Source organism: Paenibacillus sp. PK1-4R (assembly GCF_030369595.1).
Taxonomy (GTDB): Bacteria; Bacillota; Bacilli; order Paenibacillales; family Paenibacillaceae; genus Paenibacillus.
This window is the reverse complement of sequence record NZ_CP126535.1, coordinates 4,324,379-4,785,751: the sequence shown is the minus strand read 5'-3', so window position 1 is coordinate 4,785,751 and position 461,373 is coordinate 4,324,379. Positions and strand designations below refer to the sequence as shown.

General features: G+C 46.4%; 437 protein-coding genes, 4 tRNA genes, 2 pseudogenes, 1 riboswitch and 2 other annotated features (2 of these 446 only partly in view). Of the genes and pseudogenes, 371 read left to right on the top strand and 72 right to left on the bottom strand.

Annotation, left to right across the window (positions count from 1 at the left end):
* The 20 genes from murD to QNO02_RS20740 all read left to right on the top strand — a co-directional run.
* Window positions 1-746, top strand: partial view of a UDP-N-acetylmuramoyl-L-alanine--D-glutamate ligase gene (murD, locus tag QNO02_RS20835; RefSeq protein ID WP_289389876.1) — the 3' portion only. Its footprint begins 676 nt before the window's first position; the window shows 746 of its 1,422 coding nt (coding positions 677-1,422); the start codon falls outside the window, past its left edge; its stop codon occupies window positions 744-746.
* 48 nt (window positions 747-794) lie between these two features.
* Window positions 795-1,892 carry a stage V sporulation protein E gene (spoVE, locus tag QNO02_RS20830; RefSeq protein WP_062835457.1) on the top strand — a complete coding sequence of 366 codons (1,098 nt, stop codon included), beginning with the start codon at window positions 795-797 and terminating at the stop codon, window positions 1,890-1,892.
* Window positions 1,893-1,899: 7 nt separating this feature from the next.
* A complete protein-coding gene (gene murG, locus QNO02_RS20825) occupies window positions 1,900-3,009 on the top strand; it encodes an undecaprenyldiphospho-muramoylpentapeptide beta-N-acetylglucosaminyltransferase (protein WP_124116020.1) in 1,110 nt (369 codons plus the stop codon).
* Window positions 3,010-3,158: 149 nt separating this feature from the next.
* Window positions 3,159-4,064, top strand: coding sequence for a UDP-N-acetylmuramate dehydrogenase (murB, locus tag QNO02_RS20820; protein ID WP_091028481.1), 906 nt, complete (start codon window positions 3,159-3,161; stop codon window positions 4,062-4,064).
* A 17-nt stretch (window positions 4,065-4,081) separates the two neighbouring features.
* The gene (gene murA, locus QNO02_RS20815; RefSeq protein WP_036614867.1) at window positions 4,082-5,365 is read left to right on the top strand and encodes a UDP-N-acetylglucosamine 1-carboxyvinyltransferase; all 1,284 of its coding nucleotides are present in this window, start codon (window positions 4,082-4,084) and stop codon (window positions 5,363-5,365) included.
* Window positions 5,366-5,423: 58 nt separating this feature from the next.
* Window positions 5,424-6,191: a cell division protein FtsQ/DivIB gene (locus QNO02_RS20810; protein ID WP_091028483.1), complete on the top strand. Its 768-nt coding sequence runs from the start codon at window positions 5,424-5,426 to the stop codon at window positions 6,189-6,191.
* 293 nt (window positions 6,192-6,484) lie between these two features.
* Entirely contained in the window at window positions 6,485-7,771 is a 1,287-nt protein-coding gene (gene ftsA / locus QNO02_RS20805) for a cell division protein FtsA (RefSeq protein ID WP_074095848.1), read from the top strand.
* A gap of 151 nt (window positions 7,772-7,922) precedes the next feature.
* Window positions 7,923-9,038, top strand: a complete 1,116-nt coding sequence (gene ftsZ, locus QNO02_RS20800) for a cell division protein FtsZ (RefSeq protein WP_091028484.1) — start codon at window positions 7,923-7,925, stop codon at window positions 9,036-9,038.
* A 261-nt stretch (window positions 9,039-9,299) separates the two neighbouring features.
* Entirely contained in the window at window positions 9,300-10,280 is a 981-nt protein-coding gene (spoIIGA, locus tag QNO02_RS20795; RefSeq protein WP_091014080.1) for a sigma-E processing peptidase SpoIIGA, read from the top strand.
* 11 nt (window positions 10,281-10,291) lie between these two features.
* The gene (gene sigE, locus QNO02_RS20790; RefSeq protein WP_017687308.1) at window positions 10,292-11,014 is read left to right on the top strand and encodes an RNA polymerase sporulation sigma factor SigE; all 723 of its coding nucleotides are present in this window, start codon (window positions 10,292-10,294) and stop codon (window positions 11,012-11,014) included.
* A 111-nt stretch (window positions 11,015-11,125) separates the two neighbouring features.
* Window positions 11,126-11,908 carry an RNA polymerase sporulation sigma factor SigG gene (gene sigG, locus QNO02_RS20785; protein WP_017687309.1) on the top strand — a complete coding sequence of 261 codons (783 nt, stop codon included), beginning with the start codon at window positions 11,126-11,128 and terminating at the stop codon, window positions 11,906-11,908.
* 174 nt (window positions 11,909-12,082) lie between these two features.
* Window positions 12,083-12,475 carry a YlmC/YmxH family sporulation protein gene (locus QNO02_RS20780; RefSeq protein WP_165980230.1) on the top strand — a complete coding sequence of 131 codons (393 nt, stop codon included), beginning with the start codon at window positions 12,083-12,085 and terminating at the stop codon, window positions 12,473-12,475.
* A gap of 51 nt (window positions 12,476-12,526) precedes the next feature.
* Window positions 12,527-13,426, top strand: coding sequence for a peptidoglycan editing factor PgeF (gene pgeF, locus QNO02_RS20775; protein ID WP_105599697.1), 900 nt, complete (start codon window positions 12,527-12,529; stop codon window positions 13,424-13,426).
* Window positions 13,427-13,432: 6 nt separating this feature from the next.
* Window positions 13,433-14,134, top strand: coding sequence for a YggS family pyridoxal phosphate-dependent enzyme (locus QNO02_RS20770; RefSeq protein ID WP_036614854.1), 702 nt, complete (start codon window positions 13,433-13,435; stop codon window positions 14,132-14,134).
* Window positions 14,125-14,592 carry a cell division protein SepF gene (locus QNO02_RS20765; RefSeq protein WP_036614853.1) on the top strand — a complete coding sequence of 156 codons (468 nt, stop codon included), beginning with the start codon at window positions 14,125-14,127 and terminating at the stop codon, window positions 14,590-14,592. Before QNO02_RS20770 ends, QNO02_RS20765 begins: the two co-directional genes overlap by 10 nt.
* Window positions 14,593-14,599: 7 nt before the next feature.
* Entirely contained in the window at window positions 14,600-14,869 is a 270-nt protein-coding gene (locus QNO02_RS20760; protein ID WP_260632824.1) for a YggT family protein, read from the top strand.
* 15 nt (window positions 14,870-14,884) lie between these two features.
* The gene (locus QNO02_RS20755; protein ID WP_091014083.1) at window positions 14,885-15,667 is read left to right on the top strand and encodes a YlmH family RNA-binding protein; all 783 of its coding nucleotides are present in this window, start codon (window positions 14,885-14,887) and stop codon (window positions 15,665-15,667) included.
* Window positions 15,668-15,907: 240 nt separating this feature from the next.
* On the top strand, window positions 15,908-16,417 hold the full coding sequence (locus QNO02_RS20750) for a DivIVA domain-containing protein (protein WP_062835445.1): 510 nt from the start codon (window positions 15,908-15,910) through the stop codon (window positions 16,415-16,417).
* 57 nt (window positions 16,418-16,474) lie between these two features.
* Window positions 16,475-16,767 (top strand) — a binding site (T-box leader).
* Between the two features lie 682 nt (window positions 16,768-17,449).
* The gene (gene ileS / locus QNO02_RS20745; protein WP_289389875.1) at window positions 17,450-20,548 is read left to right on the top strand and encodes an isoleucine--tRNA ligase; all 3,099 of its coding nucleotides are present in this window, start codon (window positions 17,450-17,452) and stop codon (window positions 20,546-20,548) included.
* A gap of 165 nt (window positions 20,549-20,713) precedes the next feature.
* A complete protein-coding gene (locus tag QNO02_RS20740) occupies window positions 20,714-21,073 on the top strand; it encodes a DUF5665 domain-containing protein (protein WP_091028493.1) in 360 nt (119 codons plus the stop codon).
* A gap of 38 nt (window positions 21,074-21,111) precedes the next feature.
* On the opposite strand, the gene QNO02_RS20735 is transcribed toward QNO02_RS20740, so the two are convergent.
* On the bottom strand, window positions 21,112-21,849 hold the full coding sequence (locus QNO02_RS20735; protein ID WP_091028495.1) for a TraR/DksA C4-type zinc finger protein: 738 nt from the start codon (window positions 21,847-21,849) through the stop codon (window positions 21,112-21,114).
* A gap of 222 nt (window positions 21,850-22,071) precedes the next feature.
* Between QNO02_RS20735 and lspA the strand changes: the two genes are divergently transcribed.
* The 8 genes from lspA to QNO02_RS20695 all read left to right on the top strand — a co-directional run bounded on the left by lspA (window position 22,072) and on the right by QNO02_RS20695 (window position 28,590).
* The gene (gene lspA / locus QNO02_RS20730; RefSeq protein ID WP_017687321.1) at window positions 22,072-22,566 is read left to right on the top strand and encodes a signal peptidase II; all 495 of its coding nucleotides are present in this window, start codon (window positions 22,072-22,074) and stop codon (window positions 22,564-22,566) included.
* On the top strand, window positions 22,559-23,521 hold the full coding sequence (locus QNO02_RS20725; RefSeq protein WP_371129030.1) for an RluA family pseudouridine synthase: 963 nt from the start codon (window positions 22,559-22,561) through the stop codon (window positions 23,519-23,521). The genes lspA and QNO02_RS20725 overlap by 8 nt, the downstream gene beginning before the upstream one ends.
* 110 nt (window positions 23,522-23,631) lie before the next feature.
* Window positions 23,632-24,885, top strand: coding sequence for an LL-diaminopimelate aminotransferase (locus QNO02_RS20720; protein WP_036674844.1), 1,254 nt, complete (start codon window positions 23,632-23,634; stop codon window positions 24,883-24,885).
* A gap of 203 nt (window positions 24,886-25,088) precedes the next feature.
* Window positions 25,089-25,979 carry a decaprenyl-phosphate phosphoribosyltransferase gene (locus QNO02_RS20715; protein ID WP_133386011.1) on the top strand — a complete coding sequence of 297 codons (891 nt, stop codon included), beginning with the start codon at window positions 25,089-25,091 and terminating at the stop codon, window positions 25,977-25,979.
* 18 nt (window positions 25,980-25,997) lie between these two features.
* Window positions 25,998-26,630, top strand: a complete 633-nt coding sequence (locus QNO02_RS20710; protein ID WP_036614827.1) for an HAD-IB family hydrolase — start codon at window positions 25,998-26,000, stop codon at window positions 26,628-26,630.
* A gap of 26 nt (window positions 26,631-26,656) precedes the next feature.
* Complete coding sequence (locus QNO02_RS20705) at window positions 26,657-26,947, top strand: EamA family transporter (RefSeq protein ID WP_502921890.1); 291 nt, start codon at window positions 26,657-26,659, stop codon at window positions 26,945-26,947.
* The gene (locus QNO02_RS20700) at window positions 26,934-27,254 is read left to right on the top strand and encodes an EamA family transporter (RefSeq protein WP_327196662.1); all 321 of its coding nucleotides are present in this window, start codon (window positions 26,934-26,936) and stop codon (window positions 27,252-27,254) included. The genes QNO02_RS20705 and QNO02_RS20700 overlap by 14 nt, the downstream gene beginning before the upstream one ends.
* A gap of 31 nt (window positions 27,255-27,285) precedes the next feature.
* Window positions 27,286-28,590 (top strand): DUF6080 domain-containing protein, encoded by a 1,305-nt coding sequence (locus QNO02_RS20695; RefSeq protein ID WP_289389872.1) that lies wholly within the window; start codon window positions 27,286-27,288, stop codon window positions 28,588-28,590.
* Window positions 28,591-28,681: 91 nt separating this feature from the next.
* Here the strand turns inward: QNO02_RS20695 and QNO02_RS20690 are convergent, their stop codons facing one another.
* Complete coding sequence (locus tag QNO02_RS20690) at window positions 28,682-31,357, bottom strand: YhgE/Pip domain-containing protein (RefSeq protein WP_289389870.1); 2,676 nt, start codon at window positions 31,355-31,357, stop codon at window positions 28,682-28,684.
* A gap of 709 nt (window positions 31,358-32,066) precedes the next feature.
* Between QNO02_RS20690 and pyrR the strand changes: the two genes are divergently transcribed.
* The 21 genes from pyrR to QNO02_RS20585 all read left to right on the top strand — a co-directional run bounded on the left by pyrR (window position 32,067) and on the right by QNO02_RS20585 (window position 53,664).
* Window positions 32,067-32,630, top strand: a complete 564-nt coding sequence (gene pyrR, locus QNO02_RS20685; RefSeq protein ID WP_091034809.1) for a bifunctional pyr operon transcriptional regulator/uracil phosphoribosyltransferase PyrR — start codon at window positions 32,067-32,069, stop codon at window positions 32,628-32,630.
* Entirely contained in the window at window positions 32,630-33,541 is a 912-nt protein-coding gene (locus QNO02_RS20680) for an aspartate carbamoyltransferase catalytic subunit (RefSeq protein WP_036614815.1), read from the top strand. The genes pyrR and QNO02_RS20680 overlap by 1 nt, the downstream gene beginning before the upstream one ends.
* Window positions 33,542-33,667: 126 nt before the next feature.
* Window positions 33,668-34,972, top strand: a complete 1,305-nt coding sequence (pyrC, locus tag QNO02_RS20675; protein WP_289389866.1) for a dihydroorotase — start codon at window positions 33,668-33,670, stop codon at window positions 34,970-34,972.
* A 436-nt stretch (window positions 34,973-35,408) separates the two neighbouring features.
* Complete coding sequence (carA, locus tag QNO02_RS20670) at window positions 35,409-36,554, top strand: glutamine-hydrolyzing carbamoyl-phosphate synthase small subunit (protein ID WP_289389864.1); 1,146 nt, start codon at window positions 35,409-35,411, stop codon at window positions 36,552-36,554.
* 1 nt (window position 36,555) lies between these two features.
* Window positions 36,556-39,774: a carbamoyl-phosphate synthase large subunit gene (gene carB / locus QNO02_RS20665; protein WP_062835433.1), complete on the top strand. Its 3,219-nt coding sequence runs from the start codon at window positions 36,556-36,558 to the stop codon at window positions 39,772-39,774.
* A 103-nt stretch (window positions 39,775-39,877) separates the two neighbouring features.
* On the top strand, window positions 39,878-40,618 hold the full coding sequence (pyrF, locus tag QNO02_RS20660) for an orotidine-5'-phosphate decarboxylase (protein WP_289389861.1): 741 nt from the start codon (window positions 39,878-39,880) through the stop codon (window positions 40,616-40,618).
* Entirely contained in the window at window positions 40,615-41,256 is a 642-nt protein-coding gene (gene pyrE / locus QNO02_RS20655; protein ID WP_036614805.1) for an orotate phosphoribosyltransferase, read from the top strand. Before pyrF ends, pyrE begins: the two co-directional genes overlap by 4 nt.
* A gap of 271 nt (window positions 41,257-41,527) precedes the next feature.
* Window positions 41,528-42,475: an ABC transporter ATP-binding protein gene (locus tag QNO02_RS20650; protein ID WP_133385527.1), complete on the top strand. Its 948-nt coding sequence runs from the start codon at window positions 41,528-41,530 to the stop codon at window positions 42,473-42,475.
* Entirely contained in the window at window positions 42,438-43,547 is a 1,110-nt protein-coding gene (locus tag QNO02_RS20645) for an efflux RND transporter periplasmic adaptor subunit (RefSeq protein ID WP_091028513.1), read from the top strand. Before QNO02_RS20650 ends, QNO02_RS20645 begins: the two co-directional genes overlap by 38 nt.
* Window positions 43,547-46,468: an ABC transporter permease gene (locus QNO02_RS20640; protein ID WP_133385526.1), complete on the top strand. Its 2,922-nt coding sequence runs from the start codon at window positions 43,547-43,549 to the stop codon at window positions 46,466-46,468. Before QNO02_RS20645 ends, QNO02_RS20640 begins: the two co-directional genes overlap by 1 nt.
* Before the next feature lie 2 nt (window positions 46,469-46,470).
* Window positions 46,471-47,334: an ABC transporter ATP-binding protein gene (locus QNO02_RS20635; protein WP_091028519.1), complete on the top strand. Its 864-nt coding sequence runs from the start codon at window positions 46,471-46,473 to the stop codon at window positions 47,332-47,334.
* A 20-nt stretch (window positions 47,335-47,354) separates the two neighbouring features.
* Window positions 47,355-48,806 (top strand): ABC transporter substrate-binding protein, encoded by a 1,452-nt coding sequence (locus QNO02_RS20630; RefSeq protein ID WP_133385525.1) that lies wholly within the window; start codon window positions 47,355-47,357, stop codon window positions 48,804-48,806.
* Window positions 48,807-48,912: 106 nt separating this feature from the next.
* Window positions 48,913-49,104 carry a hypothetical protein gene (locus tag QNO02_RS20625; RefSeq protein ID WP_047843730.1) on the top strand — a complete coding sequence of 64 codons (192 nt, stop codon included), beginning with the start codon at window positions 48,913-48,915 and terminating at the stop codon, window positions 49,102-49,104.
* A gap of 71 nt (window positions 49,105-49,175) precedes the next feature.
* Window positions 49,176-49,249 (top strand) — tRNA-Met (locus QNO02_RS20620).
* A 56-nt stretch (window positions 49,250-49,305) separates the two neighbouring features.
* Window positions 49,306-49,379, top strand: a tRNA-Ile gene (locus tag QNO02_RS20615).
* Window positions 49,380-49,561: 182 nt separating this feature from the next.
* Complete coding sequence (locus tag QNO02_RS20610) at window positions 49,562-49,987, top strand: hypothetical protein (protein WP_062835427.1); 426 nt, start codon at window positions 49,562-49,564, stop codon at window positions 49,985-49,987.
* A gap of 237 nt (window positions 49,988-50,224) precedes the next feature.
* A complete protein-coding gene (locus QNO02_RS20605) occupies window positions 50,225-51,781 on the top strand; it encodes a tetratricopeptide repeat protein (protein ID WP_133385524.1) in 1,557 nt (518 codons plus the stop codon).
* A 146-nt stretch (window positions 51,782-51,927) separates the two neighbouring features.
* Window positions 51,928-52,095: a hypothetical protein gene (locus tag QNO02_RS20600; protein WP_165980229.1), complete on the top strand. Its 168-nt coding sequence runs from the start codon at window positions 51,928-51,930 to the stop codon at window positions 52,093-52,095.
* Window positions 52,096-52,270: 175 nt separating this feature from the next.
* The gene (locus QNO02_RS20595; protein ID WP_289389855.1) at window positions 52,271-52,945 is read left to right on the top strand and encodes a carbon-nitrogen hydrolase family protein; all 675 of its coding nucleotides are present in this window, start codon (window positions 52,271-52,273) and stop codon (window positions 52,943-52,945) included.
* A gap of 117 nt (window positions 52,946-53,062) precedes the next feature.
* Window positions 53,063-53,176: a YjcZ family sporulation protein gene (locus QNO02_RS20590; RefSeq protein WP_082219140.1), complete on the top strand. Its 114-nt coding sequence runs from the start codon at window positions 53,063-53,065 to the stop codon at window positions 53,174-53,176.
* A gap of 158 nt (window positions 53,177-53,334) precedes the next feature.
* Window positions 53,335-53,664 (top strand): DUF1904 family protein, encoded by a 330-nt coding sequence (locus tag QNO02_RS20585; protein ID WP_133385522.1) that lies wholly within the window; start codon window positions 53,335-53,337, stop codon window positions 53,662-53,664.
* A 41-nt stretch (window positions 53,665-53,705) separates the two neighbouring features.
* Here the strand turns inward: QNO02_RS20585 and QNO02_RS20580 are convergent, their stop codons facing one another.
* A complete protein-coding gene (locus QNO02_RS20580; RefSeq protein WP_133385521.1) occupies window positions 53,706-54,929 on the bottom strand; it encodes an MFS transporter in 1,224 nt (407 codons plus the stop codon).
* Window positions 54,930-55,069: 140 nt separating this feature from the next.
* On the bottom strand, window positions 55,070-55,258 hold the full coding sequence (locus QNO02_RS20575; RefSeq protein WP_051447369.1) for a DUF6199 family natural product biosynthesis protein: 189 nt from the start codon (window positions 55,256-55,258) through the stop codon (window positions 55,070-55,072).
* Window positions 55,259-55,571: 313 nt separating this feature from the next.
* Between QNO02_RS20575 and QNO02_RS20570 the strand changes: the two genes are divergently transcribed.
* Together QNO02_RS20570 and QNO02_RS20565 are read left to right on the top strand one after the other, a co-directional pair.
* A complete protein-coding gene (locus QNO02_RS20570; RefSeq protein WP_165980228.1) occupies window positions 55,572-56,720 on the top strand; it encodes a sensor histidine kinase in 1,149 nt (382 codons plus the stop codon).
* A gap of 108 nt (window positions 56,721-56,828) precedes the next feature.
* Window positions 56,829-57,311: a NucA/NucB deoxyribonuclease domain-containing protein gene (locus QNO02_RS20565; RefSeq protein ID WP_105599677.1), complete on the top strand. Its 483-nt coding sequence runs from the start codon at window positions 56,829-56,831 to the stop codon at window positions 57,309-57,311.
* Between the two features lie 194 nt (window positions 57,312-57,505).
* Here QNO02_RS20565 and QNO02_RS20560 read toward each other — a convergent pair whose 3' ends face one another.
* Window positions 57,506-57,730 carry a hypothetical protein gene (locus QNO02_RS20560; RefSeq protein ID WP_017687353.1) on the bottom strand — a complete coding sequence of 75 codons (225 nt, stop codon included), beginning with the start codon at window positions 57,728-57,730 and terminating at the stop codon, window positions 57,506-57,508.
* 207 nt (window positions 57,731-57,937) lie between these two features.
* Here QNO02_RS20560 and QNO02_RS20555 point away from each other — a divergent pair, with 207 nt between their 5' ends.
* The 3 genes from QNO02_RS20555 (at window position 57,938) to QNO02_RS20545 (ending at window position 62,229) form a co-directional block, all read left to right on the top strand.
* A complete protein-coding gene (locus tag QNO02_RS20555; protein ID WP_047843724.1) occupies window positions 57,938-58,387 on the top strand; it encodes a general stress protein in 450 nt (149 codons plus the stop codon).
* Window positions 58,388-58,851: 464 nt separating this feature from the next.
* Window positions 58,852-58,937, top strand: a tRNA-Leu gene (locus QNO02_RS20550).
* Window positions 58,938-59,307: 370 nt separating this feature from the next.
* Window positions 59,308-62,229, top strand: coding sequence for an insulinase family protein (locus QNO02_RS20545; protein WP_289389844.1), 2,922 nt, complete (start codon window positions 59,308-59,310; stop codon window positions 62,227-62,229).
* A 147-nt stretch (window positions 62,230-62,376) separates the two neighbouring features.
* On the opposite strand, the gene QNO02_RS20540 is transcribed toward QNO02_RS20545, so the two are convergent.
* Window positions 62,377-63,084: a helix-turn-helix domain-containing protein gene (locus tag QNO02_RS20540; protein WP_249912170.1), complete on the bottom strand. Its 708-nt coding sequence runs from the start codon at window positions 63,082-63,084 to the stop codon at window positions 62,377-62,379.
* 250 nt (window positions 63,085-63,334) lie between these two features.
* Between QNO02_RS20540 and QNO02_RS20535 the strand changes: the two genes are divergently transcribed.
* From QNO02_RS20535 to QNO02_RS20515, 5 genes are all read left to right on the top strand, one after another.
* Entirely contained in the window at window positions 63,335-64,555 is a 1,221-nt protein-coding gene (locus QNO02_RS20535; RefSeq protein WP_289389841.1) for a MalY/PatB family protein, read from the top strand.
* Window positions 64,556-64,796: 241 nt separating this feature from the next.
* The gene (ung, locus tag QNO02_RS20530; RefSeq protein ID WP_017687368.1) at window positions 64,797-65,465 is read left to right on the top strand and encodes a uracil-DNA glycosylase; all 669 of its coding nucleotides are present in this window, start codon (window positions 64,797-64,799) and stop codon (window positions 65,463-65,465) included.
* 19 nt (window positions 65,466-65,484) lie between these two features.
* Window positions 65,485-65,904 carry a hypothetical protein gene (locus QNO02_RS20525; RefSeq protein WP_017687369.1) on the top strand — a complete coding sequence of 140 codons (420 nt, stop codon included), beginning with the start codon at window positions 65,485-65,487 and terminating at the stop codon, window positions 65,902-65,904.
* 467 nt (window positions 65,905-66,371) lie between these two features.
* Window positions 66,372-66,956 carry an LOG family protein gene (locus QNO02_RS20520; RefSeq protein ID WP_017687370.1) on the top strand — a complete coding sequence of 195 codons (585 nt, stop codon included), beginning with the start codon at window positions 66,372-66,374 and terminating at the stop codon, window positions 66,954-66,956.
* Between the two features lie 120 nt (window positions 66,957-67,076).
* Complete coding sequence (locus QNO02_RS20515; protein WP_255319930.1) at window positions 67,077-67,205, top strand: hypothetical protein; 129 nt, start codon at window positions 67,077-67,079, stop codon at window positions 67,203-67,205.
* Between the two features lie 218 nt (window positions 67,206-67,423).
* Here QNO02_RS20515 and QNO02_RS20510 read toward each other — a convergent pair whose 3' ends face one another.
* Window positions 67,424-67,690 (bottom strand): hypothetical protein, encoded by a 267-nt coding sequence (locus QNO02_RS20510; protein WP_036614763.1) that lies wholly within the window; start codon window positions 67,688-67,690, stop codon window positions 67,424-67,426.
* Window positions 67,691-67,921: 231 nt separating this feature from the next.
* Between QNO02_RS20510 and QNO02_RS20505 the strand changes: the two genes are divergently transcribed.
* From QNO02_RS20505 to QNO02_RS20465, 9 genes are all read left to right on the top strand, one after another.
* Window positions 67,922-68,659: a glycerophosphodiester phosphodiesterase gene (locus QNO02_RS20505; protein WP_091028554.1), complete on the top strand. Its 738-nt coding sequence runs from the start codon at window positions 67,922-67,924 to the stop codon at window positions 68,657-68,659.
* A gap of 272 nt (window positions 68,660-68,931) precedes the next feature.
* Window positions 68,932-69,987: a FecCD family ABC transporter permease gene (locus tag QNO02_RS20500; RefSeq protein WP_036614761.1), complete on the top strand. Its 1,056-nt coding sequence runs from the start codon at window positions 68,932-68,934 to the stop codon at window positions 69,985-69,987.
* 2 nt (window positions 69,988-69,989) lie between these two features.
* Complete coding sequence (locus QNO02_RS20495) at window positions 69,990-71,021, top strand: FecCD family ABC transporter permease (RefSeq protein ID WP_091028555.1); 1,032 nt, start codon at window positions 69,990-69,992, stop codon at window positions 71,019-71,021.
* Window positions 71,022-71,065: 44 nt separating this feature from the next.
* Entirely contained in the window at window positions 71,066-72,781 is a 1,716-nt protein-coding gene (locus QNO02_RS20490; protein WP_091028558.1) for an ABC transporter ATP-binding protein, read from the top strand.
* 230 nt (window positions 72,782-73,011) lie between these two features.
* Window positions 73,012-73,341: a hypothetical protein gene (locus QNO02_RS20485; protein WP_289389831.1), complete on the top strand. Its 330-nt coding sequence runs from the start codon at window positions 73,012-73,014 to the stop codon at window positions 73,339-73,341.
* Between the two features lie 126 nt (window positions 73,342-73,467).
* Window positions 73,468-74,049 (top strand): DUF3221 domain-containing protein, encoded by a 582-nt coding sequence (locus tag QNO02_RS20480; protein WP_249912176.1) that lies wholly within the window; start codon window positions 73,468-73,470, stop codon window positions 74,047-74,049.
* 180 nt (window positions 74,050-74,229) lie between these two features.
* Window positions 74,230-75,312 carry a DUF3626 domain-containing protein gene (locus tag QNO02_RS20475; RefSeq protein ID WP_289389828.1) on the top strand — a complete coding sequence of 361 codons (1,083 nt, stop codon included), beginning with the start codon at window positions 74,230-74,232 and terminating at the stop codon, window positions 75,310-75,312.
* Between the two features lie 15 nt (window positions 75,313-75,327).
* Complete coding sequence (locus QNO02_RS20470; protein WP_133385512.1) at window positions 75,328-75,756, top strand: DUF5071 domain-containing protein; 429 nt, start codon at window positions 75,328-75,330, stop codon at window positions 75,754-75,756.
* Window positions 75,757-75,853: 97 nt separating this feature from the next.
* Window positions 75,854-76,291, top strand: coding sequence for an Imm8 family immunity protein (locus tag QNO02_RS20465; protein ID WP_289389827.1), 438 nt, complete (start codon window positions 75,854-75,856; stop codon window positions 76,289-76,291).
* Window positions 76,292-76,430: 139 nt separating this feature from the next.
* Here the strand turns inward: QNO02_RS20465 and QNO02_RS20460 are convergent, their stop codons facing one another.
* A complete protein-coding gene (locus QNO02_RS20460; protein WP_091028571.1) occupies window positions 76,431-77,333 on the bottom strand; it encodes a manganese catalase family protein in 903 nt (300 codons plus the stop codon).
* 262 nt (window positions 77,334-77,595) lie between these two features.
* Between QNO02_RS20460 and QNO02_RS20455 the strand changes: the two genes are divergently transcribed.
* The 4 genes from QNO02_RS20455 (at window position 77,596) to QNO02_RS20440 (ending at window position 78,913) form a co-directional block, all read left to right on the top strand.
* Complete coding sequence (locus tag QNO02_RS20455) at window positions 77,596-77,904, top strand: hypothetical protein (protein ID WP_249912180.1); 309 nt, start codon at window positions 77,596-77,598, stop codon at window positions 77,902-77,904.
* A 56-nt stretch (window positions 77,905-77,960) separates the two neighbouring features.
* Entirely contained in the window at window positions 77,961-78,281 is a 321-nt protein-coding gene (locus QNO02_RS20450; protein ID WP_091028576.1) for a DUF3889 domain-containing protein, read from the top strand.
* Between the two features lie 145 nt (window positions 78,282-78,426).
* The gene (locus QNO02_RS20445) at window positions 78,427-78,648 is read left to right on the top strand and encodes a hypothetical protein (protein WP_076328059.1); all 222 of its coding nucleotides are present in this window, start codon (window positions 78,427-78,429) and stop codon (window positions 78,646-78,648) included.
* The gene (locus QNO02_RS20440) at window positions 78,632-78,913 is read left to right on the top strand and encodes a hypothetical protein (RefSeq protein ID WP_289389822.1); all 282 of its coding nucleotides are present in this window, start codon (window positions 78,632-78,634) and stop codon (window positions 78,911-78,913) included. Before QNO02_RS20445 ends, QNO02_RS20440 begins: the two co-directional genes overlap by 17 nt.
* A gap of 74 nt (window positions 78,914-78,987) precedes the next feature.
* Here the strand turns inward: QNO02_RS20440 and QNO02_RS20435 are convergent, their stop codons facing one another.
* From QNO02_RS20435 to QNO02_RS20425, 3 genes are all read right to left on the bottom strand, one after another.
* On the bottom strand, window positions 78,988-79,224 hold the full coding sequence (locus QNO02_RS20435; protein WP_017687389.1) for a DUF3892 domain-containing protein: 237 nt from the start codon (window positions 79,222-79,224) through the stop codon (window positions 78,988-78,990).
* A gap of 112 nt (window positions 79,225-79,336) precedes the next feature.
* Entirely contained in the window at window positions 79,337-79,780 is a 444-nt protein-coding gene (locus tag QNO02_RS20430; protein ID WP_036614958.1) for a GNAT family N-acetyltransferase, read from the bottom strand.
* Window positions 79,781-80,018: 238 nt separating this feature from the next.
* Complete coding sequence (locus QNO02_RS20425; protein ID WP_289389820.1) at window positions 80,019-80,276, bottom strand: hypothetical protein; 258 nt, start codon at window positions 80,274-80,276, stop codon at window positions 80,019-80,021.
* Between the two features lie 144 nt (window positions 80,277-80,420).
* Between QNO02_RS20425 and QNO02_RS20420 the strand changes: the two genes are divergently transcribed.
* The 5 genes from QNO02_RS20420 (at window position 80,421) to QNO02_RS20400 (ending at window position 85,019) form a co-directional block, all read left to right on the top strand.
* Window positions 80,421-80,493: transfer RNA gene (locus tag QNO02_RS20420), tRNA-Val, on the top strand.
* A 186-nt stretch (window positions 80,494-80,679) separates the two neighbouring features.
* Window positions 80,680-82,890, top strand: a complete 2,211-nt coding sequence (locus QNO02_RS20415) for a M1 family metallopeptidase (protein ID WP_289389819.1) — start codon at window positions 80,680-80,682, stop codon at window positions 82,888-82,890.
* A gap of 182 nt (window positions 82,891-83,072) precedes the next feature.
* Window positions 83,073-83,345 (top strand): hypothetical protein, encoded by a 273-nt coding sequence (locus QNO02_RS20410; RefSeq protein ID WP_289389818.1) that lies wholly within the window; start codon window positions 83,073-83,075, stop codon window positions 83,343-83,345.
* Complete coding sequence (locus QNO02_RS20405) at window positions 83,332-84,330, top strand: glycoside hydrolase family protein (protein WP_289389817.1); 999 nt, start codon at window positions 83,332-83,334, stop codon at window positions 84,328-84,330. The genes QNO02_RS20410 and QNO02_RS20405 overlap by 14 nt, the downstream gene beginning before the upstream one ends.
* Before the next feature lie 2 nt (window positions 84,331-84,332).
* Window positions 84,333-85,019 (top strand): hypothetical protein, encoded by a 687-nt coding sequence (locus QNO02_RS20400; RefSeq protein ID WP_289389816.1) that lies wholly within the window; start codon window positions 84,333-84,335, stop codon window positions 85,017-85,019.
* 170 nt (window positions 85,020-85,189) lie between these two features.
* Here the strand turns inward: QNO02_RS20400 and QNO02_RS20395 are convergent, their stop codons facing one another.
* The gene (locus tag QNO02_RS20395; RefSeq protein ID WP_289389814.1) at window positions 85,190-86,401 is read right to left on the bottom strand and encodes a chromate transporter; all 1,212 of its coding nucleotides are present in this window, start codon (window positions 86,399-86,401) and stop codon (window positions 85,190-85,192) included.
* A gap of 256 nt (window positions 86,402-86,657) precedes the next feature.
* Here QNO02_RS20395 and QNO02_RS20390 point away from each other — a divergent pair, with 256 nt between their 5' ends.
* From QNO02_RS20390 to QNO02_RS20365, 5 genes are all read left to right on the top strand, one after another.
* Window positions 86,658-87,077: an organic hydroperoxide resistance protein gene (locus QNO02_RS20390; protein WP_017687397.1), complete on the top strand. Its 420-nt coding sequence runs from the start codon at window positions 86,658-86,660 to the stop codon at window positions 87,075-87,077.
* Window positions 87,078-87,247: 170 nt separating this feature from the next.
* Complete coding sequence (locus QNO02_RS20385; RefSeq protein ID WP_289389812.1) at window positions 87,248-87,814, top strand: YdhK family protein; 567 nt, start codon at window positions 87,248-87,250, stop codon at window positions 87,812-87,814.
* 110 nt (window positions 87,815-87,924) lie between these two features.
* A complete protein-coding gene (locus QNO02_RS20380; RefSeq protein WP_017687398.1) occupies window positions 87,925-88,104 on the top strand; it encodes a hypothetical protein in 180 nt (59 codons plus the stop codon).
* A gap of 475 nt (window positions 88,105-88,579) precedes the next feature.
* Window positions 88,580-89,134 carry a stalk domain-containing protein gene (locus tag QNO02_RS20370; protein WP_036614723.1) on the top strand — a complete coding sequence of 185 codons (555 nt, stop codon included), beginning with the start codon at window positions 88,580-88,582 and terminating at the stop codon, window positions 89,132-89,134.
* 97 nt (window positions 89,135-89,231) lie between these two features.
* Entirely contained in the window at window positions 89,232-89,549 is a 318-nt protein-coding gene (locus tag QNO02_RS20365; RefSeq protein WP_036614722.1) for a DUF1292 domain-containing protein, read from the top strand.
* Window positions 89,550-89,758: 209 nt separating this feature from the next.
* Here the strand turns inward: QNO02_RS20365 and QNO02_RS20360 are convergent, their stop codons facing one another.
* A complete protein-coding gene (locus tag QNO02_RS20360; RefSeq protein ID WP_047844430.1) occupies window positions 89,759-91,234 on the bottom strand; it encodes an aminotransferase class I/II-fold pyridoxal phosphate-dependent enzyme in 1,476 nt (491 codons plus the stop codon).
* Between the two features lie 176 nt (window positions 91,235-91,410).
* Here QNO02_RS20360 and QNO02_RS20355 point away from each other — a divergent pair, with 176 nt between their 5' ends.
* The 4 genes from QNO02_RS20355 to QNO02_RS20340 all read left to right on the top strand — a co-directional run bounded on the left by QNO02_RS20355 (window position 91,411) and on the right by QNO02_RS20340 (window position 96,243).
* Window positions 91,411-92,703: an MFS transporter gene (locus QNO02_RS20355; RefSeq protein WP_289389808.1), complete on the top strand. Its 1,293-nt coding sequence runs from the start codon at window positions 91,411-91,413 to the stop codon at window positions 92,701-92,703.
* A 253-nt stretch (window positions 92,704-92,956) separates the two neighbouring features.
* Window positions 92,957-93,556, top strand: coding sequence for a YkzI domain-containing protein (locus QNO02_RS20350; protein WP_076211433.1), 600 nt, complete (start codon window positions 92,957-92,959; stop codon window positions 93,554-93,556).
* A 172-nt stretch (window positions 93,557-93,728) separates the two neighbouring features.
* Complete coding sequence (gene gnd, locus QNO02_RS20345) at window positions 93,729-95,138, top strand: NADP-dependent phosphogluconate dehydrogenase (protein ID WP_091014235.1); 1,410 nt, start codon at window positions 93,729-93,731, stop codon at window positions 95,136-95,138.
* Window positions 95,139-95,733: 595 nt separating this feature from the next.
* Window positions 95,734-96,243: a shikimate kinase gene (locus QNO02_RS20340; protein WP_223868845.1), complete on the top strand. Its 510-nt coding sequence runs from the start codon at window positions 95,734-95,736 to the stop codon at window positions 96,241-96,243.
* A 136-nt stretch (window positions 96,244-96,379) separates the two neighbouring features.
* Here the strand turns inward: QNO02_RS20340 and QNO02_RS20335 are convergent, their stop codons facing one another.
* A complete protein-coding gene (locus tag QNO02_RS20335; RefSeq protein WP_017687407.1) occupies window positions 96,380-96,685 on the bottom strand; it encodes a rhodanese-like domain-containing protein in 306 nt (101 codons plus the stop codon).
* A gap of 105 nt (window positions 96,686-96,790) precedes the next feature.
* Between QNO02_RS20335 and aroA the strand changes: the two genes are divergently transcribed.
* The 4 genes from aroA to ptsP all read left to right on the top strand — a co-directional run bounded on the left by aroA (window position 96,791) and on the right by ptsP (window position 102,415).
* Complete coding sequence (aroA, locus tag QNO02_RS20330) at window positions 96,791-98,086, top strand: 3-phosphoshikimate 1-carboxyvinyltransferase (RefSeq protein ID WP_047843705.1); 1,296 nt, start codon at window positions 96,791-96,793, stop codon at window positions 98,084-98,086.
* Window positions 98,087-98,145: 59 nt separating this feature from the next.
* Window positions 98,146-98,580 (top strand): CoA-binding protein, encoded by a 435-nt coding sequence (locus tag QNO02_RS20325; protein WP_017687409.1) that lies wholly within the window; start codon window positions 98,146-98,148, stop codon window positions 98,578-98,580.
* 197 nt (window positions 98,581-98,777) lie between these two features.
* Window positions 98,778-100,658, top strand: a complete 1,881-nt coding sequence (locus tag QNO02_RS20320) for a glucose PTS transporter subunit IIA (RefSeq protein WP_289389803.1) — start codon at window positions 98,778-98,780, stop codon at window positions 100,656-100,658.
* Entirely contained in the window at window positions 100,655-102,415 is a 1,761-nt protein-coding gene (gene ptsP, locus QNO02_RS20315) for a phosphoenolpyruvate--protein phosphotransferase (protein WP_036614699.1), read from the top strand. The genes QNO02_RS20320 and ptsP overlap by 4 nt, the downstream gene beginning before the upstream one ends.
* Window positions 102,416-102,535: 120 nt before the next feature.
* Here ptsP and QNO02_RS20310 read toward each other — a convergent pair whose 3' ends face one another.
* Window positions 102,536-103,060 carry a type 1 glutamine amidotransferase domain-containing protein gene (locus QNO02_RS20310; protein WP_036674874.1) on the bottom strand — a complete coding sequence of 175 codons (525 nt, stop codon included), beginning with the start codon at window positions 103,058-103,060 and terminating at the stop codon, window positions 102,536-102,538.
* A 275-nt stretch (window positions 103,061-103,335) separates the two neighbouring features.
* Here QNO02_RS20310 and QNO02_RS20305 point away from each other — a divergent pair, with 275 nt between their 5' ends.
* The 4 genes from QNO02_RS20305 to QNO02_RS20290 all read left to right on the top strand — a co-directional run bounded on the left by QNO02_RS20305 (window position 103,336) and on the right by QNO02_RS20290 (window position 106,143).
* Window positions 103,336-103,749, top strand: a complete 414-nt coding sequence (locus QNO02_RS20305) for a hypothetical protein (RefSeq protein ID WP_091014249.1) — start codon at window positions 103,336-103,338, stop codon at window positions 103,747-103,749.
* Window positions 103,750-103,871: 122 nt separating this feature from the next.
* On the top strand, window positions 103,872-104,219 hold the full coding sequence (gene ytxJ / locus QNO02_RS20300) for a bacillithiol system redox-active protein YtxJ (RefSeq protein WP_036614693.1): 348 nt from the start codon (window positions 103,872-103,874) through the stop codon (window positions 104,217-104,219).
* A 92-nt stretch (window positions 104,220-104,311) separates the two neighbouring features.
* A complete protein-coding gene (ccpA, locus tag QNO02_RS20295; protein WP_062835383.1) occupies window positions 104,312-105,325 on the top strand; it encodes a catabolite control protein A in 1,014 nt (337 codons plus the stop codon).
* A 122-nt stretch (window positions 105,326-105,447) separates the two neighbouring features.
* On the top strand, window positions 105,448-106,143 hold the full coding sequence (locus tag QNO02_RS20290) for a 5'-methylthioadenosine/adenosylhomocysteine nucleosidase (RefSeq protein WP_074095784.1): 696 nt from the start codon (window positions 105,448-105,450) through the stop codon (window positions 106,141-106,143).
* 136 nt (window positions 106,144-106,279) lie between these two features.
* Here the strand turns inward: QNO02_RS20290 and QNO02_RS20285 are convergent, their stop codons facing one another.
* Window positions 106,280-106,912, bottom strand: coding sequence for a GNAT family N-acetyltransferase (locus tag QNO02_RS20285; protein WP_101313583.1), 633 nt, complete (start codon window positions 106,910-106,912; stop codon window positions 106,280-106,282).
* A gap of 295 nt (window positions 106,913-107,207) precedes the next feature.
* Here QNO02_RS20285 and acsA point away from each other — a divergent pair, with 295 nt between their 5' ends.
* Window positions 107,208-108,932, top strand: a complete 1,725-nt coding sequence (acsA, locus tag QNO02_RS20280) for an acetate--CoA ligase (RefSeq protein WP_289389801.1) — start codon at window positions 107,208-107,210, stop codon at window positions 108,930-108,932.
* 240 nt (window positions 108,933-109,172) lie between these two features.
* On the opposite strand, the gene QNO02_RS20275 is transcribed toward acsA, so the two are convergent.
* The 3 genes from QNO02_RS20275 to rpsD all read right to left on the bottom strand — a co-directional run bounded on the left by QNO02_RS20275 (window position 109,173) and on the right by rpsD (window position 115,400).
* Window positions 109,173-112,277 carry a transglycosylase domain-containing protein gene (locus QNO02_RS20275; protein ID WP_289389800.1) on the bottom strand — a complete coding sequence of 1,035 codons (3,105 nt, stop codon included), beginning with the start codon at window positions 112,275-112,277 and terminating at the stop codon, window positions 109,173-109,175.
* A gap of 229 nt (window positions 112,278-112,506) precedes the next feature.
* Complete coding sequence (locus QNO02_RS20270) at window positions 112,507-114,612, bottom strand: methyl-accepting chemotaxis protein (protein ID WP_289389799.1); 2,106 nt, start codon at window positions 114,610-114,612, stop codon at window positions 112,507-112,509.
* A gap of 188 nt (window positions 114,613-114,800) precedes the next feature.
* Window positions 114,801-115,400, bottom strand: a complete 600-nt coding sequence (gene rpsD / locus QNO02_RS20265) for a 30S ribosomal protein S4 (RefSeq protein ID WP_062835377.1) — start codon at window positions 115,398-115,400, stop codon at window positions 114,801-114,803.
* Window positions 115,401-115,865: 465 nt separating this feature from the next.
* Here rpsD and QNO02_RS20260 point away from each other — a divergent pair, with 465 nt between their 5' ends.
* The 5 genes from QNO02_RS20260 to QNO02_RS20240 all read left to right on the top strand — a co-directional run bounded on the left by QNO02_RS20260 (window position 115,866) and on the right by QNO02_RS20240 (window position 120,933).
* The gene (locus QNO02_RS20260) at window positions 115,866-117,857 is read left to right on the top strand and encodes a sensor domain-containing diguanylate cyclase (RefSeq protein WP_289389798.1); all 1,992 of its coding nucleotides are present in this window, start codon (window positions 115,866-115,868) and stop codon (window positions 117,855-117,857) included.
* Between the two features lie 97 nt (window positions 117,858-117,954).
* Complete coding sequence (locus QNO02_RS20255; protein ID WP_249912192.1) at window positions 117,955-118,845, top strand: hypothetical protein; 891 nt, start codon at window positions 117,955-117,957, stop codon at window positions 118,843-118,845.
* A gap of 111 nt (window positions 118,846-118,956) precedes the next feature.
* A complete protein-coding gene (locus QNO02_RS20250; protein WP_133385490.1) occupies window positions 118,957-120,072 on the top strand; it encodes an aminopeptidase in 1,116 nt (371 codons plus the stop codon).
* A 96-nt stretch (window positions 120,073-120,168) separates the two neighbouring features.
* The gene (locus tag QNO02_RS20245) at window positions 120,169-120,414 is read left to right on the top strand and encodes an HPr family phosphocarrier protein (protein WP_036614658.1); all 246 of its coding nucleotides are present in this window, start codon (window positions 120,169-120,171) and stop codon (window positions 120,412-120,414) included.
* Between the two features lie 225 nt (window positions 120,415-120,639).
* Window positions 120,640-120,933, top strand: coding sequence for an Fpa/YlaN family protein (locus QNO02_RS20240; RefSeq protein WP_017687426.1), 294 nt, complete (start codon window positions 120,640-120,642; stop codon window positions 120,931-120,933).
* Between the two features lie 186 nt (window positions 120,934-121,119).
* Here QNO02_RS20240 and cax read toward each other — a convergent pair whose 3' ends face one another.
* The gene (gene cax / locus QNO02_RS20235) at window positions 121,120-122,190 is read right to left on the bottom strand and encodes a calcium/proton exchanger (RefSeq protein WP_036674882.1); all 1,071 of its coding nucleotides are present in this window, start codon (window positions 122,188-122,190) and stop codon (window positions 121,120-121,122) included.
* A 183-nt stretch (window positions 122,191-122,373) separates the two neighbouring features.
* Here cax and QNO02_RS20230 point away from each other — a divergent pair, with 183 nt between their 5' ends.
* Window positions 122,374-122,736 carry an Asp23/Gls24 family envelope stress response protein gene (locus tag QNO02_RS20230; RefSeq protein ID WP_017687428.1) on the top strand — a complete coding sequence of 121 codons (363 nt, stop codon included), beginning with the start codon at window positions 122,374-122,376 and terminating at the stop codon, window positions 122,734-122,736.
* A 128-nt stretch (window positions 122,737-122,864) separates the two neighbouring features.
* Here the strand turns inward: QNO02_RS20230 and ftsW are convergent, their stop codons facing one another.
* A complete protein-coding gene (ftsW, locus tag QNO02_RS20225) occupies window positions 122,865-124,154 on the bottom strand; it encodes a putative lipid II flippase FtsW (RefSeq protein WP_289389797.1) in 1,290 nt (429 codons plus the stop codon).
* Window positions 124,155-124,167: 13 nt separating this feature from the next.
* Window positions 124,168-124,515 carry a YugN family protein gene (locus QNO02_RS20220; protein WP_017687430.1) on the bottom strand — a complete coding sequence of 116 codons (348 nt, stop codon included), beginning with the start codon at window positions 124,513-124,515 and terminating at the stop codon, window positions 124,168-124,170.
* Between the two features lie 210 nt (window positions 124,516-124,725).
* Here QNO02_RS20220 and QNO02_RS20215 point away from each other — a divergent pair, with 210 nt between their 5' ends.
* From QNO02_RS20215 to QNO02_RS20180, 8 genes are all read left to right on the top strand, one after another.
* The gene (locus QNO02_RS20215) at window positions 124,726-125,895 is read left to right on the top strand and encodes a M20 family metallopeptidase (RefSeq protein WP_289389796.1); all 1,170 of its coding nucleotides are present in this window, start codon (window positions 124,726-124,728) and stop codon (window positions 125,893-125,895) included.
* 192 nt (window positions 125,896-126,087) lie between these two features.
* Window positions 126,088-127,782, top strand: a complete 1,695-nt coding sequence (locus QNO02_RS20210; protein ID WP_289389795.1) for a DNA repair helicase XPB — start codon at window positions 126,088-126,090, stop codon at window positions 127,780-127,782.
* Window positions 127,783-127,817: 35 nt separating this feature from the next.
* Window positions 127,818-129,536, top strand: a complete 1,719-nt coding sequence (locus QNO02_RS20205; RefSeq protein ID WP_289389794.1) for a helicase-associated domain-containing protein — start codon at window positions 127,818-127,820, stop codon at window positions 129,534-129,536.
* 152 nt (window positions 129,537-129,688) lie between these two features.
* A complete protein-coding gene (locus QNO02_RS20200; RefSeq protein ID WP_036614642.1) occupies window positions 129,689-130,126 on the top strand; it encodes a YlbF/YmcA family competence regulator in 438 nt (145 codons plus the stop codon).
* 30 nt (window positions 130,127-130,156) lie between these two features.
* On the top strand, window positions 130,157-130,420 hold the full coding sequence (locus QNO02_RS20195; protein ID WP_026080981.1) for a YlbG family protein: 264 nt from the start codon (window positions 130,157-130,159) through the stop codon (window positions 130,418-130,420).
* Between the two features lie 165 nt (window positions 130,421-130,585).
* Window positions 130,586-131,023 (top strand): hypothetical protein, encoded by a 438-nt coding sequence (locus QNO02_RS20190; protein WP_017687436.1) that lies wholly within the window; start codon window positions 130,586-130,588, stop codon window positions 131,021-131,023.
* 132 nt (window positions 131,024-131,155) lie between these two features.
* Window positions 131,156-132,079, top strand: coding sequence for a selenium metabolism-associated LysR family transcriptional regulator (locus QNO02_RS20185; protein WP_289389793.1), 924 nt, complete (start codon window positions 131,156-131,158; stop codon window positions 132,077-132,079).
* 67 nt (window positions 132,080-132,146) lie between these two features.
* Window positions 132,147-133,016 carry a PHP domain-containing protein gene (locus QNO02_RS20180; protein ID WP_289389792.1) on the top strand — a complete coding sequence of 290 codons (870 nt, stop codon included), beginning with the start codon at window positions 132,147-132,149 and terminating at the stop codon, window positions 133,014-133,016.
* A gap of 143 nt (window positions 133,017-133,159) precedes the next feature.
* Here the strand turns inward: QNO02_RS20180 and QNO02_RS20175 are convergent, their stop codons facing one another.
* A complete protein-coding gene (locus QNO02_RS20175; protein ID WP_289389791.1) occupies window positions 133,160-133,606 on the bottom strand; it encodes a GNAT family N-acetyltransferase in 447 nt (148 codons plus the stop codon).
* 194 nt (window positions 133,607-133,800) lie between these two features.
* Window positions 133,801-135,573 carry an Rqc2 family fibronectin-binding protein gene (locus QNO02_RS20170; RefSeq protein ID WP_091028639.1) on the bottom strand — a complete coding sequence of 591 codons (1,773 nt, stop codon included), beginning with the start codon at window positions 135,571-135,573 and terminating at the stop codon, window positions 133,801-133,803.
* 357 nt (window positions 135,574-135,930) lie between these two features.
* On the opposite strand from QNO02_RS20170, the gene QNO02_RS20165 reads away from it, so the two are divergent.
* From QNO02_RS20165 to spoVM, 19 genes are all read left to right on the top strand, one after another.
* Complete coding sequence (locus QNO02_RS20165; protein ID WP_289389790.1) at window positions 135,931-138,789, top strand: calcium-translocating P-type ATPase, SERCA-type; 2,859 nt, start codon at window positions 135,931-135,933, stop codon at window positions 138,787-138,789.
* A 182-nt stretch (window positions 138,790-138,971) separates the two neighbouring features.
* Entirely contained in the window at window positions 138,972-139,805 is an 834-nt protein-coding gene (gene dapF / locus QNO02_RS20160; protein ID WP_169481528.1) for a diaminopimelate epimerase, read from the top strand.
* Between the two features lie 214 nt (window positions 139,806-140,019).
* On the top strand, window positions 140,020-141,909 hold the full coding sequence (locus tag QNO02_RS20155; protein WP_289389789.1) for a bifunctional homocysteine S-methyltransferase/methylenetetrahydrofolate reductase: 1,890 nt from the start codon (window positions 140,020-140,022) through the stop codon (window positions 141,907-141,909).
* 19 nt (window positions 141,910-141,928) lie between these two features.
* Complete coding sequence (locus QNO02_RS20150; protein ID WP_076211386.1) at window positions 141,929-142,828, top strand: YicC/YloC family endoribonuclease; 900 nt, start codon at window positions 141,929-141,931, stop codon at window positions 142,826-142,828.
* Window positions 142,829-142,879: 51 nt separating this feature from the next.
* Window positions 142,880-143,140, top strand: coding sequence for an extracellular matrix/biofilm regulator RemA (remA, locus tag QNO02_RS20145; protein WP_006209218.1), 261 nt, complete (start codon window positions 142,880-142,882; stop codon window positions 143,138-143,140).
* 13 nt (window positions 143,141-143,153) lie between these two features.
* Window positions 143,154-143,726, top strand: a complete 573-nt coding sequence (gene gmk, locus QNO02_RS20140; protein ID WP_017687445.1) for a guanylate kinase — start codon at window positions 143,154-143,156, stop codon at window positions 143,724-143,726.
* Between the two features lie 157 nt (window positions 143,727-143,883).
* Window positions 143,884-144,096, top strand: coding sequence for a DNA-directed RNA polymerase subunit omega (gene rpoZ, locus QNO02_RS20135; RefSeq protein ID WP_091028645.1), 213 nt, complete (start codon window positions 143,884-143,886; stop codon window positions 144,094-144,096).
* 138 nt (window positions 144,097-144,234) lie between these two features.
* Window positions 144,235-145,470 carry a bifunctional phosphopantothenoylcysteine decarboxylase/phosphopantothenate--cysteine ligase CoaBC gene (coaBC, locus tag QNO02_RS20130; RefSeq protein WP_249912200.1) on the top strand — a complete coding sequence of 412 codons (1,236 nt, stop codon included), beginning with the start codon at window positions 144,235-144,237 and terminating at the stop codon, window positions 145,468-145,470.
* Between the two features lie 3 nt (window positions 145,471-145,473).
* Window positions 145,474-148,023: a primosomal protein N' gene (priA, locus tag QNO02_RS20125; RefSeq protein ID WP_249912201.1), complete on the top strand. Its 2,550-nt coding sequence runs from the start codon at window positions 145,474-145,476 to the stop codon at window positions 148,021-148,023.
* Window positions 148,024-148,140: 117 nt separating this feature from the next.
* Complete coding sequence (def, locus tag QNO02_RS20120; RefSeq protein WP_017687449.1) at window positions 148,141-148,629, top strand: peptide deformylase; 489 nt, start codon at window positions 148,141-148,143, stop codon at window positions 148,627-148,629.
* Between the two features lie 12 nt (window positions 148,630-148,641).
* The gene (fmt, locus tag QNO02_RS20115) at window positions 148,642-149,595 is read left to right on the top strand and encodes a methionyl-tRNA formyltransferase (protein ID WP_249912202.1); all 954 of its coding nucleotides are present in this window, start codon (window positions 148,642-148,644) and stop codon (window positions 149,593-149,595) included.
* Entirely contained in the window at window positions 149,592-151,070 is a 1,479-nt protein-coding gene (gene rsmB, locus QNO02_RS20110) for a 16S rRNA (cytosine(967)-C(5))-methyltransferase RsmB (RefSeq protein ID WP_249912203.1), read from the top strand. The genes fmt and rsmB overlap by 4 nt, the downstream gene beginning before the upstream one ends.
* Before the next feature lie 253 nt (window positions 151,071-151,323).
* Window positions 151,324-152,364: a dual-specificity RNA methyltransferase RlmN gene (gene rlmN / locus QNO02_RS20105; RefSeq protein ID WP_036614609.1), complete on the top strand. Its 1,041-nt coding sequence runs from the start codon at window positions 151,324-151,326 to the stop codon at window positions 152,362-152,364.
* 7 nt (window positions 152,365-152,371) lie between these two features.
* On the top strand, window positions 152,372-153,148 hold the full coding sequence (locus QNO02_RS20100) for a Stp1/IreP family PP2C-type Ser/Thr phosphatase (RefSeq protein ID WP_091028658.1): 777 nt from the start codon (window positions 152,372-152,374) through the stop codon (window positions 153,146-153,148).
* Window positions 153,145-155,355: a Stk1 family PASTA domain-containing Ser/Thr kinase gene (gene pknB / locus QNO02_RS20095; RefSeq protein ID WP_289389787.1), complete on the top strand. Its 2,211-nt coding sequence runs from the start codon at window positions 153,145-153,147 to the stop codon at window positions 155,353-155,355. The genes QNO02_RS20100 and pknB overlap by 4 nt, the downstream gene beginning before the upstream one ends.
* Before the next feature lie 61 nt (window positions 155,356-155,416).
* The gene (gene rsgA / locus QNO02_RS20090; protein WP_017687455.1) at window positions 155,417-156,325 is read left to right on the top strand and encodes a ribosome small subunit-dependent GTPase A; all 909 of its coding nucleotides are present in this window, start codon (window positions 155,417-155,419) and stop codon (window positions 156,323-156,325) included.
* Window position 156,326: 1 nt separating this feature from the next.
* Window positions 156,327-156,986 carry a ribulose-phosphate 3-epimerase gene (gene rpe, locus QNO02_RS20085; RefSeq protein ID WP_017687456.1) on the top strand — a complete coding sequence of 220 codons (660 nt, stop codon included), beginning with the start codon at window positions 156,327-156,329 and terminating at the stop codon, window positions 156,984-156,986.
* Window positions 156,987-156,989: 3 nt separating this feature from the next.
* On the top strand, window positions 156,990-157,241 hold the full coding sequence (locus QNO02_RS20080; protein WP_091014322.1) for a hypothetical protein: 252 nt from the start codon (window positions 156,990-156,992) through the stop codon (window positions 157,239-157,241).
* 167 nt (window positions 157,242-157,408) lie between these two features.
* On the top strand, window positions 157,409-157,489 hold the full coding sequence (spoVM, locus tag QNO02_RS20075; protein ID WP_019424875.1) for a stage V sporulation protein SpoVM: 81 nt from the start codon (window positions 157,409-157,411) through the stop codon (window positions 157,487-157,489).
* Window positions 157,490-157,683: 194 nt separating this feature from the next.
* On the opposite strand, the gene rpmB is transcribed toward spoVM, so the two are convergent.
* Window positions 157,684-157,872: a 50S ribosomal protein L28 gene (rpmB, locus tag QNO02_RS20070; protein WP_017687459.1), complete on the bottom strand. Its 189-nt coding sequence runs from the start codon at window positions 157,870-157,872 to the stop codon at window positions 157,684-157,686.
* A 637-nt stretch (window positions 157,873-158,509) separates the two neighbouring features.
* On the opposite strand from rpmB, the gene QNO02_RS20065 reads away from it, so the two are divergent.
* The 5 genes from QNO02_RS20065 (at window position 158,510) to QNO02_RS20045 (ending at window position 168,746) form a co-directional block, all read left to right on the top strand.
* The gene (locus tag QNO02_RS20065) at window positions 158,510-160,321 is read left to right on the top strand and encodes a DAK2 domain-containing protein (RefSeq protein WP_289389783.1); all 1,812 of its coding nucleotides are present in this window, start codon (window positions 158,510-158,512) and stop codon (window positions 160,319-160,321) included.
* Window positions 160,322-160,349: 28 nt separating this feature from the next.
* Window positions 160,350-161,213 carry a DegV family protein gene (locus tag QNO02_RS20060; RefSeq protein WP_091028666.1) on the top strand — a complete coding sequence of 288 codons (864 nt, stop codon included), beginning with the start codon at window positions 160,350-160,352 and terminating at the stop codon, window positions 161,211-161,213.
* A 10-nt stretch (window positions 161,214-161,223) separates the two neighbouring features.
* Window positions 161,224-163,269: an ATP-dependent DNA helicase RecG gene (gene recG / locus QNO02_RS20055; RefSeq protein ID WP_076250891.1), complete on the top strand. Its 2,046-nt coding sequence runs from the start codon at window positions 161,224-161,226 to the stop codon at window positions 163,267-163,269.
* Window positions 163,270-163,384: 115 nt separating this feature from the next.
* Complete coding sequence (locus QNO02_RS20050; protein ID WP_036614589.1) at window positions 163,385-163,672, top strand: stage VI sporulation protein F; 288 nt, start codon at window positions 163,385-163,387, stop codon at window positions 163,670-163,672.
* Window positions 163,673-164,288: 616 nt separating this feature from the next.
* Window positions 164,289-168,746 (top strand): glycoside hydrolase family 3 C-terminal domain-containing protein, encoded by a 4,458-nt coding sequence (locus QNO02_RS20045; RefSeq protein ID WP_289389782.1) that lies wholly within the window; start codon window positions 164,289-164,291, stop codon window positions 168,744-168,746.
* Between the two features lie 33 nt (window positions 168,747-168,779).
* On the opposite strand, the gene QNO02_RS20040 is transcribed toward QNO02_RS20045, so the two are convergent.
* Together QNO02_RS20040 and QNO02_RS20035 are read right to left on the bottom strand one after the other, a co-directional pair.
* Complete coding sequence (locus QNO02_RS20040) at window positions 168,780-170,360, bottom strand: response regulator transcription factor (protein WP_289389781.1); 1,581 nt, start codon at window positions 170,358-170,360, stop codon at window positions 168,780-168,782.
* 7 nt (window positions 170,361-170,367) lie between these two features.
* A complete protein-coding gene (locus tag QNO02_RS20035; protein ID WP_289389780.1) occupies window positions 170,368-172,176 on the bottom strand; it encodes a sensor histidine kinase in 1,809 nt (602 codons plus the stop codon).
* A 131-nt stretch (window positions 172,177-172,307) separates the two neighbouring features.
* Between QNO02_RS20035 and QNO02_RS20030 the strand changes: the two genes are divergently transcribed.
* From QNO02_RS20030 to glsA, 9 genes are all read left to right on the top strand, one after another.
* A complete protein-coding gene (locus QNO02_RS20030) occupies window positions 172,308-173,639 on the top strand; it encodes an ABC transporter substrate-binding protein (RefSeq protein ID WP_091028675.1) in 1,332 nt (443 codons plus the stop codon).
* Between the two features lie 85 nt (window positions 173,640-173,724).
* Window positions 173,725-174,603 carry a carbohydrate ABC transporter permease gene (locus tag QNO02_RS20025; RefSeq protein WP_249912206.1) on the top strand — a complete coding sequence of 293 codons (879 nt, stop codon included), beginning with the start codon at window positions 173,725-173,727 and terminating at the stop codon, window positions 174,601-174,603.
* On the top strand, window positions 174,600-175,436 hold the full coding sequence (locus QNO02_RS20020; protein WP_289389779.1) for a carbohydrate ABC transporter permease: 837 nt from the start codon (window positions 174,600-174,602) through the stop codon (window positions 175,434-175,436). The genes QNO02_RS20025 and QNO02_RS20020 overlap by 4 nt, the downstream gene beginning before the upstream one ends.
* A gap of 12 nt (window positions 175,437-175,448) precedes the next feature.
* The gene (locus QNO02_RS20015) at window positions 175,449-177,002 is read left to right on the top strand and encodes an alpha-L-rhamnosidase-related protein (protein ID WP_289389778.1); all 1,554 of its coding nucleotides are present in this window, start codon (window positions 175,449-175,451) and stop codon (window positions 177,000-177,002) included.
* A 669-nt stretch (window positions 177,003-177,671) separates the two neighbouring features.
* A complete protein-coding gene (locus tag QNO02_RS20010; RefSeq protein WP_036614944.1) occupies window positions 177,672-179,324 on the top strand; it encodes a sensor histidine kinase in 1,653 nt (550 codons plus the stop codon).
* Between the two features lie 10 nt (window positions 179,325-179,334).
* Window positions 179,335-180,129 (top strand): LytR/AlgR family response regulator transcription factor, encoded by a 795-nt coding sequence (locus tag QNO02_RS20005; RefSeq protein ID WP_249912207.1) that lies wholly within the window; start codon window positions 179,335-179,337, stop codon window positions 180,127-180,129.
* Between the two features lie 180 nt (window positions 180,130-180,309).
* Window positions 180,310-181,545 carry an L-lactate MFS transporter gene (locus tag QNO02_RS20000; RefSeq protein WP_133386007.1) on the top strand — a complete coding sequence of 412 codons (1,236 nt, stop codon included), beginning with the start codon at window positions 180,310-180,312 and terminating at the stop codon, window positions 181,543-181,545.
* 260 nt (window positions 181,546-181,805) lie between these two features.
* Entirely contained in the window at window positions 181,806-182,288 is a 483-nt protein-coding gene (locus QNO02_RS19995; protein ID WP_133385468.1) for a GNAT family N-acetyltransferase, read from the top strand.
* A 136-nt stretch (window positions 182,289-182,424) separates the two neighbouring features.
* Window positions 182,425-183,366 (top strand): glutaminase A, encoded by a 942-nt coding sequence (gene glsA, locus QNO02_RS19990; protein WP_017687474.1) that lies wholly within the window; start codon window positions 182,425-182,427, stop codon window positions 183,364-183,366.
* Between the two features lie 215 nt (window positions 183,367-183,581).
* Here glsA and QNO02_RS19985 read toward each other — a convergent pair whose 3' ends face one another.
* Window positions 183,582-183,923, bottom strand: coding sequence for a YolD-like family protein (locus QNO02_RS19985; RefSeq protein ID WP_289389774.1), 342 nt, complete (start codon window positions 183,921-183,923; stop codon window positions 183,582-183,584).
* The gene (locus QNO02_RS19980) at window positions 183,920-185,164 is read right to left on the bottom strand and encodes a DNA polymerase IV (RefSeq protein ID WP_289389773.1); all 1,245 of its coding nucleotides are present in this window, start codon (window positions 185,162-185,164) and stop codon (window positions 183,920-183,922) included. The genes QNO02_RS19985 and QNO02_RS19980 overlap by 4 nt, the downstream gene beginning before the upstream one ends.
* Window positions 185,165-186,021: 857 nt before the next feature.
* Here QNO02_RS19980 and QNO02_RS19975 point away from each other — a divergent pair.
* The 6 genes from QNO02_RS19975 (at window position 186,022) to QNO02_RS19950 (ending at window position 194,377) form a co-directional block, all read left to right on the top strand.
* Entirely contained in the window at window positions 186,022-188,247 is a 2,226-nt protein-coding gene (locus QNO02_RS19975; protein WP_289389772.1) for a hypothetical protein, read from the top strand.
* Between the two features lie 26 nt (window positions 188,248-188,273).
* Complete coding sequence (locus QNO02_RS19970) at window positions 188,274-189,482, top strand: HEAT repeat domain-containing protein (protein WP_091018251.1); 1,209 nt, start codon at window positions 188,274-188,276, stop codon at window positions 189,480-189,482.
* A gap of 22 nt (window positions 189,483-189,504) precedes the next feature.
* Window positions 189,505-190,905 (top strand): glycosyltransferase family 2 protein, encoded by a 1,401-nt coding sequence (locus QNO02_RS19965; protein ID WP_176872555.1) that lies wholly within the window; start codon window positions 189,505-189,507, stop codon window positions 190,903-190,905.
* A gap of 276 nt (window positions 190,906-191,181) precedes the next feature.
* Entirely contained in the window at window positions 191,182-191,985 is an 804-nt protein-coding gene (locus QNO02_RS19960; RefSeq protein WP_076211349.1) for a response regulator transcription factor, read from the top strand.
* A 92-nt stretch (window positions 191,986-192,077) separates the two neighbouring features.
* Window positions 192,078-193,445, top strand: a complete 1,368-nt coding sequence (locus tag QNO02_RS19955; protein WP_124116107.1) for a nucleotide sugar dehydrogenase — start codon at window positions 192,078-192,080, stop codon at window positions 193,443-193,445.
* Window positions 193,446-193,453: 8 nt separating this feature from the next.
* Window positions 193,454-194,377 (top strand): hypothetical protein, encoded by a 924-nt coding sequence (locus QNO02_RS19950; protein WP_289389767.1) that lies wholly within the window; start codon window positions 193,454-193,456, stop codon window positions 194,375-194,377.
* 122 nt (window positions 194,378-194,499) lie between these two features.
* Here the strand turns inward: QNO02_RS19950 and QNO02_RS19945 are convergent.
* Window positions 194,500-195,833 (bottom strand): IS3 family transposase gene (locus QNO02_RS19945; protein ID WP_249913897.1). Its coding sequence is split into 2 segments (ribosomal slippage): window positions 194,500-195,431 and window positions 195,431-195,833, totalling 1,335 coding nucleotides; the frame shifts between segments, so codons are not numbered across the junction.
* Window positions 195,834-196,106: 273 nt separating this feature from the next.
* Entirely contained in the window at window positions 196,107-196,979 is an 873-nt protein-coding gene (locus tag QNO02_RS19940; RefSeq protein ID WP_289389765.1) for a helix-turn-helix transcriptional regulator, read from the bottom strand.
* Between the two features lie 548 nt (window positions 196,980-197,527).
* On the opposite strand from QNO02_RS19940, the gene QNO02_RS19935 reads away from it, so the two are divergent.
* The 6 genes from QNO02_RS19935 to QNO02_RS19910 all read left to right on the top strand — a co-directional run bounded on the left by QNO02_RS19935 (window position 197,528) and on the right by QNO02_RS19910 (window position 204,478).
* Window positions 197,528-198,712, top strand: coding sequence for an LLM class flavin-dependent oxidoreductase (locus tag QNO02_RS19935; RefSeq protein WP_289392826.1), 1,185 nt, complete (start codon window positions 197,528-197,530; stop codon window positions 198,710-198,712).
* 253 nt (window positions 198,713-198,965) lie between these two features.
* On the top strand, window positions 198,966-200,240 hold the full coding sequence (locus QNO02_RS19930; RefSeq protein WP_133385464.1) for an ABC transporter substrate-binding protein: 1,275 nt from the start codon (window positions 198,966-198,968) through the stop codon (window positions 200,238-200,240).
* Window positions 200,241-200,243: 3 nt separating this feature from the next.
* Entirely contained in the window at window positions 200,244-201,116 is an 873-nt protein-coding gene (locus QNO02_RS19925) for a carbohydrate ABC transporter permease (protein WP_206105762.1), read from the top strand.
* Window positions 201,117-201,165: 49 nt separating this feature from the next.
* Window positions 201,166-201,981, top strand: coding sequence for a carbohydrate ABC transporter permease (locus tag QNO02_RS19920; protein ID WP_133385463.1), 816 nt, complete (start codon window positions 201,166-201,168; stop codon window positions 201,979-201,981).
* A gap of 113 nt (window positions 201,982-202,094) precedes the next feature.
* The gene (locus QNO02_RS19915; protein WP_074095747.1) at window positions 202,095-203,312 is read left to right on the top strand and encodes an MFS transporter; all 1,218 of its coding nucleotides are present in this window, start codon (window positions 202,095-202,097) and stop codon (window positions 203,310-203,312) included.
* A 278-nt stretch (window positions 203,313-203,590) separates the two neighbouring features.
* The gene (locus QNO02_RS19910) at window positions 203,591-204,478 is read left to right on the top strand and encodes a cell wall hydrolase (protein WP_256332217.1); all 888 of its coding nucleotides are present in this window, start codon (window positions 203,591-203,593) and stop codon (window positions 204,476-204,478) included.
* A gap of 157 nt (window positions 204,479-204,635) precedes the next feature.
* Here QNO02_RS19910 and QNO02_RS19905 read toward each other — a convergent pair whose 3' ends face one another.
* Complete coding sequence (locus tag QNO02_RS19905) at window positions 204,636-205,406, bottom strand: hypothetical protein (RefSeq protein WP_091028703.1); 771 nt, start codon at window positions 205,404-205,406, stop codon at window positions 204,636-204,638.
* Window positions 205,407-205,637: 231 nt separating this feature from the next.
* Between QNO02_RS19905 and QNO02_RS19900 the strand changes: the two genes are divergently transcribed.
* The 6 genes from QNO02_RS19900 (at window position 205,638) to yaaA (ending at window position 209,204) form a co-directional block, all read left to right on the top strand.
* Window positions 205,638-205,922: a DUF3139 domain-containing protein gene (locus QNO02_RS19900; protein ID WP_091028705.1), complete on the top strand. Its 285-nt coding sequence runs from the start codon at window positions 205,638-205,640 to the stop codon at window positions 205,920-205,922.
* Between the two features lie 308 nt (window positions 205,923-206,230).
* Window positions 206,231-206,662, top strand: a complete 432-nt coding sequence (locus QNO02_RS19895) for a hypothetical protein (RefSeq protein ID WP_091028707.1) — start codon at window positions 206,231-206,233, stop codon at window positions 206,660-206,662.
* A gap of 196 nt (window positions 206,663-206,858) precedes the next feature.
* Window positions 206,859-207,005 (top strand): hypothetical protein, encoded by a 147-nt coding sequence (locus QNO02_RS19890; protein WP_289389760.1) that lies wholly within the window; start codon window positions 206,859-206,861, stop codon window positions 207,003-207,005.
* Between the two features lie 218 nt (window positions 207,006-207,223).
* Window positions 207,224-207,382: a DUF8570 family protein gene (locus QNO02_RS30415; protein WP_176872558.1), complete on the top strand. Its 159-nt coding sequence runs from the start codon at window positions 207,224-207,226 to the stop codon at window positions 207,380-207,382.
* Window positions 207,360-208,238 carry a prohibitin family protein gene (locus tag QNO02_RS19885; protein WP_091028709.1) on the top strand — a complete coding sequence of 293 codons (879 nt, stop codon included), beginning with the start codon at window positions 207,360-207,362 and terminating at the stop codon, window positions 208,236-208,238. The genes QNO02_RS30415 and QNO02_RS19885 overlap by 23 nt, the downstream gene beginning before the upstream one ends.
* A 213-nt stretch (window positions 208,239-208,451) precedes the next feature.
* Complete coding sequence (gene yaaA / locus QNO02_RS19880) at window positions 208,452-209,204, top strand: peroxide stress protein YaaA (protein WP_091028711.1); 753 nt, start codon at window positions 208,452-208,454, stop codon at window positions 209,202-209,204.
* 657 nt (window positions 209,205-209,861) lie between these two features.
* Here yaaA and QNO02_RS19875 read toward each other — a convergent pair.
* A complete protein-coding gene (locus QNO02_RS19875) occupies window positions 209,862-210,620 on the bottom strand; it encodes an SDR family NAD(P)-dependent oxidoreductase (protein WP_256332218.1) in 759 nt (252 codons plus the stop codon).
* Between the two features lie 213 nt (window positions 210,621-210,833).
* Here QNO02_RS19875 and QNO02_RS19870 point away from each other — a divergent pair, with 213 nt between their 5' ends.
* A complete protein-coding gene (locus QNO02_RS19870; protein ID WP_091028713.1) occupies window positions 210,834-211,721 on the top strand; it encodes an AraC family transcriptional regulator in 888 nt (295 codons plus the stop codon).
* Between the two features lie 462 nt (window positions 211,722-212,183).
* Here the strand turns inward: QNO02_RS19870 and QNO02_RS19865 are convergent, their stop codons facing one another.
* Window positions 212,184-212,660: a DUF4879 domain-containing protein gene (locus tag QNO02_RS19865; protein WP_289389758.1), complete on the bottom strand. Its 477-nt coding sequence runs from the start codon at window positions 212,658-212,660 to the stop codon at window positions 212,184-212,186.
* A gap of 608 nt (window positions 212,661-213,268) precedes the next feature.
* Between QNO02_RS19865 and QNO02_RS19860 the strand changes: the two are divergent.
* The 5 genes and pseudogenes from QNO02_RS19860 to QNO02_RS19840 all read left to right on the top strand — a co-directional run.
* Window positions 213,269-213,529 (top strand): annotated as a pseudogene (locus QNO02_RS19860) (WXG100 family type VII secretion target); the annotation flags it as partial.
* Window positions 213,530-214,069: 540 nt separating this feature from the next.
* Window positions 214,070-214,477: pseudogene (locus tag QNO02_RS19855) on the top strand (IQM protein middle domain-containing protein); the annotation flags it as partial.
* A 25-nt stretch (window positions 214,478-214,502) separates the two neighbouring features.
* Complete coding sequence (locus QNO02_RS19850) at window positions 214,503-214,883, top strand: hypothetical protein (protein WP_091034823.1); 381 nt, start codon at window positions 214,503-214,505, stop codon at window positions 214,881-214,883.
* Between the two features lie 310 nt (window positions 214,884-215,193).
* Window positions 215,194-215,523: a hypothetical protein gene (locus QNO02_RS19845; protein ID WP_091034825.1), complete on the top strand. Its 330-nt coding sequence runs from the start codon at window positions 215,194-215,196 to the stop codon at window positions 215,521-215,523.
* A 280-nt stretch (window positions 215,524-215,803) separates the two neighbouring features.
* The gene (locus QNO02_RS19840) at window positions 215,804-216,046 is read left to right on the top strand and encodes a hypothetical protein (protein ID WP_091028723.1); all 243 of its coding nucleotides are present in this window, start codon (window positions 215,804-215,806) and stop codon (window positions 216,044-216,046) included.
* Window positions 216,047-216,245: 199 nt separating this feature from the next.
* Here QNO02_RS19840 and QNO02_RS19835 read toward each other — a convergent pair whose 3' ends face one another.
* On the bottom strand, window positions 216,246-216,758 hold the full coding sequence (locus QNO02_RS19835; RefSeq protein ID WP_289389756.1) for a GNAT family N-acetyltransferase: 513 nt from the start codon (window positions 216,756-216,758) through the stop codon (window positions 216,246-216,248).
* 688 nt (window positions 216,759-217,446) lie between these two features.
* On the opposite strand from QNO02_RS19835, the gene QNO02_RS19830 reads away from it, so the two are divergent.
* Entirely contained in the window at window positions 217,447-218,283 is an 837-nt protein-coding gene (locus QNO02_RS19830; protein ID WP_091028726.1) for an ATP-grasp domain-containing protein, read from the top strand.
* Window positions 218,284-218,546: 263 nt separating this feature from the next.
* Window positions 218,547-218,828 (top strand): DUF6809 family protein, encoded by a 282-nt coding sequence (locus QNO02_RS19825; RefSeq protein WP_091028729.1) that lies wholly within the window; start codon window positions 218,547-218,549, stop codon window positions 218,826-218,828.
* Between the two features lie 141 nt (window positions 218,829-218,969).
* On the opposite strand, the gene QNO02_RS19820 is transcribed toward QNO02_RS19825, so the two are convergent.
* Entirely contained in the window at window positions 218,970-220,346 is a 1,377-nt protein-coding gene (locus QNO02_RS19820) for a right-handed parallel beta-helix repeat-containing protein (protein WP_289389755.1), read from the bottom strand.
* A gap of 553 nt (window positions 220,347-220,899) precedes the next feature.
* Window positions 220,900-222,492 (bottom strand): catalase, encoded by a 1,593-nt coding sequence (locus QNO02_RS19815; protein WP_289389753.1) that lies wholly within the window; start codon window positions 222,490-222,492, stop codon window positions 220,900-220,902.
* A gap of 191 nt (window positions 222,493-222,683) precedes the next feature.
* On the opposite strand from QNO02_RS19815, the gene QNO02_RS19810 reads away from it, so the two are divergent.
* The gene (locus QNO02_RS19810) at window positions 222,684-224,666 is read left to right on the top strand and encodes an ATP-dependent DNA helicase (protein ID WP_502921835.1); all 1,983 of its coding nucleotides are present in this window, start codon (window positions 222,684-222,686) and stop codon (window positions 224,664-224,666) included.
* 492 nt (window positions 224,667-225,158) lie between these two features.
* On the opposite strand, the gene cysK is transcribed toward QNO02_RS19810, so the two are convergent.
* The 4 genes from cysK to QNO02_RS19790 all read right to left on the bottom strand — a co-directional run bounded on the left by cysK (window position 225,159) and on the right by QNO02_RS19790 (window position 228,397).
* Complete coding sequence (gene cysK, locus QNO02_RS19805) at window positions 225,159-226,115, bottom strand: cysteine synthase A (RefSeq protein ID WP_289389751.1); 957 nt, start codon at window positions 226,113-226,115, stop codon at window positions 225,159-225,161.
* A gap of 162 nt (window positions 226,116-226,277) precedes the next feature.
* The gene (locus QNO02_RS19800; protein ID WP_289389750.1) at window positions 226,278-226,661 is read right to left on the bottom strand and encodes a YhjD family protein; all 384 of its coding nucleotides are present in this window, start codon (window positions 226,659-226,661) and stop codon (window positions 226,278-226,280) included.
* 468 nt (window positions 226,662-227,129) lie between these two features.
* On the bottom strand, window positions 227,130-227,363 hold the full coding sequence (locus QNO02_RS19795) for a hypothetical protein (RefSeq protein WP_017687536.1): 234 nt from the start codon (window positions 227,361-227,363) through the stop codon (window positions 227,130-227,132).
* Window positions 227,360-228,397, bottom strand: coding sequence for a nucleotide-binding protein (locus QNO02_RS19790; protein WP_051447360.1), 1,038 nt, complete (start codon window positions 228,395-228,397; stop codon window positions 227,360-227,362). The genes QNO02_RS19795 and QNO02_RS19790 overlap by 4 nt, the downstream gene beginning before the upstream one ends.
* A gap of 949 nt (window positions 228,398-229,346) precedes the next feature.
* Here QNO02_RS19790 and QNO02_RS19785 point away from each other — a divergent pair.
* Complete coding sequence (locus QNO02_RS19785; protein ID WP_036614465.1) at window positions 229,347-230,081, top strand: YitT family protein; 735 nt, start codon at window positions 229,347-229,349, stop codon at window positions 230,079-230,081.
* Between the two features lie 125 nt (window positions 230,082-230,206).
* On the opposite strand, the gene QNO02_RS19780 is transcribed toward QNO02_RS19785, so the two are convergent.
* Complete coding sequence (locus tag QNO02_RS19780) at window positions 230,207-230,677, bottom strand: DUF2188 domain-containing protein (RefSeq protein WP_289389747.1); 471 nt, start codon at window positions 230,675-230,677, stop codon at window positions 230,207-230,209.
* A 429-nt stretch (window positions 230,678-231,106) separates the two neighbouring features.
* Here QNO02_RS19780 and QNO02_RS19775 point away from each other — a divergent pair, with 429 nt between their 5' ends.
* The 3 genes from QNO02_RS19775 to QNO02_RS19765 all read left to right on the top strand — a co-directional run bounded on the left by QNO02_RS19775 (window position 231,107) and on the right by QNO02_RS19765 (window position 233,971).
* Complete coding sequence (locus tag QNO02_RS19775) at window positions 231,107-231,907, top strand: lipid II flippase Amj family protein (protein ID WP_249913447.1); 801 nt, start codon at window positions 231,107-231,109, stop codon at window positions 231,905-231,907.
* A gap of 137 nt (window positions 231,908-232,044) precedes the next feature.
* Window positions 232,045-232,653 carry a TetR/AcrR family transcriptional regulator gene (locus tag QNO02_RS19770; protein WP_091028744.1) on the top strand — a complete coding sequence of 203 codons (609 nt, stop codon included), beginning with the start codon at window positions 232,045-232,047 and terminating at the stop codon, window positions 232,651-232,653.
* 82 nt (window positions 232,654-232,735) lie between these two features.
* A complete protein-coding gene (locus QNO02_RS19765) occupies window positions 232,736-233,971 on the top strand; it encodes an MFS transporter (protein WP_249913449.1) in 1,236 nt (411 codons plus the stop codon).
* Window positions 233,972-234,076: 105 nt separating this feature from the next.
* Here QNO02_RS19765 and msrA read toward each other — a convergent pair whose 3' ends face one another.
* The gene (msrA, locus tag QNO02_RS19760) at window positions 234,077-235,039 is read right to left on the bottom strand and encodes a peptide-methionine (S)-S-oxide reductase MsrA (protein WP_091028748.1); all 963 of its coding nucleotides are present in this window, start codon (window positions 235,037-235,039) and stop codon (window positions 234,077-234,079) included.
* Window positions 235,040-235,219: 180 nt separating this feature from the next.
* Window positions 235,220-235,831, bottom strand: a complete 612-nt coding sequence (locus QNO02_RS19755; protein WP_074095721.1) for a TVP38/TMEM64 family protein — start codon at window positions 235,829-235,831, stop codon at window positions 235,220-235,222.
* A gap of 199 nt (window positions 235,832-236,030) precedes the next feature.
* Between QNO02_RS19755 and QNO02_RS19750 the strand changes: the two genes are divergently transcribed.
* Both QNO02_RS19750 and yxiS read left to right on the top strand, forming a co-directional pair.
* Window positions 236,031-236,969 carry a Gfo/Idh/MocA family protein gene (locus QNO02_RS19750; protein WP_289389745.1) on the top strand — a complete coding sequence of 313 codons (939 nt, stop codon included), beginning with the start codon at window positions 236,031-236,033 and terminating at the stop codon, window positions 236,967-236,969.
* A gap of 32 nt (window positions 236,970-237,001) precedes the next feature.
* Window positions 237,002-237,316 (top strand): protein YxiS, encoded by a 315-nt coding sequence (gene yxiS, locus QNO02_RS19745; RefSeq protein ID WP_091028755.1) that lies wholly within the window; start codon window positions 237,002-237,004, stop codon window positions 237,314-237,316.
* A gap of 25 nt (window positions 237,317-237,341) precedes the next feature.
* On the opposite strand, the gene QNO02_RS19740 is transcribed toward yxiS, so the two are convergent.
* Window positions 237,342-238,160: an AraC family transcriptional regulator gene (locus QNO02_RS19740; RefSeq protein ID WP_133385436.1), complete on the bottom strand. Its 819-nt coding sequence runs from the start codon at window positions 238,158-238,160 to the stop codon at window positions 237,342-237,344.
* Between the two features lie 190 nt (window positions 238,161-238,350).
* Here QNO02_RS19740 and QNO02_RS19735 point away from each other — a divergent pair, with 190 nt between their 5' ends.
* The 6 genes from QNO02_RS19735 (at window position 238,351) to QNO02_RS19710 (ending at window position 243,848) form a co-directional block, all read left to right on the top strand.
* Window positions 238,351-239,463: a Gfo/Idh/MocA family protein gene (locus tag QNO02_RS19735; protein ID WP_091028759.1), complete on the top strand. Its 1,113-nt coding sequence runs from the start codon at window positions 238,351-238,353 to the stop codon at window positions 239,461-239,463.
* Window positions 239,464-239,664: 201 nt separating this feature from the next.
* On the top strand, window positions 239,665-240,633 hold the full coding sequence (locus QNO02_RS19730; protein ID WP_036674961.1) for a sugar phosphate isomerase/epimerase family protein: 969 nt from the start codon (window positions 239,665-239,667) through the stop codon (window positions 240,631-240,633).
* 24 nt (window positions 240,634-240,657) lie between these two features.
* Window positions 240,658-241,386, top strand: a complete 729-nt coding sequence (locus QNO02_RS19725) for a ThuA domain-containing protein (protein WP_017687549.1) — start codon at window positions 240,658-240,660, stop codon at window positions 241,384-241,386.
* A 331-nt stretch (window positions 241,387-241,717) separates the two neighbouring features.
* On the top strand, window positions 241,718-242,014 hold the full coding sequence (locus QNO02_RS19720) for a winged helix-turn-helix transcriptional regulator (RefSeq protein ID WP_076333333.1): 297 nt from the start codon (window positions 241,718-241,720) through the stop codon (window positions 242,012-242,014).
* A gap of 191 nt (window positions 242,015-242,205) precedes the next feature.
* Window positions 242,206-242,937, top strand: coding sequence for a hypothetical protein (locus QNO02_RS19715; protein WP_091028765.1), 732 nt, complete (start codon window positions 242,206-242,208; stop codon window positions 242,935-242,937).
* 197 nt (window positions 242,938-243,134) lie between these two features.
* Entirely contained in the window at window positions 243,135-243,848 is a 714-nt protein-coding gene (locus QNO02_RS19710) for a hypothetical protein (protein WP_017687552.1), read from the top strand.
* An 87-nt stretch (window positions 243,849-243,935) separates the two neighbouring features.
* Here the strand turns inward: QNO02_RS19710 and QNO02_RS19705 are convergent, their stop codons facing one another.
* Complete coding sequence (locus QNO02_RS19705; RefSeq protein WP_076333276.1) at window positions 243,936-244,652, bottom strand: Crp/Fnr family transcriptional regulator; 717 nt, start codon at window positions 244,650-244,652, stop codon at window positions 243,936-243,938.
* Window positions 244,653-245,082: 430 nt separating this feature from the next.
* Here QNO02_RS19705 and adhE point away from each other — a divergent pair, with 430 nt between their 5' ends.
* From adhE to QNO02_RS19615, 18 genes are all read left to right on the top strand, one after another.
* Complete coding sequence (gene adhE, locus QNO02_RS19700; protein WP_074095716.1) at window positions 245,083-247,695, top strand: bifunctional acetaldehyde-CoA/alcohol dehydrogenase; 2,613 nt, start codon at window positions 245,083-245,085, stop codon at window positions 247,693-247,695.
* Window positions 247,696-247,893: 198 nt separating this feature from the next.
* A complete protein-coding gene (locus tag QNO02_RS19695) occupies window positions 247,894-248,196 on the top strand; it encodes a hypothetical protein (RefSeq protein WP_133385431.1) in 303 nt (100 codons plus the stop codon).
* Between the two features lie 421 nt (window positions 248,197-248,617).
* Window positions 248,618-250,876 (top strand): formate C-acetyltransferase, encoded by a 2,259-nt coding sequence (pflB, locus tag QNO02_RS19690; RefSeq protein ID WP_133385430.1) that lies wholly within the window; start codon window positions 248,618-248,620, stop codon window positions 250,874-250,876.
* 89 nt (window positions 250,877-250,965) lie between these two features.
* Window positions 250,966-251,718 carry a pyruvate formate-lyase-activating protein gene (gene pflA / locus QNO02_RS19685; RefSeq protein ID WP_091028774.1) on the top strand — a complete coding sequence of 251 codons (753 nt, stop codon included), beginning with the start codon at window positions 250,966-250,968 and terminating at the stop codon, window positions 251,716-251,718.
* A 223-nt stretch (window positions 251,719-251,941) separates the two neighbouring features.
* Complete coding sequence (locus QNO02_RS19680) at window positions 251,942-253,309, top strand: ABC transporter substrate-binding protein (protein WP_091028776.1); 1,368 nt, start codon at window positions 251,942-251,944, stop codon at window positions 253,307-253,309.
* 51 nt (window positions 253,310-253,360) lie between these two features.
* Window positions 253,361-254,245, top strand: a complete 885-nt coding sequence (locus tag QNO02_RS19675; RefSeq protein ID WP_036614432.1) for a carbohydrate ABC transporter permease — start codon at window positions 253,361-253,363, stop codon at window positions 254,243-254,245.
* On the top strand, window positions 254,245-255,075 hold the full coding sequence (locus QNO02_RS19670; protein ID WP_091028779.1) for a carbohydrate ABC transporter permease: 831 nt from the start codon (window positions 254,245-254,247) through the stop codon (window positions 255,073-255,075). The genes QNO02_RS19675 and QNO02_RS19670 overlap by 1 nt, the downstream gene beginning before the upstream one ends.
* A 32-nt stretch (window positions 255,076-255,107) precedes the next feature.
* A complete protein-coding gene (locus QNO02_RS19665; RefSeq protein WP_289389732.1) occupies window positions 255,108-256,943 on the top strand; it encodes a cache domain-containing sensor histidine kinase in 1,836 nt (611 codons plus the stop codon).
* Window positions 256,940-258,571, top strand: a complete 1,632-nt coding sequence (locus QNO02_RS19660; protein ID WP_289389730.1) for a response regulator transcription factor — start codon at window positions 256,940-256,942, stop codon at window positions 258,569-258,571. Before QNO02_RS19665 ends, QNO02_RS19660 begins: the two co-directional genes overlap by 4 nt.
* A 28-nt stretch (window positions 258,572-258,599) precedes the next feature.
* Window positions 258,600-260,246 (top strand): beta-N-acetylhexosaminidase, encoded by a 1,647-nt coding sequence (nagZ, locus tag QNO02_RS19655; protein ID WP_289389728.1) that lies wholly within the window; start codon window positions 258,600-258,602, stop codon window positions 260,244-260,246.
* Between the two features lie 275 nt (window positions 260,247-260,521).
* On the top strand, window positions 260,522-262,774 hold the full coding sequence (locus QNO02_RS19650; protein ID WP_289389726.1) for a stalk domain-containing protein: 2,253 nt from the start codon (window positions 260,522-260,524) through the stop codon (window positions 262,772-262,774).
* Between the two features lie 338 nt (window positions 262,775-263,112).
* Window positions 263,113-263,577, top strand: coding sequence for a Fur family transcriptional regulator (locus QNO02_RS19645; protein ID WP_074095707.1), 465 nt, complete (start codon window positions 263,113-263,115; stop codon window positions 263,575-263,577).
* 2 nt (window positions 263,578-263,579) lie between these two features.
* Complete coding sequence (yidD, locus tag QNO02_RS19640) at window positions 263,580-263,831, top strand: membrane protein insertion efficiency factor YidD (RefSeq protein WP_017687565.1); 252 nt, start codon at window positions 263,580-263,582, stop codon at window positions 263,829-263,831.
* Between the two features lie 418 nt (window positions 263,832-264,249).
* On the top strand, window positions 264,250-266,310 hold the full coding sequence (metG, locus tag QNO02_RS19635) for a methionine--tRNA ligase (protein WP_339309965.1): 2,061 nt from the start codon (window positions 264,250-264,252) through the stop codon (window positions 266,308-266,310).
* Between the two features lie 244 nt (window positions 266,311-266,554).
* Window positions 266,555-267,613 carry a metal ABC transporter solute-binding protein, Zn/Mn family gene (locus QNO02_RS19630; protein ID WP_289389721.1) on the top strand — a complete coding sequence of 353 codons (1,059 nt, stop codon included), beginning with the start codon at window positions 266,555-266,557 and terminating at the stop codon, window positions 267,611-267,613.
* Window positions 267,614-267,712: 99 nt separating this feature from the next.
* A complete protein-coding gene (locus QNO02_RS19625; RefSeq protein WP_091018152.1) occupies window positions 267,713-268,471 on the top strand; it encodes a metal ABC transporter ATP-binding protein in 759 nt (252 codons plus the stop codon).
* A 52-nt stretch (window positions 268,472-268,523) separates the two neighbouring features.
* Window positions 268,524-269,327: a metal ABC transporter permease gene (locus QNO02_RS19620; protein WP_047843633.1), complete on the top strand. Its 804-nt coding sequence runs from the start codon at window positions 268,524-268,526 to the stop codon at window positions 269,325-269,327.
* Window positions 269,328-269,376: 49 nt separating this feature from the next.
* A complete protein-coding gene (locus tag QNO02_RS19615; RefSeq protein ID WP_036614418.1) occupies window positions 269,377-270,090 on the top strand; it encodes a cytochrome c biogenesis CcdA family protein in 714 nt (237 codons plus the stop codon).
* A 142-nt stretch (window positions 270,091-270,232) separates the two neighbouring features.
* On the opposite strand, the gene splB is transcribed toward QNO02_RS19615, so the two are convergent.
* Window positions 270,233-271,303, bottom strand: a complete 1,071-nt coding sequence (gene splB, locus QNO02_RS19610; RefSeq protein ID WP_133385423.1) for a spore photoproduct lyase — start codon at window positions 271,301-271,303, stop codon at window positions 270,233-270,235.
* A gap of 191 nt (window positions 271,304-271,494) precedes the next feature.
* On the opposite strand from splB, the gene mntR reads away from it, so the two are divergent.
* The 3 genes from mntR (at window position 271,495) to QNO02_RS19595 (ending at window position 274,836) form a co-directional block, all read left to right on the top strand.
* Window positions 271,495-271,923 (top strand): transcriptional regulator MntR, encoded by a 429-nt coding sequence (gene mntR / locus QNO02_RS19605; protein ID WP_036614415.1) that lies wholly within the window; start codon window positions 271,495-271,497, stop codon window positions 271,921-271,923.
* 209 nt (window positions 271,924-272,132) lie between these two features.
* A complete protein-coding gene (locus QNO02_RS19600; protein ID WP_289389717.1) occupies window positions 272,133-273,743 on the top strand; it encodes a family 10 glycosylhydrolase in 1,611 nt (536 codons plus the stop codon).
* 91 nt (window positions 273,744-273,834) lie between these two features.
* Complete coding sequence (locus QNO02_RS19595) at window positions 273,835-274,836, top strand: patatin-like phospholipase family protein (RefSeq protein WP_091028801.1); 1,002 nt, start codon at window positions 273,835-273,837, stop codon at window positions 274,834-274,836.
* A gap of 61 nt (window positions 274,837-274,897) precedes the next feature.
* On the opposite strand, the gene QNO02_RS19590 is transcribed toward QNO02_RS19595, so the two are convergent.
* Together QNO02_RS19590 and QNO02_RS19585 are read right to left on the bottom strand one after the other, a co-directional pair.
* On the bottom strand, window positions 274,898-275,230 hold the full coding sequence (locus QNO02_RS19590; protein ID WP_036614407.1) for a hypothetical protein: 333 nt from the start codon (window positions 275,228-275,230) through the stop codon (window positions 274,898-274,900).
* Between the two features lie 5 nt (window positions 275,231-275,235).
* Complete coding sequence (locus tag QNO02_RS19585; RefSeq protein ID WP_062835280.1) at window positions 275,236-276,228, bottom strand: DUF1385 domain-containing protein; 993 nt, start codon at window positions 276,226-276,228, stop codon at window positions 275,236-275,238.
* Window positions 276,229-276,441: 213 nt separating this feature from the next.
* Between QNO02_RS19585 and QNO02_RS19580 the strand changes: the two genes are divergently transcribed.
* From QNO02_RS19580 to QNO02_RS19560, 5 genes are all read left to right on the top strand, one after another.
* Window positions 276,442-277,020 carry a YqhR family membrane protein gene (locus tag QNO02_RS19580; protein WP_091028804.1) on the top strand — a complete coding sequence of 193 codons (579 nt, stop codon included), beginning with the start codon at window positions 276,442-276,444 and terminating at the stop codon, window positions 277,018-277,020.
* A 76-nt stretch (window positions 277,021-277,096) separates the two neighbouring features.
* Complete coding sequence (gene aroQ / locus QNO02_RS19575; RefSeq protein ID WP_062835278.1) at window positions 277,097-277,540, top strand: type II 3-dehydroquinate dehydratase; 444 nt, start codon at window positions 277,097-277,099, stop codon at window positions 277,538-277,540.
* A gap of 39 nt (window positions 277,541-277,579) precedes the next feature.
* Window positions 277,580-278,653 (top strand): M24 family metallopeptidase, encoded by a 1,074-nt coding sequence (locus QNO02_RS19570; protein ID WP_289389716.1) that lies wholly within the window; start codon window positions 277,580-277,582, stop codon window positions 278,651-278,653.
* A gap of 290 nt (window positions 278,654-278,943) precedes the next feature.
* Window positions 278,944-279,501, top strand: coding sequence for an elongation factor P (gene efp, locus QNO02_RS19565; protein ID WP_017687580.1), 558 nt, complete (start codon window positions 278,944-278,946; stop codon window positions 279,499-279,501).
* Between the two features lie 190 nt (window positions 279,502-279,691).
* The gene (locus tag QNO02_RS19560) at window positions 279,692-280,945 is read left to right on the top strand and encodes an aspartate kinase (RefSeq protein ID WP_047843625.1); all 1,254 of its coding nucleotides are present in this window, start codon (window positions 279,692-279,694) and stop codon (window positions 280,943-280,945) included.
* Window positions 280,946-281,031: 86 nt separating this feature from the next.
* On the opposite strand, the gene QNO02_RS19555 is transcribed toward QNO02_RS19560, so the two are convergent.
* Complete coding sequence (locus QNO02_RS19555; protein ID WP_091028807.1) at window positions 281,032-281,781, bottom strand: 2-phosphosulfolactate phosphatase; 750 nt, start codon at window positions 281,779-281,781, stop codon at window positions 281,032-281,034.
* Between the two features lie 262 nt (window positions 281,782-282,043).
* Between QNO02_RS19555 and spoIIIAA the strand changes: the two genes are divergently transcribed.
* The 26 genes from spoIIIAA to QNO02_RS19425 all read left to right on the top strand — a co-directional run bounded on the left by spoIIIAA (window position 282,044) and on the right by QNO02_RS19425 (window position 305,266).
* Window positions 282,044-283,048 carry a stage III sporulation protein AA gene (spoIIIAA, locus tag QNO02_RS19550; RefSeq protein ID WP_036674989.1) on the top strand — a complete coding sequence of 335 codons (1,005 nt, stop codon included), beginning with the start codon at window positions 282,044-282,046 and terminating at the stop codon, window positions 283,046-283,048.
* Complete coding sequence (gene spoIIIAB, locus QNO02_RS19545) at window positions 283,041-283,559, top strand: stage III sporulation protein SpoIIIAB (RefSeq protein WP_036614389.1); 519 nt, start codon at window positions 283,041-283,043, stop codon at window positions 283,557-283,559. Before spoIIIAA ends, spoIIIAB begins: the two co-directional genes overlap by 8 nt.
* A 29-nt stretch (window positions 283,560-283,588) precedes the next feature.
* Window positions 283,589-283,792, top strand: a complete 204-nt coding sequence (gene spoIIIAC, locus QNO02_RS19540; protein ID WP_017687585.1) for a stage III sporulation protein AC — start codon at window positions 283,589-283,591, stop codon at window positions 283,790-283,792.
* Window positions 283,793-283,824: 32 nt separating this feature from the next.
* Window positions 283,825-284,214, top strand: coding sequence for a stage III sporulation protein AD (gene spoIIIAD / locus QNO02_RS19535; RefSeq protein WP_017687586.1), 390 nt, complete (start codon window positions 283,825-283,827; stop codon window positions 284,212-284,214).
* A 68-nt stretch (window positions 284,215-284,282) separates the two neighbouring features.
* Window positions 284,283-285,425: a stage III sporulation protein AE gene (gene spoIIIAE / locus QNO02_RS19530; RefSeq protein WP_371129059.1), complete on the top strand. Its 1,143-nt coding sequence runs from the start codon at window positions 284,283-284,285 to the stop codon at window positions 285,423-285,425.
* A 31-nt stretch (window positions 285,426-285,456) separates the two neighbouring features.
* Entirely contained in the window at window positions 285,457-286,287 is an 831-nt protein-coding gene (gene spoIIIAF / locus QNO02_RS19525) for a stage III sporulation protein AF (RefSeq protein WP_289389714.1), read from the top strand.
* A gap of 15 nt (window positions 286,288-286,302) precedes the next feature.
* Window positions 286,303-286,941, top strand: a complete 639-nt coding sequence (gene spoIIIAG, locus QNO02_RS19520; protein ID WP_017687589.1) for a stage III sporulation protein AG — start codon at window positions 286,303-286,305, stop codon at window positions 286,939-286,941.
* 66 nt (window positions 286,942-287,007) lie between these two features.
* Window positions 287,008-287,838, top strand: a complete 831-nt coding sequence (locus QNO02_RS19515) for a SpoIIIAH-like family protein (RefSeq protein WP_289389713.1) — start codon at window positions 287,008-287,010, stop codon at window positions 287,836-287,838.
* 139 nt (window positions 287,839-287,977) lie between these two features.
* Window positions 287,978-288,442, top strand: coding sequence for an acetyl-CoA carboxylase biotin carboxyl carrier protein (accB, locus tag QNO02_RS19510; RefSeq protein ID WP_036614903.1), 465 nt, complete (start codon window positions 287,978-287,980; stop codon window positions 288,440-288,442).
* A 55-nt stretch (window positions 288,443-288,497) separates the two neighbouring features.
* Window positions 288,498-289,841 (top strand): acetyl-CoA carboxylase biotin carboxylase subunit, encoded by a 1,344-nt coding sequence (gene accC, locus QNO02_RS19505; RefSeq protein WP_036614375.1) that lies wholly within the window; start codon window positions 288,498-288,500, stop codon window positions 289,839-289,841.
* Window positions 289,842-290,059: 218 nt separating this feature from the next.
* Window positions 290,060-290,470, top strand: a complete 411-nt coding sequence (locus tag QNO02_RS19500) for an Asp23/Gls24 family envelope stress response protein (protein WP_017687593.1) — start codon at window positions 290,060-290,062, stop codon at window positions 290,468-290,470.
* Window positions 290,471-290,616: 146 nt separating this feature from the next.
* Window positions 290,617-291,156 (top strand): alkaline shock response membrane anchor protein AmaP, encoded by a 540-nt coding sequence (amaP, locus tag QNO02_RS19495; protein ID WP_017687594.1) that lies wholly within the window; start codon window positions 290,617-290,619, stop codon window positions 291,154-291,156.
* Between the two features lie 14 nt (window positions 291,157-291,170).
* The gene (locus QNO02_RS19490) at window positions 291,171-291,404 is read left to right on the top strand and encodes a DUF2273 domain-containing protein (RefSeq protein ID WP_017687595.1); all 234 of its coding nucleotides are present in this window, start codon (window positions 291,171-291,173) and stop codon (window positions 291,402-291,404) included.
* 222 nt (window positions 291,405-291,626) lie between these two features.
* The gene (gene nusB, locus QNO02_RS19485; protein ID WP_017687596.1) at window positions 291,627-292,079 is read left to right on the top strand and encodes a transcription antitermination factor NusB; all 453 of its coding nucleotides are present in this window, start codon (window positions 291,627-291,629) and stop codon (window positions 292,077-292,079) included.
* A gap of 117 nt (window positions 292,080-292,196) precedes the next feature.
* Window positions 292,197-293,054 (top strand): bifunctional methylenetetrahydrofolate dehydrogenase/methenyltetrahydrofolate cyclohydrolase FolD, encoded by an 858-nt coding sequence (gene folD / locus QNO02_RS19480; RefSeq protein ID WP_017687597.1) that lies wholly within the window; start codon window positions 292,197-292,199, stop codon window positions 293,052-293,054.
* A 10-nt stretch (window positions 293,055-293,064) separates the two neighbouring features.
* Window positions 293,065-294,429 (top strand): exodeoxyribonuclease VII large subunit, encoded by a 1,365-nt coding sequence (gene xseA / locus QNO02_RS19475; protein WP_289389710.1) that lies wholly within the window; start codon window positions 293,065-293,067, stop codon window positions 294,427-294,429.
* On the top strand, window positions 294,419-294,676 hold the full coding sequence (gene xseB / locus QNO02_RS19470; RefSeq protein WP_017687599.1) for an exodeoxyribonuclease VII small subunit: 258 nt from the start codon (window positions 294,419-294,421) through the stop codon (window positions 294,674-294,676). The genes xseA and xseB overlap by 11 nt, the downstream gene beginning before the upstream one ends.
* Window positions 294,651-295,574 carry a polyprenyl synthetase family protein gene (locus tag QNO02_RS19465; RefSeq protein ID WP_289389709.1) on the top strand — a complete coding sequence of 308 codons (924 nt, stop codon included), beginning with the start codon at window positions 294,651-294,653 and terminating at the stop codon, window positions 295,572-295,574. The genes xseB and QNO02_RS19465 overlap by 26 nt, the downstream gene beginning before the upstream one ends.
* Window positions 295,575-295,857: 283 nt before the next feature.
* Complete coding sequence (gene dxs / locus QNO02_RS19460; RefSeq protein ID WP_091028823.1) at window positions 295,858-297,765, top strand: 1-deoxy-D-xylulose-5-phosphate synthase; 1,908 nt, start codon at window positions 295,858-295,860, stop codon at window positions 297,763-297,765.
* Window positions 297,766-297,787: 22 nt separating this feature from the next.
* Window positions 297,788-298,633, top strand: a complete 846-nt coding sequence (locus tag QNO02_RS19455) for a TlyA family RNA methyltransferase (protein ID WP_091028825.1) — start codon at window positions 297,788-297,790, stop codon at window positions 298,631-298,633.
* Window positions 298,634-298,717: 84 nt separating this feature from the next.
* Window positions 298,718-299,203, top strand: a complete 486-nt coding sequence (locus QNO02_RS19450; protein WP_091028828.1) for a hypothetical protein — start codon at window positions 298,718-298,720, stop codon at window positions 299,201-299,203.
* Window positions 299,204-299,287: 84 nt separating this feature from the next.
* Entirely contained in the window at window positions 299,288-299,737 is a 450-nt protein-coding gene (ahrC, locus tag QNO02_RS19445) for a transcriptional regulator AhrC/ArgR (RefSeq protein WP_017687604.1), read from the top strand.
* A gap of 55 nt (window positions 299,738-299,792) precedes the next feature.
* Window positions 299,793-301,511 (top strand): DNA repair protein RecN, encoded by a 1,719-nt coding sequence (gene recN / locus QNO02_RS19440; RefSeq protein ID WP_253438793.1) that lies wholly within the window; start codon window positions 299,793-299,795, stop codon window positions 301,509-301,511.
* A 120-nt stretch (window positions 301,512-301,631) separates the two neighbouring features.
* Complete coding sequence (spoIVB, locus tag QNO02_RS19435) at window positions 301,632-302,960, top strand: SpoIVB peptidase (protein WP_076215808.1); 1,329 nt, start codon at window positions 301,632-301,634, stop codon at window positions 302,958-302,960.
* Window positions 302,961-303,155: 195 nt separating this feature from the next.
* Window positions 303,156-303,962: a sporulation transcription factor Spo0A gene (gene spo0A, locus QNO02_RS19430; RefSeq protein WP_062835258.1), complete on the top strand. Its 807-nt coding sequence runs from the start codon at window positions 303,156-303,158 to the stop codon at window positions 303,960-303,962.
* A gap of 347 nt (window positions 303,963-304,309) precedes the next feature.
* Window positions 304,310-305,266 carry a GGDEF domain-containing protein gene (locus tag QNO02_RS19425; protein ID WP_249913468.1) on the top strand — a complete coding sequence of 319 codons (957 nt, stop codon included), beginning with the start codon at window positions 304,310-304,312 and terminating at the stop codon, window positions 305,264-305,266.
* Window positions 305,267-305,453: 187 nt separating this feature from the next.
* On the opposite strand, the gene QNO02_RS19420 is transcribed toward QNO02_RS19425, so the two are convergent.
* Window positions 305,454-306,266 (bottom strand): hypothetical protein, encoded by an 813-nt coding sequence (locus QNO02_RS19420; RefSeq protein WP_289389705.1) that lies wholly within the window; start codon window positions 306,264-306,266, stop codon window positions 305,454-305,456.
* Window positions 306,267-306,558: 292 nt separating this feature from the next.
* On the opposite strand from QNO02_RS19420, the gene QNO02_RS19415 reads away from it, so the two are divergent.
* The 5 genes from QNO02_RS19415 to QNO02_RS19395 all read left to right on the top strand — a co-directional run bounded on the left by QNO02_RS19415 (window position 306,559) and on the right by QNO02_RS19395 (window position 313,661).
* Entirely contained in the window at window positions 306,559-308,433 is a 1,875-nt protein-coding gene (locus tag QNO02_RS19415) for an AraC family transcriptional regulator (protein ID WP_289389704.1), read from the top strand.
* A 188-nt stretch (window positions 308,434-308,621) separates the two neighbouring features.
* Entirely contained in the window at window positions 308,622-310,598 is a 1,977-nt protein-coding gene (locus QNO02_RS19410; protein ID WP_289389703.1) for an AraC family transcriptional regulator, read from the top strand.
* 159 nt (window positions 310,599-310,757) lie between these two features.
* Window positions 310,758-311,795: an NAD(P)/FAD-dependent oxidoreductase gene (locus QNO02_RS19405; protein ID WP_017687612.1), complete on the top strand. Its 1,038-nt coding sequence runs from the start codon at window positions 310,758-310,760 to the stop codon at window positions 311,793-311,795.
* Window positions 311,796-311,999: 204 nt separating this feature from the next.
* Window positions 312,000-312,650 (top strand): hypothetical protein, encoded by a 651-nt coding sequence (locus tag QNO02_RS19400; RefSeq protein WP_036672336.1) that lies wholly within the window; start codon window positions 312,000-312,002, stop codon window positions 312,648-312,650.
* A 534-nt stretch (window positions 312,651-313,184) separates the two neighbouring features.
* Window positions 313,185-313,661 carry a hypothetical protein gene (locus QNO02_RS19395; RefSeq protein ID WP_017687614.1) on the top strand — a complete coding sequence of 159 codons (477 nt, stop codon included), beginning with the start codon at window positions 313,185-313,187 and terminating at the stop codon, window positions 313,659-313,661.
* Between the two features lie 121 nt (window positions 313,662-313,782).
* Here QNO02_RS19395 and QNO02_RS19390 read toward each other — a convergent pair whose 3' ends face one another.
* The gene (locus QNO02_RS19390) at window positions 313,783-314,382 is read right to left on the bottom strand and encodes a thymidine kinase (protein WP_017687615.1); all 600 of its coding nucleotides are present in this window, start codon (window positions 314,380-314,382) and stop codon (window positions 313,783-313,785) included.
* Between the two features lie 176 nt (window positions 314,383-314,558).
* Here QNO02_RS19390 and QNO02_RS19385 point away from each other — a divergent pair, with 176 nt between their 5' ends.
* Window positions 314,559-314,771 (top strand): hypothetical protein, encoded by a 213-nt coding sequence (locus QNO02_RS19385; protein ID WP_289389700.1) that lies wholly within the window; start codon window positions 314,559-314,561, stop codon window positions 314,769-314,771.
* Between the two features lie 8 nt (window positions 314,772-314,779).
* Here QNO02_RS19385 and QNO02_RS19380 read toward each other — a convergent pair whose 3' ends face one another.
* Both QNO02_RS19380 and QNO02_RS19375 read right to left on the bottom strand, forming a co-directional pair.
* Window positions 314,780-315,127: a potassium channel family protein gene (locus QNO02_RS19380; RefSeq protein WP_036607883.1), complete on the bottom strand. Its 348-nt coding sequence runs from the start codon at window positions 315,125-315,127 to the stop codon at window positions 314,780-314,782.
* Window positions 315,128-315,190: 63 nt separating this feature from the next.
* On the bottom strand, window positions 315,191-315,508 hold the full coding sequence (locus tag QNO02_RS19375; RefSeq protein ID WP_017687618.1) for a DUF2627 domain-containing protein: 318 nt from the start codon (window positions 315,506-315,508) through the stop codon (window positions 315,191-315,193).
* 224 nt (window positions 315,509-315,732) lie between these two features.
* On the opposite strand from QNO02_RS19375, the gene lpdA reads away from it, so the two are divergent.
* From lpdA to lipB, 5 genes are all read left to right on the top strand, one after another.
* A complete protein-coding gene (gene lpdA, locus QNO02_RS19370) occupies window positions 315,733-317,157 on the top strand; it encodes a dihydrolipoyl dehydrogenase (RefSeq protein WP_289389699.1) in 1,425 nt (474 codons plus the stop codon).
* A gap of 139 nt (window positions 317,158-317,296) precedes the next feature.
* Window positions 317,297-318,325, top strand: coding sequence for a thiamine pyrophosphate-dependent dehydrogenase E1 component subunit alpha (locus tag QNO02_RS19365; protein ID WP_036607878.1), 1,029 nt, complete (start codon window positions 317,297-317,299; stop codon window positions 318,323-318,325).
* A 2-nt stretch (window positions 318,326-318,327) separates the two neighbouring features.
* Window positions 318,328-319,314, top strand: a complete 987-nt coding sequence (locus tag QNO02_RS19360; RefSeq protein WP_017687621.1) for an alpha-ketoacid dehydrogenase subunit beta — start codon at window positions 318,328-318,330, stop codon at window positions 319,312-319,314.
* A 47-nt stretch (window positions 319,315-319,361) separates the two neighbouring features.
* Entirely contained in the window at window positions 319,362-320,807 is a 1,446-nt protein-coding gene (locus tag QNO02_RS19355) for a dihydrolipoamide acetyltransferase family protein (protein ID WP_289389698.1), read from the top strand.
* 111 nt (window positions 320,808-320,918) lie between these two features.
* Complete coding sequence (gene lipB, locus QNO02_RS19350; protein ID WP_289389697.1) at window positions 320,919-321,626, top strand: lipoyl(octanoyl) transferase LipB; 708 nt, start codon at window positions 320,919-320,921, stop codon at window positions 321,624-321,626.
* Between the two features lie 26 nt (window positions 321,627-321,652).
* Here the strand turns inward: lipB and prli42 are convergent, their stop codons facing one another.
* Window positions 321,653-321,754 carry a stressosome-associated protein Prli42 gene (gene prli42, locus QNO02_RS19345; protein WP_017687624.1) on the bottom strand — a complete coding sequence of 34 codons (102 nt, stop codon included), beginning with the start codon at window positions 321,752-321,754 and terminating at the stop codon, window positions 321,653-321,655.
* Between the two features lie 267 nt (window positions 321,755-322,021).
* On the opposite strand from prli42, the gene QNO02_RS19340 reads away from it, so the two are divergent.
* Window positions 322,022-323,155, top strand: coding sequence for a M20/M25/M40 family metallo-hydrolase (locus QNO02_RS19340; protein WP_289389696.1), 1,134 nt, complete (start codon window positions 322,022-322,024; stop codon window positions 323,153-323,155).
* 151 nt (window positions 323,156-323,306) lie between these two features.
* Here QNO02_RS19340 and QNO02_RS19335 read toward each other — a convergent pair whose 3' ends face one another.
* Entirely contained in the window at window positions 323,307-323,441 is a 135-nt protein-coding gene (locus QNO02_RS19335; RefSeq protein WP_091028853.1) for a Z-ring formation inhibitor MciZ, read from the bottom strand.
* Between the two features lie 122 nt (window positions 323,442-323,563).
* Here QNO02_RS19335 and QNO02_RS19330 point away from each other — a divergent pair, with 122 nt between their 5' ends.
* The 11 genes from QNO02_RS19330 (at window position 323,564) to sigF (ending at window position 332,212) form a co-directional block, all read left to right on the top strand.
* Complete coding sequence (locus QNO02_RS19330) at window positions 323,564-324,157, top strand: NUDIX domain-containing protein (protein ID WP_051447058.1); 594 nt, start codon at window positions 323,564-323,566, stop codon at window positions 324,155-324,157.
* Window positions 324,158-324,159: 2 nt separating this feature from the next.
* Window positions 324,160-325,380, top strand: a complete 1,221-nt coding sequence (locus QNO02_RS19325) for an endonuclease Q family protein (RefSeq protein ID WP_289389695.1) — start codon at window positions 324,160-324,162, stop codon at window positions 325,378-325,380.
* A 160-nt stretch (window positions 325,381-325,540) separates the two neighbouring features.
* Complete coding sequence (spoIIM, locus tag QNO02_RS19320) at window positions 325,541-326,170, top strand: stage II sporulation protein M (RefSeq protein WP_017687629.1); 630 nt, start codon at window positions 325,541-325,543, stop codon at window positions 326,168-326,170.
* Between the two features lie 107 nt (window positions 326,171-326,277).
* Window positions 326,278-326,745, top strand: a complete 468-nt coding sequence (gene fur / locus QNO02_RS19315) for a ferric iron uptake transcriptional regulator (protein ID WP_289389694.1) — start codon at window positions 326,278-326,280, stop codon at window positions 326,743-326,745.
* A gap of 159 nt (window positions 326,746-326,904) precedes the next feature.
* Entirely contained in the window at window positions 326,905-327,147 is a 243-nt protein-coding gene (locus tag QNO02_RS19310) for a DUF4227 family protein (protein ID WP_017687632.1), read from the top strand.
* A gap of 75 nt (window positions 327,148-327,222) precedes the next feature.
* Window positions 327,223-328,113: a tyrosine recombinase gene (locus QNO02_RS19305; RefSeq protein ID WP_289389690.1), complete on the top strand. Its 891-nt coding sequence runs from the start codon at window positions 327,223-327,225 to the stop codon at window positions 328,111-328,113.
* A gap of 129 nt (window positions 328,114-328,242) precedes the next feature.
* Window positions 328,243-329,067 carry a purine-nucleoside phosphorylase gene (locus tag QNO02_RS19300; RefSeq protein WP_036607861.1) on the top strand — a complete coding sequence of 275 codons (825 nt, stop codon included), beginning with the start codon at window positions 328,243-328,245 and terminating at the stop codon, window positions 329,065-329,067.
* A gap of 249 nt (window positions 329,068-329,316) precedes the next feature.
* Entirely contained in the window at window positions 329,317-330,492 is a 1,176-nt protein-coding gene (locus QNO02_RS19295; protein WP_150364566.1) for a D-alanyl-D-alanine carboxypeptidase family protein, read from the top strand.
* 144 nt (window positions 330,493-330,636) lie between these two features.
* Window positions 330,637-330,990: an anti-sigma F factor antagonist gene (gene spoIIAA / locus QNO02_RS19290; protein ID WP_017687636.1), complete on the top strand. Its 354-nt coding sequence runs from the start codon at window positions 330,637-330,639 to the stop codon at window positions 330,988-330,990.
* The gene (gene spoIIAB / locus QNO02_RS19285) at window positions 330,987-331,442 is read left to right on the top strand and encodes an anti-sigma F factor (protein ID WP_036672324.1); all 456 of its coding nucleotides are present in this window, start codon (window positions 330,987-330,989) and stop codon (window positions 331,440-331,442) included. Before spoIIAA ends, spoIIAB begins: the two co-directional genes overlap by 4 nt.
* 14 nt (window positions 331,443-331,456) lie before the next feature.
* Window positions 331,457-332,212 (top strand): RNA polymerase sporulation sigma factor SigF, encoded by a 756-nt coding sequence (gene sigF, locus QNO02_RS19280; protein WP_036607856.1) that lies wholly within the window; start codon window positions 331,457-331,459, stop codon window positions 332,210-332,212.
* Between the two features lie 87 nt (window positions 332,213-332,299).
* Here sigF and QNO02_RS19275 read toward each other — a convergent pair whose 3' ends face one another.
* A complete protein-coding gene (locus QNO02_RS19275) occupies window positions 332,300-333,229 on the bottom strand; it encodes a DMT family transporter (RefSeq protein ID WP_289389689.1) in 930 nt (309 codons plus the stop codon).
* 108 nt (window positions 333,230-333,337) lie between these two features.
* Here QNO02_RS19275 and QNO02_RS19270 point away from each other — a divergent pair, with 108 nt between their 5' ends.
* The 26 genes from QNO02_RS19270 to QNO02_RS19145 all read left to right on the top strand — a co-directional run bounded on the left by QNO02_RS19270 (window position 333,338) and on the right by QNO02_RS19145 (window position 363,601).
* Complete coding sequence (locus tag QNO02_RS19270) at window positions 333,338-334,246, top strand: AraC family transcriptional regulator (RefSeq protein ID WP_289389688.1); 909 nt, start codon at window positions 333,338-333,340, stop codon at window positions 334,244-334,246.
* Window positions 334,247-334,843: 597 nt separating this feature from the next.
* Window positions 334,844-335,500 carry a stage V sporulation protein AA gene (locus tag QNO02_RS19265; protein WP_289389687.1) on the top strand — a complete coding sequence of 219 codons (657 nt, stop codon included), beginning with the start codon at window positions 334,844-334,846 and terminating at the stop codon, window positions 335,498-335,500.
* Window positions 335,481-335,909 carry a stage V sporulation protein AB gene (locus tag QNO02_RS19260; protein ID WP_026080996.1) on the top strand — a complete coding sequence of 143 codons (429 nt, stop codon included), beginning with the start codon at window positions 335,481-335,483 and terminating at the stop codon, window positions 335,907-335,909. The genes QNO02_RS19265 and QNO02_RS19260 overlap by 20 nt, the downstream gene beginning before the upstream one ends.
* Window positions 335,910-335,933: 24 nt before the next feature.
* The gene (locus QNO02_RS19255; RefSeq protein ID WP_091028877.1) at window positions 335,934-337,601 is read left to right on the top strand and encodes a spore germination protein; all 1,668 of its coding nucleotides are present in this window, start codon (window positions 335,934-335,936) and stop codon (window positions 337,599-337,601) included.
* Window positions 337,602-337,705: 104 nt separating this feature from the next.
* Window positions 337,706-339,037 (top strand): diaminopimelate decarboxylase, encoded by a 1,332-nt coding sequence (gene lysA, locus QNO02_RS19250; RefSeq protein WP_017687645.1) that lies wholly within the window; start codon window positions 337,706-337,708, stop codon window positions 339,035-339,037.
* Window positions 339,038-339,286: 249 nt separating this feature from the next.
* Entirely contained in the window at window positions 339,287-339,718 is a 432-nt protein-coding gene (locus tag QNO02_RS19245) for a peptidylprolyl isomerase (protein ID WP_017687646.1), read from the top strand.
* 107 nt (window positions 339,719-339,825) lie between these two features.
* A complete protein-coding gene (locus QNO02_RS19240) occupies window positions 339,826-341,139 on the top strand; it encodes a hypothetical protein (RefSeq protein ID WP_289389686.1) in 1,314 nt (437 codons plus the stop codon).
* Window positions 341,140-341,307: 168 nt separating this feature from the next.
* Window positions 341,308-341,474: riboswitch (FMN riboswitch) on the top strand.
* 323 nt (window positions 341,475-341,797) lie between these two features.
* Entirely contained in the window at window positions 341,798-342,901 is a 1,104-nt protein-coding gene (gene ribD / locus QNO02_RS19235; protein WP_176872572.1) for a bifunctional diaminohydroxyphosphoribosylaminopyrimidine deaminase/5-amino-6-(5-phosphoribosylamino)uracil reductase RibD, read from the top strand.
* 61 nt (window positions 342,902-342,962) lie between these two features.
* Window positions 342,963-343,631, top strand: a complete 669-nt coding sequence (gene ribE, locus QNO02_RS19230) for a riboflavin synthase (protein WP_091028882.1) — start codon at window positions 342,963-342,965, stop codon at window positions 343,629-343,631.
* Window positions 343,632-343,663: 32 nt separating this feature from the next.
* On the top strand, window positions 343,664-344,896 hold the full coding sequence (locus QNO02_RS19225) for a bifunctional 3,4-dihydroxy-2-butanone-4-phosphate synthase/GTP cyclohydrolase II (protein WP_091028885.1): 1,233 nt from the start codon (window positions 343,664-343,666) through the stop codon (window positions 344,894-344,896).
* A 101-nt stretch (window positions 344,897-344,997) separates the two neighbouring features.
* On the top strand, window positions 344,998-345,465 hold the full coding sequence (ribH, locus tag QNO02_RS19220; RefSeq protein WP_017687651.1) for a 6,7-dimethyl-8-ribityllumazine synthase: 468 nt from the start codon (window positions 344,998-345,000) through the stop codon (window positions 345,463-345,465).
* A gap of 104 nt (window positions 345,466-345,569) precedes the next feature.
* Window positions 345,570-346,370 carry a segregation and condensation protein A gene (locus QNO02_RS19215; RefSeq protein WP_076328266.1) on the top strand — a complete coding sequence of 267 codons (801 nt, stop codon included), beginning with the start codon at window positions 345,570-345,572 and terminating at the stop codon, window positions 346,368-346,370.
* Window positions 346,339-346,995: an SMC-Scp complex subunit ScpB gene (gene scpB, locus QNO02_RS19210; protein WP_133385393.1), complete on the top strand. Its 657-nt coding sequence runs from the start codon at window positions 346,339-346,341 to the stop codon at window positions 346,993-346,995. Before QNO02_RS19215 ends, scpB begins: the two co-directional genes overlap by 32 nt.
* Window positions 346,996-347,183: 188 nt before the next feature.
* Window positions 347,184-347,915 (top strand): DUF2953 domain-containing protein, encoded by a 732-nt coding sequence (locus QNO02_RS19205; RefSeq protein ID WP_133385392.1) that lies wholly within the window; start codon window positions 347,184-347,186, stop codon window positions 347,913-347,915.
* A 147-nt stretch (window positions 347,916-348,062) separates the two neighbouring features.
* Window positions 348,063-348,545: a GerW family sporulation protein gene (gene ytfJ / locus QNO02_RS19200; protein WP_036607830.1), complete on the top strand. Its 483-nt coding sequence runs from the start codon at window positions 348,063-348,065 to the stop codon at window positions 348,543-348,545.
* A 130-nt stretch (window positions 348,546-348,675) separates the two neighbouring features.
* A complete protein-coding gene (locus QNO02_RS19195; protein ID WP_289389684.1) occupies window positions 348,676-349,869 on the top strand; it encodes a D-alanyl-D-alanine carboxypeptidase family protein in 1,194 nt (397 codons plus the stop codon).
* A gap of 31 nt (window positions 349,870-349,900) precedes the next feature.
* A complete protein-coding gene (locus QNO02_RS19190; RefSeq protein WP_289389683.1) occupies window positions 349,901-350,527 on the top strand; it encodes a nucleoside recognition domain-containing protein in 627 nt (208 codons plus the stop codon).
* Window positions 350,528-350,533: 6 nt separating this feature from the next.
* A complete protein-coding gene (locus tag QNO02_RS19185; protein WP_017687658.1) occupies window positions 350,534-351,067 on the top strand; it encodes a spore maturation protein in 534 nt (177 codons plus the stop codon).
* A 63-nt stretch (window positions 351,068-351,130) separates the two neighbouring features.
* The gene (locus tag QNO02_RS19180; RefSeq protein ID WP_289389681.1) at window positions 351,131-351,949 is read left to right on the top strand and encodes a S1 family peptidase; all 819 of its coding nucleotides are present in this window, start codon (window positions 351,131-351,133) and stop codon (window positions 351,947-351,949) included.
* Between the two features lie 196 nt (window positions 351,950-352,145).
* A complete protein-coding gene (locus QNO02_RS19175) occupies window positions 352,146-352,895 on the top strand; it encodes a pseudouridine synthase (protein ID WP_062835222.1) in 750 nt (249 codons plus the stop codon).
* A gap of 134 nt (window positions 352,896-353,029) precedes the next feature.
* A complete protein-coding gene (locus QNO02_RS19170) occupies window positions 353,030-353,557 on the top strand; it encodes a redoxin family protein (RefSeq protein WP_017687661.1) in 528 nt (175 codons plus the stop codon).
* A gap of 14 nt (window positions 353,558-353,571) precedes the next feature.
* Window positions 353,572-355,245 carry a cytochrome c biogenesis protein ResB gene (gene resB, locus QNO02_RS19165; RefSeq protein ID WP_133385353.1) on the top strand — a complete coding sequence of 558 codons (1,674 nt, stop codon included), beginning with the start codon at window positions 353,572-353,574 and terminating at the stop codon, window positions 355,243-355,245.
* On the top strand, window positions 355,242-356,504 hold the full coding sequence (gene ccsA, locus QNO02_RS19160) for a cytochrome c biogenesis protein CcsA (protein WP_091028901.1): 1,263 nt from the start codon (window positions 355,242-355,244) through the stop codon (window positions 356,502-356,504). The genes resB and ccsA overlap by 4 nt, the downstream gene beginning before the upstream one ends.
* Before the next feature lie 138 nt (window positions 356,505-356,642).
* Window positions 356,643-357,359, top strand: a complete 717-nt coding sequence (locus tag QNO02_RS19155) for a response regulator transcription factor (protein WP_036607918.1) — start codon at window positions 356,643-356,645, stop codon at window positions 357,357-357,359.
* A 55-nt stretch (window positions 357,360-357,414) separates the two neighbouring features.
* Window positions 357,415-358,812, top strand: coding sequence for an ATP-binding protein (locus tag QNO02_RS19150; RefSeq protein ID WP_240768053.1), 1,398 nt, complete (start codon window positions 357,415-357,417; stop codon window positions 358,810-358,812).
* Window positions 358,813-359,008: 196 nt separating this feature from the next.
* Window positions 359,009-363,601, top strand: a complete 4,593-nt coding sequence (locus QNO02_RS19145) for a BclA C-terminal domain-containing protein (RefSeq protein WP_289389680.1) — start codon at window positions 359,009-359,011, stop codon at window positions 363,599-363,601.
* Between the two features lie 64 nt (window positions 363,602-363,665).
* Here QNO02_RS19145 and serA read toward each other — a convergent pair whose 3' ends face one another.
* Complete coding sequence (gene serA, locus QNO02_RS19140; protein ID WP_076209897.1) at window positions 363,666-365,261, bottom strand: phosphoglycerate dehydrogenase; 1,596 nt, start codon at window positions 365,259-365,261, stop codon at window positions 363,666-363,668.
* Window positions 365,262-365,459: 198 nt separating this feature from the next.
* Window positions 365,460-365,690 (bottom strand) — a binding site (T-box leader).
* A gap of 335 nt (window positions 365,691-366,025) precedes the next feature.
* Here serA and QNO02_RS19135 point away from each other — a divergent pair.
* From QNO02_RS19135 to QNO02_RS19125, 3 genes are read left to right on the top strand one after another with little or no spacing between them, the layout of a single operon-like run.
* Window positions 366,026-366,619 carry a CPBP family intramembrane glutamic endopeptidase gene (locus QNO02_RS19135; protein WP_036607728.1) on the top strand — a complete coding sequence of 198 codons (594 nt, stop codon included), beginning with the start codon at window positions 366,026-366,028 and terminating at the stop codon, window positions 366,617-366,619.
* Complete coding sequence (locus QNO02_RS19130) at window positions 366,616-367,068, top strand: hypothetical protein (RefSeq protein WP_289389679.1); 453 nt, start codon at window positions 366,616-366,618, stop codon at window positions 367,066-367,068. Before QNO02_RS19135 ends, QNO02_RS19130 begins: the two co-directional genes overlap by 4 nt.
* Window positions 367,069-367,097: 29 nt before the next feature.
* On the top strand, window positions 367,098-367,895 hold the full coding sequence (locus tag QNO02_RS19125) for a metallophosphoesterase (RefSeq protein WP_289392823.1): 798 nt from the start codon (window positions 367,098-367,100) through the stop codon (window positions 367,893-367,895).
* A gap of 45 nt (window positions 367,896-367,940) precedes the next feature.
* Here QNO02_RS19125 and QNO02_RS19120 read toward each other — a convergent pair whose 3' ends face one another.
* On the bottom strand, window positions 367,941-368,837 hold the full coding sequence (locus tag QNO02_RS19120) for a polysaccharide deacetylase family protein (protein ID WP_289389678.1): 897 nt from the start codon (window positions 368,835-368,837) through the stop codon (window positions 367,941-367,943).
* 94 nt (window positions 368,838-368,931) lie between these two features.
* On the opposite strand from QNO02_RS19120, the gene QNO02_RS19115 reads away from it, so the two are divergent.
* The 23 genes from QNO02_RS19115 (at window position 368,932) to hbs (ending at window position 388,569) form a co-directional block, all read left to right on the top strand.
* Entirely contained in the window at window positions 368,932-369,285 is a 354-nt protein-coding gene (locus tag QNO02_RS19115; protein ID WP_047843572.1) for a hypothetical protein, read from the top strand.
* 187 nt (window positions 369,286-369,472) lie between these two features.
* Window positions 369,473-370,087, top strand: a complete 615-nt coding sequence (locus tag QNO02_RS19110) for a genetic competence negative regulator (protein ID WP_133385349.1) — start codon at window positions 369,473-369,475, stop codon at window positions 370,085-370,087.
* 43 nt (window positions 370,088-370,130) lie between these two features.
* Window positions 370,131-370,826 carry a glutamic-type intramembrane protease PrsW gene (gene prsW, locus QNO02_RS19105; RefSeq protein ID WP_133385348.1) on the top strand — a complete coding sequence of 232 codons (696 nt, stop codon included), beginning with the start codon at window positions 370,131-370,133 and terminating at the stop codon, window positions 370,824-370,826.
* A gap of 114 nt (window positions 370,827-370,940) precedes the next feature.
* Entirely contained in the window at window positions 370,941-371,111 is a 171-nt protein-coding gene (locus QNO02_RS19100) for a hypothetical protein (RefSeq protein ID WP_165980215.1), read from the top strand.
* Window positions 371,112-371,232: 121 nt separating this feature from the next.
* Window positions 371,233-372,579 (top strand): germination protein YpeB, encoded by a 1,347-nt coding sequence (ypeB, locus tag QNO02_RS19095; RefSeq protein ID WP_289389675.1) that lies wholly within the window; start codon window positions 371,233-371,235, stop codon window positions 372,577-372,579.
* A gap of 148 nt (window positions 372,580-372,727) precedes the next feature.
* Entirely contained in the window at window positions 372,728-373,381 is a 654-nt protein-coding gene (locus QNO02_RS19090; RefSeq protein ID WP_017687679.1) for a flagellar brake protein, read from the top strand.
* A gap of 63 nt (window positions 373,382-373,444) precedes the next feature.
* A complete protein-coding gene (locus QNO02_RS19085; protein ID WP_091018057.1) occupies window positions 373,445-373,669 on the top strand; it encodes a hypothetical protein in 225 nt (74 codons plus the stop codon).
* Between the two features lie 103 nt (window positions 373,670-373,772).
* Window positions 373,773-374,477 carry a (d)CMP kinase gene (gene cmk, locus QNO02_RS19080; protein ID WP_091028913.1) on the top strand — a complete coding sequence of 235 codons (705 nt, stop codon included), beginning with the start codon at window positions 373,773-373,775 and terminating at the stop codon, window positions 374,475-374,477.
* On the top strand, window positions 374,474-375,061 hold the full coding sequence (locus tag QNO02_RS19075) for a lysophospholipid acyltransferase family protein (protein WP_076209906.1): 588 nt from the start codon (window positions 374,474-374,476) through the stop codon (window positions 375,059-375,061). The genes cmk and QNO02_RS19075 overlap by 4 nt, the downstream gene beginning before the upstream one ends.
* Before the next feature lie 142 nt (window positions 375,062-375,203).
* Window positions 375,204-376,418: a 30S ribosomal protein S1 gene (gene rpsA, locus QNO02_RS19070; protein WP_062835205.1), complete on the top strand. Its 1,215-nt coding sequence runs from the start codon at window positions 375,204-375,206 to the stop codon at window positions 376,416-376,418.
* A gap of 185 nt (window positions 376,419-376,603) precedes the next feature.
* Window positions 376,604-377,926: a ribosome biogenesis GTPase Der gene (der, locus tag QNO02_RS19065; protein ID WP_076209907.1), complete on the top strand. Its 1,323-nt coding sequence runs from the start codon at window positions 376,604-376,606 to the stop codon at window positions 377,924-377,926.
* An 11-nt stretch (window positions 377,927-377,937) separates the two neighbouring features.
* The gene (gene plsY, locus QNO02_RS19060; RefSeq protein ID WP_076209908.1) at window positions 377,938-378,561 is read left to right on the top strand and encodes a glycerol-3-phosphate 1-O-acyltransferase PlsY; all 624 of its coding nucleotides are present in this window, start codon (window positions 377,938-377,940) and stop codon (window positions 378,559-378,561) included.
* Window positions 378,554-379,594 carry an NAD(P)H-dependent glycerol-3-phosphate dehydrogenase gene (locus QNO02_RS19055; RefSeq protein WP_036607707.1) on the top strand — a complete coding sequence of 347 codons (1,041 nt, stop codon included), beginning with the start codon at window positions 378,554-378,556 and terminating at the stop codon, window positions 379,592-379,594. The genes plsY and QNO02_RS19055 overlap by 8 nt, the downstream gene beginning before the upstream one ends.
* Before the next feature lie 103 nt (window positions 379,595-379,697).
* Window positions 379,698-379,973, top strand: a complete 276-nt coding sequence (locus QNO02_RS19050) for a stage VI sporulation protein F (protein WP_017687687.1) — start codon at window positions 379,698-379,700, stop codon at window positions 379,971-379,973.
* Window positions 379,974-380,146: 173 nt separating this feature from the next.
* Complete coding sequence (locus QNO02_RS19045) at window positions 380,147-380,326, top strand: DUF2768 family protein (RefSeq protein ID WP_017687688.1); 180 nt, start codon at window positions 380,147-380,149, stop codon at window positions 380,324-380,326.
* An 83-nt stretch (window positions 380,327-380,409) separates the two neighbouring features.
* A complete protein-coding gene (locus tag QNO02_RS19040) occupies window positions 380,410-381,027 on the top strand; it encodes a hypothetical protein (protein ID WP_091028916.1) in 618 nt (205 codons plus the stop codon).
* A gap of 17 nt (window positions 381,028-381,044) precedes the next feature.
* Window positions 381,045-381,395 (top strand): 2Fe-2S iron-sulfur cluster-binding protein, encoded by a 351-nt coding sequence (locus QNO02_RS19035; RefSeq protein WP_091028919.1) that lies wholly within the window; start codon window positions 381,045-381,047, stop codon window positions 381,393-381,395.
* Between the two features lie 46 nt (window positions 381,396-381,441).
* On the top strand, window positions 381,442-382,221 hold the full coding sequence (locus QNO02_RS19030) for a YphF family lipoprotein (protein ID WP_091028921.1): 780 nt from the start codon (window positions 381,442-381,444) through the stop codon (window positions 382,219-382,221).
* 454 nt (window positions 382,222-382,675) lie between these two features.
* On the top strand, window positions 382,676-384,154 hold the full coding sequence (gene spoIVA, locus QNO02_RS19025; RefSeq protein ID WP_289389673.1) for a stage IV sporulation protein A: 1,479 nt from the start codon (window positions 382,676-382,678) through the stop codon (window positions 384,152-384,154).
* A 217-nt stretch (window positions 384,155-384,371) separates the two neighbouring features.
* Entirely contained in the window at window positions 384,372-385,469 is a 1,098-nt protein-coding gene (locus tag QNO02_RS19020; RefSeq protein ID WP_091028924.1) for a sugar ABC transporter substrate-binding protein, read from the top strand.
* 109 nt (window positions 385,470-385,578) lie between these two features.
* Window positions 385,579-387,096 (top strand): sugar ABC transporter ATP-binding protein, encoded by a 1,518-nt coding sequence (locus tag QNO02_RS19015; protein WP_289389672.1) that lies wholly within the window; start codon window positions 385,579-385,581, stop codon window positions 387,094-387,096.
* Complete coding sequence (locus tag QNO02_RS19010) at window positions 387,093-388,079, top strand: ABC transporter permease (protein ID WP_017687695.1); 987 nt, start codon at window positions 387,093-387,095, stop codon at window positions 388,077-388,079. Before QNO02_RS19015 ends, QNO02_RS19010 begins: the two co-directional genes overlap by 4 nt.
* A gap of 217 nt (window positions 388,080-388,296) precedes the next feature.
* Window positions 388,297-388,569, top strand: coding sequence for a non-specific DNA-binding protein Hbs (hbs, locus tag QNO02_RS19005; RefSeq protein ID WP_024630670.1), 273 nt, complete (start codon window positions 388,297-388,299; stop codon window positions 388,567-388,569).
* Window positions 388,570-388,635: 66 nt separating this feature from the next.
* Here the strand turns inward: hbs and QNO02_RS19000 are convergent, their stop codons facing one another.
* On the bottom strand, window positions 388,636-388,797 hold the full coding sequence (locus tag QNO02_RS19000; protein WP_165980214.1) for a hypothetical protein: 162 nt from the start codon (window positions 388,795-388,797) through the stop codon (window positions 388,636-388,638).
* Window positions 388,798-388,944: 147 nt separating this feature from the next.
* On the opposite strand from QNO02_RS19000, the gene mtrB reads away from it, so the two are divergent.
* The 32 genes from mtrB to QNO02_RS18840 all read left to right on the top strand — a co-directional run bounded on the left by mtrB (window position 388,945) and on the right by QNO02_RS18840 (window position 417,038).
* Window positions 388,945-389,166: a trp RNA-binding attenuation protein MtrB gene (gene mtrB / locus QNO02_RS18995; protein ID WP_017687697.1), complete on the top strand. Its 222-nt coding sequence runs from the start codon at window positions 388,945-388,947 to the stop codon at window positions 389,164-389,166.
* Between the two features lie 121 nt (window positions 389,167-389,287).
* A complete protein-coding gene (locus QNO02_RS18990) occupies window positions 389,288-389,839 on the top strand; it encodes a hypothetical protein (RefSeq protein WP_289389670.1) in 552 nt (183 codons plus the stop codon).
* A 101-nt stretch (window positions 389,840-389,940) separates the two neighbouring features.
* Window positions 389,941-390,804 (top strand): heptaprenyl diphosphate synthase component 1, encoded by an 864-nt coding sequence (locus tag QNO02_RS18985; RefSeq protein WP_289389669.1) that lies wholly within the window; start codon window positions 389,941-389,943, stop codon window positions 390,802-390,804.
* Between the two features lie 15 nt (window positions 390,805-390,819).
* Entirely contained in the window at window positions 390,820-391,548 is a 729-nt protein-coding gene (locus QNO02_RS18980; RefSeq protein WP_017687700.1) for a demethylmenaquinone methyltransferase, read from the top strand.
* Window positions 391,541-392,407: a UbiA-like polyprenyltransferase gene (locus QNO02_RS18975; protein ID WP_091028934.1), complete on the top strand. Its 867-nt coding sequence runs from the start codon at window positions 391,541-391,543 to the stop codon at window positions 392,405-392,407. Before QNO02_RS18980 ends, QNO02_RS18975 begins: the two co-directional genes overlap by 8 nt.
* Window positions 392,408-393,028 carry a UbiX family flavin prenyltransferase gene (locus tag QNO02_RS18970; protein ID WP_017687702.1) on the top strand — a complete coding sequence of 207 codons (621 nt, stop codon included), beginning with the start codon at window positions 392,408-392,410 and terminating at the stop codon, window positions 393,026-393,028.
* Window positions 393,029-393,371: 343 nt separating this feature from the next.
* Complete coding sequence (locus QNO02_RS18965; protein WP_017687703.1) at window positions 393,372-394,346, top strand: polyprenyl synthetase family protein; 975 nt, start codon at window positions 393,372-393,374, stop codon at window positions 394,344-394,346.
* Between the two features lie 154 nt (window positions 394,347-394,500).
* The gene (gene ndk, locus QNO02_RS18960) at window positions 394,501-394,944 is read left to right on the top strand and encodes a nucleoside-diphosphate kinase (RefSeq protein WP_017687704.1); all 444 of its coding nucleotides are present in this window, start codon (window positions 394,501-394,503) and stop codon (window positions 394,942-394,944) included.
* A 25-nt stretch (window positions 394,945-394,969) separates the two neighbouring features.
* Window positions 394,970-395,764, top strand: a complete 795-nt coding sequence (locus QNO02_RS18955) for a CheR family methyltransferase (protein ID WP_091028937.1) — start codon at window positions 394,970-394,972, stop codon at window positions 395,762-395,764.
* A gap of 178 nt (window positions 395,765-395,942) precedes the next feature.
* Window positions 395,943-397,112 (top strand): chorismate synthase, encoded by a 1,170-nt coding sequence (gene aroC, locus QNO02_RS18950; RefSeq protein WP_017687707.1) that lies wholly within the window; start codon window positions 395,943-395,945, stop codon window positions 397,110-397,112.
* A 1-nt stretch (window position 397,113) separates the two neighbouring features.
* Window positions 397,114-398,208: a 3-dehydroquinate synthase gene (aroB, locus tag QNO02_RS18945; RefSeq protein ID WP_289389668.1), complete on the top strand. Its 1,095-nt coding sequence runs from the start codon at window positions 397,114-397,116 to the stop codon at window positions 398,206-398,208.
* 5 nt (window positions 398,209-398,213) lie between these two features.
* Window positions 398,214-398,591, top strand: a complete 378-nt coding sequence (gene aroH, locus QNO02_RS18940; protein ID WP_047843558.1) for a chorismate mutase — start codon at window positions 398,214-398,216, stop codon at window positions 398,589-398,591.
* A 693-nt stretch (window positions 398,592-399,284) separates the two neighbouring features.
* Window positions 399,285-400,853, top strand: a complete 1,569-nt coding sequence (trpE, locus tag QNO02_RS18935; protein WP_289389667.1) for an anthranilate synthase component I — start codon at window positions 399,285-399,287, stop codon at window positions 400,851-400,853.
* A gap of 68 nt (window positions 400,854-400,921) precedes the next feature.
* A complete protein-coding gene (gene trpD / locus QNO02_RS18930; RefSeq protein WP_091034830.1) occupies window positions 400,922-401,962 on the top strand; it encodes an anthranilate phosphoribosyltransferase in 1,041 nt (346 codons plus the stop codon).
* Window positions 401,952-402,740 carry an indole-3-glycerol phosphate synthase TrpC gene (gene trpC, locus QNO02_RS18925; protein WP_289389666.1) on the top strand — a complete coding sequence of 263 codons (789 nt, stop codon included), beginning with the start codon at window positions 401,952-401,954 and terminating at the stop codon, window positions 402,738-402,740. The genes trpD and trpC overlap by 11 nt, the downstream gene beginning before the upstream one ends.
* Before the next feature lie 35 nt (window positions 402,741-402,775).
* Window positions 402,776-403,477, top strand: a complete 702-nt coding sequence (locus QNO02_RS18920; protein ID WP_091034832.1) for a phosphoribosylanthranilate isomerase — start codon at window positions 402,776-402,778, stop codon at window positions 403,475-403,477.
* The gene (gene trpB / locus QNO02_RS18915; protein WP_017687714.1) at window positions 403,474-404,673 is read left to right on the top strand and encodes a tryptophan synthase subunit beta; all 1,200 of its coding nucleotides are present in this window, start codon (window positions 403,474-403,476) and stop codon (window positions 404,671-404,673) included. The genes QNO02_RS18920 and trpB overlap by 4 nt, the downstream gene beginning before the upstream one ends.
* A complete protein-coding gene (gene trpA, locus QNO02_RS18910; protein WP_091028946.1) occupies window positions 404,670-405,476 on the top strand; it encodes a tryptophan synthase subunit alpha in 807 nt (268 codons plus the stop codon). The genes trpB and trpA overlap by 4 nt, the downstream gene beginning before the upstream one ends.
* Window positions 405,477-405,562: 86 nt before the next feature.
* Window positions 405,563-406,663, top strand: a complete 1,101-nt coding sequence (hisC, locus tag QNO02_RS18905) for a histidinol-phosphate transaminase (RefSeq protein ID WP_133385337.1) — start codon at window positions 405,563-405,565, stop codon at window positions 406,661-406,663.
* A 26-nt stretch (window positions 406,664-406,689) separates the two neighbouring features.
* Window positions 406,690-407,784: a prephenate dehydrogenase gene (locus QNO02_RS18900; RefSeq protein WP_289389663.1), complete on the top strand. Its 1,095-nt coding sequence runs from the start codon at window positions 406,690-406,692 to the stop codon at window positions 407,782-407,784.
* 700 nt (window positions 407,785-408,484) lie between these two features.
* Window positions 408,485-409,078, top strand: coding sequence for an RNA polymerase sigma factor (locus QNO02_RS18895; protein ID WP_062835180.1), 594 nt, complete (start codon window positions 408,485-408,487; stop codon window positions 409,076-409,078).
* A complete protein-coding gene (locus tag QNO02_RS18890; protein WP_091028953.1) occupies window positions 409,075-409,710 on the top strand; it encodes an anti-sigma factor family protein in 636 nt (211 codons plus the stop codon). The genes QNO02_RS18895 and QNO02_RS18890 overlap by 4 nt, the downstream gene beginning before the upstream one ends.
* A 43-nt stretch (window positions 409,711-409,753) precedes the next feature.
* Window positions 409,754-410,353, top strand: coding sequence for a histidine phosphatase family protein (locus QNO02_RS18885; RefSeq protein WP_091028954.1), 600 nt, complete (start codon window positions 409,754-409,756; stop codon window positions 410,351-410,353).
* Window positions 410,354-410,586: 233 nt separating this feature from the next.
* Window positions 410,587-411,705 carry a hypothetical protein gene (locus QNO02_RS18880; protein ID WP_133385335.1) on the top strand — a complete coding sequence of 373 codons (1,119 nt, stop codon included), beginning with the start codon at window positions 410,587-410,589 and terminating at the stop codon, window positions 411,703-411,705.
* Between the two features lie 47 nt (window positions 411,706-411,752).
* On the top strand, window positions 411,753-412,259 hold the full coding sequence (locus QNO02_RS18875) for a gamma carbonic anhydrase family protein (RefSeq protein WP_091028957.1): 507 nt from the start codon (window positions 411,753-411,755) through the stop codon (window positions 412,257-412,259).
* 23 nt (window positions 412,260-412,282) lie between these two features.
* Entirely contained in the window at window positions 412,283-412,462 is a 180-nt protein-coding gene (locus tag QNO02_RS18870; RefSeq protein WP_017687723.1) for an IDEAL domain-containing protein, read from the top strand.
* Between the two features lie 152 nt (window positions 412,463-412,614).
* Window positions 412,615-413,037, top strand: a complete 423-nt coding sequence (locus QNO02_RS18865) for a DUF2487 family protein (protein WP_289389662.1) — start codon at window positions 412,615-412,617, stop codon at window positions 413,035-413,037.
* Between the two features lie 192 nt (window positions 413,038-413,229).
* Complete coding sequence (locus QNO02_RS18860; RefSeq protein WP_017687725.1) at window positions 413,230-413,772, top strand: QcrA and Rieske domain-containing protein; 543 nt, start codon at window positions 413,230-413,232, stop codon at window positions 413,770-413,772.
* A 15-nt stretch (window positions 413,773-413,787) separates the two neighbouring features.
* On the top strand, window positions 413,788-414,459 hold the full coding sequence (gene qcrB / locus QNO02_RS18855) for a menaquinol-cytochrome c reductase cytochrome b subunit (protein WP_017687726.1): 672 nt from the start codon (window positions 413,788-413,790) through the stop codon (window positions 414,457-414,459).
* 21 nt (window positions 414,460-414,480) lie between these two features.
* Entirely contained in the window at window positions 414,481-415,365 is an 885-nt protein-coding gene (locus tag QNO02_RS18850) for a menaquinol-cytochrome c reductase cytochrome b/c subunit (protein ID WP_036607643.1), read from the top strand.
* 110 nt (window positions 415,366-415,475) lie between these two features.
* Complete coding sequence (locus QNO02_RS18845) at window positions 415,476-416,102, top strand: DUF1405 domain-containing protein (protein ID WP_133385333.1); 627 nt, start codon at window positions 415,476-415,478, stop codon at window positions 416,100-416,102.
* Window positions 416,103-416,168: 66 nt separating this feature from the next.
* A complete protein-coding gene (locus QNO02_RS18840; protein WP_289389661.1) occupies window positions 416,169-417,038 on the top strand; it encodes a sporulation protein YpjB in 870 nt (289 codons plus the stop codon).
* Window positions 417,039-417,161: 123 nt separating this feature from the next.
* Here the strand turns inward: QNO02_RS18840 and QNO02_RS18835 are convergent, their stop codons facing one another.
* Window positions 417,162-418,031 (bottom strand): YitT family protein, encoded by an 870-nt coding sequence (locus tag QNO02_RS18835; RefSeq protein WP_221820340.1) that lies wholly within the window; start codon window positions 418,029-418,031, stop codon window positions 417,162-417,164.
* Window positions 418,032-418,203: 172 nt separating this feature from the next.
* Between QNO02_RS18835 and QNO02_RS18830 the strand changes: the two genes are divergently transcribed.
* From QNO02_RS18830 to QNO02_RS18710, 25 genes are all read left to right on the top strand, one after another.
* Window positions 418,204-418,533, top strand: a complete 330-nt coding sequence (locus tag QNO02_RS18830) for a nucleotide pyrophosphohydrolase (protein ID WP_017687732.1) — start codon at window positions 418,204-418,206, stop codon at window positions 418,531-418,533.
* A 50-nt stretch (window positions 418,534-418,583) separates the two neighbouring features.
* Window positions 418,584-419,108 carry a tetratricopeptide repeat protein gene (locus QNO02_RS18825; protein ID WP_289389660.1) on the top strand — a complete coding sequence of 175 codons (525 nt, stop codon included), beginning with the start codon at window positions 418,584-418,586 and terminating at the stop codon, window positions 419,106-419,108.
* A gap of 80 nt (window positions 419,109-419,188) precedes the next feature.
* Window positions 419,189-419,992, top strand: a complete 804-nt coding sequence (gene dapB / locus QNO02_RS18820; protein ID WP_017687734.1) for a 4-hydroxy-tetrahydrodipicolinate reductase — start codon at window positions 419,189-419,191, stop codon at window positions 419,990-419,992.
* Between the two features lie 11 nt (window positions 419,993-420,003).
* Entirely contained in the window at window positions 420,004-420,444 is a 441-nt protein-coding gene (mgsA, locus tag QNO02_RS18815) for a methylglyoxal synthase (RefSeq protein ID WP_091028967.1), read from the top strand.
* Window positions 420,441-421,139: a bacillithiol biosynthesis deacetylase BshB1 gene (gene bshB1, locus QNO02_RS18810; RefSeq protein WP_289389658.1), complete on the top strand. Its 699-nt coding sequence runs from the start codon at window positions 420,441-420,443 to the stop codon at window positions 421,137-421,139. Before mgsA ends, bshB1 begins: the two co-directional genes overlap by 4 nt.
* 100 nt (window positions 421,140-421,239) lie before the next feature.
* A complete protein-coding gene (gene bshA / locus QNO02_RS18805; protein WP_036607630.1) occupies window positions 421,240-422,400 on the top strand; it encodes an N-acetyl-alpha-D-glucosaminyl L-malate synthase BshA in 1,161 nt (386 codons plus the stop codon).
* Window positions 422,401-422,463: 63 nt separating this feature from the next.
* On the top strand, window positions 422,464-423,762 hold the full coding sequence (locus QNO02_RS18800; RefSeq protein ID WP_289389657.1) for a CCA tRNA nucleotidyltransferase: 1,299 nt from the start codon (window positions 422,464-422,466) through the stop codon (window positions 423,760-423,762).
* On the top strand, window positions 423,749-424,726 hold the full coding sequence (locus QNO02_RS18795; RefSeq protein ID WP_289389656.1) for a biotin--[acetyl-CoA-carboxylase] ligase: 978 nt from the start codon (window positions 423,749-423,751) through the stop codon (window positions 424,724-424,726). Before QNO02_RS18800 ends, QNO02_RS18795 begins: the two co-directional genes overlap by 14 nt.
* Window positions 424,727-425,070: 344 nt before the next feature.
* Window positions 425,071-425,949, top strand: coding sequence for a 3-methyl-2-oxobutanoate hydroxymethyltransferase (gene panB, locus QNO02_RS18790; protein ID WP_289389655.1), 879 nt, complete (start codon window positions 425,071-425,073; stop codon window positions 425,947-425,949).
* Window positions 425,946-426,842, top strand: a complete 897-nt coding sequence (panC, locus tag QNO02_RS18785; protein WP_289389654.1) for a pantoate--beta-alanine ligase — start codon at window positions 425,946-425,948, stop codon at window positions 426,840-426,842. The genes panB and panC overlap by 4 nt, the downstream gene beginning before the upstream one ends.
* Window positions 426,835-427,218 (top strand): aspartate 1-decarboxylase, encoded by a 384-nt coding sequence (gene panD, locus QNO02_RS18780; RefSeq protein ID WP_017687742.1) that lies wholly within the window; start codon window positions 426,835-426,837, stop codon window positions 427,216-427,218. Before panC ends, panD begins: the two co-directional genes overlap by 8 nt.
* Before the next feature lie 93 nt (window positions 427,219-427,311).
* Window positions 427,312-427,959, top strand: coding sequence for a tetratricopeptide repeat protein (locus QNO02_RS18775; protein WP_036607621.1), 648 nt, complete (start codon window positions 427,312-427,314; stop codon window positions 427,957-427,959).
* A 141-nt stretch (window positions 427,960-428,100) separates the two neighbouring features.
* Window positions 428,101-430,962 (top strand): ATP-dependent DNA helicase DinG, encoded by a 2,862-nt coding sequence (gene dinG, locus QNO02_RS18770; RefSeq protein ID WP_289389653.1) that lies wholly within the window; start codon window positions 428,101-428,103, stop codon window positions 430,960-430,962.
* A 218-nt stretch (window positions 430,963-431,180) separates the two neighbouring features.
* Complete coding sequence (locus QNO02_RS18765; RefSeq protein WP_036607616.1) at window positions 431,181-431,834, top strand: redox-sensing transcriptional repressor Rex; 654 nt, start codon at window positions 431,181-431,183, stop codon at window positions 431,832-431,834.
* The gene (locus QNO02_RS18760; protein WP_289389652.1) at window positions 431,821-433,128 is read left to right on the top strand and encodes an amidohydrolase; all 1,308 of its coding nucleotides are present in this window, start codon (window positions 431,821-431,823) and stop codon (window positions 433,126-433,128) included. The genes QNO02_RS18765 and QNO02_RS18760 overlap by 14 nt, the downstream gene beginning before the upstream one ends.
* Window positions 433,129-433,167: 39 nt before the next feature.
* Window positions 433,168-433,698 (top strand): cell wall elongation regulator TseB-like domain-containing protein, encoded by a 531-nt coding sequence (locus QNO02_RS18755; RefSeq protein WP_036607612.1) that lies wholly within the window; start codon window positions 433,168-433,170, stop codon window positions 433,696-433,698.
* A gap of 301 nt (window positions 433,699-433,999) precedes the next feature.
* Window positions 434,000-434,527: a hypothetical protein gene (locus QNO02_RS18750; protein ID WP_017687748.1), complete on the top strand. Its 528-nt coding sequence runs from the start codon at window positions 434,000-434,002 to the stop codon at window positions 434,525-434,527.
* The gene (locus tag QNO02_RS18745; RefSeq protein ID WP_036607609.1) at window positions 434,520-436,022 is read left to right on the top strand and encodes an AAA family ATPase; all 1,503 of its coding nucleotides are present in this window, start codon (window positions 434,520-434,522) and stop codon (window positions 436,020-436,022) included. Before QNO02_RS18750 ends, QNO02_RS18745 begins: the two co-directional genes overlap by 8 nt.
* A 133-nt stretch (window positions 436,023-436,155) precedes the next feature.
* Window positions 436,156-437,028, top strand: a complete 873-nt coding sequence (locus QNO02_RS18740; protein WP_017687750.1) for a 3-hydroxyacyl-CoA dehydrogenase family protein — start codon at window positions 436,156-436,158, stop codon at window positions 437,026-437,028.
* Entirely contained in the window at window positions 437,025-438,230 is a 1,206-nt protein-coding gene (locus QNO02_RS18735; RefSeq protein WP_036607607.1) for an acetate/propionate family kinase, read from the top strand. Before QNO02_RS18740 ends, QNO02_RS18735 begins: the two co-directional genes overlap by 4 nt.
* A gap of 101 nt (window positions 438,231-438,331) precedes the next feature.
* Window positions 438,332-439,627 carry an asparagine--tRNA ligase gene (asnS, locus tag QNO02_RS18730; protein ID WP_017687752.1) on the top strand — a complete coding sequence of 432 codons (1,296 nt, stop codon included), beginning with the start codon at window positions 438,332-438,334 and terminating at the stop codon, window positions 439,625-439,627.
* Between the two features lie 20 nt (window positions 439,628-439,647).
* Complete coding sequence (locus QNO02_RS18725) at window positions 439,648-440,352, top strand: DnaD domain-containing protein (protein ID WP_289389650.1); 705 nt, start codon at window positions 439,648-439,650, stop codon at window positions 440,350-440,352.
* Window positions 440,353-440,598: 246 nt separating this feature from the next.
* A complete protein-coding gene (locus QNO02_RS18720) occupies window positions 440,599-441,099 on the top strand; it encodes an RNA polymerase sigma factor (RefSeq protein WP_235200725.1) in 501 nt (166 codons plus the stop codon).
* On the top strand, window positions 441,092-441,544 hold the full coding sequence (locus tag QNO02_RS18715) for a hypothetical protein (RefSeq protein ID WP_289389649.1): 453 nt from the start codon (window positions 441,092-441,094) through the stop codon (window positions 441,542-441,544). The genes QNO02_RS18720 and QNO02_RS18715 overlap by 8 nt, the downstream gene beginning before the upstream one ends.
* Window positions 441,545-441,581: 37 nt before the next feature.
* Window positions 441,582-442,871, top strand: a complete 1,290-nt coding sequence (locus QNO02_RS18710; protein ID WP_289389648.1) for a multi-tm2 domain protein — start codon at window positions 441,582-441,584, stop codon at window positions 442,869-442,871.
* A 166-nt stretch (window positions 442,872-443,037) separates the two neighbouring features.
* Here the strand turns inward: QNO02_RS18710 and QNO02_RS18705 are convergent, their stop codons facing one another.
* The 7 genes from QNO02_RS18705 to QNO02_RS18675 all read right to left on the bottom strand — a co-directional run bounded on the left by QNO02_RS18705 (window position 443,038) and on the right by QNO02_RS18675 (window position 450,687).
* Window positions 443,038-443,691 (bottom strand): methylthioribulose 1-phosphate dehydratase, encoded by a 654-nt coding sequence (locus QNO02_RS18705; RefSeq protein WP_133385324.1) that lies wholly within the window; start codon window positions 443,689-443,691, stop codon window positions 443,038-443,040.
* A 3-nt stretch (window positions 443,692-443,694) separates the two neighbouring features.
* Complete coding sequence (locus QNO02_RS18700; RefSeq protein WP_289389647.1) at window positions 443,695-444,372, bottom strand: 2-hydroxy-3-keto-5-methylthiopentenyl-1-phosphate phosphatase; 678 nt, start codon at window positions 444,370-444,372, stop codon at window positions 443,695-443,697.
* Window positions 444,369-445,592 carry a 2,3-diketo-5-methylthiopentyl-1-phosphate enolase gene (locus QNO02_RS18695; RefSeq protein ID WP_176872585.1) on the bottom strand — a complete coding sequence of 408 codons (1,224 nt, stop codon included), beginning with the start codon at window positions 445,590-445,592 and terminating at the stop codon, window positions 444,369-444,371. Before QNO02_RS18695 ends, QNO02_RS18700 begins: the two co-directional genes overlap by 4 nt.
* A complete protein-coding gene (gene proC, locus QNO02_RS18690; RefSeq protein WP_036607595.1) occupies window positions 445,589-446,449 on the bottom strand; it encodes a pyrroline-5-carboxylate reductase in 861 nt (286 codons plus the stop codon). The genes QNO02_RS18695 and proC overlap by 4 nt, the downstream gene beginning before the upstream one ends.
* A gap of 36 nt (window positions 446,450-446,485) precedes the next feature.
* Window positions 446,486-447,733, bottom strand: a complete 1,248-nt coding sequence (locus QNO02_RS18685) for a glutamate-5-semialdehyde dehydrogenase (RefSeq protein WP_289389646.1) — start codon at window positions 447,731-447,733, stop codon at window positions 446,486-446,488.
* Between the two features lie 280 nt (window positions 447,734-448,013).
* Window positions 448,014-449,117: a glutamate 5-kinase gene (gene proB, locus QNO02_RS18680; RefSeq protein WP_133385321.1), complete on the bottom strand. Its 1,104-nt coding sequence runs from the start codon at window positions 449,115-449,117 to the stop codon at window positions 448,014-448,016.
* A 361-nt stretch (window positions 449,118-449,478) separates the two neighbouring features.
* Complete coding sequence (locus QNO02_RS18675) at window positions 449,479-450,687, bottom strand: pyridoxal phosphate-dependent aminotransferase (protein WP_289389645.1); 1,209 nt, start codon at window positions 450,685-450,687, stop codon at window positions 449,479-449,481.
* 262 nt (window positions 450,688-450,949) lie between these two features.
* On the opposite strand from QNO02_RS18675, the gene QNO02_RS18670 reads away from it, so the two are divergent.
* The 4 genes from QNO02_RS18670 (at window position 450,950) to QNO02_RS18655 (ending at window position 454,949) form a co-directional block, all read left to right on the top strand.
* A complete protein-coding gene (locus QNO02_RS18670; protein WP_289389644.1) occupies window positions 450,950-451,954 on the top strand; it encodes an ABC transporter substrate-binding protein in 1,005 nt (334 codons plus the stop codon).
* A gap of 200 nt (window positions 451,955-452,154) precedes the next feature.
* Window positions 452,155-453,777 (top strand): ABC transporter substrate-binding protein, encoded by a 1,623-nt coding sequence (locus QNO02_RS18665; RefSeq protein WP_289389643.1) that lies wholly within the window; start codon window positions 452,155-452,157, stop codon window positions 453,775-453,777.
* A gap of 73 nt (window positions 453,778-453,850) precedes the next feature.
* Entirely contained in the window at window positions 453,851-454,672 is an 822-nt protein-coding gene (locus QNO02_RS18660; protein ID WP_289389642.1) for a carbon-nitrogen family hydrolase, read from the top strand.
* Between the two features lie 91 nt (window positions 454,673-454,763).
* Window positions 454,764-454,949 carry a hypothetical protein gene (locus QNO02_RS18655; protein ID WP_289389641.1) on the top strand — a complete coding sequence of 62 codons (186 nt, stop codon included), beginning with the start codon at window positions 454,764-454,766 and terminating at the stop codon, window positions 454,947-454,949.
* 246 nt (window positions 454,950-455,195) lie between these two features.
* Here the strand turns inward: QNO02_RS18655 and QNO02_RS18650 are convergent, their stop codons facing one another.
* Window positions 455,196-456,116 carry a LysR family transcriptional regulator gene (locus QNO02_RS18650; RefSeq protein WP_091028991.1) on the bottom strand — a complete coding sequence of 307 codons (921 nt, stop codon included), beginning with the start codon at window positions 456,114-456,116 and terminating at the stop codon, window positions 455,196-455,198.
* A gap of 377 nt (window positions 456,117-456,493) precedes the next feature.
* Between QNO02_RS18650 and leuC the strand changes: the two genes are divergently transcribed.
* Entirely contained in the window at window positions 456,494-457,915 is a 1,422-nt protein-coding gene (gene leuC / locus QNO02_RS18645) for a 3-isopropylmalate dehydratase large subunit (RefSeq protein ID WP_124116247.1), read from the top strand.
* Window positions 457,916-457,946: 31 nt separating this feature from the next.
* Window positions 457,947-458,549 (top strand): 3-isopropylmalate dehydratase small subunit, encoded by a 603-nt coding sequence (leuD, locus tag QNO02_RS18640; protein WP_091028995.1) that lies wholly within the window; start codon window positions 457,947-457,949, stop codon window positions 458,547-458,549.
* 198 nt (window positions 458,550-458,747) lie between these two features.
* Here leuD and QNO02_RS18635 read toward each other — a convergent pair whose 3' ends face one another.
* The 3 genes in view from QNO02_RS18635 to QNO02_RS18625 are tightly spaced (at most 51 nt apart) and all read right to left on the bottom strand, a layout consistent with a single transcriptional unit that may run on beyond the window.
* Complete coding sequence (locus QNO02_RS18635) at window positions 458,748-460,220, bottom strand: serine hydrolase domain-containing protein (RefSeq protein ID WP_289389640.1); 1,473 nt, start codon at window positions 460,218-460,220, stop codon at window positions 458,748-458,750.
* 51 nt (window positions 460,221-460,271) lie between these two features.
* Entirely contained in the window at window positions 460,272-461,369 is a 1,098-nt protein-coding gene (locus QNO02_RS18630) for a HAMP domain-containing sensor histidine kinase (RefSeq protein ID WP_289389639.1), read from the bottom strand.
* On the bottom strand, window positions 461,354-461,373 hold the 3' portion of the coding sequence (locus QNO02_RS18625; protein WP_133385314.1) for a response regulator transcription factor. It continues 655 nt past the right edge of the window; 20 of the gene's 675 nt are visible here — the last part of the coding sequence; its start codon lies beyond the right edge, outside the window; it ends in the stop codon at window positions 461,354-461,356. The genes QNO02_RS18630 and QNO02_RS18625 overlap by 16 nt, the downstream gene beginning before the upstream one ends.

The window sequence follows — 461,373 nt, the reverse complement described above, 5'->3', positions numbered from 1 at the left end:
ATGCGGTATGTCGTGGTCTGGTTCCTTACATCAAAGGCAGATTGATCCCCTTCTCAGTGACAGAGAAATTGGATACAGGTGTATATGCAGATCCTCCTTATGTGGATGGAGAAGAGGATGATGTGAAGCGTCAGATTATCTACGCGGATGAAAAGGGAAATCACCACACCATTATTGACATCGAGAACATTGGCATCGCTGGACGATTCAATGTGGAAAATGCAATGGCCGCTGTGGCCATTGCCGTAGCGGCAGGAGCTGATCCAGCAGTGCTGGCTGCTCCGCTTGCAGATTTCAAGGCGGTTGAACACCGACTTGAATACGTTCTAGAGCATAATGGCTCTGCGTATTACAACAACTCCAAAGCGACCAATTCGAAAGCTACGGTTATGGCCCTGAATTCGTTCAAGGAACCGGTCGTATTAATTGCTGGAGGGTTGGATCGTGGGTCAGACATGATGGAGTTGTTACCCTTGTTCCAGGAACGGGTAAAAGCTGTCGTTGCAATTGGAGAGACACGGACAAAAATTGCCAAGGTCGCGGAACTTGCCGGATTAAAGCAAATTAAGGTCGTCGATAATGAGGAGGACGCTGCCCGGACGTTAACCGTTGCTGTGCAGGAAGCATCGAAGCTTGCCAGTGCTGGTGATGTCGTTTTGTTATCCCCGGCATGTGCAAGTTGGGACATGTTTGCTTCCTATGAAGAGCGGGGACGCATTTTTAAAGAGGCGGCGCATAACTTGTAAGTAGGGGGGTGGAAAAGCCCCTACTTCCATGCAAGGGGTGGCCTCCTGATGAAACAGACGCGACCGGCACCAGATATCTGGTTGCTGATTTGTATTTTGGCATTGCTTGCCATCGGCATTATTATGGTATATAGTGCGGGCTCGGTGCTTGCCTTTCATGACTATGGCGATTCATTTTATTTTGTAAAAAGACAGGCCCTGTTTGCGGTGCTTGGGCTTGTGGCCATGTTCGTAACTGCTAACGTAGACTACCGGGTGTGGAGGAAATATGCCAAGCCTATATTGATTGCCTGTTTTATTATGCTCATTGCGGTGCTCATTCCTGGAATCGGTGTGGTTCGCGGTGGTGCACGAAGTTGGCTGGGCATTGGTTCGTTCGGTATTCAGCCCTCAGAATTTATGAAGCTGGGCATGATTCTGTTTCTCGCTCACTGGCTGAGCAAGGAACCGGGCAAAATCAAAACCTTCACAACGGGGCTTCTGCCACCGCTGGGATTGATCGGTTTGGCTTTTGGGATTATTATGCTGCAACCTGATTTAGGGACTGGCACCGTGATGATGGGCGCATCGATGCTTATTATTTTTACAGCTGGAGCGCGAATGAAACATCTGAGCTTGCTTGCTCTTGGCGGCGTAGCGGGGTTTGCAGCTTTGATTGCAGCAGCACCCTATCGGTTGCAGCGTATCACAGCGTTTTTGGACCCGTGGTCCGATCCGCTGGGTGCCGGATATCAGATCATTCAATCCTTATACGCAATTGGTCCTGGTGGACTGGCGGGATTGGGACTGGGTATGAGCCGGCAGAAGTACAGTTATGTACCTGAACCGCAAACGGACTTTATTTTTAGTATTTTGGCCGAAGAACTCGGCTTTATAGGTGGAATGATTGTATTATTGTTGTTTCTGGTGCTGGTGTGGAGAGGAATGCGTGTAGCCATGACCGTTCCGGATGCCTTTGGCAGTCTGCTTGGTGTTGGTATCGTAGGTATGGTCGCCGTACAGGTCATTATTAACATTGGTGTTGTCATTGGCATGATGCCTGTTACGGGCATTACATTGCCTCTGATCAGTTACGGTGGATCATCATTGACCCTCATGCTCACAGCACTGGGCATTTTAGTGAATTTATCCCGTTATGCGAGGTGACTATGCGATGCGAGTCGTTCTAAGCGGTGGCGGTACGGGTGGACATATCTATCCGGCCGTTGCCATAGCAAGACAATGCGAGGCGGAGAACCCGGACTCGACATTTCTATACATCGGAGGAACCAGAGGGCTGGAAAGCAAGCTGGTTCCCCAAGAAAATATTCCTTTTAAATCCATTGATATTACGGGCTTTCGGCGGAAATTGTCCATCGACAACCTGAAAACGGTCATGCGTTTCATTCAAGGTGTACGCAAGTCCAAAAAAATGCTGAAGGAATTCAAACCGGATGTTGTGATTGGTACAGGTGGATATGTGTGTGGACCTGTGGTATATGCAGCAACAAAACTGGGGATTCCGAGTATAATTCATGAACAGAACGCCATTCCTGGTCTGACGAACAAATTTTTGATGCGTTATGTGGACACGGTTGCCGTTAGCTTTGAAGGTTCTGAAAAATCGTTTTCCGGTGCAAAAAAGGTGATCTACACTGGTAATCCGCGAGCGACTACGGTAGCACAGGCAAGCCGTGATCGTGGTTTTGCCACGTTAGGTGTACCGATGAACAGCCGTGTTGTTCTTGTGGTTGGTGGCAGTCGCGGGGCAAAAGCAATCAATCAGGCCATGGTGGACATGGCTCCATTGCTGGAACAACTGGACGATGTACACGTAGTTTACGTGACAGGGGATACCTATTTTGATGAAACGCGTGAAGCCATTCGCAGCTCATTGGGTACGATGCCAAACCACCTGCATGTCCTGCCTTACGTGCACAATATGCCTGAGGTGCTTGCCTGCACATCCTTGATTGTAAACCGCGCAGGTGCATCATTCCTTGCGGAGATCACATCACTGGGTATTCCTTCGATCCTGATTCCTTCACCTAACGTGACTAATAATCATCAGGAAGCCAATGCACGCACGCTTGAAGGTGGAGGTGCATCACTCACGATGCTGGAGAAGGATCTTACAGGCAAAGTCCTGTATGAAGCCATCGCCAAGATTATGAATGATGAATCGGGACGCAAACGAATGGCTGAAGCCTCCCGGAAACTGGGGAAACCCGATGCAGCTGAAGTGCTTGTTCATGAAATTCAGCGTCTTGCTGCACGCCGATAAAGTGTGATTGTGGGCGATTGTCACACACAAGACGGGGCTGACATAAGATACCGTATAAATCGTGACCATCGTTCCATGGCGCCAGAACACGGTCTGTATCAACAGAACATACCGTGCTCATCGGTCTTGAAGCAAAGGAGGAAGCAAACATGCATCAGTGGATATCGTTACTATCCCAGAATAATGTTGGCAGAGTTCTTGAAAACGAACCGCTAGCCAAATACACCACATGGAAGATCGGCGGTCCTGCGGATGCACTGGTCATTCCCGAGAATAAAGAGCAGATGATGAATCTCGTTCAATTGCTTCACAAGGTTCAGATTCCGTGGATGCAACTTGGACGGGGCTCAAACATGCTGGTGTCAGACAAAGGAATACGTGGTGTTGTGGTGAAACCAGGCGATGGTTTTGATTATGCCGAATTTCACGAAGGTGGTGTAACCGCCGGAGCGGCGCATTCTTTTGTTAAACTCAGTGTGGTTGCTGCCAAAAAGGAATGGACCGGTCTGGAATTCGGCAGCGGTATCCCCGGCACTGTCGGTGGAGCCGTATACATGAATGCAGGTGCTCATGGATCGGATGTGTCACGGATATTCAAATTCGCTGAGATTGTACTGGAGACAGGGGAATTGGTACGTTACAGCAAGGAGGACATGGATTTTGCCTACCGCCACTCTGTTCTACATGATCGGAGAGGCATCGTGCTGGAAGCTACATTTGAACTACAGCATGGAGAACGCAAAGTCATTTCGGAAACCATGGCGGCTTACAAAGATCGCCGGCGTTGCACACAGCCACTGCAGATGGCATGTGCAGGTAGTGTATTCCGAAATCCACCGGGTGATCATGCAGCCCGCCTGATTGAAGCAGCAGGGCTGAAAGGAATGACCCAGGGAGGCGCACAGGTATCCACCATGCATGCCAATTTCATTGTTAATACAGGCCAAGCAACAGCAGAGGACGTTATCACCCTAATGCAGCAGATACAGAGCACTATATCATCTCAAAACGGTATTAACCTGGTACCGGAAGTCTTCGTAGTGGGTGAGCGGTAAACCCCGGAGGTGATACATTGGACAAATTGGTGATTGAAGGCGGGAAACCCCTCTCAGGATCCATACGCATCCATGGAGCAAAAAATGCCGCTTTACCGATTATGGCCGCAAGTTTGTTGGCAGATGGAGAAGTTACACTGCATAACGTTCCACACTTGCTGGACATTGAAGTGATGCTGTATATCCTGGAACGGCTTGGATGCACGTGTCGGCATGAACAGGGAACAGTGACGATTAATACCTCGTCTATCCGGTCATATGATGTGCCAGAAGATCTAATGAAGCAGATGCGCTCTTCCATTTTTTTGATGGGACCATTGCTGGCTAAGTTTGGGCAAGTGTCAGTGTATCAGCCAGGCGGTTGTGCCATTGGAGAACGCAAAATTGATCTTCACCTCCGGGGCCTGGAAGCGCTCGGAGCTTTGATTGAAGAGCAGGACCAACAGATTATATGTCATGGGCACAATCTGGTGGGTACAGATATTCATTTGGATTTCCCGAGTGTGGGAGCCACCGAGAATATCATGATGGCAGCCGTTATGGCTAAAGGCACAACAACCATTTGCAACGCGGCAAGAGAACCTGAAATACAGGACCTGCAACACTTTTTGAATGCTATGGGTGCAAGTATTATTGGTGCAGGAACGGATACAATCACGATCAATGGCGTTGAGAAACTGAAGCCTTGTTCCTATGAGATTATACCGGATCGAATCGTTGCCGGAACCGTAATGATTGCAGCAGCAGCAACACGAGGCAATGTTACGCTTACACACTGCAATCCTGCTCATCTTACTTCACTTATACATGTATTGAAGCGCACTGGTGTTCAAATCACAGTCTGCAATGATATAATGACGGTGAGCTGTATGAGCCGTCCCAAATCAGTAGACCGTATTGTGACTTCTCCGTATCCTTCGTTTCCGACAGATTTGCAATCGCAAATCATGGTGCTGCTCAGTTTGGCAGACGGATTCAGTGTGATGAAGGAAACGGTATTCGAGGGCCGGTTCAAACATGTGGATGAACTGAATGTGATGGGGGCTGATATTTCAGTCGATCTGAACGCAGCATTTATCCGTGGTGTTCCCCGTCTGTACGGGGCTACAGTAGAAGCAACCGATCTTCGTGCAGGTGCAGCTCTGGTAATTGCTGGCCTGGCTGCTCAAGGCAAAACGGTTGTGGAGCAAGTGCATCATATTGACCGGGGCTACGATCAGATCGAGAAGTTATTCCAAAGTCTTGGAGCATCGGTTGAGCGACAGTCGCCCGTTTCGAAACAGTTGGATTTTGCCAATTAACGTCCTTGGCGTCCCCTTCTTGAAGGGAGGGGACCTGAGGCTTTGTGGAGCGCTACTTATGCCTAAAAGTCAAATTCCGGTTCTGAAGAAGAATCGGCCAAAAGGAAACACAAGCCGCAAAATTGTAATTATTCTCTTATTATTATTTATTGTATTGCTCGCTGTATTATTCTTTCGTTCTTCCATGAGTCGGATTTCGGCAATTGAAATTACGGGTAATGTATATACAGCAACTTCAGAACTGCTGGAGAAAAGCGGGCTGAAAGAAGGCGAACAATTTTTTGGGACAAGTACTGCCGAGGTTATTGAGCGTCTCAAGACCATCAAGGCGATTTCCACCGTTACCGTGGACAAGCAATTTCCGGGTATTATCCACATCAAGGTTCAGGAATATGCCACGGTTGCTTATGAGCTTGGTTCTGACGGTACGTTAAAAGCGATATTAGCCAGTGGGACAAGCTTGACGGTTCCGGCAACAATTGGTGTTGCTGTGGAGAAGCCCATATTGACCCAATGGAAGGCTGATGATCCACTCAAAGCCAAACTGAGCCAGACACTGGCTAAAATTCCGAATGAATTGACGACGGATATTTCGGAAATTATTCCGAATCCAACACCTTCATTTCCGGATCAGATTCGGATGTATACCAAATCACAGTTTGAAGTGATTACAACCGTCTCTCTTTTATCGGATAAAGTGGAGTATCTGAATCAGGTGATTGAGACCGAACGGCCTGGGAAAATCACCATGCTTGAGGCAGATACCTATGTCCCTTTCATCCCGGATGACCCGGAAGATGATGCTGAACTAGGAGGAACCCCCTGATCTTTGCCATTATGAGGCTGGACTGAATATGAAAGCCTAGGCAGGTCGGGGTTTGGCCCCGTCAGAGCAATGAAACTTGTTCTTTCTGAGATGAAGAAAAAATGATACACTTGAACTTATGGCACATGAGTTGCCTCCTTCTTTTTTCTTCAATGTTTTATGTCTGGCAACCAGATTTTGACACCCAAAAACATTGTAGAAAAAAGAGGGAAAGCCTGAAGTGTGTTGAATATGTTTTAAGAGTGTTTAAATTCGAACTTAATTTACTATTGGAGTCAGGAGGTGCCACAGACTTGAGCAACAATGACATCATTGTTAGTTTGGACATCGGTACATCCAAAATTCGCGCTATTATTGGGGAAATGAATAATGGAACCTTTAATATTATAGGAGTTGGATCTGCCGACTCGGAGGGAATTCGCAAAGGTGTAATCGTAGATATCGATCAGACGGTGCAGTCGATTCGCAACGCAGTGGATCATGCAGAACGTATGGTAGGTATTCAAATATCCGAAGTGTATGTTGGAATCTCGGGAAATCATATCGGACTGATGAGCAGTCACGGCGTCGTGGCTGTGTCTAACGAGGATCGTGAAATCGGAGAAGAAGACATGGAACGGGTGTTGAAAGCAGCCGAAGTCATTGCAGTTCCGCCGGAACGGGAAATTATTGATGTTGTCGCCAAGCAATATGTTGTAGATGGCTTGGAGGGCATACAGGACCCCCGTGGTATGATTGGTGTTCGTTTGGAAGTTGAAGCAACGATCATAACGGGTGCAAAAACCGCGATACATAATCTTTTGCGCTGCGTGGAAAAAGCGGGTCTGAAAGTAAGCGATCTGGTTCTCATGTCGCTTGGAGCGGGTCAACTGGCTTTGTCCAAAGATGAAAAAACGATGGGTTCAGTGCTTGTTGATATTGGAGCAGGTGCAACCACCATCGCCATTTTTGAAGAAGACAGTCTTGTTGCAACATCAACGTTGCCTATAGGTGGGGAATTCGTAACAAATGATATCGCCTATGGATTACGCACGTTAACGGATCAGGCGGAGAAGGTGAAACTGAAATATGGTTGTGCCTGGTTGGATGATGCTGCTGCGGATGTGATGTTCAAAGTCACCCGAATTGGCAGTAATGTAGACAAGGAGTTTTCACAAGAGGATCTGGCGGCTATTATTGAACCTAGGGTTCAGGAAATATTCCAGATGATATCCCAAGAAGTGAAGCGTCTTGGTTACAACGAGCTTCCTGGAGGTTATATACTAACGGGAGGTACGGTCTCTATGCCGGGGGTTCTGCAGGTCGCTCAGCATGAGCTTGCTGCTTCGGTACGAGTTGCAGTTCCGGATTATATTGGTGTGCGTGACCCTGGGTTTACAAGCGGAGTCGGCATATTGCACAGTGTAATTCGCAGTTTGCGCATTCGTCCCTCGATCAATAACGGCGGTGGAAATAACAACAACAACAATAATAACAACAAGAAACCGACCAACCGTCCGAAGCCAAATACGGCACAGGAATCGGAGCAAAAACCCGGTCTGTTCGAACGGCTGAAGAATATGTTCAGCGAATTTATATAACAGGTTGGATCCATTTCATACATTCTTGTAAGCCGTCTGAATGCGCCGGTACTAAAATAAACGCTTTCGTTCGTCGATATATGAAATTGATTCGGTTCAAATCAAAAATTGGACGGGCCATCCATGCACATTGAGGGGGAGATGGAATAATATGTTGGAATTTGATTTCGAGATGGAGAGCTTGGCTCAAATTAAAGTCATCGGTGTAGGCGGCGGCGGAAGCAATGCAGTCAACCGTATGATTGAAAATGGTGTACAAGGTGTTGAATTTATTACGGTGAATACGGATGCGCAGGCGTTACACCTGGCGAAATCCGAGCATAAATTGCAAATCGGTGATAAATTGACTCGTGGTCTTGGTGCTGGCGCCAACCCGGATGTAGGTAAAAAAGCAGCGGAAGAGTCCCGCGATCTGATCATGAACACGTTGAAAGGTGCAGACATGGTATTTGTTACAGCCGGTATGGGCGGTGGTACAGGTACAGGTGCGGCTCCGGTTATTGCCGAAATCGCTAAAGAGTGTGGTGCACTTACAGTGGGTGTCGTAACTCGCCCATTTACATTTGAAGGACGCAAGCGTTCCAGCCATGCAGAGCAAGGTATTGAAGCTCTCAAGGAAAAAGTCGACACACTGATCGTAATTCCTAATGATCGTTTGCTCGAAATCGTAGATAAAAAGACACCTATGCTTGAAGCGTTCCGTCAAGCGGATAACGTACTTCGTCAAGCGGTACAAGGTATCTCTGATTTGATCGCTGTACCGGGTCTGATCAACCTTGACTTTGCTGACGTCAAAACGATTATGCATGAACGTGGTTCTGCACTTATGGGGATTGGTGAATCAACAGGTGAGAATCGTGCGGCAGAAGCAGCACGGAAAGCCATTATGAGTCCTTTGCTTGAAACTTCTATTGAAGGTGCTCGCGGCGTAATCATGAACATTACGGGTGGCATTAATCTGTCCCTGTATGAAGTGAACGAAGCGGCAGAGATCGTAACGTCTGCTTCCGACCCGGAAGTAAACATGATCTTTGGTGCCATCATTGACGAAGACCTGAAAGAGGAGATTAAGGTTACAGTTATTGCAACTGGTTTTGAAGATAAACCTGCTCCACCACCACCAGGACGTAAGCCAGCTCCAGCAACAGCGGAGACGACGGATACGCGTTCGCCGAACCTGCGTCCTTTCGGAAATCAGCCGAGCAATGATCAGCTGGACATTCCGACATTTTTACGCAATCGTTCACGCAATAACAACAACGATTAATACGCAAATCAATTTATTGGAAACCCGGTACTCCTTATGGAGCGACCGGGTTTTTTCTGTTTATTTAGATATCATAGCATACAGCAATGAACAAATTCTGAACAAAGGGCCTGAGCAATTCCGACAAAAAAAGTTGGAACCACACCCCCATGATTAGACAGACTTTGAACAGGGGGCTCCGTATACTTGTGAATATGCTCATGAATATCAGGATATCGGGTACCGGTATTTCGATATGTTGCGCGCAGGCAGGTGAAGACTTTGGTTGTTTATGTGGATTTAATTTTTTTGACAAACCTGTGTATTGACGGTGCACTCATCGGAATGACCGCCTGGATGCGCAAGACAAAGCTGGTTTGGTGGCGATGGTTGCTGTCAGCCATTGTGGGTGCATTATACGTGGTCATGATGTTTGTACCGGAGTTTGATTTTATGTTCACCTTTTTGATCAAGTTCGGGTTCTCGCTGGTCATGCTTACGATTGCTTTTGGTTTTAAGGGTCTGCAGGCTTTTGCGAGGACGCTCGGTACCTTCTATGTGATTAATTTTGTCGCTGCCGGAGGTATTCTGGGTGTGCATTACATGCTTCAGAGCTCCGGTGAGTTGTTTAACGGCATTTGGTTCACGGCTTCTGGCGGTATGTCATTTGATCTGAAAATTGCTTTCTGGTTCACGTTTATCGTATTTTTTGCTGTCCTGTTTTTATTCAAAGCTGTGCAGAGTTCAAAACGGAAAACGGATCGCATGACGACCTATTTGGGCAAAGTTGAGGTCTGCATCGATGAGGTAGTCATTTCTTGTACAGGCCTTCTGGATACGGGCAATCAACTTACAGATCCCTTATCGCGCATGCCGGTCATGGTGATGGAGGTTTCGTTATGGCAAGACATGTTACCTGCTTCATGGAAGGGTAGACTCAAGGACGAGGCGCCGGACAACCTTATTCTCGAGCTTGATCAGGAAAGTTTTCAGTGGCAGGATCGACTGCGGCTAGTGCCTTATCGGGGCATTAACAAAGGGACTGCGTTTATGTTGGCCATGAAGCCGGACCGGGTGAAGGTGACGATGGAGGAAACATGTTATGAGACGACAAGAGTACTCATTGGGCTGGATGGAGGTGTTTTGTCGTCGGATGGGAAATACCAGGCCGTGATTCATCCTGAACTTGTGCAAGACGCTGCTTCTGCGCAGTCTACGGCTCTCTCTGCGGGAGCAACAGAAAAGCCGCTGAATGTGGTATAGGAGGAACGTACATGCTTGTGAAATGGAAACTGGTGGCGCAGCTGCAATACTACCGTCTGTTATTTTTATTGGGACTCAAAAGCGAAGAGATCTATTATATTGGGGGAAGTGAGGCACTTCCGCCGCCATTGACAAGGGAAGAAGAAGAATTTTTACTGCAAAAATTATCCTCGGGAGACTCGGCCATTCGCGCGATGCTTATTGAGCGCAATCTGCGTCTGGTGGTGTACATCGCACGCAAATTTGAAAACACTGGAATCAATATTGAGGATTTGGTCTCCATTGGAGCCATCGGATTGATTAAGGCAGTTAATACATTTGACCCGGAAAAGAAAATCAAACTGGCAACCTATGCTTCACGTTGTATCGAAAATGAAATTTTGATGTACCTGAGACGTAATAGTAAGATCCGAACTGAAGTTTCTTTTGATGAACCGCTCAACATTGATTGGGATGGAAATGAACTATTATTATCCGATGTATTGGGTACTGAAAACGATACAATCTATCGGAATATTGAAGAGCAGGTAGACCGGAAACTTTTGCACAAGGCACTGGAAAAATTAACGGAGCGCGAGCGAATGATTATGGAGCTTCGTTTTGGCCTGACGGATGGGGAAGAAAAGACTCAAAAAGATGTAGCGGATCTACTTGGAATCTCCCAATCCTACATCTCTCGACTCGAAAAAAGAATCATTAAAAGACTCCGCAAGGAGTTCAATAAAATGGTCTGAAATACATCTTTGGTCAGAATGGGTATTACTGGCAAGGGTGCCAAGTACGAATAAAAAAGCCTGCCCCGGAGATAATGTACATTAATGTTTCTCCTTGGGAGGTAAATCACGATGACCCGAAACAAAGTCGAGATTTGTGGCGTGGACACCGCAAAATTGCCTGTCCTCACCAACACTGAAATGCGGGAATTGTTTCATTCCCTTCAGCAACACCATGATCGCTCAGCAAGAGAGAAATTAGTGAATGGCAACCTGCGTCTGGTACTCAGTGTCATTCAGCGTTTTAACAATCGGGGGGAGTTTGTCGATGATCTGTTCCAGGTTGGTTGCATCGGCCTGATGAAAGCCATTGATAATTTTGATTTATCCCAGAATGTCAAATTTTCAACCTACGCGGTGCCGATGATTATCGGTGAAATCCGTCGATACCTGCGTGATAATAACCCAATTCGGGTATCTCGCTCCTTGAGGGACATTGCTTACAAAGCACTTCAGGTCCGTGACAGCCTGACGAATAAAAACTCCCGGGAACCGACGATATTCGAAATTGCGGAAGTACTGAATGTGCCGAAGGAAGATGTTGTTTTTGCATTGGACGCCATTCAGGACCCGGTCTCGCTCTTCGAACCGATTTATCATGATGGTGGAGATCCGATCTATGTCATGGATCAGATCAGTGATGACAGAAACAAGGATGTCTCGTGGATCGAGGAAATTGCACTGCGTGAAGCGATGCATCGTCTTGGTCAGCGGGAAAAAATGATTTTGTCGATGCGGTTTTTCGAAGGGAAAACCCAGATGGAAGTGGCTGATGAAATTGGCATTTCCCAGGCTCAGGTATCACGTCTGGAGAAATCAGCGATACAGCAGATGCAAAAACATGTAAAGTCGTAACACGATGCAAGGGCAGAAGGACGATCAATCGGGGCAGTGTATACCGTTGGTCGTCTTTTTGTTTTGGACCGTTTCCACATTCGATGAAAAACAGGACATTTTTCGCCCCTGAAACATATATTGTATAGAAGCGTGAAGAACGGGCAGAAGAGGAATAACAGGGGGCGGAGATGAATGAAAGTAAATACGAGCGAAGTAGCGGCACGAGGCATGAAAATCTCGGACTTTCAGACAAAGGATGTCATTAACATTACGGATGGTAAACGCCTGGGTCAGATCAGTGACTTGGAGCTGGATCTGAAGCAGGGACGAATTGAAGCGATTGTAGTGCCGGGGTACAGCCGTTTTATGGGTCTTTTTGGCGGGGGAACGGATCTGGTGATTCCCTGGAGAAATATTGTGAAGATTGGCTCAGATGTGATTCTGGTAAAGATGGATGAGGTAAAGGAAAACACGTATGACGAACGTGATCGCGAAGCGCGCCTGTATGATGAACAGCAGCATAACCGCACAGACCGTGTGGAACGCATTGAACGATCAGACCGTAATCAGCGTCGAACGATATAAATGAGACAGAATGTGGCTCATTTGGTACACTGGAAGTGGTGAGGTGAGATAATGGAACCCTTTGTATTGGATAAAGAATTACTTGAACGGACCAAGAACCCAAATTCAGATTTCGGTCCTGATCCGTTATTATTATATGTTGAGCCCTGGAAACAGCAATTTGAACAGCTGTCAGTCGGATTTACGACGAGGCATGGTGGAGTTGGAAAAGTTCCGTATGCCACGCTCAATTGTGCTTATCATGTGGGGGATGACCCTGAAGTTGTACTTAACAACCGTAGGCTTGTAACCGAGAAGCTTGGCTTTGCAGCAGAAGCATGGACCTGTGGAGAGCAGGTGCATGGCAAACATGTGGCTGTAATTACCGCTGAAGATCGGAGCAGAGGATTACTTGATCGTCAATCTGCGTTGCAGGATACGGATGGATTGGTCACGAATGTGCCTGGTGTGCTGCTGACTTCTTTCTATGCCGACTGTGTTCCGCTTTATTTCTATGACCCTGTGCAGCAGGCGGTAGGTCTTGCGCATGCCGGCTGGAAAGGTACAGTCGCGGGTATCGCTGTATCCATGGTGGAGACGATGGAACGGGAGTATGGCAGCCGTAGGCAGGACATTCGAGCTACAATCGGTCCGTCGATTGGGGATTGCTGTTATGAAGTGGATGAGGCGGTCATGCAGCATGTACGGGTTTGGTTTGATGATTCCCCGGTTAATGATAAATACGAGGATTCTGCTTCTAAACAAGCATATCGAGCCGTGAATAACGGTAAAACGATGTTAAACTTGAAAGAATGTAATCGACACATTATGATGAAAGCAGGAATAATGCCGGATCATATCGAATGTACAACATGGTGTACAAGTTGTCATCCCGAACTATTTTTCTCCTATCGGAAGGAAAATGGTGTTACAGGGCGGATGGCGAGCTGGATTGGGCTGGAAGAGAGGTGACCCTCTGTGTCATTGGAGGAGCGTATACAACAGGTAAATCAGAAGATCGAGGATGCATGTCGGCGCAGTAACCGTCATCGTGATGATGTGAATGTGATTGCGGTCACGAAATATGTCTCACTTGAAACAACGGGATCGGTGCTGGATCATGGTCTTGAGCATATTGGAGAAAACCGGTGGCAGGATGCACAGGCCAAATGGGAAGCTTTTGGTCAGCAGGGTACCTGGCATTTTATCGGTCATTTGCAGACAAACAAGGTGAAAGACGTGATTGGCAAGTTTCGTTACATACATTCACTGGATCGTTTGTCATTGGCGAAGGAGTTGGATAAAAAAGCAGCTTCACTTGGCATCCAAGTGGAAACGTTTTTGCAGGTGAATATTTCGGGTGAAGAGAGCAAGTATGGATTACAGCCTGAACAGGCAAGTTCTTTTTTGCGTGATATTCGTTCGTTCAACAATCTCAAGGTCGTTGGCCTGATGACCATGGCACCTCATGAGGAAGATCCGGAGCTGACGCGTCCCGTATTTCGTGGATTGCGTGAGCTGAGAGATCAATTGAATGGACAAGCCCTTACAGCAGAGCCATTGACTGAGCTGTCGATGGGGATGTCCAATGATTTTGAAGTGGCCATTGAAGAAGGTGCAACCTGGGTACGGCTAGGATCGATTCTCGTAGGAAAAGAGGAGGGTTCACGATGGGCGTAATGAATAAATTTATGAATTTCCTCGGACTTCAGGAAGAGGAAGAGATTGTGGAACGTGAACGAATGGCTGCGCAGGAGGAAAATGAGGCTGAACATCAGGAAGCTGAAACCTCCAGTCTCGATAAACGTAGAAACCAAAGGGGGAATAATGTGGTGAGCATTCATTCCCAGAAAAATGTTAAAGTTGTCCTGTATGAACCGCGTTCTTATGACGAGGCTCAGGAAATTGCCGACCATCTGCGTTCGCATCGTACCGTTGTGGTGAACTTGCAACGAATTCGCCAGGACCAAGCGCTGCGCGTTATTGATTTTTTGAGTGGCACGGTATATGCATTGGGTGGCGGTATTTCCAAAATCGGCGGAAACATTTTTCTCTGTACGCCAGATACGGTTGAAATTCAGGGCTCAATTACGGAAATACTGGCTGACAGCGAGCAAGATTATAACAGAATGAGGTGAGCCACTTTTGTATCAGATTGAAAGCGTGTTGTACACGTTATACCAGATTTACTTTTACATGGTCATTGTCTACATATTGATGTCTTGGCTTCCCAATGCGCGGGAAAGCTTCATCGGTGAATGGCTGGGCAAATTAGTGGAGCCATATCTAAGACCATTCCGTCGATTTATCCCCCCTTTGTTCGGTGTGCTGGATATTTCCCCGATTGTGGCGCTAATCGTTCTGCAACTCGCGCTTAATGGGCTGATCTCCATACTTCGGTATTTTGTATATTAGGGTAGGGTGATATAGATGAGCGGTGAAATTTACGAACATTTTAGCCATGATGAGCGGGATTTTGTAGATAAAGCTTCGGATTGGGTTGAGCGGGCAGGTAAGTATCATGATATGAAGCTAACTGACTTCCTTGATCCAAGACAGGTTTTTATCTTACAGACTCTTGCCAATCGCCGTAACGATGTTCAGATTCGTCTGGATGGTGGTTACGAGGCTGCTGAACGCAAGCGTGCGCTGGTTGCACCTGATTATATGTATCTGGATGATGAGGATATGGGTATGCAGGTGCTCAGTATCACGTCTGATGATCAGAAAATCTCGGAGCTGGAGCATGGGGACTATATGGGTTCCCTGCTCGGGCTTGGGATGAAGCGTGGAAAGATCGGGGATATCCAAGTGCTGGAGGACGGTTGCCATACAGTGGTGGCGGCGGAAACCGGCGCTTTTTTATCGCTTCAACTGAATCAGGTGCATCGGTTACATGTGTTCACAGAGTTACTTCCTTTGGATCAGATGCGATGGTCAGAGAGTAAGCTGGAGACGATGGACATTACGGTTGCTTCTCTTCGTTTGGATGGAATCTGCGCAGATGTGTATCGGCTTAGTCGCAGTAAAGTGCTGGTGCCGATCAAAGCTGGTCGTTGCCGTGTGAACTGGAAAGTTGAGGAAGATCCTTCCAAATCACTAAAAGCGGGTGATGTCGTATCCATTCAGGGATTTGGCCGTTTCAAGGTTATGGAACAGGATGGGATGACCAAAAAAGGACGTTGCCGAGTGAAAATCGGCAAATTTGCCTGAGTCTGTTGCAGGAAAATCCGCTTTCTTGTCGAAATGTTTATCATAAAGGTGTAGAAAACACGCGGTGTATCCGATATACATTAAGTCAAAGCTTTACATGAACGTTGGAGGATGCAATTCTGATCCTGCATTCCGTATACGTTGCCAAGGTTAGGCATCAACGATACGGCCCCTTGGGTGGTACCCATATGCTGCAAACCTTCTCTGGACGGGAAGGAACTTTAACAGGAGGTGGACAGCATGCCATTAACGCCGCTGGACATACACAACAAGGAATTTTCCCGACGTTTGCGCGGGTATGACGAGGATGAAGTCAATGAATTCCTGGATCAAGTCATCAAAGATTACGAAGGCGTCATTCGCGAGAACAAAGAGCTGAGCAATCAGTTGCTGTCCGTTCAGGAAAAGCTGGATCATTTTGCCACGATTGAAGAGACACTTAGCAAAACGATCATCATTGCGCAGGAAGCTGCTGATGATGTGAAGAACAATGCGAAGAAAGAAGCGCAGTTGATCGTGAAGGAAGCAGAGAAGAATGCAGACCGGATCGTGAATGAATCGCTGGGAAAATCGCGTAAAATTGCTTTGGAAGTGGAAGAACTGAAAAAGCAGGCATCGATTTATCGTGCCCGTTTCCGCACGCTTGTTGAAGCGCAGCTTGAACTGTTGACTCAGGATGGTTGGGAAGTGCTGGAGAGCCGGGAGCAGGAAGTGCGTGACCGTGAGCGGGAGATGAAAGAAATTTATTAGTCTGTCGCCTGGTTGACTTTTGTCTGCAAAGAGGCTATAACTATATTCATAATGAATAGTGATTCCATGACGGGTTCAGTACGTTATGATCTCATCCCTCAGAGAGTTGGTGGTTGGTGCAAACCAATGGATGAGTTATAGCCGAATATCTCCCCGGAGAAGTGACGCTGAAGCGGTGATTGTGATTGCCGTGTGTAAGCCGAACCGTAAGCCGTACGTTATAACGGCACCCTGCAGTAGTTTAGCGGGGCATAAGCGCTGTTGATGACAGAGCATACCCAGGCTTGCCTGGATGTGGTTTGTGATGAACAGAATTAGGGTGGTAACGCGAGTATAGCCTCGTCCCTTTCCAGGGATGGGGCTTTTTTGTGTTCAAAAAAGGCGAACGTACATGAGGCCCGAAGGGACCTCAAGGAGTGAGCCGCTCGCCGGGAAAGCGAAGCCGCCCGGCACACGGGTTCGCCAAGGCGAACGTCCTTGAGGCCCGAAGGGACCTCAAGGAGAGAGCCACCCGCCGGGAGAGCGAAGCGCCCGGCACACGGGTTCGCTAAGGCGAACGCCCATGAGGCCCGAAGGGACCTCAGGGAGAGAGACGTCCGCCGGGAGAGCGAAGCACCCGGCACACGGGTTCGCTAAGGCGAGCGTTCATGAGGCCCGAAGGGACCTCAGGGAGAGAGCCGCCCCGCCGGGAGAGCGAAGCGCCCGGCACACGGGTTCGCCCAGGCGAACGTACATGAGGCCCGAAGGGACCTCAAGGAGAGAGCCGCCCGCCGGGGGAGCGAAGCACCCGGCCACACCCGCCTCGCGGTAAGGCCATGCGGCGTTCACGCAGGGAACAGCCGCAAAATGGCCGCCACTACGCACATCCACCCCTCGGCCATAAGCGCCACCGATTCCCCACCGACAACCCATCCCGGGTGTCCAGAGGGCGGAGCGCCTATGGGGTCCCCCTTGGTAAGGGGGATTTAGGGGGATTGAAACGCTTTTTGTGGACGGTCCACAATCCAACCAAAGAAAGGGAAGATAATCATCATGCAACGAGTTGACGTCAAAGAGAAGGCACGTACCAGAGAATTACGCGTGTTAGATAAATGGAAAACGGAGAATACATTCAAAAGATCCATCGAAAACCGGGAGGGCAAGCCAAACTTCGTATTTTACGAGGGTCCACCAACAGCGAACGGTAAACCGCATATCGGTCATGTACTGGGACGGGTAATCAAGGATTTTGTTGGACGGTATAACACCATGAAGGGTTACCGTGTCGTTCGTAAAGCAGGCTGGGATACACATGGTCTGCCTGTAGAACTGGGTGTACAGAAGAAGCTAGGTATCTCCCACAAGTGGGAAATCGAAGATTACGGCGTGGAAAAATTCATTAACGAATGTAAAGCGAGTGTATTCGAGTACGAGCAACAATGGCGTGATCTGACAGAAGGCATCGGATATTGGACGGATATGGATAACCCATACATCACTCTTGATAACAACTACATCGAGAGCGTATGGAACATCCTAGCGACGATCCACGAGAAAGGACTGCTGTATCGTGGTCACCGTGTGAGCCCGTATTGTCCATCTTGTCAGACAACATTGAGTTCCCATGAAGTTGCACAAGGATACAAAGACGTTAAAGATCTGAGTGCTACAGCGAAATTCAAACTGAATGACAGCGGAGAATTTGTACTGGCTTGGACGACAACACCTTGGACACTGCCTTCACACGTTGCACTTGCCGTGAATCCGGATATGGACTACTCCCGTGTTCGTCAAGGTGATGAAGTGTACATCATGGCAACCAATCTGGTTGAAAAAGTGATGAAAGATACCAAAGGTGAGTATGAGATCATCGGTGCACTGAAAGGTGCCGACCTGGTTGGCAAAACGTATGATCCTCCGTTCAACTACGTACAGGCTGAGAAAGCCAACATCATTCTGGGTGCAGGCTTTGTAACGGATGCAAGTGGTACGGGTATCGTACACATGGCTCCTGCCCATGGTGAAGATGACTACCGTGTATGCCGTGAGAATGGGATCAGCTTTGTGAACATGGTGGACTTGGAAGGTAAATTTGTAGCTGAGGTTACTGACTTTGCCGGACGTTTCGTGAAGGATTGTGATATTGATATCGTGCGATATCTGTCTGAAAATGGACGTTTGTTCAGCAAAGAAAAATATGAGCACAGTTATCCGTTCTGCTGGCGTTGTGATACACCGCTTCTGTACTATGCAATGGACAGCTGGTTTATCCAAACAACAGCCATCAAGGACCAATTGATTGCCAACAACAGTGAAGTGGATTGGTACCCAGGTCACGTTCGTGAAGGTCGCTTCGGGAAATTCCTCGAGGATCTGGTGGATTGGAACATCAGCCGTGATCGTTATTGGGGAACTCCGCTGAACATCTGGGTGTGCGAGGAGACTGGCGAACAATTTGCTCCACACAGCATTGCAGAATTGCGTGCTCGTGCGGTAGGTGATGTGCCTGAGAATCTTGAATTGCATAAACCATATGTGGATGACGTTAAAGTCATGAGCTCTTGTGGCAAATATGAAATGAAACGTACACCGGAAGTGATCGATGTCTGGTTCGACAGCGGCTCCATGCCGTTTGCCCAGCAACACTATCCATTTGAAAATAAAGAAGTATTCGAACAGCAGTATCCTGCTGATATGATCTGTGAGGGAATTGACCAGACACGTGGCTGGTTCTACAGCTTGCTGGCGGTTTCTACCCTTTTGACAGGCAAAGCGCCTTACAAAGCGGTTATGGCTACAGGACACGTTCTTGATGAGAACGGACAGAAGATGTCCAAATCCAAAGGTAACGTTATCGATCCTTGGGAAGTGATTGAAGAATACGGTACAGATGCATTCCGCTGGGCTTTGTTGTCTGACAGTGCACCGTGGAACAGCAAACGTTTCTCCAAAGGTATCGTAGGCGAAGCCAAATCCAAAATGGTGGATACGCTGGTTAACACCCATGCATTCCTGACGCTTTATGCTACCATTGATGGATTTGATCCACAGGAGCACCCGTTCCAACTGTCCGCACACAAGCTGGATCGCTGGATTCTGTCGAGACTGAACAGCCTGATCCTGGTTGTAGAAAAAGCGTTGCTGGTTAACGACTATCTGAACTCTTCCAAAGCGATTGAAGCATTTGTTGATGAACTGAGTAACTGGTATATCCGTCGTTCCCGTGACCGGTTCTGGGGAAGTGGCCTGACAGAGGATAAACTGGACGCTTACCGTACATTGACTGAGGTGTTGGTGACTACTGCAAAACTGGTTGCTCCGTTTACACCGATGCTTGCAGAAGATATCTATCTGAACCTTGCAACAGGTGAGAGTGTGCACATGGAAGACTATCCGGTAGCCAATGAAGCGATGATTGATGCAGGACTGGAACAGGACATGGAGACGGCTCGCCGCGTGGTTGAACTTGCCCGTAACGTTCGTAACGAAACAGGCATCAAGACACGTCAGCCACTGTCCGAATTGATTGTTTCTCTGGATAAAGGGTTTGACCTGGCAAGTTATGAAGAGATCATCAAGGAAGAGATCAATGTAAAAGGAATCCGTACGGAGCATAATGATGCGGAATTTGTTGACTTTACATTAAAGCTGAACCTGAAAGTTGCAGGTAAGAAATACGGTAAAAACGTAGGATTCCTGCAAAACTTCTTCAAGGGAATGTCGGCTGATGAGACGCGTAAAGTGGTTTCGGAGGGTGTGCTGAACATCGTTTCTCCGGAAGGCGAAGAGCTGCAAGTGACGAGCGAAGAATTATTGGTTGATAAACAGGCCAAATCAGGTTTTGCTTCAGCATCAGGTTACGGTCTGACGGTGGCGCTCAATACCGAAATCACGCCAGCATTGGAACAGGAAGGCTGGGTCCGCGAAGTGGTTCGTGCTGTGCAGGATACCCGGAAACGACTGGATCTGCCAATTGAGAAAAGAGTACGTTTGACGCTGGATGTGGATGCATCCCTTCAGGAAGCTATTCAGGCGTTTGATGATGTGTTGCGTGAAAATGTTCTCGTAACCGAAGTCACTTTTGGTTCGAATGAGTCGATGGAACGTGTTGAAGCCGGAGGCAAATCGATCGGTATTTACATCGAAGCGTAATTCGGAGCATGTCCCATCCAATTAGGACAGAATTTAGAGTATAAACCAACGAGCCGCAGAGGCAGGGACATATTCCCTGGTTCTGGGCTCGTTTGTTTTTTAAGCAAAAAGGCAATGATTCTATAGTGCAGTCAATCTATATTGATCAAAGGAACTGACCATAACATGAGCGAACATGACAAGCAACCCGCATCCACTTCACAACAATCAACATCTGACAATCTAAATTCGCATGACAAAATTGAAGAGTTACATACCCTGACGAACCGTCTGGCGAATGAACTGGAACGTTCACGAATTGCGCAATACACAGAATTGCTGAACAGGCCATGGAAGCTGATTGGACTTAACCTGTTGTCTGGAGCCGCCCGAGGTGTGGGGATTGCGATTGGGTTTACCTTTTTTGCAGCAACGATCATTTACGTTTTGCAGCTACTTGGGGCGCTTAATCTTCCCATTGTTGGAGACTACATCGCTGATATTGTGCGCATTGTCCAGCGTCAGCTTGATATGAACACCTACTAAGCGATTATCAATTAAAGGTGAAAGATATCAAAGTGCATTTAGTACATGTCATCCGTCTCCATATCCGGTTCTAACAGACCCTCGCCTTCACGGTTCTCCAGGTACTGACGATATTGCCGATTGCGCACGATGGAGACGTCATGACCATAGATGTCCGTGGCAACAAAGCTTTCGTACGCTTCAACGCAGCCTTCCACTTCATCGGTTGCTTCAATCGCCATAACATCATAGCTGTCGATATCACGTCCCTCAGCCATGGCTGGTGAGTTCGATGTGCCCCAGCTTTCAACAATCTGCCAGGTGTCTTCACCATCGAAGCCATTTTGGTCATCACGCTCGTCCAGACTGGTTCGACCAAATGCCGGGGCAAGGAATTCTTCCTCTACAGGACGGTTTTCGGAGACAACGGTTTCCGGTTGATGTTTTTTGCAGTATTTGGTGTAGGGAACAGCTTCCATGCGTTCATAAGGGATGGGTTGCTGGCAGACGGCACATGTACCATAATGTCCTTCTTCGATGGAATGCAGTGCAGAATCGATTCGCTCTAATTGGAATTCATCATGTTCTAGCAGGGAAATATCTTTCTCGCGTTCATACACCTCCGTGGCTATGTCACCAGGATGGTTATCAATCGGTGATAATTCACCTGTCTGTAGTTTAAGGGAGTCTCCAAGGCCATAATGTTCGTTTTCCGACAGTCTATGTTCAATATCACGCTTATCGGACATCAGTTGGGAACGTAAAAATTGCAGTTGTTTGTTAGTAAAATGTGACATGATTTTCCCCTTTCTGCGTTCATGCTGGAATCCGGATTTTGACTCTATTGTAGGATGTGCCATTAAGGGCAAGATTACAGAAGGGAAATGTTATCGTTTTTGCCATAAGCATTGCTGATATAGCGCGTCGTGGACGATTTCCAAACAGCTGTGCTACAATAAACAAGTCTGGCGTAAGGCTGGTATCGTTTGGAAAAGACAAGAACGGAGTGACAAACAAACGTGGTGTATTATATCCTCGCTTTTATCGTATTTTTATTGGATCAGGGAACCAAGTATCTGATTGCAACCCGGATGGAGCTCAGAGAAGAAATTCCGGTCATCGGCAATTTTTTTGTCATCACATCACATCGTAACTCAGGAGCAGCATTTGGCATTTTGCAAGACCAGCGTTGGTTCTTTATCGTGGTTACGTTGATTGTGGTCGTTGCCTTGATTTGGTATTTGCAAAAGGTAAAAGATACCCCGCACAAATTGCTGCCTGTGGCGCTTAGTTTGGTGCTTGGTGGAGCAATTGGCAACTTCCTTGACCGGGCATTGACCGGAGAAGTTGTAGATTTTGTACAACTTAATTTTGGAAGTTATACGTTTCCCATTTTTAACATCGCCGATTCGGCAATCTGCATCGGTGTAGGGTTGATCATAGTGGAGACATTGCTTGAAGGACGGCGCGAAAAAGCAGCCGCGAAGATTGAAGGGAATGAACATCATGAGTAATCCGAATAAGGAACAGATTAACGACGAAGAACTAATGAATGGCAATGAACGTATGGAATGGACCGTTGCCGCTGAACATAAAAAAGAACGAATTGACAAATATATTACGGAAGCCGTGGATAACGTATCTCGCTCCCAAGTTCAATTGTGGATCGGAGACGGAATGGTTACGGTAAATGGTGCTGTTGTCAAAGCCAATGCCAAGTTATCCGAAGGGGATCTGGTTGAGTTACAGATTCCTGAACCGGCTGCCGTTGAGATCATTGCCGAAGATATTCCGCTGGAAGTGGTATATGAAGATAGCGACTTGATCGTGATCAATAAACAACGTGGTCTTGTGGTGCATCCAGCACCAGGACATACGTCGGGCACACTCGTCAATGCACTTATGCACCACTGTAAAGACCTCTCGGGTATTAATGGGGAGTTGCGTCCTGGTATTGTGCATCGTATCGATAAGGATACATCGGGTTTGATCATGGCTGCCAAGAACGATCGTGCTCATGCATCACTGGCTGCTCAGTTGAAGGAACATACGGTGAACAGACGGTATATTGCGCTCGTTCATGGTCATCTTAACCATGATCAAGGGACCATTGATGCACCGATTGGACGGGATACCAATGACCGCAAAATGTATACGGTCACAGAACGTAACAGTAAACATGCCGTTACGCATTTTACCGTTACTGAGCGGATTAATGATTACACCTTGTTGGAATTGAAACTGGAGACAGGACGTACTCACCAGATTCGGGTTCACATGAAATTTATTGGTCACCCGCTTGTAGGAGATCCAACTTATGGACGGAATAAAGGCATCAAAATGCAAGGACAGGCTCTTCATGCGGCCATTCTTGGATTTGTGCATCCAACAACGGGAGAATACCTTGAATTTTCAGCTCCGATTCCGCAAGATATGGAAGACGTGCTTGCCTCGCTACGCAGTCGTTAACAGCTCCAAGAAAGTACAAATGTTCGGATACTTTGTCCATGGCTTTGATCACGCAAATGCTTCATATTAAAGTGTAGAAATTTGCGTCAAATGAGGAGATGAACAACGTTATGAGTATCGATAAATATCAAGAAACTTACATTCAGACTAATTTTGCCGACCGTATCGGTGGCTCCAACTATGGTAAAGACACGAACATTTATAAATTCGAGAAAATCAAACGTGCCAAAGCTTCGGCCAAAAAAGATTTTCCCGATGTGGAACTGATCGACCTTGGTGTAGGTGAACCGGACGAAATGGCGGATGCAGGCATTGTGGCTGCACTCGCAGAAGAAGCTTCCAGACCTGAGAACCGTGGTTATGCCGACAATGGTATTCCTGAATTCAAGGCTGCTGCTGCTTCTTACCTGAAAAACGTATTTAACGTAGAAGGTATTGATGCAGATACTGAAATCGTACACTCCATTGGTTCCAAACCGGCTTTGGCGATGATGCCTTCATGCTTCATCAATCCGGGTGATGTGACCATCATGACCGTTCCAGGTTATCCGGTTATGGGCACACATACGAAGTATCTGGGTGGAGAAGTGTTCAACATTCAGTTGACGAAAGAGAACAACTTCCTGCCTGATCTGACGGCTATTCCGGAAGACATCGCAAAACGTGCGAAGTTGCTCTACCTGAACTACCCGAACAACCCTACAGGCGCTAGCGCGACGGTGGAGTTCTTCACTGAAGTCGTGGAGTGGGCTAAGAAATACAATGTTGTGGTTGTACATGATGCTCCATACGCAGCATTGACGTATGATGGCAAGAAACCGTTCAGCTTCCTGTCGGTACCTGGAGCGAAGGATGTCGGCGTAGAGCTGCACTCTCTATCCAAGTCATACAACATGACGGGTTGGAGAATCGGATTCGTAGCGGGTAACCCGCTTGTAGTCAAAGCATTCAGTGACGTGAAGGACAACAATGACTCCGGTCAGTTCATCGCGATTCAAAAGGCTGCTGCTTACGGATTGAATCACCCTGAAATTACGGAAAAAATTGCAGAGAAATATTCCCGTCGTCACGACATGCTCGTTGCCGCATTGAACGAACTGGGCTTCCAGGCTGAAAAACCTAAAGGTTCATTCTTCCTGTATGTTGAAGCACCAAAAGGTGTGGTTGGCGGACGTCGCTTCGAATCAGGCGAAGATTTCTCCCAATTCCTGATCCGTGAGAAACTGATCTCATCCGTACCTTGGGATGATGCGGGTAACTTTGTTCGTTTCTCCGTTACCTTTGAAGCGAAGGGTGAAGAGGAAGAGAAACGTGTTATTGCTGAGATCAAACGTCGTCTGAGCGACGTGCAATTCGAATTTTAATCGTAGCACCCTATAAATTAATCATATCAAAACGAAGAGACCGGAAACGGTCTCTTTTTTTATGCCCATATTAGATTTTTTTCATTTACTCCCTTTACAAAATTATACAAGCAACATATGATTAGATCTTTACGTTATTTGTTATATACAGAAGTTGTTTTTGAAGGGAGTTATTACAATTGTTATCATCACGAACGAGTACGGTGTCCTCACCGGCTACAGGAACAGGCAGTACAGTGTCAGGATTATTCAGATTGTTAAGACCCAAACAGTGGACTAAAAATCTGCTGTTATTTGCTGCGTTACTATTCTCTTTTGAGGAGATTCGGACGGAAACCATTCTTGCGACGTTGCTCGGTTTTATTCTATTTAGCCTCGTTGCAGGCTGTGTGTATATTTTAAATGACTTTGTAGACCGGGACAGGGATCGACAGCATCCGGTGAAAAAGTATCGTCCTATGGCTTCTGGGCAGGTGAATCCGAGTCATGCTTTGTTGTTTGGCATTATTCTATTAATCCTTTCCGTAGGAACGGCCTTCATGATGAACCCGCTATTCGGGGTGTTATGTATCGTCTATTTCCTGTTGAATGTATCGTATTCATTTGTGCTGAAACATCTCGTTATCCTGGATATGATGACTATTGCAGCCGGGTTTGTACTTCGTGCCATTGCAGGTGGTGTGTTGATCCATGTGCCATTCACACCGTGGTTTTTGATCTGTACAATGCTGTTGTCGTTATTTCTGGCCATTGGCAAACGCAGAAATGAACTTACGTTGCTTGAGGGAAATACGGGATCACACCGTAAGGTTTTGGATAACTACTCCATTACATTACTGGATCAATTCAATACGATTGTGACGACAGCTACGATTATCAGTTATTCCCTGTTCACATTCACTTCAGATCGAACCATTCATCTCATGTGGACGATTCCATTGGTCATTTACGGCATGTTCCGTTACCTGTATCTGATACACATGAAGAACCAGGGAGGTTCGCCCGATCGGGTGCTGTTTGAGGACAAGCCCATATTAATTACGGTTATGTTGTATGTGATAAGTGTTGTTACAATCTTTGCTATCTTTGAATAAAGGCTGAGGGGGATCAGGGTGAAAAGCACGAAAGTCGCAATTTTTGATATTGATAAAACAATCATACGCAGTGATTCCATGTTTCAATTTGTGCATTACGGTGTTCGCCGTTACCCGTGGCAGGTATGGAGATTACCTGTCATCGCATTACATACCGTGTTATTCAAGGCAGGCTTCATGACTGTTGAACAAGTTAAACGATCCTACTTTCAAGAGATTGAGCGTATGTCTGAAAAAGATCTCGAACATTTCTTTGATACTCGTTTGCGTACGTCCATTTTTGCCGAGGCCAGTGTAGAGATGCAACATCGTAAAGAAGCAGGCTATCATGTCTTACTGGTAACTGCATCTCCGCATGCCTATATGAAATACTTTAATAATTTCCCCTGGGTGGATCATGTAATTGGAACTGAACTTGTCCGTCATGAGAATGGTTACACATGCAGAGTTGATGGCAGCAATTGCAAAGGGGAAGAGAAGGTACGCCGAATTCAGGCTTATCTGAGTGAGAAGAATATGGTCATTGATTATGACCAGTCATGTTCCTACTCGGACTCCTTATCCGACCTTCCAGTCATGCAGCTAGTAAGTCAACGATACTTTATTAACAAGCGTGTTCCGGACATGGAGGCATTAACGTGGGGGAAATAAAATCGCGTCATACTGGTAAATGGTTGATGCTCGTTTCCGCATTTCTGACAGCAACGGGTCAATTGTTCTGGAAATGGGGATTAACCGAGTGGATCTACCTGGGTGTTGGTTTTCTGTGTTATGGACTTGGAGCGATTTTGATGATTAAAGCTTTTGCTATGGAAAAACTCTCTGTTGCTTATCCTCTGATGTGTGCCAGCTACGTATTTGCCTTAATCTATGGATACTTTTTGCTTGGGGAAGAGATTACGGTGCAGAAGCTGGCAGCAGTTGTGTTGCTTGGAATCGGGGTGACATTAACCAGTGTTGATCGATAGCTGGATGGTTGCCGTATTAATTGTCATGACGTTGTGTGGTGCACTGGGCGGGGCCGGACTGAAAGCTTATGCATCCAGTCGCAATCGTCTGCATGTACTCATGGGACTTGGATTCTACGGAACGGGTGCGTTGCTGAATATTGTATTGCTAAAGTTTCTTCCATTAACCGTAGTGTTGCCTGCTAACGCTTTAACATATGTGTGGACTCTCATCATAGCGCGGCTGGTATTTAAAGAGACAGTGGGCCCTTTACGCTGGATAGGTGTGGCATGTATTATGGGTGGCCTATGTTTATTGGTATTTTAGAACTTAATTAATCAGGATGTGAAATGAAAGCATGAACTTTTTAGATTACATATTTTATAATCGCAGAGCCAACTGGACAGCCTTTTACCTGTTTGCAGGATTTGCTTTGTTCTATGGTTTAATGAACGGCTTGTATATTCTGTACATTGAAAATAATGCAGAGATGCTTGGGAAGTATACCCCATTTAATACAACGCTGTTTCCAATCAATTTATTCAACTTTGATCCTTCAATGTATTATGGGGACAACAGTTCTTCCGTGATCCATCCGCTGATCTCCTTTCTCGCAGTCACCCTTGCGGCTGTAGCGAAACTGCTGGGAGGCAACTGGTTCTTTCTAATCCTGCAATCGCTGATTAATGCGGGTTCAGTGGTGCTGGCGTATCTGTTCCTGAGTCAAAAAGAAGATAAACCAACCATTGTACCGCTGTTGTTCGCCTTACTGTTTGGTTTCAGTTCCTACCTGATGTATACCGCGTTGATCCCGGATTCGTATCCGTATGTACAGTTTGTTATTCTGTTCTCAGTGGTTTACATGCAGTATACTCGTGAGCGTCAAGACGTACGATATGTACCCAATGCATTGATTGCGTCCATTAACTTTGGACTAACCTCGACCAATATCGTACCATTTGCTGCTGCCACATTCTTCAATATACATGCATGGCGCAATAAGGCAAATTTGAAAAAATACATCGGCATCATGGCACTAGCGGTTCTGATGATTATCGTATTAACAGGCGTTCAATATGTTGCATTTGGAGGTCGAAGCTGGGTTAGTAACTGGCTATTGGGCATTCAAAATGGTGGGACTAGCTATGCTACACCATTCCAGTTCGCTATTCACTGGAAAGCATTGACCATGCTAACCATCAATCCGATGCTGACACCGAAGATGCATTTACTGGACCCGGGCATGGCAGCCTTTGTTACGGATCTATCCCGTTCCAATCCAATCTATGTGCAGATTACAGGTATCTTTATTTTACTTTTGGCACTCATGGGCTTCATTAAGGGCATTCGTGAACGTGAAGTATGGACCCTTGTGCCATATATTCTATTTGCCTTTTTGCTTCATGTAGTCGTGGGCTTTGGATTGGCTGTATTTCAATATGATATGTACCTGTATGCGGGGCACTATCTGTTTGCGTTCTTCCTGTTGGGTGGAGGTTTTGTCATCAGCCTTCGTACGGGATTGGGGAAAAAAGTGGTTATAGGCTTGATCATGTTATGTGTTATCGTTACGGCAAGTAACAACATCTATCGCCATGTAGAAACATTAACAACAATCAAACAATCCTATAATCAGTTGGAACAGGAACGCTCAGTGAATTAATCAAGATGTATCGATTCATATAATGAAATAAGATAAGGCCATTGGATGGGAAGTCCAATGGTCTTATCTTATTTAGTGTCCAGTAAATGAGTTAAGCAATAATTTTGGTCCTCCTGGCATTCTCGGCTGAACGTTTGGTGAGACTGCTGAGTGGACGTTTCAAAGCGAGAGCAACAATGAGACTTAGCGCGATGAACATACATAACCACAGAATATCCTTGATTGCAGTAGACCACAATATGCCGCCGACCGACTCACGCAGCAGACTGATCGCATACGTGAAGGGCATGAACGGATTTAATGCCTGGAAAAAGGGTGATGTCATGCTGATTGGGAACGTACCGCCGGAGCTGGAGAACTGGAACACCATGAAGATAATGGCGATCCCTTTTCCGATATTCCCAAATACGGACAGCAGGGTGTACGTTATGGTGACAAATACGGCACTCACCAGCATGGCAAACAGGATAAACCACAGTTTATCTGCGACATAGGTACCCAGGATTAAGATATCTCCCAGGGTGACGCATATCGCCTGAAGTAACCCAATGGTCAGAAAAGTAGCGAGACGTCCAAGATACAACTCATATCCCCGGAACCTGCCCTCTGGATTTTCAGCTTCGGCACGAAGCAGAGAAATCAGCAGTGTTGAGCCAACCCACAAGGACAGCACGCCATAAAATGGTGACATGGCCGATCCATAATTCGGAATTGGGTAAAGCTGTTGTTCCTTGATTTGCACCGGACTTGCAAGGAAAGCACTTTCTTCTTCGATATCGCCGCGCAAAAGTTTGGCGAGCTCGGCAAACTGGTTATTACCTTCGACTTCCCTAAGTTTGTCAGCAGCCTTACTGATGGCACTTTCTAATGCTGGCAGATCATCACGTACCAGCGTGGCAACACGATGTACTCCTTTTTCGACCTCCGGAAGCTGGTTCTGGACAAAATCGGATGCCTTGCCTATCTGTTTCTCGGCATTAGGCAGATCATTACGAACAAAATCAGCCGCTTCGTTCAGTTTGGTTCCCAGCTTGGGCAGATCGTTTCGAATTAATGAAGACACGGTGTTCAAAGCTTGGATAAAACCTTCACTTTTGTTCGCGAGTGTCTCTGATATCTCATGGATCTTAGATTGTATTTGAGGCAGGTCGCTCTGGATTTTTGTCAACTCGGTCTGCCCAAACGTAATTCCTTCTTTGGCAGATGCAAGAATGTCCGCAATATCCGGAATTCGATCTTTTGCTCCTTGTAGTGTACTTGCTGAAGTGGAGAGGATGGATCTTAGTTTATCCGCTCCAGCTGCAAGTGCAGGAGATATTTCACTTTCATAGGTGTTTAAGATATTGCCAATGCCGCTGCTAATGTCCTTGGAGAGCGTATTTAACTGAGCGATGACATCTGCGGGCAGCGTTGTATTACGACGCATGGCATCACTGATGATCCCAGCCAGACGGATTTGCAACTGAAGTTTATCTGAAACGGAGTTCAGTTGTGTAATTTTATCGGCAAGTGGATGGCTTGGAAGCAAGTTGTCTATTTTGCCCAGTAGTTCTGCCATACTGTCGACGAGTTTTAACGCAATCCCTAAACGCGAAGCAATCCGGTCGAGATCTTCTGCTGTAGGAAGGTTTTCAAGATCCGAATTTTGCAATTGTGCAAATACGTCTCCAGCAGCGTTAGTAATCTGCTGCACCAGCAGCAGATTTTGGCGGATCGCCGGGCCAATCGCCTGAAACGCTTCTTCACTGGAATCCACGAACTGATTTAATCCCTCTGCAAGCTCAATCCCGTTGCCAGCGATTTGTGATACTTTGTCCAGATCTTGTTCTGCGGCCGTTACGATAGACAGAGCTTTGTTGGTTTTAACCAGCGCCGTTTGGATGACATCTGATACCTGACCAAAGTGTTCATCCACTTCTCGAATGCGTTCTACCGCTTTTTGTATATCCGGTATCCGCCCTTGAATAGCCAGCACTTCGGAAGCCGCATCATTAATTTGTGGCCAATACTCCTGCACCTTGAGCACATACTGTGCCGCTTCATTGATTTCAGGCAGTTTTTTCTCGATATCAACGATCTTTTGAGCATCTTTTACAATCTCAGGCATGGCTTTTTCTACTTCCAGTACCTTTTGACCAGCGGCTTGAATGGCCGGGAGATTTTTCTCCAGTGTGAAAATGCCATTCTCCATCTTGCGCAAAGTTGGAAGCTGGGCATTAATTTCAACCCCGGCTTCCTTCAACTTGCTTAGAACGGCCTCACTGACAGCTTCAGTGAAGTTTTCATTGATTTGTGTTGTTATGGCAGATACACCAGAGCCTGTGATTTTAGGAGCAATGGCATTCACCTTCTCATTAACGGTATAGATCACCTCTGGGCGCTCCAGCTTTCCGTCAACGATACCTGTAATTTTGGATGAAAAGTCTCCGGGAATGAGCAGGCTTGCATAATAATCTCCAGTCTGTACACCCCGACTAGCCTCGGTCCGATCTACAAAAGTCCAGCCCAGCTTTTCATTGTGTTTGAGGCTGGATACCAGTTCGTCTCCGATATTAACACTGGTTCCTTCAACAGTTGCACCCTTGTCCTCGGTTGTCACTGCAATTTTGATCCCCTGGGTGTTACTGTACGGGTCCCATACGGACTTCACGTTGACCCAGTCATACACCCCGGGCAGTAAAATGATAGCCACAATTAAAAATATACCTGTGGGAACCTTCAGAATATGTAACCAGTCTGTTTTGTAAACGTGCCAAATGTGACGCATGACTTCCTCCTAAATGTACATAAATGTAGGGCGTATCTTATTTCTATGACGCATATTTGTGAATCTTATGTATATCGGCATTATGGCAGCATCTATGAATGGGTTCATGTTTATAAACTGTACCCATTTCAATTGGACCTAATGCAGAGCTTTCATATATTGCTTAAATGAGACTCACCGTTTCTTCTAAAAAGAAGTGTTTTGTCTCTACATAAGCATAGTCAAAGGTTTATTTTGGTTATATCAAATTTCTCATTTGCCTATGGATAAATATGCAGAAATGTTGTATAATTATGAATAACCAATGAGATGTATTGTGCATGGATGTTTTTCAGCCTAACTGCTGATTCTAAGAAGAACGTAGCAGAGGGTTTTCACCTGCGATGGTGAGGTGTTGACAGGGGGTTGTCTTTCTGTCATAATTCATGAAGACAAACGGACATATTGATTACAGAACCCTGTGAGGTCCTGCAATATGAACGACATGAATAGCACCTTTAAATCAGTCCCGTGAGACTGGCAAGGTAACGTGAACGATACATCGTTTTTTTGCTGCGGCAAATGAAGCGATGCATCCCCGAGAGTAAACTTTCTTCAGAGCGGTCTGAAGTTCGGAGACTCCTTGCCAATAAACACGGCAAGGAGTCTTTTTTTTTCTCCTCGTCACGGGGCCATGATGCTGAAGGGAAATCCTGAGGAGGCTGAACGCATGAGCACAGAGACACATGTCATTATGGATGAGACGGCGATCCGCCGCGCACTAACACGGATTGCCCATGAGATATTGGAGAAAAACAAAGGAATCGACGATTGTGTGCTGGTCGGTATCCGCACACGCGGGGTTTACCTCGCAGAACGGATTGCCGCCAAGATTGAAGAAATCGAAGGCGCCAAAGTCCCCTGGGGAGAACTGGATGTGACTCCTTACCGCGATGACCGCTTGGACGAAAATAAAGCGAATCGCAAGGAAAGGTTGATTATGACACCTGAATCACTTTCGATTCATAACAAAAAAGTGATTTTGTTCGATGATGTGCTCTATACCGGACGGACGATTCGCGCAGCGATGGATGCCCTGATGGACTGTGGAAGACCGCAGAACATTCAGCTGGCTGTACTCGCAGACCGCGGACACCGGGAACTTCCAATTCGACCTGATTTTATCGGCAAGAATGTGCCAACTTCCAAATCAGAGGAGATCGAAGTTGCACTCATGGAAACGGACGGACAGGACGAAGTCAAAATCACTCAGAACCGGGGGGAGCAAGCATAATGATTACACAGACAGCATTGAGAGACCGAAGCTTGCTTGGACTGAAGGAACTTAGTCGAGGAGAAATCGAGTCCATTCTGAACAGAGCGGCTCACTGGGAAGCGCAGAAAGAGAAACTGGCTCCTGTACTGGAATCACGCTTTGTTGCGAACATGTTCTTCGAGAACAGCACACGTACCCGCTTTTCCTTCGAAATGGCAGAGAAACGCCTGGGTGCACAAGTGCTGAACTTTACGGCAGCCGCATCCAGTGTGGAAAAAGGAGAGTCCATCTACGATACGGTACGAACACTTGAGTCGATGGGCATTGATGCAGGCGTGATCCGGTTGAAACCGGCAGGCGTTCTGCAACAACTGGCTCAGAAAGTGAATGTACCACTCGTGAACGCCGGAGATGGCAACAATGAGCATCCCACACAGGCGTTGCTGGATCTCTACACAATGAGGAAAGCATTTGGCGAACTGAAGGGCTTGCGTGTCTCCATCATTGGTGACATCCTGCATAGCCGTGTAGCTCGTTCCAACCTGTGGGCACTGCAAAAGTTTGGTGCAGATGTACGCTTCTGTGCTCCGCAAACGATGCAGGCACCGGAACTCGCAGAGCATGCTCCTTATGTCGGTCTTGAAGAAGCGCTGGATGCAGATGTAGTCATGATGCTCCGTGTTCAACTGGAACGTCATCAACATGGCTTAATTACTTCAGCTGAGGATTATCGCGAACACTACGGATTGACGGAAGAACGGGCATCACGTCTAAAACCAAGCACCATTATCATGCACCCTGCTCCTGTGAATCGCAACGTCGAGGTAGATGACGCGGTTGTGGAAAGTGAAGCATCACGGATCTTCCCGCAGATGGCAAATGGCGTTCCCATCCGCATGGCGGTTATGGAACGTGCGATGAAACTGTAACAGGGTCTGGCTGTGGGTCATAGGCTGACGGTACGGTAGTTCTTATTGAGCAATAAGAGAGTACACGATAAAGAAAATCATCCGGCTTGCCTGGTAAGCTGGACAGAACCGAAGCGGAGGGCAATTATGCTACAGATTATAAAAAACGCGAACGTCTTGAACCAAAAAGGGGAACTTGAACGGAAAACCATCATTATAGATGAAGGTAAAATTAAAAAGATCGCTGGTCTGGAAGACCAAGCTGTACTAGATGCCGAAAAATCAGCGCAGAGTGTAACAGACGCATCAGGCAAACTGGTCATTCCGGGATTGATCGATATGCACGTGCATCTGCGTGAACCTGGATTCGAACACAAAGAGACGATCGAGACAGGTGCCCGTTCAGCAGCACAAGGTGGTTTTACAACAATCGCTTGCATGCCAAACACAAGACCAGTAACAGATACAGCGGAAGTTGTGAAGCTGGTACTGGATAAGGCCAAAGAAGCTGATCTGGTTAAAGTGTTGCCTTATGCTGCCATTACAAAAAATGAACTGGGTCGTGAACTTACCGATTTTGCCGCATTAAAAGAAGCAGGCGCTATTGGATTCACAGATGACGGTGTAGGCGTACAAAACGCTCAAATGATGAAAGATGCCATGAGCCTCGCAGCAAGCATGGATATGCCAGTGATCGCACACTGTGAAGATGACTCACTGGTTGTTGGTGGATATGTGACGGAAGGTGAGTTTTCGAAGCGCCACGGCATCAAAGGGATTCCAAATGAATCCGAAGCCATCCACGTTGGCCGTGATATCTTGCTCGCAGAAGCAACAGGAGTTCACTACCATGTCTGTCACGTAAGTACAGAGCAATCGGTTCGTCTGATTCGTCTAGCGAAGTCCATCGGCATTAAAGTAACTGCTGAGGTATGTCCACACCATCTGGTGTTGTCGGATGAAGATATCCCGGGCATGGATGCCAACTGGAAAATGAACCCGCCACTACGCTCACCACGCGATGTGCAGGCTTGTATTGAAGGCTTGCTAGACGGTACGCTGGATATGATCGTAACTGATCACGCGCCACACAGTGAAGAAGAGAAAGCCAAAGGCATGGAGCTGGCACCTTTCGGAATCGTAGGATTCGAAACCGCCTTCCCACTGCTGTACACCAAGTTTGTGGAAACAGGATTGTGGAGCTTGGACTTCCTGGTGAAACGTATGACAGCTGATCCGGCACGTGTATTCCGACTGGACACAGGCAAACTCGAAGAGGGAGCACCAGCCGATATCACGATGATTGACCTGAACGAGGAAAAAGCGGTTGATCCTGCAACGTTTGCAACTAAAGGAAGAAACACCCCATTCACAGGCTGGAAGCTGAAAGGCTGGGCCACACAAACATGGGTGGACGGCAAAAGCGTATGGAGCAACACTGTACAACAATAAAACGGTAACTCAGCAAATTTATAAAGCAGTAATCTTTAACTCTTTATATCAGTAACAGTAACTCTTAACTTTTAAAAACAACAAATCTTTTTAACTCTAACTTTAAAACTTAATCTACAACTTTTACACCAGTAACATCTTTTCAACTTACTCGAGGCAGATCATTGCCGAGAGTCAAATATACGAAACAAGCAAAGTTGAATGTCATGGTTTTGAACTTGGACACCAACGTAACTGCGGAGCGGACAGAAAAGACCCGAAGAAGCAAAGCGTTCGCCTTTATCACCGGATTACATCATTTGAAAAATGATAAAAAGTAATCCGGGGATAACAGCGATCAAAGGGTTTTCTGTCAGCGGAGCCGCACAATCGTAACGTCCCCCATGTTCAACCCAAATGCCATTCAACGTTGATAAACACAGAGGAGTGAAATGGGATGCAGGCACAGGCAAGATTATTGTTGGAAGACGGCACACTGTTCACCGGGAAAGCATTTGGTGCTGAAGGTGAAACTACAGGTGAGGTCGTTTTTAATACGGGAATTACAGGCTATCAAGAGGTGCTTTCGGATCCTTCCTATTGCGGTCAAATCGTAACCATGACGTATCCGCTGATCGGAAACTACGGCATTACGCGTGATGACTTTGAGTCGATTCGTCCATACGTACATGGTTTCGTTGTGCGTCGTCATGAGCCAACGCCAAGCAACTGGCGTGCGGAATACAGCGTAGACAATCTGCTCAAAGAATACGGCATCGTAGGAATCAGCGAAATTGATACACGCATGTTGACTCGCCGGATTCGTCACCACGGCACAATGAAGGGAATTCTCACAACAGGATCGAAGCCTGTGGAAGAACTGCTGGAGATGATGGGAGACACCACCATTGCCGAGCTGCGTAACCAGGTGCCAATGACTTCTACGGAGCATGTCTACAACAGCCCAGGAACGGCTGAACGTATTGTGCTTGTGGATTACGGTGCTAAAACAGGAATCTTGCGCGAACTCAGCAAACGTAACTGTGACGTTGTTGTTGTTCCACACGATGTAACAGCAGACGAGATTCGTCGCCTGAACCCGGATGGCATTCAACTGTCCAACGGCCCTGGGGACCCGAAAGACGTACCTCACGCAGTTAAGATGATCAGTGAACTGCTTGGCGAATACCCGATCTTCGGTATCTGCCTGGGTCACCAGTTGTTCGCACTTGCAGCAGGAGCAGACACCGAAAAACTTAAGTTCGGACATCGCGGAGGAAACCACCCGGTGAAAGAACTGGAGAGCGGACGTTGCTTCATCACATCCCAGAACCATGGATTTACCGTAAACGAAGAGTCTGTGAAGAGTACTACAGACCTGGAAGTTACACATATCAACAATAACGATAAGACCATTGAAGGTCTGAAACATAAATCATTCCCGGCATTCTCGGTTCAATATCACCCTGAAGCAGCCCCGGGTCCTTACGACAACAGCTATCTGTTCGACCGCTTCATCGAGATGATTCGCGAGCACAAGATCACTAACCCGCAAAAGCCGCGTCAAGCCGTATTGGCAGCCGCAGTGAAAGGAGCACAATAACATGCCGATTAACAAAGATCTCAAAAAAATCCTGGTGATTGGTTCCGGTCCAATCGTCATCGGTCAAGCGGCCGAGTTCGACTATGCCGGTACGCAAGCTTGCCAGGCTCTGAAAGAAGAAGGCGTGGAAGTTGTACTTATCAACAGCAACCCGGCGACCATTATGACGGATACAAACATGGCTGACAAAGTCTACATTGAGCCAATTACACTGGATTTTGTAACCCAAATCATTCGTCAGGAGCGTCCAGACGGCTTGCTGCCAACACTGGGTGGTCAGACAGGTCTGAACATGGCGGTAGAACTGGCACGTGCAGGCGTGCTGGAACGTGAAAATGTGAAATTGCTCGGAACACAGCTGACTTCCATCGAGAAAGCGGAAGATCGTGATCTGTTCCGTGACCTGATGCGTGAACTGGAACAGCCTGTACCTGAGAGTGTGATCGTAACGACACTTGAAGAATCACTTGAATTTGCAAATGAGATTGGTTATCCAATCATCGTGCGTCCAGCCTATACGCTGGGCGGAACAGGCGGCGGAATCTGTGCGAACGAAGAAGAGCTACGCGAGACCGTGGTAGCGGGAATTCGTTACAGCCCAATTGGGCAATGTCTGGTCGAGAAGAGCATTGCAGGCATGAAAGAAGTCGAGTATGAGGTTATGCGGGACAAAAACGATAACTGTATCGTTGTCTGCAACATGGAAAACTTCGACCCGGTAGGGGTTCATACAGGCGACAGTATCGTTGTAGCACCAAGCCAAACCCTGTCGGACCGTGAATATCAAATGCTGCGTTCAGCTTCCCTGAAAATCATCCGTGCCCTGAACATCGAGGGTGGATGTAACGTACAGTTTGCACTGGACCCACACAGCTTCCAATACTATGTTATCGAAGTAAATCCACGGGTAAGCCGTTCATCCGCTCTGGCTTCCAAAGCAACGGGTTATCCGATTGCCAAAATGGCTGCCAAAATTGCCATGGGTTACACGTTGGATGAAATCGTGAACCCGGTAACAGGCCAAACGTACGCTTGTTTCGAGCCTACGCTTGATTATATCGTGAGCAAAATTCCTCGCTGGCCGTTCGACAAGTTCATCTCGGCGAACCGTAAACTGGGAACTCAGATGAAAGCAACAGGCGAAGTAATGGCGATTGGCCGGACATTCGAAGAGTCGATTCACAAAGCAGTTCGTTCCCTGGAAATTGGCGTACATCGCCTCTACCTGAAGGATGCCGAAACGCTGGACGAAGCTACCTTGAACGAACGTCTGATCAAAGCAGATGATGAGCGTATCTTCCTGATTGCCGAAGCATTCCGCAGAGGTTATACGTTGCAACAGCTACAGGATTTGACCAAGATTGACTGGTGGTTCCTGGACAAAATCGAAGGTCTGATCGCATTCGAAGATCGCATTCGCGAAGAATCCGAATTGTCTTCCGACATTCTGTATCAAGCGAAACGCCTTGGATTCACAGACCGTGCCATTGCTGAACTGCGTGCGCAAGGTCAACCAGGAGGCACATTAACAACTGAAGCGGAAGTTAGAACTCGTCGGGAAGCAGAGAACCTGCGCCCAGTGTACAAAATGGTAGATACATGTGCTGCTGAGTTCGAAGCAACAACGCCATATTACTACTCAACTTACGAGACAGAGAATGAAGTGATCCCTTCAGACAAGCAAAAAGTTGTGGTACTTGGTTCAGGACCAATCCGGATCGGTCAAGGGATCGAGTTCGACTACTCTACTGTACACGCAGTATGGGCATTACAAAAAGCAGGATATGAAGCAGTCATTATCAACAATAACCCGGAGACGGTGTCTACGGACTTTAATACATCAGATCGCCTGTACTTTGAACCGCTCTTCTTCGAAGATGTCATGAACGTGATTGAACAGGAGAAACCAGTAGGGGTTATCGTACAGTTCGGTGGTCAAACGGCCATCAACCTGGCAGCACCACTGCGTAATGCAGGTGTAACCATTCTCGGAACGGATCTGGAAAGCATCGATGAGGCGGAGGATCGCAAGAAGTTCGAACGTCTGCTCTCCCGTCTGGAGATTGCACAGCCAAAAGGTAAAACAGTCATTTCCGTTGATGATGCGGTAGAAACAGCTCAAAGTCTGGGCTACCCGGTACTGGTTCGTCCTTCCTATGTACTTGGCGGTCGTGCGATGGAGATTGTATACTCCGATGCTGAATTGCTGACATACATGGAACAGGCGGTTAAAATCAATCCAGAGCATCCGGTCCTGATCGACCGTTATATGATGGGTAAAGAAGTTGAGGTTGACGCCATCTGTGATGGTGAAACGGTATTGATTCCAGGAATCATGGAACATATCGAGCGTGCAGGGGTTCACTCTGGTGACTCCATCGCGGTATATCCTCCTCAACACCTGTCCCAGGATATGAAAGAGAAAATTGTAGAGATTACAATCAAAATTGCGAAAGAACTGAAAACGGTAGGTTTGGTCAACATCCAGTTTGTTATCCATGATGGCCAAGTGTACATTATCGAGGTGAACCCGCGTTCATCCCGTACCGTACCATTCCTGAGCAAAGTAACAAACATTCCGATGGCGAACTTGGCAACACAAGCCATTCTGGGTGTGAAACTAAAAGATCTTGGTTATGTTGACGGGCTGTGGCCTGAATCGGATCATGTATCTGTTAAAGTTCCGGTCTTCTCCTTCGCGAAGCTGCGTCGTGTAGAACCAACCCTCGGACCTGAGATGAAGTCTACAGGTGAGGTTATGGGTCGTGACCCGAATTACGCTAAAGCGTTGTTCAAAGGTCTCATCGGCGCTGGAATGAAAATTCCGGCAACCGGAGCGATCGTAGTAACTGTAGCAGACAAAGACAAAGACGAAGCGGTTCCTTTGCTCGAAGGTTTCTACAGACTGGGTTACAAAATCATGGCTACCGGCGGAACAGCAGCTGCGCTTGAAGCAGCGAACATTCCGGTAACGACTGTGAACAAATTAAGTGAAGGTTCGCCGAATATTCTGGATATGATCCGCAGCGGCGAAGCAAACTTTGTCTTCAACACACTCACCAAAGGCAAAACACCGCAGCGTGATGGATTCCGTATCCGTCGTGAAGCGGTAGAAAACGGCATTGTATGTATGACTTCATTGGATACGATTCGTGCGCTGCTGATTATGCTGCAAACGATCAACTTCTCTTCGGAAGCAATGCCTGTCTTTGTAAAATAAATAACTCTCTGATGAAGGACATCAGTCAGCCTGCGGGCTGGCGGGATGTCCTTTATATCGGGCAAAAACGGAAAAAATGAGCAAGTGGAGGGGAGCGCTGGTGATGAATCAAGCGAGTTTCAATGAAATGGCTGGCCGTCTGATGGTGGCACTGGATTATCCTGGAGCGGAAGAAGCGAAAGCATTGGTACAAGCTCTTGAAGGCATTCCCTGTTATCTCAAGGTGGGTATGCAGCTGTTCTACGCAGCAGGACCTGACTTTATTCGGGGGTTGAAATCCAAAGGTTACTCCGTTTTTCTGGATGTGAAAATGCATGACATTCCCAACACCGTTCGTGGCGGTGCTGAAAGTATCACACGTCTTGGGGTAGACATGTTCAATGTACATGCAGCGGGTGGAGCCCTCATGATGCGTGCTGCACGTGAAGGTGCTGAGGCAGCAATCGCTGCCTATCCTTCCCTTAGCAAGCCCGAGATCATTGCAGTCACCCAACTCACCAGTACAAGTCTGGAAACGATGAATAACGAGATTGGCATCCCGGGAAGTGTGGAAGCTGCTGTGGTCCGTTATGCAGGACTGGCCCAAGAGGCTGGACTGGATGGGGTTGTTGCTTCTCCGCTGGAAGTACCTGCAATTCGGGCAGCGTGTGGCAGTGCTTTTCACACCGTTACACCAGGAATTCGTCCAGCGGGTAGTGGTCTGGGAGATCAGACACGCGTCTTGACGCCGGGTGAAGCCATCGCCAGAGGCAGTCATTACATTGTTGTAGGCAGACCCATTACAGGCGCTCCCAATCCGCGTGAAGCGGCAGAAACCATTTTGAAGGAGATGTTGAACGCATGATCGAACTGAATGAGATTCCGAATCATATTGCTTCCCAACTGTTGAAAATTAAAGCCGTGGCGTTACGTCCACAGCAGCCATTTACATGGACATCCGGCATCAAATCACCAATATACTGCGATAACCGCTTAACGATGTCCTATCCGGAGATTCGCAACGATATCGCTGAAGCTTTCGCAACGATTATTCGTAACCAATACCCGGATGCAGAAGTCATTGCAGGTACGGCAACCGCAGGTATCCCGCATGCTGCTTGGGTGGCTCAGAAGCTGGATCTGCCGATGGCCTACATTCGTGATAAAGCGAAAGGACACGGCAAGGAGAACCTGATCGAAGGTCTGATTACCGAAGGACAGAAAGTGGTTGTCATCGAAGACCTGATCTCTACAGGTGGAAGCTCGATCAAAGCAGCCGAAGCTGTACGTGTAGCAGGCGCAACACCGCTCGCCGTACTTGCCATCTTCAGCTACCAGCTGGATAAAGGTGTTAAAGCATTTGAAGATGCTGGAATTCCACTTCAGACGCTGTCCAATTACACCGCGCTGATGGATGTGGCTTTGGCTCAGGGAACAATTCAAGAGAGTGACTTTGAATTGCTCAAATCCTGGCGTGAAGATCCTTCTTCATTTGGTAAATAATATCATTGGTACCTCGAAAAAATGTTATGAATAAACGGTATCAAAATTGTAATGATTGCCGTCATAGCGGCAAAACGATCGAATATGCAAGAGGCATCCCGCACTTTGGGGTGCTTTTTTCGTTTGTTCATCAAAATATTAACTTTTTCACTCTACCGTTGTAAAAAGCTTGTAACTTTTAGTTGTGATCGGTCGTTTATAATTCAGTGTAGGTTGGAACAGATTTCTAATTTTAGGTTTTTTGAAGAAATGATCGGGATATCAAGAAAGGATGAGCGTGATTGTTGGCATGAAGAATTTATTTCTCAGAAAAAGAACTGCCAAGAGCCAGTCAGGCGATGAACATCAACAGGGGGAAACACCGTTGGAGGCATCGACGGAGTCGGGGGAAAATACATACATAAGTGAACCAGCGCACCCGACAAGTGAAGTATCTTTATCTGAAAGTGAAATCGCTTCGGATGAAGTGGCTGCAGCTGCTGTCACCACCGTTGATGAACCCCAGAAGAAGATCAAACCAAAAAAGGATATGTTACCTCCATATGATGGACCTGTACTGGAGGTGCGTAACGTGCATCGCAGTTTCCAGACAGGCAGTCGCATTATCCATGTGCTCAAAGGCATTGATATGGAAGTGAATCCGCAACAACTGGTCATGCTGAAGGGGCGATCGGGCTCAGGCAAAACAACACTCCTGAATATGCTCGGTGGACTGGATCAGCCTTCAAGTGGAGACATTCTGTTCTCTGGTCAGCCTCTTCAGGATTGGGGAGACCGGCGGCGGACCGCTTTGCGGCGCAAAGAGATCGGTTTTATTTTCCAGGCATATGCACTCATGCCCTTATTATCTGCTTGGGAAAATGTAGAACTGTCGCTGCGCATGGCGGATGTTCCGCGAGCGGAATGGAAGGACAGGGTTGGTCACTGTCTGGATCTGGTTGGACTATCCAAACGGGTGAAGCACCGACCATTCGAGATGTCCGGGGGAGAGCAACAGCGTGTGGCTATAGCCAAGGCCATTGCCCATAGACCCAGATTGTTGCTTGCGGATGAGCCTACAGCGGAATTGGATTCCAAGATGGGCGCTCAGGTCATGGCCGTATTCCGCAATATTATTGAAGTAGAACAAGTAACAATATGTATGACTACACACGATCCTACAATTTTGGAGGTTGCGGACCATGTTTATGAAATGGCGGACGGCAGATTTATCAGGTAAAGGGGCCGCTCCGAAGAGGGGGAAACGCGCAGCACTTATTGTACTTGGTGCGATAATGGTTGCAACGATGTCCGGCTGCTCATTGCTGCCGTCAGAAACAGAAGAAGAAGTGCTTCCGCCTATTACGCCGCCAACGATCTCCAAGAAACCGGAATATGAAGTCCGGACGGAAACGTTGGAGAAAAAAGTAAGTGGTAGTGGCAAGATGATGAGTCAGCGGGAAGAGAAGGTGTACTTCACGCTTGATGGCATGCATGTCAAAGAGTTAAATGTTAAACCAGGGGATAAAGTGAAAAAGGGCCAACTTCTCGCGGTGCTCGATGTGGAGAGTGTGGAGAAGGAGATCCGTGGCAAGAAACTGGCTATTCGCAAATCCGAAGTTCAAATGAAGGAAACACTCCGCAAGAAGGATGAGATGGACCCGGTGGAGTTCGAAGAAGCAACGATTGCTTTTGAAGAACTGCGCCAGGAACTCGCTGATCTGGAAGAACAACTGGGCAAAGCCACGTTGACTGCTCCGTTTGGCGGTACCGTTATTGCTGTGCAGGTAGAGAAGGGTGCAGCCGTGAAAGCGTATGATCCGATTGCTACGATTGCGGATACATCCAATCTGGTTGTGGCAGCTACCTTTGCCAAGGAAGATCTGGAGAAGTTCTCAGCTGGGATGAAGGCAGAAGTAGATATTAATGGAGCTGGTAAAGTCGCTGGCAAAATTAAAGTCATGCCTATCGCGGAAGCATCGGGAAGCGGCAGTGGCGAAGGGACGGGTGAAGGCGGTACGCCTCCAACCAAGGAAACGCTGGATAAGTATGTTATCGTTACCCTTGCAAAAATGCCAAAAGGCGTGGAACGTGGCACACCACTATCGGTCTCAATTGTAACGCAGCGTACCGAGAACGCAATTGTGATTCCTGTATCCGCTTTACGCTCCATCGGTTCAAGAACGTATGTACAAGTCGTGGAGAGTGATGGTAGCAAGCGTGAAGTGGACGTTGAAGTTGGTCAGCAGACATCGACAGATGTCGAGATTCTGAAAGGTCTGACCGTAGGCCAGAAAGTAGTGGGACGCTAATGGGGCTGCCATTGCTTCGGCTGCTGTTCCGCAAAATGTGGAACACGCGCTGGATGACCTTCAGCACACTGATCGGATTGATTGTGGCGGTAGCGTTCACCGTCAGTATTCCAATGTATGCCGATGGTGCGCTGAAACGGGTTGTCGCGCAGACGCTGCAGGATAACAGTGAAGGGTTGCCAGCCGGTTCGTTGCTGATGAGTTATCAGGCACCAGGTGGCGTGAAGACAGACACTCGGGGTCTGGACGAAGTAGATCGTTATATTCGTGAGGATGTTCCTCGCGACATCGGGTTTCCTTTTCATACGTATGTGAATTCGAGATCCATTCGCAGCACAGAGGTAAGCCCGGAAGATCCAACCAAAGTGGATGCCAGCAGGGTACGCAGTATGAGTCTGGGTACGATGAGTGGGCTGGATGCACAGGTGAATTACTCTGCCGGGGTGAAACCTGGAAACCAGGTCAAAGATGACACGATCGAGGCAGTCATGTTGGAAGAGGGCATGTACCGTAACGATCTGCATATCGGTGACATTCTGGAATATCCGGTGTATAGCGGCCTTGATATTACGTTACGTGTGAAGATTACGGGGTCCTTCAAGGCAGATGATCCGAACAGCCCTTACTGGGTACAGGGATTTGACGGCATGATGAATGGACTTTATGTGGATGAATCGGTTTTTAATGATGTTTTACTGAAGGAAAAAGGGATTCCACTTCAAAATTCACGTTGGTATTATGCCTTTGATCTGAAAGAAATTCAAACCAGCCAGTTATCAGGTCTGACTTCCATGCTGGAAAGGCTGGATATCGATCTGTACCAGCGGCTGAAAGATACAAAAGTGGACATCACCTTTGGTGATCTGCTCAAGCAGTTCCGCAGTCAGAGTCTGCAATTGCAGACCATGTTGTTTACCTTGGCAGCACCGATGATTGCGATGGTCTTTTATTTCATTGCGATGAATGCCAGACAGTCATTACAAAAGCAAGAGAGTGATATTGCGGTATTGCGCAGCCGTGGAGCTTCAGCTCGGCAGATCTTCTCTCTTTACCTGCTTGAAGGCATATTTCTGGGCGCTATTGCGCTGGTTATTGGGCCGTTGCTTGGTTGGTTTATGGCCAAGAGTATCGGTTCAGCAAGTGGTTTTCTCTCGTTCGTAGATCGGAAGTCCATTCCAATCGGTGTATCCAAAGAAGCTATTCTCCTGGGCGTAGCAGCGGTCCTTGTTGCGATCATCGCATCACTTATCCCTGCGATAACCTATGCACGGGCAACCATTGTATCTGCCAAACGGCGGCAAGCACGGACAGACCGTGCTCCAGTATGGCAACGCTGGTTCCTGGACGTTGTGTTGCTGGGTCTGGCCGGATATGGATACTACCTGTTCTATGAACGTCAGATGTTGACCTTCCAGACCGGAATGACAACTGATCAGTTGCAGGTACAGCCGTTTCTGTTCTTTGTACCTGCACTCGCTATCTTTGCGCTTGGACTATTCTTCCTGCGCTTGTTCCCGTGGATATTAAAGCTCATTCAGTTGATCGGTCGCAAGTTTCTCCCGGTCCCGTTGTATCTGACATTAACACAGCTATCGCGTTCATCTTCTTCATATTATCCGCTGATGATCCTCCTTGTACTGACACTGGGACTTGGGGTGTACAACTCGGCTGCTGCTCGGACGATTGATCTGAATTCCACTGAGCGTACCTTGTACCGTTATGGTTCTGATGTGATTATGCAGACTGTGTGGGAAGGAACACCTGAGGTTAAACCCGGTGGTTCCGGACAGAACGGCGGTACGGGTGGAGGTCAACAAGGTGGTGGCAATGGAGGAGGAGGTTCTGCTGGTGGTGGTTCCGGCGGAGGCAATGGCGGTGGAGGTGCTCCAGGTGGTGGCGGCGGTTCTTCGCAGCCATCCAAAGTCATCTACTCCGAACCTCCATTTGAAGTGTTCCGCAGATTAGACGGGGTTGAACATGCAGCACGAGTGCTGCAGACCAAAGGCAATATTATCGTCTCTGGTAAATCGGGCGGACAGGGGATGCTGGTCGGAATTGATAATGTGGACTTTGCTCAAGTGGCGTGGTTCCGCAACGATCTGTTCCCGGCACATCCCTACAAGTATCTTGACTTGCTTGGTAAATATGAAGGGGCTGTATTGATCTCTTCCAAATTTGCTGACAAGTTCAAACTCAAAACTGGAGATCTCGTCTCCATGGGTGTACAGGGACAGGCGATTGAATTCGTCGTGTTTGGGATCATTCCTTACTGGCCAGCCCAGTATCCGGATCAGATGCCATTCTTCGTGGCGAATCTGGATTATATCTATGATCAGGTGCCTCTGATTCCTTATGAGGTATGGCTGAAAATGGAACCGGATGCCAAAGTGGCTCCACTAATGGAGAAACTTGCAGCAGAAGGCATTGAGTTATCTTCTGTGCGTGACGTCCGCACCGAGTTGGTATCCCAAGGTAAACACCCGTCACGAGGTGGCGTATTCGGGATTCTGAGCCTTGGTTTCCTGGTATCGGTAATTATCTCGTTGATCGGATACGTGCTGTACTGGTTCTTCAACCTGTCCGGACGTGTTGTGCAGTTTGGTGTATTACGAGCCATGGGGTTATCACGCGCACAACTGAGCGGTATGCTGCTGCTGGAGCAGGTGTTCACAGCAGGGCTATCGATCCTGCTAGGTATTGGGATTGGTCAGGTATCCAGTCGTTTATTCCTGCCATTCCTGCAAACGACGGATAATGTATCTGCTCAGGTACCTCCATTCCGGATTGTGTTTGAACAGCAAGATATGTTGCAACTGTATGGGGTCACCGTAGTGATGCTGGTCATTGGTGCAACGATGTTGCTCTGGCAGATTCGCAGATTGCGGGTTCACCAGGCAGTCAAAATGGGAGAGGAGAGGTAAACGTGATCCAATGCGAAGGACTTGTCAAAATTTTTAAATCCAGCGATGTGGAAGTCGTTGCCCTTCAGGGTCTCAACCTGACTGTCAATCAAGGTGAAATGATGGCTATCATCGGTAACAGCGGTAGCGGTAAATCCACGCTGCTGAATATTCTGGGCGGGCTTGATCGTCCTACAGCTGGTACGGCTGTTGTGGGAGACTGGGATTTGCTGAAAATGACAGATGCCCAATTGGTCGAATACAAACGTCATACGGTAGGTTTTATCTGGCAAAATAACGGTCGTAACTTGCTGCCTTATCTCACTGCACTGGAAAATGTGGAGACTCCCATGATTCTGGGAGGCAAGCGTGATCGTGCTTACGCGAAACAGTTGCTCGAGTGGGTAGGCCTTAAGGATCGGATGCATAACAAATTGCATCAATTGTCAGGAGGAGAGCAACAACGGGTAGCAATTGCGATCTCATTATCCAATCGTCCCAAAATTTTGCTTGCAGATGAACCTACAGGTTCGGTCGATTCCGAGACATGTGATACAATCATGGGCATTTTCCGAAGAATGAACAAGGAACTCGGCGTTACGATTGTCATCGTTACCCATGACTTGACGCTTGCTGGCAAGGTAGACCGGATCGTTGCGATTCGGGACGGCTTGACCAGTACCGAGTTTGTGAAGCGCAACCCGAATCTGGATGATGAGCATAACTTGTCCGAATCGGGTATGCCGGACATTCACGAAGCATTTGTCATTATTGACCGTGCAGGGCGGCTTCAGGTGCCAAAAGAGTATCTGGAGGCCTTATCCATTGATAACCGGGCTACATTGGAATTTGACGGTGAACGTATTGTCATTACACCGCCAAGATAATTAAGAGGGGGAACTGGGAAATGAAGAATAGTATATGGGGAAAACGTGTGCTGGCTGTCATCGCTACTGCGACGCTAGCACTGCCGCTGATTGCTGGCTGTACGGCAAGTGAGGCCAAGGATACGGAGCAGCGTGTATTACGTGTGGCTACGTTGTGGGGAGGACAGGATGACAGTTACTTCCGTCAGCAATTCACCGATGCTTTTGAATTGACACATCCCAATGTAACCATCGAAATTGTAGCTGCTGTTGATCAGAGCAGCATGTATGGTTATGGCAACACGGAAGAACAGCCGGAAGTCCCGGATACGATGGAGAGTCTGAAGAAGATTATGACTGGGGATAACCCGGTTGACGTTATCGTGGCCGATACCGCCACTGTGAAATCATTAATTCAGGAGAATCTGGTGAAACAGCTGGACCCACTGATGCAGGAAGATAAGTTTGATACCAGTGATATCGTGCCTAGTGTACTGGAGGGAATTAAGGACCTTGGGGATCAGAGCATCTATGCATTGACACCAACGTTCTCTTCATCGGCTTTGTTCTATAACAAGGGTATGTTTGAAAAAGCAGGCGTGGAACCGCCAACGGACAACATGACATGGGACGATATTTTCAATCTGGGTACCCGTCTAACGAAAGGTGAAGGTAAAGACCATGTATTTGGTTTCTCCTTCACGACATATCAGGGTGGTTCGCCGTACTACTCCATGCAACAGTACTACAGCTCGTTGCAGCTGAAGACGTTTGATGACAAAGCAGAGAAGATGACAGTAGATTCTCCTCAATGGGAGAAAGTATGGAGCACCATCAGCAAACTTGCGATTGACAAAGTTATTCCTAAAGGTGACGAACCACAAGATCAGAATCCGAGTGGACGATACGATCCGGTACAGGGTGACCTATTCCTGAGCGGCAAGTCAGCCATGGTTATTGGTGATTACAGCTATATTAATCAATTAATTGATGCGAATAAAAATGCGGATAAAATGAAAGACTTTACGAAAGTGGATTGGGATGTTGTAACACCTCCAGTTCACCCGGAAGCTCCTGAAATTGGAGGCAGCATCTACCTGAGCAACCTCATGGCGATTAATAGTGCGGCTCAGAACCCGGATGATGCGTGGGAGCTGATCAAGTACATGAACAGTGAGGACTGGGCTAAGATCAAAGCACGCAGCAGCTATGAGATGGTATCACGTAAGAGCTTCATTAAGCCCAAAGACGGCCTGGATTATAACATTCAAGCATTCTATGCGCTGAAGCCGATTCCGCCAACAAATACCAATCTGGATAAAATGTATCAAAAATCCCCAGGTTTATGGCAAGTAAATGAAAAAGGTATGGAATATTTCAACCAAGTGCTAGAAAACAAAAAGACACCAAAAGAAGCACTTGGTGAGTGGGCAGCTAAAGGAAACGAGATGCTGGAGAAATTGAAAAAGGATCCTAAAGCTACGTTTCAGTGAGATTTGATGAAGTAGTCATATCATGATCAGGATATAGCCGCTGAAGATTTTAATCTTTGGCGGCTATTTTTATGAAAATGGGGTATTCTACAAAAAGCAGGAATAAATGACGACTCCGGAAAGGACGAGCGGTATGCACTGGGTATATTTCAGCAAGTTGTATGCAACCAAATTTCAGGCAGGATGTCTGGCCAAACGTATGGAGCAGGATGGGTGGATTTACGGTCATAATGAACCGGCGGAAGTTGAAGTTTATCGATCACGTAAAGGTCGTTATGGTGTACGTTTTATTCCCTGACTTTACCCCTTGACTTATAGGGTGACGATAGTGTATATTAATTAAGTCGCTGTTTTAATATTTCTTACTGACGCGGGGTGGAGCAGCCCGGTAGCTCGTCGGGCTCATAACCCGAAGGCCGCAGGTTCAAATCCTGCCCCCGCAATTTAGTTTCACTTGGATGATTCACAGCCATCATCTGCACGTTATACATTATGTCTAGGGCCCTTAGCTCAGTTGGTTAGAGCGGTCGGCTCATAACCGATTGGTCACAGGTTCGAGTCCTGTAGGGCCCATACTCTTAAAACCCTTGCCTAGCAAGGGTTTTTTTCTGTCTGCATGTCAGCTCTGGAGTAAAAGGTATCTTGTTAATGGTGTCTTTCTAGTATGCCCTTTTTTTGCGTAATTCAGTGTATGTCCACGCCGTACACCAAATCTCGCATATACTATCCTATCCCACACATAGGAGGTAGATTTCATGAGTCAATTTATTGATGCAAGAACCTCGCAGAATGCGAGTTTGGCTAACTCAATTGCCATACCAATCCTTGTAATTAACACGCCTCAATTATTTGGACAAATCGGTTTGATAACCACTGCTGGCATTGGAGCAAACCCGCGGGTGCAGTTCAAGGGAACTGTGTCTGTACAACTTCCTTTAGCGCTGGTTGGTATCACCATCACAATTGTCAGAGGAACTGCGCCAACAGATCCTGTTATTTATTCTGCAACTTCCACATTTAGTTTGAGCATCCTGGCACCTCAGATTATTACCTTCTCTGCCGATGACTTCAACCCACCAATTACACCTCAATTGACGTACACTGCATTTGTGAGTTCCAACTTGTTGGGTACGATCCGTGTAGGCCCCGAGAACTTCGACGGAGTCTTGTATTCCGACTAATGCTCAGCGGCCTTGCCTAAATGAATTAGATCAATATTCTTCTTGAATGAAGGACATCACAGACCTGCCCTCAAAAGCAGGTTTTTTTCTAGTTAAAGGGGAAAACTGAACTTCATCGAGTAGGCAGGGTTCTATGATATAATGCATTACAGAGACTGAATGGTATTCGAACTAAAGTAGTCCGTCAACATCTGAGAATCTTATGAAATTAGTGATAGAAAGCAGGTTTCCATTTTAATGACGTCAAATGAAAGTCAACGTTTTCGTTACAGCGAAGCTCCAGTCTGGGATTGGCAGAGAGCTTATTATGAACAGAAGGGGCTAGAGGCTTGGACAGAGAATCAGGTCCCTCAATATATTACCAGTAATCCGATGATTGCCACGGCGTATGCAGAGATGATTTTTGGCTTTCTTCAGGACCTCGCGAACAAGGGACAGATCACCGAGACCGTGACTATTCTGGAACTTGGGGCGGGTGTAGGGCGTTTGGCACACCAAATCCTGCTTAAACTGATTGAATTAAAGGATTTTGCAGGAATAGATTTACCTCCTTTCAGATATGTATTGACAGATCTCGTAGCGGAGAATGTGCGGGGTTGGAGAAAGCATCCATCCATGCAATCCTTTATTCAACAAGGTATAGTGGATTTTGCGCGTTTTGACGCTGTAGCAGATACGGAGCTAAAACTGGTCGTTGCGGGTACAGTTATTCGGCCGGGTGATCTGAAACAACCGTTGTTGTTGATTGCCAATTACTTTTTTGACAGCATTCCGCAGGAATTAATCTATATTGGGGATGGCGAGATCTACGAGTGCGATCTGCTTGTTCAGTCTCCGGATCGTCGTCATGATCTTGAACCCGCTGAGATGCTGAAGAACATGACGCTGAGTTATGAGTATCGCCGAGCGCCTGAATACAGTGCAGATAACTATCCGTATTCGGAACTGATCACATTGTACAAGGCGGAGCTGGAGGATTCACACATCCTTTTTCCCGCAATTGGCTTGTCCTGTCTCGAACGGTTGAACAGGCTGTCTCAGTCAGGTTATGTGTTGATTACCGCTGATAAAGGGGATCATCGACTGGATAACTGGAAGTTCGCAGAGCCACCTGAATTCGTTCTGCACGGGAGTTTTTCTTTAACGGCTAACTACCATGCGATTCAATATGTCTTGGAACAACAGGGAGCACATACGCGATTCACAACACATCATTATAAAGATCTGAATGTTGGGTGCATGTTAATGGTGGACGAACCGATCAGTTATGTGAATACACGTCTCGCCTACCATCGATTTGTTGAACGTTTTGGACCGGATGACTTTTTCAGCATGAAACAATGGGTAGACTCTCGAATAGAGAGTATGGAGTTGAAGCATATTTTACCGTTTTGGCGTCTGGGTGGATATGATGCAGAGTTCTTGATTCACAGTGCAACGCACATTTCCAGTCTTCTTCCCGATGCAAGTGATGAGGAAATGCTTGATATTCAGTCTGGTATTCATACGATGTGGTCGTCCTACTATGTGATGGAGCAGCAAGGAGGTCTCGCATTTCTGGCAGGGCAGCTATTATATGAGATGTATATGTATGAGGATGCAAAACGGTTTCTGGAGATATCATTGGTTGCAGATCCGAGCAACCATAATCCGGCAGTCTTGTACGACTTGGCTGTGTGCTGTTATGAACTTGAACTTGAAGAAGAAACCTTGTCCTATACCCATAAAGTACTGGCCCTGGAACCCGATCACGAAGAGGCAGCAGCGTTGCTCCAGAGTTTCGAGTTGATCTGAACGGAACAATTGAAGTCCTGTCTCCTATATGTATCTTGGATGTAATTGGTAATGTTTATATAGAAATTGAAACCTTTAATTGAACTTCATCGTATTAATGGGATATTCAACCAATTATTTCTATAGTACATAAAGGAGACAGAGCTATGAAGAAAATGTTATCCGTTGCATTATATCCATTTGCTTGGGTGTTGGGGGCACTGAGTATTTTATCTGGAAATGCAGACAGTGTCCTATTGGTGAAAGATATCGCTACAGATCGAAGCTATGATGGGCAGGCTATCTATGATAGTATTGAACGTAGAAATGCCTAACTACATATCATTCAACTGTAAAGGTAATTGGTTCGTCGAGCAATAACATGAGAATCAATTACTCTTGAAGCGAAGTGCGTTGAGCAGGAACACTGTCTGTCCGTACAACCTTTAAGCTGGTTTTGTACCTTATTCAGGTATGAACCGGCTTTTATTTATGAATGGGGGATACCAGATGAAGATTATTATTGGACAACCGAGGCTTGAACAGGATTTGCTGCAGCTTGAAGCCGAACTCAAGCAACACCCTGATGCGGATATATTGTTTTTTCCTGAAGGTTATCTGAACCAAAATGTTGAGGAAGCTTGCAGGTTGGCGGCTGCATATGGGACCATGATTGTATCAGGTCATCGCAGACTGGACGAACGTCCAAAGGACCGATCCATCATCATCAATAAGGCTGGAGAGATTGTATTGGAGAAAGCTAAATATACACCTGCTGAGACGGTTGAGGAACAGGGTTGGGTAATAAGCACTTTGTTGTGTGATGAGCTGGTCCTGCAAGGATTTTGCAACGAGAATATAGGGAATGTGGACATTGTGATGCATTCCATTGGTGTGGGCATGTTCAGTGAAAAACAGTACAGTGAGTGGGTCGAAGAGGCTCGGCAGATCGCCATGAAGCATCAATGTATTGTCATGGGGACAAGCCATGCGGATGGTTCGTACCGTGATAGCGAGATCTCCATTCCAATCGCCTATTGTATAACACCTGATGGAGAGGTTGTTCTGGCATCCCGTAGTGATACACGTACTCGTACAATCCTTCTGGATAGAGAAAATGCAGACCCATCGCCTCAGGAGACACGACAAAAACAACTGAAAATCTCTATCGCTCCATCCGGTTAAATCACCGGGTATGAATCCTTGATGAATGGGCTGATGAACTTGCCGATTCGCCCGGTCACTTGCGCGGAATACGCATATGTTATGGCATACCTTGAAATTCAAAGGAGGCCAATCAAAATGAGTCAAGTTGGATACGGTTGTTGTAATGCTGGTGGCGGATGGACTTCTACAAGTGCAATTCTCGTGCTTTTCATCCTGCTGGTGATCATCACAAAATCTTTCTGGCTGTAAGTCACGTATAGAAACGTGCAAACAGTGGCTCCGCTGAGACTTCAGCGGGGCTTTTCCTATTTAAAAGAAGCAACATAGCCATCCATGACATTTGACAACTGAAAACAATGTGCTTAAAATCACATAAGAGACTATTAACAGAGATTGAAGGGATAGCAATGCCGTTTATTCGCTTTAAAGGATTCACAGGTCCTCAGCTAGAGGAAGTTGTACCCCAAATTACAGAGCAGATGGCCCTAATTACTCATATTCCAAGGGAGAGAATGAAGGCAGAGCGTCATGATGTACAAGCGCTAACACCTTCTCCGGCTTCTATAGAGATTCTGATGTTTCAACGTGACCAGGAAATTCATAATCGGATTGCATCGTCGGTGCAAGCTATTTTGGAAGAAGCATACATGCCGGATGTGCATATTTTCTTCAATATATTGTCACCTACTTTGTATTATAAACAAGGCAAGCCGTTGACAGATTATCGATTGGATTGAGATTGTAAGGGACGAGCAGAATGTTGCTCGTCTCTTTTGATTTACATATTTTTCGTACGTTTAGCAATGGGATGGTTCCTGTTAACCCTGCTCAACGATAATGAGCATAACGCAGACACAATAAACAAGGCTCCACCGATAAGGTATACCCATCGAACACCGAGTTGATCGGCGACTAGACCAAAGATGACTATGGATACACTCATAACCGTGGATATCAGGACGCCATGTGCGGCGTATACCTTGGTTAGGGATTCGACAGGTACACTGTTCTGAAGCGCTGTCCGCTGAGCCACGTCACGAATCTGATGAACTGGACCCATGAGTATGCATAACACCAGAGCGAGCCATGGCAGGTTGTTTAGACCATAAACGACGGTCAGCAGGCTGAAGAGAAGAGATCCCATGGTCATACTAGCGATTAGATGTTTCTGAATACGTTTGGCCAGTGCAAGAGCCAGAATACCTCCAAGCATGGTTCCAGCAGCATAACTCGAGTTCATGAGTCCCCACCAACCTTCTCCTCGTCCCAGAACTTCTTTTGCAAAGGCTAGCGTAACAGCTCCGATCCAGATGGAACCCGCAAGCGCCTGGGCAATGTCCATAAGCGTAATCAGTCGTAAGGTTGGATTGTTCCAAAGTATACTCCAACCTTCCCTCAATACATTCCGCGATACACCAAATTTCTGGGGTTGTTCTACATTCCGTGTGAGCGAGCCCATGGCAATCATGAAGATCAGAACGGCCCAGGACAGGCTTGTAGCTGCCCAGAAGGTCTGTGACGCCCCCCAGTTCATCACGGCGAATCCCGTCATGGCATAACCGACAATGGTTACAGTCTGATTGGAGAAAGATAGAAGGCTATTTGCTTTTATAAGGTCTTCGCCTTGAACCAATCGTGGCGTTAAAGTCTTCAGTAACGGAGTTTCCCATCCGTCCAGTAAGGATAGTATGACCACTCCGAGCAATAGAAGCGGCAGTTGTGAAATCAAGTGATTCAACGAAATGGCTATACAGGTCATGATTAACGTTTTGGCTATGGAAATGCTGATCAATAGTCTGGAGAATGGGAAACGGTTCACAAGTAATGGCAAAGTAAAACCTGCTATTATGCGTGCAATGATCTGAATAAGTGGGAACATTGCAGCAGAGAGTACCGATCCAGTGAGACCGTATATATACGTAGTAATGACCATGATATATATGACATTAATAAGCGAGAGCAGCGTTTTGGCGGCCCAGTACGGATAAAATGCGATGTTCATGCCAATGATGTCCTTTCCGAAACGATATATCTATATTACGGGCATTGTCATCATTGCACCACAAACAAAGTTATCATTTTCCCGTCATTTCACCACAAAAAAACTGCCCAACAGGGCAGTCATCTTCTAATGCCTATAGTTCATGCCATAGCGAGTGTGAAGGCGATAAGCAACATCAGCAGGCTGGTCGTTCTGACCATAGTCATATAAGGCCTGCTGGGTTCGGCTTCACCCCGGGAAATCCAGCCATAACGCAGATACCAGCCGAATTTTGGGAAACAGAGATTGATGATACAGAGTACCATGAATATAAAAAAGAGGGTTCTCATACCCATCTTCCTTTCTCACTTACATAACGGATCTCATCTTAACGTTTGCGTCTGGTAAAAAAGACTACAATCAAAATGATAATGATAATAATTAACAGAAATTTCATGTATGTTCCTCCTGATGAGTAGTTAGGTTATTGTGTAATGTTAGTTATCAACTATTACCCAAGAACCACATGACTTGAATAACTGTGTTACAATTAAAATATATTGATTTAATATCAACACATTCCGTTTGGTTAGTTTTCTCTCCTTATAATGTACGATTACAGAATATATAAACATTAATGTGTGTGAGATGAAGGAGGAAGGCATGAGCCAACATAATCAACTCTCATTACAATGGGAATTTATCATCTCGAAAGTGAAATCCTCCGTGACGGTGGTCGATGCTACCTTGCCTGAGCTTCCGCTCATGTATGTAAACGAACACTTTACCCAACTGACAGGATACACGTATGAAGAGTCTGTCGGACACAATTGCCGATTTTTGCAAGGGCAGGATACAGACCCCGAAACGGTAATGCAGATTCGTGATGCATTAAAGAAACAACAATCCATTAAGATTGATATTTTAAATTATACAAAAAGTGGTCAGAAGTTCTGGAACGAACTGAATATTGATCCGATTTTTAATGAATCCGGAGAGTGTTTATATTTTGTAGGCATTCAATACGATATTTCAGAACGGAAGTATGCTGAACAGCAGTTGAAGTTTGCAACTTCCATGGCTGAGATGAACAGCAGAGGGCAATTGGAATTCATCGGCAAGTTGAATCACGAGCTTCGTACCCCGCTTAACGGCATTATGGGCATGATCGAACTTGCCAGTATGGGTGAAACTACGGATGAGCAGAAAGAATATCTGGAGCTTGCACGTCAATCAGGTGAGGCGCTGCTGAACATCATTAACAATAGCCTGGATATGGCGAAACTGGGCAGAGGCAAAATGGATGTTGAAAACATTGAGTTTCAACCCCTGAAGCTGATTCAACAGATTGTGAAGACACATGAACCTGCGGCACAGAATAAACAAATACGTCTGCTCTGTCATGCTGATCTGAATGTTCCTGATGTGCTTATCGGTGATCCGCTAAGACTTCGGCAGGTACTGGATAATTTGCTGAGTAATGCGATCAAGTTCACGGAACAAGGTGAAGTGCAGTTACAGGTGGATGTGAGGAAACAACTGATGGATACCGTTGTATTGGTATTCTCTGTGAGTGATACGGGAATTGGCATTCCTCAGCATCAGATCGAACAATTGTTTGATGCATTTACCCAGACCGACATCTCCCATGCGCGCCGATTTGGCGGAAGTGGTCTTGGTCTGACCATCTGCAAAGAACTGCTGGAACTGATGAATGGTCAGATTTCGGTGGAGAGTAAAGAAGGGAAAGGCACACAGTTTGAGGTGACACTGCCCTTGCTGCGCCAACAGGCCATTCCCAATGTAGGATAATAATCAAGCAGGACAGCCGGGCGGTCTCGGCTGTTTTTTTATTTTTTTGGATTGTTTTACGAACGGGCGTTCTGTTATAATGCAAGTGTTGAATGGGGGAGACACAGCATGAGTAAGAGACGCACAAGAAGAAAGCGTAAAGGTAAACAAGGTTTCAAAAAGCAGGTTTTGACGCTGGTAGCAATGCTTCTGGTAGCCCTCTATGCCTGGGCTGGGGGCGAATGGCCGGAGGAGATACCTTCTCCATTCGGTGGGACTAATAAGAGTGTAGACCATACCATTACGTTCCCTTCAGAGCGTTATCCCGAAACAGCCAACCATATTAAAGCTGCTATCAAGGCAGGGCATTCGGATGTATGCACCATTGATCGTAATGGAGCGGAAGGCAATCGGGATTTATCACTTAAGGGTGTTCCGGTCAAAAAAGGTAAGGATCGTGACGAGTGGCCCATGGCGATGTGCGCTGAGGGAGGAACAGGTGCAGATATCCAGTACATTACTCCGAAGGATAATCGCGGTGCGGGTTCATGGGTAGGGAATCAGTTAAGTACATATCCGGATGGAACACGAGTGAAGTTTGTAGTGAAGTAACAACAGGATATGGGTGGACAGAAACAAGGATAGAGTAAGGCATTCGTTGTGAGGCAGTGGCAGTATGTTACAGGATAAGTAGAAGAGAAAAACCAGACGTGCATGCGTCTGGTTTTTTGGTATAAAGTGCTGGCTTAAATAGATCTAGTTAACGTATCTATACGGGAACTGAGTTTCTAGGATTACAGAGCCGACTAAACGAGTTGCATTCCGCTTAAATGATGAGAACGGATGCTTAACAGACGCGTAACATGTTCAACCTCATCAAACGGTATCCACAGACTTCCGTGAACCGTACGTAAGGAGAGAATGGATGTATCAGCGGTACGCTCGGGAAATCCGGTTACCGTCTGACCGCTTGTATTACGAACCATGATCTGTTGTTTGCGCCGGATGGCAATTTCTACCTCTTTTTTCATAAGTCATTGCTCCTGATTATGAGATGTTAAATCCATATGTCAATGTTTTCAATGGTTAATTTGTCTTCTTTATCTAGTCTATCAGAACTAGGTATAGATTTCCAGAAGAGAAATCAACATTCTTCTAGGTGATTTGTCTTAGCTGTGGACGATCCGTTTTTGAATGGGGATTACGGGGTTATATTAGGGTAAAAGGAGGGGAACGGAATGACACAATTGATTATTGGGCTGGCCCGTACCGAAAACGAGGCTATAATTATGCTGAATAAGGTCAAAGAGGAAGGTATTAAGGATAAATATTTGGGAGCGGTGGCGAAGGAGCAGCTTAATCTGGAGCTGGTGAGCGAGAAGACAGGTCTGCCCAAACCGTTGAAGGGTGCCGGAACAGATGGTGCCTTTGGCGCTCTGAAAGGCATATTGGCTGGGCTGGGGAAGCGAATGGATCAGACAATGTCGATCGGAAATGCAGTGCGTAGACTCGCTGGTAATGAGATTGGGAGTGAGACTGATGATTTGGTGCTTACACTGACTGAAGCGGGGATCTCGGAGGAGGATGCGCGGTATTACGAAGATTGGCTGTTAAAGGACCATATCTTGGTTATCGTGGAGTGCAGTGAGGAAGAAGCGGCTCGTGTTCGACCTATTTTACTTTTTTAGTTTAATTTAAGGCTGATTTTAGGTTTCTTTAATGTTGGGGAGGTATTCTTATCTCACACCTCCCTTAATATAGATTGGTTTACCGGAAGTCCGGGACCGCAACTCGGACTTTCTAGGCACTGCGAGCTGACGCTTGCAGTGCCTGTTTCATTTATATAAGTTGAACTAAAGATTATTTACACTGACACTCCGATGACAGAATAACCTTCTAATCGCTGTTATCCCCAGATTTTTTCGATTCCCTTTTCTCAAGGGAAAATCCGGTGATAGCGTATGCTTCCGATGCAGCTTTCTTTCAGAAAGCTTTTAGGCGAGCGCTTCGCTTTTTCAGTTTTTTCTGTCCTCTCCGTTATCGTGTAAATCATTAGTTAAACTTATATAGTTAGATTATTTTTATAAAAAGTGTTGCAAAGTTAATTAATTCATGGTAAGATAGTTCTTGTCGCCAAGAAATACATAATCCTGCCGGGGTGGCGGAATTGGCAGACGCACAGGACTTAAAATCCTGCGGTAGGTGACTACCGTACCGGTTCGATCCCGGTCCTCGGCATCTTAAAAAGAAAGATCGCATGACGCTTGTTAATCAAGCTGCATGCGATCTTTTTTTATGTTTTTTAATATCAATGTCACTTCATTGTAGACCACATCACCATGCAGCTCATAAACATAAACCCTGCATAATACATATCAGAAGGTACATTTATCTGACTTTTATGAAGAGACGGAACAATGGTGTATACTATCCGTAGGCATATATTACCTTTACCTTGCTGAACGATATAAGTTCAACTACACATTTACACGATACAGCGATCGGAAGGTTATTCTGTCATCGGAATGCTCGTGTAAATAACCATATGTGAACTTATATTGAGTCACAAAATCAATAAAACAATCTTATGGACGGAGGACTCAAGTTTATGTTGAAACAGCTTAAGCCATACAAGGTGTTACAGGAGCGCAGAATCGAAGAATTGAAATCGGATGCGTATCTGTTGGAGCACCAGAAATCCGGGGCCAAAATTGTACTTTTGTCCAATCAGGACGACAACAAAGTATTCAGTATCGGTTTCCGCACACCTCCGGAAGATGATACAGGGGTAGCCCATATCCTCGAACACTCCGTGCTCTGTGGGTCCAAGAAATTTCCGGCCAAGGATTCTTTTGTTGAGTTGCTGAAAGGTTCATTGAATACATTCCTTAACGCCATGACGTATCCCGATAAGACGATTTACCCGATTGCGAGTCGTAATGATCATGACTTCCATAACCTGATGGATATATATCTGGACGCGGTATTGAATACGAATATTTATGAGAATGAAAAAATATTTCTGCAGGAAGGCTGGAACTATAATCTGACCTCTACAGATGATGAATTAACCTACAACGGAGTTGTATATAACGAGATGAAGGGGGCCTTTTCTTCACCGGAACGAATGGTGCGCAGAGAAGTATTAAACTCCCTTTTCCCGGATACCACATACTCCTCCGAGTCTGGCGGATTCCCAGAGGCTATTCTGGATCTAACGTATCAGGGGCTGCTGGATTTCCACACGAGATACTACCATCCTTCCAACAGTTACATCTATCTCTACGGGGATATGGATATGGAAGAGAAGCTGCAATGGCTCGATGAGAACTATCTGAGTGCATATGATCGCATCGAGATTGATTCGGCCATTCAACTTCAACCTGCCTTTGCAGAACGGGTAGACACAGTTAAGACTTACTCTGCGGGAAGTACGGAATCGGAAGTGGATAACAGCTTTTTGACCTATAACGCGGTGATTGGCACAAGTCTGGACAAGGAACTGAACATTTCGTTCCAAATTTTGTTATACGCACTGCTGAACGCTCCGGGAGCGGTATTGAAACAGGCTTTGCTGGATAAAGGAATTGCGAAGGACGTCTACGGTTCGTATGATGACAGTCTATATCAGCCTGTATTCACCGTTGGACTGAAGAAGAGTAACCTGGCGAGCAAAGAGGATTTCCTCGGAACGGTCAAAGAAGTGCTTGAGCGTGTGGTAAAAGAAGGCTTTGATCCTAAAGCGCTCCTTGCAGGAATTAACTCGTATGAGTTCAATCACAGAGAAGCGGACTATGGCAGAATGCCGAAAGGCCTGATCTACGGATTCTCCTCCCTGCAAAGCTGGTTGTACGATGAAGAAGCACCTTTCACTCATTTGGAAGCCAATGACGTATTTGCTGAGCTGCGGACAAAAATGAACGAAGGGTACTTCGAACAATTGATCGAGAAGTATTTATTGCAAAACACACATACTTCCTTTGTAGCTCTGACACCGGACAAAGGGCTGAACTCACGCAAAGAAGAAGCGTTGAAAGAACGTCTGAAAACTATTCAGGCCGGTCTTAGCGAGGAAGAAGTTCAGACGTTGATTCAGAAAACGGAAGCACTCGCCGAGTATCAGAATACACCTTCAACCAAAGAGCAGCAGCAGGTCATTCCGACGTTATCGATTGAAGATATTGAACCAAAAGCCTCTACGTTGCATCAAACGTTGAACCAGGTCGACGGTACAACCATTCTTCATCATAACCTCTACACCAACGGAATTGGTTATCTGAGACTGTTGTTCGATATCAAAGAAGTGCCACGTCATCTCCTGCCGTATGCAGGGTTGCTCAAGAATGTACTGGGTTACGTGGATACTCAAAACTACTCGTTCAATGAACTGTCCAATGAAATTCATATTCATTCAGGCGGTATTCATAGCGGGATTGGATCTTATGCCAACGCACATAAGCATAATGAATTCAAGGCTACCTATGAGTTCAACGCCAAAGTGTTGTATGACAAGCTTGGATTTGCCTTTGATATGATCAAAGAAATTGTGTTCACATCCCGATTCGATAATTCGAAGCGATTGTATGAGATCATCTCCCAGATGAAAGGTAACCTGCAACGTAATCTGATCAATAGCGGACACTCTGCTGGAATTGGCCGGTCTTCGTCCAAACATTCAGCGGTTGCGGATTTCAGGGAAGCTGTAAGTGGTATCGCGTTTTACCAGTGGCTTGAGGATCTTCAGGCGAATTTTGAAGCTAGAAAAGAAGAGTTATCTTCTAGCTTGCAAGAGTTGACGGGGTATATTTTCAGACCGGAGAACTTGCTTGTTAGTTACACTGCGGATGATCAGGGATATGAAGGACTGGAGCAACGGGTATCTGATCTGAAAGCGAAGCTATTCACACATGAGGTTGCCAAGGAAGAATTTACATTCACACCGGCTACTCATAAGGAAGGATTCCGTTCCCCGTCAGAAGTGCAGTACGTGGTGCAAACGGGCAATTATATCGACAAAGGATATCAATACACCGGTTCACTACGGGTCTTGCAGGGAATCCTGTCTCTGGATTACTTATGGACCAATATCCGGGCCAAAGGTGGAGCTTATGGCTGCATGTCAGGCTTCAGACGGAACGGAGACAGCTACGTTGCATCGTATCGTGATCCTAACCTGGATAAAACGTACAAAGTATATGAAGAGATACCGCAATATTTGACCGATTTCCGGGCAGACGAGCGGGAGATGACACGTTATATCATTGGTGCGATTCAGGATCTCGATACGCCGAGAACACCTTATGGCGAAGGAGCATTCTCGCTGGAGTGTTATCTGTCGAATGTGACTGAAGCGGATCTGCAACAGGAACGTGACGAAGTGTTAAGCACAAAGGAAAGCGACATTATCGGTTTTGCTAAGCTTTTATCGGCCATACTTGAACAGCAACAGCGCTGCGTGATCGGTAATGAGAACAAGATTGAGGAACAGAAACAAATGTTTGACGAAACGCTTGATTTAATTAAAAACTAAGCGTAAGTCTCGCTTATTCCCGGATCGAATAGGCGTCATAGCGAAAGGCACTTTTATGAGCTGGTTTCAACAGCTTATAGAAGTGCCTTTTCTAATGGGGAGGGACTGTCTCTATCCCATATGAGAATGTGTGACACGCTACGTTGTTCAAGTGACAGCGAGCATGTTGTATATTTTCAGGGTCCGCAGATCTTCCTTTGAGATTTTTAATTCATTATATAACTCCTGATTCTCGGGCAACGGGGTTCTGGAGAATAACATTTTGAGCGCGATAGGCATGAAAGGTCTGAAGGAGACACCAGCCATCAGTCCCCATTTTTTCTCTGATTCCTGAAAAGACGCCAGAATATTAATATATAGATTCTCCAGCGGTGTAGCCTGATTTTTCAAAATCAGCGTGGTGAGTGTATCATAATGCTCGGTGTGGCCCCAATACATATTCTCGCATTCCTGATAGTTCTCAAAGTCCTTCACATTCATATACATCACGGTGCGATAACGGTTGGCATCCGACTGAGCCATCATGTCAATGACACAACGAATCAGAGTGTTGTTACGCCCGTCATAGAAGTAGGAATAGAAACGAGTGGAGTTCTTGAAAAAGCTGGACGGGACCGCGTTCATCAGGGGAGATGCATGCCTAGGTTCTTGATACAAGAGTTGCTCTACCTGAATGTTTAGCGCATTCGCAATATGATGTAACGTGACCAGATCAAGTGTAATATCTCCGCTTTCATATTTGGACAGAGTGCCCTTGCTCTTGAAGATCTGATCCGCAAGCTGTTGGATGGTCAGTCCCCGCCACTTCCGAAAGTTTCGTATTTTTTTGCCAACTTCCTGATTGATATTGTTCATAATCGGTTCTCCTTATGTAATGTTTCTTGAGAGTACGTGAAAATGATGAAAGTCATTCATAAAAATGATGTTATATGAGAAATATATCACTTTCTCACGGAAATACCTATTTTGAAGAAACAATTAACTTCATTTGTTTCGTCAGGATAGATTGTATTGCATTTGATGCAATTCCGGCGTCATGAAATAATAGGTGTAATACGACATGAAACGACAATGAAAAAGTAAAGCAGATAGAGGAGCAGAAGCTATGAAATATAACTTTGATGAGATTATAGACCGCACAGGAACAAATGCCATGAATACGGATGGTTTCCGTCAATATATTTTTAACGCCACAGAGGACATGACTTTTCCATTCAAAGATGAAGAATTCATTCGCATGTGGATTGCAGATATGGAGTTCGCCACACCTCCCGAGATTCTGGATGCAGTTAAGGAGCGTCTGGACCGTAGAATCATGGGTTACTCTCAGGTATTTGATCCGGCATACTATGAAGCTGTCTCGAATTGGATGAAAAGACACTATGATTGGTCCTTCCCGAAGGAGCATTTGGAGACCTCCAACGGAATCATCCCTGCTTTATATGAACTGGTGGAATATATCTGTCAATCGGATGAGAAAGTACTGATCGTGACCCCGTCTTATGGTTTCTTCAAGTCAGCTGCAGAGCATAACAATCTTGAACTGGTGTGTTCGGATATGATCAATGAGCAGGGGCATTACTCGATTGATTTTGAGGATTTTGAAGCCAAGGCCAAGGATGAAAAGGTAAGGGTATGTATTTTCTGCAACCCCCATAATCCGTCTGGACGTGTCTGGACAACGGAAGAGTTACAACGTGTGGGTGAGATCTGTCTGAGGAACAATGTATGGATTATTTCGGATGAAATTCACTGTGATCTGCTGCGGACTGGCAAGAGACATACGCCACTCGCGAAGCTGTTCCCGGATACCGATCGAATCATTACATGCATGTCTCCGAGCAAAACATTCAATATGGCTGGTCTGATGTTCTCCAATGTCATCATCCCGAATAAGGCACTTCGAGACATCTGGCAGACACGTCATTATGGTTTCAAAAACCCACTGAGCATCGCTGCCACGCAAGCGGCTTACGAAACGGGTGATGAATGGCTGAAACAATTAAAAGGGTATCTAGACGCCAATTTCGCCTGCGTAGAACAGGTTGTGAAGCAGCATCTACCACTAGCTGTTTTTCACATTCCGGAAGCAACATATCTGGCCTGGATTGATATCTCGGCATATGCTCCCCAAAATGTAAGTTTACCGTTATTCTTCGCGGAGCAAGCGGGTGTGTTGCTCGAAGATGGACATATGTTTGTAGCGAATGGTGAGGGTTGTATTCGGTTGAATCTGGCTTGTCCCCGTTCTGTCCTTGAGGAAGGATTACGTAGAATTAGCAGTGTGCTTGTGAAAGAAGTCGAAGAGGTACCAGTTCAAGTATAAAGTTATCAAGTCATCGCGCAACAGCGTGGTGACTTTTTTGTATGAGTATACTTAGTGTAGCAAGAACACGGTTTATTCCGAGGTGAACGTATACCCTGATGTGCAATTCTGGTCTGCTGTCCCCGGTTATGTTAAAATGGTGGATAGTCTATGAGTTGCATGACATGCGGCTCTCAGAAGGTAGAGCCCAGTAGTTGGGCTGAGCGAAACTGCATTCATCAGGGGAAAGGAGCCTATACATATGTTTGGAAACGATTGGGACAAGGTGCTTCAGGAAGAGACGGAAGCCGAATATTTTAACAAGATTCGTTACACTCTCGCCGCTGAGTACAAAACGCAGACGGTCTTTCCGCCCAAAGAAGACCTGTTCTCTGCACTGAAGCTGACGCCATATCATCAGGTTAAGGCTGTAATTATTGGTCAGGACCCTTATCACGGAGCGGGTCAGGCTCATGGATTAAGTTTTTCGGTTAGACCGGGGGTACGTGTACCGCCTTCTCTGAAAAATATATATAAGGAACTTCATGCCGATCTGGACCTGCCAATTCCGAATCATGGATCTCTGGTTCATTGGGCGCAGCAGGGTGTGCTGCTATTAAATGCGGTTCTGACAGTCCGTGAAGGTCAGCCGAACTCCCATCAGGCACTGGGCTGGCAGACGTTTACGGATGCTGTCATTCGTGCGTTGAATGAACGTTCGGAGCCGATGGTATATATGCTGTGGGGCAGTCATGCCCAGAAGAAAGGTGCATTTATTAACAGGGACAAGCACCTGGTACTGGAGTCTACACATCCCAGTCCGCTGGCTGCGCATCGCGGATTCCTCGGCAGTCGTCCCTTTTCCAAAGCCAATGACTTCTTGACCTCCAAAGGTATTGAACCGATCGATTGGAAGATACCTGAAAACTAGACAGATGGAGGTGAGAACATTGCGACATTGGATAGGACGAAAAGTAGCGGTATATCGTGCAACAGGTATACGGGAGCCATTAAAGGGAACGCTGGTCGAGTGGGATGAAGAAGCGGAATGTGTACGGATCGGACCGAAACGGATTAAGGTGTCGTTTGACAATATCGCAATGATAAGACCTCTTCCCGAAGAGAGTCTTCCCTTAAAGAAAGCACGTTCTGAAGTGCACAAGGTTGGATATGTGATGAAAAAGGCGATTCAGTTCGAAAATGCGATCTATTTCAAGTCACAGGTGATGATCTGGCGCCGGGCCAAAATTGTAGCATTATCCACGACGATTCTGCGTCATGACGAGGATCAGGTTGAACTTGCAGATGGTCGGGTTCTTCGTAAAGACAAGCATATGTTTGTCGTACGTTCACGCCGTGGGATACGTTAGTTATACGAAGATTTAATATTCATTTCATGCAAAGATCATATGGATTTAATGTTTGGTCTGTATATTAGGTAATAACAACCCCTTCTAAATTGATGTGTATTGAAATGGGAGCCCGACCGGCTGCAAACGGTCGGGTTTTTTTTGCCCATTGGTTCTGTTAACCTGTTGTACGTTGTACATACCCATAACATTCATGTTATATATTATTAAAATAGATAAATTGAACTAAACATTTACACGAGAACGTAGAGGGCAGAAATAACCTGAAGAAGCGGAGCGTTCGCCTAAAAGCTTTCTGAAAGAAAGCTACATCGGAAGCATACGCTATCCCAAGATATTCACCTTTGTAAAATTGAATCAAAAAATCTGGGGATAACAGCGATCGGAAGGTTGTTCTGTCATCGAAGTGGCAAGTGTAAATATTCTTTAGTTCAATCTAAAAAGATCATGAGAAGGAGTGAAACCCAATGAAACGTATAGCTGTTTTTGCAGGCTCCAATCCGGGAAATCACCCCGATTATACAGAGAAGGCTGTCCAACTGGGCAAACAGATTGCTGATAGTGGTTATGCACTGGTCTATGGTGGTTCTTGTATGGGTTTGATGGGTGCAGTAGCCGATGCTGCTCTTGAGCAAGGGGGAGAGGTAATCGGGGTAATGCCTACCGGATTGTTCCGGGGCGAGGTTGTTCACGGAGGGCTCACACAACTGATTGAAGTGGGAACCATGCATGAACGGAAGGCTACGATGGCTGAATTATCCGATGGATTCATTGCACTTCCCGGCGGCATGGGTACATTTGAAGAACTATTCGAGGTACTGTGCTGGGCACAGATCGGTATTCATCGTAAACCTGTTGGCTTATTAAATGTCAACGGATATTATGGACCGCTAATGAAGATGGTAGAACATAGCGTACAGGAAGGATTCTCCAACACTTCGCATCTCAGTCTGTGGAGTCTGGAAGCTGATCCGGCTGAACTGATCAAACAAATGTCATCCTATATTCCTGCAGAGCTGACTCAGAAGTGGTCACAACTCAACGGGAAATGAGTGCATAAGAAGACGGGCCTGTACCCAATCGTTCCTCGGGAGAATTTTCGATCTGCCCAAGCAAGTTGCGCTATCGGACATAGTCTATAGTGTACTTCGATGAAGAGGGGAGTGTCACTGATGAGCGAACTCAAAGGTACAGGTTACGGATATTGCGGAGGCTTCGGTGGTGGAGCATGGACATCGACAGGTGCAATTCTGGTATTGTTCATTCTGTTGGTTATTATCTCTCGCACATTCATTCTGTAATTCGGTCAGTATCCCGGGACGGGGATGACGCTGCAGAGGCAGCGCCCGAATAAAAAATGACCTTTCCAAAGAGACGCTGGTATATGCCGGCGTTTCAGGGGAACGGTTTTTTGACGTTTCCAGCATACGTTGAGTATTTGAAAAAGCAAAAACCTGCCCCTGAATAAGGTCAGAAGCAGGAGAGAGCCTCCTGAGCCATTAGCTGCGCAACAAGCAGCTTACACCACAACAGCAGTTTGATCCGGATTACTTAACGATTTCCAGGCGATATATAGCCCGATGGCGGCTGCAATTAAGGAGAGTATTGCTGCAACAATAGCCAGCTGATCCAGTGTGTTGGGTGAACTGGAGTTAAGAGAACGCTGATTAGCCGTCTTGCCGGATTTGTTTTTGATATGGACAGATGATCTGGAAAGCCTGGAAGCCGACTGTAACTGGGATGTGTGAGGACGCGTAGGTATCGATTTTTTCTTTGAGGGATTCAATAGTCAACCTCCTTATAACGGAGTTCAGTGCTTCCATCGTTCATACTATGTTATGTCGATTTTCAGATTGAGTTCGCAAAAATGAGTGAATCCCCAGCCCGTTAGATGTTGGGCCCGGTCGCTAGTATCAGCGAAGCAGGTAACCCATTATACGCTCTGTTAATACAGGTCTAACAAACGGTGTTTATAGTAAGGATCATAGAGTGAAGCTTGAACACAGGAGGCGCTGGAATGAGGAACATGGAGATTATTGCCCACCGTGGTGCATCTGCCGTATGCCCGGAGAATACGATGAGCGCTTTTGAACGAAGTCTGGAGCTTGGAGCAACAGGCATTGAAACTGATGTGCAGATGACGAGTGATGGCAGACTGGTACTGATTCATGATGAGACGTTAAGCCGAACTGGCGGCACAGAAGGCTGGGTTAAGGATACGACTTACGATCAATTGCGCACACGGGATGCGGGGTCCTGGTTCCATGCTGATTTTGCCGGCGAACGTATTCCTTCTCTGGAGGAGTTATTTAAGCTGGTACAGGGGAAAGGAACCCTGCTTAATCTGGAATTGAAAAATGGTATTGTGAGTTATAAAGGGATGGAAGAGATGGTTATACAGGCGATCCGGGACTGGAATCTGGAGCAACAGGTCGTGCTGTCCAGCTTCAATCATGCATCGCTCGTGAGATGTAAACGTCTTGCCCCGGAGATTCGTACAGCACTTCTATATATGGAAAAGTTGTATCGTCCCTATGATTATGCCGCCAAACTCGAGGCTACCGGCCTTCATCCCTACAAGCTGGCGGTGACACAAGAAGATGTTGCTGCTGCACTGGCACATGGCGTTGTTACCTATCCATTTACGGTGAATGATCCTGCTGAGATGCAGGCCATGATTGACATGGGTGTGCAAGGGATCATTACTGATGTTCCGGATGTCCTGGCATCCTTACTTACGGTACATGCTCGTTAAACGAGTCTGTATTTTACATGTTCTACATATGCAATGATAAGGCTGTGTTCGAGCTATTTGGCTCTTGCGCAGCCTTTTTGCGTGTAAAATTGTGTGCAAATCTTCATATATGCAATAAACATGTCCTATTTGTCCATTGCCAGAGCCCGTGGATTCACTTACAATGGTCTATGGGAATGAGAATCAATATCATTAAAGTTCGGTATTTATAGAGAGGTGATTGTTATGTACATAGGTTTGAGCAGCTCCACTCATAACGAGGGTGGGCGCGTATGAGTTCACAAGCTTCACCAGAAAAACATAATCCGGATTCACCCACAGCGAAGATACACACTCGTCCGTGGGCAGCCACACTTATTCTTACAGGGGGAGTTTTGCTACTCGCTCTGGGTATGGCGTTGTCCATTTCATTTGGTGCTGCTGATATTAAGCTTAGTGTAGTCTGGAAGGCTATCTTTGATTTCAATCCTGAGCTGACACCACATCAGATCATATGGGAGATTCGATTACCACGTATCCTTGGAGGAGCAATGGTAGGTGCATGTTTCGCTGTAGCTGGTGCGATCATGCAGGGTATGACTCGTAACCCGCTGGCCGATTCAGGTCTGCTTGGGTTAAATGCGGGAGCTGGATTTGCGCTTGCAGTTTGTTTTGCCTTCTTCCCTGGATTGCCATTTATGTATATCATCATGTATTCCTTCCTTGGGGCAGGGCTTGGTGTCCTGTTGGTGTATGGTTTTGGTGCAGCTTCCAAATCAGGCCTTACACCACTACGCCTTGTACTTGCAGGTGCGGCTGTATCAGCGATGTTGTCGGCACTCAGTGAAGGGATTGCATTATATTTCAGAATTGGACAAGATCTGGCTTTCTGGACAGCCGGTGGTGTAGCCGGAACGAAGTGGTCTCAACTTGAGGTCATGTTCCCATGGGTACTCGCGGCACTGATCGCAGGTCTTCTCATCTCCCGTTCCATTACTCTGCTTAGTCTCGGAGAAGATATTGCGGTGGGCTTGGGGCAACGTACTGGGCTGATCAAGCTCATAGGCCTGATTGTTGTACTGATTCTCGCGGGTACGGCTGTGTCCGTGGTGGGTGCGGTCGGTTTTGTTGGACTCATTATTCCCCATCTCACGCGGAAGCTGGTTGGGGTCGATTATCGCTGGATTATTCCATGTTCCGCTGTGATGGGCAGTCTGTTGCTTGTATTTGCGGATCTGGCTGCACGTATGATTAACCCGCCGTACGAGACGCCAATTGGCGCATTGGTTGCCCTCATCGGGGTACCATTCTTCCTGTATCTGGCGCGTAAAGAAAGGAGGACTCTGTAACGATGGAATCCTCAACAATAGTTGGAGCAGAGCGCAAGAAGAGAACCAAGAGTACGATTGTCCTCATTGTGCTTGCCCTATTAATTATTACGGCTTTTGTGGTGAGCATGAACACAGGTTTTACCAAGCTTTCGCCGCTTGAGGTGATGCGAACCCTGTTTGGTGGAGGCACGGCGAAACAGGAATTGATCCTGTTTGAATTCCGTCTGCCACGTATTGTAATTTCGGTGCTGGTCGGGGCCGGACTTGCGTTATCTGGTTGTATTTTGCAGGGAGTATCTCGGAATGCGTTGGCAGATCCGGGGATCCTCGGGATTAATGCAGGTGCTGGTCTGGTCGTCATGTTATTTGTTTCCTTTTTCCCCACAACGACAGCAGCGCCGGTATTTCTTTTACCAATTCTGGCCCTGATCGGTTCTGGTTTTGCTGCATTTCTGATCTACGTTCTCTCTTATAAAAAAGGAGAAGGCATCCTGCCTACGCGTATGCTGCTAACGGGGATCGGGGTAGCGGCGGGAATCAGTTCTGCCATGATCGTGCTTACGTTACGGCTTAGTCCGGAAAAGTATCAATTTGTAGCTACCTGGATGGCAGGCAGCATCTGGGGTTCGAACTGGAAATTTGTAACGGCATTGCTACCGTTTCTTATTATTCTTGTCCCGCTTGTTCTGTATAAGGCACGTGTATTGAACGTACTGAATCTGGGGGACCAGACTGCAAGCGGACTCGGGACTCCGGTTGAGCGTGAGCGACTGATTTTGCTTGCGGCTGCTGTAGGACTTGCCGGCTCATGTGTATCTGTAAGTGGGGGGATCGGTTTTGTTGGTCTGATCGGACCGCATTTGGCGCGTCGTCTGGTCGGTCCCAAACATCAATTTCTTTTACCCGCATCTGCACTGATCGGTTCATTGCTCGTACTGGTTGCAGATACGCTGGGTCGTGTCATACTACAGCCTTCGGAGATTCCTGCGGGGATCCTGGTTGCCATTATTGGTGCGCCATACTTCCTGTACCTCTTAAGCAAGACGAAATAGAACGTAATCATCATTGTGTGGTTGCATAAGGAGGACTTCAGTCCATGCTTCGCCGTTTCTTTGCCTATTATAGGCCTTACAAAAAGCTCTTTATTCTTGACTTCAGTTGTGCGATTTTAGTCGCTCTGCTGGAGCTGGCTTTTCCACTGGCGGTCAACCGGGTAGTCGATGATCTGCTGCCAGGCGGCCGCTGGGACTGGATTCTATGGGCGTGTCTGGCATTGCTCGGCATCTACTTCTTGAATTCATTCCTGAACTTCGTGGTTACCTATTGGGGACACAAGCTGGGTATTAACATTGAGACGGATATGCGTAAAAGTCTGTTTAATCATGTGCAGAAGTTATCGTTCCGTTTCTTCGATAATACAAAAACAGGACACCTCGTCTCCCGCATGACTAACGACCTGATGGATATCGGTGAGATTGCCCATCATGGTCCAGAGGACGTATTTATCGCGGTCATGACTCTAATTGGTGCATTTAGCATCATGATGAGCATTAACGGGAATCTGGCGGTGTTAACCTTTATTATCGTACCGCTGATTATCTATCTCTCGCTCTACTTTGGGAGTAAAATGTCCAAGGCATTCAGCCGAATGTTCGGAGATATTGCGGACTTCAACGCCCGTGTTGAGAACAATATCACAGGTATCCGTGTTGTTCAGGCTTTTGCTAATGAAGAGCATGAAAAAGCACAATTCGCTGTAAACAACGGTCGTTTCCGTCAGACCAAACTGATCGCATACAAAATCATGGCCTGGAACTCTTCTGTCAGTTATATGCTGATGAAGCTGGTATCCCTCTTTGTCCTGGTATGCGGAACATGGTTTGTCATTAATGGCAGTATGACCTACGGTCAGTTCATTGCATTCATTATGCTGTCCAATGTGTTCCTGACACCAATTCAGAAGATCAACTCGGTTATCGAGACGTATCCCAAGGGGATTGCAGGCTTCAAACGTTATACGGAGCTGCTCGATATGGAACCGGATGTGGAAGATCGTCCAGGGGCCGTTGCGGTATCCCATTTGCGTGGAGATATTCGTTATGAGCAAGTGACCTTTGGTTATTCGGATCAGGAGCCAGTACTCAAAGGTATCGATTTAAATGTACATGCAGGGGAAACCGTGGCCCTCGTCGGTCCATCGGGTGCAGGTAAAACAACGCTGTGCAGTCTGCTACCACGATTCTATGATGTGCTGGAAGGTCGCATCACGATTGATGGTCAGGAGATACAGGACATGACACTGGACTCCTTGCGCAGCCAGATCGGTATTGTACAACAGGATGTATTCCTTTTCGATGGAACCATTCGGGAGAATATTGCCTACGGCAAGCTGGATGCATCCGAAGAAGAAATCTGGATGGCCGCCAGACGTGCACAGATGGAACCCTTGATTCAATCGATGCCGGAAGGGCTGGATACGTTAATTGGTGAACGCGGCGTGAAGCTGTCCGGTGGACAGAAACAGCGTTTGTCCATTGCCCGTATGTTCCTGAAAAACCCGCCAATTCTGATCCTGGACGAAGCCACTTCTGCTCTGGATACAGAAACGGAAGCGGCGATTCAGCAATCCCTTGCTGAATTGTCCGAGGGCCGGACCACACTGGTTATTGCTCACCGATTGGCTACGATCAAAAATGCAGACCGCATTATTGTCGTTGCTGAACAAGGTATTACGGAGCAGGGACGTCATGAAGAATTACTCGCAGCAGGTGGGGTGTACAGCCGCCTTCACTATGCGCAGTTTGGCGCGTAACCTGTTCGATGTGGATGTAACAATGTAATACGAGAAGTAACGCCATCGTTCTTGACTTGGAAGGAGTCAGGACGGTGGCGTTTTTTTCTTTTTCATGATCAAGTGTGGGTCAGGGGTACTGTGCTCTTATCTGCCTGTGATCATGGATATGGAAACGGGTAATATAGTAAAGAGAACGCTTAACGTGTAAGATATGTTCATCATCTTGCAAGATATAGGAGGTACACGATATGCAGTTGAACGATATGCTGAAGATTCTTATAACCTGTCTATTATTTATTCTGATTTGGTGGCTTCTGACTCAAGGGATTCGCAAACTTTCCAGTACTCGTGCGGGGTCTGGTTTTCCACGCTGGAGTGGATGGTCCATTGGACTTTTCATTGTTGGCGCCGTGCCACTCGGTTTTTCGCTATACACAGAGATCTTTGATAAGCGCCTGGATGCTAACATCGGGTTGGGGCTTGCCATGTTTTTTGTATGGGCTTATTGTGTGATCTTGTTGTGTGCGGCGTTGGTGGTATGGGGAAGGTATGTGTACAAAAGGGATATGAAGAAGTGAATATTTGGGTTGATCGGTGCTGGGTCCGTCAGGAAGTTAAGGGTGAGCTAACAGCTGTATTTGTAACAATAAACTGATATGGAACGTTAAATTTAGAAAGAGGTGTTACTAAAGGGGGATGTACATATGTCCAATCTTCGTCGAGTCCTCATATTGCTCTCAATCCTAATCGTATGTCTTACGGGATGTTCAGGACATATCGATTGCAACTCTGTGCAGGCTCAAGCCAATGCACCAAGTGAAGATGGATTCACTGGTTATGTGGTTGAACGCAAAGACAATTCCATTCTTGTGGTTGATCCTGCATATGAGGATTTCAGTGCGAACGGAGGAGGAAATCGGTATTATCCGGCAAAATGGTTCTCCAATGCGCCTGATCCGCAGATCGGCTCCTATGTTGAAGTCTGGACGGATGGAGGGCCGGAAAATCAACCCTATCCTGGGCAGGCCAGAGCAGAAAAGATAGCGGTATCTTGTCCAAATACTCCAGACGGTGCGCACATGACGGATGCGGATGCGATTCGTAGCGGACTGCATTCACTTGATACAGAGAACATGCATATTCCCGTCATAGAGGACACACGGTTTGATGCAGATACAGGGACATGGACCATTCAGATGCGAGATGCGAATACAGCGAATGAAGAGCAAGTAGTTCATGTGACCGTGAAGGATGAGGAGAAAGTTAAGACACAAGGCGGAGAATAAGGGGTTCATAGCTTTATGATGGTGGAGGAACACGCGTTGCACATGAATATGATTCAAATTGAAAGAAATGATGTGGATTAGATTAATTGCAAGCTATCATGATTTTTGAACCGCCTGTAAGTTCCCTTACTGTCCATCATGTATTATGATTTTATAAAAAGGGAAAGGACTCTTACGCGCATGGAATTATCAAGGTCTCAGCAATTAGCTCAAGAGCATGTAACCAATTATGCAAAAAGCCGCAAAAATGAGGCGGAGCAAACCATTAGAGAAATCCTTCGTATGTCCAACATCGAGCTGAAGGCATTTGAAAAAGCTATCAATAAACTAAAATCTCATGCAAGTATTGCGCTACACTTTCACCCAGATCGATTAGATCCGAATATGAAAAGCGTGGCTGAGGCACTACTTGAGCAGGGGGGTTATAAAAGTCAGTTTGAGACTTTTTTATCGAATGGAAGTGTATCCGCATTTTCAGGCGGTGAACGTGACGTTTGGGAGAATAAAATGTTTGGCGGAGCGTACCAAATAAATGGCTCAACCAATAGCGAACGGCCCAAGTATGGGGCACTCAATGTCATGTTACATCCCGATGGACCTGCTCCGCGTTTTGGATCATGTTATTTCCTTTTATCCACTGAGGTCTCTCAACGTTGCACGTATACATATTTGGATTCTCACCAAGACCCTGAGGAAAAGGGGACGTATGAGGAATTTGACCTCATTTTGGCTGCTCTCATGAGGGATGTATTCTATATTAATTTTGCCATTGGTGAAAGAAATCTAACGGTTCAAAAGTTAATCGATCATATGCACGTCAATCTTGAGAAACCATTCCAAAATCCATCAAACCAAGAGCCAAACCGAAATCTGGACCATTATATCGAAGCTCAGGTTCATGGTGATATTTCCCTTGAAAAAGATGTAAAGATACTTGTTGCCGACCCATCATTTAAAGGCACCCATACAGGAAGAATCTTAGAGCAGATATGTTTAAAGTATTCCATTGATCTCCACTGGCACATGGGCTTTACACTATTAGTTAATGACGTTCCTATGGATTTTCGAGGTCCTTCGATGCCTTCACTAGCCAAGAGAATTGCAAAAAGTGATTTGATTGATGCAAATATCATTGGTTCTGCAGCTATGGACTTGAAACGAAACCCAAGCCATTGGAGCGATAGAGGAACCTACAAAGAAGTTCTACAAGAGTTGAAATTACTCTGGCATGTCTTAGTGAGATATGGAAAGCCAATGGAGTAATAGGAGAGAGATTAAATGGATATTAGGGCGTGTCTTCCCCGCGATAAGTCTGATTTTGAAGCAGTTAGCAAGTTAAATGAATTTAGTAATGAAGAGTTGAAAGGCATTATTCCAGAACTTATGGAGTGGTTGCAAGACGGGAATTGGCCTATCTCTAAGCCGGTAGAGGATCTACTATTGAGACTGGGCGAAGATTTAATTCCTCATGTTAAGGATGTATTGCAAACCCAAGATCCACAGTGGGAATATTTCATTTTGGTCGGATTAATTGATCGATTACCTATATCTCATCTAAGTATGCTACAGACGGATTTGGTAAGGATACTGGAATCTCCTACACCAAGTGAGGTACTTGAGGATTTGGATGAGGTTATCGTAGAGCTTTTGGAAAAGATGGAGGTACATCAAAGAGAGAGCAGTGGAGATGGAAGTTTGGATACATAGAACCTGCTGCTTGATGATCTGAGAAAATGGAATACGCAGCATTGCAATAAAAAATAGCTTTTTATGGAAAATACTAGATGCCTAAGAGGTGAGAAAAGTGATTAAACCGATTTTGAAAGATCTTATCATTACTGGAAATCCGAATATTCATGGCAAGTTACAATTCACGGAAACTGAAGATATTGGAGACGATTTTTACTTGTCAGGGACAGCCTGTATTGGGACGGAAGATTCTGAAGGTGAGGATAATTTTGATTTTACAATCATAACTCCGAAAGCTTTAGAAAAAGAACTTAGAGATGGAACAGATATCGTAATAGGTGCAAGGCACTTTATTGTTAATAAACTGGACTTCGAATTAATATCTCAAACAATAGATCGAATTCTTTTGAAACAGCAAGGAGAAACCTGGGAAGATGTAAGTAAAAATCTTGCCCCTTATTTCAGTTGGGAATATACAGATTCTATACGTTTAAATAGTGAGGAAGAGCTCTGGCAGATGATCAACAGACATTCAATTGAAGACGCTGATTAACTTAAAAAATCGAAGTTGTCTTACCTTCAGAATCACCTTGCGGGGATTAATGATGGATAGAAGACAGCAAAGCCCTCAATACTGCGTTGACAGTATCGAGGGCTCTATTATTTTTACACATCTCCTGTACAACTTCGATTTAATCCGCAATATTCCCAGCCATCTTCAGGCGACGTGCAATTTCCTTGAAGTCTTCTTGCGATATACCTGGTGCGAATTCTTCCTCGACCGCAGGAGCTTCCGGAATCGGGAATCCTTTTGGTATCCCTTGAATGACTTCCAGGGGTTGTCCATCTTCGGGATGAGTTCCTTTCCAGATCTGGCCGATTGTGTTGAAATCTTTATCACTATAGGTGTACAGCTTGGTGTGTACCCCTTTTTCTTCATATTTGCGAGCCTCGTTGAAGGCTTTGTTGTTCAGTGAAGGGATAGGAACCAGCTTGGTCACATTTACGCCAGTTGCAATCTCAAGTGCTTTTGCATATGCGACAACATGAACGCCGCCACGTACCAGCAGGAAACCAACCACTTCCCGGGCTGCCGGGTGATCCGTCATCTCATATACTTTCATCTTATGGGTACGAGCGCCACATTCTAGGAAGAAGTTATGCAGCAGATCCTCGACCAGGTTGCCACTGTTGAAGACGTTTGCTCCCGTCCATGGATTACCCATAGAGTCGAAAGGCATTGCGCCTTGTGCACCTGCCAGATAGTGATACGACAGACGAGCATCTTTTACGGAACCTAGCGGCGTATCGTCGGGTTCTTTGTACTCGGTTGAACCTCTGAGGCACTTGTTAATGCCATGAGACACGAGCTCAACATGACCCAATTCTTCGGCGGTAATACTCATGACGAGGTCATAGAAGGGCTTCAGCTTTTCTTTGGATCGAAAATTAAACGATTGATAGAGGTAGTTGTTCAACGTTGACATTTCTCCGAATTTGCCGCCGAGCAATTCTTGTATGGCTGCCGCAGCATTCGGATCTGGCTTCTCGACATTGGGAATCTCAATCAGGATTTCATCCAAGCGTTTGAACATTCGGGTGTAACCTCCTCAAATTGGTATGGCAGATCGTGTAGAATTTCAGATTGTGAAGTCTCTCTGTCATGGCCTATTACACGTCTATTGGATTTTTCAAACAAAAAATCAACCAAATGGGACTTAAGCATTGTATAACGTTATGTCTCAACTCTTCTTCCATTTATTATTTCCAATACGGTCAAATTTATGTATAATCAAACATTCAAACGAGTCTTCACATACAAGAGAAGAGAGTCATGAATCCATAAAGGAGTAAGAGATGAACAAGCGTTGGATACAAATAGTTGGGATTTTGATGTTTCTAATGATTCTGATATACATAAGCAGCGAGCCTGCCACAGCATATGTCGTTACGAACGAGGTTCAGGTGGATGAAGCAACGAGGCAGTTACTTGAAAAGAAATACGGGTTGGAACGTCCTCAGGAAATGCAGACGCAACAACACGTTTTCTCGGGTGACTGGGGAATGAGCTTCCGGACGGAGCCTCCTGATTCGTTTGACCGGCTTGTTCATGTGGTTCCTTTTTCCCTACGGCCACTGGCCTGGATCTTTCGTTTATTCGTGTAAAATGAAACCCGGACGGGCAATATAACAGAAACATAATGTCCCAAGGAGTGAGTGAAATGAGAATGCTCATCGTTACCGTCATGTCGGTAGTCCTGAGTTTAGCCGGAATTACATCAGGAACAGGTGGAACTATCCCTGATTATGCGAAGTGGGGAATTATTGCGGTCAAAGAAACACAGACCAAGTATAATGTGGATATTTTGGACTATAAGCATATCGGACGCACCTCTCTAACAGCGGATCAATCACGGGAACAGTTCAAGCTATGGGTTCGTGCGAAAGACGGCAAACAATTTGCAGTTTATGTGAATGTTGACTTTAATCCATCTACACAACAGTTAAAGAAAGTACAATTTTCGGAATCGGATCGACACTGATCCGTTATGAACCAGACTGCCTTAATCATTAAGGTGAAAGTCTGGTTTTTTTATTTTACAAAATCCTTTTTTTACTATTGAATAAAGAACTTATGTTCGCATATAATATGAAATACAAACAAATGTTCTTATCGGAGGGATGATTATGCTAGGGAAATATATTGGCCAGATGGTGGAGCTTGTCTACATGGATCGTGCAGGGCAGATTACGCAGCGACAGATTCGAATTAACAGTGTACGTGGCGGGATGATTAGAGCATCAGCGGGAAAAGAAGGCTCACCCCGAACCTTTCTGGAGCAAGGTATTCTGGCATGGCGTCCTGTTAAGGACCTTAATGGGGAGGTAAAGTATGCTGAACGACTTTGAACGCAAGATTTTACGTATTATGGTGAACTATGCAGGACAACGGCGCAGGCTGCCGCGTATGGATGAACTGGAGACCAAGACGGGACGAAGCAGAGCTTACATTCATGAGTCATTGCTGGAGCTTGAACGCACCGGGCACATCGCGTGGGAGAATCGGTCTACTCTCGAAGGGATACAGATTTTGCAGGCATGGGAACAGGTACAACAGCCGATTCGCAAAAGCCAGCCTTCCGTTGAGTCCGTAAAATATTTTACGGACTACTAATTCTAATAAGAAAACGCCAACCCGGATATCCGGATCGGCGCTTACTGTGTCACACATACGACATGTACATCTATTTAGAAATGGGGAAGTTGGTCCAGGTTGTTGGTGGGGTCACCGTCGGCATCGCCGCGAATGTACATTTCGCCATCCTTGCCTTTAAATACATTCACACCAGCAATAGCGCCAGCCTTTACTTCTGCAAGTGCCTGCTGATAATCCAGTACACGTCCTGCTGAAGTCTGAAATGCTGTCAGGTCACCGTCGCCATTTTTCTGTACGGCTGTGAAACTCTCGCGTGTCGTTTGATCCATGATGTCACACTCTCCTTATATGACGAGATAGGAATCTGCTTACCTGATTAGCCTATCCGAATTCATCGGAAGTATGCACCATATGCTGATAAGACCTGCCAACGCCGAGGTTTTACAGGCTCTTTCTCATACGAACATGCAGAATATCTGCATCATAAAAAGGTTCTTCCGAAATCACTTCATAACCCAGTTTTTCATAGAATTTCTGTGCCTGACATTGAGCATCCAGTACAGAATAGGATAAGCCGAGTTCACGTGCCAGCTCCTCCATCGCGAGCAGAAGCACACGTCCATAACCAAATGAACGATGAGACTCAAGCACCGCGATCCGCTGCATTTTGGCCGTATCCTTGCTGTAATAGATCAGACGTCCTGTGGCTACAGCTTGGCCATCCGTACTTAACAATACATGATGCACATCTGGACTGATGACATCATATTGATCAATCTCAATCTCGGCAGGCACCTGTTGCTCGATCACAAAAACGTGATGGCGAATTCCCAAGGCTTGCTCCAGTTGTTCTTCTGTCGATACATAACTAATCTCAGCTGCCAATTCCATTCCTTCTTTCTGCTCTTGCGCGACATATCAGACTGAATTATACAAAAAAATGTTTTTCCTGTATAGTGAAGTCTGGAACATAATGGGAGAGGAGGGGGTAGTGATGGGCATGACAGGCATCATGGTAATTACATTGTTAATGTCGGCGGGAATGATTACTCTGTTGTATTTCGTTACGAAGAAAGCATACTCACGCAAGTGGGATGAAGACGAGTGATTCACCTGTTAACCTTCACGGCAAGACTTCACTGCTTCCTCGCGGAGAATATACATCTTGAATTACAGATTTGGAGTATACGTCCAGCCAGACGGGTAGAGATTCAACATTCTCATTGGGTTGATTTAACTGTTGGAATTGAACCGTATGTTCATCCCGCTCCAGGCCGCAACCAGTAAAGGTGGTAATGAGAATCATAAGCCCAGCAAAGAGAAAGAAGCATTTGGTAAATGTATGTTTATTGGATTTTGACCGTTTTGTTATGTTTCTCATAGGGAATTCACCTCGTTGCTGATATGGTAATCTTTCCTTTATTGTGCTCCATTTCAGGTGAATTATAACTAAATAAATTATTGACAATGAACACGGTTACTTGATATGATACTGTTACCTGATTGGGAAACAATTATATATCATGATCTGTTAGCTCAGCTGGGAGAGCACTATCTTGACAGGGTAGGGGTCAGTGGTTCGAGCCCACTACAGATCATACACGAGAAGTCTTACAATGTAAGGCTTCTTTTCTTTTTTACATACAAACATGAATGCGATTTGCGATAGTTTCAGTTTCTCTTCCTCTTTTTAAACAAAACTTAAATAAAACATAAATTCAGCGTAAGGTTCGTCTTCTATACTTGGTTCTGAGGTCAATATAGAACAGGAGAAGGAGAGAACTATGAATTATTCAAAACCATTTACATCAAAGTTAGCCAGAGTAGGGATCGCGGGTACACTGGCTTTAATACTGGCAGCAAGCCCACTTGCGAACATGAGGGTTGTTACCGCGGAAGCAGACCCAGCACCTGTATCTACGAAGATACATAACACACAGAAAGATTCTCTAGAGCAGACCCCGATTCAATACCAGATCCAGGCTCGGCTGAATGAGAAGGACATGACGATCCAGGGGAGCGAGAAGGTAACGTATCACAACACAAGCAAGGATACCCTCCAGCAGCTGGTCCTTCATACATATGCTGATGCAAACCTCTCCAAGTCTACACAGGCGAGCATGTACCAACAGCATAATGAAAAGATTAGTGAAGATCACCCGGAGAAGACAGCGGAGGACTTTCTGGGTGGCATCGATATTCAGGCTGTAACAGCAGATAGTCAATCGCTGGATTTCCATAAGGAAAACCAAGCGTTGACCGTGCAGTTGAAAGAGCCCGTTCAACCAGGCGAATCGGTATCATTCCAACTGGAGTTTCAGTTGAATATACCCTATGGCTCACAGCGAGTTTCCTACTACATGGACATGATCAATGGTGCGCACTGGTTCCCGGTGATGTCTGTATACGACGAGGTTAAACATCAATGGAACAAGGCACCGTATAGTCGAACATTTGAGAGCGATTATTACACCTCATCGGACTTTGAAGTTCAATTAAATGTTCCTGATGAGTACCAGGTAGCCATGCCAGGCACGATCACCACTCAAGACAGTACAGAACATGGACGTAAGATTGTATCTGCTGTAGCCGAGAATACGAGGGAGTTTGTTTTCTTTGCAAGTCCTAATCTTCAAGTGGAACGCGCTACCCGTAACGGTTTGACGGTGGAATACTATTATTACAACGATGATCCATCCAAGAAAAAGATAGTTGACCGGTACATTAATCAGGCATTCAAGGTCATTGAGTTCTATAGTGAGAAATATGGCAAGTATCCCTATCCAGAGTTCCGAATTGTCGAGACTTATGTACAAGGCGTTGCCGTGGAGTATGCGAGGCTCATCCAGATGGGACAGATTCAAAATGGTGCTGTTCCAGAAGAAGACACAACATTTGTTCATGAAATAGCGCATCAGTGGTTCCATGCATTGATCGGTAATAACTCGGAGACAGAATCCTTCCTGGATGAAGGCTTTGCTGATTTCTCCATGGTGTATTTTGCCGAGAAACAGGGAGACAAGTTAAATGGGTTCAGATCCATACAGTTTGATACTGCGCCCGTAGATATGGCGATTGCGTCAACAAACGATGAAGCTGGGGATTTGGCAGGTTTGGTGTATTATCAGAAGGGAAGACAAGCGATCTATCAGCTTTACCGTTCCGTCGGTGAAGAGAAATTTGACGAGTTGATGAGGATATATTTCAAACGCTACGTGTACCAAAATGCAACGGTAGAGGGGCTGCTTCACACCATTGAAGATGTGCTTGGTAAAGAAGTACGTTCAGAAATGCAGATGGCCCTATATCAGCCTAATTTTGTCTTAAAGCCGGAATACCAATTATCACAGGAAGAGACCGCCGCCTATGTACATGACATGTTACAACAACAGTATCAGGCTGTCATGGGCATGATCCCTAATCTGCCTTATGAAGTGATGAATCGATTGATGGACAAAGTCCTTCAAGGCGAGGAATTAACCATTGTGCTCAGCGATCAGGTGAGTAAGCTTGCAACTAAACAGCAAGAAGATATGGTTAATCAGTTGACCGGATTCCTTGATATGACCGGTATGAGATACGACATTATAAGGGATCGCAAGGAACTGAAGCAAAAGATGAAAAAAGAGATTGGCAACAGCAACCTTATTGTCATTGGTAATGCCAAGTCAAACGGATTGGTGCAGGCTTTAAAATTCAACATTATCGATCGGACGAAACAGACGGGTTTCGTTTGGAAGAATACCATGAATCAACCTCTCGCCGCGGGTGCATATGTTATCAAACATCCCTATAACCAGAATCGATTGATGCTTCACTATTTCTGGAATGAGGATCATCTGAGTGATGCGGCATTTGAAGCTTTTAAGCTGAAAATACAGGAGTCTATCGGATTCACTAACGACTTTTACCAGTACTACGTATTGGATAACCAAGGCAAGGAGAAATCCAATAAAAAAGTTGCGAATCCCATATCTTCACTTTTTGCGGAGTAATAAGTAATTGGTTTTGCAGTTTCTTTGTTCAAACAGGTTAGCCAATTCGTATTGGTTAGCCTGTTTATGTTTTATATGAAAACCAGACTTAGAATAATAGGCTGCAAGATGGGCATAATGCTTTAACAGAAAGGCAACTTCATGAATATACTTATCGGGAGAAAACAATAGGAGGGATTAATATGAAGGATCAACATTATCCGGGCGTACCAATGAAAGGGACAGTTGCTGATTACAACTGTAAAGGAAATAAAGGAATGAACAAAATGAAAGCGTATTCATATAATGCTAGAATTTGTCCTTACATTTGTATTACTCAGGAGCCGACTGCGAATGAGGGTAATGTTGTTGATTTTTCAATCCTATTAAAGGACACTTCGGATGTTTTATATTCGCGACCGGTAAATGGTAATACCCTGCTCACGAAGGAGTTGAGTTCTCATGTCTATGACTGAAAATATTGCTCAGGCAGCACTCGACGCAGCGATGAAGGCAAACAGGTCCGTTGCGCCTTATGATTATTGCGATGCAGAATCCAGACGGATGTACACGCCTCAATTTGATAAAAAAATGGACAATCCTATGTATACCGCTGCAATGGCGGGCCTTCAATCGATCTATTGGTTTCGGGCGATCAAGGTGAAGGGGCTTATCCCTGATGTAAAAGCAGATTATTATGCTACGTATTCTACCAACCATAATCACATCGGAGGAATTGGACTAGCCTACTCGAACAGCCCGACAGGACCATGGACCAAACACGGACAGGTGTATCTTGATACCGTGGTTGGGAATTCGACGGAAACTCCTTTTGTGATCTGGAACGATGAAGAACAATTGTTCTTTATGTATTATCAACAAAACGGACTGGGGATCAATCAATCAACGGCACTTGCAACCTCTGTAGACATGATTAACTGGACAAGAGTGGGTTTGATTCTGGACAAACCTCCCGGTTTCCCAGGTGATGGTCATACCGGTTACTTCTCGTGTTTTAGAAATGGTGGCAAATGGATCGGTTTCTCGGTGATGGGCGGTGGTGACTTTGGCCGTAAATGTATATGGTATTCTCATGACGGACGTAGCTGGTTAGCTGATCCAAGACCATTAATGGGTGGTAATGATGCGACGTTATCAGCGGAAGAAAACATTTCAAGACCCAATGCTGGTGTATTTATGTACAAAGGCAGCATGTGGTGGCTGGGTATGTTATCGGCTTATGCTTCCGGTGGAGTTACGACTGTAGCTCGGCCTGCCATTGCGAAAATCAGTCCAGACTTTCGTCAACTGCTGGACAAACCTTCAGATATATATTTTCCGGCATTGAATTGGGAAACGACCAACATGCAATCCTTGATGGTGTCCGTTATGGACGGCGTAGTGTACGTGTATTACAATACCGATCATAATATCGGTGTAGCCTATTCAGTGGGGGTGTAGAGATGGTTATACGTGATGCAGCGGGTCAGATCGTGCCCTTTGGAAAGGTCCACAAACAGCTTGTGGCCGATTTTCTTTACGGAACGTTACCGGATTGGGTGGAGGTGGTGGGCACCCCTACGTTTGAGCCTTTGCCCGACAGAGGGACCATAACCGTTACAACACCGACAACGGCAGGAGCCACGGCAGAGTTGAAAATGAAACATCTGATTGACAGCTCGAAAGTAACCGCAATTGCAATCACTTTGGAAGCGCTACAATTAAACGGGAACATTGGAATCTCAGTTCAGGTTGGCATTAAATCGAAGGATAGCAAGGCCGGAATCACCTTTTTTCAAAACGTAAATCAAAAGTATGGTATGGTCCGTGCCTATAAAGCAGATGGAACGTACACGGATTTTAATCAAAACATGGTGTTCTTCACCACACATGGCGTAGCAGGAGATGAAGCACAGAACCGTAAGAATCTCACTGTGCTGCTCTGTACCGGATTACAGTTCTCAGCTGGGTTCGAGAGACCGTCCGTATGGCTTGGTGCGGATGATCAATATGGAGGTGTTGCCGCTGACCTTAGCGGTGGGGTGTTCCAACATGGAGAACTGCAATGTCTGTTGAAACTGACTACAAGCAAGGCAGAGGCAAAGTATTTCAAATGTGCACAGATGAAAGTGGATATCTGGAGTAATTAATCAAACTGGGGAGACGCCGGAAGATGAATAAGGTGCATGATTTGAATTGGAATGACGAACAGAATAAATAGATAATCTGCATGGATCGGTAAAAAGACATACGTGCAGTAAAATGGTACCTAAACACGGACACTTTGATAAAGAAGTGCAGTGTTTGGGTACCTTTTTTATTAGAGAAGATTGATGATTGTACCGCCTGCTGCACCAGTAACGACAACAATCCACGGTGGTACTTTCCAAAAAACGAGCATTAGAAACAAAATGCATACCAGTGCAAAATCAACAGGAGTTAGGATCGCAGTTGTCCAGAGCGGATCGTACAACGCAGCCAACAAAATACCTACTACGGCTGCATTAATTCCCATAAATGCTCCTTGAATTTTCGAGCCTTTACATAAAGAATTCCAGAAGGGTAATGCTCCTACGATCAGAAGGAACGCTGGCAAAAAGATAGCAATCGTTGCAACCAAAGCACCTGGGACTCCACGCATCATCACACCTAAATAACTGGCAAAGGTGAACAATGGTCCAGGTACAGCTTGTGTTGCCCCATATCCCGCCAAAAAGTCGGACTTGTTCATCAGACCTGCAGGGACGAATTCACGTTCCAGTAACGGAAGGACAACATGCCCTCCACCAAATACAAGTGATCCTGAACGGTAGAAGCTATCAAAGAATAACAGCCATCCCGAACGATCAAAGGGTGTGAGGAACGGGAGCAGAATCAGGATTCCAAAGAACGTAACCAAACAGACGATTGCCAACTTACGACTCACAGGGACAGACAAGTCTACCGTATTAATCCCTGTCATTTTTCTAAGTTGGATCATACCTATCATGCCTGCAATAACAATAAAAAGGATTGGGGTGAACGCAGTTGGCCACACAAGAGTCGCCGCTGCAGTAAAGATAGCGATGGTTGCCCTGTAACGGTCAGGAGTTAGTTTTTGCCCCATACCCAATATCGCCTGAGCGACAATAACTACAGCAACAATTTTCAGACCGTGAATCCAGCCAGTACTGCTGATATCCAATCCTTGCAGAAGGAAAGCGAACAATACTAACGCAATGACAGAAGGAAGTGTAAAACCAAGCCAAGCCATGAGTCCCCCCAGCAAACCGCCGCGGATGATGCCAATTCCAATCCCGACTTGACTGCTGGCAGGCCCGGGCAAAAATTGACATAGCGCAACTAAATCTGCATAGCTTCGTTCATCCATCCAATTTCTACGGCGAACATATTCTTCATGAAAGTAACCAAGATGAGCGATTGGTCCTCCAAATGAAGTCAAGCCGAGTTTGGTTGATACAGCCAACACCTCAGAAAGTGCTCTGACTTTATGTTTGGGCTTGTCTGGGGTTAGAAATGAATTATTCTCCAAACGTGTTATTCTCCTTAACGGTTCGACTTAGGTTATCCGATGGATGAAAGTTAAGGAAGGATACATTTCCTCTACCGATAACTACATTATAATCCTCCTCATCGCTATTCATTTAAACGCAGCATTAAACTATATTTTTTTTTTATATCAGCTATTTACATACGCAATTTAATTGTGTACAATGTAATTGTTAGCGATACAAAAGAAGTCAAAATTAAGTCAAAATAAATCTAATCAACTAAAGGAGTTTTCACAAATGAAAACATTATATGAAACAACAGTCATCAATACAGGCGGACGTCAAGGAATCGTACAATCCCCAGATAACGTGTTTATGTTGGATGTTGCTGCACCGCCTGAACTCGGAGGACAAGTGACGACAGCTACCAATCCGGAGCAGTTGTTTGCAGCAGGGTATAGTGCTTGTTTTAACTCCGCACTGGAGTTTCAATTGAAGAAACACAAAGTTGAAATTGAAAGAAGTACCGTAGCTGCTACTGTAATGTTGGTGACGGACTCTGAGGACAACGGTGTGAAGCTTCAAGTGGATTTGGAAGTTAAGATTCTCGGTCTGGATGAGGAAACAGCACAGAAGTTTGTGAAACTTGCCCATGACTACTGCCCATATTCCAAAGGAATTAAAGGGAACGTGAATGTTAACGTGGAACTGGCGTAATCATTGAAACTATTTGTTGTTAAAAGAAGCCTCCGAGAAATCGGAGGTTTTTTTGTATTATTTTGCTCCGTTGTAAGATACGTCTGCCCGGAAAAAGCAATAATAATGATTGTAATATACCTGTAGGGGGTATAATGAATGATACAAATAGAATTAAAGGAGTGCAAAACATGAAAAAATATTTACTGACCCTATCGACTATATTGATTACAGGCAGTTTGATTTTGAGTGGATGTGGCAAGGAGACTCGGCAAACTATTGAAAGCAACGATGACAGTCATACAGCTGCCGCAGGTGAGATGCACCATTCTGAATCGGGAGAGCTACCGGAAGGACTGCGGGAAAACAACAACCCCACCTTCCCAGTAGGAAGCCAGGCGCTGATGAGTGCCGACCACATGTCAGGCATGAAGGGTGCGAGAGCACAGGTCGTTGGAGCATATGAAACTACGGTATATGCAGTTACGTATACACCAACAACAGGCGGAGATCCCGTGCAAAATCATAAATGGGTTATCCATGAGGAAATACAGGACCATAAGGAACAACCGTATGCGGCAGGTTCTGAGGTAGTGTTGAGCGCTGATCACATGAAAGGGATGAAGGGTGCGAAGGCCACAATTGATTCTGCTGAAGAGATAACGGTATATATGGTTGATTATACCCCGACAACAGGGGGAGATTTGGTTAAGAATCACAAATGGGTCACAGAAGAAGAATTAACTGCTATCCAATAGAACCATTTGTATGAAACAGCCCTTTTTATACAGAAAAATCAATTTAATACTCAATTATGGGTTATAATGGTATTAAGATTATACAAAACTGCTGAAAGGGGAATGTACTTATGATGGATTTTAGCAAACCACCCCATGGCTCTGAGACCGATACCCACCGTCAGCGTCATCAGGAGAATGAACAGAAATACCTGTCCGGAGGCAAGAGCATTTGGTATGAAATCAGCAACTGGCTCATTCTCGGAGGTATCCTCCTTGTCATATTTTTATTATTTAAATACGTTTTCTAAATAGACACACAACCGGGCGAATCCCCATATGATGCATTACATCAGTAAGCACTTGGGGAAATGGGGAATCCGGGATGGCAAAGGCAAAAGGTAAGAAAGCTCCCGCATTAAAGAGTGATAAAATACGTGTATCCATGAAGTTGGTCACATCGGATGTATGCGAGAGATGTAAGACACCATGTACACGAGGTATGGATTACGCTGCACGTATGAGAATTGAAGGGGCTTTAGGCAAGGGCGTTCCCTGTATATTGACCCGCCATACTTCTTCATAAACTCTTCGTATAATCCCGTATATATAACAATTATAGATCAGGGGCATCCTTTAATGAGGATCGCCTCTTTTTGTGCATTCCAAGGGGTGGAAAAAATTCTGGATAAAAAATGAAAAATGATGAAAAACAGCGCAACTTTGTGGATGAATCTGCAGTATAAATGTACAACAGCTAGCAGCAGGGGAGGGAATATTGACGGGATGAAATGGAAACGAATATTGCTTTGTGTCACGGTATTCTCCTTGCTCGGCGGGTCTTTATTGTTTGCAGATTCGGTGAACGAGAAGATTCGTGTTCTCATTAACGGCAAGGAAGCAGCTGATGGAGGTTATCTCATTGATGGAACGACCTATGTACCTGTGAGGGAAGCCGGAGGCGTCGTCAAATGGGACAGCAGTAACAAGAGAGTAACGGTGATCAAACCGAATGTACATATTTTTCTCTTCAAGGGAGACACTGTATTTGGCAACGTTAACGTAGGTAAGTTGAAATTCAATGTATTTTCTCAAGTGGACAGTCTGACAGCAGATGTAGCTGCGGTGAAAGTAACAATTACCAATCCAAGCGGTCAGGTGAAGGATATCCAGTCCCAGGAGCTTACGACACAGAAGGATAACTTCTGGTTCCGCACATACGATTTTACGTACGATTTCAGTCGTGCCGGCAAGTATCAGGTCGGCTTTCATATTAAAGAAAATGCAAACAGCAGCTACGTCCTGGTAGCGGAGAAAATCATTACAGCGCTGAACGATTGAAGCGAAAATTACCCTGTGAGTTAAATTGACCTGGGTCATTGAACATGTTACGATATGCAAGGTTACACAATTTCTATTTATAAAGCGAGGTATTTCAATGAGCGATCACACACATGAACACGGCGATGGCTGCGGATGCGGGCAAGACCACGACCACGACCACGAGCATGAAGAAGTCCTTCTCACATTAACAGACGAGAACGGCCAAGACGTGGAGATGGTTTTGGTGGAGACGTTTGACGTGGAGAAGCATGTTTATGCGCTCCTGCTGGAACGTAACAATCCTGAAGCTGACGGCATCATCCTGCGTATGGAAGAAGAAGACGAGGAAATGGTGCTCTACAATATTGAAGACGAAGAAGAGTGGAACCGCGTTGAAGCGGCTTACAACGAACTCGTTGCATCACAAGAATAGTCATTCTTTTGGAACATAACATGAAGGCTCCTTGATCTCAGGGGGCCTTTTGTTTGTTTTTTAAGAGGTATACGAGCATTTACACCACCGATTTGAACGACGAAATAGACGGGAAAATGCAAACTCGCTTGTCCCATAAAATAAAAAAGGACCAAGCTTAAGGCTTGGTCCTTTAAGTTCATCCCATTTACAGCGCAAATGGGGTTGTTCTAGAAAATGGCATCGGCTTCCACGATCACTTTAACGTTGGTTACGCTGCGATCTTCGGGTCCTTTGACGGGTAATCCAACTTCGACATGATCGATGATGTAGTCGATGTTTTCCTGGGTGATAACCTCACCCGGTAACAGGATCGGAATTCCTGGCGGATAGACATAGATGAATTCCGAGATAATACGTCCTGCGGATTCCTTAAACGGAATCACTTCGGTATCACCGTAGAATGCATCACGTGGAGTCAGCATCAACTGTGGAATGTCCGGAACTTTTACGACCAGTTCATGGGCCGGGTTCACTTGATAATAGGTACGGGAGAGATCCTGCAAAGCGTTCAGCAAGATATCCACACTGTCATCCGTATCTCCTGGCGTGATGAGACACAGAATATTGTACATATCACTAAGTTCGACCTCGATGTTGTAATGTTCACGCAGCCAGTTCTCTGTCTCATACCCTGTAATGCCCAGATGGCGAACATGGATCGTTACTTTGGTTGGATCATAGTTGAAGGTTGCTTCTGTACCCAGCAACTCTCTACCGAAGCAATACAGGCCATCCATATCATTAATCGAACGTCTGGCAAACTCAGCTAGTTCAATGGCCTTCTGTGCAATTTCACGACCGTGGAGTGCCAGGTTACGTCTTGACGTATCGAGTGAAGCAAGCAAAATGTATGAAGTTGATGTTGAGGTGAGCAGACTCAGGATCGTCTGTACACGCTGTGGATTCACAAACCCATTCTTTGTATTCAAGTTGAGTACGGAACTCTGTGTCATGGAGCCACCAAGCTTGTGAACACTGGTTGCAGCCATATCGGCACCTGCTGCCATCGCAGACAACGGCAGATCCTCATGGAAATGAATGAGTACACCGTGTGCTTCATCAACGAGGACAGGGACTTGATAGCTGTGTGCAAGCTCAACAATCTCTTTTAGATCGGTAACCACGCCGTAATAGGTCGGGTTAATTACAAGCAATGCCTTGGCATCTGGATGACGCTCAAGTGCGCGACGGATAGACTGTGTAGTCACTCCGTGGTCAATGCCCAGATTGGCATCTTGTGAAGGAGAAACAAATACGGGTTTGGCGCCTGAGAAAATAATGGCGGACAAAACTGATTTATGCACATTACGGGGCACAATAATTTTGTCACCCGGTGAACATACAGACAGAATCATGGTCATAATGGCACTGCTTGTGCCTTGTACACTAAAATAGGTATAATCGGCTCCGAAGGCATCTGCTGCCAAAATTTGTGCTTCCTGAATGACACCGGTTGGCTGATGCAGGTCATCCAACGGTGCGATGTTAATCAAATCTATGGAGAAGGCATTATCGCCAATAAATTCACGGAATTCGGTATCCGCTCCCAATCCTTTTTTATGGCCCGGAATATGAAACTGTACCGGATTGAGTGCCGCATGATTTTTTAAAGCGGTAAACAGCGGCGTACGGTGGTGATTCATCAGTGCTGTCACAACCCTTCCTAATAAAATTGGTAAACAAAGATGAGTATAGCAAATTAAGAACCGAATGCAACAGTATAATCGACAATTTTTTGAATTGCCGAGATTTGGACACATTCCCCACGGTTACACTAAGGATAGGGAATAGGCAATTGAACGGCGAAAGGGGAAAAAGAATGCAAACCGATACAAAACCAGCCAAAATTTTGCGATCACCATTTTTTATCGCGATGTGGCTGACACTTTTTCTAGTTGAAATTATCAAAGGGGCCCTGTTGGTAGCTGTTCTGCCCGTGTATATGGACAATATACTGGGTCTGTCTGCAGGCGTCATTGGTGTGGCATTTGCTCTTCAATATCTGGGAGATAATCTGTTCCGGGCGCCTTCCGGCTGGGCAGCAGAACGGATCGGGTTCCGCGCAACGATGGTTACAGCACTAATCTGTACCTTAATCGCTGTTATTATGATCCTTTTTCTCAAAAGTGCCTTTGGACTTGCCATGGCCTGTCTCATTCTTGGCATTGGTACGTCACCACTCTGGCCTTGCGCCATGACAGGGGTGACGGCGATGTCTGGCCCACAGAACAAAAATGGTACAGCAATGGGGGCGCTGGAGATGGCTGCTCTCGGCGGAACGGGACTTGGACCAATAGGCATGAACTGGCTGCTGGAGCGCACGCATCATGATTATCGCACCATATTTCTTGTGTTGATGGGTTGTGCCATTCTCGTTATTCTGGTGGCCATGATTCTTCCCGGACGTGTCATTGTTGAAGGCGAGCATGCCGAGCAAGCGGCGAAGAATAGCGATGAGAAATATCCAGCCAAACCGAATCTGCTCACACCGTTCATCCGGCTGCAAAAGAGTGTGAAGGGCACACTGCAACGGGTACGCAGCACGCTTAATGTTAATCCACTGGTGTATCCTGCCTTGTTTATGCAGTCGTTTGTCATTGGACTGCTCAGTCCAGTCATCACGCTATATACACGCACAGACCTGCACATCTCACCAAACCTTTACAGTTTGTTGCTGATTGCGGGTGGTGGAATCACCGTTATTGCCTTACTGCCTGTAGGTAAAATGGTAGACAGGTTTGGTACGAAACCGTTCCTGAACATTGGTTTTTTGATGGCGGCGGCGAGTCTGTTCGCGTTTTCCTCCATAACATCCATTCCGGTGGTGTTTGGTGTTGTTATGCTGGTGGGCATCAGTTATGCCATGATTCTGCCCGCGTGGAATGCTTTTGTAGCCACACTGATTCCCAAAGGAGAGCGGGGAGCGATCTGGGGATTCTTTCTCACACTACAGGGATCAGGTATGGTTGTAGGCCCTATTGTTTCCGGTCTGCTGTGGGACCACGTTAGCCATCCGGCCCCATTCATTGGCAGTGCTATCGTCATGGCAGGACTTGCCGTTGTGCACTTTGTGTTATCCCGCAATCCGTTTCGCACCGCTCCAGCCAAATAAGTGAAAGAAGGGGGAGTTCCGTTAACCATCATGGTTGTGGAACTCCCTTTTTCGCGTCCGTTATATCATGATAATCGGGGGCTTGCCCCTGTGCGTCTGCGGAAAGCTGCAATCCTGCGGTCCTTTCGGTGAAAAATAGTCAAATAACCAAGTACCCTTACATAAAATGAAGTATAAAATAGGGTAAGCCGATTGAGTAGAAGCGATTGAAGACGAGGGCCGGAGTTGATCCGGTACAGATGGAGGGAGTGCCGTGAATAAGAGTTATGAAGTTGAATATTGCAATCTGGAGCTGCGGTTCAACCGTCGGCATATCCAAAATTTGATCAGAGACCTTATTCGTGAGGGATATTCACTATATTGGAGCGAGGACGAATCCTTTTTTATCCTGTCAGTCCGGACCGGCCGCAAGCTGGTAAAGCTCCGCTTTCAACAGACACGCACGGGGAATTACAAGATGACAGGGGATTACATCATTAAGGATGCAAAACTTGCAGAGTGGCTGGAGAAGCTGATTGGAGATACACGCGGGCATGCGGTTGTGAAGCGATTTAAGGATCAGCAGATGACCGTAGAGAACATTTTATTCGGTGAAGTGATTCGTCTCGTGGAAGTGTCCGGTTTCAAACAGCGTGTCATTTTTCAAAAGGAACCTGCGCCGACGGCGGAAGAGATGGAAGAAATGTTCCTCTCGCGTGAAGGCGAGGAAAGGCTCATGTTGTTGCGCATGGAAGTGGACGATGAACTGGAGCGCCTCTACACGGCCATGCAGATGGATAATATCGAAAAAGCAAATGCTTGTCGTGAAGTCTTAAAACAGCTGTCTGGACATCTGTTAATGCTGGAAGGCTGACAAGACAAGGCCGTATTTATGAAAATACGATGAACACCTCAGCAGATTGGGGTGTTTTCTCGTTGCGTAGCTGTGCCACGGGGTTCACTTCTATACATAAAACCGTTAAAATGGGAGTATTGTTGAGAATTTATTTCAATAAAATTAATTGGAGCAAAGGATGGAGGACCAGATGACAAAACAACAAATTGGCGTAATTGGCCTGGCTGTCATGGGCAAAAATTTGGCCCTTAACATTGAAAGCAAAGGTTTCTCAGTATCGGTATATAACCGTTCCCCGGAGAAAACCAATGATCTTCTGAAAGAAGCTGAAGGTAAAAACCTGACAGGCTCATTCTCCATTGAAGAGTTCGTAGCATCCCTGGAATCCCCGCGCAAAATTTTGATCATGGTACAAGCCGGCAAAGCGACCGACGCTACCATTGAACAACTGCTTCCTCACCTGGATGAGGGCGACATCATCATTGATGGAGGGAACGCATACTTCCCTGACACGCAACGTCGCAGCAAAGAGTTGGAAGACAAAGGCATTCGCTTCATCGGTACAGGTGTATCCGGTGGTGAAGAAGGTGCACTGAAAGGCCCTTCCATCATGCCAGGTGGACAGGAAAGTGCTTATAAACTGGTTGAACCGATCCTGACGGCGATCTCGGCCAAAGTCGGTGACGATCCATGTTGTACATATATTGGACCTGATGGTGCCGGACACTATGTGAAAATGGTGCATAACGGTATCGAGTACGGAGACATGCAGTTGATTGGTGAAGCCTACCACTTGCTCAAATCCGTATTAAACGTTTCTGTTGAAGAGCTGCATGCGATCTTTACGGAATGGAATCAAGGAGAGTTGGATAGCTACCTGATCGAAATCACTGCAGATATCTTCTCCAAATACGATCCGGAAACGGGCAAACCAATGGTTGACGTCATTCTGGACGCGGCTGGACAAAAAGGAACAGGTAAATGGACAAGCCAAAGTGCGCTGGATCTAGGCGTTCCATTGTCCATGATTACAGAATCCGTATTCTCCCGTTTCCTGTCTGCCATGAAGGACGAGCGTGTAGCAGCTAGCAAAATCCTGAATGGACCAGCGACTGAAGCGTTCTCCGGCGACAAAAAAGCGTTCATCGAGAGCGTGCGTAAAGCCCTCTTTGCAAGTAAAATCGTATCCTACGCACAAGGATTTGCACAAATGCGTGCAGCTTCCGACGAGTATGGCTGGGATCTGAAATACGGCAACATTGCCATGATCTTCCGTGGCGGCTGCATCATCCGTTCGCAGTTCCTGCAAAACATCAAGGAAGCTTATGATAAAGACGCAGCTCTGAAAAACTTGCTCTTGGATCCTTACTTCCAAAACATCGTTGAGTCTTATCAAGGCGCATGGCGTGAAGTTGTAGCGGCTGCTGTAAAACAAGGTGTTCCGGTACCTGGCTTCTCCAGCGCTCTTTCTTACTACGACAGCTACCGTACAGAGCGTTTGCCAGCAAACTTGCTGCAAGCTCAACGTGACTACTTCGGTGCTCACACGTTCAAACGTGTGGACAAAGAAGGCAGCTTCCACCACAACTGGATGGAGTAGTACCACATATACTACAAGGCTATTAGATTTGGCCAAAGTGCCCTTAAGCAGGAGCTTTAGCCTGCTAAGGGGCTCAAAAGAGGTTTGGCGTTCCGGTGATTGCCGGTTAACGCTGGGCCTCTTTTTTTACTTTGTTATAAGTAATAGTGTTGATGGAGACGATATGTAGCTGATTCTAGACCTAATGAACAGGAGACACTCTATTTTGGCAAAATGAGCCGGTTCAATTTTTTAACGAACTCAGAAGGCACTATTTCAATAATTCGCAGCGAGATTTCGCTGTTTTGACGGTGATTTTTTGAAATAAGCTTACTGAGATTCGTTAGAAGTTTAACTGCGCCTATTTTGCGTAAATAAGTTCATTGGAGTTCGTTAGTTTGCTGGGATGGTTACTGATTGAGACGTATGTGGGCTCAAAACTGCTTAAGGTGATCTAACGTAGGCTTAGATGCCGGGAGTTACTTGATCTGTCTTGGAAGTACTTGCGGATGGTCGAAAGGAAGTCGGTAAGGAGATGGTCTTTCCCAGTCCGCAGGGCTGTGTTATGATAGGACAAAAGTGCTCACGAATTGCTTGAATTAAAGGAGTGTACACCTTGAGCAAGTCTAACAATATTATTCTCATTGGTATGATGGGAACCGGCAAATCAACCGTCGCTGACATGCTTGCACGCGAGCTTGGTTATCGATTGATTGATGTAGACGCCGCGGTGGAAAAAGAGGAAGGCTGTACGATTCCAGAATTGTTCACTGGCAAGGGAGAGACGTATTTCCGTGATGCCGAGAGCCGCATGTTGTGCTCGATGCTGGAGAAGAAGTCACAGGTCATAGCGACCGGAGGTGGCGTAGTGCTGCGTTCGGATAATTGTGACGTGATGTTGAAAAATGGATGGGTTGTTGCCTTGACTGCTGATCCGGCAGTGATTGTAGAGCGTGTTAGTGGCTGTGACAATCGTCCACTCCTCGCAGGCAATGCAGAGGAACGCATTCAGGCAATTATGGAAGAACGGAAAGACGCATATCGGTTCGCACATTATACGGTGGATACAACGGAGTTATCCGCTGCTGAAGTGACTCGTTTAATTTTAGCGCATTACCGCGTCTAAGCTTGTTATCATCGAAGTTTGATGGTTGATAGGTGGTGGCAGATATAACAAAACGGGCCATATAGGCCCGTTTCTAGAAGTGGAGCAGAGCAGAAGTCATAAGGCTACAAATGACTTCGCTTCTCTCCTAGTTTCTCTAGTCTTCCTGTTGCCACTGAAGCATACCGCCGACCATGTTTGTACAGCCTTCATATCCCAGTTGCTGCAGATATTCACACGCACGCTCACTGCGGTAACCGCTACGACAGATGATCACGATCTCGCCTGATTTCTCAATCTCAGACAGTCGGTCCGGAATCTGTCCAAGCGGAATATGCTTGGCTCCTTCGATCATGCCTTGCGCGACTTCATCGTCCTCGCGGACGTCTATCATCTGCAGCTTCTCTCCCGCCTGTAAACGGCGGCGCAGCTCAGACGTTTCAATTTCAGCTATTTGTGTCATATTCAGGTCCTCTTTTCTGTATGGACTTAACGCTATAATGATACCCAAGCGATGCACGGAATGTCAATTTGGCCACAATATAATCAATGAAGGAGAATTTCATCCATGGACGTTATTGTTAAACCAACCCCCACTCTGAACGGGGAAATCGGGGCTCTGTCCTCCAAAAACTACACGACTCGCTATTTGCTTGCTGCTGCGCTGGCAGAAGGCACAAGTACTATTCATTTCCCGGCACACAGTGAAGACAGTGACGCCATGCGCAGATGTATTCGTGATCTGGGGGCAGTACTTGAAGAAGACGACAGCAAGATTGTGATCCAGGGCTTTGGTAGTCATCCCCGTGATGTGCGTGAATTGAATGTCGGGAATGCGGGTGCTGTACTTCGTTTCCTGATGGGCGTTACAGCGCTCTGCCCTGACGTTACATTTGTGAACACGTACCCTGATTCGCTAGGCAAACGCCCTCATGATGACCTGATCGATGCGCTTGGTCAATTGGGTGTAGATGTACAACACGAACAAGGACGCCTGCCGATTACAATTAAGGGTGGCAATGCCAAGGGTGGACACATTCGTGTATCCGGCTCCGTCAGCTCCCAATATCTGAGTGCATTGTTGTTTGTTACGCCGTTGCTTGCAGAAGACAGCACCATCGAAGTACTGAATGACCTGAAGTCCAAGGTTGTTATCGGACAGACCCTGGAAGTGCTGGAGCAGGCAGGCATCGTTATCCATGCAAGTGATGATTACATGTCCTTCCGTGTACCAGGTGGACAGGCTTACCAGCCAACGACCTACACGGTTCAAGGGGACTACCCGGGCTCGGCAGCCGTTCTTGCCGCCGCAGCGGTTACACAGTCTGATGTGAAAATTCTGCGCCTGATGGAGCAGAGCAAGCAAGGTGAACGTGCCATCGTTGACGTGCTGCGCATGATGGAAGTACCCTTGACACATGAGAACGATGTTGTACACGTTCAAGGTAATGGCAGACTGAAAGCGATCGAATTCGACGGGGATGCCGCGACGGACGCCGTTTTGGCTATGGTAGCCGCAGCTGTGTTTGCGGAAGGCACGTCACGGTTCTATAATGTAGAGAACCTGCGTTACAAGGAATGTGACCGAATCACCGACTACTTGAACGAACTGCGGAAGGCAGGAGCGAACGTTGAAGAGCGTCAAGCTGAGATTATCGTACACGGACGTCCAGAAGGCGTTGAAGGCGGCGTTGAGATTAACGCTCACTACGATCATCGCGTAATTATGGCACTGACTGTCGTTGGTCTGCGTTCCAAGGAGCCGCTTCGTATTCGGGATGCACACCATGTAGCCAAGTCTTATCCGCAATATTTCGATCATTTGCAGGCGCTTGGCGCCTCGGTTCAATGGGTAAAAGAGTAAATAACTGAAATTCAGTCTTTTGAACACGCACTTTAATCAGAAAAGGATGGTGCTTGAACATGGAATTTAACAACCCTACTCGTGAAGAAATTGGACAACTTTTGCGCAAGGCAGGCAACATCGCAGTCGTCGGCTTATCAGACAAATCAGATCGTACTTCCTATATGGTGGCAGAAGCCATGCAGAGCAGAGGTTATCGCATCATCCCGGTTAATCCACAGGTGCAAGGTGAAATCCTTGGCGAGACGGTATATGCCACACTCGCGGATATTCCAGAGCCGGTAGACATTGTCAATGTGTTTCGTCGCGAAGAGTTTTGCGCGGATGTCGCTCGTGACGCCGCTGCCATCAAAGCCAATGTGCTGTGGCTGCAGCTTGGCATCCATAGTGATGAAGCGGTCCAGATTGCTGCAGAGAACGGCATGACAGCGGTAACGAATCGTTGTATCAAGGTAGAGGATTCCATCGTTCTGCGCGGCGCTGGACGCGGCTGAGAGGCTCGTTCACCTGTGATCGAATGATCTCCTGATCTGAACCAATTGAATGATTATAGGATGAATCCCGTTAACTTGAAGTTGACGGGATTTTTTCTGTTCTATTTTTGCCGTTATTAATTACCAATTGGTTACTGTTTTGCTTTGACAAAACGTTGCGTAAAGCTTACCATCTAGGATAGAAAGGAGAGGTCGCCATGAATTGGCTCGGATCCTTGCAGCAGCTCGGACGAGCGGTAATGCTGCCTACAATGGTCCTGCCTGCAGCCGCAATTTTGCTGAGTGTTGGCAGTCTGCCTTGGGACGCCTGGGGATTGGATATTGTCGGTGAAGTGTCTACCGTGGCCGGACACGGTATTTTTTATTTCTTACCGTATTTGTTCGCTGTCGGTGTAGCACTGGGACTCTCCAACCAGGCCGGACAGGCGGGACTTGCTGCTCTGGCTGGTATCGTGATATATGATCAGGTGACTCGGAACTTCGGTGACGGCACCGTTCAACCAGCTTCCTTAATCGGAATCATACTCGGCGCGCTTGCCGGTGGGATGCATAATCGGTTTAAAAGCATTAAACTGCCTGAAATTTTACAATTTTTTGGAGGTTCAAGGTTTGTTTTGCTCATTGTCGGACTCTGTTCGGCATTGTTCTCCTGTTTTATGTTATGGCTCGCTCCGATTTTACAGCATGGATTAAACGCCATTGCCACTTGGGAATACAGTCTCGGCGGTTTTGGATTGTTCATCTACGGGGTGTTATACAGGGTGTTGGTCGCTTTTGGGCTTCATCACCTGCTTAACAATGTGTTTTGGTTCCAGTTAGGAACGTTTGAAACGCCTGATGGTAACATTGTGCAAGGGGATTTGCCCCGATTTTTTGCAGGTGATCCAACAGCAGGATTCTTTATGGCGGGTTTGTTTCCCATCATGATGTTTGCCATTCCGGCGATAGCTTTTGCTATTATTCAGGAAGCCAGGGAAGATCTGAAACCAAAAATCAAGAAAACTTTTCTGACATCGGCACTCGTTTGTTTTCTAACCGGGGTATCGGAACAGATTGAGTTTGCTTTTTTGTTCGCGGCACCTTATCTGTTCATCGTGCATGCAGTGATGTCCGGCGTTGCCATGTGGATTAGTTACTGGCTTGATATCCGGCATGGATTTTCTTACTCCGCAGGTATTATTGATTACATACTCAATTTCCATCTATCGGAGAATGCTTGGAAGCTCATTCCGATTGGCATACTATATGGGCTGGTTTACTACTTCCTGTTCCGATGGGCGATTCGTACGTTCAAGATTCCAACACCAGGACGTGAAGAGGGCTCCATGCTGGAAGATTGGGTAGGTAACATTCCTTATCAGGCACCTTTAATCCTCGAAGCATTGGGTGGGAAGAGTAACATTGTACAGGTTGAAGCATGTATTACACGTCTTCGCCTGACTGTGCATGATGACCGCCTGATCGACACGGGTGCCATGAAGAGTATGGGGTCCGCTGGACTGATCAAGTTGGGTGGCGGTAACGTACAGGTGGTATTCGGGACCTACTCGGAATTGATTCGGGAAGAAATCGCGAAGCTGCTGGAAAGAGATCTGCAACAGGTTCTGTTCTGTGCCCCCGTTCAGGGCAAAATGCTCCCAATTGAAGAGGTGCCAGATCAGATCTTTGCAGCCAAGCTTGTGGGTGATGGTGTAGCCTTTGTTCCGGAAAAGGGAGAGCTGGTCTCACCCGTGTACGGAACGATTATGCACTTGTACCCGACCATGCATGCCTTGGGTATTTCTACCCGTGAGGGGCTTGAGGTGTTACTGCATATCGGCATCGATACCTCTCAATTGAAAGGCCATTTTGAAGCTTTTGTTCAGGAGGGCGATACGGTGGAGCCAGGGCAGTTGTTGATCAAGTTTGATCTGGCAGTACTCCGCGAGCAAGCGGCGTCACTGACAACACCAATGGTAATTACGAATCCGGATCGTGTAAAATCATGGAGTTTTGCTCCATTTAAGCAAGTTAAGAAAGGTCAGGCATCCGTTATGTCCGTGGTGCTCTATGACAGGAACGTTGGAGGGGTAGAATGAAGATACAAGGCATCAACGGAGCTGCAGGCATAGCCATCGGCAAAGCATTTGTCCTGCCCAGTTGGGAATGGGATCTGCCGGATCAGAAGATGGATTCGGTAGATCTCGCCCAAGAGTTCGAACGGCTGTATGAGGGCATACGGACATCTAAGGATGAGATCGAATATATCAAAAATGAGTTCAAGGAAGTTGTTGGTCCGGAGGAGTCCAGTATTTTTGATGCACATCTTGCAATCCTCGAAGATCCAGTATTCATGAACGAAATTCGCGGCATTATCGAGCGTCAATATAAGGCAGCAGAAGTGGCGGTCAAAGAAGCCATTGATCACTTTGTCACGATGTTTGACTTGCTGGAAGACGAGTATATGAAGGAGCGGGCCATTGACATCAAGGATGTGGGTAACCGTCTGCTCAAGCATTTGCTCGGTGCACCGGAGATTACACTTCCTTCGGATACCCAGCCGTATGTGCTCGTTGCCAAAGAACTGTCGCCATCTCAACTGGCGCATCTGAATCCGACCCATGTACTAGGCATTGTGACCTTGATTGGCGGGAAAACATCACATTCTGCGATTATGGCTCGTGCCCTTGGTATTCCTCTCGTTTCCGGTCTGGAAGCGAGTCTTGGCATGCCGGTAGAGACAGGGGATATGCTTGTGGTGGATGGTGACAATGGCTTGGTATTTACGGACCCGGATCGCAAGACGATTGAACGGTATACCATGCTTCGCAGCAAACAACTGAAGAAAAAGGAACAACTTCAAGTCCTTGCTACCGTGGATGCCGTAACCAAAGATGGGGCCGTTTTGCACTTGGCTTCCAATATCAGTTCGGTGAAGGAATTGGACCTTGCTTTGAAACAAGGAGCCAAAGGTGTGGGCTTGTTCCGAACAGAGTTTTTGTATATGGACCGTGCTACGTTCCCGGGTGAGCAAGAACAGTATGAGGTGTATCGTCTTGTGGCAGAGAAAACAGCAGGACAATCTGTTGTTATTCGTACACTGGATATCGGTGGTGACAAGCAACTCGATTACTTTGAACTGCCGGAGGAAGACAATCCGTTTCTGGGGTACCGTGCCATTCGGATTAGTCTGGACCGCAAGGATCTGTTCAAAACACAGCTTACAGCCATCTTGCGTGCCAGTGCGGCCGGAAATGTCAAAATTATGTACCCGATGATCTCTTCGGTGGAAGAACTTCAGCAGGCCAATGAGATTCTCCGTGAGGCGATGTCTGATCTGGACGAGCGCGGATTATCATACGACCCTCACATTCAGGTGGGAATTATGATCGAAGTTCCTGCAGCGGTGATGATTGCTGATCTGCTCGCAGAGGAAGCTGATTTCTTCAGTATTGGTACGAACGACCTGGTTCAATATGTACTGGCAGTAGATCGAATGAATGAGCAGATCGCTCATATGTATCACCCCTATCATCCGGCTGTTCTGCGGATGCTTCGTGCGACAGCAGATGCGGCTCATACGGCTGGAATTGATGTCAGTGTGTGCGGAGAGATGGCAGGGGACGAACGCGCCATTCCGCTTTGGTTGGAGCTTGGCATTCGCCACTTGAGTATGTCTCCACAATCCCTGTTACGTGTGAAGCACAGAGTGCTGAACACAACAGCATCGGCTGCCAAAGAAGAAGCGCGAAAGTGCTTCGCCTTACGGACGAGCGGAGATATTGAGGAGCGATTGCAAGTCTTTAATGACTCCACGGGAAGTCCAGACGAACAAAGTGGTTCGAACGCATCGTGATTAGGAAAATTGGATATAAATACCTTTAAGTTAATATATTTACATTTGTGATAATTATTTATTGGAAAACTTGTTATATAAAATAACCCCAATGTGCATGAGAGCACAATGGGGTTATTTTTACTTGTCAGCGAGTGCATCACAGAATGCCTTGCCATAAGGTGGAAGGTCAGGCGGACGACGTGCCGAGATGATATGTCCATCAACAACAACCGCTTCATCTTTCCAGATCGCACCTGCATTTTCCATGTCATCCCGAATGCCTGGTGTAGAGGTTACCGTTACCCCGTCCAGAATTTTGGCAGAAATCAGCACCCAGCCCGCATGACAGATCTGTCCAATCGGTTTCCGGTCTGCATTCATTTCCTTCACAAGCTCCAGTACTTTGGGATAACGACGCAGTTTATCTGGCGCCCAGCCGCCTGGCACGAGAATACCATCGTAATCTGAACTGTCGAGTTCATCGAAACTGTATTCGGCTTCAGCAGGCACACCGTATTTGCCAATATAGGTTTTTCCTTTTTTCTCTCCAGCAAGATGCACTTCTGCACCTTCTTCACGAACCCGATGTACAGGGTACCACAATTCTAAATCCTCGAATTCTTCATCGACCAGAGCGATGACTTTTTTACCAGTTAATCTCATGTCCATCTCTCCTTTTAGCGGTGATATATCTGTTGCGTCTTTAATTGTAACAGATTCTCCAAGGGACTTCATGGAAGTGCATATTCAGTTTGGAGGAAGCGATTACAAGTCAGTAACTGCCTGCATTCGACAACCTTCATATGGAGGGAGTGGTAATTTGTGCAACCTTTCGTATATAGCAGGATTTGAGCCGAAATAGGTCGAATGGTACTTATATAGAGTATAGAACGAATGAGGTGATGGTGGTGCGCAAGTCGTGCAGATGTGGACATGTAATGGAGTTGGAATTAAGAACAGTGGTATACGCCAAAAAAGTGGAGATTCGAAACGTACCCGTATTTGCGTGTACAGACTGTGTATCATACGAAGTGCTTCCGCCGGTCAAGCCGGACTTAACAGAATGCATAAACACATTGGGTGAACAGCCCGTGAAGCAAGACGTATCTTTTGGTGAACGTAATGAACTGGCGGACCTGTTTCATGAGCTACTGCTGGCCTGGCCGGATGCGACCGATCGGGAGATGGAATATCGAATGCAGCAAGCAGTGGAGGAGCGTATCAATCTGTTGCTGGACATTATGGGTTACGCAACGAAGTCTGGTGATACAGCGTGGATTGAGACCACGGAGCGCAGATTAAGTCAATTATCCGGATTTGTGTGGCAGGAGTACTTCTCAAATGCTGTCTAATTTTGACGTGTAAAATGCTTGTTTTCATGAAAATTGGCTTTTTCGCGCACTTTTTGTTAAGATATCGAAGAGTGAAAACGCTCAACATAGCGGTATTCCTGGTAAAGGGGGATGTATATCTAATGGCTGACATGACTAAAATGACAAGTATTGAACAGCTAAACTCCGCAGTGGAGGCTACCAAGGATCAACCCTTGCTTCTGTTTAAGCATAGCACGCGCTGTCCGATCAGCTCGAACGCTTATCAGGAGATGAACGATTATTTGCTTAACAATGCCAATGAACAAGTGAAATATGGCATCATCTATGTTGTGGAAGATCGCCCGGTATCCAATGAAGTAGCAGATAAGCTGGGTGTTAAGCACGAATCTCCACAGGCAATCCTGATCAAAAAGGGAATTCCTGTATGGCATACTTCCCATTCAGATATTACTAGAACCACACTTACGAATGTTTTGAGTGAGTCCTAAAGCCTATTTTAATTGATTAATGCAAAAATTTGTCGTAATATAAATCTTAATGAAAATGGTATGAAAATTTACTGGTAATGGAGAGAAGTACTGTGACGGTAACCATTTATGATGTGGCACGTGAAGCTGGAGTGTCTATGGCAACGGTATCACGGGTAGTTAATAATAACCCTAATGTCAAACCGCAAACGCGGAAAAAAGTATATGAAGCCATCGAACGGTTGGGATATCGTCCGAATGCGGTAGCCAGAGGTCTGGCAAGCAAGAAGACAACCACGGTCGGGGTCGTTATTCCAGATATTTCGAACTCAACCTTCGCGGAGATTGCCCGCGGAATTGAAGATATTGCGAATATGTATCACTACAATATTATTTTGTGTAATGCAGACAAGAAGAAAGAAAAAGAAATTCGTGTTATTAACACGTTGCTCGAAAAGCAAGTAGACGGACTGCTCTTCATGGGCGGAACAGTAACGGACGAACACATTCAGGCGTTCCAGTCTGCGGCTGTGCCGATCGTACTTTGTGCAACGAGTGATGAGAAGGGTACATTCCCTTCGGTGGATATTGACCATGAGGCGGCTGCGTTTGACGCGGTAAACACCCTGATTCGTCATGGACACAAGGAAATTGCGATGATCAGTGGTACACTGCAAGATCCTGCGAATGGATATGCCCGTTTCCAAGGTTACAAGAAAGCACTGGAAGCAGCAGGCATGGAATACCAAGAAGATCTGGTACGTATCGGTAACTATCGTTATGAATCCGGTGTGGAAGCGATGAAATATTTCCTCGGACTGAAGAAGAAGCCGTCGGCGATCTTTGCTGCAACAGATGAAATGGCGATTGGTGCCATTCACAGCATTCAGGATGAAGGTCTGAAAGTACCGGATGATTTCTCCATTATTAGTGTGGATAACATCCGTATGGCTTCCATGGTGCGTCCTCAGTTGACAACAGTGGCTCAGCCAATGTACGACCTTGGTGCAGTAGCGATGCGTTTGCTGACCAAGTTGATGAAGAAAGAAAATGTGGAGAACCCACGGGTTATTTTGCCGCATGAAACGATTCTTCGTCTGTCTGTAAGTCACGCGGATGTAGTTTAATCGGGATTATATACAGTAAGGGAGAAGTCATTATTCTCTCTACATAGTGGATATGCGAAAGCTCCGGAGACGGAGCTTTTGTGCTGAATGAGGTTAAAAGTGAAAACAGGAGGTAGCAGAAGATGCGTGAAACGATTGGGATTATCGGAGCGATGGATGAAGAAGTCGAGCTTTTGCTGGCAGGCATGAAGCAGCTTGAGACGGTTAAACAAACCGGGATTACATACGTTGCAGGCGAGTGGCTGGGCAAGCAAATTGTCGTGTGCAAATCCGGCGTAGGTAAAGTCAATGCAGCGGTTACGACGCAGATTTTGATTGATCGTTTTCAGGTTAATCGTATTATCTTCACAGGTGTTGCGGGTGCAGTTAACCCTGAGCTGAACATCGGAGATATGGTTATATCGTCTGTATGTGTTCAGCACGACATGGATGTAACGCCACTAGGGTTCGCACGCGGGGTTATTCCTTACCAGGAGACATCGGCCTTCCCTGCCGAGGCTTCGCTTATTACACTGGCTGAAGAAGCATGTAAAGCGCAGGGAGCCAATTACCTGATCGGTAAAGTGTTATCGGGAGACCAATTTATTGCGAATAAAGATACGGTTAATATGTTATATACCGAAATGGACGGTGCATGTGCCGAGATGGAAGGGGCTGCAGTTGCTCAGGTCTGTTACATGAATCGTGTACCATTTGTTGTCCTGCGTGGGATGTCAGATAAAGCAGATGGTTCGGCGCATGTTAACTTTGCTGAATTTACCGTGGAATCTTCTCAGCGTTCACACCGTATTGTGGAACATATGTTAGAAAATATGTAATGGCATAAGCTTCAGTTACAAAATCCATCCAAAATCAATGAAAAAACCGCCTTTCGATTAGCTGTTCCATGAAGTATGGAGCAACGCTGCGAGAGGCGGTTTTGTTATGTATATTGTTTTGGAATAGATCATCGAATCAGTACATGAAGCGATGGCGAAAGCGTACACGATCAAACTGTTCTTCTGATGTGATGGGCACCTGACTTCCGATTCGCACCATCAAACAGTTCGCAGGATGTGAACAGATTTCGGGGTCGTCTGTTGCATACCAGGTCATGTCGATCGTTTCCATCAGCCTCTCCATCATTTTGCGATAATCCCATACGTTTAGTCCGCTGCCCTTCAGATCCCAATGCCAATAATATTCTGTGGTGAAAATAATGTAGTTCTCCATGTATTTATCTTCCAGAGCCGTAAGCAACATCTCACGTCCAATGCCAAGTGAGCGATAGTCGTCCGCAACCTCGATTGCCCCAAGCTCAATCAGATCAGTCATATTGCCCTCGGACCAGCGTTCACAATCATCCGCATAGTGAAAGGTTACATAACCGATAATCGTTTCATTTTCATGTGCAATGATAATTCGCCCTTCAGGTAATGCTGCGATCTCTGCGAGAGCTTCCTGCTGCTCCGTTGGTCGCCGAAAGGCATCCAGATCCGGATGGAAGGCAAGACGGGTTATCTCCTCGGCCTGCACGGGGCCTTCAACAGTAATCCGGTGGCCGGACTTGAAGATGGAACGCATGTGATGTTCTTTGATATGTTCCATGGTTCATGCTCCTCTCTCTCCTACTTATAGAGGTTGTTCAAAAAGTCCGCTATAGCAAAAATCCAAAAAATTGAAAAGCCATAGACGACAATTGAAAAGATTTGCTATAATTGCGTAGACAAAAAATGTTCACAATTCAATACAGTATAGTTAACATCTGTTTGGCCGAGCAAGTACATGATGAGAAGTTCTCTCTACTAATGTAAGCGCTAACTGGAAGTTCAGTCAACACAAAGGCAATGAGAAATGACCCCTAACGGGAATCGAAATGTCGAGTTGAAGGAGGCTGGCAAGCATGAGTCAAGCACATGGTGAGATGCTGCAAACGGTTGTGTCTGAATCTAATCTGGGCGATTACACGGAGGCGAGAAGCCGGTTCGATTGGGAATCGGTGGAAAGGCACTTTACGTGGCACGCCAGCGGAAAAGTAAACATGGCGCATGAAGCGATTGATCGTCATGTACTGGAAGGAAGGGGCGGGAAAACCGCTTTATTGTATAGCGATGCTTCACGTGAAGAGTCCTATACTTTCGCTGATCTGAGTGAACAGTCGAGTCGGTTCGGGAATGTTCTCCGCAAATATGGCATAGCCAAAGGGGAGCGAGTGTTTATTTTTATGCCTCGAAGTCCTGAGCTGTATTTTAGTCTTCTGGGCATATTGAAAGCTGGAGCCATCGCGGGCCCTTTGTTCGAAGCTTTTATGGAAACGGCTGTGAAGGATCGGCTGGAAGATAGCGGAGCAGTAGCACTCGTCACAACTCCAGAATTACTGAAACGCATCAAACGTTCCGAGTTGCCCGAACTCAAACATATATTTATCGTGGGTGGGGGCGTGCAGACTGAAGAAGGACTCATCGATTTTGATGCAGAGATGTCTGCCGCTTCGGATGAGATGGAAGTAGAGTGGCTGAATCGTGAGGATGGTTTGCTTATTCATTATACCTCAGGCTCTACGGGTAAACCCAAAGGGGTGTACCATGTTCAAAATGCCATGATTCAGCACTATTATACAGGTAAGGTTGTTCTGGATTTACGTGAGGATGATGTGTACTGGTGCACTGCTGACCCTGGTTGGGTGACAGGGACTTCTTACGGTATCTTTGCTCCATGGCTCAACGGAGTGACCAATGTGATACGGGGCGGTCGTTTCAGCCCTCAAGATTGGTACAGCACCATCCAGAAGAACAAAGTCACGATCTGGTACAGTGCACCAACGGCCTTCCGTATGCTGATGGGAGCGGGAGAAGAGACCATCGCCCAGTTTGATCTGAGCAGTCTGCGTCATGTCATGTCTGTCGGTGAACCGCTCAATCCGGAGGTTGTTCGTTGGGGATGGAAAGCCTATGGTCAGCGAATTCATGATACATGGTGGATGACAGAAACAGGGGCACAGCTGATCTGTAACTACCCCGGAATGCCGATCAAGCCTGGCTCCATGGGACGTCCGTTGCCTGGCATCGAAGCAGCCATTATTGATGATCGCGGGCAGGAATTGCCGCCGTACAGCATGGGTAATCTGGCCATACGGGCACCTTGGCCATCCATGATGGCGAAGATCTGGAATAACCCTGTGAAATACGATGAATATTTCAGGCTTACGGGCTGGTATGTATCCGGTGACTCCGCTTATATGGATGAAGAAGGATATTTCTGGTTCCAGGGACGTATTGATGATGTGATTAATTCGTCAGGCGAGCGTATCGGCCCATTTGAGGTGGAGAGCAAGCTCGTGGAGCATCCTGCGGTAGCAGAGGCCGGTGTAATCGGTAAGCCGGATGTGACACGTGGGGAGATCATCAAGGCCTTTGTGGCGCTTCGTGAAGGATATGAGGCGACACCGGAGCTGAAAGAAGAGATCTATCGTTTTGTCAAAGAGGGCCTGTCTGCCCACGCTGCTCCGCGTGAGATTGAGTTTAAGGATAAACTGCCCAAGACACGTTCCGGCAAGATCATGCGCCGTGTCCTGAAAGCCTGGGAGCTTGATCTGCCAACAGGTGATCTATCCACCATTGAAGACTAACGTGACAGTGCTAGGGTCATCAATGTGTCTGTATCGATGCCGATACCAATGAGTGTGGGGAAGAAGTTAATACTCTACGAATCCATATACGTTGACTCTACCCATTAAATCGGTTGTAAAAGCCTGCTTTATGCCAATGGCATGAAAGCAGGCTTTTTTAGCTGTTGCATATGCAAATAAAAAACCGCACCCTCAGATACGGTCTGAGGATGCGGCTTGTTTTGGATCGCTATGCCTGAATCAGGGTTGAAAATGTACGGCAGCAGAAGGTTCGGACTCACCCGCACTGTTACTGGCAGATACCTTAAACCATCCACTGGTAGACGAAGGCACTCCATAATCCAGGGTAGTTCCCGACGTTGTTCCAATTTTGGTATAAGGAGCTGAGCCTGTTTCACTGTAATATACAGCATAACTATCTGCGTTTGGAGTTGACGCCCATTGAATGCGCAGTCCTTGAGTGAGAGCAGATACGCTGACTTGACCAGGTATGCCTGGGGCTGTCGTTGTTGTATTATCGGTCTGCGTTTCTCCCGGCGTAATGACTGTGCCTGGAACTTCAATCGGCTCATTAATCTCTTCTTCCACAGGAGGAGGTACACTTCCAGCACTATTTACTGTAGCGCTAGGAGCAGACTCTCTGCCTGCAACATCCACTGCGGTTACATAGAAGGCAAAGTTGCCGCCTTGCGCTGCATATGCAGAGAATGATCTGGATTCACCAGTCAGGACAACCTGACCCTGGTTCTGGAATCCTCCACCGTTTACAGAACGGTACAGACGATAACCGACGACATCATTTTCAGGTGTGGCATTAAATGTAATGACTGCTCTGTCACCTGAGGTTGAGATGCGTACGTTGCCTGGTGCATCAGGAGCTTTGCCGTTATCTGTTCTTGGATCAATCTGTGTTGGCATGTCTGCATCAGCATCTTCAGGAAGATAATAAGCAAGTGACTCATGTCGACTCATACGTGAGAATGCATTTTGCAATTCTTTGATGAGATCCGAGATTGGTTTTTTACGCTTGATTACTGTTTTTTCCTTCAACATGTCCGAAGGTGTTCCGTCACGCGGAATATAGTTTACACCATTGTAAGTAATGTACCTGGCTTTGGCTACACCGTCATCGCTATCCTTCGGAACAAACTTGCTGTTGAAAATATCCGTAACAAATTTGTCAGTCATGGATGTTGGCAACTTGCCGCTGTATGCCGACACCGTGCGTGTTTCGATGCCAGATGGTTTTTTGAACGAATCCGTGACGAACAGATCTTTTTGCGTATCGATCACTTCGTTCAGGATTTTCGACCACAGTTGCTGCGCACGTTTTCTCTGTGATTTACTTTCCAGCGTATTCACCGGCTGTTTGTATCCAACCCACACGCCAAGTGTGACATCTGGTGTATAACCTTCAAACCAGACATCTGCGTAGTTTTGAGTGGAACCCGTTTTACCTACGATTGGTACACTCTTGGAATATTTGTAATTTTCACGTACTTTATCTGCCGTTCCTTCTGTAATAACGGTCCGCAGCATATCGGTCATCAGGTATGCTGTCTGCTCCGAGAAGGCTTGGACAGGTTCAGTATCGTGTTTATAAACAATGTTGCCTTTGGAATCTACGATTTTGCTAATCATGTAAGAATCGTTATATACACCATTATTGGCGATCGCACCATAGGCACTGGTTAATTCTTCAACGGTTACACCGTATTGGAGACCTCCGAGAACACCGGTCTGAGCCTGATAGTCTTCCTTCTGAATGGTGGTAATACCCAGTTTCTTGGCGAAGGTCCAAGCCTTCTCGATTCCTACTTCTTCATTAAACAACTTCAGAGCCGGTATATTAAGAGAATAATTCAGTGCTCTGCGGGCAGTGACCAGTCCCTGATACCGGTTATTGGCATTCTTGGCAATGTGGTAGCCGCTCGGACCATTTTTGAGAATGATCGGTGAGTCATCAATAATAGAAGCAGGTTGGACAAGACCTTCATCTAGCGCAGGAAGATAAGCGGCTATAGGTTTCATCGTTGAACCTGGCTGACGTATCATCTGCGTTGCGTAGTTCATCTGTTCATCCTGGAAATTCCGGCCCTCAATCATACCCAGAATAGCACCCGTTTTGTGATTAATCAGCATGGCAGCAGTTTGTTCTTTTCCTTTGACAGGATCATCTGCTGAGAAATTGCTGTCATCTTCCGCAATGGTACGCATCGTTTTGTAGATACTTTTGTTGATGGTCGTGTAGATACGATATCCACCTGTCCGCAGTTGCGTCTGAGCTTCCTCTAATAATGCACTGCTTTCCTTTTGAGGTGTGTCTGCATCCGTAGCTTTGTCTGTGTCTGTAGATTCATCTGTGTCGGAATTCAACTGTTTCATCAAAATCTGTGCAGCTTGTCGTTCCGTTTCCATCATAAGATATGGATAAGTGTTGTAAGCCTTGATGGTCTTCGGAGCGAGAGAGCTTTTGATATCAAAAGCAAGAGCTTTGTCATACTCGGACTGATTGATTTTGCCCAGTTCAAGCATACGACGCAGTACCAGATGCTGACGGTTGATTGCGCGGTCAAAATTCTCCTCTACAAAATCACCTTTACCGTTAAAAGCGGAGTAAGAGGAGGGGAGTTGTGGCAATCCAGCAAGATAAGCAGCTTGAGCGATGTTGATTTTATCCAGATCGTTAATATTGAACAATCCTTTGGCGGCCGCTTTGATTCCGTAAACGTTGTATCCGCTGGAACCATTACCAAAAGGAACTTTGTTCAGATAGGCTGTCATGATCTCGTCTTTGGTCAGGAAACGTTCGAGTCGGAGTGAGAGCAAAATTTCTTTCACTTTCCGATCTTCCGTGCGATCCAGATTCAAAAACACACGACGCGCCAATTGCTGAGTCAGTGTGCTACCGCCGGTTTGTACTGATTCTTTCAGCACTTTCTGTTTCACGGCACGTAGTGTTCCGCTCATGTCTACACCTTTATGTTCGTAAAAATGATTGTCTTCAATCGAAATGACAGCATCAATAACCTTCTGTGGGATCTGGTCCGTAGTGACCGGACGCCTGTCTTCTTCCGTACGTAATTGACCGATCGGACTGCCGTCGGCAAAGTAAGCAAAGCCTGTGATGGAGTTTTCGCTGACTTTTTGTTCAATCAGGGCCCTTGAACGGACAGGCTCGTCTTTCACAATGGAACTGACGTATCCCATCAAAGCACCGCCTACAAATAGTGCCCCCATAAATCCAAGGACAACCATCCATTTGACGAAACTTCCCAGTCTGCGGGCAAAGCTGCGTTTGCGTACAGGCTGTTCATCGGGCTTTTTCTTATTAACATCAACCATTCAGTGTCTTCCTCCTTTTAACAGCACTTATTATAGCATAAAAAGGCGGGTTTGCATGCCTGAGAAATACAAGTAATGGTCGAAATTTGCCATTCTGCCATGCATTATGCTATATATGATGCGATATTGAAGCACATTTCATGAGTTGTAAGCCAAAATAAGCAGGCCACCTCCATGCTGAGGTGCATAGGGTGGCCTGAATGATTTGTCGTTTTGGAGGTCTCCTACATTAGGTTTTGAAGCGTTGAATCAGTTCTAATAGTTCCTGGGTAAGATTAGCCAGTGAGGCAGATGCCGCCGTAATCTCTTCCATGGATGCGAGTTGTTCTTCAGAGGCAGAGGCAACACGAGTTGCATGATCTGCTGTCTCATGACCAATGGTTTTGAGTTGCGCTAACGTGGCATCAACCTGCTGTGATCCAGCTGACATCTGCTGCGCAATGACTGAGACATGCTCAATCTGCTCATTAACATCTGTAATCTGTGATGAAATGGAGAGGAATAGTTCACCACTCTCATTAATCACTTCCGCTATATGGCTTACCTCGGCGTTCCCCTGTTCCATATTTTCAACGAGAGAAAGGACCTCTTGCTGAACCCTATGAATCAACGCTGCAATCTGCGCTGCTGATGTTCTGGATTGTTCAGCCAGATTACGGATCTCGGAAGCAACAACACCAAAGCCACGCCCGTGTTCACCTGCTCGTGATGCTTCAATGGAAGCATTAAGGGCAAGAAGATTGGTTTGACGGCTAACTTCCGTGATCATGCCTGTAATATGACCAATCTCTTCAGAACGTTGACGGAAATTCTCCAGTGCGGTCATGGACGTCTGCACAGAAGAGGTGGCACTATCGACCATACGCATGGCGGACTGAATCTTATCGGTTCCGACAGTTGTTCGCTCAGCCACAGCTCGCGATGAATCCGATACATCGGAGGCGGCCTTTGCAATTCTTCCGATCCCTGCAGATATTTCATTCATGGAACGGGAGGACTTTTGCAGCTCCTGCACCTGTTTACCTGCTTTATCTGCAACTTCGACTCCTGTTAATGCAATCAGTTCGGCTGCTTTACCTGTTTCTTCGGCACCTGCGGTCAATTGTTGAGAAGTGGAGCCGACAGATAAAGCATGTTCGGATATAACCGAGATGGTATGTCGCAGTGTATCCATCATCTGATTCATATGACCCGCCATGACGCCAAATTCATCTTTGGATCGTACAGGTAACTTTTGTGTCAAATCCCCGCCAGCGAGCTGTCCAGCGACAATATTGACTTGATTCAACTGCCTTACAATGGAGACGATAGTGTAGGTAACCACACCTGCAAGCAGAAGTACTGCCAGTGCGGCAATCAGAATGGACCAATTCAAGCTGTCATAGAAAGGTTGAAGGATGTGGCTCTTTGGCAGCGCCGATACAAGGTACCAGTTTGAATCCGTTCCTTGTAACCTGGCAGGCTCGGCAATAAACAGTTCTTCCCCTACTTCAGGGTCTGTAGCGTAAAACTGGGACTCGCCAGACTGTATACGCTGAATGACTGTCTTCGTTTCAGATGGAATTACGGCTCCTTCATTAGCCAGTTCCGGTTTGGAGCCATGTGCAGCAATCTGTCCTTCACTAGTAATAAGCATGGCATAACCCTGATCCGGATTAAGTGATGCTATATTTTGCTGAAAACGATCAATGGTAAAGTCGGCCCCCACAATGCCCAGAAATTTTTTGTTTTCATCTAATAGAGGGAGGACAATCGAAACGAGCAGTGTTTCTTTTCCGCCAACCGTATAGGTAACAGGCTCGGACCAATAGATGGATTTGGTTTTCTTTGGCTGCTGATAGTAAGTACTAGTTTCACCGCTTCCCTCATAAGTCGGCATAGGCTCAAAATGCAGGGAGTTGCCATCACGTATAACGTATGGAACGAATCGACCCGTAGCATCATCATATTCTTTTTTGTTGATGTGCTCCGCATCGTTTCCATCAAAGGCATCAGGTTCCCAGCCCGTATAAAAGCCAAAAACTTTCTCGTCCTTTTTCAGATATTGTTCAAGAAGTCTGACGATTTCTTCACGGTTGAGTGATCCGTTCTGAGCAGCATCCAATAACGTGGTACTCATGGTGTCCAACGTGTTTTTGACCTGATTAATGTCAGTCATAAACTCATTCGTAGCCCGGTTTGCTGCCTGTCCAGCAACGGTTTCGCCGTACTGGAGGCTTTTGTCGTAAATGGATTTGGTATTAAATGCAATCAGGGCTCCAATACAACAGAGTAATACGATCCCGAGTAAAAGTCCAAGCTTAACAGCGAGCTTGCGATTGCGAAAAAAATGCATGTTTTAATCCCCCTCGATGTCATTCTTGTGATGTATATATGGATGTGTGCTTCTCCTGAAGGGAGTCTATATTTTATATCGTTATTTACGTTCCTATAATGAAGATAATTAAAAAAAAGCATAGAAAAACAGCTGCCGAGAAAATCTCGACAGCTGTTTGGATTGAAACTTTAATGTGATTGCAACGATTAACGGTTGTAGAACTCGACGATTTGTTTTTCATCGATGTCTTGGGACAATTCAGCACGCTCAGGCAAGCGGATGAATTTACCTTCTACAGCTGCTTCGTTGTATTCAACGTATGCTGGAAGATGCGAACGACCTTCCAAAGCTTCTTTAACGGAAGAAAGAGCGCGGCTCTTCTCACGCAAGCCGATTACATCGCCAGTGCTTACTTGGTAAGAAGCGATATCGACTTTTTTGCCGTTTACAGTTACGTGACCGTGTGCTACCAACTGACGCGCTCCAGCGCGGGAGTTAGCAAACCCAAGGCGGTAAACGAGGTTGTCAAGGCGGCACTCAAGCAAGAACATGAAGTTCTCACCGGCAATACCTTGCATTTTTTGAGCTTTAGAGAACAGTGTGCGGAATTGTTTCTCGCCCAAACCGTACATGTGGCGCAATTTTTGTTTTTCTTGCAATTGCATACCGTAGTTGCTCATTTTTCTGCGTTGGTTAGCTCCGTGCTGACCTGGAGGGAAAGGGCGTTTCAATTCTTTGCCTGTTCCGCTAAGGGAAATGCCGAGGCGACGGCTCAATTTAAATTTAGGACCAGTGTAACGTGCCATGTTTAAAGTAGCTCCTTTTTAGTTAAAGTTCATATTAGGGCTCTGTTTGCGCTCCAATTTGTTGATGCGGGCTTGGCCTCGCATAGAACGATCAGGAAAGTTCAGCCGCTGTCCTGAAAGCAACAAAAAGAATGAGGGTGACACAACCGGTAATGCCCAAATTTAAAGACCCATTAGTAGTCTTCATCAACAATTTATATTACAGTTTAAGAGAAACAAAGTCAAGCGTAGAATAAAAGCAAAAAAACGTCTAAATTTGTCGATAGGTCATTGGGCCTAAAATAATGGGACAATTTTCTGAAATATGGATGCAAAAAAGCTTTAAACAGAGTAAAATAGATTGTATCTTAACTTTAAATCATCTTTATGTAACAAGGTTATCGCAACAAATTTGCAGGTTTGCGATAACGTCTGCAGATTAATGCATCCTTGTGGATGCAAAAACGGTGCAAAGGAGCGCCTGACATGTTAGAACATCTAAGAAGTTTACCTGCCAGCTTGAATTCACGAAGTTCGGGCGATTCCGCATCTTTTGCCGCTCCTCGTTCTCATGAAGAGCATGTGTTGTGGATGCAAAAAATGGATATCACACCTTTTGATTTTTCATATTTGGGCAGCTTGCTAGAGCAGGCATACAGTGACTGGAACTCCAGAGTGGGTTCAAGGCTGGCCAGAACATCAACCTTTTACAGCGTGTGGAACACGGAAGGTGATTGCATAGGATACGATAGCGATCATGAAGCTGATCCGGGCGTAAATGCACGCAGGCTGGTATTGGAATGTTTGGATAAGAGACAGGTCCTGTCCCTTAAAGGGACAAGCGAACACGGAGAATATCTTATAATAACACATCCCTTATTCTCCAGAACAAACAAGGATATGTTTGCCGTATTCACTGCTGTGATCTATGAATCCAATGGATATGAAACGTCTGAAGCTGTGGTTCAATCTGAGGCATTGCATTATCGCACCTGCTTTTACCGAAGATTTGAATACATATTTATGACGGACCTGTTACATGCTCATGAACAAACAGCCCGTGAGGAACACCGGAGGTCCATCCTCTTTCAGATTGTTCAGCGAATGCATGACAAAATGGATGTCGAGGCTATATTGGATGAGGTATTTGACAGTATGGACTACTTGTACCCGGCGACTTATATCAAATTGTATATGTCTCAGGATCAGAGCAACTCTGATCCACGGATTAAACCGTTGCTTGTCCAGGAGCGAGGAGAAGATATTTGTGTGCGTTCATTTATGGAAGGTAAGCTGATCGTTGCTCGCTCACATGATGCAGAGAACCGTATTGTAGATGTAGGGATTCCGCTGAAAGGCAAACAAGGCATATACGGTGTGTTCCATATCGAAATGAATGAAGAGATTATGGAAGAATCGGACTTGCAATTGATTACGATGATGGTAGACACTGCAGGAACGGCCTTTGAGAACGCCAAGTTGCATGAACAATCCAATATGTTAATTCAGGAACTTCGTTTAATTAATGATCTTACACAGCGGTTGAACAAAAGCCTGCATCTTTCGGAGATTTATCAACTATCCGAGCAAGAGTTAAAGGAAATATTCCAGGCCGAAACGTGTTGCATTCTTCAACTCAATGACAGTACAAATGACTTCGAAGTCATGTCTTCTAACGTGAAAGATGTTTTTCACCAATCCTTTTCTGTAGACTACGGTATCGCAGGCTTGGTGTACCGAACAGAGGAACCGCTTATTATAGTCAATTATGCGCAATATGATAAAGTGTCCTCCTTTTTCATGGAAGATACGGGATCCATGTCACTGATTGCATCACCGATCAGAGTTAATGGTGAAGTGAAGGGTGCCATTTTGCTTGGACACAGTAGAGAGCACTACTTTTCATATGATAACTATCGGCTCTTGCAGATGTTATCCATTCATATCGGGCTTGCCCTGTCGAATGCAACATTGCATGCCGAGGTTCGGCGCTTGGCTAATCTGGATATGTTGACAGGTCTGTACGTAAGGCATTATCTGGATAGTGTTATCCACGAGCGACAGGCTCATGAATTCTGTGGCTCCCTCATTGTGGTGGATATTGATCAGTTCAAACAGGTGAATGATACATTCGGACACCAGACGGGGGATCAAGTATTGAAACAAGTGAGTGAGATCGTCACCAGCTCTGTTCGCCCGGAAGATGTCTGCGCCAGATGGGGTGGAGAAGAACTGGCGATCTACATGCCACAGGTGAGTGTAAGGCAGGCGCTGGACTATGCGGAAGTGATTCGAAAGAGAGTTGCAGAAGAGACCAGACCGCTCGTCACGGTATCCAGTGGCATCGCAGAGTGGAATTGGATGGATGAAAAGGTCAGTGTAGAGTCCTTGTTTTATCGGGCTGATATGGCTTTGTACAGCGCGAAGAATGGTGGTCGGAACAGAATCGTTGTAGAGGAACAGGATGTAACGCGTTAAGAGAGAACAATTCCAATTGCGGAGTCGTTCTCTTTTTTTCGTCGGAGATCAAGTTGTGTATAGAAGGAAGTATAAGCGTATACGGGCGGGGCAATCTATGGAGAAAGTTCATGGAAGGGTGAAGATAGATATGCTTAACCGCCATTCGGTACGTACATTGTGGTTATTTGTGAGCATCGTGATTATTGGTGTTCCGGGTTGTGGATTCATCCAGCGAGATCGAACGCCCGAAGAGGTTTTTTCCCTGGCTTTATCGGGGATAGCGGGAAAAGAAAAATTGAGTTTTGAAGGAGAGGCAGGGCTTCGACGGGAGAACAGCGGGCTGTTCGAGAATCAGTTCAAATTTGAAGGCAAGCTGGAGAATCATGATCGTCTGACCCTTCAGACCCGATTACCTGGAGAAGTGACCGCTGTGGGCACAGGCATTCAAACAACTGCCGTAAAAAATAATGGACAGCCCAGTGGGTTTAGCGCCTCTTTCGAGCGGAAACAAGGGCAATGGATGGCATTGTCCGCGCAGCATGAGCCGCTGCGAGGGTCTCTTTCTCGTTTTAATCCAATTGCCCAAATGGAGAAGATCGATAAGATGAACAAAACTATTCAATCCGAGTATGGGGATGGTCGTCGAACCAGAACATTACGGATTGAACTTGCACCGGAAGACGCCAAATCATGGGCTGTAGCCCAGCTAAACGACGAGATGAACGCCATTCGGGCAGAATATATGCATAAGGCAGCTACGGTGAAAGGGGCGCGTAAGGAGAAGCTTGAGAAGGATCTGGAGAAAGTTTGGAAACAGGGTGAAACAACGATGCAACAGATGATGAAACAAGCGAGCGTGCAGACGGTATATCATCTCACGGTAGATCGGAAGAGCAGTCTGCCTCTTCGCTTATCCTCTGAAAGTCAGATGAGTTACACGGACAACAACCGTAAAAGTAACAAAGAAGCCCTTGTCACCGATGTAAACTTCAAGTCATATCAATAAACGAAGTGAGGGACTGCCTGCTGACGGGATGACTGTTCGCGTGCTACAATAGTATCGTAATTTACCGTTGTTCAATTTAAGTATGGCAGATGACAGGAGGATTTTACCAAGATGAAAGACCCAAGAATTCAAAAGCTTGCAGCAAACCTGGTGGGCTATTCAGTAGATGTACAGCCTGGTGAAAATGTATTGGTTGAGATGATTGGATCGGAACGTGATCTGATTAACGCCATTATTGAAGAGGTAGGCAAAAAAGGTGGTAACGTCTTTGTACAGTTGACTGATAAAACCGTACAGCGTGCGATGCTGAAAAATGCCACAGAAGAAATGTTGAAAACATGGGCAGAGATTGATCTGAACCGGATGAAACAGATGGATTGTTATATCGGTATTCGTGCGGGAGAAAATGTGAATGATCTGTCCGATGTGCCGGAAGAAAAAATGAAAATGTACAATTCATTATACTCCCACCCGGTACATAGTGAACAACGTGTCAAACATACAAAATGGGTTGTACTTCGTTACCCTAACGCAAGTATGGCGCAACTCGCCAATACGAGTACAGAAGCGTTCGAAGATTTCTACTTCGACGTATGTAACCTGGATTACGCCAAAATGGACAAAGCGCAGGACTCGCTCGCTAACCTGATGAAGCGGACGGACAAAGTTCGTATCACCGGACCAGGAACAGAGCTGAGCTTCTCCATTAAAGATATCGGTGCAGAGAAATGTTCTGGCCAAAAAAATATCCCGGATGGCGAAGTGTACAGTGCCCCTGTGCGTAATTCCGTGAACGGAACGATTAGTTATAACTCGCCAACGCTGTATAACGGAGTGACATTTGAAAATATCAAATTCACGTTCGAGAATGGAAAAATCATTGAAGCGACAAGCAACGATACAGATCGTTTGAATGAAATCCTGAATTCGGATGAGGGTGCTCGTCATATCGGTGAGTTTGCGATTGGATTTAACCCGCATATTCTTCATCCGATGAAAGATATCCTGTTCGATGAAAAAATCGCAGGCAGCTTGCACTTTACACCGGGTCAGGCATACGAAGAAACGGATAATGGCAACCGCTCGTCCATCCACTGGGATCTGGTGTTGATCCAGCGTCCGGATTATGGCGGCGGGGAGATTTATTTTGACGATGTGCTGATTCGTAAAGACGGTATTTTTGTTATTCCTGAGCTGGAATGCCTGAATCCGGACCGTTTGAAATAGGAACAGGATTTTGCTGTTGCTAGGAAAGCGGATTCACGGTATCATGTAGTGGTAATTAATAGATGATACCAATAGTAAAAAGACGGAGGGATTCCTATGTCGAGTAATAACGCGGCTGTAGTGGAAATTGCTCAAACAGCAGGCAAGTTTACTTCTTCAATCGTGCTTCATTCGGAGAACAAGTATATCGATGTGAAAAGTATTCTCGGATTGTTTACAACGCTAATCAGCACGCACAGCTATGAACTGCATGTTCATGGTCCAGATGCAGTTGAAGCGAAAGCAGCCATGTCAGAAGTATTTGCCAAGCATGGACTGAATGTAAGCATCGCATCTGAGTAATAGCTCTCAAGAAGCACCTTTGCCTTTTTAGGCAGGGGTGTTTTTTGGCATGGAATGATCTGAATACTCGTCTGGACGTGACTGGAACAGGTGGATTATGCTTCAACAGAAGGCTTAACTTTGCGGGCTTATTTTGGTCAGGTTCTTGTATTAGCTCTTCATTTCGTCTAATATTAGAGGTAGAACGTCTTTACGCGATTTTTGGGACATAGGGGGGAAAAATGCATGACTTCATCTGATCTGCAGGACCAGCTGAATTTGAAAGCGATCAGTCTTCTTCAAGAAGATGCAGATAAAATACAGAAGCTTATTGAAGTACAGATGGAGAATCTGGCTACCCGCTACTGCCCTCTCTATGAGGAAGTATTGGATACACAGATGTATGGGTTCTCCAAGGAAGTTGATTTTGCTGTTCGTGCAGGGCTCCTTCCAGAAGGTGCAGGTAAGCAGCTGGTTAGCGCGCTTGAGCGGAATTTGGCAATTCTATATGAAGCCTTGAACAAGAAGAATGAGCAATAGCCTGCAGATGCGCGGGTCAGAATAGAAGGCATGCAGGCGTTTATGCATGCTTTTTTTGTGCGTCTGAACGGGATGGGGATGCAAGCCAGCCGGAAGGCGTATACAAGCAAAGAGACAGCAACGAAGATAAATTCGGGCTGCCTCTGTGGCTTGTTTATTTTTAACGATGGCTACGTGAGGGCCTGCTTACACCAGGAAAAAGGATACACCGAGTATGATATATACCACGAGCAGGAGTAAACCTTCGTACCAATTCGTTGAACCATCTTGGGTAATGGACTTTGCAATAAATACGGATACGCCGATGGCGACCAGTTCAATCGTTGTAAATACGATATCCATGGTTCTGCCTGTGAAGTAGCTGACAAAAATCAGTACAGGAGCAACGAAGAGCGCGATCTGCAGGCTGCTGCCAACCGCAATCTCGACGGCTGCTCCGATTTTATTTTTCATGGCAAGCATGATGGCTGCACTGTGTTCGGCCGCATTACCGATGATGGCCACAAGGAATGCACCGACAAACAGCTCGCTAAGTCCAAATTCCGAAGTGAAGACTTCGAGCGTGCCCACCAGCCATTCACTGACAAAGGCAACCATGACCGTTGCGAGCACCAGGTAGAGAATAGATTTTTTCTTGGACCATGCCGGAGCATGCTCGTGGGGTAGCTCTTCATCGCGATCCTCAGTAACGTCTGCAAGGTAGTTCTTATGCGTCACCATGGAGAATAGCAACCAAGCAATATACGCGAGAATGAGCAATCCGGCTACAATGAGACTAAGGGTATTCGTGTCTTTCTGTGTAATGGAATGTGTATTAAGAAAGACTGCCGGGATAAACAGGGCAATGATGGCAACAATCATCAGGGAACCATTCAGACCTGCAAGTGAGACATTATAATTCTGAATTTTGAACTTGAGTCCTCCGGCAAAAATACTTAACCCAAGCACTAACAGCAGATTTCCGATAATGGAACCTGTCAGGCTTGCTTTGACCATGTCGAACAGTCCCTCTTTCACGAGGAAAATGGCGATGATCAATTCGGCTGCATTGCCGAAGGTTGCATTCAAGAATCCACCCAGCCGCTGTCCGGCGTAGTGGGCCACATTTTCGGTGGCTTTGCCTAAAAAACCGGCCACAAAAATAACCGAAATGGCTGATATCACGAACTGTAGAATCGAATCCCATTTCAAGTAGTGGGCGATGGCACTGAGTGCAAAGAAAGCAATCAGCAAAATGGATGAAATCCGGTTTCTCACAACAAACACCTCGGTTATAAATTATTTTGTTTTAAATTACACTGTAAATCGCTTATGAGATTATTTTCATATTTCAATATAACCAAATGGTGGTAGGTTGTAAACGCATCTTTTTGAGTTTAATTTGCTTTTTGGGGTGGAAAGGATTTAAAATACGAGTAACGAAGTGAAGGAGGATGTGGCATGGCAGAACAACTTCAACTGGAGAGCGGAAACATCCGGATTGCCGATGACGTGGTTGCAAAAATTGCCGGAATGGCTGCAATGGAAACACCCGGAATTGCCGCAATGTCTGGAGGTTTGTCAGAGGGCTGGGCGAAGCGACTCAGCGGTAAAAACGTACAGAAAGGCGTGAGCGTTGAGGTCGGCCAGCTGGAAGCAGCCATTGACCTGCGCATCATCGTCCTGTACGAAACCCCGATTCATGAAGTTTCCCGTATGCTTCAGCAGAATGTAAGAGAAGCGGTAGAGACCATGACCGGATTACGCGTGGTTGAAGTCAATGTAAAGGTAGAAGGCGTATCTTTCAAAGGCGACGATCTGTAGAAATCGCAATCCGTAATGGAGGACAGAGTCATATTGACCTGTTCTTCATCTTGATAGACAGAATAGTACCGAGTACACAGAAAAAGGCTGCGCATCCATTAGGTGCACAGCCTTTTTTGTGTTGTTCTTTATCGAATCCGACGGATGGACTCCCGTGAACGAAGAGCAGGAGAGGTACGAGTCTGTGTCTGTACAGTTACGGACTTCGTTTTCTCTTCCTTGATCACGTCCAGATTGTTGGTGCGTGAGATACTGAGCAGAATGCCCATGGCAACCATCATCACAAAGAGTGAGGTACCCCCGTAACTGATAAACGGAAGCGTGACCCCCGTCACCGGAATGGTCTGAGTTACACCACCGATGTTGATAAATGCCTGAATCGCGATTAGTCCCATGATACCTATGCCGACCAATGTTCCGAATGGATCGGGACAGCGGAGAGAGACAATAATTCCGCGCCAGATGAAGTACAGGTAAACAAGCAGGAATAATGCACTTCCTATGAATCCAAGTTCTTCCCCAATTACGGAGAAAATAAAGTCATTATAAGCATTTGGCAAATAGTGCAGCTTCATCGTACCTTGTCCAATCCCGGAACCTGTCATACCGCCATCACCAATGGCAACAAGGGAACGGTAGAGGTTAAGACTTCCGCCATTAATATCGGATAATGGATTCAGGAAAGCTTGAATACGTCCGATCTTGTAGTTCTGCTCCGCAGTGACTGCTGTTGTAGCAGTTGTTGTGTCGGAAGGAGACATGGAAGAAAACAGAGAATTTGCTCCAAACGCCAGTGCCCCACCGAGTACAACCAGGAGAATGGAACCTAGGATATGTTTCATACTGGCTCCACCGGCATAGATCAAGAGACCACAGGTGGACACCAGGATGAAGGTGGTACCGAAGTCTGGTTGCAGCATAATCAGTCCTGCGATGAATCCAACGATGAACAGGACGGGAAAATACCCTGTCTTGAAAACTCTAAATTTCTCGCCTTTTTTGGTAATTAGAGCAGAGAGGTACAGAATAATAGCAATTTTGGCAAACTCGGCAGGCTGAAGACTGAAGCCGACAATTTCAATCCAGCTTCGGGCACCGTTTACCTTCTTACCTGCGACCAACACAATGAGAAGCAGTACCGTAGTGAACAGAAAAAAGGGTGCATAGAGCTTTTTGTACTTGTTGAAGCGGATATTCATGGCAAAAAACATGCCAAATAGACCGATAATCGCCCACATAAGTTGTTTTTTCGTGAAGTAAAGGGCATCATTGTTAAATTTATCGCTTGCGATTGCAATGCTGGAACTGGAGCTGAATACCATCACCAGTCCAAAGCCCACCAACAATAAAGTGAGGATTAGCAGTTGAAAATCCGGCGTGCCTCTCTTCGTTTTCGTTTGGGCCGTTTGTTGTTTCATCGTTTGGCCCAGCCTATGCTTCCAGCAGTTCTTTGAGCTGCTGTAATTTTTGGGCTGCCAGCTTCACGACTGGTTGCGGAACGGAAGAGTCATAATCCAGGCCGTGAGGGAAAGTGGCTTTGCCAAGGTATACTGCTTCAACAGCAAGAACGGTATCCGGTTTTTCCAATTTGCCTTCCACAGCGCGGGTATTAATGCGTACAAAGTATTCTGAGTTGGTTTGTTCATCTTCAATTTTGTAGTCATATGTAGCACGGTAATATTCCCATTGCCACCGGACAAATCCGACTTTCTCGGCGCTCTCATCCAGGTATGCCAAGTCGCTCTTCAAGCCATCCAAGCCTGTATTCTCAAAAATCATAAGCGTTTGATCCTCCTCATAAGCTTCCGAGTATAATTTCTCGAGTATTTCTCTAGTTCATGATAGTATGTTTCCCCTTCCCGTGCAAGCTTTCCGAAGGCGTTTCGTATCGGTTTTCTTCCAATTCTGCTACAATATACAGCAATAGGTTTGAAGAGGAAGGTTCGGGCTTGATATAAGTCCCGTTCAAGATTGAAAGGGTGGAGAGAAATGACTAATAATATATGGTGGGAAGATCTGCAGATCCACATGGTGGAATGGCGGCGTCACCTTCATCGCAATCCAGAGGTTTCCTTTCATGAGGAGAAGACATCCTCTTTTGTAGCGGATATGTTGGAGAGTTTTGGCGTGGAAGTGAGGCGTCATGTTGGTGGTCACGGGGTCATCGGTACCCTTCGTGGGGACAAGCCGGGTCCTGTCGTCATGCTGCGAGCTGATATGGACGCACTTCCAATTCAGGATGAGAAGAATATCGAGTATGCATCACAACAAGCAGGAGCGATGCATGCATGTGGCCACGATGGTCATATCTCAATCTTGCTCGGTACGGCATTGTATTTCAGCCGTCACAAGCAGGAGATCCAAGGCGAGATTCGCTTTTTGTTCCAGCCAGCAGAAGAGCTGCTTCCGGGCGGTGCAGTCCAGGTCATTGCGGATGGTGCGCTTGAAGGCGTGGATGTCATATATGGCATTCATCTGTGGACCCCGCTGCCTGTAGGTGTTGTTGCCAGCAAAGCAGGACCGATGATGGCTGCGGCGGACGATTTTTACATTGAGATCAAAGGCAAAGGTGGACATGGCGGGATGCCACAATCCACGATAGATAGTCTCATCGTGGGTTCTGCGCTTGTGATGCAGCTTCAGACCGTTGTCAGTCGTTCGGTTGATCCATTGCAACCGGCAGTGCTGACCATTGGTACAATGCAGGCGGGCTCGGCTCAGAATGTAATTGCAGAGCAATGCAAAATGAGCGGTACGGTAAGAACGTTTGATGAAGAGACCCGAAACGGGATGAAAGAGCGCGTGCTTACCATGGTAGCCCAGACAGGGGCAGCTTATGGGGCAGAGACGCAAGTGAAATATATTATGGGATATCCGCCTGTGGTGAACGATGAACAGGAGACAGCGCGTTTCTTCAGAGAAGCTACAGAATTATTTGGGGCAGAACGAGTGCAAGCATCCCCCATGCTGATGCCAGCGGAAGATTTTGCGTATTATCTGCAGAAGGTGCCAGGGTGCTTTATGTTTGTTGGAGCAGGCAACCCGGATAAAAATGCGATCTATCCGCATCATCATCCGATGTTTGATTTTGATGAAGACGCGATGCAGACTGCCGTGAGATTATTTATCGCCATGGCCAAGGGTTACACAGCCGAATGACTTTATAGCTAGTTGGGCATCCTGTTCATACCGAGGTATGGGCAGGATGTTTTTTTGTGGATTTTTATAGATGTTGTTCAAAAAGTCCATCTTCTCGGTACTGAAAACCAGACTTTTTGAACTCGCAATTATACAGGTTCATTTTCGGAACTGCCGGAACTGGACTTTTTTGTGATAGGAGGAAGGCTCCAAATGGAAGGAACAGAACATATGGTAAGGACAGATGCTTGTATCGTTCAGCGAGATTTTACAGTTTTGCTGGAAGTTGGCCACCCCGGATTCGAAAGAGCAAGAGAGCAGCTTGGGATGTATTCAGAACTGGTTAAGACACCAGCAGCGTTTCATACTTACCGAATCACTCCGTTATCGCTCTGGAATGCGGCTGCGCTGGGATGGAATGCAGATCAAGTCATCGCAAGTCTGGAGCTGGTATCCCGCTGGAACGTGCCTGCTGCACTGATACAGGATGTTCGGAGAATCATGGATCAGTATGGCAAATTAAAGCTGCATTCCGAAGCAGATCACACCAGAATGCGTCTTTATAGTGAGGATGAGCGGTTGCTGGATGAATTAAGTGGATTGAAAACGATAGCTGCCTTTCGGATGGAACGCAAGGACGCTCATGAACTTCTGCTCCCAGGAGAACAGCGAGGGTTATTAAAAAGGGAATTAACACGATTGGGTTACCCTGTGCTTGATTACGTGGGGTATCGGGAGGGAACCAAACTTTCATTTGATTGGCGGTCTAATGATCCAGGGGACCACTCTGAGCGATTTGCGCTGCGTTCTTACCAGAGAGAGGCTGTGGATGCATTCGAAGGCAGTGAGGGCATGGGAGGAAGCGGTTTGCTCGTACTTCCTTGCGGAGCAGGCAAAACGGTCATTGGCATGGCCGTGCTGGAGCGGCTCCAATGTGAATGCCTTATTTTGACGTCCAATACAACGTCTGTGCGACAGTGGATTCAGGAAATTCAAGACAAAACCACGATTACCAGTGAACAGATTGGTGAGTATTCAGGTCAGAAAAAACAGGTGAAACCTGTGACAGTAGCTACATATCAGATTCTGACACACCGGAAATCAAAGGATGCTGATTTTACTCATATCAAACTGCTCAGTGAGCGGCAATGGGGGCTGATCATATATGATGAAGTACATTTGCTGCCAGCACCAGTGTTTCGTGCAACTGCGGATATTCAAGCTACGCGAAGACTGGGATTAACGGCTACATTGGTTCGAGAGGATGGCTGTGAACAGGATGTTTTCTCGCTGATTGGTCCGAAGCTCTATGATATGCCGTGGAAACAACTGGAGCAGCAAGGGTGGATTGCTGATGTACAATGCCAGGAGATACGTATCCCATTTTCCCCGGAACTAAGATCGAATTATCTGCAAGCCGAGGTTAAGCACCAATTTCGATTGGCTGCCGAGAATCCGGCGAAGGTACGTGTAGTCAAGCGTTTGCTTGAACGTCATCGGGATTTGCCTGCACTTGTGATTGGACAATATCTGGATCAACTCGAGTTGATTGCCCGGGAAATTGAAGCACCTCTAATCTCGGGGACCATGTCACAGCAAGAGCGAATCAAGTGGTTTGCTGCTTTTCGACGAGGAGAGATTAAAACGATTGTGGTATCCAAGGTTGCCAATTTTGCTGTGGATCTGCCCGATGCTGCTGTTGCACTTGAGATATCCGGGAGTTTCGGGTCAAGGCAGGAAGAGGCACAGCGTTTGGGGAGAATTCTGAGACCGAAAGCTGGAGAAAATAAAGCATATTTCTATGCGCTGGTATCAGAGGATAGTAAGGAACAGGAGTTTGCATTAAACCGTCAGATGTTCTTGGTGGAGCAGGGATATGAATATGCCATCGTTCATGAGAACGAATAGTCCATTTATACTCGCGAAAAGAGGAGGATTGGGATATGTCTTCATTTGAACCAATAGATGAGCCTGTGGTACTGAACCTTGATTCATGGTCAAAGCTTGCTTTGGTGGGACAAAAAGTGCTTGGTGCAATTTTTCACAAACATGCGGGTCAGCCTTTTTCCTCCCTCCTGCCGCGAGAACAGTGGGCCATTGAAGGACTAAGTGTGGCAGAAGCCAAATCTTCATTCGCCAACCTTAGGAAGCAAAGATGGATTGAATCTGTATATAAGAGTTGGGGGGAGCGATTATTCTATATTCCTGCTTCGCTGATGGAGACGTTGACGATTGCTTACGCACAAAGAGTGGGTATAACCGTTGAAAAGATGGCACAGCATGCTCATGTACTTCAGGAAGGAAAGCCGGATCTCGCTGCAGAGTTGATTCATCTGATCGCTTGGATCGGAAGAGAAGGACTTCCTTTGACAGGTAAAGGTACGATACATAAGAGAACGGTTCAAAAATTAAGTGCAATAACAGTACTATCCGCTACAGACTTTGATGGTTTGGGCATCCAATATGAACATTCGGATTTGTATCCGACCCACGTAGCTATTCTTCTCGATCTACTGCTCAGTCTGAATCTCATTCAAAAGTCAGATGGCCGAATTCAGATTGTAGATCATCGATTACAAAAATGGTTGAAGCTCTCGTGGAGACAGATGCATCGGGAAATATATCAAGCGTGTATGGAAAGATACGGAGAAGCTGAACCCGCGTTGCAGCATTTCCGTTATCAATTGGCATTGTTTGCTCCAGAAAAAAACATATGGTGCCATATAGAGAATTCGGAATTGAAACCACGGGTCAGGGGCTGGCTTTGCGCACTAGCTTGCTGGGGTTATGGTGAAGTAGGAGAAGATCAGTCGGGAGAGCTGGCATTTCGCTGGCTGATCGAACCGCAGAGCCTGTTAAATCGGGAAAAAGAGATGGTAAGTGAGACGGAGCCGTCTGGATTTTACATGCAGCCTGATTTTGAAATGTTGGTGCCGCCGGAAGCAGGGCCTGATGTGATCTGGATGCTGGAGCAATACGCAGAACGGGTGACACGTGATCGAATGTCGATCTACCGTTTGACAAGAGAACGATTCATTTCGGCCATAGCCAGAGGGTATGGATTACATGAAGTGATGGAGTTTCTGGATCAATATGCTCTGACAGGTATACCGGAGAATGTACGGATTGCGTTAGCAGATTGGGGCAAGGAGACCGATGCTGCACTGTTGACTGTAAATCGGAGTATGAAGGTAATGGAGGCAAGTACAGGCTCCGCAGATGATCCGAAGTTATTAGAAAAAGATGTGTTGAGCGATGTATATTCTTCTTTCTACACACCGGATAATCAAGGTCTGGTTGATGTCCCTGCATTTCTGCATGGGTTGGAGCGTGATCATTCTGTCATTGAGAAGAAGTTCTCTCTGTTGGGATTTGAAGAGATACCGGAGACCTGGTACAGGGAGTGGCGTCGATATCATAGTTCAACCGCACGACAGATTGCTACCAAAGCCATTGAGTGGCAGACTAAGCTGGGGATACAACAGGAGAATCGTACGCAATACCTCATTCCACATCAGGTAGAGGGTCATGAACAATGGACTTTAAGCGGTTGGTGCATGCTGGATTCAAATGAACATACATCAGAGACGGAATGGCGTACATTCTCCCCGTCAGAGTGGGATACAATGCGTCTTATCCTGCCAGATGATGTCATAACCTGACTATTTCACGTAAATATCAGGTTGAAAGACGAATTTTCGAGTTCCCCCTATTTCTAATTGCAGGAAAAACTCTTCTTAACTATTCATGGATATGCTATGATGAGGTAGTCTACGTTAAGTAGAACTTTATATATAGATAGGATGAATATTTCATGAGCGTAGCGGAAATGAACACGGTCGATATGGCCCAAGTGTTAACGGGCGCATATGAATTGGGCGACATGATTAACCAATCTGCCGAAGTATCGGATTATTTATATTGGAAGCAGCAAGTCGAGACTACCCCTGAGATTCAGATGGGGATTCGGAAGCTGAATGCCAAGAAGGAATTGTTTGAAGAAACACAGCGTTTCGGTCATTTTCACCCGGATTATCATGCAGCAAAAGACCAGGTGAAGGCTCTGGAACAGGAGTTGGAAAATTTCGAGGCGGTAATCCGCTTCAAACAGGCAGAGAAGTCCCTGGATGATATGTTATTCCAGATGTCAGAGACCATTGCATTCGCAGTGTCAACAACCATTAAAGTACCGAGCAATGACCCGAATCCGAAGGGCGGCTGCGGTAGTGGCGGCAAGTGTGGTTGCAGTTAAGTAATCATTATAGAAGGGCGGGGAACGATGATGTTTGCGGAAAGGACAGGATTCATTATTTGGGTCAGTGATTTGAAGGCTGCCCGTAATCTCGAAAAATATGGCACCGTGCATTATATCTCCCGCCGTATGCATTATGTAGTCATGTATGTTAATGCAGAACGGGCTGATGATACGATGAAAAATGTGAAGCGACTTTCCTATGTGCGCAAGATCGAACGCTCGTATCGTAATGAGATCAAAACCGAGTATGCCAGCAAAACGATGGACAAAACGAGCTTTTACGGAATATAGACGAGAAACTGGAGGGACCCTTTGGGGTCGCTCTTTTCTTGAATTATGCACAAATTGGCTATTGTGAAAAAAAGTTAAACTTACGCCTTGAGGTTGCGGGACTAATGTTGTAATATATTTGGTAATAAATAGATAGAAAGTCCTATCTGGTGGAGAGTGATTCCCATGCGTGATAAGGTGATGCAACGTTGGAGCACCTACGAGCCGTTTTTCGTGGCTCTTGGAGACAAGAAAGTGGCCGACATCGTCATTACCCATCATGCCAAGATGCGGTATGCAGACCGTATTGAGCCTGCACGTAGTGATGATGACCATATTGCGGCGTGGTTATGGGAGTGTCTGAAGCAGGACCGTATAACACCATACTACCGTAATGAACAGGACGTCTACCTGATTGATGAGGATCTGGTGGTGGTCGCCGAATTTTCCGAACTTGAAGGAGAATATGATATTGCGGGCAACCCGCTGCACAAAATGATTGTGGTTACGTTTCTGGGACGTATGTCGGAGACTATTGAGTTGAGGGACCTGAAATCATATTATTCATGGTTAAGACATTCAAGAAGAATGACGTTGGTCAAAAATAGCCGCAAGCATAAGTAAGCCTGAGTAGATTCAATATGTTGAAATCATAGATTCAAGTATTATCGCATGCAGACAAGCTGCATGCTTTTTTTGTTGCCAAGCGGGAAATCGGCTACAATGTAGAGAGTGTAATCGAAGAGGGGCGAAGATATGAATTTTCACCAATTGCATATTTTTTATACGGTAGCAGAGAAGGGGAGTTTCTCGGCTGCTGCACAAGCATTACATATGACTCAACCGGCAGTAACGATGCAGATTCAATCATTGGAGGATTATTTTGGCACCAAGTTACTGCATCGTTCCACCAAAAAAATAGAATTATCCGAGGCGGGTCGGACTTTATTACCTCATGCGAAACGGAGTGTAGAGCTGGTCAGACAGACGGACGAAGCGATGTCGGCGTTTACCCAGATGTTACAGGGCAGACTCCAGCTGGGAGCCAGTTTAACGATCGGGGAATATGTGCTTCCGCGTATGCTCGGACCATTTGCACTTCAATATCCGGATATTTCAATCGTCATGAAAGTGATGAATACAACGCAAATTATGGATGATATATTAAAGCACCAGCTTAATTTTGGTCTGATTGAAGCGCCAGTGCACCATCCGGACATGATTGTAGAGCCTGTCATGCAGGACGAGCTGAAACTGATTGTACCTGCCGGGCATGATTTGGCTAAGCGCAGCAAAGTGAATATTGAGGATGTCATGAATTATCCTTTTGTGCTGCGTGAGAAGGGCTCGGGTACTCGTCAGGTGATGGAAGACCAATTGCAAAAGAAAAAGATTGATCCACAGGATATGAATGTTGTAATGGAACTTGGCAGTACAGGAGCGGTAAAATCAGCCGTGGAGGCAGGGGTAGGTATTACGATGTTATCTCCTTCTTCGGTGCAGCATGAACTGGCTCTGGGACTCGTTCATATTGTGGATATCCGCGGACTCGAATTCAAAAGGCAGTTCTATGCCATCCATCTAAAATCGTCCTTGTTGCCCCTGTCAGCAGTCGCTTTCCTGAATTATCTGCGTCAGCAGGAGCAGCACGAGTCGGTACATAAGACGGGAAAGGCATAATAGTTGGCAACATCAATGATAGATAAGATTGAATCATAATCAATTTTACACAAAGGAGCTGTTGTTCATGAATCAGCGCCAAGGACGCTGTGATCTTCATACGCATAGTCAGGCTTCCGATGGAATGCAGTCACCTGCTGATAATGTGAAGCTTGCCAAACAAAAAGGGCTATCTGCCGTTGCCCTAACAGACCATGATACAGTAGCCGGTGTAGCGGAAGCACAGCAAGCGGGTAAAGAGTTCGAAATTGATGTCGTTGCTGGAGTGGAGATCAGCACCCGGGCTGGCGGCAAAGATATTCATGTCTTGGGTTATTACGTGAATACGGAGGATGAGCAGTTTCTGCAACGGTTGCGCGGATTACGAGAAGCACGAGATGAGCGAAATCATCTGATTATTGGCAAGCTGCAGGAACTCGGGCTTGATATAAGCTGGCAGGAGGTACTCGATGAGCTAGGACGGCCGTTAGAGCCGGATGAGAGTATCGGCAGACCTCATATGGCGGATGTGCTGGTGAAGAAGGGATACGCTGTTGACATGCGGGATGCATTCGATCGGTATCTTGCTGAAGGCAAGCCTGGCTTCGTATCTGTACCCCGAGTTGCACCCGAGGATGCGTGCGAGTGGATCAGAGCCGCTGGTGGAGCCGCTGTGATTGCCCATCCGGGTCTCTATAATGATGATGAATTGGTGCGACGTATCATCGAAGACTCTCGTCCAGATGGCATTGAGGTGTTTCATTCGGACCATGGCCCGGAAGAGGAACGCAGGTATGGTAAGCTGGCCAAGGAATACAACCTCATTGAAACAGGTGGATCTGATTATCATGGCAAACGGCAAGGTGTTGTTTTCCACGGAGATCTTGGTAGCAAGACCGTGACGGTTGATGTGTTGGAAAGGCTGAAGGCAGCTGCTTCACAGCAAAAAGTAGAGTAAGCGAGACGTTGCAACGCTCTATCTGACTATAATAAATTCTGTATTACTGGGATGCATTTTAAGTTAAAGTAGTAAAGGACATGCAAACATGATAGGGCTGAACCTTCATGTTTGCATGTCCTTTTTTTTGTGCTCAAAAGAGTCTACGTAATGGAATAGTTTACCCAAGCGCCACGTGTAGCCCCAAGACGCTCGAATAATTGCTGTGCCCGCTCATTGGTCAATGCTGTGATCCAGGACATATAAGCACAGCCATGATCACGCGTATACTGCTGACAGTGTGCAAATAATTTGGCTTCTGCTTCGCCCTCTCTGAATGTTTCCGTAACAAATAGGTCATTCATGATGGCAACACGTTCTGCTTTCATCGTGCTGTATGTAAAGAACAGGGTGGAAAATCCGATAAGCTCCCCGTCCTGTTCTGCCACGAATTGAGCACCGATCTGCTGATTAAGCAGGTTGTTGATCAAAAGCTGGATGGATTGATCACCAGGCCAAGGGTTGTTGTAGAATCCCACCACATAGTCATGCATTAATGCCATCAGGGGTTTCAGATCATCAGGTTGCGTTTCTCTGATATGTATGGTCATGGTACACTTCCTTTAACTATAAATTTTATTCATCACAATTGAATTATTATACATATAAATGAATTAATATTCAACAAAAGAGAAATAAGCCGAGCTTCACATATCATTTAAACAATGTATTGCAAACACAAAAATCCCCTGAACCGTTATTGGTCAGGGGATTCTGTCTTTGTTACTGTTACATCTATATAGCCTTATCCATTTTTAATGGTTGATGGCAGACTTTTGATCAATTCATCATTTGGCGTGACAAACAAGGTTTTCTGGTGATCATAGATCACAAAACCAGGCTTCGCACCACTTGGTTTGCGCACATGACGGATAAACGTGTAATCCACAGGCACACTGCTGGACTCCTTGGCTTGGCTGAAATAGGCAGCAAGCTGTGCTGCTTCTTCCAATGTAGCTTCACCAAAGTCCGTACTGCGAATAACGACATGTGAACCTGGAATGTCTTTGGTATGCAGCCAGGTGTCGTTGGAAGAAGCAAGACGGTTGGTCACATACTCATTTTGCAGGTTGTTTTTGCCCACAAGAATATCAATTCCCTCAGAAGAGGTAAACTGGTGTACGGTCGGACGGTCACTTTTCTTCTTCTTTTTACCCTTTTTATTGCGATCACGAAGGTATCCCTGTTGCACAAGCTCATCCCGTATTTCCTCAATATCGTTCATAGATGCGATGGACAATTGCTGCAACAGGTTATCGAGATAGTCAATCTCGTCTTTGGTTTTGCCAAGCTGCTCATGAATGACAGCCAGACTGTTCTTGTATTTGTTATACCGCTTGAAATAACGTTGTGCGTTGTCAGACGGTGTGAGCAGTGGATCAAGCTGAATGGTAATGTTGGCTTGGTCTTCATCGTAGAAGTTCACAAGCTCCACGCTCTTGTCCCCTTTGTGGACCTGATGCAGGGAGGCGAATAGCAACTCACCCCATAGTCTGAACTTGTCTGCATCGTCCGCTTCCAGCAGGTCCTTGTTCAGGTTGTCCAGCTTTTTGATGTTTTTGCTTCGCTCATTCTGCAGAAAACGGAGCAGATCACTTACTCTTTGTTTTACCGTGTCCCGCTCAGCTTTGTCTCCGTAATAATCTTCCATGCACTTGCTCATCGTGTCATAGGTTTTCTCCAAGTCCTGAATGCTCTGAAGATGAACGGCCGAGAAAATCATTTTGCCTTTGGCGTTTGTTCCGGTTACAGGCGTGTAGATATGATCTCTGACAGGTCCCATCACGGCTTCAAAAGCGTTCCAGAGTGCACCAGCCTCAACTCGGCTCTCACCCTCAACCACATCTGGAGTGCTCACGGTGCCTTCAAGAGCAATCCCACGGGCAGCAATCTCTCCCGCAATTAACGGGCTAAGACCGCTAAAGGAATTCACAAGCCAGCGTGATGCCTCTTCTTCAACGGCATGATAGCTGTCCTCGAATGCTGTCCGGCTCACTTCGAGCGGATTACTTTTATGTTGTTCGGGTGGAGCGGTATACGAGAATCCAGGCATGATTACCCGGTAGCTGCTGATGGAAGGAGTCACATGATGAATGCCATCCAGAATTGTTCCAGTTACAGGATCAAGTAAAATAATATTACTGTGACGCCCCATTAATTCAATGATGATCCGTTTAACTGAAACATCCCCCAGTTCGTCGCGCTGGCGCACATTGATGTGGATAATACGTTCCATGCCAATCTGACGGATCTCCTCAATGATTGCACCTTCACAGTGCTTGCGGAGCAGCATGCAGAACATGGGTGCTTCAGTAGGGTTAAGGAATGTCTTTTCCGTAAAATGCACACGGGGATAGGTTGGGCTTGCCGAAACAAGCAATTTACTATTACCGCGTTGAGCACGCAGGGTGAGAACTACATCATGGCCATTCGGCTGATGGATTTTGCTGATACGTCCACCAATGCAGCCTTGCAATTCATGAACAATGGCCCGTGTTACAATGCCGTCCAATGCCATTTTTTCCACTTCCTCTCTCTATCGAGCATCTGCATTTATCATGCCAAATGCTTCATCTATATAACTGAAACCGTGCAACCAGGTATGTAAAAAAACAAGGACTGGCTGCAGATTCTTCGTTGCTTGCCTGTTGAACGCTGGAATCGGTACTGCGCAGAACATCGCAGACTTATATTTTATCCTATTCTGTCCATCAGGGAAAGGATTCACCTTCCGGGTGCTAATCACAGACCTGTCCGAATACATATAGAGCAGGTAGTTTGTCCGGCATAGTGTACAGCCTGTCGACCAGCACGCCGGTGAAACATGTGAGCTTATTTTGCAGATGAAATACAGACTGGGAGGGAAACTTGAAGCATGGAACATACCAAGTGGCATCAACTTAGTGATGAAGAGCTTCGTAACACTCTTGGCGTCAGCCCGCAGGAAGGATTGACGGATGAAGCTGTAGCAGAGAAGAGGAAAGTGGTCGGTTCGAATGAGCTGAGCGAGGGGAAACGCATATCTCCGATTACATTGCTCTTGAATCAGTTCAAGGATTTTATGGTGCTGGTGTTGATGGGAGCAACGTTGGTATCCGGATTGTTGGGTGAGTATCTGGATGCAGTAACGATTGTGGCTATTATCGTACTGAATGCGATTCTGGGGTTTGTACAGGAATTCCGGGCTGAACGATCTCTTCGTGCATTGAAACAGTTGTCTGCACCTCTTGCCAAAGTGCTTCGTTCAGGCCAGGAAGTACACCTTGCGGCCAAACAGCTTGTGCCCGGGGATATTGTTATGGTGGAGAGTGGGGACCGCATACCCGCTGATGTGCGCTGGCTGCAAACAAACAGTCTGGATGTCGAGGAGTCAGCACTTACCGGGGAATCGGTTCCTGTAAGCAAACATTGCCTTCCGATTGCCGATGAGGATGTTCCGCTGGGTGATCAGAAGAATATTGGTTTTATGGGTACCATGGTCACTCGTGGTACAGCCAAAGGCGTGGTTATCCGTACGGGGATGGAGACGGAGATGGGCAAAATCGCCGATCTGATCCAGAATACGGAGGAGCAGGAAACACCGTTACAGCACAGGCTGGAACAACTGGGCAAAATTCTGATTTTTGTCGCATTGGGATTAACCATTATGGTTGTCGTCGCCGGGATATTACACGGACAACCAGCCGTTGGCATGTTTCTGGCAGGGGTTAGCCTCGCGGTGGCTGCCATACCGGAGGGTCTGCCGGCTATTGTAACCATTGCACTCGCACTTGGCGTGCAGCGAATGATCAAACGTAAAGCCATTGTACGCAAACTGCCTTCCGTCGAAACTCTGGGCTGTGCATCCGTAATATGTTCGGATAAGACTGGCACACTCACCCAGAACAAGATGACGGTAACGGATGTGTGGCTGGAGGGACGTAACATCAAGGTTACCGGGGATGGGTATGCACCTGAAGGGCAGATGCTGGAGAACGGTCGTACGGTGGAACTGAAGAGTGACCAGTCCCTGCGCAGAATGCTTCAGATCAGTGCGCTTTGCAACAATGCGAGTATTGTGGAGAGCGTTGCAAGCCAGATGGGGAACAAGAAAAAGGGCAAGGATACCAAAAAGGAAAGTAAGAAAAATACGAAAAAAGATGATCTCCAAGAAGAAGCGGCCAAGGGAGAAAATGTATTCTGGGAGCTGAAAGGTGATCCGACGGAAGGGGCACTGGTCACACTGGCCTCCAAAATGGGGCTTACTCCTGCCGGACTCAAAGAGTTGTATGCCCGCCAGCAGGAATTCCCGTTTGATTCGGAGCGGAAACGCATGTCGGTCCTGGTTCATCATCAGGGGGGCCGAATGATCTACACCAAAGGTGCACCGGATGTGTTAATCGGACACTGTAGTTATATTTTGTGGGAAGGTAAGGTCGTGCCTTTCACTGGAACACTGCGACAGAAAGTGATGGCAGCTAACGAGAGCATGGCTGGAGCAGCACTGCGTGTCCTCGGAATGGCCTACCGTGAAGTGCGGCCGGAAGAAAAAGTGGCTGACGAACACGCCGCCGAAAGTCAACTTGTCTTCGTAGGACTTGCAGGTATGATAGATCCACCGCGTCGTGAAGTGCGAGATGCAATTGCCACATGCCGCAAAGCGGGCATTCGTACCGTCATGATCACAGGTGATCATGGAACAACGGCAGAAGCCATTGCGCATCAGCTGGGGATTCTTCCCCGCGGAGGCGCGTCGTTAAGTGGTCAACAACTGGCAGGCATGACAGACGAGCAACTGGATAAACAGGTAGAGGGCATCTACGTGTTCTCAAGGGTATCTCCAGAACACAAGCTTCGCATCGTAAAATCGTTACAGCGCAAAGGGCATGTCGTCGCCATGACAGGAGATGGAGTCAATGATGCTCCAGCCATTAAAGCGGCAGACATCGGGATTGCGATGGGCATTACGGGTACAGATGTCACGAAGGAAGCTTCGGCGCTGATTCTGAGTGATGATAACTTCTCAACCATTGTGGCTGCCATTGAAGAAGGCCGTAATATTTATGAGAACATTCGCAAATTTATCCGTTATTTGCTGGCATCAAACGTGGGTGAGATTTTGACGATGTTCTTTGCAATGATGATGGGCCTGCCACTGCCGCTTGTACCTATTCAGATTCTGTGGGTTAACCTGGTGACGGATGGTTTGCCTGCAATGGCGCTCGGGGTAGATCAGCCTGAGAAAGATTTGATGGAACACAAACCCCGTGGAGCCAAGGAGAATATCTTTGCCCGCAGACTGGGTTGGAAAATCGTCAGCCGGGGTGTGTTAATTGGATTATGTACACTCGGAGCATTCTGGCTTACCCTTCAGGCTGCACCGGATAATCCGGGTCAACTCATCAAGGCACAGTCTGTAGCTTTTGCTACACTCGTTTTGGCGCAGCTTATTCATGTCTTTGATTGCCGTAGTTCGCGGTCCATCTTCCACCGGAATCCTTTACAGAACAAATATCTGGTTCTTGCGGTTATTTCATCGGTTGTACTGATGCTGGTTGTCATGTACGTTGAACCGTTGCAGCCGATCTTCAAAACCGTACCACTTGGCTTGCGTGAATGGGCGATCTGCATCGTTGCTGCGGGCATTCCAACGTTCCTTATGGGCGCAGGCAGCGTCTGGGGTGGTCGTCGTAACCGCCGCCGTATGGGTGGTTCTGGCCGCTTCGTACCGAAAAGTACAAAGTTTTCGGCATAAAATCAATACCTTTTCCTGACCTATTTCGTTATGCTATCCTCAAAATGATTCGAAGCGAGAGCTTTGGCATTTTGCAGGATAGCTTTTTTGTGTAAATGTTGAATATGAATTTCTATGGTAATCCTGTAGAAGAGCAAGAATATAGCTTTGGCAGCAGACTGCCAAAAGGAGTGGGCAAGATTATGGAATTTACGAAAATGCATGGACTTGGTAACGATTTTATCGTTGTATTTGGTGAGAAGGAGCTTCCGGCAGATGCAGCAGAACTGGCTGTGAAATGGTGCAACCGTTTCTTTGGCATCGGTGCGGACGGCCTGGTTTATATACTGCCTTCGGAGAAGGCTGACTTTCAGATGCGCATCATGAATTCGGACGGTTCGGAAGCAGAGCAGTGCGGTAATGCCATTCGCTGTGTATCCAAATATGTATACGATCATGGTCACGTGAACCAGGAGCAGATCACCATTGAAACGATTGGTGCAGGGGTACAACCTGTGAGTCTCAATATTCGTGATGGTAAAGTGGAAACGGTTCGTGTCGATATGGGTGAGCCGATTCTGAACGGTCTTCAAGTGCCTACAACGGTGGATGCCAATCCAGTGGTTGATCACTACATTGAAGCGAATGGACATGCGTTCAAATTCACTGCCGTATCCATGGGTAACCCGCATGCGGTTATCTATGTAGATGATGCTGTTAATTTTGACCTCACGACTTGGGGCCCACTTCTTGAAGTACATCCGATGTTTCCAAAAAAAATCAATGTGGAATTCGCCACAGTTCGTGACCGTGGATATGTGGACATGCGTGTATGGGAACGCGGAGCTGGTCCAACACTTGCTTGCGGAACCGGAGCTTGTGCAACACTGGTATCCTCTGTCCTGAATGGACATACGGATCGTACAGCAATCATCAGCCTCAAGGGTGGGGATCTCCACATTGAGTGGAATGAAGCTGACAATCATGTGTACATGACTGGACCTGCTGAAGTTGTTTTTAAGGGAATCACTTCATAAAAAGTGGAAGGTTTAACCAAAGAGGCCTGCGGGCCTCTTTTTTTGTCAAAAAGGACAGGTCGTGTCTCCTGTACAGAGACATATTGGGGGCTGTATGGCAAGAAAGTCCATATGAGCTGGATACTCATCAAAAACCTGTGTTTTTCTTCGTTTTTTAGCGTTTTTTGTGTTACATTAGTATGTAAATGATCACAGCTAGGCGGGGGGAAATGGGATGAAGGCGGATTTGCGCAAAGTTATGCAGGAACGGGTTCTTGTTGGAGATGGGGCCATGGGAACATATCTGTACCAAATGGGGTTCCCAGTGGGGATTTCATATGAAGAATTGAACTTGATTTCACCTGAAGTAGTGGCGGATGTACATCGCCGTTATCGGGATGCAGGTACAGAAATATTTGAAACAAATACGTATTCTGCCAATTACGACAAGTTGTCCAAGTTCGGTCTGGAGTCCAAGGTGGAGGACGTGAATCGTGCCGGCGTACGCATTGCCAAAGACGTAGCTGGGGATACCGGTTATGTGCTTGGTGCAGTTGGTTCCATTCGAGGTGGCAAGCGGACGAACGTGTCAACGAGTGAACTGAAGCGCTTTTATCAACAACAGATCTCTGCACTGCTTGATGAAGGCGTGGATGGCATTTTGCTTGAGACCTTCTATGATATCGAGGAAATGGATATTGCCCTTTTGCAAGCGCGCAAGCTGAGTGATTTGCCTGTAATTGGACAGTTCGCTGTAGAGGATGTAGGACATACACTGGACGGATATACGATGCCTGAAGCCTTCCGGATTATGCGGGAGCAGGGCGCGGACGTCATTGGTTTTAACTGTCGCTCAGGTCCAAACGGGATTATGCGTGCCATGGAAACCGTCTCTGGACGTATTGGTATCCCAATGTCTGTTTATCCAAATGCGGGTGCAGCAGATTATGTAGATGGTCAGTTCCGTTATGGAGCAACTCCGGAGTACTTTGGTCAGACGGCAGTGCAATTTGCCGAACTGGGCGCTCGTATTATCGGCGGTTGCTGTGGTACGACACCTGATCATATTACCGCCATGAAAGAGGCGCTTGCTGACTATATACCTTCGCCTATTTTGGAGCCTGATCCGTCAGAATCCAAACCGCGTATTGTGTTGCATGAACATGTGGATGAGCGTTCCGGACGTGGAGGACAGCCTACGATCGTTGATCTGGTCAAGCAGCGTCACACGGTTATTGTTGAACTTGACCCGCCGCGTGACTTGGACATTGCCAAGTTCATGAAAGGTGCCGAGACATTAAAAGCAGCAGGAGCCGATGCCCTGACACTGGCCGATAATTCACTCGCGGTTACACGGATGAGCAACATGGCGCTGGGTCACCTTGTTCAGGATCGCACGGGCCTTCGTCCACTTGTGCACATTGCCTGCCGTGACCGGAACCTGATTGGAACACAGTCCCACATGATGGGTTTTGATGCTCTGGGCATTAATCATGTACTGGCTGTAACAGGAGATCCTGCAAGATTTGGTGATCTGCCGGGTTCAAGCTCGGTATACGATCTGACTTCTTTTGAAATCATACGCATGATCAAACAGTTGAACGATGGAGTTGCTTTCTCTGGTAAACCGCTGAAGCAAAAAGCGGGTTTTGTCATCGGAGCAGCATTTAATCCTAATGTGAAATATTTGGAAAAAGCTGTACAGCGTCTGGAGAAGAAAATTGCCTCTGGTGCAGATTACATTATGACACAACCGATCTATGATCCTGAGTTGATTGTAGCGATGCACGAGGCGACCAAACATCTGGATGTGCCCATTTTTGTAGGTGTAATGCCGCTGGCGAGTGGACGGAATGCAGAGTATCTGCACAACGAGGTTCCCGGAATTCAGCTTTCGGATGAAGTGCGTTCCCGTATGGCAGGTCTGGAAGGCGAAGAAGGCCGTGCGATGGGGGTAAAAATTGCCAAAGAATTGCTGGACGTAGCAACAGCGCATTTCAAAGGCATCTATCTTATGACACCGTTTATGTTCTACGGCATGACGGCCGAACTGACTCAATACGTATGGGAGAAGTCGGAGCATCAATGTCCTACTTGTTTCAACCCTAATAATCAATTACAATAGTAAAACGGATGTGATGCCGATGTCATTCAGTATGACCGGATACGGTCAATCCGCCTTTCATTTTGGCGGCTATAAGGTACAATTAGAGATCAAATCTGTTAATCATCGTTATTGCGAAGTGATGATGCGTCTGCCAAGAGAGTGGACGTATTATGAAGACGGTTTGAGGAAAATCGTACAGAGTCGTTTGAAACGTGGGCGGATTGATGTTTATGTAATGAAAGAAAAAGAGGAAGACCAGGCTCTTCCCGCTGTTCTGAATGAACAGACGGTCAGGGCCTATCTGCAGGCTGCAGAGCAACTGGAGACCCAATATGGAATGCAGGGCAAACCAAGTATTGTGGATATGCTTGGTCTGCCGGACGTCATGGTTCATTCGGATGGGACAAGTTCCATTCCCGAAGAGCAGAAGGACGAATGGGAGCGAGTTCTGCAGGAAGGATTGAAAGAGGCTCTGTCCAGCCTTGAACAGATGCGCGCTCGCGAGGGTCTTCATCTGGCCAGTGACCTGGAACGGCGGATTACCCGTCTGGAGTCACTGCATACCGAGATGCTTGATCTTGCACCGACTGTGGTAAGTGATTATCGCAACAAGCTAAGACAAAGGCTTACGGAAATGCAGGAAGAAGGCTCTTTCCCTTTTGATGAGCATAAATTGGGTATGGAAATTGCAATGTTTGCCGATCGTTCTAACATAGAAGAGGAGCTTACGCGTCTACAGAGTCACTTTGGACAGAGCAGGGAACTGCTGAAGAGTGATGAGCCGGTAGGTCGTAAGTTGGACTTTCTAATTCAAGAGATGAATCGGGAAGTCAATACGATTGGATCAAAAGCCAACCATTTGGCTCTGGTGAATCGTGTTGTCGAGATGAAGGCGGAACTGGAGAAGATTCGCGAGCAAGCTGCGAATATCGAATGATCGGCCTAATTTCGACAAAAGAGTCGCATGTATAGGGGGAAGAACCTGATTATGGCAATCAAACTCATTAACATTGGATTCGGTAACATCGTATCGGCGAACCGGATTATATCCATCGTGAGTCCGGAATCGGCGCCGATCAAGAGAATTATACAAGAGGCAAGAGATCGTCACATGCTGATTGATGCAACGTACGGAAGACGTACTCGTGCCGTAATTATTACGGATAGCGATCATGTCATTTTGTCTGCAGTTCAGCCTGAGACGGTCGCCCATCGTCTTTCTTCGAAAGATGATGATAACGACGAATAAAATGGAGTGTAATATGTCTAAGGGATTACTGGTAGTGTTGTCCGGCCCATCTGGGGTCGGGAAGGGTACTGTATGCAGCGCTTTGCGCAAACGGGTGCCGGAATTGATCTATTCCGTATCGGCAACAACCCGTCAGCCTCGTCTTGGTGAAGAACATGGTGTGAACTATTTCTTCAGAAGTCATGAAGAGTTCCAGAACATGATTGCTGAAGATCAATTGTTGGAACATGCGGAGTATGTTGGTAATTATTACGGAACACCGCGTGATTTTGTAGAGAAAACGATTAACGAAGGCCGCGACATCATTCTGGAGATTGAGGTTCAAGGCGCGTTAAAAGTGAAAGAGAAATTCCCGGAAGGGATCTTTGTTTTCCTGCTTCCTCCTTCATTGGACGAGCTGAAAGATCGCATTCAGGGCCGTGGTACCGAAAGCCAAGCGACCATTGATCACCGGATGTCCGTGGCGGTTGATGAGATCAGTCTGCTGGAGCAGTATGATTACGCTGTTGTTAATGATGAAATTGATTTGGCGTGCAAGAGAATAGAAAGCATCATAATCGCCGAACATTGTAAGATCAATAAATAATCCCTTTTGCCGCTGCAGAATGCGATATAAGTGGGGCAGTTGTCATATCATATACTGAAGCACTCCTTCTCGGAATGCCCGGGTGTGAAGACATGCCACATCAGTTCTGTCAGGCGGCAACTTGCGATTATACTAATGCGAAGAGGTGTTTGTTAATATGCTGTATCCTTCTATTGATGAAATGATGAACAAAGTCGACAGCAAGTATTCCCTTGTTGTTGCTGCTTCCCGCCGGGCTAGACAGCTACGTGAAGGTGAAAAATCGGATTTAAGAGGTGCGAGATCCCATAAACAAGTGGGCGTTGCACTGGAAGAAATCTATGGAGACCTGCTCGTTGTCATCAAAGGACAGGACGAAGAAGAAGAGTAAGCCGCCTGCGGCTGCTCTTCAACTGCATACGGCGCAAGCCGGATTAATTGACAACCGCGAGGTTGTTATTTTTTTACGAATAAGCATATTTTAACGGAATCTTACTTAGACGTCGTATAAATATCGGGGGAAATAAACATGTTGAACGGTAAAAAAATCGTGCTTGGTGTGACTGGCGGCATAGCCGCTTACAAAGCGGCAACATTATGCAGCAGACTGGTACAAAAGGGAGCGGATGTTCATGTAATTATGACAGCTTCCGCTACACAGTTTATTACCGAATTGACGCTGCAAACGTTGACCCGAAACACCGTATATACCGATACATTTGATGAGCGTGAACCAGCAGTCGTATCTCATATTCATCTGGCCGATCTGGCGGATCTTGTTCTGGTTGCTCCGGCAACAGCCAATGTAATTGCCAAGATGGCGCATGGCATGGCAGATGATATGCTCTCAACAACTCTTCTTGCCACGACAGCCCCTGTTATGATTGCTCCGGCGATGAATGTACATATGTATGATCATCCAGCTGTAAAGCATAATATGAACCTGCTTGTTGAACGGGGTGCCATGATGATTGAACCGGGTGAAGGTTTGCTTGCGTGTGGATATGTGGGCAAGGGACGTCTGGAAGAACCGGAGAGCATTGTGGATGTGGTGGAACGTTTCTTTGAACAACGCGAGTCTGCAGACATTAGCCGGCAGGGACAAGCTCCATTGTTACAAGGCAAGAAGGTTGTTGTTACGGCTGGCGGTACGATTGAGCGCATTGACCCAGTACGATACATTACGAACGATTCATCTGGCAAAATGGGATTTGCCATAGCCGCAGCTGCGCGTGATCTGGGGGCAGATGTGAAATTGGTTATGGGCAATACCCAAGCCAAGCCACCGGAGAACGTTGAGTTGATCCTTGTACAGTCTGCGCAGGATATGTATGAAGCCGTAACACGCGAGTGGGACGATGCTGATATCGTGGTTAAGGCGGCGGCAGTTGCCGATTACCGTCCAAAGGAAGTTTATACCGAGAAGATCAAGAAGAAAGGCGACACATTGTCGCTCGAACTTGTTAAAAATATAGATATTCTTGAAACGCTGGGCAAAGAGAAGACCCATCAGTTTTTGATTGGTTTTGCTGCAGAGACTCAGTCGGTTGAGATGTATGCACGTGAGAAATTGGAACGGAAAAACTGTGATCTGATCGTAGCCAATGATGTAACCCGCACGGGTGCAGGATTTGGAACAGACACCAACGCGGTACATATCTATGACCGGGAAGGTTTGGTGGAGGAGCTTCCAGTGATAGCCAAGGACGATGTGGCTCATCGGTTGCTCCGGATTGCGGCGGAGCGCATTGCCGGGAGGAATTAGGATATGGAGATTGCCAAGGTCATAGTCGATGTTCCCGTGAAGGAAACAGACCGGCCGTTTGATTACCTGGTACCTGAATCGATGAGGGAATGGATCGAGATTGGCAGCCGGGTGGGTGTACCTTTTGGTCATCGGACGGTGCAGGGATTCGTGATTGATCTTGTGCCGCGTACCGGAGAGGAATCATTCAAGCTTAAGCAGATTCAGGAGTTGCTGGACATTGTTCCACCGTTGTCAAAGGATTTGGTTGAGTTGGCCGAATGGATGAGTGGACGTTATGCCAGTAACCGGATTTTGTCATTGCAGGTCATGGTGCCGACGGCATTGAAAGGTAAAGCAGAGCGATACATCTCGCTGGGAGATGCACTTGATGGACAGATGGCGGGTGCACAACCGGATGATGAGGTGTTATTTGTTTGGGGAGAAGAGTCTACGACTGAGAAAGTACAGCAGGATATCATCCGTTTTGTCAAGAGTCGGGGTCAGGTACCGCTGCAACAACTGAGTCGAAAATATCCCAATCATGCTGCACTAATTAAGAAATTATTGCTTGGTGGCGTGCTGCTGGAAAGTCAGGCCATCAAGGACAAGTTAAATAAAAAAACGATGAAGTCCGTTGATCTGGCTGTAGATATTGCTGCTGCTGAGGAAGCACTTGCTTCATTCCCGGCGAAAGCACAGCGACAGAAGGAGATTCTGGCTTTTTTGCTGGAAATGAAAGAACTGCTGCCCATGCCGATGAAAGAAGTGTTATCTACACTACAGGTATCGGCTGCAACGATTAAGGGGCTTGAGGAAAAGGGACTGATCGTCACCGAGGACGTTGAGGTCTTTCGTGACCCTTATCAGGGCAGGAAGTTCAAAGCGACTGAACCGCTGGTTCTGACTGAAGAGCAAAAACTTGTCTACGACAATATCAATGGCCGATTGCAGGAACAACGCCACGGGGTATTTTTGTTACATGGTGTTACGGGAAGTGGCAAGACGGAAGTCTATCTTCAAACCATTCAACAATGCATCGAGCAGGATCGCCAGGCTATCGTTCTGGTGCCCGAGATTGCACTCACACCACAGATGGTAGAGCGTTTTAAAGGGCGATTTGGGGATCAAGTTGCTGTTATGCACAGTCGTCTGTCTGGCGGTGAACGTTATGATGAATGGCGCAAGATTCGTGAAGGTCAGGTGAAGGTTGCAATTGGGGCGCGTTCAGCCGTATTTGCTCCATTCAGTCGGCTTGGGTTGATCATTATGGATGAGGAACACGAGACTTCCTACAAACAGGAGGAAACTCCGAAATATCATGCCCGTGATGTAGCCGTAAAAAGAGCACAGCAGCACCAGGCCGTGGTTGTTCTGGGTTCAGCGACACCTTCGCTGGAAAGTTATTATGCAGCACGCTCGCAAAGTAATGATGATTTTGCACCACTTTTACTGGAGATGCCAACACGAGCACTGGGTAACAAGCTGCCTGAAGTGCGAATCGTTGACATGCGTGAAGAGTTGAAGGACGGCAACCGCTCCATGTTCAGCAGGGCTTTGCATAAAGGGCTGGAGGAGCGCTTGGAACGTGGTGAACAGACGGTGCTTCTGCTGAATCGCCGTGGATATTCGACCTTTGTTATGTGCCGAAGTTGTGGATATGTGGCAGGTTGTCCCGAATGTGATATTTCATTAACGTACCATCAGCGCTCGAATAATCTTCGTTGTCATTACTGCGGGTATGCGGAAGCGGCTCCGGAAGTGTGTCCGGACTGTGGAAGTGAGCATATTCGATACTTTGGTACAGGTACACAGCGAGTCGAGGAAGAGCTTGCCAAGCTCTTTCCGGGTATTCGGGTCATTCGGATGGATGTGGATACAACAACGGAAAAAGGGGCTCACGAGAAGCTGCTGAAACAGTTCCGTGAGAAAAAGGCGGATGTATTGCTGGGCACCCAGATGGTTGCGAAGGGACTTGATTTCCCGGATGTAACCCTGGTTGGCGTGATAACAGCCGATTCAGCGTTGAATTTACCTGATTTCCGGGCTGCGGAAAAAACGTTTCAGTTACTAACACAGGTAGCGGGCCGAGCTGGTCGGCACCAATTGCCTGGTGAAGTGTTTGTTCAGTCCTATACGCCGGAGCACTACTCCATTGGTCATGCGAGTCAGCATGACTACGTGTCGTTTGTACGTGAGGAATTGCTGCACCGTCGCAATTTGCAATATCCGCCATACTGTCGCCTGATTCTGGTGACCTTTTCGCATGAGCAGCTTCCGGTATTGATTCGTCTTGCCGAGAACTATACGCGAATACTGAAAGAGAAGGCTAATGCGGCCGGATGGCTCGGCAGTCTGGATCGTTTCAGCAATGATGCCTTTGATGTACTAGGGCCGGTAGCATCCCCAATTCCACGGATCAAGAATAGATACAGATTCCAATGTATGATAAAATGGCGGGGGGATGTAGACGCCATAGGACTCGCTCTGGCTACGGCCCGGCGCATGGACGATGATGTTCAGGCGCAGAAATTGCTTATTAGTCTGGATGTAGACCCGCAAATGTTAATGTAAGCATTTTGCAGCAATGCGGATGTAAACAAGCGGTATAAACATAGATTTAAAATGAATACCCCAAAAATACAGATATCGTCCTGAAATTATGATGAGGATTAGGAAGGTGCTTACAACATGTCGATTCGCATTATCGTGCAAGAACCAGATGAGGTGCTCCACAAGAGAGCCAAAGAAGTAACTAAAATTACACCGAACGTACAAAAATTGCTGGATGATATGGCTGATACCATGTACGATGCGGAAGGTGTAGGTCTTGCTGCGCCGCAGGTTGGAATTTTGAAACGTCTGATTGTTATCGACGCAGGTGATGAGCAAGGGCTGATCAAGATGATTAACCCGGAGATCATTGCAAGTGAGGGAGAACAATTTGGACCGGAAGGTTGTCTGAGTATCCCTGGAATTAATGGTGATGTTCGCCGTTTCGAGACCGTTACGGTTAAAGGTCTGGATCGTGAAGGCAAAGAGTTGATTATTACGGGTAGTGGCTTGCTGTCCCGTGCATTCCAGCATGAGATTGATCATCTGGATGGCGTACTCTTTACGGATGTCGCCGAGAAAGTGTACGAAATTGCAGCCGATCAAACGGGACCGCGTCGTAATTAAGGAGTGATCGATTTGAATATTGTTTTTATGGGAACACCTGAATTTGCAGTTCCTTCTCTCGATATGCTGATGGCAGAGGGATACAATGTGGTGGGTGTGGTGACTCAGCCTGATAAACCACAGGGACGCAAAAAAGTACTTACGCCAACACCGGTTAAGGCCGCGGCAGAACGCCACGGTCTGCCGGTGTTTCAACCTGTTAAATTGCGTGATCCGGAAGCCGTAGCCCGCTTGGCTGAATGGAAGCCGGATCTGATCGTGACCGCGGCCTTTGGACAGATTCTGCCCAAAGCCGTGCTGGATATGCCTGTTCGCGGTTGTGTGAACGTGCATGGCTCACTTTTGCCAAAATATCGCGGTGGAGCCCCGATCCAACGTTCCATTATTAACGGTGAATCCGTGACAGGAGTCACATTGATGTATATGGCCGAAGGCCTGGACACCGGAGATATGATCTCTCGTGTGGAACTGCCAATTACGGATGAAGATACATCAGGATCGATGTTTGATAAATTAAGTGAGGCGGGTTCCAAACTGCTTCAGGCAGAAATGCCACGATTGATTGCAGGCGAGACAACGGCTGTCCCTCAGGATGATGCCGAGGCTTCGTATGCTCGCAATCTGACTCGGGATGACGAGAAGATGGACTGGAGTCGTACTTCACGCGAATTGTTCAATCAGATCCGCGGCCTTGTACCGTTCTCCGGTGCATTTACGATGTGGGAAGATCAGGTCTTCAAAGTCTGGGCTGCGGCTAACCCCAATCAGGTGGATCAGGCAACTTCTTCGGATGCTGGACAAGCAGAGCCGGGAACCGTGCTTCAATTGGGCAAGGCAGGAATTGAAGTTCGCACAGGCGATGGGTCCCTCTGGTTGACTGAAGTGCAACCTGCAGGCAAAAAGGTGATGCAAGCTGCTGACTTTGCTCGCGGTGGTACACTGAAACCTGGAACGGTGCTGCGATGAGCGGTAACATACCAGGTCGTTCGTCAGGAAAAGGCCAGAAAGCTACTGGAAATTCATCCGGGCGTGAAGGAAACCGTCGTCCGAATTCGGGTAAATCGGATGGTGCATCTCGCTCCCAGAAACCCAAAACATCTGCTCGTGCATTGGCAGTCAAAGTTCTGAGTGCTGTTGAGCAAGATGGAGCATACAGTAATCTGGAGTTGAACCGTCGTCTGAAAGAGGCGGATTTAAGCCCCGCAGATGCTGGACTCGCTACCGAATTGGTGTATGGAACAATCGCCAGATTGAATACACTTGATTATTTTCTGGAACGTTACGTGGCCAAAGGAGTATCCAAACTGCAACCATGGGTTCGTAGCCTGCTGCGAATCAGCGTATACCAGATGATATACCTGGATCGTATTCCGGAACATGCCGTGGTGAGCGAAGCGGTTAATCTGGCGAAGAAACTGGGCCATCAGGGAATCTCGGGCATGGTGAATGGTGTACTTCGTAATATGATCCGTAATCGGGATGAAATTCGTATTCCAGAACATCTGCCCGTTGCCGAACGTATTTCACTGGAGCATTCCCACCCGTTATGGATGGTTAAACGTTGGATTGCCCAGTACGGCGAAGAGACGGCAGAAGCGATCTGTCGTGCGAATAACGAGCCGCCAGCGGTGAGTGTTCGGGTCAACACCACAATGACCACACGGGAGAAACTGATGCATGAGATGGCCAGCACAGGTGCAGTCGTTGAAGCTTCTCGCCTGAGTTCCGATGGTATTCTTGTACGTAGTGGCGGAAATATGGCTCTAACGTCCTGGTATCGGGATGGCCTGTTCTCTGTACAGGACGAAAGTTCCATGCTTGTCGCTGAAGCCGTTGCGCCGGAAGAAGACCAACTTGTATTGGATTGCTGCGCAGCTCCAGGTGGTAAAACAGCTCACATGGCGGAGAAAATGCAGGATCGCGGTCGTATTGTCGCGAATGATGTACATGCTCACAAGCGCCAGCTGATCCTGGATCAGGCGGAGCGTCTCGGTCTGAGCTGCATCGATGCTGTAACTGGAGATGCTCTTGATCTGAACGAACGGTATCCGGAAGCGTCGTTTGACCGCATTTTGCTGGATGCACCATGTTCAGGTCTCGGTGTTATTCGACGCAAGCCAGATGTGAAATGGACCAAAACCGTAGAAGATATCGAAGATATCGCAGGCTTGCAGCGTGAATTGCTTGATCGGGTTGCACCGTTGTTAAAACCAGGTGGTATTCTGGTGTATAGCACGTGTACGATTGAGCCTACTGAGAATGAGGATATGGTGGCAGACTTCTTGAATCGACATCCGGAATATAGTCCAGCAGAAGCATCTGTCTGGTCTGAATCGGAGACAGCGAACTTGAAGGCAGTGAACGGTGGTATTCAGATTTTGCCACAATACGCTCACAGCGACGGATTTTTCATCGCACGGTTGACAAAAACAGCGAAATAACAGTTTAATAGAGCACGGAAGCATGACCGCCGAGGGGAACTTCGGCGGATTTCTTTGTGATGGGACTTCGATATAATTGTCAGAGAAAAGTGATGACAGGGTGCGATGGCAGCATTGAGGTGTTATAATGCATGAAGTACAGATATCAAGGGTATACATGGATGTAACGTGGTCTTTGTGATAGAATAGGACGAATGGAACGAAAAGAAGGAAGCCAACGAAAAGAAAAGAAGGAATAGGTGTTGACAACAAAATGAAACCTTTTATATATGATTATTCTCTGGAACAACTACAGCAATGGGCCGTTGAGAATGGGGAGCCGGCGTTTCGCGGTGGCCAAATCTTTGACTGGATTTATGTAAAACGCGTGAATGATTTCAGTGAAATGACCAATCTGTCCAAGCCATTGCGTGAAAAACTGACAGAGCAATTTGAATTCGTAACGCTTAAGGAAATTACCAAGTTTGAATCCAAGGATGGAACGGTTAAATTCCTCTTTGGTCTTCATGATGATCATGCCATTGAGACAGTAATCATGAAGCATAACTACGGGAACAGCATCTGTGTAACCACTCAGGTTGGTTGTCGTATTGGTTGTACGTTCTGTGCATCCACATTGGGTGGTCTCAAGCGTAACCTTACGGCTGGGGAGATTGTTGCCCAGGTTGTGCAGGCTCAGAAAATTTTAGATGAACGCGGCGAGCGTGTCAGCAGCATTGTAATCATGGGTTCGGGTGAACCTTTCGAAAACTATGAAGCTACGATGACTTTCCTGCGCATTATGATTCATGAAAAAGGGCTGAACATCGGTCAGCGTCACATCACGGTATCCACGAGCGGAATCGTTCCGAACATCTACAAGTTTGCAGATGAAGATACACAGATTAACCTCGCCATTTCGATCCATGCACCAAATGATGCACTGCGTTCGAAATTGATGCCGGTTAACCGTCGTTTTCCTTTTGAAGACGTGATGGAGTCCCTTCGTTATTATCTGGCCAAAACAGGTCGGAGAATTACGTTCGAGTATGCACTTATTGGTGGGGTAAACGATCAGCCAGAGCATGCAGCAGAACTGGCAAGCGTGCTTAAGAACATGTTGTGTCACGTGAACCTGATTCCGGTTAACCATGTACCTGAACGCAAATACGTAAGAACATCGAGAAGCGACATTTTCAATTTTCAGAAGATTCTCTCGGAACAGGGTGTTAATGTAACCATTCGTCGTGAACAGGGACATGATATTGCTGCCGCTTGCGGTCAGCTTCGTGCAAAGCATATGGAGTTGAGGTGAGAACGTTTTGATCAAAACAGTTCATGTGAGCCATATCGGACGAGTGCGTTCGGTGAATGAAGATTCAGCCTGGATTCGTAATCTCGATACAGGATATATTCTGGGTATTGTTGCCGATGGCATGGGTGGACATCTTGCAGGGGATACGGCAAGCCGCTTGGCAGTAGAGACGTTGGTACAAGATCTGGGAACACTGGAACCAGGTCTGTCACATGCGTCTCTGTCTGCAGCTCTCAGCGATGCTATTTTGCATGCCAACGAAGTTATCTTCCGCACGGCATCCACAGATGACAAGTACCACAACATGGGAACAACGGTGGTTGCGGCATTATTGAACGATACGGAAGGTGTTATTGGACACATCGGTGATAGCAGAGCCTACAAAATTGCGAACAAAGCTGTGATCCAGCTAACCGAGGACCATACACTGGTGAATGAATTGTTCAAAAATGGTCAGATTAGCAAAGAGGATGTGTCCCATCATCCACGTCGCAACGTGTTAACTCGTGCGCTTGGAACAGATGCCGAGGTGAAGGTAGATCTGGATACCGTCAAGCTGGAGGAAGGCGAAGTTCTTCTCCTGTGCAGCGATGGTCTCAGTAACCTGGTCAGTAATGAGCAGATTATTCAGGTTGCCGGCAATCTGGAACTGGCATTGGAAGATCGTGCAGACCGACTGCTCCAGTTGGCTTTACTTGCTGGGGGAGACGACAATATCACGGTTGCCTTGTTTGAGTTGCAGAGGGAAGGTTCCGTGGATACGGAAACGGGGTGTGAGTCATGATTGGGCACCAGCTAGGCGGACGCTATGAAGTGATTGAGCGTGTCGGCGGTGGCGGCATGGCTCTTGTGTACAAAGCACAGGATCTTCTGTTAAACCGGAATGTAGCGATTAAAGTCCTTAGACAACAGTTTGTGCATGACGAAGAGTTTATTCGCCGTTTCCGCAGGGAAGCACAATCGGCGGCATCACTGTCTCATCCGAATGTAGTTAGCATTTATGACGTGGGGCAGGAAGATGACGTTCATTATATTGTCATGGAGTACGTGGAAGGCAAAAACCTGAATGAAATTATTAAAGAACGTGCGCCGCTGCAAGTGGACGAATCTGTCCGAATCGCTTCCCAGATTGCAGATGCTCTTGATCATGCACATCATAATCAAATTATTCATCGGGATATCAAACCCCACAATATATTAATAGGCCGGAATGGCCGTGTGAAAGTAACGGATTTCGGGATTGCCCGTGCCGTTACATCTACAACGATTACGCAGACGGGTTCTGTAGTTGGTTCTGTACATTATTTTTCACCGGAACATGCCAAAGGCATCGTTACTGGTGAAAAATCGGACTTATATTCTCTTGGGATCGTACTTTACCAAATGCTTACCGGGCAACTTCCGTTTCTGGGTGAAAGTCCAATCAGTGTGGCATTGAAACATTTGCAGGAAGAGTTCGATGAACCACGCAAATTCAATCCATTGATTCCGCAAAGTGTGGAAAATGTCATCTTAAAATCCATGCGTAAAAATCCGCAGGAACGTTATCAGTCGGCCAAAGAAATGCAGACCGATCTGGAAACTTGCCTGATGCCGGAGAGACGTAATGAAACGAAGATTGATTTTCCGGATGAGGATGATATAGACCAGACTCGCGTTATGCCAGCGATCAAGCCTGAACCGCGCGGAGTTACATCGACGGGTGCAATGCCGGTGATGGAGTCTGACGAAGAAACGGGCAAGGGTAAGGCAAAATCCAAGAGCTGGAAGAAGCCAACTCTACTCATTTCATTAACCGTTCTTATTCTAATCGCCATGGTGGGCGTTGTATGGTATGTCAAGGGAATGCTGGTCGTACCTGAAGTAACGGTGCCTAACGTGATCACTCAGACGGAAGAAAAGGCTCGTGAAATGCTTGAGGAGAAAGGACTCGTCGTCAGTGATGAGGTCATCCGTATGTACCAGGAAGGTGTTGAACCGGGTATCGTCTATGACCAGAGCAGAAAAGAAGGCGATGTTGTCAAAGAAGGTTCGGAGGTCCAGATCAGTGTTGGTGCAGAAAAAGAACTGGTGAAGATGATTGATGTCAAACAAGTAACTTATGATGAGGCTGTCAAGAAGTTGACTGCGCTTGGCATTAAGGAAGATCAGATTCAGCGGAAAGATGACTTCTCCAATGATGTGGCTTCAGGTTCTGTTATTTCCCAGACACCGGGTGTGAATGAGGAATTTGATCCTGCGACAGTTCAGATTGAGTTAACCGTAAGTAAAGGTACTGAAACGGTCAAAATGCCTGATCTGAAAAATCTTACCCGCAGTGAAGCTGAAGAAAAACTTAAATCTGCTGGACTGGAACTTGCTCAGGTGCAGGAAGAACCAAGCTATACGATAGAAAAGGGCAAAGTGACGCAGCAATGGCCTGTGGAAGCGGGCACAGAGGTGAGTCCTGGTGATAAGATTACGATCTTTATCAGTACAGGGTATCCGCCTGAAGCGCTGCAATATCCTTTTAATATCAATGTGTCACCCAAAGAAGAGGGCAAAAACAGTAAAATTCGTATCACATATGAAGATGCACGCGGCAAGAATCAGGAATGGGGAACACGCACCGTGAACTCAACCCAGACCTTGACCATTCCACTTGTGCTCGCTCCAAATGAAAATGGGGCTGTGTCCGTATATCGTGATGGACAGTTCCTGGATACGTATCTTGTCTCCTACAGTGACGCCAAAAACGGAACAGTAAATGTACCTTCCATTGACCCGGAACAAAGCACTGAGACGCCGCCAGAAAATGAGCCTGATCCAGGTGAAGGTAGCGTTGATGAAGGCAGTGTTGATCCCAATCAGGAAGGTGAACCTGAGTCCACACCGGCAGACGGTGAAGGTGACAGTGTAGATGAGGACACTTCTGCCATGAATAATGGTAAGGGGCACGGTAAGGAAAAAGAGAAGAAAAAGGAAGTCATTAACGCATCAAGCCGTCCATAAGGGCGGCTTATGCTGGCGTCTGGAGTAAATGTACCACCATCTAAAGGAGGGCGACGGAGCTATGCCAGAAGGTATCATCGTTAAAGCGCTAAGCGGTTACTATTATGTCATGCCAGTGGAAGACAACGGGGTTCCTTCGGTTGAAGGTTCCGCCGTTCAATGTCGAGCCAGAGGTATCTTCAGAAAACGGGGAACATCACCGCTTGTAGGTGACCGCGTCAGCTACATGTTGACAGAGAACGGAGAAGGAACGGTAGATGAAATCCGGAAGCGTGAGACGGAACTTATCCGTCCTCCTGTAGCCAATGTAAGTTTGGCTGTTCTCGTGTTCTCTGTGAAGGAACCGGATATGAACCTGAACCTGTTGGACAAGTTCCTTGTTCACATCGAGCAGGCGGGGCTGGATGCACTCATTGTGTTGACCAAACTGGATTTGGCTGATCCAGCCAAAGACACTGTTGCTGAAGTGAAAGCATTGTATGAACAGGTTGGTTATGAAGTGATCTCCACAAGTTCACGTACCGGTGAAGGCAGTGAACTGCTCAGAGACCGTCTGGCTGGTAAGATCAGCGTATTCTCCGGACAATCCGGTGTAGGCAAGTCTTCGATGTTAAATGCATTGATGCCGGGCCTGACGCTGGAGACAAATGCGATCAGCATGCGTCTAGGACGAGGGAAACACACCACCAGGCACGTGGAGCTTATTCCGTTGGATAATGGTGGATTTGTTGCGGATACGCCAGGATTCAGCCAACTGGACTTTTTGGAGATCGGTGTGGAGGAACTCTCCACTTGTTTCCGGGAATTCGCCCAGTTTGCAGATCAGTGCAAATTCCGAGGTTGTACCCATACACATGAACCAGGCTGTCGTGTGCTTGCGGCCAAGGAGGAAGGTCTGATCTCCGAAAGCCGATATCAGCACTATGTGCTGTTCCTGACCGAAATGAAAGATAAGAAGCGGAGGTATTAACATGATTAAAATTGCCCCATCGATATTATCAGCTGATTTTGCCCGCCTTGGTGCGGAAGTTGCAGAAGCTCAAGCTGCAGGAGGAGACTGGATTCATGTTGACGTTATGGACGGTCATTTCGTCCCTAATATTACGCTTGGACCTGCGATTGTGAAGGCAATCGCTCCACATACAAGCTTGCCGCTCGATGTGCATTTGATGATTGAGAATCCGGAGCGTTATGTTGAGGAATTTGCCAAAGCGGGTGCAGCGGTAATTACCGTTCATGCTGAGGCTTGTGTGCATCTGCACCGGGTTATTCACCTTATCAAGGAGCAGGGAGTGAAGGCGGGAGTAGCCCTTAATCCGGGAACGCCAGCGTCTGCCATTCTCGAAGTTCTGGATGATGTGGACATGGTTCTTGTTATGACGGTCAATCCTGGCTTTGGCGGACAGGCATTTATCTCGGGTACCATGAACAAAATCAAGCAGATTCGTACCTGGTTGAACGAAAAGGGACGCCATGATGTACATATCGAAGTAGATGGCGGGATTGCAGCCGATACTGCTCCACTTGTAGTGGAAGCTGGAGCAGATGTGCTCGTTGCCGGGAGTGCCGTATTTGGCCGTGAGGATCGTGCTGCCGCGATTACTGAAATTCGCCGTAGCTACGGAGGCTGATCTATGACCCTCAAGGAGACACTGTGGACGATGGCTGCGAGTCTCGTGACGGGACTTGTGCTTGCTTTGTTTGCGGTTATTCAATCCCCGTTTAATGCCATTACGTCATTAATCGGGGTGGGCGTTGTTATTATGTATTTCCGCAAATTTGATCGTACCGGGCATCGGGTTACTTTTGTCATATTCAGCATACTGTATTATGTACTGAGTGTTTTCATGATCGCTGTCTATCAATATATTCCTGCCCAAACGTAAATGACCTGATCTTCGGGCTTGTCATTGTGGAATAGGGATCGAAGGTTCCGCATAAATATGGTTACATGAGCAGGTTTCTCATGTAGCCTTTTTTGTCGTGTTTGAGGTAAAGAAGGCCTGAAGCATAGGATACGGCGGACGCATGAGCATGATGGGGAGGGTGAATTATGAAATTTTACACATTCAAACTGCCGAAGTTTTTGGGAGGGTTTGTAAAGGCGATTCTTAATACGTTTCAAAAGAACTGATCCGATTGATAAGGTAACAGGGAATACCGCCGCTTTGGCTCAGGCTTATCTGGAATTCGTACCTGCGAAGCGCCATGCGGCGGCCATTCACATGTTAATGAGCGTATTCAAGAATCCCTTTTTTGAATACCAAAAAAGCACCTGCAAGGAACAAGGTGCTTTTTGCTTACCCGATTTATAGTAGCTTTGCGTGATTATACGCGAGTCACTTTACCGGCTTTCAGTGCACGGGTGCTTACGTATACACGTTTTGGTTTGCCGTCAACGAGAATGCGGACCTTCTGAACGTTTACGCCCCAAGTACGACGGTTACGGTTGTTAGCGTGGGATACGTGGTTACCGGTGCCCGGTTTCTTACCTGTCACATAACATTTGCGAGACATAGATTACACCTCCTATCCTAAAATAACCAGTTGCCTTCAGAAACGAAAAGTCATTCCATAAGGGCTAAATTGTTCTTCCCGATCATAAAGATCAGGTTTCAGTAGCTAATGGCGTTGTTTAAGCCGGCATGAACCGGATCATTTCCATTACTTAACCTGCATAAAACAATACTTGAATATAATATCATAATTAAAAAAGCTTCGTCAACTGATCCAAAAACTTTATTTATTTCTCCTGTCTAATATAGTACAATGTTGAGTAGTCCATAATACAGTGGTGAACAGGCTGTTGCCGCGAGGAAGTCGGAGAATAAACCGTACTTAGAGGTCGGTGGTCTGCTTTTTGGCAACGCTGTGAGCTGCGGCATTCCATCATTGGCACCAGTCTCCATGCGGCATTCATGCCGGCTCTTGATACCGGTGCATATCCGTATGCCCCGAAGTTAGGGGTGCAGAGAGTGCAGGATATTGGTAGCCCGGCCGCCCAGACCGTTAATCCGGCTGACATGTTGTATTGTATGCCTGTGCCGGACAAGGTATGGACGAAGAATAACGCAGTCCGCGTTAGCGCATGAACAGACCAGACACATCTTGGTGCAAGGTGTTCGTGTATCAAGCTAGGAAGGGGAATTCTCACTTGAGTATACGTTCTTTAAATGGAACAGATTTCACCGCAATGGTACTTGCCGGAGCGGAACAACTTGGACAGCATGCAGAGCACGTCAATTCCCTGAATGTTTTCCCTGTGCCGGATGGTGACACGGGAACGAACATGAATTTGACAATGAGTGCAGGAGTTGCAGAGATTAAAAGAAAAAGTTCTGCCTCCATCGGCGAAGCTGCCGGTATTCTATCGAAAGGCCTGCTTATGGGCGCACGGGGGAATTCAGGAGTTATTCTGTCGCAATTGTTCCGTGGTTTTAGTCGTTCAGCTGCTCCCTATGAGGAACTGAATACGCTCCAATTTGCAGCAGCCCTGCAGAACGGTGTTGACGCAGCTTACAAAGCAGTCGTAAAGCCCGTTGAAGGGACCATTCTTACCGTAGCCAAGGAAGCGGCGAAACATGCCAACTACTACGCAAGACGGACGAATGATATTACTGAATTAATGAATGAAGTTTTGTTAAAAGCAAAAGAAGCACTGGCAATGACTCCGGAATTACTGCCTGTACTGAAACAGGTTGGTGTTGTGGATTCAGGTGGTCAGGGGCTTGTATATATCTACGAGGGCTTTATGGAAGTATTGCTGCAAAGTGACGGTGTGAATCGTACTTCGCTGAACAAAGAAGTAACCCCATCCGCGGCAGCATCTGCTTTGAAACCGGCTGCACCGACAGAAGTGGATATCAAGAAGCCTGCACAGCAGCAGGTGATTGCACCGGAGATGCCATTGTCTGCTCAGGCGAGACTGGAAACGGAAGATATTGAATTCCTGTATGATATGGAATTTTTCATTAACCGTGAGCTTGGAGAGAATGCAGGAGTGGCATTTGATGACGAAGCATTCCGGAAAGCGTTGTCAGTTAATGGGGATTCGATCATTATCATTGCCGATGATGAAGTCATCAAAGTTCATGTCCATTCCAAGACACCAGGCGATGTATTAAACCTGGCGCTACATTATGGTGAGATTACACAGATTCATATTCTCAATATGCGTGAACAGCATCGGGATCTCCTGACAGCAGGCATGGACATTGCTCCATCACCTGAATTGTTTGCAGAGATTCCACCTGAGGCAGCGCGCAGTATGGAAGAGGCTGTGCTTCCAGCAGATGAGATGGCACCGTATGGTTTTATTGCGGTATCCTCCGGTGACGGTATTGCAGAGATTTTCCAAAGTCTTGGCGTTGATGTGGTTCTGTCCGGTGGACAGACGATGAATCCGAGTACTGAGGATTTTGTAAAAGCCGTTCGTACCATTGCTGCGGAGCAGGTATTTATACTCCCGAATAACTCGAATATTGTACTGGCTGCGGAGCAGGCTCGTGAACTGCTTGAAGATGAGCGCCGGATTACGGTTATACCAAGTAAGACCATTCCACAGGGGATGGCTGCTGCCTTTGCTTTCCAGGAAGATGAGTCTGCGGAAACAAACCGTGACCAAATGTTGGAAGCCATTAGCCGGGTACAGTCCGGTCAAGTGACTCATGCGGTTCGTGATACGCAATATGATGAATTGGATATTAAGGCGGGGCACTATATCGGTATTCATAACTCCAAAATTGTAGCGACAGATGAAACCATGCTTCAAGCATGTGAAGGTCTGCTCAAACAGATGATGGAGAGTGGAGATGAAGTGGTGACGATCCTTGAAGGGGACGAAGCTGACCCTGAGGTTACTGCTGCCCTCGCTGCATGGCTTGAAGTACAGTATCCTGATGCTGAGGTAGAGGTACATCTTGGAGGACAGCCGGTGTATTATTATCTGTTCTCCGTAGAGTCCTAATAGCACTCTAGCGAAGAGGAGGAGAGTCATGAGCCACAAGGTTGCGATAGTAACAGACAGTACGGCGGATATTCCCGAAGAACTCATTCGCAAATACGGGATTCACATTGTTCCGCTGCGTGTACTGTTCGGAGAAGAGACCTATGCAGATGGTATTGATCTGACTTCGGAACAGTTCTACGAAAAGTTGAAGAAAGTATCTGTGTTGCCTACAACTTCACAGCCATCTCCAACCGATTTTATGAATGTATATCAAGCTTTGCTTGATGAGAACCCGGAACGCCCGATTGTATCGATCCACCTGTCATCTGGCATGAGTGGTACCTACCAATCGGCCATGCTTGGCAAGTCTTTGCTGGAGCGTGAGGGTGACATCACCGTGCTGGATTCGAAGTCAGCATCGTATGGATACGGTCTAATGGTAGTACAGGCTGCTGAACTTGCCGAACAGGGCAAGTCAGCAGTCGAAATCACTGCTGCCATTGAAGGGATGCAACAATCTCGCAAATTGTTCTTTCTCGTGGATACCCTTGAGTATCTGCAAAAGGGCGGTCGGATTGGCAAAGCTTCAGCCATCTTGGGAACGTTGCTTAACATTAAGCCGATCCTGTCTATTGATGAAGAAGGCGTTATCTACGCAGTTGAGAAAGTCAGGGGTCATAAAAAAGCAATGGCACGCATTATTGAGCTGTTCCAGAAGGATCTTGCAGGCAAACGGGTTAACCTGGCGGTAGGTCATACCGCTGACCCGGGATCAGCGATCGCTTGTGCAGAGCAGCTGCGGGGTCATTTTACACTGAATGAAGTGATCTATACCAATATTGGAGCCGTAATAGGCAGTCATGTTGGACCTGGTGTCATTGCGATCTTTATGTGGCCTGTTCCGGAATGAGGGATTAGACATGAAATTGGAAGAAATATCAGTTAAGCAAATTAACGGCGTGAGTGCTCTCAAAGAGGGAGAGCTTCACGCCTTTGGCATCTCTACTGTTAAAGACCTGCTTGAATATTATCCGTTCCGTTACGAGGATTATCGTCTGCGTTCACTTAGTGAAGTGAAGGATGGGGACAAGATTACGGTCCAGGGACAGGTGATGGGTATTCCTGTATTACAACGATACGGTAAAAAGTCCCGTCTCACCTGTAAGATCATGACGGAAGAGTGGATGATTACAGCCACCTGGTTCAATCGACATTTCCTCAAAGAACAACTTACCCCTAATCGGGAGATTGTGATTACGGGAAAATGGGAACAAAAACGCATGCAGATGACAGTTACTGACTCGGAGTTCCCCGATAAAGGCGATGGGCGTTCAGGCACACTGCAACCTGTATATTCGGTAACCGGCAAGCTGACGCAACAATGGATGCGGAAAACGATCAATCAAGGGTTAATCCAATTCGGAGATATGATTCCCGAGATTCTGCCTCAGTCCTTGATGAAGAAATACAGCTTGATGCCTCGTAAACAGGCGATTGCGGGGATTCATCGTCCACAGGACAACCGGGAGGGTCAACAGGCCAGACAGCGGATGGTGTATGAAGAGTTGTTTCTGTTCCAGTTGAAAATGCAGGCGTATCGTGCGCTCAACCGGAATCGTATGGATGGCGTGGTACATACAACGGACAATACGACGATCCGTGAGTTTGTACGCAGTTTACCTTTTGAATTGACAGATGCTCAGAAAAAGGTGGAGCTTGAAATTCTGCATGATATGCGTTCGCCCTATGCAATGAATCGGTTATTGCAGGGTGATGTAGGATCGGGTAAAACGGTTATTGCGGCAATTGCGCTATATACGACTGTTCGATCCGGTTTCCAAGGGGCTCTGATGGTGCCTACGGAGATTCTGGCGGAGCAGCATATGCGCTCACTGCAAAAGCTGTTTGAACCGTTTGGGGTAACCGTAGGGCTGTTAACGGGCAGTGTAAATGGACGCAAACGTAAAGATCTGATCGCCTCGTTGCAAATGGGCATGATTGATATCGTGGTGGGTACACACGCCCTGATTCAGGAAGATGTTTTCTTCCGTGATCTGGGTCTTGTGGTGACGGACGAGCAGCATCGCTTCGGTGTGAATCAGCGCAGCGTTTTACGACGCAAAGGATATAATCCGGATGTGTTAACGATGACGGCAACGCCCATTCCGCGGACACTGGCCATTACGGCTTTTGGGGATATTGAGGTATCCACGATCTCGGAACGTCCGAAAGGACGGATTCCGATCTCTACGTATTGGGTTAAGCACGATATGATGGAGCGGGTGCTCGGGTTTATCTCCAGAGAAGTGGATCAGGGCCGTCAGGCCTATCTAATCTGTCCACTCATTGAAGAGTCGGAGAAGCTGGATGTGCAGAATGCCATTGATCTGCATGTGCAGATGCAGCAGAACTTTCCGAAATATCGTGTAGGTCTGCTGCATGGACGGATGACGGCTGCGGAGAAAGAAGAGATGATGCGCGACTTCTACAGCAATGATATTCAGTTGCTTGTCTCCACCACCGTTGTCGAGGTTGGGGTCGATGTGCCAAATGCAACGTTGATGGTCATTATGGACGCGGACCGCTTCGGTCTCTCCCAGCTGCATCAGCTTCGTGGTCGGGTCGGTCGTGGTGCGCATGCTTCCTATTGTGTACTCATTGCTGATCCCAAGACAGAGGTTGGACAAGAACGTATGAAGGTCATGACGGAAACGGAGGATGGATTCGAGGTATCCCGGCGGGACCTGGATCTCCGGGGTCCGGGTGACTTCTTTGGTACCAAACAGAGCGGACTACCCGAGTTCCGTCTTGCCGATATGGTTGCTGATTTTGCTGTGCTGGAACAGGCCAGAGATGACGTGACCCACTTAATTGAGGATGCTACCTTCTGGACCTCTATGGACTATGCACCTCTGCGCGATTTCCTACAGCAACAGCAAGTATTCAAGGGTGATCTGATTGACTAAAGCTTACCTTGATAGCTGGTTTTTCGTATTACCTTTGTAAAAAAAGACAAGTGTACAAGCCCTCCCGACATATGAATAAGAAGTGAGTTCATTCTTTTGGGAGGTGCTATACGTTTTGGGTTATCAACAATATGGAATTAGTCCGCAGCTGGTGGAGCGGATCAAATTAAAGATGAAAAATCCCGCTGTCAAAGAGCGTATCAAAAAGTTGATTGATGGCGTGACCAAGTCTGATCTGCAAGATAAGGCCAAGGTCAGAAGGTTGGTCAAGTCTTCAGCTGTTATTATGAATGAGAATTTCTCTCCGGCGCAGGAGGAGCAGTTTGTTGCGTTTGTACTCGCGCAGAAGATTGATCCGAACAATACGTTTCATTTGATTAAGCTGTGGGGGATGTTTAGGTAGGGATTCGATGTAATGTTGGGTGGGGTAAAATGAACTACAGGGTGTTACACATGGCCACTACGAGTGCAGTACCATCTTTCGATCGCTGTTATCCCCGGATTTTTTTGAATCACCCTTTGAAAGGGTAAAATCCGGGGATAAAGGCGAGCGCTTCGCTTCTCCAGATTGGTTCTGCACTCTTCGTTACTGTGTAGCTGGAGTTCATTTTATAAAAAACCAAATTACATCGAATGTTTATGAAGTAATTTTAGTGGGTGGGGCGTTTCATAAGTCAGGAAGATGACTTATGAAACGCCTTTTTGATTGTTATAACTAGAGACAAGCCTTGTGACATTACTCGGTTGAATATTCGTTGAAGTTATCGAACCTAGCTTGTGTTACCGCAGAAACAAAGTTTTCAATGAGTTGTTATGTTGGTTAAATCGAGCATCTTAGTACAGTGATTGGTGGAGTATGAGGCTTATATTTAATATAAATTCAAATTTATCCTTTAACGATACATAACCGTAATATCTAAAAATACTGTACCTCAACCCATAAACAAAATGTACCATTCCTCCAACTATAATGAGTGAGTACCAAATTGTAAGCGATTACAAATAAAGGAGGGGTAACATTGACTTTGACTAGAGGTTTCAAGCAGAAGATTAGCGGCAAAGTGATTGCGGTCATCACCGTGGTCAGTCTGACATGGGGGTCCTGGGGAGCTACGCCACTATCAGCATCTACGACAAGTACGTTAAAGTTCCAAACTCAGCAGGGAGGTGTCTTTGACGGGATGCCATTATTCGATGGCGTGCCAGAGCATCTGGATGCATACGTAGACACCTATTTCGAATACACTGGCCTCGAAGGCCCAGCCGTTTATGTGACGGGTTCGCGAAACCATTACACATTGAAGCAGGGGAAACATGCAGGCAAGGTCATTCCGGGTGCGTTATCCGCTGCAGATAATGTTCAGGGTGTCTCGACCGATTTTCCTGCTCTGATCGGCATGGGACAGAGCTGGAACAAAGAACTTTTGTCCGATATCGGTGAAGTGATGGGGAACGAGAAAATCAGCAAATTAAAGGTCAAGCAAGGCGAATCCAACATTCATGGGGGCAACGATCCTTCCCTCAGCGTGGCGTTCAGTGTGGTCAGTGATATGCGTATCAATCCGCTTAGCGGTCGTTTCGATGAAGGGTTCTCTGAAGATCCCAATATGGCCGGAGTCTTGATCGACAAGATGGCTTCGGGTCTTAGCGGAATTGATCAGTCCACCAGCGAAGATGGATTCTGGATGAGAGCAGCGGTGGGGACAAAGCATTACTCCGTATATAACGCGCAGTGGTTCAGGCAGACAGCGAATAACAGTGCAAGCGCGCGTTCATTGTTTGAGTACCAAACCAGAGCCGCGCTCCCTGGATTTGAATCAGGTGCGCTGGCGGGCACAATGACATCTTATGGCCGGACTAACGGCATTCCAAACATCCTTTCCCCGTTACAATTATTGGCCAATTTGGACGCGAAATATGGTGTATACAGCTCGCCTGATTTCAATGGAGATGCAATTGTATCCAACGCGAACCAACTCGGAAATGGATATGACGACCGCTATGCCGTGGACCGCGGTCATGCAACCGTTCTCATGGCGCTTGCTCAGGCGAATGCGGGTCGGCCGTCAGGGACGACACCTGCGGATGTGACCGATCTCGTGGCGCTCGTAGAGCAAGGGGAATATGGAATTACCGAGGAAGAACTTATAGAAGCAGCCAGACCACATGTAAACCAGCTGGTACGTTTGGGGATTTTCAATGAAACTGATGAGCAGGGCATCCCGAAAAACTACCCTTTTGCCCAGGAAGCAAGAGACGTCAGGACGTCTCCGCCTTCCGATTATAACCAAGTGAACCATCAGGAAATAGCACTTCAAGCGGCACAGGAGAGCGTTGTTTTGTTGAAAAATGATGGCACACTTCCGCTGGAAAAAGGAAATGACGCTGCTGTTTCTGGGGTGTATGCCGACGCACGCTTCAAGACAACGTATTCAGTTGGCGCGACACCTAAGCTGGAAAACTCAGGTGAATCTCCACTGCTCTCAATCATTAAAATGAATGGTAGCAGTAACGTAAACTATGCCCCAGGAAATGAAGTCATTGCACTAACCTCTAAAGCGAATCAACAAACGGTCACGGCAGACGTGTATAGTCCAAATGCAGGCACGGAGGGAGCGCAGCTCATCACAACTTCGGATGCCCCAGATGAGGCCAGTTTCTCCCACTTGTTCCGAGTATACGATTGGGGTCAGGCGGGTTCAAGTTTATTGTCGCTGTATAACCAGCGTTGGGTGACTTCCCCTGCGACAAATCATGCAGCAGTTGGCAATACGGATCGTACCAGCCTCAATCTGACGAACAATGATTGGAACCTTCCTGAGATGATGGGTGATACGAGTGCCATACCCCCAACATTACGAATGGAAACGAACGAGGATGGCTCAATGTCTATTGTTACCAATGGGTACCGTACAGGATTCTCTGGTGACTTTACAAATTGGTATTATGCCAACGGACGCTTTATCAAGGTAGATGATGCTGGTAAGCTCGTGACTACATCATCTCCACTGGGAAGCAAGGATAATGCTGCGAATCGCCCGGACGGGGTGAAGTTTGAGAAGGCCGTGGTGAAGAACGTGGGCGAAGAGGCGGTAGCAAGAGCCACGGAAGACGATTACGCCATCGTCTTTGTCGGAGCAATTCCACGACATAGTGCAGGAGAAGGTAACGACCGGTCTACCCTCGATATGGGCGAGGCAGATTATGAACTGGTCGACAAAGTATCTGCTGCCTTTGCAACCCAGGGCAAGAAAACCGTTGTCGTGGTTAAATCGAGCTTCCCTGTAAACATGGAGCGCATTCAGAACAACCCTAACGTCTCAGCGATCGTTTACCAGCCATATGGCGGTCAATACGATTCGTATGCTCTGGCCCAGGTATTGTACGGAGATTACGCGCCGACAGGCCGCCTGACGTCCACATGGTATGCAGGCATTGATGCATTCCCTTCCATTAGTCCATATGTTATACCAGAAGGTAACATTACTGGCCTTGACGACATCGACCCCCGATTTATGGTTGATATGACGAATGCAGACCCCATTGAATCTGAGTTGACTTATATGTATACAGATGCCACGGTGACCTATCCGTTTGGTTACGGGTTATCATATGCTGATTTTACGTACGATTCCCTGACCGTACCGTCTTCTGTAACGGGAGATGAACCATTCACGGTGTCGGTCCGCGTAACCAATACAGGAGATGTGGCCACTTCCGAGGTCGTGCAGCTGTACGCCCGTAACAGCAACTCTGCATACGGCGAACATGCGCCTAAAAAGAAGCTGGTTTCATTTGAGAAGATCCATCTCACTCCGGGTGAAACAAAAGAAGTCCTGTTGCAGGTCGATCCACAAACGCTGGCATTATGGGATGTGAATCAGAGCGAATGGATCGTTGAACAGGGCAGTTATGAATTCATGATCGGAACCTCAGCTGGTGATGCAGACGTGCAAGTATCGAAGGCATTAAGCATTGGTGGGAAGTCGGTTTCGACCTTACCCCTTACCCAGCCTATAAATGTATTTGATCATGCGTTTGCTTCGAACGAGGTCGTTTACCACGAAGTATCCAAGGAACGCACGGCAGCCCAATTAAAAGCCAAAGCGATTGTTGGAGGTTATTATGCAGTTCGGTCCAAACAAAATGGATCGTGGATCGCATTGCCTAAGGCTGACTTGACAGGTGCGCAGAAGGTGAAGGCAACTGTCGCATCTAATGTGCAGGGTGGCACGATCTCGTTGCATGCGGATGCGCTCGATACTGCACCGCTTGCTGTATGGAACGTACCGGTGACAGAACCTGTCTCCTACAAGATTAGCAATGCTAACGTAACGGTCAAGGAATTAGGGTACGTTGACGTAGAGGCGGATATTTCTGCTGCCGTGAGCGGCGTACATGATCTGTATCTGGTGTTTCATGAACCGGATCTTCGGATTGACAGTTTGTCATTTACGTTGAAAGAGCCGGGAACAAATCCAGGAAGTCCAGGCACAAATCCAGGAACAAATCCAGATTCGCCAAGCACGCCTGGATCAGGTAGTGTTGGAACTCCTGTTAAGCCACCAGCATCCGGGTCCGAGACTGAAGGCGAAACGGATTCGGAGGGCAATGTTTCTGCTGTCGTGACCGTGCAAACGGGGGATGTTGCTGATCAAGCTAAGGCAGCAAATATCCGTTCATCTGGCATCCGGGTTATCGGCGATCCATGGAATGTATCCATCAAAGATAAGCAGAACACGTATGTCATTGCAGCGCTGCCTGTTAACGATGTCGTAGCTGCAAACTCCACAACAATCGCATACGTTGGGGAAGGAGGACAACTTACGCCGGTGCCTGGCGTGTTGACCAAAGACACAAACGGAAACAAGGTATGGAAAGTACTGTTAAACCAAGGAGGCACGTACGTTGCGATTCACTCGCTCCGCGAATTTGTTGATGTTAAGCCTTCAGCTTGGTATGCCAAAGATATTGCCAAAGCCAACAGCTTGCTGTTGATCAATGGCGTATCGGAACGCCGCATGCAACCCCAAGGAACGACAACATCGGCCCAAACGTTGATGGCTGCCTTGAATGCGTTAGGAATTGAACCGATGGGAGCGGCAGCAAACGAGAAATGGTTTGATCCGATTTTACGAGCCTCCAAGGAATATGGCCTGATGGAAGAAGGGCAGTACCTGCCAAATGCCCCAATGTCACGTGAGGACATGGCAATGGTGCTCGTTCGTGCGCTGAACTTGTCTGGGGTGGATACGAAACTGCCAGAAGCAGAGGTTGAATCATGGCTGGAAGATTTTAAGGATCAGGCCCAGCTGACACCAAATAACCGGGCAGTCATGGCAACGGCCATTCAGCTTGGTATATTCCAAGGTACGCCGGATAAACTGTTACAACCACAGAGCACCCTTACACGGGCACAACTTGCAACTGTTATTGTCCGTGTGCATGACCGGATAATAGAACGGCTGGATCACTAAGAACCAGAACAACGAAAATAAGGAACTGGGCCATCATACATGGCCTGGTTCCTTGTTATTTGCGGTGAAGGATTTGTGTTGCTTTCGGTATTCCTCCGGAGTCCAACCGGTCAATTTTTTAAACACCCGAAAAAAATATTTTGGATTGTCGTAACCTAGCTGTTTGGCAACCCGGTAGATTTTATCGTCTGTGCTCGTTAAGAGCTGCTTGGCTTGACTGATCCGTAGTCGGTTTACGTAATCAGTGAAGTTCTCGGATGTCTTTTCTTTAAATAAATGACTGAGGTAACTCGGGTTCAGGTAGAACAGGGACGATACCCATTCCAGCGTTAAATCCTTGGTATAGTGATTATCGATATATGTCCTGACGTTGTCGATCACTTGATCTGATGCGTAGGGGTTGTCTTCCTTAAGCAGATGAGCTGTTCCCGTCAGCACCTTTACCATGTAATGCCTAATGCACTCCATATCGAACGAGACGTTCAGAACGGCCTCCAAGCTGGAAGAGGCGCTACTGTTACCTCCGTTCTGGATATAGTTACTCAGCAGCCGTTTGGTTTCCGTGATAATGTCTCTGCACTGCTCCTTCAGGTGGGCAAGCAAAGCGTCAGGCTGGCGTATGTAGAAAGCAAAGAAATCGGTGATGAGCTCTTCCACCTTTGGTACATTCCCGCTCTCTATAAAAAATAACAGTTCATACGTTCGAGCCCACTTCAGTTGATGTAAAGGAATTTGCTCCCGTGAAAATACGTAACATTTTCCAAAATCGGTAATGGCTCGTTCGTCCAACGCAAGGATTGTTTGATAATGAGCTTCTCGGACCCCACCAATACCTGTATGAGGCAAGCTGATCCCCACACAACAATCCGTAGTTTCGGATTTGGTCAAAATTATACTTGCTGTTTGTTCCGCCATTTTCTGCAAATCAAGCTGGCCTGAGCAACCCAGATCATGCATCAGGAAAAACAATAGCTGATCCGTTTGTGGATGAGGAATGTACAGGCCATTCGAAAAGGTAGGCAGTTGCTGTGCTGTAAGCGGTTGAGGACCATAAATCGTCAAGAAAATGAACTGGTCAGAAGCCATGATGGCGGCAAATTCCGCAGAGCGGAACATAGGTGTTTTGATGGATGAATGGGGAGCCAGCACATAATTCAGGAAGGCTTGCATGTCTGTATCCCTTTTCATCTGCTCCGTTTCTACTTCTCTTAGAACGACTTCCCGCTGAAGAGAGCGCTCCTGTTCGATGGCTTGGATGGCTTGGTGAAGCGTACCGTGGATTTCATCCCGGCTAAAAGGCTTCAGCAGGTAATTTACAACTTTCGCAGAGATTGCCTCTTGCATATAATCAAAATCGGTATGTCCGCTAATGACAATTAACTTGATGCGCGGATATTGCTGGCATACTGTCCTGATCAACAGTTTGCCATCGACCTCAGGCATACGCATGTCCGTAAAGATAATGTCCGGCTTGAACGATTCAATCAAAGCCAAGGCGTCTGCGCCGTTATCTGCTTCGCCTAAGAGTTCAAGCGAGTGCTCAAAAGTCCCGATTTTTTTCAACAAACCTTTGCGGATCAAGGGTTCATCGTCCACAACGATATACGTGTACATCTCTTGGTCACCTCTTTTCCCAATTGGCCGGAATTTCGAGTGTAATTCGAGTTCCTGTATTCAAATCGGTATGAAACGAAAGGCCGTAACCCTCTCCGTAATACAAAGCAATTCGTGAATGCACGTTTTTGATGCCGATGCTTTGTTTATGCCTTTGACCAACGGCGACGAATTCAGGTGGCTGCTGGAGCAATTGTCGAAGTTCTTCCGCTTGTGTTGAGGACATGCCCACGCCATCGTCCCAGATCTCGAACACGATGCTGTCCTCCTGAAACAAACCGGTAATGGTAACGGAACCCTTCCCACGTTTGTTCTCCAACCCGTGATAGATGGCATTTTCCACGAGTGGTTGCAACAGAAGCTTCAGCATGCGACGACTCCGAATTTCCGGGTCTACATTAAGGTTGAACGCGAACTTGTCACCATACCGAATCTGCTGGATGGCCATGTAGTTTTCTACATGTTGAAGTTCTTCGCTGACCGGGACCAGCTCGCTATCCGTTTTGATGCTGTAGCGGAACATGTCCCCGAGTGACTTGGTCATCACCACAATACTCTCAACTTCTTCGATCTCGGCAATGCTATTAATCGACTCCAGCGTATTGTAGAGGAAATGGGAGTTGATCTGTGCCTCCAATGCCTTCATCTGGGAGTCCAGCATGAGGATTTTATTCTGGTAACTTTCTCGGATATGCGTATCGATGTCTTTCATCATTTTGTTGAACTCATGGTAAAGGATTCCAATCTCGTCGACTTGCCTCGTTACTTGAGGCTTGATGGTCACAAAGCGATGAGATTTGGTTTTGCGCATCAGTTTGGTCAATTCAATGATGGGTTTGGTAATCAGATTGGACAAGAAAAAGGAAAGTAGAAGGAAAATGACGGCACAGCTTATGGCCACGTATAACAGCAACTTTTGCGAGATGTTGTACTGCTCATACAACCGATCCATAGAGATGTTGGCAATCACGTTCCAATTGCGGCCGGGAACTTTCTGGATTACCGTCATCATGTTATCTTGGATTGATTTGTACTGTGAATTGTTGCCGACTTGATGCGTTGCCGCAGCCAGAGTATCGGAGAGAGGAGTGCCAACTCTACTTCCGTCGCTGGAGTACAGGATCTCGCCAGCGTCGTTCGCCAGATATAGATTGGACAAGCTTGGTGCCGGATTACGTTTTAGACCGTCAAAAATGTTCATACTGCAATCCAGCATAAACACGCCTAGGAACTCGTTGTTGTTGGGATCGTAGAGAGCTCTGGAGAAGCCAATGGATTCCTTGGCGTTAATGATGTAAGGTTTGACGCCAACTTCACCAATATACAAATCGCCTTTGCGCTTGATCGTATCCAGATACCACTCATCGCGAAGTGCGACATAATCAAGGCGTAGGTCTGTGCCGCTACTGCCATAGCTTATCCATTTGCCATCAGGTGTGAAAAGGTACAAACCATTGATGTAATTGTAACCAAGCAGAATGTTTTCAAAGATCAGTTTCAATTTGCTGCGGATCATGAAGATTTCATATTGATCGTTGGTACCGTTCAACTTGATTAGTTCATCACTCACAGTGCTGTAAGCGGTTGCATTTGAAGACTGCTGAAGGAGTGTGACGGAGATCCGGTCGATGTTCTGCAAAATTTCCTCCATGCTCTTGACCGAATTGCCTATAGTTGTCGACGTCACGAGAGAGGTCTGCTCATTCACCAGCTTCGTGTAACTGCGATAGGAACTGACAGAAACAACGATAATTGGCACGATCGATACGAGGACGAGGACCAGAAAAAGTTTAGTTTTGATGTTGAACAGAATCATACGTGCTCCTCCCGCCATTTGTCAATTCTAAAAATAGTGCACCATACGAGCCAAAGCAAATGCACTTTTGCCCACAGTATGATGAGAATGTGCACAAAGCAAGAATAAACATGAATTGGGGGAATGACAAGATGAAAAAAAGAAAACGACTGTGGTCCCTAACTTTGGTACTGCTCATGATGTTTCTGAGCGCATGCAGCTCCAGTAGCGAGGAGGGGGGCGGTACGGATACCAATAACGGGAGTATAGATGATTCAGAAAAGCCAATTACGCTGACGATGATGCTTTCGGGAAACAAGGCATCCGAGGGAGAGGATTTTGAGCTGGAGACCTTGCCGCGCCTAGTCAAAGAGAAGTTCCCGAACATTAACTTGGAAGTACAAAAGTTGCCTGATGATCAATACAATACATCTGTTCGAACCAAGCTTGCGGCTGGACAGGGACCGGACATTTTCTGGATTTTCCCGAAAAATGCGGCTGGCGGTGTCATTGATTTTGCAAAGGCAGGCTTCGCTGCGGATCTGTCAGATCTGAAGTTCTGGGATAACATCAGCCAAGGAGCGAAGGAAGATATGTCCTATGAGGGTAAACCTTACGGCGTGGCCGAAGGACTGGACTTCCTCGGCGTTTACTACAACAAGGAGTTGTTACAGCAGGCAGGATATTCCGAGTTTCCGAAGGATTGGCCTTCGTTTCTGGATTTGTGTCAAAAGTTGCAGGCAGCGGGCGTAACGCCAATTGCGATGGGAGACAAGGACCCTTGGATGATCCAATTCGGAATGTATCCGATTGCAGCCAATGTCGTGTATCCAAATGAACTGGATTTTGATGTCAAACTGCAGAACGGCGAAAAATCGCTGACTGATCCAAAGTGGGTTCAAACCATATCCAAATACAAAGAGCTCTATGATAACAACTACGTCGTCAAAAACTCGCTTGGCATTGGTAGTGCCCAATCTGCGCAGTTGTTTATCGACGGGAAAGCAGCAATGACCTTTACGGGAACATGGGATTATGCCTCCATGACGTCCAAAGGCGCTACCGATTTTACTCGCGGATTCGCTTCATTGCCAGGTAACGAGTCGGAACAGCCGGTGTTTGTATCTGCTGCAACATCTGCCGGATACGCTTTGAACGCCAAATCGGCAAACCTGGATGCAGCCAAGGAAGTACTGAACTACCTGTTTGATGGTGAATCAGATCTGTTCAAAGCATTTGTGGAAGCCAACAGTTCCATCAGCGTGTATAAGGACGTAGAACTTGAAAATGAATTGTTCAAGGAAGTGAATGACAACTATCAACAAACTGGAAATTCCGTCTACTTCAGCAACCAGATGTGGCCAGCTGGAGTATCGGACGTCATGCAGGCAAAGTTTGCCGAAATTATTGCTGGACAGAAAACAACACCAGAAGATGTGGCAAACGCCATGGAAACCAAGTTCAGAGAGCTGTGGAAAAATTAGAACAAAACGATGCTGTCTGCTGTAAAGGGGAGAATGATTGTCCTTCTTCCCTTGCCGCAGGCCCTCTTGGAAAGGATGGAGCAGGATGAGCTCTACTGTAATGAAAAAGTCCATGTACTGGTTTGCTTTGCCGGCATTGATCTTCTACCTGACCTTCTGGATATTCCCGATCCTGCGGTTGTTCCAGTACAGTATAACGGACTATAACGGGTACGCCCAAGCCTATAACTATATCGGTTTCGACAACTATAAGGAATTGTTCCGGAGCGACATCCTAGGCATTTCTTTAAAAAATACACTGATCTATACGTTCGTCACCGTCATAGCTGGCAATATCATCGGTTTGGCAATGGCATTGCTGTTAAACATGAAAATAAGAGGAACCGGGATTTACCGTTCCCTGGCGTATATTCCCACATTGTTCAGTGCGATTGTCGTCGGCTTTTTGTGGAGCTACGTCTATATGCCGGATTACGGGCTGATTTCTTCCTTTCTCGATAAACTGGGTATCACAAATGAACTGAATTTCCTGGGTGATTACTCGACCGCGCTGTATTCTATTATCTTCGTGGAAATCTGGAAGACGATCGGAACGACAATGATTATCTTCCTTGCAGGACTACAGACTGTTCCGAGTGACCTTTTGGAAGCCGGACGGATTGATGGCTGCGGCTCATGGAGATTGCTGCGACATGTGAAGATTCCATTACTGGCAACAGCGATTACAATCAACGTGACGTTAAGTTTGATCAATGGACTCAAAGCGTTCGACTTCCCGTTTATCATGACGAATGGCGGTCCGGGCACGGCTACCAACACGCTGATTTATACCATCTACAAGATGGCATTTACCGAACAGCTCTTTGGTAAAGCTTCGGCTCTTGGCGTTATTTCCTTTGCCGTGATTATCGTCATTACCGCTGTTTTTGTCCTGAAAATGAACAAACGGGAGGTGTCAGCATGACGCTTCGTAAAGTTTTGGGGAAAGGGTCCGTTCAGGCTGTCGTGCTGTTGGTGATGGCGTTAAACCTGATTCCGTTAATTATTGCCTTTTCGACATCACTCCGAGATCCAAGCAACAACACAAATCCGCTGGTCCTGTTCCGGGAGATGTCCTTTGCAAGTTACAAGGCTGCCTTCGACCGCATGCACTTTCCGGAAGCACTATGGAACAGCGTGGTGTTAACCGGGGTATCGGTCGTGTTCGTTGTCCTGTTTGCGGCGATGGCGTCCTACCCGATGGCCCGTTTGAAGACAAAGCTAAGTAAGTTCATGTATTTGTTTTTTTTGTCCGGACTCGTGGTACCTGCGCAAATGGTATTGATACCGATTGTGCAAATGATTAATGCGCTACATATTCCAACGAATCAATATACGCCTATTTTCATGTTCATTACGTGCAGTCTGCCGTTTTCAACTTTCCTGTACACGGGCTTCATTCGAAGCGGTGTGCCTGAGGAGGTAGAAGAAGCGGCGCACATCGACGGGGCGGGATTATTCCAACGGTTCTGGACCGTCGTATTCCCTTTGCTCATTCCGGTAACGGTATCGGTCATTATTACGCAAGGTGTCTGGATCTGGAACGATTATTTCTTCAATATGATCTTTATTTCCAGCGCAGGAGATTCACCCTTACCGCTGGCCATGCTCGGATTTTTGGGCGATCAGCAAAACCCCACGCAGTGGAATGTCCTGTTTGCAGCGTGCTTTCTGTGCGCACTACCGTTGCTGCTGGCGTTTCTGTTCCTGCAAAAATATTTTATCGGTGGCATGACCGTTGGGGCGGTCAAAGGATAAGGAGGCATTGTAATGCGTGAAAAAGTGATAAACACAGCCTGGCTGGAGAAGGCCCAAGAGCTGATTCCGGAGCTTCACCAGCAAAAGGTCTATCCGGAACATATCGTGAGCGCAGTTCCGGATGCAGCGGCTTTTCAGGGATGGCGTATTGAGCCGCTTGGCCCAGCGGAGCACTTGTCCGATCAAGTGCTGTGTAAGGGAGACAGTGTTACGCTGGATTTCGGGGAGCATCTCGTCGGTTTTCTGACCTTGTCGCTACTTAACGAGCGCAGTAATGCAGATGCACCTCTCAGATTGAAGCTCACATTTGGAGAAATGCCCTGTGAGGTCGGTGAGGATTTTGCAACATATTCGGGTTGGCTTAGCCGTTCGTGGCTTCAGGATGAGATTGTGAATGTGGACGTGTTACCCAGTACGCTAACACTTAACCGTCGGTATGCCTTTCGGTATCTGAAAATCGAAGTCGTAGAAACGTCGATTCGTTACGATATTCGAATTAACGATGTATATTGCATGACGGTGACCTCAGCAGACATGAGGTCAGTACCTCGATTGCCTGAAGGTATCGACATGGAGCTGGTGGAAATGGATCGCGTGTCCGTGAAGACACTCGGGGATTGCATGCAGACGGTATTCGAAGATGGGCCGAAGCGTGATCGACGTTTATGGATTGGGGATCTTCGCCTTCAGGCCCTCGTCAATTATGAAACATTCGGCTGTAATGATCTTGTCAAGCGCTGTCTGTATCTCTTTGCCGGAACGAGATTGGAAGGCGGCCAGGTAGGAGCCTGTTTGTACGAACAACCGGAACCGTACGTGGACGATATTTACCTATATGACTATGCGTTATTCTTTATTGCGACGTTATGGGACTATTTTGAAGCTACCAAGGACAGGAAAACGCTGGAAGAACTTTGGCCGGTGGCTCGAGAACAGATTGACATTTCACTGAGTCGGCTTGATGAGCGGGGCATCGTGCAGGATGACGATACGTGGTATTGTTTTCTGGACTGGCATGAAGAATTAAATAAACAGGCTGGTGCTCAGGCAGTTCTCATCTATAGTATGAAAAGGGGAAGGTCGATTGCCAAAGAACTAGGGCTGCCGGAGTATGAGGAATGGATTAACGCATACATCAAAGACGCTGAGCAAGCAGCCCTCACATATCTGTGGGATGGTGATCAGGGGTTTTTCGTCAGTGGTGAAAAAAGACAGGTATCCTGGGCATCGCAAGTATGGATGGTTCTGGCTGAGATCATGGATGCTCCGACGGCCCGGCAATTACTTGATCGGTTAACGGGTAACGGAGAAGCTATTGGCATGACCACGCCGTACATGGTTCATCATTATGTTGATGCATTGCTTATGTGCGGGGAAGAGGAGAAGGCACTGGAGCAGATCCGAAGGTATTGGGGCGGTATGCTGAAGGATGGAGCGGACACTTTCTGGGAGCTCTACGACCCGGACGACAAAACGTATTCTCCTTATGGCAGCAATTTGGTCAACAGTTATTGCCATGCTTGGAGCTGCACACCAAGTTATTTTATCAGGCGAAATTTTTTATAATTTTGGACTTGAGGTCAACCGGGAACGTCTGGTTGGCCTTTTTGGATTAGTTTCAGGTAGCATAGAGCCTGCCATGGCCTATTGTTTTTATTTATCTGTTTTTGTTCGTACCGTTAAAAGAACGAGTGGCTATTAATGAAGCGATTAATACGAATATTAAAATAAAGTTATATGGGTTTCCTTTAAGTATGTAGACTTGAACGATGAGTGTCAGAGTTGAGATGCTTAAGATTATTCGCAGGACAATCGCCGATGAGCGATCAGGATGATGGCTTCGTTTGGAGATAAAGTACAGGGTGTACCATAGAAAACTAAAAAGCAGAAGTGAACCCAGGAGTAGAATGGCAAGCATGCATGAACACCTTTCTGTAATTAATTTCACTCAATAATTGGAATAACATGACAACTAATTATAACATAGGTTTTTCTGGAATCGCAGATTTTCATAGAAGTTAAGGGATGAACTATTGTGTGCTTGGTGCAGTCTTGTTGATGCATTTTCACAAGATGGACTTTGCTTTCCTCTGGGGGGAGCGGTAAACTGTTGCATACGAGTATAAGAGCCTTATGGTTTAATGTCCTGGATGTTCTTTCAAAAAGGCGTGGCTGTGTTGGTATGCATGTTATTTTCAGACAGATGTGGAGGAAGTACGATTGGAAATGTTTACGATGCTGCTGGGTTTGTTTGAACGGGCGGCGCTGTTGATTATATTTTTATTCTTTCTGTCGAGGGTGCCGAGATTTAGGCAGATTCTGCAAAAGGGGAAATTAAGGTGGCAGGAGTCTATTGCGGTTACCTTGTTATTCTGTGCTTTTGCCATCTTCGGGACATATACGGGCATTAATGTTGAAGGTTCACTGGTAAATGTGCGGATCATCGCCGTGTTATCGGGTGGTATTTTGTTCGGAGCGCCTGTGGGTATTATTACGGGGATTGTCTCCGGGGTGCATCGGTATTTGATCGATATGGATGGCGTCACAGCCATACCTTGTCTCATCACAAGTATTCTTGCGGGTCTGGTCTCCGGATATATACATAAGTACACGCCCAAGCCCAAGCGATGGATTATCGGTATTGGTGCCGGAATGATCTGTGAAGCGCTCACGATGTTATTAATCCTTCTATTTTCCTATCCCGATCCACTGGGTGCCGACATTGTTTCGAAAATTGCGCTGCCTATGATTCTGGGTGAAGTCAACATTGGGCTGATTGTGCTCTTGGTACAGAGTGTCGAAGGGGAAAAGGAAATGATTGCAGCTCGTCAGGCGAAGCTCGCGCTGGAGATTGCAAACAAAACCTTGCCGTATTTCCGTTCGATTGACGAGGATTCTCTGCGCAAAATCTGCCGGATTATTCAGGAGGATATTCAGGCTGATGCGGTTGCAATTACGGATACCCGGAATGTACTGGCTTATGTAGGATTTGGTGAGGAACGATATCATATCGGTAATGAAATTATAAGTGAGATGACCAAGAAGACAATATCCAGCGGGGAGATTACGATCAGTAATGATGTGATTGATGAAAAAACACCCGATATCCACTCGCTGTTAATCATTCCGCTTAAAGAACGAGGAGACATCACAGGTGCGCTCAAAATTTATTATCGCAAAGCGTACAAAATTACGTATCCATTACAAACGATGGCGGTAGGTCTGTCTCAGATCATCTCGACCCAGATGGAGGTATCGAGGGTAGAAGAGATCAAGGCTGCTGCCAACAAAGCGGAGCTTCGTGCGTTACAGACAACCATTCATCCTCATTTTCTGTTTAATGCGCTAAATGCGATTGCTTCGTCCATCCGAACCAAACCGGATCGAGCACGCGAGCTGATTGTGAATCTATCCGGGTACATGCGTTACAATCTGGAGCTGTCGGATGAGTTGATCGATATTCATAAGGAACTAGAGCAGGTCCGTAATTATGTAGAGATTGAGAAAGCTCGCTTTGGTAGCCGACTTAACGTGATCTATGACATTGATGAGGTCGCGGTGCATATTCCGAGTCTTGTTATCCAACCGCTCGTCGAAAATGCAATTATTCATGGCATTCTCAAGGTCAAAGGACCCGGGACTGTTCGAATTCGGGTACAGGATTATCCGGAGTTTGTGCGAATCAGTGTCAGTGATACAGGGGCAGGCATCAGTGCAGATATTATTGAACGTGTCTACCATGACCGTATGCCTGGTAACCAGATCGGGCTATATAATGTGCATCGCCGCGTTAAGCTTATCTACGGACAAGGTGTAACCATTACAAGGCTGGAACAAGGAACCGATATTTTATTTGATGTGCCCAAAGGAGATGTCGTAACAAGGTGATGATGGATCAATGAGAGCTCTTATTGTGGAAGACGAGATTCTGGCAAGCGAGGAATTGAATTATTTAATCCAGGAACATAGTCAGATTGAGGTGGTTGACCGCCTTGAAGACGGGCTGGATGTACTGAAATTTTTGCAGGAACAAGAAGTAGATGTCATTTTCCTTGATATCAATATTCCCTCGCTGGACGGCATGATGCTGGCCCATCATATTGGGAAGTTTGCAACGAAACCCTACATTGTATTTACTACGGCGTATAAGGAACATGCAGCAGAAGCCTTTGAGTTGGAGGCGTTTGATTATATTCTGAAGCCGTATGACGAGAAACGAATTGCTGCAATGCTCCATAAGCTGGAGCTCGCATTCAAACGTGATCATACGCTGATGGAGCAACATGTTGAGGATGGACCAGTTACTATGGTGGACGGATCTACTGCGCAGGGTGAACTGCTACGGGATACGAATTCCCATACGGACAGAAGAATTAATCTGCTGCGGAATGACAATATTATTGTTACGGATACGGCAGACATCTACTATGCGGAAGCGCAAGAGAAAGTGACGAAGGTATATACCAAAAATGGGGAGTTCACCATGCCAGTGAGCATATCGGATTTTCACAGCCGTCTGCCACAGGATACGTTCTTTCGCTGCCACCGTTCGTACGTCGTAAATCTGTCGCAAATCCGTGAAATTGTACCTTGGTTCAACAATACGTATCTGCTCCGTCTGCGCGATTTGGAAGCTGAAGTGCCCGTGAGTCGTGGGAAGGTCAAAGAATTCAGGCAACTCATGCGCATCTAGAAGCATTTCATTCCGCATCTGATGCAACTCATGCTCAAAACGGTGTAATGAATCCCCTTTCATGTATGATTAGCTTGTGAACGCATTCATGTATATGACATCGGCAAAGGGGAGATCACGATGAAAGCAACCATTTCATCCGTTTCATCAACACCTGAATCAACATCTGCACCTACAAAAATGAACCGCTGGCTTATTGTATTGGGGACCATCATTGTACAAATGGGTCTTGGAACCATCTATACTTGGAGTTTATTTAATCAACCGTTGTCTGACCGTTTCGGATGGGACGTCAGCTCGGTCGCGATAACTTTTTCAATTACCAGTTTTGCTTTGGCATTTGCCACATTGTTCGCAGGACGATTGCAGGAACGTTGGGGTCTTCAGCGTCTGATCCGTGTAGCCGGGGTTGTGCTTGGGCTGGGTCTTATTCTGAGTTCCCAAGTCACCTCGTTAACACTGCTGTATATTTTGGCTGGATTTGTTGTTGGTTTTGCAGATGGTACGGCGTACATTACGTCACTGTCTAATCTGATCAAATGGTTCCCGGAGCGCAAAGGTCTGATCTCGGGGATCTCGGTCGGCGCCTTTGGTACCGGTAGTTTATTGTTCAAATATGTGAACTCGGCATTAATTGGTTCCGTTGGTCCTGCTCAGGCATTTATGTACTGGGGCATTATCGTTCTGGTTCTGGTCGTTGCGGGATCATTCCTGATCCGTGAAGCGGTTGTTCGTGAACAGGCTCCGGCAAGCAAGGAAGGATCCAAACAAGTTGTGGCACGTCATGATTACACGGTGAAAGAGATGCTGCGTACCAAAGAAGCGTACATGCTGTTTGTTATTTTCTTCACGGCGTGTATGAGCGGTTTGTATCTGATCGGTATTGTCAAAGATATCGGTGTACAGCTCGCTGGACTTGATGTAGCTACCGCTGCAAACGCAGTGGCCATGGTTGCGATCTTTAACACGGCAGGACGTATTATTCTCGGTGCGCTGTCGGATAAAGTAGGACGAATGAAGGTCATCGCTGGTGCGCTGCTGGTTACAGCCGTAGCTGTCATGACACTTAGTCTTGTTCCACTGACCTTCGGGATTTTCTTCGCCTGTGTCGCGGCCGTTGCATTCTGCTTTGGCGGTAACATTACGGTGTTCCCGGCGATTGTGGCCGATTACTTCGGACTGAAGAATCAGAGCAAAAACTATGGCGTGATCTATCAGGGATTTGGATTTGGTGCCTTGGCAGGATCATTCATCAGCGCCCTGTTGGGCGGATTCCATCTAACCTTCATCGTGATTGCTGTACTCTGCGCTGTCTCGCTGTTGCTCGCACTGATCATTACACCTCCGGGTCAAGGTCGTCGTGCACGTCAACGTGAAAAACAGATGAACCTTAACCCTTCATCACGGGCAAGCTGACACATGCACTGGAAGTACGGAACAGAGAATATTTCTTCATCTTAAAAAGCAAATTAAAAAACAGAGTAAACAAAGCGGTCTCCAGACGAGGCCGCTTTTTGGTATCTACAGTTGTCAGATTGCTGACTTGTTGGCCTAGCGGACCATCTGGCTGCCTGCGAGCGTGGTGCCCTGTGTGCATTCCATCATTCGCATCTGTTATACTCTAGATGAATTCATCAAGACTAAGACCAAGTTATGTACCCCAGAGGAGGCATATCATGAAGTTCATTAAATACACACAACCTGATTTTGATGATTATTATGCATTGGTTTCCAATATGGAAGTAATGAAACAGATTACAGAACGTGCAATACCGGAGCAAGAGGCGAGAACGCAATTTGAGTCCATGCTGGAGTTTAATGAGCGTTCCACTTGCGGACATTACCGGGTATTTAGTGAAGATGGTGCCGGTGTGGCGTATGCCAAATTGATTCCGGATCAAGAGGACCCGACCAAGGCTGAGATAGGTTACATGATCCTGCCTGAACATTGGGGCAAAGGTCAAGGCACATCCATAGCATCACGGTTGATTATTCAGGCACAAGCCGCAGGGATTGGATCACTCTATGCAGTTATCGATCCGGGTAACGCTGCTTCCCGCCGGATCTTGACCCGCCAGAATTTTGTATCCACCTGGACAGGCGATTACGATGGTCTTCCCGGCGAGATTTTGGAGTTGAATCTTCAAATGAAGCGGTAAAGGAACTGTTCTGAGGGTAATCAGATAATATATGGCATCTTGCATGATGCAGATGGGGCTCATTATCATCATGGTGCATGGGTTCAACATTTCATGCAAGATGCTTGCTTATATAGAGATGTGGAGGAGATGACATATGAGCAATTCAACCATGGAACGTCTGAATGCATTACTGCCGGAGTGGCTGGAGACCAGTCGTTTGCACACCGGTCAGGGTAAGGTGGCTTCTTATATCCCAGAGCTTGTCAAAGCCTCTCAGGATGAGCTTGGTATACATATCATGGACGCCGAAGGAAACCATGTGTCGGCAGGGGATTGCGGTGTTCCATTTACGATGCAAAGTATCTCCAAAGTATTTACCCTTATTCTGGCCCTGATGGATCATGGGGAAGAAGCGGTTTTCTTTAATGTAGGAAAAGAACCGACAGGCGACGATTACGATTCGATGATCAAGCTTGAATTGGTTGAACCCGGTATTCCGTTCAATCCATTAATCAATGCAGGTGCGATTACGGTGTCCTCGCTTGTTGGAGGAGACTGTAAGGAAGAAAAATCACGCCGCATTCTGGAGTTTTTCCGCAAACTGGCGAATAATGATCAGCTGGGCTATAACGAAGAGGTATTCCAGTCCGAATCGGAGAGCGGTCATATGAATCGTTCACTTGGCTACTTTTTGAAGCACAACGGGGTCATTAAGGATGACGTTGAAGACGTGCTTGCCGTGTATTTCCGTCATTGCTCCATTGAAGTGACGTGTGCAGATCTGTCTCGAATGTCACTCGTTCTGGCCTATAATGGAACAGATCCAATTACGGGAGAAGAACTCATCCCTCGTCGCTATGTTCAGATTGCCAAAACCTTCATGACCACCTGTGGTATGTATAATGCATCAGGCGAATTTGCCATCGAGGTCGGCTTACCCGCCAAAAGTGGAGTATCCGGAGGCATATTGACCCTTGTACCGGGACAATTCGGCATAGGTCTTGTTGGCCCGGCTCTGAATCGCAAAGGCAACAGTATTGCCGGCGTGCATCTGCTCGAGCGTCTGTCAAAGGAATTTGACTGGAGCTTTTTCTAAAAGTTTTTCAGAAAAAAGAAGCTTTACCCTTATATGTAGCCGATGAATCACTTATCTGATATTTTGCTTCTTTAGAACGAAGTGAATGGTCAGGATATGTCTCGTCGGCTGCTTTTGGTATTCACCAGGAAGTGTAGGAAGGCAGTCCTGCATGGTAACGACTATGCTGCATCTATCATGGACTATCCACAACACCGGGGTGGGTGTATACCCCTTCATTCATTGGCAAGCGCCACATCCGTAATGAGGTTCATTTGAATATCCCGGGACCCATCTTCCATCAGTAGTCTGAGGGTCCGGGCAGGACGGTCCAGCCGAAGCACCTGCCCCGTGTAACGGATATCGTCATGTTCGTGAAACAACGTAATAGTGACTCTATCTCCAAGCATCATCGAGTTGCTGAGCAAACGGGACATTTCTTCCGCGGCCTGGGCATCCAGGGATGGGTGGGTACGAGGAGCAAGTTGTTCCTGATGAAGAATGTAGGCTTCCCGGTGTTCGGGGAGCATCATGCGTGAGGACTCGAAGATACCGTTTTGCTGTAATTTTTTACTCATTTATAATGACCTCCAATTTTATGAGAACGTTCATGGGCTTGCGCGGACGAGCAGAGGGAGGATGCCCGCATGATGGCGGTATCTCCGTACCTGCGCTTGATATCATCCGTGGCACGTTCCAATTCTCTTTTACGTTCACGGTCATCAAACCAGGACAGCTGTACTTCAGAATCGGGTACAAGTCCGGTCAGTGACACGCTGATGCGGCGGATGGGTAATCCGTCCCAATGGCGCAGGAACAGAGCTGCTGCGGCATCGTATACTTCATCCGTAATGTTGGTGGGTTCATTCACCTTCATCTGGCGGGAGAAACCGGTTGGCCGATCATAATCCTGTCCGCGACAACCAACCGAGACCACATGGCCCATGAGTGATTTGTCCCGAGAACGTCGACTGACGAGTTCCGCCAATTCAAGCAGTACCACTTTGATATCTTCCCAGGAGTCATAGTCCCGGGGCAGCGTCATCTGATGTCCGATTCCCTGCTGCTGATGAGCATATGTCCCGGGTTTGACCGGGGAATCGTCAATACCGCGGGCGATACGCCACAGTACCTCACCATTTACACCCCAACGTTCTCTCAGTCGGGACAATGGGGTCTGGGCCAGATCACCGATCGTATGGACGCCCATCTTGTAGAGATGCTGTGCCATGCGGGAACCAACCATGAACATGTCTCGCACAGGCTTCTCCCAGATGGTTGAAGGCAGATCTTTGCGAGGCAGCGTGCAGATGCCTCCAGGGATTTTTTTGGCATATAGATCACAGGCCATCTTGCTAACGACCTTCGTATCACTGATACCGATCCGAATGTACACACCCGTCTCATCCATCACCCTCGATTGAATGCTACGGGCAATCGTCTCGGGACTACCGAACAGATCCAGGCTTCCGGTGACATCGAGAAACTGTTCGTCAATACTATAGGGTTCCACCAGATCGGTGTAAGACTGAAGGATACGCGTAATATGAAGGGACACCCGAATGTACTCGGCCATCCGAGGGCGAACAACAACAACATCCGGACATTTGGCAAGCGCTTCGCCCAGTCGTTCTGCTGTCGTAATTCCATAGGACTTGGCGAGTGGACAGGCCGCAAGAATAATACCCGAACGGCGCGCCGGATCTCCCGCAACAACGAGGGGGCGGTCCTTGTATTCGGGGTGTGCAGACTTCTCCACACTGGCATAGAATGACTGGCAGTCTGCCAGCATGATGACACGTCTGTCTTGGCGGGGCATAAGACTTCTCTCCTTATTCGTGATGCTAAGCTCTTATGTTAAGAAGCAATTATTTTCATTTGAACATCGATAATTAACAGTTTATTTACAGTATGGAACAAGTGTTCTTGTTTTATAAGCATATCCGACAATTCGAAATGCAGCAACCGGAATTATTTTGCAAATTGGACACAATTATGGGTTAGCTATATTAGAGGCAGAAATTAGGAAATAAGATGTGCTTTTTTACATTTAATGTGAGAGATCTGTGACCTCTGGGTGATGACCGGGCGTTCATTTGGTTTTTTGTAAAAGGGTTATAAATGGGCACAGTCCTATAGAGGGGGACTGATGTCCTTTTTTGATTTTCTGCATTTTTCAGAAAACCTTGATGTGACGCGGAATATCGCTGATGCGTTATCGGACTATAGTATCAATTTTGTAATCTTTATGGTTAATACTGTAAAAAGGTCCGCAACTTTAAAATATAACTCGCGTTTAATGGGGTATGTGTTCAAACGGCAAACGTTGCCTGTACCCGCGTTGCACATAACAATAAAGGTTCCAGAAGTGCAAGATCAGCAGGGTATCTAATCCATGCGATTCCAGCAAATATTAGTGTCTGGGAATCAGACGTATCCTGGAGGCTTTCGGATGCTAGTTGATGGCGCTTTTTACGAATTATGGGCAGAATGTTCCATTTCATGTTTGCTTCCATCAGCCTAGTTACAAATGCAGAGTCTTAGCGCTATAGTGAGAACTACACCGCTGACATCTCTACCAAGCGGACATCCGAAGCGGAATGATTCGTAAACTTCATGTTGGACCATTCGATGTTGAAGCAGGATGCATATTAGAGAGGTGAGCAATCTAAAGACATGAGCAGACAAAGACGAAGACGCTGGCTATTAACGGTGTTGACAGGAGCAGTGGTGGTGACCGGTGGGATATTTGCCGGATGGCACTATATGCAACCCAAGCTCGTTACGTACACAGCGGAGAACGGCACGGAGATGAAATTCAAGACCGATGGAGACCGGTTCATGGAATACGGGCCAGATGGAACGTGGAGGGAGATGTTCGTCAAAGGTGTCAACCTGGGCGCAACTTCACCGGGGCATTACCCGGGAGAATTCCCGCTGACCAAAGAGGATTACTTGCGGTGGTTCCAGCAGATCGAGGATCTGGGAGCCAATGTAATCCGGGTATACACGGTTCACGAACCCATTTTCTACTCCGCATTAGTCGAATATAACCGCGGCCGGGAGCAACCGTTATATTTTATACAGGGCATATGGTCACCTGAAGAAGAGTTGATTGAGAAACAGGATGCCTATGCAGCCCATATTGAGCAGACGTTCAAGCAGGAGATTGAAAAGGCCGTATCTGCTGTCTATGGCGATGCGGACATTCCTGCCAAGCAGGGAGAGTCCAGCGGCAAATACAAAACGAATGCAGGAAAATACCTGATGGCCTGGCATGTGGGGACGGAATGGGACCCGGCGATGGTAGACAACACAAACGCAAAACATGCGGACGTGCCGCAGTACAAGGGAGCTTATTTCTCGGCGAGTCCAGAAGCGTCACCGTTCGAGAACTGGCTCGCAGAGTTACTGGATCATACGGCGGTCCTGGAGAAGAAGTATGGATGGGAACATCCGATGACCTTCACCAATTGGGTAACGACCGATGTGCTGGATCATCCCGGCGAGCCGCTGTATGAAGAGGATCTCGTCAGTGTGGATGCCCGACATATTCAGCCGGAGGCATGGCAGGGAGGTTATTTTGCAGCCTACCATGTGTACCCGTATTACCCGGATTTGTTCCATATCGATAAAACACTCCAAACGATCAAGGATGAGAACGGTGAGTACAACACGTACAAAAGTTATCTGCGCAAGCTGAAAGCCGAGTTTTCCGATATGCCTGTAATGATTACAGAGTATGGCGTACCCTCTTCTCTTGGTATTTCCCATCTGGGTATGGGAGGACGGAATCAGGGTGGACATAACGAAGTAGAGCAGGGAGATATTGACGCGTCACTGACGCAGGATATCTATGATGAAGGATACTCGGGAGCGATTGTGTTCATGTGGCAGGATGAATGGTTCAAGAAAACATGGAACACGATGCCACTGGAAATCCCGGCTGATCGCCGTGCATATTGGCTGAACGTGCTGACAAACGAGAAGATGTTTGGTCTGCTTGCCATGGACCCCGGTAAACAGGAACAGTTGACCATCGACGGATCACTGGATGACTGGAATGATCTGAAGGATGAAGAGGTCACGACCTGGCAGGGCCAAGTGGACGGCATTCAGGAAATGAAGATGACCCATGATGAAGCTTATCTGTATATTGGGCTGACCTTGGATCAACCGTTTGACCCGGCTAAGACAGTGTTACGAATTGGGACCGATACACTTGCTGGAGGCAGTCAGCCTGACAAGTTACTCCCGGGCCGGACGCTCAGTGATGGTCTTGAGACGGTGATTACACTGGGGCAGGATGAAGAATCACAGGTGGAGATTGCCAAGGATTATGACTTTAATCAGCGTCTTTACGGCAAAGAAGGATACGACATGCTGCCAGATCAGCAGTCAGACTCCGCAGATCCGTTCCACCCATGGAATCTGGCAGTCAGCCTGAGGATGACACCTCCGGATACCCGATCTGCTCAACCGTTCATGAATGAAAAGGTCGGAACATTGAAGCGGGGAACGACGGCTCCCAGTCAGCCCGATACGGATTCATTAACGGCATGGCAGTATAACGGCAATCAGGTGGAGATGCGAATTCCCTGGATGCTGCTCGGGTTCGGTGATCCGAGTTCGCTGCAAGCGATCGACTATGGGCCGCTCAAGAATGGACGTGAGTTCTCCACAGTTGCTGTGGAAGGTGTTACCCTCATTCCGTGGTTAACGGACCGCGCCACGAAGAAAGTATCTTGGCCTGGGGGTGAACAGACGACCCTGGATCTGAAGACATTGCCCGTATATAGCTGGCAGCCTTGGGAGCAGGTGCAGTATAGTGAACGCCTGAAGCTAAGCTACGAAAAAATGAAGAAGAGCTATGAAAAAATTCCTAGTTTTCAGATCGAATAAATGAGTATAAAGGAGGACCTTTTCACATGTTTCCAAGTTTGGCTTTGGCCTATCTGTTTTTGTACATCTGTATCGCACTTGTTGTTGTAGGCGTCATCGTATTGTTTGCCATGAAAATGTCCCACAATGGCAAACGACGCAAGACGGCGTTTTATGAATTGAAGCAGCGTGACTACTTCACCTATCTGCAAACGGCCTTGACCGAAAATAGTCCGCTCAAATTGCCACCAGGCAAACTGGCTCCGCTGGAACGCAGAGTCATTCAGGACAGGCTGATTGAATGGATCGACCAGTTCAAGGGTGAGTATCGTGATAAATTAATCGCACTATGCCGTGAAGCAGGATTCGTAGAGCATGATCTGAAGGAACTGGGCCGTCTGCGTTATGGTCGCCAGATTGATGCGGCTTATCGCTTGGGTGGCATGCGTTGTCCCGAAGCCGTTCCGGGTTTGATGGAATTGCTGAAGGATGAGAAACCGGGCCCGATGGCCATTATGATTGGTCGGTCCATCTCCAGATGTACGACTCGGCAAGGTGAACTGAAAGACATGCTGGCATTGCTGTTAACGAAAGGTAAGTCCATTCACCATCTGGCAGCAGATATTCTGCTCGAAACGAGTCTGGATACGAGCAGAATTCTAATTGAATTGCTGGAAGACCGGAATCCTGATTTTGTTAAAGTCGGACTGGTTGCTATGTGGGGACAAGCTGTACCTGAAGTGATGCCTGCACTCGACAGACTGGTAGGCGCAGAACATCAGGATGTACGTGCCGAAGCGGTGAAGCTGTATCTTAGCGCAAGTCCGGCGCTCCGGGATGAGACGATTCTGAAGCTGATTCAGGACCCTGACCCCGAAGTTCGCGCCGAAGTGGTACAAGCGCTTGGTTCGAAACATGCATCTGGCAGCATTCCATTACTGCGCAAAGCGCTGCGGGATGAAGACTGGAGAGTTCGCTATAACAGTGCGGAGAGTCTGAGCAAGCTCGGTGAACCGGGATTCGAAGCGCTGTGTCAGGCTGCGGTGCAAGGTACAGTTGCTGAGCGCGAGATTGCGATGCAGCAGATTGAGAGTACCATGCAGCACACGAGAACCGATGACAGAGCTGTAGAGCAGATGATTGCACATAACAAAAAAAGACTGCTGTACGATCGCTATTTTGGCCCTGTCCGAGAGAACAGAACCAGCAAGAAACGCACAGGTGTCGCTACGGTAGGAGGGGATTACACTGCTTAGGGATCTACTATTAATCTACGGCATGGTCGCAATCTACTATGTTGTTTTTGTAAATACGCTCTATTTTTCCATTCTGGCCTTATCGTTCCGTAACATCTGGACGATCTTCCGGCGGTCGCATTATTCCAAATACAATACATTGTCAGGCTCGGAACTGGTTCCTTCAGTATCACTGCTGGTACCGGCATACAACGAGGAATTGACGATTATTGAAAATGTGAACTGTCTGATGACGCTGAATTATCCAACATATGAAGTCATTGTGGTAAATGATGGCTCCAGTGATGCGACACTGAATATCCTGTTGAAAGAATATCGTCTGAAGCCAGTACCCAATACGAAGATTCGGGGTAAGATCGCCTGTCAGAAAATTCGTGGGATCTACCACAATCCAGAGTTCCCGGATCTGTATGTCATTGACAAGGAAAACGGCGGTAAGGCCGATTCCCTCAATGCCGGGATCAACCTGTCCCATTATCCGTTGATCTCTTCCATCGATGCTGATTCGTTGCTGGAGAAGGATGCCCTGATCCGCATGGCTCGCATGTATATGGAGAATCCGGAAGAGACAGTAGCCATCGGTGGAGATGTAAGGATCGCTAATGGCTGCAAAATTGAAAACGGGGCAGTGCAAGATGTATCGCTGCCACGCAAGATCTGGCCCATGTTCCAGTCGATCGAATATCTCAAAGCCTTCCTGGGTGGACGGATTGGCTGGAGTCACATGAACGGTCTGATCATTGTCTCTGGTGCCTTCGGCATGTTCCGCAAGGACGCAGTAATCGCCGTAGGCGGATACCGGGATGGTTATCCTGGGGAAGACATGAACATCATCATTAAACTTCACCGTTACATGCTGGAAAACAAATTGAAGTATCGCATTGCCTTCTGCCCTGAGGCTGTGTGCTGGACGCAGGCACCGGATTCCTACCGGATCTTGTCCAGTCAGCGCAAGCGCTGGGGCCGTGGGAACCTGAAGAACATGCTGGAGAATCGGGGCATGCTGTTCAATCCGAAATATAAGGTTATGGGTATGGTGACCATGCCATATAACGTCCTTTTTGAAGCGTTGAACCCGTATTTCCGGATTACCGGACTTCTGGCACTCGCCGGATATGTCCTTCTGGATATGACGCAATGGCCGATTCTGGTTCTGTTCGGACTGCTGAACTTTGTGAGTGGTTATCTGCTGAGTGTAGGCGCACTTGTCCTGGAGGAGATTGCTTTCAAGCGTTACAACAAACTCTCGGATCTGGTCAAAATGCTGGTCTACTCCGCGCTGAAATTCGTAGGTTACCACCAGCTCGGCGTATTGTGGAGGTTGCAGGGACATGTGCAGTTCATGCAAAACAACAATTCATGGGGTACCATGACACGCCAAAGCTGGTCCGAGGATGAGAAGAAAACAAGCGAAGCCGCTTAGGTACAGAATAATCAAAGCAATTATATGTCCAACTAGACATTTACACGATAACGGAGAGGGCAGAAAAAGCCTGTAGAAGCGAAGCGTGCACCTAAAAGCTTTCTGAAAGAAAGCTGCATCGAAAGCATACCTTTATCCCCGGATTTCCCCTTGTACAAAGGAATCAAAAAATCTGGGGATAACAGTGATCGAAAGGTTGTTCTGTCATCGGAGTGTCAGTGTAAATAATATTTTTTGGACTTATATAGATAATCGAGGAGAAGGGTGGAAAAGAACATGCCAAATACGGCGACATTGCAGCGTGAGGCTGCCGTTAATGTGTACCGAAGTGTAGAACAGGGATTGAAGGAAACGGGTGCCGAAACATGCGGCTTAATGTTCATCCATTGTGCAGGAAACTCTCAACCTGAGCAGCAGGTCAGGACACATCTGGAGCAGACGAGCGGGACAGCCTTCCAGGTGTGGAAGGATGGGGCCACTCAGGCGATTGCCGTCCTGCTGCCAGGGTTGTCACTGGATGAAGTTCATTATGAAGGACTTCGGATCAAGCATGAACTGCAAGAGACTGTACCCGGTGCCGATCCACAGATTACACTGGCCAGTTTCCCGGAAGGGGAGCGCCCTTCGAAGGCAACTATTCAGCATATGGCTGAATCCTCGAAGCTAATAGATTCGTCGGAGATTCATATCTACACGCTGGACAATACGGCGGACGAACCGGAACGCATTTTGATTGTGGACAACGATCCTACGGTACGCGAATTCCTGCAATTGCGGTTGAAGATGCAGGGGTACGAAACCTATGAAGCTGTCGATGGACTGGCTGCACTGGAGTTGATCGAGAAGGTTACACCAGACCTGGTGCTCACGGAGCTGAATCTGTATGGCATCGACGGTCTGCCGTTCATCCATCATATCCAGAACCTGGAGATGGAGCAGCCACCCAAAATTGTCGTGTTGACCGAGCAACGTGTCGAGCAGACGATCAGTCAATGTTTCCGCAGCGGCGTGGATGATTACATGACCAAACCGTTTTCACCTGTAGAGCTGGATGCCCGAATCAGACGCTGCCTGCATTAGAAGATAGATTAGAGCAACATTTAGAGCACAGACACTCATCTATTTATATGGATTTTAAGCACCAACAAAATACACTGCCCGGAGGGAATATCATGGAGAATCAACAATTCCACACATTACTGAATGCGATTGAAAATAAAGAAGCTGTACTCGGCGTCGTCGGGCTCGGTTACGTAGGACTTCCACTTGCCGTGGAAATGGTCAATCAAGGTTTCACGGTAATCGGAATTGATCTGGATGCGTCCAAAGTAGAAAGTATCTATCAAGGAGATTCCTATATTCACGATATTTCGTCTGATGAGTTGAAAAAAGTAATGCAAAGCGGTCGTTTCCAGCCAACGACAGATTACAGTATGCTGCGCGTGATCGACGCACTCAGTATCTGCGTACCGACACCGCTTAGTGAAAATCAGGACCCGGATACGTCTTACATCGAGACTGTTGTGGATCAGATCAAACTGCATATGAAACCAGGCATGCTGATTACGCTGGAGAGCACTACTTATCCAGGTACAACCGAAGAGCTGATCCAGGATGAGCTGGACAAAATTGGACATGAAGCAGGAAAAGATTACTTCCTGTGCTTCTCGCCTGAGCGTGTGGACCCGTCGAACGGACGTTTCACAACATTTAATACGCCGAAAGTGATTGGGGGCACGACCGAAGCTTGCTTGAAACTCGGAACAGCGTTATATAGCAAATATGTAGAAACTGTAGTACCGGTATCTTCACCAAAAGTGGCTGAGATGTCGAAACTGCTGGAGAACACATTCCGCAGTGTGAACATTGCCTTTGTAAATGAAATGGCGATGATGTGCGATCGTATGGGCATCGATATCTGGGAAGTTATTGACGCGGCGGCGACGAAACCATTTGGTTTCATGCCATTCTATCCAGGCCCAGGCATTGGTGGACACTGCATTCCACTTGATCCGATGTACCTGTCATGGAAGGCCAAAGGCTTCCGTTTCTATAGCAAATTCATTGAGCTGGCGCAATCTACCAATGACAACATGCCATATTATGTCTTGAACAAAACGTCAACGATTCTGAACGAATACGCTAAATCCGTACGTAAATCCAATATTCTGCTCCTCGGCATGTCCTACAAACCGAATATTGCCGATCTGCGTGAATCACCAGGACTGGAAGTATATGAACTGTTCAAGGAAAGTGGAGCTAACGTAAGCTACTACGACCCACATGCGGATTCCTTCAAGGACAAACATGGCGAGACCGTACACAGCGAAGTGTTCAATCTGGAGCAGTTCAAAAAGTACGATTGCATCGTGCTGATCACCAACCACAGCGATTTGCCTTATTTTGATATTGCCGAGATGGGTGTGCCGATTCTGGATACACGTAATGCGTTCCGTTCGTACACACATCCGCATATTTACAAGATTGGTCACTCGGTACAGCATCCTGTGCTTGAACCAAGTGAAGCGTTGCTCGTCTGAGGAAATATATGAGGCAACGGGGCAAACTGGTGGGTATGGCGAAATGGGCCATTCTGGCTGTGGTGTTGTGCCTGCTGCTTCTGTCCTGGATGTTCAAATGGTTCTCGGCAGAGGAGCATAAAGCGACCTGGCTGTGGGACGCGTCCATTATTGCAGAACAGACGCCTGAGATTATTGCCTTTTCCAAAGAACAGGGCGTGGATACCATCTTCCTGCAAATCCAGGATGAGGTGCCTGACGCAACATACCGTAAATTCATTGCGGCTGCAGGGCAGGCCGAGATTGAAGTGCATGGACTTAACGGTCATGCAGACTGGGCCTATGAGGAAAAGCGGGATGAAGGGCTTGCTTTTATCGAGCGAGTACGAGCATACAATGCAGCTTCGGCCAAGAATGAACGCTTCGAAGGCATTCAACTGGATGTGGAGCCGTATCAGCTGAAGCGCTGGGAGAACGAGGAGAGCAGCGTCATTGCAGAGTGGCAGAACAACATGAAGGCCTGGACAAAAGCCGGCGAGGATGCCGGACTGTACATGAGCGCTGCCATTCCGTTCTGGCTTGATGCACGTCAGTCGGCTGAAGTTGAGGGTACATTCAGTCGCTGGGTGATCTCCCACTTCGATGCGGTGGCCATTATGGCTTACCGGGACAGTGGTCAGCAGATGTATGATCTGTCCAAGGAAGAACTGGACGAAGCGGATGATCTCGGCAAGAAAGTCTGGATTGGAGCGGAACTCGCGGATACACACGAGGGGGATCACCTGACCTTTTTCCGTAAACCGGTTAGCAATATGAATGAAGAGATGGCAAAGGTGTTTGATCTGGGTTCCTCTCATTCTTCTTTTGCGGGTGTGGCTGTGCATCATTATGAAGCATGGTATGCCAAGGAGAATGGTATTCCGCTTGCACGTAAGGATGAGGAGAAGGAATAGCGTTACATCAACGTAAAAAAAGTTCCTCGTTTTGGGTACGTGCAGTCAAGACTATAGTATAGAAAAAAGGCAAGTCCCGGGTTGTAAACTGTACCCTATGTAAAGGACATTTCTAAAAAAAACTATACGGCTTCAAGAAGATGATCTCTGTATTGTACAGGGGTCATCCTTTTTAGGTTCCACTGGTATCTAAAGTGATTGTAGTAGGTCATATAGGCTTTAACTTCTCGTTTGACTTCGTCTAACGTGGCATAGCTCTTTAAGGAAGTTTCGTCCTTAAAATGACCAAAAAACGACTCCTGCGGTGCGTTATCCCAACAATTTCCTCGTCTGGACATGGATTGCCCAAGCCCCATCCGTTTCACTTTCTTCTGAAAATCCGGATGAGTGTAGTGCGTACCTTGATCGGAATGAATGAAAGCATCATGACTCTTCTTGAATTTGCGGTTTTTCTGTAAGTGGAGCAACGTGTTTGTCGCCAGATCCATCGTCATTCGCTCCGACACATGATAAGCCAAAATTTCATTGGTGGAACTATCCTTGATGGTGGACAGATAGGCGCGCTTCCCTTGGCCGTAACTTAAGTATGTAATATCTGTTAGAAGTACTTTGCCCGGGATGCCTTGTTTGAAGTTGCGTTGTAACAGGTTAGGCATGGTTCGATGCTCATGGGTTGCCTTCATCATTCGTTTGTAGGGATTAGCTCGTCGATGAGGGCATACAATATCGTATTTTTTCATGATTCTTCGGATGCGCTTGAGATTCCACATGATCTGAAATTGTCCTTGCAGCGTCATCTTAATGGAGCGAGCGCCCTTGTTACGTTTCTTAAATTGGAAGGCTCGACGGATGTACACACCTATTTCCTCATCAACCTGTTCCTTCTTCGTGCGGCTGTGAATGGCTGAAGTGCTCCAGTATCGGTAATATCCGCTTTTGGAGACCCCGGCAGTCTCACACAGAACACTTACCATTCGCTGAAGATGGTATTTCTCAATCACGGTTCGGATTAACCTGTATCGAAGACCAGGCGTTAGTTTTACTCGTGGCTCCACCCCCGTTCGGCCAGGCGAATCTTTTTTAAGAGTTCATTCTCTGCTTGGAGCAGGTGAATCTGTGCTTCGAGTTTCGCGTTCTTTTCTGCCAAGGTTAACTCTCGTTTTAGAGACTCTCCTGAATGTTTGCCTCGTGTATCTTGTAAGCCTAGAGCCCCTTGCTCGTTGTAACTGGCTCTCCATCGGTCAGCTGCGGCTTTGACCCGAGTCATCCCAATGATCTGAACGTCAAATCCACAAGTCTCAAAGATCTCTCTAGGCATCCTTCCTTGCTGATTTAATGTAATAAAGAGTTGTTTGAACTCGTCCGTATAAGTGATTCCCTTGGTCGAAACAGACTTCACATAGTGATTTGTAGCAAGTTGCTCTACTTCGCGGGTTGTAAATGTTTTTTTACTCATTAATCGTTCTCCGTCCTTGTCTCGTTCATGGTATACAACAAAAATACCCCATAGAGAGACTTTTTTAAAGTGTCTACTCCATGGGGTACAGTTTATTGAAGGGGCTTGCCTTTTTTGTGGTGGATTTCGTAATGGGTTTTGCAGCACTAGGATGTGCAGGATATGAAGCACAGGAGTCCATTGTAATTTGCTAAAGGCGACATCTTACACAACCATACACAAGGCGTGGTGCATAAGGCATGGATTATAGGCTGGGAGCGAAAGGTCGCTCCCTCATTCTTTCGTGCTCTCCGCTGTACGATAGCGATTGGGCGGCAAACCGACCTGCTTTTTGAACGCTTTGGAGAAGGAGAACAAGTCCGGGTAACCTACGGAATGAGCCACTTCAGTCAAGCTTAGCGGCGTCTGCACGAGCAGACGTTTGGCCTGATTCATTTTCAATTGCTGAATATATTGTACAGGGGACAGACCATAGGCTTTGCGGAACTGTTTGGCAAAATGGGTTCGATCCACACCTGCATGAGCGGACACACCTTCCACGGAGATGCCGCCTGCAAAATGAATGTCCATGTATTCCTTGCCTTTCTGAAGCCAAGGTGTGGCCGAATCCGGTTGCAATCCTTTGGTTGCCGGGGAACGGGCTATCCGGTCAAAGAGGTTTAGAAACCGGGTGAGTCGTCCCAGATCACTCGCTCCGTCCTGTGGTTTGCGAACATCCTCCATAAATGCGCGCATCGCACTTGCGGTCTCCGGTGTCAGTACACCTGAACGGTATGGTGAGTCGGGTGTAAGTCCGATCCGAGACAATAGTTCGGCTGCATGTGCGCCGTCAAAGGCAATAAATATTTTCTGCAACGTATCCTCTGGGTCCGTCCAGTACTCATGGGTAACATGTGGAAACAGACAGAATGCATCCCTGGCACGAAGGGCGTGACGCTGTCCGTTTTGTATGAATGTACCTTCCCCCTCCAGCACAAATAGCAAATAATGATAAGGCGTAGTACGCGGACCAATATGATAGTTGGTCTTGGCTATATTGCGGCCAATGCGAATCGGCCAAGCGCCACCAGCTTTCTCGAATTCAGATGGAGTGAAGAAAATAATATCCAAAAACTCATGGTGGTCCTCCTTCATGCTCTCGGTCATCAGGAACACCTCTTTATTGTATAAGTATCGTTTGTAGATTTTAAAAGTTTCACTTATAACCTATTATACAGGTGGGTTTTATACATATTCAAGATCACGAAGACCTAAATCTGAGAAAAGACCACAAAATGACAAAATGAAATTGCCGCGAAATGACATTGCTCACAGACAAATCAATTGTTATGATGTCCATACCTATTAAACCAAGTTAATTAATCGGCATTTGAGTGTGTACTTTGAAAATGAGTTAGAAATTAGGCGCACTTTAAAAATAAATTTCAAGAGATGCCAAGTAGTGGAGGGGACGAAATCGATTCTGAAGAAGCGAAGCGGTCGCCTGAAAGCTTTCTGAAAGAAAGCTACATCGGAAGCATAAGCTATCATTGAATTTTTACCTTTAAAAAGGAGAATCAAAAAAATTCAAGGATAACAGTGATCGGAAGAACGATTCGTACCCGGAACGTCAAGGAGGCGTAACGGTAACTTTTTTAACATGAGACTTTATTTATTCATAGAAGGGATTGACTTTTGTGAGCGAACAGGAAGATATGAAGTTTGGATGGTTTTTGCCTACAGCAGGGGATGGTAAGTATGTAGGGGTTACCCCAGAGCGTGAGCCAAGTCTTGATTATCTGGTCGATGTGGCACAGACAGCGGAGAAGGCAGGATTTGAATTTGTACTGATTCCGACAGGGGGAGCCTGTCTGGACGCATGGGTGGTTGGCTCGGCTGTGATGAGTCACACGAAGACATTGCGTCCCCTTGTCGCCATTCGCCCGGGATTGGTTACACCCGTACTCGCTGCACGCATGGGAGCGGCACTGGATCAGCTCTCTGGTGGTCGCGCCATGATCAATGTGGTAACAGGCAGTTCTGTTCGAGATCTGGAGGAACTCGGCGATCCACTGGCACATGCGCATGATGAACGGTATGTCCGGGCGAGCGAGTACATGGAAGTGATGAAGCGTTCATGGACCCAATCGACGGGACTGAATCTGACGGAGTTTGCCGGAAGTGGTTCAAAATCTGGTGCAGATGCACCCAGCGATCCCAATCCTGAATTTAACGGCCAGTATTACAACTTCAAAGGACCGGTAGGCATGCCGGAGACGGTGCAAAATCCGCATCCACCATTCTATCTGGGAGGAAGTTCTCCGATTGCCAAGAAGGTCGCTGTTGAACATGCAGATACGTTCCTCATGTGGGGCGAGCCTCATGACTGGATTCAGGAGCAGATCGAAGAGATTGAGGTCATCCGTCAGCAGGTGAAAGAGGAAACGGGAAAAGATCGTCAACTCCGTTACGGCATGCGTGCTCAGGTGCTCATTCGGGACACCGAAGAAGAAGCGTGGGCAGCAGCTTGGGAGATTATTAGTAAAGTACCACCAGAAGCGATCGAGAAAGCCAAAGCCGCTTTTGCCGAAACGGATGCAACCAACCAACGCAGACAGAACGAGTTACGGGAACTGTCCGAGAAGCAGCAGTTTGTCGTAGGTCCCAACCTGTGGACAGGCTTGTCCGTTGTGCGTTCCGGCGGCGCGATCCTCATTGTAGGTACAGCCGAACAGGTCGCAGAGCGTTTGATGGAATATGGAGATCTGGGCGTGACGACTTTCATTCTGTCCGGTTACCCGCATCTGGAAGAAGCCGAGATCTTCGGCCGGACCGTGATGCCGATCATTCGCGAGAAATGGAAAACAAGACAGAAGCAGCATTCCGTTACTACTAACTAAGTAAGTTCAACTAATCTTTTTATACGAAAACGGAGAGGACAGAACCGATCTGAAGAAGCGAAGCTAAAAGCTTTCTGAAAGAAAGCTACTTCGTAAGCATCATCTCGCCTTTATCCCCGAATTTTAACCATTAAAAAAATGATTCAAAGAAATCCGGGGATAACAGCGATCGGAAGATGGTACTGCACTCGGAGTGCCCCGTGTAAAAACATTCGTGCAACTTACATCAATCATCCTCAGGAGGTCGTCTTTCATGAAAAAAAATAAAAAATTGATCCTGCCGCTTGTCAGTATGCTGGTGATGTCCATCCTGTTGTCAGCTTGCGGCGGTGGGGATAACGCGTCATCTGGAGAGAACGGCTCCTCGGGTTCAGGCAAGGTTACGATCAGCTTCATGCACTGGCGTGGAGAAGATGTGGAAGCACTGAACAAGAGCATTGACGCATTTGAAAAAGAAAACCCGAACATTAACGTGGAGATGCAGACACTGCCTTCCGATCAATATCAGTCCACCGTACAATCCAAAATCAGTGACGGTTCGGTAGGGGATGTATTTGCTTCCTTCCCGGGTGCACAGTTTGAAGCCTTCACCAAAGCCGGCTTGTTCACGGATCTGACTGGATCCTCGTTCCTGTCGGCCTACAATTCAAAGCTGATTGAATCAGGACAGCATGATGGCAAGCAATATGCGATCCCGTATCAACTCGTATATAACGATCCTATCTATAACGTAAAACTGTTTGAACAATACGGCCTGACGCCACCGACCGATTGGGAAGGTTTCCTGGCACTTTGCCAGAAGCTAAAAGACAATGGCATCATTCCGATTGCCTTTGCCGGAGCGGACATTGGCCCAGGGCAATTCATGAATACGATGGTGATGAACAATGCACCAAGTGACGACATTTTTACCAAAGTGGAAGCTGGTGAAGCTAAACTAACGGATGAGTTCTGGGTGAAAACGTTGACTCAAATCAAGGAACTGAACGATAAAGGTTACTTCCAGCAAGATGCACTGGGCACGAAGGACCCTGCGGCTGGCGCACTGTTTATTCAAGAAAAAGCAGCGATGCTGGCAAGTGGATCGTATCAATTAGCTCAGAACAAACAGCAGAATCCAAATCTGGAGCAAAAACTGCTTGCACCGATTACCGTAAGCGCAGATCAAGCGAAGTATGAAGGAGTGCACACGACCACATTCATGCTCGCCGTGAACAGCAAGTCAAAACATCCGGAAGAAGCGAAGAAGTTCCTCGAATTCCTTAGCAATCCCGATGTAGCGAGTGACTATGCCAACCAAACGGGACAGAATGTAACGGTGAATGATGTGAAGTACGATACGCCTGAGCTTCAGGTAGCCGGAGAATGGGCAAGCAAAAAGACCGTGTTCCAGCCACGGTTCACCATCCTGAACGGAGATAATCAAAAAGCAGTAACCAACTCCATTCAGGCTGTACTGAGCGGCACTTCTCCGGAAGAAGCAGCACAGCAGGCACAAGCGATCATTGATCAGCATATCGGGAAATAAACGATGAAAAACCGTCTTCAGCTATCCCTGTTTCTGATCCCTGGGTTGCTGCTGTACGTTGGATTGTTCGTATTTCCTACATTGACGGGGCTGTTCTATTCCTTTACGGATTGGGACGGGGTATCCCCGTCGTATGCATTTGTAGGGCTGGATAATTACAAGGACAGTCTCAGCAGCATCGTATTCCGCAAAGCCTTTGGCAACAACGTGGAGTTTATGTTAACGGTTGTTATTGCACAAACCTTTATTTCACTTGTCCTGGCCCTGCTCCTGGTACGCAATACCAAGACACGCATTGTGCTTCGGGCATTGTATTTCCTGCCTGCGATTCTGTCCTCCGTATCGGTTGGGCTGATCTGGGCATTTATGTATGATCCATCCATTGGATTGATCAACTATGGATTGAATGAAGCGGGGATGAGCGGCATCGCCCGTAACTGGATTGGTGATCCCAAGATCGCCATCTATTCCATCGCTGCGGTCCAAGTCTGGGCCCATGCTGGACAGATGATGATTGTATTCATCGCAGGTCTGCAAGGCATCCCAGTAGAACTGTATGAAGCGGCTCGCATGGATGGCGGCAGCAAATGGCAGGTATTCCGTACCGTGACCTGGCCGCTGCTGGCACCTTCGGCGACGATTGTTGTGGCCTACACGACCATTCAGTCGTTCAAGGCATTTGACCTCATTTTTACAATGACGGACGGAGGCCCGAACTACGCAACTGAAATTTTGACAACATATATCTATCATACCGCCTTTGGCAGCTATTCATTTGGTCTGGCTTCTGCCGGTTCCATGATCTTCCTGGTGTTGCTCGCGTTGCTGACGCTCTTACAGTTCAAGGCATTGCGTGCCGACCGGGTAAGCTATTGAGGTTGATGTTGGAGCATTCAACCTGCAATCGAGGCAGAAGGGAGTTCACATGTTTTTAAAATGGTTTAATCGCCTGATCCTATTGGTGTACGCGCTGCTGATCCTGGTGCCGCTGTACTTTGTATTTGTATCTTCGTTCAAAACAAGCAGCAACTTCTTCACCAGTCCGTTCAGCTGGCCGGACCCGTTTACGTGGGATAACATTACTGGCATGTTCCGCAATCAGCCGATGTGGCAATATTTCGGGAACAGTCTGGTCGTGACGCTTGGTACGGTTGCAATAGAGTTAGTGCTGAGCAGCATGATCGCTTACGCCATTGTCCGCTGGGGCGGTAGTGTAGGTAAAATCGTGTTTGCTCTGTTCGTAGCAGGGCTGATCGTTCCTTCCCAAGTGAGTATGCTGCCGATCTATTCCCTAACACGTACGCTGGGCTGGTCGGATAGTTTGACAGGCCTGATTGTTGTATCCGCGGCGATGCTGATGCCTGTCTCTGTATTTATGCTGACAGGCTTCATGCGCATGCTCAATTCGGAGATTCTGGAAGCGGGTAGTATGGATGGAGCTAGTGAATGGAGGCTCTATACCCGGATTGCACTGCCACTCGCTGCACCTTCACTGGCGGCAACGGCTACGTTCCTACTCGTCATGGTATGGAATGACTTGCTTATTCCCATGCTGATGCTCAGTAGTAAGAGCAAGCTCACGTTACCGCTCGCGCTTATGCAGTTCCGCGGGGAATACGTGACGAATTATCCGATGATGCTTACGGGGGTGCTGGTAACGGCCATTCCGATGATCGTGCTGTTTCTTCTGCTCCAACGTTACTTTGTTGCAGGTCTGACAGCGGGTTCACTCAAGGGGTGAGGTATCGCAGAAATCGGAAGGAAAAGCTTATTTTGCATTGATTTCTGGAGCATTCTGCATAATAATGATTTAGTGTCAGAGTGACTACATAGAGATCAAGGGAGCTATAAGTGATGAGCAAACTGGAAGTATTGCGGAATCCCAAGCAGCGTAAGCTGCTGTTCAGTGCCGGCATGAGCTGGCTGTTTGATGCGATGGAAGTCGGTATGATCTCCTTTATCGTGGCTGCACTCGCCAAGGAATGGAGTCTCAGTCCCGGACAAGTCGGCGTGCTTACGAGTATTAACTCGATCGGTATGGCGCTCGGTGCTTTGCTTGCGGGTGCGCTCGCGGACCGTTTTGGACGGAAGGCCATTCTGATGTGGACCTTGCTAATCTTCACGATTGCAAGTGGTCTGTCTGCATTGGCGACTGGATTTGCCGTGTTGTGTGCACTGCGTCTGGTTGCAGGGATTGGACTTGGCGGAGAGCTACCCGTGGCATCCACACTGGTGTCGGAGTCGATGCCTACAGCAGAACGGGGACGTGCCGTTGTATTATTGGAAAGTTTCTGGGCAGGGGGCTGGATTGTATCGGCGCTCATTGCCAACTTTGTCATCCCGGAGTACGGATGGAGAATTGCCTTTGCCATTGGTGCACTTCCGGCGTTCTACGCATTATATCTGCGACGTGCCATTCAGGACCCGCCGCGGTACAAGAATCATACCAAGCTTCATAAAATCACGTTCCGCGAGAAAGTGGCTACCGTCTGGTCAGCACCACATCGCCGTACAACGTTGATGCTCTGGATTTTGTGGTTTACCGTCATTTTCTCTTATTATGGAATGTTCCTGTGGTTGCCTTCGGTTGTAATGGCAAAAGGATTTACGTTGGTCAAAAGCTTCCAATACGTGCTGATCATGACGATTGCACAGTTGCCAGGTTACTTCACCGCGGCGTACTTCATTGAACGTTACGGTCGCAAGTTCGTACTGGTTGTGTACCTTACCTTGACCGCATTCAGTGCGATTGCGTTCGGACTGGCAACAACGGAAGCGACGATCTTGGCCGCAGGAATCTGTCTTTCCTTCTTCAATCTGGGAGCCTGGGGTGGTCTGTACGCCTACAGCCCGGAATTGTATCCGACTTCCGTTCGTTCGACAGGTGTTGGACTTGCCACATCGGTTGGCCGAATCGGTGGTGTACTTGCCCCATTAATGGTCGGTATGCTGGTTCAACGTGAAGTTGCGATCAGTCTGATTTTCACGATTTTCTTCGTGACAATCCTCATTGGCGCAGCGGCTGTACTGTTCTGGGGCCGGGAAACGAAGGGTCAGGAACTGGCCGAGTAATTGTCAATAAATACAACGCAACTTTTGTACGGGTCTGCCTGCCTACGGAAATAACGGGTTGGACAAGCGGTATATGGTTGATACAAGAAGGGGCATGACCATGGTGTGACCATGGGCTCATGCCTCTTTTTGTTATGTTCGGTGTCGTTTTTTCACTGCGTCATCGGTCCGATAGACTTCATTTTTTCTATATCCTATAATGACACTCGGGATGTCCAACCGTGAGGATTCAGGAGGAAGATGTGGGATCTGGATTCAGAAAAGTGGAGGTTAATGGAATGATGAAGAACAATATTGGAATGGATCAACCGAATGAAATGAATGAAAAGAATATGATAATTGAATTAGATAGCGTGAGTGAGATGAAAGAGATGAAGGTGGTTAGCCATATGAACAGTAATGAACGCACTACAGTTGATAGCACGAATGAGGGGGTAGATCTGTTAACGATTGCTGACAACATGGAGCCTATCACTGTCAGTCGGAAAGTCACTCATGGAAAGGGGAAAATGGCTGGCAAAAGAGCAGGGCGGGTCAGCATGCTCCTCGGTGCCTGCGCATTGACTCTGGGATTGACCGTGGCAGCTCCTTCTGCGGGAGCACAGAAGTTGGAACAGGGCGTTCGTAGCGAACATGTGCTGCAATTGCAGGAGCAATTAAGCGATCTGGGCTACTTCAATGCTGGAATGACTGGATATTACGGTACCATCACCAAAGGTGCTGTCCGCAAGTTCCAGCAGGCGCAGGGACTGAGTGCAGACGGCGTTGCAGGTCCAGCGACGCTGAACAGGCTGAACAAAAAGGCCAAAGCAGAGGGCGAAACGCTGCGCCAGTTGGCGAAGCTGATCCATGGTGAAGCGCGCGGAGAATCTTTTGAAGGGCAAGTCGCTGTAGGAGCGGTTGTGTTGAATCGGGTACATTCAAGTGAATTCCCATCGTCTATTTCGAAAGTTATTTTCCAGAAAGGGCAGTTCACGGCTATAGACGATGGCCAGTTTAATACCAAGCCAACCCAGACCTCTTACAGGGCTGCTCGCAAAGCTTTGAATGGCGCTGATCCGACGAACGGAGCGCTCTATTATTACAATCCGAAGATTGCCACTTCGGTGTGGAGTAAGAGCAGGCCGACGCTTCTGACCATTGGGCAGCATGATTTTACGAGATGAGATAGTTTGAGTTATTAGATAGAGCAAAGGTATTTTCTTAATACAACAAGGAACCCCGGCTGTATGCTGCTCATCTGCAGGTACGTGGCCGGGGTTTAATAATTATCATATCGTGTAAAAATGATATCCTATTATTGAAGCAAATATAAGTTTAATATTACTTCTGGACCGTGAAAGGGATAATCAACGAAGTAGGCTCTACAATGGTTTCTCCAGTGTCATAGTCATAGATTCTATTGAAAACCAATTCAAGGGATTCCAGCTTGTCGGGATCATCTGTATAGACTAAACCATAGCCCATATTATCCATAACTACGCCGTCATATTGATGATAAACATAGGGTTTTCTCATGAAATTACGATCTGCTGAGATAGGTTTACCCGTGTTTGGATGAATGGAATTCAAACCGTAAAATCCGATATTTTTATCCGTTGTATTTTCCACACTGTAGATGATTTTGATATACGTCATATCAGGACCGATATCTTCTTGATTCAGAATAGAAATGTTTTTACGGGTATCATCTGGAATATTACTAGCCTCTAATAATTGAGCATCCATCATATGAATAGTTAATGGGCCGAATTCAATACTTTGCTTCAGAGGGACAGTTTTTAACAATTTTAATTGTCCGCCGTAATCAAATGTACCTGTATCTCCGGGTTTGGATAGAAGCGGTGGTAGTGCGCTTTCCAAAAGCTTGTCCTGAAGAATTTTAGCGGCCTGCTCAAATTGATTATAGTCTGGATCAAATCCTTTGTATGTTAGTTCAGAACGGAAAGGCTTTAAACCGGATTCCAAGACAAGTTCAGAATAAGCAGGGTGAGGCTGTAACGGATTGAATTCCAGTTGTGTAGACGTGGCATTATTGGAGCTGTCTGAACCGCCCAAAAGTGCGAGAGCGAGCAGTAATTGAACAATAAACATAAGAAGCGGCACCCTTTCTCTTAGACCCTATTAATTTAAATACATTTTATTTATAATCATAACAAAACAGATCATGGTGACTCATGAGAATATCGACCAAACTTCAGATAATAACATATTGACAAGTTTTGATCTGATCTAGTAGCAAGGGCCTATTCCAAATAAGCGAGTTCAATCAGATTGGTGAATTTCGGATTATATAGAATATAATTAAAGTAAGGGTGAGTAGAAATGAAGTTACTAAAGGCCTCATTAATTATAATTGTACTAGTGGTCATTGCTTCTTTTTCATGGTATGGCTCTTATAAGAGTGACATGAAGAAGCTGGAGGATGAATTGAGAACATATTTAACCGCCGAAAAAGGAATAGATGAGAATACGATTATAAGCATCACCGCTCGTCGCAGCAAAATGCCGATGTATCCTGTTGTCGTCAAATTCAAGGACAATCCGCAGGAATATATCTACAACTATACAGATGAATGGATTCAGCTGACGCCTAATCCGAATGAATAAAGCAATCATACTTGCTAAGACAAAAGAAGATATTATGCTTCACCATTGGATTCGCCTGTCCAATCCTGGAAAATGGATAACGATAAAAACAACGGTAGATTAAGGATGGATTAACACGATGAGAATTATCATATTACCAGCTAAAAAGATGAAGATCGACATCGATCTTATGGCTATCGCGCAGATGCCGCAATTTATAAATTACTTATATTCAAACACGAAAAATACCTCAGCAGATCAAAGATTGGCTAACTAAAAAAGGGATTGGATTCAAGGGATTTTCAGATTAAAGATAAGGGGGATTTTGCATGTCTGTTTCAATATCCATTGAAATAAGTTTATCAAAGCAAATCTCAAGAATGACTATTCTTCGCAAACTCGAAGATTTCGGTTGGTCTTATAACGATCAAGGAAAAGTAACTTATCTACCAATTGGAGACGATAATGACTTTAATTGGCGGAGCAAATCAATTCCTCTAGAGGAGTTACTAAAGATTTTAGTCATAAAGGATAATAAAAGAGAATTAATTGGAGTGGCAATGACTTGGAAAGATACTGATGTAGGGGGAACATTTTTAATTGAAGAGAATGGTACCATACTTATGAGTCCTTATATCAATCGAAAAGTCCTTGATGTAGAAAGTTATAACAAAATAACTGACGTAAATTGGTATGTAACTAAACTAATACCTGTATTTGGTCAATTATTTGAGTCTATTTCTTATAATGAACATGTATAATTTCCTACGCTTAAACCTTGGGGCAATGTCCTTAAGGTTTTTTCTTTTTGGCCGATAGAATAGAAGTTTCTAAAAGGATCACTGATTGTACTTATATTAGTTGTCATAGCTTCTGTCACATGGTACGGCTCATATAAAAAGGATATGAAGGAGCTTGAAGATGGTTTAAGAAACGTATTTAATCGTTGAAAAGAGTATGGATGAAGATGATATCATTAGCATCGCTGCTCGTCGCAGTAAAATGCCACAGTATCCTGTAGTCGTCATATTGAAGGACAATCCACAGGAAGTTGTATACACCCAGAGAGAAGAGCAATGGGTACAACTATGGCCTGATCCATAATAGCCAGATGAATTATTGATCACTTTCTTTTTATGGGAACAACCGGGTACTTGACGTCACTCACTCACCATTTTCTTCACTACTTAACCTATTAGTACTTCAAGCGCTAAACATCCTTGAAACCTAATACGAATTTACAAAGTATATATAAAGAAGGATATAATTAGTTACCATTTATAAATTTGTACTCGGTTACATCCATAGAGGGGAGGACGAATATGCCATTTATTGGGGGAATCATTTTAATTTTTATCCTAGCATTTATTCTATGGGCATTAATGATCCCGCTATTCAATAAAATAGGTAGTAGAATTCTGAAGAAATACAATAAATTCAAACAAGAGGAGAATGTTGATGAAAAATTCAAAGACGTTTAGGGTAGGGGCAATTGCGGTTGCATTAGTTATTATTGTGGGAGTGCTACTGGTGACCTTCTTTTTAACACGAATTCCTAATGGATATGTTGGGGTCGTTTATTCACCCAATGGAGGGGTAAAAGATAGTACACTGAGTCAAGGGTGGAAACTGGTTGGAGCGTTTGATAAAGTAACGAAATATCCGATCCGAATTCAAACGGTGGAATACAGAGACATTCAGATTGCAACTTCTGACGGAAAAAACATCACCATTGATTTTGCTTACAACTACCAGGTAGAACCAAGTAAAGTATCTTCTATATTCAATACATTTGGGCCAATTAGCATTCAAGAAATTGAGGATACATATCTCAAAACACGTTTCCGTGACGCAGCCCGTAAAGGAATTTCCAAGTTTACAGTCATTGATGTGTATGGTGAAAAGTCATCTGAGGCAGGCGTCGATGTGCAACAACGTTTCTCTGATGACGTTAAAGAGTTAGGTTTTATTGTATCCAACGTTACTGTAGGTGTTCCTCAACCTGATGCCAAGACTCAGGAAGCAATCGATAAGCGTGTCGAAGCTTCTCAAGAACTGGAACGTAAAACGACGGAACTCGAGATCGCCAAGAAAGAAGCAGAGCGCAAGCGCGTGGAAGCACAAGGTAATGCAGACAAACTATTGATCGAAGCAGAAGGTCAAGCTAAAGCCAACAAAGAGCTTCAACAATCCTTATCGAGTCAACTCGTTGAATATGAAACCATCAAGAAATGGGATGGAGCCCTTCCATATGTAAGTGGGTCAAATACGCCAATGATTCAATTGCCGACTACAAAAACAGAGCAAAATAGCAGCGCGGGGAGCGTATCTCCCTAATAGCGGTTTGAAATGCGAGCCTTGCTTTCTCACCAATCAAATTGTTGAATTCGAATGAACAAGCCGGTCCAATCTTGGGCTGACTTGTTCATTTTTGAGTCTTTACAAAGGTATCATGAGGATTTAGTTAAGCCTTGGCATTGGATTCGCCTGTCCAATCCTGTACAATGGATAACGACTAAAACAACGGTAGATTAAGGATGGATCAGCACGATGAGAATTATCATATCACCAGCTAAAAAGATGAAGATCGATACAGACCTTATGGCTATCGCGCAGATGCCGCAATTTATAAACGAGTCAGAACAGCTATTGAGTCTGCTTCAAAAGTTATCCTATGACGAACTCAAAGCGATGTGGAAGTGTAACGATGCAATCGCCGAACAGAACGTGGAGCGGATTCGGAATATGAATATAAAGGCAAATCTTACGCCAGCCATCTATGCCTATGAGGGCATACAGTATCAATATATGGCTCCGGGTGTTTTTCAAGATGAGGAACTGGCGTATCTTCAACAGCATTTACGTATTTTATCCGGTTTTTATGGCATGTTACGGCCTTTGGATGGCGTTACCCCTTATCGGTTGGAGATGCAGGGCAAGCTGCAAGGTCCAGGTTTCAAATCGCTCTATCAATTCTGGGGCAGCAAACTCGCAGATCAGCTTCAATCTGAAAGCAGTTGCATTCTGAATCTGGCTTCCAAAGAGTATAGCAAAAATATCACTCCTTTTCTGAGTAAGGAAACCCGGTTCATTACTTGTGTATTTGGACAAATGGTTGATGGGAAGATTGTTGAAAAGGCAACCCGGGCCAAAATGGCTAGAGGTGAGATGGTACGATATATGGCAGAGCGTAAAATTACAGATGTGAAGGATGTAAGAAGCTTTGATCGGTTAGAGTTTGTTTTCTCAGAAGAGAAATCGGATGAGAGTACGTATGTGTTTATATATACAGAGGAAAAGTAGTTTGTATTATGTGAGCAGATTATAATAAGAAGTGTTTTTTACTAAAAAGTCGCCATCCGGCGGCTTTTGTTGTATGCAGCAACCTTTTGGAGGATGCTCTTACGAGCATCACTTACTACCGAAAATTGACTATTTAATCAGAGTGATTCCAAATGTCATCGAAGTATAAAAGGAAAATAACCTTATAATTGAGGACTAAATTACTATTACCGCTTTATCATTTTTCTGGTCCTATGGTTTGCGCTTGGAACCATGATGCCGACCAACGGTTACGCACTTTCGGATCCATCAACTTCCATAATAATGAACGAAAGTAGCCGTAGCGGTCTCAATACTTCTACGGAGCAGAGCGTAAAATATAGTGTGCAAATAGAAAAGGAAGACCCTTTCACAGCTTTCCCAAACCGATCTGGAGAAGTCTGTATCCGACGCATCTGATCGAATCGTTTAACAAGCAAATCAAGAATTACACGAACCGGAGAGAGCAATGTAATACTACTCTTACGAAAATAAATAAGGCTCATGGCCAAACACCATGAGCTAAACAAACCAAGTATAATCGAACGTAGCAGCTAGAAAAATGTTCTATAAGCAGAGCAATATCAGTGTGGAACTCCGCAGATATGCCGTTATTCACAGCGTGTTGTCTTTACATTTTTAAAGCAAATGTCCGCCAGACACTTCAATGTCCTGAGCTGTAACCCAGCCGAAATCATCGGACAATACATTCACAATGACCTTCGCAATATCTTCGGGTTGGCCTATTCTGCCAAATACAGATTGCTCAGCCAGTGACTTGATGAATTCGGGATGCTTATCGAATACTCCATCGCCAAAATTGCTGTGCGTAGGACCGGGAGAAACGGCGTTGACCCGAATGTTGCGAGGTGCAAGTTCTTTGGCGATATAACGAGTCCATGTGGAGAAGGCTGCTTTTAACGAACCGTAGGCAGAGTAACCTGGGAATGATTGGTTTTTGGATGAACTTGTGGTATTAACGATGGCTCCAGCATCATCCATGAATTGCACGAGGTGTTGTGTTAGAAAAACCGGTCCTTTAAAGTTCGTATTAAGAATCTTGTCGAAGTACTCTTCGCTCATCTCATTGAACATCATGGGTCCGCCAATACCTCCATTATTAACTAAGTAATCAAAAGTTGTTCTATCCCAAATGTCTTTGAGACATTTCTTAACTTCCAGGGAGAAACCTTCGAATGTTGATACTTGCGTCAGATCCAACTTCAGTGCTGCAGCCCGAACTCCATTATTCTTCTCAACTTCCTTAACGACAGCTTCTGCCCGCTCCTTATAAGAATTGTATGTGAGAATCACGCTAATTCCGCGCTTGCCCAGTTCAAGAGCCGTCGCTTTACCAATGCCATTACTTCCACCTGTTACGATTGCAATTTTCATCATATCCACCCTTTCTTGTGATCGATCTGGACTTTATTGTAGTCTCCTCTGCTGAAATTATATAGATCTAATAACACCTTATAATTGCCTAAAACCACCATGTTTAATTTTATGTAATTGTAATTTCCTTTGTTTTATATATAAGAAAAGCCTAAAAGTGCCGATTCATGTCGGTGTTGTGATGAGGAATACAGAGTCGTCTGATAAAATAGGTGTATGAATAAAATTATGGATGAAATTATAGATTTAATGAAATATGCAGGTACTCGACCGATTGCAACGGAAGTGCCGGGGCTGAGTATGATTAAGGGAGATATACCCGCACATCAGCTTGCAGCGCTATACGAGCCGATGATTGGGTTTACGGTTCAAGGAACAAAGATTCTTTCAATCGGGGAGCGCAGTATTACCTTGGGGGGACCCTCATATTATGTTCTGCCGGTACATGTTCCCGCAACGGCGAGGGTATATCCAGACCCTAATGGCGGTCCTTACATGTCCCTTGGTCTTGCGTTGAATCAGAATGTCCTTCAAAGCTTATTAAGAGATCTGCCTGAAAATCTGATACCAACGTCATCGGAGCCGTTCGCAGCTTGTGAGATAGATATTGAATTTATGGAGGCATGGCTACGGTTATTGCGATTAACAAAGACAACAAGAGATATTCCAGCTCTTGCGCCGGCCTATGAACGCGAAATCCTATATCGTGTTCTGATGGGACCACAAGGGTGGTATTTGAGGCAACTGGGTATGCAGGAGAGTAATTTTTCGAAGATTTCTCAAATTGTAAAATGGTTTCGCGATCATTTTATGAGTCCAATAGACGTCGGCGAGATGGCATCAAAATCTGGTATGGCTATAAATACTTTTCACCGGCAGTTTAAAAGTGCAACAGGGTTAAGTCCTATTCAATTTCAAAAGCAATTAAGGCTGTTGGAGGCTAGAAACCTCATTGCATTTGAGGGTTATACAGTAGCCGGTGCCGCATATCAAGTTGGCTATCAAAGTGCCTCACAGTTTAATCGAGAATACTCCCGTTTCTTCGGTCTATCTCCAGCTCGAGATACGGAGAAACTAAGACTAATCGAAAGCGCGAGGGATTAGTTAGCTGCCTCTACTAACTTGATGGTAGTGGGGAAGCATATGGTGTATGAGAAAAGACGCAGGGATGTATATCCCTGCGCCTGATCAAGAATCAAATCCGTGTCCATCAATCCAGATTGGATAAGGGATTGAAGCCACTGCTTGTTTCCTCTGCTTTGTTCCACGCATCCTTGACTTCTTGAGACCATTCTTCAAGGTCGCCTGAGAAAATGTACTAACATAATTGTTAGCAGAAGAGGGAGCTGTCACATCCAATTTAGGTGCGATCCGATTCGTATCCGAAGCTGATGAGCCTTTGGGCTTACTTCCCGTATTCCTCATGATAGAACCAGGATAGCCAATTCCTCCAATATTCAGATTACATCCTTCCTGTTAACGAACATTAATCCAAGCGGTCCACTGTGTTGGAATGTTAATGGAATAGACCGTACCTACAAATTGTCCGCCTGTTGTATTAGGGGATTAATAAACCCAAGAATGGGCAAAAGCATCTACGACACGATCACCGTCCAGATCAATAGCTTCAGACCAGTTGTTTGTCATAGTATTGCCAGCGAGTTTGCCGTAGTGACTACTGTCATAACCGATCTGGAACGTAATACACTGAATCCAAGCCCCACCATGATCATTGGTCGTGGAGAGCGGATTGTTATTAAAGCCGTAAATTTCTTGACCGCCATTAGGAGATACAACACCATATACATTAATGTGAGATACTTTCGGAGCAGGAGCAAACAGAACTGGACCACCCGCATTATCAGCCTTTTGCGATTCAAATTCAGCCTTAGCCGCTTTCACAGCTTCACGGAATTCTTTGGAATTAATAATTTCTTCCTTTGTCAACGGTTTGGCTTGAGTCACGTCACCGTCTGCATAAGCAGCAACATTAAACGAAAGCACTAGAACAAGAATAAGAGCTAAACTAAACAATTTTCTCATAGCAATCAATTCCACCTTTCTTGTTATGGGTATTTTTTTACAAAAACATGCGGTTACGATAAATAGACCTGCTTGCAGATTAAAGCCTCGTGCCCTCCTCTCTTATGAAAATGGTAGAACTCTACAGGCTAGAAAACTCTATGAAGTAGGAATGTATATATAAAATGAATGCCTGCCAATGGTTATGTGTTGCAGACAAAATGTAAATCTCATTTATACGCATTGATATCTTAGCTATGATAGACTCTGATACCCATCTTGAAAATATAAGATTCCAAAATAGATATTTAAATTGTAATATATTCCATTTATACAAACATATAGTACCTTTATGTATCACTTTAAGTCAAGTATTTCATTAATTCTATTATTTATTAAATCATGCTGCTCATCGCAGTAAATTGCCATAGTATCCTTTAGTCGTCAAAATGAAGGACAATCCTCAGGAACAATATATACCTACAAAGAGATCCTATGGGGCTGAAGGACGGATATAAATCATTCTGAGCGTAGGTTCATGCAGTGAAATCAGGAGGTTAGGCGGATGTATTGTACTAGTACTTCTGCTAACATAGGTTAATCATATATCAGATGAGCGGTGAAAACGGATGAGTACGATTAAGGTGAATCCTGAGCAACTACATCATGTAACCAATCAGGTGGATCAGGCCAGACAACAGTTGGAGCATATTCGCAGTGAACTGACGAGACAGATCATGTTCGTTCAGATGATGTGGATTGGGGCGACGCAGGAGCGATTCTACTATGAGTTTGAACAGTCGCGTCCTATATTGGATAAAGCACTGGAGAGTATGGTGGGCATCTCCAAGGAACTCAAGGAGATCGCTACGCGATTTGAGAATGTCGATGCTGAAAAGGTGAGTCTTGGAAGTGCTGTTGGCGCTGTGGGTGCGGGAGCAATGATGAAGACCTTGGGAAATGATGGGGGTCCGGAGGATAAAGGCTACCGGATGGCGCAAGTGAATGTGTATGGGAAGCTGATGTGGATGCCTGTTAACGAGAATGGTGTTACGGATCAGGCAGCCCTTCAGGCATATAAGAAGGATCAGGGGCATTTGGATATCAATCGGATGCAAGCTACGGATGCTGAAGCGCCAGGAGAAGATATTTATGCGATGCAGATCAAAGCCTTTGAAAATGGAATTCATCCCTTCACAGGTGAGCCTGTATCCGATAAGTATGCTCAGATGATGCTGACTTCTCTGAAATTCAGCCAACTATTTATGGCATTTCAGATGGTTCGCGGAAGTATGCCGGGTGGCAAAGGGCCGTTTCGCGTACCTTCTTCTCATCCAGCTGTGGCGAAGATTAAAAAGAATTTGGAAGCGGCTGAGGCAAGGAAAGGTAGTAAGATTAAGGGGACGGGTGATGTTAGACCTGTCGAAATCATTGAAAATAGATATCCAAATGAGATTCAGCAAGGAAAGAGTTTTGACTATGTTTTGAAGAATGGCCAAGTTAAGATTCGAGATGGAATTAAAGAGGTTGACTTTGTCATAGATGTAGATGGTAATTTAAATGTTGGAAGAGGACATTCTCATTTAGCAAATGGAGCTGATGTTCAAGCTGCTGGAAAACTAAAAGTCGATGCAAACGGAAATGTTAGAAGAATAACAAATGAATCAGGACACTATACACCAACAACTGAGCAGGCTAAAAAATATGAGCAGATATTCAATAGTGCTGGAATAAAGACAGAAAACGCTTGGTTAGAGATATATCAACTAGAAGTAACGAGAAGTGGTTATGTCGATATAGGGAAATTAAAGAAAGTATATTCAACTAAACTGAAATAATAGGGGAGATATTTTGACTACTCAAATGAACGAGGTAATTTTTTCGACTAATTTATCTAAAGCCGTTGATAAGATAAAAAAGGCAAAAAACATTACGAGCGATATCGTTAAGTTTATCATAGAGCCGGTTGAGGAACAGGGGAAAATGTTAGATGGTGGCGATGAAATGATGAAACGTCTTGTGTTATCTAAAGAGAATGTTGGTGGTAAAAAACTATTGTTAGAAGATGTTGTTGGGGTTTTAGGAGGTCTTTTTCCGAAAGCTCCTATATGGATTAATGTATCTTTTATAGAAATTGAAGGAGATACCGCTATCTTCAAGCTGGAAACCAGTTTGCGTTTTAGAAAACCGACTTTATTAAGAAATGCTGAAACAGGTCATGCTCCTTTTAAAGCTATTTTATAAAGTATGTGAAGATTGTCTAATATCTTTATGGAAATTTAAGTAGAGGCTACTTAATTAGTATTGATTCATCATTCAACAAATACAGCAGATTGATCGTGGTCAATATATCACCATGATTAATCTGTTCTTTTGTTATTTTCGTTTCTTTAATAGAAGAGAAGAGTACATTGGTGAACAGAAAAGAAAAGTGTGTTTTTACATGAAAGAAGATTTTCGAAATGTTTGCGATTTTGCACAGAAGATCGAGTTCTCAAAAGAGAAGAGTTTCCAGACTACAAATTTAGTGCTACTTTTGGAGGTGAATAAGTGCATGTCAATCAGTGCTGTAGTATATGAACCGCAAAATGATTTTGAACAGAGTTTCTTTGTTCCCATTGCTACAGAATCGTTTTTTAAAGAATGTTGGCAACCTGCGATTGAAGCACTGGGGTTACAATGGACAGACCTGTTTTCATCAGGTGTTGATGTAGAGGAGGAAGATATACCGTCAATTATTGAGGAACTAATTCAAATCAAAGATTGGGCGGTAAAAAACTTAACTGAGGAAAAAAGGGATAAAATGTTTGAAAGAATAACAATTCTTCAAAATAAATTGCCCCTAGCATTTCAACGTAAAGATGCTGTTGTTTTTATAGGATAGATAGGTTATTCGTCATGTTACAGTTTAATGGGACTACCCAGGGCAGAGTGAATCCATCATTCAATCATTCAATCAATAACATAAGCTCTGTATAAAGACATCATCAATTGAGTTGTACGCAGGAAAAGGCTTTGGGTTCATCCCTAATTAATGTTACTCTGTTACATCGAACAGGTCGATTATGGTTAGATATCACTATGATTGATCTGTTTTTTTGTTCCCTTGGTTCTTCTGCGTTTTTTAAGAAATGACTTGGACACAACTGATTGGAGATACGAACATGATTAAATATAGGTATACCATTGAATATAAAGAAGATTTCAACGAAGTTATCGTGGACTTAGGCATCGATTCATCGTTAAAGAATGGTTATCTGATTAGTAATTCTTTGGGATCGGATATATTTGGAGACTTCGCCACAATCCAGGAAGAGATCGGAAACTTAATCGAATTACTGAAAGGGAAAATAACGTTATATGAGGGTGGAGGGAATGTGAACTTAAATTACATTACATATACCTAGTTTGTTTCACTAAATGCGCGTAAGAACCAATTCATCTGCAATACTCAATGAGTTTCCCAAAGGAATAACATCAAGAGCGCGAAATTCAAAATATAAGGAACCTTAAAAGACAAAAAAAGCCTAACCCCTCAGTATCTTGAACGAGGAATTTGGCTTATGATCTTCAGCTTAAACAGCTGCATCCGATTGGTGATTAAAATTATGGTTTATTTGTCCATTTATAAGTAATGAATTTTAACATTTGGCCATTCATTTCAAATTCTTTATCACTAGTTTCTGTATGCTCGAATCCGTTTTGCTCTAAAACTTTTTGAGATGCTATATTGTTGGTGGTTGTTTTTGCCTTAACTTCTTTTATATCTAAATCAACTAACGTATTAAGTAATAATTTTAATGCTTTTTTAGCAACACCTTTTCCAGTGTGGATTTGTCCCACTCTATAGCCGAGAAATCCTATTTTATCGGAATCAATATCAACTAAATTTATTCTTCCAAGAATAGAGTTATTTTCGTCTTTTATTAGATAAAAAAAGGAGAGTCCTTTGACTTGTTCATCAAGTAGAGATTCATTCCTTACTTTAAAAACCTCAGGTATGTAATAATCATCTCCTCGAGACGGTACCATTTCCTCGAAAAAAGTTCTGTTTTCAATTTCGAATTCATACAAGCTTTCAATATCTGTGACTTTTAACTTTTCAATTACTAAATTCATGAATCTTTTCCTCCAATCAACTTTAATACAAAATACTACGATTTTGCTTCTGTAAACTATAATCTGCACCACGATTTCAGTTTGTTCTAATTCCACTTTTTGAATATATTGAAAATATTGAATTTAATGCAATTAAATTTTTGTAAAGCAAGTATAACATTCCTGTTTCGTTATTTAACATTATGGGCGATTAATGGGTATCAAAGCCCTAGTACATTTGAGCAATCTTTGGATGAACATCATGGAAACCTAGGCTCGAAGATGTGGGCGTATATTATGGGGCTTTTTGAACACTTGAGCAATTATATGAACAATGGATCTGCAGTACTATAATTACCTAATGTTGATAAGTTGACTTCTCAATTGACCGCAAGGAAATGGTCAATGACCAGTAAGGGGAAGATATTACTTTAAAAGTAAGAAAGACATGGGTGAGAATCGTTTGAATAAAAAAGTGACCTATTTTTGACCTGATTATGGCCACATGATGGCCTTTCGTTGGACTTTTCACGTGATATATTTGTATTGTGGAAATCGGGCGAGAATGAAACGTACAGCTGCAATAGCGGCATATGACTGGGGCGTTCCGCATCTCGCTTTTTCTTATTTTCTTTGAATAGGAGATTAACATCGTATAATATGTTAAGAATGGGTTAATAAAAAGAATACGAAAGTTAGGTGTTACTTTTTGAAGAAGTTGTTATTTGTAACAGACCTTTACTATCCAGCTAAAGGCAGAAACTATTATGAAGAAGACCTGTATCTCACTTCCAAACTTAGAGAAGAGTTCGACTTGATTATTTGCCATCCGGAGGATATCGAGAGCTTCGAGGATGTTGTCGATTTAATTGTCTTTCGAAATGCAGGTCCTGTTGCCAATTTTAAAGAAAAGTATCAAGCTTTTCGTAAGAGAATAGTAGACAAGCAACTAAATACTTACAATTCATTTAATGGCAAAGCAGATATGAATGGAAAAGAGTATTTGTTGGAATTAACAAATGTGAATTTCCCGGTTATACCCACCATAGATTCCGTTGAAAATGTTAAATTTCTACCCGAGGTAGAATACTTCATTGTCAAACCAAAAGATGGCGCTGATTCCATTGGCATGAAGAAAATTTCTAAAGAAGAACTAACTAATGAAATTGATAATGAGCAGCATAGTATTCTGGTGCAACCGTTTATCCCTTTTGAATACGAGGTATCCTTTTACTTCATTGACAAGGACTATCAGTACGCATTGTATGCACCGGATAAGGATAAACGTTGGGAATTGAAAGAATATACACCTACTGAACAAGATTTATCTTTTGCACAAAAGTTTATTGATTGGAATAACATTGACTACGGTATTCAACGTGTGGATGCATGTCGCACACTATCAGGAGAACTGCTATTAGTTGAACTGGAGGACTTGAATCCTTATCTGTCTCTGTTGGAAATTTCTTCTGAAACTCGCGCCGAGTTTATTCAAAACATGAAGGAATCCTTAATAAAAGCCCTTAGTATCAATCCTTTGGGATAAATGTATATCATTCAAATGATAGTAGCGAAATGATCATAAACATGTCGACTAAAGCCCCCCTCGTGGTGCTTTTTCTTTTGCCTTCATATGACAGAATGTGAGCCATTTGTGAGCGTTGACTACAGCAAGATAAGCTTCCTTTGGTGTTTGAGGTATGAGTTTAACTTTAACTTCGACTCAATAAAAAAACACTAGCGGTTTTCCCGCTAAATCCGCATTTCATCTCTTCCCTTGAGTTACAATCTTCCTGAGGTGACCTTACCATGAAGGATAATATGTCAAACCTGATCGAAGATTTGTTTCACGGGAACCTGCGGTTGGACGAGTCGATTCATCCTGAGCAGGCTGAGTATCAAGAGATCAATCGTCAAATATCGGACATGATGCAGAACTACAAAACAAATCTCACAGATACAGAATACGATGCTTTGGAACAACTGATCGACTTGATCGGACAGTCCACGTCGATGTATGTGGAAGCGGCATTCGAGCAAGGTTTTCGTACAGGCGGCAGACTGATGATTGAGGTTTTAGCCAAAACATAAGTATTTATCTATCTACCTCATAAGCCAGCTGACAATACAAAGCAATTCAAGAATCCCCTCCTCCATTACCACCGATTAGGCTGGCATTGGGGGGAGGGGAATTGCTTTTAAATTATTCTTTTATCTTATTTACTCACATACCTACCGTGCCCCAATATTCTTACCCGCTGGCGTACCCGAACCAATCAAATCACTGCCACCCGCAAGCTTCAGGAAATTACCCAAGACAGGTGTTCCGTCGGCGCTACGTGTTACCGAAGGCACGAGGGAGACAAAGTCGGCTGCGCTGACGAGCAGGCCTTTGGCGTTCTCGCTTTTTTTGTTCTTCCACCAGACGTTGGTGCTGCTGACGTCGGTTCCGCTTGTTTTGTCACTGGCGCCGCCTTGGAAGGACAGGTTGTTGGTGAAGATGTGGGTGCCTACATCAAAGGCAAAGTTGCTTTGCCCATTGTTCCAGGAGGTGTTATTTTTCATCTGGATCGAACCGGGATTGCTGTTGTAGGTGAAGCCGTGCTTTTTATTATTAAACGCAATGCTGTTCTCAACGATATGATTCACTGCAATCTTCTCACCGCCCAGCTTGAAGCCGTTGCCATCGCTGTTGGAGGTGGAAGTGCCGTCTGATGTTGCACCGTTCGCATAGGCGATGCTGTTGCGGATCGTAACCGCGCCTATGGCACCTGTGTCCGTTTTGCTATACAGATCCCAGCCATCGTCCACGTTATAGGCCGCAATACAACCGTCGAAGACGTTGCCCGGGCCTACGGTCAGTTTGGCCGCAAAACCGTCGGCATCCTCGCCGTCATCCGGGTCATAGTTGTTGTGGGAGTAAGAACGAATCACTTCATTATATGCAGGCCATTCACTCTTGGCGGCTGTAGAAGCATAACGTCCCATTTGAATACCCGTATCCCGGTTGTGATGAGCTTCAATCTGCTCCAGACGGTTGTAACTGCCTCCGATGAAGATGCCGTTGTCGCCCGCACCCTTCACCTCAAGCCCTTTGACGAACCAGTAGTCTCCGAACATTTGCAGCCCGCGGTTGGTGGAAGCGAAGGCTTGAGTGGAGAAATCAAAGACCGGTTTTTCCGATCCATAGGCCACCAGGTTTTTGCGTTGGCTCGATGTGCCGCTGTTGCCACGTTCAATGGTAATGGTCTGGGAGAAGTTATAGGTACCGCCGCGTAGATAGATCGTTTTGCCCGGTGCGACCTGGGTTAATGCGTTAGCCAGTGACGTTGGACTGTTGATCGTACCCGGATTGCTGGCTGAGCCGTTAGGGGAGACATAGAGATCACCTGCAGCAAGTGCGATATTCGAAGTCGCCACCGATTCGGAGGGGGTTTGTAAGCTGCTCTCGATCAGCTCTTCAGCACCAGCCGATCCACCACCAATCAATAATAGAGGGAACGCGGCGCTCAGACAGATCTGGGCCATTTTCGATTTGAGGGAGCGTTCCTTCAGAGAACGTGCAGATCGTGCAGATACATGAGTGGATGTGGATGGGAATAATTTCATTACGTAAGCCTCCTTGGTTAATTGGGAATAGAATGAAGAGCATGTGGTATCCGTGTACCAGACCGTTACCTATGAGAGAGGTCATGCCGGCTGGTTAGATGTAATCTCTAGGACACAACTTTATGGTAAATGTTGTAATCGTTATCATCAATAATCATCTGATCAGATGGAGGTACATGCAGGCAGGTCAGGCCTGCAAGCTTCCAATGCCTGTAATATCACGTGAATTATGTAATCTTTCCATTGGGTGATAGCTCTCATTTAACGAAGAATCATCTGAAATGAACGTAGAGAAGTACGCTTTTCAATCCTAAGAGTACCAGTTTTACTTATGATCCACTCCTATGAACTTCATTCAATCTAAAATACATAGCTGCATGCATCCTGAAGTGGAGATTACACTCCAGCTAGTCATGAAAAAGCCCTGATAGCAGCTGCAACTGGCAACTTGACGATCAGGGCTATGTTTAATTCAGAACGTAATCTGCTTACTCAACATACTCGAATGTACTAACAGTGTCAGACTTATCAGTCTAAACGCTGTCCAGCTATTTTAATATCCGTCCGTCTCACGACTGCGTTTCTCTGCTTGCTCGACACTGGGTTCATGTTTCGGTTGGACTGTGGCACTATCATCGGTTGGTACAGAGGCCAACCCTTCAGAGACGCGCCGACCGTAATCCGCATCCGCTTGGGTGAAGTAAGAGATCATGCGATCCCGGATATCTGGTTTGCATTGTGCCAACGCGCCGACCATGTTGCTGATCAGCTCATCTCGCTCCCAATCCTCGAACGCCCGGTACGTATCACCCGCTTGTCCAAAGTCATTGGTGCGCTCAATCTTCTCGCGGACAAGTCGGCCCTCCACCAGTGGTTCATGCTCCTTGCCACGAGGGGGTGCTTCCTTTAAGCCACCAAGCGAAGAAGGTTCGTAGTTCACATGCGGATTCTGACCCGGTGCACGATCGACCTGATACTGCATCTGCCCGCCGCTCTGATTCGTTGCAACCCGGTTCTTCGGTGCATTTACAGGCAATTGCAGATAGTTCGCACCCACCCGGTGACGCTGGGTATCCGAATAGGAGAAGGTGCGCCCTTGCAACAGTTTGTCATCTGAGAAATCCAGCCCGTCTACCAATACACCTGTGCCAAACGCTGCTTGCTCCACTTCATTGAAATAATCCTCGGGATTACGATTCAACGTCATTTTGCCCACAGGTAGAAAAGGGAACTGATCTTGCGGCCATAGCTTGGTTGGGTCCAGCGGGTCGAAGTCCAACTCTGGATGCTCGCCGTCCTCCATTACTTGAACGCACAGCTCCCATTCGGGATACTCCCCTTGTTCAATGGCGTGATAAAGATCCAACGTCGCATGGTTGAAATTCTGTCCCTGAATCTCGCTTGCGTCTTTTTGCAGCAGGTTGCGTATCCCTTGATTGAGCGGTTCCCAGTGGTATTTGATGAGTACGCCCTTGCCTTCCTGATTGACCCATTTGTATGTATTAACACCCGACCCTTGCATCTGCCGATAATTCGCTGGAATGCCCCATGGAGAGAAGAGGAACGTGACCATATGGGTAGCTTCAGGACTTAGCGAGACAAAATCGAAAAACCGCTCCATATCCTGTGCATTGGTCAGAGGATCTGGCTTGAAGGCATGTACCATATCCGGGAATTTGAGTGGGTCGCGAATGAAAAAGATTTTCAGATTGTTACCCACCAGATCCCAGTTGCCGTCTTCGGTATAAAATTTTACAGCAAACCCGCGCGGGTCCCGCAGGGTCTCCGGTGAATGTCCACCATGTATAACGGTAGAGAAGCGAACGAACACGGGCGTTTGTTTGCCTTTCTCCTGAAACAGACGTGCACGTGTGTACTTCGATACCGGTTCATCTCCGGCCGTTCCATACGCTTCAAATACGCCATGAGCGCCAGCGCCGCGGGCATGGACCACACGTTCAGGAATACGTTCACGGTCGAAGTGAGTAATCTTTTCGAGAAAATGATAGTTCTCCAGCGTAGTCGGTCCCCGACTGCCAACGGTTCGTACATTCTGATTGTCCGTAATGGGATGACCTTGTCGATCCGTTAATGTCTCAGGGTCTTTGTCTGAGGAATGCTCTGATTGTGAAGACTGATGATTCATGGAGTGGAGCACCGCCTTTCCTTAAAGTGGATTCCTGTATATATTTTCCCTGAAAAATGGTTCTATACATTAAACCTCGCAAATAATCTCGTAAAAAAAGCTTGTCACCCGCTTCATCGCGTGAGATAATTAACTTTTGCCCAGCGGCCTTTTTGGAACGGAAAATTGAAATTGGACCGCTTTGTCTAAGAATGGAGGCTGACCTAGGATTGTCTACACAACGTTATCCTTTTGCATATGATCCGGCTGAACCTTTTGTATCCCGTCTCGGGGAATGGGTTGCCGATGTTTTTTACGATATTTTGCCAGAGTCCGGCTTCGAGGTACGGGATGAACAGATTTTTATGGCGTACCAGCTCGAACGGGCCTATGGAGATAAAAAGACCATTATGGCGGAGGCCGGTGTCGGAACAGGCAAGACGTTAGTCTATCTGCTCTACGCGGTCTGTTATGCACGTTATACAGGCAAACCGGCTGTGATCGCTTGTGCCGATGAGTCCTTGATTGAACAGCTTGTGAAGCCCGGCGGAGATATTGCGAAGCTGGCTGCACATCTGGACTTGGAAGTGGACGCACGTCTGGGTAAGTCACCGGACCAATACGTCTGTCTGAACAAATTAAGTGCGATGCGATTTGCGGATGAGGATGCGCCTGTTATTGAAGAAGTGCATGAGAGTCTGCCGGATTTTGTGAACACGCCGGGTACACTTCAGGCCTTCCATCCGTATGGTGACCGGAAACAGTATCCACATCTGAATGATCGTCAGTGGAACAAAATTAATTGGGACCCGTTCCAGGATTGTTTTGTTTGTCCAAAACGTCAACGTTGCGGCCTGACGCTGTCGCGTGACCATTACCGTCGTTCCAAAGACATCATCATCTGCTCCCATGATTACTACATGGAGCATGTCTGGACCTATGATGCGCGCAAACGCGAGGGACAATTGCCCCTGCTGCCTGATCACAGCTCAGTTGTATTTGATGAAGGACATTTGCTGGAAGAAGCAGCCCTGAACGCATTAAGCTACAAACTGAAACACCGCATCTTCGAGGAACTCGTAACCCGTCTATTGGAAGGCGAGATTCGTGAATCCCTGGCGGAGCGTGTGGATGAAGCAATTGAGAGCAGTGAGCGACTGTTTGCGTTGCTGGATACGTATACGGTCGCGATCCCTGGTTCGGAACGGAAAGAAGTTCGGGTAGAGCCGCCACTGCTACGTGAGATTGAACGTCTGACGAGTGTGCTGGATGCGATCGGTGAGGAACTGGTATTTGAGAGCGGATTGTTCTCGCTGGATGGTTATCAGATGCGTGTCGTGGAAGAACATCTGGACATGATTCAGTCTGCACTTGCTTTGTTCCGTAAGGAAGATGGTTACATCTGTTGGGCGGAAGAGAGCGAGGATGAGACGACCTTATCGATCATGCCGCGTACCGTGAAGGAAATGCTGAACGAGCGTGTGTTCAACACAGGTATTCCAATCGTGTTCTCCTCTGCCACATTATCTGTGGACAGTTCATTCCGTTATGTGGCGGACAGCCTGGGCATTGATGATTTTGTATCATTCTCGGTGGCTTCCCCGTATGATTATGCGGATAAAATGAAGATGAAAATTACCGATGAAGCTGTACAGGGTCACCCGGAGAACGAAAATCGCATGCGTGATGCGGTGTCGTTACTTCAGGAGAGTGGAGGACGTGCGCTGGTTCTGTTCCGTACGATGGAAGAGCTACGTGCGTTCAAGCAGGACATCGTTCATGTACCTGAAGCAGAAGGTTTGCGCTTTATGTATGAGGGCGACCGGGAGATCAGTGATCTGATCTCGGCATTCCAGCAGGATGAGGAGAGTGTGTTGTGCTCCGTTAATCTGTGGGAAGGACTGGACGTTCCAGGTCCGTCATTATCCAATGTCATGATCTGGTCGCTTCCGTATCCACCACAGGACCCTGTTTTCAATGCAAAACGCAGTGCGTCAGCAGCACCATACGAAGAGATCGATCTTCCGTATATGCTCTTGCGTGTGAAGCAAGGTCTCGGACGTCTGATTCGGACAAGCACCGATTCCGGTTCTGCGGTCATCCTCGATGAATCACTGTATACCAAAAAGGAAGCCAAAGACCGCATTGCGGCCCTGCTTCCTGAAGGTGTGGAATGGACAACCCTGACACATTAATTAGCTTACGTTAAATATTCTTGCTTTGTTTTTGATGATAAAGTTCCTTGCCAAAATAAGTTCTTGTTCTCTGCGGATTCGACATCCGTATGGGAGCAAGAACTTATTTTTTTATTTTCATGGTTCCTTCAATGTACTTCTCTTCCCTTTTTTTCGAGGGATTTTCCCTCGCTCCTCGCTACCAATCGCTCCAACATTCTAACGAACCTACCGCCCCTTATTAGGATGATAATTAAGTAATGTAAATTCTAACGAATCTCAGTAACGTTATCCCGCCGAAAATGACTTTTCAACCTGTAAATCAACCGAATTTGGAGGAATAACGTCGCTGTGATTCGTTACACGTCAGACCTGCGCAAATAGGAGCGGATAGCGTGTGTCAGGTTCATTAGAACTAATAACCAATGAGCACTAATAAGGGAGGGCATCTGTCATGCTCATGACTTATGGGACATGGAAGCCCCTTTTTGATGTGTATAGATTTTTGCTGTGTTAAAAAATACCCATGCTCAGATAGCGTTCCCCGGTATCCGGCGCAATGCAGAGCACCCGGTGCCCCGGCCCCAGTTCCTTCGCAATGCGAAGGGAGGCCCACACCGAAGCGCCAGAGGAAGGGCCGAGCAACAGCCCTTCCCGGGCAGCAAGCTGCCGCATCGTATCCAGTGCGTCCTCATCGGACACCTGGATGATGGCATCCCACACGTCGGTATTCAGGATGTCCGGAATGAACCCCGGACTTGTACCGACGAGCTTATGTGGTCCGGGCTCGCCACCGGACAACACCGGAGACCCTTTGGGCTCCACCGCATAGATGCGGATATCGGGTAACTGCTTGCGCAGTTCTTCTCCCGTCCCGGTAATGGTTCCACCAGTTCCCGCCGTCGCGATGAAGGCATCCAGCCTGCCATCCATCTGCTGCATAATCTCGGGAGCCGTCGTGATCCGGTGGATATCCGGGTTCGCCTGATTCTCGAATTGCTGCGGAATGAAACTTCCCGGAATGTCCGCCTGAAGTTCTTTCGCTTTGCGAATTGCACCTGGCATCCGCTCCGCGGCAGGGGTGAGCACCACATCTGCGCCGTAGGCTTTTAGGATATTGATGCGTTCCTTAGACATATTGTCCGGCATAATCAGAATAGCTTTATAACCTTTGGCGGCGGCATTCATCGCAAGACCTATGCCCGTATTGCCACTGGTCGGTTCGATAATGGTTGCGCCGGGTAGCAAGTGACCCGCAAGTTCAGCCTGAACGATCAGATTGTATGCGGCACGGTCTTTGACGCTGCCACTCGGGTTAAAGTATTCCAGTTTCACGTATACATCAGCGGAGTCGCTGCCTGTGAGTCGGTTCAGTTTAACGGCAGGTGTCTGGCCGATCAGTTCTGTTACATCTGCGGCAATGCCTGTATGTGCGGGTGTTTGTTTAATCGAATGGGTATTCAAATCCATGAAGTACAACTCCTTGATTGATAAGACATTGAGAGTATATCCGGTTGAAATCAAATCATGCCTTATTGGAATGGTTGGATATCTCTTCTCCATCTTAATGAACGTAACCTTCCGTGGTCAACTTGTTTTACTGGGGATGGGTTCAATAGTGTCAGAGTTGCTTCAGGTCTGCGCCAAGTCCATCTGCAGATGCCGACTCAGTTCTTTTTTGACTTCATTGCGTGCAAATGTCCACAGCATATAGAACCGTTGCCAGTACCCCCTGCACATATACAGAGTTTCGATACCCTCGGCTTCCCGTTTCTCTTCAAGTACTTTGACACCACGGGTTCTCATCTGTTTACGAAGGACCAACATCTCCTTGAGCACATTGTTCTGAATGCGGGTCAGCGACAGAATGTAGACTTCAGGCATCTTCAGCATCAGCGTATCCAGTGTACGAATATCTCGTTCAAGTACATCCAGCAAAAGCGTGCGCACAACCAGACCTTTGATCAGACGATGGTCTTCATCCGCAGGGGATGGGGCGGAAGTTGAGGATGTCATATGTTCACTTCCTTAACCTTTAATTGGAATTTTATATTTACAGAACATGTGTTCCTATATTATAATCAATATATGTAATGGAGATACACAATACAACCGAGAAATATTGGAAGCACACATTACCGCATTTTCCTAAAGGTACAGATATTGAATGAAGCTAGGGATTTAGGGACAAGCCTGCTCCAAAATAAGGTATAATTTATGGGTTTTGCAGGAAACCTAAGGCCATAAACCAAATAAGCCTTATGCAATGCAGTCTGCTACAGAAGTGATTACAAGCAATGAATTACTGCAATGAATTGCGATCATGATTTAAGGATGCCTTACATTTAACACGATGGCACCGGGTCAACGAGTAGAAGCAGTTTTATTTTAGCGAAAATGAGCAACAAAAAAGCCCCTGCCTTGGGCGGCGGGGCCTATGGAATACTGCCGATTCAGCGGCAGGTTTGATGATGTGTTTAGAAATTAAGCAAGATATTGAGGCTTTTCGTAGAACGCCTCTTTTTCAAGGATGACCTTATAAGGTCTTTCCTTGCCCTTCAGGGAGGGCCCAATGGTAGTTAGCGGTACGGCCGGCTTGTGGAAACGATCTTCTTCCTTGGGTTCCGGAACCGGTCGTGATGATTCGGGCGCAGAACTGAGGCGTACCTTTTTTTCGCTGCCCCAGCGCTTGCTTATTTTTTTCGTTTCCGGTTTCATTCCGGTTCGCCTCCTAACAAATCGTTGATGGCGTTGAACAGTTGACGATTCTGTAGGTCAATCTGCTGAAATACCGCCTCATCCGCTTCAATATGTCCAATAATGTGCACGGTGATTACATACCTCTTGGCTACAGGATAGCATAGCAGATACTCTTTCTCAAGGTAATCATCATACAGGTTGATCTTGATTTTATTCTCCCGGTAAGAATCAATAACAAGGATGCGCTTGGGATCATCCGGTTGTTTGTCGTCATTAGCGGACAAGTCATACTTTCTCCCCGGTTCTCCAACATTACCACATAATTGCTCAATATAACCACTGTCATCTGTACGGTATATGGCTGTGCCACGTACAGCGAATGGAGGATGAGAGACAAAGGCAGTACGCAAGGCATCGCTCATTCGCTCCAGCATCTTGGCATCTGCTTTGCGGGTACGCAGCAATTCCCTAAAGAACCGCAGCAACTTAAGCAGTTGTAACCTTGCTTCTCCCTCAGTGCGTTTATGCTTCTCAATGATGTTCTCCAATTCTGGATCACTCCAGCGTCCTTGTTCCTCAATACTGTCTGCGATTTTGGAACATGCCACGGACACGGCTGGTGCCCACTTTCCGTCAGAACGGATTTCATATACGAGTGGATTTAACCCCAGCAGATCTGTGGGCATACGCAATCCTTCAACCTTGGTTGTGTCCTTGATGTCTGTAATATCCTCAGGAAGAATGAAAAAAATACGTTTTCGTCCCAGACGACCCATAAACAGACCCATTTCCAGCATTGTATTATCCCGGACCGACGCGTAGTACTTCCCGCGAATTTTGGATATATCATCCGGATGAAAAATAAAAATGGCAAAGTCAGTCGTACGGACCTCTACTTCCAGATCGTCCATGGTATAGCTGCTTGGATTAAAAACCCCGGAATACCAAGGGGTAACTTCGGCTGAAAAACGTAAGTTTTCGTGTACTGCGGCTGCAATCGGCTTCGCTTCCAGCGAGCAGCCAATAAAGACTCTTGGCTTTAACGTTTTCATCAATCCGCCTCGCTTAAACGGTAGTGGGATTCAATTGTTATATTATACCATAAACAGCAGAGTAAGTCTGGAAACGTCTGAACTGGACAAAGAATAAGCCGATTACGTTTGCTATAGTGTATGTATGAAAGGAAAATGATTCCTTTAAAAAGCGCAAGAAAATAAAAAAAGGCCCCAATTTGTCACAGTTGGGTGACTGACAGTTATTTTTGGAAGCTTTGGTCATAGAATAAAGGAGCAGGTTGCACCATTAGCAAGCATTGCTTATCCTGGTGTTGCCGTATGACTGCTGGAGCAGTCCAAAGGCTGCTTTATGCCTGTTTTTGAGGGGTCCGCTGTTTAGACCCGGTCACGTTGGTGTTATATAATAGAAGAACAAGCAAGTTAGCTTTGGTGTTTAAACTGAATGAACTTGCAACTGCTGTAAGTTGAGCTTACAATTTACACAGGAACGAAGAGTGCAGAGCCCATCTGTAGAAGCGAAGCGTTCGCCTGAAAGCTTTTTGAAAGAAAGCAGCTTCGGAAGCATAGGCTATCACCGGATTTTCCCCAGAGGGAAAATGGAATTCCAAAAATCCGGGGATAACAGCGATCGAAAGAGGGTACTGTAATCCAAGTGTAAGTGTACAATTAAATGTTCAAGCTTATGCATTGTAGTTATTTTTCAGTTTAACTGAGCACAGCTAACCACAACAGAACAGAAAGGATCAGGATACCATGAGTTCCCGAAGGACAATCTCCCCAAGGACGATCTGGAAACGTTACGATCTCTCATACACATAGCGCCCCTTGTAGAGTACACCAACCGGTTCAAAAAAACGGCTGACTCTGCGAAAGAGGGGATTGGAATGAATATTCGAAGGACGTACACGATGATTTCTTCCAGGCTTACCTTTTGCAGGGTACGGTCGGTCTAAAAAACCAACCTACAAACTGCGAGGGAACCTGAATGAAGAGAACATCGTTAACCTTACAACACGTTAAAACAGAGGCGATCAAATTCGCCATTATGCTGCTCGGTACATTTATTTTAGCTTTTGCCTATTATCACATTAACTTTCAGAATCATTTATCGGAGGGCGGATTTGTTGGTCTGGCCCTGCTCGGAAAATACGCAACAGGCTTATCACCTGCTATCGGTATGTTGTTACTGGACATTCCGGTCATGATCCTGGCTTGGTTCCTCAAAGGCTGGAAATTCATGATTCAGGCATTGCTTGGCGTCGGTGCATTTTCCCTATTCTATGACGGCTTTGAACGATACTCCACACTGGTATTGTCGTTTAACGGAAATCTGTGGATTCCGGCAGTTCTATCCGGTATATTGACAGGGGTAGGCGCTGGGATCGTGCTTCGATTCGGTGGAGCGACAGGCGGAGACGATATTCTCGCCGTACTGGTTAGCCGCTGGAAGGGATGGAAGCTGGGAACAGTTTTCTTTGTCAGTGATGCTTTTGTATTGGGATTGTCGCTTTTCTTTCTTCCGGTAAAAGAAACTTTATATACGATTCTGGCCGTATGGATTGCCAGTAAAGTCATCACGTACGTCGTTAGTGTTCCGGCTCGCGGAACCGTGGTTACAACTTCGGCTGTGAAATTGCCGATGCCATCGGCTGCAGCCAAGGCAGTTAACGCTGCTGCTATTTCACAACGGACTACGGTGGCTAGAGGGGTATCCAATTAACCATACGTTTCAGAACAACCATAACCTGTATGCATCATATTCAGGTCTTGATAGTTAACGTTCATATAAAATCCCTTTTGGCTGCTCTTCAGCAGCAAAAGGGATTTTATTGTTTTCCGATTCATTCAGGGCTTGATCGAAGAAGCAATCTGACCATCCTGATTATGGATAATCGCTCGAATATTTTGTTTGCTACTCAGTTCTTTGGCCTTATCTACAGCTTCTGCCTTAGTATCAAATGTGGACAGATAGGTAGACTTTCCTTCTTCCTTGATCGCCCAACCGGAGTCGGTAGGTACTACATGGATGTTATCATGACTTTTGGACGAAGAAACGGGCTCCGAATGACGACGATCCGTGGAATGTGACTTTTTGTGGTCCGAATTATCGGAAGAAGATGTGGAGTCCGATCTCAAACCTTTCGGCACGGGATGATTTTCATCCCATTCTTCCGCCTTCGCTGTCGCTATTGCAATCGAACGCCCTTCCTCATACCCGTCATCGAGCAGAGCATTGGCAATCTCAATTGCTTTGTGTCTGACACGTGGTTCCAGGTTCTTCATGGATACCGGATAATCCTGTTTGTTCCAAGGCATATGAACCCCTCCTGTACAATGATGGATTAGTTGTATATTACCCTGTGAGGGGAGGGATAAACGATAAACAGCCGAGGTCGTAAGTGCATTTACCGATGATCTATATAAATTGAAATAAACATTTACACAAAACGGAGAGGACAGAAAGAACCTGAAGAAGAGGAGCTAAGAGATTTCTGTGGAAAGCTACTTCGTAAGCATAAACTCGCTTTTATCCCCTGATTTACCCCTTTCTAAAAGAAATCAGAAAATCTGGGGATAACAGCGATCGGAAGGTTGTTCTGTCATCGGAGTGTCCAGTGTAAACATTCTTTATTTCAACTTATATTGAAGGACCTCGTTCCTATACTTTTGCAAGCCAGAGGAGTATAATGCTGTCCATGTAAGAAATAAGTTCAACAAAAGGAAGATAAAGGAGTACATACACATATGTTTAGTCTTAGCCTGGCAATCCCTATGCTGTTCACCATGCTGATTCATGCCGCAGACAGCTTGTCATACGCGCTCCGCCTTGGTGGTTTACGCACTCGCAGAATCGCGCTAGCCATTTCTTTGGCAGGTATCTTGCTGTTGGTTTCTCGAACCTCGAATATGGCCCAGGGTCCAATGGTAGGTAATCTAGTGGATACTGCAACACGTGGAGCCAATCCACACTTTGCGGCGCAGCTGCACTGGTTAATGGGTGCGGCGACGATAGGAACAGCATTAGCCATATTGTGTTTCCCAACCATGGTGAAGCTCTCATCGAGAATGGTTGTGCATTTTGAAGCAGCCGGTTCCATCCCTGCGATGGTTCGCGGTATGCTGAAGCGAAGCAAGATTAGAAATGCAACGTATTACATCACCCCGCCATCCTGGAAGATGGCCAAACGATTGGTACAACATGGGATGCCAAGAAGGTTAATGCTGCTGAATGTAGCGGTAACCGCAATCTATACCACAGGTGTCCTGTCCAGCTTGTACGCAGCGTATCTTTACCCAGGGCAGGCTGTAGCTGCATCCCAATCAACCGGGCTAATTAACGGAATAGCGACTATTTTGCTAACCATCCTGATTGATCCGCGGATTTCCCTGCTCAGTGACAAATCATTACGTGGTGAGATCCGTTTGGATCGCATGAATCAGATTTATGGCTGCATGCTCGTGTCCCGTCTATTCGGTACACTGTTGGCACAGTTGTTATTGATTCCATTTGCGTATTGGATTGGTTGGATTGTAAGTATGATGTGACGACTTCTTTCCTGAATTGTAGCCAGGCACTCTCTTGTACATCTTCTGAAGTAGCAAATGAGAGGGTGCCTGTGCACTTTGAATTGACGGGGGGATTTTAGCTGTGATACTATTAGACCGAATAGTCGGTTTAATTTATGGAGGTTTTTCCAATCGAAGTCAAACGAAGAAAAGATGTTACCCAGATAAAGAAAGACATTGCACGTAATACCAAGGAACTGTTTGCCCAAAAGGGATATAGTGCAACTTCCATGGAAGACATATGTACGATTAACAATCGGAGTAAAGGCAGCATCTATTATCATTTCAAAAGCAAAGAAGAGTTATTCATGTATCTGATCAAGCTTAACAATGAAGATTGGATGGATGCTTGGCTGGACAAAGAATCCGGGTATAAGACTGCCATAGACAAACTGTACGGACTTGCTGACCATTACGTGGATGATTTGGCTAACCCGCTGAATCATGCCATTAACGAGTTTGTCTCGGGTCAGGTCGTCAGCCAGGAGATGCTTGATGAGATGCTTTCCCTGATCCGTATTCCGTATGCGACATATGAGTCCATTATTACTAAAGGCATGGAGGATGGGGAATTAAAACAGGATGACCCACAGGATGTAATGCATATTATCTACGGTCTGTTTAGCGGATTGACCACACTCTATTACGAGAAGGACCTGACGGATATTCGTCGTATTTACCACAAAGGCATGGCCGGTCTGCTGGCAGGCATTCAACAACGTTAACCATGAAAAGCTGATGTAACAGTCAGTTTTTCTTTTTAAATATTAATAAACCGGACAGTCGGTTTAAAAGAGGAGATGGAGAATGAACACATTGTTCAGGAATAAAGCTTTTTTAATCGTGACAGGGTCTGATCTGCTGCAAAATCTGGCGATATGGATCCGAAATATGGCGATCCTCTATTATGTGATGGATCGAACTCAGGGAAGTCCAATAGCCGTCTCGCTGATTACCGTACTTGAATATGCCCCGATTTTTGTTTTCTCCATCATAGGCGGTGCACTTGCTGATCGCTGGAATCCCAAACGTACGATGATACTGGGGGATATTCTGAGTGCGTTGTCTATTGTCATGATTATTGGCGTTTTATCTTCCGGGTATTGGCAGATTCTATACGTAGCCACGTTTGTATCGTCTATCGTTAGCCAGTTTTCTCAACCATCTTCTCTAAAGATTGTGAGGCGAAATGTAAAGGGAGAACATTTGCAGTCTGCAATTGCTATTACACAGAGTGGTCAATCGTTGTTTTTAATTCTCGGACCAATCGTCGGAACCTTTATCTACACTGCAATGGGAATTCAGGCATCCATGTACGCATTACTCATTCTATTCCTCATCTCTGCGCTTCTACTCACATTTCTGCCTAAAGACGCCACTCAGCGGGAAACAAATACCTCATTACTAGCGGATATCAAAGAGGGCTGGCAATATGTTGCTCGATCTCGCTCGTTGAAAATGCTTAGTCTGGTATTCATCTGTATAGGGCTTTCTGCAGGTCTCATCAGCCCACTTGGAATATTTCTGATCACCGAACGTCTGGGACTTGAAGCAACGTCGTTACAGTTTTTGTCAGGTGCATCTGGAATAGGTTTATTGATTGGAGGAGGTATTGCGGCTGCTGTAAGTGGCAAGTTGAATCAGACTTTAACTCTAATCGTAGGTGTGCTGTGTCTGGCTGTAGCCACGATGGGGGAAGTGTTATCCAGTTGGTTCTGGCTGACTCTTGTCATCAGCTTTTTGAGTTCAATCAGTTTGGCATTTATCAACGTTATCATCTCTACGTATTTGGTCACCCGGATAGATGAGCACTTGATCGGGAGGGTGAATGGCACCATCACACCTCTATTCATAGGAAGCATGCTTCTTGGATCTTCCATGGCAGGTGTACTGATGAACAGCACATCCATTTATATCGTCTACGCAATTTCGGTTACCGTGATGATGCTGGGTATTGTTCCAGCGATGCGAATTCAATTTCACAATCATCAGACGGCTTCTGCCAGCCAATTGAATTCGGAAATCTCTTCGAGCCAAACCTAATCCATGCATTCTCGTGTAACAATAGTTCGTCTATTAAAAACAAAAATGTACAACAAAAAAAGCAGCGGGATCATCCCACTGCTCTTTTTGTATCTGTATTATAACTTATTGAAAAAGGACGGCGTACTCACCGTATCCTTCTTTTTGCAAGTCTTCTTTGGGTACAAAACGAAGTGCCGCAGAGTTGATGCAATAACGCATTCCACCTGCTTCGGCAGGACCATCGTTGAAGAGGTGACCCAGATGGGAATCACCCTCACGACTTCTCACTTCGGTACGAATCATGAAATGGCTGAGATCGGTTTTTTCCTTCACGTTGTGGTCACGTAATGGACGTGTGAAGCTCGGCCAGCCGCAGCCGGAATCGTATTTGTCGGTAGAACTGAACAATGGCTCGCCAGATACGATGTCCACATAGATACCATCACCGTGGTGATCCCAGAATTCGTTATGGAATGCAGGCTCGGTCGCGCTGTTCTGCGTAACTTCATATTGAAGCGGCGTCAAACGCTCTTTTAGCCCGTCTTTATCCACGTTACCGGACCAGTTGCGTTCGATAAAGTCTACGCGTCCAGAACCTTTGCTGTAGCGTTTATAGTGCGCAGGGTTCTTCCGGTGATAATTTTGGTGATGTTCTTCCGCTTCATAGAACGGTTTCGCTGGCAAGATCGGAGTGAAGATTGGTTTGTCAAAACGTCCACTTTGTCCCAGCTCCGCTTTGGAAGCTTCCGCAATCTGGCGCTGTTCTTCGCTGTGATAGAAGATGGCCGTCTGATAGGAAGATCCACGGTCATGGAATTGTCCGCCTGTATCCGTAGGATCAATCTGCTGCCAGAACAGTTCAACCAGTTTCTTATAAGGGAAGATGGCAGGGTCGAACGTAATTTGTACAGCCTCTACATGTCCTGTTGTCTCCGAGCAGACCTCTTCATATGTTGGATTCTCGGTATGTCCTCCTGTATAACCCGATACGATCTTATGAATACCGGGCAGTTCTTCAAAGGGGGATACCATACACCAGAAGCATCCGCCTGCAAAAGTTGCTAACTCACTTGAATGTTGTTCCATGCTATAGTCACTCCATTTCTGATGAAGATTTAGCGCTCGTGTTCGAGCTCCAGCAATCTACCGTTTTATTAAACTTGTTACACAAGCATTAGGCTTGCTCTTCTATTATATCCTGAATTGGCAAGCCAACCAAGCCGGAATGAAAACAAGCTGAATCTGAACGGTTTGCGAATTCTGAATTCAGGCTTTGTTGCGTGACCGAAAGCGAAATAAGAGCAATACAATGGCCATGAACACCAGATATCCGGCAAGGATCGCCAGGCTCAGCCAGATTGAGGTTTCAGCTTGTGCACCTGCATAGGCAAATACAAAAATCGCTGGCATTTTCCCAATGGCCGTGGCAACCATGAAGACCCAGAATGGCGTGTACGTTATACCTGCGTAGATATTAACGGCCATCTGAGGCACGATCGGTAACAGTCGCATCGACATGACGCCCATGAACGGATGTGCTTCCATCCATGTGGTAAAACGGTTCAGACCCCGAATGCGTTCGAGGTACGATCTCGCCTGATGTCTGAAAATGGTTCTTGCTCCGCCATAAACGAGCATGGCTGCAAGTGTGGTGCCAAGCCAGCATATCCAGGCTGCCGTGGTAGTACCGTAACTGTAACCAAAGGCGATAATAACAAACTTATAAGGAATCACTGGCACAAGAGCAAACAATGTTGCCATGGCGAGTAACAGCGGGATGGACTGATGAAGATCGGTCCAGGCCAGCAGTTCATATCTGTAAATAAACGTGACTCCTGCAAGTAAAACATATAACAGAAGCCATAACCATTTTCGCAAAATCCCAAACGCTCCTTTCAGATCAGGCAGGTCTAGTCGTATCCCGATCTGTACTGCTGTTCCTCCTAAGTTTACCACGTTCGCCCATTGTCTGAACAATTCGAGCGAAGTCTGCTGCAATCACTGGCAAGTTGCTGTCCGAAGGGTTACACTATAGGACGTGGAAATATAGAACCGAACTGAAGGTGGAATGATCATCATGGAAACAACCCAACGTAAACGAGTTGCAATTATCGGCCTGGGCGATATTGCACGTAAAGTATATTTGCCGCTGTTAACAGCTCATCCGAACGTGGAGATTGTAGGCATTATGAACCGATCTCCGGAGCCGGTCAAAGCCGTTCAGGAGGCGTATCGATTAGAACGGGGAACAACGGATCTGAAAGAACTGTTGTCCTGGGATCTGGATGCCGTGTTTGTACATACAGCAACGGAAGCACACTTTGACATTGTCATGCAATGTCTGGAACAGGGATTAGCCGTGTACGTAGACAAGCCGTTATCCTATACGATTCGCGAGTCGGAAGAGATGACTGCTTTTGCCGAGGCACAAGGGCTGCTACTGGCAGTGGGCTTCAACCGCAGATTCGCACCGATGTACCAAAAAGCGAAAGAATGGATGCAGGGTGGAGAAGGCTTCGAGTCCCTGACAGTGACCAAACATCGTACAGGCATTCAGGATCGCCCTGCGGCAGAAACCATCTATGATGATATCATCCATATGCTGGATCTGATGTTGTGGTACTCGGATCATAATGTGGAGTTGCTTCATCAATGGATTCGGAAGAATGATCTGGACAGACTGCTGCATGCAACTGGAACGGCCAAGCTGGGCAGAACAGCCTACGGTCGATTCGATATGGTGCGTGAAGCTGGGGCAGATCTGGAGAAGATCGAATTGCATGGTGGTGGACGATCTGTTGAAGTGGTGAACATGGACACGATCAGCTGCATGGAACAGGGGAGTCTGGAAACCAAAGAAACGTTCGGGAGCTGGGACACCGTGTTAGCACGCAGAGGTTTTAGCGGAGCAGTTGACAATTTCCTGGCTTGTCTGGACTCACCTGATGATTGCCTGATCAGTGCAAGTCACGTCATGGACAGTCATGAACTGGCTGAACAATTGATTCGCAAATAATTGCAGAATACACATACGGAGGAATACAAGTCATGGATGAATATGAAAAGGAACGTAATAAACAGATCGAGGAAGCCGTTATTGAAACTTATAAACAGGAAGAAGAGATGATGATCCTCGTATTTGCCCAGTGGTGTGTCAATAATGGTTTGGACCCGGAAGAGATGTACCGGCAAGCCTACCCGAATCAGCAGAGCAACGAGCGTTTGCAGCAGGTGCAGAAGCTGATTGTATCCAAGGAGGAAGCCGGTGAGATCCCGGATGATACGGTACTTGGCGTGTTGTCCATGTTTGGCAATGAAGATCTGGCGATGGTTGTATCCGAGGCCATAGCCGCGCGCAAATAAGTTCAACTTACGTATACTGGTATGATTACATCTGTTCCCGGTGAATGACGCGGAATTCCTTCGGGGACATGCCGAACCGGGAACGGAATACCCGATGGAAATAGGTATAGTTGTTAAAGCCGGAAGACTCAGACACTTGCTCCAGAGTCATTGGACTGAAAATAATCCGTTCCCTCGCCATGTTCAGCCTTACGTCAAGCGTGTATTGCATGATGCTTTTGCCAAACGCTTCTTTGAAGAGATGAACACCCCGTGACACACTGATACCAATATGTGTTGCCACATCATCGAGCTTGAATAAAGAGGAAGCGTTTTCTTCAATATAATTCTTGATCTCATAAGCCACGTAATTGGTATTGGTTATCGTTGGATGCTCCGCGAGCAGACGATCCACTTCGAGACATAAAATTCGCATATAATAACTTGAAATTTCCGGATAAGGATTGGAGATGCGGCGCTGCTCCAGTACGAGCTGTCGAAACAGGACCAAGAGGCTTTCCGTCAGTTCGACTTTAATTCGGGTCGGCCGTTTGTGACGTTTCCACCACTCATCCACCCAGGAACCATTGAAGAAGATGTGATAGTCGCCACTCTCCACCAGTCGTTCTCCCATCGGATTGGTTTCATTGTCTATTCTCAGCTCATAAGGCTCGTCAGGATCAAAAAGAAGCAGATCGCCCGCATCCACCAGGGACATGTCTCCGTCTATGCGTGCGCGGCAACGTCCGTCTGTTTGCAGTCTTAACAGGTAGTTCTTCACCCCTTCAGGCTGCACCATAGCGTAGGGTTTACGATGAAATGAAAAGCCTGCTGTAAGAACTTGGCAGGAAGAATCTGTCGGCATGGGCATACTCCTTGCAATTTGAAAATTATGACCAGATAGTTCATGTTTCAATCATATTATTCATTTTAATTCAAGCTGAAACGGAATACCATAGTATTAGATTTAAGGAACAGGAAACATCCAACAAAACATATGTATCTCAACCATTCAAACGCAGATTTTCACCATGCGTAAGGAGATGAACGTCACAGTGGAGAAAATGAAAGCAGGCATCATCGGGTGTGGTAACATCAGCGCCATCTACTTGGAAAATCTCAAAAACAACCCGGTTATTGAAGTCGTGGCTGTTGCGGATTTGATTCGTGAACGCGCTCAGGAACGGGCAGATGAATTTAATATCGCAAACGTTTACAATGTAGATGAGTTGCTGCAAAATAACGAAATTGAACTTGTGTTGAACCTTACGGTTCCTGGAAGTCACGCCATGACCGATCTGGCTGCACTCGAAGCAGGCAAACATGTGTATGCCGAGAAGCCGCTGGCAATTTCTCTTGAGGATGGTCGCAAGGTTGTTGAGCTGGCTGAGGAAAAGGGATTGTATGTTGGTTCTGCACCGGACACCTTCCTTGGTTCAGGCATACAGACAGCTCGTAAGGCCATTGAAGATGGGCTGATTGGCAAGCCGGTTGCAGCGACTTCATTTTTCATGGGTGGAGGACCAGAAGCTTGGCATCCTAATCCGGAGTTCTTTTATGTTGCAGGTGGCGGACCGATGTTTGATATGGGACCTTACTATCTGACCGCTCTGATTACGTTGCTTGGACCGATACGCAGAATCAGCGCCTCGGCAGGCATACAGATTGCAGATCGCAAGATTGGCTCCGGACCGAAGGAAGGTACAGCGCTTCAAGTAGAGACGCCTACCCACTTGGCAGGAACGATTGATTTCGCAGAAGGTGCCATTGCAACCATGATTACCAGTTTCGATATTCGGGGAGCTTCGGATCTGCCACGTATTGAAATCTATGGTACAGAAGGTACGCTTAGTGTACCGGACCCCAATTATTTTAATGGGGAAGTGAAGGTTCGCAGATACGGTCAAGACACTTGGGAGACGGTCAAACCAGTCTTCGAAAGTGGACAAAACGAACGAGGCATCGGCGTAACGGAAATGGTTGAATCCATTCGTGCCGGACGGGAACACAAGGCCAGTGGCAAGCTTGCTTATCACGTACTGGAAGCCATGCATTCATTCCAGCGTTCTTCACTTGAAGGCAAGCACGTACATCTGGAGAGCAGCTATGATTCTTTTGCAGTAACTCGTACAGTTCAAACTGAGATTGAAACCGTGGAATCCCACTAGTCTGAGTAAAAAGTGTTCGAAGCTTGATGCTCTTGCGAGTGAAGCAGAATAACCAGTATTCTTACGTTCAATTTCAGGATAGAAACACTCTCGATTTTCCACACTAATCAAACAGGCATGTGATCTGAACGGTAATTGTATACAGTTCAATATTCATGAATTCAGCAATCATACGATATCTAATCCAGGGAGGAATCGCACTTGAAACTCGGCGTATTTTTGGTACTATTCGGAGGACGTAAATTGGAGGATGCTCTTGATTATGTAGCATCCAAGGGATTAAAAGCAGTAGAGATCGGAACAGGCGGACATCCAGGCAATGCACATTGTAAGCCAGATGAGTTGTTAAGCAATCCTACAGCATTGAAAAACTTCAAAAATGCAGTGGAATCACGTGGTTTGACGATCAGCGCACTCAGCTGTCACGGTAACCCGCTACATCCGCAAAAGGATATTGCCAAAGGATTCCACGATGATTTTGTTAAAACGGTAGAACTGGCTGAGAAGCTGGAAGTACCTGTAGTGAATACATTCTCCGGTTGTCCGGGAGATCATGAGGATGCCAAATATCCGAACTGGCCTGTTGCACCATGGCCAAATGACTTCCAAGAAATCCTGAAGTGGCAGTGGGAGAACAAAGTTATCCCTTACTGGACAGAGTGGGGTAAATTTGCAGCAGATCGTAACGTAAAAGTTGGATTGGAGCTGCACGGTGGATTCTCCGTTCATACTCCAGCAACCCTGCTGAGACTGCGTGAAGCAGCAGGTGAAGTGATCGGAGCCAATCTGGACCCAAGTCACATGTGGTGGCAAGGTATTGATCCGGTTCAGGCAATTCACATCTTGGGACGTGAAGGAGCCATCCATCACTTCCATGCAAAAGATACAACGATTGATCCGGTAAACGTGAACAAACACGGTGTAACGGATATGCAGGACTATACCAATATGCTGGATCGGGCTTGGCAGTTCCGCTCGGTTGGTTATGGACATGATAACAAGACTTGGGCAGATATTATGAGTGCCTTGCGTCTGGTCGGATATGATTATGTAGTAAGTATTGAGCACGAAGACGGTCTGATGTCGGTTGAAGAAGGATTCTCTAAAGCCGTGCAAAATCTCCAGCAAGTATTGATTGAAGAACCGCTGGGCGATATGTGGTGGGTTTAGAGCTACACTAGGGGGAAATTGAATATGATCAACGTCACCATTTGGAATGAATTTGTCCATGAGAAAATTCACGATGAAGTAAGGGAAGTCTACCCGGATGGTCTGCATCGAGCACTGGCTGACGGACTTGGCGGCGAAGGCTTTGCTATTCGTACAGCTACACTGGATCAGCCTGAACACGGATTAAGTGATGAAGTGCTGAATTCCACAGATGTGCTCATATGGTGGGGACATATGGCACATGATCGCGTAAGCGATGAGATCTCACAGAAGGTTGCGCAGCGAGTGTTGAACGGGATGGGAATGATTGTGCTCCATTCAGGTCATTTCTCCAAACCATTCAAAGCGCTGATGGGAACAAGCTGCGATCTGAAATGGCGTGTAGCTGACGAGCAGGAAATTGTATGGTGTGTTAACCCATCTCATCCGATTGCGGATGGTATCGAGGGCAAGATTGTATTGGAAAAAGAAGAGATGTACGGTGAATTCTTCGATATTCCAGTACCGGATGAACTGGTGTTTGTAAGCAACTTCCAGGGTGGGGAAGTATTCCGGAGCGGATGTACGTTCCGGCGTGGTGAAGGTAAAATCTTTTATTTCCGACCAGGTCATGAGACGTATCCGACCTATTACAAGCCGGAAATATTAAGAGTGATCAGCAACGCTGTGAAATGGGCATATCCTGCCCGCAGCTTTAAGCCCGAATTTGGCAAGAGTGAACCTGTAAGACCATTTGGTGGCGTGCTGGTTTAATTCACTAACTCAATCGTGAAATGGAAATTATAAGTTTTATTCAAAAAGAACCCTTCTCCGAGTCAATGATGACTGTGGCAGTTGGGTTCTTTTTGGGTAAGATAGTACTATGGGGAAGTTATACGATATTTCCCATGGTTACGACGCAGCGTGTAATGTATACTGGGATGTATGATCCATTTTGGATGTTATGCTTCTAAAATTTAAACTTTTTAGTTGCAGGCGTTTTCTTTGAAGCTTAAATATGTTATTATGAAATATACTAACAAAATGTAAGTTGATTTGAGTGATCTCTAAAGAGGTGATTAATGTGGAAGGTCAAGACTTGCGGATGTGTCCGCGTTTTGAAACGGCGTTTTCTTTTTTGGGCAAGCGCTGGAATGGTTTAATTATTCAAACATTGATGAGTGGTTCGAAGCGATTCAAGGATATCTCCAATCTGATCCCATCCATGAGTGATAAGATGTTATCCGAACGGATGAAAGATCTGGAGAGTGAAGGTATTCTGGTTCGTCACGTCTATCCCGAGACGCCGGTTCGTATTGAATATGAACTGACGGATAAAGGTAGAGCGCTCCAGCCTGTCATGAATCAAATTCAAGACTGGGCTGAGAAGTGGGTTGACTAACGTATAAGCATCACCCACTTTCGTTGCATGAATGACATAGACTCCTGATTTCTGTGGAAATCAGGGGTTTTTGTCTTAAGTATAACGTGGATCGGCGTTTTTCTCTTGGGCTATGCACATGTTGTCATGAGTTGTAGTATAATCTATAGAAAATGGCCACAGACGGCCGGAGCGAAGGAGGCCCACTTGTCATGAGAGAAGAAAGCTTATCCCGTGAAGTACGCTACGGCAAAAAAGATATTGCAGAACTTGAGAGCGCATCCATTCAGGTACATCTGATTTACAAAAAAGCTGCGGAGTTGTTTAAGCGCACAGCATATTCCCGTTCGGTTATGGATGATCTTGCCGAAGTGAATACGCATTCTGTGAACAGCGATGGTCCGAGATTAGCTCCGGCGGTGCTGCAAAAATGGATTCAAACGTCCAGGGGCTGGAAGTGTATCGGATGTGAGCTGGGACAACCTGATTCAAAGACTTCTCAGATGGAAGATACCATCCATGGTGAGCGGTTGGTTCTGGATGTGGGAGAAGGTCGGTTGGTTCAGGCAGAAATGCTGATTCAGGCGGTTGTCTGGTCTCAATATGAGAAGATTCGAATGTTTGCACCATGGCTTGGGGATGAACCCTTTTATAGCGTGCAGGAACTGGATGTCATTGCCCGTTATATTGTGCCTACCTATTTCTCGGAACGGCCTTTGCACGAGCAAGGCAAGGTATTCAAGGTCCATCAACAATATGGGCAGATTCCGCTATATCAGGAGTATGTAGACGCACCTTCATGTTGTGTACAGGTGGATGGTGGATTACTTGAAGGTCGATTGCTGACAGGTGTATATGTATCTGAGGAGCAGTTCTTCGGGCTTAATCCATATCTGAAAGATGGCGATGGAGGACGGACATATATGCAGGCTAGTGTCCAGTGATAACGTAACCAATTCGAACATAAAAATGAATTAGAGTGGAGAGCCTGTGTGCAGGCTCTCTTTCTTGTACAAGCCCTATTTGGAGGGGACACCCTATAAAAGTAACGGCTTTGACACTTTTTTTTGCCGAAAGTTGTGCCATAATAGAGGTTATGGACAACAGGGTGAATGATTTTACGCAGGGTGGTGTTACCTACATGATGAAGAAAATCCCCGGTTACATAGGTGTATGTTTGCTCCTACTGGCGATCTTGGCTGGTTGTAGTGAGACACAGCCTTCTGAGCAGCCAATTGTCAAGGAGACAGAAACAGCGAATACGATCACAGTGGCTGTAGATGGCAGTACGTTTTTGCCTGATGCAACAAAGTCCATTAAGCGAGATTTTAGTGAGGGATTGACACTCAAAAAAGCATTACTCAATAGCGGACTGGTTGATTTTACGGCAGATGGCAAACGGATTCAATCCGTCGGTGAAGTTTCTCTGGATTCTTCGCTTAGCTGGGCTGTCAAATTAAATGGCAAGGATATTGAGCAGGAAGATTGGGACATGGAACTTCATGCCAAAGATGAAGTGATCATTTACGTGAAAGCCGCTGACAGTGGGGGAGATGGCGTTGCATATCAGACAACGTTACTCAAGGTTAGCGGTGGAAACATTATGCCAACCCTTAATCGTCAATATGCCGGCGTCTACGTTCAAGAGTGCACAGTTCGTGATGTGTTGAAGTCCAGCGGCATTGTAAGAATGTCGGAGAATAACAAATTTGTCGTTTCGGTCGAGAATGTCACACCTCGTATGAATGAGCGGTGGGTCATTATGGTGAATGACAAAGAATTAATGGAAAATGGTCTGGACATGAAATTGAATCCACGTGATGCGGTAAAGCTTGAATTGACCAATGCATCCTAAGTATACCAAGAAGCCCAATCTCTTTTTAGAGAACTGGGCTTTTTTCATTATAATATATAAGCAATATCCGATTAACATATTCAAATATTAAATACGACAGATCTCGTTCGGGCAAAGTTCACAGTGACAGATCCCTTGCAGCATCTTCAGATCTTTGATAACAATCATGCCATTGTCATATTCAATCGCATCTTTCTTACGCAGATCGCTTAACATGCGGTTTACACTTTCACGTGTGGCTCCAATCATATTGGACAGGTCCGTGTGGGTGATTTTTTTGTGAATAATGACATGCTCCCCATGAGGCTCACCATACGAATTCGACAACCGAATGAGGGTGGAGCAGAGTGCACCCGGTTTGCCATATAACATGAGATCCCGGAATTTGGTCTGTGTCAACCGGTGGTGGATGCCCATCCATTTCATAAAGTCGATCGCAAAGTCACAATGCTGGCAGATTAACATCTCCAAGTCTTTATGCTCCAGTACACCAATCTCACTATCCTCCAGCACTTCCGCTGAGAAGCTGTGTTTAGAGCCAAAGAAGGGATCAGCCTGGCCAATCATATCACCGGATTGATACATGTACATGATCAGTTCCTTGCCTTCATCCGTGGATTTGGTGATCTGGGCACGACCCCGTTTCATATAATAAAGTTTGTCAGAGATGTCGCCTTCCCAGTACAGATGTGTACCTTCCGGATAAGTTCTATCTTTCATGGTAACCAGCAGATGGTTGAAATTTGCTTCCGAGAAACAGTTGGTATTACCGCGCTTTTCCAGTACAGTTGTTAGTTCTCTCATAAGTCTATCTCCCCTTTATGTCCATCGGACGACCTTCTGTAGTAAGCAGTAGCCTCCGAGGTTCGCCGCAAACCGTTGCCGTCCTGATCAGGGTCATCTCGGCCGGGAGGAAGGACGGTACAAATTGCGGTGGTTCAATTTTTAAGTTCAGTATATACCTAATCTTACCGTTTGAGGGGGAAGTAAAGGGGGCAAAAATGACGAAATTTCAAACATTGTGATAAAATTCACTTTTAATGGAGAGGATGAATTTTACAGCCCTATATTTTAAATAGGAAGTGAAAATGGTCGTATGAAGGACACTACAAAACTTAAATTAAATTTGTTATACTTTGTGAAAAAAATCACATAATTAAGTTTATTGTCATGTTACGATGTGAATGTAAACGAGAGAGACAAACTAATACGAACCTTTAGGAGGATGAGGGAGATGGCTGTAAAGAACGAAGTCGCCCCAGCAAAAGAACCGACAGCAGGTCAGTATATTCAAACGTTAATCGACAAAGCGAATAAAGCACACGCCGCATTCATGAAGATGGACCAGAAGCAGATTGACCGGATTGTGCAAGCGATGGCGCTTGCGGGTCTGGATAAACACATGATGCTCGCCAAGATGGCCGTAGAAGAAACAGGCCGCGGAGTATATGAGGATAAAATCACCAAAAATATATTTGCAACTGAATATGTATACCACAGCATCAAGTATGACAAAACCGTAGGTGTGATTGAAGATAACGAGTATGAGAGCTTCCAGAAAATTGCGGAGCCGGTCGGTATTATTATGGGGATTACCCCGGTTACGAATCCAACATCAACAACGATGTTTAAAGCACTGATCTCCATCAAGACGCGTAACCCAATCATCTTTGGTTTCCACCCATCTGCACAGAATTGTAGCCGGGAAGCTGCTAAAATCCTGTTGGAAGCGGCTGTGAAACATGGTGCACCAGCGGATTGTATTCAGTGGATTGATGATCCTTCTATGGATCGTACAAACGAACTGATGAATCACAATGATGTGGCTCTCATTCTGGCAACAGGCGGATCAGGAATGGTACGTGCAGCGTATAGCTGTGGTAAACCTGCACTGGGCGTAGGACCGGGTAACGTTCCTTGCTTTATCGAGAAAAGTGCTGATATCAATCAGGCAGTGACGGATTTGATCCTGTCCAAATCTTTCGATAACGGCATGATCTGTGCTTCCGAACAAGCGGTCATCATTGAAGAACCGATCTTCGATCAAGTGAAGAAAAAAATGATAGCCAATGGCTGTTACTTTGTTAACAAAGATGAAGCAGCAAAATTGACAGCAGGTGCGATTAATGCCGAGAAATGTGCTGTGAACCCGGCGATTGTTGGTCAATCTGCGGTAAGCATTGCGAAATTGTGCGGTATTGAAGTTCCAGCAGGCACCAAAATTCTCGTGGCCGAGATTGAAGGGGTAGGTACCAAATTCCCATTGTCGGCTGAGAAATTAAGTCCGGTACTTGCTTGTTACAAAGTTAAAACGGCAGCAGAGGGTATTGAGCGTGCAGCAGAAGTGGTTGCTTTTGGCGGCATGGGTCACTCCTCGGTTATCCACTCCACAAATGAAGAAGTGATCGGCAAATTTGCAGATCGTCTGCAAACCGGACGGATTATTGTGAACTCGCCATCCACACACGGTGCCATCGGGGATATCTACAACACAAACATGCCGTCATTGACACTGGGATGCGGATCATACGGACGTAACTCGACTTCTTCAAACGTAACCGCTGTGAACTTAATCAATGTGAAAAGGGTGGCTCGCCGTACCGTGAATATGCAATGGTTCAAAGTGCCAAACAAAGTCTACTTCGAAAAAGGGGCAACGCAGTATCTTGCCAAAATGCCTGATATCACACGTGTGGCGATTATTACGGATGCCATGATGGTGAAACTTGGATATGTTGAAAAGGTAGAACACTATCTGCGTCAACGCCAAATGCCAGTAGCGATCGAAGTATTCTCCGATGTTGAGCCAGATCCATCGACAACAACGGTAGACCGCGGAACCGAAATGATGCGCCGCTTCCAACCGGACTGCATTATCGCACTCGGCGGTGGATCACCGATGGATGCTGCCAAAGCTATGTGGTTGTTCTATGAATATCCGGACACGGACTTCAACGATCTGAAACAAAAATTCATGGATATCCGCAAACGGATCTACAAATATCCACGTCTCGGCGTAAAAGCGAAATTTGTAGCGATCCCAACAACATCCGGTACAGGTTCTGAAGTGACATCGTTCGCGGTTATCACAGACAAAAATCAAGGTAACACCAAATATCCATTGGCCGACTATGAGCTGACACCAGACGTAGCCATTGTTGATCCAGAATTCGTATACTCCCTGCCTAGAACAGCTGTTGCAGATACAGGTATGGACGTACTGACTCATGCGATTGAAGCATATGTGTCTGTTATGGCAAATGACTACACAGATGGACTTGCGATCAAAGCAATCCAACTGGTATTCCAATACCTGGAGCAATCGGCACTGCAAGGCGACAAACTGGCACGTGAGAAAATGCATAATGCTTCCACAATTGCTGGTATGGCGTTTGCCAACGCATTCCTGGGCATTAACCACAGCTTGGCGCACAAATGGGGCGGTCAGTACCATACCGCACACGGACGCACCAATGCCATTCTGATGCCACACGTCATTCGTTACAACGCGAAAAAACCGACCAAATTTGCATCGTTCCCGAAATATTCGCACTTTGTAGCGGATGAGCGTTATGCCGAAATCGCACGGATTCTGGGATTGCCTGCACGTACGACAGAAGAAGGGGTAACCAGTCTCATCAATGCGATTCGCAAACTGAACAAAACATTGGGCATTGAAGAATCGTTCCAGGAAATCGGATTTGATGCCAAAGACTTTGAAGCACATGTAGATTATCTGGCTGACCGTGCCTTCGAAGACCAATGTACAACTGCCAATCCGAAGTTGCCGCTGGTAACTGAACTGGCTGATGTATACCGCAACGCTTTCTACGGAAAGTTTGAATAACAAATTCAGAACGAAGTGTGCCTTACGGCAAGAAGATCAGGGTTCCCCGAGAGGGGAGCCCCGATTGCCGTCTTTCACACAATAACGAGAGGGCAGAAAAACAGAAGAGCGAGCATCTGTTTTTCAGGATTTATTCTAAGATTTGATTTGCTCCGAGCATAGAGGAGCAATGGTTCTTAAAGAGGAGGCACGAAATCCGTGATGTGGCTGTTTGAGCCAGATGTTCACACAAGAACGAAGAGGGCAGAAAAACAGAAGAGCGAGCATCTGTTTTTCAGGGTTTATTCTAAGTTTTGTTTTGCTCCGAACATGGAGGAGCAAAAGGGTTCTAAAGAGGTGGCATTTGAGCCAGATGTTCACACAATAACGGAGAGGGCAGAAAAAACTGAAGAAGCGAAGCATCTGTTTTTCAGGGTATATTTTAAGATTTGGTTTGCTCCGAGTATAGAGGATCAAAGGGTTCTAAAGAGGTGGCACGGAATCCGTGATGTGGCCGTTTGAGCCAGATGTTCACACAATAACGGAGAGGGCAGAAAAAACTGAAGAAGCGGAGCGTTCGCCTTTATCCCCGGATTTTCCCCTTTGAAAAATAAAATTGAAAAAATCCGGGGATAACAGCGATCGGAAGTTGTTCTGCCCGCGCAGTGGCTAAGTGTGAATTTACCGGGTTCAATGGGACACAACGCAGGTGGAGTGAGTTAGTTCACTGACTTTGTGACAAAAATCACAGATGATGAAAGTGCCAAGTCGTATACTGAAAATGTAAGAAAAACATTCATCCCGCGGTTCCGGTTCCCAAGTAGAGAGAACATGTTCCGGTTTATGTGAAACAATTCACATTAATCGCGGCTCTGGGCACACAATGCTACGAATGAAGCAAGATGTTATGTGTCCAGAAATCCAAATTAGTGGAGGGATTAAGATGTCGGTGATTGAAAAAGATGTCAAACAACAAACAGGCTGGAGAAACTTTACCAAAGGAACATGGACCAAATCCGTAGATGTGAATGATTTTCTGGCACACAACTTGTCTCCGTATTACGGCGATGAAGCATTTCTCGCAGGTGCAACCCAGAATACCAAAGAATTGTGGGATATCGTATCTGATCTGACCAAAAAAGAACGGGATAACGGCGGTGTCCTTGACGTTGATGTGAACACACCAGCGACTATTGTTTCTCACCAACCCGGTTATCTGGATCAATCCAAAGAACAGATTGTCGGCGTTCAAACCGATGCTCCGTTCAAACGTTCCATTCAACCAACAGGCGGAATCCGGATGATGATTGATGCATGTGAAGCATACGGCTTCGAATTGCCTCAAGGCGTCATTGATATATTTACGAACATTCGCAAAACACATAACCAAGGTGTATTCGATGCTTATACTTCCGATATGCGTGCAGCGCGTAAAGCAGGGATTATTACAGGTCTTCCAGATGCGTATGGCCGTGGCCGGATCATCGGTGACTATCGTCGTGTAGCTTTGTACGGGGTAGACTTCCTGATTCGTAACAAAAAAGGCGAATTGAACGCACTTGAAGTTGATGTCATTGATGAAGATGTCATTCGTCTGCGGGAAGAATTGTCTGAGCAGATTCGTGCATTGCAAGAATTGAAGCAATTGGGCGATATGCACGGGTTCGATATTTCCTTGCCAGCGACAACAGCAAAAGAAGCATTCCAATGGTTGTACTTCGGTTATCTTGCTGCCATCAAAGAACAGAACGGTGCTGCGATGTCCCTGGGACGTGTATCTTCTTTCCTGGATATCTACATTGAACGTGATCTGCAAGAAGGTATTCTGTCCGAAGAACAGGCTCAGGAATTGGTTGACCATTTTGTAATGAAACTGCGGATTGTCAAATTCCTGCGTACACCGGATTACAACGAACTGTTCAGTGGAGATCCAACATGGGTAACGGAGTCCATCGGGGGTATGTCTGTAAATGGTGAAACACGTGTAACCAAAAACAGCTTCCGTTTCCTGCATACACTGCACAACTTGGGTCCTGCACCAGAACCGAACTTGACTGTACTATGGTCCACTAAACTTCCAGAAGCTTTCAAAGATTATTGCAGTAAAGTATCCATTGAAACCAGCTCAATTCAGTATGAAAATGATGATCTGATGCGTCCAATCTACGGTGACGATTACGGTATTGCATGCTGTGTGTCGGCTATGAAGATCGGGAAACAAATGCAATTCTTCGGCGCTCGTGCCAACTTGGCAAAAGCTCTCCTGTATGCGATCAACGGTGGTCGTGACGAGAAATCCGGAGCACAAGTTGGACCTGAGTATCCTGCCATTACTAGCGAAGTGCTGGATTACAATGAGGTTATGAAACGCTTCAAACCAATGATGGAGTGGCTGGCGAAGCTGTATATGAACACCCTCAACGTCATTCACTACATGCACGATAAATACAGTTATGAGCGTATCGAAATGGCATTACATGACCGTGACATTGTACGTACGATGGCTTGTGGTATCGCCGGTCTCTCGGTTACAGCAGATTCACTGAGTGCAATCAAATATGCCAAAGTAAAACCAATTCGTAACGAACAAGGCATCGCAGTTGATTTCGAAATCGAAGGAGACTTCCCTTGTTACGGTAACAATGAAGACAGCGTAGACAGCATTGCTGTTGAACTGGTTGAGAACTTCATGGGCATGATTCGTAAGCACAAAGCTTACCGTAACGCAGTGCCAACACAATCCGTTCTGACGATCACATCCAACGTAGTATACGGTAAGAAAACAGGGACTACACCGGATGGTCGTAAAGCAGGTGAACCATTTGCTCCAGGTGCGAACCCAATGCATGGTCGTGACAAAAAAGGTGCACTGGCATCCCTTGGATCTGTAGCCAAATTGCCTTATGAACACAGTCTTGACGGTATTTCCAATACCTTCTCCATCGTGCCAAAAGCATTGGGTAAAGAGGAGACTACACGTAAATCCAATCTGACTGCGATGATGGATGGGTACTTCGGTCAAAACGCTCATCACCTGAACGTTAACGTATTTGATCGTCAGCAATTGATTGATGCGATGGATCACCCGGAAAACTATCCTCAACTGACTGTACGGGTATCCGGATATGCGGTTAACTTCATTAAACTGACTCGTGAACAACAGTTGGATGTCATCAACCGTACGTTCCATGGCTCCATGTAAGTAATTTGCAAGTAGAAGACCGTTAGAGCAAGGCATTCCAAATCATATTAAACGCACAGCGGATGCGGATACAGAAAGGAAGAGGCAGCATGGTTAAAGGACATATTCATTCACTCGAAACTTTCGGGACGGTTGACGGCCCAGGCATCCGCTTTGTGCTTTTTATGCAAGGATGTCTACTCAAATGTCAGTATTGCCACAACCCTGATACATGGGCGCTGGATGGTGGAAAAGAAATGACACTTGAGGAGGTACTGGCTGAAATTGAGCCTTATCTATCCTACTACCGCAGCTCTGGAGGCGGACTCACGATATCTGGCGGAGAACCAACGTTACAGGCCCACTTTGTAGGGGAAATCTTCAAAGAAGTGAAGCGCCGCTGGGGATTGCATACGACACTGGACAGCAACGGATTTAACGAACCGGAACGGATTCACGATCTGTTGGATCACACAGACCTGGTTCTGCTGGACCTCAAACATATTGATGATGAGAAACACATCAAGTTGACAGGCAAATCCAACGAGAGAACGTTGAAAACGGCCAAGTGGTTATCGGAGCAGGGCCGGAAAATGTGGATACGCCACGTGTATGTGCCTGGCATTCATAACGAGGAAGAGGATCTGCTTAACCTCGGACGGTTTATTGGGACATTAAATGGCGTTGAGAAGTTCGAAATTCTTCCATACCATCAGATGGGGATTTACAAATGGGAAGCGCTCGGTAAAGTATATCCACTGGATGGTGTTCCTTCACCAAGTGAAGAAGAAGTGGAGCGGGCGTATCGCCTGATCGAACAAGGTCGCCAGGAAACGGCTGGTGTGGCTTGTTCAGGTAAGTAATCTAACCTTTATATATAGTAAAAACAATCAATCAAGCAGTCCTTGCGAACATATTTCGCAGGGGCTGTTTTTTTGCTGATATCCATTGTAAATGCAAGATTATGGGTCCAGTGAAGGATTTTATCCCTCCATTGATGAATTGTCATCCTTACGATGTAAGCTCCGGCTTTTTATAATCAGAGTGTAAAGCCAAATGCTCAATATCTTGAGGAGGGTCAACCAGATGAAAAAAGGAATGACATTACTGCTTTCATTATTGCTTATCACTTCATGGACTTTGGCGGGATGTGCAAGCTCAAGTAACGAGCCACAGCAGGGCGCAGGCAATACACCTGTGGAGGAGACAAGTAAGGAACCGGTTGAGATGCTTCTCCGTCACACGCAGGTGGGAGCCGACAAACAGAAAAGACTGGCCATTCTGCAGGATGTTGTGGACAAAGTTGAGGGTGAGATACCCAATCTGACCTTTACGCTGGATGGTGTCGAATCCGATGTGAATCGCAAGGAGAAGCTTCGCGGGGAGATGGCGGCAGGTAACCCGCCGGATATATTTGAACTGTTCGGTAGCCCGGATTCCAAAGTTTATGCCAAGGAAGGTATGCTGCTTGATCTGACTCCGATCTTGCAAGAGCTGGGCATTCAGGACCAGTTTACATCGCTTGAACCGTTTACGTATGAAGGCAAAGTATATGGACTGCCGATTGGCGGTTCGGGCGAAGGTTTTTTCTATAATAAAGAGTACTTCGAACAAAAAGGATGGAAAGCTCCAACCACCATGGCTGAACTGGACAATATACTGGCCGAGATCAAGGCCGATGGCAAAGTGCCGCTTGCTTCAGCATCCAAGGCGGGCTGGGTACCGCTTATGTTAACCAACCACCTGTGGTCCCGGTATGCCGGACCGGAGATTACCGCAAAGTTTGCAACAGGTGAAGCGAAGTGGACCGATCCGGGTGTTGTGCAAGGTTTTGCCAAACATAAGGAATGGGTGGATAAGGGTTATTTCAAAAAAGGTGAGCTGGGCTTCGAGTATGCCGAATATACCACGCAATTTACGAGCGGAGAAGCGGTGTTGATGTATGACGGAACGTGGAAATCATCTGTATTCAAAGAAGGCCAGAGTGGTGAATCGCTCATTGGCAAGGTTGGATTCTTCAATATGCCTCCGGTAGAGAACGGAGCAGGTGATCAGACGTCTTTGATGCGTGATGTGAACAATGGATACGGATTCTCGGCAGCAGTGGCGGATGACCCGCAGAAGCTGGAAGCAGTGAAAGCTTTTATCAAAAATTTCTACAATGAAGATATGCAGGTCCGTGGCCTTGTGGAAGATGGTGTGTTACCTGCGATGAAGCTGGATGAGAAAGTGCTGACCGACAGTATTACCGATGATCTGATGAAAGAAATTGTGGCCGTGCTTAATGCGTCCAAGACGTCGTTCCCGGCATTTGATGCACTCGTTCAGGCCGATGTGACGACTGAGATCAGCAATCTGCAGATTCAGAAGTTGATTGGTGGGCAGACCACGCCAGAGAAAATGGCAGAAGAGTTGCAAAAGGTGCAAGAGGAAGCAAACGCTTCCGTAGAATAAATCAATCCAAGTTGAAACTGCGTTCGTTGAAGTGACTGAAGGAGGCTGACCATGAATACTTCACTCCGCAGCCCGTTAATCTATACGTTATTTGTAATGCCAGCCCTAATTCTGTTTGTGATGTTCTTCTTATATCCTATTGGCAGCTCCCTGTATTACAGTCTGACGAGTTGGAATGGGGTATCGGCTGAGCCACGTTTTGTGGGTTTATCCAACTATGTGAAGGCACTGACCGATGAACGCTTTTGGATTTCCACACGGAATAACGGCTTTTTCATCGGATTCTCGGTACTGATTCAGGTACCCCTGATCGTCCTGTTTTCACTTCTTATTGCCAATGTGAAAAGGCTGAAGGGTCTGTATAAAACAGCTGTTTTTTTACCATCCATCATGTCGACAGCCGTTATCGGTATCTTGTGGGGGTTTATCTATGAACCCAATATCGGACTATTAAACAAAATACTTCATGTGCTGGGCATCGATCCAATCTACTGGTTATCGGATAACCGATTCGCAATGTTGTCCATTTTGGTGACCAATGCCTGGCAGTGGACGGGATTTTACATTGTCATGGTGCTGGCGGCCATACTGGCGATTCCCCGTGATCTGGATGAAGCGGCTGCAATCGATGGGGCAACGGCGGTACAACGTGCAATGCGAATTACGTTGCCGCTGATCCGGCCGATCATTTCAGTGGTGATCATGTTGTCCATCGCAGGTGCCATGAAAGCAGCCGACATCGTGATTGTCATGACCAAAGGTGGGCCCGCTGGGTCCACCGAGGTTCTGGCCACATATATGATCAAATACGCGATTACCAACTTCAAATATGGCTATGGCAATACCATTGCAGTGCTGATCTTTGCTCTGACGCTTGTGCTCACTGCGGTGTATCAACTGCTGGTAGCGAGGCGGAGCGAGAAGGTGGAATATTGATGGCAAAAAGCTTAAAAAGCAGTATACCTCATGTGTTGTTAATATTGTATTTAATCGCGATTTTGTTTCCCTTTTTATTTGTAATCTTCTCTTCATTTAAGCAGGATAACAATGAAATCGCCTTGAATCCATTCGGTCTGCCTACAACATGGGAGTTTAACAATTACGTGGAGGCTTGGGTGAATGCAAAGATTGGCACATATTTCTGGAATAGCCTGTACATTTCGGTTTTATCGTCGGCGTGTACGATTGTGCTTGGTGCCATGTTTGCTTTTGCCGTAACCCGGATGAGACACCGGAGATGGAGCCTGTTTCTGTACAGCTTAATTCTGGCGGGTATGCTTATTCCCAACAATGCACTTATGCTGCCGATCTATCTGCTTGTTCGCAAAATGGGCATATTGGATACGCATCTGGCATTGATCGTGCCCTATGTGGCCAATGCGATCCCCTTTACAATTATTATACTGGCGGCTTTTATGCGTTCTCTGCCTGGAGAAATTGAGGAAGCGGCGGTCATGGACGGCTTGAGGGCCCCGGGTATCTTTGCTAAAATAGTGATACCTCTTACGGTTCCGGCTATTGTTACCGTTTTTATCGTTAATTTCCTCGGCAACTGGAACGAATTTTTACTCGCCAACTATTTCTTATCCACCGATAAATTGCGTACGCTGCCAGTGGGCATGGTCCAGTTTCGGGATCAATATCAGATGAACTATGCCCAGATGTCGGCAGGTATTGTATACAGCGTTGTACCTGTACTTGTGATCTACGCTATACTCCAAGAGAAAATTATAGAAGGAGTAACTGCGGGTGGTGTCAAAGGTTAATACCATGAACCAGTTGATAGGGAGAACGGGATATGAACTTGCGAATGAAGCTGGCCTTGGCATTTCTGCTGCTGATTATTGTACCGATGTGTGCGCTAGGCATTGGCATGTTTCTGGTCACATCACATACGATTGAGAAAAAATACAATCAACAGGCCGAATATGCGCTTCAGGCCATCAGCTACAATATCGAGAATGTATTTCAGCAGATTAACAATGTGACCGACAACGGGATAGCCACATCGGTTTTCCAAATGGCGTTGAACGCCAAAGATCCGACCAAGCAGGATCTGGGAACCGGTAATCAGTTATCTCTGAATGCCAGCCAGCGCAATTTCCGTTCCCTTCTATATAATTATCCGTTCATCAGTTATGCCTTTTTATATGATTTGCGTTCGTCTGAGAATAACCAGATTGTCTCCATTTTCACTAAAGAAAATTTTCAAGCCCTTCCTTTTCAGCAATTCAAAGTACATCCCTTATTCAACGAAATTCAGCAACTTAATGGCGTGCCTAAATGGCTCGCACCTCTGGAATATCCCGAATTAACCGGGATAGAACCTGTCTTCACCCAGATCAGACTGGTCAAAGAACTCAGTTATTTTCAAAATATCGGCGTGCTTGTTGTTCAGATCAAAAAAGGAGAGATCGACAGGATCTTCCGTCACCTGCAGATCAGCGATTCGGCACAGGATACATCTTTCCTGTTAATTAATGAAGAAGGCCTGATCGTCTATGATCCTGCTGGTATTTATAACGGTGAAAACATGCAAAATCTTGGTGCTGAATCCGGCAGTTACGGTCCTGGCTTTAGCAGTGTCAGAACGGTCTTTGACGGCAAGGAAAGTATCATTTCGCAATATCATCTGAAAAACTATAACTGGAGCCTCGTCAGTGTGACTTCATGGGAAGCCTTATCTGCGGAAACCAATGCCTTTGCAGGATGGTCTGTCATCATTATTCTGTTATGCCTGCTCGCAGCGATGATCTTTAATCTTTTTTTCATGAATCGCATTACGGGTAACATTGCTGTACTTGTAAGGTTTATGCGTCGTGTGGATGATGGTGATTTTAATGCGAGGGTGGAAGGAAAAGGATTCGATGAAATGCAGCTGCTTGCGCAAGGGTTCAATGAACTATTGGATCGGATCGGGGGATTATTCCGTCGTGTTCGGGCAGAGCAAGAGCAGAAGGCCCAAGCGGAACTACGTGTACTACAGGCCCAGATCAAACCTCATTTTCTGTTTAACACATTGGAATCCATTAATGGATTAGCGCTGCGTGGGGAGGGCCGCAAAGTAAGCGAGATGGTGACCAGACTTGGCAATATGCTTCGTATCAGCATTCAGGATCAGGAGGAGATTCCGCTGGGTGAGGAAATAAGGCATTTGCAGAGTTATCTGGAGATTCAACAGTACAGGTTCAGTGATTTGTTCACCTATGAGATTGACATTCCATCCCATCTATACAGCTCAATCCTGCTCAAGCTGACCCTCCAGCCTCTGGTGGAAAATAGCATTCAACATGGGTTTGAGGGGATCACCTATCCAGGTGTACTGCGGATAAGCGCATATGCGGAACGGGATCAACTTGTGTTATGTGTTGAGGATAATGGGATCGGTATTCCCCAGGAAATGCTCGCACGATTTGAGTATATGGCAGAAGATCCGCCGGAAGTTATGCTCGCGGAAGGGGCGGAATCATTATCGTCCATAACGGAACGCCGGGGATTGGGATTACGAAGTGTGGCAGATCGAATTCGTATTCAATACGGGGCCGGGTATGGCATATTTATATGTTCAGCACCGGGGTATGGCACATTTATTCGATGCATCATTCCATTATATGAGCAGGAGGAAGCCGGATGAATCTGACTGCAATGCTGGTTGACGATGAGCTGCCGATTCTGGAGAATCTGAACTACATTTTACCCTGGGAAGATATGGGGATTGAAATCACAGGTACAGCGAGAAGCGGGGCAGAAGCGCTGGGGAAAGTTACAGAAAGTCATCCAGACATTCTCTTGTGTGATATTCGGATGCCGTCTATGGATGGATTGGAACTTATTCGTTTACTGCGAGAGCAGGGTGAAACGTGTGAAATTATTTTACTGACCGGTTATCAGCAGTTTGAATATGCTCGAACCGCTATTAAATATAACGTACATGAATACATATGTAAGCCAATTGATTATTTGAATCTGGAACATAAACTGCGTGAGCTTGCCGGGCAGATCCAGAAGAGACGTCTGGAAAACGAATCGCAACGTTATCGCAGCCAAGAGATGGAAAGCTGGATCAGACACAAACAGTTGATTGACCTGTTGCGAGGAGAAGCACCATTGAAGATTGCCTATCCTGCTTCTGTTCCTGAATTTATAACAACTGCTGCACCGTATACGTTGCTGCTGGTGGATGCAGTCGGTTATTTTCGCCATTCGATCGGTTGGTCCGAGCTTCAGCACCAACGATGGCATGAGACCGTAATTTCCAGACTTAGGGAAATGGCAGAGAGAATTACGGGTGACTGTCAGATTCTTTCGACCCGCAAAGGGGAGTGGTGCATCCTGCTGGAGGCATCGGGTGAGTGGAAACGTCGCTCAGAGGAACTGGCCCATCAACTGTGTCTCGAATTAAATGTGATATTATCCTTGGATTCAGGTGTGAAGGTTAGGGTGGTTCAGGATGGTGTGCCTGTGAATCTGGAAAGTCAAATTCTGGAACGATACCGGCATTGTCAAAAAATACTGATGTCCCATTCGGAGAGTGAAGACAAGGTGCTGAAGGCGAGTTGTCCCGAAACCGCCTTATCGTATGATCATACGGCCTCCAATGGGGCTAACTCATGGATTACAAGAGAAGATCTGGAGCTAGTTACTCGGTGGATTCGTCAAGGGAACAAGCAGGGATTACGTGATGTATTGGATCGGCTTAAACAGCAAATGGGGAATTCAGGACAATCCTTCAGCAGGGTAGATGAAACCAATCTTCGGTTTATGCTTGTGCACATGCTTCGTGAACTGCGGGAAGTACAGGCCCTCGCTGAAGAGCACGAAGTGAATTTTTGGAATGCACTGCAAGGGGCCGTATCCATGAGGGAACTCCTTGAATTTGCAGAGGTTGTTACCCATGCCTATCAGGGCAAACAAACGCAGCCACGTCCTTCTGTATCGGAACTGATCCTGTCTGCATGTGAGTATATGGATGCACGGCTGCAACAGGACTTGGGAATAGATGAAGTCTCAGATTGGCTCGGAATCAGCCCGGGTTACTTTTGCCAGCTATTTAAAACCCAAATGGGTGTTACTTTTGTAGAATACATGACGCAGAAAAGGATGGAAAGTGCTGCTTTATTGTTGAGTACAACCGAATGGAGCATTACAGCGATTGGGGAAGCCACAGGGTTCAAGGAGCGCCGTTACTTCTCCAAGGTGTTTCATAAACACTTCCACATGAAACCCTCGGAGTACAGGCAGAGTAAACGATTGGGTTCGTAGTGGCAAGGGAACCGGGAGGAGAGGTCAAATGAAACTCTTAAATGATCTGACATTGGAGCAAAAAGTAGGACAATTGTTGATGTGTGGATTTCACAGTCAGCACGCAGATGAACAGATTACTCGCTTAATCCGTGACTATCACGTCGGGGGCGTCATTTATTTCCGGCGCAATGTCGAAAGTGTAGATCAATTGACGCGGCTGTCCGCCGAACTGCAAGATATGGCTGCTGAAGCGGGGGCCCTACCACTCATGATTTCGGTGGACCAGGAAGGTGGCATGGTTGCACGGATTGACCAAGAGGGAATGACCCAAGTACCGGGTAATATGGCGCTTGGTGCGACAGGCAATCCGGAATATACCCTGAAGTGTGCTCAAATTCTGGGGCGTGAGTTAAAAAACATCGGTATTGATATGAACCTTGCGCCAGTGGTCGACGTGAATAACAACCCGCTTAACCCGGTCATCGGCGTGCGTTCGTATGGTGAACATGCTAAAAGTGTGGCCACTCATGGCGTAGCAGCCATCACCGGATATCAATCACAGGGCATAGCTGCTACTGCCAAACATTTTCCGGGACATGGAGATACCGCCGTAGATTCTCATCTTGGTATGGTTACAGTACCTCATGATCGAAACAGGCTGGAACAGATGGAGCTACTACCGTTCCGCCGGGCGATTGAGGCCGGCGTTGATGCTATTATGACAGCTCATGTGATGTTCCCTTCGATTGAGCCCGAGCCCATTCCGGCAACGTTGTCACATAAGGTGTTAACGGGTCTGCTACGTGAGGAAATGGGTTTTGAAGGCATTATTATTACAGACTGTCTTGAAATGCATGCAATATCCAAGCCATATGGTGTAGCTGAAGCTGCGATTCGTGCTGTGGAGGCAGGAGCAGATCTGATTCTGGTGAGTCATACCTTGCAAGATCAGGTTGCTGCGCTGGAAGCCATTGTGGAAGCAGTTCGAACGGGCCGGATCTCGGAAGAAGTTATTCATCAGGCGGTAGAACGCATTATGACATGGAAAAGAAATCGCTGCGGGCAGCAGGATGATCATCTTGTTTCGCTGAAAGCGAGTGAAACGGTTGAAGCAACCGATGTTGAACCTGATGATTGCACTGAATCCACTGAACCTAGTGATCCCGGTGAACCAAACGAATCGACGCTGTTCAAGATTGCTTCAAGCAGTATTACCATCGTTCATAATGATGGGCTGCTGCCGTTGGACCCAGAGAAGGACGTGTATGTCATCTGGCCTGAGGTTGTGCAACGGACAGAGGTGGATGAACCATGGTCTCATACAGAATCGCTGGGTATGGCGTTATCGCAGCTGCGAGGCAGAGTTCGTGAGCACAAAATTACTACTCAGCCCACTTATGATGAAGCAGATCGGATATCGGCGGATGTGTCGGAGAGTGAACAAGTTATCGTATGTACGTACACATCGGCAGGTCATCTTCCGAAAGGGCAACAGTATTTGGTTGAAAAGCTTAGTAAGAATCATTCGCTGATTGTAATTGCTCTGCGCAATCCATATGATCTGCTGGAGATTTCGAGGCCGGGAAGTTATGTGTGTACGTATGAGAATACACCCGCCGTTGTTCGGGCCCTGTCCCATGTGTTAACAGGTGGACTGCAGCCAACTGGAAGTCTGCCTGTCCGTTTGCGCTAGGCCTATTCAATCCTTAAATCTCTCTGTGATATGGTGCTGATTGACCATCTCCTGGAGAGATTTTTTTGTTGGAATTTTCTATTGGTTAATTTTGGGATATGGATGCTTAAAAGATAATTGATAGATAACTATTTTCATAGTATTTTCCTTCTATTAAAAGTTTACAATTCTCCTCTTAACTTTTTAGCAACTTTTCCCGGTTCCAAGCGTCTAATAATATGACTTTTTGAGGGGGATATTTATAAAATGGGAGCAGAAGGAGCCAAAGACAAAGAATGAATTTGAAGAAGAAATTGTCCATACTTACCGCTTTTGCTGTGTTTCAGGCGTTTGCAGTGATTCCTGCCAATGCACAATCAGCAGATCAGAGCGATACTACATCAGTGAATACAGCCAAAGTTAAATCCGTGGAGGTTGTGAAGAAAGAACAAACCATCGCGGAATCCGAAGTGAAATCCGGAACAAACACTCCAACATCAAATAATGAAACAACTGAAGAAGAGAACCCTGAGACAGTTGTTCCTACAGGAACAGACGCGACTCCTGTTGAGCCGGTAATTGAACCTACGGACGAAGAAGGTACAGCTGAGGAAACACCAGCACCTGCACCAGTTGAAGTGGAGCAACCATCTACAGGCGGTTCATCTGTTGCTGGAGGCGGGGGTGGAGACCTCACTCTTTATATGAACAGTAATAAAATGATGCAAGATGGCAAAACGTATCTTGCTGGACAGCCGATGGCTGTTAAAAATGGTGTATCCTATGTAGCGATCCGTGCTCTCGTTGATCGGGTTGGCTATGATGTCAAATATGATAACACAACCAAAGAAACGATCATTATTAGTGGTGAAGATGAGCTGCGTTTCAAAACAAACAGCAAGATCTATACCGTTAATGGTGTGTCCCGAACGATGAAGGGCGCGGCTTATCAACAAAAAAATACGTTCATGGTGCCGTTGACTTCAATTACACAGGCTCTGGACATTACGTATAAAGTAAATCAATCTGCCAAAACGGTTGTATTGAATCTGAGTACCAAACCGGTGGCAAGCTTCACGGTACAAAAAGAGGTTTTTGCCGGAGACCAGGTAACCTACACAACCAGATCCAGCTCTCCCAAGGGACTCAGCATTGTAGATGAGCGTTGGACAGGTCGTCAGGATTCATTCGACCAACCAGGTGTATACACAGTAACCTATGCGGTCCAGGATTCAAGTGGTCAATGGAGTGATCCGTATTCGGTTACGATTAAGGTTGAAAGACCAAATCTGCCACCTGTCGCAATGTTTACGACAGATAAAGAAGAATACAAAATGGGTGAGAAAATCACTTATATTGATCAAAGCACAGATGATGAGAACGCAATTGTAAAAACAGAATGGGATAACAATGCACTTGCATTCTTTGTTCCAGGACCGAAGACCGTAACGATTACAGTTACCGATAAACATGGTGCTAGCGATAGCTATACCAAGATGATCAATATTACGGGAGAAACACTTTATAGTGTGACTGACTTCAATCAATTGTTCACACCAGTCGGTGAGAAGTTCACTTTTGACGGTGGTGGAGTACCGGCATTGGAGAAAGTTCCTTTCACGTATTATGACGAACCAAGTCTGCTGATCCGCAGTAACAGCCCGGAAACCGTGAATACAGAAGGCATTGTGTACAAGGAATCTTCCTTCGGACAGACACGCTTCATGATTCACCATGTGAACAACACGGGCAAAAACGTGAAAATGTATGTTGTAGCGACAAACAACAATGCATACACGGCGTCCATTGACCAGCAAAACATGGGTTTTGCAGGACCGTCTCCTTTTGCAACGGTAGCTGGAAAGTTGTCGATTGACCGTTGGTTCCAATCCATGCAGAATGGTACCGGACAAAAGAAAGTGTACATCCAGCCAGGAGAAAGCAAGCTGATTCTTAATGATCTGAGCGTTCTTCCGATGAAACAGGGACAAGTCATTTCCTTGTATTCGGATGTATTCAGTGACTATGAACTGGATTACAACATTATTATGATTGAAGAAAACAAGGACCCAATGGAAGTGTTGTCGAGCCTGCCGGTTCTAGATCGTGATGGTGTTCACAACCGCGGAACGTACCCGAATGCAACACGGATCATTACGTACGATCAAGAATTAGGATCGAAGCCTGCACGTCTTCCACTTGGAGATAATGCAAGTGATCCAAACCTTGTGGGAACGGACCCTATGGCTTTCACTGAAGCGTCCAACGCAGGTAACTTCGGTGTATTGTACAAAATTACATTGAATAATGTTGCTCCGCGCACATTGATTTCATTCAACCCTCGTGGAGGCAGATATTCAGGTGTGGCACTCGTGAATGGACAGGTCGTTCAGATTTCCACAGGTAAATCTGTAACTGCACCTAATGAGCAAAGCGTAATGTATCGCACAGGTTCGTACGGCGAGAGTGTAACTATTCTCTTCTCGGCGGCACCAGGAAGTAACTTGCCTGTTAACCTGCTGTTCACGCCGCTTCCGGCTGAAAAGTAATATTATGAACATGCACGGACGGTTTGGAGTGAAAGCTTATATCATATATACCCGTTCACCCCAAAAGTCGCCCGAACGATTGATCATCTGAACCGTCAGGAAGGGACTCCATCAAAATGTAATGTCATTAGCTCAAGCTAGACTAATGGCAATGCATGTGTATGGAGTCCTTTTTATGTGATGTTGAAATGACCTAACCCGGTGTCTTCGTTGACTCTAATCGTAATTTGATGCATTATTAGAGGTATACAAGAAAGCGAAAGTTTTCGCTTTTGCCGAATAAACTGTCGCTCTATGAATGATGCAAAATGCTCGTATGACAGGAGGTGCTTAAGATCATGCTGTCGACAGAACAGATTATTTCGACCATGTCCTCACAGGGGCTTCGCATTACCGATCAGCGGAAAACACTGGCCCGGTTATTTGCCGAGTCCCCCGGGTATCTTACACCCAAGGACGTCTATGAATATATGGGTAAGACTTACAGCGGACTGAGTTTTGACACAGTATATCGTAATTTGCGGGTGATGCAGGAACTGGGTGTACTGGAACAGGTCATCTTCGAAGATGGCGTTAAATTCAAAGCACACTGTAGTGAAGATCATCATCACCATCATATGATCTGTCTGAAGTGTCAGAAGACATATCCTATTATTTTTTGCCCGATGCAGCTTGCGGATGCGCCTGAGCAATTTCAGGTTGTGGACCACAAGTTCGAGGTATTTGGATATTGTAAGGACTGTGCAGAGCATGCTCCGGCCAAAGCAGCGTCGGGACATCAACACGCTCATGGGAAGCACTGACCATGAAGTTATCGCGCAGAATTGCTCAGGCACCCATTCGGGTGTACCGCAACTATATCTCTCCATTAACACCGCCAACATGTCGGTTCTATCCGAGTTGTTCGGCTTACGCCATGGAGGCGATTGAAGTGCACGGTGCGCTCAAAGGTTCGTTGTTAACAGCGAAACGTATTGCCAAATGCCACCCGTTTCATCCAGGCGGTGTAGATCTGGTGCCACCAAAGGCGGAGAAATCCATGATGGTATCAGAGTAACGATGTAGCTTGAAGTATTCGGGTGGCCTGGAAGCAGACCAGGATTGACTTGAGGATGCTGTCCACTTGACAAAGGGGTCCGCATTTCAGTATATTTTTCCTATATGATTTTCCAGTGAAGGGATAAGTACAGACACACCCCCAGTGCAGAGAGCCGGATGAGCTGAGAACCGGTCTGGGAGGAGGATGGAATATGGTCCCGGAGGAACCTCTTTCGAGCGTGCAGACAGTGATTTAAGAGCTGCTGTCGTAAGGCTGAGGCGTGATCCAGCGTTAATGGGCGGTCGAAGGACCGACAGAGCCTGTGTTTTGCGAAAAACATGGGGAATTTGGGTGGTAACACGTGAGAGCAACTCTCGTCCCATAGGGGCGGGAGTTTTTTGTGTTCTTTTTTAGTTGTTTTGGACGAAGAGATCACATGAAACAGGAACATTTGAAGGAGGAGAAGTCATTCATGGCTGACCAAAAAACATTTTATCTGACAACCCCGATTTATTATCCGAGTGACAAATTGCATATTGGGCATGCGTATACAACAGTGGCGGGAGATGCGATGGTTCGTTACAAGCGTTTACGCGGTTATGATGCTCATTATCTGACAGGAACCGATGAACATGGCCAGAAGATTGAGCGCAAGGCACAAGAGAAAGGACAGACACCGCAAGCTTTTATCGACGATATCGTTGTGGGGATCAAGGAACTGTGGAACAAGTTGGACATTTCCAATGACGACTTTATCCGTACAACCGAAGAGCGTCACAAAACCATTGTTCAGGATATCTTTGACCGTTTGCTGAAACAGGGAGATATCTACAAAGGTGAGTACGAAGGATGGTACAGCATTCCGGATGAGACGTATTACACAGAGACTCAACTGGTGGATGTAGAGAAGAATGAGAAGGGTGAGATTATCTCGGCCAAGAGCCCTGATAGCGGACACCCGGTTGAATTGGTCAAAGAAGAATCTTACTTCTTCCGTATGAGCAAATATGCAGATCGTTTGTTGAAATATTATGAAGAGAATCCAGGCTTTATTCAGCCGGAATCCCGTAAGAACGAGATGATCAACAACTTCATCAAGCCAGGTCTTGAAGATTTGGCCGTATCACGGACTACATTTGAATGGGGCGTCAAAGTGAAAGGCGATCCAAAACACGTAGTCTACGTGTGGATTGATGCGTTGTCCAACTATATTACAGCTTTGGGCTACGGTTCATCCGATGCATCCCTTTATAACAAGTTCTGGCCTGCGGATGTACATCTGGTTGGGAAGGAAATTGTTCGTTTCCATACGATCTACTGGCCAATTATGTTGATGGCATTGGATCTGCCTTTACCGAAGAAAGTGTTCGCACATGGCTGGTTGTTGATGAAGGACGGTAAAATGTCCAAATCAAAAGGTAATGTCGTTGATCCAGTGACTCTGATTGACCGTTACGGTCTCGATGCACTGCGTTATTACCTGCTGCGTGAAGTACCGTTTGGTTCCGATGGTACGTTTACACCGGAGAGCTTCGTAGAGCGTGTTAACTCCGACCTCGCGAACGATCTGGGTAACCTGTTGAACCGTACAGTTGCCATGGTAGACAAATATTTTGAAGGCAAAGCCCCGGCGTTTGCTTCGAATGTAACGGAATTTGATGCTTCGCTGGAAGAAGCAGGCCATGCTACAGTGGAAAAAGTGGAACAGGCGATGGAAAACCTGCAGTTTTCCGTAGCACTGACAGCAATCAGCCAGTTTGTCAGCCGCACCAACAAATATATTGATGAGACGCAGCCATGGGCGCTGGCTCGTGATGAAGCAAAACGCGATGAATTGGCATCCGTTATGGCTCACCTGATCGAAAGCTTGCGAATTGCTTCCATTCTGTTGCAACCGTTCCTGACGCGTGCTCCTCATAAAATCTGGGCACAGCTGGGCATTCAGGAAGGTGAACTTACGACTTGGGATACAGCCAAGCAATGGGGTCTGGTTCCAGCTGGAAATGCCTTGCAAAAAGGGGATCCAATCTTCCCGCGTTTGGATTCCGAACAGGAAATTGCTTATATCTCTGAAGCAATGACAGGTGGCCAAAAAGCAGCACAGCCTGAAACAAGTCAAGCAGATGCTGGAGCTTCAGCAGCTGTTGAACCGGTAACTGCACCTGAGGGTACCGAAGAGATCGGTATTGACGATTTTGCCAAAGTTGAACTGCGTGTCGCGCAAGTCATTTCCTGCGAACCTGTCAAAAAAGCGGATAAGTTGCTGAAATTGCAGCTGGATCTGGGTTATGAGCAGCGCCAGGTCGTATCTGGAATTGCGAAGTTCTATTCGCCAGAAGAGATGGTTGGACGCAAAGTCATCTGTGTGACCAACCTCAAACCGGTGAAACTTCGTGGTGAACTTTCCCAGGGTATGATCCTCGCAGCATCGCATGGCGACCAGCTTACACTGGCTACAGTACCAGACAACATGCCTAATGGTGCACAAGTAAAATAAGAATTGAGTTATGAAATTGATTCAAATACTGTCGTTACTATGACTCAAGGTGGCCCGATGTAATTCGGGCCCTTTTTTTTTGTTGATATAATTCGTATCTGACGGGAAGAGAACAAGCATATAATGTTATGAACTCCGTACTTCAGGAAAGAATGAATAGGACGGGATAGCTTGACAAGTAGGTTCAGGTTACCTATAATTCTTTCAGTAATGTTTACGATTAAGAGATGCGGAGTGAATCATAATGACATTTTATAAAGTGCAACATCAAGTTCAGGATAACCGTACAGGAAAGACGGGCAAAAGAGGCAACATAAAGCTACTGTGGACGGGTTTGCTTATTCTCACTTTGCTGGTATTGTCAGCGTGTGGGCAGGATAGTTCCAATAGTGCGAAGATTGTGGAAGGCAAGGTAAACGTTGTGACAACATTTTATCCTGTATATGCTTTTACGACTGCAATCGGTGGTGAGGATGCCAATGTCATTAACCTGTTGCCAACGGGAGTAGAGCCACATGACTGGACTCCGAAGAGTCAGGATATCGTTAATACGTCCAAGGCACAGCTGTTTCTCTATAATGGAGCTGGACTGGAAGGATGGGTGCCGAATTTCCTGAAGTCGCTGAATAGTGATACACAGGTGAAGTCTGTTGCCGTCAGTGAAGGTGTTAAGCTGTTAACGGCTGAGGGTGATGATGGGCACGGTCATGGCGAAGAGCACGAAGACGAGCATGCGGATGAACACACAGATGAGGCTACCAGTGAAGATGTCGCTGATCATCATATTGATCCACATACGTGGGTTAGTCCGAAATCAGCCATGATCATGGCTGAAAACATCAAAAATAGTCTGGTCGAGGCAGATCCTGATCACAAAACAGGTTACGAACAACGTTATGAAGAGCTTCGTACCAAGCTTGAGACGCTGGATCAGCGTTTCACAGATGAATTGGCTACCGTACCGAACAACGAAATTGTTGTCTCGCACCAAGCGTTTGGCTACCTTGCACGTGATTATGGATTAACCCAGCATGCCATTATGGGACTTTCCCCGGATGCTGAACCGACAGGACAGGATATTGTGAAGCTTGCGAAACTGGTTAAAGATGAAGGCATTAAATACATTTTCTTTGAAGAGCTGGTATCTGACAAATTGGCGAAAACATTGGCAAGTGAAGCAGGAGTAGAGACCATGGTCCTTAATCCGGTTGAGGGATTGACCAAGGAGCAGGCAACAAATGGGGATGATTATTTCACCCTGATGGAGAAAAATTTGCAAAATCTGCTGATCGCATTAAAATAAGATAGAATGAAGAATTCAGATCGAAGAGTCTTTACCGTTCACGGTGAAGGCTCTTAGGACGCTATGGGATTCTTATATATAATGAAGGGCGGCTTTGCCATGCAGCAAATCATGCCACTATGTCATGATCCAATTATAGAGATCGAGAAACTATCATTTTCCTACGGGGACCAGCGAGTGATTGAGAATCTCGATTTTATGGCCCAGGAACGGGACTTTGTCGGGATTATCGGTTCCAATGGGGCGGGTAAAACGACATTGCTGCGCATGCTGGTAGGACTTCTTCCTCCTGCGCAGGGAGATATCAAACTATTCGGACAGTCGATCCGCAGGTTCAAGGACTGGGACCGAATCGGGTATGTGCCTCAAAAGAATGCATTTAACCCGTTGTTCCCTGCGACCGTTCGTGAAGTGGTTATGTCAGGCTTGTATAATAACAAAAACATGTTCCGTCGTATGTCTCGCAAATGTCAGCAACAGTGCACGGATGCGATGCAGGTCATGCGGATCGAGGATCTGGCGAACAAACGAATTGGTCAATTGTCCGGTGGACAGCAGCAGCGTGTATTTTTGGCACGAGCGCTTATCAATCACCCGGATCTGTTGATTCTGGATGAACCCACAGTAGGTATTGATGCTGAATCACAGGCCAGTTTCTTTGAACTGATCACGCATATGCATGAACATCACCGCATGACTTTTCTAATGGTGTCTCATGATATGGATCGGATGGAGAGTTATTTGGGTTCTGAAGCTGCGGTAACGAATGGCAAAATTAATTTTCATGTCCGTCATTCGCATGAGGTACAGGATTGTGCTGAGACCAATCTGCAACATACCACTGCACAGGTACGCTAGCCGTATTTATGGCCCATTAGATTAGAGTAAGGCCGAAGGAGTCGTGTTTGTTTTGGAAATATTAATGAGTGATTTTTTTCAGCGTGCCCTGGCGGGTGGGTTGTTAATTGGCATTACCGCTCCGTTAATCGGACTGTTCCTGGTCTTACGGCGGTTATCCATGATTGGAGACACCTTGTCTCATGTGACCATTGCCGGTGTTGCACTTGGATTCCTGATTGAAGTGTATCCCATTGCGGTGGGCTTGATATTTGCCGTGCTTGCTTCGTTTGCGATAGAGAAATTGCGCAAAGCGTACAAGAGTTACGCCGAATTATCGATTGCCATTATCATGTCGGGTGGTGTGGCTCTTGCTTCCTTGTTCTTCACGCTGGGCAAAGGATATAATGCAGATGTCATGAGTTATTTGTTCGGCAGTATATATACATTAGACGCTACGGATCTGAAGCTTGTAGGTGTGGTTACGCTGATCGTGGTGATTGTAGTGGCATTGTTACATAAGGAATTTTTCCTGCTTAGCTTTGAGGAAGATGCGGCAGCGGTTACAGGGTTGCCTGTAAGAATTCTTAACATGTTAATCACTGTGATGACAGCACTTGTCATTAGCACGGCGATCAAGATTGTTGGTGCGCTTCTGGTGTCAGCGCTATTGACCATTCCGGTAGCGGTCAGCCTGTTGATGGCCCGGAGTTTCAAATCCGCCATTATTTTGTCCGTGATTATCGGCGAAATTGCCGTAGTCCTTGGACTGGTTGTAGCAGGCATCTGGAACCTCGCACCTGGAGCAACGATTGTATTATTGCTGATCATGATGCTGATTCTGACGATGATTGGAAAAAAAGGGTTCCGAGCCTGACGACTGAACGAGCAAGCACGTGAGCCCGGGGAAGGGAGACATCCGCTTCATGCCTGATGTTAATGTATGGATGGCTTTTGTAGCAGGTTTAGTCTCATTTATATCACCATGTTGTCTTCCGCTGTATCCATCATACCTCTCCTACATTACAGGTATGACGGTGCAACAATTGAAGGATGACCGCAATCAGCGCGAAGTCCGCTTTAAGACCATGACGCATACGCTGGCGTTTATTTTAGGCTTCTCGGCTGTATTTTATTCGCTTGGCCTTGGTGCTGGACTGTTTGGCCAATTTTTTAATGACAACCGAGAACTGATTCGGCAATTGTCTGCGATTTTGATTATGCTTATGGGGTTATTTTTGCTTGGGGTGTTCAAGCCACAGTTTCTGATGAAGGAACGCAAGCTGGATATGAAATGGAAACCAGCAGGCTATCTGGGCTCTTTTATATTTGGCATCGGTTTCTCAGCAGGCTGGTCGCCGTGTATTGGCCCTATTCTAACAGCGATCATTGCTATGGCTGCAAGTGAGCCCACAACTTGGCTGGCGTTGATTACAGGTTATACGGCTGGGTTTGCAATCCCGTTCTTCATTTTGGCCTTTTTCATTGGTTCGACACGCTGGATCTTACGGTATTCCAATGTCATGATGAAAGTCGGCGGAGCATTAATGTTGTTCCTTGGAGTATTGCTTTTTACAGATCAGATGACGAAGATTACCATCTGGTTGCAGCAGATTACACCAGACTGGATGATTATTTAAACGGATGACCTGAATTTAAGTATTATTATGTATGGCATAGCAGGCTACATGTTACCAGAGACACTCTGGGTCATGTAACCTGCTTTTTAATCGTTAGGAATGCTTATACCAGCATATCGTTATGGGCAGTCACGTTTTTTGTTTAGGTGAAGTAATCAATATTGGCTAGTGGAAAATGTTCAAAGATCCGTTCCGTAATGAATTCGCGCAGCGCATCTTGCTGGTCGTCCTTATACACATACTTGTACTGACCCCAGCGGCCCCATTTCATTTTGCGTTTCTCGATATCCATCTCCAGCTTGGTTTTGGGATAACGCTTCTCAATGGTTGCTTTGGCCGTTTTGGTAAAACGGTGCTGGATCATTTCAAAGGTAAGGTCCTTAGTTGCTTCCTCTGGAAGTGTATCTGCCAGTTTCTGCAACAGATCCGAGTATCCTTCTTCCCAGCCGTCATACCACATAATCGGAGCGATAATGAATCCCAGGGGATAACCAGCGTGTGCAATTTTGCCAGCAGCTTCAATGCGTTCCTCAAATCTGGAGGTAGCCGGTTCAAAGTTTTTGATGACATAATCCGAATTGACGCTAAACCGGATACGGGTGTGGCCGTTATGCTTGATGTTCAGCAACGGATCAACGTGATGATATTTGGTTACAAAGCGCAAGCGCCCGTATTCTTCATCCGCCATAAAACGAATCAGGTCACTTAAATTTTCCGTGATATGCTCAAGTCCTACGGGATCAGAAGTACAGGCGGCTTCAAATCGCGTGATTTCAGGCGCCCGTTCTTCGATGTATCCTTTTGCAGCCTGAATGATCTCCTCGGTATTAACATAGACACGAACATAAGGTTTCGCACCAAGTGTAGTTTGAAGATAACAATAATGGCAGTGCCCCATACAGCCTGTAGAGATGGGAATGGCATATTCCGCTGAAGGTTTCGACTGGTCAAACTTGAGTGTTTTGCGCACACCAACGACCAGAGTACGCTTTGCCATCCGGTACTTTTCTTGTTCGGTTTCACCCGGCAGATTTGTAATTCGGTTATGGGATGTGGTCATCTGGTAAGGGATGTTTTTGGATGTCACCCATTCCATAATCCGTTTGCCTTTATCATATTCTAATGCACCGGGTTCAAAATACACCAAATCGGGAATAAAGGGTTTAGTACCTTTTGCTTTTCGAACTGGCGGTGAGGCTACACTTGTACTCACGAAATCACTCCTTTCGATGCGGAACTTTGCTTAGTTTGCCTCGTTTGGTGAGAAGTCACGCTGCCAATTACTTGTGTAACAGCGCGCTCCGAACTGTGCAGGACTTGCCAATGCGTATTGATAACATGTATCATTATAAGATAGGGACCAGGCACGAATAGGGGCCGGTCAGAGAGAAAAGAGGGAAGCAGATGCCAACGCCCAGTATGGAAGATTATTTGGAGCGTATATACAAATTAATTGATGAAAAGGGCTATGCTCGTGTGTCTGATATAGCTGAAGGACTGGAAGTACATCCTTCATCGGTGACGAAGATGATCCAAAAGCTGGACAAAGACGAGTACCTGATCTATGAGAAGTACCGCGGACTGGTGCTTACGCCAAAAGGCAAAAAGATGGGCAAACGTTTGATGGAGCGCCATCATCTGCTCGAACAATTTTTGACAACGATTGGTGTTCAGGAACAAAATATCTACAATGATGTTGAAGGCATTGAACATCACCTGAGCTGGGACTCCATTACATGCATTGAGTCCTTGGTTGAATACTTCCGTCAGGATGAGAGCCGGTTGCGTGACCTCAAAAATCTTCAGGACGTCATGAGTAATACGGAGTCTTAAGATTCAGCAGTGGAATAAACATGATGATATACAATGAATTGTATCCTGTGATCAAAGGATGCTTCTTGCCGTTTCAATGGCAGGAAGCATTTTTTTGTGTGCAATCACACCATAATTTGGTGATTTTCGCAACTAAACGAAGGGTAGGAGCGTCTATTAAACTAGTAGAATTTACCGCAAATTTATAATGATTTTGGAGGACTGCACTAATGAATGTTCGTAAAGGATTGATGCTGCTGCTCATTTTTGTACTTGGATTACAGACAGCAGGCATGACAGCACAAGCAGCCGGGCAGAAGGAAATCGCTATTTTTCTAGACGGCAACCGTTTGGAATCGGATGTATCACCCTACATCTTGCCCAAAGTAAATGTAACGATGGTACCTCTGCGTGTCATTAGCGAAGGACTGGGTGCGTCTGTTTTATGGTCTCAAGCTACTCGTACCGTGACCATTCAGAAATCCGATTCGGTCATCTCTATGACAAGCGGGCGCCAGCAGGCGACCGTGGATAACGATGTAGTTGGTCTGGATGCATCGGTCGAATTGAAACAAGGTCGGGTCATGGTTCCCATTCGATTCGTCAGTGAGAACCTGGGCATTCGAGTGAACTGGAATCAGGCAGCCCAGACCATTGATCTGTACACAGGAGACGAATCAGTACCAACTCCTGAACCAACTCCGGCAACCCCAGCGGAGCCTGGAGGCACGGGCAATGTACCAGCTTCTGAAGATATGCGGGGAGCATGGATCTCCACTGTGAATGGAGACTGGCCTACTTCTGGTGCCAAGGGAAATGTAGAGAAGCAAAAGCAGGAGTATACAAAACAGCTTGATACTTTGCAAGGTATGGGCATCAACGCAGTATTTGTCCAAGTGAGAGCCAATGGGGATGCCATCTATCCTTCAGGTCTGGTACCTTGGAACAGCGTATTAACAGGAACACAAGGTAAAGATCCCGGTTATGATCCCCTCGCGTTTATGGTTGAGGAGGCACACAAACGAGGTCTTGAGTTCCACGCCTGGTTTAATCCGTTTAGAGCAACGAACTCAGCGAGTACATCAAACTTGGCAACAAACCACATCTCCAAGCTTCATCCAGACTGGATTGTGAATGCATCCGGCAAAATGTACATTAACCCGGGTATCCCGGAAGCCAGACAGCATATTATCGATACGATCATGGAAGTGGTCAATCAGTATGATATTGATGGTGTACATCTGGATGATTATTTCTATCCATCCAATGTGACTTTTAATGATGATGCAGCCTTCAAAACTTACAACACATTGAATACCAAAGACCGTGCTGAATGGCGTCGGGACAATATCAATCAGTTTGTTAAGCAGCTCGGGCAGAGCATTCACAGAGTAAAAGCTAACGTTGAATATGGAATTAGTCCATTTGGTGTATGGCGTAATAAATCCGTTGATCTGACAGGTTCTGATACCAAAGCAGGAGTAACCGCGTATGACAGCATGAATGCAGATGTGCGGACATGGATTAACCAGGAGTGGATCGACTATGTCGCTCCGCAGGTGTATTGGAGTATGACACTGAGCGTAGCCCGATACGACAAAGTCGTGGACTGGTGGGCGAATGAAGTGGCTAACACAAATGTAAAATTGTATATCGGCCACTCACCTTATAAGTTAGGTACGCCAGAGATTGGCTGGCAGACATCACAGGAGATCATCGATCAGCTGAACTACAACAAGAAGTATTCTTCGGTTAAAGGGGATATATTCTTCAGTTCACAATACCTGACGAAGAACCCTCTCGGCCTAATTGCCAAATTAAAAGCTTATTATGGTCTCTAAAACAATTTAACAATACGGTTATAAGACAAACCCTTGTTCTCATAGAGTGGCAGTAGAAACGTGGCTGCCTGGAGAACGGGGGTTTTTTGTTATGTTAATTAACGCGGTGTTTGAAGGTGGAGGCGTCAAAGGGATCTCGCTTGCAGGTGCTGTGCAGGGTGCTCAAGACTGCGGCATTCAGTTTAATCGAGTGGCAGGCACATCATCCGGTTCCATTGTAGCTGCTCTGCTAGCGGCCGGTTACAGGGCCGAGGAGATGAAAGTCATTATTGAGAATACCCCCTTTGTTTCATTGCTGCGTCGTTCCCCCATATTTAATACCCGATGGATCGGACCCGCAGCAAGGCTGTTCTTGAAGAAAGGACTGTATTCGGGAGAAGCGCTGGAATCATGGATTCGCAAGATGTTGGAGCAGAAAGGGATTCGCACATTCGCTGACTTGCCGCAAGGCAAGTTGCTTATTACCGCATCCGATATATCCAATGGGACCATTCTGGTGCTACCAGACGATATTCGTCGGTTCGGCATTGATCCTGCGAAGCTGGATGTTGCAAAAGCGGTACGTATGAGTTGCAGTATTCCGTATTTTTTCGATCCGGTAGTCATACGCAAATCGCCAGTATTCTCCAAAGGACTTCCTTTTCAAGATCAGTTCGTCTATGTAGTGGATGGTGGATTGCTTAGCAATTTTCCGCTGTGGCTCTTCGATGGGGATCGTACGGAGCGAGGGGGAGACGTTATTCCGGTTGTCGGATTCAAAATGGTGGGGAAGACGGAAGTGGAACCTGCCCGTATTAAAGGACCGTTAAGCATGCTTCAGGCCCTTGTGGAGACGATGCTCACAGCACATGATGAACGCTACATCGAACAGATTAACCGGTTCCGGACAGTGAAGATACCAACGCTTGGGATTAAACCAACGCAATTTCATTTATCGTTACAGGACAGCACGGCGTTATATCGATCAGGTACTACCGCAGGGAGTGAATTTTTCAACGGGTGGAATATGAAAGTGTATGATGAACAGCTGGACAAACAAAGAAAAGAATTGCGCAAGAAACAGGCAGAAGCTCCGCCTCTGATTCCTGTATAAACGCGAAAAAAGCAATTCTCCGCATATTGGGAGAACTGCTTTTTTTGTATATCAGTAACTTTTAATGAAATTTCGGTATATCTTCATCGCTTTTCCCTTTTTGTCCCTGAATCACTTGGAAAGGATAATCCTTACGTTTCTTAGAAGAGCCGCTGCTCTTTCTGGCACTGGACTGTGCATTGACTTTTGCCATGGTTCGTGCCGATGGCTTGATCTTTGGTGATTTGGTTTTGCTTGCCCAGCGACGAGGCGGATATTTGTACAGCAGGAATACAGCTCCGAACACGACCAGAGGAATAATGATCCTGGATGGACTAGCGTTCCCCAGCCAAGTCAAGACTCCAACAGCAGCTAGTGCGATGAACGTCCAAAATAAGATTGCCTGCTTGTTCATATCATTCACCCTTTCACAGGATCGAGTGTTGCAACAGGTACTTCTGACGTAGCAGAGACATTGGCAAGCTTGGCATCCAACTCACGCATACGGTTAAACGAAGCAATGGATACTTCTACCTGTTCGTTGGTCGGTTCTTTTGTTGTCAGCAATTGCAGCCACAATCCCGGGTATCCGAGATAACGCAGTACAGGAATATCACGTACTGAATTCGTGAGCTTTAACAGTTCAAAAGAAATGCCTAGCACAACTGGCAATAACAACAGACGCTGACCCATCCGTTCCCAGAGGTTATCGTACGTGAAGAGAGAGTATAGAAACACTCCAATAATGACAGTCAACATAATGAAACTGCTTCCGCAGCGGTAGTGCAGTCGGCTGTACTTTTGCACGTTCTCCGGTGTCAGTTCTTCACCAGCTTCATGTGCGCTGATTACTTTGTGTTCCGCTCCATGATACTGGAAGAGACGTTTAATCATCGGCGTCTGTGAGATTAACCACAGATAGGCGAGTAACAGGATCAGCTTAATGCCGCCTTCCAGTAAATTATGCAAAAACTGATTGTCGAATGCATTTTTGAATAGAAAATTCTCGATAACAACAGGAAGCAATGTGAGCACAACTTTACCAAAAAGGAATGAAAGGATGGCTACGGCAGTCACACCGATGATCATGCTTAGGCTCCAGCCCGAACCTTCTTTCTCTTTTTGCTTGGCTTTCTCTTCCGGTTCCAGTTCATCATCAGCATAGGCGTCAGCAGAATAATTGAGATGTCTGCTACCTTTGACACTTGAATCTATAATGCTGACAATTCCGCGTAATAAAGGAATCCGCCGCAATTTCGTGACCCAGGACTTGTCTTGCTTGGGAACTTCCAGATACGTAATTTCGCCGTCTTTTCTACGAACAGCTGTAACGTTGACATGTTTCCCACCGAACATTACGCCTTCAATGACAGCTTGCCCCCCATAGCTGACAGGCTTGGATTGTTGAGGCAAATTATTCACCTTCCTATTCTGTTCTAGGCCTTCGCGATCAAAGGCAGTTTAATAACCCTATTGTATCGAATTTTAAGACCAATTTCTAGTTTGTGAGTCAAACCTTGAAGGATGTTGTTAAGATTGTCCTGTTTTGAACATACTACCTCGTAGAATCAGAGCGGAAATTCGAGGCATAATGCGGGATTATCAACTGAATGAAGGAGAATATCGATGACAGAACGTAAGCATGAAGATACATCACACGATGAAGGTCAACGTCCCAATGAGCGGCAGCAAAAAGACAGGGGCAGACGCCCTACCCAGAGGCAAGGTCAAGCACACTACTACACGAATCCATTTTCCTTTGCGTTAGAGCTTGGCTTTTTTGCCGGTTTTATCTGGGGCGGGCTACATTGGCTATTCTATCTGTTGCATTTTACAATTGTACCTGTCGGATTTCTGGCCGAGCCTTTTTTCAAACATGAATATATATATACCGCAGCAGGACATTTGACAGGCTGGCTGTTTTTTATCGTCTTTTCCATCTTGGCATCCTTACTCTACACGTTCACGATTAGAAAACTGAAAGGGCCGTTACCCGGCATGGTGTATGGAATCGTCTGGTGGCTGATTCTCTTTATACTGGTCGGACCAAAACTGGGGATGATGAAACCTTTGAACGGTTTAACGTGGGATTCAATCATCACGGAACTATGTTTCTTTTTGTTATGGGGGCTGTTCATTGGTTACACGGTAGCTATGGAGTACACGGACGAACGCAAACGCGAGCCGGAGCAAGCGGGGGCATAGCGCAAAAAAGCTTCTCAATCCGGCAATGCCTGTGTTAAAATAGCAGATGGTTATTTGCAGAGAGGGTGGAGCAGCGATGAAACGAATTATTGTGATCAATGGTCCGAACCTGAACATGCTTGGTGTACGTGAACCGGGCATCTATGGAACGCTTAGTCTGAAGGATATTGAAGACAAAATTCGCAGACAGGCTGATGAACTTGGCGTCTCCATCGCTTTTTATCAATCGAACCATGAAGGGGACATCATTGACCGCATTCATGCAGCGATGGGTGAGGCAGACGGAATCATACTGAATGCCGGAGCATTTACCCATTATAGCTATGCTATACGTGATGCAATCAATGCTGTAAAAGTCCCTACGGTGGAAGTACATCTATCCAACATTCATGCACGCGAAGCGTTCAGACATCATTCAGTGATTGCAGCGGAAACAATCGGGCAGATTGCCGGATTTGGCGAAGTAAGCTATGAACTGGGATTGCTGGCTCTTGTGCGTCATCTGGACAAACAAACCTGAGCCGGGAACCCGGGAATGTGAGAGAAAGAAGGGTTACCGATGGAAAACAAACGAGTAAATAAGTTGCGTGAAGCCATGCGTGAGCATGAACTCACTGCAATGCTGATTACAAACCCGATTAACCGTCGTTATATGACGGGCTTTACAGGCTCGGCGGGATATGTGCTGATTACGGAACAGGATGCATATCTGCTGACTGATTTCCGTTATATGTCACAAGCGCCTCAGCAAGCCAAAGGATTTACCGTTGTGGAGCATGGAGCTAAGCCGATGGATACGGTGCGCGAATTGTTGACATCCGCGAATATCAAAGAATTGGGCTTCGAGCAGGATAGTGTCACATTCGGCACGCACTCCGCTTATGCTGAAGCACTGCAGTCTATTGAACTGAAAGCTGTATCCGGGATCGTGGAACAACTTCGTATGTTCAAGGATGAAGACGAGATCGCGGTCATGCAGAGAGCAGCAGATCTGGCGGATGCCACGTTCAGCCACGTTTTGCAGTTTGCAAAACCAGGTATGACGGAGCGTGAAGTGGATCTGGAGATGGAGTTTTTCATGCGCAAACATGGAGCAACGTCCTCTTCGTTTGACACCATTGTAGCATCGGGTGAACGTTCTGCTATGCCTCACGGTGTAGCGAGCAGTAAGGTCATCGGACAAAATGAGTTAATTACATTTGACTTTGGTGCACTTTTGGACGGATACTGTTCAGATCTGACACGTACCATTGCAACAGGTACACCTGTACCTGAACTGCGCAAAATTTATGACATTGTACTGGAAGCTCAGTTACATACGCTGGAGAACCTGAAACCGGGTATGACCGGACGGGAAGCAGATGCATTGGCTCGTGATATCATTGCAGGTCACGGATATGGAGATCAATTCGGACACAGCACAGGCCACGGTCTGGGTATGGAAGTTCACGAAGCTCCTCGCCTGTCCAAGCTTAGCGACGATGTATTGAAACCGGGTATGGTTGTTACCGTTGAACCGGGTATATATATTGACGGGCTTGGTGGCGTGCGTATCGAGGATGACGTAGTGATTACCGAGACGGGTATTCATATTCTCACGAAGTCGGACAAGAAGTTCACCGTAATCGGCTAAATTACAGCCACCAGGGATATAAGACGATTTTTAATGTGTTATTTAAAATGAAAAATAAGAAATTTCACCATATCGGAGAGTGCAGAACCAATCTGAAGAAGCGAAGCGTTCGCCTTTATCACCGGATTTTCCCATTGATAATGGGATCAAAAAAATTTGGGGATAACAGCGATCGGAGGATGGTACTGCAATCGAAGTGAACGAGGTGGCCATTCTTGGGCTCATTTTACATAACATTAACCCATCGTCTTATATCACCTACTTTTTAACCATATCAGGAGGGGTTTTTTGTGATTTCAGTAAACGATTTTAAAACAGGCTTGACCGTGCAAGTAGATAACGATATCTATACCGTGCTTGATTTCCAACACGTTAAACCAGGTAAAGGCGCTGCCTTCGTACGTTCCAAATTGAAAAACCTGCGTAACGGTAACACCGTTGAAAAAACATTCCGTGCGGGCGAAACGATTGGTCGTGCCATCATCGAAAACCGTGGCGTATCCTACCTGTATGCAAGCGGTACAGAGCACACGTTCATGGATAACGAAACTTATGATCAGTTCACATTGACTAGTGATCAACTGGAATGGGAATTGAACTTCCTGAAAGAAAACATGGTCGTTAAGATTGTTAGCTACCAAGGTGAAATCCTCGGAATTGACTTGCCAACAAGCGTTGAGTTGAAAGTCATCGAGACTGAGCCTAGTGTTAAAGGTAACACTGCACAAGGCGCTACCAAAAATGCAAAAGTGGAAACAGGCTTGAACGTACAAGTTCCTTTGTTCATTAACGAAGGTGATGTTCTCCTGATTGACACACGTGAAGGTAAATACTCTTCCCGTGCGTAACTTTCACAAGCTGTAAGCTAATAAACGGTATTAACAACCCTTTGCCATTCCTTTGGCAGAGGGTTTTTTCGAAAAAAGATTAGCCTATCAGGCGCTTTCGTAATATACTGGGTTAAAGTCATTTCTCGTAGAGAATAATGACGATGGACATTAATTATGCATACTGCACAAGGTAGGGAGTGGATTTGCGTTGTCATTGTACGTCATGAAATTTGGGGGCAGCTCGGTCGGAGATACAGAACGCATGAAGCGTGTAGCCGGACGTGTTGTAGAAAAAGCTGATGAAGGACATCGGTGTGTAGTCGTGGTTTCGGCCATGGGGGATACAACAGATGATTTGATTGATCAGGCAAAACAACTGAATAGTGATCTGCCTGCTCGTGAGATGGATATGCTCTTAACGACAGGAGAACAGATTTCGATCTCTTTGTTATCGATGGCTATTCAAGCACTTGGACGTAAGGCAGTATCGTTTACGGGCTGGCAGGCGGGATTCCGCACAGAGCCGGTTCACGGAAAAGCACGTATTCATGATATTCAACCTGACCGCGTGAATGCAGCACTTGCCGAGGGCAACATTGTTATTGTTGCAGGCTTCCAGGGCATGACGGAAGACGGCGAGATCACAACGCTGGGTCGTGGTGGCTCGGATACAACAGCTGTAGCGCTGGCGGCAGCAATTAAGGCTGATGCGTGTGAGATCTATACGGATGTAGACGGAATCTATTCTACGGACCCGCGGATCGTTAAGGTTGCGCGCAAGCTGAAGGAAATATCCTATGACGAAATGCTGGAACTCGCTAATTTGGGAGCAGCGGTGCTGCATCCGCGTGCAGTAGAGTACGCGAAGCATTCCGGTGTACCTTTAATTGTAAGATCCAGCTTTAACCATAATGAAGGAACGGTTGTGAAGGAGGAAGCAGCAATGGAACAAGGCGTAGTGGTTAGTGGTATTGCCTATGACAAAAACGTGGCTCGCATCAGTATTCTGGGTGTGCCGGATGTACCAGGAGTTCTGGCCGAAGTATTTGGTGCGCTTGCATCCAATCAGCTGGATGTGGACATTATCGTTCAGAGCGGAGTGATGGATGGCAAAGCGGACTTTTCATTCTCTGTGGCGCTGTCTGATCGTGAGAACGCATTACGTGTCATTGAAGGCCTTCACAGCCGCTTGCCTTACCGTGAAGTCACATCTGAGGAGAACCTCGTTAAAATCTCCATTGTTGGCGCAGGCATGGTCAGTCACCCAGGTGTAGCTGCGAAGATGTTCAAAGTCATTTCCGCTGAAGGCGTGAGTATCAAGATGGTGAGCACTTCCGAGATCAAAGTATCTTGTGTTATTGACGGAGATAAGCTGCATGACGTCATTAAGGCATTGCATACAGCATATGATCTCGACACTGCCGAGCAAGCCGTTATCGGTGGACCTCAAGATCGCAGATAAGTATTTTCTGTGTGTGTAAATTAGCAAAGGTGTACTGTTGCCAACGGGCAGCAGTACACCTTTTTTTGTTTTTCTCATGGCAATTCTCACATCAACTTGAACATCTTTCCCCCGCGTATGCCTTTATAAGGTTGCATGAGGTTCCCCTCCCCCATCTCGGGAACACAATCCAGCAAGTTTAATTGAGAACAATATGAAATGTCATGAACCCTGCCTAGCTTTTCAAGCCTACGCCCGCTAACAGATCCCTGCACCAGCTCGGGGATGCTCTCTTGACATTGGGATACCGCCTGATGAAGTACTATGCCGAGATCGTTTAGTTGGAGGGGAGAACAGGATTGACGGTGCAGTTCGTCGATGATACATCCAGCACACAAGGCGTCCTCCAGTGCAAATTCATCCTGATTCCCCGCACATAACAGCAATACATCTCGTTGAAGTTGGCAAAGAACTGCTGCGACAGCCCTGACATTGAGAAATGATCCAGCTAGTACATGTTTCGCCCTGGAAGCTTTGATCAAGGCGCGGGTTCCATCGGTTGTGGTCAGTATGATTGTTTTATCTGCAATGTCCTCAGTCATATATTCATAGGGGGAATTCCCCACCTCGAATCCGGTGATTTTTTTGTCAAAACGTTCCCCGCCTCGAATGCAATCTTTCACTTCCATTTGTTTGGCTTGTGGAACGGTTTCTACAGCAATCACAGCGGAAGCGTCATACGCCAGAGCCGTAATAATCGTACTGGTCGTACACAATACATCAATGACAACTGCACTTCGCCCTGCGATATCAATAGTACGTACTTCATTCACATTGCCAACGACATCAACTCGCACTCCCCACAACTCCTTTCTTATCTGGGGATCGGTAGTTCTGTTTTGAACCGAAATGGAACTTACCTATCTGCAATTACTATATGCATGCACATCTAGACGGGTGCCTAGAACAGAAGGTGCATCTATGCTTTCAACTCTCAACCGTATTCTGAAGAATTGATAGATTTCAGCGTCATAAATTAAATGTACAGGCATAAACTTGAGATATGAACAAGCGCCAGAAGTGTGAACCAAATGATCTCAAGGTTGGAGGAGCCTACTCATGAAGGTGAACTGGAGGGAACTTTTTCCGGAACCGATCCGAACCATTCTTGGAAGAATGCCACCCGCTCTATTGGAACAAGTGGAGGAAGTACGTATTCGTGAAGGCAGACCCCTGGAGATTAATGCAGGCAACACATACCACTTCCTGACACCTCAAGGTTGTCCGACCGGGAATCCTGAAGAAGCGTATGTTCCTCAGAAAGAAGTGACGCACAGGTTGTTGGACCTGATCAGTAACCATTCACTTTATACATTGGAAGAGGAACTGCGCAAAGGGTTCATCACCATACCTGGGGGACATCGAATCGGGCTTGCTGGACGAACGGTACTAAGCGGTGGGCGTGTCGAATACCTGCGTGATATCAACGGGTTTAACGTTCGGGTAGCCCGTGAGGTACATGGAGTGGCTGATCGTATCCTTCCTTATCTTCTCGATATGAAGAGCGGACAGGTCCTGCACACGTTGATCCTATCACCACCACAACAAGGGAAAACGACGTTGTTACGAGATCTGGCGAGACAAATTAGCAGTGGTACAAAGCTTACAGGGGGAACTGAACTGGTTCAGGGAATACGCCCACGTCTGAAAGTGGGCATTGTGGATGAAAGGTCCGAAATCGCTGGTAGCTACAAAGGAGTACCTGGCTTCGACGTAGGTCCCCGAACAGATGTGATGGACGGTTGTCCGAAGGCTGAGGGCATGATGATGATGCTTCGCTCCATGTCGCCCGATGTCCTGATTGTGGACGAGATCGGTCGTCCGGAGGATGCCGAGGCGGTGATGGAAGCCCTGCATGCAGGAGTCTCAGTGATTGCGACTGCGCATGGCCGTGACCTATCGGAGCTGTCGGCCAGACCTGCCCTCAGAACCTTAATTACGGAGCAGATGTTTCAACGTTATGTCCAGCTGCAACGGACGAGCCGGGGCATGACCTTTCGGCTGGCTGATGGCAAAATGCGTGGGTTGCAGCAGACCGGGGCAGGAGGTGAAGCCTTTGGTTAACATGTTTGGTGCGGTAATTATTTTGTTAGCCAGCACCCTCGCCGGATTTTACAAGGCCAGACAGTATGCATTAAGACCGAGACAGTTGCGAGAACTCATTGCAGCCCTCCAGCGACTAATGACGGAGATTAACTATGGGCTCACTCCACTTCCCGATGCCATGGGCAAGATGGGAGCACAGACCAAAGAACCTGTAAAGACGCTGTTTCTTCATGCAGCTACACAGATGGAACCTCCTCATGGACTCACTGCCCGGGAAAGTCTGCAGTCAGGCGTGGATCTGGCGTGGGGAAGATCAGCCATGAAGGCTGACGAGAAGGAAGTGATGCTGCAATTAAGCTTCAGCCTTGGCACAAGTGACCGTCAGGATCAGACCAAACATATATCGTTAGCCATTCAACAACTAATGCATGAGGAATCCCGTGCCCAGGCCGATCAAATGAAATATGAACGAATGAGCCGAAGCCTCGGGATGCTTGTCGGAGCGTTAATCGTCATTCTGATCTTCTGAAATAGCCGGGATAGTGAGGTGCCAAGGTCATGAATCTAGAAGTGAACGCAATCTTTCAAATTGCGGGTATCGGAATCATCATCGCCATGATTCACACGGTACTGAAACAAATGGGAAAGGAAGATATGGCTCACTGGGTGACCGTAATCGGATTTGTCGTTGTATTGTTCATGGTGGTCCGTATGCTGGACAGCCTGCTACAAGAGATCAAATCGATATTTCTTTTTCAATGAAAAACGGTCATGAAGCCGGATGGTGGTGACCTGTGGAAATTATCCAAGTTGTAGGTTTGGCGCTCATCGCAACAGTGCTCATTCTGGTCATTAAGGAACAGAAACCGATGTTTGCCTTTCTGATTGCTGCCGCGACTGGCATTGTCATCTTCATGTTGTTGATTGGCAAAATCGGTGCAGTCATCGAAGTGTTAAAGCGGCTTGCCGAGAATTCAGGCATGGAAAGTATTTATCTGAAAACAGTGCTGAAAATTATTGGCATAGCGTACATCGCAGAATTTGGCGCACAGATTGTCAGGGATGCAGGTCAGGAGAGCATTGCGTCCAAGATTGAACTGGCTGGTAAGGTATTGATCCTTGTACTTGCTATACCGATCATCAGCATTATTATCGAAACCGTCATGAAGCTGATGCCGGTGTAGAAAGGGCGTGCGGACTTCATATGAAATCAATGCATCATAAGCCGCAGTGGCGCCTTACGGTTGTGCTGATGCTCTGTTTTCTGTTTGGTATCCTGGGACAGGTTACTGCAACCTCGCCTTCCGGTGAGTGGATGGAGCAGCAGGCCGATCAGCTTCCCAAGGATCAGGTGGAGAAATACTGGGATCAACTGATGCAACAATACGGTGGTTTCTTCCCGGATGGGAAGACCCCTTCCTTCATGGATATGTTAATCCCCGGCAATGAAGGGTTCAGCCTGAAATCGGTGTTTGTAGCGATAGGAACCTTCATGCTGCATGAAATTTTATATAATGGCAAGCTTCTGGTCACGATTGTGATGTTAAGTGTACTCAGCATGATTCTGGAGACTCTTCAGACCGCATTTGAGAAAAATAATATTAGCAAAATCGCCTATTCCATCTGTTATATGGTCATTATCATCATTGCAATCAACAGCTTCAGTGTGGCGATTGGATACGCCAAGGATGCCATAACTGGCATGATCAACTTTATGATGGCCATGGTTCCCTTGTTATTCACACTGCTTGCGTCCATGGGTAATGTCATCACCGTCTCGGTGACACATCCACTCATCATTTTCATGATTCATCTGGTGAGTACTTTGATTCATTTGCTGGTATTCCCGTTACTCTTCTTCTCAGCTGTTCTCCATCTCGTCAGTTCATTGTCTGACAAGTACAAGCTGACACAGCTGGCAGACCTCCTGCGCAATATTAGTGTGGCACTGCTGGGTATCCTGCTGACGATGTTTTTGGGTGTAATCTCGGTTCAGGGAGCATCGGGATCGGTAGCGGATGGAGTCAGCCTGAAGGCCGCCAAATACATCGCAGGCAACTTTGTCCCTGTCGTGGGCAGAACATTTGCGGATGCGACGGATACGGTAATTACAGCTTCTTTACTTGTCAAAAATGCAATTGGACTCACCGGGGTGATCATCATTTTGTTCCTATGTGCCTTTCCGGCACTCAAGATCCTGGCTCTTGCCTTGATATACAACGTAACTGGTGCCATTATGCAACCGCTCGGAGACACCCCGATTGTAGGATGCCTGCAGGCCATCGGCAAGAGCATGATCTACGTATTTGCGGCGCTCGCAGCCGTCGGGCTCATGTTTTTCCTGGCAATTACCATCTTGCTGACCGCGGGCAATATGACTGTCATGATGCGCTGAATGTATGTTGGCAAGAAAGGGGATGGAAAGGATGGGGTGGCTGAGCAACTGGCTCCAGGAATTGATTATGATCGTTCTGCTGGCGACTTTTGTGGATATGCTGTTGCCCAATCGATCCATGGAACGTTATGTCAAGCTTGTGCTGAGCCTTCTCATCCTGCTGACCCTTTTATCACCCATAACCAAGCTCCTCAAAAGTGATCCGGTTGGCGAACTGAAACGGGCAATGTCGGCAATGGATGCTCCATCGGATGGGAATGCAACACTCGAACAGATATTAGCTCAGGGCAAGCGGCTGCAATCCAATGAACAGGAACAATCCTTACAATGGACAGCCAAAGAACTGGCTAATGTCATGAAAGGTCAGATTGAAGAAACAACAGGTGCCAAGGTGCGGTCCGTAGAGGTACAGCTGACCATGAGTAAATATGAAACCGAGATGGAAGCTGCCTCATCAGTCGAACTGCCTGTGATCCAGCGTGTATTGGTCGAGATGGCCGGAGAGGGTGCAGAAGGAGAAGTGAAGGCAGGCCAGCAAGAAGTCGCTGCAAATACACAACCCATATTTGGAACTAACACAGAATCCGAGAAGGATGAAACACATCAAATTCAGGAGCCCATCCAGGTTGGTCAGATTGAAGTGCCTGATATTCAGATTGATGTGAGTAGAGGGCAACGTGATGAAAATGAAGCGTCTTCCGAGCCTGTTATACGTGATCAGGCAGATGAGACGAAGCAGCAAGGTGAGACATCCACAAGGTCCGAACATGCGGTGCAGATTATTACATTGTTGACTGAAAAGTGGGATGTTGATGCAAACAACGTTCAAGTGACAGAACCAAAAAGTGCTGGAGTGCTCTGAGAAGGAGGGTGTCCGATGAAACAATGGTTCAAAAAGATGGAAACCTGGATGGGTGGCGGAGAGGGTGGGGCAAGGCGAAGTCAAACCTTCCGCTGGCTGATTATCCTTGGTTTGATCGGGGTGGGAATCATGCTGTTCAATTCCTTCGTCAATGTCAAAAAAATTGATTCCGAAAATATCGGTCGGGAACCACCGGACCCGGCAACATCCATGGCATCCATACAGAGTGATCCGTCAGAACAGAATCCTTTTCAAGCGATCGAAATTGCATTTGAAGACAAAATCAAAGGTGTGCTCGAAAACATTGTTGGTGTGGGGACGGTTGATGTGATGGTTACCGTGGATTCCACAGAAGAACTGGTCGTTCAGCGGAACGTGAAGGATTCTCAGCAACTTACCGAAGAAACCGATGCTAGCGGGGGCAAGCGACATATGACGCAATATACCCGTGATGGCGAGATTATTACGTACGAAATATCAGGGGATCAGACACCTATAGTGACCAAAAAGCTCAAACCGCAGATCCGTGGGGTGCTTGTGGTTGCGAGGGGTGCAGAGAACAAGGTTGTGAAGGACCTGATAACCGATGCTGTGGAAAAAGGACTGAATGTGGCAGCCTACCGGATCTCGGTTGTCCCGCGCAAACAAGACTAATCTGATGTGTTGAATCACAAGATTCAATTCTCATAAGATTGAAGCCAATTTGAGGAGGAAGTTCTAATGAATAACAAACGTCAAACGGTATGGCTCGTTTCCATGCTGAGTCTGATGGTCATTTTGTCCGCGTATTATCTGTTCACTGAGGATTCCGGTCCAATCAACGCGCCGGTGGCAGACAGTCAGCAAGTGGATGGAATCAAGCAAGGGGAAGCAAAGGAGACGGCAGGCATTCTTGATCCTACAGAAGGTTTGGTTGTGAATGAAGTGGTGAATAGCGGCGAAGTTGAAAGTGATCCAAGTGCGGCTGGCGCTATGGAAGAACCGGCGGCTACGGAAGGTAAAGAAGCTGGAAATACAGAGAAAACACCTGCTGTCGAACCAGGCGAGAATAAGAGTGAGGCAGGCAAAGAAACCAACAAAGAGACCGACAAAGGGGCAACAACTACACCGGAGACAGACGGTCAGGCAGGCGGCACTGCAACCAAGACAGATGAGGAAGTCCTCAAGGAAATGGAAGAGCAGAATACGACAGCATCTGCGAGCAGCCAGTTCCAGAACTACCAGTGGCAACGTGAAGAAAGCAACAATCGCAAGTACGAGGAACTGATGACCGTGGCAGGTGATCTGAGCAAAACGCCAGAGGAGAATGCCAAAGCAACGGAGCAACTCCGTACACTGGAAGAAAAAGAAGCCAAAATCACTGGCATTGAAGAGACGCTCTCTCAACAGTACGCTAATGCGATCGTTCAAGAAGATGCCGACAAGTATAAAGTGGTGGTCCTCAGTGACAAACTGGATGTAAAACAGGCGGTATCCATTGTCGATCTGGTCATGAAAGAATTGGCGGTTTCACAGAACAAAATCAGCGTGCAATACGTCACAGAACAGTAATCCAAATCATGGAAATGCAGTCCCGGGAGCTGGTTGTACTCTCGGGCTCTTTCCATTTTTAATGATTATGATATAATACATAAAGCCATATGACCGTCCTAGTGAGACTGGCATGATGCCGAAGGAGTGAATAATGGAAATGTTTAAATTGAGTGAAATCAAAGAACTGATTAAACTGGTAGATGAAAGTTCCGTTCAAGAGTTGGAAATTGAAAATGAAGGATCACGGTTATCGATCCGCAAACCGGGCAAAACGGAGTATGTACAAGCAGCTGCTGTGCAACCGCAAATGATTGCTGCTCCGCAAGTACAGCCGGCCGCAGTGGTAAGTGAAGCTGCACCGCAGGTCGATACTACAAGTCATTTACATAAAATTGTATCTCCGATGGTAGGTACTTTTTACAGAGCTTCCTCGCCGGAAGCGGGTCCTTTTGTGAGCGCTGGTGATAAAGTTGTTGAGAAAACAACGGTATGTATCATCGAAGCTATGAAGCTGATGAACGAGCTTGATGCGGACATCAAGGGAGAAATCGTTGAAGTGCTGGTTGAGAACGGACAGCTGGTCGAGTATGGGCAGCCCCTTTTCCTGGTGAAACCGGAATAACCGTTATAGCTGGTAAACAGCTAACCGCATGAGCTTCGAAGGAGGACAAAACGAAATGAAATTTCAAAAAATACTGATTGCGAACCGTGGAGAGATTGCGGTACGTATTATTCGTGCCTGCCGTGAAATCGGCATCTCAACGGTAGCCGTCTATTCGGAAGCGGACAAGGATTCTCTGCATGTTCGTCTTGCAGATGAGGCTTATTGTATCGGACCGACACTGTCTAAGGACAGTTACCTCAACTTCACAAACCTGATGAGTGTAGCCACACTGACGGAATGTGATGCAATCCACCCTGGTTACGGTTTTTTGGCGGAGAATGCTGATTTTGCGGAAATTTGTGAGTCTTGCAATATTACGTTTATTGGACCTTCTCCTGAAGCCATCACCAAAATGGGTGACAAGGCTGTTGCCAAACAGACGATGAAAGATGCAGGAGTACCTGTTATTCCTGGATCAGACGGCCTTGTTGAAAATATGGATGAAGCCATCATGATTGCTAGAGATATCGGATATCCTATCATTATCAAAGCTACTGCTGGTGGCGGAGGTAAGGGAATTCGTATTGCCGAAGATGAAGAAACGCTGATTAAGCAGATTACTGCTGCTCAGCAGGAAGCACAAAAGGCATTTGGCAATGCAGGTGTATATCTGGAGAAATTCCTGACAGGTATGAAACACGTGGAAATTCAGATCATTGCTGATAAACACGGAAATGCAGCACATTTGGGAGAGCGTGATTGCTCGGTTCAGCGTCGTCGCCAGAAATTGGTAGAGGAAGCTCCGTGTCCAATTCTCTCCGAAGATGTGCGTACACTGATGGGCGAAGCTGCAGTACGGGCTGCCCTTGCTGTGGATTACTCGGGAGCGGGTACATTGGAATTCCTGCTCAGCCCGAATGGCGAGTTCTATTTCATGGAAATGAATACGCGTATTCAGGTAGAGCACCCGGTTACTGAGATGGTTACTGGCGTGGATCTGATCCGTGAGATGATCTCCGTAGCTGAAGGCAACCCACTTTCATTCCGTCAGGAAGACGTGGTTATCAATGGCTGGTCCATTGAATGTCGTATCAATGCAGAAGATCCGGACCGTAACTTTATGCCATCACCAGGCAAAATCGGATTCTACCTTGCACCGGGAGGACCTGGCGTTCGTGTAGATAGTGCTGCTTATCCGGGTTATACCATTTCACCTTTCTATGATTCCATGATCGCAAAATTGATTGTGTGGGGAGCGAATCGTGAAGAGGCGATTGCCAAGATGAAACGTGCGCTTGGGGAATTTGCGATTGAAGGCATATCTACAACTATTCCTTTCCATCAGAAATTGCTGGAGCACCCAACGTTCATTCGTGGGGACTTTGATATCAAATTTCTTGAGGAAAACGAGATTTAAAAGGTATATTGGGCTTGTTTGTCATAATGTAGCCCAAATGATATAGTATGTAATAATAAGAGCGCATGTCTCCTGCAAAGGATAAGCCCGCACCTCGCGGATGTTTGCAGGAGTTCCGGTAAAGCCGGACCGGAAGGGTTCTGAAGGTTGATTAACCTGAGTCCAGCGCCCTGACGGATGGCCGCAAACTTATCTCGCGAAAGGTGTGTTGAACAGTTATGAGTACACTACCGACTGAATTTGAACGAACGGATATCGGTGAAATCCAGATCGCACCTGAAGTTATTGAAGTGATTGCTGGATTGGCAACCCTTGAAGTGAAAGGTGTTGCAGGCATGAGTGGCGGATTCGCTGGCGGATTTGCTGAATTGCTTGGTCGCAAAAACCTTTCCAAAGGTGTTAAAGTTGAAGTGGGCCAACGTGAAGCTGCAGTTGATGTTTCCGTAATTATCGAGTACGGATACCGTTTGCCACAAGTAGCTACGGAGATTCAACAGAACGTGAAACGTTCCATCGAGAATATGACAGGATTGAATGTGAATGAAGTGAATGTGCACATTCATGACGTTCAGTTCAAGAGCACCGAGAAAGTGGAAGAGATCGACCTGAACAGTCAGCGCGTAAAATAAAAGAAGACAGATTCCCCCGGCATCATCTGCCGGGGGTTATCCCGTCTTGGACAGGTCTTCATTATAGCGAAAGCTAGATGAGGATCTGATTTTTTGCTAGTGAAAAGGTTAAGTCATGTTAGTGAGCAAGGGAGGCTGTGCAGTTCGTGGCTAAAATACTGGATCGGCTTCTGTTGTTTATATACAGCATAAGCGTTGGAGCAATATCGGCAGCCGTCATTCTTCTGATTAGCGGTGTGCTGCCTTACGAATTGAATTACCAGCAGGAACAAAACGTTATTGTTGCGTCGGTTATTGCAGCAGCGATTTTGTTTATCCTGAGTTTGCGATTTTTCTACATCTCGGTTCGGCGTGAGCGTGCATCGTTGCCGTCTGTAGATCAACGTACTGAGTTTGGTGATGTACAGATTTCGATGGAGACGATTGAGAATCTCTGTTTGAAGGCAACTTCCCGTTTCCGGGGAGTACGTGATGTCAAGGCACGCATACGTGTGGTTGAGTCAGGACTGGAGATTATGATTCGAGCGGTAGTGGATGGTGAGACCCCTATTCCTGCGCTGACTTCTGATCTGCAAAAGGCGATTCATGATCATGTACAAGAGATTACGGGCATCCCGGTTTCTTTTGTCACGGTGTATATCGCTAATGTAACCCAGTCGCCTAACTACAAGAGTCGAGTGGAATGAGGTGAGTTTCACTGATGCTGTGGAAAGAGATTTGGGATAGTCACAGAGGCCGAATTACCGGAATTATCGGCGGCATCTTTTTTGGATTTCTTTATGTATGGATCGGTTTTTGGGATATGTTGTTCTTTGCACTCTTGGTGTTCATCGGTTATACGTTAGGCAGACGGAGCGATTCGAAGCTGGGTTCGTCCATTCCCTGGAGGGAGTGGGGACAATGGCTTGGCGATCGCTGGCGTCCGTTTAAGTGACCTACCTGAACCCTGCAATATGTTTCTTCCGAAAATAGAGCTGTAGTTTAGGTTGCCCGTTTTTTGGAGGAAACGTATTGCAGGTTTTTTTGTGAAAAGGGATAACAATAACAATACCGTGTAAGCCATCGATCTAACCGATACAGGATTTGATGAGATGGATGCATGGATTATAAAATAAGCATGATGACGCTCCAGACGGAGCGCTGCAGGAGGCAGGACATGAAAAGACGTTTGGCAAGGGAAATTGCAGTACAAAGTCTGTATCAGATGGAAATGAATGAGGTAGGCGCAGCAGAAGCTGTAAACATGTTGATCAATGAAGCTGCTGAAGATAATGAAACCGAAGTAGTTATCCGCGATGCAGATGTAATGCGTACTTATGTTACTGAGATTGTACAAGGAGCCTGGAATAATAAGGAAGCAATTGACGGGCTGCTTGTGGATTATTTGAAAGGATGGCAGATTAGCCGTCTGTCACGTGTAGATCGCCAGATTCTACGACTGTCAACGTATGAAATGGTATTCCGTGATGACATCCCGGCAAAGGTATCGGTCAATGAAGCGATTGAACTGTCCAAATATTTTGGTACAGAAGAATCCGGCAAGTTTGTCAATGGTGTACTTGGACGCATGATTCAGGAAGTTGACGCGATTAAAGCAAAATTATCTTAAGTTAGGATTAACTATGGAGCATGTTCAAAAGGACCGGTTTTCAGTATCCTTCGTAATCAAAAGCGGTTTTTTTGAACAACCTCTAAATTTATATTCACATAAGGGAGAGAGAGTACAATGACAGCATCTATTATTAACGGTAAAGAAGTATCCCAAGAGATCCGCGCAAGCATGACAACAGAAGTGAAACAGCTTAGCGAACAGGGGGTAGTACCTGGTCTGGCTGTTGTGCTCGTCGGGGAAGATCCGGCATCCCAAGTCTATGTGCGTAATAAAGAAAAAGCATGTCACGACCTCGGTTTCTACTCCGAAGTGCATCGCTTGGATGCAGATACGTCCCAAGAAGATCTGCTTGCGCTGGTGGACAAGCTGAACAATCAACAATCCATAAACGGAATTTTGGTTCAACTCCCACTACCGAAACATATCGAAGAGAAAGCGGTCATTGATGCAATTGCCGTAGATAAAGACGTAGACGGATTCCATCCAGTCAATGTTGGTAATCTTGTTATTGGAGACGATAGTCTGCTTCCATGTACCCCTGCTGGTGTAATCGAACTTATCAAGCGTACTGGACTGGAAATGTCCGGTAAACATGCGGTAGTCATCGGAAGAAGCAATATTGTCGGCAAACCGGTATCCCTGTTGCTCCAACGTGAGAATGCAACGGTAACGATGTGTCATTCCCGTACAGCCAACATGAAAGAAATTACACGCCAGGCGGACATTCTAGTTGTAGCCATCGGCCGTGCCAATTTTGTGGATGCTGATTTTGTGAAACCGGGTGCTGTTGTTATTGATGTCGGCATGAACCGTTTGGAGAATGGCAAACTGGCAGGAGACGTTGATTTTGAGAGTGTGAAAGAAGTTTCTGGTCCAATTACACCGGTTCCTGGTGGTGTTGGCCCGATGACAATCACAATGCTGATGCAAAATACATTGATCGCTGCCAAGCGCGCTCACGGATTGGCCTAGGGTTTTGTCTGTGGCAGATCAAAAGATCTACTCCATCAAAGACCTGAACCGATATATTCGAATGAAACTAGAATCGGATCAGGTCCTGTCGGACGTTTGGCTACGCGGGGAGATTTCGAACTTCACACATCACTCCAGCGGCCATATGTATTTTACATTGAAGGACAAGGACAGCCGGATTAAGTCGATTATGTTTGCGTCCCATAACCAGCGATTACCCTTTGTACCGAAGGAGGGTGCAAGGGTTATTGCTCGTGGTAATGTCTCGGTGTATGAACGGGATGGGCAGTATCAATTCTACGCTACCCATATGCAGCCGGACGGGATTGGAAGTCTGTATCTGGCATACGAACAGCTGAAGAAAAAGCTCGAGGAAGAAGGATTGTTTTCACCTTCTCGAAAAAGACAGATCCCTCGTTATCCACAGACCATCGGGGTTGTAACTTCACCGACGGGAGCGGCGGTGCGGGACATCATGATCACACTCCAGCGCAGATACCCTTCTGCCAAAGTTGTTTTGTATCCTGTTCTGGTTCAAGGCAAGGGTGCAGCACCTTCCATCGTCAAAGCGATTGGCAACCTGAATCGGATGGGAGAAGCCGATGTACTTATCGTTGGACGTGGAGGCGGTTCACTGGAGGAATTGTGGGCGTTCAATGAGGAGATTGTGGCAAGAGCAATAGTTGCTTCGGATATTCCTATCATTTCTGCGGTTGGGCACGAAACGGACTTCACTATTGCTGATTTTGCAGCCGATTTGCGTGCGGCTACACCTACAGCAGCTGCTGAATTAGCTGTACCTAATCGAGCTGAGTTGCTTGATCAGATCGGACAACGTCAGCGCCAGTTACAGCATAGCTTGCGTCAGCGTGCTGTACATAATCGCGAACGGCTAGCAAGATTACAGCGTTCGCCGGTGCTGGTTCATCCAAGACGTACCTTGATGCAACACACCGAACGACTGGATATGATGCACCAACGGCTTTTGAGAACAGTGGATACGCGTATGAAATGGACAGGAGAGAAGCAGGAGCGTCTGCGGGCAGCACTGCAACGATTCAATCCTCGTGAGCAGGTTAATGCAGCACGCCGTGAGAATGCGGCAGCACGCAGACAACTGGAACTTGCGATCAGGTCTATAACCAGATCAAAGCAACAACAGTGGAAATCATCTGTGCGGCATCTGGATGCGCTCAGCCCGCTTAAAGTCATGTCACGTGGATACAGTCTTGTCTATGACGAGCAGGAACAGCGATTAATCAAGTCCACAAAGGATGTACAGCCTGGAGATTCAATTAAGATTAAATTAACAGACGGACAGCTGGACTGTCAGGTTTGGGGAATGAAGGAGGACGACAATACCCATGGCGAATGAACCGGAATTGAATTTTGAAGAGGCAATGGCGGCATTGGAAGACATCGTAGGTCAGCTAGAACATGGTGATGTTCCGTTGGAACAGGCCATCGATCTGTTTCAACGCGGGATGAAACTTTCGCAACTTTGCGGTCTGAAGCTGGAACAAGTGGAACGCAAGATCGAGATGATCGTAGAAGAAGATGGAGAGCTTCGCAAGAAGCCTTTCGGAACTGCTGACGATGAAAGCGGTGAAGTCCATGAGTAATCGTCCTTCGTTTCAAGCATACCTCGAAGAGGTCACAGCTGCGGTGACAGAAGCGTTGAAACACACGCTTCCCGATCACTGGGATGTACCCCAATCGTTGACGGATGCGATGCAGTACTCACTCATGGCCGGAGGCAAACGCCTTCGTCCTCTTCTGGTCGTTGCTGCGGCGGAAGCCTTCGGTGCACAGCGTACAGCTGCAATGCCGGTAGCCTGCGCCGTGGAGATGGTTCATACGTATTCACTGATCCACGACGACCTGCCTGCTATGGATAATGATGATTACCGCAGGGGAAAATTAACGAATCATAAGGTATATGGTGAGGCAACAGCCATATTGGCAGGCGATGCGCTGTTAACCCATGCTTTTTATAGCATTGTTCAAGCTGGACGCCGTAGCGGTGTGGCGGCAGATGCGTTGCTGTCCATCGTAGAGGACATGTCCGAACTCGCTGGAGCAAGAGGTATGGTCGGTGGCCAAGTTGCGGATATGGAAGGCGAGCAAGGCATAACTGATCTTGCACAGCTTCAATATATTCATTTGCACAAAACAGGTGACCTGATTGTTTTCTCCCTCATTGCTGGAGCACGAATCGGTGGAGCAACGGAAGGACAATTGGAAGCCTTGCGTGTATTTGGCCGTGATCTGGGGCTGGCGTTCCAAATTCAGGATGACATTCTCGACTTGACGGGTGACGAGCAGAAGATGGGCAAGAAAACACAGAGCGATGTGAATCAGCAGAAGGTAACATATCCTTATTTTATTGGCATGGAGGCTTCTGTAGCTGAGGTGAAATCTCTTACCCAATCTGCAAAAGACGCACTTGAAAGAGCTGAGTTACCTGATGCATCCAGATTGCTGGAAATTGCAGATTACCTGATGCGTCGAGACCATTAGATTCTGATAAAACGCGCTGTTTCAAAACCTGTATAACCGTGTAATGAATGTAATGTCCTTTTTCCGAGTAGATGGAAAAAGTCTGTCCCGAGTGGATGCGGGAATACATATGGAGAAGAATTTTAAATAACTTGCTGGCGAGAATGCTCGTTATCGGGAGTATAGTGCAGTAAATTATGATTCTTGTTCTTTTATGTTATAATGATTTAATGTCATTTGATTCATAATGTATATATCGATTTACAACAATAACTAAACAATCTAGGAAAGCGGGGAGATTCTCGTGCTGCTTCCACAAATTAAACAACCCAGTGATCTAAAGTCGATGTCTCAGGATGATCTTGCCCTTTTGTCGGCAGAGATCCGGCAGTTTCTGATTGAGAAACTGTCTGTTACAGGTGGGCATCTCGCACCCAACTTAGGCGTGGTTGAGCTCACGGTAGCCCTGCATTACTGCTATAACAGTCCAGCAGACAAAATGATTTTTGATGTAGGGCATCAGGCTTATGTGCATAAAGTCCTGACAGGGCGTATGGATCGCTTTGATACATTGCGTCAACATAATGGCCTGTGCGGATTTGTCAAACGCAACGAAAGCGAACATGATGTATGGGAAGCTGGACACAGCAGTACTTCATTGTCCGCTGCGATGGGGATGGCCCTTGCACGTGATCTGAAGGGTGAGGACAACCAAGTTATCGCGATGATTGGTGATGGAGCGCTTACAGGTGGTATGGCTTTTGAGGCTCTGAATCATATCGGTCATGAGCAGAGAAAACTGATGGTTATTCTGAATGATAATGAAATGTCCATTGCTCCAAACGTTGGGGCCATGCATAAATATTTGAGCAAGATTCGTTCGGATCGTCATTATCTGAAAGCGAAAGATGATGTCGAGGGGATGCTCAAAAAAATCCCAGCTATTGGGGATCGTTTGGCCAAATCGGCAAGCTGGATCAAAGATAGTGTCAAATATATGATGGTACCAGGTGTTCTTTTCGAAGAACTGGGCTTCACGTATTTGGGACCGATTGATGGGCACGATATTCCCAAATTGATTGAAACCTTCAAACAGGCAGATAACGTTGATGGTCCTGTGCTCGTTCATGTGCTCACGACCAAAGGCAAAGGTTATCAGCCAGCAGAAGCCGATTCGCACAAGTGGCACGGGATTTCTCCGTACAAAATTGAATCCGGTCAAGTGCTGAAGGCAGTCGGAAAACCGATGTACACGGAAGTGTTTGGTCAAACGTTAATTGATCTTGCTAAGCAGGATAAGCGGATCGTAGCTGTAACGCCAGCAATGCCTACAGGATCAGGTCTTATTCCATTTAGTAAGGAATTTCCGGACCGCATGATTGACGTAGGGATCGCAGAACAACATGCGGCAACCATGTGTGCTGCGCTGGCTATGGAAGGCTTGAAACCGGTCTTTGCCGTGTATTCTACGTTTATGCAACGTGCATATGATCAGATTGTACATGATATTTGCCGTCATAATGCTAACGTGATGTTTGCTATTGACCGTGCCGGGTTTGTTGGTCCGGATGGGGAAACACATCAAGGGGTATACGATGTGGCATTTATGCGCCATATTCCAAATATCGTTCTGATGATGCCAAAAGACGAAAATGAATTGCGTCATATGATGAAAACGGCGCTTGATTATAATGAAGGTCCAATTGCTTACCGTTATCCACGAAACAATGTGGTGGGTGTACCTCTGGATGATGTACTTGTTCCGATTCCGATTGGATCATGGGAGCAACTGCGTCCATCGGAAGGATATGCTGTCATCGCTTCAGGATCGATGGTGCAGCTTGCAGAAGAAGCAGCAGAGATGGTGAAGCGGGAAGGTATCACAGCAGGCGTAATCAACGCTCGCTTCCTGAAACCTCTTGATGAGCAGATGTTGCGTGAATTAGCTGTTCGAGGCACCAAATTGATTGTACTTGAAGAAACATCCCAAGCAGGTAGCATGGGTAGTGCAGTGCTGGAGTTTTATGCAGAGCAGGGACTACATGATGTTCATGTACAATTGATGGGGATTCCGGATCGCTTCATCGAGCATGGCAGTATTAAGGAACAACGTGAGGAAGTGGGTCTTACCGTTGAGAATGTATGTGCTGAACTACGCAAGATGGCTGTTCAATCATCTTACGGCATACCCAAAACACGTTTTCCTTCGTAAATTTACATGATAGGAGACAGACATGTCACTCCCGAAAGAACGAATTGATGTTCTGCTGGTTGAGCAGGGCTATTATGAAAGTCGTGAGAAGGCAAAAGCCGCAATCATGGCTGGACTGGTGTATGCCAATAATGAGCCGATCGAAAAGGCGGGCATGAAAATTCCAAGGGAAGCCGAGCTGAAAGTTAAAGGCTCGGTACATCCCTATGTCGGCAGAGGCGGATTGAAGCTCGAAAAAGCGATCCGCCATTTCGGCCTTGATATGAATGGACTTGTCATGCTCGACATTGGTTCATCCACCGGTGGATTTACGGATTGTGCACTACAGCATGGCGCGTCTCACGTCTACGCGATTGATGTGGGTTATAATCAGCTCGACTGGTCTTTGCGTAATGATGAGCGGGTTACTGTTATGGAACGAACCAACTTTCGCTATGTGACTCCGGAAGATCTAACGGGACCAGTGCCGAACTTTGCGAGCATTGATGTGTCGTTCATTTCACTGCGAATCATATTACCGCCACTCCTGGCTCTTTTGAAACAACCTGCAGATATCGTTGCATTGATTAAACCTCAATTTGAGGCAGGACGTGAAAAAGTAGGCAAGTCCGGTGTAGTACGTGATACGAAAGTACACAAGGATGTATTGCAGACGATGCTTCATTTTGCCAGTCAACTTGGTTTGCATCTGCAGAGTTTAACTTTCTCCCCGATAACCGGTGGAGAAGGTAATATAGAATTTCTCGCTCATTGGCGTCTGGAAGAACCAGAGGCAACACAACCAGAGAACGATCCAGCTTCACTTGATGCACTTGCAGAGCAAGTTGCAAAGGAAGCAGCTCATACATTTACGGGAAACTCATCATAAGATGGGTTTCTTTTCGCTGGAAAGGTGATTGACGTAAAGGGAAATCGTTACTGAACCTCGAATATGTCTTCGAGGTGAGCGATAATGGATGGTCAATATGACACAATCGTTATAGGTATACTTGCTGTCTGTTTGATCTTGTGGCTGTTCTTTGGCTTACGTAATTGGGTGAACCGACCGATACCGGTAAGCTTGTCTGGAATGCAACTGAACGTGAAGATTCAGGATTCCCCGGCCTTGGAGTTGCTTGAAGCACAGGGTTACGAAGTCATCGGTGGCAAAATGAAAGTTCCTTTGGCTTTTGAGGCCAATGAATCCGTTTATTACAGCAGATTATTCATTGATTATGTTGCAGAACGTGAGGATCTCAGATACCTGGTGAAAACGTCTCGTCGCAGGCAGCCAATTGAAATGACCGGCCCTGCGCTAAGGGATCGCTTCCTCAATTATCTGTTGTTATATCCTGGCTGTGAAGGATTGCTGTATGTTGACGTGGAGGATTCCGATATTAAGTTAATCAGGCTCATGGACTATCAGGAAGATGTGTATGATGGGGATGATCTGGACTAATATAAAAGAATAAACATTGCAGGGCAAAGTCTGCGGCGAATTACAAATGCTGCTTTATTGCAATACATTTAACTGGAGGCATGTATGAAAGGACAAAGGCACATCAAGATTCGCGAAATCATTAGTCAAAATGAAATTGAGACCCAGGATGATCTGGTTGAAGCACTGCGGAAATCAGGCTTTCAGGTAACTCAGGCGACGGTATCCCGGGATATCAAGGAGCTTCTGTTAATCAAGATTCCGATGGATGATGGCAGATACAAGTACTCTTTACCAACAGATCAACGATATAATCCGATTCAAAAGTTGAAGCGTGCACTCGTTGACAACTTCCTGCACATTGATCACACAAACAATCTGGTTGTGATGAAATGTTTGCCGGGAACAGCAAACTCCATTGCAGCTTTGCTTGATAATATTGAATGGAATGAAGTCATGGGGACGATCTGTGGAGATGATACCATTCTGATTATCTGCCGGACTGAAGGTAACAGCGTGACCGTTATTGAACGCATCATGGGTTATATTGCTTAAAGCAATGGTTCAAAAACATAATTTCTGAGTTAGTCATCCGGAGGTGTTTTTGCAGATGTTAGTTACGTTATCGATTCGTAATCTGGCTGTGGTGGAAGAAGTGGACGTTGTATTCCATCCGGGATTCCATGTACTCTCAGGTGAAACGGGTGCAGGAAAGTCGATTATTATAGATGCACTTGGCTTAATTGCTGGTGGACGAAGTTCAGCTGATCTGATCCGGTACGGATGTGAGAAGGCAGAGATGGAAGCCTTGTTCGAGATGGAACCAAGTCATCCGGTCTGGCAGACATTAGAGAAGCTCGGTATCCACTGTGAGCCGGAAGAGCATCTGGTCATTCGACGTGAACTGAACACACAGGGGAAAAGTACGTCCCGCATTAATGGGCAATTGGTCAATCTGACCATGCTGCGGGAAGTAGGCGAGAAGCTGATCAATATTCATGGACAACATGAACATCAGAGTTTGCTGCGTGCAGAGAGCCATCTGGGGCTTCTCGATACTTATGGCTCGGAAGTAATAGGACCTGTCAAAGCGAAGTATCAGGAGCGTTACAGCAAGTTTATCACGGCTGAAAAAGAACTGCGTGCGCTTCAGGAGTCCAGTCAGCGGGCATATCAACTCTTGGACATGTATCGCTTTCAGCTTGAGGAGATCGCAGCAGCAAGCCTTACACGAGGCGAGGATGAATTACTCGGGGAAGAACGGGTCAAACTATCCCATAGTGAGAAAATGATGGACAGTGTTGCCGGTGCATATGATCTGCTCAGTGGTCAACGCGGACTTGAAGCTGTGAGCATTGCTCTTTCAAGAATTGAAGACATTTCTGGATATGATAGCAAAGGACTGCAACCAATCGTAGAACAGCTGCAATCCGCATTTTATCAATTGGAAGATGCAACATTTCAGTTAAGGGATTACCGGGAGAAGATTGAATTTAATCCGGCAAGGCTGGAAGAAGTGGAGCAAAGGCTGAATCTGATTTCTGGCCTCAGACGGAAATACGGGGACAGTGTTGAACTTATTCTGAGTTATTATGATCAGATTAGCCATGAAACCGACCAACTGGAGAACAAGGACGAACGGCTGGAGAAATTGCGAGCTGAACGTGACAAAATGCTTAACCTTGTGATGGAATCTGCTGAAGAACTCAGCAAGGTTCGTAAACAATGCGCCGAGGAACTTGCTGCACAGGTGGAAAGCGAGCTCAAGGATCTGCAAATGGAACGGACTACGCTTCGTGTTCAGATTACTCCTTTCGAAGATCCGAAGGGCATTGAATGGAATGGACGCCGTATTCGTCTGAATCGTCAGGGTGCGGACAATGCGGAATTCCTGATCTCACCGAACCCGGGCGAGCCATTACGACCACTTGGCAAGATTGCTTCAGGTGGTGAGTTGTCGAGAATGATGCTGGCGATGAAGAGTATCTTTGCGCGACATGACCGGATACCTGTGTTGATTTTTGATGAAGTTGATACCGGAGTTAGTGGTAGAGCAGCTCAATCCATTGCGGAAAAACTGTTCCGTTTGTCTTCAACTTGTCAGGTTTTCTCAATAACTCACTTACCACAAGTGGCTTGTATGGCAGATCATCAGTATCTCATTGAGAAACATGTCTACGATGGACGGACGATGACGCAGGTGGAATCGCTGTCAGACGAAGGCAGAGTGAAGGAATTGGCACGTATGCTGGGCGGCGTGGAAATTACAGAAAAAACGCTGCATCACGCACAGGAAATGCTGAATTTGGCGGAAGCCAAAAAAGGGTGAAACGGACGGCTGGCGTAATGATTGACAGTAATAAAAGCCTGGGGGCGAGGTTATCTTATAGGTACGCAATTGGCGACCACCTTTCGTCAAGCGAAAGAAGCAAAGGGAGTGTGACAGCCATTGAATTCCCCCCTCAGGAAGAAATTGCTAGGTCTTTTATTTGCCTTCTTTCTTTGTGTGATTAGCCAGGCCATTCAGCCTGTGCAAAGTTATGCTTCACTGCCGGATGAATTGCAAGTGTTTGCTGGCAGGCAAGCGGATGTCCGGCTCGCTGTACCTGCTGCTTCAAGCGCTGTTGTAGATCGTCCTGATATCGTTGGTTTGGATGATCAGGCAGCGATGCATGTTACCAGGCAACAACCTTTGCATCTTCACCCTCAACAGACGGGACATGCCAAATTAACGTTGAAGTTGTGGGGTAAAATTCCGGTCAAAACAGTCCATGTGAATGTGATACCGGATTTGCGTGTTGTACCCGGGGGTCAAACGATTGGCGTCAAAGTTAAATCGGCAGGCATTCTGGTTGTAGGTCATCATCTGGTCCACTCTGGGCAGGATGAGCGTGTATCGCCAGGAGAAACAGCAGGCATTAAGCTCGGAGATCTAATTACGCATATGGATGGTAAACGCCTTGATGGTGTGGCAGGTGTCTCTGAGGCCGTTGAACTTGCAGGGAAAAGTAAAAAAGGTATTGATGTTGTTTTGAAACGTGGTAAGGAAACGGTGAAGACACGATTAACTCCGGCGTATGACTCCGAGGATCAAGCGTGGAGGCTTGGATTGTACATTCGTGATTCTGCAGCCGGTGTTGGCACACTTACCTTCTATGCTCCAGATCAGGGCGTATACGGCGCACTGGGCCATGTCATTACAGATATGAACACACAAACATCTATTGTTGTAGGTAGTGGTCAGATCGTTCAGTCTAATGTGACGTCCATTTCTAAAAGTGAGACCGGTGATCCGGGTGAAAAACGTGCTCATTTCCTCAAGGAAAGCAAAATTCTGGGCAATATTGAACGTAATACGGCTTTTGGCATCTTTGGTAAAATGTCCGGAAATCCTGAGCACAGTCTGTATTCAAAAGGTATTCCCGTCGCTTTTTCTCATGAAGTCAAAGAAGGACCGGCCGAAATACTTACCGTGGTTGACGGCCAACAAGTTGAACGCTTCTCGATTGACATTGTTCATGTGGCAGATCAAACCGAGCCAGCAACAAAAGGTCTTGTACTTCGAATCACGGACCCGAAACTGCTGGATAAGACCGGAGGTATCGTTCAAGGTATGAGTGGCAGCCCCATTGTACAAAATGGTAAGTTGATCGGTGCAGTTACTCATGTATTCGTGAATGATCCAAAATCGGGTTACGGTTGCTTCATTGAATGGATGTTACAAGATGCTGGCGTTATGATGAAAAAGGAAAACGATAAGAACCTCAAGGCTGGTTAAACAGCCCTGAGGTTCTTTTTTGTCGAAAGCAAACATAATATATCGGATAATGAAATAAATTATTTATTATATAGGATCAAGAAAAAAAAATAAAGAAAAATAATTTTCGACAGGAGGAATTTAACTTGCTGTGTCGAAAATTTAACCTGTAAGGAAATGTACGAAACGATGTTTAATTTAAAGGAGGATACCGTTTTGCAAAAAATTGAGGTATTGCTGGCCGATGATAATCGTGAATTTACGAATTTGCTTGCCGAATATATATCTGAGCAGGAAGATATGGAAGTAACCGGTATTGCATACAATGGAGAAGAAGTACTGCAATTGCTGGAGCAAACTCGGGATGTGCCGGATGTATTGATTCTGGATATTATCATGCCGCATCTGGACGGTCTGGGTGTGCTTGAGCGCTTGCGCAACCTGAACCTGTCTCCACAGCCTAAAGTCATTATGCTTACGGCATTCGGACAAGAGAATATCACACAGCGTGCCGTGCAACTCGGAGCTTCTTATTATATTCTCAAGCCATTTGACATGGAAGTGCTTGCGAATCGTGTGCGTCAACTGGTTGGAACACAGACCGCGATGTCCACAAGCAGCGGTTCATCCATGTTCATGAAATCCAATGTTGTGCCAATGGGCAAACACAAAAATCTGGATGCAAGCATTACGTCCATCATACATGAAATCGGTGTACCTGCGCATATTAAGGGATATCAGTATTTGCGCGAAGCCATTACGATGGTGTATAACAATATCGAAATTTTGGGAGCCATCACCAAAACACTGTATCCGGCGATTGCCGAAAAATTCAAAACAACGCCGTCCCGCGTCGAACGTGCCATCCGTCATGCCATTGAAGTGGCATGGACTCGCGGTAACATCGACAGCATCAGCCACTTGTTTGGTTATACAATCAACATCAGCAAGTCGAAACCAACAAATAGCGAGTTCATCGCGATGGTTGCAGACAAGCTGAGAATTGAGCATAAGGTAAGCTGAAAGGGTCAGGAGTAATGATTGGAGAAGAAATTTTGGATTCAGATTAGATTCTAGCCAAATAAATTTTGGGGGTCAATGTCTGAATTCGTTCATTTCAGGTCGATAAACTTCTGTAATATATGCCAACGAATACCGTCAATTATTGGATTTAAGATATCCAGTAAATGACGGTATTTTTGCATAACGAAATAACACAGAACATAGGGATAAAAATTTTATTACATAAACTTTTACTTTCAGTTAACGCTTTTTCAAGTAGAAAGTGGTACGATGTGACCATTGACAAAGACCTACATATATATTTGAAAAGTACGGATTAGATGCTACGAACAGAGGAGTAGAATAGTATGTTTACGCAAATAGGCAAGATTGCTGAACCGATTCCTGTAGTACAATCTGATACAAAATGTGATATCGTCTATCATCTTTTCAAGTCCAATCCTAGTTTGGAAGGTATAGCTGTTATGGGGGAGAAGGGTGTGTCATTAATGATGCGGCCCCGATTCTTTCAGCAGATTGGCACCCAGTATGGCTATAATCTGTATATGGGACGTCCTGTAGAACTGGTGATGAACACGCAGGCACTGGTCGTGGATTATTCGGAACAGATTACAGATGTCAGTGTTCTAGCCATGGACCGAGATGAAGGGGAAATATATGATCTTGTGTTGGTCACGTCAGGGGAAAGTTTCTTTGGAGCTGTGAGTATTCGCCGTTTGCTGCTTGCTGTTGCTGATGTACGGGCTGAAATGGCGATTTTTATGAACCCGCTGACTGGTCTTCCAGGTAATCATATCATAAATGAAAGGCTGTCTCAGGCTCTTCAGATGGACCATTTTAGCGTACTGTACGTTGATCTCGATCAATTCAAATCCTACAATGATAGCTACGGCTTCAAAATGGGGGATCAGCTTATTCAGGCAACAGCTAACTTGCTTCGCAAACTTTTTGTTCTTCCTGAAGCGTTTCTTGGACATATTGGTGGTGATGATTTTATTACAATCCTGAATCACCATGATTACAAACATATTAGTGAGGAAGTCATCTCAGGTTTTGAGGAAATGAAAAAGACGTTTTACAACGAACATGATTGGGATAATCAATATGTTCTGGGGGAAGGACGTTCTGGGCTGAATCGGCCGATCCCTCTCGTGTCGGTATCTATCGCCGTTGTAACCAACAGCAAGCAAAAATATGAAAACATAGATCAGATTATTAATGAGGCCACACGGATCAAAAAAGGTTGTAAAGCGATTGCCGGCAGCATCATCTGTGCAAATGATACCGCCATTACTCCGTGTTAGACATAAGAAATACTCATAGTAGCTACAACTACTTACGTTAAAGATACAAGAAAAAAACCGCTACTTATCAGGAGTTAGTCACCTGTAATAGCGGTTTTTCTATCAATGGATGCGAGTCGAGTGCTGTGTTGTGAAAACACTTCAACCTCATTATGTATACATATAAGTATGTTTGAGCAAAGGGTACTCAGATTCGAATATCGACGGATGGATATGAAGCAGCAGGAGATGCAGAAGCCGGAGTTTGCGAGCCGTTTCCGGATTTCTGGTCTGTGGTTCCGCCATCTGATGGATTCTCTTTACTTTCCGTTTTCTTTCCTTCGTTTATTTCCTGATCTTCTTCTCCAGATGTTGCAGAGATAGGAGTTTGTGCTGCCTCTTTAGGTGCGGGCTGATGGATCTCTTTCACCAAATCCCCAATCTTTTGATTGACCTTGCTGAGCTGAGAATTGATGTCCTGAACAACCTCTCGTTTTGCCTGAAAGACGGTGCGCTCTGAGTTTTCCAACATCATTGATTTGCCGAGATCGAGATCATTTGTAGGAGGATTAATCTCCAGGACGAGTCGGTCGAATCGCGTCTCTCCTTCAGTGGTCTGAATGGAGCCCTGCATGCGATCACGCAAGCCGACCAGCTTACCCAATTGATCATAAGTCTGACTATGCTTGATCAGGTGATCCAGTGAAGGGGCTTGTGTCTCGTCGGTTGGTTGGGGGTGTTGCTGTTGAGTCTTTTCGGGCTGTCTTAATTTGTTCTTTTCTTGCAATTCTTCAGCTTTAATTTGGGCAATCTGGCTATCGATCTGGGAAATGGAGCTTGTTAAGGATTTAATTCGCTGAGCCTTGGTTTTGGTATCCAACTCGTCATTGGTTTTTACACCTTGCATTTCTTCATTGAGCCGGATCTTCTGCTGCATGAGTCCCTGAATTTCTTTATCCCGACTGGAGACCTGATTCCCGGGAGTGAAACTGCTTTTGGTTGCAGATGAGATTGAATTCATATCCTCTGTTCTCCTTCTACTCTTTATCATGGTTCTATTTACATATATCGGATGTTAAGAGAAGGATTTGAATAGCTCTTTTTTCGTCTGAATGGATTCATTTACATCGGTTGTATTGCGTACTTCATCATAATAATTGATAATGGTTATCAATAAGTGCGTAGAGTACAGACACAATTTATGTAGACGGAGATGGGTTAGTAAAATGTGGAATGATTATTATATCCTCTGGAACTATGCTGCGGTGAGCATAACAGATATCCGTTACATGGAATTAGAGGCATATGAAAAGATGAAATACAAATTTCCGACAAGTACCTTTGTACTCACCATTCAGGGTGACGCTGAAGTAACGATTGACAACCAAACATATGAAGTGAGTCGCTTTTATATTTTCCATGGGGGAAAAGGGAGTAAGTTGGTGATTCAAGCAGGTGAATCCGGATTGCGCCTATATTACTTGATGTACAAAGCAAACCTGCCTACTGGAGGGAGAAACGATCTGGGAAGGTTAATGGAGCGTATCAATCCGTTCCAAATGAACTATGGCTTTACCCCCGATATGCCAACCATTCTATATGAGCAATTGAAACAGATGCACTTTTTGTGGGATCAAAAGAACCTTATCCAGCACTTTCAGGCCAAAAGTTTGTTCTATGCATTTGTGGAGCAGATCTCATCACAGATTCCTCGTATATCCAATCGTTATCCAAGTATCAAGGATCAGGTCAGCAAAGTCATTGAAATTGTAGAGTCTTCCTACACCCAGCCACTTACACTTCAAGTTTTGGCAGAAATGATTGGTACCAGCCCCAGAAGTTTGTCACGCAAGTTCAAGCAGTCCACCGGAACCAGTCCGATCGATTATCTGATTCGGTTTCGTTTGTTCAAAGCCAAGGAGATGTTGCTGCAAACAGACGCCACGTTGGATGAGATTGCAGCCGGCATCGGTTATCCGGATGGATATTATTTGGGACGTATGTTCAAGAAACATACTGGTCTTTCTCCTCTGCAATTCAAAGAAAAGACCTCAGCACCCCTATATTGGCCTGATCTGACATTAGGTATGGCGCGAAATGACATTTTCAGAGGTGGAAGTGGAAGGTATGTTTATACTGATGGTGATAATCATTATCAATATAAGCATGGAGGGTCAATAAATATGAACAGACAGACAAGAACGGGAATGTTGCTTAGTATTCTATTAAGTCTTACATTACTGTTAAGTGCCTGCTCTACAGGTGTTGCCAGCAATTCAAGCGGGGATGCATCGGGAAGCAAAAGTGCATCAAGTTCCACAAACACAGTAACAGCGGATAATCAAACCAAAACATCTGAACCACGTACAATTTCAACGGTGAAGGGAGATATTACAATCCCTGCTGAACCTAAACGGATTGTGGTTGACTTGTATTTGGGAAGTCTGATCGCCCTGGGAATCAAACCTGTGGGTACACCGGAGATGAACCTGAAAAATCCTTATTTTATCGAATCACTTGATGGTGTGCAAAATATTGGCGAATATGAAACCATTTCTCTCGAAAAGGTGTTGGAACTTGAACCGGATCTCATTTTGACAGGTAATCCTGATTTATTTGATTCCTTTAGCAAAATTGCACCTACCTTGGTTGTACCTTATGGTGAATTGAAAAACACCCACGAAGAAATTGCCTATTTCGGTGAAGTGCTAAATAAAGAAAAAGAATCTGAGGCATGGTTAGCCGATTATGACGCAAGAATTGCAGATGCCAAGAAGCGCGTTCATGAGGCGATTGATTCGCAGGCCGAGGTGTCGGTCATGCAGTTCTATGATAAAGCACCGTTGGCCTTTGGTGATAATTTTGGTCGGGGAGGTCAGGCAGTCTACAGCGCGCTTGGTTTGAATCCTCCTGCAGATAAAAAAGAGATTTTAATGAAGGATCAACTGGTTGAAGTTTCGTCGGAAGCGATTCCTGAGTTTGCCGGAGACTACATTATTCTAACAGCGGACAATTTGACCCTGGAAGAGTTAAAATCGAAACCGGTCTGGAGTTCACTGGATGCGGTTAAAAATGATCGTGTGTTTATCTGGAGCCCGGATCGTTCATGGTACTTTGACCCGATTGCAACATTGGATCAAACAGAGGAATTGGCCGCGTGGTTTACGAAGATCTCTGAACCAAAATAAGCGTAACAAGTGATGGATGAGATGAAATCCAATTCCACTCCAAATTACAGTTGATAATGAAAATTATTATCATTTATAATAAAGGTATATTAGTGAAGCTCTGCTACACATATGTTATCGGATGTGTGGCAGGATGATGACCTTGTAAGGCCTTTGTTCCGGGTGAGGCTGGGATTGGAGAGTATTCGATGCAATTAGACGAACAGATGAAATGCTGGAATCATGCCGCTGTTAAGGTTCTGGATATACGCCGAATCGTTATGGAGGCAGGGGCACAACTGAGTTCTTACACACTTCCGGCAAATGGTTTTATATATACGATTCGAGGATCGGCTGTGCTTCAGTTGGATGGACAAACATACAAGGCAGAGCGGTTCTACATGCTTCATGGGGCGAAAGGATCTTCACTGGATATCCAAACCAACGAAGATTTTGAATATATTCTGCTCTATTACAGAGCATTCCTTGCCTTTCCTAGTTCTCGTAAAAAGTGGTTATTGGCACAGCCGGAAGTTGCGCCGTTCTCTTTGCAATATGGATTTGCACCGAGCAGTCCGCTGGGGTTGTTACGTTACCTTGATGAGCTTGAGGGTGCATGGATTCAATCTGGGAGTCTGGATCTGCTTCATACAAAAAGTTTATTTTACCAATTCATTCATGAAATGATGGTTCAGTTGGCAGAGCAGGAGATCAAAACAGAGCTTGCTGACCCAGTGAAACAAACACTTCGTTATATACAGAACCATTATAGGGAACAGGTCACGCTTGATTTCCTGGCTGAACAATTCAACTACAGCTCCCGTCATTTATCCATGCAGTTCAAACGACAGACGGGTCACAGTCCCATTGATTATTTAATTCAGACCCGAATCGCTAAGGCTCGCAATCTGCTTTTGCGATCTGATGCAACGCTGAGTGAAATTGCAGCAGAAGTGGGTTATTCGGATGTGTATTATTTTAGTCGTATCTTCAAAAAACATGTGGGGATCTCTCCGATACAGTATCAACGAAAGATGAGAGAAGAAGCGAGAACAGAGGATCGTCCATTGGTAATCTCTGAATCGTCCATTGGCCGAAGATGGAAGTCGGGATATATTGATTATGAGAATCATTATCAATATATAGACGGAGGGTCTACACCAATGAAAAGAAGAAAAACAAGTTCCAGTATGATTATGGTTGCATTATTGAGCATAACGATGCTCCTCGCAGCCTGCTCTTCAGGTACAGCAACAACACCAGCAGCTGGCGAAGGAACGGGTGCCAGTTCCAACAATAACAGCAGTACGGCAGTATCATCAGACACAGGAAGCCAGACGAACAAAGACAATGAAACACGCACGGTCTCCACGGTTAAGGGTGACGTAGTTGTTCCAGCAAATCCTAAACGGGTTGTTGTACTATATCTCCAGGGAGACGTCGTTGCGCTTGGAATTAAGCCAATTGCTACATCTGAAGTATTCAACGGGGCTGCCTACAAGAGTGAGCTTGAAGGTGTAAATTCACTAGGCACCTGGTTCGAACCGAATCCTGAAGCTGTCATTGACCTTGATCCGGATCTGATCATTGTTCCTTCAGAAGAGACCTATACGTTGTTAAAGGATATCGCACCTACGGTATATATTCCATACGAGAAAATGACAACAGAAGAAAGACTCCAGAGTATAGCGAGTATTTTTGGCAAAGAGCAGGAAGCTGAGACATTAATCAATAATCTCAATAGCAAAGTCGAAGAGAGTAAGCAAACGCTAGCAGATGCAGGCATATTGGACAAAACGGTTTCCATTGTTGAGGGCGGTTTGAAAGGTATGGTCGTTGTAGAGAGCAAGCAATATGGCCGAGGATCTCAGGCACTATATGAATACTTGGGGATGAAAGCACCTGAAGTGGTACAAAAGAAAATTGATGTAGTTTCGGAAGCTGGAGGCTCCAATTTATCCATGGAAGTACTGCCTGAATATATCGGGGACTACGTGTTTCGTTCGGTGTATGAAGGGGCAGATAACCTTACGGATGATCCAATATGGAGTAGCATCCCGGCTGTTAAAGAAGGTCGCCTAATTGAGATTGATTTTGATTTCTTCTACTATTCGGATATCTATTCAATTAATAAACAACTTGATTTTGTCGTTGAAAAGCTGTTGGCGGCTCCAAGAGCGCAATAGTAAAGAGCAGATCTGTTCGTAGAATTTTTGTACAAGAAATGTTTGTTTTTTAGCCATTGTATTTTGATAAGATTACCATTACACTAGGATTTAAGTGATAATGAGAATCGATATCAAATACTCGATGTTCTGGATCGAATTAACGGAGGTATTTTTAATATGAATCAGCAGTTGGAACTTTATGATGTAACCATTATCGGCGGTGGCCCTGCGGGTATGTACTCTGCCTTTTATAGCGGCATGCGAGATATGAAGACCAAGTTGATTGAGGCACGTGACAGATTGGGAGGTCGCATGCTCTTTTATCCGGAGAAAATGATCTGGGATGTCGGGGGTGTGACGCCAATTCTGTGTGAAGATCTGATCAAACAATTGGAAGAACAGGCAAGAACTTTTGAGCCTACCCTCGTATTTGAACAACAGATCGAAGGATTCGAGCGTCAACCTGATGGCACAATTCTGTTAACTTCTGCAACAGGTGAGCAACACTGGACACGTACCGTCATTATGGCAATCGGATATGGTATATATAAAATGGCCAAGCTGGAGCTTGAAGGTGCAGACCGTTACGAGGTTAGCAATCTGCACTATACCGTGCAGGAACTAGAACCATTCCGCGGTAAACGCGTGCTGATCTCGGGTGGAGGCGACTCTGCTGTGGACTGGGCGAATGAATTGGAAGCTCTGGCAGAGCAAGTTACGGTTGTGCATCGTCGTGACCGCTTTGGCGGGTTGGAGCGTAATGTACTGCGTATGAGAGAATCCTCTGTAGATGTTCGTACACCTTACGCGGTAGAGACACTGCATAGTATGAGTGGTGATGTGATTGAACAGGTGACCATCTCACACGTGGACACAGGTGAAACTGAACTGCTTGAAGTCGATGCTGTCATTGTAAACCACGGCATGAAGAGTGACTTTGGTCCAATCCGGGATTGGGGACTTGATCTTGGCGAATGGCATGTCACTACAACGGAGAGATTACAGACCAATATTCCTGGTGTTTTTGCCGCGGGTGACTTTGTAGATTATGGTAGCAAACTGTATCTGATTGCGGGTACTTTCACTGATGCAGCCCTAGCGGTAAACAGTGCGAAGCTTTACATGGACCCTGAAGCGGAAAAAGTGGCTTATGTTTCTTCCCATAACAGTCGCTTTAAGGAGAAAAATAAAGCTCTTGGTGTTGTAGAAGAATAAAGGTCTGCGATCGGTTATATTAAGATGACTTCGGGTTCATTCCGAAGTCATCTTTTTTGCATAAAATGGGTAATAAGAAGGCATAATTTTACGAGAAGCAAAGGCTGCCGAATTGTATATACACTACCAAATGTCTATAATAAGCCTGAGAAACATTAGAATGACATCAAGACACAATAATTAGATCAGAGTGGAGTGCAGCGTATGAAAAAGGGATCACAGCCACAACGAGGTTTCACCTTCATCCAGCGGTGGTTCAAACGATCTGATAAAAAAAAGATCAAATGGTCTGAAATGTATCTCGCACTGGCTGGCGCGCTTCATCGCTTGTTGGTTGAAGGGCGGCGTGAACGTTCAGCAGCCAAACGGCTGCATCAGGACTTGCCTATTAACGTGTTGGGCGAGATGAAGCTAGAGCCAGGGGATATTGTGTACACGCCAAGCTCGGAATCGACGTATTACGCCGGGCATATGGGCATTATTGGTCTCGACGGCAAGGTGTATCATGTGCACCCTTATGGGCCTGTATTTGCTGATTCATTAGAGTGGTATCTTACGCGGTTTTATGAAGGAGATCGTTTCATTGTATTCCGTTCCAGACTGAATGAGGCAGGCATGAAAGCAGCCGGGTGGGTACATGACCATTACAAGCAGGTAAAATTCTACCGTTTGCAGACCAATCTGCGCAGTATTGAGCGCAATTACTGCTCCAAGTTTATATATCAGGCCTATCAGTTCACATCGGGACTGGACCTGTGGAGCCGCAAATTTACCCGAATGAATCAGGGTTATATCTATCCATTTCGAATTGAGCGCTCTTCAGAGCTGGACGTTCTGGGAACTTTTTATAAATAAGGCTGGAACCGACTAAAATACTGTTCTTCCGAAAATAAGGAGAGCAGGTTCTGTCGGTTTTTTTTGTATGTGTAGAGATTAAAAACAGGAAAAACGTTCAAAACGTCGAATAGATTATAAGATAGGCATGCACAACTTGGAATCGTATACATAAAAAAAGACGAGATGATTTTTAGCCCAGAGTAAAAAAATGACTACGAAGTAGACGAACAAGAAAGAGTGAAGCGAGATGAAATGGCCGGGTTTCTTACAACGATTCCGACCGAACAAAAACGTGGTTAAGCTATCGGACTATATCCCAAAAAAGGAAAGGAGGCACTACTGTTCCATATGCAAGAAAAACGTTAAATCGGTCGTGCATTATGCGGCGCCACAGGGAAATGTTTCAGGTGTATGCAGTTCTTGTAAGTCTTTGGCGGATGAACGTGGAATGTTTCCCATTTAATAAGAAGAGATGCGCTCAGGAAATAAGAATTTTTTGATTTATGCGCGTTTTTGTAGTACATTAGCAAATGTATTCGAAGGAGGATTCTAATGTACTCAGGTAGACAAGACGATACTTTATACATCATGACCTACACCTTAAACAGCGGTATCAAGGGTACGGTTCCACTGTCTAATAAGCAGATTATTGAGTGGCTGGATTGCTACAGAAATGAGAAGCGCTTCGTGACCGAAATCGGCAAGGAGTTTTTTGGATTGAATGCAGGATTGGTAGCAGACTTCAAGGTTCAAAATCATTTATCGGATTATCAGCAGACCATTATGCCTACACAGCAGCAGGATAACCTGGAACGCTTGTCCAGTGCTTATAAATCAACCGAGTTATTAATGAAGATTGATTGTAAATGTGGCACGGCTTATGTGACGGAATCCCCATACAAGCGCACAAAATGGTACTGTACAAAGTGTAAAGAAATTGTATTTTTGGATGCCAAAAAAGGAATGGTGGAAACGTCGCGTGGTGACGCTTACTACATGACCAACAAATATTTTGTTTCCCGGGACTAGCGGGAAGTGACTCTGGAAGCATCGCTGCGAAGCGGTGCTTTTTTGTACGAATGTTTGCTCTATAACAAAAAAAGCCCCAAGGGGCCTTTTTGGAAGATATCTAAGATCTATCTTTTAGGAATTATGATGAGCATTCAACTTTGTGAGGAGGAATGAAGCAGCAACGACAGCGTGGCTCGTAAGCTTCTGAATCGCCAATCATGACAACCGGACCCAAGGTAACAGGCTCCCCATTGACGATACGTTGCGTAAAGGCTGCATCCGGGCTACCACATACCGCACAGAAAGCCGAGAGTTTCTCAATGTCGTCTGCCATGGCAAGCAAACCACCGACATATCCGAATTCCTTACCACGGTAATCCATATTAAGTCCGTCCACAATGACATGTTTGCCACAATACGCTAACTCCGAGACAAGTTCCATAATGGCACTGCTGAAAAATTGTACTTCATCAAATGCAACAACATCAGCATCTATGGTTTGGTTCAAGATCATTTCTACGGATTCCGGGGTTAATTGCCGGGGAATGGAATGGGCAGGGAGTCGATAACCAATTCGGCTTACGATCTCGTCCTGGGCAAACCGATTATCCTCGGCTGGTTTGTAGGCCACAACCTTTTTACGGCCAAATTGTATTAATTTCTGACAACGGCGAATGAGTTCACCGGATTTTTCACTGAACATGGGTCCAGTAATTACGGTAATACGTCCTGTTTGCACGGTGCTGCTACTCCTCTCACATACGGGATTCAACAAAAAAAGCGACCTTTACAGAGTACCACAAAATCTTTGGAAAGAGCCAGAACTAATCTGCGCAGCTTTGTGTTACTATATGGATTGTTAAGGTATTGGTTACGGCAGCTAGTTAACAGGAGTTGTGAAAAGAGGTGTTTAGTATGAGTGAAGCATTAACATCACTTCAAGAGCGATATGAAAGCCTGAAAAAACAGGGATCTCTAGATGAAGCGGCGCAGGCGTTATTTGCAGAACTGTTCGCAGAAGCGGAGAGATTGCAGGCAAGTAACCTTACCTTGCGTAGAACGATCTTGAAGTCTTCTTCCAAAGAATCGCGTATGTCTACCAAGCTGCGGGATGCCTTATACGAATGACCCGGAGATTACTCCGGGTCCTCTTCTGTCTTTAATTTGCGAGGGAATAGAATACCTGCTGTAATTCTGGCAATCATGGCAAAGGTGAGACCAATGCCTGCAAACATGTAGATTACGGTAAAGGCTTTGCTGAATCCGGTGGTTGGCACAAACTCAGGGTGTCCCACCGTAGTCAGAGTAACCGCACAGAAGTATAACGCATCGATCCAGTGCAGACCTTCAACACGAGTGTAAAATAAAGTGCCTGACAGCAACGTTGCTGCCGTTAACGCGAACAGAGCCAGAAACTTGGGGTCTTTGAACGCATGGAAAATGCCTTTGAGCAATCGTTGTAACGTGATTAGAAATGATACCATGATGATCCATCCTGTCTATGTGAAGTAGGCGGTGTGTTGTATAAACACACAAAAAGCCCGGACTCATGGAGTCCTTCCGGGCGTCTCTGCTTTTTCAGGTACACTTTTGGACCGGAAACGGGGACCTACATAATTACGCTTGCGGTCACGGAACAAGATCCATCCTCCCAGAAAACTCATACCTGCGGCAAAAAGGACAAGTCCACCGCCAAAGGAAAGCCACTGGAACCCTGGTGAAATCAGTTCGTTCCCGTGCTCGGCATAATATAGGAACAGGGCATCTTTCATCATCAGAAAACCCTTCATTGCCATTAACCCGGGGATGACCAGAACAACAATCGCCAAAAATCGCGCAAAGACCAATCTTGTATTCATGAGCATTATACCCTTTCTGCCAAAGTCGACATTAAATAAAGGTTACGCTTACAGATCATACCTGTTTCCATCATAGCTTGGAATGCATAGGCTGTCCATGTGTGATTGCTTCAAACTTTGAGTTGACAGCTCAAGGAGAGTACAATGGAGTATAGAGGGTATAAGCCAAACCATGATTCAAGCCATCATAAATTATATTGAAATTTGATTCATAGAGGAGAGCATGAGAGATGCCAATTACATGTGATGTTGCAATTCTTGGAGGAGGGACCGGTGGATATGTAGCCGCGATCCGGGCTGCACAGCTGGGAAAACAGGTCGTTATTATTGAGAAGGACAAGCTTGGTGGAACCTGTCTGCATCGTGGTTGTATTCCGAGTAAGGCTTTGCTGAAAAGCGCGGAAGTATACGCTGAGATTCAGGAGAGCGAGACGTATGGTATCGAGACGAATGGAGCCACACTTGTATTTCCCAAAGTACAGGCGCGTAAGGATGCGATTGTCGAACAGCTCCATCAGGGCGTTCAGTATTTGATGAAAAAAAATAAAATCCAGGTTGTACACGCGAAAGGTCGCGTCATTGGACCATCCATCTTTTCACCGCAGAGCGGAGCAGTCGCTGTAGAGTTCGAAGATGGCGAGATGGATACGGTAGTTCCAACCAATCTCATCATTGCCACTGGTTCGCGTCCTCGTGTGCTACCGGGCCTGGAACCGGACGGCAAGTTTATTATGAGCAGTGACGAAGCCCTGCGTATGGATGAACTTCCTGCATCACTCATCATTGTCGGTGGGGGTGTGATTGGACTGGAGTGGGCATCCATGCTGAATGACTTTGGCGTAGACATCACAGTAGTAGAAGCAGCTGCTCACGTGTTGCCTGCCGAGGATGAGGATGTTGCCAGAGAAATGCAGCGATTGCTCAGCAAACGAGGTGTTCGTTTCCTGACAGGTGCCACCGTTCTAATGGAAACATATAACACGGATCAAGAGGGCATCCAGATTGATGTGCAGCTTGGTGACGATAAGCAGGAAACGCTAAGAGCGGAGAAAATGCTCGTGTCGGTTGGACGTCAGGCTAATGTCGAAAATATCGGACTCGAAAATACAGATATCAAACTGGAGCGTGGGTTCATCGCTGTGAACAAACAGTTACAGACCGGTGAAGGTCACATCTACGCCATTGGTGACTGCATCGGCGGTTTACAGCTTGCACATGCCGCAAGTCATGAAGGCATTCTCGCTGTCGATCATCTGGCGGGCGAAACGGTACACGCCGTAGAATCCCACCGTATTCCGCGCTGTGTGTACACACGTCCGGAAGCAGCGAGCATCGGATTCACCGAGCGTGAAGCCAAAGAACGTGGCTATGACATTAAAACAGGCAAGTTCCCATTTTCGGCCATTGGCAAATCGCTTATTCACGGAAGTCGGGATGGATTCGTGAAGGTGATCGCAGATGCCAAGACGAATGATATATTGGGGGTACATATGATTGGCACCCATGTGACGGAATTAATCGCTGAGGCTTCTCTGGCTCAGATGCTGGATGCCACACCTTGGGAAGTCGGACAAACCATTCATCCGCACCCTTCTCTGTCGGAAATTATGGGTGAAGCCATGTTGGCGGTCGATGGAAAGGCCATTGGAATGTAAGCCAAACGAGCTTATGAGAAAGGTCCTTTCCTTTTTTGGGTAAAAGGGATTATAATAAGGTTAAGCCAAGTCTTAGTACCAGGTTATAAGATCGGGTAGTAAGAGTGGCACAGGCTCTGATTAAAAGGAGGTACCTCATATGAGTTCACAAGGTACTGCAGACGCGGTCCACCGGCATCAACAGCTGGGACTTAGCGATGGTGAAGTATTGGATATGTACAAATACATGCTGCTCGCGCGCAAGTTTGACGAGCGTTGCTTGCTCTTGCAACGGGCTGGCAAAATTAACTTTCACGTATCCGGTGTAGGACAGGAAGCTGCGCAAGTAGGCGCTGCTTTTGGTCTGGATCGGGATCACGATTATTATTTACCCTATTACCGCGATTACGGTTTTGTACTGGCGGTAGGCATGACTCCGCGTGAGTTGATGTTGTCTGCTTTTGCGAAGGCAGAAGATCCGAATAGTGGCGGTCGGCAAATGCCCGGTCACTTCGGTCACAAAAAGCTGCGGATTGTGACGGGTTCTAGCCCGGTTACAACACAGGTTCCGCACGCTGTTGGATTTGCACTGGCTGCCAAAATGAAGAAGCAAGAATTTGTTTCTTTTGTTACGTTTGGCGAAGGATCAAGCAATCAGGGTGACTTCCATGAGGGAGCCAACTTTGCAGGTGTGCATAAATTGCCTGTCATTATTATGTGTGAGAACAATCAATATGCAATTTCGGTACCGATTCACAAACAGTTGAGCGGCAAAATATCCGATCGAGCACAAGGATACGGGTTCCCCGGACTGCGTGTAGATGGTAACGATGCATTAGAAGTATATGCTGCAGTCAAGGAAGCACGTCGCCGTGCCATAGCCGGAGAAGGCCCGACACTGATTGAAGCGATGATGTATCGGTTGTCACCTCATTCCACCTCCGATAATGATCTGGCTTACCGGACCAAAGAGGAAGTTGAGGAGAACTGGAAGAAAGATGGCGTTCCTCGCATGAAGAACTACTTGATCGATTGTGGCATCTGGGACGAAGCCCGGGATGCGGATCTGGCTTCCCAGCTTGCGATGGAAATGAAAGAAGCAACTGAATATGCAGACAACGCGCCATATCCTAAACCTGAGGACACTCTGACGCACGTTTATGCGGACAGCGAAGAAGGGGGACGGTAAGTATGGCAGTGATGGAATATATTGATGCAATCCGTCTCGCGATGAAAGAAGAGATGGAACGGGATGAGAATGTTTTTATCCTTGGTGAAGACGTAGGTCTCAAAGGTGGTGTGTTTACCACAACTAAAGGGCTGCAAGATCAGTTTGGCGAAATGCGAGTGATGGACACACCTTTGTCTGAATCCGCTATTGCAGGTGTTGCCATTGGTGCAGCGATGTATGGTATGAAGCCAATTGCCGAGATGCAATATTCGGACTTCATGTTACCGGCAACCAACCAGATCATTAGTGAAGCGGCAAAAATTCGCTATCGTTCCAACAATGACTGGAGTTGTCCGATTGTTATCCGTGCGCCGATTGGTGGCGGGATCTTCGGTGGGTTGTATCACTCCCAATGTCCGGAGTCGATTTTCTTTGGAACACCTGGTCTGAAAATTATAGCTCCCTACTCGGCATACGATGCTAAGGGACTGCTCAAGGCCGCTATTCGCGACCCGGACCCGGTACTCTTTTTTGAAAATAAAAAATGCTACAAACTTATCAAGGAAGATGTGCCTGAAGATGATTACATCGTTCCGATTGGTAAAGCCAACGTACTTCGTGAGGGTGCGGATATTACCGTGATCGGTTACAGTCAGCCGTTGCATTTTGTCATGCAGGCTGCTGAGGAGCTGGAGCGTGAAGAAGGCATTACTGCACACGTTCTCGATCTGCGCACATTGCAACCGTTGGATCGTGAAGCGATTATTGCTTCTGCTCGTCTGACAGGCAAAGTGCTGATCGTACACGAAGATAACAAAACGGGTGGTGTAGGTGCCGAAGTTGCCGCAATTATTAGTGAGGAATGTCTATTTGAACTGGATGCACCGATTCAGCGTCTCTGCGGACCTGATGTGCCGGCCATGCCAATTAGCCCAACATTGGAGAAATTCTACATGCTGAGCAAAGACAAAGCCAAAGCAGCAATGCGTACACTTGCCGAGTTTTAATTTCGTTTTTTGGATCGTTTAAAAGTAAAGTTTGGAGTGATAATCAAATGGCTGAACGTATGAAATGGATCGAGGTCATTATGCCGCAATTGGCGGAATCGCTGGTCTCGGCTACCATAGGCAAATGGTTGAAAAAACCGGGCGACCGTGTGGAACAGTACGAGCCGATCTGTGAAGTAATCACTGATAAAGTTAATGCCGAGATTCCATCCACTGTGGATGGAATTATGGGTGACCTTTTGGTGGAAGAGGGCACAACGATTGCTGTTGGTGAAGCAATCTGCCGCATGCAGGTCGCAGCTTCTGACGAAGAAGCGGCTGAGCAAGTAACACAAGTATCGCAGCAACAGGAGCAAGTGCAGCAACATGCGAGCCCCACTCCTCTTGCCGCGTCAAATACAGCAGGACATGATCCTAACCAGCCGATGCGTAATCGGTATTCCCCGGCAGTGCAATCCTTGGCAGCAGAGCATGGCTTGAACTTGCAAAGCATCCAAGGCACCGGTGCCGGTGGTCGTATTACCCGCAAAGATGTGCTGACATTTGTTGCACAGGGAGGTAACGCGGCTGGATCGTCTGCACCAGCATCATCTCCTGCAACACAGCATACACCTTCTGGTGTGCCGTCTGCTTCTCCATTCAGCGGAGTGAATCGTGGAAATGGAGAAATGGGTTTAACCGCTGGAGAAGCGATCTCAGCGTCTGATGCAGGTGTTCCTGTGAGACATTCAGGCATTCATCTAACCGAAAGTCCGAAAATTCCACAGATCGAAGTGGAAGGTGGCGGCCAGGGAAGATCGGAGTATTTCATCGATGTTACCCCTGTGCGTAATGCCATTGCCCGGAATATGCGTCAAAGCGTATCGGAAATCCCGCATGCATGGACAATGATCGAAGTGGACGTAACAAATCTTGTGATGCTGCGCAATAAACTCAAGGATGAGTTCAAGCGTAAGGAAGGCATCAATCTGACATATCTGTCCTTCATGATGAAGGGAGTCGTTAACGCGATTAAAGACTACCCAATCATGAACTCGGTATGGGCAGTGGACAAAATTATCGTCAAACGGGACATTAACCTGTCCATGGCGGTAGGAACCGAAGATTCTGTACTTACACCCGTAATCAAACATGCCGATCAGCGAAATATTGCTGGTCTGGCCCGTGAAGTGGATGAACTGGCTCGCAAAACACGTGAAGGTACGTTGAAGCTGGACCATATGCAAGGTGGTACGTTCACGGTGAACAACACCGGTTCATTTGGTTCGATCCTGTCCCAGCCGATCATTAACTATCCACAGGCAGCGATTCTTACATTCGAGTCGATTGTCAAGAAACCAGTGGTTATTAATGATATGATCGCTGTTCGCTCGATGGCTAACCTGTGTCTATCGCTGGATCACCGAATCCTGGATGGTGTAATCAGCGGACGTTTCTTGCAACGTGTCAAAGAAAACCTTGAAGGATATACCATGGAGACCAAGGTGTATTAAGTAAATAGTTGTCGGGAAAGTGTATGTGCCGGAGGCCGTGCACTTTTCCTGCTGTCTACGGACAGGCGCTCAATTGTACACTGAACCTGAAGCAGAAGGGTGTGGGGAATCATGAGCAAGCCGCTGGATGTTGCATACATACCAATGCTTGATTATGGAGAGGCTTGGAACCGCCAGAAAGCGATTGTGCAGCGATTGGACGAGGGCGAGGGAGCGGAGCAGATGCTGCTTTTACAGCACCCGCCAACGTATACGATCGGCTCACAAAATCATCCGGAGCATCTGCTTCTCAGTCCGGAAGAGTTGCGTGAGCAAGGGATTTCTTTGTTTCAAATTGACCGTGGCGGTGATATTACTTATCATGGCCCGGGCCAGTTGGTAGGTTACCCGTTATTGATTCTTGGTCGGGATGAAGACCTGGATCTGCACGGCTATCTACGGAAACTTGAGCAGGTGCTTATGGATTATCTCGCAGACCAGGGCATTGAAGCTGGACGCAAAGAGGGTTACACGGGTGTGTGGATTGGTGATATGAAGATTGCTGCAATCGGAATCAAGTTTAATCGTTGCAAACACCGCCGCGGTTTTGTGACCAGTCACGGGTTTGCTTTTAACATCAGCTCAGGCATTCAACATGCAGGGTTTCAGGGGATTGTTCCTTGTGGGATTGAGCAGTATGGCGTTACCTCACTGGAGGATATAACGGGCAAGTCCTATGCAGTGGAGCAGGTAGCGCAGGAGATTGTTCCGTACTTTAATCGTATTTTTCCATATCAAATTAATTGGGTCACGGAAAAAGAAGCCCTTCAACGTCTGTAAACAGTTCGTCGAAAGGCTTTAGGTTGCTATCCAAACAGCAACGGTTCGAGAGCTATGAAAAGGGTAGACCCGATCATGGCGATGAGCATGAGATAGATGATGATTTTGAACCATTTCTTTTTTTGCAAGATGAGAGAACTCCTTTCAACATAAAGTGTGTGTTCAAAAAGACTGGTTTTCAGTACCAAGAAGATGGAATGAAGCTAGAAATGGAGTAGCGGAGCGTAGGAAAACTACGTGAGCAACGGACATTTCGGCTGAATTCCATATTCGATGCTGATGATGCCGCCAGGCATCCTTCGTAATCAAAAGCGGACTTTTTGAACAACCTCATAAAAAGTAAACAAGCCATAGTAATTGTATTGTACCGTATCCACGAGAGGGAGGAAAGTCCTATGATTAAACAACAACGTGTTATCGATCAGTTTATGGAACTGGTGCAGATTGATAGTGAAACGAAAAATGAACAGAACATCTCGAAGGTGTTAAAAGAACAGTTTACAGAGCTTGGTCTTCATGTCTATGGGGACGACACGATGGAGCAAACCGGACATGGCGCCGGAAACCTCGTTATTACCTGGGAAGCCGAAGGAACAGATGGAGTTGCACCGATCTTTTTCACATGTCATATGGACACCGTAACGCCAGGACAGGGAATCAAGCCTGAACTGGGTGAAGATGGCTGGATTCGCAGTGATGGAACAACGATCCTGGGAGCAGATGATAAAGCAGGGATTGCGGCATTGTTCGAAGCGATTCGTGTGATCCAGGAAAACAAGATTCCTCATGGTAAAATTCAATTTGTCATTACAGTTGGCGAAGAGTCTGGCCTGGTGGGCGCACGTGCGATGAATCCGAAGGATATCGATGCCGAGTTCGGTTATGCGCTTGACTCTAATGGAGCTGTAGGCACGATCTGTGTAGCTGCACCAGCCAGAGCTGAAATTCAAATGAGCATCTATGGTAAGTCCGCACATGCGGGCGTGAACCCGGAAGACGGGATCAGCGCCATTCAGGTAGCAGCCAAAGCAATTGCAGCGATGACACTGGGCAGAATTGATGATGAAACGACAGCAAACATTGGCAAATTCCAGGGTGGATCACCACTCAACGTGGTATGTGACTTTGTACAGCTTGAAGCGGAAGCCCGCAGTATTGTGCAGGAGAAAGTTGAATTGCAGGTTGCACAGATGCGTGACGCGCTGGAAACGACATGTCGCAAATACGGTGCAACGGCTGAATTCAGAAGTGAGATCCTCTACCCTGCATTTGGCTTCCATGATGAACACGAAGTTGTACAGCTTGCACAGCGTGCCATCCGCAGTATTGGGCTGGAGACCAGTACGTTTGCTTCCGGTGGTGGCAGTGATGCCAATATCTTTAACGGATTCGACATTCCAACAGTGAACTTGGCGGTAGGGTATGAGGATATTCATACGACCAAAGAACGCATTCGTGCCGAAGACATTGTGAAGTTGTCTCAGGTAGTCGTAGCTATTATTCAGGAAACGGCAGCTGACAAGAAATAATATAGAGCGCATGTTACCTCACATGTTGTTAGACAAAAGTCCGAACCCGGTCTGTATCGGATTCGGATTTTTTGCGAATTCATGTTATATTTCAAGGGAGAAGACTCGTTAATTTAGGGTCAAAAGGAAGCAAAATCATGTTTCAATATGTTTATTTACGTCCAGCGAGCAGATCGACTAACTTGGCATCCGGGCCCCACTCGCGCAACCATTGCTTGAGTATGAGCTGCACTTGCCGGGCTTGTCCTACCACGTGTACGGATTGAGGCGTCATATAACTGTTCATCGAAAGTCCCCCTGATTCGTTTATATTTGCTGTGAGAATTCTATACGCTCACCATATGCCCAAAATCAGAAAAATATACATTAACCGAATATTTAATCCTACGATATGGAGTTGAAGAACAAATGAAACCAAACCAATCTGCCCAATCCATCCATGCAGCACAACCTGCCAATCCAAAGCTGGATGAAGTGACCGTATCCACCAAGCCAATCTTCGAGGGCAAAGTGATTTCACTTCAAGTCGATACCGTTAAACTGCCAAACGGCCAGACGGCTACACGTGAGATAATCCGGCACCCTGGAGCGGTAGCTGTACTCGCTCTGAATGGGGATCGCATGCTTGTTGTAGATCAGTATCGTCAGGCAATGGGGCGCACCGAAGTGGAGATTCCTGCGGGGAAACTGGACCCGGGTGAAGAACCAGAGGTTGCAGCAGCACGTGAATTGCGAGAAGAGACAGGATATGTGGCGAAGTCGCTGCGTCATTTGCGTTCGTTCTACACGTCACCGGGGTTCGCGGATGAGATCATTCATCTTTACATCGCTGAAGAGTTGGAAGCAGGGGACATGGCGCTGGACGAAGATGAATTCCTTGAAGTTGCCGAAATAACTCTGGAGGAAGCCTATGCGCTTATGGACGAGAACCGGATTAGCGATGCCAAAACGATGATGGCTGTGTACGCGTGGGACCTTTACAGAACGACAGGACGGTTCTAAGCATGCAAGACCAACTGAAAACGTCCACGATGTGGGAGCCCTGTTATACAGACCTGCATATTCACATCGGACGAACCTCTCGGGGTGAGGCCGTGAAAATCAGTGGCAGTCGCGATCTGACATTTGAGAATATCGCTCGGGAAGCATCGGATCGCAAAGGAATTCATTTGCTTGGTGTTATTGATTGTCATTCTCCGGTTGTACAGATGGATATTGAGCAATTGCTGGAGAGTGGTACCATGTCCGAGATTGAGGGCGGCGGTATTGCCTACCAGGACACTACCATTCTGCTGGGTACAGAGATTGAGCTGCGCGAGCCTGGAATGCGTGAGTTTCATATGCTGGCGTACTTCCGTGATCTGAAAACGATGAAGTCTTTCACGGACTGGATGAAACGTTATATGAAAAATGTGAACCTCAGTTCTCAGCGGGTGTACGTGCCCGCGCTAGAGATGCAGGCTGAGATTAAGGCACTTGGTGGGCTTATTGTGCCTGCACATGTATTTACACCGCATAAAGGCATCTATGGCAGTACTGCGCCCCGTATGGGCGATGTATTGGATACCCGTCTTGTGGATGCTGTCGAGTTGGGGTTAAGCTCTGATTCATCCATGGCCAGTTATATTCGGGAGTTGGATCATGTACCGTTTCTCACCAACTCGGATGCTCATTCACTCGGTAAGATTGGACGGGAGTATAACGAACTGCAAGTTGCTGCCCCTTCTTTTGATGAATTCCGTATGGCACTTCAAGGAGAAGCCGGCAGGAAAATTGCGGCCAATTATGGACTGAATCCAAGGCTGGGCAAGTATCACCGTACTTACTGTGCAGCATGTGGCAGCATTATGGATGAGCGAGCGATGTCAGCAGAGCGTTGTCCGCACTGTGGCAGTCTGAAGCTGGTTCAGGGGGTGCTGGACCGCATTCTGGCGATCTCTGATCGGGAGAGTCCTCATGTCCCTGCAAACAGACCGGCCTATCATTATCAGGTACCACTGGAGTTCATCCCCGGACTTGGCAAAGCCAAACTGCGCCAGCTACTGGACCATTTTGGTACAGAAATGAATGTACTTCATCGCACGCGTGAGGAAGAGCTTGCTGCGGTTGTTGGACCTGTGCTAGCAGGCTTAATTGTGGCTGCACGGAACGGACAACTGGAGCTGTCCTCCGGAGGTGGCGGCACGTACGGTAAAGTTGCTGTTCAGGAAAAAGCTTCGGAGTGACCCGTGTAATTACTCCTAGGTTCAACTGATAAAGCTTCACTTCACGTAGAGCCAATCTGGACAAGAAGTCATACAGGTGCGTTCCGGTTCATAAGAATGACTATGAGGATGTAACTGAGAATCCTTGCAGCATGATACCGGAAAGGGGACTCGTACCTGTATGCGCTCTTCCTACTTTACATTTAAAGGTCAGACTTCGTTATATGTATTCGTGGCTGTCTTGTTTCTGGTCGGCGTCATTTTTGGCGCGCTCATGGTGAACGCATTGTCTCTTGAGCAACGTCAGGATCTGGAGGGTTATCTGGGCAATTTCTTCATGACCGTGCAGCACAGCGCACAAGTGACTGAGACCGGGGCATATTGGGACATTGCCATGCTCCATCTGAAATGGGTGGGTCTGATCTTTATTCTGGGTTTATCCGTCGTTGGACTACCCGGTATACTGGTTCTGGATTTTCTAAAAGGTGTGCTCATTGGATTCACAGTGGGGTACCTTGTTGGGCAGTATTCCTGGAAAGGGCTGCTGTTTGCACTGGTGTCCGTGGCACCGCATAATCTATTTGTCATTCCGATCCTTCTGATCTGCAGTGTGGCGGCGATGACGTTCTCGTTATACATCATTCGCAATCGTGTTTTGATGCAGCGAACACCTGGTCGACAAAGGCCTTTTGCTTCATATATAGTGTTAACTTTGGTTATGGCTGCATTGCTGCTCGGCGTGGCATCTTTTGAAACATGGGTTACACCTGCGATGATGCGCTGGGTCACGCCAATGCTACTACCGGCCTAACGTGCACCGTATAGTGTAAAATGTTGACTTTAATTACGCACTCCCCCTATAATGAAAAGAGTGGGTTAAGTTGCAGTGTGCAGTGATTTCCTAGGGGGAGGGAGAAAATGGAAGCACGGATTGATAAAATTAAGCAGCAACTACAGTCCCAAGGATATAAATTAACGCCCCAGCGGGAAGCCACCTTAAGAGTACTTCTTGAGAATGAAGAAGATCATCTGAGTGCAGAAGACGTATTCATGCTCGTTAAAGAAAAGGCTCCCGAAATCGGTCTGGCAACCGTGTACCGTACCCTCGAACTGCTGAGTGAGCTGCATGTTGTAGAGAAAATCAACTTCGGCGACGGTGTAGCGCGTTATGATCTGCGCGGAGATACATCCAAGCATCACCATCATCACTTAATCTGTGTTCAATGCGGAAGTATGGATGAAATACGTGAAGACTGGCTTGGACTGCTTGAAGAGCGTTTGGAGCGGGAATTCAACTTTTCGGTAGTAGATCACCGACTGGACTTTCATGGAATTTGTTATCGTTGCAAAGCTAAAAATGAACAGAAACCCAAAGATGAAGAATAACATAGCATATCTTCAAGCTCTCACCGGCGGTTTTGACGGGAGAGCTTTTTTGGCACCGGACATGATCTGGAGTTTCCTCCGAATGGCATAAATCTGTGTTTATGGACATACCCTGATTCAAGGACAATACCGGATTCGAATCAGGAGGGGGACACGCCCATGATTATATCAGTGCGGAGAGGGCTCCGTTTTATTCGATTTATTATATTCTTTGCCGCATTAGTTTATCTGTTCTATCATGTTCTGGATCTGTTTAATGGCTGGATCTCACCTGTGGATCAGTATCAGATGCCGACTGGCAATGCAATCAAAGTATTTCAGGAAACGGATTGGCCGGGTAATGGAGAAGGACGTCCTACGATGGCAGAGCGTCTCCGTTTGTTCTATTGGTACGGGGAGTAGCTTCGAACAGCCAGGGATGCAAATACGGGAGCAGTCTGCCATAGCGGCAGATCTGTCAGTTGAGGAGCGTTGTACATGAAACAGACGATACATGCCTATGCCTTATACTTGGAAGATGATAAAGGGATGTCGAGCAGCACGCTTGAATCGTATCTCCGAGACGTGGACAAGTTCATTGAATTTGCAGAGAAGGAATATGGCATACGCGAAGCCGATCAGGTCAGACGCACACATGTCGTCCTGTTTGCAGGTCAGCTCAAACAGGCAGGACGTGCCAATGCAACCATTGCCCGCAGCATCGTATCTCTGCGCTCCTACTTTCATTTTTTGATGCGGCGGGGTGAGATTATACAGGACCCTACGTTTGATGTGGAAGCTCCCAAGGCGGATAAGACGCCACCACAGGTGTTAAGTATCCAGGAGATCGAACAACTGCTGACAGCGCCTGATATTCGTTCACCGCAGGGTGTGAGAGATCGAGCGATGCTTGAACTATTATATGCTACAGGCATTCGGGTCTCTGAACTGATTGCGCTTGACATTCGGGATGTACAGCCAGGCATGCGCTTTATACGATGCGGTGGCGCGGGCAAGGAACGCATCCTTCCCATCGGTGCACCAGCTGCACATTGGGCGAGTGTATATGTGGAGGAATTCCGCAACAAGTTACTCAAAACCGATTCGGACGAGCAGGCACTATTCGTGAATGTATCTGGCAGACGTTTAACCCGGCAGGGCTTCTGGAAGCTGCTCAAAAAAGCGGCGGTGGACGCGGGAATCTCGGAAGAAATAACGCCGCATACGCTGCGTCATTCCTTTGCAGCACACCTGATTGCCAATGGGGCGGATACACGTGCGGTTCAAGACATGCTGGGTCACGTGGAGCAACCTGGACAACAATATGGCAATCATGGTCGCAAAACCATGAAAGAAATCTATGAAACCCATCATCCGAGGGCAAGATAGATTTTGACGCATGGCATTCACAAATAAATGCGGAACATTGGGCCGATTTAGGATAAAATAAATTGAATACATCCAAACGCCGTTATACATAAGACGGATCGTTTCAACTCAAGGAGGAACATACAACGCATGACAGCATTAAACCAACAAATGATTTCGGAAGCAGCATCTTATATTCAAAGCAAAAGCTCCATCAAGCCGGAAGTCGGTTTGATTTTGGGTTCGGGTCTTGGCGTACTGGCAGAACTGATTGAAGATGGCGTAAGTATCGCTTATCAGGATATTCCACATTTTCCGGTGTCCACAGTAGAAGGACATGAAGGTGAACTATTGGTCGGAACCATTAAAGGTCGTCCAGTCGTGATGATGAAAGGCCGTTTCCATATGTACGAAGGATATGGTCCGGAATTGACAGCTTTCCCGGTACGGGTTATGAAAGAACTGGGTGTAAGTAGCTTGCTTGTAACCAATGCTGCAGGCGGTGTGAATACGTCGTATGAAGCTGGAGACTTGATGCTGATCTCTGACCACTTGAATCTCACAGGCAAAAATCCACTGATTGGACCAAATGACGCTGCACTGGGCGTGCGTTTCCCGGATCTGTCCGAAGCATATAGCCGCCGTTTGCGTGCGCTGGCGAAGGATACGGCCGCATCACAAGGTTTTAACGTACGTGAAGGGGTATACGCAGGTATGCTTGGTCCGAACTACGAGACACCGGCAGAGATCAGAATGCTGCGTACATTGGGCGCAGACGCAGTGGGCATGTCCACTGTATCTGAAGTGATCGTGGCACGACACGCAGGCCTGGAAGTACTCGGTATTTCCTGTATCAGCAACATGGCTGCCGGAATTCTGGACCAACCACTGTCACATGATGAGGTTATGGAGACAACGGAACGTGTGCGTGAGTCGTTCCTGGCGCTGGTAGTGGCAGTTATTCCACAAATGTAAGCAAGATTTGAGTAGAGAAGGTTACCTCTTTGGATGAGAAATCATCGGGAGGTAACCTTTTTTTTGTTGTGTTAAACGTACGGTTACTCATTCGTTGAGTGCAGTGCGTTTTTTAGCTTTGACCACATTTTCAATAAAAGTTCGGGAAATCATGCTTTACATGGAATAATTTACTGGAAACGGGCCGACAATGATTAGCAGTACATGCATGGAACATGCAGTAAGCAAGTCATTTGAGGAGGTAAACTTGTGAAGAAAAGAATAATGGCATCGTTCATGACCCTTTGTATCCTGCTGTCCCTTTTGGCATCAACGGCATTAGCTGAAGAAACACCGAAGGCAGCGGGAGGAACTGATCTGGCCCCGTCGGCGCGCTCTGCGATCTTAATGGATGCAGACACGGGAACGGTCATTTATGAGAAAAACAGTCATGATCAGCTGCCTCCGGCGAGCATTACAAAAATTATGACCATGCTGCTTACGATCGAAGCGATCGACTCAGGCAAGCTGAAGCTGACGGACAAAGTAAGAGCGAGCGAATATGCAGCTTCGATGGGCGGTTCGCAGATCTTCCTGGAGCCTGGGGAAGAAATGACAGTTGATGATATGTTAAAAGGGATCGCGATGGCTTCGGGCAATGATGCCTCGGTAGCTATGGCTGAGAAGATCGCTGGCTCGGAAGAAGCCTTTGTACAGCTGATGAATGAGCGTGCGAAGGAGCTTGGCATGAAGGATACTCATTTTGCCAACTGTAACGGTCTGCCGGTCGATAATCATTATTCTTCCGCCCATGATATTGCCGTCATGAGCCGTGAACTGTTGAAACATTCCGGGATTACGAAGTACACCGGTGCATATCAGGATTACCTTCGCAAAGATACGGAAAAGCCATTCTGGCTGGTTAACACCAACAAGCTGGTTCGTTTTTATCAAGGGGCAGACGGTTTGAAAACAGGTTACACTTCCGAAGCGAAATTCTGCTTGTCTGCAACGGCGTCCAAAGATGGATTGCGTGTCGTTTCCGTGGTACTTGGTGAACCAAATACCAAAACACGGAACAGTGAGGTATCTTCGATGTTTGACTATGCGTTTAGCCAATATACGATGAAGGCGCTCTACAAGGCAGGGGATCTGCTGGGCAGTCTGAAGATCGAAAAAGGTGAAGTTGCCGAATTGCCTCTAAATGCCACGCAAAATTATAGTGTACTGATGCGCAAAGGAGCCAAATCCAACGACATCCGACATGAATTGTTGGTTGCCAAAGAATTGAAAGCTCCGATCAAGGCTGGGCAAAGTATAGGTAAACTTGTGGTTTACCAGGGCAATGATGTGATTAAGGAGTTCGATATTCAGGCTCCGCAGGATGTGAATAAGGCTGGCTGGTGGAAGCTGTTCAAGCGGACAACGTCCAACCTGTTTGACTAAACGGCGATTTCTGCGAGTTGCACGCATCCTTCGAACATATTTTGTAGTTAAATAGGGGTTTTCTTCTAGTTTTGTCGGGGGGCAGGAAAAGCCTTCGGAAGCGTAGAAATCCTTGTTCTAAGACAGGGAGGAGAGTGAGCAAACGTGAACTTGCATGTGGAAATGGAACACCATCGCGGGATTCTGATTGTACGATTATCCGGGGAGCTGGATCACCATACAGCTGACATGGTACGGATGCAGATGGATGAAGCCATCCAGCGGAGACAAAGCGAGCATCTCGTACTCAGCCTGAAAGATCTGCAATTTATGGACAGTTCGGGTCTGGGTGTCATTTTGGGAAGATACAAGCTCATTAAGAATAAAGGTGGCAAGATGGTGGTCTGTGACGTCAATTCGCCAGTGTACCGATTGCTGGAAATGTCGGGTCTGTTCAAGATTATGCCGATATACGAAAATGAGGGAACTGCTCTCTCAGGTCTGGAGGTCGTCTCATGAATGAAGGAACAGGGACAAATTTCATGAATCTGCAATTCGCGGCCAAGTCAGAGAATGAGTCGTTTGCACGGGTAACCGTTGCTGCGTTTATCTCCCAGCTTGATCCAACGATGGACGAGCTCAGTGACCTGAAGACGGTCATTTCGGAAGCCGTGACCAACAGCATCATCCACGGATACAACAACAACTCCGAAGGTGTTGTGTCTATCCAGGCCGAGATTCGGGAAGACATGATCACAATCATCGTGGAAGACCGCGGTGAAGGAATCGAAGATCTTGAACTCGCCAAGCAGCCGCTATATACGTCCAAACCCGAACTTGAGCGGTCGGGCATGGGCTTCACCATTATGGAAAACTTTATGGATGAATTCGAAGTCAGCAGTGAGCCCGGCAGAGGCACCTCCATCAAGATGAAAAAAAGGATTGAATCCAAGAAAGCATTGTATAATTAGGGGTTGGTGTTCTTATGGATGCTGAAGTGAAACCATCTTCACAGACCTATTTGGACGATGCCGAGGTCAAACGGCTGATTGCGCTCAGTCAGTCGGGTGACCATGTCTCACGGGATACGCTGGTGAACTGCAACATCAGACTCGTCTGGTCCGTCGTACAGCGTTTTATGAACAGGGGATATGATCCGGAAGATCTGTTCCAGATTGGTTGTATCGGTCTGCTCAAGTCAGTGGACAAATTCGATCTCAGTTATGACGTGAAGTTCTCAACCTACGCGGTACCGATGATCATCGGAGAAATCCAGCGATTCCTGCGGGATGACGGTACCCTGAAGGTCAGTCGTTCACTAAAAGAGATGGCGAATAAAGTCCGTAAAAAAAGGGACGAACTGTCTAAACATCTGGATCGTCTGCCAACGATTAAGGAAGTTGCCGCAGAGCTGGGGGTAACCCCGGAGGAAGTCGTATTTGCCCAGGAAGCGAACAAACCACCCACCTCCATTCATGAGACGGTATTCGAGAATGACGGTGATCCCATCACCTTAATGGATCAGATTGCCGACGAGTCTCAGGAACGTTGGTTTGACAAACTGGCCTTGAACGAAGCCATCGGTGGTCTCAGTGAGCGGGAGCGGTTAATCGTGTATCTTCGGTATTACCGGGATCAGACGCAGTCCGAGGTTGCCAGCAGGCTGGGAATATCTCAGGTACAGGTATCGCGTCTGGAGAAAAAAATACTGCAATCCATCCGCGACCAGATCGCACAGTGATTTTGTGGAGTGCAACAACAATATTGGCGCTTATGCACCAATATACGACAACTAACAACCTTCTATCGCGCATTATGGCGAAGAAGGTTATTTGTTGTTAATACGGGGAGATCCCGAACGATTGGACTGCATGACCAGCATCATGCCAAGAATACATGCCATACCAATCCATTGATAGAAGCCAAAAGGTTCATGGAGCCATATGACAGTTGTTCCAACAGCAGCAAGGGGCTCTGCGCTCCCGAGCAGGCTTGTTTCCTTGGGTGTAAGACTTTTGAGACTCGCAATATAAAACCAAAAAGCAATCATGGTCCCAAAAAGGATCGTAAATATCAAATAACCGTAGGTTTCCAGCGTGATGCTAGCAAAATTCATTTTCCAGGGTGGGTGAATAAAACTCATTCCCAAACCAGCGATGATCATAGCCCAGCCAACCACAACAAGTGAATCGAATTTTTTAATCAGTTGCACGGCATACAGCGTATAAAATGCAGCTGAAACCCCGGATAATATGCCCCACATCACTGCGAGCCAGGAGACAGATAACTGCGTGAGTGAGCCGTTCGTCAGTAGGAGAAAACACCCACCGAGAGCCAGAACGGCGCATGCAAGGTCATTGCGTGTAAGGACAGACTGCTTACGGAGTGCGATGTAAATCATGATCATGACAGGGGAAAGGTACTGCAGGAGTGTAGCTACCGCTGAATTACCGTGTTTAATGGATGCCATGTACGTATACTGGACGGTAAGCATGCCGACCAATCCAAAAATGATCAGCTGTCCAGCCGTTTTTTTATTTCTCCACACATCAAAAATCTGAAATCGTCCATTAGTAAACGATTGAATAACCAGTAATAGTAACCCAGCGATCAACAATCGTACAGTGACATACCAATTGACCTCAATTCCATCCAGTTGAAACAGTTTTTGAGATACCGTACCCCCAATGCCCCAACAGATGGCTCCGGTCAGAACGAGTACGATGCCTGAAATTTTGGATTTTGCAGAAGTTGTCATTCTTGTTCGCCTCACCTTAAATATAAGAATAGTGTTATATTAAGGAGAAATGAGGTACATTAATATCAATATGACACTTAAAAATATAACTATATTGAGATGAGGGCCATGCGGAAAATCGAATTTATCATTGATCAACAATTGAAAGAAATGACGCAACACCGTACCGATACATTATCTATAGCCTGTTATGAGACAACCATTGTTCAAAATGTTCACGGACATATTCCTCTCCACTGGCATGATGAATTGCAGTTTGTTACCGTTCTTCAGGGTACGGCGTTGTTCCATATCAACGATCAAAAGGTGATTTTGTCCAAAGGTGACGGGATTTTTATCAACAGTGGAATAATGCATATGGCCGAAGATCATGGTGTGAGCGAGAACTGCATTTATTTATGTCTGAATTTGTCCCCGCATGTTATCATGCCTTCGGATTTGTATATAAAGTACGTACATCCATATGTAACAGCAACTAATTTGCCTTTTCTGTATATCGAAAGAGCTAACGCTTGGGGAGAACAGATCCTGAGTGCCATTGCACGGATTAGAAAGGAGTTAGTGGAAAAAGTTCCTTTTTACGAAGTAAATGTTGCTTCTGCGGTGCTGAATATGTGGAAACTGCTGATTATGAACGGATATTCCCTGGAACATGATCCATCAGAGATGAGCAGAAACAAGCGAATGAAAGACATGTTGCAATGGATTAATCTCAACTATACCGATCCAATTAAGCTGGAAGATATTGCAAAGGCCGGACAGTTAAGTCGATCGGAGACATGCCGTTATTTCAAGCAAATCCTAAAAACCACACCCATGCAATATGTGATCGAGTACCGCATCCAAAGAAGCATTGAACTATTGCAACTCTCCGAGCGTAGCATCACCGAAATTGCCTATGAGGTCGGTTTTAACAGCACGAGTTATTACATTAACCAATTCCGCAAAACAATGAATTCAACCCCTTTACGATTTAGAAGGGAATTGAACAAAAGAGAAAAAGAACATAATTGTTGAGTTATTGTTCATGATCCGTGAGCCTATTTACAAATTCCAAAGAGTCGCCCATACGGCGACTTTTTTGATATGTAAAAATAATACTTCACACTTAGTTACGCCTCAAATCCCCAAATTTCTAAAATTAATATCCAGAAGCTACCTTCACAAGTCATTGAATTTTTAAGCAAAATAACCCTCATCTTTTAATTCCCTTCCTGCCTACTCCCCAGCATATTTATTTCAAACGTTTGGAAACGGGAGGACGATGGGTAGCGGAGGGATGGAATCGGTCAAAAGGAGCGGAGCGTGAGGGTTCATCTAAGGATACATAAGCAACGCAGGCGGCAGATTAGAACTGAAGAAGCGAAGCGTTCGCATTTGTCTCCAAATTTCTAACCCTTAGAAATCAATCAAAAGAATTTGGAGACAACAGCGATCAGAAGGTTGGTCTGCCGTCGGAGTGTCTGCGTGTATCCTCCCCCGAGCAACAGCGACCAATGACCGATCCATCCCGCAGCGTCAACTCACCCTTCCAACTTTTTTCCAACCCGTTTGTAATAAATTTGCACATTCTTCAAATACTAACCTAAATTACGCAGTAAAGGAGTGCTATGGATGTCCCAGACACCCACTCCAATGGTCTATATTCGTCTGCGCAGCCGTATTCGCATCCAGAGGGGCAGAGCAGTCAAGCTTGGAGACATTGCACATGTACTGACCTCTTCTGAAGACCAGGAGGGCAGGCTACTGGAGCTTGAACTGCTGCGCCCTGGACCGGAGGATGGCAATCTGATCCTCATTGATATATTGCAGATTATTCCCCGAATTCGGCACGTCTTGCCGGAGGTAAGTGTGGAACTGATGGGATCAGGTCATACGTTGGTTGAAGTTATCGCGGGAAATGGTCAACCTTCCAAGTCCCTGTTCATTCTGGTTTGGCTACTGCTGTTCTTTGGATCAGCCTTAACGATCATGAATTTTCATGCCGATGTGAACATGCAGGAAGTACAGATTCGAATTGTGGAGATGCTCACTGGGCATCGGGACGAACATCCCTATCTGTTCCAAGTGGCGTATTCCATTGGCATTGGATTTGGAATGGCAGTATTTTTTAATCATTTGTTCAAGAAAAAGTGGAATGAGGAACCTACCCCGCTGGAAGTGGAGATGTTCCTATACCAGCAAAATGTAGATAAATATGTGATGATTGAAGAAAGCGAACGGATGCACGAGCAGGAACGCAGGGAGATGAATGCGGATGAGCGTTCTTAATGGAGCAATCAGCATTGTATTGGGTATTGCAGGGGGAATTGCCGTAGGGAGCGGCGTAATTGCGCTCATTCTGGTGCTCGATATGATTCCCAGGTTGGCCCAACTTACGCAATCGTATGACAAGACTCACTGGTACGAAGGGGCGCTGATCGGTGGTTCACTGCTCGGGACGGTGGCGGATTTCTGGCACTGGAAAATGCATGGGGTGCTGCTGCTCAGTCCAATTGTTGGTTTGTTCTGTGGGGTGTTCATCGGTCTGCTGGCCGCAGCGCTCACTGAGGTGCTTAATGTACTGCCCGTACTAGCCAAACGATTGGGCATGAAACCTTATTTGTTTGGATTACTGCTCGCCATGATTTTGGGCAAAATGACAGGTTCCCTGTTTGATTTTTTCATATATCAGCGGTAACTCGTGGCCATAGGAGGATGGAAGATGGATGAACAAACAGAGCACACAGGCCAGGAAAATAGTGAAGGTATAACGGAAGAGATGTTACACAAGTCTGCTTATGAGATTCAGAAGGAAGAAGAGGAGAAAGCGTACAGTAAGAAAAAACAAAATGAGATGTCCGACAGCATTGAGGAATCCGTGCAATATTGGCAGGAAAACGATGATATCTCCCCACGCATGAGTGAGAATAGATATACACTGCAACAGGTACTGGGGCTCGGAGAATCGTTTGACGTGAATATGAGAGAAATGGTCCTGGGTGGCAAGCACGTTGGATTGCTGATGATCACCGGCTTCGCCAAGGATGAGATTTTGCTTGAAGTGTTGAAAAGACTCACCTATCTCACGCCGGATGACGTGTCCGGACATGCACTCAAATCTTATTTTGAATGTTACATTCCCCATATTCAGGTGGAAAAAGTCGAGAAGATGAGTGCGGTCATCAACAAGGTTCTTACCGGTATGAGTGCAATGTTCGTTGAAGGGGACCGCTCGGTCTTAATTATGGATACCCGGAGTTATCCGGTACGTTCACCCGAAGAACCTTCATTGGAAAGGGTAGTCCGGGGTTCCAGAGACGGCTTTACCGAAACACTCCTGACCAATGTAACCTTGGTCCGCCGTAGAATTCGCGACCCAGGACTGAAATTTGAGATCATGCAGGTGGGGCGGAGAACACAAACCGATGTCTGCGTGGTGTACATTGACGATATTGTGGATAAAGTGCAGGTGGATTCCGTTCGTGAAAAAATTCAGCGAGTTGATATTGATGGTATTCCCTCCGCCGATAAACAGCTGGAAGAAGCGATTATCAACAAGGGTTGGAATCCGTTTCCACTCGTCCGGTATTCCGAACGACCGGATGTTACAGCTTCCCATTTGCTGGAAGGACGTGTTGTCATTTTCGTAGACACTTCCCCCAGTGTGATGATTCTGCCTACGACCTTCTTCGACCTGTGTGAGCATGCGGAGGAGAATAGACAGACAGCCTTGATGGGGACGTATTTACGATGGGTGCGTTTTGCAGGGATTCTCATATCGTTGTTTTTGCTACCGCTATGGCTTCTCATGGTTATTGACCCTTCGATTAAACCGATGGGACTCGACTTCATTGGTCCACAGGAAAATGTAAAGCTTCCGTTAATTCTACAGTTTCTACTGATCGAACTGGGCGTCGATTTATTACGGATGGCAGCGGTTCATACGCCTACACCTCTGGCATCGGCCATGGGTTTGATCGCGGCAATTCTAGTCGGGGATATCGCCGTCAAAACAGGATATTTTGTAAATGAGGTTGTACTTTATATGGCGATCGCAGCCATCGGCATGTTTGCCACGCCGAGTTACGAGCTTGGACTTGCCAACAGGCTGGTCAGGTTGGTTCTGTTAATCGCTGTTGCGATATTCAAGGTTCCGGGATTGGTGGTGGGCAGTACATTGCTCATATTGGCGCTCACCATTCACCGGTCGTACAATTCTTCGTATCTCTGGCCTTTTATACCGTTTAATGCAAAGGCCCTGGGCAACTTTTTATTCCGGCTTCCGTTGCTGGAAAATAAAAAACGTCCATCATTCAACAAAACCCGTGACAACACCAAAATGTCTGATGATCCAGACGGTGAACTGCGAAAAAGTAAAAAACACAAATGATCTTCCGAAAAATCCATTCATCTCGCTGCCTAATTTGATATACTGGTGTAAAATCATTGGAATAGCAACTGTTCCAGTATATAAAAAAGTGAGGAATGCAGATTATGTATTTACATGGTACAAGTAAAATAAACGCGCAAGGGCATCTGGAGATTGGCGGAGTTGATGCAACAGATTTGAAAGAACAATTTGGAACTCCCCTGTACGTTGTGGACGAGCAATTGGTTCGCGAGCGTTGCAGAGAGTATATGGAAGCATTCCGTGCTTCCGGATTGGGCTTCCAGGTTGCTTACGCAAGTAAAGCATTCTGTGTAATGGCGATGTGTGCCCTTGCAGCTGAAGAAGGACTTTCCCTGGATGTTGTATCTGACGGTGAACTGTTTACTGCACTGCAAGCAGGATTCCCGGCTGAGCGCATTCACTTCCACGGTAACAACAAAACGCTGGAAGAGATCGAAATGGCTCTTGATGCGGAGATCGGATGCTTTGTTGTTGATAACTTCAATGAACTACATCTGTTGCAGGCTGTAGCAGCGGACAAAAATCGTAAAGTAAACATTTTGCTTCGTGTGACGCCTGGTGTTGAGGCACATACGCATGAATATATTTCTACAGGTCAAACGGATTCCAAATTTGGATTCGATATCGGTAATGGTACGGCATTTGAAGCGATTGACTTGGCTTCCAAGCAGTCTAACCTGGTATTGCTCGGTGTGCATTCCCACATCGGTTCCCAGATCTTCGAAGTTGAAGGCTTCCAGATGGCTGTTCAACGTGTTGCTGAATTTGCAGCAAGTGTATATGAGCGTCTTAATGTTGCTTTCAAAGTGGTTAACCTTGGTGGTGGATTCGGAATCCGTTATATCGATGGAGATACACCGCTTGAAGTTGCGCAATACGTGAAGGCTATTACAGACGCAGTTAAAAATCATTTTGCTCAAATCGGCTATGCCGTACCTGAGATCTGGGTTGAGCCAGGCCGCAGTATCGTGGGTGAAGCGGGAACAACGCTGTATACTGTTGGAACAAGCAAAGACATCCCAGGCGTGCGTAAATACGTTGCCGTTGATGGTGGTATGACCGATAACCCACGTCCTGCTTTGTATGAATCCAAGTACGAAGCTGTGCTTGCCAACCGTGCGAATGAGGCTGCTCAGGAAACGGTATCTGTTGCGGGTAAATGCTGCGAGAGTGGCGATATGTTGATCTGGGATCTGGACCTGCCAAAAGTGGAGAGCGGCGATCTGCTCGCTGTAGCTTGTACAGGTGCATATAACTACTCCATGGCGAGCAACTACAACCGTATTCGTCGTCCGGCTGTTGTGTTTGTCAAAGACGGTCAAGGAGATGTCGTAGTACGCCGTGAGACGTATCAAGATATCATCCAGAATGACCTGGTACCAGCGCGCATTGGCAAACAGCCAGTAACTCGCTAATTCGTCAAAAAATAATGCGTTTCTGCATTATTCAGGATATAGGGATTTTAAATTTGAAGCAGATGAAAAGGGAACTTCCTTTTTCGTCTGCTTTTTGTATATTCGGACTAAATTATGAAAAAAAGTTTCCGTTTTTTTTGCGATCCAGTCATTTTCGGTGTACACTAAGAAAAGTGCTGTAATGCTTGACCCAGGGTCATGCGTTCTGGCACCATTAACGATGGTCAATACGAAAGGAGTCATTTACATATGGCGAAACAAGCGAAAATTAAATTGGCAAACGGCGGAGAAGTTCTGATCGATCTGTTCGATCAAGAAGCTCCAAACACAGTAGCAAACTTTGAGAAACTGGCTAACTCCGGTTTCTACAATGGTCTTACATTCCACCGCGTTATCCCGGGCTTTGTAGCTCAAGGCGGATGCCCTAACGGTAGCGGTGCAGGTGGCCCAGGTTACACAATCAATTGTGAAATTAACCCGAACAAACATGAGCGCGGAACACTTGCTATGGCACATGCTGGCCGTAACACAGGTGGAAGCCAGTTCTACATCTGCTACCAACCGCAACCACATCTGGATGGACAACATACTGTATTTGGTAAAGTAACTAAAGGTATGGAGTTCGTGGACGCTTTAGAAGGTAAAGACAAAATGGAAACTGTTGAAGTTGTAGAAGCTTAATACCTTCACCTTAACTGGATCCAAACATGAAGTGCTTCTTTTATAGAAGCACTTTTTTTGTTTTTTTACATACTTGAAATCGATGATTAGAAAGGATGAATAAAACCTTGGATACGGTTACTCAGCTAAGCTTGTTAAAACAAATTTATAGTGAGCGCACGTTGTGGGATGAAGAACTGCAGGCATCGCGCCATGTCGTTCCGGATAGTCTATCCGTAAAGGATCGAGAAGCGCTTGAGGCAGCGGGGCATGAACCGAATCGATTTGTACGTTCCCAACATGATGAAACGATTACTGAGCTGAAAAAAGTTGCGAATCAATGGACGCTGAATGATGCAGCGCAGGCTTTTGTATCCTCTTTGTGGTCAGCACCCATGATCTGGCGCTCGTTGCTTACGGGCAAGCTTATTGCGAGCAGTATGCCAAGTCATGGACATACGCCATATCCATCTTCAAACACTTGTAAGATTTGCGGATTAAGTGTAGATCAAGCAACCGACACGACGCTGCAATGGTATTGGCGCATGACCAATGGAACCCCGTTGGACGGTGATCCTTTTGGATATGTGCTGGCACTTCGAGAGTTGGCGGCAGCGCAGGAGCTTCCAATACCCAATGATTACGACCGTTGGACATTCCGTGCGGTGTTAACGGTGCTGCGCGAATTACCTCCCAAAACACGCTACAGCAAGGCAGCAGTAGCGCTCAAGAAGGAACGTCTTTTGCCTACACAGAAGGAATATGCCTACCGTGATTTGCTTGAGACGTTAGCTTTGATTGGCATATTGGATACGCCGGAACATCCTGGAATGATCACGGAATTCACCACTTACATGCAACGTGACGCACGCCCCAATGTTCGGGTTGAGGTACAGGCGCCTCTGGCGTGGTGGGACTCATCTGTAGGAATCAATGAGAACAACCTGAACAAGATATTTCATGATTTTGATCTGAATAATATATCTCTTGCGGATAAGCCTGATGAGAGTCCAGCTGTAAAGGACACGATCTTAGGAGCATTGGAGAAGAAGAGAAGTGTTCGCGGAAAAGTACCAAAGGCATCTCCTGATGCAGGTACCGGGGAGGTACAGTCTGGAGATGTGTATGCTGTTCGGGTCCGGGAAGGTGTATGGGTGACAGTATACTGTCATGAAGTCAGAGACAAGCGTGTCATCGTTGAATATTTGGATGGTGTCTTTCCAGAGATGCCGGGAAAAGCAGATTTGCATGGAACGTTTCGACCGAGAGCGAATGGACGCTGGAAATGCTCGGCTATTGCGATTGATTCCACAAGTTGGGTCAGAAGGGTGGCAAGAGAGTTCCCGCTGCCAACTTCGCCCCTGCAAGAACCTGATCGCACTCCATTCCATAATGCCAAAGAATTAAAGCATATGGCGAGCTGGTGTTTTCCTGATATGTAGAATGCTGCGATGGATGTGAAATGTGCCTCCAAACAAAAACCGTACCTCCTTGAGAGGAAGCGGTTTTTTGTTGTTTCTTAGCTTATTAAAAGTTAGTATGTGACAAAAAGGAACAAAAAACAATTGATTTTTTGGCATTAAAGTGCTAACATCCAAGTAATAACGAAAGCAATCCTTCAGGGCAGGGTGCAATTCCCTACCGGCGGTGATGCAGGAAGTGTAAGGACACATGTCCAGCACTTGATGCAAAGTCCGTGACCTGTCTGCCAGTGGCAGATGGCTGATCTGGTGTAATTCCAGAACCGACAGTATAGTCTGGATGGGAGAAGGAGAGGTGCAGACCTAACAGGTTTGCATTCAGCAGGAGTATTGCTGTACAGTCACGATTTGTCATGTCTTGCACTGTGCAGGGAAGATCCGGTTACGCCGGACAGTTCCATACATATGCCACACGATAAAAGCTCTTTACCTGTAATTGATGTTCATTAAGGTATGTGTCTATTTTCACTTGCCCGAAATGAAGTTTTGGGCAAAGTGTTGGCGTGCTGTATCCATTTCACTCCTGCTGGTGACATTTGTCTCTCATCATCCCCATCGAACTGATTGTTCGACGGGGATTTTTTAATAAAAAAGACTTTAAACCGCGGGGTGAACGGATTTGGAAATGATCAATGATGAATTTTATATGGCACTGGCATTGGATATGGCGGAACGAGCACAAGGACAGACGGGGATTAATCCGGTCGTTGGATGTGTAGTTGTGAAAGAAGGTCGTATTGTAGGTCTGGGGAGCCATCTGAAACGTGGAACCGGTCATGCGGAGGTGCATGCTCTTAACATGGCAGGCAGCGATGCAGAAGGAAGTACGGTATACGTTACACTTGAGCCCTGTAGTCATTATGGCAAGACGCCACCTTGTAGTGAACGCCTGATTCATGAAAAGGTAAAACGTGTTGTCGTATGTTGTGAAGATCCAAATCCGCAAGTATCCGGCAGAGGCATCAGCATGCTTCGTCAACAAGGCATTGAAGTTGAAGTTGGCGTACTGCGTGAGCGTGGAAGACGCATGAATGAAAAATTCATTAAATTTATAACAACGGGTCTACCTTTTGTGACACTGAAAACGGCTACTACTTTGGATGGCAAAATTGCTACTCGCAGCGGAGACAGCAAGTGGATCTCCAACGAGCCCGCTCGTGAGATTGTGCATGCCCTTCGTCATCGTCACCAGGGAATTATGGTTGGCGTCGACACAGTGATTGCCGATAATCCGGAACTTACAACCCGTTTACAAGTGGAAGGCATTAGTCCGGTGCGCATTGTGGTGGATTCCAAGTTGCGTCTTCCCGTAGGTGCCAAAATGGTTAAGGATGGTCTTGCTCCAACATGGGTTCTGACCACAGACGAAGCCAGTCCTGAAGCTGCTGAACGTTTGGAAGCTTATGGTGTTGAGATTATACGCTGTGGTCCTGGACCACGTGTGGATCTGTTAAGCGGACTTAGCAAGTTGGGTGAGCGTGAGATTGGTTCGATTTTGCTTGAAGGTGGGGGCACTCTGAATGGAGCCATGCTGGAGGCACGGTTGGTCGATCGACTGCTCATGTTTATCGCACCGAAGATTGTAGGCGGTTATGATACACCTGGAAGCTTCCGCTTCGAAGGTGTGGAACGTATGAATCAGGCGATTCAATTGAATCAGTTGGAGATCGAAAAAGTTGGAGATAATATCAGCATTGGCGGTATTCCGGTGTGGCCTGAATAAATAAATGAATTTTAAAGAAACAAGTTAGACTCTTTATAAATTAAAGAAGGGAGGCGGCAGCATGTTTACCGGTTTGGTGGAAGAAGTCGGTCAGATCCGGCGTATTGGTCGGAAAGGCGAAGCGATGGTCCTGAATATCGGAGCTTCCGCCATCATGGACGATCTGAAAATTGGTGATAGTGTAGCAGTGAACGGCGTGTGCTTAACTGCGACAACGCTCGAAGGTGGAGGTTTTACCGCCGATGTAATGCCTGAAACCTATCGCCATACCAATCTCAGTCAGCTGCAATCTGGCAGTAAAGTTAATCTGGAGCGGGCCATGCAATCCGGCGGTCGTTTTGGCGGACATATCGTTCAGGGCCATGTCGATGGTACCGGAGTGATTGGCAGTATAACACGTGATCAGAATGCAATTGTGTTTGAGATCAAACCTGATGATCACCAGTTGTTCAAATATCTGATTCCCAAAGGATCGGTTACACTGGATGGCATTAGCTTGACCGTTGTCCATACGTCGGATACCGCATTCACGGTTTCCATAATCCCGCATACCATTGGTGAAACTGTACTAAATGTGAAAAAGACAGGGGATACCATTAATATCGAATGCGATATTTTGGGCAAATATGTGGATCATCTGCTCCAGTATGGGAGAGGACATCGGGAGACGGGTGCTGGCAAGCCGCACAGTATCAGTGAAGATTTTCTCGCCAATCACGGATTTGTATAAATAGAGAACAGAAATTAACTGGAGGTGGACCCATGTCAGAACAATCCATTCTGGACACAATAGAAGAAGCCATATATGATCTCATGCGTGGTAAACCCGTCATTGTTGTGGATGATGAAGATCGGGAGAATGAAGGCGATTTTATCGCTTTGGCCGAAAAGGCGACACCTGAAGTCATTAATTTCATGATTACTGAAGGTAGAGGTCTGGTCTGTGTTCCGATTACACAACAACGTGCGGACGAACTTAACCTGAAACCGATGGTTCAACAAAATACGGATTTCCATGGAACAGCCTTCACCGTCTCTGTGGACCACAAAGATACGACAACAGGTATCTCGGCACATGAACGCTCTATTACCGTGAAAGGTCTGATCGATCCTGAAGCGAAAGCTGGGGACTTCCGTAAGCCTGGTCACATGTTCCCGCTGATTGCAAAAGATGGCGGTGTACTTCGTCGTGCTGGGCATACAGAAGCGGCGGTAGATTTGGCCATTATGTGTGGTTCATATCCCGCAGGCGTGATCTGTGAAGTGATTAAGGAAGATGGCACAATGGCCAGACTTCCGGATCTGCAGGAGATTGCCCGCAAACATGATCTGAAGCTGATCAGTATTCAGGACATGATTCGTTACCGTAACGAAAAAGAGCAGCTGGTCCAACGTGAAGTGGCTGTACGTATGCCAACGGACTTTGGCGAGTTTCAAGCGGTGGCTTATACAAACGCTGTGGACAACAAGGAGCATGTGGCTTTGGTCAAAGGTGAAATAGATGGTTCCAAACCCGTACTTGTACGTGTGCACTCTGAATGTTTGACTGGTGATGTATTCCATTCCCATCGTTGTGACTGTGGTCCTCAGTTTGATGCGGCACTCAAACAGATTAACGAGGAAGGCAACGGCGTACTGCTCTATATGAGACAGGAAGGCCGGGGCATTGGGCTAATCAACAAACTCAAAGCCTATAAGCTGCAAGAGGAAGGTCTGGATACGGTGGATGCAAACCTGAAGCTGGGATTTGCTGCCGACTTGCGTGATTACGGGATTGGCGCTCAAATTCTGAAAGACCTTGGGGTTCGTCAGATCAGACTGCTTACTAACAATCCTCGTAAAATTAAAGGCCTTGAAGGATATGGACTTGAAGTTGTAGAGCGTGTTGCGATCCAGATGGAAGAGAACGAGGACAATACGGTTTATCTTCATACAAAGCAAGCAAAGCTGGGGCATATGCTCAAGTTTGATGATATCGAACAAAACGAACAGTAAATATATTTTATATGAATAACGTTCACCATGTAATTTATGGAAGAGATTAATTAGGATTTCCGTTACTTACATTACATTATACCGTTAGGGAGATGACTTGAATGCCACAATTTTTTGAAGGACATTTAGTATCAGAAGGATCCAGATATGGAGTTGTTGTTGGACGTTTCAACGAATTTATCACCAGTAAATTGCTTAGCGCAGCGCTTGATGCATTCAAACGTCACGGCGTGCAGGATGATGAAGTGGATGTAGCCTGGGTTCCAGGTGCGTTCGAAATCCCTCTGATTGCGCAGAAAATGGCGGAGAGCGGAAAGTATGATGCGGTGATTACCTTGGGAACTGTCATTCGTGGATCCACTACGCATTACGATTATGTGTGCAACGAGATGGCTAAAGGGGTAGCAGCAATTAACCTGAAAACTGGCGTGCCTACAATCTTTGGATTGGTTACGACAGAAAATATTGAACAAGCGATTGAACGTGCCGGAACCAAAGCGGGTAACAAAGGTTGGGATGCAGCTACGGCGGCAATTGAGATGGCAAACTTGACGAAACAGCTAAAATAGTGCTTATTTAATAGTAGTGCCCTGCTTTGCGCAGACGAACACGGGAAACCGGATTCGGACGGCTTAGCAGGGTTTTGTATTTTTCTGGCGGGAGGATTCGTCTAGTGACGGTAGTTACATACAAACTGGAGACTTTTGAAGGGCCTTTGGATCTGCTGCTTCATCTGATTGATAAGGCTGAAATTCATATCCAGGATATTCCCATCAGCGATATTACCGATCAATACATGGCGTATCTGCATTCGATGCAGGAACTGGAACTGGATATTACGAGTGAATTTCTGGTCATGGCAGCAACATTGCTGTCGATCAAGAGCAAACTTTTATTGCCCAAACCACCGGTCATTGAGGACTTCGAGGATTATGATTTTATGGAAGAAGAAGATTATGATCCACGTGCAGAGCTGATTGCACGTCTGATAGAATATCGCAAGTACAAGGGAATTGCGCGTCATCTTCATGAACGGGAGTGGGAACGTAGCCTTATATTTTCCAAAGAGCCCGAGGATCTGCGCCCCTATATGCCCGTAGAAGCCCAATCGAACCCGGTTGAGGGTTTACACACCTCTGACCTGATTGCAGCCTTTCAGAAGGCGCTACGTAAGGCTGAGAAGCGCACAACTGTAACCCGAATCAAACGGGATGAGATTTCGGTTAAGGACCGGATACGGGATGTCATCGGCGCTTTGGAAAGTATGGGGCCGGGAGGCAGACTGTTATTCTCCAAGTTGATGGACGAGCATATCTATCGCCATGAGATTGTTGTCACTTTTCTGGCGGTGCTGGAACTGATGAAGATGAAGCAGATTGTCTGTTATCAGGAACGGATGTTTGAGGATATCGTTATGGAGTGGAGAGGGGAAACAAAGAATCATGGATTTTCCGAAATTGAAATCGATTATTGAAGGCCTGCTGTTTTTGTCCGGAGAAGAAGGTCTGAGTATCAAACAAATCGCCGAGATCGTCGACCAGCGAGTGGAACTTGTAACGGACGCGATTGAGGAGATGATTCATGAATTCTCACAGCAGGGACGAGGTGTACAGATTCTCAAGATCGCTGGTGTAGTTCAGTTGGGAACCTTGCCTGACCACGCTGTATATTTCGAGAAACTGGCATACTCTCCCGCACGCACGTCCTTATCCCAGGCGGCTCTGGAGACGCTGGCCATTGTGGCGTATCGTCAGCCGATTACACGGGTAGAGATTGAGGAAATCCGCGGTGTAAAATCGGAGCGGGCCATTCATACGCTTGTGAATAAGGATTTGATTATTGAAGTGGGACGAGCCGAGGCGATCGGACGACCAATTCTGTACGGAACGACCAAGTCATTTCTGGATTATTTCGGACTGGCTTCAATTAAAGACCTTCCGGAACCAGGCTTGTTCGAAGATTCGGAAAACCTGGAGGAAGAGACACAACTGTTATTCAACAAATTGGATTTGCAACAACTGGAACCGGAAAGTGTTGATCCGACGGATGATGCGAGTCAATTTGACAACGAAGACGATAATACGGATTCTTCACTCTAATTTGCAAGCTCATACTAACCGACACCCATCAGTGGAGTCGGTTTTTTTGTGCATTGTTTTAGAAAAATGGTGAATAGAACAGTTTCCAAACAAATATCTAATGGGATTTTTAGGTCAGACGTGAATTTTTTCCTATTCAGAGTGTCATACTAGACGAGAAAAGAATTGAGGGCTTGGAGGTAAGGCCTGTGTGGATTTGGCTTGGAGGAATCGGTTTGTTGTTCGCATTGCTGATTGCCGCAGTCCTCATCTCAAATGTTCATGTACATTTTACATTCAGTAAACATAAAAGTGATGATTACGCCAATATTAATGTTCGTTTTCTCTATGGAATTGTGCGGATTAACTATGAGATCCCGAGTATTGTTTTCCGCAATATGAAGGAAGGTTTTCTGGTCAAGACCGAACAATCCATGAATCATTCGAGAGGCGAGGCCCAGGGAAGTGAGCGGGTCAACAAACGCAAAGTCAAGAAGTGGACTAAAGATGTGAAAATTATGCTTAGGGCAACGGACGCGCTCAAGCTGTGGCTTAAGCAAACACTCACGCGCGTACATATGACCCAACTGTCCTGGGCTACCCACATCGGCGTTGGTGATGCAGCATATACAGCGGTGCTGACGGGCTGGGTGTGGAGCATCAAGTCCATTATTATTGGTTTTCTCACCTATCAGATCCGCTTTGATGAAACACCCGTGCTTCAGGTTATGCCGGTATGGTCCGATGAAATGGAATTTAGAACGGAGCTCGATTTCAGAGCGAAAATTCGGATTACAGCTGTTCTGATCGCTGGAGTTACACTACTCACCCGTGTGCTTCAAGTCGAAGGCGGATGGCGGATGTGGTTCAAACTTCTTCAGGAACAGCACCGCAGGCATAAGGAGAAACAAAAGAATAAGCTTAGTGGGACAACAGTATAAAAACCCATCATAGTCGGTCTGTTTTTGGGAATGTAAGGTTGGGGTTTGGTGAGTGTATTTAAAATGCTTATTACATAAGTCCCTTCAAGTTTGGGGATGATATGGTTAGATCAAACCTAGCTTACATTGAAACTGGAGGGAATTTAAATGTCAGATCATCCAATTCAAGGCTTAATGGAAACCGCAATGGAAAATATCAAGGCCATGGTGGATGTCAATACAATTGTTGGCGATGCAGTTGAGACACCAGATGGTACCGTGATTCTGCCAATCAGTAAGGTGGGATTCGGATTTGCTGCCGGTGGTAGTGATTTTCACGTTAATGGAGAAAGTAGTGGCAAAAGTGGTGCTACGGGTACCTCTGCAGAACATGCGAGTTCAGCTAAAGTTGCTTCTCCGTTTGGTGGCGGTAGTGGCGGCGGTGTATCCATACGTCCTATTGCGTTCCTGGTGGTAGGTAAACAGGGGGTACACATTGTACCACTTGATAACTCCACACATCTGTTTGAGAAACTCATTGACTCCACCCCTTATGTTCTGGACCGAATTCAAGGCATGTTCCAACGGAATACAACACCAACGAATACTACAGGTGTACCGGTTACACCAGATCCATCAACGTATAGCTGAATCATTTCGTCATGATCCCTCCCGCATCCAAGCGTGAGGGATTTTTGCTGTTTTTGCCCTATGGGACATACTCCAAGTTGTCCGAACATAAGATAGTACAAGATTCCAAGTGACCCGGAGGAATGAATTGATGCGAAAAATAACGAAAGTTCTTGCATGCATGCTTATCCCTGTCTTTTTGCTGTCTTCATTAGGGGTTACTCAAGCCCAAGCAACAATTCAAGGTCCGTCTACACATGCGCAAAGTGCCGCTCTCATTGATGTCACATCAGGCCGGATCTTATACAGCAAAGATGGGGATAAGGAACTGCGAATTGCCAGTTTGACCAAAATCATGACGGCGATCGTAGCGATCGAACACAGCAAGCTGGATGAGAAAGTGAAAGTGTCTCCCACGGCGTTTGCCAAAGAAGGATCGTCTCTCTATCTGAAGTTAGGTGAAGAGATGACACTTGAGAACATGTTGTACGGACTAATGCTCCGTTCAGGCAATGACGCGGCCTCTGCAATAGCGGAACATGTCGGTGGATCGGAAGAAGGCTTTGTCCTGTTAATGAACAAAAAGGCGGAGCAAATCGGCCTGACGCATTCTCACTTTATGAACCCCCATGGACTGGATGCAGAAGGGCATTATTCCACAGCCAATGACTTGGCCAGATTAACGGCATATGCGTTGCACAATCCGGTGTTCAAACGCATCGTAGCCACGGAAGACAAATCTGCACCGAATCCCAATGAAAGCTGGGAATATTCCTGGCACAACAAAAATAAAATGCTGCGGATGTACGAAGGTGCAGATGGAGTGAAAACCGGCTATACAAAAAAAGCTTTCAGATGTTTGGTCAGCTCGGCTACACGTAATGGACAGCAGCTTGCTGCGGTAACGCTGAATGATGGCAACGATTGGAACGATCATGCTCGGATGCTTGATTTCGGGTTTGAATACTTCCCATTGGTAGAGATCGCCAAGCAAGAACAGCCTGTGCAAAATACAGATGTTGTTACAGGCCGGGGATTTTGGTATCCACTTGCTGAGAGTGAGAAAAGTTCATTGACCAAAAAGTTGATTCTGCACGAAAATCGCGCCCAGTCGGAAACGAAAGTCGAAGGCAAGGAACAATCGACAGATCCTTCGTTCGGATTGGCAGGTCGCATTGATATGCAGCTTGACGGCAAACTTGTTGGCTCAATTCCGGTGTATCGCAAAGGCAGTTATATTCCTCCTGAACCGAAGACAGAAGATGCAACGCTGGGTGGAATCGGTGATGTCTCTTCCTGGGCAGCTGCATGGCGTGCCGTGTTAAGCCACCTGATGTCTCCTTAGCTAAATCGTCATTGAAGGGAGGATATAATCCATGATTAATCTAATTTGGCTGCTCATGATTTTAATCGGTTTTGCTTTTGCAGCCGTCAACGGCAATATCGAAGTGGTCACGCAAGCCGCTTTTGATGGGGCGGCAACGGGAGTCACGGTCTGTTTTGGACTGATTAGTGTGCTTGTGTTCTGGATGGGTATGATGAAAATGGCTGAAGATGCGGGTCTACTGGCTCGTATTGCCAAGCTGCTCGGTCCGGTTGTGGGTTTCTTGTTCCCCGATGTGCCCAAAAATCATCCGGCGATGGGTTATATTCTCTCCAATATGAGTGCGAATTTGCTGGGGCTAGGAAATGCGGCTACCCCGATGGGAATCAAAGCTATGCAACAGCTGCAGGAGCTTAATCCGGATAAACAAACCGCTTCTCCTGCCATGTGCACCTTACTGGCTCTGAATACGGCTAGCATTACCATAATTCCGACAACGCTAATCGCCATCCGCTTAAACTATCATTCCGCCAATGCAACAGAGATTGTGGGAACAACATTGATGGCTACCATTATCGCTACACTTGCTGCTATAATCGCCGATCGCTGGTATCGGAACAGGGCTTTACACAAACCGCCGCGCATACAGAAAAATGGCAATCCCGGCATGAAAGGATGAGCACCTTTGTTAACCTTCATCAACTGGATCTCCGTCTGGGCCATCCCGGTTATTATCGCGTTTGTTCCATTATATGCGTTTACCAAAAAGGTCCCGGTTTATGAATCCTTTGTTGATGGGGCCAAGGATGGATTCTCTACTGCAATTAGTATTATTCCGCATCTCGTGGGCATGATGGTCGCAATCAGCGTATTTCGTGCCTCGGGTGCACTGGATTTTGTGATTAGCCTGTTCGCTCCGCTGGTGTCCTGGATGGGTGTTCCAGGCGAAGTGTTGCCGCTCGGAATACTGCGTCCTTTGACTGGGACAGGCTCCCTGGCGTTTACAACCGATCTGATCAAAACCCATGGTCCTGACTCCATGATTGGACGTATGGCATCTACAATTCAGGGGAGTACAGATACCACATTATATGTGCTGACTGTCTATTTTGGGGCTGTAGGCATAAGGAATGGCCGATATGCACTCAAAGTAGGGTTGTTTTCCGATGTCGTTGGTTTTATTGCTGCCCTCGCCATTTGTTTGCTCGTGTTTGGTTAAAAGATATCTCCTTTCCTTCCGATATATTAGATATGCTAGAATAATAGCGGAGGAGAGTGAGACATGCAGAAGAGTTGGAAACGAATGCTCCGTGTTGGAATGTCAGGCGTGCTTGCTATTGCAATGCTCGCGGGTTCAACGGGGCTGGCGGCGGCTCAATCCGTTCAGACAATACATTTTACAGGTTACTTCGACAAACAGCTGCGTGCACAAATGGCAGTTACGGCAGATTCTTTTCCAGTCGTGAATGTACGTTTGGTCAAGCAGGATGAACCCGATATGGTATATTATGATGTTGGTACCTCGATACTGATCTCGAAGGATGAAGTGCTCACGAATTACCATGTCGTTCAGAGTTTTGCTGAACTGTCTGATGGTGATGAAGGTACACTGACTGTTGCAAGTCCGGGTTCCCTTAGTAAGCCTGTAAAGGCAAAGATTATTAAGACAGATCCGGTCACAGACATGGCACTGCTAAAGTTGGACAAGGAAATAGACGCCCAACCGGTCACATTTGCAAATGCAAGGGATAACCAGGTTGTCTATACGATTGGATTCCCCAAAAATCCTGCTGGTGATCTTGTCATCCTGGATGAAGATTTTCCTTCAACCTTCAATACGATAGCCAAAAGCAGAGTGTTTAGTTCCCAAGCTTCGGACGTTCCAGGTAAAAAGGGAATCGGCAGTATTGTGAAATCCATGGCCCAAGGTAATTCAGGTGGCCCTGTTCTGGATCAGAACAACCGGGTCATTGGTATGATGACATTTGTGTACGGTGGACGTACCTATTATATTACTTCCAAAACATTGCAGACTTTCATTAAAGAGAGTACTAAACCTGCCAAAAAACAGGTTACAGTTGCCGGCAAAGTTTCAAGTTAAATGATTTGAGGAAAAGGCTTATCTTTACACCATCTGTGTTCAACAGGTCGTGTAAAGGCAGGCTTTTTTTGCGTTAATCTCAAAGGGGAAGGCAGCCTAAAATGCATATTCGTGTCGCCAGTTTACAAAATCCTTGGATTATCCTTGTGATTTCCCTGTTTGATGGGTATCATTAGTGTGAGGTGACATGACAAACATGGAAAGATTACAAAAAATTATCGCACAGGCAGGCATTGCATCCCGCCGCAAGAGCGAGGAACTAATCCTGTCCGGCAAAGTAGAAGTTAACGGGGAGGTCGTAACCGAACTGGGTACAAAAGCGAACCCCGAAGAGGATATGATTACGGTTAATGGAAAACCGATCCGCAGTGAGAAAAAAGTGTACTTGATGTTGAACAAGCCAAAAGGCGTAATTACAAGTGCATCTGACCCGGAAGGTCGAAAGATTGTATCCGACTACCTGAAAGGTGTCAAGGAACGTGTATATCCTGTGGGTCGTCTGGATTATGACACAGAGGGCTTATTGATCCTTACCAATGATGGAGAGTTTGCACATTTGCTAACGCATCCGAAGCATCACGTACCCAAAACGTATCATGCAACGGTTAAAGGTGTGCCGCATGGTACAGCTCTGGAGAAATTAAAGACAGGCATTATGCTGGATGACGGCATGACTGCTCCTGCAGAGGTAGAGTACAAAGATGTGGATACAGCCGCTAATGAGTCGGTCATTTCCATTACGATCTATGAAGGACGTAACCGTCAGGTTAGACGCATGTTTGAGGCGATCAACCATCCGGTAACCCGTCTGAAACGGATTTCGTTTGGTGGTATTTTGCTACAAAACCTGAAACGTGGTCTGACACGCAATCTGACCAAAGAAGAAGTCAACAACCTGATTACCCTCGCACAATCAGAACCAGCCAAAAAAATGAAAAAAAGGTAATGTGAGGACACACAATTTTCATAAAACCGCCGCAGTTTTGTGACGAAATTCGCTATAATTGTTCATAGGATGTTCACAGTTGTCTTAGACCAATAAGATGCGAATGCTACAGTCACATAAAAGGGGAGCAGCACATGGGGAAATCAAGAAGAACGGTGCAAATCGTCATTTTGTTATTGATCCTGGTGTTGGGCGGATATGCGATTACCACATCGGTATCCGGCTCGAATGGCAAGCCAAAGGAAGGGGACAAGTCTCCTTCTTTTGAACTGCTGGGCCTGGATGGTCAAGTTCATACGTCTGATGAGTACAAAGGAAAAGCGATGGTGATCAATTTCTGGGGCACATGGTGTGAACCTTGTGTTAAAGAAATGCCTGCACTTCAGGCACAAGCTGACAAATGGAAGGACCAGGGAGTACAATTTGTCGGAATTAATGTTGGAGAAGACCAGATGACCGTGGATAATTTTGTACGGCAGGTTGGCGTTACGTTTCCAATCATGCTTGATCGGGAGAAAAACTCGGTTCGTGATTTTGGGATCTCTCCGATGCCAACAACATTCTTTGTATCCGACACGGGCAAAATCTCTACCATTCATATCGGTCAACTTGATTTGGACACACTTGACGCTCAAATTTCGCAACTGGCGAAGCAGCCCTGACAGGAGGTCTATTCGTGTTCCAAAATACCAAATGTGAGTGCGGACACCAAAATCCGGTAGGCACTGTACTATGTGAGGCATGTGGGAAACCGCTGCTGGAGTCTGAAGCTAAATCGGATGAAGTGTTGGAAATGCGTTATGATGGCATGGCGCGCCGTTCACAGCGCAGTAATCCCAATATCATTGACCGCATATGGAACTTTTTTTCTTCCGTCAAAATTGCCGTCTATATGATTGTTTTTACGCTGGTGGGTTCTATGCTTGGTACAATCTATCCGCAAGAAAGTACATTCTTGAATATTGATCCTTCCGTGTATTACAAAGAAACATACGGTCAGTTGGGTCACATCTATTATCTGTTGGGTTTATCTCATACATACGAATCCTGGTGGTTTATTCTACTGCTGGTGCTGATTGGGGCATCATTGGTGATATGCAGTCTGGATCGCGTCCTACCGCTCTACAAAGCACTGAATAAACAGAGAATACGTAAACATACGCAATTTTTGACAAGACAGCGTCTGGTGTACCAAGGTACCATCGAAGAGGCACCAGAAGACTGGGTTAAGAAAGCGGTTACGCCGTTGAAAAAGAAAGGATACCGCGTGCACACCCAGGGAGATGCATTACTCGCCGAGAAACAGCGATTCAGTCGATGGGGCCCATATGTCATCCATATTGGACTCATTATATTTTTGCTGGCGGTGCTCGCACGAGGACTTCCTGGTCTGAATCTGGACGAGCACGTTGCTTTTCCTGAAGGGGAGATCAAAAAGATCCCGAATACGTCGATGTATCTGAAAAATGAACAGTTTAATGTTGAATTCTACAGTGAGGAAGAAGTACCTGAGCAATTCCGTAACCTGAATAAGACCGTTCCCAAACTGTTTGAAACAAAAGTTGTTTTGTATGAATGTACAGCAGATTGTTCGGATCTCTCGAAGAAACCTCAGTTAGCTGAGGTGGCCAGACATGATGTACGCGTGAATCATCCATTGAATTATAACGGTCTGAAAGCATATCAGTTTGATTATGATCTAACACCCACCATTCGTTCCGTAACGCCTGATCTGGTCAATACAAAGACGGGTGAAGTATATGGGCCAATTAAGATTGATATGGTAGATACCCAAAGAACATTTGAAGCTGGTCTTTATAAGCTCACGGTAAAAGAAAAGTTTATGGACTTTGGATTGGATGAGAATGGTCAGCCCAAATCAAAATCGCCTTCACCTAATGCACCTGCTTTTCTCTTTCTCATCAAGGGACCGGATCTGCCCGAAGAGGGGATACAATATCTGTACTTTGCAAAGCAGATTGATAAACAACGGTTTCAACAGGATGCGATTAACCAACAGCTGATTGGAGCTGAGATTCCTTTACAGCTGGAAGTAGACAGCATGGACAAGGTCGATATTATTCAGTCCGTAAGTTATCTCAATATAAGAGTGGATAAGGCAATGCCTTTTGTGTGGGTAGGAGCCGGTATTGTTATGTTGGGTCTCGTCATGGGTTTTTATTGGCATCATCGCCGCATCTGGATTCGTTTTGATGATAAACAGCTCACATTGGGTGGACATACCAACAAAAACTGGTTTGGCTTCAGGCGTGAAGTTGCGGCCGTCTTGAAACAGATGAATCTGGAAGTGGAAGAGAAGTCGTTGGATAACGGGGGGAATCAGGCATGAGATTATTGGATTTCAGCAGCGACGCATTTATCGTATCTTTCTTTCTCTATTGTGCTGCATTCTTGTTATATGCTGTTGCAGTCATGGGCAAAAAATGGAGTAATCGTGATCCTCTGGACCATATGAATCGCTGGGGTAAAAGAGCTTTTATCGCTTCGACTGTCGCTTTAGCGGCACATATCGTATTTTTTGTAACCCGATGGGCTGGCGCAGGTCATATCCCAGTTAGTAACATGTATGAGTTTATGTCTTTTCTGTCCATGATGATCATGGTTGCATTTATTGTTGTATATGCCATATACCGCAAGTCATTACTGGGTTTGTTTGCGTTACCACTTACCATTATTATTATGGCGTACGCCGCTGTATTTCCTCAGGAGGTACAACCATTAATCCCGGCACTTCAGTCCATCTGGCTGAAAATTCACGTGACGTTGGCCGCGCTTGGTGAAGCATTCTTCGCCGTGGGTTTTGCCGCAGGGTTCATGTATTTGCTCCGTACTGTTGATTTCAGTGGTAAAGACAAATCTTCAAGACGTCAACGAGGATGGGTTGAATTCACTCTGGTTACGATCGTTGTAGTCATCGGATTCATCGGAACGGTATTTGCCTTTCGTACAGCTGGTTACGAGGCGGTTTTTGTACAGAAAACGGTCAGCATTGACACAGAGGTACAGGAAAATAGTACAATAGAGAAAGTGATTTATCGCATGCCTCCGATTTTTGCACCATATAATAGCGAAGTGGAGAGCATGACACCGTTTCTTGGCATGGAAAAACCTTTACTTGAGACGCCTTCCTGGATGAACGGGGTAAATGCCGGGCGCAAGCTGAATACGGTGGTTTGGTCACTTATTGTAGGTCTGATCCTGTATGGAATTGTACGACTTCTTGTGCGCAGACCACTTGGACAAGCGTTACAACCAATGATGGATGGAATCGATGCCGATGATCTGGATGAGATAAGTTATCGCGCGATTGCGATTGGTTTTCCGATATTTACGCTGGGAGCATTAATTTTTGCCATGATCTGGGCTCAGATTGCCTGGAGTCGCTTTTGGGGTTGGGACCCCAAAGAGGTGTGGGCATTGATTACATGGCTATATTATAGTGTGTATCTGCATTTGCGTTTATCCAGAGGTTGGCAAGGTCAGAAGTCTGCATGGCTTGCAGTTCTTGGCTTCCTGGTCGTCATGTTTACGCTAGTTGGGGTGAATTTGATCATTGCTGGATTACATTCTTACGCTGGAGCGGACTAGGACAGACTCGTAACTCAAAGGTTGAGTTTAGAAGCGGGAACACAAACGTACCTTTTTATTGAAGGGTATTCAAATATTGTTCGCCAGATCGAACATAATAGAAGTGATGAGGAGTTATTGCAAAGGGGCTGGAGAGGCATGGCTGAACATGAGAATCGAATACTGGTCGTGGATGACGAAGAGAGAATCCGCAGGCTTTTGAAAATGTATCTTGAAAAAGAAGGTTATGAAATCGATGAAGCTGAGGATGGGGAAACTGCGCTGCGTAAAGCAACAGCAGGGGACTACGGGCTGATTTTGCTTGATGTGATGTTGCCGGGTATGGATGGAGTTGAAGTGTGTACCCGTCTTCGTCAGGTGAAATCAACGCCGGTTTTGATGCTCACTGCAAAAGGTGAAGAGATTAACCGGGTTCAAGGCTTCGAAGTTGGCGCTGATGATTATGTTGTAAAACCATTCAGCCCGCGTGAAGTAATTTATCGCGTCAAAGCGATTTTGCGTCGAGCTTCCGCGACAGCTTATCTCTCCAAGGAGAGCAATTCGAGTAACAACATCGTGTTCCCGCATCTGGTTATTGAGCATGATGCCCACCGGGTAACCGCTGGTGGCGAAGAGATTAGTCTTACACCAAAAGAATATGAATTGCTGCACTACCTGGCAACATCTCCCGACAAAGTTTTCTCCAGAGAAGAATTGCTCAAAGATGTATGGAATTACGAATTCTTTGGCGATCTTCGTACCGTGGATACGCACGTGAAGCGTCTTCGCGAGAAACTTAACAAGGTATCGCCTGAATCGGCGGCCATGATTACGACGGTGTGGGGTGTGGGTTATAAACTGGAAGTACCGAAGTAGTTTTAGTTTCTGGAGATCACTGGTCGGGAAGTTATGGATCACTATTATCTGCCTTGTGGGTTGTGTACTTATAGCGCTGGGTCTTTTTTTGCTGCCCTACATTGATACAAACTTTGCAGAATCCGAATCCAGAGATATTAAGCGGTTGTTCACCTATATCTGTATAATCGGATTCAGTTTAACCACTTTTTTTGCATTGTTTCTATTCACCAAGATAACGCAGCCCATGCAGCAATTGATTCAGGCAGCCAATGCGATTCGCAAAGGGAACTACGGAACACGTCTCTCCCTGGTAACGAGTGATGAGATTGGTGAACTTGCCAACACATTTAATCATATGGCTGCCCAACTGGAAGATAATATTCGAAACCTTAACCATGAGAAGGAACATTTGGCGAGTGTGCTTCGAAGCATGACCGATGCGGTGGTTACATTTGATGGTGAAGGCAAAGTTATTCTGACGAATCCGCCTGGAGAAAAGATCATGCAGGCTTGGTATGATCTGGATTGGGCAAAAATGGACGAAGGAAAAGATCCTGAACAGTCTGACAAGTCCTCACGTGATGTACCTGAGCCCCTTCTTCCTTTGTTCAGAATGGTGATGGAGCAAGGTGGGGATCAGAACTCCAATGTCCACGTACAGCAAGGTGTCTGGTCTGTTCAGATGGCACCGTTGTATGCTGATAGTGTTGTCAGAGGGGCTGTGGCTGTCTTGAGAGATGTAACAGAAGAAGTGCGTCTGGAGAAAATGCGGCGTGATTTCGTGGCTAACGTATCTCATGAGATACGAACTCCGCTATCCATGATGCAAGGTTACAGTGAAGCCCTTCTGGACGGCATGGCAACCTCACCGGAAGAGAGCGAAGAACTGATCCAGGTCATTCATGATGAGTCACTGCGGATGGGCAGACTGGTTAAAGACTTGCTTGACCTTGCGCGGATGGAAGCTGGACATACGGACATGGTGATGAAGGAAGTTGACCTTGGAGAACTACTTGAACGTGTATATCGGAAGTTCTCGGTGCGTTCAAAAGAACAGGGAATTCAACTGCACTTTGAATTTGAACAACCAACCATTGAACTTCAACAGGCAGATGAGGATCGACTTGAGCAAGTATTTACGAATTTGCTGGATAATGCGTTCAGACATACGCCTACAGGCAAAAATGTAATGATCTCAGCCGAGCGTGTCACTTATCTTCGTGCTCCATTTGTCAGAGTTTCTGTGAAGGATCAGGGTGTAGGTATCCCTTCATCCGACTTGCCATTTATTTTCGAACGATTCTACAAAGCAGACAAGGCTCGTGTTCGTGGAGAAAGTGTAGGCACGGGGCTTGGTTTAGCGATTGTAAAAAATATTGTTGATGCGCATCAAGGCATGATTACCGTCAATAGTGTACTTGGCGAAGGAACCGAGTTTATTTTGCAATTTCCTTTGGATTCATCGAAATAGCCTGATTTCATACAAAAAGTGCGGAAACACCCTCTTATGGAGGGTGTTTTTTTGTTGAAGAGTACCGTTTAATCTTGTTCAACGTGGAACATGAATCGTCTTTTTATTTTGACTAAAAGGAGTGTCCAAGATAATTTTCCTTCCTATGTGACATAAGCTTGAAAAGCAAGCAAGATAGAGGAGGATTGAGCTAAGCATGTCCGATGATCGAAAAAGGGTCAATATTAAAGCTTTTCTGGAAGGCAGATCTTTTAGAGCGGGCTCTCCCTTTATTCCCATAACCACAAGAGAACTGGAGCAGTTTGAATCCATTTTGAGTTCCCTCGCTGTGACTATTCCAGCTGCAATCAGTCAGCCAACTTCAGCCAATATACTGGCATTGCAGAATGGATTACGCCAGTTACTTACGTTTGTAAATCAATCGGGATTTCGTCCCGGGGTAAAAGCAGAATTACAAGCTGTATTGGAATTAACGATTGCAGGCTCAGAGATTATTCCTGTTCCTCTAATTAATCTCGCAGGTAACTTGCAAAATTTACTAGATGATTTGTTAAGTGTGACGTTACTTCTGGAATTGCCGCCTGCTGAAAAAGATAAACTTGTGGGATTAATCCGTTCGATATCGTTATCCCTAAGTCGGGCGACGACGACTTTTGGAAACGGAGGGATTACCGGACCGGCTGGCTCACAGGGAGTGCCAGGAGTTCCTGGCGTACCAGGTGTTCCAGGAGTTCCTGGGGTGAAAGGCCCTACGGGACCGGCAGGAGGAATTGGACCAATCGGCCCAATAGGTCCAGTAGGACCAGTTGGCCCACAGGGAGCACCAGGTCCGGCAGGGGCACCAGGTGTAGGTTTAAACAATATTACCGGATATGATCCTGCACTTGGACCGACATATGCTCAAGGTCAGGTAGTAAGCTACGAGGGTAGTCTTTATGTTGCCAACGTAAACGGTCCTCTGGGTACACCCGGAAGTTCTCCAGACTACACTCTTTTATTGTCGGGTGGAACGACTGGTGCAACGGGGGCAACCGGAGCTGGTTTAACGGGTGCTTTAGCATTTGATCCAGCGCTCGCCCCGGGTTATCCTGCAGGTCAGGTAGTTACTTATAACGGGAGCACCTATATTACAAGTGTAGCTGGTCCATTAGGAACACCCGGTACTTCATCGGATTACACATTAATTGCAGCAGCAGGGGCAACTGGAGCAACCGGGGTAGGCTTAACCGGAATAACATCTTTTGATCCAGCTCAGTCCCCGACATACCTAGCGGGTCAGGTCGTTACTTATAACGGCAGTACTTATATTACGAATGTTGTAAGTCCGGGAGGGGTGCCAGGAAGCTCACCGGATTACACACTGCTGGCGGCAGCAGGAGCGACGGGGGCAGGAACAACAGGGGCAACTGGAGCCACAGGTGTAGGGTTAAATGGCATTGTACCGTTCGATCCGGCATTAGCACCAACCTATCCAGCTGGACAGATCGTCACGTTTGGTGGCAGTACCTACATTACGAATGTTGCATCACCAACGGGTACACCAGGAGGTTCTCCAGATTATACATTGTTAGCAGGATCAGGAGTTACCGGTGCGACTGGAGCTATAGGCATCGGCCTTAATGGTACAGTTCCGTTTGACCCTGCAGTAGCTCCAACGTATCCAGCAGGTCAGGTCGTAACGTTTAATGGAAGTACGTATATAACGAATGTGGCTTCTCCTACGGGTACTCCAGGGACTTCGCCAGACTATACATTGCTTGCAGGTGCAGGACCCACAGGAGCCACGGGTGCATCAGGTGTAACGGGAGCAACCGGGGCAGGTTTAACAGGCATTTTGCCATTCGATCCAGCCGTAGCCCCAACGTATCCAGCCGGCCAGGTTGTAACGTTCAACGGCAGTACGTATATAACCAATGTAGCCTCACCAACGGGAACGCCGGGGACTTCACCAGATTACACGTTGATTGCTGGAGCAGGAGCAACAGGTGTGACTGGTGCAACCGGCGTTGGAGTAACAGGAAGTACCGGAGCATCAGGGGTAACGGGAGCGACAGGTGTAGGTTTGAGTGGTATCGTACCATTTGATCCAGCCGTAGCCCCAACGTATCCAGCCGGCCAGGTTGTAACGTTCAACGGCAGTACGTATATAACCAATGTAGCCTCACCAACGGGAACGCCGGGTACTTCACCAGATTACACATTGCTTGCGGGCGTGGGAGCCACGGGAGCGACAGGTACAACCGGAGTTGGAGTAACGGGAAGTACGGGTGCGACAGGTACACCTGGCGTAACAGGGGCAACGGGTGTAACTGGTGCGGGTTTAACAGGAGTTGTACCGTTTGATCCAGCGTTAGCCCCAACGTATCCAGTGGGTCAGGTAGTAACGTTTAGTGGCAGTACGTATATTGCGAATGTGGCCTCACCAACGGGAACACCAGGCACCTCACCAGACTACACATTAATTGCAGGTGTAGGAGCAACAGGTGCAACGGGTGTCGGGGTTACGGGTAATACTGGAGCCACGGGCGTAACGGGTGCAGGACTCACGGGAGTAGTACCATTCGATCCAGCCGTAGCTCCCACATATCCGGCAGGTCAAGTTGTTACCTTCAACGGCAGCACGTACATTGCAAATGTGGCATCGCCGACGGGAGCACCGGGCACCTCACCAGATTACACGCTGATTGCGGTAGCAGGAGCAACGGGAGTTACTGGAGCTACAGGAATCGGTTTGAATGGTGTCGCGCCATTTGATCCAGCGGTAGCCCCCACGTATCCGGCGGGTCAGGTTGTAACATTTAATGGAAGTACGTATATAACCAATGTGGCATCACCAACAGGAACACCGGGCACCTCGCCGGATTATACACTGCTTGCAGGGGCAGGTGCTACAGGGGCCACAGGGGCATCCGGTGTAACAGGAGCGACAGGTGTAGGTTTAAGTGGTATCGTACCATTTGATCCAGCGGTAGCCCCAACGTACCCGGCGGGTCAAGTCGTAACGTTTAACGGTAGTACGTATATAGCCAATGTAGCGTCACCAACGGGTACACCAGGCACGTCACCAGATTACACGCTAATTGCAGGTGCAGGCGCAACAGGTGTAACGGGAGCAACTGGACTTGGAGTGACAGGAAGCACAGGAGCGACGGGTGTCACGGGTGCAGGACTCACGGGAGTAGTACCATTCGATCCAGCTGTAGCCCCAACGTATCCAGCGGGTCAAGTCGTGACGTTCAACGGCAGTACGTATATTGCAAATATCACATCACCAACGGGAACGCCGGGGACCTCACCAGATTACACGTTAATCGCAGGAGCAGGAGCGACGGGCGTCACGGGAGCCACCGGAGTCGGCGTAACCGGAAGTACAGGATCAACAGGTGCAACTGGTGAAACGGGAGCGACGGGTCTCGCAGGTTTGACCGGTGTGACTGGAGTTACAGGAGCCACTGGAGTTGGCGTAACCGGAAGTACGGGATTAACAGGTGGAACTGGTGCCACTGGTGAAACGGGAGCGACGGGTCTCGCAGGTTTGACTGGTGCGACTGGAGTTACAGGAGCCACCGGAGTCGGTGTAACTGGAAATACGGGATTAACAGGTGCAACTGGGGAAACGGGAGCGACGGGTCTCGCAGGTTTGACCGGTGTGACTGGAGTTACAGGAGCGACCGGAGTCGGTGTAACTGGAAATACGGGTTTAACAGGTGCCACTGGTGAAACGGGAGCGACGGGTCTCGCAGGTTTGACGGGTGTGACTGGAGTTACAGGAGCCACCGGAGTTGGCGTAACCGGAAGTACAGGATCAACAGGTGCCACTGGTGAAACAGGAGCGACGGGTCTCGCAGGTTTGACCGGTGTGACTGGAGTTACAGGAGCGACCGGAGTTGGCGTGACCGGAAGTACGGGATCAACAGGTGCCACTGGTGAAACGGGAGCGACGGGTCTCGCAGGTTTGACGGGTGTGACTGGAGTTACAGGAGCCACCGGAGTTGGCGTAACCGGAAGTACAGGATCAACAGGTGCCACTGGTGAAACGGGAGCGACGGGTCTTGCAGGTTTGACCGGTGTGACTGGAGTTACAGGAGCCACCGGAGTCGGTGTAACTGGAAATACGGGATTAACAGGTGGAACTGGTGCCACTGGTGAAACGGGAGCGACGGGTCTCGCAGGTTTGACCGGTGCGACTGGGACTACAGGAGCCACCGGAGTTGGTGTAACCGGAAGCACAGGATTAACAGGTGGAACTGGTGCCACTGGTGAAACGGGAGCGACGGGTCTCGCAGGTTTGACCGGTGCGACTGGAGTTACAGGAGCCACCGGAGTCGGCGTAACGGGAAGTACCGGAGCGACTGGCGCGACTGGGGAAACCGGAGCCACAGGAACTTCTGTCACAACGGCTTCATCCTACGCAGAAAATACGAATGGCACCATTCTTGTTATTTTGGGCGGAACGGTTGTTGCTCTTCCTGCGAATCAGAATATTGGAACCGGAATTACGGTAAATGGAGCGAATGATACCTTCACTCTTGCTACAGCAGGCAGATACTATATCAGTTACAAAATTAATTTGACAGCAGCACTCGCCGTACAATCACGGATATTGCTTAATGGGGCTGTAGTACCGGCGAGTGTAATCTCACCAGTGCTCTCTCTAAGCCAGTTGTCAACCGACTTTATTATCACTGCCACAGCGGGTTCGACCATTCAGCTTCAATTATTCGGTCTAATAGCCACAGCTGTTCTATCGCCGCCAGGTGCGACACTCAATATTATTCGCTTAAGCTAATCACGAAAAAAAAGAGACGGACCCTTTGGGGCTCGTCTCTTTGATCTTACTGAATGATAAGGAACTATTCCAGAACAATTTCAACAGCAGTATTGATTTCAGGCAGCGCAGCAAGCTGCACAAGCACATCTTTTGGAACAGCTTTATCTACGGTCAAAATCATGATGGCTGCACCACCAATAATTTTACGTCCAACCTGCATGGATGCGATGTTGACATCGTTTTGTCCAAGCAGGGTTCCTACACGTCCGATAATACCTGGTTTATCGTTGTGGGAGATCAAAATTTGATGACTTTCCGGTGCGATATCTACCGGGAATTTGTCCAGACGAACAATACGCTCTCCATAACCTGCAAGCAATGTACCTGCTACACGACGTTCTTCAGCATCCTGAGTTGTAACCAATGTTACGGTAATCAGGTTAGTAAATCCTTTAGTTGCTGAGGTCTGGCTTACAACCACATTCAGATCACGGATTTTGGCCAGATGCATGGAGTTAACGATGTTGGCTTCCCCACCCAAATGTCTGGCGAGAATCCCTTTCACAATGTAACGTGTGAGAGGAGAAGTATCTACTTCAGAAAGTTCACCAGCATAGTCGATCCGAATCTCCTGCACTGCATTTTGTGTAATCTGTGCTGCAAAACTACCCAACGTTTCACCGAGTTTGAAATACGGCTGCAATTTGTTCATAACGGTTGGTGCAACAGCCGGCATGTTAACTGCGTTTTTAAACGGTTCGTTACGCAAAATGTGAAGTACCTGTTCCGACACATCGATAGCCACGTTCTCTTGTGCTTCTACTGTGGACGCACCAAGGTGAGGCGTAACGATAATGCTTGGGTGATTCAGGAACGGGTGATCAGCGGCTGGCGGCTCGCTTTCGAATACGTCAAATGCTGCACCAGCAACAATACCTTGATCAATGGCTTCGACAAGTGCCATCTCGTCAACTACACCACCACGAGCACAGTTGATGATACGCATGCCTTTTTTCATCACTTCGAATTGTGGACGTGAAATCATATGCCGTGTTTCCGGTGTTAATGGCGTGTGAACGGTCATGAAGTCCGCATTGCGAATAATATCATCTACACTAGCCAGCTTCACTTGCAGCTTCTCGGCACGCTCCTCCGTGAGGAACGGGTCGTAAGCAAGAATGTCCATTCCGAATGCTTTGGCGCGCTTGGCAACTTCACTACCGATCCGTCCCATACCCAGTACACCGAGCGTTTTATTTCTTAATTCCACACCCAGGAAGGTTTTACGATCCCACGTACCTTGAATAGTCTTGGCATATGCCTGAGGAATGTGTCGTGCCAATGCCATCATCATGGCAAATGTGTGCTCACAAGTTGTGATGGTATTGCCATCAGGTGCATTAATAACGATGATACCGCGCTGAGTAGCAGCTTCCAGATCAATGTTATCTACACCAACACCTGCACGTCCGATCACCTTAAGGTTGGTACCAGCCGTCATAATACGATCTGTAACACGAGTCTGGCTACGAACCAAGAGGGCATCATAATCACCAATAATGGCAACAAGTTCATCTTCACTAAGACCGGTTTTCTTCTCAACAACAACATCATTTGCATCCACCAGTTGCTGGATCCCCAGATCACTGATTGGGTCCGACACTAACACTTTGTACATGGTTTCTTCCTCCTTAGGTATGTGTATCTATATCGTCAAGGTTTGACCTCAGCGAAGAGGTATTCCTTAAAACCAGATTGATTCTTCCGCCCAACAACGCGGTGTCGCAACAGAGGGGGGAGGTGAAGCAAATAGAGTGATCCCACAGATATCCTTTAAATAAATCAAAAAACTCTCAATCCACATACTGCTTGCGCAATAAGGGACGAGAGTTGTCGTGGTACCACCCTAATTCACCGCCGTTTCGCAACGACAGTCTTAGCGGTCAATGAAGACCGAAGAGGATAACGGGTCTAAACCGATTGCACCTACTCCAATTTCAATGCAATAACTCAGGAGCGCTCAAGACCATTTGCCTGCCACCGATTCACACCTACCATCGGCTCTCTGTAAGACGAAGCAACATCTTTTTTCCATCATCGTGTTTAACGTGACTAATTTTTTCATAATGTATCATGGCTGACATGAGCATGTCAATAGGCTTAAATGTTTTAAATTGTTTTGCAGATGTCTTTAGATTCACACATAAACAGAGTCACCATAAGTAATACAGTAGTTAATATACCTACCACAAGAAGATGGAAAGTAAGCTGTTTGGTGAACTGGATTTTACTGCTTTAATGAAGTAATGGCACGGACGTATAACCAGGACTTGGGGCAGGTCTTGAACCTAATTGGTTTTTTGGCTATCATTTAGTATACTATCCGATTGGACAACGTAATTGTTATCCATCAAATTTAACTCAAGAGGACAGACGCATCCGATGAAAAAATTCAAGTTTCCCAAGTTCAAGATTCAAAAGGCTGAGCCACAGCAGCTTACCGAGCGTTTGCTTTTAATCAATCTATACTTTACACAAGGTCTGACACTGATTATCGGAGTTGTGTGGATCTTATTGCAGAAACGAAACTTGTTAGATGTACTCGCATGGCCTGACAATTACCAATTTATATGGTGGGGTCTTGGTCTTGCAGGCATTATGCTTGTTATGGACTTGGTACTGTCGTATGTTATACCTCAGGAAAGCATGGATGACGGTGGAATTAACGAGATGCTGTTTCGTGGGCGTCCGATCTGGCACATTGTATGTATAGCAGCCATTGTTGCTGTGTGTGAGGAATTATTATTCCGTGGAGCCATCCAACATGCCATCGGTCCTTACTGGACAAGTATTTTATTTGCAGTTATCCATATTCGTTATTTGCGTCACTGGATTCCAACAGGCTGGGTGTTTGTCTCAAGTTATGGATTGGGTTGGATTTACTTGCAATCCGGCACATTATGGGCGCCTATATTATGTCACTTTATTATTGATTTGGTGTCCGGATTAGCGATACGTTTTCGGAGGGGATCATGAATCAGCCATTAAGTAGAATGAAGACATATGGCAGTCAGCGCCATCGTCAATCGGATAAAAAAGAGAAATCCGAGCGTCAGGTGGCTTCTCAAGTAAGCATCGTTGCTGAAACGGCAGCAGCTGCTGAGGTTGACGGAATCACACCAATTACTTCCGTTTCTTTACCTAGATCACAGCGCAAGCCTTATACAGAAAAACTGGAAAGTCCAGTACTTCCTCAAAGGGCACCATCACGCTCCAAAAAAACGCCAACATCAACGGAAGAGTCGATCCCCGAAGCGGGTTCGCTTCCTACACGAACAGAATTGCATCCTTCACGTCGGTTAAAATTGAGCAAGAGGTTTGTCAATTCACTCATTTTTATTTTTGTCATGTTAACGATTAGTCTGGTTTGGTGGGGGGTTGAAGGGGCACCCGCTCTGAATACGTTCCTTCCCTTACCGTGGTAATGCTTTTAATCGCAGGTTTAATCATTTTGATGGGAGTTTTACTACTTTTTCATATGTGGCGTGAAGCCCACGTTCATCAAATGATTGAAGAAGAAGTTGAAGTGCCTCATCTGCCAACATCCTTTGACGGGGCTAAGATTTTGTATGTATCCGACACTCACAAGCGCAAGCTGAAGCAGAAGGATCTGGAAAACGTTAAAAAAAAGGTGGACTGGGTTCTCATCGGCGGGGATGTTGCGGAAAAAGGAATCTCATGGTCTTTAGTTAGACATAACATGAAAATTTTATCGAACATTGCTCCTTCATTTACGGTGTATGGCAACCATGACAAGAGGGCTGGTACCGCTCAACTTGCGCGAATCCTTCGGGAATCGGACGTTAAGCTCCTGCAGGATAATGTGGAATATCTGCAAAGAGGCAACGACAGATTGAGCCTGATCGGCATAGACTATCGTTCCAAACAGGGCGATGTATTACTACAACAGATCGGTAACCGTTTTTGCAAAATTGCTATCGTTCATGATCCTTTGCAGGCCCTTCGCTTGGAGGAAAATGCAGATCTTATTTTAAGCGGTCATACACATGGCGGACAATTGGTTTTACCATTTTTCGGACCTGTGTTCCTGAGCAAAGTGTATCGTCCCGTATCGAATGGTTGGTACTCCCTGAAGCGAAGTCCGGAGGACGTTCACCAAGAAGGCAAAATGCTTGTTAGCAGAGGATACGGTACAAATCATCTTCCTCTCCGACTAGGTTGTCCTGCGGAGATGCATATCATCACGTTAAGAGTGCCCGCGGAAAAAGCACTCACAGAGAAACAGCCTTGATCCATTGGATCAAGGCTGTTTTATTTTAATGCGCAAAATTTCAATTTAACGAGCTTCCAATTCAATTGCACGCGGATCAACAAAGGAATAACCTTTCTTTTCGAGCTTGGTCAGCAACTCATCCAATGCTTCAACCGTCCATGGCAACTCGTGCATCAAAATATTGCTTCCGGGATTTAACTGGTCCAGTACATTTTGAATGACTTTTTCCGGTTTGTCTTTGGTACTTTTATCCCAATCGAGCGAACCATTAGACCAAGTCATATATAACATGCCATTTTTCTTCACAGCAGCCTTCAGTGCATCATTTCCCGACCCAAAAGGTGGACGGAAGAATTGCGGTTCCTCACCAATGGTATCCTTCACTATTTTTTGGACATCTGTAACCTGTTTTGCCGCCTCAGCGTTGGACATTTTTTTGAGATCCTCATGATCCCAGGCATGATTGCCTACAATCTGACCCCGTTCATGTATGAGTTTGAGCAATTCCGGATGGCTTTTTACCCGATATCCATTGACGAAAAATATCGCTTTAGCCTTATGGTTATCTAAAGTGTCGATCAGTGAAGTAATCATTTTTTCTTCTTTGGGTCCATCATCAAAAGTTAACAAGACCACTTTGTTTGGGCTCGCTTCATCGTTTGGTTTAATATAATAATTTTCATTCATATGATACGTCTTTTCCACTTTCTCTTCTGTAGAAACCTTCTCCGAAGATTCAGGTTCTTCTTCTGTCGCAGTTGAATCTTCCGTTGAAGGCTCGGGCACATCAGTTCCGGGTTCTGCTGTTTCAGTTGGGTTAGAGTTACCTTGCTCTTCTTGACTCGTGGTAGTCGATTCGCCCGCTGGTGCGGAATTTTCAGATGTTTTTTCTTCTGTTGTCCCACAAGCTGACAGCAGTAAACTTGCAGCAATTATCAATGCGGCGGTATGTCTGAACATGATTTCAACTCGCTTTCCTGTATTTATACGGAATGAGATCGCTCACTACCGCAAACACTAAATATGATTTTAACACTTGAAGGAGGTTGGTGTAATGAAGACGTCATCCTTTTTTTGGGGCATTGTCATTGGTGTTGCAGCCAGTTCATGGCTGTCCAAAGGCAAATTGCCCATGATGTCATCGGGTTCATCAAGAAATATGATGGATCAGGCAAAACATAAGATGATGGAAATGACTTTCCCGGGTATGGACGGGTTCACAAGTAAGCAAAATCAACATGGTGAATCCCACAAAAATCCGGCAGCAAAGACCGCAAGAGCAATCACACCGCAGGAAAAAGAAGCGAATATGAGCATGCTCAAAGATTTTATTCGCACCAATCCGGATGTAAAGCATGAAGTTGAGCAAATTTTAAGTCAAACAAACACAACAGTACCGGGTTTATAAACCAAAACCACCAATTAGAATCATCCACAGTCTAGATTGGCTGTGGAATGATTCTTTTTTTGTCGATTTTACTTCGTGCATTTAGAGGTATAAAATGATAACATAACTACATAGATTTATTTTCAGCACATATTGTTTTGTGCTTCATAATCTGTTATAAGACTTGCTTATAAAGGGGAGATCCTGTATGAAAATAGAACGACTAAGTCACGATAAGATACGGATTTTCCTGACCTTTGACGATCTGAGCGAGCGCGGAATACAAAAAGAAGATATGTGGCAGGAAATACCTAAGGTTCATGAACTGTTCACTGAAATGATGGATCAGGCCTATTCCGAACTTGGATTTGATGCCACAGGTCCACTCGCTGTCGAAGTATTCGCACTTCCCGCTCAAGGGATGGTTGTCATTGTCACACGTGGAAAATATGATCCGCAACAATATGGTTCAGGTCATGAAGATGATCTTCCTGAAGAAGTATATGAAATGGAAGTTACACTCGAGCAAAGCGATTCCATCGTTTATGCATTCAAGGACTTTGAAGTGCTCATTGAAGCTGCACATATGTTGCGTCAGCATGTTACGGATGCTGGGAGACTTTATTCTTATAAAGACAAGTGGTTCTTGCATTTTGAGCCAGATGAGGTAGATTCCACCAAACATGCGGCATTGATTGCTTTGCTTGCTGAATTTGGCGAAGGTTCCTCAGTTACTCCAGCAGTTATGGAAGAGTATGGTAAGGTTGTTATTCCTGCACAAGCGATTGATGTTATCTGCACCCACTTCAAACGCCAGGATTAATCTCTAGTTGTAATCGCGTCTTTAGTCAGAGGAGGGAATTTCGGTGCTTTTGTTTTCGGTCTTAGCGGCAGCAGTTGCTCCGGGTCTCGCCTTGTTAACATACTTTTACCTGAAAGACCGTTATGATTATGAGCCACTTCATATGGTATTGCGGGTTTTCCTCATGGGGATTCTGATGGTACTGCCTGTGATGATTATTCAGCGTGGCATGATGATGTGGCTCGGGGATAATCCTTATCTTGAGGCCATTATGATCTCAGGTGGTGTGGAGGAATTCATTAAATGGTTCGTACTTTATCATATCATCTATAATCACACCGAATTTGATGAGCCGTATGACGGGATCTTATATGCAGTCGCTGTTTCACTTGGATTTGCCACTGTTGAGAATGTGTTGTATGCCTTTGCGGGGAATGCATCCGTCTCAGCCATGTTCCTTCGGGCATTGCTCCCTGTTTCAGGGCACGCTATGTTCGCAGTAATCATGGGTTATTACATGGGTAAAGCCAAGTTTATCGGTGGTAAGAAAAAGCGGTGGTATCTGGTTCTTTCTCTGGTGTTACCTTTTTTCTGGCATGCATTGTACGATGTTATCATGAACACCATGGTGAATCATTGGTTGTGGTTTATAGCGCCGCTAATGGCGGGCCTGTGGTATGGGGCAATGGGTAAAATTACACGAGCTAATAACCGTTCTCCTTTTCGTTTTGTGAAGCGGGAGGAAGAGGTTAAATTATAAAAATACGGACACACTGGTGGACATAAAGCGCATATTGCGCCTATGGCTCCGGTGTGTTTTTATTTTTACGGATAAACTCCCGGGGAATGACCAACAGAAACGGAGATCGTTGTGATGAGAATTAAAATTAAAATCAGATGCAAACAATGCGGTGAACGATTTACATTACGAGGCAAGAAAGAGCGGGGCCGGATTGAGACGGGATTCAAGCAGTGCCTCTGTGATAACAGAGACCAGTTCGAAATTGAAGAAGAGGGCATGGCAACTGGGATTCAGCTGAATTAAAATAAGGACCCAAACGGTACTTTAGCAACCTGCTTGTGTAAGGACTGGAAATCGCATGCATAAGAGATCTTTCTTCGATCCACAATAGAGGTAGTGGTTTAGAAGAAAGGAGACTCTACCGATGTATAAACGATTAAGTTCAGTTATGTTTCCGATATTTGCGGTTCTGCTGGTCGGTGCGCTCGTGTGGGGCTATCAGGAGAATCAGGAGAAGAATGCAATTCTGATCAAGGCAGAGAATCAATATCAGCGTGCCTTTCACGATTTATCTTTTCATATGGACAAATTGCATTCGGAGATTGGAAACACCTTGGCGGTTCACTCTACATCACAGGGGATGCATCGCAAAGGTCTGATGAATGTATGGCGACTCACCAGTGAAGCGCAGAATGAGATCAACCAACTGCCACTTACCATGCTGCCATTTAACGAGACAGAGGAGTTTCTCTCGCGTATTTCCAACTTTGCCTATCGGGCGTCGATGCGTGACTTGACAAACGAACCGCTAAGTGAGAAGGAAATGGGCAACCTGAAAAAGCTGTATCAGAATTCATCCGAGATTACCAAGAATCTGCAGGATGTGCAGCAGAAAGTCCTGACGGACCGATTGCGCTGGATGGATGCAGAGACTGCCATGGCAACGCAAGAGCAAACCATGGACAACACGATCGTTGATGGTTTTCGTACTGTGAACAAAAAGGTGCAGGAATACCCGGAGCTTGATTGGGGTCCTTCGGTATCCAATATCTATGCCAAACGATCAGTCAAGAAACTGGGCGGTTTGCCGGTGACCAAAGAACAGATCCAGAGCAAGGCTGCAAAATTTTCTAATGCGGATAGTAGCAAAATCCAAGTGCAGGAGAACGGCAAAGGAACAGACTGGGAGTCCTACACTGCCACGATTGATCATGCCAACAATGGCAAACTGATGATGGATTTCACCCGTAATGGCGGAATGCTGATCTCTTACAGTGATACGCGTCCAATCGGAACCAAAAAAGTGTCTCGTCAGAATGCCATGGCTAAAGCAGATCATTTTCTAATGAACAAAGGTTATAAGGATATGAAGGCCGTAAACTATGATGAATATGGTAATCTGGGTAACCTTACTTATGTACGTAAGCAAGGAGACACTTTGATCTATCCTGAGAAAATGTCAGTTCGTGTAGGTTTGGATACAGGTGAAGTAACCGGCTTCCAGGCGAGTGACTTTGTCTACGAACATAATGACAAGCGCAAAATTCCGAAAGCAACTCTTACGGAGCAACAGGCGCGGAAAAAGCTTAACTCGGAGTTCGAAGAAAATTATGTTCGCAAATCCTTGATTGAGAATGATTACAGCAAAGAAGTATTGTGTTATGAATTCGGAGGGAAAATTAACGGTTCTCGTTACCGGATATACATTAATGCAAATACAGGAATGGAAGAAGCGGTTGAAGAGATCAAACCGGTCAATGCAACCTCATAAAAAGATGGATAATCTGAATTTTAAGCTGAGCGAATAACTGCGGCAGACCACGATGTGGTCTGTTTTTTTCTTGTTCAATGTGAGAAAGGTCATGGTATAATAGTCCTTGTACATACGAAGATAAATACATAAAGTGGCGGTGAACAGCTTGTTTCCGAAAATAAATGAAATTTTATACATCCAGATTGCTTCTGCAGATGAAAAAGAGGAACACAAAGAGTACAAATCACGCATTGCAGATATGGATGACAGCAGTTTTCTGATTGAGGTCCCGATGCAACAAGGAAGCAGCCGTCTGAAAAGGCTCTTTTTCGGAGAGGAATTGTCCATTTCATATATTACGGAGGATGGGGTCCGGCATTATTTTAATACCTATGTCACGGGATTTGAGGAAGATGTGGTCCGTCTTGTCCGTATCCGCAAACCGCTTCCGAGCGATATATCCAAAATACAACGGCGCAGCTTTCTTCGTGTTCATGCAAACCTCGAATTGGCCATCCAGAGTGAAGATCTGACCCGTGCCGTCGGATTGACTGAAGATATTGGTGGCGGTGGATTGTCCATCTACGGCGAAACAGGTTTTTCAATAGCTGAAGGTCAAAAACTGAAATGCTGGTTGCTGGTTCCCTACCGGAATTCAACCATTGAACATGTGAATTTTGAAGCTGAAGTTGTGCGGATCAAAACCCTGGAAACCGGCAGACAGCTATGCATGCTGAAATTTGTGCAGATTTCAGATTCGGAGCGCCAGAAAATTATCAAGTTTTGTTTCGAACGACAATTGGACTATCGTACGAAATAGGAATGTTGTGGCATAAGAAGAAGGAACTGCGGGTACCGTAATGAAAAAAACGGAGGCATTGCCATGAATCATCGTCATGCAACCCGCAGATATGAACGACTTTATTATGTTTTCTCCAGGCGAATGGAACGAAAGGTTACGATTCTGATTACAGTCCTTCTAATCTTGCTTGTGGTATATCAATTGCTGCTGTTGGTACCCGGCTTCAAAAAGAATTTGACCACCATTGACCGCCTGGAAGGAACGCCAATTGAAGTGCAAACGATGAATGATTACGAACATCGTTGATTTGTCTGTTTTTGCATCCATGTGTAGAGTGTGGTATAATTTTCACGATGCAGGCAATGCCTGTTTTTTTATTGAGGTTTATCGTTTGAGGAGGAATGCCCCGTTGGCAAGCCAGAACACATCAGAGAACGGGAAAATGAACGTTGCAATTGACGGACCTGCCGGTGCCGGGAAAAGCACGGTGGCCCGATTGGTTGCAGAGGCGCTCGCGTATGTATACGTCGATACAGGCGCAATGTACCGTGCGGTAACCTTGCACATGCTTCGGAAAGATATTGCGCCGGAAGAAGTGACACAGGTACTTCAGGAAGCCCAAAAGCTGGTCATTGATTTACAACCGGATCCCGACGGACAGAAAGTGTTCTGTAATGGGGAAGAAGTAACCTCGGAAATCCGCTCCCGTGAAGTGACGGGAATCGTGTCCCGATATGCGCAAATCGAGGGGCTGCGTACGCAATTAGTGGATACTCAGCGGCAAATGGCTTTGCGCAAGGGCGTCGTCATGGATGGACGCGATATCGGAACGACAGTATTGCCCGATGCGGAAGTGAAAATCTTCATGACTGCCAGTGTCGAAGAGCGTGCACTTCGCCGCTTCAAAGAACTGGACCCCTCTGAAGGACTGACGTTGCAACAACTGGAGCGAGACATTGCCACCCGTGACAGATTGGATGAGAATCGGGAAATTTCCCCATTGCGTTGTGCTGAGGATGCTATCGTCCTTGATACAACGGAGATGAACATTCATGAAGTGGTTGACAAAATCGTATCTTATTGCACAATGGTCAGAGGAGAGATCGGTCTATGATTTACACATTTTGCAGCACATTACTGCGGATCATTTATACCATTCTTTTCCGCTTGGAGGCCGTTGGACGGGAGAATATTCCGAAAGAAGGCGGCGTACTTTTATGTTCCAATCATATTAGTAACTTCGATCCTCCAACCGTTGGTATCAAAATTCGCCGTCAGGTGCGTTTTATGGCCAAAAGCGAATTGTTTGACATTCCGGTACTCGGCCGAATTATTAAAGCCGTGGGCGCTTTCCCCGTTAAACGTGGAGGTGTCAGCAAGGAATCCATCAAAACCTCACTCAATATTTTGCGTGATGGTCAAGTGCTTGGAATCTTCCCCTCGGGAAGCCGTCACAATGATGGAGGTATCGGCAAAAAAGGGGCAGCGAGTTTTGCTCTCCGCAGTGGCGCTACAGTTATTCCTACTGCTATTATCGGTAACTACAAAGTTTTTCGTAAGATGAAAGTTGTATATGGAGCACCAGTAAGTTTGGACGAGTTCAAGGAAGACCCATCTGGAGAAGCTCTGGAGAAGGCGACTGAAAAGATTATGTCCAAGATTAACGAAATGGTGCAAACGGGCGTGCCAAGCAAGTAATGGCTTCGTCGGTAGCTGAGTGCATGTTTCCATATTTTTGAGGGAGACTAAAGCTTAAGCACTCAGTGATGAAAGTGTTTTGAACTCTGCTACAGGCAGGTTTGAATATAATGGGGTTTTTGAATTGAGGAGGGTATTTGACATGTCGGAAGAAATGAAAAATCAAGAAGCAACCCAAGATGAGTTGGATCAATTCGTTTCCTTGAAAAAAGGAGATACCGTAAAAGGAACCATCGTCAAATTGGAAGATAACCAAGCCTATGTGAGCATTGGATATAAATATGACGGTGTCATTCCAATTCGTGAACTGTCTTCATTACATGTTGACAGCGCGTCTGACGCAGTTGAAGTTGGACAAGAAGTTGAAGCTAAAGTTCTTAGCATCGACGACGAGAAAGAAAAACTCGTTCTGTCCAAACGTGCAATCGACAGCGAAAACGCATGGGATCAATTGCAAAAGCATTTTGAAGACCAAGACGTATTCGAAGTTGTTGTAGGTGATGTTGTTAAAGGCGGTCTGGTAGCAGACGTGGGCGTACGTGGATTTATCCCGGCTTCCATGGTTGAACGCCATTTCGTTGAAGACTTCAGCGACTACAAAGGACGCACACTGCGTGTTAAAGTGAAAGAGATCGACCGTGAGAACAACAAAGTGATCCTTTCCCAAAAAGACGTACTGGAGCAAGAATTCGAAGCAAACAAAGCTACAGTAATGGCTGGTTTGCAAGAAGGTCAAGTGATCGAAGGTACAGTACAACGTTTGACTCAATTCGGTGCATTCGTTGATGTGGGCGGAGTTGACGGTTTGGTTCACGTATCCGAGCTGGCTTGGACACACGTTGAAAAACCATCCGACGTTCTGTCTGAAGGTGACAAAGTTAGTGTGAAAGTGCTGAAAGTTGACCCTGAAAAAGGAAAAATCAGCCTGAGCATGAAAGCTGTTCAACCAGGTCCTTGGGAAACAGCAAGCGAAAAATTCAATTCCAGCGATATCGTAACAGGTGTTGTAAAACGTCTGGTTGACTTCGGTGCATTTGTTGAAATCGCTCCTGGTGTTGAGGGACTTGTGCATATTTCGCAAATCTCCCACAAACACATCGGCACTCCTCATGAAGTGCTGAAAGAAGGACAGGAAGTTCAAGTTAAAATCTTGGACATGAACCCTTCTGAGCAACGTGTAAGCTTGAGCATCAAAGAAACAGAAGAAGCTCCAGCTCAACCACAAAAATCAGAAAGACCTGCAAGAAACAACGCTCCACGTGAAGAAATCAACAATCCAAACGTTTCCTTGAACAATCAAGGTATGAGCACTACGCTCGGCGAACTGTTTGGTGACAAACTCAGCAAATTCAAATAAGTTAACAATGCATGGTTCTAAGTTATATACTGCATATTTTGCTGAATAACAAAAGCAAGATCGGCGAGCCCCGGGCGGGTTCGCCGATTGTTTTTATTGCGAGTAATTTGGCATGAAACGTTAGCCAAGACATAGCTTTTTTGCTATGATGAGTATCGTAAGTATGGACAGGAGGAGTGGAATGTATGGCAAGACCCGTTGTGGCAATTGTCGGACGACCGAACGTGGGTAAATCCACCATTTTCAATCGGATCATCGGCGACAGACTGGCCATTGTGGAAGACAAGCCGGGCATTACCCGTGACCGCATATATGGAATCGGTGAATGGAACGGTAAACCATTTAGTATTATTGATACAGGTGGTATCGAAATTGATGGTGAAGATGTAATTTTAAAATCGATTCGGATGCAAGCAGAGCTCGCGATTGAAGAAGCGGATGTTATTGTATTCATGTGTGATGCAAAAGCAGGTATTACGCAATCGGATGAAGAGGTAGCAGAGATGCTCTACCGCTCAGGCAAGCCTATTGTTGTAGCCGTTAACAAAGTGGATAATATCGGACGAAGTGAGCTCATTTATGAGTTTTATGGATTTGGTTTCGGTGATCCCATTGGCGTATCCGGAAGTCACGGTACAGGTGTAGGTGATTTGCTTGATGCAATTGTGGAGAAGTTGCCAGAACTTGAGGAAGAGACTTACGATGAAGATGTTATTCGTGTAGCTCTGATTGGACGTCCTAATGTGGGTAAATCTTCACTGGTGAACGCGATTTTGGGAGAAGAGCGTGTCATTGTAAGTGACGTGGCTGGAACGACCCGGGATGCAATTGATACACCTTTTGAAAAAGACGGCCAACGTTACGTGCTGATTGATACAGCAGGTATGCGTAAGCGTGGTAAAGTATATGAAACAACTGAGAAATACAGTGTAATGCGTGCGATGCGTGCGATTGAGCGTGCAGATGTTGTTCTGATTGTCATTAATGGTGAAGAAGGCATTATTGAACAGGACAAGCATATTGCAGGATATGCATTCGAAGCTGGTAAAGCGTCATTGTTTGTTGTGAACAAATGGGACGTAGTAGAGAAGCATGACAAAACGATGAAAGAGTTTGAGAGAAAAATTCGGGATCACTTCCTGTTTATGACTTATGCTCCGGTCGTATTCTTGTCAGCCCTCACAAAACAACGCTTACAAAAACTGTTGCCGGTTGTGCAACGTGTAGCAGAGCAACACTCGTTACGTGTGCAGACACATCTGCTTAACGATGTGGTGTCTGATGCGGTTGCGATTAATCCTCCGCCAACGGATAAAGGACGGAGAATGAGAATTAACTATGTGACTCAGGTTGCAGTTAAACCGCCGACCATGGTTATTTTTGTGAACGACCCTGAGTTGATGCACTTCTCATATGAGCGCTATCTGGAGAATAAAATCCGTGCAGCGTTTGATTTCGAAGGAACACCAATTCGCATATTTACTCGGAAGAAGTCCGACGAAAGTTAGGGGAGAAGTGTGTGATTTTACAAATCGCAGCGATTGTACTGAGTTATTTACTCGGTTCGATCAGCTTTAGTGTCCTCCTTGCCAAAGCGATACGGGGGATCGATATTCGTCAGCACGGAAGCGGAAACGCGGGAGCTACCAATACGTTGCGTATTTTGGGTAAAGGACCGGCAATTGCTGTTCTGTTACTTGATGTACTTAAGGGTGTTGCAGCTGTATGGATAGGAATCTGGCTGAGTGACGGATCTGCCTGGATTCCTGCACTCAGTGGTATAGCAGCCATTGCAGGACATAACTGGCCGCTTTACTTCCATTTTCGTGGAGGAAAAGGCATTGCCACAGCCATTGGTGTTCTGGTGAGTCTTGCTTTCCTACCTGCGTTATGTGCTGGGGTGATCGCCATTCTGTCTATTGTATTGACACGCTATGTTTCATTGGGGTCTCTGATTTTTGTAGCATTTACACCCATCTTTATCCTGGTATTACCCGGATATTCAATGAATATCTTCTGGGGGAGTCTGATTATTTGTCTGTTTGCGTTCTGGAGACATCGTACCAATATTGCGAAGCTCGCCAAAGGACAGGAAAATAAATTGGGATCGAAAAACCCTGGAGGGGGTAAACGAGTTGTCTAAAAAAGTTGCTGTTCTGGTCGCTGGAAGCTGGGGGACAGCTCTGGCCAGTGTACTCGCCGCCAATCAGTTGGACGTGATGATGTGGACACGTGGTGAAGACCAGGCTAACGAAATCAATAACAAGCACACCAATACTCGCTATCTTCCGGATGCGGAGCTTTCACCACGGATCCAAGCAACAACTGATATGGAAGCTGCGGTGGAAGGCGCTATAGCTGTGTTAATTGTTGCGCCTTCATCAGCCATGCGTGCAGTTACGAACCAGCTTAAGGCTTATTACAAGCCTGAGATGTTAGTCATTCATGCAACCAAAGGTTTTGAGACAGAAAGCCTCAAACGGATGTCCACAGTCATTTCAGAAGAGCTTGAATGTGAAGAAGGACGTGTGGTTGTTCTTTCTGGCCCAAGCCATGCGGAAGAAGTGGTGAAGCGTTGTCCAACGACAGTGGTTGTAGCTTCACTGGATAAGGCATCTGCTGAGTCTGCCCAAGCTTTGTTTATGAATGCCTATTTCCGGGTTTACACGAATCGGGACATGATTGGTGTTGAGCTTGCAGGCGCATTCAAAAATATCATTGCTCTTGGTGCAGGCATGTCCGATGGTCTTCAATTTGGTGATAATGCCAAAGCCGCTTTGCTAACACGAGGTCTGGCAGAGATCACACGTATTGGTGTTGAGATGGGAGCAAATCCGCTAACGTTTTCGGGACTTGCCGGCATCGGGGATCTGGTTGTAACGGCTACAAGTCAGCACAGTCGGAACTGGAGAGCAGGTTCCATGTTGGGTCAGGGACAGAAGTTGGATGATGTTCTGAAGTCTATGGGCATGGTGGTAGAAGGCATTCGAACTACGCAAGCTGCCTATTTCATCTCACAAAAATACGGTGTGCAAATGCCAATTGCGGATCAGTTATATCACGTTTTATTCCAGGAGAGACAGCCGCGTGATGCGGTTGAAGCCTTGATGGGACGTGACCCGAAGACTGAAATGGAAGTCATGAAGCTTGAAACCTGGGAGCAGTGGCATTCCTGATTGTAATCAGCCTAAACGTACCTTGTGAAATAAGAAGCTTATTCACCTTTTCTGTAGCAGACTCATACTATACACATGAGTATTGCCGGAGGAGGGGAGACGAATGGGTAACAACATTTCCAAAGATGCACTGAATGCAATCAACAAGAAAACGGGTAAAACGATAACTGAAGGTGCCGTTAAGAAATTGGCAAGCACGGTGAAACCAACGACGATTCAGAATGAAGCTCAGTTGCGCCAATTGATCAAACAAGTATCCGCCATGGCGAAAGTTCCGGTATCTGAGGATACGGTTAAGGATATTGTGAGTGCGGTCAAGAAAAGCGGATTGAATCCGAGCAGTATGGAATCGTTAATGAAAATGATGATGAAAAAATAATAGATCACACCTGCATGTACAGGTGATCCAGTAAGACAAAAAGACGAGTCGGCTTCTGCCGGCTTGCTTTTTTGTCTTTTTTTTGGAAAGTTGAGCTGAATTTCGTGTTATAATGGTTGCAATTGTCACAGTGTCAGTGATGAATATCGGACTGAAGGGGAGACTGCTGGATTATGAGCGCAATGGACAAGATGTGGCTGTCATTGGTGGCCATCCTCATTATGGGATTATCTGTATTCCTGATTACGTTTGCTCGTGCCAAAACAAAAGGTATTGTACGGGGGATTCTTTCTCTAATTGCATTTTTGATTATGCTGATTGGCTTTTTCGGTGGAATCGCTTCTCTGACCTGATTTCCCATGCCTGAAAGATAACATCCGCATAAGCACATCATAAGAACTGACACAATGAACACGGATGAGGGGAGTGTGAGCCTATGGGGCCGCATGATACGGAGGGTCGGACAGAGCGTTATCCGGAATTACACGCGGCTTTGCTGGAAACGGCCAAAGCCTGGAACACACAGCCACAGACATGGTTACTTGGAGGAAGTTGTGGGTTGCTGCTTCAAGGGGTGGAGTTGCAACAAGCTCCAAGAGATATTGATATCTATGCGGATGTTGCTGCTGCTAAAGAACTTCACCGTAGCGCTCCGGGGGAAATGCTTGACGAGCCTACAGTGGACAAGACAGGACCGTATGCTTCTCTGCTGAGCCACTATCAAGTGGGTGAATGTGCGCTGGAATTGGTTGGTGGTTTCGAAATATGGGCTCGCAAAAGTTGGTACCGTATCGAGATTGAACATGTACTTGCTCCACATGCACCAGTAGCACAAGTAGGTTCATATACCCTGCGACTGATGCCGCTTGCGCATGAGCTGTTGTTTAATCTGCTGCGAGGTCGTGAAGATCGTTATGTACCCATTGCGACACAGATGCGTCAGCAACCACATGCACATCAACCTATAATGATGCTGTTAAGTCAACAGAATGTATGGACAGCCCGCTTCAGAGCCGAAGTGGAAGAGCTTGTTGGCTTTGCATGGCCCCAGTAGGTTGAGGGAGGAAAATGATGGACTATAAGATAACTTTTTTACCTATGAACAAATCGATAGCGCTCAAACCAGGGGCAACACTTCTGCATGCAGCACGACGTGCTGGAGTCAAGATTACGACCCGATGTGATGGTAAAGCGGCTTGCCTGATGTGCAAAGTGAACGTGGATGAAGAACATCGGGCGGAACTGTATCCACCAACAGATGCAGAAAAGCGCAAGCTGGGTTCACTGTTGGAAGCAGGTACACGACTGTCCTGTCAGGCCAAGGTGTGTGGATCTCTATCGGTTCATGTTCCAGAGGACCCGCTGAAGGCAGCCATTCGGAAACAACTGGAACGTCAACAACAGGAAGACGACTGGTTCTGAGCGTTATGAAATTGATTCTCTAATGAGTTATTCAAGGAGGACACGAATGATTAGGAACAAGCCAAATTGTGTTGAAAGAAGCAGACGGCAGCGTCTGAAACATCAGACGGGTGGTCTGCTGTTATTCCTGTTGTTTGCTTTTACAGCAAGTGGTTGTATGTATCCATCCCAGAGCAATTCGGACCCAAAGATAGCCTATCGGGAAAGCGTGAGCCGTATCCAGAGTGCGGTCGAGGCATTCCAGAAAGATGAGGGGATTTTGCCAATCATCAATGCAGATATGGAAACGCCAAAATATGAAAAGTTCAGAGTGGATCTGCCCAAGTTGAAACAACTGGGGTATCTGGATGAAATACCAGGAACCGCTTTTGAAAGTGGTGGGAGCGCTTACTTCCTTATTCAGGACGAAGAAGTGAATCCGACCGTTAAAGTGATGGATCTTCTGACTGTACAGAAAGTAAACGATGTGCAACGAATGGTTAATCAATATAAGTCCGTACATAACAATAAGCTGCCAGGTGGGGAAGAACTGTATCCGGGGTTATATGCTGTGGATATGGAGCAGGCTGCACAGGCGGGCACACCTTCCATTACGCTGAATAGTGTATATTCAGGTCAGGCGTTACCTTTTATGATGGATGACGAAGGCAAAGTCTATGTAGATTATGCTTTTGACATTATGCAGGCAGTGGAAAAGTCTGACATGTCCCCAGCAGACACTGAAGATGTTCGCGATTTTCTGTTGGAACACTCCTACTTCGTACCCGTTAAATCGGTTCCCTATGCTTGGCAAAATAATGCGCCGATTGCCCAGCCCATAAAATAAGCATGGTTGCAATTCAAATGATTTAGGTGTAGGACCGCCATGGCTCTAATGGTTCAAAAAGAGATATTCCAAATAAGGGATATCTCTTTTTTCTTTTGTTAGTATCAGCAATAACCGTCATAAAAGCTTCACGGATCACATAAAGTAGATTGAAATAAAGACGCGCAGTCCGAGATCGGGGGATTCTCCTAATGTCATCACCATAAGATAAAAAAACAAAAATACGCGTCATATTGCCGCATACGGATACATAAGATGATACTAGTCCAATTGCATGTACGAGTTAACGCCGCTCTCGCCGGTTTCATCAGAATGCAACGTTCGGCGGCGGACGACTTCCGGGCACTCACAAAGGCGGCTCTACCGTTGCAGGGATTTCAGTCTTCTGATTGAAAAAACGAAGCGGATGCTCTTTAGCATTTTTCCTTCGGAGTAATTTAGGGAGGGGATTTCATTGGAGAAAGTGGACATTTTTAAGGACATAGCTGAGCGGACCGGAGGGGATATTTATCTCGGGGTTGTCGGCGCAGTCCGGACGGGAAAATCAACATTTATTAAACGATTCATGGAAACCACTGTATTGCCAAACATCACAAACGAGGCTGACCGTGGTCGAGCGGTGGATGAACTTCCACAGAGTGCAGCAGGTAAAACCATCATGACTACCGAACCAAAATTCGTACCAAATAACGCAGTCCAGATCAAGGTGGCAGAAGGACTCGATGTCAATGTGCGTCTTGTGGATTGTGTAGGTTACGCGGTGGAAGGAGCCAAGGGATACGAGGATGAGAATGGTCCACGCATGATCTCCACGCCTTGGTTCGAGGAACCAATTCCATTCCAGGAAGCCGCCGAGATTGGTACTCGCAAAGTTATTCAGGAGCATTCTACACTGGGTGTTGTGGTAACAACAGACGGCACAATCGCCGAAATTGCCCGCAGCTCCTATGTGGAATCTGAAGAACGGGTCATTGCGGAATTAAAAGAAGTGGGTAAACCGTTTGTCCTGGTCATCAACTCGACTCGTCCTCGCAGTGAAGAAGCCCTGCAATTACGTAGTGAGCTTGCAGCCAAATACGACATTCCGGTGATGACACTCAGTGCAGCGACCATGACGGAAGATGATGTGACAGGTGTACTTCGTGAAGTGCTCTATGAGTTCCCTGTGCATGAAGTGAATGTAAACTTGCCGAGCTGGGTTATGGTACTGAACGAGACTCACTGGCTGCGCAGCAACTATGAAAATTCCGTACGGGATACCGTTAAGGATATTCGAAGACTTCGCGACGTGGATCGCGTTGTTGCTCAGTTCATGGAATATGAATTCATTGATCGCGCAGGCCTGAGTGGCATGAATATGGGGCAGGGTGTAGCCGAAATTGACCTGTATGCGCCAGATGAATTGTATGATCAGATTCTCGTGGAAGTGGTCGGAATTGAAATTCGCGGTAAGGATCATCTGCTGCAATTGATGCAGGAATTCTCGCATGCGAAGAGGGAATATGACCGCTTCGCAGAAGCGCTGGAGATGGTCAAAACGACCGGATACGGCATTGCTGCTCCATCTCTTGCAGAGATGGCTCTGGATGAACCTGAGCTCATTCGTCAGGGCACCAAATTTGGCGTACGCCTAAAAGCAACGGCACCGTCCATTCACATGATCCGGGTTGATGTGGAATCGGAGTTTGCTCCAATCATCGGTACGGAGAAACAAAGTGAGGAACTGGTGAGATATCTGATGCAGGACTTCGAGAACGATCCAATCAAGGTATGGGATTCAGACATGTTTGGTCGTTCGTTGCACTCCATCGTGCGAGAAGGTATTCAGGGAAAAATTGCCATGATGCCGGATAATGCAAGATACAAATTGCAAGAGACGCTGGGAAGAATCATTAACGAAGGTTCGGGCGGCTTGATCGCTATCATTCTGTAAGACATCAAAAGACCGTAAGGGGGCATCCCCTCGCGGTCTTTTTTATATGATTTCTTTATTTTGGATGAAATGGATAGGAAGAATAGTGCTTTCGAAAAAACTTAGCGAGTTTTAGCTTTAAATTGCTAAAACCCATTTACATACTAGGGATTAGCCGTTATATTAATATTCAACTATTGTGATCGAGATCACAGAGAGTGGACAGGGGGAGACAGAGATGAAAAGAAAAGAGACAAAATGGGTATGGTTGAGTGTGTTATTAGTATTTACATTGGCGCTGTCCGCTTGCGGAATCAAAAAAGAACCGGCAGCAACTCCGGCTTCGGGTGCAACAGATGATACACCAAAAACGGAAGCAGTTACAGGCCCTCTAAGCGGCAAGCGGATTGCACTTATTATGGAGTTTAATACAGGTACTTTCTCGCAGCAATATGTACAGGGTGTAAAAGAAGAAATCGAAAAATTCGGTGGAGAACTGACAACGTTTGTTGCCGATAATGACAAAGCAAAGATGGTATCCTTGCTTGATAGCGCTATTAACCAGAAATTTGATGCCATTCTCACGGATCACGGTGATTCCCTATTAGAGCCAGGCGTGAAGAAGGCAGTAGAACTGAATATTCCAGTGGTCGTGTTTGACGCAGCTATCAGTGTTCCAGGAGCCACAGTCCTGTCGCAGGATGACCAGAAGATGGCTGAACTGACGCTGGAGCAAATGAAAAAAGATATCAATGGACAAGGTAATATTGTAAAAGTATGGGTAGCTGGTTTTGCACCGATGGAACGCCGTCAGATTGCATACGGTGAATTCATGAAAGCAAATCCGGACATCAAGGAAATAGCTACATTCGGTTCTGCACAGAACCCGGCGCTGGATACTCAAGCCAAAATGGAAGCTATTCTCAAGCAGTATCCAAAAGGTGAGATTACAGCTGTATGGACTGCATGGGATGAGTTCGCCAAAGGTGCAGCCCGTGCGATTCAACAAGCTGGACGTGATGAGATCAAAGTGTATGGTATTGATATGAGTGACGAGGATCTGCAAATGATTCAGGACCCGAAAAATCCTTGGGTAGCTTCCGCTGCTGTTGATCCAACGGATATTGGTCGCGTCCAAGTACGTTATGCTTATCAGAAACTGAACGGGGACGAGACCGAAGATGCAGTTGTTCTAAACCCGGTCTATGTTCAACGTGAAGCTCTGCCAGATAAACAAATCTCCACTTCGGAGCTGTCAGAGTTCGTTGAAGGTTGGGGTGGCAGCACACAAGGAATCAAGGACTGGATGAGCGAATACGGAATTACTGCTAAATAAGCAGCGTAACGGAAGCGCGCCGCAAGGCGCGCTTTTTCAAACATAATGAAGATATGTGTGGTCTGAAAAAAGGGATGCTCCCGGAAGGGAACGATTGGAGGTTAACATCATGAGCACTGCACCGATTCTGCTTCAAATGGAACATATCCACAAGCAGTTTTCAGGTATTCCTGCACTGAAGGATGTGGATTTCTCTGTAAAAGGCGGGGAAATTCACGCGCTGCTGGGTGCCAATGGTGCCGGTAAGAGCACGTTAATGAAAATTCTGTCTGGTGCCTATCCATTGGATCAGGGTACGATTCAATTGAGTGGACAAGCGCTTCATTTAAGTTCTCCGGGAGACGCTAAGGCAAGTGGGATTCACTGTGTCTATCAGGAAGTGGATGCAGCATTGGTGCCACAGCTGACGGCTGCGGAGAACATCATGTTGGATCAGTTGGCTTCATCTGCTGGAGGTTGGTGGAAAAGTCCACGAAAATTGCAACAGCGTGCGGTTGAGGCGTTGAAGCAATTAGGAGCAGACATATCTGTTCACCAAAAAGTGGCCGATCTGACACTTGCAGAGAAACAGATGATATTGCTGGCGCGGATTTTAATTCAGGATGCCAAGGTCATCATTTTTGACGAACCGACTGCACCGCTGAGTCAGGAAGAAACGGATGCATTTTTCCGAATTGTTCATCTGCTGAAGGATCGGGGTGTAGCTTGTATTTTCATTACCCATCGCCTTGCTGAAGTGACGGGTCACTGTGATCGCGTTACGGTTATGAGAGATGGGCAACACGTATTTACTGGTGAAGCAAAGGGACTTACGATCAACGATTTGGTTACACAGATGCTGGGCAAACCATTCGAAGAAGAGTTTCCGAAGACGGAAGCGCCCGTGGGAGAGCTGTTATTGGAGGCACGTGGGCTTCGTCGTGGAGTGAAAGTCAAAGGTGTTAACCTCTCTGTACGCCGAGGTGAAGTCCTCGCTGTGGTGGGTCTGGTAGGCGCGGGTAAAACGGAAAGTTCACGTTTGCTGATTGGTGCAGATCGGCTGGAGGGAGGCGAGATCCGGCTTAACAACCGTAACCTCCGCTTGTCTCAGCCTGCGGATGCGGCGGCTCTGGGGATCGTTTCTGTACCGGAGGAGCGACGTAAACAAGGAATCCTGATCCAGGAGAACGTGGAACGGAATTTAAGTCTGCCTTTGCTAAGCCGTCTTAGTACATTAGGTTTCGTAAGCCGCAAGCGGGAACGTCTGAATGCAGAGTCATTGGTGAAACAGCTCGGAATCAAGACATCGTCCGTGAAACAGGAAGTGAAATATCTAAGCGGTGGTAATCAGCAGAAGGTAGCCATTGGTAAATGGCTAAATGCGGATGCGGATGTATTTATATTTGATGAGCCAACCAAAGGCGTAGATATTGGGGCAAAAAGTGACATTTTCCGTATCATCAATGAACTGGCTTTGGCGGGCAAGGGTGTAATCTATTTCACCTGTGAACTGGACGAAGGCATGGGAATTGGTGACCGAATCGCTGTCATGTGCGAGGGTGTTATCGTAAAAGAGTTCAAACGAGGCCAGACTAACCAAGAACAGCTGCTATACTATGCAAGCGGTGGACAAGAGGTGCAATCATGAAGGATAAATCACTAGATTTTGCGTTCCGTTACGGGGCAATTATAGTCATCATAGGTGTTATCGCATTTTTTGGCATTAAATTGCCTTATTTCTTTACGTACAGTAACTTGACCGATATTTTGGGCTCGATCTCTATCGTTACGTTTGTAGCGATCGGTGTTACATTATCTCTCATTGTTGATGGATTTGATCTCTCGGTTGGGGCGACTGTCTCATTAACTACCGTCGTTACTGCTTCGTTAATGATTTGGTATCAACAACCACTGGCAATTGTAATTATTGTGCCACTAATCATTGGAGCTGTTATTGGTTTACTGAATGCTTTGCTCATTGTAAAATTGCGTATTCCGGATTTGCTCGCCACCCTTGCCACGATGTACATCATCGGAGGTATTCACAAAACGTATGCACAGGGATATACCATTTACAATCACATGCAGTTCCCTGATGGGAGTAAAGCTGCGGGAGAGATGGACCCGACATTCCTGCTTATAGGGCAGGGTAAATGGCTGGGTATGCCTATATCAGTTATCATGCTACTTATTGCCGTAATAGGTGTGCATATCTTTTTGACGTATACGAAATATGGTCGCCAGATGTACATTACAGGTGGTAATGAGGAAGCTGCACGGTTGTCTGGAATCAAGGTGAAAAAGGTGCGTACACTCGCCTATGTAGCCGCTGGAGTGTTTGCAGCAATCGGGGGTATCATCTATGCTTCCAAAGTAGGATCTGGTCAAATTGATGCGGGATCACCGTTGTTAATGGAATCCGTAGCTGCAGTATTTGTCGGTTTCTCTGTGTTTGGCGCGGGTAAACCAAATGTCATCGGAACCTTCATCGGTTCGGTTCTGATTGGTGTACTTGTGAACGGTTTAACAATGATGAACGTACAGTATTTCACACATGATATTGTAAAAGGTGGGGTTCTCGTGCTTGCCCTGGCGGTTACATTTTACGTCTTAAACCGCAACCGGACTTGAAATTGTGGGCTGTCTGTATTAGTATGAAATTTGTTCGGCGTCTGAAATGCCCGTGGTTTCAGACGACATTCTGCCGAAAATGACTGTTGACCGCAGGCGGAGATTTGTGTTCAGCGCTCAAGATGTACGTAGATTTTTTGCGTATGAACGTATATTTCGCTATAAAACGGAAACACAGTATAACATTCAGGACATTGATACAGGAGGTGAAAAACAAATGAACAAATCAGACTTGATTACACACGTATCTGAAGCGACTGAATTGTCCAAGAAAGATGTAACGAAAGCGGTTGATGCCGTATTCGAAGCAATCTCTGAGGCTCTTCAAAGCGGAGATAAAGTACAATTGGTTGGTTTTGGGAACTTCGAAGTTCGCGAGCGCTCTGCACGTAAAGGACGCAACCCGCAAACAGGTGAAGAAATCGAAATTCCTGCGAGCAAAATTCCTGCATTCAAACCAGGTAAAGCGCTCAAAGACGGAATTAAATAAGATTTCTACATATTCCATATGTCGACAAAAAGACCGTGACTTGTTCACGGCCTTTTCTTTTGCCCTTTAACGATGATTCTTGCGGCTATCCGAGTGCTCAGGATCCTCCGGTTGCCCGATATAAGCAACCAGAATCAGTTCTTCGCCCGCAGCTGCAGACAGATGCTGTTCGATTTCTTTTAACTGATGAATATGCTCGTCTGTAAGTGCGGCAGGGGTGTACTTCATGCAAATTCTCCTTTCTGTAGCTGTATAACTGTAGTATGACCCTAGGGTAGCCGATTCTTGCGGTTCATCCGTATAAGGCGCAGGTTGACAAATGAAACAATCTTAATCATCATTAACGCTATCGAACTAAAGAAGGGGACATGCGTGATGGATCATCCAACCGGCAATGATTATATTGTAATTAAGGCAGAGGAAAATGGTGTCCAGGTGATCGGATTAACCCGAGGTCAGGATACACGTTTTCACCACACCGAGAAATTGGACAAGGGTGAAGTGATGTTTGCCCAATTTACCACTCATACCTCAGCTATTAAAATCCGGGGCAAAGCCACGCTGATTACCAAGCATGGACAGATTGAATCGGAGTAATGGACAGATTGAATACATTTAAATGAAGATTGCAGGCATAGCCTGCTTTTTTTCATTGTACAATGAGGTATGAGCCTTTACCGGACAGACTACACTAACAGGTAAAGGCAGGGAGGCGTATATGAAACCGCGGATGATTGTTACTGCTTCAATGCTGGCAACGGTTGCGGCGGTCTTTCTGCTTGTTGCGATACAAACCTTACATATGCGTACATGGGGCGGGGACAACGTACAGCCTGCCTCTGCATCAAATCATCCAGTTCAGCTAACGAATGACAATCTGGTTGATGTGCTAAGTTCCATGCAACTATCAACTCCCATTGCAAGAGTGGAATGGAAACAGTCCATTTTGACGTTGGACCTCAAAGTTAAAGGAACGGGTACAAGTTACACTGAAATCTATGAGAACATGGCAGCTGTGGCGGATCTGGGCTTTCGGAGTCTGGATAACGTGGATCAGGTGCTGCTACGTGTAATGGCAGAAGATGAATGGATGCATAAACGACATCTGTTGCTTGCTGCTGATATTCGGCGTGGAGAGTGGCCTCTGTATGCGATTGAAACATTACGGAACTGGAAAAGTGCGGCCTTTTCAGATGAATTGAAGGACTGGTTTCATTTGATGGAGACCGAACTCTGGAAGAAGCAATTCGAAATGACAAGTCAGGGGTAATAGAATAGCAGGATTCAGTGCGTGCCCGTTCAACATATGCTATAATATATAAGATTGTAGTGCAGAAATGGTTTAACAATGTTAAGGCTCGGAGGCTGAGAATGAATTCATATCGCGTACCCCAACTAGCAAAGAAATATACGGATTACGACATGATTCGACAACATACGGAAATCCCATCATTTCCGGATAGCCGGGCACGTCTGTTGCAGGTATTTGTGGGCCGCACAGACGAAAAGGTGCATCAAGAGTTATATGCTCTTGCAACTTCGCTCGTTCAGTTGGCCATGGATACGCATGATCGAATCGATACCATTTCCGGTGAGCGGAGAGAGCAGGAGATGCGTTCACGCCAGTTGAATGTACTCGCCGGGGATTATTTAAGTAGCCGTTTTTATCAATTGCTTGCCCAAGCGGGCAGAATTGAAATGATTGGCAAACTCAGTGGTGCTGTATCCGGAGTGAACGCACGCAAGATGACGCTGTATGAACGGATGAAGAAGCTTCTCGTTTCGGCTGATGAATACTTGCGTGTAACGGTACAGCTGAGGATGCAGCTGTTTCTTTCATTTACAGGCATGATTCAACATAACGAAGAGTCATTATGGAACAGCCTGTTGACCGAATTCAGCTCCTGTGAAACGATCGTGGAAGAACTGAAGCGGATGAATGACGCAAAACAATATCTTCACAGCTATGCATATTGGCACATATACGAGCATGGTAATGACGATGAGCGCAGTGTGCTACGTCAGTCTGAACCGGACGCACGTGCATGGAACGCTATGGTGCTGAAGCATAGGGTTGGCGAGGTTTTACTGGACAAGCTTCGCGAGTGTACACACCGCATTCAACTGTTGTTGCAAGACGAGGAAGGGCGGATGGGCTTGCATGAGATACATGCAATTCTAGAGCCTTACTTGGCATATTTGCAGCCTTCACATGCGGCAGTAAGGGAAGATTGAGGGGGAGACAGACGAATGGGGAGCGGAGAGACCAAACCGAAAGAAGAATATGTCCATTCGGTTTTTCAGAGTATAGCCGGAAAATATGATGTCATGAATGATATTTTAAGTTTCCGCAGGCATAAGGCTTGGCGTAAATTCACCATGAAAAAGATGAATATGTCCAAAGGCGATACCGGTCTTGATTTGTGCTGCGGCACATGTGACTGGACGCTTGCTATGGCAGAGGCAAGTGAAACGGGGCACATGCACGGACTTGATTTCAGCAGCAACATGCTGGAAGTCGGTCAGACAAAGATCAATGCGGTGCAACGTCAAAAGCAGATTACCCTGACACAGGGAAATGCCATGTCACTTCCTTATGAAGACAATTCATTTGATTATGTGACGATCGGGTTCGGGCTGCGTAACGTACCTGATCTCAGACAAGTGTTGTCTGAAATGAAACGTGTTGTCAAACCGGGCGGTATGGTTGTGTGCCTGGAATTGTCCAAGCCAACATGGCAGCCGTTCAAAGGCATTTATTATTTTTATTTTGAGAAGGTTTTACCGAATCTTGCCAAAGTGTTTGCTAAAAGTTTTGAGCAGTACAAATGGCTGCCGGACTCACTGGCCATTTTTCCGGGAAGGCAGGAACTGGCAGATATTTTTGCAGAAACTGGATTACAACAAGTGCAGGCCTACCCTCTGACCGGAGGTATAGCGGCACTGCATATTGGAACCAAGGAGAATCAGCATGTTTAGGAAAATTCGCATCTTTTTAGAAATGATCAAGATTGAACACACGCTTTTTGCTTTACCTTTTGCATTTATGGGGGCCATTCTCGGCTCCATGGTAGTGAATGATACCTTCCCAAGCTGGATGCAGATCATGTGGGTATTGCTTGCGATGGTCGGCGCACGTAGTGCAGCTTTTGGTTTGAACCGAATTATTGACCAAGCGATTGATGGCAAAAATCCGCGTACCGCGATGAGAGCCATCCCGGCAGGACTGTTGAAAAATGGGGAAGTTGTTATATTTGTCATTATCTCATTTATATTGTTATTCTGGGCCTCATCCAATCTTAATGTATTATCCATGCAGCTGTTGCCTATTGCTGTGTTTATGTTGGTACTGTATTCGTACACCAAACGATTCACATGGTTATGCCACGTCGTTCTCGGAATGACGATTGGTTTGGCACCACTTGGTGGCTGGGTAGCTGTAACAGGAACGATGGATTGGACAGCGATTGTGCTGTACGTTACGATTGTGTTCTGGACAGCGGGCTTTGATATTATCTATGCATGTCAGGATCTGGAGTTCGATCAGGGAGAGGGGCTTCACTCCATACCTTCCCGTTTTGGCCTGGTTAAATCCTTGCAGATCGCCAAGTTCTTCCATGTGATTACTGCAATTGGTTTTCTTGCGTTATTGTTGATGACAGATCTGAGCTGGTGGTATGGCGCAGGCATGTTGGTGACGTATGGAATTCTGTTCTATCAACACTATATCGTATCGCCTAATGATATGAGCCGTGTTCAAACGGCGTTTTTTACCATGAACAGTTTGCTTAGTATAATCGTATTTACGTTCACTCTTATTGATCTGGCGGTGAAATAAATGGTGCAGCAGCCGGACAATAAACGACTGGTTGTCGGAATTACCGGAGCGAGTGGCAGCATATATGGCATTCGATTAATTGAAACGCTGCTTGATTTGGAATATAACGTTCATCTGGTCATATCCAATGCAGGGTGGCGTGTACTGAAAGAAGAATTGGACTGGGATGTGACGAATCGGGACGCGGTGCTGGAAGAAAAATTCGGCAACCGTGCCGGTTCTCTGATCTATCATCCTGTGAGTGATATAGGGGCCTCCATTGCAAGTGGTTCTTATCTGGCCGACGGCATGATTATCATGCCATGTTCTATGGGAACTCTTTCGTCCATCGCGCAGGGATCGTCGGATAATCTGATGTCTCGCGCAGCCGATGTTATGATGAAAGAGGGAAGGACATTGATCCTCGTACCACGTGAGACGCCTCTTCATGCAATCCATCTGGAAAACATGCTGAAGCTTTCTCGTCTTGGTGTACGAATGATACCGGCTATGCCTGCTTTTTATTACAAACCTCAAACTATGGATGAGTTGATTCTGTTTTTGGTGGGGAAAGTGCTGGATAGCTTGCGCATCCCACATCAACTGTTTACAAGATGGGGAGAACCGGATGAACGGGGATAACGACTGAGTTCGATACAAGGCTGTTTTTTGCCAAAGTGTTGCTCGGTTTATTTGTCCCCCGAATCCCGGGGTATTGGTGAGTGCTGATGGTGAGTCTTCATGAACCACAGTCTTGACCCATGCTCCGGCAACTTCTGTATTTTGTTTCAGAACAAGTCGCAGAGTTTAATTTTCGGGTGTCGGCTATGACATTCGGAGAAGAAAAATACGTTAGATTACCTTATAGAAAAACACAAGCAAGAACGGTAAGCCGGGTTTTTCGTAATGCCTGCAGGCCCGACTTGCTGGAGGGGAAGGTAAGCATGAATTTATGGACTGACAATACGCTGATACGGGTGAACGAATGAAACTATTGGATATTTTCGGGTTGTTAAAAAAGGACATGGATTACATTGAGAAAGAATTGTATCGCAGTGTTCGAGGAGAACAGAAGCTGCTGAGTGAAACGTCACTTCATTTGCTCAAAGCAGGAGGAAAACGGTTACGGCCCGTTTTTGTGTTACTTGGTGGGAAATTTGGTACATACGACATTGAACGTCTGAAGCTGGTTGCGGTTCCGCTGGAACTCATTCATTCGGCATCCCTCGTTCACGATGATGTTATTGATAATGCGGAGACACGCCGAGGTAAACCTACGGTGAAGTCAAAATGGGATAATCGGATTGCCATGTACACTGGAGACTATATCTACGGTAAGGCACTTGAAATGACTGCCGGATTATCCGATCCAGCTATTCATCGTATCCTTGCCAAAGCCATGGTACAGATGTCCATTGGTGAGATGGAGCAAATTCGGGACTTTTTCAATACGGGACAAAGTGTTCGTAATTATCTACTGCGGATTCGCCGCAAAACAGCACTTCTGATTGCGGTTAGCTGTCAGTTAGGGGCATTGGCTACACGTGCGCCTGAGCATGTATCTTCCCTGCTGTATACGTACGGATACAATGTGGGGATGGCTTTTCAGATTCAAGATGATGTACTTGATCTGGTAGGTACCGAGAAACAACTTGGCAAGCCACCTGGCAGTGACATGAAGCAAGGGAATATTACTCTTCCTGTACTTTATGCTCTGGAAGAATCCGATCTGCGGGAACCTTTACTTAAGGAGATTTCCCGTGTCCAGCATGAAGAAGGACGGGCAAGTGCATCGGATGCAATTGGAATGATTCGCCAAAGTCAAGGAATTGCTAAAGCAGAAGCCCTTGCTGACCGATATATGAAGAAAGCGCTCGATGCTCTCGATCAGCTACCTAACATCAAGACGACCAAAAACCTGCGTGATATCGCTCATTTTGTGGTTAAACGTACGCATTAAACTTTGTATGACCTTCGACTCTCGGCTTGCTCATACCCAAAGATGAACAGAACTGTGAGATTCCTCATTGGGAGGATTTGGACATGTATGTTACAATCATAGGGATTGCGTTTACATAGTGATTAACTTTGAACCGTGAGTGAGGAGTGAGCTGATGGATCGTACATTTTTGATGGTGAAGCCGGATGGTGTGCAGCGTGGATTGATCGGTCGAATTATTAGCCGTCTGGAAGACAAAGGATTTAAGTTGGTGGCAGGCAAATTGGTGCAGATGTCTGAGGATCAGGCAAAACGCCATTATGCTGAACATGAGGGCAAACCGTTTTTCGATGATTTGGTTCGTTTTATCACATCTGGGCCTGTATTTGCCATGGTGTGGGAAGGCGACGATATTGTGGCGCTTGCGCGCATCGTCATCGGAAAAACCAATGTGAAGGAAGCAGCTCCGGGTACCATTCGCGGAGACTTCGCCAGCCACACACCACATAATCTGATTCATGGGGCAGATTCACCGGAAAGTGCTTCCCGTGAAGCAGCCAATTTCTTTGCTTCAGATGAACTGGTGGTATACGACAAGAGCATCGCAGCCTGGTTGTAATTATTAGCCAAAAGGGTGATACACGATGCTGGAGCAAGAACAACTACTAGACCCGGATTACACCGGATTCATTCGTAAAATCAAAGAGAGCACAGGCATTGATCTTGCTCAATACAAGGAAGGCCAGATGAAAAGAAGGCTGACCACACTTCGCAACAAAAACGGGTTTCATACATTTTCTAACTTTTTTGATGCTATGCAGAAAGATAAATCATTGTTCTACGAATTCCTTGATCGTATGACGATTAACGTGTCGGAATTCTGGCGTAATCCCAATCGTTGGGAAGTGCTGCGGGACGAGATCCTGCCTGAACTGCTGGGGTCCAAGCGTCGTGCTAAAGTTTGGAGTGCGGCCTGTTCAACAGGTGAAGAACCTTATACACTCGCCATGATTCTGGACACGATGGGTATTTTGAAGGACAGCTCCATTACGGCAAGTGATCTGGATGAAGGTGCATTGGCCAAAGCCAAGGAAGGGCGTTATATGGAACGCTCACTTAAGGATGTGCCAAAGGAAACGGCGAACCGTTACTTCAAGCAGGATGGCTTGGTATACCGTATTGATGAGCAACTCAAAAATTCGATCAAGTTCATGAAACAAAATTTGCTGGTGGACCGTTTTGACGATGGGTACGATCTGATTGTGTGCCGAAATGTCATGATCTATTTTACCGAGGAAGCCAAAAACCTGTTGTATCACAAATTTGCAGCAAGTTTGCGTCCAGGCGGTATTTTGTTTGTGGGTAGTACGGAGCAGATCTTCTCCCCGGGACAATATGGTCTGGAGACAGCAGAGACATTCTTCTATCGGAAAAAATAATGATAATGGTTGTTGAGCCGTCTGAAGCACATGTACATGTGTTCAGGCGGTTATTTGTATACCAAGTACAAGAAAGAGCCGACTTTCTTGTCAAAGCCGGTCAGCTATACTATAATAAGCAAAGAAATTATGGGATTTTAGCAATGTGAAGTTTAACAGTTTAAAGGGGGAACGTATTATGAGTTTACGCTATTTAACCGCAGGGGAGACGCACGGACCCCAATTGACCGCTATTATTGAAGGATTGCCAAGTAATTTGACAATTGATTTTGAAGAACTGAATTTCCAGCTTCACCGCCGCCAAAAGGGATATGGCCGTGGACGCCGGATGCAGATCGAGAAGGATCAGGCGAATTTCGTTGGTGGTATCCGTCATGGATATACAACAGGTGCTCCGGTAGCGCTGGTTGTTCAAAATAACGACTGGAAACATTGGCAGAATATTATGAATATTGAGCCGATTGAAGGCAGTGACGAAGAGAAACGTCGCGTTCATCGTCCTCGTCCCGGACACGCTGATCTGAACGGTGGACTCAAGTATAATCTTAAAGACTTGCGTAACGTACTGGAGCGCTCCAGTGCACGTGAGACAACGGTACGTGTGGCATGTGGTGCCATTGCACGTCAATTCCTGGCTGAATTCGGAATCAAGGTAGCTGGACGTGTACTTCGCATTGGAGAGATCGAAGCTCCGTATCAGGACCTTCCGATTGATGAACTGATCGCTGTGACAGAAGCTTCCTCTGTACGTGTTACGGATGCTGAGACAGAGAAGAAGATGGAAGCCTACATCGACCAGATTAAACAAGAAGGCGATTCCATCGGAGGAATAGTGGAATGTATCGTTGAAGGTGTGCCTATTGGTCTTGGCAGTTATGTTCAATACGATCGCAAGCTGGATGCACGAATCGCTCAAGGCGTAATGTCCATTAATGCATTCAAAGGTGTAGAAATTGGTATCGGATTCGAAGCCGGAGTCATTCGGGGATCACAGGTGCATGATGAAATCATGCATACGGATGAGCGCGGCTACCACCGGGCAACCAACCGTCTGGGTGGATTCGAAGGTGGTATGACAAACGGTATGCCAGTCGTTGTACGTGGTGTGATGAAGCCGATCCCAACGTTGTATAAGCCACTGCAAAGTGTTGATATTGATACAAAAGAAGCATTTACGGCTCAGGTTGAGCGCTCGGACGCTTGTGCTGTACCAGCAGCGAGTGTGGTTATGGAGCATGTTGTAGCGTGGGAAATTGCCAAAGCATTCCTGGAGAAATTCGGTGGGGATTCCATGGAAGAGATCCGTGCGAATGTTGCTAGTTATAACGCTCAACTGGAGAATTACTAATATGCGTCAGCTGACGGTGCAGTTGGAGGAACGCTCATATCCGATTCTGATTGGCAGCGGCCTACTGGCACAAGCCCCTCAATATTTTGAGCAATATGGCTTGAACAAAAAAAGTCCGTTACTCATCATTACAGATGAAAATGTGGCTCCCAAATACTTGTCAGGTTTGGAGCAAACGCTACGTACGGCTGGTTATACAGTCGTATCGGCGGTTGTGCCCTCTGGTGAAACATCGAAATCCCTTTCGGTGTACCAGGATATGATGACCGTTGCGATCGAAGGCAAACTGGATCGGAGTTCTGCGATTCTGGCCCTAGGTGGTGGTGTCGTAGGTGATCTGGCTGGCTTTGTTGCCGCTACATATATGCGTGGAATCAAGTTTGTTCAAGTACCTACAACGATTTTGGCGCATGACAGCAGTGTAGGCGGCAAGGTGGCTGTCAATCATCCGCTGGCCAAAAATATGATCGGTGCATTCCACCAGCCCGAGCTTGTACTCTATGATGTGGACACACTTCAATCCTTGCCGCCACGAGATGTTTCGGCAGGGTTGTCAGAGATGCTGAAGCACGGGCTGATCCGTGATGAGTCTTTTGCACATTGGTGTGAGGAGCATGCGGAGGAGTTGCTTGCGCTTAATCCGGAAGCACTTGGATACGGCTTGGAGCGTGGGTGTGGCATTAAGGCAGAGATTGTATCCAGAGACGAACGTGAAAATGGAGAACGTGCGTTGTTGAACCTGGGACACACGATTGGTCATGCCATTGAAGCGATTGCCGGTTATGGAGAATTCCTGCACGGAGAGGCGATCTCGATCGGTATGGCTGGATCAGCATTGCTTGGTGAGAAGCTTGGTGCGCCAGCAGGGCTCTATGAAGATACAGTTCGCATGCTGCGTTCACTTCGCCTTCCAACAACGATGCCTGCACATCTCGACACGGAAGCATTAATGGAAGCGATGATGCATGACAAAAAATTCCGTGAAGGTCATATGGTGTTTATCATTCCTGATCGGATCGGGGCTGCAAGAATTGTGAAGGACGTACCTGTGTCGGCAGTTCGGGACGTCATTGAAATGCTCAGGAAGGGAGAATGACAGCAATGGTCACACGGGGAATTCGCGGGGCTACAACAGTCACGCAGAACAACGAAGAACAGATTTTGAAGGAAACGGCTGTATTGTTGCAGGAGATCGTGGATCGCAATGAGATCCAACCGGAAGATATCTGCAGTGTGTGGATTACGTTAACTGGTGATCTGGATGCTGCTTTCCCGGCAAAAGCTATTCGCCAACTGGATGGCTGGGAACTGGTACCACTGATGTGTGCACTGGAGGTTCCTGTTAAAGGTGCCTTGGCGCAGTGCATTCGTTTCATGGTGCATGTGAATACAAACAAAGCTCAGAATGAAATCAACCATGTGTATCTGAACGGTGCACAGGCATTACGTCCGGATTTGGCGGCACCTTCTGGCTCTTAAGTAGTGGGTTGTCAAACCGATCATAATGATGTATAGTGAGAACCAGTTGAGTAGAGTTGAGATTGAGCTGAGAGCAGCTGAGCTAGTGGAGTATATAGCAGAGTCCAGTGGGTGGTAACCGGGGCAACAGAAACCGGTCAACTGATTCACGGTACGTCGTGCTACGGAATAGGTAACAGGAACAGGGAAAACAAACGTGTCATAGGACATCGTTGTTTTGTATATTTTGGTATAAACACAATCAATGCACTCTCCTATATTTTATGAAATATTGGAATGAGAGTTGAAGTGTTATAACTGATATATTTTCCCGAATTGGATGATGTGAGATGCATCAATTCAGCGACCTGTGAATAATCTGACAGCGAAGTATAGGGACTTGTTATTTATGAAGCATCACCCTGTTAAATACAGCTTATAACCAAACCTCTACCTGATGGTAGAGGTTTTTTTGTACATATAACCTTTTCTACTACCCATATAGGTTCAACTTAACTTTTTACACACAAAAACGCAGAGGACAGAAATAACGTGAAGAAGCGGAGCGTTCACATTTATCACCGGATTTTCCCTTTTGAAAGGGAATCAAAAAAATCTGGGGATAACAGTGATCGGAAGGTTGTTCTGTCATCGAAGTGCTCAGTGTAAACAATCTTTAGTTGAACTTACCTAAATCTGAAAGGACGTGATCTGATGATAACGCCAAACGTTAATCAAGTACTGAAAATGTCGAATGAGTATAATCTGATTCCGGTAGTCAAACGGATTCTGGCAGATATGGAGACTCCGATTCGAATATTCCGCCGTTATGCTGACAACGACCGGGCATTCCTGTTGGAAAGTGTAGAGGGGGGGATCCAATGGGCGAGATACTCGTTCATCGGTACAGATCCGTTCCTGATGATTTCGGCCAAGAAGGGTCGGATCGTTGTAGAAGAAGCAGGGAAAACACGTGAATTGCCAGGCAAACCGATCGAAGAACTGAAAGCACTGCTGCGTAAGTATCGCAGCCCAAAAGATGATGAACTGCCACCATTCACAGGTGGGGCAATTGGTTTCTTCGGATATGATCTGCTGTCCTATTATGAGAAACTTCCAGCTCACGCGCTGGATGACCTGAATATGGATGACATTCGCTTTATGTTCTGTGACCAGATTATTGTGTTTGACCATGTGAAGCAGCAGATGCTGCTCGTTGGGAATGTACACGTCAAGGACGGTGCAACGGATGATGAGATACGTCAAGCGTATGCAGTGACTTCGGAGAAGCTGGAGCAGGCCGCAGAACGTTTGCAGCAGCAAGGACCAGGGGAGAACCTGAATCCGCGTTCCATTCCGGGAGACGTGGAACTGGGGGATATTCGCTCCAACCTTACGAAGGAGCAATTTATCGGTAATGTGGAGCAAGCCAAAGATTACATTCGCGCAGGTGATATTTTTCAAGTGGTATTATCCCAGCGTTTCCACATTGATACGGAAGTTTCTCCGCTTCACGTGTATCGTGTGCTTCGGACCCTGAATCCATCACCTTATATGTACTATCTCAAAATGGATGATGAGATTATCGTGGGTACTTCGCCTGAAGCGCTGGTCAAGGTGGACGGGAATCGTGTGGAGACACGACCGATTGCAGGTACACGTCCAAGGGGGGCTACAGAAGCAGAAGATCGTGCTCTCGCTGCTGATCTGCTCCAAGATGAGAAGGAACGCGCGGAGCATCTGATGCTGGTTGATCTGGGTCGTAACGATCTGGGCCGGGTATCCAGCTTCGGCAGTGTGAAGTGTGACATGTTCATGGAGATTGAACGGTATTCTCACGTTATGCACATGGTGTCCAACGTTACGGGCGAGCTTAGAGAAGACAAGGATTTCTTCGATGCGTTCCTCTCATGCTTGCCAGCGGGTACCGTATCCGGAGCACCGAAACTGCGTGCAATGGAGATTATCGCGGAACTGGAGAAAGAGGCACGGGGTGCTTATGCAGGAGCAATCGGATACCTTGGTTTCTCGGGTAACATGGACTCCTGTATTACGATTCGTACGATTATTTTCAAAAAAGGAAAAGCTTATGTACAGGCCGGAGCGGGAATCGTCTGGGATTCTGTGCCTGAGAATGAATATGAGGAAACAGTTAACAAAGCTAAAGCATTGCTCAAGGCGATTCGAACAGCAGAAGCCATGTTTCCTCCCAAAGAAAAGGACAGCACGTTGAGACTGGCGAATGCAGACTACTTTGTCACACCAGCGGCCGCTAAGAACTGAGAGAGGAGAGACCGGAGATGAACATAAACCCAATAATGAATGAGAAACCTGTAACCCCCATTGCTGAGATTACTCGTGAGGAAGGCATGAAGAATGGCCTGGCGAAGATTTTGGAGGGCAGCCATTTGGAACAAGCCGAAGCAAGAGATTTGATGTACTCGATCATGAGAGGTGAGGCAACGCCGGCTCAAATCGGAGGTTTGCTGATGGCGCTGCGGATGAAGGGGGAAACGGTGGATGAGATCACCGGTTTTGCTGAAGCCATGCGTGGTCAGGGCGGACGAATTCTAACGGATGGCAGCGGCTTGCTGGACACGTGTGGAACAGGTGGATCGGGTATTCACAAATTCAACATTTCCACAGCATCCGCCATCATTGCTTCGGCCGTCTCGGTTCGGGTCGCCAAACATGGCAACCGTTCAGCTTCAGGTAAAGCGGGTAGTGCAGATGTATTAGAGGCACTGGGTGTAAATATCCATCTGAACGGGGAGCAGGCCAGACAATGTCTGGATGATATCGGAATCTGCTTCTGTTTTGCCCAGGTATATCACCCTTCCATGCGACATGCGGCAGGACCAAGAAAAGAGCTGGGTGTTCGTACCATTTTTAATATGCTCGGACCATTAACCAATCCTGCGGGAGCAGATCGCCAATTGCTTGGCCTGTATGATCGTTCCCGGACGCCGATGATTGCTGAAGTACTGAATCGTCTTGGTCTCAAAAGAGCGTTGGTTGTGGCCAGCCATGATGGTCTGGATGAAATCAGTATCTCGGCACCAACTCAGGTATCTGAACTTCGCAATGGCGAAGTGCACACCTATGATATTGATCCACGTGACATGGGATTGTCTCTGCATCCGCTTGAAGCGGTACTTGGAGGAGATGCGGCACAGAATGCCGAAATTATTAAGAGGATCTTCCAGGGTGAGCAGAGTGCCTACCGTGATGTCGTTCTGTTGAACGCCGGAGCGTGCATCTATGTATCCGGTCTTGCAGATAGCATTGCTGAAGGGGTGACACTTGCCGCAGAAGCGGTAGATTCGGGCAAAGCTGCCGGGAAGCTTGAACAGTTAATTCATACAACGGAGGCGTACAGTCATGTATCTTGATCGAATCGTTGCAACCAAACATAAAGAAGTTGAAGTTCTGGCACAGACATTTCGCATGGATGAAGCTATCCAAAAAATCGAAAAACTACCCGCAACCCGGGGGTTTGAACAAGCACTATCGAGCGGACGCAATCGCAAACTCGGCCTTATTGCTGAAGTGAAGAAAGCTTCGCCATCCAAAGGGTTAATTCGTCCGGATTTTCATCCGGTAGAGATTGCTGCTGCTTATGAGCGAGCGGGTGCTGACTGCATCTCCGTATTAACGGATGTGTCGTATTTTCAAGGCAGCAACGAGTACTTGCAGGCTATTCATCAGGCGGTGAACATTCCGCTGTTACGCAAGGATTTTATTATAGATGAACGACAGATTGCTGAGGCAAGATTACTGGGTGCGGATGCGATACTGCTGATTGCCAGCATTCTGACACCTGAACAGATTCGTCAATATTTGGAATTTGCCAAAAGTTTGGGGCTGGATGCCTTGATTGAAGTCCACGATCGAACAGAACTGGAGCAGGTATTGGAGATTCCGCAGGCAACACTTGTAGGCATCAACAATCGTAATTTGAAAACATTCGAAACCAGTCTGAACACGACACTGGATTTGATGGAATTGATTCCAAGTGGTGTTACCTTGATTAGCGAAAGTGGTATTGACGGACCAGAATCAACAGTACCTCTGATCCAGGCCGGTGTTCATGGTATTCTCGTAGGTGAGCATCTCATGCGCAAGGATGATGTCGAGGCGGCTGTATATGATCTGATGGGACCCAAATGATGAATACTTCTATACACGATGGCACAGGCGACAGTATGTCAGAACTGAGAAACCCGCTGCCAGCGGCCGTAAAAATATGTGGACTTCAGGACGTTGAAGTGCTAAAATCGATGATAAACTTGCCTGTGGATTACATTGGTGTTGTTTTTGCCAAATCACGCCGCCGAATCGAACCCGAGCAGGCTGCTGCATTAAGAACGGTGTTGTTCGAATGGTCTGCCTATGATCGGCCGAAGCTTGCGGGTGTATTTGTGAATCCTACGCTCGAAGAACTGGAACACATTATGGAGATTGCTCAGCTGGATGTTATTCAACTGCATGGACAGGAGACTGCGGAATTTTGCCAGCAGGTGAAGCAGCGGTGGAATGCCAAAGTGTTCAAAGTTTTTTCTTTTCCCAAAGATGAAACGGGGCCGGAAGCTGATGATGCAGCCATAAGGGCTCTTGATACTTACGATAAATTCGTGGATGCGATATTGCTTGATACCCATGATCCTCTATATGGAGGGGGCTCCGGGAAAACGTTTGCCTGGGAGCGAATCCCTGCCTATGCTGAATGGGCGAAAAGTCACGAAATTGCTCTGTTCGTTGCAGGAGGGTTGCAGCCGGACAATGTACAACAACTAATACAGACATATGCACCTTTCGGCGTCGATGTATCCAGCGGCGTGGAGACTGAAGGTGTGAAGGATATGGCCAAAATTACAGCATTCGTAGAAAGGGTGAAGCAGGCATGACACATCAATTGCCGGATCAACACGGGCGTTTCGGTCACTTCGGAGGCCGCTTTGTACCTGAGACACTAATGAACGCACTTATTGAGTTAGAGGAGGCATATAGCCACTTCTCTGAAGATGAGGAATTCAATAAGGAACTGAATTATCTGCTAAGCGAGTATTCTGGACGTGAAACGCCATTGTATCATGCAGAGCAATTGTCACGCCGATTAGGCGGACCGAAAATTTATCTGAAACGTGAAGATCTCAATCATACAGGCGCGCACAAAATTAATAATGCGATTGGACAAGGTTTGCTCGCCAAACGGATGGGCAAAAAGAAAGTTATTGCCGAAACGGGTGCAGGTCAACATGGCGTTGCAACGGCTACCGTAGCCGCATTGCTTGGATTGGAATGCAAAGTATTTATGGGCGAAGAAGATACAGAGCGTCAGCAGTTAAACGTATTTCGGATGAAGCTGCTTGGAGCAGAAGTGATTCCGGTGACGTCTGGAACACGGACATTGAAGGATGCTGGTAATGAAGCGCTTCGCTACTGGGTCAGCAATGTGGAGGATACGTTCTATGTGCTTGGATCAGTGGTTGGTCCTCATCCATATCCGATGATGGTGCGGAATTTCCAACGTGTGATTGGTGATGAGACCCGTCGTCAGATTCAGGAGATCGAAGGACGTTTGCCGGATGTAATTGTAGCCGCTGTTGGTGGAGGAAGTAATGCGATTGGTATGTTCTATCCATTTATCGGTGATCAGGATGTGAAGCTTGTTGGTGTTGAAGCCGCAGGCAAAGGGGTCGAAACCGAGTATCACGCTGCGACGATGACCAAAGGTACGCATGGTGTATTCCAGGGATCAATGAGTTACCTGTTGCAGGATGAGTATGGACAGGTTCAGCCAGCGCATTCCATCTCGGCCGGACTTGATTATCCGGGTGTTGGTCCGGAGCATTCCTATCTCAAGGATATTGAACGGGCAAAATATGTACCGATCACGGATCAGGAAGCACTGGATGCCCTGCAACTCCTATGTCGGACGGAAGGAATCATTCCTGCTCTGGAGTCTGCACATGCGGTAGCTCAAGTTGTCAAACTGGCGCCTGAACTTACAGCAGATGATATTGTAGTCATTTGTCTGTCGGGACGTGGAGACAAGGATGTTGAATCGATCATGAAATACACGGGAGGTGACTTGGGATGAATCTGATGGACCAGACCTTCCAGCAATTGAAGGAACAGAATCGTACGGCACTTATTCCATTCTTAACCGTGGGAGACCCGGATGTGGACACAACGATTGATATCATCAAGGAGCTTGAACAGGCTGGAGCGGATATTTTGGAATTGGGTGTTCCCTATTCCGATCCGCTTGCAGATGGCCCAGTCATTCAGCGTGCTTCCGAACGTGCGCTGAAAAGCCAGATTACCATTCGTACTGTTATGGAAACCGCAGCAAAAGCTCGTAATGCAGGTGTGAAACTGCCGTTTGTACTGTTCACCTATTATAATCCGGTATTGCAGACAGGACTGGATGTATTCTTTGATGAATTGGTCAAACACGATATTAGTGGCATGATCATTCCGGACCTGCCGATTGAGGAAGCGGAAGAGATGCGTGAACGCGCAAATCGTGCTGGTGTGCATCTGGTGCCGCTTGTTGCACCTACATCTAATGCCCGGATTGAGCGGATTGTAACGGGAGCGAGTGGCTTTATCTATTGTGTATCATCCCTTGGGGTAACCGGAGAGAGAGCTTCTTTCTTTGATGGCGTAGAAAGCTTCATTGAGACGGTGAAAAGTCTGACAGACCTCCCTGTAGCGGTAGGTTTTGGTATCTCCAGTCATGAGCAGGTGGCCCATTTCTCCCGCATCTGCGATGGCGTTGTGGTAGGTAGTGCCATTGTTCGTCAGGTGGAAGATGCGATTCCTCTGCTTGAAAATCCGGATACGCGTGCAGCGGGACTGTTGCAAATTCGCAACTTTGTGGCACAATTAAAGGGATAGGGATGTCCTGAAAGGACATCTTTTGGACACGTGAGGTGCACGCTGATTCGTGTCTAACATTATTTCAATAACAGGAGGCGGTCGGGTTGAAACCGAAATCCCAGATTGTCAATCTGCCTGTGTACCAGCCGGGCAAACCGATTGAAGAAGTGAAACGCGAACTGGGGCTTGAACAAGTCATCAAGCTGGCCTCCAACGAAAACCCGTACGGCAGTTCTCCTGCCGCCCTGGAAGCCATTACGAGAGAAATGACTAATATAAGCATATACCCAGACGGTAGCTCGGTTGAGCTGACGGGAGTTCTTGCCAAGCATCTTGGCGTTGAACGGAACAACTTAATATTTGGTTGTGGTTCCGATGAGATTATTGCTTTGATCACAAGAGCTTTCTTCTTGCCGGGTGACGAGACCATCATGGCAGATCAGACATTCTCCGTATATAAAAGCAATGCAGATATTGAGGGGGCCGTGACCATAGAAGTGCCTCTGAAAGATGGCACGCATGATCTGAGCGCGATGCTCGCGCAAATTAACGACAAAACCAAAGCAGTATGGGTATGTAATCCCAATAATCCGACAGGTACGATTATCTCCGAGCAGGAGCTTATAGCCTTTATGGACCGTGTGCCTGCTCATGTGATGGTCATACTGGACGAAGCTTATTATGAATTCGTAACCGATGAAGCATACCCGCAGAGCGTACCATTGATCGAACGGTATCCGAACTTGGTCATACTGCGGACATTCTCCAAAATTTACGGTTTGGCTTCGCTCCGGATCGGGTACGGCATTGCACGTCCCGAAATTATTGATTTGATTAACCGTGTACGTGAACCGTTTAACACCTCCCGTTTTGGACAGGTTGCGGCAACCGCTGCACTACTGGATCAGGATTTTGTTCAAGAGTGCTCGAAGCGGAATGCAACGGATCGGGATTACCTGCAAAATGAATTTACACGGCTCGGATTGTCGTATTTCCCTTCACAGGGTAATTTCATTATGGTTGACCTGGATATGCCTTCAGCAATTGCGTTCCAATCCTTGCTCAAACAAGGCATTATCGTTCGCCCAGGATTCCACGTATACCCAACTTACATTCGTGTGTCCGTCGGAACATCAGAACAGAACCGTGCATTTGTCACGGCACTGGAGAACACGCTGGCTGAGAAGGCGGTAGCACGCCCTTAATACTGGCGATGAAAGAGTGAGGACCCATGAAACTAAAAATTGCAATGATTGGTGTAGGACTCATCGGCGGTTCACTGGCGCTCTGCTTCAAAGGCAAGCCAGATGTAACCGTGATGGGCTACGCCCACTTGGATGAACTGAAGGACAAGTACATAGCGAGCGGTGTAGTGGATGATGCTACGCTCTCTCTGGAAGAAGCGGTAGAGGATGCCGACTTTATTTTTTTGTGCGTTCCCGTAGGTTTGCTTGAATCCTATTTCGAAAAGCTCTCCAAGCTGCCATTGAAAAAAGGATGTATCATCACGGACGTAGGAAGCACTAAAGCTTCCATTGCAGCATGTGCGGAGCATGTGCGGTTGACTGATGCTTACTTCATTGGTGGTCATCCTATGGCAGGGTCGGAGCGTGCAGGCGTAGATGCGGCCTCAGCTGTGTTGTTTGAGAATGCATACTATGTCTTAACCCCTTCAGAACATGTACCTGAGGAAGCCTACAGCAGGCTGTCTGAGCTGCTTGCATATACGCGGGCACAGATCGTGCGTGTGGAGCCTCTGCTGCACGATGACATCGTGGGGGCGATTAGTCATCTGCCACATGTTATTGCTGTTGCGCTGGTGAATCAGGTGCGTGAATATAATGAGTCGAATCCACTGTATAAAATGCTGGCTGCAGGTGGTTTCCGGGATATTACCCGGATTGCGTCCAGTGATGCGATTGTGTGGAGAGATATCTTGCTTAGCAACCGTGATGTACTGTTGGGCTTGCTTAAGGACTGGAATAGCCAGATGAAGGCCTTTACGGATATGCTGGAGCATAAGAACGGTGAAGGTATAGAGGAGGCATTCCGTCAGGCCCGCGAGTTCCGCAGTATATTACCAGAACGACGCAAAGGCATGATTTCGCCGTTATTCGATCTGTATACTGATGTCCAGGATGCACCGGGTATGATCGGTAAGATCGCAACTGAGCTTGGGGCGAATGACATCAACTTGAGCAACTTGGAGATTATCGAAAACCGGGTGGATGTGCCGGGCATTATGCGTCTGTCTTTCCGTCAGGAAGAAGATATGGAACGAGCCAAGATGTTATTGGATTCCTTAGGCTATCAAGTGTGGATATAAGACGAGAAAGAGGGCGAAAGCCCTCTTTTTTGTGAGGTTATATTGGAGTTATTATTTGATTTTCAGTCGCGGATCAAAGAGGGTTTTATACAGGGTTTATAAAAATATTAACATATAAATATCTTTTTAAAGACAAAAAAAAGACCGCTTACAAAAGCGGCCATTGCTCACGTGGAGCAATACAGTTATTGGATAGGAGTGGAGAGAAACCATACTGTACCCTTATTATATGTATACGTTTTCATTTTGTCAACACTTTCAGTAAAATTGTTTGAATTAATTATATCTTTCGGTAATTCAGGATAATAACTCCTTTTTTTAGGGATACCTTAGATCAAAAAAATATCACATTTTTGTAACCTTTTCGGTATGTCGTCCGTCTATATAAGCAAGGCTTACCAAAAAGGCTCAAAATGAAGTCATGAACGTGAAAATGACCGCATATGAATGACAGGTCGGGTTTTGTGGATACCAATGGATTTGCCAGGATGATGCAGACCGTTGTACAATAAATACTGTTAATGTAGAAACGTTGGGGAAATTGCCATTACATAGGGGAATTTGGCGGGAAGGCCAGTTATGGCGCTGAACGCTTTTTATATGCGGTGAGAACCGCAACTTTTTTGTGCCTGTTCGGTAATACATGGATAGAGTCGAACGGGGAGAAGCACATGGATGGGCGAGGAGGGGTCGCACTCAAATGACGGATTCCCAGTTGATTCGAGAGATCAAGGAAGGTAACCTGGAGTTATATTCCGAGCTGATGAGTCGTTATCAGCGTAAAATACTGGCTTTCGTATATCATATGTTGAAAAGTTCCAATATGGAGCTGCTTGCGGAAGATCTCTGTTCTGAGACTTTCTATAAGGCGTTCCGCAGTCTGCACTCTTTCCGTGAGGTGGATGCCTCATTCTCAACCTGGTTATATACCATTGCGAGAAATACGGTACTGAGTGAGCTTCGCAAACAGCGCAGCGGAAATGTCCCACTTGAAGAGAGCGGGATTGTACCCGTTGCTCCTTCGGAGAATGCACCGGAGTATGCTGTACTGCGCAGCGAGCGGGTGATGCTGGTTAGGGATGCGATTAACAATTTGCCGGAGAAGCAGCGTTCTGCGATTATACTCCGCGAGTATGATCAACTAGACTACCAAGAGATTGCGAATATTCTTGGGCAGAGCGTCAGTTCTGTGAAATCGCTATTATTCAGAGCAAGATCAAGCGTAAAAACTCAATTGGAACCTTATTTCTTCGAACCGGTGTACGAGCCATATGAAGGGATGAAGAACCGATGAATTGCAATGAAGCCCAGGAACTGTTTGCACTGGTCTGGGACTTGCCGGAAACTCATCCTCAGCGGATTGCATTTCATGCTCATCTCGCTGGTTGTGGAGAGTGCTCCGAGCAGTTTGAGGTCTGGGAAGAAGCTCAGATCTTGCTGCACAGCATTCCGGTTCCAGTGACAGAACAACAAGCAGAGAGAGTGAACCGTAACGTTATGGACCGGATCTATGCGGAGTCTCCATGGCTACTGCCGGAAGAGGCAAAGGTTAATCGTTTCTCTGCTGTGATCCGCAAGCATATGTCTTTGTGGATTGCCGCGTTCCTGGCTATTTTTTTATGCAGCTTTCTGTATATGGCAATGTTTAAGCCAGACGTATCAGAAGCTGAGCAAACCAAAGTTGTTACTACGGGTATCCTGGAGACAGGGGTTGCCGGAAGCGGACCATCGTCCTCTGGAATGTATCAGTACAACATGACTGGAGCGGACAGAGGAAGTATCATAGAACCTTTTGTTGTGAGCATGGGACCTGCTTATCCGCAGTATTGGATGGCCCTCTCTTTACTTGCAATAGGAATGGCGTTATTTTCTCTTGGACGTATGCATCGAACAACGAATAAACGTAAACAAGGTGCGAGTGCATAGGTAATAACCTTTCGTTCGCCGTGTGGAGAAATGAGGGATGTAAGTGCGAATCGGGCTTATTCGTCACGGTCTTACAGACTGGAATGCGGCGGGCCGTATACAGGGGCAGACTGATATACCTCTGAATGGGGAAGGCCGTGAACAGGCAGAGCGACTGGGAAGACGTCTGTTGACGGAAGAATACCAGTGGGACTATATCATCACAAGTGGATTATCGCGGGCACAGGAAACAGGGGAGATTATCTCTAAACTGTTGAATGTACCTTTGCTTGAGCCGGACGCACGGTTGAAAGAAAGGGCTTTTGGTCAGATTGAAGGTCTGACTTCAGAAGAACGGGTTGCCCGTTGGGGCAAATCCTGGGAGACATTGGACTTGGGACAGGAGCAGATAGCGGATATCCAGATTCGTGCACTGGCGTTTCTGGAAGATCTATGGTCTGCCTATCCGGACCAAGCCGTGCTCATTGTCACTCATGGAGCTTTTCTGGCCAACCTGTTAACAGCCTTGTTTAAAGATCGGTATACAGAACGGATTGGAAACCTGTCACTGACGATCCTGGAAAAGGAACGTGATGACTGGAGTCCGCTGTTATATAATTGCACACGACATCTGTCTTTGGACACTGCGAAACAACCTGAGTAATCCAACTTGGGTTGTTTTTTTGCGTTTTATGGGGAAATAAAGGTTTTATATGATATCAAACCTCTCATTTTTCTTCTGATTGACCAACTTGGGGCATAGTATGATTTAAAACATAAAAGATTTCCAAAAAGAGGTTTAGATTATGGGAATTCCGTCAACGATGTTTACAAAACCAAACTATTTCAGGCTCCGAATCAACAGTCGAAGTAGTTAACGGGCGAGGCGATGGACCCATGAATCTAGCGGATATGCTTACTTTTGCAGATATTGGCCAGCTTAATCGAATAGCAGACTATTACCAATGTGAATGCAAGCCCAATTCCAAACACGAACTCATCCAGAGTATTCTCACTACATTGGGCAGCAGACCCTTTTTTGAGCAGCAGGTACGTCAACTGAATCAAGCAGATCAGCGCTTTTTGAACAACTTGTTGTTTGATCCTCGCCAGTATTATGGTATGGAAGAACTCATTGCCATAGCCCGTCAATCGATGGACAAAAAGGAGAGTGAGGCTGGCGCGAGTCCACGTGATCTCATCGTTCGCTTTAATAAGAGTGGATGGTTGTTCAATGGGACAACGCAGCAGACCAGGTATTTGTATCAGGTACCCCAGGATCTGAAATTAAGATTCAGGGATGTGTTATCCACACATCTGCGAGCAGGGATTACCAAAACAACGGAACCACCCATGTATCGGGATGAATATCATCTCTTAGCGGATGATCTCAAGTTGTTCCTGCAGTTTGTCCAGCAGCACGAGATTGCCCTTAACGCTGAAGGCATGATGTACCGTCGCTCTCAACAGCAGATTATGGAGCATCTGCACATTAGTGAGGAATTGGTGGGCAAAGGTGGATGGAGATTCGGATATGGCCGTTCCTTCAAGGATTACCCGGATCGTTTCGCACTTCTCTACGACTATGCATTTCACCATCGGCTGGTTCGTGAGGAGCAAGGCACGCTGAAGCTGTCACCAGCTGGAGAAGACAAGCTGGGGGCAGAGAAAACAGCCGAAATGATACAGCTATTTAGGTTTTGGTTAAGATTGTATAAAGGTGCTATTCCCAATCTGTCCTCTATTGTGTACTGGACAGGCGAATGTGCCCAAGAATGGTCAACCGCCGAGTCGCTGTTTCGTCAGATCGGTCCATTCATTCAGCCGTTCTATTATGATACGGCCGCGGCCATCTATGATAACAGAATTGTTAAAATGATGTTGCATCTTGGCATGGTCCGTATTGGGGAACATGAGGAAGGTCGGTCTATACAAATGACAGCCTGGGGCACGCGTCTTGCTGCATCCTGTCGCTCCATCTCAGGAGACATTACACCTATTATGTTTGACAAGTGAAGGACAAGTTGCTAAAATCACTCCCAAATTAAGGAGTGATAATAATAATGATAATTCCATACAAAGGTTTACAACCTCAGTTACACTCTTCGGTATATATGGCTGAGGGTGCAAAACTGATCGGTGATTTGAGAATGGGAGAAGAGTCTTCCGTCTGGTTCAATGCAGTCCTGCGGGCTGATTTGGCTCCTATTATCATTGGAAAGCGCTGTAATATTCAAGATAACGTTGTCGGGCATGTCAATACTGATCAACCTTTGATTGTGGGAGATGATGTTTCAGTAGGACATACAGCGATCATTCATGGTTGTTGTATTGGAACAGGATCATTAATCGGCATGGGAGCCATTCTGCTGAATGGAGCCGACATTGGCGAATATACGCTGATTGGAGCCGGTTCTGTTGTTACTGAGAATAGTAAGATTCCGCCCTATACTCTTGCTTTGGGGACACCTGCCAAAGTGATACGTGAGCTGACAGATGCCGATCTGGAGCGGATGTCCAGAACTTCACTGGGTTATGTTACCAAAGGAAAAGAATATAGGAGCTCTTAAATCCGTTTTGGAGGTGCATCCTATTGGATAAAATGAAAGTTACGTATGAAGTCATGTTGGGGCTGGCAGCTGAGATGGTGTGGGACGAAGCGCTTCGCAAACAGCGCAGCGAGAAGCTCTATTTGGAAATCGATAAAGCGTTAGCTACCGGAGACGAAGTAGCTTTCCGGAGTCTGACGGATGAACTGAGGACCATAAACTGATAGGCAAAATATATCCTTTCTGAGATAAAAGGGAATGCGCAGAGGCGTATTTCCTTTTTTGATATGTGTAATTCTGAAATGAATGTCTGGATTTATAAGATATGGTCATATATAATATGGGAATAAAATGGATAGAGAGGGGATATAGGGAATTGAAATTCAGTGAGATGACTCAAGACAGCTGGGCTGAACTGCAACTCTATCTGGATACATGCCTTATTCCATACACAGCTCTTAGCGGTGAGCAGTCGCCAGTTGAAGCTACCGAGGCATTGGAGCGGCTGCGTGATTTTCTGGATCTGGTCGAAATTCCTTTCAAAGGGAGAATCATGACTTATCCAGCCTTTCATTATGCTAATTCGGAATTGTCAATGACATTAAATTCCTTGTCCGCACAGCTTAAATCCTCAGGATTCAAATATGTGGTTATTATGTCATCAGATGGTCATTTGGATGGCGTGGACATTCCATCTGCTGATCTGATTTTGAGCCGGTCCGTGTTAACTCATGAGGTCGGAGAAGAGGGGATTGCGAGATTTATAGGGGAAAAGATACGAGAGTTGTGGGAAAAATAGTTTTTGGCGACAAATGTGACAATTTACCAACATTTTTTTAATAACGCTTACAATTGAACCTTAAAAATGTGTGACAAATTCTTGACGGTGTTCTAGGGCTACTATATGATTATGTATGTTCTAGTAAGTCGTGGAATTTATGAAAATGAAAACGTTTGAGAGAGTTGGCTGAAAAAGGGGGTTGGAGACAGTATGAGCAGTGAGCATGACCACCACGAAGCTTCATTGAAATTGCCAAGCCGCATGGAGATGTCACGCAGGCAGTTTTTGACTTACACGCTTGGTGGAGCTACAGCCTACATGGCCGCCGGTGCAATCCTTCCTATGGTCCGTTTTGCGGTGGACCCGATTTTGCAACATAAGGGAGAAGGCACCTCTGTCAAAGTAGCTGAAATCAGCAAAATTACGAATGAGCCTCAAGAATTCACCTTTGAACTTAAACAACAGGATGGTTGGTATCTGAGTAATGCATCGTTAGTGGCGTGGATTCGCAAAGACGAGCAGGGTAAAATTTATGCACTCTCACCTATCTGTAAACATCTGGGATGTACAGTAGGCTGGAATAGTGACAAGCAATACCCTGACGAGTATCATTGCCCCTGCCATGGCGCGCACTATGACAAGGAAGGGAAGAATCTTGCCGTAGCCCCCAAACCGCTGGATGAGTACGTAGTCAAGGAAGAGCAGGGTTGGGTATATCTGGGCGACATTGTTCCGAACACCCGAGTGAATTAGGAGGCGTGAACGCAGATGTTTAAAAATGTCTATGACTGGATTGACGAGCGTCTCGACATCACGCCAATCTGGCGGGACGTTGCGGATCATGAAGTTCCAGAGCATGTAAATCCGGCTCATCACTTTTCCGCATTCGTGTACTGCTTTGGTGGATTGACGTTCTTTATTACTGTTATTCAGATTCTGTCAGGCATGTTCCTGACCATGTATTATGTACCTGATATTATCAATGCCTACGCAAGTGTGGAGTACCTGCAGACCAAAGTAGCCTTCGGCCAAATTGTTCGCGGCATGCACCACTGGGGAGCCAGTCTGGTTATCGTAATGATGTTCTTACATACGATGCGTGTGTTCTTTACAGGCTCTTACAAGGCACCGCGTGAAATGAACTGGGTTGTCGGCATGCTGATCTTTTTCGTCATGTTGGGCCTGGGGCTGACAGGGTACTTGTTGCCATGGGATAACAAAGCCTATTTTGCAACAAAAGTAACATTGGAGATTGCCAATACGGTTCCTTGGCTGGGACCGATTATTAAAGAATTCCTGCAAGGCGGTACGATTGTCGGTGCACAGACACTAACCCGATTCTTTGCCCTGCATGTATTCTTCCTCCCCGCTGTGCTTCTGGTGCTTCTGGTCGGACACTTTATCATGATCCGCAGACAGGGCATTTCGGGACCACTATAAACTGAGAAGGGAGGAATCGCAATGGCTCACGGACATAAGAAGGATGATGAGGAAAAGGTTATCTTTGTCGGTGATTCACGGGTCCGTAAAGGGGCGGGCTTCATTACCCCGCCTGATTACACGGCGTATCCTGGAAAATCCGAAGCCTTTATTCCCAACTTCCTGCTGAAAGAATGGATGGTTGGTGTCGTTGTATTGGTGGGGATTCTGGTACTAACGATCTCAGAACCTGCACCTTTGGGGTATCCGGCCAATCCGAGCGCATCCGTAATTCCTATGCCGGATTGGTACTTCCTTTTTCTGTATCAGTACTTGAAGTATCCATACGCATCGGGCGATTACGTTCTGCTCGGGGTACTGGGGGTCAGCGGAGTCGCTTTTGGAGCTTTGCTGCTGGCACCATTCCTGGATACAGGCAAGGAGCGGCGTTTCTATAAACGCCCAATTGCTTCATCACTGATGATTTTGTCGGTCATTTCTGTATTCTACCTGACAAATGTAGCGTGGACGCACTACGAGCATGAGTTGGAAGCAAGTGGACAGAAGCCTGAACATATTCAACGTGAAGAAGAAGCGCTGGAGAGGCGTGAACAGGGGCTCCCACCCGTTTCCAATGCACCTGGACAGCAAGAAGAAGTTGCGATCGTGGAACAGGATGATCCTGCAATGGAAACGTACAAGAAGGCCGGATGTATTGGCTGCCATGCGGCTGATATGAAGGGCGCAACTGGACCTTCGCTTCGAGGCATAGGTGACAAGCACAGCCAGGAAGAGATTCTGACCATTATCAAAGAAGGCTACAATGCAATGCAGCCTCAGTACAATAATGCTATTGCTCAAGGTGTCACGGATGAAGAGATCACTCATCTGACCGAATGGCTTGCGAAACAGAAAGCAGAACAGTAAAATCGAAATAACCAATGAAACCTGATCGTTTATGCGGTCAGGTTTTTTGAAGTGTTTTTTGGACAGCACTTTATTGTGCGCAATATATGATGAAGGAAGGGGCAGGGAATGTGGCTTTATCGTATTTCTGGAGTAGGGAATTTCTAACCAATCGTTATTTCCTGTGGCTATTATTTTGGTGTAATGCGGTAGGAACGGTATACGGATACATCTGGTATGGAGAGCAAATGAAATTGACGCTGGCTGAGCAGCCGGTGTGGCAGATCGTATTTGTGCCAGATAGTCCAACAGCGAGTTTGTTTTTTACTTTAGCGTTGTTATGGGTTTTGTACCCACCACGGTCCATCATTATCAAACGGATCGGACATGTGATTCAGGCGCTTGCCGTAGTCACATCTGTGAAATATGGCGTGTGGGCCGTGTCCATTATTTTCGCTGGATGGATGCAAGGCGGTACACAGCACTGGCAAGACTGGATGTTGATTGCTTCGCATAGTGCGATGGCCATTGAAGCTCTTATTTATGTACGTTTTTTCGGCTTCCGCTGGGCTTCCCTTGTCGTTGCAGGTCTCTGGACGTTGTTGAACGATACGATGGATTATACATATGATATTTACCCTTGGTTACCCGCTTCCCTCTATGATCATGTAGATGGTGTGCGTAATTTCACATTCGGACTGACACTGGTAAGCATTCTGTGCGCATGGTTGGCCTTAAGACAAGCGAGACGAACCTGATATCCGATCTTGAGCTTGTTCTAACGGACTGTCCCCCGCCATACATTGGTGGTGGGAGGGATGTCCATGAAGAGAACGTTTGGGATCAAAACTGGCTTATTGGTGGTATCGTTCATAGCTCTGCTGCTTTGGACGAACTTAGCATATCGTGTATCCGCGCAAAGTGAAGCATTGAATTCGAATTCAGATCAACAAGTGTCCACAAGCAATTCAATTGCACAACTGAATGAGGAAGCAGCCATATTGTATCGTCAGGCGCTCGAGAATAATATTGAAGAAGTGCGCGGAAGCATTCTGCGTATCAGTAAAAGTCTGGAGCATATCTCCTTTGAGGGACAAACAACGGTTGAGGGCATTCACGCCTTGTCCGAAACCATTGTTGAAGTGAAACAAGCCGTTGTGAAGGTGAAAAATGACGATGCTTCTCTTCAGCAGTCCTCTGCCAAGCTCAGACTTGCAGCCGATAGTCTCGCGAATCCAACCAAGCCTTTATGGCTTCAGTATTATAAAATCGTGAAAAACGATCTGGACGCTTTATCCGCTGCTACAAATCAAGGGCAAACTGCGGCCGTATTGGCAAACCGCTACACCGTTCTGGAGGAGCATTATGAGACGATTCGTCCTGCCGCGCTAATTCGCCGTGAACCGTATGAGATTGCTCAGATGGACGCCTGGTTATCTCATACCAAAGGGCTTACCGCTGCCAAGCAACCTGATCTGGCACAATTAAAGAACATGGTGGGCCATGGGGAGGAACTGGTGAACCAGTTGTTTGGTCGCGAGAAGGACGAGAGTGCCTTTGTACCGTTTGTACAGGGTCCTGATCGCAGGGCAGCCGGGCTGCTCATTAGTTCGGTCATTGTGGCGACGTTAAGTTACGCCGGATATCGTAAATATCGTGCGCAGCAGCAGGGGATTTTTCCTTTTCGGCGCTAATTGAATATGAATTTGATCCTGGTCTATATGTGGTATATAAAAAAAGACCTCTTTTCACATAAACAGCCACTTTAACGGCTCTTCATGCGAAAAGAGGTTTTCTTGTAGTTTCTGTATAGTGAATCAACTTTCTTTGAAACCTTCTCCATGTACATCGTGAACATCGCTGATGATGACAAATGCTCTGGGGTCAATGGAACGTACAATCGTCTGCAGTCGCCTGAACTCTTGCCTGGAGATCACGCAGTAGGCCATGTGTTTGGCCTGTTTAGAGTACGCGCCAATGGCTGGAATAAGGGTAACTCCACGATCCATATCCCGTGTGATCTGGTCGGCAATCTCGGGTGCATGGTCACTAATGATCATAAATGCCCGGGCAGAATATGCACCTTCCTGAATAAAGTCGATGACTTTGGAGGCGATGAATACAGCTACAAGCGTATACAGAATTTTTTCTTTGGGGATGTAGATGAGAGAGAGCCCGATAATGACGAAGTCGATGCCCAGTAATACTCGTCCCATACTCCACCCATACTTGCGGTTGAGAATACGAGCAATAATGTCTGAACCGCCCGTCGTTCCACCCCAACGAAATACGATACCAAGGCCGGCTCCGAGGGTAACACCTGCATATAGTGCTGCTAACAGTAAGTCATTCTCGGTATGTAATGGTTCAATCCAGCCCAGATGAATCAACTTCTCAAACAACCACAGAAAAACAGTCAGTGCCCCGATTCCGATACCCGTATAGATCATCTGTCTGCCGCCCAAAATTTTGAGCCCGATCAGAAAGAGGGGAACATTCAGAATCAAGGTTGTAAGTGAAGGTGAGATGCCAAAAGCGTAATTGATCAGCACCGTAACCCCGGTGAGGCCACCTTCCATAAGCTGGTTGGGGATAATAAAATAGAGGAGCCCAAAGGCATATAAGGCTGTACCCAGCACGATGGGAAGAACCAGTTTAACTTGAACCCAGGTTTTGGCAGTGCTCATAAGATCCCTCGCTGTAGATAAATTAGAATGAAGAAGCAATCATTCCCATCTAGTATACCTGTTTATTGATTCTTTAAAAATGATTTGTCGCTGATGATGGTGGAAGTGAATCTAAATAACTGATATTATTAGGAACAAATACGACATCATTTCAAAAGGAGAATCCGTTCTCATGGAGAAAAGCATCGCAGAAATGCAGCGTGAGGTTGATCAGTATATCTCCCAGTTCAAGGAGGGGTATTTCAGTCCTCTGGCCATGTTGGCCCGGATGTCTGAAGAGGTTGGAGAGCTCGCCAGAGAAGTGAATCATGAATTCGGCGAGAAGCCGAAGAAATCTTCCGAAGCAGCCAATTCCATTGAACTTGAGCTTGGAGATATTTTATTTATCACGATTTGTTTTGCAAACTCACTGGGAATTGATCTGGCTGAGGCGCACGATAAAGTCATGCATAAATTTAACACCCGCGATGCCAATCGGTGGACTCCCAAAAACACCGATTAGGCGTAGATTACATATGCTGTACCATCACCCGATCGGGGAGGGTCAGCTTAATGATGAAACCGGAAGAATATATGCAGCAGGCCTACCGCTGTATATTGCAAAATGATTTTGAGCAGGCGATTCGTTGGTTCGAGTCAGCCATTCACGCTCATCCAAAACATGCGGAGTTATATTATCGCTGTTCCATTACACACGCTCGCAGCAAGCATCTCGTTCCAGCGCTTGAATATGCGCGTAAGGCGGTTGAATTGTCGCCAGGAACAGAAGAGTATATTTTACATCTGCAGACGTTGGAAGCAAAACAATTGACCTCCAGAGCGAAGTTGCTGTTGGAGCAGGCGGGTATTGCAACACAGGAGCGCTATGTGGAAGCGTCAACGCTACTGCAAGAAGCGGTCAAACTTGATCCGCTTTCGGTGGAAGCTCATGTTATGCTTGCGCTGGCTTACAGTGATTTGAATGAATTTAACTATGCAATTCAGGCGCTGCGTGAGGCAATTTTGCTGGACCCGCAGAATGGGCAGCTGCATCAGATGTTACAGGAAATCAAGCAACGTATGAAATCCATTCAATAAGAATTCATTTTGCAGAGATTTCTTTTGAGTTGAAGTGGATTCAACGATATGAACCAACATAGCGAGGAGATGCAGTCAATATGAGTGAAGTAATCAGAGTTGCCGTGATCGGAGCGGCTGGCCGTATGGGCCGTGAAGTTGTGAAATTGGTACTTCAGGACCCGGAATTGGAGCTTGCAGCGGCTGTCAACCGCTCCGGAGCAGGTACGGATGCAGGAACCCTTGTTGGTTTGCCAGAGTGTGGGGTGCTGGTGACTGATGATATCGAAATGGCTTTTGCCGAAACAAAACCTCAGGTTATGGTTGATTTTACAGTGCCTCAATATGCTTTTACACATACCGAGATTGCGATCCGTCATGGAGTCAGACCTGTCATGGGTGTTACCGGCTTTACGCCGGAGCAGATTGAACAGTTGGACAAGCAATGCCAGGACAAAGGAATTGGAGGGCTTATTGCCCCTAACTTCTCGATCGGTGCCATTCTGATGATGCGATTCGCAGCACAGGCTGCCAAACATATGCCAAATGTGGAGATTATCGAATATCACGGGGATCAGAAGCTGGATGCTCCTTCCGGAACAGCAATCAAAACTGCCGAACTGATTGCTGCCAATCGGGAAGAACTTCGTCAGGGTAACCCAAATGAGGAAGAAACCATTGAAGGATCACGCGGCGGTTATTACAACGGATTCCGAATTCACAGTGTACGATTGCCTGGTGTATTCGCGCAGCAGGAAGTTGTTTTCGGAGACTATGGACAGTCACTCAAAATTCGGCATGACTCCTACGAGCGCGCAGGTTATATGCCTGGTGTTAAGATTGGTGTGCAAAAGGTTATGGAATATACAGGAATGATCTACGGATTTGACCACTTTATCGACTAAAGGAGATTGTCATGTTGAAAATAGCATTTATCGCCCATGATCGTAAAAAAGAAGAGATGGTTAACTTCGTGACGGCATATGAGCCTGTTTTTACGGACCATCAATTGTATTCTACAGGAACAACGGGCCTTCGTATTATGGAAGGAACGTCTCTGAAGATTCATCGATTCGAATCAGGCCCACTGGGCGGAGATCAGCAGATTGGAGCTTTGGTTGCGCAAAATGAGATGGATCTGATTATTTTCCTGCGTGATCCACTGATGGCACAACCTCACGAGCCGGACATTAATGCGTTGCTGCGTCTTTGTGATGTGCAGGGAATTCCACTTGCCACCAATATCGCAACCGCTGAGATTCTGGTTAAGGCTCTGGATCGTGGTGATTTTGCCTGGAGAGAGCTGGTACATAAATACAAGCCGGAGGCTGGATTGAATTCGGGTGATACCGAATGAGTCTGGATATTCTCATCTTTGGAGCACATGCAGACGATGCGGAGATTGGTATGGGTGGAACGATTGCCAAACATACCGCTGCTGGCTTGAAAGTAGGCGTGTGTGATCTGACTCGTGCTGAGATGTCTTCCAACGGAACAGTAGAGCGCAGAACCGAGGAAGCGGAGCAAGCCTCCCGCGTCCTCGGTCTTTCGTGTCGAACGAATCTGGGGCTTCCTGATCGTGGCTTGTATCTTACGCCTGACCATGTACAGGCGGTGACGGCTGAGATACGGCGTCATGCCCCTCGGATGGTGTTTGCTCCGTATTGGGAAGATCGTCATCCGGATCATGTCAATTGCAGTAAGCTTGTGCAGGAGGCTGTATTTAACGCGAAGCTTCGGAACTACATGCCGGACATGCCTGCCGTGCAGGTGAAGGAACTTTATTTTTACTTTATTAATGACATTGGACCTACGGATTTGATTGTAGATATTACGGAACACTATGAGCAAAAAGAAACATCATTGCTCTCTTATCGTTCCCAATTCGAACTGGGAGACGGAGCGGTCTCGACGCCATTGAATCAAGGGTATATTGAACGTGTAAGAGCCCGTGATTCCTTGCTTGGACAACGCAGTCTCATCCCGTTTGCAGAAGGTTTTGCTACAATTACACCTTATGTGGTTCATCAATTTGGCCCGGGTGCCCAATAAACGATTTCACATTTTACGTGTTAATGAGACGGATCGTTTCATTAACACGTTGCATTATATCAACCTGCATGAAGCGGGAGATCAAAGGAGCGTCCACAGGATGGATAAAAAGCTAAAAATCGGCATCACCTGTTATCCGTCCCTCGGCGGGTCTGGCGTTGTCGCAACGGAACTGGGCAAATTACTTGCCGAACAGGGGCATCAGGTTCATTTTATTGCCAACAGTATCCCGTTCAGACTGGGTACGTTCCAGAAAAATATTTTTTATCACGAAGTTGAAGTAAATGATTATTATGTTTTCCGTTACCCTCCGTATGACCTGTCACTGGCAACTAAGATGGCTCAGGTGGCTAAGTCACAGCAGCTCGATCTGCTGCATGTTCATTATGCCGTGCCACACGCAGTATGTGCTTTTCTTGCGAAACAGATGGTAGGAGACGGCCTTAAAGTGGTTACCACGTTACATGGAACGGATATTACGGTTCTGGCTCAGGATGAATCTCTGAAGGATCTGATCCGTCTAGCCATTAATGAAAGTGACGCGGTTACTGCCGTATCACAAGATTTGATTCGGGAAACGGTCGAACTGCTGGATATTCAGCGCCCAATCGATCTAACCTATAATTTTATTGATAAACGAATATATTATCCGCGGGATGCTGCCAGTCTGCGAAGAGACTTCGCTGCGCCCGACGAAAAAATATTAATGCACATCTCCAATTTCCGACCGGTGAAGAGAACTCAGGATGTGGTAGAGGTCTTCCGTCAGGTACAGGAGCAGGTTCCTGCCAAACTGTTATTTGTTGGTGAAGGACCTGATTTGCCGAAGATGCAATGGAAAATTAATGATCTCGGGTTGAATGATAAAGTTCATTTCCTTGGCAAACAGGATGACATTGCTCAGGTCATTTCCATGGCAGACGTGTTGATGCTTCCATCGGAGAAGGAAAGTTTCGGACTTGTGGCGCTCGAAGCAATGGCTTGTGGCGTACCCACGATCGGTTCACAGGCTGGAGGAATTCCGGAGCTGGTCTTACACGGTAAGACGGGATTCTTATCCGCGATCGGGGATACACAATCCATGGCCGAGAACACAATCCGTCTGTTAACAGATGATCGTTTGGCTGCGGAGTTCAGGGAAGCATGCCTTCAACGCGCACATCACGACTTTTGCAATGATGCCATTCGGCATGAATATGAACAGATTTATTACCGGGTGCTGGGAAGAGAAGTTCCGAACTTGAAGCCGGTTTGCGGTTAATCAATTGGTTTGACGAAATTATACTGTGCATACCACAACAGGCAAGAGAAGAGGTGATATGTGGTGGTTCAATGGACACAGGTAGATCGTGAAATGGCAATTCAAAGCGAGAATGTACTCACAACATTAAACAAACATGGCTACAAGGCATATTGGGTAGGTGGTTGCGTTCGTGACGAATTGCTGGAACGAGTAGTAGACGACATGGATATCACGACATCTGCTTCTCCTCAGCAAGTCATGGAACTGTTTGACGATTGTATTCCTACAGGTTTGCAACACGGTACGGTTACCGTTCGTTCAGGCGGTTTTTACTTTGAAGTGACCACATTTCGAACAGAATCCGAATATCAGGATAACCGCAGACCAGCTACGGTTCAATTTGTTCAGGATATCAAGGAAGACTTACAACGGCGTGACTTCACGATGAACGCTCTTGCTATGGACGTCACTGGGACAATCGTTGACCCGTTTGGTGGACAGGCAGATATCAAGGAAGAGCGAGTCAGATGTGTGGGTTCTGCGATGGAACGATTTGGTGAAGATGCACTGCGGATGCTCCGCTGTGTCCGGTTTGCTTCCGTATTTGATTTCAAAATTGCCCATAACACGTGGAAGGGTCTTGTAAGGCAGAAAGACCTGCTTCAATATATAGCAATGGAACGAGTACGCACCGAGATGGTAAAAATGATGTTGGGACCGCATCCTCTAAGAGGATTGGAGCTGTTATTCAGAAGTGATGCGCTTGCGCACATCAAAGCGCCAGTTAGTTCGGCGCGTTTTAACAAGACGTTGTTATCTAATCTGGAACAATTGTCAGGTCAGCATGTGTTGCTTCGCTGGTCACTCATCCTGATTACTGGCGGTTATAGCAAGGATGAAGCAGATGTATTATTACGTCAGTGGACATTCTCCAATGAACATCGTTCTCGAATAACAGGGGTCCTTCAGGTGGAACAGTTGATTCATACTTCCGTTCAGGAGCAGAAGGATACGGTCAGTCTCCGTTCCGATTGGATCGTTACTGTTCTGGCTTGTGGTGTTCAGGCGGCGGATGATTGGCTTCGAATACAGACTACACTGCCAGCAGGATGGCGGAATCAATCCGAACAGGCAGAAACGCAGGTTGTTTTGGTTCAAGAGCTTGCAGCCAAATGGAGTCAATCGATCCCTGTGCATGACTTGAAAGAGCTGGATATCACAGGGGAACAAGTGTTACAAATGGTGCAGCGCAAAGGCGGGCCTTGGCTGGGTCAACTGATGAAACATTTGTTACGAGAAACAGCGATTGGAACGATAGCGAATCAGAATGAAGCACTAAGAGCAGAAGTGAAGCGGGTGGTTCAAGATGACCAAACATGAAGATCTGTTACATATGTTATTAAATGCAGAAGGACGATTCGTATCGGGTGAAGAGATCAGCCGTAATCTGTCCATCAGTCGGACCGCTGTGTGGAAACATGTGAACAAGTTAAGAGACATGGGTTATGAGTTTGAAGCGGTATCCCGCAAAGGATACCGTCTAGTAACGAAGCCGGATAGCATTGACGCTACTGCCCTCCAATTGGCACTGAATACAACCGTATTTGGCCGTAAGGCTGTTTTGTTGACTTCGACCCTGTCTACGCAAGGGGATGTTCTCAAGCTAGCTGAGCAAGGGCAGGCAGAAGGTGCTGTGGTCATTGCGGAAGAACAAACAGGAGGAAGAGGACGTTTCGGTCGACAGTGGTTCTCTCCTCCGGGTAAAGGAATCTGGATGAGTGTCCTGTTACGCCCTGATCTACCACTTCAGCATACGCCGCAGCTAACTTTATTAACAGGAGTGGCTGTATGTCGTGCCGTTCGAGCTTGTTCAGGAGCTGATGCAGGTATCAAATGGCCAAATGATTTATTGATTGATGGGCGCAAGGTATGCGGCATATTGCTTGAATCCACGGTGGAAGATCATGAAGTCAGATACTGTATTGCTGGTATAGGCGTTGACGTGAATTTTGATCCCGAGGATTATCCGGATGATTTGACCGAAATAGCTACTTCGCTCAAGATGGAGACGGGGCAATCCGTTGATCGTACCAAACTAACGGCTGCCATTTTGACAGAGCTTGAACAGTTGTATTTTTTGTATCAAAAAGAAGGATTTGGTGTGATCTCAGCTCTATGGGAGGCACTGTCCGTATCGATGAATCGAGAGATTACAGTGACGAATCCTCATGGTGTCATTGAAGGGAAGGCAATTGGTCTTGACCCTTCTGGAGCACTTATCGTGGAGAAGCACGATGGAGAACATACACTAATCATCTCTGGTGAGATTTCCTGGAAATCATAAACAATTTGTCGAATTTTCACTGGTAAAATGAACATAAGACGTGAAGTTTGAGCAGAACTTTGGTATACTGTGTTCGTGAGGCGATATCGGCTAATGCAGACCGAATTGCACTCTCGTAACAGTAACCTTTGTTCTGCTTTGATGTGTTTTATATAAGCAGACCGCAGTGCAAGAATGAAATAAATTTAAGTGAGTTGTTGGATTCTGCTCTGAGCCGAAGAGGACCGAGACAGAAGGGACGATCGCAAGTGACTCTTTTTTGACTTTTCGGGACTTTTTAGTGGAAAACTAAAAGGTTTTTTTGTTGCGTTTTATTTGAAAAGAAGAAAGGAGCCATGAGAGAAATGGCAAACAAACAAGCGATGAATATTGTGAAAATGAAAAAATACAAGCAGGATGGCGTGCCGCTTACCATGATTACGGCTTACGATTATCCAACAGCGCTCCTCGCAGAGGAAGCGGGTATTGATCTGATCCTGGTTGGTGATTCACTTGGCAATGTAGTACTGGGTTATAATTCGACGCTTCCGGTCACCATCGACGACATGGTGTACCACACACGTTCCGTAGTGCGCGGGGCCGAGAAAACATTTATAGTGGCTGATATGCCTTTTATGACCTATCATGGCAGCGTGGATGAGACCCTTAAGGGTGTACGTCGACTGATGCAAGAGGGGCATGCCCATGCGGTTAAAATGGAAGGCGGAGTCGAGATAGCGGACACTGTTAGAGCAGTTGTGCAAGCAGGCGTACCTGTTCTTGGGCATATCGGACTGACACCTCAATCGGTTAATCAGATTGGTGGTTACCGCATTCAGGGCAAGGATGCAGCGGATGCGAAACGTCTGATGGACGAAGCCAAAGCCCTGGAAGCTGCTGGTGCGTTTGGTATTGTGCTTGAACTGGTTACGGAAGAAGTTGCACGGGCGATCTCGGAGGAACTGTCCATCCCTACCATCGGAATTGGAGCAGGTCGAGGCTGTGATGGTCAGGTACTGGTATTCCACGATGTGGTTCAATACGCCTCTCCGTATACGCCCAAACGATTTGTCAAAACCTATGGAGATGTGGGTACATTAATCAGAACGAGCATCGAAGCTTACGTGAAAGAAGTTAAAGATCGTTCGTTCCCGGCCGAAGAGCATGTATTTAATGCTGCGGATGGTGTTCTGGATCAACTGTACGGCGGACAACGCAAGGAAAAGGTGGGGAGTAACTCATGAAAGTATTACGGACAATCGCAGAGTTAAGACAGGAACTAAGCTTGAAGCGTCAAGCGATTCGGTCCAGTGCGTCCGTTGTAGGTCTGGTACCGACAATGGGTTATCTGCATCAAGGTCATGCAAGCTTGATGCAGGCAGCCAGACAACAGAGCGATATCGTGGTATTAAGCATATTCGTTAATCCGATTCAATTTGGCCCTAATGAAGATTTTGACAGTTATCCGCGGGATGAAGCCAGAGATGTGGAAACAGCACGCTCACAAGGAGTGGATATCGTATTTATTCCCTCTGTTGAAGAGATGTATCCACAGGCAACGCAAACGACGGTATCTGTCTCAAAACTGACGGAGCGCTTATGTGGCGCTTCACGTCCAGGACATTTTGACGGAGTAACAACTGTAGTCTCCAAGCTCTTCAACATCGTACAGCCGCAGCGTGCATTTTTTGGAATGAAAGACGCTCAGCAGGTTGCGGTCATTCAACAGATGGTGAATGATTTGAATATGCCTGTAGAGATTGTACCTTGTCCGATTGTTCGCGAAGAGGATGGTCTTGCCCTCAGTTCACGTAATGTCTATCTTAGCGCTGAACACCGTACACAGGCGTTAGTTCTGTCGAAGGCACTGCGTGCAGCTCAGGATGCCGCAGATACAGGTGCAGCTACAAACGCCGCAGATATCCGTCGTATTCTGCGCGAGCAGATTGCAAGCTCACCGCTTGCCGTTATCGACTACGCCGAGATTCAGGCTTTTCCAAGTCTGGAGCCGCTCGCAGATCAGGAGGAAGTTCAAGGCCGTGACGATCTGCTCATTGCACTTGCGGTGAAAATTGGTAAAATAAGATTAATAGACAATATAAAATTAAAAAAAACTGAGGTGCTGTCCCTTGTTTAGAACACTCATGAAATCCAAAATTCACCGGGCTACGGTAACGGAAGCCAACTTGAACTATGTGGGTAGTATTACCATAGATGAAGATTTGATGGAAACATCCGACTTGATGGAAAATGAAAAAGTGCAAATTGTGAACAACAACAATGGTGCACGTCTGGAAACTTATGTGATTCCAGGACCACGCGGAAGCGGGGTCATATGTCTTAACGGCGCAGCTGCACGTCTGGTGCAGCCTGGAGATAACGTCATTATCATTTCTTACGCCATGATGTCGCAAGAAGAGGCAAATACTCACAAACCAACCGTTGTGTTTGTAGATGGACAGAATAAACCTGTACAAACGATGAAACAGGAAGTCCACGCAACAATTATGTAATCGACTGGTAAGGAGAATGAAATCGGCCCTTGAAGCAAAAAATGAGTACAGGTCACTGCACTAATCCATTTTTTCAAGGGTGGGGATGCATCGATGTTCCAGCATGTTTTCGCAGAAATGAACGACATGTTAGATGAAATTATCAAGAGCTATCCTTCCGCTGAAGGCCTGAACAAACAAGAATTGCTGCAAAAGTGGAACTTGCTTAAGCGGATGAGTGACGGAATGCTGGATGAATGGCTGATGTTTGAAGAAAAGATGAGCCAGGTGAGGGAGCGGGAGATGGATAAGCCTGCTTCCCTTGAACCGGAACAGGAAGCTGTTACCGCTCTGCCTGAACTCCATCTGGAATGTTTCAGTCGAGGTCAGGGCTATTTCAAATTACAGATGTATCCGCAGGCGATCATGCAGTTCTCCCGGGTTGTGACCGACCATCCGGAGAGTGCATTGACTCGTTTTTACCTGGCGCTCGCGTATCTGAATTTGGAACAAATGGCGGAAGCCGGGACACATTTGCAGCAGATCATGTACCTTAAGGGTTCACCTCGCTTAAAAGGGCTTGTATGCAACGCCCTGGGCTGTATTCAAGCCAAGCTTGCGAATCCCGAAGCTGCATGTTCACTGTTTGCACAGGCCCTTCAGTATGACCCGACATTGACCGAACCACTGTACAACATGGAAGCTTGCAGGTTGAACAGGGGAAAATTGCAATATGCTAATCAGCTGACGACCCTTCATTAAGCGGGAATTCGGCGACAAAAAACGGTGTTCCCTCCTTTGGCATAGTGGCGGGGACACCGCTTTTTTGTCAGTTAATTTTCAAATCCCCTTTTTTTTGCTATGCTGTAACATAGACTGGAATGGAAGGGACCGTACATTGCAATGAAATTTGCCGTATTGGATTTCGAAACAACCGGCACGCAGTCCGACGGTGAGATTATACAGGCCGGACTTGCCATCATAGATCATGACTACAGCATAACTCAAATATATAGTTCTTATGTGAACCCTGGTGTACCGATTCCCCCGTTTATTTCGGGGTTGACGGGTATTACCGATGCAGATGTGGCGGACGCTCCTTCACTCGAAGAGATGATGATGGAGATGGTTCCGCTGCTTAATGATGTGGTGCTTGTTGGACACAACGTCGCTTTTGATTTTCACTTTTTGCAGAATGCTCTTGACCGTTGCGGTTATTTGCCGTTCACTGGCCGCATTCTGGACACGATTGATTTTCTGAAGATCACATTCCCATCACTGGGTTCTTATCAACTCGGTTATGTGTCTTCCGAATTTGGATTTCAACATGATCGCCCTCACCAGGCAGACAGTGATGCACTGGCGACAGCCTATGTGCTGCTCAAGTGTCTGGATGAGTTAAAGGAATTACCGCTCATAACGATTCAGCGCCTCAGTGACCTGTTTGCACCAGAAGACAGTGACTTGGGCTGGTTTTTGGACGGAATGCGCAGTGAGAAGGAAGCAGAGCCGATTCAGGATCTGGACGGACATACCTATTACCGTCAGCTTGCTCTTAATGTAAGTGATTGGACTGATATTGGTGCACCACGTGATGAGCGGGAGGGTAACCCCCTCGATGGTGTAAGCTTCGAACAGTTTATGGACCAGGTTCGGGAGAACCTGAAGGATACGCTGGATCATTACGAAGAGCGTGAAGCGCAGACTCAGATGTTCAGCAGTGTAAGGCAAGCCCTGAATGAAGAGAAACATCTCTTGATCGAAGCAGGAACAGGCACCGGTAAATCTCTGGGTTATCTGTTGCCTGCTATTTACGAAAGTGTGAAGCAAGAACAGAAAGTTATGGTCAGCACGCATACGATCAATCTGCAGGAGCAATTGAGAGAGCGAGACATTCCGATGTTGACTCAAGTTGTTCCGTTCCCGTTTAAGGCTGCTGTATTCAAAGGACGTGGACATTACCTGTGCCTGCGCAAATTTGAACACAAAATCAATAAACGTGAGTTCGCCACACCCAAAGAGGATTATTTCACAGCGGCTCAGATGATTGTCTGGCTCACGCAGACCGAAACCGGAGATGATGAGGAACTTAACCTTAGCGGACGCGGAGGGGACTTCTGGGAGACGGTACAGAGCGAATCCGAATCATGTCTGGGAAGATCCTGTCCATGGTTCCGTAAATGTTTCTACCATCGTGCCAAACATGAAGCAGGGTTGTCTGATATCGTAATCACCAATCACTCCAAATTATTTACGGATGTGAAAGCCGCGCATCAGCTACTGCCAGCCTATGAGAGTCTTGTGATCGATGAGGCACATCATCTGGAGGATGTCGCTGGTAAACATCTTGGAATGCATATGAAATATTTCACCTTGGTTCATACCCTGACCCGCCTGTTTAAAGACAGTCGTAATGGTCAGCTGCCTATGCTTCGTTCGCAGTTATCCGGGCATGAAAATTCAGTGCAATGGGGCTCCATGGTGGATCAGATGTTCCCGCTCGCTCTTGAGGTCAAGGAACTGTGGGATCGTATGAGCGATGCCTTGTTCGGTTTGTTGCCTGAACGAAGTGATGCTTCACCGGGAGAGACGGGGCAATTTTCACTGCGTCTGAAAGCTTCTCAGAAACCTGCAAAATGGCAGGAGTTGCAGGATCTGGAGAACCAGATCTATGTGACTCTGGGCGATTTGGTTCGCAAAGGGGACAAATTGCTGCTTGAGGTGAAAGAGGATCAGGATGATTATCAATCAGATAGTCTGATCACGGACATTACAGGATTGCTGAAAGATCTGACCACATTGAAGGAGAATCTACGTTTCTTCATGCGTATGGATGATGCCAAAACGGTGTACTGGATGGAAGCCAGCGGTCAGTTCCGAAGTAAATCTCTTCAGCTGTATGCTGTACCTGTAGATGTCAGTGCACAACTTAAGGATTTATTTTTTGATAAAAAGAAAAGTGTTGTACTTACATCGGCTACGCTTTCGGTAGATAAGTCATTCCAGTTCATGATTGAACAACTTGGCTTGCAGGAAGCTTCCGAGAATAATCGGTTGTTAACTTCGATGCTGCCATCACCTTTCAACTATCGCGATCAGGCACTTCTGGTGATTCCGCGTGATTTCCCGAGTGTGAAGGGCAGTGTGGGTGATGCGCACTTTGTTAATATGCTGGTGCGATCACTCGCAGAGACGGCAATTGCCACGCGTGGACGCATGATGGTTCTGTTTACTTCATACAAGATGTTGCGACAGGTCTATGATCCGCTGAAGGAGGCACTGTCTGGTAACGATATCTCGTTGCTTGGGCAAGGCGTTGACAGTGGAAGCCGCTCCAAGCTGACTCGCAGGTTCCAAGATGCCAAAGCTACGGTACTTCTGGGTACAAGCAGCTTCTGGGAGGGTGTAGATATCCCGGGTGAGGCGCTAACCTGTCTCGCTATTGTGCGACTGCCTTTCCAGCCACCGAATCATCCGTTGGTGGAAGCCAAGAGTGAGCTGCTTCAGGAACAGAAGAAAAATCCGTTCATGAAACTGTCCGTGCCGCAAGCGGTCATTCGTTTCAAGCAGGGATTTGGCCGGTTGGTGCGTACAGCGAAGGACAGAGGAATTGTCATTGTTTATGATACACGGGTGATTGAAGCGTACTATGGTAAATTCTTTTTATATTCTTTACCTGGTCCCAAAATGGAACACATGCTCACGGAGCAGATGGTTCCACGAATTACCGAGTGGTTGGAAAAACCTGCTAATGAACAAAAATAATGGTTGTTTTGTTCGTTATATCATTGCATGACACTATCGTTTGGCGTTAAACTTTATTAGATATTTCCGTATCCGATTAAAGCAGCTGCACGTAAGAACTTATAACCTAAATTACAAGGAGCATTCTGTATAAAATGTCACGTTTATCTTTGAGTTTATACAGGATGCTCATCTTTTCATCTATTATTTTATCGTGGCCTTGGTAAGGGGGAGCAAGAATGAAATCGGATAAAATTTCGGAAGCGGTGGTACGCCGTCTGCCTGTATACTTGCGTTATTTGAACGAGTTGCATCAGCGTGAGGTGGCTACTGTTTCTTCTCAAGAGCTTGGACAGAGGCTGGATCTGAATCCGGCCCAAATTCGTAAAGACCTGGCTTACTTCGGTGATTTTGGTCGTAAAGGAATCGGGTATGATGTATCTTATTTGATTGAGAAAATTCGTCACATTCTCAAAATCGATCAGCAAATTAATGTAGCTCTGGTAGGCGCGGGTAATCTCGGTCAAGCCTTGTCCAACTACAACGCATATCTGAAAGACAACATGAAGATTGTTGCTGTATTTGATGCATATGGACCGAAGATTGGTAGCCAAATCAACAGTTTGACGGTAAAACCAATGAATGAATTGACGGAAGCGGTTAAAACGGAAAACATCCGCATCGGTATTATCACGGTTCCGGATACGGAAGCCCAAAATGTTGCGGATCAGCTTATTGAATCAGGAATTGAAGCGATCCTTAATTTTGCACCAACAATTCTAAAAACACCGCCGCATATCCGCATTCACCATGCTGACTTTACAACGGATCTGCTTAGTTTGGCCTATTACTTGGAGACTGGAAAGGACGACGAGGAAGATGACAACAAATAGATGGGTAATTCACAACGGCAAATTTGCCGTTAATGAAGGCGGCACAACATGGAACGTGGTTCAAGGATATATGGTTGTCGAGGATGACAAGATTGTGCATATTGGTGAGACATTGCCGGATGGAGACAAAAATTGTACCAAAGTGGATGGAAAAGGACTGTTCTTCCTGCCGGGTCTGATCAATACGCATGGTCATGCAGCAATGTCGTTGCTCAGAGGGCACGGAGACGATCTTGCGTTGCAAGTATGGTTGCAGGAAAAGATGTGGCCGATGGAAGCGAAAATGACTTCAGAAGATGTATATTGGGGAACTTCCCTGTCGGTGCTTGAAATGTTGAAAGGCGGAACTACAGCTTTCCTGGACATGTACGATCACATGGATCAAGTTGCCAAAGTTGTGGAGCAATCAGGCGTTAGAGCAGCACTGGCACGTGGTGTAATCGGGCTGTGCTCGGAAGAAGAGCAACTGCGGAAGCTGGAGGAGTCGGCAGCGTTTGCACGTGAGTGGAATGGACAGGCAGATGGTCGCATTACAACCGTAATCTCGCCACATGCACCATATACATGCCCTCCTGACTACATAGAGAAGCTTGTGCAGGTTGCGAACGACCTGAACCTTCCTCTCCATACACATATGTCTGAAACGCTTCGTGAAGTGGAGCAGAACGTGGCTGATTATGGACTGCGTCCTGTGGCACATCTGGAGAAACTGGGCTTTTTCTCCCGTCCATCCCTGGTTGCACATGCGGTGCATCTGAATGACGAAGAGATTGAAATTTTGGCCCGTCATGATGTGGCTGTATCCCATAACCCGGGAAGTAACCTGAAACTCGCTTCCGGTGTTGCGCGGGTTCCTGCGTTACTGAAAGCAGGAGTTACCGTGTCACTCGGAACAGACGGACCGGCAAGCAACAACAACCTGGATATGTTCGAGGAAATGAGACTGGCTGCATTGATCCACAAAGGTGTATCTGGTGACCCGACGGCAGTGCCAGCAGGCGAAACGTTACTCCTCGGAACGTCATACGGTGCCAAATCCATCTTCTTGAACAATACCGGAGCACTCCAGGTTGGCATGAAGGCTGATTTTATCGCTTTGGACATTGAACAGGCACATTTCTATCCACATACAGACCTGATCTCGCATACCATCTACTCGGCTTCTGCCAAAGATGTAGAGCACGTATGGGTGGATGGGAAACAAGTGGTGAAACACGGCGAATGTCTGACGCTGGATGAAGAGCGCATTTTGCGTGAGTCTCAATTGGCATTTGATGGTCTGCTTGCTCGTTAATTGCAGGACAGAGCATCATAGGGAAAGGAAGTTCGGCTTTTGAAGAAAAAAAAGAAGTGGATATGGATTTCGCTGCTTGCACTGGTTCTGATTCTGTTTGGACTTCAGCGTTATTACGTCTATGTCACACAGGACCAACGTAAGGAAGAAGCGCTCGCCATACAAGCAGCACAGAAGCAACTGGGCATTACATCCTATGATGAATTGCGCAAGTACATCTGGGGAGACAAAGAAGGCTCTGACAACATCTACTGGACACTGATCGGTAAAAATAAGGATAACCAGGATGTTATGGTCTGGGTTAAATTCGATGCAAACAATCAACCGGCTAAGGGTGCAAACGCTGTACACAGTGAGCTGCTGCAGAATGGCATGTCCGAAGCGCAGATCCGCAATCGCTTCAGTTCTGAAGTTCCTGCCGGCGAGATTAAGCGAATCATGCCCGGAGTTGTGAATGGAATATATGTGTGGCAAGTGTATTATAAAGACGGTACGCATAACCACTATCGCTTTTATCGTTTTAGCAACGGAGAACAGGTGGACCTGGTCTACACACTCCCGAACAGCTAGAACAAATAGAGTGACATAACTAGAGAATTAGAGAAATGAAAGAACCGGCAGACGGATATCCGACTGAACCGGTTCTTTGTGTTGTCTGTAAACATTTTTGATTTAAATAGTTAAAATTAATAATTTATTCATATTTTCGCCTTCGAAAATGTATATACGATGTGATATACTCAGATATGTACTCAAAGTTACATTCAAAAACAAATAATCCTGTCGAAATTCTCGCAGGAGTCAATGTGCACATATTCGTATATACCAATAAGCCAGTAGGTTAGGCCAAAATCTGGGAGGGGTAATTCACTTGAAGCTAAAAGTATTGCCTATTGCTTTAACTGCCGTCATTTCAGCCGTTGTGTTGTTTGGAGGTTGGTTTGTATATCGTCAGGTGGCCGTGCAGAATCCGATTGAAAAGATGGTTACCCAGTACGATGGAGTCAATGACGTTCAATTAACTATTAACCGCAATGACGTACAATTGAAACTGGATCTGCAACCTGATGTTGATTTGGGCAGACTGGTACAATATATTCACAAAGAAGGACAGACGTTAATTGGAACACGTTCACTAAAGTTGGATGTTGTGGATCATTCCAGTGAAGCACTGGAAAGTTGGTGGGGGGATGCGATGTTTACCGTAGCTCAGGCGATGGAGAACAAGCAATACACCGAGATTACACCAACGTTGTCAAAGATGGCGACGAATGGAATTAAGGTAAATACAGCGATGGATGACAACAACGTATATGTCAGTCTCAGAGACGGAGATGCCAGCAAGTTTATTATTCTGCCGCGTGTGCCCGGTCAGATAGGAGTGTGGCCTAATGCCTAAGTGGACAAAAGAAGTTGCCATCGGATTTTTTCCCGTATTGATTATTTTTCTTGCTTTTACTGGTGTTAATATTGTTCCGATTCTGATTGCAGCGGTGTTTGTCGGAGCTTTGCTGTTCATGATGCAAATGCGTGGCGGAATTACAGTAGGCGCTGCACAGGAACGTAAACGGAAGAAAAAAGGACCTTCCAAGCTTACTTTTGAAGAAATTGGCGGACAGGACAGTGCCAAGCAGGAATTGCGTGAAGCGCTTGACTTTCTCATCAAACATGAAGAAATTCGGAAGTTCGGGATTCGTCCGTTAAAAGGGATCTTGCTGACGGGCCCTCCAGGGACAGGGAAAACGTTGATGGCCAAGGCTGCTGCCCATTACACCGATTCTGTTTTTGTAGCAGCATCGGGTAGTGAGTTCGTGGAAATGTATGTTGGTGTGGGTGCCAGCAGAATTCGGGATTTGTTCAAGGACGCAAGAACCCGTGCCACCAAGGAAAATAAGGAAAACGCTATTATCTTTATCGATGAAATTGATGTCATTGGGGGTAAACGTGAAGGTGGTCAACAGCGTGAATATGATCAGACCTTGAATCAACTCCTGACGGAAATGGATGGAATCTATTCTTCTGATACGCCAAGAATCCTTGTTATCGCTGCAACAAACCGCAAAGAGATGCTGGATAGCGCCCTGACGCGACCGGGACGTTTTGACCGCCACATTCAAGTGGACTTGCCTGACAAAAAGGGCAGAAAGCATATTTTGGAACTGCATGCGGTGAATAAACCTCTGATGAAGGAAGTTAATCTGGAGAAAACAGCTGAAGAATCGTATGGTTTCTCCGGTGCACAGCTCGAAAGTGTGATGAACGAAGCAGCAATATACGCCATGCGGGACGGGCTGTTGAACATCGAACAGCGGCACTTGTCCCTGGCTATTGATAAAGTCATGATGGGTGAGAAGACAGACCGTGAGTCCAGTGTGGAAGAGAAGAAAAGGGTCGCCATTCATGAATTGGGACATGCCATTATGGCAGAACTTGTTCGTCCAGGCAGTGTTAGTCAAGTGGCACTTAGTCCGCGTGGTCAGGCGCTGGGATATGTACGTCATAACCCGCAACAGGAACAGTTCCTCTATACGAAGCGCTTCCTGGAAGAGCAGATTATGATTGCACTCGGAGGAGCAGCTGCGGAGGAAATGTACTACGGTGGTCGTTCCACAGGGTCACGCAATGACTTTGATCAGGCAACCAATGTGGTACAGACCATGATGGCTTCGGGGTTGACTTCACTTGGGATTGTGAACATGGATATGGTCACAACCGAGGAACTTATGCGAGAGAATAAATTAATTCTGCAAGAACTGATGGAACAGACAAAGCGGTTGCTTGAAGAACAACGGACAATTTTCGACAATTCACTCGACATCTTGATTCGTGAGGAAGTTTTGTCTGGCGAACAATTTCGTTGTCAATTTCGTGACAGTGCCCTTCTACCAGCATAATTTATTTATGCTGGTTATTTTTTTTTACATTTCACTCGTGCTAAGATATTATTATATGTTGGGTCGAAATTTGTAATTTTCGGCGAACAGGGTACAATAGAGAAATAGAGAACCGAAAGGATGGAGCAGAACCATGTTTTTCAAAAAAATAGGAGTTGTCGGCGGCGGTACGATGGGGCAAGGTATTTCCCAGATGCTCGCAGCCAAAGGACTTGATGTGCTTCTCGTGGAGCATACAACACAAAAGCTGGATCATGCATATGACATGATCGAAACCAATCTGGATAAACAACTGGAGAAATGGGCGATTACAAAAGCGGAGAAGAAATTGATTCTTTCCCGTATTACCAAGGTAGCTCATTTAGCTGAACTTGGAACTTGCGACATGGTCATTGAGACGATTTCAGAGGATCTGGATGCGAAAAAAGCAGTATTCAGCCAACTGGACCAAGTTTGCCCAAGCAATGTCATTCTGGCAAGTAATACATCCACGCTGAGTTTGACCGAGCTTGCAAGCTCGACCAAATACCCAGAGCGTGTTATTGGTATGCACTTTATTCACCCGGTATCCCGGGTTGATCTTGTAGAGATTATTCGTGGACTGAAAACTTCGGATACAACATTCGAAGAGACCAGACGTTTTGTTGAAGAAGTAGCGGACAAAAAAGGAGTCATGATCTATGAATCACCTGGATTCGTAACTTCCCGCTTGATCTGCCTGCTGATTAACGAAGCGTTGCATGTATTGCAAGAAGGTGTTGCATCTGCTGAAGATATCGATGATGCAATGCGTATCGGATATAACTTCCAGCATGGACCACTCGAAATGGCTGACCGTTTCGGATTGGATTCTGTTGAAGCTGCACTCGAAAGAATGTTCCGTGAATTCGGAGAATTGAAATATCGTCCTTCTACAGTCCTGAAGAAAATGGTGCGTGCAGGACACCTGGGTGCCAAAACAGGCGAAGGATTCTTCAAGTACGACAAGGATGGTGACCGACTGTGAAAGTACTCGTAATTAATGCGGGGAGTTCCTCGCTCAAATATCAACTGTATAATATGACTGACGAATCTGTACTGGCTAAAGGTTTGGTAGAACGGATCGGAATGGATTCCTCCATTCTGACACATAAACCGACAGGCCGTGAGGATGTTACAGAAGTTAGTGAAATTCTGGAGCATACAACAGCGATCCGTAAAGTCATTGATATTTTGACTCACAAAGAAAATGGTGTACTGGATTCTGTAAGTGAAATTCAAGCTGTTGGACACCGTGTTGTTCACGGTGGTGAAGCATTTAAAGAATCTGCATTGGTAGATGATGCTGCCAAAGCTGAAATTCGTCGTTTGTTTGACTTGGCTCCACTTCATAACCCGGCAGCAATGATGGGTATTCGTGCGGCTGAAGCCAATATGCCTGGTGTGCCACAGGTTATGGTCTTCGATACAGCGTTCCATCAGACGATGCCTGAAAAAGCTTATCTGTATGCTATTCCGCGTGTACTTTACAAAAAATATAAAGTACGTCGCTACGGCGCACATGGTACTTCCCATGATTTCGTAAGCAAGGCAGCTGCTGAATACTTGGATCGTCCAGTGGAAGATCTGAAAATTATCACTTGTCACGTCGGTAACGGTGGTAGTGTAACAGCAGTTAAAGGTGGCGTATCCGTGGATACTTCGATGGGTATGACTCCGCTTGAAGGACTGATGATGGGAACGCGTTCTGGTGACCTTGACCCAGCCATCGTACCTTATGTAATGAACAAGGAAGAACTGAGCGTAAGCGAAGTGAACTCCATGTTGAACAAACACAGTGGATTGCTTGCGATCTCCGGAATCAGCAGTGACATGCGTGAGATTACGGAAGGTATGGAGAATGGCGATGCCAACTCCACGCTTGCTTTTGAGATGTACGAATACCGTCTGCGTAAATACATCGGTTCATATGCAGCTGCAATGAACGGTGTAGACGTGATCGTCTTTACGGCTGGTGTAGGTGAGAACTCTGTTGTACTTCGCCAAAAAGTATGTGAGCAGCTCACTTATCTGGGTGTTGAACTGGATGAAGCGTTGAATGCCATTCGTTCTGGCGAACCGCGCCGGATCACAACAGCGAATTCCAAAGTGGAAGTTCTCGTTGTGCCAACTAACGAAGAATTGGTAATTGCACGTGATACACACCGAATCGTATTGAATTCTCAGTAATCTAACTGTAAAGTAAATATAGAATGACAAGGAAGTGCAGAGGACAGGCATAAGCCTGCCCGCTGCATTTTCAAATTCAGGAACCAAGGGGAGATATGGGCATGAATACGAATTGTGTAATTCGTAATGTGAACGAGCATGTGGGCGAAACCGTAACAATCGGTGCCTGGATTAACAACAAACGTTCCAGCGGTAAAATTCAGTTTTTACAGCTGCGTGATGGAACCGGATATATCCAAGGGGTTGTTGTAAAAAGTGAAGTTAGTGAAGAAATCTGGAACAATGCCAAGAGCCTGACCCAAGAAAGCTCTTTGTATGTTACAGGTATTATTCGTGAAGAACCTCGCAGTGCGTCTGGTTATGAAATGACTGTTACAGGGGTTGAGATCATTCACCTGACTGAAAACTATCCAATTACGCCTAAAGAGCATGGTGTTGATTTCTTGATGGACCATCGTCATCTGTGGCTTCGTTCTACGAAGCAACGTGCGGTTATGGTGATTCGTGCAGAGATTATTCGCGCTGTTCAACAGTTCTTTGATGGTAACGGATTCACACAAGTTGATCCTCCGATTTTGACACCATCGTCTGCGGAAGGAACAACGAACCTGTTCCACATCAAATACTTTGATGAAGATGCTTATCTGACACAAAGTGGTCAATTGTATATGGAAGCCGCAGCCATGGCGCTGGGCAAGGTATATTCCTTCGGTCCAACATTCCGCGCAGAGAAGTCCAAAACACGTCGTCACTTGATTGAGTTCTGGATGATTGAGCCGGAAATGGCATTTGTAGATCACGAGGAAAGTCTGCGCGTACAAGAGAAATTTATTGCTCATGTCGTTCAATCCGTGGTGAAAAACTGCCGTGCAGAACTGGAATCTATCGGTCGTGACGTATCCAAACTCGAAGGTATCGTAGCTCCATTCCCACGAATTACGTATGATGAAGCGATTGAATTCCTGCATGGACAAGGCTTTGATATTCCTTGGGGAGAAGACTTTGGTGCACCGCACGAAACAGCAATTGCTGAGAAGTACAATACACCCGTCTTTATCACGCATTACCCTGCTGGAATCAAGGCATTCTACATGAAACCAGATCCGAATCGTCCAGAAGTTGTTCTCTGTGCTGATATGATTGCACCAGAAGGCTACGGAGAGATTATTGGCGGTTCGCAGCGTATCGATGATCCGGAATTGATGCAACAACGTTTTGAGGAGCACAATCTCTCGGATGAAGCTTACCAATGGTATCTGGATTTGCGTAAATACGGATCGGTTCCTCACTCCGGTTTCGGTCTGGGATTGGAGCGGACGGTAGCATGGATCTGTGGATTGGATCATGTACGTGAAACAATCGCATTCCCACGTATGCTCTATCGTCTGTACCCTTAATGCTTAACCGAGGAGCGTCTATGGAAGACAACACATCCAAAGCTTGGTTGGATGGAGCAGCTTATGGCATGACTTCGGGTACAGCCCATCTGCCGTATGCCTTGTTACGTTTTTATCACCAGCTTGGTCTATCAGATGCAGAAGTGCTTCTTCTGATTCAACTGCTAGGGTTCCGTCAGGCAGAGTTCAATGAGTTTCCCACGCTTGAAGAGCTTGCGGCGCGCATGGGACTTGCACCTGAAGGCATTGCCAGAATGTTGCAACGTCTGATGAGGGATGGGTATATTGCTATTGACGAGCACCGTGACGAAGAACGGGACATCCAGTACGAGCGATATGATTTACATGGATTATATGCCAAACTTGCAGCGTGCACTGCTGAAGAAGTAGCCGCATTCCGTGCGGAGCAGCATAGTAGCAATACAGCACGTCAAGATTCGAACAGTGTTCAAAAAGAAGAGGAAGAACGGAACATGTTCTCCATCTTTGAAAAAGAATTTGGACGTCCGCTCTCTCCAATGGAGTGCGAAACGATATCCGGCTGGTTGGATCAGGACCGTTATCAAGAGGAATTGATTCTAATGGCTCTGAAGGAAGCAGTTTTTGCAGGCAAAGTACATTTCCGGTATATCGATCGAATACTGCTTGAGTGGAGTCGCAATCGTGTCAAGACCGTTCAAGATGCAAAGGCGTACACACAGCGGTTTCGTAATGGTGGACGTTAATTCCAGCGTAGGCGGGACAAGAAACAGGCCAGAAGTCATTCTGTGCCTGTTTTTTTTGGATTATAGATTGGATGAGTGATCAGCAACATCAACCTTTCAGGCAATGATTTCACTTTGTTTTACAAAAATTTGATAGATCACGCAGGGGTTAACGCACAAGCTGTCGTCTATTGTATTGGAGAGGAGGGGAGAGTTATTGATGAAGCGCGTGTAATCGAACAAATCCGTCAAGGAGATACATCCCAGATGCGTACTCTGATTGATAAATATAGCCAGCATGTATACCATGTGGCCTATTCCGTACTCAGGAACGATCAGGAAGCACAGGATGCAGCTCAGGAGGCGTTCATACAGATGTATAAGTCTCTCCCCGACTACCGTTCTGAAGGTTTCAAGACGTGGTTAACCCGAATTGCCTTTCACAAAGCGATTGATGCCAAACGCAAGCTGGGCAGACGAACTGCTGAGGATCTGGGTGGAGAAGAAAAAATAATCAATATTCCCGGACGGGATGAAGACGTTCTTACCCGTCTCGTTCGTGAAGAGCGTCAGGATAAACTTCGCGAACGAATTAATCAGTTGCCTGCTCAGCATCGTGACATTATCACTGCGTATTATCTAAGCGAAAAAAATTATGAGCAGATTGCCAGTGATGCACAGGTGGCTGTGAAGACTGTGGAATCCCGCTTGTATCGTGCCCGGCAGTGGATTCGAAAACATTGGAAGGAGGATGAATGGCGTGAGTAAACAGGAGAAATATACCACTGCGCAATGGACTGATTATATTGAAGGCCATATGAGTGAAACTCAAGCGAACCAAATGGAACAGCTTTTGCTGGAAGACCCGGATGCGATGGACAGTTATTTGGAAGCACTCGGTATCCATGGGGAACTACCTCCGCTACATGACCCAACAGGGTTTGCGGATTCAGTCATGCATCGGATTGAGGGCATTCAATCATCCAAGGTACAACGCAAATCCCGTGCTGGACGAAACCGGCGCTGGCTTGATCATAAAGTGTTCCATTACGCGGTAGCAGCCTGTTTGACATTGATCTTCCTCTCGTCTGGACTTTTTGACAAGGTAGCACCATATCACAAGTTCCAGGATGGCGACCACAGAGGGTCTTTTACCGAGAAATGGACGGAGGCAGCCACTTCATGGCTGGATAACCTCAAGCCTAAACCATAAATAGCTTCGCATTGCCTGAAAAGAAAGGATGACGACTGTGCACTCAGATCGTAACAAATTACTCGCATTTCTATTAAACCTGATACCCGGTCTTGGTTTTATGTATTGGAGGCGGCCTACCAGAGCTGTGGTCTATCCATTACTCTTTTTTGGAACAGCTGTTGGCTCATTCATGTTAGCAATGGTCACTAATGAACAAGATTTAATGATTTTCGGTGCACTTTTTGCTGCTTTCTTCTGGGGGATCAGCATGCTGGACATGGTTATTGTTCTGCTCCGTGCGCCTTCCGGCCGAGATGCTCATTACAGGGGATATGGAGCACATTACGGACCGCAACATCCAGGAGCAGCCTATCAGGGAGCACACATGGGCCATCAAGGGCCTATGGAACATATGAATGAAGATGAGCTGCATCAGCATCCTGGTAGTGAATATGCTCACGCTGAAGGGACCTATGGTCAACCCATGTATCGAAAAGGCAGTGAGGGTGAACGCTTCTTCACCATTTTACTCTCATTTGTTCCAGGATTGGGACATCTTCATCTGGGATTGTTGCATCGTGGGTTGTCCTTCCTGATGGCGTTCTTTGGTTCATTTGCCATGATGGTTTTTGTAGCTTCGATCACCAATGAATCCGTATTTTTAATGTTCCTGCTAATACTGCCTGTAATATGGGTATACTGCATGTTTGATGCGGTGCAACATGTCCACCGTAAGCAGGCTGGTGAGGTGTTGCAGGATCGGACATTATTTGAGGAATTGGAGATGGGCAGAGTAGCCGGACGACGTAGCAAAGTGCTTGCAACGCTGCTATCCGCTTTTCCAGGTGCAGGTCATCTATATCTTGGATTGCAGAGAAGAGGCATGCAATTGATGTTCCTGTTCCTGGGCAGCATCTATGTTCTGGACCTGCTTCATTTATCGGTGTTTCTGTTCATGATTCCACTGGTCTGGTTCTACAGCTTCTTTGACGGACTACAGTGCTCCAGTCGCTATGGACGCGAGCCATTGGTTGATCAACCGATCTTCAAGGACTGGGCCCGCCATCAGCGTCTGATTGGATTCGGGATTGCGGCACTGGGTCTATATTACTTGACGATCCGGCTTGTCATTCCTCAGCTGAATGAGCTGTTCCCGAATGCATTTATGACATATGAGATTCGTTCCTATCTAAACACCGTCATCGTATCCTTGCTGCTCATTTTTGGCGGCTTGAAATTGCTGTTTGGCAAGCAACGAGGGACGGGTATCCAAAGTGCTGCTCATCGAAATGATGAGGGAGCAGACAGTCTCTTTTTATTCAAGGATAGGGATGATCGACTGTAATTTACGATCCAAGTTGAATTAAAGATTATTTACACTGACACTACGATGCACAGAGCAACCTTTCAATCGCTGTTATCCCTACAACATAAAAACACGCCAAGGGCTATGTATATCAGCCTCTGGCGTGTTTTTGGGTTGAACAACTTTGATTTCGAATAAATGATTGCTATTTCGTAGCACCCTTCAACAGAAGTTGACGGTACATCACTTCGAACAGGAACTCGAACGCTTCCAGATGACGTTTTGCTTCAAAAGCATCTTTGCCCCACGCATATATACCGTGGTTCCGAAGCAAGATCCCTGGCACTTTGGCATCCAGAACATCCGGTACCAATTCAGCAATTGACGGAATGTCCGCAAAGTTAGGCAGGACAGGTACGCGAATCTCCGCATTTTCTTCCCAAATGTTGAAAGCCTTGATCAATTCGATTCCTTGAATCGGTACGTGTCCATCTGCTCCAAAGAATTCGCTAATCAGGTTGTTAAACACGGTATGCACGTGGAATACAGCGCCACAGCCGGTCAAACGATAGATTTCGCAATGAATCAAAGTTTCAGCACTGGGTTTCAACGTTGTTGTTTCGATCGCTTTGCCGTGTTTGTCTACAAAAAGGAAGTCTTCCGGTGTGCGCAGAGATTTGTCTTTGCCTGAAGCGGTAACCGCAAAATAAAATTGCTCCGGGTCAAAATCTCCTACACGCATCGACAGATTGCCACTTGTTCCGGGGAACCAGTTACGACTTGCAAACAATGCTTTAATATCAGCCAGTTCTTCAAGGACCTGACGTTTGTGTTCCAATGTAATCTTTTCAAAACCCATCGTTTACAGCACTCCTTGTGTTTGCTTCTGTTTCATATCTTCGATGATATCGTAAAATGTAGCAAATGGTACATGGTCCACACCAAGCTCAATACATTTGTCCGTCAAAATGGAGCGGGAGTAGACGAGATCGGCAATTTTGGCACCTTCAAAATCTGTCAGACTGTCTCCAATGAGGATTCGATTATATTGTTCTTCCGGGAAGGTACGAATCACGGTTGTTTTACACATGCCGCAGCCATTCTCACAAGGAGGCTGGCAGGGATTCGGCCATTCAATCCGAATGGTTTCACCCGAGAAGTCAGCTCCGTTGCAATAGACATGATCCTTAGGGATATCGAATGGCGCGAGTAAGGGTTCGATAAAAAAGTCCATACCACCGCTGGTCACATTGAATTCGATCCCTTCGCTGCGAACGTAGTCAAGAAACTCGTTAAATCCTTCACGGATCCCCGCTTGTCCAAGCACAAATTCCACAATTTCATCTTTTTGCGATGCAGGTAACAGAGCAAACATGGCTCCAACACCTTCACGCAGCGAGATGTTCTGCTCAATCGTATCTTTCATAATCGCTTCAATGCCCTCAGGCTTAAAGTGTTTCATGATTGCTACAATATTGTCCGAGAGGGTAATCGTACCGTCAAAGTCACAGAAAATGACTGTTTTTTTATCACTTCTCATCGTTCGCCACCCCACAGGTCCAATGCGCTTTTCAGCTCTGGATGCTCGGTTGCATATTGCGCAAGTGGAATGGAACGCTGAGCTGCCTCAATGGCTTGCAGGAATGCACGTCCGCCTGCCTCAGTGCCCATAGGATGTCCATGAATACCGCCACCAGCATTAACGATGACATCTGTTCCAAAGTCGCGCAAAATAAGCGGTACAAGGCCTGGATGGATACCAGCTGAAGGCACTGGCATGCTGGTTCGTACTGGCAGATCAGCTGTCAGTAATTGCTCCGTGATCGCCATATTTTCTTCCTTCGGCATCGTAACCGATCCGTAAGGGGAAGGGAAGAGCACCAGATCGGCACCCGCAAGACGCATCAACTGGCCTAGTACAACCGAAGCCGACATGCCGTAATGTGGTGAAGGATACAGTGCTCCTGCAAGAGCAGGGTGAGCCATAATTGGCACATTAATATCAGGATCACTGCTGAGTTCATGCAGCACATCATATCCGTAGGACAATACGTTGAACAGTAATGCATTTGCTCCAGCGCCAATGGCACGTTCAGCTTGCTCTTTCAGACGTGATGTAGGCCCAGTGAGATTAGTTGCATATAGAAGTTTCTTGCCGGTCTCCTGACGTGCCTGTTCGGCAGCTTTCATGCAGACCTCGACTCTTTTTTCGATGGGTGTCAATTTATTCTCGAACAGAATCTCATCGTCCTTGATCAGATCAACGCCCCCAAGGGCCTGACGAATAAATTGTTCACGCAGTTCATCTGCATCCAGTCCGATAACCGATTTGAAGATACTCATTAACAGTGGACGATCATGCACACCAAGCAGATCACGAACACCATTCAGTCCAAACTTGGGACCCGGGAATGCACTGAGGAAGCCATCCGAGAAACCAAGCTTTGTAAGTTTGATCCGGCCATCCATTGAGATTTTGCCAAAGACCGTCACGAGCAGGGCAGGAATGTCACGACTGAAGTTCACATCAGGGTATCCAATAGTAATATCCGCGTAACGCTCACCCGCAGCCATCCCATCAGCTTCATGGACTTCTACGCTTATTACTTCACCGAGATGTTTCTGCATCGCTTCACGTTGGGCTTGCGGCAACTCCGTCCAGCTGCCCACGGTCATGCCAATCGCGATGGACTGAGCCTTCTTGCGAAAGTCTGCATGGTCATCATGCAGACGATATGTGGCTGTGCACATGTTATTCATTTTAAATCCCCTTCCAAAGCAGCTCCCATCTCCCGTGAGCGCTCTGCACAGCGGTTGACGGCTGCGATTACATTTTCAAAGAAATCTCCTTCGTCCAGCGTTTTCAGTGCTGCCTGGGTTGCCCCTCCCGGGGATGTCACATCACTACGAAGCTTCATCGGTTCCAAACCGGTTTGTTGTACCATTCGTGACGCGCCCAGCACCGTCTGAACAGTGAGATCACGAGATTGCTGGCTGGATAAGCCACCACGAATACCTGCGGCAATCATGGCCTCCATTAAATAGTATACATAAGCAGGGCCGCTTCCGGAAATCCCTGTGAGCACTTCGAGTTTATCTTCAGGCACGATGGTCACGATACCAACCGCTTCAAACATGGTCATCACCGTACTGCGCTGATCATCCGTAATTTCCGCAGAGAAGGCAAGACCGGTTGCACCAAGTCCAATGGTACTGGATGTATTTGGCATGGTTCTCGCGATTGGCTGTTTACGACCAAGCAAGGATTGCATCGTGCGGATTGATAATCCGGCAATGACAGATACGATCAGTTGATCAGGTGATAACAATGGACCGAGTTCGCGCAGCGCTGCGGCAGCATCTTTGGGTTTCATACAGAGTACAATGACCGGAGTGGAGGCAAGATGATCCAAAGATTGTGAGGCCGTTCCGGTATGTACTGCATAACGGGTGCTGAGCTCCTCCTGACGTTTCTGGTTGCTGCGGTTCAGCATCGTAATATCCTGAGGACGAACGACTAGGCGGGAGATCAGTCCGCGCACGATGGCTTCAGCCATCGCGCCTGCTCCGTGGAAAGTAATCTTCTGTTGTAGTAACGTCTGTTGCTCTTGACTCATATTTATCGTTCCTCCTATATAACTGGTGCTGGGATATTATTGACGGATCTGTCCATTGCCTGTAATGCGATATTTGGTTGATGTCAGTGCTGGCAGTCCCATCGGTCCACGTGCATGCAGTTTCTGGGTACTGATTCCGATTTCGGCTCCATAGCCAAATTCAAATCCGTCGGTGAAACGAGTGGATGCATTGTGATAGACGGCTGCCGCATCCACATCATGCATGAAGCGTTCTGCATGGGCTGTATCACGGGTTACGATACACTCGGAATGTTTGGTTCCGTAATGTGCGATATGCTGCATCGCTTCGTCCAGGTTCTCAACCACACGGATATTTAAAATATAATCGTTATACTCGGTCGCATAGTCTTCCTCGGTTGCCTCAAGGGCAGAAGGGACAAGACGGCGCACGGTGTCGCAACCTTTCAAGACCACATTGGCCTCACGGAATTGCTCGGCAAGAGCAGGCAGATGCTCTTCCGCATATGCCGCATGCAGCAGCAACGTTTCCATGGAGTTACATACGGATGGGCGTTGTGCCTTGGCGTTGATGGCAATTTCGGCTGCCATGACCGGATCGGCTGATTCATCCACATAGGTATGACAGATGCCTGCTCCAGTTTCAATAACAGGGACTGTTGCATTGGAAACCACATTACGAATAAGTGAGGCCCCGCCGCGTGGAATAATAACGTCCAGCAATCCGTTCAGCTTGAGCATTTCATCTACGGAAGCACGATCCGCATCCTCAACCAGTTGCAGTGCATCAGCAGGCATGTCTGTCGTTGTCAGTGCCTGATGCAGAACCTCCACAATTTTACGATTGGAGGACAGGGCTGAGGAGCCGCCGCGCAGAAGGACTGCGTTACCTGTTTTGAGACATAATCCGGCTGCGTCTACAGTTACATTAGGACGAGCTTCATAGATAATACCGATCAGGCCAATCGGCACTCTTAATTTTTCAACATGCAATCCGTTTGGACGGGTGAATGTCTCCAAGACTTCACCGACTGGATCAGGCAGATCTGCAATCTGACGTAATCCTTCGGCAATGCCAGCAATGCGCTCCTTATTAAGTGCGAGTCGATCCAGCATGGATTCCGGCGTGCCTTGTTCTCTGCCGCGTTCCAGATCCTCAGCGTTTGCCGTAATGATGGAATCCGTCTCCTTAATCAAAGCATCTGCCATGACACGCAGGGCCGTATTTTTCTGTTGTGTATTCAATCGGTTCAGCTGTGGAACCGTGGCTTGGGCTTTGCTGGCTTTTTCTCTGACTTCACTCATCGTAATTCCTCCTCATATATATAAAGTTAAGTATTCCAACCACATGTTAAACTAAAGATTATTCACACAGACACTACGATGACAGAATAACCTTCCAATCGCTGTTATCCCCAGATTTTTTCGATTCCCTTTTCTAAAGGGAAAAATCCGGAGATAAGCGTATGCTTCCGATGTAGCTTTCTTTCAGAAAGCTTTTAGGCGAACGCTCCGCTTTTTCAGGTTTTTTCTGTCCTCTCCGTTACGTGTAAATGATTAGTTTAACTTTAATATAACTTCTTGTTTACTTTAACGTAATCCATTCGTCTCTATGAATAACCTCAAGCCTATGGATGCTAGCGAGTTGTTTCATCACTTCGCCACTGGGAAGTCCGGCAATGAGTCGAAGCTGGTCATCATCATAATTGACAATACCGCGACCAAGCAAGGTTTCATCCATTCCGATGACCTCTACAACGTCTCCTGCATGAAACGTTCCCAGTACCCGCTTGACTCCTACAGGTAAAAGGCTGTGGCCCCCATGGACAAGTGCTTCTTCAGCACCATCATCCACAACGACAGTTCCCAGTGGAGTAGACATGAAGCCGAGCCACTGCTTTTTACGGGATAACGAAGCGAGTCGTGTCTCAAAGTAAGTTCCTTTACCGGTGCCATCAACCGCTTTCTGCATATCTCCGTGTTCTTTCACACTTCCCACGAATACAGGTACGCCTCCACGTGTAGCAACCTTTGCTGCATCAACTTTGGATCGCATTCCGCCTGTACCAACCGTTGATCCTGAGCCGCCGGCAAAAGCGTAGATCTCAGCCGTTATTTCGGGAATACGGTCGTAACGTACGGCAGAAGGATCTTTACGCGGATCTGCGGTGTACAGGCCGTTGGTATCGGTAAGAATGATCAGATGCTGTGCCTTCACCAGGTTTGCAACCAATGCGGACAACAGATCGTTATCACCAAACTTCAATTCGTCTACCGATACCGTATCATTCTCATTGAAAATTGGAATCACTCGCTGTTTAAGCAGCTCTTCTACGGTCATACCTGCGTTACCCATGCGTTTACGACTGTGAAAGTCTGTACGAGTTAACAGAATTTGCGCCGTAGTAACGCGGTGCGCTGCAAAAGCCTGTTGATATGCCTGCATCAGTAATGCCTGACCAACGGCCGCTGCGGCTTGTTTCTCATGTAGCAGTTTGGGGCGCTGAGGATAACCGATCTCCCGGAATCCGGCCGCTACCGCTCCTGAGGTGACCAAGAGTACTTCATGGCCCTGATCAGCCAGTGCTGCAATTTCTCCGGCAAAAAAAGTGATCGAACTGCGATCCAGACCGCCTTCTTCCGTGGTAAGCGAGCTGCTTCCAATCTTAACTACAATACGTGAAGTCATGGTTTCACTTCCTTAAACATGATTAATAAGTGCTTCTGGAGCAGGCTATAGCGGGTACAAAAAAAACTCCCGCCCTTTAGTTAAAAAGGACGAAAGTTTGTTACTTCCGCGGTACCACCTTTATTGATGATTAGATCATCCGGCTTCATGCCCTGTAACAGAAGGCACTGTCCTGCACGTAACAGGCCGCTCAGGGGTAGGTTTCAGAGAAGAGCCGCGGTAAATTCTTTCAGCAGGGTGGAATTTACTCTCTGGGCGCGACTGATATTCTCTTACTGGTCCCGTCATCACGTTTCGTTCAATATTTCTTATAACATACCATGGAAACTTGGCATATGCAAAGGGGTTATGGTCCTGTAAATTACTTGAATAAATTCAGCTTGCCAATCCGCTCAACAGCTTCGCGTAATCGGTTTTCATCACTTAGCAGTCCCGCGCGCACATAGCCTTCGCCATGTGAACCAAAACCAATACCTGGGGCTACGGCCACCTTGGCTTCTCGCAGTAACAAGTCTGCAAATGAAGCAGAGGTATAACCTGCAGGTACAGGTAACCAGCTGAAGAATGAACCTGCGGGTTTCGAAGCTTGCCAGCCAATCGAGGAAAGAGCGTCATAAAACGCATTGCGACGGGATTCGTAACGTGAAACCAGCGAGGCAACACATTCCTGGGAGCCAGTCAGTGCTTCCGTTGCCGCAGCTTGAATCCCACCGAAGAGACTTACATAGATATGATCCTGAAGCAGATTGATTTTAGAGACAATCTCTGCATTACCTAGCGCAAATCCAACACGCCATCCAGCCATATTGTACGTTTTGGATAACGTATAGAACTCAATGCCCACTTCTTTGGCACCAGGGGCTTGTAGGAAACTTACTGGACGATGTCCGTCAAATCCAATCGCGCCGTAAGCAAAGTCGCTGGCAACGACGATTTGATTTTGAATAGCGAATTCAACCGTATCTTCGTAGAACGAAAGTGGAGCCGTTGCTGACGTTGGATTGTTGGGATAGTTCAGGAACATCAGCTTGGCCTTCTCCCGATCTTCCGCAGTAACGGCTTCGTAATCCGGCAGGAATGCATTGGACTCGAGCAAAGGCATAAATGACATGTTTGCTTTGGCGAGTGCAACACCAGACCAGTAATCCGGGTAGCCTGGATCGGGAACAAGAACGGTGTCACCGGGGTTAAGCAGGATCTGAGGTAACTGAACCAGTCCTGTTTTGCCTCCGAACAGAATGGCTACTTCAGTCTCGGGATCCAGATCAACGTTGTAATCTTCCTTATAACGTTTGGCGACAGCTTCCTTCAGGAAAGAGTACCCTCTAAAAGGGGAGTATTTATGGTAGAGAGGATTTTCAGCCGACTCTTGCAGTGTTTTCACAATATGGGGTGGTGTAGGTGTATCCGGGTTCCCCTGACCCAGATTGATCACGTCATGTCCACTTGCGATTTCACGATTTACATTTTGAACAAGGGTAGCAAAAAATTGCGTTGGCAGCTGTGTCATCACATCAGAAGTTGGTATCTTAAAGGCTGAACGAGCGGATGTATGGTCTGAATGGGTCATTATCTTCATCACTCCGGTTATTAAAAATGGCAAATAGTTCTCATTAATTTATCACGCCAATCCCGAGCTGTATAGAGGGAAATCCACTTGATTAGGGAGTACATAGAAGTAAAGAGCGGAGGATTGTACAAAACTGAAAGTGCCCATATAGTTTTGTCCATTGAGCTGAGAGAAGCCTTGTTTTATGATAATATCCGATAATGATAATCAATATCATTAAATTTTATTGCACAATGTACATGATACAGGGGGAGAAATAGCAATGAAAAAGGGCATACGAAATACGGCAGTACTATTTACGATTACGTGGTTATCCATTCTGCTGCTGGCTTGTGGAAATCAGGCTACAACACCTGCTGCTGGCGCAGAGGATTCCAAAGCAGCCACAGAAACCACAGAAACCACAGAGACCACGACTGCAGCAGAAGAGACGAATGAGGGGGAGACCCGGGTATTCAAAGATTGGACTGGCCATGAGGTAGAGGTCCCTGTAAATCCGAAACGAGTCATCTATCATGGAGAAGTTACCGGGGATCTGCTGGCGCTTGGTGTTGTTCCTGTAGGCATACTTCGTCAGGATGGAACTGTATACGATGAACAGGTTGCTCAGGCAGAGGATGTAGGATTTCCGATCAGTGTGGAAAAGGCGCTAGCCTTGAATCCCGATCTGATCATTTTCTCGAACAGTGATGAGACACAATACGATCAGATCGCGAAGGTTGCACCCACGGTTACATTTAATTCGTTCGGGTCAATAGAAGATCGTATGCGTATCCTTGGCGACTTGTTGAACAAAAAGCAAGAAGCGGAGGATTGGATTACGAATCATCAAAAAGCAACAGAAGAGATGTGGAAGCAACTTCATGAGAACGGATTGAAAGAAGGGGAGACCGCTTCGGTATTCACCATGTATCCCGGGAATCGTCTGTTTGTTATGGCGGGTGCAGGATTGCCACAGTTGTTATATGGTAAAGACGGGCTGAAGCCAACCGCGGAAATTCAGAAAGTATTGGATGAAGACATGGGATTTGTAGAGATTTCGACTGAAAAATTATCTGAATTTGCCGGTGATCGGATATTTATTCTGGATCCTGTGACCGACGATGCGAAACAATCCACCAAGGAATTGCTGGATAGTTCAATCTGGAAGAACCTGCCTGCGGTGAAAGAAGGAAAAGTATATCGTTTTAATATCGTAAAAGCTTCAAGTGATGCCCTTTCCAGGGAGTGGCTGTTACAAGAGCTGCCAAAACAGATGATTCAATAATGATGACGAGCTAGTGAGGCAGCAGTAACACCTTTGAGTAATGCAGTTATAAAAAAGTAAAAGGGGCCTTCAACATTTCGTTGAACGCTCTTTTTTGCTGATAAAGTCATATCTGGATTATTAACCATCGCTCGCTTATAATCAGACCATACAGAATGATTGATAATTATTCTCATTTTAGAAAAACGAGGTGAACCGACATGCAGGCTTTGGATGCCGATGGGGGAGCGTTGTTCTTTTCAGCATTCATGTTTCGGCTGGATCATCTGGTACGACGAATTGAACCACCTGAACAGGTGATGCTGGAAGTTGCTTGCGAGAAACATGCGTTCCTGATCTGCGAAGAAGGGGATGGGCGTTTATATATTGGACATGAACAGTTTCCGTTTACTACGGGATGTGTCTATCCGCTTTCTCCGGGAGAGGGGTACCAGATTGAACATCGTAATAACTCGGAATTGAAATATTTCGTAATGGCTTTTGATGTTATTCATGTGTTGACGGGTGATCCCGAACTCTTTACCCGCCCTGTATTTGAGCACAAAAACCAATTGAATGGTTATCCCTATGCTCCGTTAAGTGGGATGCTTGAGCAAATGTATGCCATTCGAAACTATAAAACAGATGCAGAATACAGTCATTTGAATGCGCAATTCCAAAAATGGATGGAGATGATCATTACCCGGTACACTTCTCCAAAGACGGAACAGAGTATGGAAGCAAGACTATATAGTACGATTCAGTATGTGGACGACCATTATGCTGAAGAAATCACTGTACAGAAACTGGCACGTCTTGCGGAGATCAGACCTGTACAATATACGACCCTTTTCAGACAACTCACGGGTCACAAGCCACTCGATTATGTGAATCATGTACGCATTAAACATGCCAAGGACTGGCTTCGCAAATCGAATGAACCACTTCGGGATATAGCAAGTCGCGTGGGCTTTAAGGATGAGTATTATTTCAGCAGGCGTTTTCGCCAAATGACCGGATTATCTCCTCGTCAATATGAAAGATCAATTCAGCAGCAGACATTAGTACAAGATTGGTTGGGTCATGATGTGAATATTCCAGTAAATCCGGAGGGAATTATGTATTACGGAGATTCGGCTGGGGATCTGCTGATGCTGGGCATTCAGATATTGGGAGATCAGACCTATGACGCGGTTGCTCCGGTTAATGTGGAAGCAGCTGTTATCATGAAGCCGAATTTGATTATTTTTGATAGCAGCAATGAACAGCAATATGAACAACTTTACCGGATTGCCCCGACGCTTGCTTACAATTCACATGCCACCCTGGAAGAACGAATGCGCAGATTGGGCAATTGGTTTGGCAGACAACCTCAGGCTGAACAATGGTTAACCTCCTATGCGGAGCGTACTGAGCAGATGTGGGCGAAGATCCATACTGTGATTGAAGAGGGGGAAACGGCATCCGTATTTACATACCATCGGGGTGCAAGATTATTTGTTATGGGCAATATCGGTCTGGCGCCTATGTTATATCATCCAATGGGATTCAGGCCAGTGACCAAAGTGAAGGAAGCACTTGCGGCAGGCAGAGCCTATAAGGAAATTTCGGCTGAAGCGGTACGTCAGTACGCGGGAGATCATGTGTTTGTTATGCTGCCTGAGGAAGTTGTGGCAAGACAGGCTACAGAGATGCTGATGAAAAGTCCCAGTTGGCAGGCCCTTCCGGCTGTACAGATTGGACGGGTATACCCTGTGGAGGAGTCAATTTGGAATCTAGGTGACGCGCTCACGAGTGATCGATTGTTGACCCTGCTCCCTGAGTTGTTGTGTGTAAGTTCATAACAAAAACAGGCTTGCAGTCCTCAAGAGGATCAAGCTATGATAGCAGGTATTACGGTTCAGAGGAGTGCTTGTCATGACAGAAAAACAACAGGGAGAAATGCGTGTAGCCCTGATTCAGGGCGATATTCAACTTGGAGACCCTGAGGCCAATCATAAACATATGCAGACGTTGCTTGAGCGTGCGGTAAAACAATATCCGGATCTGGGGCTGGCTGTGTTACCTGAGATGTGGAATACCGGATACGCTTTGACTCAAATTCATGAACTCGCTGACCCGGAAGGCCAGAAATCTCGGGAATGGCTGTCTGCTTTTGCTCAAAAACATCAAATTTCTATCGTTGGCGGTTCAATTGCTGAGAAACGGGATGGTCAAATATACAATACAATGTACGCTTATGATCGTGAAGGAAAACAGGTAACACGATACGATAAATTACATTTGTTCCGTCTAATGGACGAGGAGAAATATTTACAGCCAGGTGCGGAACCTGAAATTTTTGAATTGCAGAACGGTCTTACAGCTGGTGCTTCGATCTGTTATGATATCCGGTTTCCGGAACTTGCCCGCACACTGGCTTTAAATGGTGCCAAGGCATTAATTGTACCGGCCGAATGGCCGAACCCTCGTTTGCACCACTGGCGTACGTTGCTTACAGCACGAGCGATTGAGAATCAGATGTATGTGATCGCCTGTAACCGTGTAGGTAAAGGGGGAGAAACCGAATTTTTCGGACATTCCCTTATCATTGATCCTTGGGGTGAGATTGTGGCTGAAGGTGGCGAAGGGGAAGAGATCGTGACCGGAATTATTCGTCCATCTCTGGTAGATGAGGTTCGCGGGCGTATTCCCGTATTTGAAGACCGTCGACCTGGCGTTTATTTTGGCAAAAAATAAAAACTGAAATAAAATTCTTCAGAAAAAGTGTTTATTCTTCCAGGGCACGGGTAATGATAACTATCCCGTCACCAAGGAGGATGATCAATCAATGGACAACCATGTGAAAGATACGCTCAGGAGACTGGAACAGGATAACACAGGGGAAGATCACTTAAGGGCATTCTTAGAGAATGGAGCAGGAGGGCTATCACCCCCTGATTCAACTGTTCAGGACGAAGGCCGTGTAATGAATCAGCAAAACAGGCTGACAAGCGATCGTAATTTGCGTAAATAAACCGCCAGACATGAAGTTTTCTTATGTACGTTTCTACGTTAACATTATAAATTAGCATTGAAGCTAAACAACTTAACAAGCAACATTGTACTGTAACCAGTTACTGTGATTGCAAAGTAAGAACTTTATCCTGCGGATGCGGGAAACGAGTATATGACAAAGGCTTGGCCCATAAGGGTCAAGCCTTTGTTTTGGTTCAGTATGAAATGTACCTAAAGAAATGTACCTATACCACAGAGCAATTTCTTAGTCTCCCTTTGACAGTTCGGCCACGGTTTGTTGAAACGTATGGATGAATGCCTCGGCTGCCTTCGACAGCACTCTGCCTTGACGATAAGCCACAACAAGTGTTCTGCTGGGAGTAGGCTCAGCAAGTGGAACATACACAGGCACGAACTCACTGCGCGGCGCACGGGCAATAAAGCGTGGAACCAGTGTAATACCCATACCTGTGGCGACCAGCGACTGAACAGTCTCAATATTTGTGCTCTCAAACACAACTTTGGGATCAAAACCGGCTTGCTCACAGAGATCAAATGTAAGTTTGCGGAAACCCTGTCCTTTTTTCAATACAACAAAGGGTTCATCCCGAAGTTCTTCAATTCGCACCGGAAGCGGATGTTCCGGATCTGCCCTGCGTGCCAGAGGGTGATTCGGGGGAACTGCCAGATCAATCCGTTCTTCGCCAATGGTTACATAAGACAAGCTTGGCTCTTGTAAAGGAAGAGATAGAAGGCTGAGATCTGCTTTGCCGCTGGCTGTCAATTTCTCAAGCGTAAGCCCGGAGTCTTCCAATAAGGTAACCTCAATCTCAGGATAAGCTTGTTGGAACGCTGGAAGCACGTGTGGGAGCAAGTGTGAGCCAGTGATCGGCATGCTGCCCACAACGACTTTACCTTTGCGAAGCTGGGAGATGTCTGACATTTCCTGACGCAATAGCTCCACGGCATCTACGATCTTCTGGGCTTGCTCGACAAACGTAACACCGGCATGGGTTAACTCCACGGTACTTGTATTACGCTGAAACAGCAGTACTCCCAATTCTTTTTCCAATTTGGATAATTGCTGGCTTAATGAAGGTTGGGCAATATGCAGCTTCTCTGCTGCCCGGGAGAAATTGCGTTCGGCCGCAATTTGCAACGTATATTGAAGTTGTCTGAATTCCATTGTCATTGGTCATTCCTTTCGTTATGCCACCATTATATCATTACAAATGAAGAAATCATTCTCTTTGCCGGAACTACCGGTAAACTCAAATATCAGGAGAGTGCTTCTTTATTTTGTATAAAAGCATTGACAGCGAAGCAGCGGAAACGTAGTATAAGACTTATCTGATAATGATAATTGTTATCAATTGAAACCTCTGCGATGAGCTGTGGTTTATTTGTCTTTATCTCATTATAGGTTAAACCTATTACATCTATAGATATTATATCTTGGAACAATGAAGGACAGGGTGATATATTTATGTCATTCAAGAGCTTCACTTTTTAAAGGAAACACGAGGCTCTTCCAAGGACCGAACTTATAATGAGGTGAAAATGATGAGTAAAAAAACGATGTTTGAGAAAATTTGGGAAAACCACGTGATTCATCAAGAAGAAGGCAAACCAAGCATTCTGTATATCGATCTGCATCTGGTGCACGAAGTAACTTCTCCACAGGCATTTGAAGGTCTTCGTCTGAGCGGACGTAAAGTTCGTCGCCCTGAGCTGACATTTGCAACAATGGACCACAACGTTCCAACCAAAGACCGCTTCAACATTACAGATCCAATCTCCAAACAACAAATTGATACACTTTCGCAAAACTGCCGTGATTTCGGCGTGAAATTGTATGATCTGGACACGATTGATCAAGGCGTTGTGCACGTTATGGGACCTGAACTCGGTCTGACTCACCCGGGTAAAACGATTGTATGTGGTGACAGTCATACGTCCACACACGGTGCGTTTGGCGCACTGGCATTCGGAATCGGAACAAGTGAAGTTGAGCACGTTATGGCAACGCAATGTTTGCAACAAGCAAAAGCCAAAACGATGGAAGTTCGTTTTGTCGGCAAACGTAACCCGGGTGTAACCGCGAAAGATATGATCCTCGCAGTCATCGCCAAATACGGTACAGACTTTGCAACAGGTTATGTTATTGAGTACACAGGCGAATCCATCCGTGAGTTGAGCATGGAAGAGCGTATGACGGTCTGCAACATGTCCATCGAAGGTGGAGCAAGAGCTGGATTGATCGCTCCGGACGAAACAACATTCGAATATCTGCGTGGACGTGAATACGTACCAGCGGGTGCCAAATTCGATGAAGCTGTAGAAGGTTGGAAACAGCTTGTAACAGATGAAGGTGCGGAGTTCGACCATGTGGTTGAAATCGATGTGGAAACATTGATCCCGCAAGTAACTTGGGGAACAAGCCCAGGCATGGGAACCGATATCTCTTCGAAAGTTCCTGTTCCGGCTGAATTGCCTACAGAAAACGAACGCAAAGCGGCTGAAAAAGCCCTTGAATATATGGGACTTGAACCGGGAACACCAATCGCCGAAATTCCGATTGATTATGTATTTATCGGTTCTTGCACCAATGGTCGGATCGAAGATCTGCGTGCAGCAGCAAAAGTGGCTAAAGGTCACACGGTATCCAGTCAGGTTACAGCAATTGTTGTACCAGGTTCAGGACGTGTTAAAATTCAGGCTGAACAAGAAGGTCTGGATAAAATCTTTACAGAAGCTGGATTTGAATGGCGTGATGCGGGATGCAGCATGTGTCTGGCGATGAACCCGGATGTATTGAAGCCAGGACAACGTTGTGCTTCGACGTCCAACCGTAACTTTGAAGGACGCCAAGGACGCGGAGGACGTACGCACCTGGTATCTCCGGCAATGGCAGCAGCAGCAGCGGTTAAGGGTCACTTTGTGGACGTACGGGACTGGAATTTCAAAACAGAAGCAGCGATCTAATCTATAACAGACAGAAGGGAGAACGTTTAATATGGAAGAATTCAAAACATTACAAGGCATCGTTGCACCGGTAGACCGGGTCAATGTAGATACAGACGCAATCATTCCGAAACAGTTTTTGAAACGGATTGAACGTACCGGATTTGGACAATTTTTGTTCTATGAATGGCGTTTCGATGAAGAGGGCAACAATAATGCTTCCTTCGAAATGAATAAACCTCGTTATGAAGGGGCATCCATCCTGATTTCACGTGCCAACTTTGGCTGTGGATCTTCCCGTGAGCATGCGCCATGGGCAATTATGGACTATGGATTCCGTTGTGTGATCGCTCCATCTTTTGCAGACATTTTCTATAATAACTGCTTTAAGAACGGAATCTTGCCAATCAAGTTGTCAGAAGAGCAAGTTGAAGACTTGTTCCAACGTACAGCGACACATGAAGGCTACGAGATGAATGTAAATCTGGAGAACAAAACGATTACTGATGCATACGGACTGCATATCGATTTTGATCTGGATGAGCACCGTCGTCAATTCCTGTTGCAAGGATTGGATGATATCGGTCTGACTCTTCAACATGATGATGAAATCGCTGCTTACGAACAACGCCACGCGGCAAAACTTTTCGGTTAATTATTAAAGTATCGTATAGCAGGAAGCTTCTGCCTTACCAAAGGGACTTTGTTCCCATCGGTGAGACAGAAGCTTTTTGTAATTTCAGAAGCTAAATTAGCTTAATAAGTCAGCTATACATAGAACTCCTCATTTTTTTGGCCGAATACTTCAACAGATACAATAACAGCCGACTAAATAGAGGAACCTAAAAATAGATTACTGAGGTAACTCCAAAGGGTCGTTTTTTGTATTCTGAAAATAGACATAGATATAACAAGCCAAATGCACGAAATTCACCAGTGACCATACCATAAGCCATATGATTGGAGTTGATAGGGTAGTCCAGATGCCAAACCAAGGCAGCACACGTCCTCCGCCGATAAACGTAACCAATGGGAACAGAGACAAGAGAATCAGAACAGGGATCAGTCTACCAACCGTGATCATAATCAATTTGCTGATCGTTAGGCGGTGGTTGTTCCGAAGTATGCGAAAATAGGCGTAGATGCCCCATGCAAGCATAGCGATGATCAGCGCAATCATGATTGTTTCCATATTCCGACCGTTTACAAAAGAGGTTTGGGGTTCCTGCCCCCTCATAATATCCGCTATTCCATCAATAAATGCCGAATAATTCACATAAGCGTTTATGCCAGAATTAAACATTACGGTAATGCCCATTTGCTCGTCCAAATAAACCAGTTCTTCTGACTTGTAGGTCCAGAAAATGCCGCTGTGGGAGATCGTACGGCCGCTAGACGCATCTTGGTTTGCAAGCCAGCCCATGCCGTACGGACCGATAGCCCCTGCGGCATGATATTGTTTCATCAGCACAGGCGAAACGAGGCGGCCGTGATATTGGGAAAGCATCCAAAGGGACATGTCCTCTGCGGTTGAAACGATGCCGGCGGGGCCCTCAATGAACCAAAGCGGTTCGGATTGACTTATAGAGCGTCCCAAACTCAGGTAATGTCCTAGCGGGATAGTATTATTCTCATAGAATTGCTGCGTTGTGCTGACACTGAAGGTATGGTTCATTCCTAGCGGTTCAAAAATATGTTCTTTCAAGTAATCCGAAAAGCGCTCTCCGCTAACAATTTCCACGAGGTTCGCCAGCAGCACGTAATTGGGATTATGATAGCTGTAGGCTGTTCCGGGGATATGGGCAAGTTGAACCGTGTTTAATAATTGGTTGGCTTCAGCCAACGATTGGAATTGCGGAGTCTTTGTCATATCGGGATTTATCTTGTCATTGAGACCACTCGTCTGATTCAGTAAATGACGGACCGTGATGTCAAGAACGCGGGGGTCCTGTGGAGAAAGCTCTGGAAAATAGGAAGCGTAAGTAGCATCCAAGTTGATCTGACCCTTGTCCACCAGCTGCAGAACAGCCAATGCTGTAAAGGACTTACTTAGTGAAGCAATGGGAAAAGGGGTGTGGCTCGTAACCTTCTGGCCATCTGCAAATGTCCCGTAGCCTTTTGCGTAAAAGACCTCATCGTTATTGGCAATCGCCAGTGAAGCAGCCTTAATGTGATTGGTCTTCATGCTCCGATTCATATATTCGTCGATCTCCTGCAGAACTTCTGTCCTGTCTCTGGCTTCATTGGCGGATAAGGGGGACGCCCACGCGGTACATAACAACAAGCAGCTAATTGTGATATACATTCCTTTTTTCAGTTTTAGCATGACAACACTCCTCGAATTCAAGATAAGAAGATGTTATCAGATCATTTTCAACTATTTATCAACTTGTGTCCCAATACTTGCCGTCACGCTTCCACCTCCGTTAGGACCGTTTGCAATCTGAAGACTACCTTCATGTTTTTCGCAAAACACCTTGCAAACGTAAAGGCCCAGCCCGCGATGTTCGCTCGCATCCCATACTTCGCCTCGGTAAAAAGGGAGTATAGCCTTACTCAGTGCTTCGTCAGAGAAACCAGGACCGTCCTCTGAGACGGTAATCTTCATAATGCCACCCTGCAGGTCATAGTGAACGGCTAATTGACTGGCTGCGTATCTTGCCCCATTAGCCACTATATTCTCGAATATCTGCATGACGAGATAGTGATCTACATGTACTGAAGCATTATCATATTCCACGGAAGAGACGAAACGTATACCGTACTGTTTCGCGATTTGTTCAGCGCTGCCATCCAGCAAAGCCGTCAATGAGATCGTATCCATCGATTGGATGTTCAACGGCACATCCTCCAGCCTCTGAATTGAGTTCATGGCTTCTGTATATCTCTCCAGACGCAAGATGTGAAGGTTCATAGTATGGATCAGGTCCAGCACCTTTTCTTCCGACAACTTCTTCTCGGGAAGATAGGTGGCGAGAAGCTCGGCGTTTCCTTTTAACACGGACAGGGGTGTTCTCAGATCATGGGCAAAAATAGCATTGATCTGCTTGCGCTCTTCAACCGAACGCCAAAGTGTCTTAAGGTTTTTTTCCAATTGTGAGCGCATGTTTTCAAATATCGCGATCAGCTCGCCCATCTCATCCTGGCAGTCATAGGAAATGCGGAAATCTAGATCGTTGGCTGAAATGTTCTCGGATGCTCGTTTTAATAGCTCCAGCGGACGTTTTAGCTTCCATCTGTAAAATAGAACGGCCATGGTGACAATTCCAGTCGCTACGGTGAGCAGAACCGCCGTGACGAGGGAGGGCATCACCCAATCCGTTTCTCCGAAACGCAGCCGCAGGTTCTCCGCCCAAGCAAACTCCATAGTTATAATGGCCAGCACCGCAATGAGTGTGACCACACACAACAGCATAAAAGAGTGCAGTAAGGACAATCGCTTTAAAAACAGGAGTCTAGTCATGAACTTGGCCATTTGT

Excerpts from the sequence above, each read along its gene's own strand:
- spoVE (WP_062835457.1), top strand. The coding sequence starts at position 795 with ATGAAACAGACGCGACCGGCACCAGATATCTGGTTGCTGATTTGTATT.
- murG (WP_124116020.1), top strand. The coding sequence starts at position 1,900 with ATGCGAGTCGTTCTAAGCGGTGGCGGTACGGGTGGACATATCTATCCG.
- murB (WP_091028481.1), top strand. The coding sequence starts at position 3,159 with ATGCATCAGTGGATATCGTTACTATCCCAGAATAATGTTGGCAGAGTT.
- QNO02_RS20810 (WP_091028483.1), top strand. The coding sequence starts at position 5,424 with ATGCCTAAAAGTCAAATTCCGGTTCTGAAGAAGAATCGGCCAAAAGGA.
- ftsZ (WP_091028484.1), top strand. The coding sequence starts at position 7,923 with ATGTTGGAATTTGATTTCGAGATGGAGAGCTTGGCTCAAATTAAAGTC.
- sigE (WP_017687308.1), top strand. The coding sequence starts at position 10,292 with ATGCTTGTGAAATGGAAACTGGTGGCGCAGCTGCAATACTACCGTCTG.
- sigG (WP_017687309.1), top strand. The coding sequence starts at position 11,126 with ATGACCCGAAACAAAGTCGAGATTTGTGGCGTGGACACCGCAAAATTG.
- QNO02_RS20780 (WP_165980230.1), top strand. The coding sequence starts at position 12,083 with ATGAAAGTAAATACGAGCGAAGTAGCGGCACGAGGCATGAAAATCTCG.
- pgeF (WP_105599697.1), top strand. The coding sequence starts at position 12,527 with ATGGAACCCTTTGTATTGGATAAAGAATTACTTGAACGGACCAAGAAC.
- QNO02_RS20765 (WP_036614853.1), top strand. The coding sequence starts at position 14,125 with ATGGGCGTAATGAATAAATTTATGAATTTCCTCGGACTTCAGGAAGAG.
- QNO02_RS20755 (WP_091014083.1), top strand. The coding sequence starts at position 14,885 with ATGAGCGGTGAAATTTACGAACATTTTAGCCATGATGAGCGGGATTTT.
- QNO02_RS20750 (WP_062835445.1), top strand. The coding sequence starts at position 15,908 with ATGCCATTAACGCCGCTGGACATACACAACAAGGAATTTTCCCGACGT.
- ileS (WP_289389875.1), top strand. The coding sequence starts at position 17,450 with ATGCAACGAGTTGACGTCAAAGAGAAGGCACGTACCAGAGAATTACGC.
- QNO02_RS20740 (WP_091028493.1), top strand. The coding sequence starts at position 20,714 with ATGAGCGAACATGACAAGCAACCCGCATCCACTTCACAACAATCAACA.
- QNO02_RS20735 (WP_091028495.1), bottom strand. The coding sequence starts at position 21,849 with ATGTCACATTTTACTAACAAACAACTGCAATTTTTACGTTCCCAACTG.
- QNO02_RS20725 (WP_371129030.1), top strand. The coding sequence starts at position 22,559 with ATGAGTAATCCGAATAAGGAACAGATTAACGACGAAGAACTAATGAAT.
- QNO02_RS20720 (WP_036674844.1), top strand. The coding sequence starts at position 23,632 with ATGAGTATCGATAAATATCAAGAAACTTACATTCAGACTAATTTTGCC.
- QNO02_RS20705 (WP_502921890.1), top strand. The coding sequence starts at position 26,657 with ATGCTCGTTTCCGCATTTCTGACAGCAACGGGTCAATTGTTCTGGAAA.
- QNO02_RS20695 (WP_289389872.1), top strand. The coding sequence starts at position 27,286 with ATGAACTTTTTAGATTACATATTTTATAATCGCAGAGCCAACTGGACA.
- QNO02_RS20690 (WP_289389870.1), bottom strand. The coding sequence starts at position 31,357 with ATGCGTCACATTTGGCACGTTTACAAAACAGACTGGTTACATATTCTG.
- pyrR (WP_091034809.1), top strand. The coding sequence starts at position 32,067 with ATGAGCACAGAGACACATGTCATTATGGATGAGACGGCGATCCGCCGC.
- QNO02_RS20680 (WP_036614815.1), top strand. The coding sequence starts at position 32,630 with ATGATTACACAGACAGCATTGAGAGACCGAAGCTTGCTTGGACTGAAG.
- pyrC (WP_289389866.1), top strand. The coding sequence starts at position 33,668 with ATGCTACAGATTATAAAAAACGCGAACGTCTTGAACCAAAAAGGGGAA.
- carA (WP_289389864.1), top strand. The coding sequence starts at position 35,409 with ATGCAGGCACAGGCAAGATTATTGTTGGAAGACGGCACACTGTTCACC.
- carB (WP_062835433.1), top strand. The coding sequence starts at position 36,556 with ATGCCGATTAACAAAGATCTCAAAAAAATCCTGGTGATTGGTTCCGGT.
- pyrF (WP_289389861.1), top strand. The coding sequence starts at position 39,878 with ATGAATCAAGCGAGTTTCAATGAAATGGCTGGCCGTCTGATGGTGGCA.
- pyrE (WP_036614805.1), top strand. The coding sequence starts at position 40,615 with ATGATCGAACTGAATGAGATTCCGAATCATATTGCTTCCCAACTGTTG.
- QNO02_RS20650 (WP_133385527.1), top strand. The coding sequence starts at position 41,528 with ATGAGCGTGATTGTTGGCATGAAGAATTTATTTCTCAGAAAAAGAACT.
- QNO02_RS20645 (WP_091028513.1), top strand. The coding sequence starts at position 42,438 with ATGTTTATGAAATGGCGGACGGCAGATTTATCAGGTAAAGGGGCCGCT.
- QNO02_RS20640 (WP_133385526.1), top strand. The coding sequence starts at position 43,547 with ATGGGGCTGCCATTGCTTCGGCTGCTGTTCCGCAAAATGTGGAACACG.
- QNO02_RS20630 (WP_133385525.1), top strand. The coding sequence starts at position 47,355 with ATGAAGAATAGTATATGGGGAAAACGTGTGCTGGCTGTCATCGCTACT.
- QNO02_RS20625 (WP_047843730.1), top strand. The coding sequence starts at position 48,913 with ATGACGACTCCGGAAAGGACGAGCGGTATGCACTGGGTATATTTCAGC.
- QNO02_RS20610 (WP_062835427.1), top strand. The coding sequence starts at position 49,562 with ATGAGTCAATTTATTGATGCAAGAACCTCGCAGAATGCGAGTTTGGCT.
- QNO02_RS20605 (WP_133385524.1), top strand. The coding sequence starts at position 50,225 with ATGACGTCAAATGAAAGTCAACGTTTTCGTTACAGCGAAGCTCCAGTC.
- QNO02_RS20600 (WP_165980229.1), top strand. The coding sequence starts at position 51,928 with ATGAAGAAAATGTTATCCGTTGCATTATATCCATTTGCTTGGGTGTTG.
- QNO02_RS20595 (WP_289389855.1), top strand. The coding sequence starts at position 52,271 with ATGAAGATTATTATTGGACAACCGAGGCTTGAACAGGATTTGCTGCAG.
- QNO02_RS20590 (WP_082219140.1), top strand. The coding sequence starts at position 53,063 with ATGAGTCAAGTTGGATACGGTTGTTGTAATGCTGGTGGCGGATGGACT.
- QNO02_RS20585 (WP_133385522.1), top strand. The coding sequence starts at position 53,335 with ATGCCGTTTATTCGCTTTAAAGGATTCACAGGTCCTCAGCTAGAGGAA.
- QNO02_RS20580 (WP_133385521.1), bottom strand. The coding sequence starts at position 54,929 with ATGAACATCGCATTTTATCCGTACTGGGCCGCCAAAACGCTGCTCTCG.
- QNO02_RS20575 (WP_051447369.1), bottom strand. The coding sequence starts at position 55,258 with ATGAGAACCCTCTTTTTTATATTCATGGTACTCTGTATCATCAATCTC.
- QNO02_RS20570 (WP_165980228.1), top strand. The coding sequence starts at position 55,572 with ATGAGCCAACATAATCAACTCTCATTACAATGGGAATTTATCATCTCG.
- QNO02_RS20565 (WP_105599677.1), top strand. The coding sequence starts at position 56,829 with ATGAGTAAGAGACGCACAAGAAGAAAGCGTAAAGGTAAACAAGGTTTC.
- QNO02_RS20560 (WP_017687353.1), bottom strand. The coding sequence starts at position 57,730 with ATGAAAAAAGAGGTAGAAATTGCCATCCGGCGCAAACAACAGATCATG.
- QNO02_RS20555 (WP_047843724.1), top strand. The coding sequence starts at position 57,938 with ATGACACAATTGATTATTGGGCTGGCCCGTACCGAAAACGAGGCTATA.
- QNO02_RS20545 (WP_289389844.1), top strand. The coding sequence starts at position 59,308 with ATGTTGAAACAGCTTAAGCCATACAAGGTGTTACAGGAGCGCAGAATC.
- QNO02_RS20540 (WP_249912170.1), bottom strand. The coding sequence starts at position 63,084 with ATGAACAATATCAATCAGGAAGTTGGCAAAAAAATACGAAACTTTCGG.
- QNO02_RS20535 (WP_289389841.1), top strand. The coding sequence starts at position 63,335 with ATGAAATATAACTTTGATGAGATTATAGACCGCACAGGAACAAATGCC.
- ung (WP_017687368.1), top strand. The coding sequence starts at position 64,797 with ATGTTTGGAAACGATTGGGACAAGGTGCTTCAGGAAGAGACGGAAGCC.
- QNO02_RS20520 (WP_017687370.1), top strand. The coding sequence starts at position 66,372 with ATGAAACGTATAGCTGTTTTTGCAGGCTCCAATCCGGGAAATCACCCC.
- QNO02_RS20515 (WP_255319930.1), top strand. The coding sequence starts at position 67,077 with ATGAGCGAACTCAAAGGTACAGGTTACGGATATTGCGGAGGCTTCGGT.
- QNO02_RS20505 (WP_091028554.1), top strand. The coding sequence starts at position 67,922 with ATGAGGAACATGGAGATTATTGCCCACCGTGGTGCATCTGCCGTATGC.
- QNO02_RS20500 (WP_036614761.1), top strand. The coding sequence starts at position 68,932 with ATGAGTTCACAAGCTTCACCAGAAAAACATAATCCGGATTCACCCACA.
- QNO02_RS20495 (WP_091028555.1), top strand. The coding sequence starts at position 69,990 with ATGGAATCCTCAACAATAGTTGGAGCAGAGCGCAAGAAGAGAACCAAG.
- QNO02_RS20490 (WP_091028558.1), top strand. The coding sequence starts at position 71,066 with ATGCTTCGCCGTTTCTTTGCCTATTATAGGCCTTACAAAAAGCTCTTT.
- QNO02_RS20485 (WP_289389831.1), top strand. The coding sequence starts at position 73,012 with ATGCAGTTGAACGATATGCTGAAGATTCTTATAACCTGTCTATTATTT.
- QNO02_RS20480 (WP_249912176.1), top strand. The coding sequence starts at position 73,468 with ATGTCCAATCTTCGTCGAGTCCTCATATTGCTCTCAATCCTAATCGTA.
- QNO02_RS20475 (WP_289389828.1), top strand. The coding sequence starts at position 74,230 with ATGGAATTATCAAGGTCTCAGCAATTAGCTCAAGAGCATGTAACCAAT.
- QNO02_RS20470 (WP_133385512.1), top strand. The coding sequence starts at position 75,328 with ATGGATATTAGGGCGTGTCTTCCCCGCGATAAGTCTGATTTTGAAGCA.
- QNO02_RS20460 (WP_091028571.1), bottom strand. The coding sequence starts at position 77,333 with ATGTTCAAACGCTTGGATGAAATCCTGATTGAGATTCCCAATGTCGAG.
- QNO02_RS20455 (WP_249912180.1), top strand. The coding sequence starts at position 77,596 with ATGAACAAGCGTTGGATACAAATAGTTGGGATTTTGATGTTTCTAATG.
- QNO02_RS20450 (WP_091028576.1), top strand. The coding sequence starts at position 77,961 with ATGAGAATGCTCATCGTTACCGTCATGTCGGTAGTCCTGAGTTTAGCC.
- QNO02_RS20445 (WP_076328059.1), top strand. The coding sequence starts at position 78,427 with ATGCTAGGGAAATATATTGGCCAGATGGTGGAGCTTGTCTACATGGAT.
- QNO02_RS20440 (WP_289389822.1), top strand. The coding sequence starts at position 78,632 with ATGCTGAACGACTTTGAACGCAAGATTTTACGTATTATGGTGAACTAT.
- QNO02_RS20435 (WP_017687389.1), bottom strand. The coding sequence starts at position 79,224 with ATGGATCAAACGACACGCGAGAGTTTCACAGCCGTACAGAAAAATGGC.
- QNO02_RS20425 (WP_289389820.1), bottom strand. The coding sequence starts at position 80,276 with ATGAGAAACATAACAAAACGGTCAAAATCCAATAAACATACATTTACC.
- QNO02_RS20415 (WP_289389819.1), top strand. The coding sequence starts at position 80,680 with ATGAATTATTCAAAACCATTTACATCAAAGTTAGCCAGAGTAGGGATC.
- QNO02_RS20410 (WP_289389818.1), top strand. The coding sequence starts at position 83,073 with ATGAAGGATCAACATTATCCGGGCGTACCAATGAAAGGGACAGTTGCT.
- QNO02_RS20405 (WP_289389817.1), top strand. The coding sequence starts at position 83,332 with ATGTCTATGACTGAAAATATTGCTCAGGCAGCACTCGACGCAGCGATG.
- QNO02_RS20400 (WP_289389816.1), top strand. The coding sequence starts at position 84,333 with ATGGTTATACGTGATGCAGCGGGTCAGATCGTGCCCTTTGGAAAGGTC.
- QNO02_RS20390 (WP_017687397.1), top strand. The coding sequence starts at position 86,658 with ATGAAAACATTATATGAAACAACAGTCATCAATACAGGCGGACGTCAA.
- QNO02_RS20385 (WP_289389812.1), top strand. The coding sequence starts at position 87,248 with ATGAAAAAATATTTACTGACCCTATCGACTATATTGATTACAGGCAGT.
- QNO02_RS20380 (WP_017687398.1), top strand. The coding sequence starts at position 87,925 with ATGATGGATTTTAGCAAACCACCCCATGGCTCTGAGACCGATACCCAC.
- QNO02_RS20370 (WP_036614723.1), top strand. The coding sequence starts at position 88,580 with ATGAAATGGAAACGAATATTGCTTTGTGTCACGGTATTCTCCTTGCTC.
- QNO02_RS20365 (WP_036614722.1), top strand. The coding sequence starts at position 89,232 with ATGAGCGATCACACACATGAACACGGCGATGGCTGCGGATGCGGGCAA.
- QNO02_RS20360 (WP_047844430.1), bottom strand. The coding sequence starts at position 91,234 with ATGAATCACCACCGTACGCCGCTGTTTACCGCTTTAAAAAATCATGCG.
- QNO02_RS20355 (WP_289389808.1), top strand. The coding sequence starts at position 91,411 with ATGCAAACCGATACAAAACCAGCCAAAATTTTGCGATCACCATTTTTT.
- gnd (WP_091014235.1), top strand. The coding sequence starts at position 93,729 with ATGACAAAACAACAAATTGGCGTAATTGGCCTGGCTGTCATGGGCAAA.
- QNO02_RS20335 (WP_017687407.1), bottom strand. The coding sequence starts at position 96,685 with ATGACACAAATAGCTGAAATTGAAACGTCTGAGCTGCGCCGCCGTTTA.
- aroA (WP_047843705.1), top strand. The coding sequence starts at position 96,791 with ATGGACGTTATTGTTAAACCAACCCCCACTCTGAACGGGGAAATCGGG.
- QNO02_RS20325 (WP_017687409.1), top strand. The coding sequence starts at position 98,146 with ATGGAATTTAACAACCCTACTCGTGAAGAAATTGGACAACTTTTGCGC.
- QNO02_RS20320 (WP_289389803.1), top strand. The coding sequence starts at position 98,778 with ATGAATTGGCTCGGATCCTTGCAGCAGCTCGGACGAGCGGTAATGCTG.
- ptsP (WP_036614699.1), top strand. The coding sequence starts at position 100,655 with ATGAAGATACAAGGCATCAACGGAGCTGCAGGCATAGCCATCGGCAAA.
- QNO02_RS20310 (WP_036674874.1), bottom strand. The coding sequence starts at position 103,060 with ATGAGATTAACTGGTAAAAAAGTCATCGCTCTGGTCGATGAAGAATTC.
- QNO02_RS20305 (WP_091014249.1), top strand. The coding sequence starts at position 103,336 with ATGGAGTTGGAATTAAGAACAGTGGTATACGCCAAAAAAGTGGAGATT.
- ytxJ (WP_036614693.1), top strand. The coding sequence starts at position 103,872 with ATGGCTGACATGACTAAAATGACAAGTATTGAACAGCTAAACTCCGCA.
- QNO02_RS20290 (WP_074095784.1), top strand. The coding sequence starts at position 105,448 with ATGCGTGAAACGATTGGGATTATCGGAGCGATGGATGAAGAAGTCGAG.
- QNO02_RS20285 (WP_101313583.1), bottom strand. The coding sequence starts at position 106,912 with ATGGAACATATCAAAGAACATCACATGCGTTCCATCTTCAAGTCCGGC.
- acsA (WP_289389801.1), top strand. The coding sequence starts at position 107,208 with ATGAGTCAAGCACATGGTGAGATGCTGCAAACGGTTGTGTCTGAATCT.
- QNO02_RS20275 (WP_289389800.1), bottom strand. The coding sequence starts at position 112,277 with ATGGTTGATGTTAATAAGAAAAAGCCCGATGAACAGCCTGTACGCAAA.
- QNO02_RS20270 (WP_289389799.1), bottom strand. The coding sequence starts at position 114,612 with ATGCATTTTTTTCGCAATCGCAAGCTCGCTGTTAAGCTTGGACTTTTA.
- rpsD (WP_062835377.1), bottom strand. The coding sequence starts at position 115,400 with ATGGCACGTTACACTGGTCCTAAATTTAAATTGAGCCGTCGCCTCGGC.
- QNO02_RS20260 (WP_289389798.1), top strand. The coding sequence starts at position 115,866 with ATGTTAGAACATCTAAGAAGTTTACCTGCCAGCTTGAATTCACGAAGT.
- QNO02_RS20255 (WP_249912192.1), top strand. The coding sequence starts at position 117,955 with ATGGAGAAAGTTCATGGAAGGGTGAAGATAGATATGCTTAACCGCCAT.
- QNO02_RS20250 (WP_133385490.1), top strand. The coding sequence starts at position 118,957 with ATGAAAGACCCAAGAATTCAAAAGCTTGCAGCAAACCTGGTGGGCTAT.
- QNO02_RS20245 (WP_036614658.1), top strand. The coding sequence starts at position 120,169 with ATGTCGAGTAATAACGCGGCTGTAGTGGAAATTGCTCAAACAGCAGGC.
- QNO02_RS20240 (WP_017687426.1), top strand. The coding sequence starts at position 120,640 with ATGACTTCATCTGATCTGCAGGACCAGCTGAATTTGAAAGCGATCAGT.
- QNO02_RS20230 (WP_017687428.1), top strand. The coding sequence starts at position 122,374 with ATGGCAGAACAACTTCAACTGGAGAGCGGAAACATCCGGATTGCCGAT.
- ftsW (WP_289389797.1), bottom strand. The coding sequence starts at position 124,154 with ATGAAACAACAAACGGCCCAAACGAAAACGAAGAGAGGCACGCCGGAT.
- QNO02_RS20220 (WP_017687430.1), bottom strand. The coding sequence starts at position 124,515 with ATGATTTTTGAGAATACAGGCTTGGATGGCTTGAAGAGCGACTTGGCA.
- QNO02_RS20215 (WP_289389796.1), top strand. The coding sequence starts at position 124,726 with ATGACTAATAATATATGGTGGGAAGATCTGCAGATCCACATGGTGGAA.
- QNO02_RS20210 (WP_289389795.1), top strand. The coding sequence starts at position 126,088 with ATGGAAGGAACAGAACATATGGTAAGGACAGATGCTTGTATCGTTCAG.
- QNO02_RS20205 (WP_289389794.1), top strand. The coding sequence starts at position 127,818 with ATGTCTTCATTTGAACCAATAGATGAGCCTGTGGTACTGAACCTTGAT.
- QNO02_RS20200 (WP_036614642.1), top strand. The coding sequence starts at position 129,689 with ATGAGCGTAGCGGAAATGAACACGGTCGATATGGCCCAAGTGTTAACG.
- QNO02_RS20195 (WP_026080981.1), top strand. The coding sequence starts at position 130,157 with ATGTTTGCGGAAAGGACAGGATTCATTATTTGGGTCAGTGATTTGAAG.
- QNO02_RS20190 (WP_017687436.1), top strand. The coding sequence starts at position 130,586 with ATGCGTGATAAGGTGATGCAACGTTGGAGCACCTACGAGCCGTTTTTC.
- QNO02_RS20185 (WP_289389793.1), top strand. The coding sequence starts at position 131,156 with ATGAATTTTCACCAATTGCATATTTTTTATACGGTAGCAGAGAAGGGG.
- QNO02_RS20180 (WP_289389792.1), top strand. The coding sequence starts at position 132,147 with ATGAATCAGCGCCAAGGACGCTGTGATCTTCATACGCATAGTCAGGCT.
- QNO02_RS20175 (WP_289389791.1), bottom strand. The coding sequence starts at position 133,606 with ATGACCATACATATCAGAGAAACGCAACCTGATGATCTGAAACCCCTG.
- QNO02_RS20170 (WP_091028639.1), bottom strand. The coding sequence starts at position 135,573 with ATGGCATTGGACGGCATTGTAACACGGGCCATTGTTCATGAATTGCAA.
- QNO02_RS20165 (WP_289389790.1), top strand. The coding sequence starts at position 135,931 with ATGGAACATACCAAGTGGCATCAACTTAGTGATGAAGAGCTTCGTAAC.
- dapF (WP_169481528.1), top strand. The coding sequence starts at position 138,972 with ATGGAATTTACGAAAATGCATGGACTTGGTAACGATTTTATCGTTGTA.
- QNO02_RS20155 (WP_289389789.1), top strand. The coding sequence starts at position 140,020 with ATGAAGGCGGATTTGCGCAAAGTTATGCAGGAACGGGTTCTTGTTGGA.
- QNO02_RS20150 (WP_076211386.1), top strand. The coding sequence starts at position 141,929 with ATGTCATTCAGTATGACCGGATACGGTCAATCCGCCTTTCATTTTGGC.
- remA (WP_006209218.1), top strand. The coding sequence starts at position 142,880 with ATGGCAATCAAACTCATTAACATTGGATTCGGTAACATCGTATCGGCG.
- gmk (WP_017687445.1), top strand. The coding sequence starts at position 143,154 with ATGTCTAAGGGATTACTGGTAGTGTTGTCCGGCCCATCTGGGGTCGGG.
- rpoZ (WP_091028645.1), top strand. The coding sequence starts at position 143,884 with ATGCTGTATCCTTCTATTGATGAAATGATGAACAAAGTCGACAGCAAG.
- coaBC (WP_249912200.1), top strand. The coding sequence starts at position 144,235 with ATGTTGAACGGTAAAAAAATCGTGCTTGGTGTGACTGGCGGCATAGCC.
- priA (WP_249912201.1), top strand. The coding sequence starts at position 145,474 with ATGGAGATTGCCAAGGTCATAGTCGATGTTCCCGTGAAGGAAACAGAC.
- def (WP_017687449.1), top strand. The coding sequence starts at position 148,141 with ATGTCGATTCGCATTATCGTGCAAGAACCAGATGAGGTGCTCCACAAG.
- rsmB (WP_249912203.1), top strand. The coding sequence starts at position 149,592 with ATGAGCGGTAACATACCAGGTCGTTCGTCAGGAAAAGGCCAGAAAGCT.
- rlmN (WP_036614609.1), top strand. The coding sequence starts at position 151,324 with ATGAAACCTTTTATATATGATTATTCTCTGGAACAACTACAGCAATGG.
- pknB (WP_289389787.1), top strand. The coding sequence starts at position 153,145 with ATGATTGGGCACCAGCTAGGCGGACGCTATGAAGTGATTGAGCGTGTC.
- rsgA (WP_017687455.1), top strand. The coding sequence starts at position 155,417 with ATGCCAGAAGGTATCATCGTTAAAGCGCTAAGCGGTTACTATTATGTC.
- rpe (WP_017687456.1), top strand. The coding sequence starts at position 156,327 with ATGATTAAAATTGCCCCATCGATATTATCAGCTGATTTTGCCCGCCTT.
- QNO02_RS20080 (WP_091014322.1), top strand. The coding sequence starts at position 156,990 with ATGACCCTCAAGGAGACACTGTGGACGATGGCTGCGAGTCTCGTGACG.
- spoVM (WP_019424875.1), top strand. The coding sequence starts at position 157,409 with ATGAAATTTTACACATTCAAACTGCCGAAGTTTTTGGGAGGGTTTGTA.
- rpmB (WP_017687459.1), bottom strand. The coding sequence starts at position 157,872 with ATGTCTCGCAAATGTTATGTGACAGGTAAGAAACCGGGCACCGGTAAC.
- QNO02_RS20060 (WP_091028666.1), top strand. The coding sequence starts at position 160,350 with ATGAGCCACAAGGTTGCGATAGTAACAGACAGTACGGCGGATATTCCC.
- recG (WP_076250891.1), top strand. The coding sequence starts at position 161,224 with ATGAAATTGGAAGAAATATCAGTTAAGCAAATTAACGGCGTGAGTGCT.
- QNO02_RS20040 (WP_289389781.1), bottom strand. The coding sequence starts at position 170,360 with ATGTACACGTATATCGTTGTGGACGATGAACCCTTGATCCGCAAAGGT.
- QNO02_RS20035 (WP_289389780.1), bottom strand. The coding sequence starts at position 172,176 with ATGATTCTGTTCAACATCAAAACTAAACTTTTTCTGGTCCTCGTCCTC.
- QNO02_RS20030 (WP_091028675.1), top strand. The coding sequence starts at position 172,308 with ATGAAAAAAAGAAAACGACTGTGGTCCCTAACTTTGGTACTGCTCATG.
- QNO02_RS20025 (WP_249912206.1), top strand. The coding sequence starts at position 173,725 with ATGAGCTCTACTGTAATGAAAAAGTCCATGTACTGGTTTGCTTTGCCG.
- QNO02_RS20020 (WP_289389779.1), top strand. The coding sequence starts at position 174,600 with ATGACGCTTCGTAAAGTTTTGGGGAAAGGGTCCGTTCAGGCTGTCGTG.
- QNO02_RS20015 (WP_289389778.1), top strand. The coding sequence starts at position 175,449 with ATGCGTGAAAAAGTGATAAACACAGCCTGGCTGGAGAAGGCCCAAGAG.
- QNO02_RS20010 (WP_036614944.1), top strand. The coding sequence starts at position 177,672 with ATGCTGCTGGGTTTGTTTGAACGGGCGGCGCTGTTGATTATATTTTTA.
- QNO02_RS20005 (WP_249912207.1), top strand. The coding sequence starts at position 179,335 with ATGAGAGCTCTTATTGTGGAAGACGAGATTCTGGCAAGCGAGGAATTG.
- QNO02_RS20000 (WP_133386007.1), top strand. The coding sequence starts at position 180,310 with ATGAACCGCTGGCTTATTGTATTGGGGACCATCATTGTACAAATGGGT.
- QNO02_RS19995 (WP_133385468.1), top strand. The coding sequence starts at position 181,806 with ATGAAGTTCATTAAATACACACAACCTGATTTTGATGATTATTATGCA.
- glsA (WP_017687474.1), top strand. The coding sequence starts at position 182,425 with ATGAGCAATTCAACCATGGAACGTCTGAATGCATTACTGCCGGAGTGG.
- QNO02_RS19985 (WP_289389774.1), bottom strand. The coding sequence starts at position 183,923 with ATGAGTAAAAAATTACAGCAAAACGGTATCTTCGAGTCCTCACGCATG.
- QNO02_RS19980 (WP_289389773.1), bottom strand. The coding sequence starts at position 185,164 with ATGCCCCGCCAAGACAGACGTGTCATCATGCTGGCAGACTGCCAGTCA.
- QNO02_RS19975 (WP_289389772.1), top strand. The coding sequence starts at position 186,022 with ATGAGCAGACAAAGACGAAGACGCTGGCTATTAACGGTGTTGACAGGA.
- QNO02_RS19970 (WP_091018251.1), top strand. The coding sequence starts at position 188,274 with ATGTTTCCAAGTTTGGCTTTGGCCTATCTGTTTTTGTACATCTGTATC.
- QNO02_RS19965 (WP_176872555.1), top strand. The coding sequence starts at position 189,505 with ATGGTCGCAATCTACTATGTTGTTTTTGTAAATACGCTCTATTTTTCC.
- QNO02_RS19960 (WP_076211349.1), top strand. The coding sequence starts at position 191,182 with ATGCCAAATACGGCGACATTGCAGCGTGAGGCTGCCGTTAATGTGTAC.
- QNO02_RS19955 (WP_124116107.1), top strand. The coding sequence starts at position 192,078 with ATGGAGAATCAACAATTCCACACATTACTGAATGCGATTGAAAATAAA.
- QNO02_RS19950 (WP_289389767.1), top strand. The coding sequence starts at position 193,454 with ATGAGGCAACGGGGCAAACTGGTGGGTATGGCGAAATGGGCCATTCTG.
- QNO02_RS19940 (WP_289389765.1), bottom strand. The coding sequence starts at position 196,979 with ATGACCGAGAGCATGAAGGAGGACCACCATGAGTTTTTGGATATTATT.
- QNO02_RS19935 (WP_289392826.1), top strand. The coding sequence starts at position 197,528 with ATGAAGTTTGGATGGTTTTTGCCTACAGCAGGGGATGGTAAGTATGTA.
- QNO02_RS19930 (WP_133385464.1), top strand. The coding sequence starts at position 198,966 with ATGAAAAAAAATAAAAAATTGATCCTGCCGCTTGTCAGTATGCTGGTG.
- QNO02_RS19925 (WP_206105762.1), top strand. The coding sequence starts at position 200,244 with ATGAAAAACCGTCTTCAGCTATCCCTGTTTCTGATCCCTGGGTTGCTG.
- QNO02_RS19920 (WP_133385463.1), top strand. The coding sequence starts at position 201,166 with ATGTTTTTAAAATGGTTTAATCGCCTGATCCTATTGGTGTACGCGCTG.
- QNO02_RS19915 (WP_074095747.1), top strand. The coding sequence starts at position 202,095 with ATGAGCAAACTGGAAGTATTGCGGAATCCCAAGCAGCGTAAGCTGCTG.
- QNO02_RS19910 (WP_256332217.1), top strand. The coding sequence starts at position 203,591 with ATGATGAAGAACAATATTGGAATGGATCAACCGAATGAAATGAATGAA.
- QNO02_RS19905 (WP_091028703.1), bottom strand. The coding sequence starts at position 205,406 with ATGTTTATTGTTCAATTACTGCTCGCTCTCGCACTTTTGGGCGGTTCA.
- QNO02_RS19900 (WP_091028705.1), top strand. The coding sequence starts at position 205,638 with ATGAAGTTACTAAAGGCCTCATTAATTATAATTGTACTAGTGGTCATT.
- QNO02_RS19895 (WP_091028707.1), top strand. The coding sequence starts at position 206,231 with ATGTCTGTTTCAATATCCATTGAAATAAGTTTATCAAAGCAAATCTCA.
- QNO02_RS19890 (WP_289389760.1), top strand. The coding sequence starts at position 206,859 with ATGGATGAAGATGATATCATTAGCATCGCTGCTCGTCGCAGTAAAATG.
- QNO02_RS30415 (WP_176872558.1), top strand. The coding sequence starts at position 207,224 with ATGCCATTTATTGGGGGAATCATTTTAATTTTTATCCTAGCATTTATT.
- QNO02_RS19885 (WP_091028709.1), top strand. The coding sequence starts at position 207,360 with ATGAAAAATTCAAAGACGTTTAGGGTAGGGGCAATTGCGGTTGCATTA.
- yaaA (WP_091028711.1), top strand. The coding sequence starts at position 208,452 with ATGAGAATTATCATATCACCAGCTAAAAAGATGAAGATCGATACAGAC.
- QNO02_RS19875 (WP_256332218.1), bottom strand. The coding sequence starts at position 210,620 with ATGATGAAAATTGCAATCGTAACAGGTGGAAGTAATGGCATTGGTAAA.
- QNO02_RS19870 (WP_091028713.1), top strand. The coding sequence starts at position 210,834 with ATGAATAAAATTATGGATGAAATTATAGATTTAATGAAATATGCAGGT.
- QNO02_RS19865 (WP_289389758.1), bottom strand. The coding sequence starts at position 212,660 with ATGAGAAAATTGTTTAGTTTAGCTCTTATTCTTGTTCTAGTGCTTTCG.
- QNO02_RS19850 (WP_091034823.1), top strand. The coding sequence starts at position 214,503 with ATGAACGAGGTAATTTTTTCGACTAATTTATCTAAAGCCGTTGATAAG.
- QNO02_RS19845 (WP_091034825.1), top strand. The coding sequence starts at position 215,194 with ATGTCAATCAGTGCTGTAGTATATGAACCGCAAAATGATTTTGAACAG.
- QNO02_RS19840 (WP_091028723.1), top strand. The coding sequence starts at position 215,804 with ATGATTAAATATAGGTATACCATTGAATATAAAGAAGATTTCAACGAA.
- QNO02_RS19835 (WP_289389756.1), bottom strand. The coding sequence starts at position 216,758 with ATGAATTTAGTAATTGAAAAGTTAAAAGTCACAGATATTGAAAGCTTG.
- QNO02_RS19825 (WP_091028729.1), top strand. The coding sequence starts at position 218,547 with ATGAAGGATAATATGTCAAACCTGATCGAAGATTTGTTTCACGGGAAC.
- QNO02_RS19820 (WP_289389755.1), bottom strand. The coding sequence starts at position 220,346 with ATGAAATTATTCCCATCCACATCCACTCATGTATCTGCACGATCTGCA.
- QNO02_RS19815 (WP_289389753.1), bottom strand. The coding sequence starts at position 222,492 with ATGAATCATCAGTCTTCACAATCAGAGCATTCCTCAGACAAAGACCCT.
- QNO02_RS19810 (WP_502921835.1), top strand. The coding sequence starts at position 222,684 with ATGGAGGCTGACCTAGGATTGTCTACACAACGTTATCCTTTTGCATAT.
- cysK (WP_289389751.1), bottom strand. The coding sequence starts at position 226,115 with ATGGATTTGAATACCCATTCGATTAAACAAACACCCGCACATACAGGC.
- QNO02_RS19800 (WP_289389750.1), bottom strand. The coding sequence starts at position 226,661 with ATGACATCCTCAACTTCCGCCCCATCCCCTGCGGATGAAGACCATCGT.
- QNO02_RS19795 (WP_017687536.1), bottom strand. The coding sequence starts at position 227,363 with ATGAAACCGGAAACGAAAAAAATAAGCAAGCGCTGGGGCAGCGAAAAA.
- QNO02_RS19790 (WP_051447360.1), bottom strand. The coding sequence starts at position 228,397 with ATGAAAACGTTAAAGCCAAGAGTCTTTATTGGCTGCTCGCTGGAAGCG.
- QNO02_RS19785 (WP_036614465.1), top strand. The coding sequence starts at position 229,347 with ATGAAGAGAACATCGTTAACCTTACAACACGTTAAAACAGAGGCGATC.
- QNO02_RS19780 (WP_289389747.1), bottom strand. The coding sequence starts at position 230,677 with ATGCCTTGGAACAAACAGGATTATCCGGTATCCATGAAGAACCTGGAA.
- QNO02_RS19775 (WP_249913447.1), top strand. The coding sequence starts at position 231,107 with ATGTTTAGTCTTAGCCTGGCAATCCCTATGCTGTTCACCATGCTGATT.
- QNO02_RS19770 (WP_091028744.1), top strand. The coding sequence starts at position 232,045 with ATGGAGGTTTTTCCAATCGAAGTCAAACGAAGAAAAGATGTTACCCAG.
- QNO02_RS19765 (WP_249913449.1), top strand. The coding sequence starts at position 232,736 with ATGAACACATTGTTCAGGAATAAAGCTTTTTTAATCGTGACAGGGTCT.
- msrA (WP_091028748.1), bottom strand. The coding sequence starts at position 235,039 with ATGGAACAACATTCAAGTGAGTTAGCAACTTTTGCAGGCGGATGCTTC.
- QNO02_RS19750 (WP_289389745.1), top strand. The coding sequence starts at position 236,031 with ATGGAAACAACCCAACGTAAACGAGTTGCAATTATCGGCCTGGGCGAT.
- yxiS (WP_091028755.1), top strand. The coding sequence starts at position 237,002 with ATGGATGAATATGAAAAGGAACGTAATAAACAGATCGAGGAAGCCGTT.
- QNO02_RS19740 (WP_133385436.1), bottom strand. The coding sequence starts at position 238,160 with ATGCCGACAGATTCTTCCTGCCAAGTTCTTACAGCAGGCTTTTCATTT.
- QNO02_RS19725 (WP_017687549.1), top strand. The coding sequence starts at position 240,658 with ATGATCAACGTCACCATTTGGAATGAATTTGTCCATGAGAAAATTCAC.
- QNO02_RS19720 (WP_076333333.1), top strand. The coding sequence starts at position 241,718 with ATGTGTCCGCGTTTTGAAACGGCGTTTTCTTTTTTGGGCAAGCGCTGG.
- QNO02_RS19715 (WP_091028765.1), top strand. The coding sequence starts at position 242,206 with ATGAGAGAAGAAAGCTTATCCCGTGAAGTACGCTACGGCAAAAAAGAT.
- QNO02_RS19710 (WP_017687552.1), top strand. The coding sequence starts at position 243,135 with ATGATGAAGAAAATCCCCGGTTACATAGGTGTATGTTTGCTCCTACTG.
- QNO02_RS19705 (WP_076333276.1), bottom strand. The coding sequence starts at position 244,652 with ATGAGAGAACTAACAACTGTACTGGAAAAGCGCGGTAATACCAACTGT.
- adhE (WP_074095716.1), top strand. The coding sequence starts at position 245,083 with ATGGCTGTAAAGAACGAAGTCGCCCCAGCAAAAGAACCGACAGCAGGT.
- pflB (WP_133385430.1), top strand. The coding sequence starts at position 248,618 with ATGTCGGTGATTGAAAAAGATGTCAAACAACAAACAGGCTGGAGAAAC.
- pflA (WP_091028774.1), top strand. The coding sequence starts at position 250,966 with ATGGTTAAAGGACATATTCATTCACTCGAAACTTTCGGGACGGTTGAC.
- QNO02_RS19680 (WP_091028776.1), top strand. The coding sequence starts at position 251,942 with ATGAAAAAAGGAATGACATTACTGCTTTCATTATTGCTTATCACTTCA.
- QNO02_RS19675 (WP_036614432.1), top strand. The coding sequence starts at position 253,361 with ATGAATACTTCACTCCGCAGCCCGTTAATCTATACGTTATTTGTAATG.
- QNO02_RS19670 (WP_091028779.1), top strand. The coding sequence starts at position 254,245 with ATGGCAAAAAGCTTAAAAAGCAGTATACCTCATGTGTTGTTAATATTG.
- QNO02_RS19665 (WP_289389732.1), top strand. The coding sequence starts at position 255,108 with ATGAACTTGCGAATGAAGCTGGCCTTGGCATTTCTGCTGCTGATTATT.
- QNO02_RS19660 (WP_289389730.1), top strand. The coding sequence starts at position 256,940 with ATGAATCTGACTGCAATGCTGGTTGACGATGAGCTGCCGATTCTGGAG.
- nagZ (WP_289389728.1), top strand. The coding sequence starts at position 258,600 with ATGAAACTCTTAAATGATCTGACATTGGAGCAAAAAGTAGGACAATTG.
- QNO02_RS19650 (WP_289389726.1), top strand. The coding sequence starts at position 260,522 with ATGAATTTGAAGAAGAAATTGTCCATACTTACCGCTTTTGCTGTGTTT.
- QNO02_RS19645 (WP_074095707.1), top strand. The coding sequence starts at position 263,113 with ATGCTGTCGACAGAACAGATTATTTCGACCATGTCCTCACAGGGGCTT.
- yidD (WP_017687565.1), top strand. The coding sequence starts at position 263,580 with ATGAAGTTATCGCGCAGAATTGCTCAGGCACCCATTCGGGTGTACCGC.
- metG (WP_339309965.1), top strand. The coding sequence starts at position 264,250 with ATGAAACAGGAACATTTGAAGGAGGAGAAGTCATTCATGGCTGACCAA.
- QNO02_RS19630 (WP_289389721.1), top strand. The coding sequence starts at position 266,555 with ATGACATTTTATAAAGTGCAACATCAAGTTCAGGATAACCGTACAGGA.
- QNO02_RS19625 (WP_091018152.1), top strand. The coding sequence starts at position 267,713 with ATGCAGCAAATCATGCCACTATGTCATGATCCAATTATAGAGATCGAG.
- QNO02_RS19615 (WP_036614418.1), top strand. The coding sequence starts at position 269,377 with ATGCCTGATGTTAATGTATGGATGGCTTTTGTAGCAGGTTTAGTCTCA.
- mntR (WP_036614415.1), top strand. The coding sequence starts at position 271,495 with ATGCCAACGCCCAGTATGGAAGATTATTTGGAGCGTATATACAAATTA.
- QNO02_RS19600 (WP_289389717.1), top strand. The coding sequence starts at position 272,133 with ATGAATGTTCGTAAAGGATTGATGCTGCTGCTCATTTTTGTACTTGGA.
- QNO02_RS19595 (WP_091028801.1), top strand. The coding sequence starts at position 273,835 with ATGTTAATTAACGCGGTGTTTGAAGGTGGAGGCGTCAAAGGGATCTCG.
- QNO02_RS19590 (WP_036614407.1), bottom strand. The coding sequence starts at position 275,230 with ATGAACAAGCAGGCAATCTTATTTTGGACGTTCATCGCACTAGCTGCT.
- QNO02_RS19580 (WP_091028804.1), top strand. The coding sequence starts at position 276,442 with ATGACAGAACGTAAGCATGAAGATACATCACACGATGAAGGTCAACGT.
- aroQ (WP_062835278.1), top strand. The coding sequence starts at position 277,097 with ATGAAACGAATTATTGTGATCAATGGTCCGAACCTGAACATGCTTGGT.
- QNO02_RS19570 (WP_289389716.1), top strand. The coding sequence starts at position 277,580 with ATGGAAAACAAACGAGTAAATAAGTTGCGTGAAGCCATGCGTGAGCAT.
- spoIIIAA (WP_036674989.1), top strand. The coding sequence starts at position 282,044 with ATGAAGGTGAACTGGAGGGAACTTTTTCCGGAACCGATCCGAACCATT.
- spoIIIAC (WP_017687585.1), top strand. The coding sequence starts at position 283,589 with ATGAATCTAGAAGTGAACGCAATCTTTCAAATTGCGGGTATCGGAATC.
- spoIIIAE (WP_371129059.1), top strand. The coding sequence starts at position 284,283 with ATGCTCTGTTTTCTGTTTGGTATCCTGGGACAGGTTACTGCAACCTCG.
- spoIIIAF (WP_289389714.1), top strand. The coding sequence starts at position 285,457 with ATGGGGTGGCTGAGCAACTGGCTCCAGGAATTGATTATGATCGTTCTG.
- spoIIIAG (WP_017687589.1), top strand. The coding sequence starts at position 286,303 with ATGAAACAATGGTTCAAAAAGATGGAAACCTGGATGGGTGGCGGAGAG.
- QNO02_RS19515 (WP_289389713.1), top strand. The coding sequence starts at position 287,008 with ATGAATAACAAACGTCAAACGGTATGGCTCGTTTCCATGCTGAGTCTG.
- accB (WP_036614903.1), top strand. The coding sequence starts at position 287,978 with ATGTTTAAATTGAGTGAAATCAAAGAACTGATTAAACTGGTAGATGAA.
- accC (WP_036614375.1), top strand. The coding sequence starts at position 288,498 with ATGAAATTTCAAAAAATACTGATTGCGAACCGTGGAGAGATTGCGGTA.
- QNO02_RS19500 (WP_017687593.1), top strand. The coding sequence starts at position 290,060 with ATGAGTACACTACCGACTGAATTTGAACGAACGGATATCGGTGAAATC.
- QNO02_RS19490 (WP_017687595.1), top strand. The coding sequence starts at position 291,171 with ATGCTGTGGAAAGAGATTTGGGATAGTCACAGAGGCCGAATTACCGGA.
- nusB (WP_017687596.1), top strand. The coding sequence starts at position 291,627 with ATGAAAAGACGTTTGGCAAGGGAAATTGCAGTACAAAGTCTGTATCAG.
- folD (WP_017687597.1), top strand. The coding sequence starts at position 292,197 with ATGACAGCATCTATTATTAACGGTAAAGAAGTATCCCAAGAGATCCGC.
- xseB (WP_017687599.1), top strand. The coding sequence starts at position 294,419 with ATGGCGAATGAACCGGAATTGAATTTTGAAGAGGCAATGGCGGCATTG.
- QNO02_RS19465 (WP_289389709.1), top strand. The coding sequence starts at position 294,651 with ATGAAAGCGGTGAAGTCCATGAGTAATCGTCCTTCGTTTCAAGCATAC.
- QNO02_RS19455 (WP_091028825.1), top strand. The coding sequence starts at position 297,788 with ATGTCACTCCCGAAAGAACGAATTGATGTTCTGCTGGTTGAGCAGGGC.
- QNO02_RS19450 (WP_091028828.1), top strand. The coding sequence starts at position 298,718 with ATGGATGGTCAATATGACACAATCGTTATAGGTATACTTGCTGTCTGT.
- ahrC (WP_017687604.1), top strand. The coding sequence starts at position 299,288 with ATGAAAGGACAAAGGCACATCAAGATTCGCGAAATCATTAGTCAAAAT.
- recN (WP_253438793.1), top strand. The coding sequence starts at position 299,793 with ATGTTAGTTACGTTATCGATTCGTAATCTGGCTGTGGTGGAAGAAGTG.
- QNO02_RS19425 (WP_249913468.1), top strand. The coding sequence starts at position 304,310 with ATGTTTACGCAAATAGGCAAGATTGCTGAACCGATTCCTGTAGTACAA.
- QNO02_RS19420 (WP_289389705.1), bottom strand. The coding sequence starts at position 306,266 with ATGAATTCAATCTCATCTGCAACCAAAAGCAGTTTCACTCCCGGGAAT.
- QNO02_RS19415 (WP_289389704.1), top strand. The coding sequence starts at position 306,559 with ATGAAATACAAATTTCCGACAAGTACCTTTGTACTCACCATTCAGGGT.
- QNO02_RS19410 (WP_289389703.1), top strand. The coding sequence starts at position 308,622 with ATGCAATTAGACGAACAGATGAAATGCTGGAATCATGCCGCTGTTAAG.
- QNO02_RS19405 (WP_017687612.1), top strand. The coding sequence starts at position 310,758 with ATGAATCAGCAGTTGGAACTTTATGATGTAACCATTATCGGCGGTGGC.
- QNO02_RS19400 (WP_036672336.1), top strand. The coding sequence starts at position 312,000 with ATGAAAAAGGGATCACAGCCACAACGAGGTTTCACCTTCATCCAGCGG.
- QNO02_RS19395 (WP_017687614.1), top strand. The coding sequence starts at position 313,185 with ATGTACTCAGGTAGACAAGACGATACTTTATACATCATGACCTACACC.
- QNO02_RS19385 (WP_289389700.1), top strand. The coding sequence starts at position 314,559 with ATGAGTGAAGCATTAACATCACTTCAAGAGCGATATGAAAGCCTGAAA.
- QNO02_RS19380 (WP_036607883.1), bottom strand. The coding sequence starts at position 315,127 with ATGGTATCATTTCTAATCACGTTACAACGATTGCTCAAAGGCATTTTC.
- QNO02_RS19375 (WP_017687618.1), bottom strand. The coding sequence starts at position 315,508 with ATGCTCATGAATACAAGATTGGTCTTTGCGCGATTTTTGGCGATTGTT.
- lpdA (WP_289389699.1), top strand. The coding sequence starts at position 315,733 with ATGCCAATTACATGTGATGTTGCAATTCTTGGAGGAGGGACCGGTGGA.
- QNO02_RS19365 (WP_036607878.1), top strand. The coding sequence starts at position 317,297 with ATGAGTTCACAAGGTACTGCAGACGCGGTCCACCGGCATCAACAGCTG.
- QNO02_RS19360 (WP_017687621.1), top strand. The coding sequence starts at position 318,328 with ATGGCAGTGATGGAATATATTGATGCAATCCGTCTCGCGATGAAAGAA.
- QNO02_RS19355 (WP_289389698.1), top strand. The coding sequence starts at position 319,362 with ATGGCTGAACGTATGAAATGGATCGAGGTCATTATGCCGCAATTGGCG.
- lipB (WP_289389697.1), top strand. The coding sequence starts at position 320,919 with ATGAGCAAGCCGCTGGATGTTGCATACATACCAATGCTTGATTATGGA.
- QNO02_RS19340 (WP_289389696.1), top strand. The coding sequence starts at position 322,022 with ATGATTAAACAACAACGTGTTATCGATCAGTTTATGGAACTGGTGCAG.
- QNO02_RS19335 (WP_091028853.1), bottom strand. The coding sequence starts at position 323,441 with ATGAACAGTTATATGACGCCTCAATCCGTACACGTGGTAGGACAAGCC.
- QNO02_RS19330 (WP_051447058.1), top strand. The coding sequence starts at position 323,564 with ATGAAACCAAACCAATCTGCCCAATCCATCCATGCAGCACAACCTGCC.
- QNO02_RS19325 (WP_289389695.1), top strand. The coding sequence starts at position 324,160 with ATGCAAGACCAACTGAAAACGTCCACGATGTGGGAGCCCTGTTATACA.
- spoIIM (WP_017687629.1), top strand. The coding sequence starts at position 325,541 with ATGCGCTCTTCCTACTTTACATTTAAAGGTCAGACTTCGTTATATGTA.
- fur (WP_289389694.1), top strand. The coding sequence starts at position 326,278 with ATGGAAGCACGGATTGATAAAATTAAGCAGCAACTACAGTCCCAAGGA.
- QNO02_RS19310 (WP_017687632.1), top strand. The coding sequence starts at position 326,905 with ATGATTATATCAGTGCGGAGAGGGCTCCGTTTTATTCGATTTATTATA.
- QNO02_RS19305 (WP_289389690.1), top strand. The coding sequence starts at position 327,223 with ATGAAACAGACGATACATGCCTATGCCTTATACTTGGAAGATGATAAA.
- QNO02_RS19300 (WP_036607861.1), top strand. The coding sequence starts at position 328,243 with ATGACAGCATTAAACCAACAAATGATTTCGGAAGCAGCATCTTATATT.
- spoIIAB (WP_036672324.1), top strand. The coding sequence starts at position 330,987 with ATGAATGAAGGAACAGGGACAAATTTCATGAATCTGCAATTCGCGGCC.
- sigF (WP_036607856.1), top strand. The coding sequence starts at position 331,457 with ATGGATGCTGAAGTGAAACCATCTTCACAGACCTATTTGGACGATGCC.
- QNO02_RS19275 (WP_289389689.1), bottom strand. The coding sequence starts at position 333,229 with ATGACAACTTCTGCAAAATCCAAAATTTCAGGCATCGTACTCGTTCTG.
- QNO02_RS19270 (WP_289389688.1), top strand. The coding sequence starts at position 333,338 with ATGCGGAAAATCGAATTTATCATTGATCAACAATTGAAAGAAATGACG.
- QNO02_RS19265 (WP_289389687.1), top strand. The coding sequence starts at position 334,844 with ATGTCCCAGACACCCACTCCAATGGTCTATATTCGTCTGCGCAGCCGT.
- QNO02_RS19260 (WP_026080996.1), top strand. The coding sequence starts at position 335,481 with ATGCGGATGAGCGTTCTTAATGGAGCAATCAGCATTGTATTGGGTATT.
- QNO02_RS19255 (WP_091028877.1), top strand. The coding sequence starts at position 335,934 with ATGGATGAACAAACAGAGCACACAGGCCAGGAAAATAGTGAAGGTATA.
- lysA (WP_017687645.1), top strand. The coding sequence starts at position 337,706 with ATGTATTTACATGGTACAAGTAAAATAAACGCGCAAGGGCATCTGGAG.
- QNO02_RS19245 (WP_017687646.1), top strand. The coding sequence starts at position 339,287 with ATGGCGAAACAAGCGAAAATTAAATTGGCAAACGGCGGAGAAGTTCTG.
- ribE (WP_091028882.1), top strand. The coding sequence starts at position 342,963 with ATGTTTACCGGTTTGGTGGAAGAAGTCGGTCAGATCCGGCGTATTGGT.
- QNO02_RS19225 (WP_091028885.1), top strand. The coding sequence starts at position 343,664 with ATGTCAGAACAATCCATTCTGGACACAATAGAAGAAGCCATATATGAT.
- ribH (WP_017687651.1), top strand. The coding sequence starts at position 344,998 with ATGCCACAATTTTTTGAAGGACATTTAGTATCAGAAGGATCCAGATAT.
- scpB (WP_133385393.1), top strand. The coding sequence starts at position 346,339 with ATGGATTTTCCGAAATTGAAATCGATTATTGAAGGCCTGCTGTTTTTG.
- ytfJ (WP_036607830.1), top strand. The coding sequence starts at position 348,063 with ATGTCAGATCATCCAATTCAAGGCTTAATGGAAACCGCAATGGAAAAT.
- QNO02_RS19195 (WP_289389684.1), top strand. The coding sequence starts at position 348,676 with ATGCGAAAAATAACGAAAGTTCTTGCATGCATGCTTATCCCTGTCTTT.
- QNO02_RS19190 (WP_289389683.1), top strand. The coding sequence starts at position 349,901 with ATGATTAATCTAATTTGGCTGCTCATGATTTTAATCGGTTTTGCTTTT.
- QNO02_RS19180 (WP_289389681.1), top strand. The coding sequence starts at position 351,131 with ATGCAGAAGAGTTGGAAACGAATGCTCCGTGTTGGAATGTCAGGCGTG.
- QNO02_RS19175 (WP_062835222.1), top strand. The coding sequence starts at position 352,146 with ATGGAAAGATTACAAAAAATTATCGCACAGGCAGGCATTGCATCCCGC.
- QNO02_RS19170 (WP_017687661.1), top strand. The coding sequence starts at position 353,030 with ATGGGGAAATCAAGAAGAACGGTGCAAATCGTCATTTTGTTATTGATC.
- ccsA (WP_091028901.1), top strand. The coding sequence starts at position 355,242 with ATGAGATTATTGGATTTCAGCAGCGACGCATTTATCGTATCTTTCTTT.
- QNO02_RS19155 (WP_036607918.1), top strand. The coding sequence starts at position 356,643 with ATGGCTGAACATGAGAATCGAATACTGGTCGTGGATGACGAAGAGAGA.
- QNO02_RS19145 (WP_289389680.1), top strand. The coding sequence starts at position 359,009 with ATGTCCGATGATCGAAAAAGGGTCAATATTAAAGCTTTTCTGGAAGGC.
- serA (WP_076209897.1), bottom strand. The coding sequence starts at position 365,261 with ATGTACAAAGTGTTAGTGTCGGACCCAATCAGTGATCTGGGGATCCAG.
- QNO02_RS19135 (WP_036607728.1), top strand. The coding sequence starts at position 366,026 with ATGAAAAAATTCAAGTTTCCCAAGTTCAAGATTCAAAAGGCTGAGCCA.
- QNO02_RS19130 (WP_289389679.1), top strand. The coding sequence starts at position 366,616 with ATGAATCAGCCATTAAGTAGAATGAAGACATATGGCAGTCAGCGCCAT.
- QNO02_RS19125 (WP_289392823.1), top strand. The coding sequence starts at position 367,098 with ATGGGAGTTTTACTACTTTTTCATATGTGGCGTGAAGCCCACGTTCAT.
- QNO02_RS19120 (WP_289389678.1), bottom strand. The coding sequence starts at position 368,837 with ATGTTCAGACATACCGCCGCATTGATAATTGCTGCAAGTTTACTGCTG.
- QNO02_RS19115 (WP_047843572.1), top strand. The coding sequence starts at position 368,932 with ATGAAGACGTCATCCTTTTTTTGGGGCATTGTCATTGGTGTTGCAGCC.
- QNO02_RS19110 (WP_133385349.1), top strand. The coding sequence starts at position 369,473 with ATGAAAATAGAACGACTAAGTCACGATAAGATACGGATTTTCCTGACC.
- QNO02_RS19100 (WP_165980215.1), top strand. The coding sequence starts at position 370,941 with ATGAGAATTAAAATTAAAATCAGATGCAAACAATGCGGTGAACGATTT.
- ypeB (WP_289389675.1), top strand. The coding sequence starts at position 371,233 with ATGTATAAACGATTAAGTTCAGTTATGTTTCCGATATTTGCGGTTCTG.
- QNO02_RS19085 (WP_091018057.1), top strand. The coding sequence starts at position 373,445 with ATGAATCATCGTCATGCAACCCGCAGATATGAACGACTTTATTATGTT.
- QNO02_RS19075 (WP_076209906.1), top strand. The coding sequence starts at position 374,474 with ATGATTTACACATTTTGCAGCACATTACTGCGGATCATTTATACCATT.
- rpsA (WP_062835205.1), top strand. The coding sequence starts at position 375,204 with ATGTCGGAAGAAATGAAAAATCAAGAAGCAACCCAAGATGAGTTGGAT.
- der (WP_076209907.1), top strand. The coding sequence starts at position 376,604 with ATGGCAAGACCCGTTGTGGCAATTGTCGGACGACCGAACGTGGGTAAA.
- QNO02_RS19050 (WP_017687687.1), top strand. The coding sequence starts at position 379,698 with ATGGGTAACAACATTTCCAAAGATGCACTGAATGCAATCAACAAGAAA.
- QNO02_RS19045 (WP_017687688.1), top strand. The coding sequence starts at position 380,147 with ATGAGCGCAATGGACAAGATGTGGCTGTCATTGGTGGCCATCCTCATT.
- QNO02_RS19040 (WP_091028916.1), top strand. The coding sequence starts at position 380,410 with ATGGGGCCGCATGATACGGAGGGTCGGACAGAGCGTTATCCGGAATTA.
- QNO02_RS19035 (WP_091028919.1), top strand. The coding sequence starts at position 381,045 with ATGGACTATAAGATAACTTTTTTACCTATGAACAAATCGATAGCGCTC.
- QNO02_RS19030 (WP_091028921.1), top strand. The coding sequence starts at position 381,442 with ATGATTAGGAACAAGCCAAATTGTGTTGAAAGAAGCAGACGGCAGCGT.
- QNO02_RS19020 (WP_091028924.1), top strand. The coding sequence starts at position 384,372 with ATGAAAAGAAAAGAGACAAAATGGGTATGGTTGAGTGTGTTATTAGTA.
- QNO02_RS19015 (WP_289389672.1), top strand. The coding sequence starts at position 385,579 with ATGAGCACTGCACCGATTCTGCTTCAAATGGAACATATCCACAAGCAG.
- QNO02_RS19010 (WP_017687695.1), top strand. The coding sequence starts at position 387,093 with ATGAAGGATAAATCACTAGATTTTGCGTTCCGTTACGGGGCAATTATA.
- hbs (WP_024630670.1), top strand. The coding sequence starts at position 388,297 with ATGAACAAATCAGACTTGATTACACACGTATCTGAAGCGACTGAATTG.
- QNO02_RS19000 (WP_165980214.1), bottom strand. The coding sequence starts at position 388,797 with ATGAAGTACACCCCTGCCGCACTTACAGACGAGCATATTCATCAGTTA.
- mtrB (WP_017687697.1), top strand. The coding sequence starts at position 388,945 with ATGGATCATCCAACCGGCAATGATTATATTGTAATTAAGGCAGAGGAA.
- QNO02_RS18990 (WP_289389670.1), top strand. The coding sequence starts at position 389,288 with ATGAAACCGCGGATGATTGTTACTGCTTCAATGCTGGCAACGGTTGCG.
- QNO02_RS18985 (WP_289389669.1), top strand. The coding sequence starts at position 389,941 with ATGAATTCATATCGCGTACCCCAACTAGCAAAGAAATATACGGATTAC.
- QNO02_RS18980 (WP_017687700.1), top strand. The coding sequence starts at position 390,820 with ATGGGGAGCGGAGAGACCAAACCGAAAGAAGAATATGTCCATTCGGTT.
- QNO02_RS18975 (WP_091028934.1), top strand. The coding sequence starts at position 391,541 with ATGTTTAGGAAAATTCGCATCTTTTTAGAAATGATCAAGATTGAACAC.
- QNO02_RS18970 (WP_017687702.1), top strand. The coding sequence starts at position 392,408 with ATGGTGCAGCAGCCGGACAATAAACGACTGGTTGTCGGAATTACCGGA.
- QNO02_RS18965 (WP_017687703.1), top strand. The coding sequence starts at position 393,372 with ATGAAACTATTGGATATTTTCGGGTTGTTAAAAAAGGACATGGATTAC.
- ndk (WP_017687704.1), top strand. The coding sequence starts at position 394,501 with ATGGATCGTACATTTTTGATGGTGAAGCCGGATGGTGTGCAGCGTGGA.
- QNO02_RS18955 (WP_091028937.1), top strand. The coding sequence starts at position 394,970 with ATGCTGGAGCAAGAACAACTACTAGACCCGGATTACACCGGATTCATT.
- aroC (WP_017687707.1), top strand. The coding sequence starts at position 395,943 with ATGAGTTTACGCTATTTAACCGCAGGGGAGACGCACGGACCCCAATTG.
- aroB (WP_289389668.1), top strand. The coding sequence starts at position 397,114 with ATGCGTCAGCTGACGGTGCAGTTGGAGGAACGCTCATATCCGATTCTG.
- aroH (WP_047843558.1), top strand. The coding sequence starts at position 398,214 with ATGGTCACACGGGGAATTCGCGGGGCTACAACAGTCACGCAGAACAAC.
- trpE (WP_289389667.1), top strand. The coding sequence starts at position 399,285 with ATGATAACGCCAAACGTTAATCAAGTACTGAAAATGTCGAATGAGTAT.
- trpC (WP_289389666.1), top strand. The coding sequence starts at position 401,952 with ATGTATCTTGATCGAATCGTTGCAACCAAACATAAAGAAGTTGAAGTT.
- QNO02_RS18920 (WP_091034832.1), top strand. The coding sequence starts at position 402,776 with ATGTCAGAACTGAGAAACCCGCTGCCAGCGGCCGTAAAAATATGTGGA.
- trpB (WP_017687714.1), top strand. The coding sequence starts at position 403,474 with ATGACACATCAATTGCCGGATCAACACGGGCGTTTCGGTCACTTCGGA.
- trpA (WP_091028946.1), top strand. The coding sequence starts at position 404,670 with ATGAATCTGATGGACCAGACCTTCCAGCAATTGAAGGAACAGAATCGT.
- QNO02_RS18900 (WP_289389663.1), top strand. The coding sequence starts at position 406,690 with ATGAAACTAAAAATTGCAATGATTGGTGTAGGACTCATCGGCGGTTCA.
- QNO02_RS18895 (WP_062835180.1), top strand. The coding sequence starts at position 408,485 with ATGACGGATTCCCAGTTGATTCGAGAGATCAAGGAAGGTAACCTGGAG.
- QNO02_RS18890 (WP_091028953.1), top strand. The coding sequence starts at position 409,075 with ATGAATTGCAATGAAGCCCAGGAACTGTTTGCACTGGTCTGGGACTTG.
- QNO02_RS18880 (WP_133385335.1), top strand. The coding sequence starts at position 410,587 with ATGAATCTAGCGGATATGCTTACTTTTGCAGATATTGGCCAGCTTAAT.
- QNO02_RS18875 (WP_091028957.1), top strand. The coding sequence starts at position 411,753 with ATGATAATTCCATACAAAGGTTTACAACCTCAGTTACACTCTTCGGTA.
- QNO02_RS18860 (WP_017687725.1), top strand. The coding sequence starts at position 413,230 with ATGAGCAGTGAGCATGACCACCACGAAGCTTCATTGAAATTGCCAAGC.
- qcrB (WP_017687726.1), top strand. The coding sequence starts at position 413,788 with ATGTTTAAAAATGTCTATGACTGGATTGACGAGCGTCTCGACATCACG.
- QNO02_RS18850 (WP_036607643.1), top strand. The coding sequence starts at position 414,481 with ATGGCTCACGGACATAAGAAGGATGATGAGGAAAAGGTTATCTTTGTC.
- QNO02_RS18840 (WP_289389661.1), top strand. The coding sequence starts at position 416,169 with ATGAAGAGAACGTTTGGGATCAAAACTGGCTTATTGGTGGTATCGTTC.
- QNO02_RS18835 (WP_221820340.1), bottom strand. The coding sequence starts at position 418,031 with ATGAGCACTGCCAAAACCTGGGTTCAAGTTAAACTGGTTCTTCCCATC.
- QNO02_RS18830 (WP_017687732.1), top strand. The coding sequence starts at position 418,204 with ATGGAGAAAAGCATCGCAGAAATGCAGCGTGAGGTTGATCAGTATATC.
- QNO02_RS18825 (WP_289389660.1), top strand. The coding sequence starts at position 418,584 with ATGATGAAACCGGAAGAATATATGCAGCAGGCCTACCGCTGTATATTG.
- dapB (WP_017687734.1), top strand. The coding sequence starts at position 419,189 with ATGAGTGAAGTAATCAGAGTTGCCGTGATCGGAGCGGCTGGCCGTATG.
- mgsA (WP_091028967.1), top strand. The coding sequence starts at position 420,004 with ATGTTGAAAATAGCATTTATCGCCCATGATCGTAAAAAAGAAGAGATG.
- bshB1 (WP_289389658.1), top strand. The coding sequence starts at position 420,441 with ATGAGTCTGGATATTCTCATCTTTGGAGCACATGCAGACGATGCGGAG.
- bshA (WP_036607630.1), top strand. The coding sequence starts at position 421,240 with ATGGATAAAAAGCTAAAAATCGGCATCACCTGTTATCCGTCCCTCGGC.
- QNO02_RS18795 (WP_289389656.1), top strand. The coding sequence starts at position 423,749 with ATGACCAAACATGAAGATCTGTTACATATGTTATTAAATGCAGAAGGA.
- panB (WP_289389655.1), top strand. The coding sequence starts at position 425,071 with ATGGCAAACAAACAAGCGATGAATATTGTGAAAATGAAAAAATACAAG.
- panC (WP_289389654.1), top strand. The coding sequence starts at position 425,946 with ATGAAAGTATTACGGACAATCGCAGAGTTAAGACAGGAACTAAGCTTG.
- QNO02_RS18775 (WP_036607621.1), top strand. The coding sequence starts at position 427,312 with ATGTTCCAGCATGTTTTCGCAGAAATGAACGACATGTTAGATGAAATT.
- dinG (WP_289389653.1), top strand. The coding sequence starts at position 428,101 with ATGAAATTTGCCGTATTGGATTTCGAAACAACCGGCACGCAGTCCGAC.
- QNO02_RS18765 (WP_036607616.1), top strand. The coding sequence starts at position 431,181 with ATGAAATCGGATAAAATTTCGGAAGCGGTGGTACGCCGTCTGCCTGTA.
- QNO02_RS18760 (WP_289389652.1), top strand. The coding sequence starts at position 431,821 with ATGACAACAAATAGATGGGTAATTCACAACGGCAAATTTGCCGTTAAT.
- QNO02_RS18745 (WP_036607609.1), top strand. The coding sequence starts at position 434,520 with ATGCCTAAGTGGACAAAAGAAGTTGCCATCGGATTTTTTCCCGTATTG.
- QNO02_RS18740 (WP_017687750.1), top strand. The coding sequence starts at position 436,156 with ATGTTTTTCAAAAAAATAGGAGTTGTCGGCGGCGGTACGATGGGGCAA.
- asnS (WP_017687752.1), top strand. The coding sequence starts at position 438,332 with ATGAATACGAATTGTGTAATTCGTAATGTGAACGAGCATGTGGGCGAA.
- QNO02_RS18725 (WP_289389650.1), top strand. The coding sequence starts at position 439,648 with ATGGAAGACAACACATCCAAAGCTTGGTTGGATGGAGCAGCTTATGGC.
- QNO02_RS18720 (WP_235200725.1), top strand. The coding sequence starts at position 440,599 with ATGCGTACTCTGATTGATAAATATAGCCAGCATGTATACCATGTGGCC.
- QNO02_RS18705 (WP_133385324.1), bottom strand. The coding sequence starts at position 443,691 with ATGGGTTTTGAAAAGATTACATTGGAACACAAACGTCAGGTCCTTGAA.
- QNO02_RS18700 (WP_289389647.1), bottom strand. The coding sequence starts at position 444,372 with ATGAGAAGTGATAAAAAAACAGTCATTTTCTGTGACTTTGACGGTACG.
- QNO02_RS18695 (WP_176872585.1), bottom strand. The coding sequence starts at position 445,592 with ATGAATAACATGTGCACAGCCACATATCGTCTGCATGATGACCATGCA.
- proC (WP_036607595.1), bottom strand. The coding sequence starts at position 446,449 with ATGAGTCAAGAGCAACAGACGTTACTACAACAGAAGATTACTTTCCAC.
- QNO02_RS18685 (WP_289389646.1), bottom strand. The coding sequence starts at position 447,733 with ATGAGTGAAGTCAGAGAAAAAGCCAGCAAAGCCCAAGCCACGGTTCCA.
- proB (WP_133385321.1), bottom strand. The coding sequence starts at position 449,117 with ATGACTTCACGTATTGTAGTTAAGATTGGAAGCAGCTCGCTTACCACG.
- QNO02_RS18675 (WP_289389645.1), bottom strand. The coding sequence starts at position 450,687 with ATGACCCATTCAGACCATACATCCGCTCGTTCAGCCTTTAAGATACCA.
- QNO02_RS18670 (WP_289389644.1), top strand. The coding sequence starts at position 450,950 with ATGAAAAAGGGCATACGAAATACGGCAGTACTATTTACGATTACGTGG.
- QNO02_RS18665 (WP_289389643.1), top strand. The coding sequence starts at position 452,155 with ATGCAGGCTTTGGATGCCGATGGGGGAGCGTTGTTCTTTTCAGCATTC.
- QNO02_RS18660 (WP_289389642.1), top strand. The coding sequence starts at position 453,851 with ATGACAGAAAAACAACAGGGAGAAATGCGTGTAGCCCTGATTCAGGGC.
- QNO02_RS18655 (WP_289389641.1), top strand. The coding sequence starts at position 454,764 with ATGGACAACCATGTGAAAGATACGCTCAGGAGACTGGAACAGGATAAC.
- QNO02_RS18650 (WP_091028991.1), bottom strand. The coding sequence starts at position 456,116 with ATGGAATTCAGACAACTTCAATATACGTTGCAAATTGCGGCCGAACGC.
- leuC (WP_124116247.1), top strand. The coding sequence starts at position 456,494 with ATGAGTAAAAAAACGATGTTTGAGAAAATTTGGGAAAACCACGTGATT.
- leuD (WP_091028995.1), top strand. The coding sequence starts at position 457,947 with ATGGAAGAATTCAAAACATTACAAGGCATCGTTGCACCGGTAGACCGG.
- QNO02_RS18635 (WP_289389640.1), bottom strand. The coding sequence starts at position 460,220 with ATGCTAAAACTGAAAAAAGGAATGTATATCACAATTAGCTGCTTGTTG.
- QNO02_RS18630 (WP_289389639.1), bottom strand. The coding sequence starts at position 461,369 with ATGGCCAAGTTCATGACTAGACTCCTGTTTTTAAAGCGATTGTCCTTA.